Annotated in this window: 430 protein-coding genes, 1 tRNA gene and 2 pseudogenes (2 of these 433 running past the window's edge); 221 read left to right on the plus strand and 212 right to left on the minus strand. The window is 36.9% G+C overall.

Translation table 11 applies throughout. The features are described 5' to 3' along the window. Together dnaK and LV704_RS16835 are read left to right on the plus strand one after the other, a co-directional pair. Positions 1–362: the 3' portion of a molecular chaperone DnaK gene (dnaK, locus tag LV704_RS16830; RefSeq protein ID WP_163422600.1), read on the plus strand. Its footprint begins 1558 nt before the window's first position; only the last 362 of its 1920 coding nucleotides appear in the window; the start codon falls outside the window, past its left edge; its stop codon occupies positions 360–362. 209 nt (positions 363–571) lie between these two features. Further along, positions 572–4624: a T9SS type A sorting domain-containing protein gene (locus LV704_RS16835; protein ID WP_163422599.1), complete on the plus strand. Its 4053-nt coding sequence runs from the start codon at positions 572–574 to the stop codon at positions 4622–4624. A 179-nt stretch (positions 4625–4803) separates the two neighbouring features. Here LV704_RS16835 and LV704_RS16840 read toward each other — a convergent pair whose 3' ends face one another. From LV704_RS16840 to LV704_RS16900, 13 genes are all read right to left on the minus strand, one after another. Further along, positions 4804–5448, minus strand: coding sequence for a response regulator (locus LV704_RS16840; protein ID WP_163422598.1), 645 nt, complete (start codon positions 5446–5448; stop codon positions 4804–4806). Positions 5449–6114: 666 nt separating this feature from the next. Beyond that, positions 6115–6969 carry a PD40 domain-containing protein gene (locus LV704_RS16845; protein WP_163422597.1) on the minus strand — a complete coding sequence of 285 codons (855 nt, stop codon included), beginning with the start codon at positions 6967–6969 and terminating at the stop codon, positions 6115–6117. 290 nt (positions 6970–7259) lie between these two features. Next, positions 7260–7982: a 23S rRNA pseudouridine(2604) synthase RluF gene (gene rluF, locus LV704_RS16850; protein WP_163422596.1), complete on the minus strand. Its 723-nt coding sequence runs from the start codon at positions 7980–7982 to the stop codon at positions 7260–7262. Positions 7983–8006: 24 nt separating this feature from the next. After that, positions 8007–8747 carry a subclass B1 metallo-beta-lactamase gene (gene bla, locus LV704_RS16855; RefSeq protein ID WP_163422595.1) on the minus strand — a complete coding sequence of 247 codons (741 nt, stop codon included), beginning with the start codon at positions 8745–8747 and terminating at the stop codon, positions 8007–8009. A gap of 53 nt (positions 8748–8800) precedes the next feature. Further along, positions 8801–10279 (minus strand): cryptochrome/photolyase family protein, encoded by a 1479-nt coding sequence (locus tag LV704_RS16860; RefSeq protein WP_163422594.1) that lies wholly within the window; start codon positions 10277–10279, stop codon positions 8801–8803. A gap of 3 nt (positions 10280–10282) precedes the next feature. Then, entirely contained in the window at positions 10283–10411 is a 129-nt protein-coding gene (locus LV704_RS16865; RefSeq protein ID WP_163422593.1) for a DUF2256 domain-containing protein, read from the minus strand. Between the two features lie 12 nt (positions 10412–10423). Beyond that, positions 10424–10711, minus strand: coding sequence for a TIGR03643 family protein (locus tag LV704_RS16870; protein WP_163422592.1), 288 nt, complete (start codon positions 10709–10711; stop codon positions 10424–10426). After that, on the minus strand, positions 10701–11120 hold the full coding sequence (locus LV704_RS16875; RefSeq protein ID WP_163422591.1) for a DUF2452 domain-containing protein: 420 nt from the start codon (positions 11118–11120) through the stop codon (positions 10701–10703). Before LV704_RS16875 ends, LV704_RS16870 begins: the two co-directional genes overlap by 11 nt. A 14-nt stretch (positions 11121–11134) precedes the next feature. Further along, the gene (locus LV704_RS16880; RefSeq protein ID WP_163422590.1) at positions 11135–11299 is read right to left on the minus strand and encodes a Lacal_2735 family protein; all 165 of its coding nucleotides are present in this window, start codon (positions 11297–11299) and stop codon (positions 11135–11137) included. A gap of 524 nt (positions 11300–11823) precedes the next feature. Continuing rightward, the gene (locus LV704_RS16885; RefSeq protein ID WP_163422589.1) at positions 11824–13365 is read right to left on the minus strand and encodes a response regulator; all 1542 of its coding nucleotides are present in this window, start codon (positions 13363–13365) and stop codon (positions 11824–11826) included. A 1-nt stretch (position 13366) separates the two neighbouring features. Then, positions 13367–13969, minus strand: a complete 603-nt coding sequence (locus LV704_RS16890) for a chemotaxis protein CheB (RefSeq protein ID WP_163422588.1) — start codon at positions 13967–13969, stop codon at positions 13367–13369. Then, positions 13935–14762 carry a protein-glutamate O-methyltransferase CheR gene (locus LV704_RS16895; protein WP_163422587.1) on the minus strand — a complete coding sequence of 276 codons (828 nt, stop codon included), beginning with the start codon at positions 14760–14762 and terminating at the stop codon, positions 13935–13937. The genes LV704_RS16890 and LV704_RS16895 overlap by 35 nt, the downstream gene beginning before the upstream one ends. Continuing rightward, positions 14762–19003, minus strand: a complete 4242-nt coding sequence (locus LV704_RS16900; RefSeq protein WP_163422586.1) for a response regulator — start codon at positions 19001–19003, stop codon at positions 14762–14764. Before LV704_RS16900 ends, LV704_RS16895 begins: the two co-directional genes overlap by 1 nt. 390 nt (positions 19004–19393) lie before the next feature. On the opposite strand from LV704_RS16900, the gene LV704_RS16905 reads away from it, so the two are divergent. Further along, positions 19394–19759: a hypothetical protein gene (locus LV704_RS16905; protein ID WP_163422585.1), complete on the plus strand. Its 366-nt coding sequence runs from the start codon at positions 19394–19396 to the stop codon at positions 19757–19759. A 358-nt stretch (positions 19760–20117) separates the two neighbouring features. Here the strand turns inward: LV704_RS16905 and LV704_RS16910 are convergent, their stop codons facing one another. Beyond that, complete coding sequence (locus tag LV704_RS16910; RefSeq protein WP_163422584.1) at positions 20118–21005, minus strand: DNA adenine methylase; 888 nt, start codon at positions 21003–21005, stop codon at positions 20118–20120. Between the two features lie 22 nt (positions 21006–21027). Continuing rightward, a complete protein-coding gene (locus LV704_RS16915; protein WP_163422583.1) occupies positions 21028–22431 on the minus strand; it encodes a hypothetical protein in 1404 nt (467 codons plus the stop codon). A gap of 466 nt (positions 22432–22897) precedes the next feature. On the opposite strand from LV704_RS16915, the gene mbpA reads away from it, so the two are divergent. From mbpA to LV704_RS16930, 3 genes are read left to right on the plus strand one after another with little or no spacing between them, the layout of a single operon-like run. Continuing rightward, positions 22898–23194 (plus strand): mobilization protein MbpA, encoded by a 297-nt coding sequence (gene mbpA, locus LV704_RS16920; protein WP_163422582.1) that lies wholly within the window; start codon positions 22898–22900, stop codon positions 23192–23194. Further along, positions 23191–24060 carry a relaxase/mobilization nuclease domain-containing protein gene (locus LV704_RS16925; RefSeq protein ID WP_163422581.1) on the plus strand — a complete coding sequence of 290 codons (870 nt, stop codon included), beginning with the start codon at positions 23191–23193 and terminating at the stop codon, positions 24058–24060. The genes mbpA and LV704_RS16925 overlap by 4 nt, the downstream gene beginning before the upstream one ends. Positions 24061–24081: 21 nt before the next feature. Then, the gene (locus LV704_RS16930; protein ID WP_163422580.1) at positions 24082–24549 is read left to right on the plus strand and encodes a DUF6730 family protein; all 468 of its coding nucleotides are present in this window, start codon (positions 24082–24084) and stop codon (positions 24547–24549) included. Positions 24550–24690: 141 nt separating this feature from the next. Here LV704_RS16930 and LV704_RS16935 read toward each other — a convergent pair whose 3' ends face one another. The 4 genes from LV704_RS16935 to LV704_RS16950 all read right to left on the minus strand — a co-directional run bounded on the left by LV704_RS16935 (position 24691) and on the right by LV704_RS16950 (position 27835). Further along, a complete protein-coding gene (locus LV704_RS16935; protein ID WP_163422579.1) occupies positions 24691–25122 on the minus strand; it encodes a type II toxin-antitoxin system death-on-curing family toxin in 432 nt (143 codons plus the stop codon). Positions 25123–25124: 2 nt separating this feature from the next. Further along, entirely contained in the window at positions 25125–26189 is a 1065-nt protein-coding gene (locus LV704_RS16940; RefSeq protein WP_163422578.1) for a DNA-binding protein, read from the minus strand. A 76-nt stretch (positions 26190–26265) separates the two neighbouring features. Further along, positions 26266–27510 (minus strand): site-specific integrase, encoded by a 1245-nt coding sequence (locus tag LV704_RS16945; protein WP_163422577.1) that lies wholly within the window; start codon positions 27508–27510, stop codon positions 26266–26268. Positions 27511–27750: 240 nt separating this feature from the next. Next, positions 27751–27835: transfer RNA gene (locus LV704_RS16950), tRNA-Ser, on the minus strand. A 105-nt stretch (positions 27836–27940) separates the two neighbouring features. Between LV704_RS16950 and LV704_RS16955 the strand changes: the two genes are divergently transcribed. Further along, positions 27941–28696, plus strand: coding sequence for a sulfite exporter TauE/SafE family protein (locus tag LV704_RS16955; RefSeq protein ID WP_163422576.1), 756 nt, complete (start codon positions 27941–27943; stop codon positions 28694–28696). Positions 28697–28740: 44 nt separating this feature from the next. After that, positions 28741–29934, plus strand: a complete 1194-nt coding sequence (locus LV704_RS16960) for a DegT/DnrJ/EryC1/StrS aminotransferase family protein (RefSeq protein ID WP_163422575.1) — start codon at positions 28741–28743, stop codon at positions 29932–29934. Here the strand turns inward: LV704_RS16960 and ribB are convergent. From ribB to LV704_RS17000, 8 genes are all read right to left on the minus strand, one after another. After that, complete coding sequence (gene ribB / locus LV704_RS16965; protein WP_163422574.1) at positions 29931–31073, minus strand: 3,4-dihydroxy-2-butanone-4-phosphate synthase; 1143 nt, start codon at positions 31071–31073, stop codon at positions 29931–29933. The genes LV704_RS16960 and ribB overlap by 4 nt on opposite strands. Then, positions 31073–32584, minus strand: a complete 1512-nt coding sequence (locus LV704_RS16970) for an LptF/LptG family permease (RefSeq protein WP_163422573.1) — start codon at positions 32582–32584, stop codon at positions 31073–31075. The genes ribB and LV704_RS16970 overlap by 1 nt, the downstream gene beginning before the upstream one ends. 4 nt (positions 32585–32588) lie before the next feature. Then, positions 32589–33236, minus strand: coding sequence for an outer membrane lipoprotein carrier protein LolA (locus LV704_RS16975; RefSeq protein ID WP_163422572.1), 648 nt, complete (start codon positions 33234–33236; stop codon positions 32589–32591). 3 nt (positions 33237–33239) lie between these two features. Then, entirely contained in the window at positions 33240–35609 is a 2370-nt protein-coding gene (locus LV704_RS16980; protein WP_163422571.1) for a DNA translocase FtsK, read from the minus strand. Between the two features lie 64 nt (positions 35610–35673). Further along, a complete protein-coding gene (locus LV704_RS16985; RefSeq protein ID WP_163422570.1) occupies positions 35674–36039 on the minus strand; it encodes a diacylglycerol kinase family protein in 366 nt (121 codons plus the stop codon). Further along, positions 36032–36538 carry a thiol peroxidase gene (gene tpx / locus LV704_RS16990; protein ID WP_163422569.1) on the minus strand — a complete coding sequence of 169 codons (507 nt, stop codon included), beginning with the start codon at positions 36536–36538 and terminating at the stop codon, positions 36032–36034. The genes LV704_RS16985 and tpx overlap by 8 nt, the downstream gene beginning before the upstream one ends. 92 nt (positions 36539–36630) lie before the next feature. Beyond that, positions 36631–38121, minus strand: coding sequence for a Na+/H+ antiporter NhaC (gene nhaC, locus LV704_RS16995; RefSeq protein ID WP_163422568.1), 1491 nt, complete (start codon positions 38119–38121; stop codon positions 36631–36633). Between the two features lie 71 nt (positions 38122–38192). After that, a complete protein-coding gene (locus LV704_RS17000; RefSeq protein ID WP_163422567.1) occupies positions 38193–39413 on the minus strand; it encodes an aminotransferase class I/II-fold pyridoxal phosphate-dependent enzyme in 1221 nt (406 codons plus the stop codon). 150 nt (positions 39414–39563) lie between these two features. On the opposite strand from LV704_RS17000, the gene LV704_RS17005 reads away from it, so the two are divergent. Continuing rightward, the gene (locus LV704_RS17005) at positions 39564–40022 is read left to right on the plus strand and encodes an Lrp/AsnC family transcriptional regulator (protein ID WP_163422566.1); all 459 of its coding nucleotides are present in this window, start codon (positions 39564–39566) and stop codon (positions 40020–40022) included. Between the two features lie 108 nt (positions 40023–40130). Beyond that, entirely contained in the window at positions 40131–40520 is a 390-nt protein-coding gene (locus LV704_RS17010) for a hypothetical protein (RefSeq protein WP_163422565.1), read from the plus strand. Between the two features lie 6 nt (positions 40521–40526). Here the strand turns inward: LV704_RS17010 and LV704_RS17015 are convergent, their stop codons facing one another. The 3 genes from LV704_RS17015 to LV704_RS17025 form a co-directional block, all read right to left on the minus strand. Continuing rightward, positions 40527–41456, minus strand: coding sequence for an aldo/keto reductase (locus LV704_RS17015; protein ID WP_163422564.1), 930 nt, complete (start codon positions 41454–41456; stop codon positions 40527–40529). Next, positions 41453–42610: an NTP/NDP exchange transporter gene (locus LV704_RS17020; RefSeq protein ID WP_163422563.1), complete on the minus strand. Its 1158-nt coding sequence runs from the start codon at positions 42608–42610 to the stop codon at positions 41453–41455. The genes LV704_RS17015 and LV704_RS17020 overlap by 4 nt, the downstream gene beginning before the upstream one ends. 237 nt (positions 42611–42847) lie before the next feature. Then, the gene (locus LV704_RS17025) at positions 42848–43897 is read right to left on the minus strand and encodes an AraC family transcriptional regulator (RefSeq protein WP_163422562.1); all 1050 of its coding nucleotides are present in this window, start codon (positions 43895–43897) and stop codon (positions 42848–42850) included. A gap of 180 nt (positions 43898–44077) precedes the next feature. Here LV704_RS17025 and lpdA point away from each other — a divergent pair, with 180 nt between their 5' ends. Then, complete coding sequence (lpdA, locus tag LV704_RS17030) at positions 44078–45484, plus strand: dihydrolipoyl dehydrogenase (protein ID WP_163422561.1); 1407 nt, start codon at positions 44078–44080, stop codon at positions 45482–45484. A 60-nt stretch (positions 45485–45544) separates the two neighbouring features. On the opposite strand, the gene LV704_RS17035 is transcribed toward lpdA, so the two are convergent. Together LV704_RS17035 and LV704_RS17040 are read right to left on the minus strand one after the other, a co-directional pair. Then, on the minus strand, positions 45545–46954 hold the full coding sequence (locus LV704_RS17035; RefSeq protein ID WP_163422560.1) for a DUF3179 domain-containing protein: 1410 nt from the start codon (positions 46952–46954) through the stop codon (positions 45545–45547). Positions 46955–47039: 85 nt separating this feature from the next. Further along, positions 47040–48236 carry an acyltransferase family protein gene (locus LV704_RS17040; RefSeq protein ID WP_163422559.1) on the minus strand — a complete coding sequence of 399 codons (1197 nt, stop codon included), beginning with the start codon at positions 48234–48236 and terminating at the stop codon, positions 47040–47042. Between the two features lie 129 nt (positions 48237–48365). On the opposite strand from LV704_RS17040, the gene LV704_RS17045 reads away from it, so the two are divergent. From LV704_RS17045 to LV704_RS17125, 17 genes are all read left to right on the plus strand, one after another. After that, positions 48366–48896, plus strand: coding sequence for an NADPH-dependent FMN reductase (locus LV704_RS17045; protein WP_163422558.1), 531 nt, complete (start codon positions 48366–48368; stop codon positions 48894–48896). A gap of 7 nt (positions 48897–48903) precedes the next feature. Beyond that, positions 48904–50205, plus strand: a complete 1302-nt coding sequence (locus LV704_RS17050) for an anthranilate synthase component I family protein (RefSeq protein WP_163422557.1) — start codon at positions 48904–48906, stop codon at positions 50203–50205. 22 nt (positions 50206–50227) lie between these two features. Further along, positions 50228–51535: a tRNA lysidine(34) synthetase TilS gene (gene tilS / locus LV704_RS17055; RefSeq protein WP_163422556.1), complete on the plus strand. Its 1308-nt coding sequence runs from the start codon at positions 50228–50230 to the stop codon at positions 51533–51535. Next, positions 51532–53511 (plus strand): protein-disulfide reductase DsbD, encoded by a 1980-nt coding sequence (locus LV704_RS17060; RefSeq protein WP_163422555.1) that lies wholly within the window; start codon positions 51532–51534, stop codon positions 53509–53511. Before tilS ends, LV704_RS17060 begins: the two co-directional genes overlap by 4 nt. Positions 53512–53593: 82 nt before the next feature. Continuing rightward, positions 53594–55987, plus strand: a complete 2394-nt coding sequence (locus LV704_RS17065) for a penicillin acylase family protein (RefSeq protein ID WP_163422554.1) — start codon at positions 53594–53596, stop codon at positions 55985–55987. A 195-nt stretch (positions 55988–56182) separates the two neighbouring features. Further along, positions 56183–56935 carry a hypothetical protein gene (locus tag LV704_RS17070; protein ID WP_163422553.1) on the plus strand — a complete coding sequence of 251 codons (753 nt, stop codon included), beginning with the start codon at positions 56183–56185 and terminating at the stop codon, positions 56933–56935. Beyond that, positions 56932–59703, plus strand: coding sequence for a carboxypeptidase-like regulatory domain-containing protein (locus LV704_RS17075; RefSeq protein ID WP_163422552.1), 2772 nt, complete (start codon positions 56932–56934; stop codon positions 59701–59703). The genes LV704_RS17070 and LV704_RS17075 overlap by 4 nt, the downstream gene beginning before the upstream one ends. Positions 59704–59707: 4 nt before the next feature. Beyond that, the gene (locus tag LV704_RS17080; RefSeq protein ID WP_163422551.1) at positions 59708–60931 is read left to right on the plus strand and encodes a DUF4249 domain-containing protein; all 1224 of its coding nucleotides are present in this window, start codon (positions 59708–59710) and stop codon (positions 60929–60931) included. Continuing rightward, positions 60928–62130, plus strand: a complete 1203-nt coding sequence (locus tag LV704_RS17085) for a DUF4249 domain-containing protein (RefSeq protein WP_163422550.1) — start codon at positions 60928–60930, stop codon at positions 62128–62130. Before LV704_RS17080 ends, LV704_RS17085 begins: the two co-directional genes overlap by 4 nt. Further along, positions 62127–63347 (plus strand): DUF4249 domain-containing protein, encoded by a 1221-nt coding sequence (locus tag LV704_RS17090; RefSeq protein ID WP_163422549.1) that lies wholly within the window; start codon positions 62127–62129, stop codon positions 63345–63347. The genes LV704_RS17085 and LV704_RS17090 overlap by 4 nt, the downstream gene beginning before the upstream one ends. Further along, complete coding sequence (locus LV704_RS17095; protein ID WP_163422548.1) at positions 63344–64522, plus strand: DUF4249 domain-containing protein; 1179 nt, start codon at positions 63344–63346, stop codon at positions 64520–64522. The genes LV704_RS17090 and LV704_RS17095 overlap by 4 nt, the downstream gene beginning before the upstream one ends. Beyond that, positions 64510–65739, plus strand: a complete 1230-nt coding sequence (locus LV704_RS17100; RefSeq protein ID WP_163422547.1) for a DUF4249 domain-containing protein — start codon at positions 64510–64512, stop codon at positions 65737–65739. Before LV704_RS17095 ends, LV704_RS17100 begins: the two co-directional genes overlap by 13 nt. A gap of 20 nt (positions 65740–65759) precedes the next feature. Continuing rightward, positions 65760–66965, plus strand: a complete 1206-nt coding sequence (locus tag LV704_RS17105; RefSeq protein WP_233782073.1) for a DUF4249 domain-containing protein — start codon at positions 65760–65762, stop codon at positions 66963–66965. Between the two features lie 8 nt (positions 66966–66973). After that, positions 66974–68164, plus strand: a complete 1191-nt coding sequence (locus LV704_RS17110) for a DUF4249 domain-containing protein (RefSeq protein ID WP_163422545.1) — start codon at positions 66974–66976, stop codon at positions 68162–68164. Then, positions 68161–69348 (plus strand): DUF4249 domain-containing protein, encoded by a 1188-nt coding sequence (locus tag LV704_RS17115; protein WP_163422544.1) that lies wholly within the window; start codon positions 68161–68163, stop codon positions 69346–69348. Before LV704_RS17110 ends, LV704_RS17115 begins: the two co-directional genes overlap by 4 nt. 9 nt (positions 69349–69357) lie before the next feature. After that, the gene (locus LV704_RS17120) at positions 69358–71118 is read left to right on the plus strand and encodes a hypothetical protein (RefSeq protein ID WP_163422543.1); all 1761 of its coding nucleotides are present in this window, start codon (positions 69358–69360) and stop codon (positions 71116–71118) included. Between the two features lie 51 nt (positions 71119–71169). Then, positions 71170–72705 (plus strand): YifB family Mg chelatase-like AAA ATPase, encoded by a 1536-nt coding sequence (locus tag LV704_RS17125; protein ID WP_163422542.1) that lies wholly within the window; start codon positions 71170–71172, stop codon positions 72703–72705. A 6-nt stretch (positions 72706–72711) separates the two neighbouring features. Here the strand turns inward: LV704_RS17125 and LV704_RS17130 are convergent, their stop codons facing one another. Beyond that, a complete protein-coding gene (locus LV704_RS17130; RefSeq protein ID WP_163422541.1) occupies positions 72712–73824 on the minus strand; it encodes a histidinol-phosphate transaminase in 1113 nt (370 codons plus the stop codon). Between the two features lie 406 nt (positions 73825–74230). Between LV704_RS17130 and LV704_RS17135 the strand changes: the two genes are divergently transcribed. Continuing rightward, positions 74231–74641 carry a hypothetical protein gene (locus tag LV704_RS17135; protein WP_163422540.1) on the plus strand — a complete coding sequence of 137 codons (411 nt, stop codon included), beginning with the start codon at positions 74231–74233 and terminating at the stop codon, positions 74639–74641. Here the strand turns inward: LV704_RS17135 and LV704_RS17140 are convergent. Further along, positions 74638–75081, minus strand: a complete 444-nt coding sequence (locus LV704_RS17140; RefSeq protein WP_163422539.1) for a hypothetical protein — start codon at positions 75079–75081, stop codon at positions 74638–74640. The two genes, LV704_RS17135 and LV704_RS17140, sit on opposite strands and share 4 nt — an antisense overlap. A gap of 181 nt (positions 75082–75262) precedes the next feature. Here LV704_RS17140 and LV704_RS17145 point away from each other — a divergent pair, with 181 nt between their 5' ends. From LV704_RS17145 to LV704_RS17160, 4 genes are read left to right on the plus strand one after another with little or no spacing between them, the layout of a single operon-like run. Continuing rightward, on the plus strand, positions 75263–76456 hold the full coding sequence (locus tag LV704_RS17145) for an Nramp family divalent metal transporter (RefSeq protein ID WP_163422538.1): 1194 nt from the start codon (positions 75263–75265) through the stop codon (positions 76454–76456). Continuing rightward, on the plus strand, positions 76457–77200 hold the full coding sequence (gene pxpA / locus LV704_RS17150) for a 5-oxoprolinase subunit PxpA (protein WP_163422537.1): 744 nt from the start codon (positions 76457–76459) through the stop codon (positions 77198–77200). Further along, complete coding sequence (gene pxpB / locus LV704_RS17155) at positions 77197–77931, plus strand: 5-oxoprolinase subunit PxpB (RefSeq protein WP_163422536.1); 735 nt, start codon at positions 77197–77199, stop codon at positions 77929–77931. The genes pxpA and pxpB overlap by 4 nt, the downstream gene beginning before the upstream one ends. After that, the gene (locus LV704_RS17160) at positions 77924–78763 is read left to right on the plus strand and encodes a biotin-dependent carboxyltransferase family protein (protein ID WP_163422535.1); all 840 of its coding nucleotides are present in this window, start codon (positions 77924–77926) and stop codon (positions 78761–78763) included. Before pxpB ends, LV704_RS17160 begins: the two co-directional genes overlap by 8 nt. 3 nt (positions 78764–78766) lie before the next feature. Here LV704_RS17160 and LV704_RS17165 read toward each other — a convergent pair whose 3' ends face one another. Continuing rightward, on the minus strand, positions 78767–79525 hold the full coding sequence (locus LV704_RS17165) for a nitroreductase family protein (protein WP_370636036.1): 759 nt from the start codon (positions 79523–79525) through the stop codon (positions 78767–78769). 333 nt (positions 79526–79858) lie between these two features. Between LV704_RS17165 and ilvD the strand changes: the two genes are divergently transcribed. The 7 genes from ilvD to LV704_RS17200 all read left to right on the plus strand — a co-directional run bounded on the left by ilvD (position 79859) and on the right by LV704_RS17200 (position 88985). Continuing rightward, positions 79859–81535, plus strand: coding sequence for a dihydroxy-acid dehydratase (gene ilvD, locus LV704_RS17170; RefSeq protein ID WP_163422534.1), 1677 nt, complete (start codon positions 79859–79861; stop codon positions 81533–81535). 50 nt (positions 81536–81585) lie between these two features. Beyond that, positions 81586–83319 carry a biosynthetic-type acetolactate synthase large subunit gene (ilvB, locus tag LV704_RS17175; protein ID WP_163422533.1) on the plus strand — a complete coding sequence of 578 codons (1734 nt, stop codon included), beginning with the start codon at positions 81586–81588 and terminating at the stop codon, positions 83317–83319. Between the two features lies 1 nt (position 83320). Further along, on the plus strand, positions 83321–83902 hold the full coding sequence (locus LV704_RS17180) for an O-methyltransferase (protein WP_163422532.1): 582 nt from the start codon (positions 83321–83323) through the stop codon (positions 83900–83902). Positions 83903–83904: 2 nt separating this feature from the next. Beyond that, positions 83905–84432, plus strand: coding sequence for an acetolactate synthase small subunit (gene ilvN, locus LV704_RS17185; protein ID WP_163422531.1), 528 nt, complete (start codon positions 83905–83907; stop codon positions 84430–84432). Positions 84433–84456: 24 nt separating this feature from the next. Beyond that, the gene (ilvC, locus tag LV704_RS17190; protein WP_163422530.1) at positions 84457–85932 is read left to right on the plus strand and encodes a ketol-acid reductoisomerase; all 1476 of its coding nucleotides are present in this window, start codon (positions 84457–84459) and stop codon (positions 85930–85932) included. A gap of 36 nt (positions 85933–85968) precedes the next feature. Then, positions 85969–87234: a threonine ammonia-lyase gene (ilvA, locus tag LV704_RS17195; RefSeq protein ID WP_163422529.1), complete on the plus strand. Its 1266-nt coding sequence runs from the start codon at positions 85969–85971 to the stop codon at positions 87232–87234. A gap of 161 nt (positions 87235–87395) precedes the next feature. Continuing rightward, the gene (locus LV704_RS17200) at positions 87396–88985 is read left to right on the plus strand and encodes an NADP-dependent glyceraldehyde-3-phosphate dehydrogenase (protein ID WP_163422528.1); all 1590 of its coding nucleotides are present in this window, start codon (positions 87396–87398) and stop codon (positions 88983–88985) included. Between the two features lie 18 nt (positions 88986–89003). Here the strand turns inward: LV704_RS17200 and LV704_RS17205 are convergent, their stop codons facing one another. The 6 genes from LV704_RS17205 to leuC form a co-directional block, all read right to left on the minus strand. Further along, positions 89004–89477, minus strand: a complete 474-nt coding sequence (locus LV704_RS17205; RefSeq protein ID WP_163422527.1) for a hypothetical protein — start codon at positions 89475–89477, stop codon at positions 89004–89006. A 40-nt stretch (positions 89478–89517) separates the two neighbouring features. Further along, on the minus strand, positions 89518–89997 hold the full coding sequence (locus LV704_RS17210) for a hypothetical protein (protein WP_163422526.1): 480 nt from the start codon (positions 89995–89997) through the stop codon (positions 89518–89520). Between the two features lie 430 nt (positions 89998–90427). Next, complete coding sequence (leuB, locus tag LV704_RS17215) at positions 90428–91483, minus strand: 3-isopropylmalate dehydrogenase (protein WP_163422525.1); 1056 nt, start codon at positions 91481–91483, stop codon at positions 90428–90430. A gap of 24 nt (positions 91484–91507) precedes the next feature. Then, positions 91508–93025, minus strand: coding sequence for an alpha-isopropylmalate synthase regulatory domain-containing protein (locus LV704_RS17220; protein WP_163422524.1), 1518 nt, complete (start codon positions 93023–93025; stop codon positions 91508–91510). A gap of 35 nt (positions 93026–93060) precedes the next feature. Further along, a complete protein-coding gene (leuD, locus tag LV704_RS17225; protein WP_163422523.1) occupies positions 93061–93657 on the minus strand; it encodes a 3-isopropylmalate dehydratase small subunit in 597 nt (198 codons plus the stop codon). 16 nt (positions 93658–93673) lie between these two features. Then, positions 93674–95083 carry a 3-isopropylmalate dehydratase large subunit gene (gene leuC, locus LV704_RS17230; RefSeq protein WP_163422522.1) on the minus strand — a complete coding sequence of 470 codons (1410 nt, stop codon included), beginning with the start codon at positions 95081–95083 and terminating at the stop codon, positions 93674–93676. Between the two features lie 417 nt (positions 95084–95500). On the opposite strand from leuC, the gene LV704_RS17235 reads away from it, so the two are divergent. Continuing rightward, positions 95501–96613: a DUF2911 domain-containing protein gene (locus LV704_RS17235; protein ID WP_163422521.1), complete on the plus strand. Its 1113-nt coding sequence runs from the start codon at positions 95501–95503 to the stop codon at positions 96611–96613. Between the two features lie 54 nt (positions 96614–96667). Here LV704_RS17235 and recG read toward each other — a convergent pair whose 3' ends face one another. Next, positions 96668–98773 (minus strand): ATP-dependent DNA helicase RecG, encoded by a 2106-nt coding sequence (recG, locus tag LV704_RS17240; RefSeq protein ID WP_163422520.1) that lies wholly within the window; start codon positions 98771–98773, stop codon positions 96668–96670. 115 nt (positions 98774–98888) lie between these two features. Between recG and LV704_RS17245 the strand changes: the two genes are divergently transcribed. After that, positions 98889–100907: a M1 family metallopeptidase gene (locus LV704_RS17245; protein ID WP_233782074.1), complete on the plus strand. Its 2019-nt coding sequence runs from the start codon at positions 98889–98891 to the stop codon at positions 100905–100907. Further along, complete coding sequence (locus LV704_RS17250) at positions 100904–101818, plus strand: patatin family protein (RefSeq protein ID WP_163422519.1); 915 nt, start codon at positions 100904–100906, stop codon at positions 101816–101818. The genes LV704_RS17245 and LV704_RS17250 overlap by 4 nt, the downstream gene beginning before the upstream one ends. Positions 101819–101821: 3 nt before the next feature. Here the strand turns inward: LV704_RS17250 and LV704_RS17255 are convergent, their stop codons facing one another. After that, positions 101822–102340 carry a hypothetical protein gene (locus LV704_RS17255; protein ID WP_163422518.1) on the minus strand — a complete coding sequence of 173 codons (519 nt, stop codon included), beginning with the start codon at positions 102338–102340 and terminating at the stop codon, positions 101822–101824. Positions 102341–102526: 186 nt separating this feature from the next. Between LV704_RS17255 and LV704_RS17260 the strand changes: the two genes are divergently transcribed. Further along, entirely contained in the window at positions 102527–104188 is a 1662-nt protein-coding gene (locus LV704_RS17260; protein ID WP_163422517.1) for a hypothetical protein, read from the plus strand. 10 nt (positions 104189–104198) lie between these two features. On the opposite strand, the gene LV704_RS17265 is transcribed toward LV704_RS17260, so the two are convergent. Genes LV704_RS17265 through LV704_RS17280 form a run of 4 tightly spaced genes read right to left on the minus strand, consistent with a single transcriptional unit; the run spans position 104199 to position 108412 of the window. Further along, positions 104199–104972, minus strand: coding sequence for a hypothetical protein (locus tag LV704_RS17265; protein WP_163422516.1), 774 nt, complete (start codon positions 104970–104972; stop codon positions 104199–104201). 38 nt (positions 104973–105010) lie between these two features. Next, complete coding sequence (locus LV704_RS17270) at positions 105011–106585, minus strand: FMN-binding glutamate synthase family protein (RefSeq protein ID WP_163422515.1); 1575 nt, start codon at positions 106583–106585, stop codon at positions 105011–105013. A 1-nt stretch (position 106586) separates the two neighbouring features. Further along, positions 106587–107861 (minus strand): amidohydrolase, encoded by a 1275-nt coding sequence (locus LV704_RS17275; RefSeq protein WP_163422514.1) that lies wholly within the window; start codon positions 107859–107861, stop codon positions 106587–106589. Positions 107862–107872: 11 nt separating this feature from the next. Further along, a complete protein-coding gene (locus tag LV704_RS17280; protein WP_163422513.1) occupies positions 107873–108412 on the minus strand; it encodes a DsrE family protein in 540 nt (179 codons plus the stop codon). 134 nt (positions 108413–108546) lie between these two features. On the opposite strand from LV704_RS17280, the pseudogene LV704_RS17285 reads away from it, so the two are divergent. Continuing rightward, positions 108547–110876: pseudogene (locus LV704_RS17285) on the plus strand (ATP-dependent helicase). Between the two features lie 7 nt (positions 110877–110883). Here LV704_RS17285 and LV704_RS17290 read toward each other — a convergent pair. Beyond that, positions 110884–111675 carry a hypothetical protein gene (locus LV704_RS17290; protein ID WP_163422511.1) on the minus strand — a complete coding sequence of 264 codons (792 nt, stop codon included), beginning with the start codon at positions 111673–111675 and terminating at the stop codon, positions 110884–110886. Between the two features lie 316 nt (positions 111676–111991). On the opposite strand from LV704_RS17290, the gene LV704_RS17295 reads away from it, so the two are divergent. Beyond that, positions 111992–112612, plus strand: coding sequence for an L-threonylcarbamoyladenylate synthase (locus LV704_RS17295; RefSeq protein WP_163422510.1), 621 nt, complete (start codon positions 111992–111994; stop codon positions 112610–112612). A gap of 62 nt (positions 112613–112674) precedes the next feature. Here LV704_RS17295 and LV704_RS17300 read toward each other — a convergent pair whose 3' ends face one another. From LV704_RS17300 to LV704_RS17310, 3 genes are all read right to left on the minus strand, one after another. Then, on the minus strand, positions 112675–113547 hold the full coding sequence (locus LV704_RS17300; RefSeq protein WP_163422509.1) for an OmpA family protein: 873 nt from the start codon (positions 113545–113547) through the stop codon (positions 112675–112677). 94 nt (positions 113548–113641) lie between these two features. After that, entirely contained in the window at positions 113642–114643 is a 1002-nt protein-coding gene (locus LV704_RS17305) for a glycosyltransferase family 2 protein (RefSeq protein ID WP_163422508.1), read from the minus strand. A 12-nt stretch (positions 114644–114655) separates the two neighbouring features. Next, a complete protein-coding gene (locus LV704_RS17310; RefSeq protein ID WP_163422507.1) occupies positions 114656–115102 on the minus strand; it encodes a type I restriction enzyme HsdR N-terminal domain-containing protein in 447 nt (148 codons plus the stop codon). Positions 115103–115128: 26 nt separating this feature from the next. Here LV704_RS17310 and holA point away from each other — a divergent pair, with 26 nt between their 5' ends. Beyond that, on the plus strand, positions 115129–116130 hold the full coding sequence (gene holA, locus LV704_RS17315; protein WP_163422506.1) for a DNA polymerase III subunit delta: 1002 nt from the start codon (positions 115129–115131) through the stop codon (positions 116128–116130). A gap of 2 nt (positions 116131–116132) precedes the next feature. Here holA and LV704_RS17320 read toward each other — a convergent pair whose 3' ends face one another. The 5 genes from LV704_RS17320 to uvrA all read right to left on the minus strand — a co-directional run bounded on the left by LV704_RS17320 (position 116133) and on the right by uvrA (position 125609). Continuing rightward, on the minus strand, positions 116133–116510 hold the full coding sequence (locus LV704_RS17320) for a DoxX family protein (protein WP_163422505.1): 378 nt from the start codon (positions 116508–116510) through the stop codon (positions 116133–116135). A gap of 112 nt (positions 116511–116622) precedes the next feature. Further along, positions 116623–119034, minus strand: coding sequence for a thiamine pyrophosphate-dependent enzyme (locus LV704_RS17325; protein ID WP_163422504.1), 2412 nt, complete (start codon positions 119032–119034; stop codon positions 116623–116625). 158 nt (positions 119035–119192) lie between these two features. Next, positions 119193–121982 (minus strand): M1 family metallopeptidase, encoded by a 2790-nt coding sequence (locus tag LV704_RS17330; RefSeq protein ID WP_163422503.1) that lies wholly within the window; start codon positions 121980–121982, stop codon positions 119193–119195. Between the two features lie 61 nt (positions 121983–122043). Next, positions 122044–122730, minus strand: coding sequence for a TIGR00730 family Rossman fold protein (locus LV704_RS17335; protein WP_163422502.1), 687 nt, complete (start codon positions 122728–122730; stop codon positions 122044–122046). 17 nt (positions 122731–122747) lie between these two features. Continuing rightward, positions 122748–125609, minus strand: a complete 2862-nt coding sequence (gene uvrA / locus LV704_RS17340) for an excinuclease ABC subunit UvrA (RefSeq protein WP_163422501.1) — start codon at positions 125607–125609, stop codon at positions 122748–122750. A 164-nt stretch (positions 125610–125773) separates the two neighbouring features. Here uvrA and LV704_RS17345 point away from each other — a divergent pair, with 164 nt between their 5' ends. After that, a complete protein-coding gene (locus LV704_RS17345; RefSeq protein ID WP_163422500.1) occupies positions 125774–126679 on the plus strand; it encodes a nucleoside hydrolase in 906 nt (301 codons plus the stop codon). Positions 126680–126718: 39 nt separating this feature from the next. Continuing rightward, positions 126719–127243 (plus strand): hypothetical protein, encoded by a 525-nt coding sequence (locus LV704_RS17350; protein ID WP_163422499.1) that lies wholly within the window; start codon positions 126719–126721, stop codon positions 127241–127243. A 178-nt stretch (positions 127244–127421) separates the two neighbouring features. On the opposite strand, the gene LV704_RS17355 is transcribed toward LV704_RS17350, so the two are convergent. From LV704_RS17355 to LV704_RS17400, 10 genes are all read right to left on the minus strand, one after another. Further along, positions 127422–127931 carry a DUF4411 family protein gene (locus LV704_RS17355; RefSeq protein WP_163422498.1) on the minus strand — a complete coding sequence of 170 codons (510 nt, stop codon included), beginning with the start codon at positions 127929–127931 and terminating at the stop codon, positions 127422–127424. Beyond that, a complete protein-coding gene (locus LV704_RS17360; protein WP_163422497.1) occupies positions 127931–129103 on the minus strand; it encodes an XRE family transcriptional regulator in 1173 nt (390 codons plus the stop codon). The genes LV704_RS17355 and LV704_RS17360 overlap by 1 nt, the downstream gene beginning before the upstream one ends. A gap of 247 nt (positions 129104–129350) precedes the next feature. Further along, complete coding sequence (locus LV704_RS17365; RefSeq protein ID WP_163422496.1) at positions 129351–130913, minus strand: amidohydrolase family protein; 1563 nt, start codon at positions 130911–130913, stop codon at positions 129351–129353. A gap of 90 nt (positions 130914–131003) precedes the next feature. Then, positions 131004–131498 carry a VOC family protein gene (locus LV704_RS17370; RefSeq protein ID WP_163422495.1) on the minus strand — a complete coding sequence of 165 codons (495 nt, stop codon included), beginning with the start codon at positions 131496–131498 and terminating at the stop codon, positions 131004–131006. 72 nt (positions 131499–131570) lie between these two features. Then, the gene (locus LV704_RS17375; RefSeq protein ID WP_163422494.1) at positions 131571–132386 is read right to left on the minus strand and encodes a helix-turn-helix domain-containing protein; all 816 of its coding nucleotides are present in this window, start codon (positions 132384–132386) and stop codon (positions 131571–131573) included. Positions 132387–132502: 116 nt separating this feature from the next. Beyond that, positions 132503–132874 carry a nuclear transport factor 2 family protein gene (locus LV704_RS17380; protein ID WP_163422493.1) on the minus strand — a complete coding sequence of 124 codons (372 nt, stop codon included), beginning with the start codon at positions 132872–132874 and terminating at the stop codon, positions 132503–132505. 134 nt (positions 132875–133008) lie between these two features. After that, the gene (locus LV704_RS17385) at positions 133009–133779 is read right to left on the minus strand and encodes a DNA alkylation repair protein (protein ID WP_163422492.1); all 771 of its coding nucleotides are present in this window, start codon (positions 133777–133779) and stop codon (positions 133009–133011) included. A gap of 3 nt (positions 133780–133782) precedes the next feature. After that, positions 133783–134559: a TIGR03915 family putative DNA repair protein gene (locus LV704_RS17390; RefSeq protein ID WP_163422490.1), complete on the minus strand. Its 777-nt coding sequence runs from the start codon at positions 134557–134559 to the stop codon at positions 133783–133785. Positions 134560–134569: 10 nt separating this feature from the next. Beyond that, positions 134570–134722, minus strand: a complete 153-nt coding sequence (locus LV704_RS17395) for a hypothetical protein (protein WP_163422488.1) — start codon at positions 134720–134722, stop codon at positions 134570–134572. Positions 134723–134779: 57 nt separating this feature from the next. Beyond that, positions 134780–136042, minus strand: a complete 1263-nt coding sequence (locus LV704_RS17400) for a putative DNA modification/repair radical SAM protein (protein WP_163422487.1) — start codon at positions 136040–136042, stop codon at positions 134780–134782. Between the two features lie 99 nt (positions 136043–136141). Here LV704_RS17400 and LV704_RS17405 point away from each other — a divergent pair, with 99 nt between their 5' ends. Next, complete coding sequence (locus tag LV704_RS17405) at positions 136142–136903, plus strand: LexA family transcriptional regulator (protein ID WP_163422485.1); 762 nt, start codon at positions 136142–136144, stop codon at positions 136901–136903. A 60-nt stretch (positions 136904–136963) separates the two neighbouring features. After that, the gene (locus LV704_RS17410; protein WP_163422483.1) at positions 136964–138037 is read left to right on the plus strand and encodes a transporter substrate-binding domain-containing protein; all 1074 of its coding nucleotides are present in this window, start codon (positions 136964–136966) and stop codon (positions 138035–138037) included. A gap of 6 nt (positions 138038–138043) precedes the next feature. Here the strand turns inward: LV704_RS17410 and LV704_RS17415 are convergent, their stop codons facing one another. From LV704_RS17415 to LV704_RS17430, 4 genes are read right to left on the minus strand one after another with little or no spacing between them, the layout of a single operon-like run. Next, complete coding sequence (locus LV704_RS17415; protein WP_163422481.1) at positions 138044–138733, minus strand: hypothetical protein; 690 nt, start codon at positions 138731–138733, stop codon at positions 138044–138046. Continuing rightward, positions 138733–139647, minus strand: a complete 915-nt coding sequence (locus LV704_RS17420; RefSeq protein WP_163422479.1) for a RimK family alpha-L-glutamate ligase — start codon at positions 139645–139647, stop codon at positions 138733–138735. Before LV704_RS17420 ends, LV704_RS17415 begins: the two co-directional genes overlap by 1 nt. Positions 139648–139658: 11 nt before the next feature. Beyond that, entirely contained in the window at positions 139659–141341 is a 1683-nt protein-coding gene (gene ggt, locus LV704_RS17425) for a gamma-glutamyltransferase (protein ID WP_163422477.1), read from the minus strand. Further along, the gene (locus LV704_RS17430) at positions 141329–141922 is read right to left on the minus strand and encodes an ACP phosphodiesterase (protein WP_163422475.1); all 594 of its coding nucleotides are present in this window, start codon (positions 141920–141922) and stop codon (positions 141329–141331) included. Before LV704_RS17430 ends, ggt begins: the two co-directional genes overlap by 13 nt. A 91-nt stretch (positions 141923–142013) precedes the next feature. Between LV704_RS17430 and glmM the strand changes: the two genes are divergently transcribed. Continuing rightward, positions 142014–143405: a phosphoglucosamine mutase gene (gene glmM / locus LV704_RS17435; RefSeq protein ID WP_163422473.1), complete on the plus strand. Its 1392-nt coding sequence runs from the start codon at positions 142014–142016 to the stop codon at positions 143403–143405. Between the two features lie 2 nt (positions 143406–143407). On the opposite strand, the gene LV704_RS17440 is transcribed toward glmM, so the two are convergent. From LV704_RS17440 to LV704_RS17465, 6 genes are all read right to left on the minus strand, one after another. Continuing rightward, positions 143408–143941 carry a nuclear transport factor 2 family protein gene (locus tag LV704_RS17440; RefSeq protein WP_163422472.1) on the minus strand — a complete coding sequence of 178 codons (534 nt, stop codon included), beginning with the start codon at positions 143939–143941 and terminating at the stop codon, positions 143408–143410. Positions 143942–144028: 87 nt separating this feature from the next. Then, positions 144029–145210 (minus strand): Gfo/Idh/MocA family protein, encoded by a 1182-nt coding sequence (locus tag LV704_RS17445; RefSeq protein ID WP_163422470.1) that lies wholly within the window; start codon positions 145208–145210, stop codon positions 144029–144031. A 3-nt stretch (positions 145211–145213) separates the two neighbouring features. Then, positions 145214–146542, minus strand: coding sequence for a Gfo/Idh/MocA family protein (locus LV704_RS17450; RefSeq protein WP_163422468.1), 1329 nt, complete (start codon positions 146540–146542; stop codon positions 145214–145216). 9 nt (positions 146543–146551) lie between these two features. Continuing rightward, positions 146552–147898: a DUF1080 domain-containing protein gene (locus tag LV704_RS17455; RefSeq protein ID WP_370636074.1), complete on the minus strand. Its 1347-nt coding sequence runs from the start codon at positions 147896–147898 to the stop codon at positions 146552–146554. Positions 147899–148112: 214 nt separating this feature from the next. Continuing rightward, positions 148113–148976, minus strand: coding sequence for an alpha/beta fold hydrolase (locus tag LV704_RS17460; protein WP_205597886.1), 864 nt, complete (start codon positions 148974–148976; stop codon positions 148113–148115). Continuing rightward, entirely contained in the window at positions 148966–149880 is a 915-nt protein-coding gene (locus LV704_RS17465) for a lysophospholipid acyltransferase family protein (RefSeq protein WP_163422463.1), read from the minus strand. Before LV704_RS17465 ends, LV704_RS17460 begins: the two co-directional genes overlap by 11 nt. Before the next feature lie 51 nt (positions 149881–149931). Here LV704_RS17465 and LV704_RS17470 point away from each other — a divergent pair, with 51 nt between their 5' ends. Then, positions 149932–150582 (plus strand): rhomboid family intramembrane serine protease, encoded by a 651-nt coding sequence (locus LV704_RS17470; protein WP_163422461.1) that lies wholly within the window; start codon positions 149932–149934, stop codon positions 150580–150582. A 68-nt stretch (positions 150583–150650) separates the two neighbouring features. Here the strand turns inward: LV704_RS17470 and LV704_RS17475 are convergent, their stop codons facing one another. Both LV704_RS17475 and LV704_RS17480 read right to left on the minus strand, forming a co-directional pair. Further along, entirely contained in the window at positions 150651–151760 is a 1110-nt protein-coding gene (locus LV704_RS17475; protein ID WP_163422459.1) for a redoxin domain-containing protein, read from the minus strand. Positions 151761–151856: 96 nt separating this feature from the next. Continuing rightward, positions 151857–152350 (minus strand): annotated as a pseudogene (locus tag LV704_RS17480) (hypothetical protein). Between the two features lie 88 nt (positions 152351–152438). Here LV704_RS17480 and LV704_RS17485 point away from each other — a divergent pair. Beyond that, positions 152439–155351 (plus strand): FAD-binding and (Fe-S)-binding domain-containing protein, encoded by a 2913-nt coding sequence (locus LV704_RS17485; protein ID WP_163422457.1) that lies wholly within the window; start codon positions 152439–152441, stop codon positions 155349–155351. Here the strand turns inward: LV704_RS17485 and LV704_RS17490 are convergent. After that, positions 155322–156227 carry a UDP-2,3-diacylglucosamine diphosphatase gene (locus LV704_RS17490; RefSeq protein ID WP_163422455.1) on the minus strand — a complete coding sequence of 302 codons (906 nt, stop codon included), beginning with the start codon at positions 156225–156227 and terminating at the stop codon, positions 155322–155324. The genes LV704_RS17485 and LV704_RS17490 overlap by 30 nt on opposite strands. A 192-nt stretch (positions 156228–156419) precedes the next feature. Between LV704_RS17490 and aroC the strand changes: the two genes are divergently transcribed. Genes aroC through LV704_RS17515 form a run of 5 tightly spaced genes read left to right on the plus strand, consistent with a single transcriptional unit; the run spans position 156420 to position 161900 of the window. Next, positions 156420–157484 carry a chorismate synthase gene (gene aroC / locus LV704_RS17495; RefSeq protein WP_163422453.1) on the plus strand — a complete coding sequence of 355 codons (1065 nt, stop codon included), beginning with the start codon at positions 156420–156422 and terminating at the stop codon, positions 157482–157484. Positions 157485–157540: 56 nt separating this feature from the next. After that, positions 157541–158866: a dicarboxylate/amino acid:cation symporter gene (locus tag LV704_RS17500; RefSeq protein WP_163422451.1), complete on the plus strand. Its 1326-nt coding sequence runs from the start codon at positions 157541–157543 to the stop codon at positions 158864–158866. Positions 158867–158882: 16 nt separating this feature from the next. Continuing rightward, positions 158883–159914, plus strand: coding sequence for a glutathione synthase (gene gshB / locus LV704_RS17505; RefSeq protein WP_163422449.1), 1032 nt, complete (start codon positions 158883–158885; stop codon positions 159912–159914). Beyond that, positions 159907–160731: an N-formylglutamate amidohydrolase gene (locus tag LV704_RS17510; RefSeq protein ID WP_163422447.1), complete on the plus strand. Its 825-nt coding sequence runs from the start codon at positions 159907–159909 to the stop codon at positions 160729–160731. The genes gshB and LV704_RS17510 overlap by 8 nt, the downstream gene beginning before the upstream one ends. Beyond that, on the plus strand, positions 160728–161900 hold the full coding sequence (locus tag LV704_RS17515; RefSeq protein ID WP_163422445.1) for a flavohemoglobin expression-modulating QEGLA motif protein: 1173 nt from the start codon (positions 160728–160730) through the stop codon (positions 161898–161900). Before LV704_RS17510 ends, LV704_RS17515 begins: the two co-directional genes overlap by 4 nt. Before the next feature lie 45 nt (positions 161901–161945). Here LV704_RS17515 and LV704_RS17520 read toward each other — a convergent pair whose 3' ends face one another. The 10 genes from LV704_RS17520 to LV704_RS17565 all read right to left on the minus strand — a co-directional run bounded on the left by LV704_RS17520 (position 161946) and on the right by LV704_RS17565 (position 174140). Further along, on the minus strand, positions 161946–163193 hold the full coding sequence (locus LV704_RS17520; protein ID WP_163422443.1) for a mechanosensitive ion channel family protein: 1248 nt from the start codon (positions 163191–163193) through the stop codon (positions 161946–161948). A gap of 5 nt (positions 163194–163198) precedes the next feature. Next, complete coding sequence (locus tag LV704_RS17525; protein ID WP_163422441.1) at positions 163199–163606, minus strand: thiol-disulfide oxidoreductase DCC family protein; 408 nt, start codon at positions 163604–163606, stop codon at positions 163199–163201. 127 nt (positions 163607–163733) lie between these two features. Beyond that, positions 163734–164984, minus strand: coding sequence for an amidohydrolase family protein (locus LV704_RS17530; RefSeq protein ID WP_163422439.1), 1251 nt, complete (start codon positions 164982–164984; stop codon positions 163734–163736). A 125-nt stretch (positions 164985–165109) separates the two neighbouring features. After that, a complete protein-coding gene (locus LV704_RS17535; protein ID WP_163422431.1) occupies positions 165110–165406 on the minus strand; it encodes an antibiotic biosynthesis monooxygenase in 297 nt (98 codons plus the stop codon). Between the two features lie 59 nt (positions 165407–165465). Beyond that, positions 165466–166326, minus strand: a complete 861-nt coding sequence (locus LV704_RS17540; protein WP_163422429.1) for a CPBP family intramembrane glutamic endopeptidase — start codon at positions 166324–166326, stop codon at positions 165466–165468. A gap of 173 nt (positions 166327–166499) precedes the next feature. Continuing rightward, a complete protein-coding gene (locus tag LV704_RS17545; RefSeq protein WP_163422427.1) occupies positions 166500–168002 on the minus strand; it encodes a S10 family peptidase in 1503 nt (500 codons plus the stop codon). A 98-nt stretch (positions 168003–168100) separates the two neighbouring features. Then, on the minus strand, positions 168101–168418 hold the full coding sequence (locus tag LV704_RS17550; RefSeq protein ID WP_163422425.1) for a hypothetical protein: 318 nt from the start codon (positions 168416–168418) through the stop codon (positions 168101–168103). Positions 168419–168445: 27 nt separating this feature from the next. After that, positions 168446–169678: a DUF3999 family protein gene (locus LV704_RS17555; RefSeq protein WP_163422423.1), complete on the minus strand. Its 1233-nt coding sequence runs from the start codon at positions 169676–169678 to the stop codon at positions 168446–168448. After that, a complete protein-coding gene (locus LV704_RS17560; protein ID WP_163422422.1) occupies positions 169662–172037 on the minus strand; it encodes a DUF2339 domain-containing protein in 2376 nt (791 codons plus the stop codon). The genes LV704_RS17555 and LV704_RS17560 overlap by 17 nt, the downstream gene beginning before the upstream one ends. A gap of 216 nt (positions 172038–172253) precedes the next feature. Continuing rightward, positions 172254–174140, minus strand: coding sequence for a tetratricopeptide repeat protein (locus LV704_RS17565; protein WP_163422420.1), 1887 nt, complete (start codon positions 174138–174140; stop codon positions 172254–172256). A 309-nt stretch (positions 174141–174449) separates the two neighbouring features. On the opposite strand from LV704_RS17565, the gene LV704_RS17570 reads away from it, so the two are divergent. After that, entirely contained in the window at positions 174450–176063 is a 1614-nt protein-coding gene (locus LV704_RS17570; protein WP_163422418.1) for a thiol-activated cytolysin family protein, read from the plus strand. A gap of 103 nt (positions 176064–176166) precedes the next feature. On the opposite strand, the gene LV704_RS17575 is transcribed toward LV704_RS17570, so the two are convergent. From LV704_RS17575 to LV704_RS17595, 5 genes are all read right to left on the minus strand, one after another. Next, entirely contained in the window at positions 176167–177027 is an 861-nt protein-coding gene (locus tag LV704_RS17575) for an alpha/beta hydrolase (protein WP_163422416.1), read from the minus strand. Positions 177028–177142: 115 nt separating this feature from the next. Beyond that, positions 177143–179314: a DNA mismatch repair protein MutS gene (locus tag LV704_RS17580; protein ID WP_163422414.1), complete on the minus strand. Its 2172-nt coding sequence runs from the start codon at positions 179312–179314 to the stop codon at positions 177143–177145. Between the two features lie 104 nt (positions 179315–179418). Beyond that, positions 179419–180615, minus strand: coding sequence for a cytochrome-c peroxidase (locus tag LV704_RS17585; protein ID WP_233782076.1), 1197 nt, complete (start codon positions 180613–180615; stop codon positions 179419–179421). Between the two features lie 47 nt (positions 180616–180662). Continuing rightward, positions 180663–181265 carry a short chain dehydrogenase gene (locus LV704_RS17590; protein ID WP_163422413.1) on the minus strand — a complete coding sequence of 201 codons (603 nt, stop codon included), beginning with the start codon at positions 181263–181265 and terminating at the stop codon, positions 180663–180665. 22 nt (positions 181266–181287) lie between these two features. Then, a complete protein-coding gene (locus LV704_RS17595; RefSeq protein WP_163422411.1) occupies positions 181288–182793 on the minus strand; it encodes a YfcC family protein in 1506 nt (501 codons plus the stop codon). 72 nt (positions 182794–182865) lie between these two features. Between LV704_RS17595 and LV704_RS17600 the strand changes: the two genes are divergently transcribed. Both LV704_RS17600 and LV704_RS17605 read left to right on the plus strand, forming a co-directional pair. Beyond that, positions 182866–183531 carry a uracil-DNA glycosylase gene (locus LV704_RS17600; RefSeq protein WP_163422409.1) on the plus strand — a complete coding sequence of 222 codons (666 nt, stop codon included), beginning with the start codon at positions 182866–182868 and terminating at the stop codon, positions 183529–183531. 86 nt (positions 183532–183617) lie between these two features. Then, complete coding sequence (locus LV704_RS17605; protein ID WP_163422407.1) at positions 183618–184022, plus strand: response regulator; 405 nt, start codon at positions 183618–183620, stop codon at positions 184020–184022. On the opposite strand, the gene LV704_RS17610 is transcribed toward LV704_RS17605, so the two are convergent. From LV704_RS17610 to LV704_RS17630, 5 genes are all read right to left on the minus strand, one after another. Further along, positions 184019–184873, minus strand: coding sequence for a substrate-binding domain-containing protein (locus LV704_RS17610; RefSeq protein ID WP_163422405.1), 855 nt, complete (start codon positions 184871–184873; stop codon positions 184019–184021). The two genes, LV704_RS17605 and LV704_RS17610, sit on opposite strands and share 4 nt — an antisense overlap. Before the next feature lie 61 nt (positions 184874–184934). After that, entirely contained in the window at positions 184935–185804 is an 870-nt protein-coding gene (locus LV704_RS17615; RefSeq protein ID WP_163422403.1) for a nucleoside phosphorylase, read from the minus strand. 1 nt (position 185805) lies between these two features. After that, positions 185806–186738, minus strand: a complete 933-nt coding sequence (locus LV704_RS17620) for a DUF1835 domain-containing protein (protein ID WP_163422401.1) — start codon at positions 186736–186738, stop codon at positions 185806–185808. A 144-nt stretch (positions 186739–186882) separates the two neighbouring features. Further along, entirely contained in the window at positions 186883–187212 is a 330-nt protein-coding gene (locus LV704_RS17625) for a translation initiation factor (RefSeq protein ID WP_163422400.1), read from the minus strand. A gap of 3 nt (positions 187213–187215) precedes the next feature. Then, the gene (locus LV704_RS17630; RefSeq protein ID WP_163422399.1) at positions 187216–188166 is read right to left on the minus strand and encodes an isopenicillin N synthase family oxygenase; all 951 of its coding nucleotides are present in this window, start codon (positions 188164–188166) and stop codon (positions 187216–187218) included. Between the two features lie 114 nt (positions 188167–188280). On the opposite strand from LV704_RS17630, the gene LV704_RS17635 reads away from it, so the two are divergent. From LV704_RS17635 to LV704_RS17685, 11 genes are all read left to right on the plus strand, one after another. After that, positions 188281–190257, plus strand: coding sequence for a thiamine pyrophosphate-dependent enzyme (locus tag LV704_RS17635; RefSeq protein WP_163422397.1), 1977 nt, complete (start codon positions 188281–188283; stop codon positions 190255–190257). 88 nt (positions 190258–190345) lie between these two features. Continuing rightward, positions 190346–190831, plus strand: coding sequence for a lipocalin family protein (locus LV704_RS17640; RefSeq protein ID WP_163422396.1), 486 nt, complete (start codon positions 190346–190348; stop codon positions 190829–190831). Between the two features lie 4 nt (positions 190832–190835). Then, positions 190836–191528 carry an OmpA family protein gene (locus LV704_RS17645; protein WP_163422395.1) on the plus strand — a complete coding sequence of 231 codons (693 nt, stop codon included), beginning with the start codon at positions 190836–190838 and terminating at the stop codon, positions 191526–191528. A gap of 55 nt (positions 191529–191583) precedes the next feature. Further along, positions 191584–192735, plus strand: coding sequence for an NAD(P)/FAD-dependent oxidoreductase (locus tag LV704_RS17650; protein WP_163422907.1), 1152 nt, complete (start codon positions 191584–191586; stop codon positions 192733–192735). Continuing rightward, on the plus strand, positions 192735–193448 hold the full coding sequence (locus LV704_RS17655; protein ID WP_163422394.1) for a methyltransferase domain-containing protein: 714 nt from the start codon (positions 192735–192737) through the stop codon (positions 193446–193448). Before LV704_RS17650 ends, LV704_RS17655 begins: the two co-directional genes overlap by 1 nt. Next, a complete protein-coding gene (locus LV704_RS17660; RefSeq protein WP_163422392.1) occupies positions 193448–194503 on the plus strand; it encodes a type III polyketide synthase in 1056 nt (351 codons plus the stop codon). Before LV704_RS17655 ends, LV704_RS17660 begins: the two co-directional genes overlap by 1 nt. A gap of 21 nt (positions 194504–194524) precedes the next feature. Further along, the gene (locus LV704_RS17665; protein WP_163422391.1) at positions 194525–195295 is read left to right on the plus strand and encodes an SDR family oxidoreductase; all 771 of its coding nucleotides are present in this window, start codon (positions 194525–194527) and stop codon (positions 195293–195295) included. A 3-nt stretch (positions 195296–195298) separates the two neighbouring features. Beyond that, entirely contained in the window at positions 195299–195757 is a 459-nt protein-coding gene (locus LV704_RS17670) for a 3-hydroxyacyl-ACP dehydratase FabZ family protein (protein ID WP_163422906.1), read from the plus strand. Next, a complete protein-coding gene (locus LV704_RS17675; protein ID WP_163422389.1) occupies positions 195747–197018 on the plus strand; it encodes a beta-ketoacyl synthase in 1272 nt (423 codons plus the stop codon). The genes LV704_RS17670 and LV704_RS17675 overlap by 11 nt, the downstream gene beginning before the upstream one ends. Before the next feature lie 22 nt (positions 197019–197040). Continuing rightward, positions 197041–197292 (plus strand): acyl carrier protein, encoded by a 252-nt coding sequence (locus LV704_RS17680; protein WP_163422387.1) that lies wholly within the window; start codon positions 197041–197043, stop codon positions 197290–197292. Then, a complete protein-coding gene (locus tag LV704_RS17685; protein ID WP_163422386.1) occupies positions 197289–197714 on the plus strand; it encodes a hypothetical protein in 426 nt (141 codons plus the stop codon). The genes LV704_RS17680 and LV704_RS17685 overlap by 4 nt, the downstream gene beginning before the upstream one ends. Before the next feature lie 39 nt (positions 197715–197753). Here the strand turns inward: LV704_RS17685 and LV704_RS17690 are convergent, their stop codons facing one another. Continuing rightward, on the minus strand, positions 197754–198269 hold the full coding sequence (locus tag LV704_RS17690) for a YceI family protein (protein WP_163422385.1): 516 nt from the start codon (positions 198267–198269) through the stop codon (positions 197754–197756). 298 nt (positions 198270–198567) lie between these two features. Here LV704_RS17690 and LV704_RS17695 point away from each other — a divergent pair, with 298 nt between their 5' ends. The 6 genes from LV704_RS17695 to LV704_RS17720 all read left to right on the plus strand — a co-directional run bounded on the left by LV704_RS17695 (position 198568) and on the right by LV704_RS17720 (position 204420). After that, positions 198568–198897 (plus strand): hypothetical protein, encoded by a 330-nt coding sequence (locus LV704_RS17695; RefSeq protein WP_163422384.1) that lies wholly within the window; start codon positions 198568–198570, stop codon positions 198895–198897. A gap of 122 nt (positions 198898–199019) precedes the next feature. After that, complete coding sequence (locus tag LV704_RS17700) at positions 199020–199937, plus strand: EamA family transporter (protein ID WP_163422383.1); 918 nt, start codon at positions 199020–199022, stop codon at positions 199935–199937. Between the two features lie 156 nt (positions 199938–200093). Then, a complete protein-coding gene (locus LV704_RS17705) occupies positions 200094–201542 on the plus strand; it encodes a hypothetical protein (protein ID WP_163422382.1) in 1449 nt (482 codons plus the stop codon). Positions 201543–201647: 105 nt separating this feature from the next. After that, positions 201648–202646: a sensor histidine kinase gene (locus LV704_RS17710; RefSeq protein WP_163422381.1), complete on the plus strand. Its 999-nt coding sequence runs from the start codon at positions 201648–201650 to the stop codon at positions 202644–202646. Further along, positions 202643–203662, plus strand: a complete 1020-nt coding sequence (locus LV704_RS17715; protein WP_163422379.1) for a histidine kinase — start codon at positions 202643–202645, stop codon at positions 203660–203662. The genes LV704_RS17710 and LV704_RS17715 overlap by 4 nt, the downstream gene beginning before the upstream one ends. Continuing rightward, positions 203659–204420, plus strand: a complete 762-nt coding sequence (locus tag LV704_RS17720) for a LytTR family DNA-binding domain-containing protein (protein ID WP_163422377.1) — start codon at positions 203659–203661, stop codon at positions 204418–204420. The genes LV704_RS17715 and LV704_RS17720 overlap by 4 nt, the downstream gene beginning before the upstream one ends. On the opposite strand, the gene LV704_RS17725 is transcribed toward LV704_RS17720, so the two are convergent. Continuing rightward, positions 204417–204992 (minus strand): Crp/Fnr family transcriptional regulator, encoded by a 576-nt coding sequence (locus LV704_RS17725; protein ID WP_163422375.1) that lies wholly within the window; start codon positions 204990–204992, stop codon positions 204417–204419. The two genes, LV704_RS17720 and LV704_RS17725, sit on opposite strands and share 4 nt — an antisense overlap. Before the next feature lie 81 nt (positions 204993–205073). On the opposite strand from LV704_RS17725, the gene LV704_RS17730 reads away from it, so the two are divergent. Both LV704_RS17730 and LV704_RS17735 read left to right on the plus strand, forming a co-directional pair. After that, on the plus strand, positions 205074–206270 hold the full coding sequence (locus tag LV704_RS17730) for an MFS transporter (RefSeq protein ID WP_233782078.1): 1197 nt from the start codon (positions 205074–205076) through the stop codon (positions 206268–206270). An 87-nt stretch (positions 206271–206357) separates the two neighbouring features. Next, the gene (locus LV704_RS17735; protein WP_163422373.1) at positions 206358–206816 is read left to right on the plus strand and encodes a cold-shock protein; all 459 of its coding nucleotides are present in this window, start codon (positions 206358–206360) and stop codon (positions 206814–206816) included. 58 nt (positions 206817–206874) lie between these two features. Here the strand turns inward: LV704_RS17735 and LV704_RS17740 are convergent, their stop codons facing one another. Beyond that, entirely contained in the window at positions 206875–208152 is a 1278-nt protein-coding gene (locus tag LV704_RS17740; protein WP_163422372.1) for a hypothetical protein, read from the minus strand. Positions 208153–208271: 119 nt separating this feature from the next. On the opposite strand from LV704_RS17740, the gene LV704_RS17745 reads away from it, so the two are divergent. After that, a complete protein-coding gene (locus LV704_RS17745) occupies positions 208272–209390 on the plus strand; it encodes a hypothetical protein (RefSeq protein ID WP_163422370.1) in 1119 nt (372 codons plus the stop codon). Positions 209391–209402: 12 nt separating this feature from the next. Here LV704_RS17745 and LV704_RS17750 read toward each other — a convergent pair whose 3' ends face one another. Further along, positions 209403–211628: a carbohydrate binding family 9 domain-containing protein gene (locus tag LV704_RS17750; RefSeq protein ID WP_163422369.1), complete on the minus strand. Its 2226-nt coding sequence runs from the start codon at positions 211626–211628 to the stop codon at positions 209403–209405. A 94-nt stretch (positions 211629–211722) separates the two neighbouring features. On the opposite strand from LV704_RS17750, the gene LV704_RS17755 reads away from it, so the two are divergent. After that, positions 211723–212280: a DUF4251 domain-containing protein gene (locus tag LV704_RS17755; RefSeq protein WP_163422367.1), complete on the plus strand. Its 558-nt coding sequence runs from the start codon at positions 211723–211725 to the stop codon at positions 212278–212280. A gap of 5 nt (positions 212281–212285) precedes the next feature. Here the strand turns inward: LV704_RS17755 and LV704_RS17760 are convergent, their stop codons facing one another. Together LV704_RS17760 and LV704_RS17765 are read right to left on the minus strand one after the other, a co-directional pair. After that, on the minus strand, positions 212286–213020 hold the full coding sequence (locus LV704_RS17760; RefSeq protein WP_163422365.1) for a LytTR family DNA-binding domain-containing protein: 735 nt from the start codon (positions 213018–213020) through the stop codon (positions 212286–212288). 81 nt (positions 213021–213101) lie between these two features. Continuing rightward, on the minus strand, positions 213102–213611 hold the full coding sequence (locus tag LV704_RS17765) for a hypothetical protein (RefSeq protein ID WP_163422364.1): 510 nt from the start codon (positions 213609–213611) through the stop codon (positions 213102–213104). Between the two features lie 483 nt (positions 213612–214094). On the opposite strand from LV704_RS17765, the gene LV704_RS17770 reads away from it, so the two are divergent. After that, positions 214095–215285, plus strand: coding sequence for a sorbosone dehydrogenase family protein (locus LV704_RS17770; protein WP_163422362.1), 1191 nt, complete (start codon positions 214095–214097; stop codon positions 215283–215285). Positions 215286–215314: 29 nt separating this feature from the next. Here LV704_RS17770 and LV704_RS17775 read toward each other — a convergent pair whose 3' ends face one another. Then, positions 215315–217558 (minus strand): DUF5916 domain-containing protein, encoded by a 2244-nt coding sequence (locus LV704_RS17775; RefSeq protein ID WP_163422360.1) that lies wholly within the window; start codon positions 217556–217558, stop codon positions 215315–215317. A 129-nt stretch (positions 217559–217687) separates the two neighbouring features. On the opposite strand from LV704_RS17775, the gene LV704_RS17780 reads away from it, so the two are divergent. Next, complete coding sequence (locus LV704_RS17780; RefSeq protein ID WP_163422359.1) at positions 217688–218578, plus strand: AraC family transcriptional regulator; 891 nt, start codon at positions 217688–217690, stop codon at positions 218576–218578. Between the two features lie 78 nt (positions 218579–218656). On the opposite strand, the gene LV704_RS17785 is transcribed toward LV704_RS17780, so the two are convergent. The 6 genes from LV704_RS17785 to LV704_RS17810 form a co-directional block, all read right to left on the minus strand. Then, on the minus strand, positions 218657–219295 hold the full coding sequence (locus LV704_RS17785; RefSeq protein ID WP_163422357.1) for a class I SAM-dependent methyltransferase: 639 nt from the start codon (positions 219293–219295) through the stop codon (positions 218657–218659). A 201-nt stretch (positions 219296–219496) separates the two neighbouring features. Continuing rightward, positions 219497–220054: a hypothetical protein gene (locus LV704_RS17790; protein ID WP_163422355.1), complete on the minus strand. Its 558-nt coding sequence runs from the start codon at positions 220052–220054 to the stop codon at positions 219497–219499. Positions 220055–220104: 50 nt separating this feature from the next. After that, positions 220105–221085 carry a PHB depolymerase family esterase gene (locus LV704_RS17795; protein ID WP_163422354.1) on the minus strand — a complete coding sequence of 327 codons (981 nt, stop codon included), beginning with the start codon at positions 221083–221085 and terminating at the stop codon, positions 220105–220107. 136 nt (positions 221086–221221) lie between these two features. Beyond that, complete coding sequence (locus tag LV704_RS17800; protein WP_233782079.1) at positions 221222–221866, minus strand: SCO family protein; 645 nt, start codon at positions 221864–221866, stop codon at positions 221222–221224. Positions 221867–221889: 23 nt separating this feature from the next. Continuing rightward, positions 221890–223617, minus strand: a complete 1728-nt coding sequence (locus tag LV704_RS17805; RefSeq protein WP_163422351.1) for a tetratricopeptide repeat protein — start codon at positions 223615–223617, stop codon at positions 221890–221892. 317 nt (positions 223618–223934) lie between these two features. Continuing rightward, a complete protein-coding gene (locus LV704_RS17810) occupies positions 223935–224723 on the minus strand; it encodes a sterol desaturase family protein (protein WP_163422346.1) in 789 nt (262 codons plus the stop codon). A 102-nt stretch (positions 224724–224825) separates the two neighbouring features. Between LV704_RS17810 and LV704_RS17815 the strand changes: the two genes are divergently transcribed. After that, a complete protein-coding gene (locus LV704_RS17815; RefSeq protein ID WP_163422344.1) occupies positions 224826–225449 on the plus strand; it encodes a TetR/AcrR family transcriptional regulator in 624 nt (207 codons plus the stop codon). Between the two features lie 9 nt (positions 225450–225458). On the opposite strand, the gene LV704_RS17820 is transcribed toward LV704_RS17815, so the two are convergent. Continuing rightward, on the minus strand, positions 225459–225944 hold the full coding sequence (locus LV704_RS17820) for a Crp/Fnr family transcriptional regulator (RefSeq protein ID WP_163422342.1): 486 nt from the start codon (positions 225942–225944) through the stop codon (positions 225459–225461). A 255-nt stretch (positions 225945–226199) separates the two neighbouring features. On the opposite strand from LV704_RS17820, the gene LV704_RS17825 reads away from it, so the two are divergent. From LV704_RS17825 to LV704_RS17860, 8 genes are all read left to right on the plus strand, one after another. Then, entirely contained in the window at positions 226200–227714 is a 1515-nt protein-coding gene (locus LV704_RS17825) for a M20/M25/M40 family metallo-hydrolase (RefSeq protein ID WP_163422340.1), read from the plus strand. Between the two features lie 52 nt (positions 227715–227766). Beyond that, a complete protein-coding gene (locus tag LV704_RS17830) occupies positions 227767–228606 on the plus strand; it encodes a LytTR family DNA-binding domain-containing protein (protein ID WP_163422338.1) in 840 nt (279 codons plus the stop codon). Positions 228607–228695: 89 nt separating this feature from the next. Then, positions 228696–229838: a serine hydrolase gene (locus LV704_RS17835; RefSeq protein WP_163422336.1), complete on the plus strand. Its 1143-nt coding sequence runs from the start codon at positions 228696–228698 to the stop codon at positions 229836–229838. A gap of 169 nt (positions 229839–230007) precedes the next feature. Further along, a complete protein-coding gene (locus tag LV704_RS17840; protein ID WP_163422335.1) occupies positions 230008–230385 on the plus strand; it encodes a hypothetical protein in 378 nt (125 codons plus the stop codon). A gap of 621 nt (positions 230386–231006) precedes the next feature. Further along, positions 231007–234126, plus strand: a complete 3120-nt coding sequence (locus tag LV704_RS17845) for a glycosyl hydrolase (RefSeq protein ID WP_163422333.1) — start codon at positions 231007–231009, stop codon at positions 234124–234126. 33 nt (positions 234127–234159) lie between these two features. After that, entirely contained in the window at positions 234160–235380 is a 1221-nt protein-coding gene (locus tag LV704_RS17850) for an amidohydrolase family protein (protein WP_163422332.1), read from the plus strand. A 150-nt stretch (positions 235381–235530) separates the two neighbouring features. Further along, positions 235531–236040, plus strand: a complete 510-nt coding sequence (locus LV704_RS17855) for a hypothetical protein (protein WP_163422330.1) — start codon at positions 235531–235533, stop codon at positions 236038–236040. Between the two features lie 73 nt (positions 236041–236113). Further along, positions 236114–237247, plus strand: a complete 1134-nt coding sequence (locus LV704_RS17860; RefSeq protein WP_317164642.1) for an MBL fold metallo-hydrolase — start codon at positions 236114–236116, stop codon at positions 237245–237247. A 16-nt stretch (positions 237248–237263) separates the two neighbouring features. Here the strand turns inward: LV704_RS17860 and LV704_RS17865 are convergent, their stop codons facing one another. Next, complete coding sequence (locus LV704_RS17865; protein WP_205597884.1) at positions 237264–237476, minus strand: hypothetical protein; 213 nt, start codon at positions 237474–237476, stop codon at positions 237264–237266. 475 nt (positions 237477–237951) lie between these two features. On the opposite strand from LV704_RS17865, the gene LV704_RS17870 reads away from it, so the two are divergent. The 3 genes from LV704_RS17870 to LV704_RS17880 all read left to right on the plus strand — a co-directional run bounded on the left by LV704_RS17870 (position 237952) and on the right by LV704_RS17880 (position 239989). Further along, the gene (locus tag LV704_RS17870) at positions 237952–238143 is read left to right on the plus strand and encodes a cold-shock protein (RefSeq protein ID WP_163422329.1); all 192 of its coding nucleotides are present in this window, start codon (positions 237952–237954) and stop codon (positions 238141–238143) included. Positions 238144–238281: 138 nt separating this feature from the next. Next, positions 238282–238932 (plus strand): hypothetical protein, encoded by a 651-nt coding sequence (locus tag LV704_RS17875; RefSeq protein ID WP_163422327.1) that lies wholly within the window; start codon positions 238282–238284, stop codon positions 238930–238932. Further along, a complete protein-coding gene (locus tag LV704_RS17880; RefSeq protein WP_163422326.1) occupies positions 238913–239989 on the plus strand; it encodes an alpha/beta fold hydrolase in 1077 nt (358 codons plus the stop codon). Before LV704_RS17875 ends, LV704_RS17880 begins: the two co-directional genes overlap by 20 nt. Before the next feature lie 33 nt (positions 239990–240022). Here LV704_RS17880 and LV704_RS17885 read toward each other — a convergent pair whose 3' ends face one another. Then, entirely contained in the window at positions 240023–240721 is a 699-nt protein-coding gene (locus tag LV704_RS17885) for a LytTR family DNA-binding domain-containing protein (protein WP_163422324.1), read from the minus strand. Continuing rightward, positions 240711–241778, minus strand: a complete 1068-nt coding sequence (locus LV704_RS17890; RefSeq protein WP_163422323.1) for a sensor histidine kinase — start codon at positions 241776–241778, stop codon at positions 240711–240713. The genes LV704_RS17885 and LV704_RS17890 overlap by 11 nt, the downstream gene beginning before the upstream one ends. 229 nt (positions 241779–242007) lie before the next feature. Here LV704_RS17890 and LV704_RS17895 point away from each other — a divergent pair, with 229 nt between their 5' ends. From LV704_RS17895 to LV704_RS17955, 13 genes are all read left to right on the plus strand, one after another. Beyond that, entirely contained in the window at positions 242008–244422 is a 2415-nt protein-coding gene (locus LV704_RS17895; protein WP_233782080.1) for a TonB-dependent receptor domain-containing protein, read from the plus strand. A 188-nt stretch (positions 244423–244610) separates the two neighbouring features. Continuing rightward, the gene (locus tag LV704_RS17900; RefSeq protein WP_233782081.1) at positions 244611–245045 is read left to right on the plus strand and encodes a DUF4242 domain-containing protein; all 435 of its coding nucleotides are present in this window, start codon (positions 244611–244613) and stop codon (positions 245043–245045) included. A gap of 88 nt (positions 245046–245133) precedes the next feature. Beyond that, positions 245134–246225 (plus strand): nickel-binding protein, encoded by a 1092-nt coding sequence (locus tag LV704_RS17905; RefSeq protein WP_233782082.1) that lies wholly within the window; start codon positions 245134–245136, stop codon positions 246223–246225. Positions 246226–246520: 295 nt separating this feature from the next. Continuing rightward, entirely contained in the window at positions 246521–246880 is a 360-nt protein-coding gene (locus tag LV704_RS17910) for a hypothetical protein (protein ID WP_163422319.1), read from the plus strand. An 11-nt stretch (positions 246881–246891) separates the two neighbouring features. Further along, positions 246892–248499, plus strand: coding sequence for an FAD-binding protein (locus LV704_RS17915; RefSeq protein WP_163422317.1), 1608 nt, complete (start codon positions 246892–246894; stop codon positions 248497–248499). Between the two features lie 28 nt (positions 248500–248527). Continuing rightward, positions 248528–248722, plus strand: a complete 195-nt coding sequence (locus tag LV704_RS17920) for a hypothetical protein (protein ID WP_163422314.1) — start codon at positions 248528–248530, stop codon at positions 248720–248722. Positions 248723–248726: 4 nt separating this feature from the next. Next, complete coding sequence (locus LV704_RS17925; protein WP_163422313.1) at positions 248727–249029, plus strand: hypothetical protein; 303 nt, start codon at positions 248727–248729, stop codon at positions 249027–249029. 47 nt (positions 249030–249076) lie between these two features. Further along, positions 249077–249496 (plus strand): hypothetical protein, encoded by a 420-nt coding sequence (locus LV704_RS17930; RefSeq protein ID WP_163422312.1) that lies wholly within the window; start codon positions 249077–249079, stop codon positions 249494–249496. A gap of 26 nt (positions 249497–249522) precedes the next feature. Next, a complete protein-coding gene (locus tag LV704_RS17935) occupies positions 249523–251214 on the plus strand; it encodes a patatin-like phospholipase family protein (RefSeq protein ID WP_163422311.1) in 1692 nt (563 codons plus the stop codon). Positions 251215–251270: 56 nt separating this feature from the next. Then, positions 251271–251675 (plus strand): D-Ala-D-Ala carboxypeptidase family metallohydrolase, encoded by a 405-nt coding sequence (locus LV704_RS17940; protein WP_163422310.1) that lies wholly within the window; start codon positions 251271–251273, stop codon positions 251673–251675. Positions 251676–251687: 12 nt separating this feature from the next. Continuing rightward, positions 251688–252110: a hypothetical protein gene (locus tag LV704_RS17945; protein ID WP_163422309.1), complete on the plus strand. Its 423-nt coding sequence runs from the start codon at positions 251688–251690 to the stop codon at positions 252108–252110. Continuing rightward, positions 252097–253074 (plus strand): hypothetical protein, encoded by a 978-nt coding sequence (locus LV704_RS17950; protein WP_163422308.1) that lies wholly within the window; start codon positions 252097–252099, stop codon positions 253072–253074. Before LV704_RS17945 ends, LV704_RS17950 begins: the two co-directional genes overlap by 14 nt. A 132-nt stretch (positions 253075–253206) precedes the next feature. Then, complete coding sequence (locus tag LV704_RS17955) at positions 253207–254538, plus strand: DEAD/DEAH box helicase (RefSeq protein WP_163422307.1); 1332 nt, start codon at positions 253207–253209, stop codon at positions 254536–254538. 103 nt (positions 254539–254641) lie between these two features. On the opposite strand, the gene LV704_RS17960 is transcribed toward LV704_RS17955, so the two are convergent. Together LV704_RS17960 and LV704_RS17965 are read right to left on the minus strand one after the other, a co-directional pair. Continuing rightward, positions 254642–255178 (minus strand): DEAD/DEAH box helicase family protein, encoded by a 537-nt coding sequence (locus LV704_RS17960; protein ID WP_370636075.1) that lies wholly within the window; start codon positions 255176–255178, stop codon positions 254642–254644. A 173-nt stretch (positions 255179–255351) separates the two neighbouring features. Next, on the minus strand, positions 255352–255690 hold the full coding sequence (locus tag LV704_RS17965; protein ID WP_163422305.1) for a helix-turn-helix domain-containing protein: 339 nt from the start codon (positions 255688–255690) through the stop codon (positions 255352–255354). Between the two features lie 105 nt (positions 255691–255795). Between LV704_RS17965 and LV704_RS17970 the strand changes: the two genes are divergently transcribed. Both LV704_RS17970 and LV704_RS17975 read left to right on the plus strand, forming a co-directional pair. Continuing rightward, entirely contained in the window at positions 255796–256863 is a 1068-nt protein-coding gene (locus LV704_RS17970) for an alkene reductase (protein WP_163422304.1), read from the plus strand. Between the two features lie 21 nt (positions 256864–256884). Further along, positions 256885–257340 (plus strand): RidA family protein, encoded by a 456-nt coding sequence (locus LV704_RS17975; RefSeq protein WP_163422303.1) that lies wholly within the window; start codon positions 256885–256887, stop codon positions 257338–257340. Here LV704_RS17975 and LV704_RS17980 read toward each other — a convergent pair whose 3' ends face one another. Beyond that, on the minus strand, positions 257341–258225 hold the full coding sequence (locus LV704_RS17980; protein ID WP_163422302.1) for a PD40 domain-containing protein: 885 nt from the start codon (positions 258223–258225) through the stop codon (positions 257341–257343). 392 nt (positions 258226–258617) lie between these two features. Between LV704_RS17980 and LV704_RS17985 the strand changes: the two genes are divergently transcribed. The 3 genes from LV704_RS17985 (at position 258618) to LV704_RS17995 (ending at position 262814) form a co-directional block, all read left to right on the plus strand. Then, positions 258618–259766 (plus strand): serine hydrolase, encoded by a 1149-nt coding sequence (locus LV704_RS17985; RefSeq protein WP_163422301.1) that lies wholly within the window; start codon positions 258618–258620, stop codon positions 259764–259766. A gap of 199 nt (positions 259767–259965) precedes the next feature. Next, positions 259966–261003, plus strand: a complete 1038-nt coding sequence (locus tag LV704_RS17990; RefSeq protein ID WP_163422300.1) for a PorV/PorQ family protein — start codon at positions 259966–259968, stop codon at positions 261001–261003. Between the two features lie 206 nt (positions 261004–261209). Next, positions 261210–262814, plus strand: coding sequence for a hypothetical protein (locus LV704_RS17995; RefSeq protein ID WP_163422299.1), 1605 nt, complete (start codon positions 261210–261212; stop codon positions 262812–262814). A 76-nt stretch (positions 262815–262890) separates the two neighbouring features. Here the strand turns inward: LV704_RS17995 and LV704_RS18000 are convergent, their stop codons facing one another. Together LV704_RS18000 and LV704_RS18005 are read right to left on the minus strand one after the other, a co-directional pair. Next, positions 262891–263589: a LytTR family DNA-binding domain-containing protein gene (locus LV704_RS18000; RefSeq protein WP_163422298.1), complete on the minus strand. Its 699-nt coding sequence runs from the start codon at positions 263587–263589 to the stop codon at positions 262891–262893. A gap of 4 nt (positions 263590–263593) precedes the next feature. Next, positions 263594–265285 carry a histidine kinase gene (locus LV704_RS18005; RefSeq protein WP_163422297.1) on the minus strand — a complete coding sequence of 564 codons (1692 nt, stop codon included), beginning with the start codon at positions 265283–265285 and terminating at the stop codon, positions 263594–263596. A gap of 156 nt (positions 265286–265441) precedes the next feature. Here LV704_RS18005 and LV704_RS18010 point away from each other — a divergent pair, with 156 nt between their 5' ends. From LV704_RS18010 to LV704_RS18020, 3 genes are read left to right on the plus strand one after another with little or no spacing between them, the layout of a single operon-like run. Then, on the plus strand, positions 265442–266674 hold the full coding sequence (locus LV704_RS18010) for a serine hydrolase (RefSeq protein WP_233782083.1): 1233 nt from the start codon (positions 265442–265444) through the stop codon (positions 266672–266674). An 11-nt stretch (positions 266675–266685) separates the two neighbouring features. Beyond that, on the plus strand, positions 266686–267537 hold the full coding sequence (locus LV704_RS18015) for a PD40 domain-containing protein (protein ID WP_163422295.1): 852 nt from the start codon (positions 266686–266688) through the stop codon (positions 267535–267537). Further along, positions 267534–269147, plus strand: a complete 1614-nt coding sequence (locus LV704_RS18020; RefSeq protein WP_233782084.1) for an alpha/beta hydrolase — start codon at positions 267534–267536, stop codon at positions 269145–269147. Before LV704_RS18015 ends, LV704_RS18020 begins: the two co-directional genes overlap by 4 nt. A 359-nt stretch (positions 269148–269506) precedes the next feature. On the opposite strand, the gene LV704_RS18025 is transcribed toward LV704_RS18020, so the two are convergent. The 4 genes from LV704_RS18025 to LV704_RS18040 all read right to left on the minus strand — a co-directional run bounded on the left by LV704_RS18025 (position 269507) and on the right by LV704_RS18040 (position 274804). Continuing rightward, positions 269507–271105: a hypothetical protein gene (locus tag LV704_RS18025; RefSeq protein WP_163422294.1), complete on the minus strand. Its 1599-nt coding sequence runs from the start codon at positions 271103–271105 to the stop codon at positions 269507–269509. A 379-nt stretch (positions 271106–271484) separates the two neighbouring features. Further along, positions 271485–272528 carry an alpha/beta fold hydrolase gene (locus LV704_RS18030; RefSeq protein ID WP_163422293.1) on the minus strand — a complete coding sequence of 348 codons (1044 nt, stop codon included), beginning with the start codon at positions 272526–272528 and terminating at the stop codon, positions 271485–271487. Further along, entirely contained in the window at positions 272525–273172 is a 648-nt protein-coding gene (locus LV704_RS18035) for a hypothetical protein (RefSeq protein WP_163422292.1), read from the minus strand. Before LV704_RS18035 ends, LV704_RS18030 begins: the two co-directional genes overlap by 4 nt. Before the next feature lie 420 nt (positions 273173–273592). After that, positions 273593–274804 (minus strand): VCBS repeat-containing protein, encoded by a 1212-nt coding sequence (locus tag LV704_RS18040; protein WP_163422291.1) that lies wholly within the window; start codon positions 274802–274804, stop codon positions 273593–273595. A 95-nt stretch (positions 274805–274899) separates the two neighbouring features. On the opposite strand from LV704_RS18040, the gene LV704_RS18045 reads away from it, so the two are divergent. From LV704_RS18045 to LV704_RS18090, 10 genes are all read left to right on the plus strand, one after another. Beyond that, positions 274900–275733 carry a dienelactone hydrolase family protein gene (locus tag LV704_RS18045; protein ID WP_163422290.1) on the plus strand — a complete coding sequence of 278 codons (834 nt, stop codon included), beginning with the start codon at positions 274900–274902 and terminating at the stop codon, positions 275731–275733. Positions 275734–275773: 40 nt separating this feature from the next. Further along, the gene (locus tag LV704_RS18050) at positions 275774–276547 is read left to right on the plus strand and encodes a DUF1080 domain-containing protein (RefSeq protein ID WP_163422289.1); all 774 of its coding nucleotides are present in this window, start codon (positions 275774–275776) and stop codon (positions 276545–276547) included. A gap of 60 nt (positions 276548–276607) precedes the next feature. After that, positions 276608–277543 carry a hypothetical protein gene (locus LV704_RS18055; protein WP_233782085.1) on the plus strand — a complete coding sequence of 312 codons (936 nt, stop codon included), beginning with the start codon at positions 276608–276610 and terminating at the stop codon, positions 277541–277543. Between the two features lie 641 nt (positions 277544–278184). After that, a complete protein-coding gene (locus LV704_RS18060; RefSeq protein WP_163422288.1) occupies positions 278185–279303 on the plus strand; it encodes a serine hydrolase in 1119 nt (372 codons plus the stop codon). Positions 279304–279791: 488 nt separating this feature from the next. Further along, positions 279792–281027 (plus strand): DUF1028 domain-containing protein, encoded by a 1236-nt coding sequence (locus tag LV704_RS18065; protein ID WP_163422287.1) that lies wholly within the window; start codon positions 279792–279794, stop codon positions 281025–281027. 510 nt (positions 281028–281537) lie between these two features. Then, on the plus strand, positions 281538–284477 hold the full coding sequence (locus LV704_RS18070; protein WP_163422286.1) for a tetratricopeptide repeat protein: 2940 nt from the start codon (positions 281538–281540) through the stop codon (positions 284475–284477). A gap of 163 nt (positions 284478–284640) precedes the next feature. Continuing rightward, positions 284641–285618 carry a carboxypeptidase-like regulatory domain-containing protein gene (locus tag LV704_RS18075; protein ID WP_163422285.1) on the plus strand — a complete coding sequence of 326 codons (978 nt, stop codon included), beginning with the start codon at positions 284641–284643 and terminating at the stop codon, positions 285616–285618. A 31-nt stretch (positions 285619–285649) separates the two neighbouring features. Then, entirely contained in the window at positions 285650–286291 is a 642-nt protein-coding gene (locus LV704_RS18080; RefSeq protein WP_163422284.1) for a hypothetical protein, read from the plus strand. A 216-nt stretch (positions 286292–286507) separates the two neighbouring features. Beyond that, positions 286508–286660, plus strand: coding sequence for an addiction module protein (locus LV704_RS18085; protein ID WP_163422283.1), 153 nt, complete (start codon positions 286508–286510; stop codon positions 286658–286660). A gap of 140 nt (positions 286661–286800) precedes the next feature. Continuing rightward, positions 286801–289917: a Tn3 family transposase gene (locus LV704_RS18090; protein WP_163422282.1), complete on the plus strand. Its 3117-nt coding sequence runs from the start codon at positions 286801–286803 to the stop codon at positions 289915–289917. 56 nt (positions 289918–289973) lie between these two features. Here the strand turns inward: LV704_RS18090 and LV704_RS18095 are convergent, their stop codons facing one another. Beyond that, a complete protein-coding gene (locus tag LV704_RS18095; RefSeq protein ID WP_163422281.1) occupies positions 289974–290765 on the minus strand; it encodes an alpha/beta fold hydrolase in 792 nt (263 codons plus the stop codon). A gap of 359 nt (positions 290766–291124) precedes the next feature. On the opposite strand from LV704_RS18095, the gene LV704_RS18100 reads away from it, so the two are divergent. From LV704_RS18100 to LV704_RS18205, 22 genes are all read left to right on the plus strand, one after another. After that, positions 291125–291646 carry a hypothetical protein gene (locus tag LV704_RS18100; protein WP_163422280.1) on the plus strand — a complete coding sequence of 174 codons (522 nt, stop codon included), beginning with the start codon at positions 291125–291127 and terminating at the stop codon, positions 291644–291646. After that, positions 291615–292028 (plus strand): hypothetical protein, encoded by a 414-nt coding sequence (locus LV704_RS18105; RefSeq protein WP_163422279.1) that lies wholly within the window; start codon positions 291615–291617, stop codon positions 292026–292028. Before LV704_RS18100 ends, LV704_RS18105 begins: the two co-directional genes overlap by 32 nt. A 449-nt stretch (positions 292029–292477) precedes the next feature. Beyond that, entirely contained in the window at positions 292478–294469 is a 1992-nt protein-coding gene (locus LV704_RS18110) for a hypothetical protein (RefSeq protein WP_163422278.1), read from the plus strand. 259 nt (positions 294470–294728) lie between these two features. Further along, positions 294729–294893 (plus strand): hypothetical protein, encoded by a 165-nt coding sequence (locus LV704_RS18115; RefSeq protein ID WP_163422277.1) that lies wholly within the window; start codon positions 294729–294731, stop codon positions 294891–294893. 5 nt (positions 294894–294898) lie between these two features. Further along, positions 294899–295702: a hypothetical protein gene (locus LV704_RS18120; protein WP_163422276.1), complete on the plus strand. Its 804-nt coding sequence runs from the start codon at positions 294899–294901 to the stop codon at positions 295700–295702. Between the two features lie 13 nt (positions 295703–295715). Continuing rightward, positions 295716–295979, plus strand: coding sequence for a hypothetical protein (locus LV704_RS18125; protein ID WP_163422275.1), 264 nt, complete (start codon positions 295716–295718; stop codon positions 295977–295979). A 32-nt stretch (positions 295980–296011) separates the two neighbouring features. Beyond that, entirely contained in the window at positions 296012–296671 is a 660-nt protein-coding gene (locus LV704_RS18130) for a hypothetical protein (protein ID WP_163422274.1), read from the plus strand. 409 nt (positions 296672–297080) lie between these two features. Then, on the plus strand, positions 297081–297386 hold the full coding sequence (locus LV704_RS18135; protein WP_163422273.1) for a hypothetical protein: 306 nt from the start codon (positions 297081–297083) through the stop codon (positions 297384–297386). After that, complete coding sequence (locus LV704_RS18140; RefSeq protein WP_163422272.1) at positions 297358–297789, plus strand: hypothetical protein; 432 nt, start codon at positions 297358–297360, stop codon at positions 297787–297789. Before LV704_RS18135 ends, LV704_RS18140 begins: the two co-directional genes overlap by 29 nt. A gap of 137 nt (positions 297790–297926) precedes the next feature. Continuing rightward, positions 297927–298133: a hypothetical protein gene (locus LV704_RS18145; RefSeq protein ID WP_163422271.1), complete on the plus strand. Its 207-nt coding sequence runs from the start codon at positions 297927–297929 to the stop codon at positions 298131–298133. A gap of 68 nt (positions 298134–298201) precedes the next feature. Next, the gene (locus LV704_RS18150) at positions 298202–298534 is read left to right on the plus strand and encodes a D-Ala-D-Ala carboxypeptidase family metallohydrolase (protein WP_233782086.1); all 333 of its coding nucleotides are present in this window, start codon (positions 298202–298204) and stop codon (positions 298532–298534) included. Between the two features lie 88 nt (positions 298535–298622). Then, complete coding sequence (locus tag LV704_RS18155) at positions 298623–298805, plus strand: hypothetical protein (RefSeq protein WP_163422269.1); 183 nt, start codon at positions 298623–298625, stop codon at positions 298803–298805. Then, positions 298802–299221: a 3TM-type holin gene (locus LV704_RS18160; RefSeq protein ID WP_163422268.1), complete on the plus strand. Its 420-nt coding sequence runs from the start codon at positions 298802–298804 to the stop codon at positions 299219–299221. Before LV704_RS18155 ends, LV704_RS18160 begins: the two co-directional genes overlap by 4 nt. Further along, complete coding sequence (locus tag LV704_RS18165; protein ID WP_163422267.1) at positions 299221–299934, plus strand: hypothetical protein; 714 nt, start codon at positions 299221–299223, stop codon at positions 299932–299934. The genes LV704_RS18160 and LV704_RS18165 overlap by 1 nt, the downstream gene beginning before the upstream one ends. A 1-nt stretch (position 299935) precedes the next feature. Continuing rightward, entirely contained in the window at positions 299936–301033 is a 1098-nt protein-coding gene (locus LV704_RS18170; protein ID WP_163422266.1) for a hypothetical protein, read from the plus strand. Then, a complete protein-coding gene (locus tag LV704_RS18175) occupies positions 301033–301596 on the plus strand; it encodes a hypothetical protein (RefSeq protein ID WP_163422265.1) in 564 nt (187 codons plus the stop codon). Before LV704_RS18170 ends, LV704_RS18175 begins: the two co-directional genes overlap by 1 nt. Further along, positions 301596–303113, plus strand: a complete 1518-nt coding sequence (locus LV704_RS18180) for a hypothetical protein (protein ID WP_163422264.1) — start codon at positions 301596–301598, stop codon at positions 303111–303113. Before LV704_RS18175 ends, LV704_RS18180 begins: the two co-directional genes overlap by 1 nt. Positions 303114–303126: 13 nt before the next feature. After that, the gene (locus LV704_RS18185; protein ID WP_163422263.1) at positions 303127–303453 is read left to right on the plus strand and encodes a hypothetical protein; all 327 of its coding nucleotides are present in this window, start codon (positions 303127–303129) and stop codon (positions 303451–303453) included. 214 nt (positions 303454–303667) lie between these two features. Continuing rightward, positions 303668–303961 carry a hypothetical protein gene (locus tag LV704_RS18190; RefSeq protein ID WP_163422262.1) on the plus strand — a complete coding sequence of 98 codons (294 nt, stop codon included), beginning with the start codon at positions 303668–303670 and terminating at the stop codon, positions 303959–303961. A 705-nt stretch (positions 303962–304666) separates the two neighbouring features. Further along, positions 304667–304855 carry a hypothetical protein gene (locus tag LV704_RS18195; RefSeq protein WP_163422261.1) on the plus strand — a complete coding sequence of 63 codons (189 nt, stop codon included), beginning with the start codon at positions 304667–304669 and terminating at the stop codon, positions 304853–304855. Positions 304856–305123: 268 nt separating this feature from the next. Further along, a complete protein-coding gene (locus LV704_RS18200) occupies positions 305124–305342 on the plus strand; it encodes a hypothetical protein (RefSeq protein WP_163422260.1) in 219 nt (72 codons plus the stop codon). Beyond that, the gene (locus LV704_RS18205) at positions 305342–305569 is read left to right on the plus strand and encodes a hypothetical protein (RefSeq protein ID WP_163422259.1); all 228 of its coding nucleotides are present in this window, start codon (positions 305342–305344) and stop codon (positions 305567–305569) included. Before LV704_RS18200 ends, LV704_RS18205 begins: the two co-directional genes overlap by 1 nt. Positions 305570–305783: 214 nt before the next feature. On the opposite strand, the gene LV704_RS18210 is transcribed toward LV704_RS18205, so the two are convergent. Further along, entirely contained in the window at positions 305784–306176 is a 393-nt protein-coding gene (locus LV704_RS18210; protein ID WP_163422258.1) for a DUF983 domain-containing protein, read from the minus strand. Positions 306177–306328: 152 nt separating this feature from the next. On the opposite strand from LV704_RS18210, the gene LV704_RS18215 reads away from it, so the two are divergent. Beyond that, positions 306329–307204: an AraC family transcriptional regulator gene (locus LV704_RS18215; protein WP_163422257.1), complete on the plus strand. Its 876-nt coding sequence runs from the start codon at positions 306329–306331 to the stop codon at positions 307202–307204. A gap of 15 nt (positions 307205–307219) precedes the next feature. Here the strand turns inward: LV704_RS18215 and LV704_RS18220 are convergent, their stop codons facing one another. The 5 genes from LV704_RS18220 to LV704_RS18240 form a co-directional block, all read right to left on the minus strand. Beyond that, entirely contained in the window at positions 307220–308026 is an 807-nt protein-coding gene (locus LV704_RS18220) for a universal stress protein (RefSeq protein ID WP_163422256.1), read from the minus strand. Between the two features lie 236 nt (positions 308027–308262). Further along, positions 308263–309633 (minus strand): aldehyde dehydrogenase, encoded by a 1371-nt coding sequence (locus tag LV704_RS18225; protein ID WP_163422255.1) that lies wholly within the window; start codon positions 309631–309633, stop codon positions 308263–308265. A gap of 186 nt (positions 309634–309819) precedes the next feature. Continuing rightward, the gene (locus LV704_RS18230; protein WP_163422254.1) at positions 309820–310614 is read right to left on the minus strand and encodes a hypothetical protein; all 795 of its coding nucleotides are present in this window, start codon (positions 310612–310614) and stop codon (positions 309820–309822) included. Between the two features lie 122 nt (positions 310615–310736). Then, on the minus strand, positions 310737–311930 hold the full coding sequence (locus LV704_RS18235) for a Gfo/Idh/MocA family protein (protein WP_163422253.1): 1194 nt from the start codon (positions 311928–311930) through the stop codon (positions 310737–310739). Between the two features lie 17 nt (positions 311931–311947). After that, a complete protein-coding gene (locus LV704_RS18240) occupies positions 311948–313246 on the minus strand; it encodes a dienelactone hydrolase (RefSeq protein WP_163422252.1) in 1299 nt (432 codons plus the stop codon). A 159-nt stretch (positions 313247–313405) separates the two neighbouring features. Here LV704_RS18240 and LV704_RS18245 point away from each other — a divergent pair, with 159 nt between their 5' ends. Beyond that, positions 313406–313888, plus strand: coding sequence for a hypothetical protein (locus tag LV704_RS18245; RefSeq protein WP_163422251.1), 483 nt, complete (start codon positions 313406–313408; stop codon positions 313886–313888). A gap of 56 nt (positions 313889–313944) precedes the next feature. After that, entirely contained in the window at positions 313945–314574 is a 630-nt protein-coding gene (locus LV704_RS18250) for a hypothetical protein (protein WP_163422250.1), read from the plus strand. A gap of 9 nt (positions 314575–314583) precedes the next feature. On the opposite strand, the gene LV704_RS18255 is transcribed toward LV704_RS18250, so the two are convergent. The 7 genes from LV704_RS18255 to LV704_RS18285 form a co-directional block, all read right to left on the minus strand. Next, positions 314584–315237 (minus strand): class I SAM-dependent methyltransferase, encoded by a 654-nt coding sequence (locus tag LV704_RS18255; protein ID WP_163422249.1) that lies wholly within the window; start codon positions 315235–315237, stop codon positions 314584–314586. 14 nt (positions 315238–315251) lie between these two features. Then, positions 315252–318503, minus strand: coding sequence for a glycosyl hydrolase (locus LV704_RS18260; RefSeq protein ID WP_163422248.1), 3252 nt, complete (start codon positions 318501–318503; stop codon positions 315252–315254). Between the two features lie 104 nt (positions 318504–318607). Then, entirely contained in the window at positions 318608–319021 is a 414-nt protein-coding gene (locus LV704_RS18265) for a DUF3052 domain-containing protein (protein WP_163422247.1), read from the minus strand. Between the two features lie 7 nt (positions 319022–319028). Beyond that, positions 319029–319562: a hypothetical protein gene (locus tag LV704_RS18270; RefSeq protein ID WP_163422246.1), complete on the minus strand. Its 534-nt coding sequence runs from the start codon at positions 319560–319562 to the stop codon at positions 319029–319031. 72 nt (positions 319563–319634) lie between these two features. Continuing rightward, complete coding sequence (locus LV704_RS18275; protein ID WP_163422245.1) at positions 319635–320714, minus strand: DUF2652 domain-containing protein; 1080 nt, start codon at positions 320712–320714, stop codon at positions 319635–319637. Positions 320715–320787: 73 nt separating this feature from the next. Next, a complete protein-coding gene (treF, locus tag LV704_RS18280; RefSeq protein WP_163422244.1) occupies positions 320788–322374 on the minus strand; it encodes an alpha,alpha-trehalase TreF in 1587 nt (528 codons plus the stop codon). A 46-nt stretch (positions 322375–322420) separates the two neighbouring features. Further along, positions 322421–323584, minus strand: a complete 1164-nt coding sequence (locus LV704_RS18285; protein ID WP_163422243.1) for a serine hydrolase — start codon at positions 323582–323584, stop codon at positions 322421–322423. A gap of 83 nt (positions 323585–323667) precedes the next feature. Between LV704_RS18285 and LV704_RS18290 the strand changes: the two genes are divergently transcribed. Then, positions 323668–324312: a GntR family transcriptional regulator gene (locus LV704_RS18290; protein WP_163422242.1), complete on the plus strand. Its 645-nt coding sequence runs from the start codon at positions 323668–323670 to the stop codon at positions 324310–324312. 332 nt (positions 324313–324644) lie between these two features. After that, a complete protein-coding gene (locus LV704_RS18295; RefSeq protein WP_163422241.1) occupies positions 324645–325646 on the plus strand; it encodes a helix-turn-helix transcriptional regulator in 1002 nt (333 codons plus the stop codon). On the opposite strand, the gene LV704_RS18300 is transcribed toward LV704_RS18295, so the two are convergent. The 12 genes from LV704_RS18300 to LV704_RS18355 form a co-directional block, all read right to left on the minus strand. Continuing rightward, a complete protein-coding gene (locus LV704_RS18300; protein WP_163422240.1) occupies positions 325641–326153 on the minus strand; it encodes a hypothetical protein in 513 nt (170 codons plus the stop codon). The genes LV704_RS18295 and LV704_RS18300 overlap by 6 nt on opposite strands. Before the next feature lie 77 nt (positions 326154–326230). After that, on the minus strand, positions 326231–327310 hold the full coding sequence (locus tag LV704_RS18305) for an amidohydrolase family protein (RefSeq protein WP_163422239.1): 1080 nt from the start codon (positions 327308–327310) through the stop codon (positions 326231–326233). Positions 327311–327312: 2 nt separating this feature from the next. Beyond that, entirely contained in the window at positions 327313–327912 is a 600-nt protein-coding gene (locus LV704_RS18310) for an NTP transferase domain-containing protein (RefSeq protein ID WP_163422238.1), read from the minus strand. A gap of 3 nt (positions 327913–327915) precedes the next feature. Beyond that, positions 327916–328926: an XdhC family protein gene (locus LV704_RS18315; protein ID WP_163422237.1), complete on the minus strand. Its 1011-nt coding sequence runs from the start codon at positions 328924–328926 to the stop codon at positions 327916–327918. 1 nt (position 328927) lies between these two features. After that, complete coding sequence (locus LV704_RS18320) at positions 328928–330127, minus strand: molybdopterin molybdotransferase MoeA (protein WP_163422236.1); 1200 nt, start codon at positions 330125–330127, stop codon at positions 328928–328930. Next, positions 330124–330906 (minus strand): sulfite exporter TauE/SafE family protein, encoded by a 783-nt coding sequence (locus LV704_RS18325; RefSeq protein WP_163422235.1) that lies wholly within the window; start codon positions 330904–330906, stop codon positions 330124–330126. The genes LV704_RS18320 and LV704_RS18325 overlap by 4 nt, the downstream gene beginning before the upstream one ends. After that, a complete protein-coding gene (locus LV704_RS18330; protein WP_163422234.1) occupies positions 330897–331964 on the minus strand; it encodes a HesA/MoeB/ThiF family protein in 1068 nt (355 codons plus the stop codon). Before LV704_RS18330 ends, LV704_RS18325 begins: the two co-directional genes overlap by 10 nt. Beyond that, positions 331954–332574 (minus strand): NTP transferase domain-containing protein, encoded by a 621-nt coding sequence (locus LV704_RS18335; RefSeq protein WP_163422233.1) that lies wholly within the window; start codon positions 332572–332574, stop codon positions 331954–331956. The genes LV704_RS18330 and LV704_RS18335 overlap by 11 nt, the downstream gene beginning before the upstream one ends. Positions 332575–332596: 22 nt before the next feature. Next, positions 332597–333583 carry a GTP 3',8-cyclase MoaA gene (gene moaA / locus LV704_RS18340; protein ID WP_163422232.1) on the minus strand — a complete coding sequence of 329 codons (987 nt, stop codon included), beginning with the start codon at positions 333581–333583 and terminating at the stop codon, positions 332597–332599. A 44-nt stretch (positions 333584–333627) separates the two neighbouring features. Beyond that, the gene (locus tag LV704_RS18345) at positions 333628–333882 is read right to left on the minus strand and encodes a MoaD/ThiS family protein (protein ID WP_163422231.1); all 255 of its coding nucleotides are present in this window, start codon (positions 333880–333882) and stop codon (positions 333628–333630) included. Between the two features lie 4 nt (positions 333883–333886). Next, on the minus strand, positions 333887–336115 hold the full coding sequence (locus LV704_RS18350; RefSeq protein WP_233782087.1) for a xanthine dehydrogenase family protein molybdopterin-binding subunit: 2229 nt from the start codon (positions 336113–336115) through the stop codon (positions 333887–333889). Positions 336116–336150: 35 nt separating this feature from the next. Then, entirely contained in the window at positions 336151–336612 is a 462-nt protein-coding gene (locus LV704_RS18355; protein WP_163422230.1) for a (2Fe-2S)-binding protein, read from the minus strand. Between the two features lie 182 nt (positions 336613–336794). On the opposite strand from LV704_RS18355, the gene LV704_RS18360 reads away from it, so the two are divergent. Then, a complete protein-coding gene (locus LV704_RS18360) occupies positions 336795–337883 on the plus strand; it encodes a VWA domain-containing protein (protein WP_163422229.1) in 1089 nt (362 codons plus the stop codon). Positions 337884–337980: 97 nt separating this feature from the next. After that, positions 337981–338934, plus strand: coding sequence for a DUF1080 domain-containing protein (locus LV704_RS18365; protein ID WP_163422228.1), 954 nt, complete (start codon positions 337981–337983; stop codon positions 338932–338934). 12 nt (positions 338935–338946) lie between these two features. On the opposite strand, the gene LV704_RS18370 is transcribed toward LV704_RS18365, so the two are convergent. Further along, the gene (locus LV704_RS18370; protein WP_163422227.1) at positions 338947–339549 is read right to left on the minus strand and encodes a DUF1080 domain-containing protein; all 603 of its coding nucleotides are present in this window, start codon (positions 339547–339549) and stop codon (positions 338947–338949) included. A 146-nt stretch (positions 339550–339695) separates the two neighbouring features. Between LV704_RS18370 and LV704_RS18375 the strand changes: the two genes are divergently transcribed. Further along, entirely contained in the window at positions 339696–339863 is a 168-nt protein-coding gene (locus tag LV704_RS18375) for a hypothetical protein (protein ID WP_163422226.1), read from the plus strand. On the opposite strand, the gene LV704_RS18380 is transcribed toward LV704_RS18375, so the two are convergent. From LV704_RS18380 to LV704_RS18395, 4 genes are read right to left on the minus strand one after another with little or no spacing between them, the layout of a single operon-like run. Then, positions 339860–341326, minus strand: a complete 1467-nt coding sequence (locus LV704_RS18380) for a M14 family zinc carboxypeptidase (protein WP_163422225.1) — start codon at positions 341324–341326, stop codon at positions 339860–339862. The genes LV704_RS18375 and LV704_RS18380 overlap by 4 nt on opposite strands. Before the next feature lie 4 nt (positions 341327–341330). Next, positions 341331–341990, minus strand: coding sequence for a peptidoglycan recognition family protein (locus LV704_RS18385; RefSeq protein WP_163422224.1), 660 nt, complete (start codon positions 341988–341990; stop codon positions 341331–341333). Between the two features lie 5 nt (positions 341991–341995). Continuing rightward, on the minus strand, positions 341996–342418 hold the full coding sequence (locus LV704_RS18390) for a hypothetical protein (protein WP_317164641.1): 423 nt from the start codon (positions 342416–342418) through the stop codon (positions 341996–341998). 46 nt (positions 342419–342464) lie between these two features. Further along, entirely contained in the window at positions 342465–343337 is an 873-nt protein-coding gene (locus LV704_RS18395) for a pirin family protein (protein ID WP_163422223.1), read from the minus strand. 50 nt (positions 343338–343387) lie between these two features. On the opposite strand from LV704_RS18395, the gene LV704_RS18400 reads away from it, so the two are divergent. Further along, complete coding sequence (locus LV704_RS18400) at positions 343388–344722, plus strand: serine hydrolase (RefSeq protein ID WP_163422222.1); 1335 nt, start codon at positions 343388–343390, stop codon at positions 344720–344722. Positions 344723–344997: 275 nt separating this feature from the next. Here the strand turns inward: LV704_RS18400 and LV704_RS18405 are convergent, their stop codons facing one another. After that, complete coding sequence (locus LV704_RS18405) at positions 344998–345840, minus strand: 1,4-dihydroxy-2-naphthoyl-CoA synthase (protein WP_163422221.1); 843 nt, start codon at positions 345838–345840, stop codon at positions 344998–345000. Between the two features lie 317 nt (positions 345841–346157). Here LV704_RS18405 and LV704_RS18410 point away from each other — a divergent pair, with 317 nt between their 5' ends. The 9 genes from LV704_RS18410 (at position 346158) to LV704_RS18450 (ending at position 355352) form a co-directional block, all read left to right on the plus strand. Beyond that, a complete protein-coding gene (locus LV704_RS18410) occupies positions 346158–346658 on the plus strand; it encodes a hypothetical protein (RefSeq protein ID WP_163422220.1) in 501 nt (166 codons plus the stop codon). 116 nt (positions 346659–346774) lie between these two features. After that, positions 346775–347875, plus strand: a complete 1101-nt coding sequence (locus LV704_RS18415; RefSeq protein ID WP_163422219.1) for a hypothetical protein — start codon at positions 346775–346777, stop codon at positions 347873–347875. 568 nt (positions 347876–348443) lie between these two features. Beyond that, positions 348444–350120 carry a cadherin repeat domain-containing protein gene (locus tag LV704_RS18420; RefSeq protein ID WP_163422218.1) on the plus strand — a complete coding sequence of 559 codons (1677 nt, stop codon included), beginning with the start codon at positions 348444–348446 and terminating at the stop codon, positions 350118–350120. Positions 350121–350409: 289 nt separating this feature from the next. After that, on the plus strand, positions 350410–350844 hold the full coding sequence (locus LV704_RS18425) for a hypothetical protein (protein ID WP_163422217.1): 435 nt from the start codon (positions 350410–350412) through the stop codon (positions 350842–350844). Positions 350845–351154: 310 nt separating this feature from the next. Further along, on the plus strand, positions 351155–351646 hold the full coding sequence (locus LV704_RS18430) for a GNAT family N-acetyltransferase (RefSeq protein WP_163422216.1): 492 nt from the start codon (positions 351155–351157) through the stop codon (positions 351644–351646). A gap of 264 nt (positions 351647–351910) precedes the next feature. Next, a complete protein-coding gene (locus LV704_RS18435) occupies positions 351911–352738 on the plus strand; it encodes a LytTR family DNA-binding domain-containing protein (RefSeq protein ID WP_205597882.1) in 828 nt (275 codons plus the stop codon). A gap of 115 nt (positions 352739–352853) precedes the next feature. Then, positions 352854–353504: a CPBP family intramembrane glutamic endopeptidase gene (locus tag LV704_RS18440; RefSeq protein ID WP_163422214.1), complete on the plus strand. Its 651-nt coding sequence runs from the start codon at positions 352854–352856 to the stop codon at positions 353502–353504. A 305-nt stretch (positions 353505–353809) separates the two neighbouring features. After that, positions 353810–354670 carry a DUF5694 domain-containing protein gene (locus LV704_RS18445; RefSeq protein WP_163422213.1) on the plus strand — a complete coding sequence of 287 codons (861 nt, stop codon included), beginning with the start codon at positions 353810–353812 and terminating at the stop codon, positions 354668–354670. Positions 354671–354797: 127 nt separating this feature from the next. Continuing rightward, positions 354798–355352 (plus strand): RidA family protein, encoded by a 555-nt coding sequence (locus LV704_RS18450; RefSeq protein ID WP_163422212.1) that lies wholly within the window; start codon positions 354798–354800, stop codon positions 355350–355352. A gap of 41 nt (positions 355353–355393) precedes the next feature. Here the strand turns inward: LV704_RS18450 and LV704_RS18455 are convergent, their stop codons facing one another. After that, positions 355394–358396 carry a carboxypeptidase-like regulatory domain-containing protein gene (locus LV704_RS18455; protein ID WP_163422211.1) on the minus strand — a complete coding sequence of 1001 codons (3003 nt, stop codon included), beginning with the start codon at positions 358394–358396 and terminating at the stop codon, positions 355394–355396. A 201-nt stretch (positions 358397–358597) separates the two neighbouring features. Here LV704_RS18455 and LV704_RS18460 point away from each other — a divergent pair, with 201 nt between their 5' ends. The 5 genes from LV704_RS18460 (at position 358598) to LV704_RS18480 (ending at position 362601) form a co-directional block, all read left to right on the plus strand. Beyond that, complete coding sequence (locus tag LV704_RS18460; RefSeq protein WP_163422210.1) at positions 358598–359704, plus strand: serine hydrolase; 1107 nt, start codon at positions 358598–358600, stop codon at positions 359702–359704. Between the two features lie 151 nt (positions 359705–359855). Next, entirely contained in the window at positions 359856–360629 is a 774-nt protein-coding gene (locus LV704_RS18465; RefSeq protein WP_163422209.1) for an alpha/beta fold hydrolase, read from the plus strand. Between the two features lie 184 nt (positions 360630–360813). Further along, positions 360814–361623, plus strand: a complete 810-nt coding sequence (locus tag LV704_RS18470) for an alpha/beta hydrolase (protein ID WP_163422208.1) — start codon at positions 360814–360816, stop codon at positions 361621–361623. A gap of 349 nt (positions 361624–361972) precedes the next feature. Then, the gene (locus LV704_RS18475; protein WP_163422207.1) at positions 361973–362134 is read left to right on the plus strand and encodes a hypothetical protein; all 162 of its coding nucleotides are present in this window, start codon (positions 361973–361975) and stop codon (positions 362132–362134) included. 35 nt (positions 362135–362169) lie between these two features. Next, entirely contained in the window at positions 362170–362601 is a 432-nt protein-coding gene (locus LV704_RS18480) for a hypothetical protein (RefSeq protein WP_163422206.1), read from the plus strand. A gap of 35 nt (positions 362602–362636) precedes the next feature. On the opposite strand, the gene LV704_RS18485 is transcribed toward LV704_RS18480, so the two are convergent. After that, positions 362637–363872: a glycosyltransferase gene (locus LV704_RS18485; RefSeq protein WP_163422205.1), complete on the minus strand. Its 1236-nt coding sequence runs from the start codon at positions 363870–363872 to the stop codon at positions 362637–362639. A gap of 5 nt (positions 363873–363877) precedes the next feature. Further along, positions 363878–365389 (minus strand): DEAD/DEAH box helicase, encoded by a 1512-nt coding sequence (locus LV704_RS18490; RefSeq protein WP_163422204.1) that lies wholly within the window; start codon positions 365387–365389, stop codon positions 363878–363880. A gap of 242 nt (positions 365390–365631) precedes the next feature. On the opposite strand from LV704_RS18490, the gene LV704_RS18495 reads away from it, so the two are divergent. Then, entirely contained in the window at positions 365632–366495 is an 864-nt protein-coding gene (locus LV704_RS18495) for an RNA polymerase sigma factor RpoD/SigA (protein WP_163422203.1), read from the plus strand. A 463-nt stretch (positions 366496–366958) separates the two neighbouring features. Here LV704_RS18495 and LV704_RS18500 read toward each other — a convergent pair whose 3' ends face one another. Continuing rightward, the gene (locus LV704_RS18500; RefSeq protein ID WP_163422202.1) at positions 366959–367324 is read right to left on the minus strand and encodes a hypothetical protein; all 366 of its coding nucleotides are present in this window, start codon (positions 367322–367324) and stop codon (positions 366959–366961) included. A 17-nt stretch (positions 367325–367341) separates the two neighbouring features. After that, the gene (locus LV704_RS18505) at positions 367342–368157 is read right to left on the minus strand and encodes a hypothetical protein (RefSeq protein ID WP_163422201.1); all 816 of its coding nucleotides are present in this window, start codon (positions 368155–368157) and stop codon (positions 367342–367344) included. A gap of 129 nt (positions 368158–368286) precedes the next feature. Between LV704_RS18505 and LV704_RS18510 the strand changes: the two genes are divergently transcribed. After that, positions 368287–369570 carry a dipeptidase gene (locus LV704_RS18510; protein ID WP_163422200.1) on the plus strand — a complete coding sequence of 428 codons (1284 nt, stop codon included), beginning with the start codon at positions 368287–368289 and terminating at the stop codon, positions 369568–369570. Here the strand turns inward: LV704_RS18510 and LV704_RS18515 are convergent. Next, positions 369567–369974, minus strand: coding sequence for an acyl-CoA thioesterase (locus LV704_RS18515; RefSeq protein WP_163422199.1), 408 nt, complete (start codon positions 369972–369974; stop codon positions 369567–369569). The genes LV704_RS18510 and LV704_RS18515 overlap by 4 nt on opposite strands. A gap of 197 nt (positions 369975–370171) precedes the next feature. On the opposite strand from LV704_RS18515, the gene LV704_RS18520 reads away from it, so the two are divergent. After that, entirely contained in the window at positions 370172–371023 is an 852-nt protein-coding gene (locus LV704_RS18520) for a phosphatidylserine decarboxylase (protein WP_163422198.1), read from the plus strand. Here the strand turns inward: LV704_RS18520 and LV704_RS18525 are convergent. Further along, a complete protein-coding gene (locus LV704_RS18525; protein WP_163422197.1) occupies positions 371020–371919 on the minus strand; it encodes a DUF72 domain-containing protein in 900 nt (299 codons plus the stop codon). The two genes, LV704_RS18520 and LV704_RS18525, sit on opposite strands and share 4 nt — an antisense overlap. 114 nt (positions 371920–372033) lie before the next feature. Between LV704_RS18525 and LV704_RS18530 the strand changes: the two genes are divergently transcribed. The 3 genes from LV704_RS18530 to LV704_RS18540 all read left to right on the plus strand — a co-directional run bounded on the left by LV704_RS18530 (position 372034) and on the right by LV704_RS18540 (position 376432). Beyond that, positions 372034–372798 (plus strand): outer membrane lipoprotein-sorting protein, encoded by a 765-nt coding sequence (locus LV704_RS18530; RefSeq protein WP_163422196.1) that lies wholly within the window; start codon positions 372034–372036, stop codon positions 372796–372798. 59 nt (positions 372799–372857) lie between these two features. Then, a complete protein-coding gene (locus LV704_RS18535; protein ID WP_163422195.1) occupies positions 372858–375893 on the plus strand; it encodes a sialidase family protein in 3036 nt (1011 codons plus the stop codon). 131 nt (positions 375894–376024) lie between these two features. After that, positions 376025–376432 (plus strand): glyoxalase, encoded by a 408-nt coding sequence (locus LV704_RS18540; RefSeq protein ID WP_163422194.1) that lies wholly within the window; start codon positions 376025–376027, stop codon positions 376430–376432. On the opposite strand, the gene LV704_RS18545 is transcribed toward LV704_RS18540, so the two are convergent. Beyond that, positions 376424–377152 (minus strand): DUF2461 domain-containing protein, encoded by a 729-nt coding sequence (locus LV704_RS18545; protein ID WP_163422193.1) that lies wholly within the window; start codon positions 377150–377152, stop codon positions 376424–376426. The genes LV704_RS18540 and LV704_RS18545 overlap by 9 nt on opposite strands. Positions 377153–377198: 46 nt before the next feature. Between LV704_RS18545 and epsC the strand changes: the two genes are divergently transcribed. Both epsC and cysM read left to right on the plus strand, forming a co-directional pair. Continuing rightward, positions 377199–377990, plus strand: coding sequence for a serine O-acetyltransferase EpsC (gene epsC / locus LV704_RS18550; RefSeq protein ID WP_163422192.1), 792 nt, complete (start codon positions 377199–377201; stop codon positions 377988–377990). Next, positions 377983–378864, plus strand: a complete 882-nt coding sequence (cysM, locus tag LV704_RS18555) for a cysteine synthase CysM (RefSeq protein ID WP_163422191.1) — start codon at positions 377983–377985, stop codon at positions 378862–378864. Before epsC ends, cysM begins: the two co-directional genes overlap by 8 nt. 1 nt (position 378865) lies before the next feature. On the opposite strand, the gene LV704_RS18560 is transcribed toward cysM, so the two are convergent. Continuing rightward, complete coding sequence (locus tag LV704_RS18560) at positions 378866–379663, minus strand: alpha/beta hydrolase (protein WP_163422190.1); 798 nt, start codon at positions 379661–379663, stop codon at positions 378866–378868. Continuing rightward, on the minus strand, positions 379650–380525 hold the full coding sequence (locus LV704_RS18565) for an alpha/beta hydrolase (protein ID WP_163422189.1): 876 nt from the start codon (positions 380523–380525) through the stop codon (positions 379650–379652). Before LV704_RS18565 ends, LV704_RS18560 begins: the two co-directional genes overlap by 14 nt. Positions 380526–380792: 267 nt before the next feature. Here LV704_RS18565 and LV704_RS18570 point away from each other — a divergent pair, with 267 nt between their 5' ends. Beyond that, complete coding sequence (locus LV704_RS18570) at positions 380793–381275, plus strand: hypothetical protein (RefSeq protein WP_163422188.1); 483 nt, start codon at positions 380793–380795, stop codon at positions 381273–381275. 9 nt (positions 381276–381284) lie between these two features. Here the strand turns inward: LV704_RS18570 and LV704_RS18575 are convergent, their stop codons facing one another. Both LV704_RS18575 and LV704_RS18580 read right to left on the minus strand, forming a co-directional pair. Then, positions 381285–382754: a magnesium chelatase gene (locus tag LV704_RS18575; RefSeq protein WP_163422187.1), complete on the minus strand. Its 1470-nt coding sequence runs from the start codon at positions 382752–382754 to the stop codon at positions 381285–381287. A gap of 12 nt (positions 382755–382766) precedes the next feature. Beyond that, positions 382767–383918, minus strand: a complete 1152-nt coding sequence (locus tag LV704_RS18580) for a VWA domain-containing protein (protein ID WP_163422186.1) — start codon at positions 383916–383918, stop codon at positions 382767–382769. Between the two features lie 65 nt (positions 383919–383983). Between LV704_RS18580 and LV704_RS18585 the strand changes: the two genes are divergently transcribed. Next, positions 383984–384802, plus strand: a complete 819-nt coding sequence (locus LV704_RS18585) for a DUF1853 family protein (RefSeq protein WP_163422185.1) — start codon at positions 383984–383986, stop codon at positions 384800–384802. Between the two features lie 121 nt (positions 384803–384923). Next, on the plus strand, positions 384924–385604 hold the full coding sequence (locus tag LV704_RS18590) for a hypothetical protein (protein ID WP_163422184.1): 681 nt from the start codon (positions 384924–384926) through the stop codon (positions 385602–385604). Positions 385605–385612: 8 nt separating this feature from the next. Here LV704_RS18590 and hisIE read toward each other — a convergent pair whose 3' ends face one another. From hisIE to LV704_RS18700, 22 genes are all read right to left on the minus strand, one after another. Continuing rightward, positions 385613–386212 carry a bifunctional phosphoribosyl-AMP cyclohydrolase/phosphoribosyl-ATP diphosphatase HisIE gene (hisIE, locus tag LV704_RS18595; protein WP_163422183.1) on the minus strand — a complete coding sequence of 200 codons (600 nt, stop codon included), beginning with the start codon at positions 386210–386212 and terminating at the stop codon, positions 385613–385615. Beyond that, a complete protein-coding gene (hisF, locus tag LV704_RS18600) occupies positions 386209–386964 on the minus strand; it encodes an imidazole glycerol phosphate synthase subunit HisF (protein WP_163422182.1) in 756 nt (251 codons plus the stop codon). Before hisF ends, hisIE begins: the two co-directional genes overlap by 4 nt. A 40-nt stretch (positions 386965–387004) precedes the next feature. Beyond that, positions 387005–387283: a GIY-YIG nuclease family protein gene (locus LV704_RS18605; protein WP_163422181.1), complete on the minus strand. Its 279-nt coding sequence runs from the start codon at positions 387281–387283 to the stop codon at positions 387005–387007. Positions 387284–387315: 32 nt separating this feature from the next. Then, the gene (locus tag LV704_RS18610; protein WP_163422180.1) at positions 387316–387825 is read right to left on the minus strand and encodes a DinB family protein; all 510 of its coding nucleotides are present in this window, start codon (positions 387823–387825) and stop codon (positions 387316–387318) included. After that, a complete protein-coding gene (locus tag LV704_RS18615; protein ID WP_163422179.1) occupies positions 387818–388597 on the minus strand; it encodes a HisA/HisF-related TIM barrel protein in 780 nt (259 codons plus the stop codon). Before LV704_RS18615 ends, LV704_RS18610 begins: the two co-directional genes overlap by 8 nt. Beyond that, positions 388598–389014 (minus strand): GNAT family N-acetyltransferase, encoded by a 417-nt coding sequence (locus LV704_RS18620; RefSeq protein ID WP_163422178.1) that lies wholly within the window; start codon positions 389012–389014, stop codon positions 388598–388600. It abuts the gene before it with no gap. Further along, the gene (gene hisH / locus LV704_RS18625) at positions 389014–389595 is read right to left on the minus strand and encodes an imidazole glycerol phosphate synthase subunit HisH (protein WP_163422177.1); all 582 of its coding nucleotides are present in this window, start codon (positions 389593–389595) and stop codon (positions 389014–389016) included. The genes LV704_RS18620 and hisH overlap by 1 nt, the downstream gene beginning before the upstream one ends. Next, entirely contained in the window at positions 389596–390732 is a 1137-nt protein-coding gene (gene hisB / locus LV704_RS18630; protein WP_163422176.1) for a bifunctional histidinol-phosphatase/imidazoleglycerol-phosphate dehydratase HisB, read from the minus strand. It abuts the gene before it with no gap. Further along, positions 390732–391811 (minus strand): histidinol-phosphate transaminase, encoded by a 1080-nt coding sequence (hisC, locus tag LV704_RS18635; protein WP_370636037.1) that lies wholly within the window; start codon positions 391809–391811, stop codon positions 390732–390734. Before hisC ends, hisB begins: the two co-directional genes overlap by 1 nt. Positions 391812–391816: 5 nt before the next feature. Continuing rightward, positions 391817–393106 (minus strand): histidinol dehydrogenase, encoded by a 1290-nt coding sequence (hisD, locus tag LV704_RS18640; RefSeq protein WP_163422175.1) that lies wholly within the window; start codon positions 393104–393106, stop codon positions 391817–391819. 6 nt (positions 393107–393112) lie between these two features. After that, complete coding sequence (locus LV704_RS18645; protein WP_163422174.1) at positions 393113–393532, minus strand: GNAT family N-acetyltransferase; 420 nt, start codon at positions 393530–393532, stop codon at positions 393113–393115. A 1-nt stretch (position 393533) separates the two neighbouring features. After that, positions 393534–394391: an ATP phosphoribosyltransferase gene (gene hisG / locus LV704_RS18650; RefSeq protein WP_163422173.1), complete on the minus strand. Its 858-nt coding sequence runs from the start codon at positions 394389–394391 to the stop codon at positions 393534–393536. A gap of 201 nt (positions 394392–394592) precedes the next feature. Continuing rightward, complete coding sequence (locus LV704_RS18655; protein WP_163422172.1) at positions 394593–395408, minus strand: prohibitin family protein; 816 nt, start codon at positions 395406–395408, stop codon at positions 394593–394595. A 10-nt stretch (positions 395409–395418) separates the two neighbouring features. Next, positions 395419–397452: a VWA domain-containing protein gene (locus LV704_RS18660; protein ID WP_163422171.1), complete on the minus strand. Its 2034-nt coding sequence runs from the start codon at positions 397450–397452 to the stop codon at positions 395419–395421. 5 nt (positions 397453–397457) lie between these two features. Continuing rightward, positions 397458–398204 (minus strand): 3-oxoacyl-[acyl-carrier-protein] reductase, encoded by a 747-nt coding sequence (fabG, locus tag LV704_RS18665; protein WP_163422170.1) that lies wholly within the window; start codon positions 398202–398204, stop codon positions 397458–397460. A gap of 110 nt (positions 398205–398314) precedes the next feature. Further along, positions 398315–399187, minus strand: coding sequence for a succinate--CoA ligase subunit alpha (sucD, locus tag LV704_RS18670; RefSeq protein ID WP_163422169.1), 873 nt, complete (start codon positions 399185–399187; stop codon positions 398315–398317). Positions 399188–399246: 59 nt separating this feature from the next. Next, a complete protein-coding gene (gene lpxD / locus LV704_RS18675; RefSeq protein ID WP_163422168.1) occupies positions 399247–400188 on the minus strand; it encodes a UDP-3-O-(3-hydroxymyristoyl)glucosamine N-acyltransferase in 942 nt (313 codons plus the stop codon). 5 nt (positions 400189–400193) lie between these two features. Then, positions 400194–400760, minus strand: a complete 567-nt coding sequence (efp, locus tag LV704_RS18680; RefSeq protein ID WP_163422167.1) for an elongation factor P — start codon at positions 400758–400760, stop codon at positions 400194–400196. Positions 400761–400765: 5 nt separating this feature from the next. Beyond that, the gene (gene lpxA, locus LV704_RS18685) at positions 400766–401551 is read right to left on the minus strand and encodes an acyl-ACP--UDP-N-acetylglucosamine O-acyltransferase (protein ID WP_163422166.1); all 786 of its coding nucleotides are present in this window, start codon (positions 401549–401551) and stop codon (positions 400766–400768) included. A gap of 7 nt (positions 401552–401558) precedes the next feature. Continuing rightward, positions 401559–402947, minus strand: coding sequence for a bifunctional UDP-3-O-[3-hydroxymyristoyl] N-acetylglucosamine deacetylase/3-hydroxyacyl-ACP dehydratase (locus LV704_RS18690; RefSeq protein WP_163422165.1), 1389 nt, complete (start codon positions 402945–402947; stop codon positions 401559–401561). Beyond that, positions 402940–403965, minus strand: coding sequence for a UDP-3-O-(3-hydroxymyristoyl)glucosamine N-acyltransferase (gene lpxD / locus LV704_RS18695; protein WP_163422164.1), 1026 nt, complete (start codon positions 403963–403965; stop codon positions 402940–402942). The genes LV704_RS18690 and lpxD (LV704_RS18695) overlap by 8 nt, the downstream gene beginning before the upstream one ends. A 23-nt stretch (positions 403966–403988) precedes the next feature. Beyond that, a complete protein-coding gene (locus LV704_RS18700; RefSeq protein WP_163422163.1) occupies positions 403989–405215 on the minus strand; it encodes an HD domain-containing protein in 1227 nt (408 codons plus the stop codon). A 36-nt stretch (positions 405216–405251) separates the two neighbouring features. Here LV704_RS18700 and LV704_RS18705 point away from each other — a divergent pair, with 36 nt between their 5' ends. The 8 genes from LV704_RS18705 (at position 405252) to LV704_RS18740 (ending at position 413563) form a co-directional block, all read left to right on the plus strand. After that, complete coding sequence (locus tag LV704_RS18705) at positions 405252–406796, plus strand: PglZ domain-containing protein (protein ID WP_163422162.1); 1545 nt, start codon at positions 405252–405254, stop codon at positions 406794–406796. Between the two features lie 6 nt (positions 406797–406802). Next, on the plus strand, positions 406803–407219 hold the full coding sequence (gene tsaE / locus LV704_RS18710) for a tRNA (adenosine(37)-N6)-threonylcarbamoyltransferase complex ATPase subunit type 1 TsaE (protein ID WP_163422161.1): 417 nt from the start codon (positions 406803–406805) through the stop codon (positions 407217–407219). Positions 407220–407392: 173 nt separating this feature from the next. Continuing rightward, complete coding sequence (locus LV704_RS18715) at positions 407393–407530, plus strand: hypothetical protein (RefSeq protein ID WP_163422160.1); 138 nt, start codon at positions 407393–407395, stop codon at positions 407528–407530. A gap of 93 nt (positions 407531–407623) precedes the next feature. Continuing rightward, a complete protein-coding gene (locus tag LV704_RS18720) occupies positions 407624–408166 on the plus strand; it encodes a hypothetical protein (protein WP_163422159.1) in 543 nt (180 codons plus the stop codon). Positions 408167–408211: 45 nt separating this feature from the next. After that, positions 408212–409411, plus strand: a complete 1200-nt coding sequence (locus tag LV704_RS18725) for an alanine dehydrogenase (protein WP_163422158.1) — start codon at positions 408212–408214, stop codon at positions 409409–409411. Between the two features lie 6 nt (positions 409412–409417). After that, positions 409418–409786, plus strand: coding sequence for a DUF4258 domain-containing protein (locus LV704_RS18730; protein ID WP_163422157.1), 369 nt, complete (start codon positions 409418–409420; stop codon positions 409784–409786). A 163-nt stretch (positions 409787–409949) separates the two neighbouring features. Continuing rightward, positions 409950–411653, plus strand: a complete 1704-nt coding sequence (locus LV704_RS18735; protein ID WP_163422156.1) for an AraC family transcriptional regulator — start codon at positions 409950–409952, stop codon at positions 411651–411653. 230 nt (positions 411654–411883) lie between these two features. After that, positions 411884–413563, plus strand: a complete 1680-nt coding sequence (locus LV704_RS18740; RefSeq protein WP_163422155.1) for an AraC family transcriptional regulator — start codon at positions 411884–411886, stop codon at positions 413561–413563. Positions 413564–413609: 46 nt separating this feature from the next. On the opposite strand, the gene LV704_RS18745 is transcribed toward LV704_RS18740, so the two are convergent. From LV704_RS18745 to LV704_RS18775, 7 genes are all read right to left on the minus strand, one after another. Further along, the gene (locus tag LV704_RS18745; RefSeq protein ID WP_163422154.1) at positions 413610–414254 is read right to left on the minus strand and encodes a hypothetical protein; all 645 of its coding nucleotides are present in this window, start codon (positions 414252–414254) and stop codon (positions 413610–413612) included. A 110-nt stretch (positions 414255–414364) separates the two neighbouring features. Next, positions 414365–414868 carry a hypothetical protein gene (locus LV704_RS18750; RefSeq protein WP_163422153.1) on the minus strand — a complete coding sequence of 168 codons (504 nt, stop codon included), beginning with the start codon at positions 414866–414868 and terminating at the stop codon, positions 414365–414367. Positions 414869–414924: 56 nt separating this feature from the next. Further along, on the minus strand, positions 414925–415152 hold the full coding sequence (locus LV704_RS18755; RefSeq protein WP_163422152.1) for a hypothetical protein: 228 nt from the start codon (positions 415150–415152) through the stop codon (positions 414925–414927). A gap of 43 nt (positions 415153–415195) precedes the next feature. Next, positions 415196–415429, minus strand: a complete 234-nt coding sequence (locus tag LV704_RS18760; protein ID WP_163422151.1) for an Imm74 family immunity protein — start codon at positions 415427–415429, stop codon at positions 415196–415198. Beyond that, complete coding sequence (locus tag LV704_RS18765; RefSeq protein WP_163422150.1) at positions 415426–417522, minus strand: hypothetical protein; 2097 nt, start codon at positions 417520–417522, stop codon at positions 415426–415428. Before LV704_RS18765 ends, LV704_RS18760 begins: the two co-directional genes overlap by 4 nt. A gap of 16 nt (positions 417523–417538) precedes the next feature. Continuing rightward, entirely contained in the window at positions 417539–418885 is a 1347-nt protein-coding gene (locus tag LV704_RS18770) for a T9SS type A sorting domain-containing protein (protein WP_163422149.1), read from the minus strand. Between the two features lie 260 nt (positions 418886–419145). Next, the gene (locus LV704_RS18775; protein ID WP_163422148.1) at positions 419146–420318 is read right to left on the minus strand and encodes a proline dehydrogenase family protein; all 1173 of its coding nucleotides are present in this window, start codon (positions 420316–420318) and stop codon (positions 419146–419148) included. Positions 420319–420409: 91 nt separating this feature from the next. Here LV704_RS18775 and aroB point away from each other — a divergent pair, with 91 nt between their 5' ends. Both aroB and LV704_RS18785 read left to right on the plus strand, forming a co-directional pair. Next, on the plus strand, positions 420410–421465 hold the full coding sequence (aroB, locus tag LV704_RS18780) for a 3-dehydroquinate synthase (protein ID WP_163422147.1): 1056 nt from the start codon (positions 420410–420412) through the stop codon (positions 421463–421465). Between the two features lie 95 nt (positions 421466–421560). Continuing rightward, positions 421561–421899, plus strand: a complete 339-nt coding sequence (locus LV704_RS18785; protein ID WP_163422146.1) for a hypothetical protein — start codon at positions 421561–421563, stop codon at positions 421897–421899. A 14-nt stretch (positions 421900–421913) separates the two neighbouring features. Here LV704_RS18785 and LV704_RS18790 read toward each other — a convergent pair whose 3' ends face one another. The 3 genes from LV704_RS18790 to LV704_RS18800 all read right to left on the minus strand — a co-directional run bounded on the left by LV704_RS18790 (position 421914) and on the right by LV704_RS18800 (position 424150). Then, entirely contained in the window at positions 421914–422429 is a 516-nt protein-coding gene (locus tag LV704_RS18790; protein WP_163422145.1) for a DinB family protein, read from the minus strand. Between the two features lie 25 nt (positions 422430–422454). Beyond that, positions 422455–422934, minus strand: coding sequence for an Lrp/AsnC family transcriptional regulator (locus tag LV704_RS18795; RefSeq protein WP_055392737.1), 480 nt, complete (start codon positions 422932–422934; stop codon positions 422455–422457). Positions 422935–423034: 100 nt separating this feature from the next. Next, entirely contained in the window at positions 423035–424150 is a 1116-nt protein-coding gene (locus LV704_RS18800; RefSeq protein ID WP_233782088.1) for a M14 metallopeptidase family protein, read from the minus strand. A 289-nt stretch (positions 424151–424439) separates the two neighbouring features. On the opposite strand from LV704_RS18800, the gene LV704_RS18805 reads away from it, so the two are divergent. From LV704_RS18805 to LV704_RS18815, 3 genes are read left to right on the plus strand one after another with little or no spacing between them, the layout of a single operon-like run. Beyond that, positions 424440–424820, plus strand: a complete 381-nt coding sequence (locus LV704_RS18805) for a helix-turn-helix transcriptional regulator (protein ID WP_163422897.1) — start codon at positions 424440–424442, stop codon at positions 424818–424820. A 46-nt stretch (positions 424821–424866) separates the two neighbouring features. Further along, a complete protein-coding gene (locus tag LV704_RS18810; protein WP_163422144.1) occupies positions 424867–425244 on the plus strand; it encodes a DNA topoisomerase IV in 378 nt (125 codons plus the stop codon). Between the two features lie 2 nt (positions 425245–425246). Continuing rightward, positions 425247–426059 carry a TerC family protein gene (locus LV704_RS18815; protein ID WP_163422143.1) on the plus strand — a complete coding sequence of 271 codons (813 nt, stop codon included), beginning with the start codon at positions 425247–425249 and terminating at the stop codon, positions 426057–426059. A 3-nt stretch (positions 426060–426062) separates the two neighbouring features. Here LV704_RS18815 and LV704_RS18820 read toward each other — a convergent pair whose 3' ends face one another. The 4 genes from LV704_RS18820 to ychF all read right to left on the minus strand — a co-directional run bounded on the left by LV704_RS18820 (position 426063) and on the right by ychF (position 432803). Further along, the gene (locus tag LV704_RS18820) at positions 426063–427019 is read right to left on the minus strand and encodes a sterol desaturase family protein (RefSeq protein ID WP_163422142.1); all 957 of its coding nucleotides are present in this window, start codon (positions 427017–427019) and stop codon (positions 426063–426065) included. Positions 427020–427084: 65 nt separating this feature from the next. Further along, a complete protein-coding gene (locus LV704_RS18825; RefSeq protein WP_163422141.1) occupies positions 427085–429712 on the minus strand; it encodes a DNA gyrase/topoisomerase IV subunit A in 2628 nt (875 codons plus the stop codon). 31 nt (positions 429713–429743) lie between these two features. After that, entirely contained in the window at positions 429744–431594 is a 1851-nt protein-coding gene (locus LV704_RS18830) for a DNA topoisomerase IV subunit B (protein WP_163422140.1), read from the minus strand. Between the two features lie 114 nt (positions 431595–431708). After that, positions 431709–432803 (minus strand): redox-regulated ATPase YchF, encoded by a 1095-nt coding sequence (gene ychF, locus LV704_RS18835; protein WP_163422139.1) that lies wholly within the window; start codon positions 432801–432803, stop codon positions 431709–431711. Between the two features lie 188 nt (positions 432804–432991). Between ychF and LV704_RS18840 the strand changes: the two genes are divergently transcribed. Then, positions 432992–433420 (plus strand): response regulator, encoded by a 429-nt coding sequence (locus LV704_RS18840; RefSeq protein ID WP_163422138.1) that lies wholly within the window; start codon positions 432992–432994, stop codon positions 433418–433420. Between the two features lie 266 nt (positions 433421–433686). Continuing rightward, positions 433687–434463: an agmatinase gene (gene speB, locus LV704_RS18845; protein WP_163422137.1), complete on the plus strand. Its 777-nt coding sequence runs from the start codon at positions 433687–433689 to the stop codon at positions 434461–434463. Between the two features lie 11 nt (positions 434464–434474). Here the strand turns inward: speB and LV704_RS18850 are convergent, their stop codons facing one another. Next, positions 434475–434828: a 4Fe-4S dicluster domain-containing protein gene (locus tag LV704_RS18850; protein ID WP_163422136.1), complete on the minus strand. Its 354-nt coding sequence runs from the start codon at positions 434826–434828 to the stop codon at positions 434475–434477. 87 nt (positions 434829–434915) lie between these two features. Here LV704_RS18850 and LV704_RS18855 point away from each other — a divergent pair, with 87 nt between their 5' ends. The 14 genes from LV704_RS18855 (at position 434916) to LV704_RS18920 (ending at position 449295) form a co-directional block, all read left to right on the plus strand. Then, positions 434916–435962: an acyl-CoA reductase gene (locus LV704_RS18855; protein ID WP_163422135.1), complete on the plus strand. Its 1047-nt coding sequence runs from the start codon at positions 434916–434918 to the stop codon at positions 435960–435962. Between the two features lie 70 nt (positions 435963–436032). Beyond that, positions 436033–437097 (plus strand): 3-phosphoserine/phosphohydroxythreonine transaminase, encoded by a 1065-nt coding sequence (gene serC, locus LV704_RS18860; RefSeq protein WP_163422134.1) that lies wholly within the window; start codon positions 436033–436035, stop codon positions 437095–437097. Positions 437098–437102: 5 nt separating this feature from the next. Further along, positions 437103–438056 carry a D-2-hydroxyacid dehydrogenase gene (locus tag LV704_RS18865; RefSeq protein WP_163422133.1) on the plus strand — a complete coding sequence of 318 codons (954 nt, stop codon included), beginning with the start codon at positions 437103–437105 and terminating at the stop codon, positions 438054–438056. A 69-nt stretch (positions 438057–438125) separates the two neighbouring features. After that, complete coding sequence (locus LV704_RS18870; RefSeq protein ID WP_163422132.1) at positions 438126–438767, plus strand: DUF937 domain-containing protein; 642 nt, start codon at positions 438126–438128, stop codon at positions 438765–438767. 69 nt (positions 438768–438836) lie between these two features. After that, the gene (locus LV704_RS18875; protein WP_163422131.1) at positions 438837–439295 is read left to right on the plus strand and encodes a DUF6146 family protein; all 459 of its coding nucleotides are present in this window, start codon (positions 438837–438839) and stop codon (positions 439293–439295) included. 30 nt (positions 439296–439325) lie between these two features. Beyond that, positions 439326–439628, plus strand: a complete 303-nt coding sequence (locus LV704_RS18880; protein WP_163422130.1) for a DUF6787 family protein — start codon at positions 439326–439328, stop codon at positions 439626–439628. 54 nt (positions 439629–439682) lie between these two features. Further along, positions 439683–439982 carry a hypothetical protein gene (locus LV704_RS18885; RefSeq protein ID WP_205597881.1) on the plus strand — a complete coding sequence of 100 codons (300 nt, stop codon included), beginning with the start codon at positions 439683–439685 and terminating at the stop codon, positions 439980–439982. A gap of 63 nt (positions 439983–440045) precedes the next feature. After that, positions 440046–442445 (plus strand): TonB-dependent receptor domain-containing protein, encoded by a 2400-nt coding sequence (locus LV704_RS18890; RefSeq protein ID WP_163422129.1) that lies wholly within the window; start codon positions 440046–440048, stop codon positions 442443–442445. Positions 442446–442466: 21 nt separating this feature from the next. Next, positions 442467–443060, plus strand: a complete 594-nt coding sequence (locus tag LV704_RS18895) for a type 1 periplasmic binding fold superfamily protein (protein WP_163422128.1) — start codon at positions 442467–442469, stop codon at positions 443058–443060. Positions 443061–443101: 41 nt separating this feature from the next. Continuing rightward, positions 443102–443461 (plus strand): hypothetical protein, encoded by a 360-nt coding sequence (locus tag LV704_RS18900; protein WP_163422127.1) that lies wholly within the window; start codon positions 443102–443104, stop codon positions 443459–443461. Positions 443462–443541: 80 nt separating this feature from the next. Continuing rightward, on the plus strand, positions 443542–444255 hold the full coding sequence (locus LV704_RS18905; RefSeq protein ID WP_163422126.1) for an ABC transporter ATP-binding protein: 714 nt from the start codon (positions 443542–443544) through the stop codon (positions 444253–444255). Next, positions 444255–445658: a DUF3526 domain-containing protein gene (locus LV704_RS18910; RefSeq protein ID WP_163422125.1), complete on the plus strand. Its 1404-nt coding sequence runs from the start codon at positions 444255–444257 to the stop codon at positions 445656–445658. The genes LV704_RS18905 and LV704_RS18910 overlap by 1 nt, the downstream gene beginning before the upstream one ends. Positions 445659–445663: 5 nt before the next feature. Continuing rightward, positions 445664–447088, plus strand: coding sequence for a DUF3526 domain-containing protein (locus LV704_RS18915; protein WP_163422124.1), 1425 nt, complete (start codon positions 445664–445666; stop codon positions 447086–447088). Then, entirely contained in the window at positions 447085–449295 is a 2211-nt protein-coding gene (locus tag LV704_RS18920) for a DUF5916 domain-containing protein (protein ID WP_163422123.1), read from the plus strand. Before LV704_RS18915 ends, LV704_RS18920 begins: the two co-directional genes overlap by 4 nt. 43 nt (positions 449296–449338) lie before the next feature. Here LV704_RS18920 and LV704_RS18925 read toward each other — a convergent pair whose 3' ends face one another. The 3 genes from LV704_RS18925 to msrA are packed head-to-tail and all read right to left on the minus strand — an operon-like array spanning position 449339 to position 450842. Continuing rightward, positions 449339–449638, minus strand: a complete 300-nt coding sequence (locus LV704_RS18925; RefSeq protein WP_163422122.1) for a hypothetical protein — start codon at positions 449636–449638, stop codon at positions 449339–449341. A gap of 40 nt (positions 449639–449678) precedes the next feature. Further along, positions 449679–450278 (minus strand): GTP cyclohydrolase I FolE, encoded by a 600-nt coding sequence (folE, locus tag LV704_RS18930; protein WP_163422121.1) that lies wholly within the window; start codon positions 450276–450278, stop codon positions 449679–449681. Between the two features lie 3 nt (positions 450279–450281). Next, complete coding sequence (msrA, locus tag LV704_RS18935) at positions 450282–450842, minus strand: peptide-methionine (S)-S-oxide reductase MsrA (protein WP_163422120.1); 561 nt, start codon at positions 450840–450842, stop codon at positions 450282–450284. 158 nt (positions 450843–451000) lie between these two features. Here msrA and LV704_RS18940 point away from each other — a divergent pair, with 158 nt between their 5' ends. Together LV704_RS18940 and LV704_RS18945 are read left to right on the plus strand one after the other, a co-directional pair. Further along, positions 451001–451663, plus strand: a complete 663-nt coding sequence (locus LV704_RS18940) for an ABC transporter ATP-binding protein (protein WP_163422119.1) — start codon at positions 451001–451003, stop codon at positions 451661–451663. A 4-nt stretch (positions 451664–451667) separates the two neighbouring features. Continuing rightward, positions 451668–452432, plus strand: a complete 765-nt coding sequence (locus LV704_RS18945; RefSeq protein WP_163422118.1) for a TIGR02757 family protein — start codon at positions 451668–451670, stop codon at positions 452430–452432. Here LV704_RS18945 and LV704_RS18950 read toward each other — a convergent pair. The 3 genes from LV704_RS18950 to LV704_RS18960 all read right to left on the minus strand — a co-directional run bounded on the left by LV704_RS18950 (position 452429) and on the right by LV704_RS18960 (position 457246). Beyond that, entirely contained in the window at positions 452429–454252 is a 1824-nt protein-coding gene (locus LV704_RS18950) for a cytochrome-c peroxidase (RefSeq protein WP_163422117.1), read from the minus strand. The two genes, LV704_RS18945 and LV704_RS18950, sit on opposite strands and share 4 nt — an antisense overlap. A gap of 72 nt (positions 454253–454324) precedes the next feature. Beyond that, positions 454325–455893, minus strand: a complete 1569-nt coding sequence (locus LV704_RS18955) for a hypothetical protein (protein WP_163422116.1) — start codon at positions 455891–455893, stop codon at positions 454325–454327. Between the two features lie 216 nt (positions 455894–456109). Further along, entirely contained in the window at positions 456110–457246 is a 1137-nt protein-coding gene (locus tag LV704_RS18960) for a Gfo/Idh/MocA family protein (protein ID WP_163422115.1), read from the minus strand. A 139-nt stretch (positions 457247–457385) separates the two neighbouring features. Between LV704_RS18960 and LV704_RS18965 the strand changes: the two genes are divergently transcribed. The 6 genes in view from LV704_RS18965 to LV704_RS18990 are tightly spaced (at most 58 nt apart) and all read left to right on the plus strand, a layout consistent with a single transcriptional unit that may run on beyond the window. Further along, entirely contained in the window at positions 457386–458873 is a 1488-nt protein-coding gene (locus LV704_RS18965) for a S10 family peptidase (protein ID WP_163422114.1), read from the plus strand. A gap of 9 nt (positions 458874–458882) precedes the next feature. Then, the gene (locus LV704_RS18970) at positions 458883–459464 is read left to right on the plus strand and encodes a hypothetical protein (RefSeq protein ID WP_163422113.1); all 582 of its coding nucleotides are present in this window, start codon (positions 458883–458885) and stop codon (positions 459462–459464) included. 58 nt (positions 459465–459522) lie between these two features. Next, a complete protein-coding gene (locus tag LV704_RS18975) occupies positions 459523–459786 on the plus strand; it encodes a hypothetical protein (RefSeq protein WP_163422112.1) in 264 nt (87 codons plus the stop codon). A 33-nt stretch (positions 459787–459819) separates the two neighbouring features. Then, a complete protein-coding gene (locus tag LV704_RS18980; RefSeq protein WP_163422111.1) occupies positions 459820–460527 on the plus strand; it encodes an SGNH/GDSL hydrolase family protein in 708 nt (235 codons plus the stop codon). Positions 460528–460533: 6 nt separating this feature from the next. Then, positions 460534–460947 (plus strand): hypothetical protein, encoded by a 414-nt coding sequence (locus tag LV704_RS18985; protein WP_163422110.1) that lies wholly within the window; start codon positions 460534–460536, stop codon positions 460945–460947. An 8-nt stretch (positions 460948–460955) separates the two neighbouring features. Beyond that, a protein-coding gene (locus LV704_RS18990) for a glycosyltransferase (protein WP_163422109.1) crosses the window boundary here: on the plus strand, positions 460956–461373 show its start. 590 nt of this gene lie beyond the right edge of the window; only the first 418 of its 1008 coding nucleotides appear in the window; the start codon lies at positions 460956–460958; the stop codon falls past the right edge of the window.

A 461373-nucleotide genomic window follows, 5' to 3' on the forward strand; every position in this document is an offset into this window, starting at 1 on the left:
ATAAAAAGGCCAAAGAAACTGCTGATAAATTGAATGAGGCAGATGCGATGATCTTTCAAACAGAAAAACAATTGAAAGAGTTTGGCGATAAGTTATCTGATGATAAGAAAAAGCCCATCGAAGAAGCTTTGGAAGAACTTAAGAAAGCCTATGAAACCAAAGATTTGGTAATTATTGAACCAGCTTTGGAAAAAATCAATGAGGCATGGAAAGTTGCTTCGGAAGAAATGTACAAAGCACAGGCTGAGGCACAAGGTGCTGCTGGAGGAGAACCAACTGCTGATGCTGGTGGACAGGAAGCGGGTAGTGGAGCGGCAGAAGGTGACAACGTTGAAGACGTAGACTTTGAAGAAGTGAAGTAAGATATAATAGAATATGTATTTCATAAAAAGCCTGCAAATTGCAGGCTTTTTTTATTCAACAAATTAAAAACGTAGTAGACTCAACATCAGTTTTTTATAGAATTACTACAAAAACAATAAGACATCACAACAAAAAGTAGGTTAAAACCTACAAATTATAGTTTTTTGACACTCGGATAACCATTTACTAAATCCAAAGTCAAAAAGCTATGAAATCCAACCCAATAAAACTATATCAAAAGGGAATCGTATTGTTTTTGTTTGTACTGCCTGTGCTAACAACAGCGCAAACCAATGCATCAGAACCTTCTGGTGCAGGTACTTCAGGAGATCCGTATCAAATTTCTTCACTGGCCCATTTATCATGGCTTACACAAACAAGCGCTACCTGGAGCAGCTATTTTGAACAAACAGCCAATATAGATGCCTCTGAAACCCAATATTGGGATGATGCGGATGACAACAACGATGGTGATCTGTACAATGACCCCAATGACCTTACTAGTGACGGGAACAACGAAGGTTTTTCTCCAATAGGAATTAGCGGCGCACATTTTTTTGGCACATACAATGGCCACGGCCATAACATAGAGGGTCTGTTCATTGACCGCCCCACTACAGATTATGTGGGTTTTATAGGGTTTTCGAATGGCTCAAGTGGCACCATTTCAGAATTGAGTATATCCAATTGCATTATCACTGGAAAGGATTGGGTAGGCGCCTTTGCTGGACTAAGCGAACATTATATAGTCGGCTGCTATGCCACGGGAACGGTAGATGGAGAAAGGTATGTGGGCGGTTTAGTTGGTGCATCCTATCTTGATATTGAAAATTCTTTTTCAAGGGCTTTAGTTTCTGGTACAGAAGACGTTGGTGGTTTGGTGGGTTTTTCATTCGGCTCTACTGAAAATTCATATGCAACGGGAACGGTGACAGGTTCATCCGATGTGGGAGGTTTTGTTGGCTATTCATTTCCAATTGATGGTGATGAAACTGACTGTTTTTGGGATACCCAGACTTCAGGGCAAAGCAGCGATGGCGGTGGTGCCGTTGGTAAAACAACATCAGAAATGCAACAACAGACCACCTTTACCAATTGGGATTTTGGTACGGTCTGGAAAATAGACGGTACAAATAATGATGGATACCCGTACCTGCAATGGCAGCAGTTTGACCCTGTAGTAACCACTGTTGCGGTCTCGGACATCTCCCAGACCACCGTAACGGCAAATGGCAGTTTGGACAACCTTGGAAACCCAAGTGCAACCGATCATGGATTTGATATAGGCTTGGACGCCAATTTTGATTTTAAGGCAACATATTCATTGGGTGCCCCTTCCAGTACTGGTAATTTTTCCTCTGCAATAACCGATTTACCACCAAATACGGAACATTTTATACGCAGCTGGGTAAGCTCAGGTTCAGGAACTATTTATGGTGAAACCGTAAGTTTTACCACGCATATTGTGCCCACTAGTTATACGGCACCTTCCGGTATGGGAACGGAAGCGGACCCATATCTGATCTCCAATCTGCAGGAACTGTTATGGATAAGCCAGACCCCGGATTCTTGGGACATGTATTTTGAACAGACCGCGGATATAGATGCCACGGCTACCCAATTTTTAGATGATAGTGACGACAACAACGATGGTGACCCGTTCAATGACCCCAACGACCTCACCAGTAACGGGAACAACGAAGGTTTTTCTCCTATTGGAAATAGCAGCACCAATTTTGAGGGAAACTATAATGGCCAGGGGCATCGAATAGATGGTTTGTTCATTTACCGCCCCACTACAGATTATGTGGGTTTTGTTGGGTTTTCGAATGGCTTTAGTGACACCATTTCAGAATTGGGGATAACCAACTGTTATATCATAGGAAAGGATGAAGTTGGTAGTTTAGTTGGTTCAAGCCAGCATAACATAATCCGTTGTTACGCTACAGGAACGGTTGATGGAGTGAGTTACGTCGGTGGTTTAGTTGGTGAATCACTGGGTAATATTGAAAATTCATTTTCAAGGGCAACAGTTACCGGTTTAGCTTTAGTTGGCGGTTCGGTAGGTGAGTCTTTGGGAATAATTGAAAATTCGTATGCAACAGGCACCGTAACAGGCTTATCCAGTCTGCGTGGATTTGTTGGCTTTTCAGTGTCGGGTAGTGAATATTATGACTGTTTTTGGGATACACAGACTTCAGGGCAAAGTAGCGATGGCGGTGATGCCGTTGGAAAAACAACCACGGAAATGCAACAACAGACCACCTTTACCAATTGGGATTTTAGCACGGTCTGGAAAATAGACGGGATAAACAATGATGGATATCCATACCTACAATGGCAGCAGTTTGATCCTGAGGTAACCACACTTGCGGTTTCTGACCTAACAGCTACTTCCGTTACCGTAAATGGTACTATAGATAATTTAGGGAATCCGCAAGCTACTGAGTATGGGGTGCAGTTGGCAGAAAATGTCGATTTTACAGATCAAGTAACAATTGTATTGGGTGAACCTTTGACAACGGGTGATTTTATAGCGGGTTTTGACGAACTAGATCAAAATACAACCTATTATGTGAGGGCATTTGTAAAAGACGCTTTTGATGTAGTTCATTACGGCGAAACAGTTGAATTTACTACATTGATAGATATAACAGCCCCTACGCCAAGTCTCCAGAACGTACCCGCTGTTGTGGATGGGCCTTTTACATTGGAACTGGTATTTGATGAAGAGATCAAGGACTTGTCACCAAGCGCCATAACTGTTGCTCCAGATGAAAATGGTCTAAATATGGCTACTTTGGGAGCTTTGGTCACGGTCACCGAGGGCTTTTCCTATACCATAGAAGTGACCCCAACCATAGAGGGTGAACTTCGCTTTTTTAATGAAAATGTTGGTATGGCCAGAGATTTGGCGGGGAACAATAGTAATGTTTTAGAGGAGGTCACCGTCATATATGATATTTCTGCACCAGAGTTGCAGTCCATTACCTTAAGTTCCAATAATGCAGCCTCATCAAGTTTTGCTAAAGCAGGAGATGAGGTTTATCTGGATTTTGAATCCAATGAACCCATATTAGACGCCATAGGAAACATTCATAGTACGGTGGTTACATTTTTTAATGTTGAGGATAATTTATGGAGGGGCATGCTACCCATTACAGAAAACATGCATGAAGGAAACGTTAGTTTTGAATTGTTCGTGACCGATATCTATAATAATGGTGTGTTTGTAGAGAACACCTTGGATGGCAGCTCGGTTATCGTAGATATTACAGCACCAACAGCAGCTTGCCAACCCATGACCATTACTTTGGATGACTCGGGTAATGCCGTTATTTCGGCAGAAGACATTGATAACGGTTCGTTTGATGCCAATGCCATAGCAAATAGGTCCATTGATGTTGCGGCATTTACCTGCGAAGATTTAGGGGAAAACGAGGTGAACCTAACTGTGACCGATGTGGCCGGAAATTCCAGTAGTTGTTCCTCAACCGTTAATATACAAGCTGCAAATGGAATAGGCTGCGAAATTCCTGAATTGGACACCGACAATTTTTTAATCCAGATAGTACCTAATTCCTGTGAAGAAAATGCAGATGGCGCGTTGACCATTGCCACGATGAATATTGAACTGGAATATGTTGTGAATATTGAAGGCATAGAAACTTTGGAATTAAACACCACTCAAGGGTTTTCAAAAAGTATTGAGAATTTGTCCGCAGGTTCTTATAACATTTGTTTTACAATAGCAGGATTTCCACAGACGGAGGTGTGTACCACAGCTGTAATTACAGAACCTGAGCCTCTTTTGGTAACAAGTTCGTTCAATACTGAATCCGGAGCTTTGGAGCTTGGCTTATCAGGAAGTAATGCATACACGATAACCCTGAATGATAAAGATTTTGACGTTACGGGCGATAGTTTCTCCACAGTACTTTCAGATACATTGACGAACCTCAGAGTAAGCACAGGCTTTGACTGCCAGGGAGTTTATGAAGAAGAATTTATCGTATCAGAAGAAATATTATACGGACCAAACCCAACCGATGGTATTCTAAATATCTATGTTCCAGGAACGGATACGCAGGTGAAGATTGCAGTACATAATTTTTCTGGAAATATGGTTTTACTAACTGATTATGAAATCACTGCGACTAGAATGCTGGAATTGGATTTAAGGGTGATCAGTTCAGGAACCTATATGGTTACAATAAAAGGAGAAACAATGGAAGAAGCTATTAAGGTAATACGTTTATGATATTTTAATAAACATCAACCAATAATACGTCAAACAAGGGACAATCAGATGCTGAAACAATATTCGATGATGCCGCTCGAAATAACTAAAATGACAATTCTGCAGAAGGTGTTGATTTCAAGGAAGCAAAATAGAAAAACCCCGCCAATGGCGGGGTTTTTCTATTTAAAAAGAATTGGCTATGCTGCGTTCAATTGATGTGTTTCCATCTCTTGAAGTTTCTTCAAAGCCTCCGCTTTTGAGTTTACATTAAGTTTTACATAAATGTTCTGAATGTGGAAATTCACGGCGCTTGGTGTTACGCAGAGCCTGTCCGCAATCATCTTATAAGTATATCCTTGGGTGAGAAGCTCAACAATTTGATTTTCCTTTTTTGAAAACCGCTCAAAAGTTTTGATTTGAAAAGAGTGGATGATTTTTCTGGCAATATCATGTTCCAAGACTACTCCATGATGATGTAACTCCTCTAAAGCATTGAAGAATCGGTTTTTGGTCAAAGGTTTCGTTAAAAAGCCGTCTGCTCCCTTTTTAAAAGCTTCTTTAATAATCTTGAAATCACATTTCTGACTTGTCATCAAGACTTTAAGAGCTTCATTTTGCTTATTGAAATACGATATTCCATCAATTCCTGAGATTCCGGTCAGATTAACTTCAGAAACGACAATATCGGGGTCAGTTTTTGCTGAACGGCACATAAATTTATTTACTGAAGTATATATTTCTACTAATTGATAGCGCGACTCATCGCTAAAGTAAAATCTATAAAGGGGGTGCAATTTTTCATCACTATCAATGATTACGATTTTTAAAGGGTTAGTTTTCATGTTTACTAGATTTGGGTTATCTGATTTTGTCATTGTCTGTCTTCATTTTGCCTCAATTTAAGGCAAGATGTATCCTGTCTGTCATATCCAAGTAAGGGAATACAAAGGAAAAACTTTTGCGTTTTGGAATATTGATTTGGAACGCAATGATAAGCTTCACCGATGCCCTAGATGGACATACTGATAACAATCCTATAAAGGATTAAATCAAAGTGGTATAGAAAGAGTTTTTGGAGTGCTAAAAAAGAACCCTTATTTGGCCAGGGGGACTTAATGTAGCACTGAGAATTGTAGCTTTTTTCATAGGTATAAGATTTGGGATCTTGTATTATTTCAAAAATTAAATTAGGCTATTTTTTCTTTTGAAAGAACTTTTTGTGGCTTTTTTCGTTCAAATGCACTTTTCTATTTCTATCAAAATAGATGAAATATGCATAGAGGAAATCGATGTAAAGCTTTAAAAATCAAATGGTAAACTTATATATAGCAAAATAGGGTGCCCTATTGGAGCACCCTATTTTTAGTAAATCGGTCCGAATGAAATAATACAACCCGCTTCTATGATAAACTGCAGTTCCCCCTGTTTAGTTCATCATAGGTCAACTATAGCATCTCGATATTTGACAAAATCAGATTAACCCTGAGGTCATGAACCGATCTATTTTTTTAATCTTCAAAGGAAGTGCTTGTGTACTCGTTAGAAATTTCAGCATTTAATGCTGTTTTAAGATTTTCATCACTGTAAGCTACCATGGTATTATCCATAGGTTGTCTTCTGTAGGCAATGGTTACTTGTTCAATGGTGTGGTTTTCTCCTCTATTGGATACCACATAGCTCTCTCCTTTTTCTAGATCAAGTTGTATGGCGTAATCATCTCTACTACTATTAATATGACTTCCAAGATTTACAGAAGGAGTAAGGGTGTTGTATGATACTTGAGAAGCATAGAGGTCCAGACCTCCAAACCCATCTCGGCCTTCAGAGGCAAAGAACAAAAGCGTACCATTGTATATATTAGGGTATAATTCATCTTCTTTGGTATTTACCTTGGGGCCAAGGTTTTTAGATACACCTAAACTTCCATCCACGTTAATATCGGCAACATAGATATCATATTTTCCATAGCTACCTCTCATGTTGGAGGCAAAGAAAAGACGTTTGCCATCTTCTGAAACAGTTGGGTGTTTAGCAGAAGCATATTTTGGGCATACCTTCAATTTGGTAATGTTACTCCATTTACCATTTATTTTTTCAGCACGATAGATTTCGTGTATTTGCTCCTTTTTTGAAAACACCCCATATAGTGGTTTTTGCTCACTGGATTGGCTGAAGTATGCTGTTTTGCCATCTTTGGTCATTGACTTGGAAGGAATGTAACCTTCAAGTGTTGATAAATGACCATTGTTTATTTTGATAGCTTCTTTACTGGTTTCAAGTTTCATCGGATTTTGTGCTGTAATCTGATTCATATGAAACAAACCGATAATTAATGTCAAACTGTAGGTTAATATGCGTGTCATGATTTTTGGGATTTGGGGGTTAATACATGACAAAGTTGGGGAAAGATTTTTGAGGATTACTTATGAATTTTTCATAGGTTTTGAATTTTAACGATAAAAAAGTGTGTTTTGTCGAAAATATTTTAACAATTTAACATATAGATGGGGCTATTGTGTTGATTGGCGATGTTTTTTGCATTTTGACTGATACCTATTACTACTAAACGGCCTATGTTGTAACAGTTTTGTTTGAGCTTTTAACGACAAACCTATTTGAATGGAAACAATTCCATGAAACGGTTGTATTTTTCCTATTTGTGGGTTTTGAAAGAATCGGATACCAATCTATTGATTTCCTTAAGCTCATTACTGGTTAAGTATCTCCATTTGCCAATAGGGATATCCAGATTCACATTCATGATACGGACACGTTTTAACTTCTTAACACGATAGTCTAGATATTCGCACATTCTACGAATTTGCCTGTTTAAACCTTGCGTTAATACAATTTTAAACTGATTTGAACTTATCTGTTCCACTTCACATTTTCTGGTAACCGTATCCAAGATGGGCACCCCATTTCTCATTTTTTTTAGAAACTCTGCTGTAATCGGTTTGTTTACTGTTACCACGTACTCCTTTTCATGATGGTTTCTTGCACGTAGAATTTTATTTACAATGTCCCCATCATTGGTCATAAAAATGAGGCCTTCACTTGGTTTGTCCAATCTACCAATGGGGAAAATTCGTTTTGGGTAATTTATAAAATCAATGATATTGTCTTTTTCAACCCTGGTATCTGTGGTGCAAACAATGCCGATAGGTTTATTAAAGGCTAGATAAACAGGTTTTTCTTTGGGTTCAGAAATTAACTCTCCGTCAACCCTGACTTCATCTGAAGGGTTAACTTTGGTGCCCATCTCTGGTACTTTTCCATTTATGGTCACTCTGCATTGCTCTATTAATTTATCTGCGGCACGTCTGGAGCAATAACCTACTTCGCTTAAATATTTATTTATTCGGGTTTCTTTCATTACTATTTATTGCCTTGTCTCTTTCTACTTTGTTTTGGTAAACAACTCAATGGTATAATCCAATAAATCTGTATTGCCTGCTTTCCCGTGGCCCGGAACTACATATTCCATTTCTGGGAACCTATCTTTTACATATTGAACGGTATTTGGCCATTCATTTACATTGGCCTCTCCTACGTAGCCTTCACTAGCGTTTAGTCCTTTTACCAAGCAACCTCCAAAGAGTACTTTTTCTGTTGGCACATAACTTACAATATTGTCTTTTGTATGGCCTTCACCCATAAATACGCTTATAACACTTTCGTCTCCAACTTTGGTTATAAGTTCATCTTGAAAACTATTTTGGGGAATTGCTATGCTATCCGCTTCTTTTGCAAATTTAGTTGTCAATTGATAAGCAAAGGAAGGTATCCCAACATCATGAAATGCATTTAACCCTCCAAGACAATCATCATGGGAATGAGTTGCTATTACGGCTTTTACGGTTACTTTGAAGTTGCCTTTTAACTGTGCTATAAGTTCTTTTGAAACCAAATCTGTTGTAGGGGAATCAAAAACTATGGCTTCCAAGCCATTTTTATATACTAATCCATTACAAGGAACTTTTCCAAAGCTATCAGTTTGTAAATAGGATGTGTGGATATAGGTATTATCCGTTAACTGGGTAATAACTAAACTATCAGATTTATAGATTTCTTTGGATGCTATATTGGTGCAGCTGAGCAGTATAAACAAAACAATTATGGAAAGTAATTTGCGCTTCATTTTTGATGAATAAGAATGATTTGCTAAAGATATTCAGAAAATAGTGGCAAAGTCTAAATAGAGGATAAATAGATTTGGGCATTTTTAAAATGCCTGTCTCTTTTTTCTTGTGGCATTTTGTCAAACATCCTAACCAACATGGCCAGTCTGGGATTTTGCATAAAAAAATGGCGATGGACATCCATGAAACGCCAGAATAGTCCATCCCACGTAGTTTGCCATTCACCTTTACCGTAGTTGCTCATTTTCATAAGGTAATTGCTGCCACTTATATAGGGTTTAGTGGCCATTAATCCACCATCCGAAAACTGGCTCATCCCATATACATTGGGAACCATTACCCAATCATAGGCATCAATAAACAGCTCCATGAACCATTGGTATACTTCGTTGGGATCAAATTCGCACAAGAGCATAAAATTGCCCAGAACCATAAGGCGTTCAATATGGTGACAATATCCTGTTTGCAAAACCTTCTTAATAGTTTGATCCACAGGGTTTATTCCAGTAGTACCGTTATAGAAGGAGGGAGGAATCTTTTTGGTGAATCCCCAGAAATTTTGGGTACGTTCATCAGTTCCGCGAACTTCGTACATACCTCTTATAAATTCTCGCCATCCTATGATTTGACGAATAAAACCTTCAGTGGAATTTATAGGGACATTGTTTTTCTGTGCATATAGCAAACTAGCGTTTATGATTTTTTGAGGGGTTAGCAACCCAACATTGAGCATAGGTGTCAGCACACTATGGTTGAGTATGGAGTTTTCAGCTATAATAGCATCTTCATAAGTGCCAAACTCCATAAAGCGATGTGCTAAAAATTGATTTAGCCAAGCCTCGGAGGTTACAAAATTGGTTGGGTATAGGGAGTATGCTGTAAGTTTCCCCAAATGATTTGAAAAGTGCTTTTCCACATAGGTTATGGCTTCCTTATAAAACTCATCCCCATCTGGAAACTGAATTGAAGGAGGTGTCTTTTTGGAGGGATATTTTTTTCGGTTTTCTGTATCAAACGTCCATTTTCCACCTTCGGGTTTTCCGTTGGAGTTCATGAGAATGTTTCTTTTTTTTCGCTCATCGGTATAGAATGATGTTTGATGATACTTCTTTTTATCCTTTCTAAAGAAAGGAAATAGCTCCTCTTTCGCATTCAAAAACAAGGGAGAATCCAATTGTTTAGTGGTAATCTCATTTTTGGTACAACTTTGTTGTATTCTTTTTTGAAGCCAATTGTCCGTAGGGTCTATATAATTTATATGTTCAATTTTTTGGCTCTTTAAATGAGGAATAAGCTTTCTTATATCCGAGATATCTTGAATGGATTCTACATAGTACACTTCAAATCCCTGAGATTCTAGAAAAGCTTCATAAGATTTCATAGAAGCTCGGTGAAACGCAATTTTCTGTTTGTGAAAGGCATAATGTTTAAAGAACAAAAATTCTTCAACCAAATATATGGGGGCTTCAGTTTTAAATAGGGGAGATTCTTGGAATAACTGATGAGGAAAAATTAAATGAACATGCTTCATCGACTATCTATTTCCTCTACAGTGTTTGCTACAATATTTGACCTCGCCCCATTGTTTTTCCCATTTTTTTCGCCAAGAAAAAAGACGGTTGCACACGATACAGATTTTTTGGGGAAGATGTTTCTTTTTCATAAGCCCTGGTCATTAGCGCTTACTGATTTTGTTTCCTGAAATAGCCTTTTGTCTGGAACACTTAAAACGGCTGATATCGGGATTGCATTTTTTTAGATGTTTTTGACTAACTCCACTGTTTACAGGTTTTCGCCAACGTTTAAAGCTGGAATTTTTAAGGTTGCCCCTCATTAGTTTGATAACATCTTTTTCTTGAAGGCCAAATTGAAAAAGAATTGCTTCAAAAGGAGTGCGGTCTTCCCAAGCCATTTCTATGATACGATCTAGCTCTCTTTCTGTAAATAGTTGGTTAGTGATCATTGGGTGATATTACTTTTTCCCAAATCTGATCTGCATTCAAATAAAAACTACCAAGGGTATTAAAATTACATTGATGGGGCGCTATAAGAGATAAAAAAGACTCTGCGTTCTCTCTTTCATACAAATGGTAGATTTCCCCAATAACAGGTTCAAAATTAAATTTAGCATTGAAAATGAGTTGGTTGTACTCAAATTCATGAATCATTTTTTCATACTCGGCCTTAAGCTCCAAATATTTGGTCTTAACCTTGTGATTAACCTTGTTTATGCTCCTATTTTTCCAGGCAATACTATCTGTGGTGGTAATGACGGGCGAACCAATATTTGTTGCATAAGGTTTTAAGGCAGCGTCGTATTTTAAATTTTCTTGGTCAAACACGACGTTATCTGGCTTTTTTTCGTATCCCATTTTAAGCAATAGTTTTAGACCAGTTGATCAATTTGTTTCATTATTTCCTCTGCTTCAAATGTCTTCTGATCACTTAGTTTTCTATCTGATGTTGAGAATGCATGGGCTTCTCTTAAGAGTTTTGCGTACTCTTCTTGCAATTTTTCTTTCTCTGTTCTCTTTTTGAATAATCCGAACATATTTTCTGGGGGGTTTTGAAATTATTTATAATCTATTTGTTCTTCTTAAGACAAACCAAAGATACAAAATGTTTAACTATTTTTAATTTTTGTTAAACATTTTTAATTTCACCAAATTGAAAATAGGAAGGACATTGGCATTCTAGCTTTAACAGGTTGACCTTAATAGCCTTGCTTTTAGTGATAGTAAGTGTAAAACAGACTATGGGGGAGAAAGAGTTTTTGAATATTTTTAGTTGGATAAAGCCGCACTAAATGAAGGTAGCCAGATCAAATAATATATGCTAGATATCGTTTTTGTGATGTTAAATAAAGACACTTACCATTCTACTTTTAAATCTCTTAAAATGTAATAGCCAATACGTTTTAATATTGAGCTTTTTGTTGAGCGGAGGAAGAAGAAACTATTTAAAAATATCATTATATAGCTTAATAGGAGTTTCAAAAATCCTTGTAGCCTATTGACTCTGAGTCTTTAACACAATTATCTATTCTAACCTTTCTTATTTTTTTATTGATTTACGCTAAGCGTTCCTCTCATGGACCAGCGAAACTAAATGCTTTAGCATATTCTCTACTGGAGGTTTTTCATATACCCCATCCATCCCCGACTTTTTGGATAATTTTTGAACTTCGTCATTTATCAATCCAGTCAATCCAAAAATTGGAATATCAATACCTTTATTTCGTATTTGTTTTACCATGTCATAACCATTTATTCCAGGCATATTGATATCGGTGAATACTAAATCGGGATTAATGACGTCCACTTGATCAAGCAGTGCCTCTCCATCCTCGAGCATAGTTATGTTTCCTCCAATTTTATTGAATACTACTTCAGAAAGCGTTCTCATGAGAACATCATCATCAACAACCACAATGTTTAATTTTTCGTCGCCTATATTGGTTTCATGACCTTTTGCTTGGTTTGGTGATGCTTCTATAACATCTATTACTTTAATAGGAAGCTCTATGTTGAAACAAGACCCGATACCTACTTTGCTGGTAACCGTAATTTCTCCTTTGTGGGCATCCACTATTTTTTTTACGATCATCAGCCCAAGTCCAGTACTTTTTTCTCCAGCGGTGGACTTTACGGAAGTTTTGGCGAAGGGATCAAACAAATGGGTTATCTCATTTTTGGGAATACCTTGCCCTTCATCTTGCACGGATAGTAGTAGTTGATTTCCTTTTTGTTGGGCTTTCAAATGTATGGAAGTGCCTTCGTGTGAAAACTTTATGGCATTGGTAATCAAATTGTTGAGCACTTGGTTCATCTTATTTTTATCAAAAGCTGTCCTAATATCTTTCAAATTGATCTCTCCAACCAGATTGATATTCTTTTTATTAGCAAAAATCTGATTGAATTGTATGTTGCTCTCCAGAAAATAATTAACATCAATCATTTCCTCCTCCAACTCAATGTTGCCAGATTCCATTTTACTAATATCCAGAAAGTCATTGACCAGATTTTGGGCAAACTTTGTGGAAACAAATATGTTTTCTAATTCCTGGATTCTGGATGGGTCATCCAAAGTTGGCCCTAGTTCCTTCAGCAACGATTTGGAATAAAACTCGATAATAGCCAATGGGTTCCTAATATCATGTGCTGCTATGCCTAGAAACTTATTTTTGAGTTTGTTCAATGTATCCAGTTCTTGGTATTGGAGTTCCAATGCTCTTTTTTGGTTGTAGAGAGTAACAAAAATATCAACCTTTGCAGACACAATGTCGGGATCAAGAGGTTTGTATAAATAGTCGACCGCACCTTCTGAATATCCTTTAATTACATATTTTTTCTCTTTGTTTATGGCAGTGGCAAATATGACCGGAACATTCTGGGTATTCTTTTTACTCCTAAAAACCTCAATGAACTCAAATCCATTCATTTCTGGCATTTGAACATCCGTAATTACTAAAGCAAACTCATGCTTTCTAGCCAATTTTAAAGCTTCATTTCCACTCGAAGCGGAGAATATTTCCCGATCTTCTTTTTCAATAATCTGTTCCAGAGAATATAAGTTCTCAACGAGATCATCTACAATAAGAATTTTTGCTTTGTCCATGTTAAAAATATTTAGCTGCTGTATTATAAAGTTCGTTTGAGGGTACTATATGATCTACCATGTCGATAGCTTCAATGACCGCAGCGGGCATTGTTCTAATAGCTGCTTCTTCAGGTTTTTGCACGATTATTCTCCCCTTTCTTTTCCATACCCATTTTGCCCCGTTAGCGCCATCTGCATTAGCCCCGCTAACAATTATGGCAATCAATCGTTTTTTTAGGTTGTAGGAGAAAGATTCTAAAGAAACATCGGCAGAAGGTCTTGAAAACATCACTTTTTCACTAAGATCAAGGCTAAGGGTCATATTTTTTTCCATAATACAATGATACCCTGCGGGAACCATATAGATATTGCCTTTTTCTAGAGGCATTCCATGCTCAATGGCCAGTACTTTTATCCTTACTTTTTTGTCCAAATACCTGACTAAGTAGTCTTGTGTAGCAGCTTTTCTGTGTAGTAGCACTACTATGGCCGCTTTCAAATCATGGCTGATTTCCAGTAAAAAATCCTCCAGCACATCCATAGCTCCAGAAGAACCACAAAAAAGGACTACCTTGAAAGATTCTTTGCTATTTTTTTTTCCTGTATACTTTGAGTTTACCATTGACTATTTCAAGTTCGTTTAAAACAGTTGAAAAAACTGCACTCTCTTTTGCTCCCAGGATCAAATATCCACGGGGGACAAGACTATCTATAAATAATCGTAATACCTTATTTTGCTGCGCTGTGGTCAGATATATAAAGACATTGCGGCACATGATCATGTGCATTTGATTGAACGAGGTGCCATTCACCAGATTATGCTTGGTAAATACCATGTTCTTATTTAATTCCTTGTTCATTTTTACCATGCCATAATTTGCCACATAGTAATCCGATAATGATAATGCACCACCTGATTTTATATAATTGGTAGAGTATTCCTTCATTTCTTTAAGCTCATAAATCCCTTTTTTTGCTTGGCTGAGCACCTCAGAGTTAATATCTGTACAATATTGAACCGATCTTCTTAGCAATCCTTGTTCTTTCAGCAATATGGCAAGACTCAATGGTTCTTCGCCTGTTGAGCACCCTGCGTGCCAAATATTGATTCTGGGGTAGGTTTCCAATACACTGAACACTTCCTCTTTTAAAAATTTAAAAACTTCAGAATCCCTGAACATTTCTGTAGTGTTCACCGTGATTTCGTTCAATATCTCATCGTCACTCAGTTTCTGGTTTGTCAGAAAGTATTTGAAAGCTGTAAATGAATCACATGATTTTAGCTTCATAAGCCGCAGGACTCTTCTTCTTAATGACTCTTTTGCGTATCCTGAAAAATCAAGACCATAAAGTTTGTTGGATAACTGTACAAAATCACCCAATTCGTTTTCCGAAATTTCTAGTAGTACCTCCATTACTTATATAGCCAAACTCTTAATAGGGACAATAGTTTTTCAACATCCAAGGGTTTGGACATATAGTCGCTTACTCCAGCTTCCAGGCATTTTTCACGATCTCCTTTCATGGCTTTTGCAGTCAATGCAATTATAGGAAGTTGTTTGTGTCCCATTTCCCTTATCCTTTTAGTGGCTTCATACCCATCCATTACGGGCATCATAATGTCCATAAGTACGGCATCAAATTCACCGCTTTTTATCTCATCCACAGCCTCAACTCCATTGGTAGCTATGGTTACTTCTACCTGTTCTTCTTCCAATACGGTTTCGAGCGCGTAGATGTTTCTCATATCATCGTCCACAACAAGTATTCGTTTTCCTTTGATAATGTCTTCAGAATTGAATTCCTTGGGAGGTAAAACGGGATAATCTGTTTGTGTGGAGTTGAGCATGTTCATGAAGAGTTCCGTCTCTTCAGACAAGCGATCATAAGATTTTGTGGTCTTTAACACTACTGAAGTATCCTTGTGACGTTCTATCTGCTTCAACTCTTTTTTGGTAAGCTCTCTACCCGTAAATACAATTACAGGAACTTCTTTTTTCTGTAATTTAAACTCATCCAATAGTTCAATGCCATCTATATCGGGTAGGCCTAAATCCAAGACTACAAGATCGGGATGCTCATTTTTAAATAGCTTACGGGCATCCTTCGCATTTTTTGCGGCCACGGCGTCCAATTGCTTGCTTTTTATCATTTCCTGTAATGCTTTGTTATTGGACTCATCATCCTCAATAATCAGTACTTTTTTTACATCTGTACCAGCAATGGTTTTTGAAATATTGGAAAAGGTTTGTTCCAGTTTGTCCAAGGCAATAGGTTTTACCAGATATTCAACTGCCCCTAGTTCCAAGCCTAGCTTGGTTTTGTCTATTCCAGATATAACATGTACGGGAATGTGGGCATGCTCTTCACTTGCTTTTAATTTTTTAAGTACGGTCCAACCATCCATTATAGGTAGTTGCATATCCAATATAATGGCATTGGGACTGTATTCCTCTACATGCTGTAAAGCTTTATCTCCTTGATCAGTAACTAGTACTTTAAAACCATTTTCCCTGGCTTGGTCTAGAAGAACCTTTGCAAACTGAAGGTCGTCCTCAACCACCAAGAGAGTCTTGTCACCCTGCTGCAGCTGATCACGGTCATCTGCAATAACAGCCTCAAGTTTCTTGCTCAAAACTCTTTCCTTCCCATTTGTTTCGTTGGGCCCTGCTACATCATCTTCTATAAGTCCATTTTTTGATTCTTGTATTGATGTTTTGGGCTCTTCTTCAGCATTTTTCATAATTGTTCCCTGTACAGCTTCTAAGCTGTTAAAAGGCAGGAATAAGGTGAAAGTAGAGCCTTTTCCAACTTCACTTTCTACAAAAATTTCTCCACCAAGTAGCCTTACCAGCTCTTTGGAAATACTTAGACCAAGACCGGTTCCTCCATATTTTCTTTGTGTAGTGCCATCTTCTTGTACAAAAGCTTCAAATACGGATCCAAGCTTTTCCTTGGCTATACCGATGCCGGTATCGGTTACTGCAATTTGAAGCACATGTTCACATTTTAAAAGTGATGGACTAGTAAATTTTGGTAGTGTTTTGCTGTTTTTGAATTCCAAGATAACAGTGCCTTCCTGATCGGTAAACTTAAAGGCGTTACTGAGTAGATTTTTTATAACCTGATTTAATCGTTGTTTATCCGTTGTAAAGGTTTCTGGAAGGGATTTGTCAATATTTAAGACAAAATCCACCCCTTTGTCCTGTGCTATGGCGATAAAGGTTTTTTTACTATCCTCAGCATAAGTACGTACATCATGAGATTCAATTTCCAATTCAATCTTACCAGATTCCACCTTGGCTAAATCCAGTACCTCGTTGATTAAACTAAGAAGGTCCTCTCCAGATTTGTTGATAATCTGGGCAAATTCAATCTGTTTTTCAGTCAGATTACTTGTTTTGTTGCTCTGAAGTAATTTTGAAAGGATGATGACACTATTGAGCGGTGTTCTAAGTTCATGGGACATATTGGCCAAAAACTCTGACTTGTACCTGCCACTTTTTTCAAGTTCTTCCGATTTGATGACCAATGCGGCCTGGGCTTGTTCCAGTGCGGCATTTTTTTCCACCGTGTATATATTTTGTTCTTCAAGCTGTTGGGCTTTCTCTTCCAAGAGCACATTTGCTTTTTCCAGCTCTTCCTGCTGTTGCCTCAATTCTTCTTCCGAAGCTTGCAACTGATTGGCCTGTTTGGTCAATTCTTCATTGGAAACCCTTAATTCCTCTTCCTGCGCTTCTAAAATTTCTTTCTGTTTTTGTACTTCAAACTGAATTTTCTTTTGCTCAGTAATGTCCACTGCTATTTTAAGAAATTTATAGGGTTGACCTTCAGCATCTAATAAGGGATTATATAAACCCTGTATCCAAACGGGTTTTCTGTCTTTTGTTCTCCGCTCAAACTCCCCTTGTTTAAATGCACCTACCTTGAGTTCCTTCCAGAACTCTTGATACTCTTTTGATTTGGAATAAGCCTTTCCCACAAATATTTGATGATGTTTGCCCTTTATCTCATCTATTGTGTAGCCCATCAGATCTAAGAAGAGCTCATTGGCAGAAAGCACATTTCCTTCAAGGTCAAACTCTATTGCAGCATTGGAACGGTTAATGGCTGAAATTTGATTGTTAACTTCAATAGAGAGTTCTTCGGTCTTTAACTGTTGTGCTTTCTGTTTTGTTATATCTACGGCAACTTTAAGAACTTTATAGGGTTGCCCTTCCATATTAAGTATTGGATTATATGATCCCTGAATCCATACAATCTTGTTGTCTTTCCCTATCCGTTCAAACTCTCCTTGTTTAAATTCTCCCTGTTTTAGTTCTTTCCAGAACTCTTTGTACTCATTTGATTTAGCATATGCAGTTCCCACAAATATTTTGTGATGCTTTCCCTTTATTTCATCCAAGTTGTAACCCATCAAGTCTAGGAAAAGGGTGTTTGCCGTAAGGATGTTTCCATCAAGGTCAAACTCGATTGCGGCATTGGAGCGGTTGATAGCTGATATCTGGTTATTGATTTCTATGGAAAGTTCTTCCGTTTTGGCTCGTTCAATCACTCCTTTGATAATAATCCCAATTGAAGAGCATATCTCTTTAACAAACTCTTGTTGTGCGCTATTAAAGCTGGTAGTAGTTCCAAACTCCATCACCCCAATGATTTGCTTGTTATGTTTAATTGGAATTATGGTGATTTCCTTTGGTATTGTTTTTCCTGCACTTGAGTTTATTTCAAGATAATCTTCAGGTATATCTTTTATAACAATAGCTTCTCCTTCCAATGCGCATTGGCCAATTAATCCTTCACCAAACTTGAAACTATTGGACAGCCCTGTGGTGTTTTTGAATGCATAGCTTCCATACAGCTTTAATTCGTCAGATTCTGAAACAAACAAACGCTGGTTCAAATAAAAAGTGCCTACTGATGCTTGTAACAGTTTACTAATGACCCCACTTAATATGGTGGTAAGGGCATCAATATCTTGTACTCCTTTGGTAGTTTCATAAACTTGGGAAACAGCTGTTTTTATCCAGTTCTGTTTTTCTATTTCCTGAGTTCTTTTCTCAATTACTTCCTGTTGTTGAATTTCTTCTGTAAGGTCACGGAATACCCCTGTCAGGATTGTAGTGCCATTTATATTGACCTCAGTTAATGATAAATGGACGGGAAATAGCGTTCCGTCTTTTCTTCGGCCCGTAACTTTTTGATTCTTATTGGTGAGTTGAATATCTTCAACCCCTTCGTAAGGTACATTGGATTGATGGGTCAATAATGCATCAATTTTTTTACCTTTTAGTTCTTCGAACTTATATTGAAACAAACTTTCAGCGGTCCTATTATAGGATAAGATTGTCCAATCTTGGCTTAAGGTTACAATACCGTCAGCTGCATTTTTAAGGATTGCTTTGTTTTTGGCATCATTCTGCAAGAGAAGTTTACCAGCGTAAAGCATTTTTTTAATATTCCAATATGCATATATTCCAGTGAATAGGATAGAAGCTACGAGAATACCTGTTCCTAGCCAAGTGAATGTGGTAAACTCATTTTGACCCAACCAAAGGATTAAAATGGATAGAAGTATGAAAGCCGTTAAGGATGAAACTACTATCAAACTTACGGACTTCTTGAGTCTTGCTTCTGAAGAAACTGCATTTTGCATGGAATACGTATTTTATTGGTACTGATTTATTTGTTTTTCATAGGTGTCTCGTAATCCAATGTGCCAACAAAAATTGATGTTTAACTTTTTATCATAATAATACTTATTTAAAGTAAGGTTTTACCTACAACGTAAAATTTGATTGATTTGTATCTGTTGGTGAAAATTTTTAAACTTAGCCTGTACTGTTGTTTTGAAAAAAACAAGACTCGGAATGGGAATAGCACTAAGATGAATGCATTTCATTTTGATTTCCCTGGTTTGGGACACATTGAAAAAGTAAACACATGGAGATGGATATATGACAAGTAACCAATTTGGTTTTAAATTTAAAAGTTCAAAAAATATGATTAAGTACTTTTACAACAAATGAGTCTCATTTAAAACAAAATGAATCAAAGCAAAGAGATTGAAAATAGAAAACCTATTTGGATTGCTCTATCTGAGTTCTATTTAGACACTGAACTTCAACAATCAGATTATAATAGAATTGCCAAAGCTTTGGTTACCTCTGGATTGAACATCACTGAATTAAAAACCATTGATCTTTATGAAGTATTTCCTGTTTTAAAAGGTAATCTTATCAGTGTAGCCGGTGCATGGAATGGTTTCGATGAAAAGTGGCTTTATGAAAATTGTACGGAATCTTATCGAAAAAAGAACAAAGCCATAATTCGGTTTAAGAATAGGGTATATCACTGGTTTTTAGGAAGGATGACAACAGACCATTGGAAAAAAGTTGAAGCTTGTATGTAAAAGCAATACAAAAACGAAGCTTATCAAAAACACTGGTCCATTTCATTAAAGGTAAATCCTATGGGTTACTGGAATATTAACTGCAGTGCTTAATTTGGTGGCCATTCATGGAGTTGATTAATTGAAAAGAGGAAGAAGGAGCCATTGCTATTGGTGAGTCATAATTAAACTTAAGGAATTGTCACCTATACTGTCAACAAAAAAAAGCCCCTATTTTAGGGGCTTTTTAACTGATGTTGCGGAGAAAGAGGAACTGCAACTTTACTTGTTATTATCTAAAAACCAGTTTTTTAAACTAGTGTGTTTTACTAATACTCACCGATTTACTCACCTCAAATTGAATTCTTAGTTGATGCTTTTAACTAGCAGCATTTTGATTATAACCTTTAATCGTATTATTGGGGTGATAAGGAAGGACAATATCATTACTGTGAAATAGCAATTCTGTTCCATTCTTACTTTGATGATTCAAACTGTATTTTAAACTATAGGCTATCTTCTTAACTTCTGTATACATTTCCTCAATTTCACTGGTGTTATCATAAGTGACTATCCAATGTTTATGCTCAGAATTAACTATTGTTTCTGCAATCTTAAGATGATCATCGTGTTCGTAGAAATTGGTATATAGCTTTTTTCCTTTATTATAATATGGCGGATCCAGAAAAATTAATCCTTGGGTTTTGTTTTTTCTTATCGTTGATGTAATAAACTCTACGGCATCCTGATTGTAAACATTTATATATTCTTTGTGGCAGGCAATTCTTTTTATCCTTCTAGCTAATTCATCTTTATTGAATCTTGCATCAATTTTGTAATTTCCATTTTGATTTATTCCGCCAATAACACCCGCATTTATCATTCCAGACCTGTTAGTCCTATTAAGGAAAAAAGTTGAGAAACCAATATCTAACTGACTATAGTCTGCTTGATTTTGTTTTATATTGACTTGTTTCCTCCATTCTTCGATACTCACCTTAGTACTCCATAACTTTCTTAAAAAGTCATCTGTGTCTTCCAATATTGAATTCCAAAATGAATAAATACCGTAATCAATATCATTTATGTTTATTTCAGAGACATAATCCTCAATTAGCAAGCCTATAGCTATACTTGCACCGCCAGCATAGGGCTCCGAATATGAGCCTCCATTTAATTCGTTACTATTTATTAAATCTTTAGCAAATCCTAGAAGTTTTCCTTTGCCTCCGGGATAGCGTAATGGGGAATAATACTTTTGAGCCATTTATATTTGAAGTTTGGTTGGTTTATTTTTTGGATTTGTTTTGATTGATTAGTTCATCAATAATTGCTACAATGAGCGGTTCTAAAACTTCAAAATCATTAATTAATTGTAAACCAGTCATCGGGGTTGAACGCTTGGAATGCTTTGTCGCATTACCATATTTTGAGATATCATCTAATGATAGTCCAAAGTCCTTGTTTTCGGTTTTATTGGTGAAGCCTAGAGTTTGCATTTTATTCCTTAAAAAACCCGGGAATGCATCATTGTTAGATTTATTTAATAGGTTAGAAAGAACTTCAAAAAAACTCCATGCACCTACATACATTAATGTTGGATGGGCCTTTAGCGAGATAGTGTAAAGTGAATAATACAAATTGCTTAATTTTTTTGACTTCAGCGTTTCAAGTTTAGCAACAATTGTTTCAGATTTATTAATGCCATTTCCTGTAGTGCGTCCTCCAGTAGTTTGGTTGTTTTGATCTGAGGTATCATCATTGCTTGAGTCTTCAGTATTTTTGTTGGTATTACCAGTATCATTTGCTAATTCACCACTGTTTTCTGAGTCTGCGAAACCATCATTCTTTACATCCTCTAATTCCTGATTATCTGGGGAAAGAAGATACTTTTCTAAGTATTTTTCTACAGTTTCTTGATCTGCGTAGCCCTCTCCTTTTCTTGAAAGCGTAAGTTCCTTTTTGGACATCGAATTCAAAAAGCTTTTGGCTTTGGTTGCTGCATCTTTAACTAAATCCTTTCTAGCGGTTTTTTTGATGCGTTCACCCCTTTCGGAAAATATGTTGTCCGAGATGACTCCCTTTTTAAAGGCTGCTCTTGCAAGTCGTCTAAAAACCTCGTAGGAAAAATTTGAGCTATCTACAAATGTTGTGATACTTGGGTATTTAGACTCAGCTTCTGAGAGTAATGCCATTATGTACCATTCTTTATCGTCGCCGATTTTTGTATCAAACCCGAATCGAGCTGCTGCATAAGCATTCCAGGGAATCCTGCTGGTACCATTTTTACCACTTGAATGTCTCTCATAAACGGTACGAGAAACCAATTTCTTGTCATTTGATACCTGAGCTTGGACTGATGAAAAATTAATAGAATGCGACTTTCTTAATTCAGACGCATACTGTTTTATAGAGTCATTTGGAGCATAACTTTCGCTATGCAAAACTTTCAACGCTGATATTCTCCTGTTACCGTCGGAAACAATATTATCTTTACCTTTTTGATATACTAAAATCGGTTCACCCAGATCATCCTCCGCAATACTTTTCATTAAACCTCTGAAATATGAATTGTTGGCATTGTATATCTTCTTTATACATTCCTTTTGATTTTTCGCTTTTTGAAACCTATAATTACCTTCATCTAAAGAAAGTTCATCTATGTCAAATTCCTTAATTTCTTCAAATCTCATTATTTAAGCCGTGTATAAATTATGGTATAGATATTAAATTTAATCGGGAGAAGTTTTTGATTGACAAGTTATGAAAATATTATTTCTTAACATATTTGTAGGTAATTTCCCTAATCATTGTTAATACTAATTTTGCTACATACTCTTATATTAATAGTTTGTAAAATTCAAATCTTACCTTGGTTTGAAAATTGTTCCGACTTTATGGTGTCCAGATAGGTAAGTGTTCAATAAAATCTGAGTAGGGCGCATTTTTTATGCCGTATTGTCATTTCTAATCTTCAAAGAATCCACGATGTTTCTTGAAGATTTTTCAAGAGAGCTTTCTTGTCAAAGTTAAAATTTCCATCTAAGCCATATTTATAAGCGGTGTCCGCTAATTTGAAAATGGTGAGTAATTCAAGATGTGTCTTTGTTGCCACAAAAACAATCTTGCTTTGCTCCCGAGGGTCGCAAAGAGAAAAAAATGAAAAGGGACTATATCAAGTTCAGATGCAGTATTTATGAAAAGAAGGTGCTGAGGAAAAGAGCTCAAAGGGCGGGGATTTCTCTATCTGAGTACTGCCGTAGTTCCGCCTTGGACAACAATATCATAGAACGTTTGACATCGGAGCAATTGGCACATTATGCCATGTTGGTGAAATATAAGAACAACTTTACAAGAATTGGCAATATGTTTAAAAAACGCAATTCCAAACTAGCAGAGGAAGTGCTTCAGCTGGCTGAAGAAATTAGAAAACACCTCTACAATTTCAAAAAATGATAGGCAAAGGTAAATCCATATCACATACTAAAGCATCGATTGGTTATGGATTGAACCAAGAGAAGAATGCCGAAATTGTCCATAGCCAACATTTAGCAGGGGAAACACCAAAAGACATTGCTGATGAGTTCAAAATCATACAGCAGCAAAACATAAGATGCAGGAATAATACCCTCAGCTTTGTATTAAGTCCCACGATTAAAGATGGTAAAAATCTAAGTCAACGGAAACTAAAGGAAGTCACCAAAAGGTTTGTCAAACAAATGGACTTGAAGAACAATCAGGCCATTGCTTTTGTACATCGAGACAAACTTCATATCCACATTCATTTGTATGTCAACAGAATCGGTTTTGATGGAAAAGCATACAACGACAGCTTTATTGGAAAACGCAGTCAACTTACTGCTCAGGAAGTCGCCAAAGAAATTGGGTTGACGACCGTAAAAGAGGTGCAACAGGGAAAGCTGAATGAAATAAAGCAAATAAGAAACGAAATAAAACGAATCCACGAAAAGGTAATGAAAGAGAACAGCCCGACGGATTTTGATTGTTATATGAAATACATGAAGAAGGAAAAAGTAAAACTGATTCCTCATATCAATAAATCGAACAAGTTACAAGGTTTTCGATTTGAGTACAAAGGCCATAGTCTAAAAGGCAGTGAGGTTCACCGTTCAATTTCGATGAAGAACTTGACAGCAGAATTATCCAAGAACAATGAAAAGGGTATTCTTATTAATGGTTCAAATGCCGTCCAGCTAGTGGGCAAGACCGTGGAGTTGACTGCCAACATTGCCAAACACCTTTCTAAGACGATAATAAAGAAAACGATTAAAAAAGGTTTGGAAACAGGTATTGGAATATAAACACCAATAAAAAAGCACACTATGAATAAGATGGATGAAATCATGGAACTACTGACAGAGGAAATCGAAGGGTTCAACCGTTCGATAAAAAAACTGGAAAAACTTTCTCGGAAATGGGACGACCTAAGAATAAAGGCCGATTCCTCTCATATAGAAGACTATATTAAGGATTTCTTGCAACAACAAAAAATAGGTATAGATACCTATAAAGAGGGAGCTAAAGAAACAAGCCGAATAATCAAATCAGCTACTTTAATCCCAAGATGGCTTATAACCCTATGTTGTGTAGCAACTTGTATTATAATGTTCACCTTTGGCTATTTCGGGTATCATTTTATAAGATTCGAGGAAAATAAACAAGAAGCTTTTAGGCAGGGAAGGGTAGAGGCCATTTCCGAACTAGGAGGTTATTTTGATGACCATCCTATTATTTATAGGGATTTCCAAAGGTGGTCTAAAAAGAAAGATTCCCCTTCAAATCAAGAGTAGGTTGCGCCCTATTGGGTTTTTGCTTCACGCTTATCTGTCGGAACACTACAAAAACCCAACAGAATCCATGCGCAAAGTTTAAGGGTAAGAATTTGGGTATAGCTTATTAGATAAATCTAAATACAAATAATGACAATGAATCTAGAATGAAATGGCGTCGATTATTTTAAGTTTGAGCGTCTCATTAAACTCATTTTCGGTAATGATTGAGAATACTATTTCATGTAGTAAATCCTTATCAATTCGATTATCAGCAATATGAACCGAAATGTTTTCCATTTCGATAATGAATTTGTCAATACAATAACCCAAACCATTTATTTCAAGAAAATATGAACCAAGTGCTATACTACTTCTTTTATTACCATCGCTAAATGCATGATTCTTGTTTATTGAAAAGACCAGATGAGTGAGCTTAGTTTCAAATTCTGGGTAGTATAAATCATTCTGAATATGTTCTAACACGCTTTCTAATAAGCCTAAATTATTAATGCCATGTTTACCTCCTGATTCATTGATTATAAAATCATGTTCTTTAATGGCATACTCAATATTAAAATAGTTAAATGACATTTTTACCTATTTTTTAGACGCTTGAACACTTCCATATTTTCTTTTAATCTTTCCTCCAAAGCCATACTGCGCTCTCCTAAGAACTTATCGAACTCTTGGGCGTTCAAATGTGTGACATAGCTTTTCAATTTTTCATGAAGTGCGTCACGAAAAGCCATGTCTCTACTGGCCATTAGAGTTCTTGCCTTTTCAAGTAATGGTTGCAATAAAGATTGATTAGTTGATTCGAATTTATCAAAGAGATTAATTGCTTCTGGAATAGTTAACTTTCTTCCAACACTTTTAAATTTTTTTGTCAAATAGTCTGAAAAGCCATTTTCGTATGCTGCGATTAAGTCAAGTACTTCAGAATACATTGTGCCTCGCACTGAGTCATTAGCTTTTAGTTTGAGTATTTGTTTATATTCTTTGGCATTTTCGTGAAATATACTGTTATAAACAGTGTCTGTGAATTGAGCATATTTCCATTTATTATCAACTATACAGTCGTCTAATGCATCAGTAAATGCTTGTCTATAGTTATATTCTCTGATTGCACTTGGCAGAAACTCGTCTTCTCTTTGATTGACATATTTTGTAGCTCCTCCTATTTTTTCATTAAGTGTATCTATAACTATATCAAGTATTAGAGCTCTAAGTTGTTTAGCTCTATCACTTTCAGTAAGAAGCATACCTATATTTAGGAAAGTTCTAAAATCAAAAACTCCAAGTTTAGGAACTTTGGCCATGTCACCGACATCAATGTCGGTAACATCCTTATTAGTAGGTTTACTATTTTCTTTATCATTTAGATATTTATAATATGCATCTTTAAACCTTTTAAGTCTATCACCAGTTAAAACTTCATATCCGTTATCTAAAAACTCTTGTTCATACTGTTCAATATATCTTTCAATAGTCCTTAAGTCAATATCATAAAAATCTGAAATTTGTCTTTTAGTATATTTCAAAGCAGATTCAAATTTTATTCCAGGAAAAGCTATCTCTTTCTCAATCTCAATTAGAGCATATTTGTTGTTAAGGATATTTCTTCTGTGAATATCTGATGTGGTTAAGCTTTTGCTCATTTATCTAATTTTAAAAAAACTGCTATAAATTCTATTCTTTATCAATTGTATTCTAGTAATAAATTCTCTAAATCTACTAAGATTTGCTTTTAACTAATTTACTTTCATCTTGAGACTTCAATTTCTCTCTTAGCATCTGCATGTCTTGACTTACTCTGCTATTTAAAATCTTTGCATAATGCTGAGTAGTTCTTAAGTTTTTATGCCCCAACATTTTACTAACTGATTCTATAGAAACACCATTGGTCAAGGTTACAGTCGTTGCAAAAGTATGTCTTGCTAAATGAGTAGTAAGATTCTTTTTAATGCCACTAATATGGGCAATCTCTTTAAGATAAGCATTCATTTTTTGGTTAGTAAGTACCGGAAGCACTCTATCATTTATTAAATATGGGCTTTCCACGTATTTATCCAATATCATTTGTGCTGTTGGTAGAATGGGAATATTAGCTTTAGATTTAGTTTTGGTTCGAGCAGTATTAATCCAGTTCTCTCCGTCAATTCCTTTATTGATATCGTTCTTATTTAGCTTTTTTACATCAGCATAAGCTAATCCAGTAAAGCAACAGAAAACAAAGATGTCCCTTACGTGTTCTAAACGAGAGATTCGAAATTCGGTATCCAACAATTGTTGAATTTCATCCGCGGAAAGAAATTCACGTTCTACTTTTTTAAGCCGTACTTTCCAATTAACAAAAGGATCTTTAGCAATCCAATCATTGGCATGGGCTATCCTAATGATTTTTTTGAAATTCATCACATACTTTATTGCTGTATTATGACTGCACTTTCGCACAGCCTTTAAATAGTATTCAAATCCACTTATGAACTTGTGATTCACATCCTTTACAGGGATGTCATTCTTTTCATAATCTCTGTTAATATAGTCAGTGACATGCTTCTTAGCTGTTCTATATCGTTCTGCTGTACCAGCGGAAAAATCTTTACCAATGAGTTTATTTACTTGGTCATTATGCTCTTGAAAAAGTTCCAATAGCATCTTCTCTGGCTTTTTCCTTCCCAAATACATCTCTTTTATCATATGAGCAGTAACTTCCCTATTTTCTTCCTGTAGCTTATCATAAAGTTTAAATAACCTTGTGCGGATATTATTCAAATGAATATTTAGCTCCCTTGTTGAAGCCGTTTTACCCTGTAAAAACTCCTTGGTCGAATCCCATTTGGATAAATCTACCTTACGTTGAGTACTCACTTCACATCGCTTTCCGTTTACCGTTATTCTTAGGTATAATAGGGCTTTTCCACGTTTGTCGGCATCATTTCTCTTGGGATAAAATAGGATGGAGAAAGTATTTTTCATAGGTGAGTACTTTGAATTAAGATAAAACCGCTTCATTAAAGTACAAAAAATACACTTGTAAATAAAAGAAAATCAATAAATTATAGCTGAATAGGTGAGTATTTTAAATTTTAATTTTTACTCACCTATTTACTCACTTTTTTAATAATATCACATGACATTATCTGATATCAATAAAAATGAAAAACCCTGCAAACGAATGATTTACAGGGTTTATAGAAGTATTTTACTACTAATCAGCGGAGAAAGAGGGATTCGAACCCCCGGAGGTGTGACCCTCAACAGTTTTCAAGACTGCCGCATTCGACCACTCTGCCATTTCTCCTAATGCGGGTGCAAATATACTAACCTTTTTTATTTCTTTGAAAGTCTCTTCACTTTATTTTTTTTAGACCTAAAGATTCCAAATTAAGCAACTATTTTTGCGCCCATGGATCAATGGTACCATTATGCACTTTTAATTGTTGTGGGTTTTGCAGTTGGTTTTATCAATACCATTGCCGGTGGAGGTTCTTTACTTTCTTTGCCTACTTTAATTTTTCTGGGACTACCGCCAAGTGTTGCCAATGGTACCAATAGAGTTGCTATAGTTATTCAGACGGCCATGGCTACCGCGGGTTTTAAGAGTAAGGGAGTTTCTACATATCCATTTAATATCTATTTGGGTATTTCAGCTTTTTTAGGATCTATTATTGGCGCTAGGATTGCAGTTGATGTGGATGGAAATACCTTTAATCGTACTCTTGCTATAGTGATGATGGCTGTGGTTTTAATAATCATTTTTAAGCCTAAAATGAAGCTTATTGAAATGCAGGAGCGCCTTACAGGAAAATATTTATGGCTTAGTATTGTGGTATTTTTCTTTTTTGGCATTTATGGAGGCTTTATCAATGCAGGCTTAGGGTTTTTAATGATCTTGTTTATGCATTTTGTCAACAGGATGAATTTAGTAAGGGTAAATGCAACAAAAGTAGTTGTGGTTTTTATCTATATGTTGTCCGCTTTGGCAGTATTTGCCTTTAATGATAAGGTGAATTGGAAATTAGGTTTCATTCTGGCCATAGGCAATGGAACAGGAGCTTGGGTGGCGAGTAGATTCTCGGTCAAAAAAGGAGATGGGTTTATAAAGACATTTTTGGTGGTCATGGTTGTTGCTATGGCAATTAAATTATGGTTCTTTACATAAACGGTTTGTTGATTTCATTTCGATAAAAATTTAAATAAAAATGTATGCCAGGTTTTGAACTTTTTGGGGATAATGAGAAAAAACAGGTGCAGGATGTGCTTGATTCTGGGGTGTTAATGCGCTATGGGTTTGATGGAAATAGGCAAGGATATTGGAAGGCAAAAGAATTGGAGGCTGCATTAGGGGAGAGGATGCAAACAAAGCATGTTCACTTGTTAAGCAGTGGCACAGCAGCGCTAACAGTTGCACTTGCAAGTGCTGGAATAGGAGCGGGGGATGAGGTGATTATGCCAACGTTTACCTTTGTAGCTAGTTTTGAATCTATTTTGGCCATAGGAGCGATCCCAGTTCTTGTGGATGTGGATGATACACTTACCCTAAACCCCAAAATGGTGGAAGAGGCGATTACGGAACGTACCAAAGTTGTTATGCCCGTACACATGTGTGGATCCATGGCAGATTTATATGCCTTACAATCCATGTGCAAAAAATACAATTTGTTATTATTGGAAGATGCATGCCAGGCCATTGGCGGCAGTTACAAAGGGAAGCCCTTGGGTAGCATAGGTGACTTAGGTTGTTTTTCTTTTGACTATGTAAAGACTATTACTTGTGGAGAAGGAGGGGCTTTAATTACCAACAATGAATCGTACTATGAAAATGCGCATAAATATTCTGATCATGGGCACGACCATTTGGGCAGTGATAGGGGAGCGGAGCAACATCCATTTTTAGGATATAATTTTAGAATTTCAGAATTGAATGCCGCGGTGGGTTTAGCCCAAATTTCAAGGTTGAATGAGTTTTTAGAAATTCAAAAACGGAACTATGCCATTTTAAGAGAGGCACTGTCCAATATTCCAGAAGTTACCTTTAGAAGAGTACCGGAAGGTGGAGTAGAAAACTATTCATTCTTGAATTTTTTCTTACCTACCGAAGAAATCACAAGAAAAGTACACCAGGGTTTAGGGACATCTGGAGTGGATGCCTGTTTTTATTGGTATGACAACAATTGGCACTATTACCGAAAATGGGAACATTTGACCAACCTGAAATCCTTGGGGAAACTCCCAAAAGAGGTTGTGGATGCTCTTCCCGATTATTCAAATGCTGATTTTTCAACTTCAGACCATTGGATAGGTAGAACTATTTCTTGCCTAATCAAACTAAGCTGGACGGAAGATGAAGTTCACCAACGAGCAGAAAAAATAGTTGATGTGATTAAAGAGGTTGTTTAGTAATTTACGTAATCAACAATCTCCAAACCATAACCGATCATACCTACCCGTCTTGTCTTTCCTGAATTGGTGAGCAATCTAATTTTTGAGATATTCAAATCGTGTAAAATCTGTGCGCCAATACCAAAATCTTTGGTATCCATATCAATTTTAGGAGCTTTTGTTACTCCATCAGGAGCTTGTATTTTTTTAAATTCTGCCAAGCGACCTAATATATTCATATTTTGGTTCCCTTGATTAATAAAAATCATTGCGCTTTTTTCCTCTCCGTTCAGCGCATCAAACATTTTGTGCAATGCCTCATCAGGGTTATTGGTCAAGGTGCCCAGTATATCATTGTTGACCAAAGTGGAATTTATACGTGTTAAAATAGGTTCGCCACTTTTCCATGTACCCCTTACCAAGGCAATATGTACTTGGTCATTGGTGGTTTGCTTGTAAGCCCGCAAACGAAAATCCCCAAATCGTGTTTTTATATCAAAAGCTTCTTTACGCTCTATAAGACTATCATGTTCCATTCGGTAAGCAATCAAATCTTCGATGGAAACAATCTTAAGGTCAAACTTTTTAGCAACCTTCATGAGTTCTGGCAGGCGTGCCATGCTGCCATCTTCGTTCATGATTTCTACAATAACACCAGCCGGTTTAAGGTCTGCCAATCTTGCAAAATCGATAGCCGCTTCAGTATGTCCAGTTCTTCTAAGAACACCGCCTTCTTTGGCTATTAACGGGAAAATGTGTCCCGGTCTTGCCAACTCATGTGGTTTAGTACCTTTTTCCGTTAGCGCTATAACCGTTTTGGCGCGGTCCGAAGCTGAAATCCCAGTAGTAACTCCATTACCACGAAGGTCAACAGAAACTGTAAAAGCTGTTTCCAATGGATCAGAGTTATGGGTAACCATTTTGTGGAGTCCTAATTCTTCACACCTTCCTTCTGTAAGTGGAGTGCAGATGAGGCCTCGCCCATGCTTGGCCATAAAGTTTATGGTCTCCGGAGTAACCATTTCAGCTGCCGCCAAAAAATCCCCTTCATTTTCTCTATTCTCATCATCTACAACGATAATGACCTTGCCCTGTCTAATGTCCTCAATAGCATCCTCAATGGCATTGAGCTCTACTTTCTTTTCTTTGGTAACCATTATTCTTTAGAAGCTTTTTCTTTCTTTTTGAACAGGTTTTTTATACCGTCCACGATATGTCCAAATCCTATTAGGCCTTTATCTGCAGTGGCTCTTCTGGTTAAAGAGATTCCAAGTGGAAGCATGATCAATGTTGGGAGCCATGCCCCTAAAATATTGCTTATGTTTCCCTCCTTGGCATAGTTGCTGGCAAATACCCCAATAAAATAGTAGGTCAAAAATAACATAATAGCAACAACCATGGGTAGTCCCAGTCCACCTTTTCTAATAATGGCTCCAAGAGGCGCTCCCACAAAGAAAAGGATGATACAAGAAAATGCAAGTGCATATTTCTTGTGCAAGGACAATATATGACTGTTATAAAATTTAAACCTTTTCTGTAATTCTTCCTTTTTAGTGACTACCGTAGTAAGAATACTGGTTACGGTAGTTTTTGCATTGTTTACTACTTGTAAATGCTGCCATTCAGGAAGACTGGTCAATAGGTCATCAACTGTTTTGATGGTATCGTTGGCAATCTTTTCTTTTTTTATGGTATCATTTACTGCTGCAGTTATGCGTTGCGCTTTAATAAGGGTGCTATCCTTTGGTTTAGCTTCAGGGAATGCTCCCATACGGTTGACAATGTTTTTTGAAAAGGCTTCAACTTTTTCCACATTGTTCTTGCCTATAGAGTCAATATCTTTGATTAAACGGCTCACGTTCTTCATCTTGTCCGTAGTGATATTTCTGTCTTCCTCTAAATCTTGATTGTTTAGTTCCGAAATATCTATATTGATGGAATATGTTTCAAACTTGGACTTGGCAAACGGATGTTTTTTTCTGTCTTTGCTGCCTTTGGGCTTTAATTCCTCATAATAATGACCGTCTTTTAGAACCAGTTGAATAATATTGGATTCTTCACTACTAATTAATTCGCCCTCTTTAGCCTTTATTACCGTATTGTTTACGCTTTGTTTTGTTTTTTTATGAATAATTACATTATCTAAAAAACGATCCTGTTCCCCATACTTTTTATCCACTTTTATGTTCATTCCCTCACCAGTACCTTCAAAATCACTAAAAATACCCTCTGTTATGGCAGCAGCCGGTTTTACCTTGGCAATGTTCCGCCTAAGGTTGAACATTTTCTGTTCAGATTTTGGAATAACCGTGTTGGCGAAGAAGAAGGTGACCCCACCCAAAAGGATGACATATACAATAAGGCTTCGCATACCTCTTTGTAGTGATATCCCAGAAGCCTTCATGGCAGCAAACTCATAGTTCTCCGCAAAGGTTCCAAACGTAAGGATTGAGGCCAATAATACCGTCAATGGCAATACTTTATCCACCAGTGTTGGGATAAAGTAGAAAATAAATTTACCGATAATGACAATACCCAGACCTTTCCCCGCTAAATCATCTATAAAGAGCCAAATTCCCTGAAAGATGAAAATAACGATCAGGATAAAGAAAGCGCTAAAGAAATTATAGAGAAATCGAGTTAAAATATACTGGTCTAGTATTTTCAATGCCTTAGTTTCTTATGATATAGTAACCTTTGTCTTCGTATTTTTTCGCGTTAAAGGTAAACAGGGTATTTGAAAGTGACTGATTTGTTTTGAAAGAATTAACGGTGATAGATGTTTTGGTACTGTTTTCACCTATCTGTATAAGCTTATAGATATGTTTGGTCTGAACATCTACCCCTAATAAAATAGACTTAATTTCAGTATTTGAATCAATGGGAGTCAATTTCACATACTGAATTTTTCTACCTCCCACATTTTGAAGAATATCCCACTGATAATTATGTCCAGTTCTATAAAACGTAAGCATTTTTGATGGGGTAACCACATTATTGTCTTCGTTTACATCTTCTATAGTTACTTCTTCATTTTCAGGTACAATGGTGTATACTTTTTTTCCATCATTTAATTGCTGCGCACCCAAATAATCAAGCATATATTTATCACCACTAATGGTTACATTCCCATTGGTTTCTTGCTTAAGATTTGCTTCAGTATTTTCTAAAGTAGAATTAAAATCTATGTAGATGTTGTCATAACTCATTGCCTTGGTGTAAACATCGTCCAACAGGGCTTTTGCCTTGGGGGAATTTTGTCCATAAGAACACAGACCAAGAGTCATGATTCCTATAAAAAGAAGTTGTTTTTTAAACATGATTTACTTTTTTTCGTTTTGTAAAAGTTGTTCTAAAGAATAAATGTCTGGGACCAATACTTGCCTTGCTTTACTACCTTCAAAAGGCCCAACGATTCCGGCTGCTTCCAGTTGATCAATAATTCTACCAGCTCTGTTATATCCTAATTTTAGTTTTCGTTGAATAAGAGAGGCGGAACCTTGCTGCGCAGTTACAATGACTTCAGCAGCATCTCGGAACATTGCATCTCTATCCGCAATATCATAATCAATCCCCGTGCCAGATTCTTCGCCAACATATTCCGGAAGCAAATGTGCATCTGGATAGGCACGTTGGGAACCTATATATTCTGTGATTTTACCAACTTCAGGGGTATCCACAAAAGCACATTGCAATCGCGTGACATCATTACCTTGGGTGAACAACATATCTCCCCGACCGATGAGTTGATCGGCACCTTGAGCATCCAAAATTGTTCGGGAATCTATTTTTGAAGTAACCCTAAATGCAATCCTTGCAGGAAAGTTGGCCTTTATGATTCCCGTAATCACGTTTACCGAAGGTCTTTGTGTGGCTATTATTAAATGAATGCCAATCGCCCTTGCCAATTGTGCCAATCTGGCAATAGGGGTTTCTACTTCTTTCCCAGCGGTCATGATCAAGTCTGCAAACTCATCGATCACCAAAACAATATACGGAAGGAACTTATGCCCATCGTTAGGGTTTAATTTTCTTGACTTGAACTTGACATTGTATTCCTTAATGTTTCGGACCATTGCCAATTTGAGCAATTCATATCTGTTGTCCATTTCAATACAAAGTGAATTCAAGGTATTGATTACTTTGGTATTGTCTGTAATGATAGCTTCATCAGAATCTGGAAGTTTTGCCAAGAAATGGCGTTCAATCTTGTTGTAAAGTGTCAGCTCCACTTTTTTAGGATCAACCAAAATGAATTTAACCTCTGCCGGATGCTTTTTGTAAAGCAATGAACTGATAACGGCATTTAATCCAACTGATTTTCCTTGACCCGTGGCACCCGCCATAAGCATGTGCGGCATTTTGGCCAGATCAACTACAAAAGTTTCGTTGCTAATGGTTTTTCCAAAGGCTATGGGAAGCTCCATTTCTGCCTTTTGAAATTTATTCGACGCAATTACCGATCGCATGGATACTATGGTAGCATTCTTGTTGGGAACCTCAATGCCAATAGTTCCTTTTCCAGGAATAGGAGCAATGATTCGTATGCCCAATGCTGCTAGTGAAAGTGCAATATCGTCTTCAAGGTTTTTAATTTTGGATATGCGAACACCAGCTTCGGGGACAATCTCATAAAGGGTAACCGTTGGGCCAATAGTGGCCTTTATTTGCGCAATCCCAATTTTGTAATTTTTAAGGGTGCTTACAATCCTATTCTTATTTTCTTCAAGTTCTTCTTGGTTGATGGTGATACCACCAGAGGCTCCATGGGGCTCTAATAGATCTATTGGAGGGAATTTATAATTTCCAAGTTCCAGTTTTGGGTCAAATTCCCCAAAATCCTTAACCAATTTTTCCGCCTTTATATCTTTCTCCTCTTTTTCTTCGGTTACCTTTTCAACCTTTAAATCTATATCTATTTCCTCCTCCTGCGGAAGGTTAACGTCCAAGCCAGCTTCATTTTCAAGTGGAGGAATGTCTTTTTTGTGTGTATAAGTATCTACAACAATGGGAGCAACAGTGTCCATGTTTAATTCAATACTACTTTCATCAGTTGTCAAAATTTCAGCTTTTGACTTCTCTTTTTTAAGATCGGATTTAAGGTTTTGTCTTTGGGAACGAAAGAAGTTGGCAATTCCTTCTGGTGAGAAGTTAAATAGCCGTACTAGGATAATGGTCAAAACAAATAAAAGGATTAAGAAAACTCCGATTTTTCCGGTATAGTCCTGAAAAAAGTCATTCATTTCGTAACCAATCAGCCCACCTAAAAGAGGTTGTTCAAAAGCAAAAAATCCCAGTGCCACGGAAATCCAAATAACTCCAGTTAATCCCCAAATCCATTTGCTAATGAGTCCCTTGTTGTCTAGTCCAAGAAAAAGATACAATCCCGTTATTGCCAATAACAGAGGAAAAACAAATGATGCCAGGCCAAAACCCTTGTACATGAAAAAGTGACTTATACCGGCACCAAATTTATTTAGCAAATTGCTTGCTTGGGCATTTCTGTCCTTAAACTGAGAAAGCATGCTCTGGTCTTCTTGCCAGGTAAAATAGTAGGACATAAAGGAGAAGAACAAAGCTATACTGAGAACAATCAAAAGACTTCCCAGAATAATTTTATTTTGCTTTGAGAGTTTTAATGAAAAACCTTTTTTGGCGGATGTAGGTTTGGATTTTGTCCTCTTTTTTGCCATTAATCTTTTTAATATGGGGGCTAATTTACAAATTTACGATGCTAAAGACGTCCCTAGACGTCACTTATACCAATTTTGGCACATAAATTAGAAGTCCGACAATGCTTGCTAAAATGGATACAATCATAACAGCTCCGGCCGAAACATCTTTGATAAAACCTATTTTAGGATCTTTTTCTGGTTGAACAAAATCTGATAATTTTTCAACGGCGGTGTTTAGACCCTCTATACCCATGACCATGCCAATGGCAATTAACTGGATCATCCATTCTATGTTGGAAATATTAAAATGGAATCCAGCTCCAGTTACAACCAAAGCAATTACAAACTGAATTTTAATACTGGCCTCAGTACGTAAAAGGAGGAACATGCCCTTCATGGCATACCCTACGCTTTTGATTCTGTTTTTTAAAAATGATTCCTTAGGCATTCATCAGCGCATCTAAAGCAGCTTTGTAGTTTGGTTCATCCGCCGTCTCAGCCACTTGTTCTGTATGTAAGATCTTTCCGTTCGTATCTACAACAACAATACATCTGGAAAAAAGTGTTTCAAATGCGCTATCAGCGAAAGCAACACCGTACTCTTTTCCAAAACTTCCTGTTTTATAATCTGAAAGCATGTCTACATTTTCAATTCCTTCGGCACCACAAAAACGAGCTTGGGCAAAGGGTAGGTCTTTAGAAATGCATAAAACTTTTGTGTTTTCCAGCTTAGCAGCTTCCTCATTAAATTGACGAACTGATTTTGCACAGGTACCGGTATCCACACTTGGAAAAATATTTAATACTAGTTTATGTCCGCTATAATCTGATAGTGAAACCTCAGAAAGGTCAGATTTTGTTAGCTTAAAGCTAGGTGCAGTTGTATTTATTGATGGAAGCTCACCGACCGTATTGGCGGGGGCTCCTCCTAATGTTATTGAAGCCATTTTATAGAAATTTTTGTTGATGTGAAGGTAAAAATATAAACGCTTATTTGCGTGATTATAGCAAAATATTTAATCAGAATTTATAGACTGCCCTATGCATTTTCTGGTGTTACCAGCTGTTTTATTTTAATTCTGAAAGCTGCAAATAACAAGGTCATAAATGGACTTAGCCAATTAAAGATGGCATAGAAAAAGTATTCTGCCACGCCAACGCCCAAAACACCACTATGATATGCGCCACAAGTGTTCCATGGAATTAAAACAGAGGTAACAGTTCCAGAGTCCTCTAATGTTCTACTAAGGTTTTCTGGAGCCAATCCTCTTTCTTTATATGCTTTTGCAAACATTTTCCCGGGCACTACAAGGGCTAAATATTGATCAGATGCCGTTACGTTAAGTGCCAAACAACTTCCAACTGTACTTGCAAAAAGCCCAAAAGTTGTTTTTGCCATACTTAAAAGAGACTTGGTAATACGTTCTAAAGCACCTATACCGTCCATAATACCACCAAAAACCATAGCACAAACAATGAGCCAGATAGTACCTAACATTCCGGACATTCCTCCAGATGAAAACAATTTACTCAAAGCAGCGTCATCTGTGGCAATATTGGTATCCACCGTTATTGCGTTTAAAATACCCTTGTACGCAGATTCAAAATTCAGACTTGTTCCACCACCAATGGTGGTTACTATTTCTGGTTGAAAAATTAACGCAAATACACCTCCCAATAATGTTCCAATTAATAATGCTAGCAGCGGAGGTGCCTTTTTTACAATTAAAAAAATAACGACCAACGGGACTATAAATAGCCATCCATTAATATTGAAGGTGGCGGCTATATTTTTTAAAATGGCATCTGTATCTGCAACTCCAGAAGAATCAATTGTGAATCCTAGAATAATAAAAATCAGAAAAGTGATACTGATGGTTGGTATTGTTGTCCAAGTCATATAGCGGATATGGGAGAACAAATCGCCACCAGCCATTGCAGGTGCCAAATTGGTGGTATCACTCAATGGTGACATTTTATCACCAAAATAAGCTCCTGAAAGTACAGCGCCAGCTGTCATGCCCAAAGAGATACCCAATGCATCCCCAATACCTATAAGTGCAATACCAACTGTAGCTGAAGTTGTCCAGCTGCTTCCTGTGGCAATGGAGATTATTGCACAAATAATAACACAAGCAGCGAGAAAAATGGTGGGGTTAAGTATTTGTAGGCCGTAATAAATCATCGCCGGAATAATACCGCTTACCAGCCAAGTTCCAGATAGTGCACCTACCATTAATAAAATGAGCAACGCTCCAGTAGTGGATTTTACATTTTCCGCTACTTCAGATATCATTTGTTTATAAGATACCTTGTTAAAAAAGCCTACAATAGCTGCAACCGCACCGCCTAATAGCAGAATAAACTGATTGGAGCCACTAAGTGCATCATCCCCAAAAACATATACGTTGTAGGCCAACATGCCCACTAAGGCAAAAACAGGGATAAGGGCTTCCCAGATATTCAGTTCTCTATTTTCAATGATTTTTTCGTCTTCGCGATACTTGGCTTTCTTCTTCTTTTCGGACATTAATTGAAGTTTGGTATAAGGTAATATTACGACTTTGAAGTTTGTTCTCCAAACAGGTACTCTTTACCTTTCTAAACCAAAACAGCTTTTTTTGGTAAGATTTCCAACTCTTCCATACAGGAACGCATTGTTAAATACGTTTTATGAATATCATTGTCCAAACCTATTGAGAAGCGGATAAGCCCTTGGGATAAACCTAGTTCTTCTTGCTCTTCCAAAGGAATTTCTGAAGAGGTAGATGTACCCGGAGCACTAAATAATGTTTTATAAAAACCAAGACTTACCGCCAAGTAACCCAATTTCTCTTTTTGCATTAATTCCATTAGAGCGTTGGCATTTTCTAACGAACCTACGTCCAAAGTCATTAACCCTCCAAAACCGTACTCAGCATTCATTTGATTTTTCATGGTTTCATGACCGGGGTGACTTTCCAAACCGGGATATACTGCCTTTAGGCCGTCCTTTTCAAAAGCTGCTGCTAGGTAATGCGCATTCTCACTGTGCTTTTTGATACGGACATGCAGGGTTCGCATGTTCTTTAATATGGAAGCAGCCCTAAGACTGTCCAATGTACTTCCCAATAACATTCCAGCACCATCGTTTACATCTTTTAAACTAAGGCAGAAATCCGTAGAAGCACAGACAGCACCAGCTACACAATCACTACTTCCATTAATAAATTTGGTAAGGCTGTGAATAACAATTTCAGCTCCAAGTTTGGCCGCGTTGATATTTAATGGTGAAAAGGTATTGTCTACAACCAATGGAATCCCGTGCTTTTTTGCCAATCTAGAAAGCGATTGGATATCCGCTACCTCAAGCAAAGGATTGCTTACTGCTTCACAATAAATCATTTTTGTTTTTGGGGTGATGGACTGCTCAACAATTTCTAAATCTGTAATATCAATGAACGACGTGGAGATGTTGAATTTCTTTAAAAAGTTTTTCAGAAATGCATAAGTACCTCCATAAATGGTTCGGCTACATACAATATGCTTATTGGCATTACACAATTGCATAATCACGGAGCTGATAGCGCCCATGCCACTTGCATATACATTAGCCGATTCTGTTCCTTCCAGTTGTGCTAAGGCCTCCCCAAGATATAGGTTAGAAGGGGAGGAGTGCCTACTGTACAAATAGCAGCCTTCGGTATTGCCCTCAAAAGTATCAAACATTGTTTTTGCTGAAAGGAAGGTATAGGTTGATGAATCTGAAATTGAGGGGTTAACCCCGCCAAACTCACCAAAATATTGTAAGTCCTGAATGTTTTCTGATGCCTTATAGTCCATTTGAATACTTTTTAAGTAAAAATAATATTATTATGAATTAAAATCAATATATATATAAATAATTAGATTTTAAACTTAAAATTTTAATTAATATAGTTTTTTGTTCTATTTTTAATAGCGTAATAAGGTTTTAACCGAAAAATAATCAGAATGGAACTTGATGATAAGGATATACAACTGGTGAAATTGTTGCAAGAAGATTGTAAAAAAACCACAAAAGAGTACGCGGACAGTTTACAGCTATCTAAAACAGCAGTCTATGAACGAATACGAAGACTTGAACGCACAGGGGTCATTACCAATTATGTAGCCCTAATCAACAAAGAAAAAGTACAACGCGACTTTACGGTTTTATGCCATATTAAGTTAATACAACATACCAAGGAAAATGTACTTCGGTTTGAACGTGAAATTTTAAAATTAGAAGAAGTATCAGAATGTTTTCATGTAAGTGGTGACTATGATTACATTTTAAAAGTTAATGTGAAAAACATGAAAAATTATAGAGAGTTTATGGTTACAAAACTAACAGCCATAAGTAATATTGGAAGTACTCAAAGTTCCTTTTCCATTAAAGAAGTAAAGAACAGTACTTCAGTTTATATTTAAGAAAGTTTAACGTAAAACGGTGTTAAATGGACGGTTGCATTGGAATGATATTCCTAATTTCTGTCCAAATCAAGAAACGAACAACAATCAAAAAACATCTTTTTACGAATGAATTCCCGTACGCGAGTTTTCCTCACGGTGCTGGCAACAATCATTGGCGGACTGTCTTTGATGCTTTACACCACAATTACAGAAGACATTTTATTTAACAACTTAAGTTTTTGTACTTCGTCATCACAAGAACTTCTTCTTGGAAGTATGTCGCTATTCACTTCTGCCATTTTAGCTGGGTTTATTTCCACATTGATCGTGGTCAAAGACAATTTTTTACCTCATTGCTTCATCTCACTGTTTATTTTGGGTAAAATGTCCCTTGCAGCCGCTTGCGGCCAATGGCATGGTCCTTTGTGGTTTGAGACCGGGTTGAATCTATCTCTTATTGGTGGTATTTGGTTGGGCAGGTATGGTGCTGTTAAATTTCCTTTAGCTCCTTTTTAGCTAGAGTTAAAGCGTTTTAAGATGTGAAAGCATTTTGCCTCTCAAATTATGGTCTGGCATTTTACCTAGACCTGCACCCATATTATCAATCATATGATGTGGTTTTGAGGTGCCAGGAATCACGCAAGTCACATTTTCATTGGACAGAATGAATTTTAAAAAGTATTGTCCCCAGCTATTAATACCATGTTCTTTGGCCCATTGAGGGAGTTCCTTTCCTCTTACCAATCTAAACAGGGAACCACTTTCGTAGGGCTGATTTATGATTGTTGCGGTATTATATTTTCTAGCCGTTTCAAATAATGAATTCTCCGCATGCCTTGATCGGATGGAGTAATTAAATTGAACAAAATCTGGTCTTTCAGATTTAATAATTTCTTCTAGAACGCCATGGGATGAATCCACATAATGGGTAATACCCCAATAGCGTATCTTTTGTTGTTCTTTCCAATCTTTTAACGTTTTAACATGGGTTTTCCAGTCTGTTAGGTTATGAATCTGAATTAGATCCATTTTTGTTCGCTGCATTTTTTGCATGGATGCTTCCATTTGACGAATTCCCGCTTGTTTACCCGATGTCCAAACCTTGGTAGCATAAAACAGCTTGTTTTTAAAATTTAGCTTACTTGTTAAATCACCCACCACTTTTTCAGAACTGCCATACATGGGTGAAGAATCAATAACGGTACCACCTAAACGGTACATTTCCAGTAGTACCTGACTTAAAATCTCACGTTGTTCAAGAGCATTTCCAACATCAAAAGTTTGCCATGTGCCAAGACCTACAACAGGTAATGTTTCTCCGGTTGATGGTATAATTCTGGATAGGACTTTCTTATCTATATTCAAAGGGTGTGCAAAAGAAGGGAATGAGAACCCAATCCCTGCCAATAAGGACAATTTTAGTGCTTCTCTTCTATTATACATTGTTTTCATATCTTGTTGTTTAAAGTTAATAGATTCTCTTTTTTTAGCTGCTGTTTTCCTAACCGATAACCTATAAAACTCCATAAGAAGGAAATGGGTATGGCAAGGAATGCAATAGCACCCAAACCCCAACCAAGAGCAACCAATCCGGCAAAAAACCAGCCAACCAGCGCATCCCCTCCACGATAGATTGCAGTATCTATAAAGTTTTTGGCTTTGTATTTATCTTCAAAAGAAGAAACAGTAAATAGAATTTCCTTACTAGGGCGCAATAACATAAAATTCCCAGCTCTATGCACTACCATCAACATTGCAATAATGCTTAAAGAAGGATTTAGCCCTAAGACAATTAATCCAACACCCATGATAAAAGGAATGGAAGCCAGTACTATAGAAAGTCCGGACTTTTTTATAATACTTCCGGTAAAAAACAATTGACCAATAATGGCTATTGCATTTACCCTAAAATCAATACTTGAAAAATAACGTATCCGCTCCGTGCTCTTGGTTAGCACTTCTTCCACAATATGCGCTTGTTCAAAATAAAGAACGGTGGAAATGGAGGTATAGAGCAGAACAAAAGCAACAATACCTAAAAGATATGGTGATTTCATTATATTTTGAACTCCTTCAAACAGTCTTTTAACGTTTACAGTATTGGTTTGGATTACTTTGTTAAAATGCTGTTTCTTATCTGATAGTTTCAGAATGCCAAGAATGCATAAAAGTGCAGCTATCAAAAAGAAAGCAGCTACGAGTAGAAGTATGCTTATGGGGAATTTAGAACTTAAATTATTTGCTATAACCGGACCGGTTAGTGCTCCTAAACTTCCTCCGGATGCAATTATTCCAAAAAACCGTTTAGACGATTTACTTGAAAATACATCGGCCATAAAACTCCAGAATAGAGAGACCACAAATAAGTTGAAAACACTTAGCCAGATAAAAAATGAAATAGCAACTACCCTTGAAATACCAAAAACCTCAAAAAACAAATAAAATAACAAGATGTTGCCAATAAAGAAAGAATATGAAAAGAGGAGTACTCTTTTAATTGAATTTCTAGATACCAAGAGACTGAATATGGGGACAATGCACAACATGGTAACAAAAGTCCCGGTAAAGAGCCATTGCATGTTTATGGCACCATTTACTATGCCCATCTCGTCCCGTAAAGGCCTTAAGATAAAATAGCAACATAGTAAACAGAAAAAATACAAAAAAGAATGTGCAATAAGCTTTAACTCTTTGCTGCTTAATTGCTTTAGTGGTTGAAATGCTGGGGTATTGAAATGTTGTCTCATGAAGCCTTAATCCCATTTTATACTATAGCGAATATGGGGGTTAATGTCTGTTCACCCTTTTTGATTGGTGAATATGTCTGATGGATTTATAAAAGGCTAAATAGAAATGTTGTTCTTCTGAAACTGTGTTGGAGTTGAGCCAGTAAATTTTTTAAAGGCGATATTAAAAGAAGACAATGTATTGAATCCGCAATCATAGGCAATGCTTGCAATTTTAGTATTTCTGTAATTTGGGTGTGACAGGCACTTTTTTGCCTCTTCAATCCTGTACCCATTCAAAAAATCAGGAAAGCTTTTTCCAATGGTATTGTTTACAATGTGCGAAACAAGGTAAGCGGGTAATTTTGCGTGCTTTGCAACCTTGTTTAAAGTACAGTTTGAATCTAGATATAGTTTTTCATCTTGCATTAAGGATTGAAGTTGTTTTGCGCTATAAAGAAGTTCTTTCTCCGTGAGCCTAATGTTTTGATGTTTTCTTGAAGTATCATGCTTTAAAAGTGAAGGGTTCTTGAACACTAGAAACGCCATAAAGTAAATAAATGGAAGGTAGGTTACAGGCCCAAGCAAATATGGCGTAAGGCCTAAAATATAGTTAGAGAAATACAAAAATTGCAATAAAGCGGTTCCAAGGACTAAGGTTGTTATCCAGATAACAGAAGTTCTATCTATTGGTGATTTATACTTTTTGGATAAAAACCGGACAGCCAAAAGAGTAACTGCCAAACCACTGTATGTTACTTGATGAAAAAGAAGAAAGGAATAGCCCCCAGAATTCCAAAAACCATTTAGCGAAAGAGTGGTGATGAAAAATAGTAAAATGGAGCTGGGCACAAAATGTAAAAGATTCTGTGATGCCCATTTTTTTGGAAATAGAAAATACAAGGTATAAAGAAACAGGGCTGGCCCAGAAATTGAATGAGCAATAAAACCAAAATCGATAAACCATAAGGGGATGGAATCTAAATAAACCCAAAGAATAGATTTGGTGAGTCTAAGTGTTACGGAGATAAAAAACAGGCAAAGTAAAAGGTTCCTGAAATCTTTTTTTCGTTCTGAGAAACTGTAAAACGCCATTAAAAAACTTTGGGTAGCCCCAACGCCGGCCATAAACACTTCTATTTCTTTGTTTAATCTTGTGGTTCGCATAAACTAAATATAACCAGAATTTGTTCGAATTGATTGGAAATAAGATAACCTTAACAGCCAATGCCAATCGTGATAAAAGTGATGCACAATCAAATCTCAAAAGAACAAAGCCTTTTCAGATAAACATTGTTATTTTTGTAATGGATTATCGAATTAAATAATATCCCTAAGAAATAGAGTATGAATCAATATGATGTGGCCGTTATTGGCTCTGGACCTGGAGGCTATGTAGCGGCAATTCGCTGCGCGCAATTAGGAATGAAAACTGCAATTATTGAAAAGTATAGCACATTGGGTGGTACCTGTCTAAATGTGGGCTGTATCCCTTCAAAAGCACTTTTGGATTCTTCCCATCATTATGAAGATGCCATAAAGCATTTTGAAGAACACGGAATTGACATCCCAGGAGAGGTCAAAGTCAATTTAAAACAGATGATTGCCAGAAAGCAGGGTGTTGTTGATCAAACCACCAAAGGCATCCAGTTTTTGATGGATAAAAACAAAATTGATGTCTATGAGGGAGTTGGTAGCTTTAAAGATGCTACACATATCAATGTAGATAAGACAGATGGGAAGAAAGAAACCATAGAAGCAAAGCATACCATTATTGCGACTGGTTCCAAACCATCTTCACTTCCATTTATTAATATTGACAAGGAACGTATTATAACTTCCACAGAGGCTTTGGAACTCAAAGAGATTCCAAAACATATGATTGTGATTGGTGGAGGTGTTATTGGACTGGAATTGGGGCAAGTATACAAACGTCTAGGTTCAGAAGTTACTGTTGTGGAGTTCATGGACCGAATTATTCCAGGAATGGACGGAGGGCTTTCCAAAGAATTGATGAGAGCAATGAAAAAGCAGAAAGTAAAGTTCAACCTATCACATAAAGTTAAATCTGTAGAGCGAAAAGGAGATGAAGTTGTCATAAAAGCAGATGATAAAAAAGGGCAAGAAGTGACCTTTACAGGAGACTATTGTTTAGTTTCTGTAGGCCGTAGACCTTATACGGATGGATTGAATGCTGAGGCAGCTGGAGTAAAATTGGATGAAAGAGGTAGAGTAGGAGTCAACGAACATTTGCAGACCAATGTTTCCAATATTTATGCCATTGGCGATGTAGTTCGTGGTGCTATGTTAGCGCACAAAGCAGAGGAGGAAGGTTCTATGGTTGCTGAATTGATTGCAGGACAAAAACCTCATATCAACTATAATTTAATCCCGGGTGTTGTTTACACATGGCCAGAAGTTGCTGCCGTTGGTAAAACAGAAGAAGAATTGAAGGAAGCAGGAACTGAATACAAAGTAGGGCAGTTCCCTATGCGAGCCTTAGGACGTGCAAGAGCCAGTATGGATATTGATGGTTTTGTGAAAATACTTGCCGATAAAACTACCGATGAGGTATTGGGAGTTCATATGATTGGTGCCCGTTGCGCAGATTTAATTACAGAAGGTGTTACTGCAATGGAGTTTAGGGCGTCTGCTGAAGATATAGCTCGCATGAGCCATGCGCACCCTACCTATGCGGAAGCTGTTAAAGAAGCGGCCTTGGCTGCTACAGAAGACAGGGCGCTACATATTTAGAAAAAACAATGAGCCCTGACTATCGAAATAGCCAGGGCTCTCCTCCTCATCTTAGCAACCCTACTTTATTAATATCACATCTGGAAACGCGGCCTGGTAACCAAACCAAAAAGCATTATGGGATGGCAAACGTTCAAGTAGCTGTTCATTTGGACCAACCAACTCATTTTCTTTAATTTTCCACTCATTTCCGTTCTTATCCACAATAGTGTTTTGGCCATCATAATGCATAAATGTTTTTCCTTTTGTTTTGTAGACTCTGTGCGCTCCAGTTTTATCTGTAAATATTGTAAAAGGAGTATGGGCAATTTTACTTGAATAAATGGGGTTCTTTTTTAAGAATCTACTACTGATGGCAATATTATCGCTAGTTTCTTCTGGTAGTCGTATGGCTAGAATTTCATCTTTGTTTTTTAATCGACGATCTATTTTAGGAACTGTAAACATTAGATCATCAGTTGAAAAATAATCTTTGTAGGCAACTCCCTCTCTATAAACCCTTTGGTACCCTGTATCCAAGGACAACACTTTGGTTTCCGGATGCCTTTTCTTCCATTCATCCCAGGTAGTGGTAACTACGCTTAGATAATCAAGTTTTATTCCTTTTCCGACCAAGGGGCCTATAACGGGTTCCCCTTCCAGAGTGCTCCAAAGGGATTGCGTGGCATTGTCATACATAAGCTTATTGGAACGGTATAAGAAACCACTGGTGCCCAGTTCATAATTAACACCATTTTGCTCCGTTTTATAAAGGATTACTGTTCCACACAAGGTACAATAAACACCAGCAACGGCAATCCCGCCAACCTTATCAACAAACATTTCATGCCAAGCTAAAATTTGCTTTGGATATGCTCTTGCATCCCCATTCACTTCTATACCAAAGACTGTGGCATTACCATCTAAATAATTGGCCGCTATGGGAGCTATCATTTTAGGATTGCGTAGCGGAGGAATACCGTCCTGAAATACGCCACCCCAGCGCACCTCATCCAATCTAATTAAGGATTGCTTACTTCTATCTAAAAAGTACTTTCTGAATCTAGGATCTATTGATTGATGAAGCTCTGCCTTAAAATGATAATACGCCTCGGAATATGTTGCTTCCTTGTTCCAAAGCCATTGAAACCATTTGTCATAATCGAAACCAAATTGTTTGTTGGTTTTTCTTTGCAACAGTTTAAGTAGCTTATTGGAATGTGCTGTAGATCTTGAGAAGTATAATGATTCCAAGAGCATAATTTCATGACTTTCTTTCCAATTCTCATCAATGAAATTAATCGCTCTAGCTGTAATTTGAGGGTCATTCTCATTTAACAAATCTAAAAAGTACGTGGAAATCTCCTTTTTATTGGTTAAGGGTTCTTTATTGCCGAAAACAGTTGTGTGATCTCCAAAGTAATATATAGAAGAAATTAAAATATAAACAGAGAAAAACACAAAGCTTCTAACCTTAAACGCGGCAAACATAATAGCAGATTTATATTAGGTGTGTCGGTATAAAAACCTATAAATCTTATAATTAACTATTTTTTGTGAAAAATTGAAGAATCAATTAGTTTTTGGCCAAGCCAAAAACTCTATGCAAAAACAGCTTTACCCTAAGAGAGATTTCTTTAAGAACCGGTTTGCTTGTTTTGTAGAGACCAATGCTTTGGTTTTTTGCAAATTCTAAGCTCCAAGAGATGTTGCCCTTGATTTCAGATTCATACTTATTGTACCTCAAAGCTAAAAAAGTACACGTAAACATAAACGCGAATGCTCCTGGAATGACCACGGATGGAATTAAAATGTGGTTAAAAAATCTGTATAGCCCTAATCCGGTGAAGCTTCCATATAAAATTACAAAGTGGATTACATAAATAGAGAGTGTACTTGCACCAACACTCAATATCGTTTTGTTGGTCATGTACTTGCGAAGCAACATAAAAATGGCAAAGACCACAAACACATCTCCTAATCGAATAAATAGATAGTTATTAAAGAAAATATCTGCAAAAAGCTGTATACCAGTTAGCCTGTGAATGTACAAAAAGGCATCTGAAGAAGCGAAAATCAATAAAGATCCTAAAACTAGCGATAAGCTTATAGCAATTTCATATAGATACTTGTGGTCTTTGAATCTGTTGAAAAGGATGGAAATGAATCCTCCCATTGTGGCATAGCCCAACCACGGAATTATTGTAAAGACAGAGCCATTGGCCTTGGTGAAATAATTTGCGATGGCATTTGGTAAAAATGAAAAAGACCATTCCTTAAATAATGGTTCAAACAAGAATAATAAAATGGTAATTCCCGAAAGCAATGTTGGAAAAAGATATTTATTTCTCTTAACAGAAAAAAGATAAACCCCAATGAGTGCCAAAATTGAAAGCCCAATGCAATGCAAGACATCTACCAAATAAAATGAATCATATATTTCTCCATTTAAAATCCCAAAAAGGTTCATTCGTAATAAATAACCGATCAATAGTAATTGGAACCCGCGACGGATGCCTTTTTTTACTCTGGGGTTTTCAAACCCCGTTTGAGGAACCTTTATGAGGAGGTAGGTGAAAATAAAACCAGAAACTGTAAAGAAAACAGGGGCTGTAATACCTCTAAAATAAAGCCAAACACTGAAAACCACGTTTTCTCTATCTCTAAAAACTGGGTCCAAAAGCCCATCTATAAAATGACCTTGTAGCATCATTAAAATAGCCCATGCGCGCATGGCATCAATAAAGAACAATCTGTTGGTCTTGGTATTCATTTACAAACAATTATCCTATATACTTGCTTAACAGCTAGTTTGGATGTTTCGCGAAGCGAAATTAGACAAAATACTCGCATGTATTGTACAATTGGGGTATTTTAGCGAAACAATCAAAGTTTTTCCAATATGGCTGCAATTTTGTCACTGGCAGGTAGCAATTCCTCAATTTCCATTAATTATAAACTAGTAAAGCATACATCTTCTTTAATAGAAGGACATGAGATTAGATTGCTGAATATGGCAAGGTATCCTTTTCCAATGTACAGTGAAGATGAAGAAAAACAAGGGTATTCCAATTCTTTAGTTGAATTGAAAAATGATATTCAGCGTGCTGATGCAATCATACTTTCAGTGAATGAACACAACGGTAATCCTTCTGCCTATTTTAAAAATGTAATTGACTGGTTGTCAAGATTGGAACGTAAGTTTTTATTGGATAAAAAAGTATTGTTGATGTCGACTTCTGGCGGAAAAAGAGGAGGAATAGGGTCTATAGGTGTAATTGAAAGCCTATTACCGAGATTTGGAGCCGAAATTATTTCAACGTTTTCATTACCGTCATTTCATGAGAATTTTAACGCTGATGGAATAATAGACGATAGTTTGAAAATTGAACATCAGAAAGCTTTAAATGCTTTTTTAGAAACGTTAAAGTAAAAACCTATTGCGCAGGCATCGTTCTTTCTCAATTTCCTCTCCTTCAATACTTAAGGAAAATTTATTGGAGTGGTCAAAGGCCTATGACAAGATCGTATGGTTAGATAGCAATGAACATACAGATAAGTACGGTTCTTTTGATGCGATTTTGGCAATTGCCAGACAGACCGATGGGTTCAGTAAAATCATAGAAAGCACCGATGAAGCACATGAATTTATCGGTAAGAAGCAAGATTGGTTGTTTGGTTATCTTTCCTATGATTTGAAAAATGAACTGGAAGATTTGGTTTCCCTAAATTTTGATGGGCTTGATTTTCCTAAAATTCATTTTTTTCAACCTTCTAAAATCATCAGGTTTAAAGGAAACGAAATCAGCTTTTTATATTTAGACGGTTGCGCAGATGAAATTGAAAAGGACTATTCTGAAATAGAAAAGTCGATTCTTTCAGAAAGCAAAAAAGGAGAATCTTCACAAGCTGCGCACATAAAAATGCGTATCCATAAAGATGCCTATTTTGAGAAAGCAAATACCTTTTTACAACATATTCATCGGGGAGATATTTACGAAGCTAATTTTTGTCAGGAGTTTTATGCGGAAAACACAAGTATTAATCCGCTAATCACTTATAAAAAGTTAAATACGATTTCTAGACCACCATTTGCAACGTTTTTAAGGAATGGCGACAATTATTTACTGAGCGCTTCCCCAGAGCGCTATCTTAAAAAAATGGGAGAAACTATTATTTCACAACCTATTAAAGGAACGGCCCAGAGAGGAACAAACAAAATAGAAGACGAACAGTTTAGAACTCTGCTTGAAAATGACGAAAAAGAAAGGGCCGAGAATGTTATGATTACTGATTTAGTGCGTAATGACTTGTCTAAAAGCGCATTAAAAGGTAGTGTGCAAGTGAGAGAATTGTGTAAAGTGCATACATTTAAACAAGTGCACCAAATGATTTCTACGGTTGTTTCTAAAGTGCCAAAAGACAAGAACCCATTTGAACTTATAAAGGAAACTTTTCCAATGGGCAGCATGACAGGGGCTCCCAAGATTTCAGCTATGAAAATAATAGAAGAGTTGGAAGAAACTAAACGAGGCCTCTATAGTGGCGCAGTTGGTTATTTTGACCCAAATGGAAATTTTGATTTTAATGTGGTCATACGAAGTATACTTTACAATGCACACTTAAAATATGTATCCTTTTCTGTGGGAAGCGCCATCACAGCAAAATCAGATCCTGAAAAAGAATACCAAGAATGTTTGCTCAAGGCTAAGGCCATGAGAAGTGTATTGGAACAGAGCTAATGTTTATTGCTAATTTTGCACCATGCTAGCACAATTCATAAATCACATTGATGCCAAGTTCGCTTTCTTAAAAGAAAAGCGATTATTGTTGGCGTGCAGCGGAGGAGTTGACAGTGTTGTACTTGCGCATTTGTGCATACATTCTGGACTGGATATTACTTTAGCACACTGTAATTTTAATTTAAGAGCAAAAGAAAGTGATGATGATGCGTTGTTTGTTCAGAATCTAGCTGATCAATTGGGGATAGGATGTAAGATAAAATCTTTTGATACGAAGCAATACATCCAAGATCATGGGGGGTCTGTTCAAATGGCAGCAAGAGAGCTGAGATACAAATGGTTTAATGAAATCTTGGATGCTGAAGGTTTTGGATATGTCATGACTGCCCATCATGCTGATGATAGTTTAGAAACTTTTTTAATCAATCTTTCAAGGGGTACAGGAATTGATGGTCTTTCAGGAATTCCAATCAAGAATGGAAGGGTAGTGCGCCCGCTTTTGGATTTTTCTAGAAAAGACATTCTAGACTATGCAAATGCTGAAAGCATTGAGTGGAGAAAAGATAGCAGCAATGCTGAAAGTAAATATCTGCGAAATAAAATTCGTCAAGAAATTGCACCGAAGCTAAAAGAACTTCATCCAACATTTCTGGAAAACTTCAAAAAAACACAAACGCATCTTCATCAAACTAGCACAATGATTCAAAATCATATTGATAGACTTAAGGATGGTTTGTTTGAAAAAGCGAAAGGACATTTCAAAATAAAAATAGAAAGCCTAAACAATTTGGCGCCTCTAGATGCTTATTTGTACCAACTCTTTAATGCATATGGATTTACAGAGTGGAAAGATGTAAAAGGGCTCTTAAGTGGCATGAGTGGTAAAGAAGTCCATTCCCAAACCCATCGTTTAATTAAGGATAGGGAGTATTTGCTTCTTTCCAAAAAAGACGATAAAAACAATGAGGTTTTTGTTGTTTCCGAAAATGATACAAGTATTGATTTTCCAGTTCTGCTAAAGATTGAAGAAGTAAAAGCTATTGAAGAAACGGCTAAAAATGTGGTTTTTTTGGATAAGGAAAAGTTAAACTATCCGTTAATGTTAAGGAATTGGGAAAAAGGCGACTATTTTTATCCTTTTGGGATGAACGGAAAAAAGAAGCTTTCCAAGTTCTTTAAAGATGAAAAAGTGGATGTTCTTTCAAAAGAAAAACAATGGCTTTTATGCTCAGATAAGAATGTTGTTTGGGTAATTGGAAGAAGGTTGGATGAGCGCTATAAAGTTGATGGTTCAACTAAAGATATTTTAAAAATTACATTTTCTGTATGAGATATTTGTTTCTATTCTTAGGTTTCTTCTTTACTTTCTCTACTGTTCAAGGACAATCTGAGGATAATCCTGCCCTTTGGTCCCATGAGGTGAAAAAACTATCAGATACAGAATACGAGCTAGTTTTTAAAGGGAAAATACAAGATGGATGGCATGTATATTCTCAATACACAGCAGAAGGAGGATCACTTCCTAGTGAATTCACTTTTGAAAAGGTTGGTGAAGAGTATGAATTGGTTGGAGAAACTGCAGAAAGTGAAACCATAACGGAATACAGCGATATTTTTGAGGTTGATGAGACATTCTTTAAGAAAGAGGCAATATTTGCACAGAAAATAAAATTGCTAAAGCCGGAGGTAACCCAAGTATCCGTCAATCTATTTTATCAAATATGTAAAGAGGTATGCATCCCAAAAGACGAATTGTTCGAAATCTCATTAAACGGAGGTGTTTTTGTAAACGATAATAAGCAAGTAGATGAGCGCAGTACTTTACTCAGTTCATCTTTAAAGTTGGATTTAAAGAACAAAGAGCTTTTAAATCAGGGTGATTTTGAGAATTTGCAAGGTATGTCCAATCTTTGGATGATTTTTGGGCTTGGTTTTTTGGGAGGACTTATTGCATTATTGACGCCATGTGTTTTTCCAATGATTCCTTTAACGGTCTCCTTCTTTACCAAACAGACACAACAAAAATCCAAAGGAATAGGGAATGCCATTTTATATGGTTTTTTTATTGTATTGATATACTTTTTACTGAGTTTGCCCTTTCACTTGTTTGATTCAGTGGACTCTCAAATCCTAAATACCATAGCTACCAATATTTGGCTTAACGTTCTCTTCTTTGTAATATTCGTGTTTTTTGCCTTTTCCTTTTTTGGGTATTATGAGCTGACCTTACCAAGCTCTTGGGCAAATAAAATGGATGCAGCATCTTCCAAAGTAGGAGGAGGGCTCGGTATATTCTTTATGGCTCTGACCTTGGCAATTGTTTCCTTTTCATGTACGGGACCTATTTTGGGAGGACTTTTAGGAAGTACCACCTTGGCCGAAGGAGATGTGGCCACAAACCTTTCTGCGGGTATGGTAGGTTTTGGTTTGGCATTGGCATTGCCGTTTGCATTATTTGCATTATTCCCCGCGTGGTTAAATTCTTTGCCCAAATCTGGAGGTTGGATGACTACTGTAAAAGTGGTTTTAGGATTTTTGGAATTGGCACTTGCATTCAAATTCCTTTCAAATGCAGATTTAGTTGGGAACTGGGGCATTTTTAAAAGAGAAATATTTTTGGGTATTTGGATTGTCCTATTTATTTTGATGACATTGTATCTTTTTGGGATATTCAAATTTCCACATGATGGTCCAAAACAAAAACTTTCGCTGACTCGAAAATTTGTGGGATTGATAACCGTTACTTTTTCTGGATATTTAATACTGGGTTTACTCAATATTACCAACTTAAAATTACTTAGCGGATTTCCCCCACCTGATTTTTATAGTATAACCGAAACAGAAAGTGATTGCCCATTAGGGTTAAATTGCTTCAAAGATTTTGAAGAAGGAGTGGCATATGCCCAAGAGGTAAACAAGCCTATTCTTTTGGATTTTACAGGCTGGGCCTGTGTCAATTGTAGGAAAATGGAAGAAAATGTTTGGAGTGACTCCAAAATATACCCAATGCTCAAGGATGAATACGTACTCATTTCGTTATATGTAGATGATAGGAAAGAACTACCGGAGAATCAAAAATTTGATTTTGAATATGATTCAGGAAGAATCAAGGCCATTGAGACCATAGGACAAAAATGGGGCACTTTTCAAACCATAAACTTTAATGCAGCTTCCCAACCATATTATGTACTGTTATCCCCAAATCTTGAAATATTAAACGATGCAGTACAATATGTGGATAAGGACGTTTATGAAATGTGGCTTAGATCTGGTCTGGAAAAGTACCAGTTATCGATGAACAAATAACACCTGTATTCTTCTCATTATTTTACCTTTTTTGGAAAAAAGTTTAACTTAGTTCAACTAATTAACTTAACCAAGCACCCCCGTGAAGAAGTTAAAAAGAGTACTTAGAGTACTTGTTCCTATATTACTTGCCCTAATCATTGGTTTATATTTATTCATAAACAGCCTAAAGCCCGATTATGATGGGGAAAAAATATTACCTGGACTGGAAAGTGAGGTAACTGTTTTTTATGACACCTATGGAATCCCTCATATTTATGCTGAAAATGAAAAAGACGCTTTTCGTGCTTTGGGATATGCTCATGCGCAAGATCGTCTTTGGCAAATGGAATTGCTTAGGAGAGTTGCTAAAGGTGGACTTTCTGAAGTTTTCGGAAAGGATTTGTTAGAAACGGATAGATTTTTCCTTTCTCTGGGAATAAGCGATTATACAACCCAAACGGTTTCCAGATTAGACATGGATAGTGATATGGTAATTCTTTCAAATGCATATTTGGATGGTATAAATGAGTTTATAAAAGAAGGTCCTACACCTATAGAATTTTACCTTACAGGATTGGAAAAAACACCCTTTTCACTCGGGGATATCTATAATGCAACCGGTTATATGGCCTTTAGTTTTGCCATGGCCCATAAAACAGACCCGTTGTTGACCAATATTCGAAATCAGTTTGGTGATGACTATGTAAAGGATTTAGCTATTGATTCAGATACTTCAACGGTTTGGATAAATAATTATAAAAGACCAGATGTAGATTCCATTGATATAAATATTATTGGCAGTATTACCTGTGCTTTGAAAAAATTGCCTATACCTCAATTTATTGGTAGTAATAGTTGGGTTTTGGCACCAGAAAAAACTAAAAGTGGAAAAGTAATACTGGCAAACGATCCCCATGTTGGTTTTGCCCAGCCCTCTGTTTGGTACGAAGCTCATATGAGTACCCCTAAATATGAAAAATACGGGTACCATTTTGCGGGCATACCTTTCCCAGTATTGGCCCATGATAGAAATTTGGCCTTTGGCCTAACAATGTTTGAAAATGATGACATTGATTTTTACTTTGAAGAAACTCACCCAACTGACAGCACAAAGTATAAAACCGAAACAGGATGGAAAGAGTATGAGGTTATAAGTAAGAACATTAAGGTTAAAGATAGTGGTGACATCACTTTTACTTATAAGAAGACAAGGCACGGTCCTATATTGAACAATATTGCAAAACAAATCAAAGGAGAACGCCCAATTGCTATGTCATGGATTTATACCCAGGTGGAGAACGAGGTAATAGATGGACTATATGGTATGGGCCATGCCGAAAACATAGATGAATTTGAAGCAGAATTACCCAAAGTGCACGCACCGGGCTTGAATGTAATGTATGGTGATGCAGCCGGAAATGTTGCATGGTGGGCCACTGCAAAACTGTACCAAATGCCTGACAGCATCTCCACCAAATTTGTCCTTGATGGAACCACGGGGAAAGAAGAGCGTCTGGACTACCTTGATTTTTCAGAGAATCCAAGTGCAATCAACCCACCTTGGAATTATGTGTATTCAGCCAATAACCAGCCAGATTCTATTGCTGGAAGGTTGTACCCAGGGTATTATTTACCAGAAAATAGAGCTAGAAGAATCGTACAGCTGCTGGATTCAAAAAGTGATTGGGACAAAGAATCCACATCAGAAATGATACTCGATGTCACTTCAACTGTGAACCCAGCTTTGGTTACAGAGTTGATAAAACTTCTAGATGTTACCAACTTATCCGAAGAGCAATTGGTGCAAGTAGATGCACTCAAGAATTGGAATGGGGAGTATACGCTTGAGAATACAAATGCAGTACTTTATCATAGGTGTGAGTATTATGTTTTAAAAAATACTTTTGAAGATGAATTGGGGGAAGAACAATTCAATCAATTTTTGAGCACACATTTACTTAAACGGCACATAGCTAAAGGAACTAGTATGGAATCTGGTAAATGGTGGGATAATGTCCACACAAAAGATATAGTCGAAACTAGGGATGATATTGTATTAAAATCTTTTGCAGATGCATGGTATTCCTTGATAAATGACTTTGGTGCAGATCCAACCCAATGGACTTGGGAAAAAGTACATACTTTGGAACATGAGCATCCCATAGGCAAAGTGGAATCATTACGAAAGTTTTTTAACGTAGGCCCTTATCCGGTGCATGGTACTAGGGAAGTAATCAATAATATGGCGTTTCCTTATGATAGCACAGGTTTTTATAAGGTCAATTCAGGCCCATCAACACGTCGTATCATAGATTTTTCAGATATAGAAAATAGCATTAGTATTCTACCCACTGGTCAATCCGGAAATCCTTTCAGCAAACACTATAAAGATCAAGCCGAATTGTTTGTCAATGGTAAGTTTAGAAAAATGATGATGAACAGACAGGAAATTGAAAGTAGCGCTGAATCCGTGTTGATATTTTCTAAAGAATAGCCTAAGTGGAACCGAATGTTTAAGAACTATATCTCATATGTTCTTTATGATAGTATAATTATCAGAAATTTATGTTAGTTCTTATGGATTTTCTATTTTTTTGCGCTTCAATAGGTTTAATGATTATAAATAGTATTTTAGTTTAGCTAATTTAAATAAGAATTGTCTTACCCCGGGCACAACCTAACGTAAATTATGATTTGTTTTCCCAAGAATTTTTTAGTGACCGTTCTGGTCTTTGGTGGCTTTATCTTAGGCTACGGCCAAGATGTAGCGCAAGTAAAATATTATAATTTTTTTGACCAACAGGTCGGTGTTGAGAACACGGGACTGTATCAAGGAATTGTGTATGCAGAGCAGTACAGAACAATTAATGAAAAAACCCAATTCTTTAAAAATCGGGACTTTCTTAAAGGTAGTGTCTGTTATGACGGACAGTGCTATTACGACCTGGATTTAAAGTATAACGTCTATGAAGACGAAGTTTTGATGAGGTTAATTACCAAAGCAGGAGGGGGTACAATTAAGTTGTTTAAAGATCATGTAGATAGCTTTGAAATTACTGGAAGCAATTTTATTAAAATTCTTCCAAAAGATGCACCTTCTTTGAATGCTTATGGTTTTTATGAAGTTGCCTTTAGTAATTCACGGTTTACTTTATACACCAAACACGTGAAGAAAAATTTTGAAAGAAAGGATAGGAAATCACTCTATTACGAATTTTTGGAAGGTCAAAGTGAGCATGTCCTTCTTTATAACAATACATATACCATTGTTAATTCCAAGAAAGACATAGTGGAATTATTCCCAACACAAAAAAAGGAAATCGATAAATTCTACAATGTGGCAAGATCACTAAGAAAATCAAACCCAGATGGTTTTCAGGTCAGTCTAATGAAACGCATTGAAATACTATTATCCCGAACCGAAAACCAATCAGGAGAATGAAAAAACTTTTTACCATCATCATGCTTCTTGTAAGCATGCAGTACGCCGTTGCACAAGAAGAAATCCCTAAAATTTCAGTTTCATTTACCAATGTAGATGTGGCGCGGGCACTTGAAATGATTGAGAGCAAAACCGACTATAAATTCTACTATTTGGATGAGTGGCTGGAAAATGTAAAGGTTACGGGTAATTTTCAAGATACTCAGGTAAGCCTAATATTAGATGATTTGTTCAAAAATACCGTGCTGAACTTTTATATTTCAGACGATAAAAAGATATTTCTGATGCAAAACAATCAGATTTATGACTCCCTACCGGATGATTTTTTTGGAGCGCAAGAAGATCAACTTACGGATGAAGAAGCAGGATATGAACAATTAAAAGACCTGGGACCTTTATTTGTTAACTCAAATGATGGTGCAAATAGAGGGTTGGAGGTTGTAAAAATTGGTAGAGAAAACAGGAACAATAGAAGAAGGACCTTCACATTGAGCGGCAAGATAGTTAATGCCAAAGGTCAACCAATACCAGACTTGGCTTTAATTATAAAAGGTAAAGATATTGGAACTTCAACCAATGCAAGTGGAAATTACACTGTAGAGCTTCCTGTTGGCGAGAACATTATTGAAACACGAGGACTTGGTATACAAGACTCCAGGACCAAAGTGATTTTATATAACGATGGAGTTTTTAACTTTCAATTGGATGAAAGTGTTGAGGCATTGGATGAGGTAGTATTGCAGGCCAATCGAGACCGAAATGTAGAAGCAGCTTTAACTGGGGTAACCCTTATTGAAGTTGAAAAAATAAAGAACATCCCCTTGGTTTTGGGAGAAAGAGACATACTCAAGGCTGCGGTAACATTGCCAGGTATTACCACGGCGGGTGAAGGCGCAGCTGGTTTTAATGTAAGAGGTGGAAGAACGGACCAAAACCTAATTTTATTGGATAATGGAGTTATCTATAATCCTTCACACTTTTTTGGAATCTTTTCTGCTATTAACCCTTTTAGTACGGGGTCAGCGGAAATTTACAAGGGAAATATTCCTGCCGAATACGGTGGTAGACTTTCCTCTGTTTTTGATATTACCACAAAGGATGGTAATACCGAGAAATTTGCAGGTGAAGCCTCCATTGGACCTGTAACGAGCAATATTGTTCTTGAAACACCTATAGTTAAGGATAAATCAGCTTTACTGGTTGGAGGTAGAGCTACATATTCAGATTGGATATTACGTTCCCTGGATGACGAACAATTAAACAATAGTACAGCTTCGTTTTTTGATGTGGTTGCAAAATATAACCATACCATAAATGAAAACAATGAGATAAAGGCAACTGGGTATTTTAGCCGTGATGCTTTTAGCATTACTTCAGATTCCATATTTGATTATAGCAACAGATTGGTTTCTTTGAAATGGGACCATAAATTCAGCGAAAAGACAACGGGAAGCCTTATTCTTTCTAATAGTGAATACAAATTTGGAATTGAGTTTGATGGCGAATCCAATGATGATTTTGATTTAGGGTATAAGAATAATGAAACTGAGGTTAAAATAAAGATGAAATACCTTCATAGTGATAAACATAAATTTGATTACGGTATATCTAGCAAACTTTATGTGGTGGACCCGGGAGATATTGTGCCATTAGGGGCCCAGTCAGATGTCTCTTCTTTGACCATACCTCAAGAACGGGGTCTGGAATCGGCAGTTTTTATATCTGATAGTTATGAGGTAAATAAAAAGTTGCTCATAGATATGGGGCTTCGGTTTTCATTTTATGCTGCTCTCGGAGCTTCATCCCAGCGAATTTATCAGGATAACGCACCACTCAATAGCGGTACTCTGGTAGAGACCCAAGAGTTTGATAAAAATGAAGTGATAGAAACGTATGGAGGTCCAGAGGTGCGCCTTTCTGCAAGATATTTCATAAAGCCAGACTTATCAATAAAGGCAAGTCTTAATAATGCCTATCAGTACATACATACATTATCCAACAATACCACGGTATCACCAACAGATACTTGGAAACTATCGGATATAAATATTGAGCCTCAAGAAGCGTATCAGGCATCCTTGGGGTTGTATAAGAATTTTGAAGGCAACAAATATGAATTAAGCGTTGAAGGGTACTACAAACAACAAAAAAACTTACTGGATTATAAGGTAGGTGCCCAGTTATTGCTTAATGAAGCCATAGAGACCGAGGTACTACAAGGGGATGGAAAAGCCTATGGAGTAGAATTTCTATTAAAGAAAAGCGAAGGAAAATTAAATGGTTGGTTAGGCTATACCTATTCACGTTCCTTTGTAAAACTGGATAGTGAGTTTAATGAAGAGCGGGTAAACAATGGAGACTTTTTTCCGTCAAACTTTGATAAGCCTCATGATATAAGTGTAGTTGCCAACTATAAGTTCACCAGAAGGTTTAGCGCATCCGCAAATTTTGTGTATCAGACAGGAAGACCCGTTACTTTCCCTATAGGAAGCTTTTCTTTCAATAATTCAGAGTTTGTTTTTTACAGTGACAGGAACAAGTTCAGAATCCCTGATTATTATCGATTGGATTTGAGCTTTAACATGGAAGGAAATCATAAGATTAAAAAGTTTGCACATAGTTTTTGGAGCTTTTCAATCTATAACGTACTGGGGAGAAATAACCCATATTCTGTATTCTTTGTAACACAAGATGGGGATATAAAAGCATTTCAAAGCTCTATTTTCTCAATCCCAGTGCCTACTATAACCTATAATTTTAAGTTTTAAATGTATGAAACTACTAAAAAAACATTTTTGCTTTTTAGTAGTCATCAGCATTGTTTTGCTATTTATTGGATGCGTTGAGGAATTTATTCCAAAAGCAGGTGAATTTAATGACATTCTTGTAGTTGAGGCTACAGTAACCAATGAAATGAAACATCACAAGATTTATTTGAATAGGACATATTCTTTTGAAGATGAGATTGCGCTTGCGGAAACCAATGCGCAGGTTATGATTCTTGAAGATTCAAACAACCAGCATATGTTTGAAGAATCGGAACCAGGAGTTTACACGTCAATCAATGCGTTCAATGTTGTTCCAGGGGCTAATTATCAACTAAAGATTACCATGCAAGATGGCAGTTCGTTTAGTTCTGATCAAATGACCTTGCCCCAGGGTTCAGCAATAGATAGTTTGTATACGGAACGTATTGTAAACGATTTTGGTGAAGAGGGCATGGGAATTTATGTAGATAATACCAATGCTCAAGAAGGTTCAAAAAACTTTCGATATGAATATATAGAAACCTATAAGGTCATAGCGCCAGATTGGAATTCAGTTGCACTGGTCAATGTACCGCAACCCGTATGCCCCATGGTAATAAAAGAAGGTAGAGAGCGGGAGGAACGTGTATGTTATACTTCAAAGAGTTCCAATGGAATCATATTGGCCAGTACGGATAGTTTTGATGAAAACAGGTTGAAGCGGTTTCTTGTTCGTTTTGTTAACCGGGATAATTACATTTTATCCCATCGCTATAGCATTTTGGTAAAACAATATGCGCAAAGCAATGCCGCACATTGCTTTTATGAAGCACTTAAAGAATTTTCAAGTTCAGAAAGCCTTTTTTCAGAAACACAACCAGGATTTTTAGAAGGAAACCTGCATTCCGATTCTGATAGGAACAAACAAGTACTGGGGTATTTTGATGTATCCACAGTTTCCGAAAAAAGGATTTATTTCGATTATGAAGATTACTTTCCTGGTGAAGAGCTTCCTCCATATGCAGATCCATGTCAAAGATCCATGCCAAAAGTGGCTGCAGGGCATAGTTCGGAACCTAGGTGTATTCTTCCGGTACTTGTGGAGATGGATTTAATACGATATGTAACGGACAATCCAAATTACACGGGCCCTCAATCGGAAGGAGGCCCTTATATAACAGTTCCCCGCGTGTGTGGAGATTGTACGGTTCTAGGCTCAACTGAGATTCCAACATTTTGGGAAGAATGAAAAGAACAAACATCACATATAAGCTTTTATCCTTTGGCGTAGTGCTGAGTTTCACCTTAGAGGGGTGCATAGAAGAATTTGATGCGGAGTTCGAGGATTTTGAAAGTGCTATCGTTGTAGAAGCCACCATCACCAATGAGATGGAACGGCAGCAGGTGTTTTTAAGCCGTACTTACAAGTTTGAAGAAGAAGGACCAACGGCTGAAATCAATGCACAAGTAAGGATAACAGAAGGAGGTAACACCTATACACTGCAAGAAACAGAACCTGGGGTTTACGTTTCTGAACAGCCATTTGCTGCGCAACCAAATACAGCATATCAATTGTTGATTGAAACTCAAAATGGCAGAACATATAGCTCCAATGAAATGACATTGACGGATACCGCTCAAATAGATAATCTAAGCGCAGAACGCATAACCAATGATTTTGGTGAAGATGGGTTAGCTATTTTGGTGGATAGTTTTGATGCAACTGGAAATTCCAAAAACTTTAGATATGAATTTTCAGAGACCTATAAAGTTATAGCTCCTGAGTGGAATGCTTTTGACCTAAAGAGCACTGGAATAGATTGTGGGGTGGATGTAATTCCAAAAATGGAACAAAACCAGGTTTGTTTTGCCTCCAATGTTTCTAATGATATCATTTTGGCCAGCACAGCCAATTTTGATGAAAATAGGATAAGTAAGTTTATGGTGCAATTTGTAAGTGGAAATAACTATATCATCTCCTATAGGTATAGTGTGGAGGTTACCCAATATATATTGTCAAACGAGGCATTTTCATATTTTGAGGCCTTAGACCAATTTTCAAGCACAGAAAGCCTTTTTTCTGAAAGCCAGCCAGGCTTTTTGATAGGCAATGTTTTTTCAGATGACAGCCCAGATGAAAAAGTACTTGGCTTTTTTGACGTAAGTACTGTTTCTAAAAAAAGAATTTTTCTCAACTATGATGACTTTTATCCAGGAGAAGATTTACCACCATATGTAAATCCTTGTTTGGAAATAGCACCTAAATTAATTAGCCAAGGCGGAGCTAGATGTATTCTAAGTGCGTTGGTAGATGCAAATCAAGTTAGTTATTCCAATATAAATGATGACCCTCCTTTTGAAGAAGGTCCATATCTGGTAATACCTCGAGAATGTGGGGATTGCACAGTTTTAGGAAGTAATGAGCAACCTGATTTTTGGATAGAATGAACAGAAGAAACAACATATTCATGTTTGTGGTTGCTTCATTCCCGATGATGTCTGTTTGTTCTTGTATAGAACCCTTTGAGACAACTTTTGAGGACTTTGAAAGTGCTATAGTTGTAGAAGCAACTATCACCAACAAGCTTGAAAGGCAACGTGTGTTTTTGACACGGACTTTTGAGTTTGAAGAAGACGGGCCATCCCCTGAGACCAATGCAAATGTTAGAGTAGAAGGTGGCGGCGAGGTTTTTATTTTTCAAGAAAGTACCCCTGGGTTGTATTTGTCGGTACAGGCTTTTGCGGCTCAAGCCAAAACCGATTATCAATTACATATTGAAACTCAAAACGGAAGATTGTATAGTTCAGACCAGATGGCATTTTCCCAAGCTACACAAATAGATGATTTACGGGCAGAACGCATAACAAATGATTTAGGGGAAGATGGCGTAGCTATTTTTGTAGATAGTTTTGATGCTAATGGGATTTCTGTAAACTATCGTTATCAGTATGAAGAAACCTTTAAGGTGATTGCACCTTTTTGGACACCAAGAAATTTAGAGACTGCAAGTCCGGAAGAGGCTACTGAACCCTGTGATGTGAAGATTATACCAGATCAAGAATCTGAGGAGACCTGTTTTGCAACTGATTTTTCAAATACAATAATTCAAACAAGCACTGGCGATCTATCAGAAGACAGATTAAGTAATTTCATGGTTCGTTTTATTAATAGGAATAATTACATCATATCACATCGCTATAGTGTTTTAGTAAGGCAGTTTGTTCAGTCTAATGCAGCGTTTACATTTTATGAAACGCTAAATGAATTTTCAGGTAATGATAGCTTTTTTTCTGAAACGCAACCAGGATTCCTAGAGGGAAACATTTCTTCAGATACAAATAGAGATGAAAAAGTATTGGGTTATTTTGATGTGGCACCTGTGTCAGAAAGACGCATATTCTTCAATTATGAAGATTTGTTTTCCGGGGAAGAACTTCCTCCATATGTTAACCCGTGTCAGCCAATTGCCCCAGTTATATCAAGAGGTGACCCCCCAGTATGTGTTTTGAGTAATTTGGTAGAGAATAATACGGTCAGGCTTTTGATTGAGAATGACAACCCAAATCTGGCTCAAATGGAGGGACCCTATTTTGTGGTACCCAGAATCTGTGGAGATTGTACTGAAATTGGTAAAGCGGAAACACCTGATTTTTGGATAGAATGAACAAAGGAAGAAACATAGTAAAACTTACTGCGACCTCATTTTTAATGGTGTCCGTTTGTTCCTGTATTGAACCTTTTGAGGCTAAATTCGAAGATTTTGAAAGTGTTTTGGTAGTGGAGGCCACCATTACGGATCAGCTTGAACAACAGCGCGTATTTTTAACGCGGACTTTTGAATTTGATGATGATGCCCCTTTTCCAGAATCCAATGCAAATGTTAGTGTTGAGGGAGGCGGTAATGTTTTTGTCTTTCAAGAGAGTGTTCCTGGTTTGTACTTATCAACCCAAGCTTTTGCCGCTCAGCCTAATATCAACTACCAATTGCGTATTGAAACTAAAAATGGAAGCTCATATAATTCACAACAAATGACGTTGACTCAAGCAACGCAAATAGATGACCTGCGTGCTGAACGTATTTCTAACAATCTGGGAGAAGATGGTGTAACTATTGTGGTGGACAGTTTTGATTCAACCGGAAATTCAGTTAACTATCTATATCAATATGAGGAAACCTATAAAATTATAGCTCCAGATTGGGCTCCTTTGGATTATGTAATTCGGAATCAAGAGGGTGTAGATATGTTAGAACTGATTCCAAGAAGTCTGGATGAAAGAATCTGTTATACTACGGATGTCTCAAACTCGATTATACTGGCAAATACTACAAATTTGAGCGAAGATAGAGTGTCCAATTATATGGTAAGGTTCATAGGCAGTAGTAATTACATTCTATCTCATCGCTATAGTATTTTGGTTAAACAGTTTGTATTGTCTAATGCCGCCTACACTTTTTATGAGAGGCTAAATCAGTTTTCGGAAAACGAAAGTCTTTTTTCAGAGAACCAGCCTGGTTTTTTGGAAGGGAATATTTTATCAGAGGATACTAGGGAAAAAGTATTGGGTTTTTTTAGTGTGAGCAGTGTATCAGAAAAACGAATATTCTTTAATTACGATGATTTATTTCCAGATGAAAGATTACCGGAATATGTGAATCCATGCAGACCTGTTGGAGTTGGGACAGGTTTATTGGAGCAAGTAAGAGCGGGTGTGGTAAAATATTTTGGAACCATTGTGAATAATGTTACAGGAGAAGTTGAAACTGCAGTAGTGCCTAGGGTATGTGGGGATTGTACCGTATTGGGATCTTCTGAAATACCAGAATTTTGGATAGAATAATTATGATTAGAAATAGACATTTTCTTTTAGTTGCGATATATTCAACATTGTTGATGACCTCCTGTATTGAAACCTTTGAAGCCACTTTTGAAGACTTTGAAAGTGCCATAGTTGTAGAAGCAACTATTACAGATAAACTGGAACAACAACGAGTGTTTTTGACCCGTACTTTTGAATTTGAAGATGATGGCCCGTCTCCGGAAACCAATGCAAGTGTTAGGGTAGAGGGTGGCGGTAATACTTTCGTTTTTCAAGAAAGTACGCCAGGTTTATACATATCTACCCAGGCTTTTGCAGCTGAACCTAACACAGATTATCAGTTACGTATTGATACTCAAAACGGGAGGTCATATAGCTCAGAACAAATGACGTTGCCCCAAGCTACACAAATAGATGATTTAAGGGTAGAACGCGTTACCAATGATTTAGGAGAAGAAGGAGTGGCTATTTTGGTAGATAGTTTTGATCCTGCAGGAAATTCGGTAAATTATAGGTATCAGTATGAGGAAACCTTTAAAATAATTGCCCCGTTCTGGACACCCAATGATTTGGAAAGGACACCTGCAGGGATTGCTACCGAAATTTGCCAAGTAAGTATCATTCCCGACGAAAGATCTGAAGAAACTTGTTTTGACACTGATTTTTCAAATACAATAATTCAAACAAGTACTAAAGATTTAGCAGAGGATAGGGTAAGCAATTTCATGGTTCGCTTTATCAGTAGAGAAAATTATATCATTTCACACAGATATAGCATATTGGTCCGTCAATTCGTCCAGTCTAACGAAGCATTTACATTTTATGAGACACTGAATGAATTTTCAGGGAATGAAAGTTTTTTTTCAGAAACGCAACCAGGGTTCCTAGAAGGAAACATTTCTTCTGATACCGATACTGATGAAAAAGTACTGGGTTATTTTGATGTTGCATCTGTAGCTGAACAGCGATTATTTTTTAATTATTCAGACCTGTTTCCTGGAGAAGAGCTTCCACCATATGTGGATCCCTGTAATTTAAGTGCTCCTCCATTTAGAACTCCTGGAAATCCTCCAAGATGTATTTTAGCTGTTCAAACGGACCTTGGTTTAGTCAGTTATGCAGGCAATAACGATAGTGCAGGACAGAATGAAGGCCCATATTTTGTTGCGCCAAATGTATGCGGAGATTGTTCTGAAATTGGTAAAGTAGAAGTTCCTGAGTTTTGGATTGAAGAGTAATTATTTATATGACAATAATAATGATGATGGATTTTTTAATCATTTTTAAAAATAGATTTTTGGTTGTTTTGGCCGGCGTATTACTTTACGGTTGTATTGACCCATTTGATGCTGTATTTGTCGATTTTGAAAGTGCAGTTGTAATTGAGGCCACTATAACGGATGAAATGAAACAACAACAGATTTTTTTGTCCAGAAGCTATGAGTTCGAGGATGAAGGCCCTTCTGCGGAACCTAATGCAACGGTAAGCGTTAGCGACGGCACGGGTAATACATTTTCTTTTGAGGATACTGGGAATGGTGTCTATGTTTCTACACAAGCCTTTGCCGCAGAACCGGGCAAAGAATATCAACTTTCCGTGACAACTCAGGATGGCAGAAGTTATGGATCGGAGGTAACAGAAATAACATCCTCAACAACTCTTGATGAAATAAAGGCCGAAAGGATAACAAATGATGATGGAGTAGATGGTATGGCCATTTTAGCGGACAGTTTTGATCCTTCAGGAAATGCCAAGAATTATCGATATGAGTACCAGGAGACGTATCGCATTATTGCTCCTACTTGGACTCCTACCTCGTTAGTTGGAGAACCTGGTGGAGGTTGCGCATTGCTCAAAGTACCGAATACAACAGATGATGAAGTATGTTACACAACAGATTTTTCCAATAGAATTATTATTACTTCTACAGAAGATCTAGCAGAGGATAGGGTGAGCAATTTTATGGTACGATTCATTAGTAGGGACAACTATATAATTTCACATAGATATAGTATTTTGGTAAGACAATTTGTTCAATCAAATGAGGCTTTTACTTTTTTTGAAACACTTAATGAGCTTTCAGGTTCGGAAAGTCTGTTTTCGCAAACACAACCTGGTTTTTTGCAAGGAAATGTATTCTCAAATGACAATAGAGATGAGCGTGTACTTGGTTTTTTTGATGTGAGTTCGGTTTCAGAAAAACGTATTTTTTTCAATTTTGATGATTTTTATCCAGGGGAGCCACTGCCTCCATACATAGAATCATGTAGATTTAGTTCTCCGCCTATAGCTTCTCCTGCAGGGTGTGTGTTACGCCCACTTATTGAGAGTGGTGCGGGGATATATGCAGGTGATAATGGGGAGCCTTTAGATGGTGAAGGACCTTTTTTTGTTGTACCTAGAGTATGCGGGGATTGTAACGTTTTGGGAGCTACAGAAATTCCAGATTTTTGGATTGAATGATAAAAAAGATGAGAACATATAGTCTATTGATGATTATTGCAACAGCATGGCTGTTCAATGGCTGTATTGACCCTTTTGAAGTAAATTTCGTTGACTTTGAAAGTGCATTGGTCATAGAGGCTACTATTACCGATCAGTTGAAGCCACAACAAGTTGTGCTCACAAGAACCTATGAGTTTGAAGAAGATGGTCCTTCTGCCGAATCCAATGCAAATGTAAGTGTAAGTGATAGTGCGGGGAACACGTTCAATTTTCAAGATACTGGCAATGGGGTCTATGTTTCTACACAGGCCTTTGCGGCCCAATCAGGAATGGCTTATCAGCTTTCCGTAACAACTCAGGACGGCAGAAGTTATCAATCAAGCACTACTCAGTTAACCCCGGCAGCTACAATTGATGATATCAGGGCAGAAAGAATAACAAATGATAATGGGGAAGACGGAATGGCCATTTTTCTGGATAGTTTTGACCCTTCAGGAAATGCCAAGAATTATCGTTATGAGTATGAAGAAACCTATAGGATAATCGCTCCAGAATGGAACCCTCGATCCTTAATAGGGGACCCTGCTGGAGGCTGTGGCGTGCTTAAAATACCAAACAGTACAGATGAAGAAGTATGTTATAGAACTGATTTGTCAAATGCTATAATACTTACTTCTACAGAAGATTTAGAGGAAGACCGAGTAGCTAACTTTATGGTGCGTTTCATTAACAGGAACAATTATATCATTTCACATAGATATAGTATTTTGGTAAGACAGTTTGTACAGTCCAATGAAGCGTATACCTTTTTTGAAACACTCAACGAACTTTCGGGTTCAGAGAGCTTATTTTCGCAGACGCAACCTGGTTTTTTACAGGGTAATGTTTTTTCAAATGAAAATAGAGATGAGCGCGTGCTTGGTTTTTTTGATGTAAGCTCGGTTTCAGAAAAACGTATTTTCTTCAATTTTGATGATTTTTATCCGGGTGAATCTTTACCACCGTATGTAGAACCTTGCCAACCAAGTGCTCCACCACTTGTTAATCCTAGTGGGATCTGTGTCTTGCGACCAATTATAGACAGCGGTGCAGGAATATACTGGGGAGATAATGAACCACCTGGGCAAAACGAGGGACCTTTCTTTATTGTGCGTCGTATTTGTGGCGATTGCAAGGTGCTAGGGTCTCCGGAAGTACCTGATTTTTGGATAGAATGAATAGAGGAACATCTAAATACCGACAAGTGTGGGTCATTTTAATGACATGCTCCCTAATGGGTTGTGTTGAGCCCTTTAATACCGAGTTTGAGGATTTTGAGGATGCTTTTGTTGTGGATGCCACTATAACGGATGAAATGAAACGACAAGAGATTCTATTGACCAGAACATATAGACTTCAGGATGACGACACGCCCAACGAAGTTGGTGCAAGGATTATGGTAAAGGATGACATAGGGAACGAATTTCTTTTTGAGGAAGCAGATTTTGGCAGATATGTCTCCAATGTTACTTTTGCAGCGGTTCCAGACAGGGATTATCAATTGTATATTACGGCAAGAAATGGTAGAGAATATTGTTCAACAACAATGCAATTACCACAAGAAAGTACCTTAGACAGCCTTTATGCCAATCGTATAATCAATGATTTTGGAGAAGAGGGAATGGGTATATTTGTAAATACTTCTAATCCATTAGGTGATTCAAACTTTTACAGGTATGAATATGAAGAGACTTATAAGGTCATAGCTCCCAGATGGAATAAGAAAGAATTAGAGGTTGTAGATGAAAGTGATGGAACAACTTCGATAATACTTGTTCCAAGATCTTTGGATGAACGGGTGTGCTACCCTAAAAATGTTTCAAATCGCTTTATTTTAACTGATACTGATGACTTCGATACGGGAACAGTAGATAATTTTATGATTAAGTTTATCGAGCAAAATAATTTTATAACCATACATCGATACAGCATTTTGGTACGGCAGTTTGTACATTCCATGGAAACCTATAATTTTTTGGAAACCTTAAATGCATTTTCTATTTCTGAAAGCTTGTTTTCTGAGACCCAACCAGGTTTTTTAGAAGGCAATATAGCTGCAGAAGATAATTCTACTGAAAAAGTACTTGGTTTCTTTGATGTAGCTGCTGTATCAGAAAAACGTATTTTTTTTGGCTATCGCGATTTCTTTCCAACAGAAAGAATTCCTGACTATATTGAACCCTGCATAGAGAATGCACCCAGAAATGGGGTTACAGATTTGATTCGCTGGGACTTGATAAAATATATTAAAGATAATGAAGGGGAGTTTCCAAATGGTGGACCCTACATTACTGTTCCACAGGTTTGTGGAGATTGCACCATATTAGGCACATCAGAAGTGCCAGATTTTTGGATAGAATAAAACAGAATTATGAAAAAACTTACAATTACAATCATTTTATTGGCTCTTGTTTCCTTGGGTCTAAAAGCTCAATCAACAGCAAATGTCAACTTGACGAACATTCCACAGGAAAGTGTTTATCTGCATTACAATGAATCTTTCTTGTTCTCTGGAGAACATCTGTTGTATAAGTTTTATAGCTTGGATAATGTCAATAGAAAACTCAGTAGCATCAGTAAAATGGGTTATGTTGCTTTAGTAGACAAAGAGGGAAATGCAGTTTTTAAACATAAAGTACGCCTCACAGGTGGTTCGGGCTATGGCAATTTTTTTGTACCTACTTCCGTTCCCACAGGTAGTTATAGGTTATTAGGCTATTCGGAATGGATGAAAAACTTTGGGAAAGAACATTTCTTTCAATCAGATATCTATATTGTTAATCCGTACCAAGCCACTCCGGATTCTTATTTGGAGCAACCAATAGACTCCTTACAAGCAGTTGTTTCCAAAAAGAGCACTCTCATGCCGCTAAATACAAATGTACCCGAAGTTAACAGTTCCTTTGTCAGTTTGACTATTGACAAACCTACAGCAGGGAAAAGGGAAAAAATGGTATTGAATGTTTCTGGTATAGATGCTGCTGCCAATAATGGCAGTTATGCTATTTCCGTGAGAAAAATAGACTCTTTTTCGGCACCTGCTCAATTAACTTCAGGTACATTTTATAAAGAGTTGCTTAAAAAAGGTTCCACAGGCGTTAAGACAGGAATTGATGCTAAAATACCTGAGTTAAGGGGTGAAACGATTACTGGGGTAATTAGAAATAAAGAAACAAAACTTCCAGTTAAGGATAAAAGAATATCCTTGTCATTACCTGGTGATAAGTATTTGCTCAAAGTGGCCAATTCTGACGACGACGGGAGATTTAGATTCATCGTTGATAGAGAATATGACAATGCAACAGCTGCTATTCAAGTTTTGTCAGATGATTGGGATCTTTATGAAATCAGTATGGATGAAGAAAAAATTGATTCCGAAGGAATGGAGTTTACAGATTTTGTTCTTACCAAAGAAATGAAAGACTATATGCTTGAAAAAAGCATTCAAAACCAAATAGAGAATGCTTATCAAGAAGTTAAGGCTGATGCTATTACCCCTGCAAGCCATGTGCAGCCTTTTTATAGAAAATTTACAACAGTTTATGATTTAGATGATTATACAAGATTCAATAGTATACCAGAAACTATAGTTGAGGTTGTAGATCAAGTTGGGATTAGGAAATTGGATAATGGCAACCGAGTTTTTGAAGTTAGACCAGAAATTGGCTATACAGATGCTAGTCTTTTACCAATGGTTTTTGTTGATGGTCTTTTTATTAAGAAGCACGAAGATTTTATGGATTATAGTGCCAAGAAGATCAAAACAATAAGCTTTTCAAGAGATAAGGTTATTTTAGGGTCACAGTTGTTTCAAGGTATTATCTCTTTTAAAACAATTGAGGGTGGTTTTTACGATGATTTTTTTACTCCCCATATTGTGAATGTGGAACTGTTTAAACCGCAATCCAATAAGGAATATTTCTCACAGGAGTATTCAGATGAAGGAAAGCAAGATCGTGTCCCCGATTTTAGACATCAATTGCTTTGGGTTCCTAAATTGGATATATCTAATGGAAAAAAAGAAGTAACATTTTACACATCTGATGTAGCTGGGGATTATGAGTTGGTTCTAGAAGGGTTTACGTCAACTGGAAAGCCGGTATCCGTCAAAAAGAAAATTGTGGTTAGATAGGATTAAATACATTGCGCATCTTATCTAATATGATTTTTCTTTTAAACCTATATGCTCGTAAAAGTTTATGGCAGTGCGGTTTTTGGTGTTGAAGCTACAACAATAACCGTAGAAGTAAATGTGAACAAAGGAATAGGTTACCACTTGGTAGGCCTTCCAGATAATGCTATAAAAGAAAGTAATTATCGTATTGCGGCAGCACTTCAAAACAATGGTTATAAAATCCCTGGGAAGAAAGTCACCATCAATATGGCTCCGGCCGATTTACGAAAGGAAGGTTCTGCCTATGACCTAACTTTGGCCTTGGGAATACTTGCAGCTTCCAATCAAATACAGTCCAAGGATATAGATAAGTATTTAATTATGGGCGAATTGTCATTAGATGGCGGGCTACAGCCTATAAGAGGCGCATTGCCTATTGCCATAAAAGCGCAAGAGGATGGTTTTAAAGGATTTATACTGCCAAAGGAAAATGCAAAAGAAGCTGCCATTGTTGGGGATTTAGAAGTTTATGGGGTTGAAAACATTATAGAGGTAATAGATTATTTTGATACTGATAAACCTATAGAGCAAACCAAGGTAAATACAAGAGAAGAGTTTTTTAAGTGTTTAAACTTTCCAGAATTCGATTTTTCAGATGTAAAGGGACAAGAAAGTATAAAACGTTGTATGGAAATTGCTGCAGCGGGAGGGCACAACATTATTTTAATTGGACCACCAGGAGCAGGAAAGACCATGTTGGCCAAACGATTGCCATCTATCCTGCCACCAATGACCTTATATGAAGCATTGGAAACCACAAAAATTCATAGTGTAGTTGGTAAAGTGAAGAACATGGGATTAATGAGTCAACGCCCTTTTAGAAACCCACATCATACCATTAGCAGCGCTGCTTTAGTGGGAGGGGGAAGTTATCCTCAACCTGGAGAAATTTCTTTATCTCACAATGGCGTTTTGTTTTTGGATGAACTTCCGGAGTTTGAACGGCGTGTGTTGGAGGTGATGCGGCAACCCATGGAGGATAGGGAAGTAACCATTGCAAGAGCAAAATTTACGGTAACCTATCCCAGTAGTTTTATGTTGGTTGCTAGCATGAATCCCAGTCCTAGCGGATATTTTAATGACCCTAATGCTCCTGTAACCTCATCACCAATGGAGATGCAGCGATATTTGGGTAAAATTTCAGGTCCTTTATTGGACAGGATCGATATTCATATTGAAGTCACTCCAGTACCTTTTGAAAAGTTATCGGATGAAAGAAAAGGGGAGAGTAGTGTTGAAATTCGAAAAAGAGTAATAGTTGCACGGGATGTTCAAACGAAAAGATTTTCCAATTTAGAACAGGTGCATTACAATGCACAAATGAATACCAAACAGATCAGGGAGTTTTGCGTTTTGGACAAGGCTTCCAAAGAATTGCTCAAAAACGCTATGGAGCGATTGAATCTTTCAGCCAGAGCGTATGACAGAATTCTAAAAGTAGCAAGAACAATAGCTGATTTAGAGAATACCGAGAATATATTGGTTAATCATATATCAGAAGCAATTCAATACCGAAGTCTAGATAGGGAAGGGTGGTTGGGGTAGATAGAACTATGCCATCACCTTCTTCAATGCTTGAATAAAAACCTCCATTTCCTGCATGGTTCCAGTACTTATCCGAGCCCAATTGTACATGGGAGGGAAAGGCCTTCCTATAAGTACATTTTCCTTTTTCATGGCAGCATTAATTTCGTGGATATCTCTACCTGTTTTAAAAAACACAAAATTAGTATGTGATGGCATGTATTCTAGGCCCATTTCTGAAAAACGGCTGTATAAATAGTTTTTAGCCTCAGTATTTTTTAACAAGCTAAACTTATAGAAATCATCATCTTTCAGTGCCATTTTAGCAGCTTCAATGGCCAATATATTTGTGTTGGCCATTACACTGGATTTTAATCTATCCGCAATGTCAGGCCTTGCAACAAGATAACCAATGCGAAGTCCGGCCATACCATAAACTTTAGAAAAAGTTTTGGAAACAATAATATTACGTCCTTTTTTAACCAATTCCACCATGGAAGGGTAGTCGGGTTCTGTAATGAAATCATAGTAGGCCTCATCACTAAATATCATGGCTTTGTTGTCCATTGATGTACAAAAATCCGATAACTCAGATTTGTTCAACAAAGTACCAGTAGGATTATTGGGGTTACAGATAAAAATAAGGCCAGTTCTATTATTAACCCTTTTGGCCATTGCTTCAAGATCATGCTCCATATTCGCATTTACGGGTACTCTATGTACATGTGCTCCAAAATTCTCTGCATATCTCAACATGGCTTGAAAGGTAGGATCAGCTGCAATGATTTCTCTACCACCAAGACCATATGTAAGTCCTGTTGCATGGAGTCCTTCTGTAGAACCTCCAGTGACAACAATATGATTTTTGGGCACACCTTCTTTTTCTGCAATCATTTCAACCAGTTCTGACAATGCCTTAAAGGGGTAACGACATGCTACATCAAAAGCTTGGGTAATAGCTGTCCTAACCTCTTTGGAAGGTCCAAAGGGATTTTCATTGGAATTTAGTTTTACTACACCATCTACCTTAAAAGGCCTTGCCTCAAAATCTCTAGCGATAGTGTCTAATGGCCCTAAAAGAGCAAAACCACTTGATAATCCTACGATCTTAAGCCAATGTCTTCTATCTATATTTTTCATATCCAACGAATTATGGTCAAAAAGGTACAAAAAATAAATAATTGGCAGCCCTTACAGCAATATCGAATAATAAGAAAATTAGGCTTAATTAAAGGAGGTGGATAGCGTGATACTCATGTTTTTTTAAGATATGACGAAGCTCCACTTCATGCTAAAACAAACACTCTTGAACAAGCTTTTAAGTGACATTATACCAAAATGGCTGGAACTAGGTATCGTAAGTTTAGTATTACAGATAAAAGAGAGTAGCATTGTAAATATTTTTTAAGTATTTCATTCTCAATTTCTTAAGTAAACTATAAAATTGACTCTAAAACATCAAAAATTAAGTTAATTCTTTCATTTTCTGTACTTTAAGAACAGCTTTACTCTACTTTTGCACCCGTTTTCTGAAAAAGAGTATAATATGCAATGTGTGGAATTGAACCCCGTAGGAAATTTTGATCCATGGGAACAGGATAAGATAGATGAATTACTGCACCAAGAGATAACCCATTCACTTGGGGAACGATTGGTGTTTGAAAATGAAAGTGTAAAACTTTGGGATTTACATCTTGACCCAGGAGCGCGCATACCGTTTAGAAACCATAATGCCAATTATAGTTGGGTTTGTACCACGGGAGGTCTAGCATTAACACGTCATGGAAATGGTAAAATAAACATGGTTAAACTAGACCCAGGAGATACAGAGTATTGGGAATTCAAGGGTAAAAAATACGTCAATGATTTAGAAAACATTGGCGAGGAGCCCATTATCATCAATATTTTGGAATACAAGGAAAACAATGTGGGGAAACAACTTCTATTTTCCGATTAAATTGCTTTTATGTTTGCCTTTAAACCGGTCACTATCCCTAAGATATTCTCTACCGTATCTTCTAAATAGTATTTTATTGCTAAATGCGGAATTCTTACTGTTGTAAATCCATTCTTAAAAGAGTGCATAGCTTCTTCTAAGTCATTTATTGCCTGTTCGTGGGTAATCATGTTATAATCATTGTCAATTTCAATGTTAAGTTTTACCCTAGATATTGCAATATCCACAGATTTTTTTCCATCCCACCATTCTAACATAGGATTGGCGCCAGCAACTTTTAGTGCGTAAAAAAGTTGAATGGCCTCAACAGAGGTATTATTATCTAGAATGATTTTTTTAATTAGTCGGGTATGTCTCTCACAGAGTTCAACGCCTAAAGAACCCATGGATTCTTTATGCTGTTGATACCCGATAGCTTTATCACAGTCCTTACACTTCATGAGTATCGGTCAAGTTTAGGTCAATTATTTGATTTGGGACTATTATAACTTTGACATTTTCATATTCGTATAAAAAATCGATGTAAAGCATCCCATTTTTAGATGAAATGCATTTTTTTGGATGAAATGCACTGTTTGGGATAAAACCCTTTAATTTGAAGAACGGAAAACAACAAGGAATATGTTTAAGAAAATAGGGCCAGGGGTATTAGTTGCAGCAGCTTTTGTTGGGCCTGGTACAATAACCGTATGCACTTTAGCAGGAGTTCGGTTTGGCTATACGCTTATTTGGGCAGTATTATTGTCCATTTTAGCTACAATAATACTTCAAGAAATGGCCGGTAGGATAGGGGTAGTGTCGCAGAATGGTCTTGTGGATGTTATTAAAGATGAATTGAAAATTAAATGGATAAAAAATACAATAATTGGGATTGTTTTAGGAGCTATACTTGTTGGCAATGCGGCATATGAAGCTGGAAACATAGGCGGAGCTACGTTAGGACTGGAAGGTCTATTTGGACAGGGGTTTGCTTCTTTTTATCCGCTTTTAATTGGCGGTTTTGCATTTCTTCTTTTATGGTTCAGTAGCTATAAAACATTGGAAAAAGTCTTTGTTGGCCTTGTCGGTATTATGGGAGTTAGTTTTGTGGTCAGTGCAATTTTAACCGGACCTTCTGTATTCGAAATTTTAAAGGGTATGTTTATTCCAGGATTGCCAGAAGGGAGTTTGCTAACAGTAATTGCATTGGTTGGTACTACTGTAGTACCTTATAATCTGTTTTTACATGCATCCTTGGCTAAGGAAAAGTGGAAATCTAAAAGCGAGCTCAAGGCTGTAAAATGGGATACCATAATTTCAATTGCATTAGGAGGGTTAGTGTCCGTTGCAATACTCATTACTGCTTCAGCGGCTCCACTACAAGATGTTACCAATGTTATGGATATGGCAAAAGGTCTTGAGCCTTTGTTTGGGAAATCAGCTATTTACTTTATGGGTATTGGTCTTTTAGCTGCAGGAATTACCTCTGCAATAACCGCTCCGCTGGCTGCCGCTTTTGTGGCAAGTAGTTGTTTTGGCTGGGATGGAGGGATGAAAAACAAAAAATTCAAGTTAATATGGTCCGTAGTATTGTTTTTCGGTGTTTTTTTCTTGTCGTTTGATATAAAACCAATTCAGGTGATACAATTTGCCCAAGTAGCCAATGGAATCTTACTTCCCGTAATGGCCATGCTCTTGCTATGGATTGTAAACAAGAAAACTGTTATGGGGGTCCATAAGAATTCGCTCCTTCAAAATGTATTGGGATTTGTAATAGTTGGATTCGCTATTTTCTTGGGAGTAAAAAGCATACTGAAAGTAATTGGCTTGTTCTAGATGAAAAATTGGACCATTAACATTAACTGTGATGTAGGCGAGGGAGTAGGTAATGAAGCAGAACTACTGCCTTTAATTTGTACATGCAACATAGCTTGTGGAGGACATGCGGGTGATTTATCAAGTATGATGGAGGTAGTTAAGTTGGCAAGAAATTGCGATGTAAAAGTAGGAGCTCATCCCTCGTACCCAGATAGAACCAATTTTGGTAGGGAAGTGATGACGATTTCAGATTCAGAATTAAGAGAAAGTATATTAAACCAATTAAGAACATTTGAAGGAGTCCTTAAAAAAGAAACAGTACAACTTCATCATATTAAAGCCCATGGCGCTTTGTACAATGAGACCGCAAAGAATGATAAACTTGCTGAACTCTATCTGAATGCAATAAAGGAATATAGAAGTAAAGTCTATCTATATGTTCCATATGGGTCAATCATAGCAAGTATTGCAGCGGAAAAAGGGTTTAAATTGATGTATGAAGCTTTTGGGGATAGAAATTATAACAAGGACTTAAGTCTAGTATCAAGAAAACTTGATGATGCTCTTATCCAAGAACCAGAAAAAGTGTTACAGCACATTCTACCAATCATAAAAGAAGGAAACGTAAAAGTATCTACAGGTGAAAAAATAAAGATAAAAGCAGATACAATATGCATTCATGGAGATACCCCTTCAGCATTGAAAATATTGATGTATCTTTCTCAAGAATTACCCACATATAGGGTAGCGTTACAAAGGTGAAAAGTTACCCCATTAACATCAAACCGTATGGCCAGAGAGCAGTTCTTGTAGAATGGCCCAATAATGTGGATGAGTCCATATTAGAAGAGATCCTTCAATTAGTTGATTGTTTTAAAACGTTGAATTTGCCCGACTGGGAAATGTCCGCTGCATACAATTCATTAACATTGATTAATTCTAAAAAGGACATTGATTTCGAAACTATTGAAAAGCTAATTTTGGAATGCTATTCAAATCGAAAAGATTCTAAAATCAAAAATGAACGATTTTTATGGAGGATTCCCGTATGTTATGATTCCGAGTTCGGAATTGATATGGAAGAAGTCTCCAAAACACTGAAATTGTCCATTGAAGAACTCGTAGAACTTCATACCTCAAACAAATACACAGTTTATGGAATAGGTTTTTTACCTGGGTTTATGTATTTAGGAGGTTTGCCTACAGCATTGGAAATTCCAAGACGAAAAGAACCAAGGTTATGCGTTTCTAAAGGATCCGTAGGTCTGGCAAGTAAACAAACGGGTATTTATCCTCAGGATTCACCTGGAGGTTGGAACATTATTGGAAGTTGTCCAATTCCCATCTTTAACCCTAAACTGGAAAAGCCCTGTTTTGTTAATGTCGGAGATAAGATACAGTTCTATAAGATATCAAGAGCAGAATACGATTTGCGTAAGATTGAAGGCGAAGTTGGCATATACAAACCTGAAAAAATCTCTTTAAATGCTTAAGGTTTTAAAATCAGGATTTTTTACTAGTATACAAGACTTGGGAAGGCTTGGCTATAGAGATATAGGAGTTCCTATTTCTGGTGCAATGGATAGCCATTCGGTAAAGAAAGCGAATTTACTCTTGGACAATGAAGCAGACGCTGCGGTTATGGAGATTACGATGACGGGGCCTACCGTATTATTTGAATCCCCAACCTATATCTGTTTGTCGGGAGCATATTTGTCTCCTACATTAAATAATGAACCCATTGAAAACTATCAAGTCATTAAAGTTCTAAAAGGCGATATTCTTTCCTATGGTAAACTAGAGAATGGGTTTAGAAGTTATTTGGCTATAAAGGGAGGCTTTAGAACGACTAAAGTTTTAGGGAGTCGTTCCCAATATTTTCCAGTAACAAAAGGCAGATGCCTTAAAGACAGAAATGAAATTGATTATGAAGAAACGATTTCTTTTAACCCCATAATTTCAGAAATTAAAATGGAGAACCATTTTGATCTGGATTATTTGGAAGTTTATAAAGGGCCAGAATTCTCTATGTTATCAGACAACCAATTGGCTTCTCTTTTTTCAAAACCTTTTTCTGTATCGAAAGAAAATAACAGAATGGCATACCAACTTTCTGAACTTATTGAGGGCCATAAAAATTCTATGCTTACCTCTGGAACAATACCGGGAACCGTCCAGTTTACACCAGCTGGTAGATTAATCATTTTAATGAAAGATGGTCAAACAACAGGGGGATACCCTAGAATACTGCAGCTATCAGAAGCTTCCATAAATGTATTGGCACAAAAAAAGTTTGGAGATACTTTTTCCTTTAAACTTGTATAAAGCCTAGAGTTGTTTGTAAACTTCTTCAAATGGAATCCTAAAACGAGGGCCGTATACTCCTTTTTCATCGCGAACCCCGCAACCTATGACCATGTTTATTTCGGAACCTCGCGGTAAGTCTAATGCACGTTTAACCAATAAAGTGTCACTACCTTCCATTGGGCAAGTATCATAACCATTGGCAGCCATACTGATCATAAAATTTTGAGCAGCCAACCCCGCACTTTTATGTGCTACTATGCGCATATCAGACGCTCTAACTTGGCGGTAGGTGGGTTTGAAAAAACCTGCAACTTGAAAAATGAAATATTTCAACCATCCAAAAATCCCCAAAAAATCAAAATAAACAGAGGGAATAAGTTTTTTATAGTATGCCAGTGCAAACTTTTCTCTACGGGTGTATTCTTCTTTAGGCTTCTTTTCATAAGCTAATTCAAGAAAATCAAGATTGGCCTTTGCTCTTTTACGCCATAAATCTTTTCGAGTTACTACAACAATCATTTGTTGTGCAGTTTTAGCGGCATTTTGACCCAAACATGCCTTGGTCAATTTGTTTAAAACATCTTTTTTGGTAATATGATAAAATTCCCAAAGCTGCATATTGCTGCTGGTCGGCGCTAAAACGGCGTTTTCAATACATTGTCGCACCACATTGGCATCTAATTCAACATCACTTTTAAAAATTCGCACAGAACGTCTATGTTGTATAGCTTGGGTAACTGTTTTTTCCATATGGTTAAAGATACCCAAATGTAGTTTCAATTAAATATTTTTTGTATCATTGAATTGTGAAAACAAAAGATTTAATTAATAACGTGGTCATTATTATTCCAAACATGGAATGATACAGCTATGCTATTAATTTAAAAAGCCTGTATCAAAAACGATACAGGCTTTTTTTATGCGGTCAATAAAACTAAATGGATATAGGATTTTAAATCAGTATAACTAACTGAAAGACAATTGAATATGTAAATTTTTTTTTAAATGAATTTAGAACACCTTTAACTGTTAAAATTATTGAGTTTTTGAAACATCTATCTTTGATTATAAGAGTAAATTCAACAAAAAACCGGATTCGAAAGAAATATATTAATGGAATTGAATAAGTATAGTAAAAATGTTACCCAAGACCCAACACAACCTGCAGCGCAGGCTATGTTGCATGCCATAGGATTAACGGAAGAAGATTTAAAAAAACCGTTGGTAGGCATAGGAAGTACGGGCTATGAAGGCAATCCTTGCAACATGCACTTAAATGAGTTGTCTACTTATGTTAAAGAAGGTACGCAACAAGGGAATCTAGTGGGCCTAATTTTTAATACCATTGGTGTTAGTGATGGTATTTCCATGGGAACTTACGGTATGCGCTATTCACTTCCATCTAGAGATATTATTGCCGATTCTATGGAGACGGTTGTTCAGGCAATGAATTATGATGGGTTGGCAACTGTTGTCGGATGTGATAAGAATATGCCAGGAGCACTTATGGCCATGATTCGTTTAAATAGGCCTTCTGTTTTAGTATATGGAGGTACAATAGCATCAGGATGTTTAAAAGACAGAAAACTGGATGTGGTATCTGCATTTGAAGCTTGGGGAGAGAAAGTAGCGGGAACCATAAATGAAGCAGAATATAAAAGTGTAATTCAAAATGCATGCCCTGGAGCAGGTGCTTGTGGTGGAATGTATACAGCAAATACTATGGCTTCGGCCATTGAGGCTCTAGGAATGGCATTGCCTTACAATTCTTCAAACCCGGCGGTTGGTGACAAAAAGAAACAAGATTGTATTGATTCTGGAAAAGCGCTAAGACATTTGTTGGAAAATGATATCAAACCAAGCGATATCATCAGTAAAAAATCTTTGGAAAATGCAGTACGATTAATAACCATACTAGGTGGTTCTACAAATGCTGTACTTCATTTCTTGGCAATTGCAAAAGCGGCAGAAATCGATTTTGGATTGGCAGATTTCCAAAGGATTAGTGATACCACACCTTTCTTGGCAGATTTAAAACCAAGTGGTAAATATTTAATGGAAGACTTGCACCATGTGGGAGGAGTTCCTGCGGTTATGAAGTTCATGTTAAAGCATAATATGTTGCATGGAGATTGTCTTACAGTAACGGGAAAAACAGTAGCTGAAAATTTAGCCAATGTCCCTGATTTAACAGCAGGGCAAGAAGTTGTAAAAGATTTAGAAAACCCAATCAAAGAAACAGGACATCTTAGAATACTGCACGGTAACCTTGCCGTTGAAGGAGCAGTAGCAAAGATTACAGGTAAAGAAGGATTGCATTTTTCAGGACCCGCAAAGGTTTTTGAGGGTGAGTTTGATGCGAATGATGGTATCCGAGATGGATTGGTGAAAAAAGGAGATGTTGTGGTTATTAGGTATGAAGGACCAAAAGGAGGCCCAGGAATGCCGGAAATGCTAAAACCTACGGCAGCAATTATGGGAGTTGGACTGGGGAAGGATGTTGCTTTGATTACTGACGGAAGATTCTCTGGAGGCACCCATGGTTTTGTAGTAGGTCACATAGCCCCCGAAGCACAGGACGGTGGTGCTATAGGATTAGTGAAGGATGGAGATATTATTACCATTGATGCAGAGAAAAACAGTATTTCTATGGCTGTTTCAGATGAAGAATTGGCAAGTAGAAAGGAAAAATGGGTACAACCACCTTTAAAGGTTAAAAAAGGAAGTTTATACAAATATGCCAAAACGGTTTCATCAGCCTCGCAAGGTTGTGTAACTGATTTGATTTAATAATAATTAGGGATTTTAGGAGGAATTTAACCCTCCAGAATAGTACGCTTATGGAAACATTAAAGGCACAAAAGAAAGATTCTGAAAAAGGCACTGCTATGCGAATAAGTGGTGCTGAAGCTATAATACATTGTTTGTTGGCAGAAGGAGTGGATTTAATCTACGGATATCCAGGTGGAGCAATTATGCCCGTATATGATGAGCTATACAAGTTTCAGGATAAATTAACACATATCTTAACCAGACACGAACAAGGAGCTACCCATGCTGCGCAGGGTTATGCAAGAGTTAGCGGAAAAGTAGGAGTCGCTATGGCAACTTCAGGTCCTGGTGCCACAAATCTGGTCACTGGATTGGCAGATGCCCAAATAGACTCAACGCCAATGGTGTGCATAACTGGTCAAGTTCCCAGACATTTATTGGGTTCGGATGCCTTTCAGGAGACGGATATTGTTGGAATATCTACGCCAGTCACCAAATGGAACTATCAAGTTACCAAGGCTAGTGAGATTCCTGAGATTATAGCAAAGGCTTTTTACATTGCTAAATCTGGCAGACCAGGTCCGGTATTGATAGACATCACCAAGAATGCTCAGTTTGACGAATTGGATTTTACTTACGAAAAATGCAAGGGTGTTCGTAGTTATAAACCCGTTCCAGAACCAAACGTAAAAGCAATTGAGGCAGCTGCTGAGCTCATCAATAATGCAAAAAGACCCTATATAGTTTTTGGGCAAGGAGTAATATTAGGTGAGGCAGAAGACGAATTGAAAGCGTTGGTGGAAAAAGCTGGAATTCCAGCGGCTTGGACCATTTTAGGGCTGTCAGCAATGGACACTGATCATCCGCTAAATGTAGGTATGGTAGGAATGCATGGTAACTATGGCCCAAATGTATTGACCAATGAATGTGATTTACTTATTGCTATAGGAATGCGCTTTGATGATAGGGTAACAGGTAGTTTGGACACTTATGCCAAACAAGCAAAAGTGATTCATTTTGAAATTGACCCTGCGGAAATCAATAAAAATGTGAAAGCTGACGTGGCTGTTTTAGGAAACGCTAAACAGACCTTGGATTTATTACTTCCTTTGGTCAATAAAAATGAGCATGCCACATGGAAGGCTGAGTTTGATAAGAGATATCAAATCGAATACGATACTGTAATCAAAGATGATGTGACACCTACAAAAGAGGGGCTTACAATGGGTGAGGTTATTGAGCAAATCAATATTTCCTCAAAACATAAGGCTGTCATCGTTACAGATGTGGGGCAGCACCAAATGATTGCCTGCAGATATGCCAAGTTTAAACAATCCAAGAGCAATATAACTTCTGGAGGATTGGGAACTATGGGGTTTGCATTACCAGCGGCAATAGGTGCCAAAATGGGAGCAATGGACCGCGAAGTGGTTGCTGTTATTGGAGATGGTGGTTATCAAATGACAATTCAAGAGCTGGGAGTGATCTTTCAACATAATGTTCCGGTTAAAATTGTAGTATTGAACAACGACCATTTAGGTATGGTACGGCAGTGGCAAGAGCTTTTCTTTGAAAGTAGATATGCTTCAACGGTAATGGTAAACCCTGATTTTGTGAAAATTGCAGAGGGCTATCATATTAAATCGAGAAGAGTTGTGGAGCGCTCAGAATTAAAAGAAGCAGTTGCAGAGATGATAGCATCCAAAGACCCTTACTTTTTGGAAGTAAAGGTTGAGAAAGAAGACAATGTGTTTCCAATGATTCCTTCAGGAGCTTCTGTTTCAGATATCAGACTCAAGTAAGATGAATCAAGCCAATATTTTAGATACACCACAAGTGTACCCTGAATTACTTGTCAAGTGCAAGGAAGTAGGATTTACCATGCCTTCGGATATGTACATTGGGACATTTCTGAAAACATTGATTTCTTCTAAACCAAATGGCCGTTTTTTAGAATTGGGAACTGGGATGAGTTTATCTCTGGCATGGATGTTAGAAGGAATGGACAGGAATTCAGAGTTAATAAGCATTGATAATGATAATGAACTTATTGAAATAGCAAGGCACTTTTTTAAAGAAGAGGAGAGACTCCAACTAATTTGTGCTGATGGAGATAAGTGGTTGCCTCAATACAAGGGAGAAAGATTCGATTTAATCTTTGCAGATGCATGGCCGGGAAAGTATAGCTGTTTGGATGAAGTGTTGAAACTGGTTAAGGTTGGAGGCTTTTATGTGATTGATGATATGCGGAAACAAACCAATTGGCCTGCGGGTCACGAACACAATGCATCTTCATTAATCGAAGTATTGGAAGCAAAGGAAGATTTTACAATTACAAAAATGGACTGGTCAACGGGAGTAGTAGTTGCCGTGAAAACAAAATAGGTATGGAAAAGCAATGGTACACCATCTCGGTTTATTCAGAGAACAATGTTGGATTATTAAATAGAATATCGGGAATATTCTTAAAGAGACACATTAATATAGAAAGTTTAAATGTCTCTAAATCAGAAATAGAGAATGTTTCTAAATTTACTATAGTTGTAGTTGCTCCAGAGGATTGGGTGAGAAAAATAGTAGGTCAGATAGAGAAGCAAGTAGAAGTGATAAAAGCTTACTATCACACAGATGATGAAACCATTTATCAAGAATCTGCCTTGTTTAAGATAGCATCAGATCTATTGTTTGATGAAAGACAGATTCAGAACATTATCAAAGAAAGCAATTCACAAATTGTAACCGTGGCCAGGGACTTTTTTGTTTTGGCCAAAACAGGACGCCGTCATGAAATTGATGAAATGCATGATGCTCTAGAACCATACGGAATTATGCAATTTGTCCGCTCAGGTAGAATTGCAGTAAGTAAGGCTACAATGCCAATAACAAGTATTTTAGAAGAATTTCAAAATCAATAAATAGCACAAAATCAAAAACTAAAAATGACAAATTATTTTAATACGCTATCACTACGGGATAAATTGGAACAGTTGGGAAAATGCAGATTCATGGATTCCAGTGAATTTGCTGATGGTGTTACTGCGTTGAAAGGAAAGAAAATTGTAATTGTAGGCTGTGGTGCCCAAGGCTTAAACCAAGGCTTGAATATGAGGGATTCGGGGCTGGATATTTCGTATACCTTAAGGGAAGCTGCAATTAAAGAGCAAAGGCAATCCTATAAAAATGCCAAAGAGAATAACTTTAATGTAGGTACCTATGAAGAATTGATTCCTTCTGCTGATTTGGTTATCAATCTTACACCAGATAAGCAACATACCAATGTTGTTAGCATGGTAATGCCTTTAATGAAAAATGGGGCTACACTTTCCTATTCCCATGGGTTTAACATTGTAGAAGAAGGAATGCAGATTAGAAAAGACCTTACTGTAATTATGGTTGCACCTAAGAGCCCTGGTTCTGAGGTTCGCGAAGAATACAAGAGAGGTTTTGGAGTGCCTACCTTGATTGCGGTACACCCAGAAAACGACCCTGAAGGTAAAGGGTTGGCACAAGCAAAAGCATATGCTGCTGGCACAGGTGGGCATAAAGCGGGAGTATTGGAGTCTTCTTTTGTTGCAGAAGTAAAATCAGATTTAATGGGAGAGCAAACCATTCTTTGTGGATTATTGCAAACAGGTTCCATTTTGTCTTTTGATAAGATGTTGGAGAAAGGAATTGATGCGGGATATGCTTCAAAATTGATTCAGTATGGATGGGAAACCATTACCGAAGGATTAAAACATGGAGGAATCACCAATATGATGGATAGATTGTCCAACCCTGCCAAAATAAAAGCTTTTGATTTGGCCGAAGAATTAAAGGAAATTATGCGTCCTTTATTTCAAAAGCATATGGACGATATTATGAGCGGTCATTTTTCTAAGACTATGATGGAAGATTGGGCCAATGATGATAAGAATTTATTGGATTGGAGATCAGCGACTGGTGAAACATCTTTTGAAAAAACTCCTGCAAGCGCAGATGCAATATCAGAACAAGAATTCTATGACAATGGGGTGTTAATGGTGGCTTTTGTGAAGTCAGGAGTTGAGTTGGCTTTTGAAACTATGACTGAATCTGGAATTATAGATGAATCAGCCTACTACGAATCTTTGCATGAGACACCTTTGATTGCTAATACTATAGCACGTAAAAAATTGTTCGAAATGAATCGTGTAATATCCGATACAGCGGAATATGGTTGTTATTTATTTGACCATGCCTGTAAGCCTTTATTGTCAGATTTCATGAAAACGGTCGACACTGATATCATTGGCAAAAAGTATGGTGATGGAAAAGATAATGGTGTTGACAATGTTAAACTTATTGCGGTGAACAAGGCTTTGCGTGAACACCCTGTCGAAATTGTAGGTACAAGATTGAGAGAATCAATGACAGCTATGAAACCCATAGCTTAGATTTGAGTTTCAGTTAAATTGGGAACCAATAACCAGATGAAAGAAACGGCAGCTACATATTTTCCGCAGATAGCTGATATTTATGAGGCTGCCGATATCATTAAGCAGGTTGCGGGTGAAACTCCCTTGCAGCAAAGTATTCGTTACTCAAAGAAGTATGATGCCAACATTCTGCTCAAGAGAGAGGATTTACAACGTGTAAGAAGTTATAAGATCCGCGGTGCTTTTAATAAGATAAGCTCTCTTACCAAGGAAGAGCTAAAAAATGGTGTGGTTTGCGCCAGTGCGGGAAACCATGCACAGGGAGTTGCATTTGCTTGCAACCACTTAGGGGTTAAAGGAACCATTTTTATGCCTGCGGTTACTCCAAAACAAAAGATAGACCAAACCAGAATGTTTGGTGGGGACTGGATAAAAGTGGTGTTGGAAGGGGATACTTTTGATGATTCCCAAAAGGCGGCTAAGTTGTTTTGCAACGAACATGATAAAACCTTTGTTCATCCTTTTGATGATACCAAAACAATAGAAGGCCAGGCTACTATTGGATTGGAGCTATTAAACCAATCAGAAAAACCAATAGATTACGTTTTTGTTGCTGTAGGTGGGGGAGGATTGGCATCTGGACTATGTGGTACGTTTCAAGCGCTATCTCCCAAAACCAAAATCATTGGTATAGAACCCGAAGGTGCTCCCTCTATGAAAACGTCCATGGAAAAAGGAGAATTGATTGAACTGCCTCAAATTGATAAGTTTATCGATGGTGCAGCGGTTCAGAAAGTTGGGCAATACACTTTTCCTATTTGTAGAGACTATCTGCACAAGATGGAAACTGTTCCAGAAGGAAAGGTATGTCAGACTATTTTGGATTTATACAACAGAGATGCCATTGTGGTTGAACCGGCCGGAGCTTTAACCATTACTGCCTTAGATGATTTTAAAGACGAAATAAAAGACAAAACGGTGGTGTGTATTGTTAGTGGCAGTAACAACGACATTACACGTACAGCAGAGATAAAGGAAAGAGCTTTGTTGTATAGTAATTTAAAACATTATTTCATCATTCGTTTTCCGCAACGCCCAGGAGCGTTAAAAGAATTTGTAGCAGATATTTTGGGGCCAGATGATGATATCACGCATTTTGAATATTCTAAAAAATCGAGCAGGGAAAATGCACCTGCAATTGTTGGGATTGAATTAAAGTCTTCTGAAGATTTGAAACCATTGATCAAACGAATGAAAATCAATAATTTTTTTGGAGATTATCTCAATAACAAACCAGATCTTTTTCAATATTTGGTATAATCGATATAACAATTTTAAAATCTTTTCTGATAAAGGTTGAACTAAAACGTTTTCGTAGTTAAACCGTTGAAAATAAAGAGGTTTTAAGCCATTTTTGTATTAGCTTCGTGTGAAATTTAAGCTAATAAACAGTGTTAACTATAAATTAAAAGCATAGGATTATGCCAGTTAAAACAGCAATACCTGAAGAATTCCAAATTACATCAAAAATACATCAAAAGACCTATTTGGTAAATGGTGAATTAAAGGAGTGGGAAGGGAACAATACTACAGTAATATCAACAATCTCTTCTACAGAAGAATACGCACATACCGTTTTAGGAAGCATTCCAGATATGGGGGAAACTGAAGCATTAGAAGCTTTGGATGCAGCAGTGGGAGCTTATAATCAAGGTCAGGGTGTCTGGCCAACCATGAAGGTAAAAGACCGTATTGAATGTATGGAGTCTTTTGTAAAAAAAATGGAGGGGAAGAGAGAGGAGGTGGTAAAGCTCTTAATGTGGGAAATTGGAAAATCATTGCCAGACTCGCAAAAGGAATTTGATCGTACCGTTGAATACATTTATGATACCATTGAGGATTATAAAAAACTAGATCGCGATTCTGCAAAGTTTCAAAAACATGATGGCGTATATGCTCATATCCGAAGAGGACCATTGGGTGTGGTTTTATGCCTAGGACCATACAATTACCCTTTAAATGAAACCTTTGCATTATTGATTCCCGCAATCATTATGGGAAACACCACAGTTTTTAAGCCAGCCAAGCATGGAGTCTTATTAATAACCCCGCTGTTGGATGCTTTTCAGAGCAGTTTTCCAAAAGGCGTTGTTAATATTTTGTTTGGAAGGGGTAGAGCGGTAGCGGCTCCTATTATGAAAACAGGTAAGGTAGACGTATTGGCTTTGATTGGAAACAGCAAATCTGCCAATGCTTTACAAGACCAACATCCAAAAAGTAACCGATTGAGATTAGTGTTGGGACTTGAGGCTAAAAACCCAGCTATTATTTTGCCAGATGCAGATTTGGATTTAACCATAAATGAATGTTTGGCCGGAACACTTTCGTTTAACGGGCAACGTTGTACCGCATTAAAAGTGGTTTATGTACATGAAGATGTAAAAGATGAATTCTTAAAACGGTTCTCAGAAAAAGTTGACGCATTAAAATTTGGGAACCCATGGGATGATGGTGTTAAATTAACACCCTTGCCAGAACCTGGAAAACCGGCTTACATTCAAGAATTATTGGATGATGCCAAAGGTAAAGGGGCCAAAATAAAAAATAAAAAAGGTGGAAAACAATCAGATAATTATATCTGGCCAGCAGTTTTATACCCCGTCTCCAAAGACATGAGAGTGTATGAAGAAGAGCAATTTGGACCTATTATTCCCGTGGTTTCTTTTAAAGATATAGAAGAGCCGTTGGATGATATGGCTGAGTCTAATTATGGTCAACAGGTAAGCTTGTTTGGAAAAGATGTGTATACCTTATCACCTTTGATTGATACGCTTGCTAATTTGGTCTGTAGAGTTAATTTGAACAGTTCTTGTCAAAGAGGCCCAGATGTTTACCCGTTTACCGGGAGAAAGGATTCTGCTCAATCTACTTTAAGTGTTCATGATGCATTACGGTCTTTCTCCATCCGGACTTTTGTTGCGTTTAAGGATAATGAACTGAACAATGAAACCATTGAGCAATTGTTGGAAGCAAAAGTGAGCAATTTTCTGAGTACCGATTATATTTTGTAGTAGTCTTTTGGAAGGTGCTCAGGAATCGGGAATGGTAATTATTTCATATTTCCAATTCTTTTTTATTTTATGACCTTTTAAGAGGTTTGGTGGTTTTATACCTCCATAGATAAAAGTAGCGGCAGGTATGGATAATAGAATTGCAGCTGAATTTTGAGTGATAACATAAATAAGAAACCCCACTGTAAGTGCCGTAGCAGCATTATAATAGAAAAATCCACTAATAATAATAGAAGCAAGCAGAGGATTCCGTTTCAGTTTTATAATTTCATCGATTGCTACTTTTCTATGTTTTATGAGAATATAGTTTTTGTCCAAAATTGCAAACCTACCCGATAAGCGTTCTCCATTTTTAGTCTTTAGTCTTATCCGTTTATGTTCTTTTATAATTATTTGTTTTTGTAGGGTAGAATTTGTGATTTTGAGAGCTTTGTTTTGTGAAAAAGTTATAATAGTAAAAAGCAAGCTAAATAATAGAAAATGTATTTTCATTTTTAAAGTTTCTGATAAAAAAACGAACATATAATATGTCCTAATTACAATCTCCAATACAAGGTTCTGCACCCTCATAATCACTATCCGTTATTTGAAAAAGGAATTTGTCTTTACCGATTGAGACATAGTCCGTGTCTCTTAATAAATTTCTGTTGGCTGGATTGAAAGCAGGAACTCCCGTTTGCATGAATTCAATTGTGTACGTTGCTTTTTTTTCTTTATTGAAAATTACAGTTATAGAATCTGCTTCAAGAGATGCTACAGGATTATCTATTAGTTGCTCCTTTGCAAGGTCATCCCAAGGTCCTCCGCTTCTAGTAAGCACTGAGCCTTCCAATTGGTTGGATGTATTTAATAAAGTCTCATTATACCTGCTGGGTTCGCCATTTTTATAGAATTGCAGGACAATTTGAAAAGAAGAGCTGTTTTGAATAACATATTGCCTATCAAACATGGGAGCCTCGGGACCACAAGCCAGAATTAAAAATAGTAGGGTAATTAGAGTTGTGTTTTTCATAGTATTATAAATAAGTTAGTTAGGTCAATTATTAACCCCAACCTTAATGGTACTTTTCTATTTTTCCCTCTAACAACTCATCTTAGGCTTTTGTCTTTTCAGGAATACCTGGCTTTTTAGGATAATACCCTTCTTTGTGGCAGGGGAGAATTAAAAATATTGGAAGAACAAAAAATGGCAAACGGATTTTGCAGCCTTGTTTCATATTGTAGCATAGGTTTGGTTAAACAATAGGGGCGCTGCTGTAAATCCAAATTGAACTGTATCCTATGAAACTAGGAAAAGCTTACATTTTTAACTTTAAGAATTGATGAATAGACTGTTTGAATTGATAAATCTGGAGGTGTGAGAAAAATATTTTTCTAGAGATCAAATAAAAAAGGGGGCATTTTTAACAAAATGCCCCCTTTTTTTTATTCCTAATGTATTTTTATAAATTCTCAGCCAACCAGTCTCCAACTTCACTGGTTTTATAAGCTTTTCCACCTTCGGAAAGATCTTCAGTGACAACACCTTCAGCTAAGGACTTATTTACTACAGTTCTTATTGCTTCAGCTTCATTCTTTAAATCAAAATCTTCAAAAAGCATAGCTGCGGATAAAACAGTAGCCAACGGATTGGCAATATCCTTATCTGCGGCCTGTGGATAAGATCCATGGATAGGCTCATACAATTTGGATTTCTCTCCTACAGATGCAGAAGGCATTAATCCCATAGAACCTGAAATTACAGAAGCTTCATCAGTTAGAATATCACCAAAAAGGTTTTCGGTAATAATAACATCATAGTCGCTTGGCCATTGCACCAAGCGCATGGCAACGGCATCAACAAATTCATAAGAAACTTCTACCTCAGGATAGTCCTTCTCCATAGCCTGTACCGTTTCTCTCCAGAGACGGGAAGATTCCAATACGTTGGCCTTATCAACACAACAAAGCCTTTTTGAGCGACCCATGGCCATTTCAAAACCCTTTTTTGCCAAACGCTGAATCTCAGCACGGGTATACGTCATAGTATCAAAAGCGGTATTGCCATTGTCTTTTCTACCTCTTTCACCAAAATAAACACCTCCCGTTAACTCTCTTAGTATAATCAGGTCGGTACCCTCAATACGTTCTCTTTTTAAGGGAGACTTATCGATTAATGAAGGAAAGGTAAACGTAGGTCTAACATTAGCGAAAAGTCCTAGTTTTTGCCTCATTTTAAGCAAACCTTGTTCTGGACGTACTTTCGCAGAAGGGTCATTGTCAAAACGAGGATGGCCAATGGCACCAAATAACACAGCGTCCGCTGCATCGCATATGGCATGGGTTTCTTCTGGATAAGGTTCCCCGACCGCATCAATAGCTGCAGCACCAGTTAGTGCCGGCGTCCAGTTTATTTCATGATTAAATTTCGTAGCGACTGCATTAGATACTTTTACAGCTTGATCTATTACTTCGGGACCAATTCCATCTCCTGCCAATAAGGCTATATTTAATTTCATATATACTTTTTATAGGTTGGTTTCTCAAATTAAATTGAGCATTTTTTCTGTAGCTTTTATGGCAGATACCGTTTGATCGGAATCTAAACCTCTGGTGGTAAAATCGTTTTCTTTGGTTCGCCAAGTAATTATAGTCTCACAAAGTGCATCAGATGTACTCCCGGGAGGTATGCGAACAGCATAATCCACCAATTTTGGTAACTCTAGTTTTTCTTTTTGATATACTTTATGAAGCGCATTTATAAAAGCATCGAACTGCCCATCACCCTGGGCATTTTCCTCATAAGACTTTCCATCAATTTCAATGGAAAGGGTAGTGGAGGGTTTTAAACCTTTTGAATGGGTCAACACATAAGATTTTACAAAAACTCGTTGTTGATGTAATTCACTGTTTAAAACATCAGAAATAATGTACGGTAAGTCATCTTTGGTAACCCTTTCCTTTTTGTCCCCCAGCTCTATAATGCGTTCCGTTACTTTTTTAAGCTCATCATCATTAAGTGTTAACCCTAACTCTTGAAGATTCTTTTGAATATTTGACTTACCTGATGTTTTTCCTAAAGCATATTTGCGTTTTCTGCCAAATCGTTCAGGTAATAAATCATTAAAGTAAAGGTTCTTTTTACTATCTCCATCAGCATGTATTCCAGCTGTTTGAGTAAAAACATTATCTCCGACTATAGGTTTGTTGTCAGGAATGCCAAAACCTGTAAACGCCGAAACCAATTTACTCACCTTATATAGTGATGATTCCTTTACTCCGATAGAAATTTCGGGCAAAAAATCATTGATTACCGCAACGGCACTTGCTAAAGGTGCGTTGCCCGCGCGTTCCCCCATACCGTTAACAGTTAGGTGTAATCCATGGCAACCTGCTTTTAAAGCTTCCATGATATTGGCAACACTTAGATCATAGTCATTATGGCCATGAAAATCAAAATGTGAATTTGGATATCTCTTAATAATTTGCCCTAAAAAATCTGCGGTTTCATGATAGGTAAGTATGCCCAAAGTATCAGGAAGAAGTATCCGTTTTATGGGCAGACCGGTAAGGAAATCTAAAAATTGAAGTACATATTCTGGTGAATTCCGCATTCCATTGCTCCAATCTTCCAAATACACATTGGTTTCAATACCCAAAGCTTGAGCTTTGGTCACTACCGCTTCAATTTCCTTAAAATGTTGCTCCGGTGTTTTCTTTAATTGATGGGTAAGGTGGTTCAAAGAACCTTTGGTCAATAAGTTTTGCACTTTTGCCCCGGTTTCCACCATCCAGTCCAGTGAAACACCTTTATCCACAAATGTCAACACTTCAACAGCAGATAGGTAACCCGCTGTTTTTGCCCAATCCGTAATACTTTTAACTGCTTTAAATTCCCCTTCTGAGACTCTGGCTGATGCAACCTCAATACGGTCCACTTTGAGTTCTTCCAATAGCAGTTTGGCCAGTGTAAGCTTTTCTGATGAAGAAAAGGACACACCCGATGTTTGTTCACCATCCCTAAGGGTGGTATCCATTATTTCAATGGTACGTGTTTTCATTTTGGTTATAGTGATCTGCCTATAAACAAGCTATGTTAGAGCGAAGTATCTTCCGCGAACTCTTGTATTTCTTTTTTGATGTTCAGGAGGTAATCAATGTCATCAAAACCATTTAACATGTTTTCCTTTTTATACTCATTGATAACAAAACTTTCGCTTTCACTGGTTTCCAGAATGGTGATGGTTTGTTCAGAAAGATTGATTTCCATCTCGGTATTGGGGTCTTTTTCGATTGCAGTGAATATTTTGTCCAAAAACTCTGGACTTACTTGTACTGGTAAAACACCTATATTTAAACAGTTGTTTCTAAATATATCAGCAAAAAAACTAGATACCACGCAGCGGAACCCATAGTCATAAACAGCCCATGCGGCATGCTCCCTAGAAGAACCGGAACCAAAGTTTTTACCTCCAACCAATATTTTCCCTTTATAAATAGGGTTATTTAATACAAATTGTTCTTTGGGCGTATTGTCTGGGTTGTATCTCCAGTCTCTGAACAAGTTGTCTCCAAAACCTTTTCGTTCTGTAGCTTTTAAGAATCGAGCTGGGATAATTTGATCAGTATCCACATTTTCTATTGGTAATGGGACTGCTGAACTTTTAAGTATGTTGAATTTATCGTAAGCCATTTTGTGTTCTTTTGATTTAAGCGATTACTTCCTCCATTAATTCTCGTGGGTCCGTTACTTTTCCAGTAACCGCTGCCGCTGCTGCAACTAGTGGACTGGCCAACAGTGTTCGGGAACCTGGACCTTGTCTTCCCTCAAAATTTCTGTTTGATGTGCTCACAGCATATTTGCCTGCAGGAATTTTATCGTCGTTCATTGCTAAACATGCGGAACATCCTGGTTCTCTTAGTTCAAAACCTGCCTCGTGCAAAACATCAAGTATCCCTTCAGTCTTAATATCTTCCTCTACGCGGTGCGAACCAGGAACCAGCCATGCGGTGACATTATCTGCTTTTTTTCTACCCTTAATTATAGAGGCAAATGCTCTAAAGTCTTCAATTCTACCGTTGGTACAACTTCCTAAGAACACGAAATCTATGGGTTTTCCAATCATGGAATCACCTTCATTAAAAGACATATATTCCAATGATTTTTTATAAGTGGCATTCCCACCTTCTACAGTGTCGGCATGTGGAATTCCATTTTGAATTCCGATACCCATTCCAGGGTTTGTGCCATACGTGATCATTGGTTCTATTTCAGAAGCATCAAACGAAATCTCTTTGTCAAAAACGGCATCTTCATCGGAATAAAGCGTCTGCCAATAATCCATGGCTTTATCCCATGCTGCACCTTTTGGCGTATATTCTCTTCCTTTTATATACTCAAAGGTTTTCTCATCCGGAGCTATCATTCCTCCTCGGGCTCCCATTTCTATGCTCAAATTGCATACCGTCATCCGCCCTTCCATAGACATATCTCTAAAGACTTGCCCTGAATATTCAACAAAATATCCGGTTGCACCAGAGGTAGTAAGCTTCGAAATAATAAAAAGAGCAACGTCTTTGGGCGTTACACCTATGTTTAAATCTCCATCTATATTAATACGCATACTTTTTGCCTTGGGCTGCATAATACATTGGGTGGAAAGAACCATTTCAACCTCGCTGGTTCCAATTCCAAAAGCTATGGCACCAAATGCTCCGTGCGTAGAAGTATGGGAATCTCCACAAACAATAGTTGCCCCAGGAACGGTAATTCCGTTTTCGGGGCCAATAACATGAACAATTCCGTTTTTCTCATGACCAAGACCCCAATAAGGAATATTGTGAGCTTTGGAATTTTCTTCCAAGGCCTTTAACTGATTTGCAGATAGCTTATCCTTAACGGGCAAGTGCTGATTAAGCGTTGGGGTGTTATGGTCTGCTGTGGCAAAAGTGCGTTCTGGATATAGTACTTTAATACCTCTATTCTTAAGTCCTAAAAAAGCTACAGGACTTGTTACTTCATGTACCAAATGTCTATCAATAAAAATCACATCAGGGCCGTTTTTAATGCGTTGCACTGTATGCGAATCCCATACCTTATCAAATAGTGTCTTACTCATAGTTGTGTTCAATAATTATAAGCTGGTAAATTTAAAATATGAAAAAAAAAAGCTTGGTATTTAGTTGTGAAAATTACGATGTTCAAGCTTGGTTTTAAAACGGATTTTCTACTTTACGTGTGATTTTTGTGGATTTCAAACAAAAGTTGTCTCAATTGTTATCCAGTTGACAATGATTCAATCCGAGGTAATTTTAAGAAATCATTGTTCAAAGGAAATTCCCGATAAAAGTTTACTTTACGATTAAGAAATACGATATAATTTAAGTATTGATTTTGAAGATATTATACTTAATCTATTGAAATTTAACATGTTTCAATCTAATTTAACATTGCTGTAACGCTATGGAAACAATACGCGCTCTACTTTAGAGGATCGACCTAAAAGTTTATTCATTAACAAATCAAAAACGAACAAATGAAAAAAAGTTACTCGGCCGTTTCGGCCATGATTCTTATTGCAGTTTTTTTTATTTCCAATAGTACTTTTGCACAGCTAGATTTCTTGCCACGTGGCAGCCAAATGGCAAAAATATCTCAGCGTATTGGAAATACGGATGTTACTATTGTTTATTCTAGACCTAGCGTAAATGATAGAGAAGTATGGGGAACGTTGGTACCTTATGGTATGAACAACCTAGGATTTGGTACTGCTGCTGAATCTCCATGGCGTGCGGGAGCCAATGAGAATACTATTTTTAAAACTTCAGATGACCTAACAATTGGTGGAAAAACACTACCCGCTGGAAAATACGGTCTACATATGATTGTAAATGAAGATAATTCAGCGACAGTTATATTTTCAAAAAATTATGATGCCTGGGGAAGTTACTTTTATGAGCCAAGTGAAGATGCGCTCCGCGTAGATGTTGAAACTAAGGAAATATCTCATGTTGAGCAGCTTACATATGCTTTTAATGAAGTTGATGCTACTTCAGCGGTGGCTTCTTTAAACTGGGAAAAGAAACAGATTCCCTTTAAAGTAGAAACAGAAGTTACCAATAACGTTCTTGCGGATATACGTCAAAAATTACAGACATCTCCAGGGTTCAATAGGCAGACATGGGAGCAGGCGGCAAATTATGCACAAAACAATGGTGGAGATTTGGATGAAGCGCTAGGATGGGTTGACGCTGCAATTGCAGGTCAGTTTTTTAGCCAGAAAACGTTCAATAACCTGAGTATAAAGTCACAGATTTTGACAAAACAAGGAAAAACTGCTGAAGCTGAAGCTTTGATGAAAGAAGCATTGCCCTTGGGAACAGTTTTTCAGGTGCATGGTTATGGAAGGCAACTTATTGGTCAAGGAAAAAATACAGAAGCTTTAGAAGTTTTTAAATGGAACGTGAAAAATCATAAAGGCACTTGGCCCGTACATTATGGTTTAGCTAGGGGATATTCAGCCCTAGGGGACCATAAGTCAACGTTAAAACATTTAAAAATAGCCATGGGGAACGCACCCGCCCAAGCTAACAAAGATAGAGTAGCGGCCAATATTGCTAAGGCCGAAAAAGGAGAAGCAATCAACTAACATTATCTTTTAAAAACCGCTTAAAGTCAAAATGCCCAGTGAAAACTGGGCATTTTAGCTTATGTAATTCCAAATGGTTTTTTGCTGCATCATTTTTGTATAGGCAAAAAGAATGGAACGATTTTCTTCTCTTTCCAGTCTAGGGTCGTCTTTGAATAACTGTAAGGCATGGTATCTTGCCGTTTTTAATATCTGATTATCTTTTACAATATCAGCAATTTTTAAGTTAAGCATACCACTTTGTTGTGTTCCCATTAAATCTCCAGGACCGCGTAGTTTTAGGTCAACCTCCGCAATCTCAAAACCGTCATTGGTACGCACCATGGTTTCCAAACGGGTTTTGGCATCTTCAGACAATTTATGGCTGGTCATAAGAATACAAAAACTTTGTTCAGCACCGCGCCCAACACGTCCGCGTAATTGATGTAGTTGAGAAAGCCCAAACCTTTCTCCACTCTCAATAATCATAACAGATGCGTTAGGTACGTTTACCCCAACTTCAATAACTGTAGTAGCTACCATAATTTGGGTCTCGCCTTTTACAAAGCGTTCCATCTCATAATCTTTGTCCTTTGGCTTCATTTTGCCATGTACAATGGATATTTGATATTCGGGTAAGGGAAAATCCCTGGAAATGCTCTCATAACCATCCATCAAATCTTTATAATCCAAAGCTTCAGATTCTTGAATTAGCGGGTATACCATATAGATTTGCCTTCCCTTTTTTATTTCATCTTTAATAAATTGGAACACCTTTAATCTGTTACTATCAAACCTGTGCACCGTCTTTATGGGTTTGCGCCCTGGAGGTAACTCATCAATAACAGAAATATCTAAATCCCCATACAGACTCATAGCCAAGGTTCTAGGGATTGGGGTAGCGGTCATGACCAAAATATGAGGAGGAATCTCATTTTTGTGCCATAATTTTGAACGCTGTGCCACACCAAACCTATGTTGCTCATCTATAATGGCCAAACCAAGATTTTTAAACTGAACCTTATCCTCTAGAACAGCATGAGTACCTACAAGTATGTTTAACTCACCATTTTCCAGTTGCTCATGAATACCGTTTCTGTCAGATTTTTTTGTGGAGCCAGTTAACAACGAGATATTGATTTCCATATCTCCTAACAGTTCTTTAAGGCCATTGTAATGTTGATTTGCCAAGATCTCTGTGGGAGCCATTAAACAAGTTTGAAATCCATTATCAATGGCCAACAACATGCACATTAAACCAACAATGGTCTTTCCCGAGCCTACATCCCCTTGAAGCAAACGATTCATTTGGGCATTGCTGCCCATATCATTTCTAATCTCTTTAATAACTCTCTTTTGCGCATTGGTAAGTTCAAACGGAAGGTGGTCATTAAAAAAAGTATTGAAGTTTTCTCCTACTTTATCAAATGACAGCCCCTTAATTTTTTGTTTTCGAAGGAGCTTTTTAGAGATTAACTGGAGCTGTACGTAAAATAGCTCTTCAAACTTAAGCCTGAACTGTGCTTTGGCAAGTAATTCTTGGTTTTTAGGAAAATGAATATTGAAAAGTGCTTCACTTTTTGGAATTAGTTTTAGCTCATCCAAGATAGCTGTGGATAAAGATTTAGGAAACTGTCCTTTACATTCCAAAAAGAGTTGTTGCATCATTTTGGCAATAACACGATTTGTAATCCCCTTATTGCTCAACTTTTCCGTTGAAGGATAAATGGGTTGCATAGAGATTTTTAACCCTTTCCGATGCTCAGATAGCAGCTCCATCTCTGGGTGAGGCATGGAAAAAGTACTTCCATAACGCTTGGTTTTACCAAAAACAACATAAGGTTCATTAATTTTTAGATTCTCCCTGATCCATTTATGACTGCGGAACCAGACCAATTCCATTTCTCCGGTTTCATCTACAAAACTGGCCACCAAACGCTTTCCTCTTTTTTGTTCCACTGTTTTAATGTGCACAATTTTGCCAATTACCTGCACATCTGCTCCGCTAGGCTGAAGTTGGTTTATCTTATAATAACTTGTTTTGTCAAGATATCTATTTGGAAATAGGTGGAGCAAATCCCGATAGGTCTGAATACCCAATTCCGACCCTAAGGTATCAGCCCTGTTTGGACCTACACCTTTTAAGTATGGAATGGGAGTTTCAAGAAAATTGGGATTCATCAAACTAAAATATGTAATTTGGAAAGACTTTTGCTAATTACAAATGATGAAGCTGTGCCCCGCCGTTCTTTTTTTCCTTTTTGGACAGATTCTTCTGTGCCAAATACAAGATAAAGTGGATTTCATTAAAGCAGATGTTTCGGTTGAAGCATTTCCGGAGGAGAAACGGATTAATGGCACCGTAACCTATGAATTTCAGGTTCTTAAAGATGTGGATTCCATATTTCTAGATGCTGTCAAGATTAATTTCCTTTCTGTTTTGTTAGATCTAGAGAAAGTAAAATTTACAAATGATGGAAAAACGATTTCTGTCAAAAGAAAATTCAAGAAAGGAGATTCATATAGCATAAAACTTGAATATACTACTAAACCCAAGCAAACGGTTTATTTTTTAGGTTGGGAAGATGAGAATCCTTCAAACAATCAAATCTGGACACAAGGTCAAGGAAAATATACGAGCCATTGGTTACCAAGTTTTGATGATATGAATGAGAAGGTGGAGTTTGATATGCGCATCACGACAAAAAATGGATTATCTGTTTTCTCCAATGGTAAATTAGTAGATAAAAGCTCCATAGATGGTAACAAAGAGGTATGGACTTTTAATATGAACAAACCCATGAGCAGCTATTTAGTTGCTTTTGCTATAGGGAATTTTAAAAAAAAGAGTGTTACTTCTTCTTCGCAGGTTCCAATAGAATTATATTATGAACCTAAGGATAGTTTAAAAGCGGAACCAACGTATAGGTATACCAAAGAAATTTTTGATTTTTTAGAGGTAGAGATAGGCATACCATACCCTTGGCAGAATTACAAACAGATACCAGTACAGGATTTTCTGTATGCAGGCATGGAAAATACAGGAGCTACCATTTTTTCCAACACTTTTATGGTGGATTCAATGGCTTTTGCTGATAAAAACTATGTCAACGTAAATGCACATGAACTAGCGCACCAATGGTTTGGAAATTTGGTTACGGAACAAAGTGGAGATCATCATTGGCTCCATGAAGGATTTGCCACATACTATGCTTACTTAGCGGAAAAACAGATTTTTGGGGAAGAGTATTTTTATTGGCGTTTATTAGAGACGGCTGAGGCTCTTAACAATTTCTCCGGAGATGGAAATGGAGAGGCGTTGACCAATTCTAGTGCGGGCAGTCTTACCTTTTATGAGAAAGGAGCCTGGGCGCTTGTTATGTTGAAGGAAAGAGTAGGGGAAGCCAATTTTAAACAAGGAATCCAAAACTATTTGTCTCAATATGCACATAAAAATGTAACTATTTCGGATTTTATTTGGGAAATGGAGAAAGCATCTGGGATGAAACTTTCAGATTTTGAAGAAAGCTGGTTACAAGAATCTGAGTTTCCTTTTGAAAAGGTGAAAGACTTTTTAATTGATAAAAGCACTTCAATCTGCACCTATTTTGATATTCAAAACAACATCAAGAAGAAAACAGATTCAACAAAAATTATTCTAACAGATAAATGGGATACGTTACAGTCGGATGATTTGAAAAACCGTTTGATTTTGGATTATGGTAATGAACTATCCATGGATTTTCTGAAAAAAGTACTCAATGAAGAAAGTCTTAAAGTGAGACAAGCGGTTGCACTTTCATTGGAGAAAACACCCTTGCTTCTTAAAGAAGAATTTGAAAGCCTTTTGTTGGATAAGAGCTATAGAACCATGGAGGCTGCACTTCACAGACTTTGGACTGATTTTCCGAATAACCAAAAATCATATTTGGATAAAGCCAACAATGTCATTGGATTCCCCAATAAAAATGTAAGGTTACTTTGGTTGATTCTTGCCTTGGTAAGTCCAGAGTATAATGCTGAATTAAAACCAAAGTACTATGATGAGTTAAGCAGTTATACAAGTTCAGAATATCATTTTGAAGTACGCCTTTTGGCGTTTCAATATTTAAAAAATATTGGTGGTTTTAACGATAAAACATTAAGGAATCTTGTTGAAGCCTGTAGTCATCATGTTTGGCATTTTAAAAAATCGTCCCGTAACATTTTAAAGGAATTTTTGAAAGGAGAAGGAAACATAGCCCGACTTAAATCCATATACCCATCTTTAGGGCAAGAACAACAACAATATTTAGACAAAGCATTGAGTAAATGAGAGCATTGGTGATTTCTGGTGGAGGCAGTAAAGGTGCGTTTGCAGGCGGGGTTGCACAATTTTTAATTCAAGAAGCCAACCATAAATACGATTTGTTTGTAGGGACATCAACTGGAAGTTTGTTGATTTCTCATTTAGCACTGAACAAGTTGGATAAGATTAAGGAAATTTACTCTTCAGTGAACCAAAAGAGCATTTTCAACAACTGTCCTTTTTTAATTAAAAAAAAGCACGGTGTAGAAGTAATTTCCATTAACCATTGGAACGTAGTAAAGAACTTCATGCGTGGTAAAAAGACATTTGGTGAGAGTGAGAATCTTAGGCAATTAATACGAGACTCGGTAACACCAGAGGAATTTGATATCTTAAAGAAAGGCTTAACAGATGTGGTAGTTACAGTATCCAACCTATCCTTGAATCAGGTAGAGTACAAGTCTATTAATGATTGTACTTATGATGAATTTTGTGATTGGATTTGGATTTCGTCCAATTATACTCCATTTATGAGTCTTGCAAAACGAAATGGTTGCGAATATGCAGACGGCGGACTTGGTAGTTTGGTTCCTATTGAAGAAGCATTAAAAAGAGGTGCAACAGAGATTGATGTAGTGGTATTGCACACAGAGGTTAATTATCTAAACAGGATGCCCGTTAGAAACCCGTTTGAGCTAATGACCACGACTTTTAGCTTTATGTTGGATAGAATTGAAAATCAAAATATTAGGATAGGTAAACTGGTTGCCAATCAAAAGGATGCCATTATCAATTTTTATTACACGCCAACCGTTTTGACTACAAACTCACTTATTTTTAATAAAGAACGGATGACCTTGTGGTGGAAAAGAGGTTATTTATATGCCAAAAATAAAAACGAAGAAACTAGTCCTATAGACCCTGAACATCAAGAGTAGGGACTACCAAAGTTCACCTACTTCTTTCTTAACAAAACTCAGGGCAGTGGTAGAAGGAGACTGTTTTTCCATGGTTTGGTTCAAGATATCCTCTCTAAGTTTGTCTGGAGAGTCCGTCGCGCTCATACCCGCGGACCTTATAATCTGAATCGTGGCATTTTTTGCGGCTTTTATGATGTTCCAACATTCCTCTGACATATAAATTTGTTGGGAAAGATTATGTTCAAATTCTGTTTCTACTTGTTTTATGAGCAAATTTTCATAATCGTTCTTATCCTTTCCTTTTGGAGCAACACGCACTACCAAACTGTTAATCGAAATTCTTTCTAGAAAAAGGACCATTCTTTCATAAGCCTGCAACCGAACGGGCAGTGTATCTTTTTGGGAATCTTTATGCAGTAGAAAGCGTCTTCGACCCTCCTCATTTCTTGTATGCAATCTAAAAAAGTAAAAGGCAATGGCTCCGGTTACTACGGCAGGTAATAAATAGGCAAAAAGTTGAAAGATGTTATCTCCAGTCATGGAATAGTTGGTTTTTTTGATTTTATAGAGATAAAACGCAGTAAAGTTTTAAATAGTATTTGTTCATTAAGTACAATTGAAAACCTTTTACCTGATTTATAATAATTATGTAGTTTTTTCTTTCATAAAGTGTGAATAAAGTTTTATTTAGCAGCTGCTTTTTAATGATTTAAAATTGATTGGAATATGAAATTGAAGCTATCAACTTTTTCTTTACTCACAATAATTTTTTTTGGATGTTCTTCCGATAGTGAACCAACTCAAGAGTCAAAAAATGATGATGAAGTTGTTGCGGTAGATGAGACAGCACCTTTAATAAGCATTAGCGGCTTGGAAGATGAGGTTGAGATAAATTCCACTATTGAAGTGTCTATTGAAGATGAATCTTCAGTGGAGACGAGAATACTAATTAATAATACGGAAATGATTTCAACCACTGAAAAGCAGTTCTCTTACGAAATAAACCCGTATAAAATACCGATTGGGGAAGCCTTAGTTAAAGTAATTTCTGAAGATGCGTCAAAAAATACTGTAGAGCAAGAATTTAAAATAGAGATTAGGCACTTGCTAATGGAATTCAATCTTGGTGCGGATGAGAATGATAGGTATAGCTCAATATGGACCTTTTTTAATGATTCACAAGGGAATCTGATTCAAGTCCTTAAAGGTGAACTGGGTTCTGCTAAAATTTATACAGAGGATTTGATAACAGAGGATTTTATATTTTATACAATTTCAAAATTCAACCTTTTAGGAGATGGTCAAAATAAAGGCTTACGGATTACTACCTATAAAATGAAATTGGGAGAGAAAAGAAACGAAATAAACTTTTCTGAGGTATACGATTTGACCAATGAAGTTAAAATAGATATCAATTTGGAAGAGGATGATAATGGTTATAATAAGTATTCGGCCAAAGGATCCGGGTATGACACTTTTAGTAGCGGAACAGGAAGTTTTTTAACGAGTGTCGGTGTATCATATGATAATCCTGATGATATTTATTTAAGAACAAGTGTCCTGGGTGGGAGGCCAGAATTATTTGATGGTAAAAAGGAGAATTATGTCTATTACAAATTTGAACCTAATCCAAGTACTCCGCTGATTACGTTAAACCAAGCTGATTTAAACCCAGCAGAGGAATCGGTTCAGTTAACCATACCAGATCATATGCCAGGTAGTTTTGTCTTTGACAGGGCAGGATTTGAAGATCAAGAAGATGTTGTAAAAGATATAGATCATGAGATATTTAATGTTCAGGAACCTAACGATCAATATAGAGATTATATAGATTTACCAATTGTACAAGGATTAAACCTTTATAACAATACTGTTGTTTATTTTAATGAAGGAAAAAGTTTTTATGCCAGTTTGTTTGGAAATAATTTGGATGTAAACATGCCAGATTGGAATATTGATTTTGGAATCGAAAAAGGGAACATTTTTTTAGATGAAAAAAATGATTTGGATTATTATGTGGTCAGATTTTCTGAAAACAATACATCTGACATTAATAATTTAAGGTTCTTTACATGGGATTATAGAGCTTTTGAGGCTACTGGAGGAAATCAAGAAGTTCCTATTTTAGATTTACCAACTGAAATTTTGGATGAAATAAATGATGATTTTTATAATAATTATAGTAATTACTTGACCATCTCAACCGTAACAGGTGTTGATTTTGAATTATTCAATTCTTTTACTGAAGTAGTAGACTGGTTGGGGTTAAGCAAAACCCCACTAACTTTAGACCAATTGAGTTATAAGGAGGTAAGCTTTTACTCCAATACCATATCGGGAAAAAAGGTGAAAAATAAAGGTTATATGACTCAACAATCCCCTCAGTAAAGAGAAAATACTAATTAGACGATTTCATATCTTGTTTAACCTTATCATAGAAACCTTTATAATCAGGTTGTAGTCTAATGGTGATTCCTTCTTTAAAATTTCCATCTTTAACTGAAATGCCAATGCTTTCATTAGAAACTTCCAAAGAACCTACAAGCTCTTTGGAAATGGTGTTTACCTGATCAAAGGTTACTCCAAATTCACCAGTAATATTCAAGCCCTCTACTTTTGTTTTTAAGGTTGGGTTGGCTATAATCACTTTTGCCACATTTTCTAACCATGCTTTGCCTACATCCGTTAAATCAGAAGAGGTGTCAGAACCAAATAAGGTGTTTAAACTGTTAGACATAACAATGTCACCATCTACAAAATCAGCTTTGGCTTCGCTGCCCATGGTCTGTTTTACTCTTCCTAATAAAACAATAGCCGTGGAATCATTGGATGCGATCATTTCATTAATTCCACTGAGTTGTTTTTCCTTCCGATCCAAAGCGGCCAAGGTAGCATTGACATTTTCACTGCTCTTTTTTGATAATTCCGAAAAACTGCTCAGATTTTTCAGGAGCGTTGCATTTGCACCACGGAGGCTTATATTTTCATTTTCCAAGGTTTCTGCCTTTGCTTCGCTTGAAGAGATTTTTCGCTTTGATTGTGCAAGCTCACCCTCAACATTTCTTATTTCGGTTTTTAAGCTCTCTATTTCGGCAAAAAGCTCGCTCTTTTTCTGGGAAAGTCCCGCAGCTGTAAACAATAGTGCCAGTAAAATTGGTAAATGTCTTTTCATAGATTTGTATTTATTGTTTTTTGATTTTGAAGGCTAAATTATGATGTTTTTTTCAAAACGCTCTTTCCGCCTAGATAAGAGCAGTCATAAAGTTCTTGCATAGAACTAAATGGAACCTCTGTTTTTTTGTAATCATAAACAGTTTCTAGATCACTGCTTAGATAATCATCATCAACATTAACCTGTATGTCGTTCATTGTAAACTGACATGGATGCTCATACCCTGCAGCATGTGTAATTTCTATGAATTCCTTTCTAAAGGTTTTAAAATATTGGGCTAATCTGTCCGATTTTAAAGGAATATTGATGCCATTTTGCAACCATTTGCTTTGGGTTGCTACTCCTGCGGGGCATCTGTTGGTATGGCAAACCTGTGCTTGAATGCAACCAATACTCATCATCGCCTCACGGGCTACATTAATACAATCAACACCCATGGAAAATGCCATGGCCGCTTTGGCGGGGAAGCCCAGTTTTCCACTCCCAATAAAAACAATACGATCTGTAAGGTCTCTATCCTTGAAGGTTTTATAAACTGATGCAAATCCATAGACCCAAGGCAAAGAAACATGATCTGCAAAACTTGGAGGAGCCGCACCAGTGCCACCTTCACCACCATCGATGGTAATAAAATCTGGTCCTTTTCCGGATTTCTTCATTAAATCAGCCAATTCTTCCCATTGTTCCATTTTTCCAATAGCCGCCTTAATACCTACTGGAAGCCCGGTTTCGTTCGCTATAGCTTCAATAAGATTTAGCAGTTCAGGAATAGAATTAAATGCTTTGTGAGTAGCAGGGGAGAGGACATCTTTTCCTACTTCAACACCTCGTATCTTAGCAATTTCAGGAGTTATTTTAGCTCCCGGCAAAACACCTCCTTTGCCTGGTTTTGCCCCTTGCGACAATTTTATTTCTATAGCTTTGATGCATGGATTTTCATCCACCAAAATTTTCATTTTTTCCATAGAAAAATTACCCTCCCTAGACCTAACACCAAAATATCCCGTTCCAAAATGGAATATAACGTCACCACCTTGTTTATGATAGGGTGACAAGCCACCTTCGCCTGTATTGTGATAAGCATGGCATTTTTCAACACCCAGATTCATGGCATTTACCGCAGCCGCGGATAGCGAGCCAAAACTCATGGCGGAAATATTGATAACCGATGCTGGTCTGTACGGTTTTGAACGTTTGTTATACGCACCGATTACTTTTGCGCACGGCAGAAAATAAGGGTTTTCGATATTGGTGTGGTCATGGGCCATTTGATACCCGATCATGGCATTCTTTATAAAAATGTGCTGATGAGAATAGATATCTCTATCTGTACCAAACCCTTCATAATTGTTTTCCTTTTTAGCAGAAGCATAAATCCAACCTCTTTCTATTCTGTTGAAGGGTAGTTCTTCCCGGTTGTTGGCAACAAAGTATTGGCGCATTTCTGGGCCAATACTTTCCAACCAATATCTTAGATGCCCTACTATAGGGAAATTATGGCTTATGGTATGCGCTTTTTGAAAAAAGATGTCGCGTATGGCTACAAAAAGTAGAATAATGAGAATCCATATCCACCATGCAATACTTGCCAAAAAATCCAATAAGGTTTCCATCTTACATATTCAAGTAATCCAATGCCAGTTGGGTCATAGTTTTTACACCTAATAACAAACCACTGTCATCAATTTTAAAGTCTGGGGTATGATGTGGAAATGACTCAGTGCTTCCGGGTGTCATACCTCCTAAGAAATAATAAAATCCAGGGACTTTCTCTTGAAAATAGCTAAAATCCTCCGCACCAGTAATAGCTTTGTGAATGGTAACATTTTCTTCCCCTGCTACCTTTTTAAGGGTAGGGGCCATCTGAGCGGTCAAATCCAAATCATTGTATGTAATGGCCGTAGAGGTATGAATATTTATAGTGGCTTCACCTCCATAAACCTTGGCGATGGCTGGCACCATTTCTTCCATACGTTTGTTAATGAATTTCTGCATTTCATAATCCAGAGTTCTAATAGTCCCAATCATTTCAGCGCTCTCAGGAATAATATTGGAACGAACTCCACTGGTTATTTTACCAACGGATATAACTGCAGCTTCATTGATCAGTTCGGTTTCCCTGCTTATAATAGTCTGTAAACCATCAATAATTTTTGCGCTTATTAGGATTGGGTCAACCCCTCCCCATGGTTGGGAACCGTGAGTCTGCTTTCCTTTGACATTGATTACGAAACGCTGGGCGGAAGCCATGCTACCTCCTGGCTTGTATTTTACAGTTCCTACTGGAGTTTGTGAGTTGATATGAAGGCCAAAAATGGCATCTACATTTGGATTGGTAAGTACACCTTCTTTTACCATTAACAAAGCTCCACCTTCTTCACCCGGTGGCGGTCCTTCTTCAGCGGGCTGAAAGATAAATTTTACCGTTCCTTTAATTTTGTCTTTGTTTTTGGAAAGTACTTCAGCAACTCCCATTAAAATTGCAGTATGGGTATCGTGTCCACATGCATGCATAACGCCTACACTTTTGCCTAAAAATTCAGAAGTTACTTCCGATTTGTATGGGAGGTCATTACGTTCGGTTACGGGTAGCGCATCAATATCTGCTCTTAATGCTACCACTTTACCAGGTTGGTCGCCTTTAAGCAAGCCAACAACACCAGTTACCGCTACTCCAGTCTGAACTTCAATACCAAGAGACTTTAGATGTTTTGCAATTTTCTCGGCAGTTTTAAACTCCCTATTGCTTAATTCGGGATTTTGATGGATGTCCCGTCTCCATTCAATCACTTTGTTTTCAACTGCTGAATAATCCTTTTCCAAGTTGGGGCCTTGTGCCCAAATGGAGAAACTGTTTAATAGCAAGGTAAGTGTGAGAATTTTGTTCATATGTGTTGGATTTAAAATTTTATAAGTTGATAGCCTTCATTTTGAAGCTGGATAAGTGCTGTCATTGCGGAAAGGGAAATTTTAGTTCCAGAAATGAGCTCATTTTTAGGATATTTCCGTGAATTTGAAGATTGGCCACAAAGTATTATTTCCACGCCTGAGCCCGTCAACGTTTTTACCATATCATAATTTGGGTTGGGAACTCCAAACCTGGATTTGTACGCTTCATTATCAATAACATCTTTTGAAGCTTTGTTATGAACCACTAAAGCTACTTTGAGCTGTGCTTTGGGAACACCACCTTGCACGTGCATGTTTAGGAATCGCGCAGCGGTTTCAATACTTCTGTTAATTTCGGTGTGGGACTCCGGGCTGTTCATAATATCAAAAACGACCTTGAATTCTGCATTGGTGTCTGTTCTAAAATCTGGATTTTCTATATGCCAAACTTCACCATAATTCTCTATTACTGGGCCTGCTTGCTTCTTTTGAGCATTTCCAACTAAACAAATCAAACCAAAAAGTAAAAGGGAAAAATAATTGTATCGCATTATTAATTATTGAGTGTCTAAATATATTCAAAATCAAATTAAAAGTGGTTTCGTGTTTATAAGTATTGAAAGGATGATTTTAGCATGAAACCATTATTGGCTAATTTCACGTTTACTTTAAAATACCTGAGCGTTTGAATAGTTTTTTGGATGAATTGAATGATGCGCAGCGAGCCCCTGTACTGCACAAAGATGGCCCCCTAATGGTTATTGCTGGCGCAGGCTCTGGAAAGACCCGTGTTTTGACCTACCGAATCGCACATTTGATGGATCAAGGTGTGGATTCCTTTAATATCCTGGCATTGACCTTTACCAACAAGGCCGCTCGTGAGATGAAAAAAAGGATTGCCACAATTGTTGGTAATTCTGAAGCTAAGAATTTGTGGATGGGAACATTTCACTCGGTTTTTGCAAAATTGTTACGCTTTGATGGTGATAAACTGGGCTACCCAAGCAATTTTACAATTTATGACACCCAAGATTCCCAAAGATTGATTGCTTCAATCATTAAAGAAATGGGGCTTGACAAGGATATTTACAAATACAAACAAATACAGAATAGAATATCTTCTTATAAGAACAGTCTGATTACTGTAAAGGCCTATTTTCAAAATCCAGAGTTAGTAGAGGCTGATGCCATGGCCAAACGACCCAGACTTGGAGAAATCTACCAAAACTATGTGGATCGCTGTTTTAAGGCAGGCGCAATGGATTTTGATGACCTTTTATTACGGACCAATGAGTTGTTGACCCGTTTTCCAGAAGTTTTAATGAAGTACCAGGACAGGTTTAGGTATATATTGGTAGACGAGTATCAGGATACCAATCACTCCCAATACCTTATCGTAAAAGCATTGTCAGATCGCTACCAAAATATTTGTGTGGTTGGAGACGATGCCCAGAGTATCTATTCTTTTAGAGGAGCCAACATCAGTAACATCTTGAACTTTCAACGAGATTATGATGACGTAGGAATGTACCGTTTGGAACAGAATTATCGATCTACAAAGAATATCGTAAATGCTGCCAATTCTATTATTGCCCAGAATAAAAATCAATTAGAAAAGGTTGTTTGGACCTCTAACGATGAAGGGAACAAGATAAAAATACATAGAAGTATTACTGATGCGGAGGAGGGGAGATATGTAGCCAGCTCAATCTTCGAGAATAAAATGCAACAGCAGATGCAAAATGGGGAGTTTGCCGTTTTGTACCGAACCAACTCTCAATCAAGAGCTATTGAAGATGCTTTACGCAAGCGGGACATACCATACAGAATCTATGGAGGCCTTTCCTTCTATCAACGAAAGGAAATCAAGGATGTACTGGCCTATTTACGAATGGTCATTAATCCCAAGGATGAAGAGGCCTTAAAACGGGTAATTAACTTTCCTGCAAGAGGTATTGGTCAAACCACCATTGATAAATTGGTTGTAGCTGCCAATCATTATGGCCGTTCCATTTTTGAGGTGATGGAGCACATGGAAAAGCTCGATTTAAAAATTAATACGGGAACCAAGCGTAAGTTGGGTGATTTTGTAACTATGATCAAGAGTTTTCAAATTATGAACGAAGGCTCAGATGCTTTTGCTCTTGCTGAACATGTTACCAAAAAGACCGGATTATTACTGGAATTCAAAAAAGATGGCACTCCTGAAGGCATAGCCAGAATGGAGAATATTGAAGAGCTTTTGAATGGAATAAAAGATTTTGTGGAAGGTCAAAAAGAATTGGCCGATGCTACTGGGGCTATCTCGGAATTTTTGGAAGACGTTGCCTTGGCAACAGATTTAGATAAGGATACAGGAGATGATGACCGGGTGGCATTAATGACAATTCACTTGGCCAAAGGATTGGAATTCCCGTATGTCTATGTTGTTGGGATGGAAGAAGACCTATTCCCTTCAGCAATGAGTATGAACACCAGAAGCGAATTGGAAGAAGAACGAAGATTGTTTTATGTGGCATTGACAAGGGCCGAAAAGCAGGCATTTCTTACCTATACACAAAACCGATATAGATGGGGAAAGCTTATTGATGCGGAACCTAGTAGATTTTTAGAGGAGATTGAAGAGCAATATGTTGAGAATCTTACCCCCGTTAATGATGGATACCGATATAAATCCATGATAAATGCGGATATTTTTGGTGATGTGGATAAAAGCAAATTACGCCAAATAAAACCAAAGAACGGTGCTCCCCTGCTGTAAATAAACCCAACGAGAATCAACTGCGAAAACTTAGGAAACTAAAACCTGAACTTGCGGCTCCAACAAACAATACTGGCTCAATTGACCCTAAACTGGTTGAAGGTTCTTTAGTGAACCATACCCGTTTTGGCAAAGGAAAGGTTTTAAAGGTTGAAGGAATTGGCAATGATAAAAAGGCTGAGATTCAATTTGAAAGAGGAGATATTAAAAAACTATTGCTTCGCTTTGCAAAACTAGAGGTACTTAACAGTTAAATAGAGGTTAATAATAACGAATTTGAGCTAAACCAACTTGATTGGTAATATTAATAGGCTTTAATGATTCTTTAAAATAAGTATTGGTATATTGTGTTCCATCAAACTCTAAGGCTGAGAAAATAATTTTTGAGCCCGTAACCTGAGGAATTAAAATAAGAGACCCATCTTTTTCTATACTTGACCTAACATGAGCATGATGACCTAAAAATGAGTATTCAGAAATCAAAGAGTATTTCCGATTTGGAAATACTTTAGCTTTGATGGCTGTATTATCTGAAATAGAGTAAGCATCAATCCTATTGCGATACGTAATTTCTGTTGACTCTTCCCAACCCTCAAATATATAGATAGGGTTTCCTTGCGCAGTTTTTAAAGTATAAATGTCATTATAGTTGGTAGGCTTTCCATGAAGGGCAATAGGTGTTACTTTTTCATCAATCTTATGTAATGCAAGATTTTTAATATCGTTGGTTGATTGGTTATTGGGTAAATGCCATGAAAAAACTACTACGTTTTCATCTTCGGAAATAGCAAATAAAAAACTTGGTTTTTTACGGAAATAGTGCTCTTTTACTTCATCTAGAAGAGCGGGAGTGCTAATACTCTCTATAGTTTTTACAATTCTAGCATTTAACTCCATTGTTGATTCATGATGGGCAGCGTTTTTTGAATCAATACTGGCCAATTCATTGAGAAGCTGGTTTAGGCCGTATACAATATCCCTGCCGTTGTCATAGTCCTGATCAAAAGTATCCTCACTCTTTTTGTCAATACAATTGAGAAAGGTAACTATCATCGATAAAAAGAAGATTTTGGATAAAGATTTAAGAATCATGATGTATCAATAAAAAGTGATGTTTTCAAAATTCAGCATGATAAAGGTGACTGTTATTTTGTGTGGAATTGGGCTAAAATGAATTGATGCCTTATTCTATTTGATGAATCAAAGGTTTGAGAAAACGAATGGTAATATTGAGGGGTATTGGAATTTTTAGACCACCAAATAAGATGATTAAAGGGTTTTGCCCATAATCTTTGTTACTTTGTATATAATTTGATTGTTAGATTATTGCATTTCAAATTTCGAAGAGTCTTATTTTAACTAAAGAAGAATGGCAGAGCTGATAAAGCTTTATGAAGAAAACCCAAACCCTAAACTGGTGGAGAAAATTGGGAACGTGCTACGAAAAGGCGGGTTGATTATTTATCCCACTGATACTGTTTATGGTTTGGGGTGCGATATCACTAACTCTAGAGCTTTGGCAAAAATTGCTCGTATAAAAGGGATAAAGTTGGAAAAAGCGAACTGGTCATTTATCTGCCCCGATTTAAGTAAGCTTTCAGATTTTGTGCGGCAAATAGATTCGGTAACGTTCAAAATTTTAAAAAGAGCGCTTCCCGGCCCCTATACTTTTATTCTGCCGGGCAATAATAACCTTCCAAAGGATTTTAAGAAAAAGAAGACTGTAGGAATAAGAGTGCCCGATAATGAAATTGTGAAGGCCTTGGTCACAGAATTGGGCAATCCTATCGTTTCTACTTCTATCTATGATGAAGACGATATTTTAGAATATACAACCGACCCAGAACTTATATTTGAAAAATGGGAGAACTTGGTAGATATAGTTATTGATGGGGGATATGGAGGAAATATAGCCTCCACAGTTATTGACCTATCCACTGGAGAACCAGAAGTTATAAGGGAAGGTAAAGGTAGTCTGGATATTTTTTAAGAAAGTTTCTAAAAACAAAAAGCGGCCCTAAGGCCGCCTTTATATTATCAAGTAAATATAAATTATTTTCCAGATCCACCAATTGCAGGATCTTTCATTCCTTCTTCTATCATGTTATAGAATTGATCAATTTTTGGAAGAACAACAATACGTGTTCTTCTATTTTTTGCTCTGTCCGCAGCAGTGTCATTCGATGCCAATGGAACATAGAAACTTCTTCCAGCAGCAGTCATACGCTCAGGAGCCACGTTAAAGTCTTTTTGCAATGTTCTTACAACAGCTGTTGCTCTTTTTGAGCTTAAATCCCAGTTATCAACCAAGACACCACTAGAATAAGGAACGTTGTCCGTATGTCCTTCCACAAGGAATTCAAAATCTGGTTTGTTGTTTACCACTTTGGCAACTTTGCCCAATACTGCTTTTGCAGCACTGGTAATGTTATAACTTCCGCTTCTGAACAACAATTTATCAGAGATAGAAACAAAGACTACACCTTTCTCAACGCTTATTTCGATGTCTTCATCATCCAAATTGCCAAGAACACCTTTTAAACTTTGCACCAAGGAAAGATTTACAGAGTCTCTTCTAGTAACAGCATCTTGTAACTTTCTAATAGTTAAATCTTTTTCTTGAAGACTTTCAAGTGACTTTTCAAGATTTTCAGCACCTTTTGTAGTTAATGTAGTCAAATTCCCCATGTTGTTGATCAACTCTTGGTTGTTTGCTTTCAAAAACGCGTTTTGATCTTCTAAGGTTTGCAATTTTGAAGTTGCAGAGGCTTTCTCCTCTAAACAATCGTTAAGTTTAACGGTCGCCGAGTTCAAAAGATCTTGGGTTTCTTTTTGCTGTGCTTCTAGCTCAGCATATTTTTTTTGTGATACACATGATGACAATAAAATTGCCATTGTTAATGTTCCTAGGAAAACTTTTTTCATAATCTGAATGTATAAATTAAGGATTGTTAGATATCAATGCTAAAATCGTCAGGCAAAATTAGATAAAAAGCAAATTTTAAATATTTCGGCATCGTTAATCTTTTACTAAAATGTTAAAATTCTTTATTTGATGTACGAAATGAGACCAGACTATGGATGTTGTTGAATAATACTTTAATATAAAATTAGCTTTTTCCCTCTTTTTGTAAAACTTCCTAAAGTTAGCATAAAAACTTAGATGCGCCCGCAAGATGGCTAGGCAATGGTTGAATTTAAACTGAAAAATAAAACGTAAAGCAGCTATTCCATCTAATATCAATCGCATGAAAACTATGGGCAATGCCTTTTTTCTTGGAAGATTTTTAGTAATGGAGTATAAAGAGTTCCTGAAATTTAGAAAAGTTTTCTTTGGATCCATATTCTTTAAGGTAGAACCTCCTAAATGGAATACTTGGCTTTCTCCTACATAATACACCTTATGATTTGAATTCTTCGCCCTCCAGCAAAGATCAATCTCCTCTTGATGGGCAAAATAGTCCTCATCAAAACCTTTTAAGGATTTAAACACCTCGCTTTTAATGAACATACAAGCGCCAGTAGCCCAGAAGACTTCTTTAATATCATCGTATTGCCCTTCATCCTTTTCCAAGGCCTGAAATATTCTGCCACGACAAAATGGATATCCTAATTTATCAATAAAACCACCTGCCGCACCCGCATACTCAAAATATTCTCTTCGCTTTAAGTCCAATATTTTGGGTTGAACAATGGCCGCTTCGGGGATTGTGTTAAAAGCTTTAAGTATAGGGTTCAACCAATTGGCAGTAACTTCAACATCAGAATTTAAAAGACAAAAAAGATCTACCTCAATATTCTTTAATCCATCATTGTATCCTTTTGCAAACCCACCGTTTGTAGCGTTTTGGACAATACCTATAGTTGGGTAGGTATCTTTTATAAATGCGACAGAATCATCTGTACTCGCATTGTCAACAACATATATGCTTGCTCCATGAGAATGGGCAATAACCGAGGGAAGAAATTTTTCTAGCAATGGCTTCCCATTCCAATTTAGTATGACAACGGCGACTTTCAAAACGGGAGCAAATTAACGGCTAAAATCAGGAATTTCCTTCAAAAACCTGTATTTTTCATTTTCAAGATCCATTTCACAGTAATAATGGTCTATACCATTGGTCACCATTAGGTAGTTGGATTTTAAAAGATAGTTGTACTGCGCAATCTGATCAAACGTAGTTTGATCAATTTTTATATCTGGCGATTTGCATTCCACTAGGATTTCTATGGTTCCATTTGGTTTAAAAACAACAATATCATAGCGTTTTTTTAGATTGTTGACTACCAATTGCTTTTCTATATTGATGAGAGTTTTAGGGTATTTTTTTGTTGAGATTAAATAATGAATTACATGTTGGCGCACCCATTCTTCGGGTTGTAGTACCACAAATTTTTTACGAATCACATCAAAGATATGGAGCCTATTTTCGCTATTTTTGATTCTAAACGAATACTTGGGAAAGTTCAACGCTTGCATTGGACAAATTTGATGATTTTTTCTGAATGGATAGAATAAAGGAAATTGTTGCAAACATTAATCAGGGAACACCAAAACCCATTTATTTTTTAATGGGTGATGAGCCCTATTATATTGACAAGATTTCAAAATACATTTCTGATAATGTGTTGACGGAAGACGAGAAAGGATTCAACCAAATGGTTCTTTATGGAAGGGAAACCAGCGTAGATGATGTAATTTCAAATGCCAAACGCTTTCCAATGATGGCTCAGCATCAAGTTGTCATTGTCAAAGAAGCGCAGCATCTTTCTCGCAATATTGAAAACTTCAGTTCTTATGTTGAGAACCCGCAACCTACCACCATACTTGTAATCTGCTACAAATACAAAAAGCTTGACAAACGTAAAAAGCTATATAAGACCATCCAAAAAAATGGAGAACTTTTTGAAAGTAAAAAACTGTATGAGAACCAGGTTTCTGAATGGATAAGGAGAACCTTAAGCGGAAGAAAACGAAAAATCTCTCCTAAAGCCTGTATGCTACTTGTTGAGTTTTTAGGAACTGATTTAAGTAAGATCAGTAACGAATTGGATAAGCTAGCGATAGTAGTGCCAGAAACAACAGAAATTACGCCAGAGTTGATTGAGCAACATATTGGGTTTAGTAAGGACTTCAATAATTTTGAACTTAAAAAAGCTATTGGAGAAAGAAATGTGGGTAAGGCTACCCGTATTATTAACTATTTTTCGCAAAATCCCAAGGACAATCCATTTGTGGTTACAATCACCTTGTTGAACACTTTTTTCACTCAGCTTTTACAGTACCATGGACTTAATGACCATTCTCCTGGTAACGTGGCCAAAGCACTTGGTATAAACCCATATTTTGTGAATGAATTTACTGTTGCTGCAAAAAATTACCCGATGAAAAGTGTGAGTGGAATAATCTCAAGTTTACGACAGCTAGATTTAAAAAGTAAGGGCGTTGGAGCAAACAATATTGCCCAAGCTGACCTTTTAAAAGAACTACTCGTAAAAATTGCGTAGACCTACTTTTTGTCTATACTATACTTTCCAGGACCCAAAAGAAAAATTACAATAAAAATTGTGGCGTATAGCAATGCCAACTCTTTCTTCCCAAAAGGATCAGCTCCATGAACGACTATGGCAGCAACAAGCATTGTAATGGCCGAAGGAATAGCGGCCCAACGAGTTTTAAAACCAATGATCAAAAGGATAGGACATAAAAATTCGCCGATTACAGTTAAAAATAGAGTGGGGGCCTGCCCAATCCCTAATGGGTTGGGAAAATCAGTATTACCACTTATTAGATTCTGAAATTTTGGATAGCCATGGGTTAGCATAAAAGCAGACGGGACAATTCTCAGAAGAGCAAGTCCCAAGTGTATTAGAATATTGTTTTTCATTCAAAGGGGGAATTTAATTTTCGTGAAAATATAAATTATGTCTTAATGACAACAATAATTATTTATTAAAAATAATGTTAAGTAGAATGTCAAACAGATTTCAATATCCAACTTAACGCAATGAAGGATAAGATTGCGGGTCAACTTCATTCATAATTTCATACACTTTTTCAAAGATATCTTCCGCGTTAGGTTTTGAAAAATAATCCCCATCTGAAGCATAAGCAGGGCGATGAGCTTTAGCCGTAAGTGTTTGCGGTGCACTATCCAAGTATTTATAGGCTGCTTGTTTTTCAATGATTTCTTGAAGCAAATAGGCCGAACACCCACCAGGGACATCCTCATCAATAATCAATAATCTATTTGTTTTTTTCAAGCTTTTGACCACGTCATGCTCAAGATCAAAAGGAAGAAGGGACTGAGCGTCTATGACCTCAGCATCAATACCAACTTCTACTAATTCCTGCGCAACTTTTTCTACAATCCTTAAAGTAGACCCGTAAGAAAGCAAGGTAATGTCTTGACCCTCTTTTATGGTTTCCACTTTTCCAATGGGAGTGCAGAATTCACCAAGGTTTACAGGCTTCTTTTCTTTTAAGCGATACCCATTAAGGCTTTCAATAACAAGCGCAGGTTCGTCACTTTTCATAAGAGTATTATAGAACCCGGCTGCCTGGGTCATATTTCTAGGCACCAAAATGTACATTCCCCTAAGCAAATGGATCAATCCGCCCATTTGGGATCCAGAGTGCCAGATACCTTCTAACCTATGACCGCGAGTTCTCACAATTAAAGGTGCTTTTTGTTTTCCGGCGGTGCGATACAATAGCGTAGCCAAATCATCACTTAGGGTTTGTAATGCATAAAGGATATAATCCAAATATTGTATTTCAGCAATGGGTCTTAACCCTCTAAGAGCGAGACCTATACCTTGGCCAATAATAGTTGTCTCACGAATTCCTGTATCTGCAACTCGTAGCGGACCGTATTTTTTTTGTAGCCCTTCAAGTCCTTGGTTTACATCGCCAATATTCCCGGTATCTTCTCCAAAAACCAGAGCCTCAGGATATTTTTCAAAAAGTACATCAAAGTTGTCACGCAAGATAACCCTTCCATCCACTTGTTCGTCATCATTGGCGTATGATGGTTCAAGAGCTTCTACATTAATGGCCTTGTTAGACAGTTCGTTATAAAGGTGAGAACTATATTTAGGCTGCGAGGTAGCCATAAAGTTTTCTGTCCATTTTTGGAGATTTGACTTTTCTGGTGTTGTTTCTCCAATCAGATATCGTAGCGCCTTTCTTGATTTTGCAGCCAAATCTTTTTTTAACGGCTCTTCAATGGCAATGAGATCATTCCGTAATTTGGAGATAAAGCTGCGATTAGGACTTTTTTCAGCTGCATTTTCAAGTAATTGGACAAGTTGTTTTTTTGCGCTAAGGTGTGGGTTTAAAAATTCTGCCCAAGCTTCTTTTTTTGCGGCACGAACCTTTTGTTTTATCTCTCTTTCCAGGCTTTTCAGTTCTTCCTCAGTATAAATACCGTTTTCAAGAATCCACTCCCTAAAACGCTTATTACAATCATTTTCACGTTCCCATATCAAACGTTCTTCAGATTTGTAACGCTCATGGGAACCCGAAGTGGAATGACCTTGGGGCTGCGTAAGTTCGGTTACATGAATCAATACTGGAACATGATTTTCCCGTGCTATTTCTGATGCGTTTTCAAAAGCATGGATGAGTGCAGTGTAGTCCCATCCGTTTACTTTTAAAATTTCATAGCCATCATTGTTATCATCTCGCTGTAATCCTTTTAAAACTTCGGATATATCTCCTTTTGTTGTATGAAACTCGGCAGGAACGGAAATACCATAGGCATCATCCCAAACACACATTACCAAAGGCACTTGAAGCACCCCTGCGGCATTGATGGTTTCAAAAAAATGTCCTTCACTTGTACTTGCGTTACCAATGGTTCCCCAGGCCACTTCATTACCATTAGTGGAGAAATTGGTTTGATCAATATCCTTAAGGTTGCGGTAAATTTTAGATGCTTGTGCCAAACCCAGTAACCTTGGCATTTGACCAGCGGTACATGAAATGTCCGCGCTGCTATTCTTTTGTTTCGTTAAATCTTTCCAAGTACCATCTTCATTTAAACTATGTGTGGCAAAATGGCCGCCCATTTGTCTACCAGCGCTCATGGGTTCTTTTGCTAGGTCCGTAGTAGCATAAAGTCCATGAAAAAACTCTTTTGGGCTGAGATACCCAAGGGCCATCATAAATGTTTGATCCCGGTAATAACCGCTCCTAAAGTCTCCATCTTGGAAGGCTCTAGCCATGGCCAGTTGAGGCAATTCTTTGCCATCCCCGAAAATTCCAAATTTGGCCTTACCGGAGAGTACTTCCCGTCTACCTAGCAAACTACATTCCCTACTGGTAACAGCCAATTCATAATCGTTTAAGATTTGAGACTGAAAATCATCAAAGGAAATATCGTTTCTAGTGCTGGAATCTGGCTTCATAGACGGTTGCAAATTTCTGCAAAATTACGAAAATCAGTTCGGAAAATCAATAAGTAGTCTTGTTAATAAAGTAACAATTTTGTAAAAAATGTTTAAAATAATAAAGGATTATTCAGTACAAGCTTATTAAAACGCTATTTCGTTGCGAATATTTTAAACTAAAACCACTTTCTGGTAAAAAGACGTATAAGCGTTTTTGGACTCAACGTTACCACAAACCGAATGCGCTCTCCATAATTGGGTTGGGCAATTTCATAGCCGTTATTGGAGTATACTGGAAAATATAGTTCGAAGAAATCAGTGACAAAATTCAAGCGTACCCCGGAATCGTATTTAAATCTCGCATTTTCACCACGATTTTTAATTGCACCAATATCACCATATAACTCAATCCACTGCCATATATTAAAACTGAGGTTACCGGTTAAAATCCAATCATTTCCAAAGCGATCATCAAAAATAGATTTAAAACCACCTTCAGATAGAATGAATTGTTGACTGGTAAGACCTGTGGCATTTTGGGATCTGTTCAAATAATTTAAGTCAAAAAGATAATCCGTAGGTCTGTCCAATGCAAAGCTGAAAAAGTCCGAATCGCTGGTATTGCTTATAAATTTTCCGGCATAGAACCTTAAGTTTAATTGACGGTTGTTATCGAACAGTGTGCGCTGTTCCCATTCGAAGGATAATTTTGAAAAATTTCCTGACACTTGACCATCGAGCACCCAAGATCTGTATCTGAGAATGTTGTTGTCAATATCACCATATCTAACATTGAATACGCTGAAATCAGGCTCAGTGTCAATTTGATCAATGATACTTTCATCTATAGTCCTGAACACATTTCTGAGTCTTACAAAAAGAAATTGCCTACGATTTGAAATGAAATCATTGGGTCGCCAAATAAAATTAACAGCTGGCGTAATTGTTGTAAACCGAGAATTTACATCAAAGAAGGCGGTACTGGCGTTCATGGCGTAATTAATGGAGTTCAATTTGCCCTCATCGAAAAAATCGCGTATTCTGAAACCAACGCTTCCAACCAAAGATTTTTCTTTTGTTGAATATCTTGGTTTGATATCAAAAGAGAAAGGTTGATTGATAATCGGTCTATTGTTTAAACTGATACCTGCGGAAAGACCGTTATTGACATCGAACTTAAATTCGGGGACCCAAAACAATTGATTGTAATATGGATTCTCAATATCCTTTAAAAAGCGTAATTGTAATTTCTTATTGCTTGAAAAAAAGCCATTTAGACTTTTCCAGTTATTTCTCTGGTTAACTTCAGGAATCTTTTTATCGTAATTTAAAACCAACCGGGTTTCCTCGTTTCTTGGTATGGTAAACGTGCGGGAAGTGTCAATGTCCTTAAACCAATACTTAGACACCACAGAATCTTTTTGAAGTCCAAATAAGGATATTGGAACATTGGAACCAGTTCTATTTTTAATTGTGAATGTAATGGAATCTTCAGTCTTACTGACTTTTCTAATTTTAAAATCTATGTTTGTTCTAAGCGCAACGTATTCATCAAAAAACCAATCGATATCTTTTGTTGACTTATTTCGCAAAAGCATCTCCAACTTTTTGGCCTTTACATTGGAGTGTAGCTTAAATTGATCATAGAATTCAAGGATTGTGCTATCAATTTTGTCATAACCAATATATTCCCCCAAGTATGCCATCCCAAGACCTGCCTTGTAGCTATTTGCTATTCTTTGATTAAATCGGGTTAGCGAATCGCTAGGAGTGGCGAGTGGCTGATGGTCGTTTCTGCGTACAGACAACATCTGCAAAAGGTAGTATTGTTCATTAAAGTCAGTTTTGGCAAGGTTATATGCTCGAAAACCCCATAAGCGTGATAGTTTGCCTGTCAATTTCTGATCTGGATAATATTCATCCACATATTTGATCAATAAATAATAAACAATACCATCCATGACCCATTTTTCTTTACGCTCGTCCAAAAACAGGGTTTCCTTTAAGATACTGTTCAAGGCAGTTTTAAGGAACTTCATTTCAAATTGAAACTGTTCTCTATAGGGTCGTATAAAATTTGGTAATTGATTAATGCCATACAATGGGTTTCTGTTGTAATCGACTTCAGCGACCAAAAGATTCTCATGAGGATATTCACCTAAATTATTTTTAATGAACCTGGCAATTTTATCAATGGATATTCCCTGGGAAATTTCATCGTATTTTGAAGTTTCAATATCAGAGGTTACAGTTAAATCGCGAGTTACATGTTTGGTGAAATCTTTTGTGGGTGTAAGTATGATTTGATTATTTTTTCTTTGTGTTCCGATTAAATGCGCTTCGTTTCCTATAGAAAAATCGGTACTTGAATTCACTTTAAAGTTAGTGGCTAAGTGTAACCCCTTTGGATAAGTAATCCGTATTTCGGTGTTGGTGACATCTGTGTTTTGATCATTCAAATCTTTATTGGAGTAAAGATTCCATTTTTCATCAAATACAGCAGGTGTAAGATACCAGTCACGTAGGTAATAACCTCTTCTATAACCGTGGCCATAATTGGTGTAGCGGCTGCTTGGCAAATCAATCTGGTAGGTTAAAAATAGCTCCACGGATGCTCCTGGTTCAACGGGTTTGTTTAGTACTACCTTAATGATATCAATAGCTTTTGTCCTTTCCCATTTCAATCCCATGTATTCACTGTCAACAATGCTCGCAACTTTTGTAAACCCTCTGTTTTTATCTTTTGCAAGGTGAAGGCTCTTATTGAATTCTTCACCAAACTTTTTAGCCAAAGCTGTCTTTTTACTCGAATAGGCATGGTTCCAGTCATTGAAGTAAAGCGTGACAAGCCCTCGGTCAGAATTATTGACATAGGTGAACTTTTGTCTTATCTGAATTTCTTTGGTTGTACCATTCAAAGTAGCACTTATCTCATTCTTATGTTGACCCAAAGCAATTAGGTTCATAAACAAGAAAGATAACAGTGCAATTTTCTGAATGAAACGTTTTTTTACCAAAGGCTACATATTAGAAGTTAGGGCTAAAAGTTCGTCCCTTATAGAATGCATCAATAATCTTTACGACCTCATCCTCTGTATCCACAATTTTTATAAGATCAAGGTCTTTGGCACTTATATTACCTGCTCCTAACATAGTGTCTTTAACCCAGTCTATAAGTCCGCTCCAAAATTTGGATCCAACTAAAACAATGGGGAATTTGTGGATTTTATTTGTTTGTATAAGGGTGATGGCTTCAAATAATTCATCCAAAGTTCCAAAACCACCAGGCATTACTACAAAGCCTTGGGAGTATTTAACGAACATTACTTTTCGGACAAAGAAATAGTCAAAATCTAGGCTTTTGTCACTGTCAATATAAGGGTTGTCATGTTGTTCAAAAGGGAGTTCAATATTAAGTCCTACCGAAGTTCCACCGGCTAAATGAGCTCCTTTATTTCCAGCCTCCATAATCCCTGGGCCTCCTCCTGTAATAACCCCATAACCAGCATCTGCAATGCTCTTGGCCACATTCACCGCTAACTCATAGTAAGGTTCTCCCGGTTTAATACGAGCGGAACCAAAGATTGATACGCAGGGACCTATGGCACTCATTTTTTCAAAACCGTTGACAAATTCACCCATAATTTTGAATATGGCCCATGAATCATTGGTTTTTATCTCATTCCATCCTTTATGATGTTGTTCTTTTCGCATATGTATTGTTTTAATAGTTAAACAGCCGAAGCAATTTTCCGCTTAGCACTGTCCAACTCCTTTTTCAAAAACTTGGCTGTGTAACTTTTATTGTCTTTGGCAACTTCTTCTGGGGTGCCTTTTGCCACTATCATTCCACCTCCTCGACCACCTTCGTAACCTATATCAATAATATGATCCATCATTTTAATCACGTCCATATTATGCTCTATGACCAGAATGGTATTCCCTTTGTCCACCAACTGATTCAAAACTTCCATAAGAACCCTAATATCTTCAAAATGTAGTCCTGTAGTGGGCTCATCAAGAATATAGAAGGTATTTCCAGTATCCCGTTTAGAAAGTTCTGTTGCCAATTTTACCCGTTGTGCCTCTCCGCCGGAAAGAGTTGTAGATTGCTGACCCAAAGATATATAGCCCAGGCCAACATCTTTTATGGTTTTTAGCTTTCTATGAATTTTAGGAATATTTTCAAAGAAATCAACGGCTTCATTAATTGTCATTTCCAAAACATCCGCTATGGATTTTCCTTTATACCTAATTTCTAAGGTCTCCCTATTAAAACGTTTGCCATTACATGTTTCGCATTCAACATAAACATCTGGCAAGAAATTCATTTCAATGACTTTTAAACCACCGCCTTGACATGTTTCGCAACGGCCACCAGCCACATTAAAACTGAAACGACCAGGTTTGTATCCACGGATAGTTGCTTCTGTTGTTTTTGCAAATAAAGCTCTGACCTCACTAAAAGTACCCGTGTATGTTGCTGGATTGGAGCGAGGTGTTCGGCCAATAGGGGACTGATTAATGTCAATAACCTTATCCACATGATCCAATCCGGTAATTTTTTTATAGGGCATTGGTTTTTTAACACCGTTAAAATAATGGGCGTTCATAATAGGGTAAAGCGTCTCATTGACCAAAGTTGATTTTCCGCTTCCGGAGACTCCGGTAACCCCTATTAGTTTTCCCAATGGAAACTCTGCAGTAACATTTTTAAGGTTATTTCCCGTACAACCAGAAAGTACTATCTTTTTTCCAGTGCCCTTTCTTCTATTGGATGGAATGGCAATTTCACGTTTTCCGGTAATGTATTCGGCAGTTAAGGTGTTGTACAGCTTTAAATCCTCTGGTTTTCCTTCGGAAATGATTTCTCCTCCATGTCTACCTGCTTTTGGTCCAATATCGATAACGTGATCTGCATGTTCAATCATGTCCCGATCATGCTCTACTACAATAACAGAGTTCCCAATATCCCGAAGAGATACCAAAGAATTGATGAGGCGTTCATTGTCCCTTTGGTGCAAACCTATACTTGGTTCATCTAAAATATACAGTACCCCAACCAATTGTGAGCCAATCTGAGTCGCCAAGCGGATACGCTGCGCTTCTCCTCCTGAAAGAGACTTGGAGCTTCTGTTGAGGGATAAATAATCCAAACCAACATCCAATAAAAACTGGATACGGGTCTTGATTTCTTTTATAATTTCTTCTGCAATTTTCTTTTGATTTCCTTCTAGAGCGCTCTCCAACTTTTCAAAAAAACCAGCTAGTTCAGCAATATCCAATTGGGCCAGTTCAGCAATGTTTTTTTCTCCTATCTTAAAATAAAGGGATTCTTTTCTGAGTCGTGCCCCATGGCAATTTGGACAAGAAACCCGGTCCATATATTCTTTTGCCCATCGTTTTATGGAAGTAGAGTTGGCTTCTTCAAATTGCGTTTTAATAAAGTTGGAAATGCCTTCATAGTCAATTTTGTATTGTCTTTTTACGCCCAAGGTCTTTGAATCCACCTCAAAACTGTCATTACCTCCATTCAATATAACATCCATTGCTTCAGCAGGAATCTTTTCCAAAGGATCTGTCAATTCAAAATTATACCGTTGTGCAATGGTTTCAAGTTGTTTAAAGGCCCAGGACTTTTTATATTCTCCCAACGGAGCAATGCCGCCTGTTTTTATGGAGAGTTTTTTATTTGGAAATATCTTCTGTTCGTTCACCTCGTGCACATGCCCCAAGCCATTGCATTTAGGACACATTCCCTTTGGCGAGTTAAATGAAAATGTATTGGGCTCGGGAGTGGGGTAGGAGATGCCCGAAGAGGGACACATAAGGTCACGACTAAAGTAGCGCGGTATTTTTTCACCTTCTTCCAAAACCATGAGTACATTGTTACCACTGTACATGGCAGTATTTATGGACTCATTAAGTCTTTTATGAAACTCTTCGTTCTCTACAACTTTTAAGCGATCAATGACAATCTCAATATCGTGGGTTTTGTAACGGTCCACCTTCATGCCCTTGGTAATATCCAAAACTTCACCATCAACCCTAACTTTTACAAAACCTTGCTTTGCAATTTGTTCAAAAAGCTCCCTGTAGTGTCCTTTTCTGGATTTAACCACAGGGGCAAGAATGTTTATTTTCTTATCGCGGTAAGAATCAATTATGAGGGTCTTTATTTGCTCATCACTATAACTGACCATCTTTTCGCCCGTGTTATAGCTATATGCATCTCCAGCCCTGGCAAAGAGAAGCCTTAGAAAGTCATAAACCTCTGTAATGGTACCGACTGTGGAACGAGGAGATTTTGATGTTGTTTTTTGTTCAATGGCGATTACAGGGGAAAGACCATCAATTTTGTCCACATCTGGGCGTTCCAGTCCACCCAAAAATTGGCGTGCATAGGCCGAAAAAGTCTCAATGTACCTTCGCTGTCCCTCGGCATAAATAGTATCAAAAGCCAAAGAGGATTTTCCACTGCCGGATAGACCGGTAATGACGACTAATTTTTCCCGCGGAATGGTAACATCAATATTTTTTAAGTTGTGGACCCTTGCCCCTTGAACTTCAATATTTTCTTCGTAGTTGATCATAGCACAAGATGCTAATGTAATCAATTGGGCAGTAAAAAAGAAACCAGAATAGGTTTAATAATCTTGCTTTTTAAGCCATAGCTTTTATTAGATTTTAAATTAACGAAGAGCGGATTATTTTGTCAATATCATGCATTCAATTATATTGTTGCAAAACCACAATTATGTTCACTAAATCCATAAATACATGCATTATTAATATTGTTTTGGGAAGTTTTATATTCTTTTCTGGTATGCAGCTATCCGCTCAAAACAATGTCATAATTGATGCGGATACTGGCAATGAAGTAGATGATTTTTATGCACTGGCCCGAGTTTTTCTAGAGCCTTCAGTGAACATTACCGCATTAAATGCCGCTCATTGGCAAACCAGCCATTGGGCCATTGAGAATACTATGGAAAACAGCCATCGTCTTAATCAACAATTATTGGGTGAAATGGGATTGTCCATTAAAACAAATCGCGGAGCTATGGCCCGTATGTACGATTGGGGAGAGCGCGCCCAACATTCAGCAGCGGCTTATGAGATTATAAAGCAGGCCCAAGAAAGTGAAAAAGTTCAGATTTTAGTGCTTGGTGCGCTTACTAATGTGGCTTCCGCAGTGTATATAGCACCTTCAATTGCAGAAAAACTTGAGGTATACTGGCTGGGAACGACTGTAGATTTTGAACGTGGAATTTTAAAACGAAATGATTTTAATCCCTTGATGGACCCCTACGCTTTGGACTATTTATTGGATTCTAAGGTCAGCATGAAGATCATGCCGGTTAGTATCGCCGTAAAGATGGAAATTGATTTTGATGAATTGAACAATAAAATAGGAGATCATTTTCTTGGTGCATTTCTAATGGATCGTTGGATAACGCATCTAGATGGTTCCCGTAGAAGCAGGGTATTATGGGATTTGGCATTAATTACTGCTTTTATTAAGCCAGAGATGGCTTCTACAAAACAACTGATAACCTCAAAGGATAGTGGTAATCGTGAAATAACCTTTTATGATGGAATAGATGCTGACGCGATATATGAGGATTTTTGTAAAACCTTATTGGCTTTTGAAAAAGAGTAACCTATTTTTAAACTTTAAATAAAAGAATACTAGTTAAACATGAAATTATTAGGCATAGGCTCGCGCATTGATCATTCTGAATATGGAAAGGGTGTTGTAACAAACGTATCATCTAAACACTATTGGGTTACTTTTTTGGAAAATGGATTGGAAACCATTGATATTGACTCCGAATTTGAGGTGATTGATGGGGTGGAGGACGAAGTGGACAGTGTTAGCTTTTTTGATGTGGAACGTTCCCTGGTTTCTATTTTGCAAAAGTGGAGCGATACTTCTGAAAAAGTGGCGATAGCGGATAAATGGCGTGGCGGAAAGTTAATCTTGGAACCTGGCGATGATTTGGCCAACAAAGAAATGCCCATAGATGGTTTCTTTCATAAAATAGTAATGGTGCGGGATCGCATTCGGGTTATGGAGCAGAAGATTAACAGCAGCAAAAATCTAGATGATCAAGAAAAGGTAGACCTTCAACAATATATTACCCGTATTTATGGAAGCCTGACGACCTTTAATGTGCTGTTTAAAAATAAGAGTGACCAGTTTGTTGGGGAGCGGAGCAAATGATTATACTGTTGGTATTTTAGTTTAAAATCGCCAAAGTATTCGGACAAAAGAATGCGGGAGTTTCGTTATCGGTCTCGGCTATGATACGTTGCGTGAAAAATCCAGCCGTATTAAAAGTAGTGAATTTTAAGGTTTGGCAGAGACAGCAATGAATTATAGCCCTTGTTAGCCACTGGCTTTATTCCGACTTACAAGTAAACTTTATATTCAAATCTCTTATAAATTCAAAATCATCAATCCACTTTACATCCATATTATCACAAACGTGAGGGATTTTAATTTTGGTTTCCTTTTTAAAATAGTCTTTCGTTTCCTTCGTGACAACAACTGCATTTTCTTTCATAGCGTGGGCAATTACCCAAGGGTCAGCTTTTGAGTGAATCCCATTACTTGATACTAAATATTTATGGTTAGGATTTGTATTGTAGATTTCTTTAAGGCAATTTGTTACATCTCCATCAATTTTTTTAACAGGAATATCACTATTCTTTAGCCACTCAAATAGATTATCTTCTCCTTTTTCAATTTCTTCATAAACTAATTCGGGAATAAAAATCACACCTTGTTTTCCTAAACTATTTAAAACTTCCCAATATGATGGACAAATTTCTGGAGAATAATATTTTTGCCAGGCTTGAATAAGAATATTAGCGTCAATACAGTAAACTACTTTTTGATTTTCAAACATTAAGCAAGTAGTTTTTCAAATTTTTGGAACTTATTTATCTGTGTATTAAGCAGATTACTTGCTATTGAGGGAGATAATGAACCATTGTTAAAAGAATCCATTACAATTCTCGTAAAGAGTTTACTATTTTTATTGAGACGAAGTAGATAAGCATCTGGACCTCCTTTTCGTTCTCTTTGCTTTTCTTTTTTAATTTTTTCTCTTTCTAAAAACTTCTCAAACTCATCTTGAGCATCTTGTTTGAGAATCTTATAATTAGATTGAGAAATTAAATTTAAGTTCAATGCTCGAACTAATAAGGCAAACGAACTTATACCAAGTTCTTTCGCTTGCTTAAAAATCTTATTGTTTGAATCAAAAGTATCTTTGCCAAGTTGTGCAACTAATTCTCTTGGCATTAAAGCATTAGCTGCAACCTGATTGCAAAATAATTCCACTGGATGAAATTTTGATTTTGCTTTATCGTTAAAGTCAATATCTACCTCATTTGATATGCCTGATTTTGCTATCCAAATATGAGCCAATTCGTGCACAAGTGTGAAAAGTTGTGGTGCATTCCAATTTTTTGAATTTACAAAAACAAATGGGGCATATTTATCGGCAATTGCAAATCCTTGTATTAAATCTCTGTCTAGAACCAGTCTTGAGTGTAGGAAACTTGCCCTAGAAATAAATATTCCGGCACTTTCCGCTTTGTCAATCCATTCTGCAATTGGTGTTTTTTTGTAGTCGCTAGGATTAATTTTTAAAGTACTCAATATGTCTTTGGCAATAACTTCTGGATTATCCTTTATTGAATATTTGCCAACAAAAGGAAGTGTACTTTCTCCAATTTCTTCAAATAACTCACTAATCCAATTTTGTTTTTCTTGGACATCTCTAATTATAAATAACGAAGCAGTATCTAATTCTTGCGAGTCATCTCTTCTATAATCTTGAAGTGGATGAAAATCTTTTGGTATTTCAGGTAAAAAGAAAAGAGAAAAAGGTCTCCTAAAACTCTTTGCCAAGATTTTTGCTTGTCGAATTGTCGGAAAATCAATCCCATCTTCCCACGTCAGATACCTTTCAGGTGATACAGAAACTTTTTTGGCAGCATTTTCCACAGAGATTTTGGCGGACATTCTAGCCCACTTTAATATCTCGGATGTTATAAATGCTTTGTCAGCCATTACTTTTTATACGAAGGTAAAATTTTAATTCGGAACGTAATTTTTTTCAAGCTTGTGGCTAACGTTTAAGATATGGTCTCGTTTTAATACTGAAACAAGTTCAGTACAAGTGTGCTATATCAATCGATAACGAAGTTCGTTGATTTTTCTTTCAGAATCAAGAGGTTATACGGTAGGATATGGCTTATTTTTCAACAACCACTGTATTGTCATTTAGAGTCGAATGAGATGTTTTTCTACGCTAATGTTAATCAGCAAATTGTTTTCTAATGAGTGGACTTCCCAATAGGCTGAAAAAGAATTTGACATTCATATGAAATGAGGACGCCAAAGATGCGGTGTCTTCTTTGTATGTTTCCAAGGTTTCTTTATCATAATGAACGCCATTTAATAGCACACTTGAAATGGAGGCGGTATGGCTAATGTTATCCAGTGGGTTTTTCTTAAGAATTACAAGGTCTGCCATCTTACCTTGATCAACACTGCCATAGTCCTTTTCCACATTGCTGTAGGTTGCAGGAATAATGGTGGCAGCTCTTAGTGCCTCTAAATTTGTTAGACCACATGCCGTAAACTCTTCAATTTCTGTATGCAGCGCAAAACCAGGAAAAGCGTAAGAATCCGTAACATCTGTTCCGGTCATTATGGGAACACCTCTTTTGTGAGCCATACCCACTTGTAGTTTCGCAGATTCATACAACTTCATATTTATTCCTTTTCCATCACTGGAATTATTGTATTTGCCCGCTCTTCCAACATCCGGATTCCACCAAAGCTTCTTTCTAAGAGTGGGAATGTATTTAAGATTTTGGTTTTCAACATAACTCTGGTTATTGGCATAGGCTGATATTTTCAACATCTGTAAAGTAGGCACCCAATGCGCATTTCTTTGGTGCATTAAATCCATCAAGCGTGCCGCTTTTTCAACATCAAAATTTTCACTTATCGATTTTTTGGATTCATAGTACATGGCTCTTTTGTCCTCCGCAACCAATAGTTTGTCCGCCTCCGGAAAACAATCGAACATAAATACTCTTCCGTGTTCAAAACTACGTTGCCCCAATGTAATGGCATCTTCCAACGAAACGCCCAATGGTTTGTGTCCTGCTATATGCAAGCCATACTTTGGTGCTTCTTTGGCAATTTGTTTATAGGAGGTAGCTGGGATGTCTGAATATACTTTAATAAAGTCGGCACCTACTGTTTGATAATGCTCTAATAATAGAGGTACATCTTTAACATCTTCTACACTAAAAAACTCAGGAAAACCAGAGGGTACGGAATTGTCACCGTTTATTTGATAGCTGCTTTGCAAAATATATCTAGGGGTAACTTGCTCATGATTTTCAAGTTTTTTATTCCAACTAAGCCTGTCTTTTGTACCAGCCCAATAACTATCTTCCTTACCCATTTGCCCAGACAAATCCCTGATAGAGGTAACACCGTGTGCAATGTACAGCGGATGGTGAAGCCATTTGGAATGTTGTGTTGAATGTGTATGCATGTCCCAAAGCCCTGGAATAAGATACTTTCCATCCCCATCTATGGTAAAACTGTCCCCATAGTTTTTATCTGATGTTGCACTGTCTATAGCTTGGATTCTATTCTTTTTTATCCAGACGTTTCTATTTTTAAGAATGTTACCAGTGTTTACATCAACAACGTTGATAGATTTAATTAGGATACTTTCATGTTTTTCTGGTAAGCTTACATCTGGCATAGGCCAAATGAGTCCTGCGACTATGATTAGACCAAACACCACAAATGAAATCAATACAAACTTTAAAGTTTTAAAAACTTTCCTCCTCATCCTTAAGTTTTATAGGTTCTTAAGGGATGACGATGCTATGCAGATAATGTTACTTAAACTAGAGGATAATTCTAAGAGACGGTATTGCTTTTAGTTTGGTGAATTTAGTCCCATTTTATTTCCTTCCGTATCTAGAAATAAGGCAAAAAAACCACTTTCATCAGCGTGTGCGGTTTTGGGCACCATTATTTTACCCCCGTTTTTTTCAATTTTATCAAGTATAATTTGAAGATCATCTCCGCCATTCAAGTATATGGTTACCCCATCGGATGATGGCTTGTAACCTTCTCCTTTTATTATAATCCCCGTGACCAATTGCTCTTCGTATGGAAATATTCCCATTTCCATACCGGGCATTTCCATTACTTCAATGTTAATGTCTAATATGCGTTGATAAAAATTGACAGCCCGTGAAACATCCGTTGCCGGGATTTCAAAAAGAGAAACAAAGCTTTTCATATCATTCTGTGTTTTTTCTTGATTGGAATCTGTTTTTTGTACTTCTGGACTAACTTTATTCTTATTGGTACAAGACAGAAGTGCAAAAGCCACTATTATAGTAGTGCGTAGTAAAATGCTATTCATTTTTTTGGTTTAAGTATGGAATGAAGATAAATCGATTTTGAGTGCTAAAATTGTAAAAATGCGACACTACAACTATTTGTAGAAAAGAGTGGAAAGCGCCATGTTTTCATTTCCTAAAAAAGCTGTAGGCTTTACTCCTGTGAACTCCTTAAAGTCTTTTATAAAATGTGCTTGGTCATAATATTCACTTTTATAAGCGATATTGGTCAGGCTTTCAGTCTCATTATTAAGTAACATTTTTAATGCGGTTTGCAGTCGAATTACTTTACCTAACTGCTTTGGACTAACGCCAATTTGTTTTGCAAACTTTCTCTCAAGTTGTCTTCTTTTGGACAGGTCTTCTTTAAGAATGTCCTTTATTGGTACATTGCCATTTGCCAAATACAGGGCATCAACGGTTGTTTTCACAATATTTTCAATCGTAGTTTCTTCATTAAGTTTGTTTAAAAGAAAGGATTCCACAATTTTAATGCGTTGTTGCTTGTTAGATGCATTCACTATTTTTTTTTCTAGCTCTTTTGCAGCAATTTCCCCTAATAGATCTTTGAGGGGTATTTCTTTATCTACTAAATTTTTGAGAGGTGTATCCACGAAGTTTGAAAAACCATAAGGGTAAAAGCAAATTGCAAATGAGTTAACATCTCCTGTGGGTTCAATATAGTAGGATTTCGTTCTTTGTCCCATAACCATTGCACAAGGATGAAGGATGAATTCGCTATCGGAAGTATATCGTTTAATTTTATCTCCGAGATTGAAAGTCATTTCAATAAAACCATCAGGGATTATTTTTTGTTTTGAGTTATTTACATCAAATGGCACTTCAAGTGTCCAATAAAAATTAACTATAGCACTTAAGTCAGGATGTGGTTGAAATGTTTGATAATTCACTATTTCGCTAATTTTTTTTAGTGACGCACAACGGTTTTGTATATGGCACTGAACTTTCGTAAACCACTGAAGGCCCTATTCGTTATTACGGTGTTATCTGCTTTTTCCACTCAAATTTAATCTGCTTTTCTTCCCAAATGTTCAGTCAACAACTTCCATTTAAAATCTTCTTTTATTAAAACAGAAGTCCCAATTCCATTTCCAGATGCGGATTTTCCCTCTATAATTCCAGTCCAATTAAATTCGAATAAATAGATCGCATACTTTTGATCCTTAACCAACCATTTAATATTTTCAATAGCATATTTTTCATTTTTAATTGAGGAAAAATTTTTCTCAAATGCTTTTTGAACATTTTCTTTTCCAATATGAATCGTTCCATTGGAAAAGGTAACACTTACATTTTTGGAAACTAAAGGCTCAACTGCTTTCCAATCTTGAGTTCCTAAAGCTGTTTCATATGATTCAATAAATTCTTCTGGATTCATTACTTTCTAATTGCAGGTAACAATATTGGTTAAGGGGAATTTCAATTTGTTATAACGAAGTTCGCGGATTTCTCTTTTAGAACCAAGTGGTTATATACTAGATTATTGCTTATTTTTTAACAATGGCCATTCCATTATTTTACTACCCCCAAAGCCCATTTATCCTTTGTCTTTATCAAATTCCGTAAGGCATGTTTAATAATCCATTTTCTTTCTTTTGTAGGATTGGGAGTCCAACTTTCAACAAGCCCTTTTGCGATTTCAGGATTGTCCTTTAAAATATCATTAATACAATTGGCTACAGATGTCTGCACATATTTACTGGAGTCGTTTTTTAAGTTTTCCAATATAGGTAGGATAGGAGTGGGGTCCTTAATAAAGATATCCAATTTACTGGCCCAAGGCAGTCTGGGGCGTACCCCTTCGCTGCTTAAACGCCGTACATGTTTGTTTTTATCCACAGACCACTTTTGCATAATTTTTAATGTACGTTCTGGATAGTTTTCCAAATAGGGGCGAATGGTATATTCCCCTGTATTACGTTTGGTAATCTCATGAATGGCGTTCATAGAAAGATCAAAATGTTTCAAACCATATTTCTCAACGTATTTAGCAATTGGCATGACCCAATAGTACTCTTTAAACATGCCTGTTTCTTTTTCGTTCTCTGGGCCAAGAATTTGTATCAGTTGTGAGATGGCGGCAACGTAATTATTAGATAGATGTGCTTTTAAAGCATCGGCAATCCATTCCACCCGATCTTTAAGTTCTAAGTCATCTACTTTATTGGCGACTGTCTGCACAAAAGAATTCTTATCAAATTCGACTCCTGCTTCCATAAGCTTGTTCGCTAGCAGTATAGCCAAATCAACATCGAACCAAAGCTTTAATTGTTTAAAGGCCATTATTTATGCTGTTTCTTTCTTTTCACTAAGGTACTTCCAATACCGTTTTGGCACATGTTGTGTATGTAATTTTCTATTGATTCGAGATTTAATATTGGTGCTTTTAAAATAGTCGTTCCATAAGGTTTGGTAATCATATTCATCACTTAAAAAGGCATCACTTTTATGGATCTTATTAAAGTGTACCTCTTTCAAATTGAGCGATATCAATTCTACATGCTCCATATTATAGTAAATTCCGTACTTACGCTTTACATCATAGATTAACCATTGCTGGTCAGCATACCTATTCCTAAAATGTTTTGAAATCAATGGTAAAACATCAAAGTCAGGCTCAATATTCGCAAAGTAAATATCATCCTTGGTCAATTGAAAACGAACAAAGGCTTCCATTCTGTGTTTTTCCCGACCTACGGAAAGTGCCAATTGGCTAATGCGAAGTACAACACCATCTGAATAGTCCGTTTGTTTTGTTCCTTTGCCGATCATCAGCTTTTGAATATAGGTGTATAGCGTAAGTTCTATACCATCTACCTCACTTAAAAACGCAAAGTATACATTGGTAATAGCATTATGGCTTGTGTTGCGTATACCGTTCCATACGCGTTTAGCCTTTTCCACATTTGTGAAAATTGTCTCTGTTTCGGAGAAAAGCCCGTTTTGGCCTTTGGTATTACGTTGAACATCCACCACATCTATTTTTTCTTCAAAGGCAACAAAGACCGTGGTAAGAAAGCCATTAAAGCTTCCGTCGTAAATGAGTGTTTTTGAGTTTTTCATTAGTACTGAATTAGAGGTGAAATGAAGTAATATGTTTTTTTAATGTGGTCAGTGATTTCTTTGCTCTGCTTTTGAAAACAATGAAATCATATCCTAGACTTAAGATGGTATCTCGGCTACGCTCTATAAAGTCTTCGTCTTTTTGGGTTTGTAAGGTGTTCATAGTGTTCCTTTTTTCTAGTGTTTATACTTCGAGACAGGCTCCGTATGACAATAGCAATTAATTAAACAATGATAATTGTGTACTATACTGATTCCGAAACTTTCCAGAGGATTGTTGTAGAATCATTCCTTTAATTTTTTCCGCATCCAAATCCTTACGCTCCCAATTTCTAGAATCGCAAATCATAAAATACTTGGCACGGTTGAGGGCCACTCCAATTTTCTTGAGGTGGTCCCAGTTCAATTTTCGAAACTTACGGGCATTTAAAATCTTCCCAACAGATCGCATGCCCATTCCTGGAATACGAACGAGCATACGCTTATCTGCACTATTGACATCCACAGGAAAATGATGCATGTTCCGTAATGCCCAAGAAAGTTTTGGGTCTACATCTATATCTAAATTTGGATAATCATTGTTCAAGATTTCATTCACGGCAAAACCATAAAAACGCAACAACCAATCTGTCTGGTACAATCTATTTTCCCGCAACATGGGTACTTGCGAACCAATAGAAGGTAAGCGGCTATCTTTCGCAACGGGCACGTAACCAGAATAATACACCCGTTTCATATTGTACTGTTTGTAGTAATAGGTGGCAGAATACATAATGTCCTTATCCGTTTCACCTGTTGCGCCCACAATCATTTGAGTACTTTGCCCTGCCGGAGCATATTTTGGGGTACTTTTAATGATTTTTTGCTCATTTTTAAAACGAATCAATTCGTTTTTGACCTTTAACATAGGTTTGGTAAAATCCTCATGCTTTTTATCAGGAGCTAAAAGTTTAAGGCCTGAGATGGTAGGGATTTCAATATTTACTGAAAGTCGGTCTGCATATAGTCCTGCCTCATACATTAACTCATCACTAGCATCAGGAATGGATTTTAAGTGGATGTATCCATTAAAGTTCTCTTCTAGCCGTAATTTTTTGGCTACTGCAATGAGGCGTTCCATGGTATAGTCGGCATTTTTGAAAATACCCGAACTTAAAAACAACCCTTCAATATAATTTCTTCTATAAAAGTTGATGGTTAAATCCACTACCTCTTGGATTTTGAAGGCAGCTCGTTTTACATCATTGCTCTTACGGGTGACACAGTAGGCGCAATCAAAAATGCAATGGTTTGTCAACAGTATTTTTAAAAGGGACACGCATCTGCCATCTTCGGTATAGCTATGACATATACCCATTTTACTGGCATTGCCAAGCCCTTTGTCCTTATTGGACCTATCACTACCGCTGCTGGCACAAGAAACATCGTATTTGGCAGCATCGGCCAAAACATTCAATTTTTCTTGTATTCGATTAAAGCCCATCCTTTTTTGTAATTAATCCAAAATTATGGAAATATTCCTAAAAATGGAAATATTCCAAATTATTTTTTGGAAACATTCCAAATTTGCTATATTTGAAATATGGAGAATGAGTTAACACTAAAACGGTTTATTGATATTAGAAGAGAATTGGGACATACGCAGGCAGAATTTGCCACGTTATTGGGCATTTCCAGTACCACGGCAGATATTGAAAGGGGACGCACCAAATTATCAGGTAAAGTAGTAGCTGAATTGCTGAAACAATTCAATATTAATCCACTTTGGTTGTTTGGTGAAAGCGAAGAAAAGCATTTGGAAACTTCCAGAACCAGTGTAATTCCGAAAGTGGTAACCGTAGATAGTGCTGATAATGACAATATGGTTTTGGTAAATGCGAAAGCCGCCGCTGGATATCCCCAAAATATTGCAGATACTAGTTGGTACCATCAATTGCCGGCTTTTGATTTGCCTATTCCCGAGTTTAGAAATGCCACTTACAGAGGTTTTCAGGTGGAAGGGGAAAGTATGTTGCCCAATCTAAGGCCTAACGATTGGGTGTTGGCCAAATCTGTTGAACATATTGATCACATAAGCGCCAATAAAATGTATGTGGTAGTGTTACAAGATGCGGTATTGGTCAAGAAGATTGAAAAGCGTCCAAACTCCAATAACATTACATTGGTTTCTTTGAATGAAACCTATCCGCCATATGACATAAAGCCCTTTCAGATACAAGAAATTTGGGAAGTGAGCAGTAAATTGACCTTTAATGTCGATGCTACTACTGACACGGGACTTTTACGACAACTTCATCAATCTATGGAAGAGTTAAAACAGCAGATGGGAAGTGTAAAAAACTAGTTTGTTGGTTTCTAGTAATTCTTGATTATATTAGTCACTTAACCAACCTCTTTATTTTCAGTGAAAAAGCTACTTTTAATTGCACTCTTTTTGAGTAATTTTTCATTTTCACTTGCCCAAGTAGAAAGGGACACCTTGTTGGTCGGCTATACATCGGCCGCTCCATTTATTATTCAAGAAGGAGAACTGTTGGAAGGTATCAATGTGTGGTTGTGGAAACGAGTGGCTGAACAACTGGACTTGGAATACAAAATGGTTCCCATGGATTTTTCCAAGATGTTAGATTCCTTAAAACAGGGAAATATTGATGTTAGTATTAATCCGTTGACCATCACGGGAAAACGCAGTAAACATATAGAGTTTACGCATTCTTTTTTTGCTTCTCACTCCACAGTAGCTGTTGCTGAAACATCATCGATTCAGAAAATAAGGAGTTTTTTGGATGCTTTTTTACACATTAATTTTCTTAGGGGATTTCTGCTTCTCTTCTTTATATTACTCTTTTTCGGCACATTGATCTGGCTTTTTGAAAAACGGGGTAATTCCGAACATTTTCGACCAAACCTTAAAGGGATATGGGATGGCCTTTGGTGGTCTGTGGTAACCGTAACCACTGTAGGCTATGGGGACAAAGCACCCAAAACACGAATGGGTAAGATTGCGGCTTTGGGCTTAATGTTTAGCGGTCTTCTGTTTGTTTCTGGGCTTACAGCTAGTATAGCATCCAGCCTTACTGTAAATCAATTATCAAATAATTCTGATAGTTTCAGTGCTTTTAAAGAACGTAAAGTGGGTACGGTAAATAGTTCAAGTGCCAATGATTTTCTAAAAGTTCATTTTTTTAAAAAGATTTCCCTTTATGATAGTGTTATTTCAGGGTTATCGGATCTAAAAGAGGAAAAAATTGATGCTTTTATTTATGATGAACCTATTTTGCAATATCGAATTAAAAAAGATTCTACTTTAAACGGATTGGAATTGTTGCCTATTAAATTTGATGTTCAGTTTTATGCCTTCGGAATTGTAAAAAACAATATTGAGCTAGAGCAAAAAATATCACAGGCCATTTTAGAAATAATGGAGACCCAAGAGTGGGGAGTAGTACTTGCCGAATACGGATTGAGCGAGATATGATTGAAATTAATTATACCCCTTAATAGCTCCCATACCCAGGGTTAAAGGACCTAATTGATGGTATTGAGGCAGATATGCTCCGCTTTCCATCACTTTCCAATCGTCCCAGGTAGCTTCAATTCCACCGATAGGTATAATTTTCACCCACATTTTAAAACTATTGGGAAATCCATCAGGGTTTAATCTCCAGAGGTAATGATCGCCAGGGGTAGTGCCACCTTTTGAATAGGAAACCAACAGACCTGATGAACCATCATCCAGTGCCACGATACTTCGTTTTGTACCTGCATCAAACACTTTATAAGGCGCTACCAACCAAAAGGAATCATTGTTGAACATTTTTAGAGCTTTCGCAACAGCTTTATTTTCTTTTTGATGCGAAATACGCTTTCCTGATTTGGTGACCTTACTATTTTTAGTATCAACCAGATTTAATAGTACTACATAATCATCCCATTTTACTTCAACAACACCATTTTCTTTATCCCATTTATATTGATTTGCACCGTTTCTGTATGTCCATTCAATATATTGGGTATCCTTATATTTTTGATAATGGAGTGCGTTCAGCATCTTATGCGCAAGGGTATCCGCTTCGGCGTTTGAGTTTCCTTTTGGTAAGGGTTCGTGTATGATCCATGCGAACAGTAGTAGCCCTAAAACTAGAATGCTTAAAAGTTTTATGGCACGTTTCATTAAAAAAGACTTTCTTTTATGCAGGTAGCTAGGCTATCTGCTGCTTTGGGAAAAAGTCTGAACCAAAGCTCGGGTTCAAAAATTTCTAGTTCCGCCAAGGCCCAATTACCATCATTGTCTTTAAAAATATCCACACGTGCGTAAATTGGAGGCTCTGGGGCCGCTAAAACCACTTCTTCAGCAAAATCGATTTCTTCTTGCGAGGGTGTATACTCTTGAACGCTACCACCAAAATCATCCTGTACCCTAAAATCTCCAGGTTTGGCAACCTTTAAAACGGCATTGGCGAACTTCCCATTGAATACCATCATAGATATTTCACCTTGTTCCACAATGTTTTGTTGAAACTCTTGCAACATCATTGCTTCTTGTGCTATCAATTCTTGAAATAGGATTTCATATTGACTGATTTCTTCTGGCTTGATTTTATAAGTATGTCTTGCGCCACCAGAAAGACAGGGTTTTAGAACAAGATTTTTTGGGCGGAAACCGTGTTTCTCAATCGCATGCTCATATGTTTGTTTTAGACTGGTTGCCGTCCCTTTTTCAATAAATAAGGTTCGAGGAATGGTCACTCCAGCATCAGCCATGTCCTGCATATAATGCTTGTCTATATTCCAGTTGATTAAACTTTCAGAGTTAATGAGTTGTGTCTTGTTAGATACATCATTGAGCCAAAGGGAGAATTCTGGAAAGCGCTCAAAGCAATCCCATGTGCTTCTGAACAAAGCATATTTGGTAGTTGTCCAATCAAATTCAGGATCATCCCAAGACTTTCTTGCTACCTTAAGTCCATTGCTTTTCAAAGCATCTGAAACCAGTCCATCTTCTAATAAAACATTGTCAATTGATTTGCTCGTGGTTTCTGGATCTATAAACCTTCGGTCTGTGAGAATTACAACATCATAGGTCATTGCTGTCCAAATTAATATCCAACTGCAGTATCATCACCTCTTTTGTCAGCACCACCTTCCAGTTTTCCATCTTTCAGCACTCGTATAGCATCCACTTTTCCAATAATTCGGTTTCTCCCTTCATATATGGAGTACCCTTTTTCTTTAAGGTTTGATTTTAGTTCTTCTGAAAAACCTTCTTCTTCGAATATTACAACATCTGGTAACCACTGATGATGAAAACGTGGCGCATTTACGGCCTCTTGCATGCTTAAATTATGCTCATAAACATTAAGAATGGTTTGCGCTACCGCGGTTATTATAGTGGAACCGCCAGGAGTACCTACCACCATATAAAGTTTTCCATCCTTTTCTACCAAAGTTGGAGTCATGCTACTTAACATACGTTTTTCTGGTGCTATGCTGTTTGCCTCTGCGCCAATTAAACCGAACATATTTGGAACACCGGCTTTGGAACTAAAATCGTCCATCTCATTATTTAAAAAGAAGCCCAGTTCTTTAGAATATAATTTAGACCCGTAACCACCATTCAATGTAGTTGTAGCGGAAATGGCATTCCCCTTATCATCAACAATGGAGTAGTGGGTAGTCTCCATACTTTCTACGATTTCAATTTCACCATGTCCAACATCTGATGACGGCGTAGCTTTATCAAAAGAAAAATCTTGCATTCGTTCCTGTAGATAGGCATCACTTAAAAGAACATCCATTGGAATATCAGCAAAGTCAGGGTCTCCCAAAAAATAATTGCGATCTGCGTAGGCACGTCTTGCCGCTTCAGTAAACAATTGAATGGATTTAGTGGAGTTATGTCCAAATTTTGAAATATCATGAGGTTCAATCATCTTAAAGATTTGATTGATGGTGACGCCTCCGCTGCTTGGCGGGCTCATGGAAATAACACGTAAATCCTTATAGTTGAAAATTACGGGCTGACGCCATTTGGCTTCATATTTTTCTAAATCTTCCGTAGTAATAAAACCACCCTTCTCCTGTATGAATGCCGCTAGCTTTTCAGCTACTTCACCCTTATAAAAACCATCCCTGCCATTTTCCAATATTTTTTCCAAGGTTGATGCCAGTGCTGGATATTTAATAGTATCTCCTTTTACAAAGTTGGCTGCAAACTTGGTGCTGTCTCCATTTACTTGAATAAAACGCTCTTTATAGCTTTCTAGTCTTTTTGCCTGTTTTTCGGTAACTACAACACCTTTTTTTGCCAATTTAATCACAGGTGTTAGGATGTCCGAAAGCGGTAATGAACCAAACTTTTTGTGAACTTCAATAACTCCGGCTACGGTCCCTGGCACTCCTACAGCGGTAGCTCCAACAGTACTCATGTCTGGTATTACATTGCCTAAGGAGTCCAAATACATATCTCTATGTGCTGATAGGGGAGCTTTTTCTCTGTAATCTAAACCTCCAACATCTCCATTGTTTTTTCGGTAGACCATAAAACCACCACCACCTAGGTTACCGGCAAAAGGGTAGGCAACTGCTAAGGCCAATTCTGTTGCAACCATGGCATCAAAGGCATTCCCTCCATTTTGCATGATTTCTGAGCCTATTTTGGAAGCTTCTTCTCTGGCAGAAACTACCATTGCTTTTTCGGTTACTAATCCAGTTGGGAGTGCAGGTTGTTGTTTACAGTTTAGGAATAAAAGAAAAGGGATAGCAAGTATTATTCTTCGCATAGGGAATTATATTTTTGTTGGGAAAAGGTAATCAATTCTTCAAAAAAAAGAGTAAACTCATTTTCAAAAGCACTATAATGCTCCTCTAAATCTAAAATGGCAAAATTCATTTTTGATTTGTTTTTGGTTCTTCTGTTCATTCCCGCAAGCACTTTTGAGATACCATCTAAACCCGCATAGCTCAATAACCAGTTATCCGTAATCATATAGGGCATCATACGCTGGGTTGCCAGCGGCAAAACACTATAGTTGTCTTCCAGCAAATCATAGAAGTTTTCAATAAATTCTTCCAGCGGTATTTTAGAATAGTTTTGCCAGTTTTTGGCTAAAAAGTGATCATAAAAAATATCGACAATAACCCTACTGTAGTGACTGTAGTTTTTATGGAGTCGTTTGCTGCTCTGTTTTGCAATAGGATGAGAATCTGTAAAGGTATCTATCTCTCTGTGCAATAAAATTCCTTTTTGAATGCGTTCTGGAAAGTGTTTAAACTTGTTTCCACGAATATGATCAGCAAAAAAATTACCAAGGGTAATTTCCGGATCATCAAAAGACAAATAGATATGTGCCAAGAAATTCATTACTGTAATTTTCTTTTCTGATGAAATTTACAAATTCGAAACATGGAAAAGCAAATACCCGTTTATATTTGCAAAAACTTTTTTAACAATTATGACGCTTATAAAATCAATTTCTGGAATACGTGGTACTATAGGAGGAACTACAAATGATAACTTAACCCCAATAGATGCTGTAAAATTTGCCGCTGCCTATGGAACATGGTTAAAAGATTATGCTGGAAAAGAGAAATTGACCGTTGTTATTGGAAGAGATGCACGCCTGTCTGGAGAAATGATTCAGAATTTAGTGGTGTCAACTCTTGTTGGCCTTGGAATTGATGTAGTTGATTTAGGATTGTCCACTACACCCACTGTTGAAATTGCAGTTCCTTTAGAAAAAGCGGATGGAGGTATTATACTTACCGCAAGCCATAACCCCAAACAATGGAATGCGTTAAAATTGCTAAATGAAAAAGGGGAGTTTTTAGATGCGAAACAGGGGGCTATTATTCTAGAGTTGGCAGAAAAAGAGGATTTTAACTTTGCTGAAGTAGATGATTTAGGTAAAATCATTAGGAACGATTCTTATATCGATATCCATATTGATGAAGTTTTGGAACTTCCCTTGGTAGATAAAGAAGTGATAAAAAAAGCTGGTTTTAAAGTAGTGGTTGATGGTGTTAATTCTACAGGAGGAATTGCCATTCCCAAATTATTGGAAGAATTAGGGGTAGAGGTGATAAAGTTGTATTGCGACCCTACTGGGCATTTTCCGCATAACCCGGAGCCTTTAAAGGAACACTTGGGTGATATCTGTAAGTTGGTTGTTGAAGAACAAGCAGACTTTGGAATCGTTGTAGATCCAGATGTTGATAGGTTGGCTTTTATTAGCAATGACGGGGAAATGTTTGGTGAAGAATACACTTTGGTTGCATGTGCTGATTATGTGTTGGGAAAAACAAAGGGCAATACGGTTTCTAATCTGTCTTCCTCAAGAGCACTTCGTGATATTACTGAAAAACATGGTGGAACCTATGAAGCAGCGGCAGTTGGTGAAGTAAATGTTGTCACCAAAATGAAAGCTAACAATGCAATTATTGGTGGTGAAGGTAACGGAGGAATAATTTACCCTGAAAGTCATTATGGACGTGATTCTTTAGTAGGGATAGCATTGTTTTTAATGTTAATGGCGGAAAAAGGAGGTACAGTTGCCGAGCTTAGGGCAAGTTACCCTAGCTATTTTATGAGCAAAAAGAAAATTCAGTTGACACCAGAGTTAGATGTGGATGCACTATTGGAAGCCATGCATGATAAATATAAAAATGAACAGGTATCAATTATTGACGGAGTGAAAATTGATTTTCCTGAAAATTGGGTTCACCTTCGCAAGTCCAACACCGAACCTATTATCCGTATCTATACCGAAGCTAAAAGTCAGCAAGCAGCAAATGACCTTGCAGACAGAATCATTGATGAGATTAAAGAGGTAGCTGGATTAAAATAACCTCAATCATTCAATTCGTAGATGATATCTTGACTGTTGAATTCAGCAGCATCAATATTGATTCTTTTATCAGAATCAAGCCATAATTTCCAAACGCCGTTTTCTTTTTTTAATCCGACATTAAAAAGGCCATAACCTCTAACCACTAAGTCAGGATCATCTTTTCGTTTGGAACTAAAACGGTAATACCCTGTTTGGTATGCCAATTCCTCTTTTTCATCGATGGCGGTAGTTAAAATGGTAAAAGCTATTCCCAAACGGTCATCGCGTTGCTTCATGTCGTCCAAAAAACCTCCAAAATTATCCATGTAGCTTTGTCCGTTTTCCACGATATTCTGATCTAAATAGATTCTGACAATATCTGGTGAATGGATAGATCTCAGTTTTTTTGAATCTAAATTGGCATATGCTTCCATAAACGGAATCCAAATATCTTTTTTGATAGCGGTCATGGTCTCTTTAGAAATCTCCCTGGTTTCTTGCCCCATGGATAATCCAAAAAAGCATAAAGCAATTAGAGCGAACAGTTGTTTCATCGTTTCATTTTTTGATTGTGATATAATTTAGGAAACAATAGATAAAGGAAACTGATTTTAAGAAAAGTTTATGTCATTTGCTTTTTACTAAGGGAGTAATCCATTTTTCCAATACACTATTTCGCCGTTATACAATGCATCCAATCCCATTTGAACGCATATTGCAGCTTTTGCTCCGGTAATTACATTGGATTTAGGTAGGGAATTATGAAATACACTATCCCTAAAATCGAGCAACGCCTGTTTACTTGGATCCAAATGCTCGACTTCTATGGGAATCCCTTTTTCTTGATCCCATTTTACAGTAGCTCCAGAAACCCCATCAACCTCGCCGATTTCTTTAGTGGTTTCATTCTTTTCCGGATAAAACCAGGCTTTGGTATAGTCAATTGTAATAGTACCCTTATCTCCAAAAACCTTAATAAGGTAATCATCTTTTGAATTACTGGTTAAGCATGTGAATTTGGCTCGGACTCCATCAGGATAGCTATAGATCATGTGAACATTATCTAGAGTTTCCCTTCCATCTTTCCAATAATCTATTCCACCATCACCCATAACTTGGGTGGGAACTGCATTTAGAACCCAATTGCTAAAGTCTAATTGATGGGAGCAGAGCTCTGCCAAAAGTCCACCAGAAAACTCGCGATACATTCGCCAATTAATAGCTCTTTCATGCTCTGGGTTTTGTACTGGTCTTCGCCAGTTACCATTTCGGTTCCATTGACATTCTATCGCGGTGATCTTTCCAATTTTTCCATTTTGAATTAAGTCAACAAGGTGCGTGTACAATCTGGAACTATGATACTGGTGTCCGGTTTGGAATATTTTTTTGGATTTTGAGGCATTTTCCACCAATTCTTTGATTGCAGGATATCCTTTCACCATGGTCTTTTCACAATACACATGTTTTCCCGCATCTAGAGAATCAATAGCAATTTTATTGTGGGTGCTGAATGGCGTTGCGATTAGAACTGCATCGATATCCTTATTATCTAAAAGTTCCCTATAATCTGAATACCCTTTTGCCTTACCTTGAATTTTTTCTAACCCACTTTGCAATCTAAATGGAAGAACATCGGCACAGGCACCAACACGCATACCTTCAATTTCATTGATTATAGGAATAAACCCGCCGCCTCGATCTCCGGTTCCTATAACACCTATATTGAGTACATCATTCTTAGATGGGCGCAGTGCACTGGCATTTATAGTGGATATTCCGGCTGCAACTATACCAGTTTTTGCAACAAAATCTCTTCGCTTCATTTTTTATAGTTTAGGTTCCCAACCTTGCTCGTATTCTCTTTTCCAATTTTTCATAACGGCATCATCATTAAGCACTTCTCCCGTAGTCGTATCAATTTTCAAAGTGTGTCCCGCGTCCTGGGCCATATTGCCTAGATGGCATAACATGGTAGAAACGCTAGCATCGTTAATATCTGCTTTTAAAGACTCATCCTTTCTTATGGCATTGAAAAAATTGGCAACATGGTCAACGTCCAACCCACCTATGCCTTGTGTGTTTGTGGTTGCACTTTGAGATTTTTCAAACTGAAACTTCACAGGATTCCCACCTAAATCATAAAGCTTGTAAAAATTCCTGCTCAATTCAATACTTCCTTTGCTTCCGTAGATGGTTACACCCCTTCCAGGCCGTTCTGGTTTCATTATACCGCGACTATGCCCTGTCCACGTAATGAATTTATCATCAGAGAATTTATATGTTACTTGCTGATTATCAATAAATTCCCAGTCATCATTGAACGTATATTTTCCACCAAAGGAGGTGACACTTTCTGGAAGGTCTACACCCAAGGCCCATCGGCATATATCAATTTCATGTGTGCCATTGTTATGGATTTCTCCAGTGCCCCATGTTCTAAACCAATGCCAATTATAAGGATGAACATTATCTCTGTAATCCTCTCTTGGAGCGGGACCTTGCCAAAGATTCCAATCTAAAGTTTTTGGAACACTCACTTTATTTCCTGTGCCAATAGATCCTCGATTATTAGAATAATAGGCTTCTCCCTTATAGACATTTCCTATGATTCCGTTTCTAATATCTTCAACAGCTGCGATGGACGTTTGTGCTGATCGCTGTTGATTGCCCATTTGTACTTTTTTTCCATATTTATTTTGAGCAGCAACTAGGAGTTGATTTTCATGTGGGTTATGGCTACAAGGTTTTTCTACATAAACATGCTTTCCAGCTTGCATTGCCAAAATGGCCATTGGAGCATGCCAATGCTCCGGAGTAGCTATAAAGACGGCATCAACCTCTTTATCTTCCAATATTTTCCTGAAATCTTTTTCTACTTTGGGCACATAGCCAATATGTTCTTGACACCAGGCATTATGCTCTTCAATAATTACATCATCAACATCACAATTGTATAAGATTTTGGCATTGGAATCTTGGTGAATGGCAATTATATGTGCTTTAGCACGACTACGAACTCCTATAACTGCCACTCCTAAGCGATCATTGGCACCTAGTATACTTGAAAATCCTGTGGTGGGCATCAGTATTCCTCCCAGTGCTAAACCAGTACTGCTTACTGTTGTCTTTTTTATAAAATCTCTTCGAGTTCCCATGATTATATTTTAGAGTTGTTTGATTTTTATGTTCCTAAAGGAAACCCTGTCCCCGTGATCTTGCAACAGAATGTTCCCTTTATCCGCTTCTCCAAATTGAGGCCATGTAATATACTTGCTTTCAGAAACTAATTTTCGATATGCGTCACTTTTACGTTCATATTCCAACATTTTTGCTCCATTAAGCCAGTGCTCTACGTGGTTATTATTTGAAATGATATGTGCCCTGTTCCATTCACCAATCGGTTTTACATGTTTAATGGTATCGGCTTGAATAAGATCATAAAGTGATCCAATAGTTCTGCTTCCTTCATGATTCCCCAATTTTGCATCTGGGTGACGAGCATCATCTGAAATTTGAAATTCAAGGCCAATTGAAGAACCTTTTCCCTTATTCAGATCGGTGTTTACATAATATTTGATTCCACTGTTGGCACCCTCTGTAATTTTAAATTCCAATTTCACTTCAAAATTATCGTATTGGTTTTCTGTAACGATATCACCCCCAGCTTCGGATTCACCCCCACCAGACGCTAAAACGGTCAATTCCCCATTTTCTATGACCCAACCTTGTTCTGGAAAATCATCCAGCTTCGCACCGCGCCAGCCTTTGTTGGTTTGTCCATCCCAAAGCAACTCCCATCCATCCTTTTCTTCATGTTCTGTAAGCTGGTTTTTGGTTTGTATAGGTTGTAGCGGAGATACTGTAGTATATTTTTCAACATTCTCTGTAACTATCTTGATGTTCTTCCATTTTATTTTGGTTCCAGCTTTCTGTTGTTCTCCAATACTGTGCACCTGTAAGCCAATAAAACCTTCGGAGGTAATATCATCAATTAGGTAAGCAGCGGGAACTCCGTTGATCCATGTTTTTATGGTGTCGCCAAGCGCTTCAATTCTGTAATGATTCCATTGGTTTTGTTTGAATGCTTTTTGAGCTGCTTCATTTTTGGATAAGGGATTCAACCAACCTCTTCTACCTTCATCATAGATACCCGCACTCCAAGCACGATCGGAAGGATCTATCTCCACTTGATAACCATGTACACGTCCGTCAAAATATTCCGGAATGCTATTACTTCGTATTTGTATGCCTGAATTCATGGTAGAATCCACCAAATACTCCAATTCCAATATAAAATTCTCATAATTTTTGTTTGAAGTCAGAAATGTGTTTGGCGTGTTGTACACTGTCTTGCCAACGATAGCATTATCTTCCACTGAATATGTGGCATTGCCCCCTAAAATAGTCCATCCTTCAAGAGTTTTCCCATCAAAAATGGATACCCATGGCGTATCATCTTTTGGCTTTTGATTGCAGCTGACTATACATAGTACTACTGAAATGGCCAGCACCTTTTTAAAAAAGGCTTGTTGTTTATCTTTCAATTGTTTACATTTTAAATTGTTCATGTTCTTTTACTTTATAAATCAAATAAACTGGGTAACCACAAAGTCAATTGTGGAATATAGGTTATCAAAACCGAGCTATCATCGGCTTCATAAATGATTTCAAAAACAGCTATGCTTTAGCTAAAGCTTTAAAAATAGGACATAATCAATTAAACAACTATTTATGTACCCAATTGAGGATGGACTCCTTAACTAGTTCCTCTTGATTCCAAACAATAAAATGATTCTCTTTTTCTATAGATATCACTTTTAAACTGTCTACATTAGAGAAGTGTTTTTCCATAAAGGGTACGTTTTGGTAGGGGACCAATTTATCCTCTTCACCATGGATAATTAAGGTACGTTGGGTGAGTTTACCCAATTGTGGTTGCATTACCTTTAAATCTTCTTTAAGCATCCACAGTTCATCATTAGAAGGTTTAAGTGCTCCGGGAACTAAATATTTTAAGGGAATCCAAGTAAATGGTTTACGCCATTTCTCCGGTTTTTCTGCAGCAGGGTCCAAAGCCCCGGCTAATACAACCAGATTTTCATATAATTCTGGCTGTTCCAATGCCATTTGTACAATTAATGGGCCTCCATAGGAATGGCCAATCAAGGTGTATGGCTTCCCGTTATCCAACTGCCTTAAAAGTTGATTTAGAAGAACTGCCTGAGGCCTGAGTGCCATACTTTTACGAAAATTGCTCTTACCAAAACCAGGTCTGTCTGGAACTATGACTCGAAAATCCTTTAAGAAAATTGAGTCCGTGAGGTAGGTTTTATATGCATCCCAACTTCCTGGAGATCCATGAACAAAAACCAATGTTTGCCCATCTTTATTACCTGTCTGAATGTAATGCAAATCTTTACCATGCAGGTCAATGGTTTCATCTATATACGTGACGTTCTTTTCTTGAAAAAATGCAACAGTTTTTTTAGGTGAAGTCCGCATGGTCATGCAGGAGTTGGCAAAAAGTAAATATCCAAGTACAAGCGTAAAAAGGAGATGTCGTTTTTTAAATCGCTTTTTAACCGGCATTGGATTTTACAGTGTTTTGAAATTCTTTGGGCATTTTACCTCGATGCTTCCATCTTTTATGAGTCCAAAAGTAATATTCAGGAGCTTCGTAAATAGATTTTTCAACCTCTTTCAAAAAAGCTTCAGAAATTTTATATCCCTCTACTTCTGATGGTTTTTCAGTAAGGACCTTAAAAGTACCCTGGTAATAACCACGTTTCAGTTTTTCTACTTTAAGATAAATCGGGATAATATCATGAACCTTACAAAGTTCTTCACCCCCAACATGAATGGGTACGGCAATATTCATGAATTTTGCCCAATGACGTGTTCTATTAAGCATGGGAGACTGGTCACTAATGATTCCTACGGTGATTAGTTCACCACTTTGCTTTGCGTCTTTTATAATTTTTCTGCTCTCATTAGTTTTAATGAGTGTTGTTCCATACTTACTTCGGATGTCACGAACTAATTTATCAAAGTACTTATTTTGGATAGCTTGGTAAATGGCATATGCTTTGGAGCTCACCTGGGAATTTAAAGAAAAAACCCATTCCCAACTTGCATAATGCGGCATCATTATCATTATGTTTTTACCTTCGCTTTCCAGTTTTTTCATTACCTCTACATTGGTAAAAGCATATCTTTCATTCATTTGTCTATCGCTGATTCCCAATGTTTTTGCCATCTCTAAAAAAATATCGCAAAGATGTTTGTAAAACTTCTTTTCTATCGTTAAACGCTCGGCATCAGTTTTTTCTGGGAAAACCAATTTCAAATTATCACGAACCACTTTTTTGCGATATCCAATAACATGATAAAGCAGTTGATAAACGATATCAGAAATAAAATAGAGTATTCTAAATGGCAGTCTGGAAATCAACCAGAGCAGGGGGTAAGCAAGGATAAAAACAACTAATTGCATAAGTAAATCTTGCGGCAAATATAGCTATATTTGCCCCTTATATTATAGAATATGTACAATTTACATGCGGCCACCATTGCTATTATCGCTGTGAATATTATTGTGTCCTTACGAGGGTTTAGTGATTCGGTTTTTTTTGACCGATATAAATTTAGCATTGGAGGAATAAAAGCCGGACAAAGGGAAAGAGCTGTAACATCTGGTTTTTTGCACGTTGACATCTCCCACTTGTTTTTTAATATGTTCACCCTCTATTTTTTTGCCAATGTGGTCATTAATGGGTTTGGGCCAATCAAATTTTTAATTATCTATTTTATTAGTCTTGTTGGAGGGAGCCTTTTAGCGCTCTTCTTTCATAAAAACGAACCGTATTATAGTGCTGTTGGTGCAAGTGGGGCTGTTACCGGTATTTTGTACGCTGCCATTCTGTTAAACCCCAACATGCAATTGGGAATTATGTTCATTCCAATACCATTGCCCGCATACGTATTGGGTATAGCATATCTGTTGTACTCCATTTATGGAATGAAAAGTAGGTTGGGTAATATAGGACATACAGCTCATTTTGGCGGTGCTATAGGCGGGTATGGAATTACGCTACTTTTTAGGCCAGACCTTCTTGTAACGGATACTTTAATAGTGCTTCTATTGGCAGTTCCCATTATCATTCTTTTCGTTTTAGAAAAAATGGGAAAAATCTAAAGATTGCTCTTGGTAGACAAAAAAGCCCCAGAATAGTCCCGGGCTTTTTTGTTATGAATCTTTTTAACTTAGTTGAGTAGTTCGGCAACTTTTTGTTCCAAAGCTGGCCCCCTTAAATCTTTTGCAACAATCACCCCGTTTTCATCTATAAGAAAAGCAGCTGGAATTGCATTTATATTGTACAGTTGTGCCACAGGATCTTGAAAACGCTTTAGGTTAGAGATATGGTTCCATGCCAGACCATCCGCTTCAATAGCTTTTGTCCAATCTTCAGCACGTGCATCCAAGGAAACACCAATCACGTTTAGCCCTTTATCATGATATTTATTGTAAACAGAAACAATATTTGGGTTCTCTGCCCTGCAAGGTCTGCACCATGCCGCCCAAAAATCAATGAGAGTCAATTTTCCTTTTACATCACTTAATGCCAATAAATCTCCGTTTGGAGTTGGAGCAGAAAATTCTGGTGCTACACCTCCAATTTCGGTGGTTTTTTGTTTGTCCAATTGTTCTCCCAACTGTTCTCCTGGAGCTGATTGCTTCATTTCTGGTGTCAATGCCTCATAAAGCGCCTTAACCTCATCACTGGGAAGCCCTTTGCTCATCATTAAATTTCCAATAATCAAAACAGAAATGAGTGCATTTGGATTTTCCTTTGCAAAATCAACATTAAAAGTTTTTACTTCATCTTGAAACTCAAGATATTCTTCACGTAATGCTGTTACGGTGGCAGTATCCTGTTGTTGCGCCGCATTGCGCATATCGGTTTGCATAGATCTAGCCCGTTCAGATAGTTTTCTTGATTCGGTTAAGAAAGTCATGAAAAGCTCATTTTGGGGAGTGCCTTTAAGTTGAGCATAGTTCATACTATCTTTCTGAAACTTTAAGTTGATAGCTCCATTCTCAAGGATAAAAGGAATGTTACCTCCATTGGATTCTACAAAAATGTAATGAAGTTGTGGTTTTTCTTGTATACCTTCAAAACTAAAGACCCCATTTTCTATTGTAGTTGTATCAATATCAATTAACTGATTAAGGGAATCAGTTGTTTTTAAATATACGTTGGTGCCATTATCCAGGTCACCAGCTACCTTTGCGCTCAAAGTAAAACCCTCAGGTTTAGAATTACATGATGCTAAAAACAATACCCCTAAAGTAATTGCAAGTATTTTTTTCATTTTTTACTATTTAAGCCGCTAAGGTATTCATTACTTATGTCATAAAAAAGCCCTTAACTTTCAAGAAAAGTTGAGGACAGTAATTTATTTGACCTATTAAAATTGATATCGGATACCTAGAGCGATGTCAAAATCAAAATCATTGTCAAAACCATCATAGCCCAATAGCCCTATTTCAGGTCTAAAATCCAACGATAGAAGTAAGGGAATATCAAAATTATATTCTACACCAATATCACCCGCTGCAAAAACAAATGGCCATCATTGTCATCTCCATTGGGTATTGGTTCAAATTCTACACTTCCCAATCCGCCACCAACACCATAGTACCAATTAAAATTACCATCTAATTGATGTACCCATTGGTATACTCCGGAGAGTTTAAAAGCATCAAACTGTCTGCTGTCTCGCCAACCCAAGTTAAATTCTGCTCTATTGTAGCGTCCAATTGATTTTTGATAAGAGATTTCGGCACCAAAACCGTCACTATCACCTAGGCGAAGTCCTAAAGTGTGTTCAGAAATGTCCTGTGCACTGGCCACTACTGTTGCAAACAAAAAAAGACCAGTAAATAATGTGGTAATCCTCATAAGTTTCTCGTTTAGTTAAAAATTAAAGATAGCTTTGTAAAGCTTTCTGACAATAAAACTTATTTTGACAACCAAAAATTGTTCCAGATTGGATAAAACTCTCTTAAAATCTCTCACTCAAGAATTACAAGGCGAATTATTAATAGATGATTTAAGTAGGACGCTATATGCGACGGATGCATCTGTTTACAGAAAGCAACCTACAGCGGTGGCTTACCCCTTAACCAAGGAAGATATCCAGGTTTTAATCTCCTTTGCCAACAAACATGGTATTGGGTTGATTCCTAGAACAGCAGGAACTTCTTTGGCGGGACAATGCGTAGGGGAAGGTATTGTGGTAGATGTTTCCAAACATTTTACTCGAATCCTACATTTAGACAAGGATAAAAAACAAGTTAAGGTTCAACCTGGTGTCGTTAGGGATGAACTAAATCAATATTTAAAACCATTTGGTCTTTTTTTTGGACCAAATACGTCAACATCCAATAGGTGTATGATTGGCGGAATGGTGGGCAATAATTCTTCAGGTACAACATCTATTCAATATGGTGTTACTAGAGATAAAGTAGTTGCTCTTAACTGCGTATTATCTGATGGAAGTGAAGCTTTTTTTGCTGATTTGGATAAAGATGAATTTGAAAGCAAAAAGAATCAAAATTCACTTGAAGGCCTTATTTATTCAACAATTGATGCAGAACTTTCCAGCACTGAGAATCAGGAAAACATTAGAACGGAATTTCCAAAACCCAGTATTCATAGAAGAAACACTGGTTATGCTGTGGATGAACTCTTAAAGAACAATGTTTTTGGAGGTAACGAGGGAGATTTTAACTTATGTAAATTGTTGTCCGGGAGTGAAGGTACCTTGGCTTTTACTACAGAAATCACCTTACAATTGGATGATACGCCTCCGCCTTTATCAGCAATGGTGGCGACCCATTATAGCAGCTTGGAAGATTGTTTGAGTGATGTTGCCCCTGTTATGCAACATAATTTGCATACCTGCGAAATGATGGACAAAGTTATTCTTGATTGTACAAAGAACAACAGGGCACAATTGGTTAACCGCTTTTTTGTGGATGGAGATCCTGCTGGAATTTTAATGTTGGAGGTAAAAGCCAATACCGATGATGAACTGGAAAAACAACTTCGGGGGTTGTTAACGACCATTGAGAAATCTGGGTTGAGCTATGCTAGTCCTGTTTTAAAAGGAGATGATATCAACAAAGCACTTGAACTGCGCAAAGCAGGGTTGGGTCTATTGGGAAATATGGTAGGTGATCGTAAGGCTGTTGCTTGTATTGAAGACACTGCGGTAGCTCTGGAAGATTTAAAAGACTTTATTGGTGAATTCACTAAAATCATGAAAGGTTATGATCAAGATGCGGTCTATTACGCCCATGCAGGAGCTGGTGAATTGCACTTAAGACCCATTCTTAATTTAAAAAAATCAGAGGATGTTGCTTTATTCCGTGCCATTACAACAGATGTAGCAAAACTGACCAAAAAATATAAGGGCAGCTTTAGTGGCGAACATGGAGATGGAATAGTAAGAGCAGAATTTATTCCCCTAATGATTGGGGAAGCCAATTATGAATTACTGAAACGGATAAAATCTGTTTTTGACCCGAATACTATTTTCAACCCAGGAAAAATTGTAGATGCTTTTCCTATGGATGAATCGCTGCGGTATGAAATTAATCGCGTTGAGCCCGAGGTAAAGACATTAATGGATTTTTCAGATAGCGAAGGAATTCTAAAAGCTGCTGAAAAATGTAATGGCAGTGGCGATTGTCGCAAAAGCCATAATATGTATGGAGGCATGTGTCCCAGTTATCATGCTACGAAAAATGAGAAGGATACCACGCGAGGTAGAGCCAATGCTTTGCGAGAGTTTTTGACCAATTCAGAAAAGCCAAATAAGTTTGATCAAAAAGAACTGAAAGAGGTTTTTGACCTTTGTTTAAGTTGTAAAGCTTGTGCTAGCGAGTGCCCCAGTAATGTAGATGTGGCTACTTTAAAAGCAGAGTTTCTTTATCAATATCAGGAAACAAATGGTTATCCATTGCGGAGCAAGCTGTTCGCTCATAATACGCGGTTCAATGCTCTTGGGAGTAAACTCCCCAGCTTGACCAACTCTATTTATAAGTCAAAAGCACTGGGAGGGTTGCTTAAAAAAACATCGGGGGTAGCCTCGGAAAGATCTCTTCCAAAGGTTTACAATTTCAATTTTGATAACTATTTAAAAAAATTGAGGGTAGAAAACGCACAATCTTTAAAGAAGGTGGTGCTATATATTGATGAGTTCACTCAGTATTTGGATATTGAAGTAGGCAAAGATGCTATTGAACTGCTTTGTAAGCTTGGTTATGATGTACAGTTGTTTTATGCGGAAAGTGGAAGAACATATTTGTCCAAGGGCTTTTTAAAGCAGGCCAAAAAACTGGTAGAGAAGAACATTGGAAATCTAGAAACAATTCTTCAACAGGATATTCCAATTGTAGGCTTGGAACCCTCGGCAATACTATCATTTAGAGATGAATACAAAAGACTCCATGATCATAAAGAGCAAGTGGATATACTTTCTTCAAACTCTTTTTTGGCCGAAGAATTTTTAGCTTCGGAGATTAGCAATGGAAACATAACTTCTGATAGTTTTACCCTAGAGGAAAAAGTGGTAAAGATTCATAGTCACTGCCACCAGAAGGCGTTATCCAATCAGAAAGTTACATTTGATGCACTTAACCTGCCTAAAAATTATAAGGTTTCCATAATTGCATCGGGTTGTTGTGGAATGGCAGGCTCTTTTGGGTATGAAAAAGAACATTATGAAATCAGCATGAAGGTAGGTGAGCTAAAATTGTTCCCAGCTGTGCGGAAAAGCCCGGAGGAAACCATAATTTCAGCAAACGGGACAAGTTGTAGACATCAGATTAAAGATGGAACAGAAAGGGATTCACAACATCCAGTTTCAATTTTGCGTCAAGCCTTGGTTATTTAAGGTTTTTTCGTCTTTTTTTTCTTTTACAACTTCAGCGATGGTTTTAATATCCAATTCTTTGTCTGTTATAGAATCGATAAGCTCATTCATGTCCATTTCCTTAAGCTCTTCGTCAACAAAGAAAGGCGATAGCTTGTCATGATTATAATGGTATACTCTCCAACGTTTAAAAGAGTACTCCAACGCTGTCAAGTTTTCTATCCAATCCCCAGAATTAAGGTAAAGACAACTTCCATGTTTATTTTCATAACGCTCTTTCTTGGGTTGATGAATATGGCCGCAGATAACATAATCATAGTCGTTTTCAATGGCAAGGTCGCCAGCGGTCTTTTCAAAGTTGTTGATATACTTTATAGCGCCTTTAATGCTATTTTTTATGCGTTTGGAGAGCGAATATCGTTCACGTCCCATCTTGGCCAAGCACCAATTAATGAAACTGTTTATCAGGATAAGAATATCGTAACCATATCCACCAAGTTTTGCCAGCCATTTTGCATTCTGTATAGACACGTCAAAAACATCACCATGAAAAATCCATGCCTTTTTACCATCTAAATTGAGTACAAGTTTGTTGGCAATTTTAAAATTACCCATTGAAGTATCACTAAACTTACGGAGCATTTCATCATGATTTCCAGTAATGTAGTGTACTTCAGTACCTTTGGAAGCCATGCCAATAATCTTCCTGAGCACTTTTAAGTGTGAAGCTGGGAAATAATGTTTGCTAAATTGCCAAATATCAATGATATCCCCATTCAAGATAAGTTTCTTGGGTTGTATACTATTTAAGTAAGCAATAAGTTCATCTGCATGACAGCCGTATGTTCCTAAGTGAACATCTGAAATAACGGCTAGCTCTATCTTCCTTTTTTTCAACGGTATAGGTTTGTTTACAAAATAACGGTGTAGGAATAAACTTAAAATTAAATTGAGATGAATAATTTATAAGCATACCGTTAAAAAAACATCAACCGACACCCTTATACATTACATAAACATTAACTGGCAAGCTTTTTTTTGAAAAAGATTTATAACATCTACCTTTGAAGCTTATTGAATTTTAGGTAAATGGCAGGAAACACTTTTGGACAGCTTTTTAAACTTACATCTTTTGGAGAATCTCATGGTAGAGCGCTTGGAGGCGTAATTGATGGCTGCCCGGCTGGAATAGCATTGGATATAGAAAAAATCCAATTGGAATTAAATAGAAGAAAACCAGGCCAATCTGCCATAGTTACACAACGAAAGGAGCCAGATACAGTTGAGATTTATTCTGGTCTCTTTGAAGGAAAAACTACAGGGACTCCAATAGGTTTTGCTATTCATAATACCAACCAAAAATCCAAGGATTATTCACATATAAAGGATTCGTACAGACCTTCTCATGCTGATTACGTTTATGATAAAAAGTATGGATTTAGGGATTATAGAGGTGGAGGTAGAAGTTCAGCAAGGGAAACAGCAAGTAGAGTAGTAGCGGGAGCTATTGCAAAACAATTCCTTCAAGACGTAAAAATCAATGCTTTTGTTTCTCAGGTGGGAACAATGAAATTGAAAAAGGACTACAAAGAACTTGACTTTTCCAAGATAGAAGCCAATCCAGTGCGTTGTCCCGATATGGAAACAGCTGGCCGTATGGAAGAATACATAAAATCCATTAAAAAGGAAGGTGATACCATTGGTGGTGTCATTACCTGTGTCATTCAAAATGTACCAATTGGTTTGGGTGAGCCAGTGTTTGATAAGTTGCATGCAACTTTAGGCGGTGCAATGTTATCCATCAATGCTGTAAAGGGTTTTGAGTATGGCAGCGGGTTTCATGGCGTTACCATGAAAGGTAGTGAGCATAATGATTCCTACAATAGTGATGGCACTACCACAACAAATCTTAGTGGAGGCATTCAAGGAGGTATCAGCAATGGGATGGACATTTATTTTAATGTAGCGTTTAAACCCGTTGCCACTGTGCTTCAATCTTATGAAACCATCAATAAAGAAGGTGAAAAAGTTACTACTCAAGGCAAAGGAAGACATGATCCTTGCGTAGTTCCAAGAGCAGTACCCATTGTTGAAGCAATGGCCGCTATGGTTTTGGCGGACTTCGCCCTTTTGGCGCGTACTAACAAAATATAATCGCTTCTTTAATTTTTTTCCACTCAAAATAGTATCTTACTACGCAAATTCCAACTATGCGTAAATTAGAATTACACTGGAAAATCCTTATCGGGATGGTGTTAGGTATTGTTTTTGGCTTTGTTATGACCCAAGTTGATTGGGGCAAGGGTTTTGTTTCCGACTGGATTCAACCGCTGGGAACAATTTTTGTTAAACTGCTTAAACTTATCGCCATTCCTTTGATTATTGCCTCCTTGGTCAAAGGAATTTCAGATTTAAAGGATATTTCTAAGTTTAGGAATATTGGGTTAAGAACTATAGGCATCTATATTTTAACCACTGTTGTAGCAATATCCATAGGATTACTGCTAGTTAATGCATTACAACCAGGAAATGGTATTTCAGAAGAAACAGTAACCAAATTAACCCAAACCTATGCAACCGATTCAGGGGTTACCTCCAAAATAGCTGAAGCTACTCGCCAGAAAGATAGCGGCCCTTTGCAGTTTTTAGAGGATATGGTGCCAGATAATGCCTTAAAAGCGATGAGTGATAACGGTCTTATGCTTCAAGTGATCTTTTTCACCATATTTCTGGGCATTTCTATGTTATTGATAGGAGAGGAAAGGGCTAAACCGTTAAAAGATTTTTTTGACTCCTTAAATGATGTAGTCTTAAAAATGGTGGATTTAATCATGCTTTCGGCTCCTTATGCAGTGTTCGCTTTGTTGGCTGGAGTAGTGGTATCATCAAGTGATCCAGATTTACTGCTGGCCCTATTGAAATATGCAGGAGTTGTAGTTGGAGGACTATTCTTAATGATAGTGTTTTACAGCGTTGTTGTATCCGTTTACACCAAAAAGAATCCATTTTGGTTTTTAAAAGAAATGAGTCCCGCACAATTATTGGCTTTTTCTACAAGTTCCAGTGCCGCCACTTTACCGGTTACTATGGAGAGAGTTGAGGAGCACATAGGAGTAGACAAAGAAGTGTCCAGTTTTGTTTTGCCCGTAGGTGCAACTATTAATATGGATGGTACAAGTCTGTATCAGGGCGTTGCGGCGGTTTTCATTTCGCAAGCGCTAGGTTTTGATCTAACTTTTGGTGACCAATTAACCATAGTACTAACCGCTTTGTTAGCTTCCATTGGCTCTGCGGCAGTACCAGGTGCCGGAATGGTCATGTTGGTGATTGTCTTGGAGTCCATAGGTTTTCCAGCGGATAAATTGGCCATAGGTTTGGCATTGATTTTTGCTGTAGATAGACCTTTGGATATGTGCAGAACTATAGTGAATGTAACAGGAGACGCAATGGTATCCATGGTTGTTGCAAAATCAGTTGGCAAACTTGGCAAACCAAATATAAAAGAGTGGGATGACCACTTGGATGAAGTGAAATAACAAATCAACTAGAGCTATGAACATCTGTTTTTTAATGTACCCTTGGGAGGAAATTGATCCAGAAAATGATACAAGTCTTGCACTTATTCATGAATGTGTAAAACGAAAACATGGTGTAGCCCTATGTACCCCGGCCAATCTAACCATAAGAAACAGTGTTACCAGTGCTTTTTGTACGGTGGTCAACAAAATGGAAAAGGTCTCCAGTAATTTAAAAACGTTTTATAAACAGGCATCATTGCGGGAAGAAATGCTCCCTTTGGCGGGGTTTGACGTGATTTTTATGCGTGCCAACCCTCCTCTAGATCCATTAATGCTCAACTTTTTGGACTCTGTAAAAGACGATGTGTTTATTATGAATTCCCTTCAAGGGCTTCGTGAAGCAAATAACAAACTCTATACGGCGGCCTTTGGGGATAGTCATAGCAATATTATTCCCGTAACCCATGTTTCAAAAAACAAGAACTATTTGGTAAGGCAAATCAACGAATCCGAAGCGGATAAAATGATTTTAAAACCATTAAATGGTTTTGGGGGCTCTGGTGTTATCCTAATTGAAAGAGCTGCAATGTCTAATATTAAATCATTATTAGATTTTTATGTAACCAACTCAGATGGAACATCTAACTATGTTATACTTCAAGAATACATTGAAGGTGCCGATCAAGGAGATGTAAGGGTTTTAATATTGAATGGAGAGCCCATTGGTGCTATGAGACGAATACCAGGTTCTGATGATCATAGATCCAATGTTTCTGCAGGTGGCACAGTTGCCAAACACACTTTAACAAAAGAAGAAAAAGCACTTTGCAAACAGATTGGCCCTAAGTTGGTCAATGACGGACTTTATTTTGTGGGCATTGATGTAATAGGAGGAAAGCTTGTTGAGGTAAACGTGATGTCGCCGGGCGGAATTACATATATGAACAAGGTCTACAAAACAAAAATACAATGTAAGGTCATTGATTTTGTTGAAAGCAAAGTCATCGATAAATTACAGGCCTTTGATAGGAGGTCCAGATTACGAAGCGAAGTTGAGAATGCATAAATTATCAGTTTCTGATATTATTTCCAATATTGAATCAGGGAAAGCTTTTGAGGCGGTTTCCGATGATTATTCTTTTACGTTAAAAATTGAAAAATATGTTCCCTATATATGTGGGGCAGTACATGATGGGCATCAGTTTCGTCAGTCGCTATGGGATAATTGTTTACATACGGAGTATGAACGCTGGTATGAAGAAGACCCCTGCACCAAACAAATGGTGCATAGCTTTCCAATAGTAATTGCCGGTTGCGACAGCAGGTTTGAATACGATTTGAATCGACCTCCAGAAACAGCAATCTTTGATACGGCATGGGGCAAACAGCTGTGGAAAGAAACTTTACCGGAAAACGAAAAACAACATAGTCTTGGTAAACATGCAAATTTCTATAAGGTGGTGAACACTTTAATAGGGAAATTAGAATCCAATTTTCAAAACGTGATTGTTTTTGATATGCATAGCTATAATTGGAAACGATGGGATAGGGAAGTCCCAGTATGGAATTTGGGAACTTCTAACGTGGATAACGATAGGTATGGAAATTTAATAGAAAATTGGAGAGCCAAATTGGGAGCCTTGCAATTGCCAAATGGAATACAATCAACCTCTAAAATCAACGATACCTTCCAAGGAAATGGCTATTTTTTGAAATACATCACACAAAACTTCAGAAACACTTTGGTTTTGGCTACAGAAATCTCCAAAATATACTGCGATGAACTTTCCGGCGTTATTTATCCCGAAGTAGTTAAATCCGTTGAGAATCAACTTAAAGATTTGATACCTTTGCAAGTTGAAGAATTTCACAAGAGTGTATGATTAAGGCAACACAACAACAAGAACTACAAAAGGAATATCCTGCGCTATTTGATATTGACTCGAACCTTGATCGCTTAGTAAAACGAATTGAGTTGCTCAGCTATGTGAATCCCTTGAACATAGAAAAGGAGAAACATCGCTTTTTTGCTTCAAAATATACCAAAGAGCCAGAATTCAAGTATCCAAAACTAAAATTTGACCCCTATAAACTGCAACGACTTTTCTTTTCACAACGATTGGAACGTATTGAGGATGAATCTATCCGTAAGCTATATCAAGATGTGATATATTATTATGCCAATATGATTCAATGCATTGAGACCATTGGACGAGGAAAAAATTTTTACTATAATTCCCTTAGAGCATTTGGTACTCCTACAGAAAAGGATGTTCAGAATGCTAGGTTTATACTTCACTTTAAGGACGAGCCCAGTTCGGTAGATATGGACAAAGTGTTTTCTCCAGATGATGCCAAAACCTATTTTGAAGACTATATAACACGCTATAACTTCCCATTAAAAATTCGCTTTTCAACCAATATAGCTGCAGAGGCGATGGTTAGTAATAGTTCGCAGACCTTGTTGATAAAGAAGAATGTAAAGTTCAGTAAAAATCAATTGTTGACCTTGGCCAATCATGAAATAGGAGTGCATTTGGTGACCACATTCAATGGTCTAGATCAGCCATTAAAAATATTTTCCAATGGATTACCCAAAAATGTGGAAACCCAAGAAGGATTATCTGTTTTTAGTGAATATATGGGAGGTGCTCTTACGCTAAAGCGATTAAAAGAATTAGCCTATAGAGTAATGGCTGCGGATGGTCTTATAAAGGGCTATAGCTTTGCTGATACTTTTGATTTGATTCATGGTCAATATAAGTTGAATAAGGAAGAAGCATTTGGGATTACGTTAAGAGCTCATCGAGGAGGTGGTTTTACCAAAGATAGATTGTATTTAAGTGGATTGCGAAAAATATACAAACGATATCAAAATGAAGAACCTTTAGATGTTCTATTTACAGGTAAGGTTTCATTAGACTATGAAGAGCAGATTGACCATCTGAAGCAATTAGGTTTGGCGCAACCTATTACACATAAAAGTCTGTCATTTGAGCAAAAGCTGAACACCAACAAGATTTTAGATTTTATATTGAACAACCTTAAATAAGCGTGTTGTTTGGAACTAGGTGAGAAGTTTAAAACATCTGCCGCATCACTTTAATTTAAAATTTCCGCTACTGGGCAATTCAAAGCCTTCAAGATTAAAGAAGGGAATGGCAGCCAAAAGGTGATCAAATATGTCCGCCATAATATATTCATAGTTCTCCCAGCGTTTATCACTACTGAAGGCATATATCTCTAACGGTATTCCTTGCGAAGTAGGGGGCAATTGACGGGCCATAATCATCATTTCTTTATTAATACCGGAATGGTTATGTAAATAGGTATCCACATATTTTCTAAAAACACCAACGTTCGTTAGGTTCTTACCGTTTATTAACAGGGATTTATCCACGTTGTTTTCGGTATTATACTTTGTTATATCGGCATCTCTTTTTTTAAGATACTGAGTTAACATTTCTATTTTTTGAAGCGATTCCACATCTTCTTTATTCAAAAAGCGTACACTTTCTTGTTTGATCAAAAGTGCCCTTTTGATACGTCTTCCATCTGAATTGGCCATACCGCGCCAATTCTTGAACGAATCGGAAATCAGGGCATAGGTTGGGATTGTAGTTATAGTTTTATCAAAATTCTGAACTTTTACGGTTGCTAGGTTTATTTCAATAACATCACCATCTGCACCATATTTATCGAAGGTAATCCAATCACCAATACGAACCATATCATTAATAGATACTTGAATACTTGCTACAAAACCCATTATGGTATCTCGAAAAACGAGTATAATTACCGCTGATGCCGTTCCAAGGGCGGTCAGGAACTTCCATAGTTCAACTCCTGTAATTACTGAAAAGGCAAAGAAAAGTCCAATGGCCCATGCAAAAATCATAAACACTTGAATATAGCTGTCTATGGGTTTGTCTTTTAGATTGGGTAAGGTTTTGAGGAAGTCTTTTATGGTATGCAGCAGACTCCTAACAATCCATAAAAAGAGAAAAATACCCAATACTTCGATTACTTTTAATAACAAAGACTCGGTTGCTGGGAAATCCCTAAAAATAAATGGAAGTGCTTTAAACAATATTACTAAAGGGATAATATGTGCAATATTACGTGGAGCGCGATTTTTGACCAGGAAATCATCAAAATGGGTCTTTGAACTTACTGAAAGACGGGAGAACAAACCAATCAGCAGTTTTCTTAAAACAAAATCAATCAGCAACAGAATGACCAGCACACCAATCAGCATAATGGCCATGTTAATATATGCGGCCCATTCGGCTGAAAGTCCAGAATGAACTAAATAGTTATAAATTTTGTGTGAAAGTTGTTCCATGTTCCCTAGTTTAAAAACTTGGCCTTTAATTCAGCAGTAGGAATCATACAGGCATCTTTTCTTCCGAACCATTTGTATCTATTTTTTGCAATAAGGTCGTAAATGACGTCTCGGAAAGATTTAGGTATCCAAGTGAAGATGCCCATTACTTTCCAAAATCCACCGAAACCTTTACTTATTTGTAAAGCAGCATCTGATTTGGTAAAATAGGCAACTCCTGGTTCAATCAATATAATAGAATCTACTTTAGTGGTATCAATAGCACGTTCAGCAATCAACCGTTCTCCAATTTCACTTTGCAGCGCCGCATAGCGAAACGTGTCATTTTTATCTCGTTTGATGATAAATTGGATAGCGCCATTGCAGAGGTTACAGACCCCATCGAACAAGATGATTTTTTTATCATTTTCCACAGTACAAAGATACGGAGCCTTTGTATGAAACCCTAGTTCTTATAAAGGGAGCTTTTAGACGAGTTGCTGTAAAACTGTAAAAATGAGATGACAATTCATCGTTCAAAATTCCAAACAATTCTATCTTTCAATTTAGAATAGTACCCTGTTTAACCCTTAACTTGATTGACTTGTTTATGCTGTCAATACGTTCCAAAGGATTTACATCCAACACTAAAAAACTAGCCTCATAGCCCTCTTTTAAAAAGGCTATCTTTCTGTTGGGAAAGGTTGTGATTGCCGAGTTTTCGCACCACATTTTAAGTAAGTCCAGATTACTGAACAGGTTTAAGTTGTTCAGGAACTGGAATTCTCCCACCGAATTATCATTATACATATCGGAACCAATGGCAATGGTAATGTCTGCATCTTTAAGAATTTTCAAATTTGAACGAATATTCGCTACCAATTGGTCGTAATTGGGCCTTTTAGTGTTTTTCGTTACCAAAGATGCTGTGGTAACCACTATGATATCTTTTTGTTTAGCCAATTTTACGTCGGCTAAAGCAATGGGCTTGCCATTATGAATTTCTGGTAGGTGTGCAATTTCATCGACTCCAGAGGTTACCGCCACATGAAAATCATGAGCTGTGGACACATGTGCACTTACCCTTAAATTGTTAAGGTGTGCTTTTGAAACGATGGCTGGCACTAAGTCTGGATCTAGGCCCTTTTTACCAAAATAAGCGGTATCGTTTTTCCGTTTTAAAAATTCTTCTGAATAAAGCAGGTTGATTTTTATAAAATCGGGCTTGAAAGATAACACCTGATTCCATTTTCGGTTGAGCTCCTTTTCAGTATCCACAATAAAATAACCGTGCGACTCAATTTCTTCTACAGTATTGAAAAGTCCTTCGAAATGGCCATATCCTAAAAATCTTTTTCTCAGAGCAACGGGATGGCCACCAGTTGCTGTTAAAGGGGCATGTGCTAGGCTCACATCTATACCACTTGGTTTGTTGTAATGGTGCATTAATGGATCTATTCGTTTTTTTATGGAGGACAAATGTTTTACATAAAACACACCATTATCCAAGTAGGTGTTAATGCGTTCTTCCAATTCGTAATCGCTTTCCAGGTTATGGTTATGCGCCTCGGCAAAGGGTGGAATCACATATTTACCTGTCAGGTCTATAACAGTATCATTTTGGGTATTCTCCTTAGAAAAACTTAAAATACCGTCTTTTACCCAAACGGTTCTTTCCTCGAAGGTGCTACCATTAAACCACTTACCGCTAGTAAGTTCCATATGCAGGCTTTCTGGGTTTTTGATTGCCGTTTTTTGGGCGTAGGAACAAAAAAGCGAGGTAAGGACAAACCCAAAAACTAGTTTTTTCATGGCTGTGGTGTTTATATAAAGACGAGAACTATTTTAAAATGTGACACCTTTAGATTTGTTGTCCGTAATCTTGATTAAACATATACTTCAAGATAAAATCTTGCAAGAGCTAGAGGTACTTCATCTTAGCTTGTAAAATCATCAATTTCCCTAAAGATTTCTACGGAGACCCGTTCTCCCAAATCATGCATGGATCCCATTTGGCTATGGTTGCCCTCATGCCAAAATTTCTTCCAGTAATCAAGAGAATCCCACCTTGCTATAGTTTTTATTGCTGTTGGGTCATTATCGCTTTGTAACATAAAACTACCTCTAGCTCCCTTAACCTCTTTATGAATTTTATTGGTTGTTGCTTTCCACGTCTCAACAAAAAGTTCCAATTTTTCTGGTGCTACGTTCCAGTGGTATATAATCCGTATCATTTATTTTTATTTACACTCAACATGAACAATCTTCCGTTAGCTGTTGCTAGAACAAGAAATTATTTATAGCTCTTACTGTAGCTTGTTTTTACTATTTTATTTTGTCTAATTGATAATCTCAAAAATAGAATACAAACTATAAGCAGTAAAATTATGGAGAAAATAGAATCTTCTATGCCAAAGTCACTTCCTATGAGTAGAGTGGGGCCGTTAAAATTGGAATTAAGGATATGCTCTTCTTCTGTGCCAGAGAGGTTAGAACCATAAAATGGTTGCGCAAAGTTCCACCCTAAATGAAACGCAAAAGGTAACCATAACCTTTTTGTATAGGTGTACATTATGCTATGTGCAAATCCAAAGGTCAATAGCAGCAGAACCGATAGCAATGTAACATTGTCATTTAACAAATGTGGCACTGTAAAAATTATAGATATTATGAGCAAAGCCAAGTAAGTTCCCAGCCAATTTTCGGTAATTCGATATATGATCAGTCTAAAAAAAACCTCTTCAATTAAAGCTGCGATTATCAGAAATGAAAAAGGCGCTAACAGATAAGAAAAGTCAGAAATGCCATCAACGGTAAAGTAACCCAATAAATACAGTATTAATATGACCAATGATAAAACCGAAAATCCAAACAGAAAACCACCAAACAATTCTGTTTTTAAATTTGTTTTAGAGAGTTCTTTAATGTCTCTTTTATCAGCTATTTTGAAAAAATAAAAATAGCATGCTAACAATACAACAACAGAAATATAATTTACAATGGTGTCTCCAATTGGCTTACTGTCAATAAAGTGATGTATTAAGGGCTTTGTGACTAAATTTTGAATCCCGATAAGCACGGCAAGACAGATTGCAATGCCCAAAACCATTTTAACTATGGGAAAGTGAACTATTTTTTTTAAGGTAAGTTTCATTAATAAAATCTCAGTTTAGTTCAAAAAAGTTATATCAACCGATACTGAAACAAGTTCAGCACAAGTAAGTAAGTTCGCTGAATTTCCTTTCAATATCAATAGTTGGGTAAAGAAAGGTAAAAGAGCCATATAAGGCTCCTCTTTTTATAAGTCTACAGATAACAACTTACCTACTAGTTGGTGGTTTGATCGATAAACGCGTCCACATCCTTTTTAAATTTCTGCATAGAAGGTATATGTGTATACATCATATGGCCAGCCTCATAATATTTCATGATGATGTTCTTTTTTAAATCAGCATCCAATCCCATATGGTTTATGGAATGCTCTACGCCATAAAAGACCGTGGCCAGATCGTAATATCCGTTAAGGATTAAAATCTTTAAATTAGGGTTTCTTTTCATGGCAGAGGTCATGTCTGGCAAGGTGGTTGTGGCCACTTGCATGTTCCAAACAACGTTACCATTATGTTTCCAATCCCACTTAAAATTTTTCCTGGTACTTGCACTAGTGGTATAGCTCAAATCTTTTCTAACGTTTAAATCGTTGTACAAATAGTCCTTAAAAGCAGAGATGTATGGTGGAGAGATGGCATCGCTCTGCGGGTCTGTAAGCGACGACTGCGACAACGGATCCTCATTGATTCCGGTAAATCTAGAATCTAGCCTACCTACTGTAAGACCTTTATCTCTTAGTGCTTCTTGAAAATACTCGCCATTGGTGACCCTTAGGTCAGCTTTTAAGTAATACGCTTGGCTTACCCCAGAATAGTCCGCCAACTTTTGTGCGACAGCTGCTTTTTCCGAAGCGCTTAATTGATCGCCTTTCAGTAGGGCAGGAGCATATTCGTTTTGGGTAAAGGTTCTTACCTCAGCTAGAAAAGCCTCCAAGCTTTCACCCTTGTTTTTTACCTTGTTATGATACCAAGCAGTTGCCGCATAGGTTGGGAAATGAATTAAATAGGCGGTGTCGTCTCCTGGACCAAACAATAAATGCTGTAAATCAAAAACAGCAGATACCATAATCACCCCGTTCATAGTAATACCCTTGTCTTGAAGATGTTTTACCAAGCCGGCATTTCTAAAGGTACCGTAGCTTTCCCCAAGCAAGTATTTGGGAGCGTTCATCTTGTCGGTTTTTATGATAAACTGTTCTATGAACAGACCTATACTGCGGATGTCTTGATCCACACCCCAAAAATCTTCCCATTTGGCATCACCAATAGGTTTGCTAAAGCCAACACCTACAGGGTCTATCATCACCAAATCCGCCTTATCCAAAATGGAAAACTCATTATTGACCACTTTATAAGGAGCTGGTTTGGTATATGAGGGATCATTGATTTCAATGCGTTTTGGTCCCAATACGCCAAAATGCAACCAAAAGGAAGCGGACAATGGACCTCCGTTAAAAGCAAAGACAATGGGTCTATTTTTACTCGAATTCGTTTTTCTATAATGTGTGAAGCCAAATAACGCTATGGGTTTGTCATTTTCATCCCTGAGCTGCACCGTTCCCGTCTCTGTAGCAAGGGTAATAGTTTTTCCATTGATGGTCACGGACTGGGTAGAGGTGAAGATTTCGGCATCAGGAATTTCTTTTTTTTCTGATTTTTCTTGGGCAAATGCAACAAAGGTGAACAGCACGAGCACTGTGGATAACAATTGGTTTTTCATTTGGTGTACTTTGTTAATTAGACTGTTTTTGAGCTCTTTAGAGAGGTGGTTCAAATTAAGGATAAAAATAGTTTTAGAGATAGTTTTGTGCACAAAACTTAAAGGGTACTTACCCTTTTCCTTATCATGACATAGAAGCCCGTAAAATATTCCTTAATCGCCAGAGTTTTGCCCTTATTATCAACTTCAAATGCTAGGTGGTCATAGGGCCATTGTTCAATCCAGAATTTATGATTGCCCAAGTAGATCATAGGATAACAGGTATCTTCAATACAATACACTAAATTTTGGCTTTCACCTATTTTAATTTGGATGGTTCCCCCAATTTTTGAATCGAAACCAGCGTAATCACCCGTGTAATTGGTAGGGTTTTTTAGGGTTTGCTTCTGAAATGAATCGGAAGTGATCCTTCTCAAATTCAATAATTACCATCAAAAGTTAAGCTATTTTTTCTTAATCATTTTTAATGAAAACCACCCGAGCAATAAAATCATTAGAATCATGATTCCCCAGAGCCAATTCTTGTTTTGGAAAAGAGGTTCTGTCACTGGAACCCCGTCCTTTTCTATGGTAAGTTCGTTACCAATCTCTATGGCTGTCAATTCTTTCGGAATCTTATCTGTGAATCGGTCAATATCATAATGCGGCCTTACAGCTTTGTTGTTCCCGTATGTTAAGAAGTAGGTCACAGGTTCTGTAAAACGAGCTACTAGTTCATGAACATATCCTTTTACCTTGATAGTACCGAGTGTTAATGCTTGACTGTCTTGATTGTGAATTAGGATTTTTAATTTTTTAAGTGTTGTGCTACCACATTTAATCTCATTTTCATTAATAGAATTTAAGGTTCCAGACGCGAGCGTACTGTAATTGTATTTCCAACCTTGCTCCGTTTTTAAGCTGTCCGTGAGATATTTTATGGTTACAGGTCGGTAATAATCAAAAGTATCCTTAATGCCTATGTCAATATGGCTAACAGCTGAAGCGAGTTGTAGTTCAATATCAATTTCGGTCTGTTTCAATAGCTTATTTTGTTTTGTTTCCGTCTTCTTAATTGAATGGTTTTCATAAATCCCTTTGGTGATTTCGTATTCCGAAACACTTGCGGCCGACAATTCTGGTTTTTCCTTACTATCTATGAGCAATCGGAAAAAACGATACTTTGAACTCGGAAAAGTCAATTTGGTGAATTGAAAATCGGTTATTTCATTCTTAATTGATAGCATTCGATAATTATCGGTAATGGTGAACCATTCCTGTTGGTCTTGACTGCCCTCAAGCTTAAGCTGCCAATCAAAATTTTGCTGTTTAAATTCTAGTTGGATTTGATTTATTGGTTCTGTTGTGGGAATTTCAAAAGTGAAAAAATACCCCTTATCGTTGTGAGTGGCGGTATTGAGCATTTTGAATACAACTTCCTTATTGGATATCTTTTCCACATTCCGCCGGATTAGATAGGGAGATTCAATGGTGTCATTATTGGTTATGCCAAAGATTCTGATATCCGATAAGTTCTGCGAAACCTTACCAAAGATATCCTTTGGTAAAACCAGTTCATGCCATTGTTCAGAAACCTCTTTTAACTCACGCTTATAATCATACTGTTCCATCTGTCCATAAGCATATGAACATAATAACAAAAGAAGCCAGGTATACGATTTAACTGTTATTTTCATTAGAAATAAAATGTTTGTATTTGTTGTACAAAAATGAAATGATCAAAAGCAATATTCCTAACGATACAAATACAATCGTTTTTGAAATGGTATCAAGATGAGAAATATCATAAAAGAAAAGTTTGATTAGTGTAACTCCGAATAATGAAATGGCCCCAATTCGTAAATGTTTTTTCTTTTTCCAAATTCCGAAAGCGATTAAGAACAACGAATAACTCCCCCAAAGAATGCTTAGTCCAAGTTTGTATGATTGCGTGGATCCCGCAATATCCAACCAGTTGATCAACTCACTGCTTATAATCCACAAAACAGAAATGTGCAGTAGGAAATCAAAAGCAATCTTGAGATTCTTCTTTATAAATTCCTGATGAACATATTGATAGCAAGAAACCAGCGTTAGGATAAAGAATACAAATGAAACATACCTAATTCCAATGTTAAAAATGCCTCTTTGATAGTATTCTGATAAAGTTTGTTCCAAATAGCTTTCACGCAATTCGCTAAGAACATAAAGCCCTTGCGTTAAAAAGACGACAATTGCCAATGTATTTAAGCCAAGATTCATCAATCCTAATGGCTGATTTTTTAACTTTTTTAAATTCACGAAAGAAAGTATTGAAACGAACAACAAGGAATAATTGATGATCCATATTGATTCAAAATCACTTAAATCGTAATTCCAATAATTATTGGGGTATTGTTGGCCTTCTGAAGTAACGTTAAGTATAGAATCCATGAAGAGTTGATCCCAATAATTTGCTATTTCTATACGGAATGAATAGTAAAGCGTATAAATTAGAATCCCCGGAATTAGATAGGAAACAATTTTTGAAGTCCATTTCTCAGGGTTTAATGCAGGCTGGTAATTTTTGTTTCGGTTCAGGAAGCTAATAAACCCAAAAGCTAAAATGAACAGGAGGGAAGTGAGAAAATTAATGTTTAGAAAAGGCAGTACTCTTGATTCTGGGTTTTCAGGATAGTAATTGCCGTATATCGTGTCCCAGTCATGAACGATGCTAAAGAATGCCAAGATCATTAGGGGGTACGATAGTTTTTCATAAATGGAAACATTTTTAGTTCTTCCAATCCAGAATAACAATGCGGCCTCTCCTGCCCATAACAACGTTACCCAATTTCCATCCAATTGAACTGGTACGGCTATTGTAATGAAAACCAAAACCAATCCTGAAACCAGAAAAAATAGATTTTTGTCAGCGAGTTTCTGACGAAAAATTATTGCGCTGACAATAAAATGAACAATGGCGTTGCAGAGCGTGAATACCCCTAATAATTGTTCCCCAGTTTCGTGGGTGTTCAAAATGGCATATCCAAAACCATAGAAAATAAATGAATTTGCCAGTAGTAGCAGAATATCGCCAATGTCAAACTTTTCTTTTTGGAGTATTTTATAGGCAAGAAACGTTAGATAAAATGTTGCGAAGAATATAGATAGAAAAGTAAGTGCCAAACCAAAATGTTCATCCGTTTGATACTTTGATACATACCACAAAAAGAAAATGAACCATGTTAGTCCAAACGAAGAATAGTATAGCGATTTCCAGTGTTTCTTGAATGAAATTATTAGAATACCTACATTAATAATAGCCATGTATGTATATAGTATAGCCACTTTTCCAGAGCCGTCACTTAGTAAAAACGGAACAGCGTATGCTCCCACTAAGCCTATATGGGCAATAACTTGTTTGTTGTAATTAATTGCTGCCACAACGGTAAAAGCCGTAAAAATGACCATGAGTGCAAATGCAAAAAATTGAGGGACTAAGTCATAGAAACTGTAAGCGGCATACGTCATGAAATACATGATTGCAATGGCTCCCCCAACAAGTACCGCACTATAACTTTTATACTTTCTCTTTAATTTAATTCCAAAGCCCAAGAGTCCTACTCCTGCCAAGTATCCTAAGATTATTCTTGTGAGAGGACTGATTAAATCGTGCTCAATAGAATATTTAGCTCCAATGGCCACGCCAATTATGGTGATTCCAATTCCAATTTTATTAATTAGGTTCTCACCTATAAATTTTTCAAGGTCTTTTTTGATTTTTGGAGGAGTGTTTGCCTTTGGAGCGGAATATTTTAATGGTTCTGTTATTGTCTGTTGTTGCGCTGTTGTATGTTCAACTGTTGTTTCTTCTTTTACGATTTCAGAGACCGTATTCGTTAGGGAATCCTCTTTTTTTATTTCTTCTTTTTCTGAGGTTGTTTTTACTTCAGACGTTTTTAGTCTATTTATTTCATCGCTTAAACTATTGATTTCCCGCGAAAAGTCGTTTTGCTTTTCTTGTAGGGTCTCTAGCTTTTTAAGGAGTTGATTTATTTTATCTTGATTGTCGGTCATTTTTTTTGATTTGTGGCGGCGATTTGATATGAAATTGTTTTAATGTTTTATATCCAATGATAAGTGAAGTTCGTGCTTTTCAATTAAAAATCCGTACCAAATTGATGTATTTAGGCTTTGGATGAACGAAAAACTCGATATCCTATATAACTATTTCGAAAGGTTAATAACAACCAAAGAAGTTTGGAGTTTTTTAAGACAACCTCTTTATAACATTCAAAGGGTATTTAAAAAAGAAGTTAAATCCATTTCTTTGTCCAGTTCTAACTTCTTTTTGAGTCGGTATTTGGATTTCAAGATACTTTCTGGCAATACATTTAAAGTAGCCGCAATTTCCTTGGTAGTCAGGTTCATTCTTAAGAAGGCCGCCAAACGGATTTCTTTTTCGGAAATATCGGGGTAGAGGGTTTTGAGTTTTTGGTCAAAGTCGTTGTGCACCTCTGAGAAATAGGATTTAAAGACCTCCCAATCCTTGTCGGAAGCATTCTGTTTTTTAAGGAGCATCACAATACGTCGAAACTCCACCTTGAATTTTTCCGGCGAGCTTTTAAGGTTTTCCAGATTTTCCTTGAGCTCCTGGATAAAGGTGTTCTTTTGAACCAGGTGCAAGGTTTGACTAGTCAATTCCTTTTTCTTGTGCTCAATTTCTTGTTTATAGATTTCCTCTTGTTTTTCGCGTGCTATTCTATTCTTTTTGATACGCTGTCTATATCCAAAGACAGACAATCCGAACAAGCCTAGAGCAGAGGCCATGCCCCCGGCGTAAAGCCCTTTAGTGAGCCTGTCGACCTTGGCCTTTTCATTTAAGGTTTTGATTTCTTCCTCTTGAAGTGCGATTTCGGCTTCCTTTTTTTCGGTTTCGTAGATGGTTTTGAGTTCTTCGATTTGCCTGGATTTATCCCTGCTGAAAATACTATCATTAATTTTTAGATAATTTTCAATATCATTAAATGCTAAATTATTTTTGTTATCTCTTTTAAATGCTTGATATCTATAAAACAAGGCTTGTTTTTTTAAGTCGAGAGCTCCTGCTGAATCTGCAATCTGAATTGTCTTATTTAAATAATCGATTCCTTTCTTTGTCTGACCAGCTAGACTAAAAGCGTTGCCAGTTTCACCTAAATTAGCTATAACATTAAGTATCGAATTGTTTTTCTTATTTATCTTCTCTGCTTCCAACAAGTAGCCTAATGCCTTGCTATATTCCTTCTTCTTAGAATATGTCATCCCAAGGTTACTGAGACTGTTGGCCTGCATATTTGGAACGTCGATTTCTTTCGCTATTTTAAGGGCTTTATCAAACATATCAATAGCTTTATCGTATTCATTTAGCTCAACAAAGACGGAACCCATGTCCACAAAATTATGACCCATATAAATGTTGTCATTTGTAGCCTTATATATTTTTTGAGCGGCTTCATAATGGATAATAGCTTCTTTATAGTTTCCCTGATTGTACTCAATGCTACCAAGTTGAGCATATGAATCTGCATCCCTCCAGGGTTCTTCAGGAACCGTATCCAATACTTTGATGGATTTTAATGTGTAATCATACGCGAGTTTGTAATTGCCTTTTGATTGATACATGCTTCCAACGCTTCCGAGACCATTTCCATAATTCAACCAAAAACCATTTTGCCTAAATATTTCCGTAACTTTTTTCTCCATTTCAATGGCACTTTCTACTTGACCTTGGTCAAAGTCAATTCTAGCTATGGCAGATAGCGTGTTTGCTTCTTGTTTGATATTCGGATGTTTGTTCCAAACCTCTAGAGACTTGTTATAATAATATTTGGCAGAATCAAGGGAAGCAGTAAGCTTATGGTAAACTCCGATATGATAATATGCTTTACCTATATTGGACCAGTCTTTTAGATTTGTTGAGAGTTCCAGACTTTTTCTGGCATATTCCAATCCCTTTTCAGGTTGGTTATAGACTTCAGCATAATACAAATATTCTAGGGTCTTGATTTTTGGAATGCCATCTTCTAGAGTGTTTAGTTGAGCGAGTAAACTATCAATTCTTTCCTGCCCTTGAAGTTGGCCCAAACACCATAATGGAGCAAAAAGAATTGCCGCCAAACAAAATCTTAGTTTTTTCATGAGAGGTTGATTACACCACCAAGATACCCAATAAATCTCTTGGTAAGACATGCCATATTGCACCTCAAAAAGGGTTTGTCCATGTAAAGTCCATACTCATGCAGGTTGCAGGATGGGTCAATAGAATCTATAAAGCCTTGATTTTATTGGTGTTGAAGGATTTTTTGCTTATTGCTTAAATTATCCTTGTCCATGTCTGATTTGAGGTCAATCCTAGGATGTTGTCCATACTTTGTCCATGGTGAAAATTAGGGATGTGCGTTTTTCTACTCTAGGTTTGGAGTGTTGAATCCTAAAAACCAAAAAGTTATGAAAACAAAACACCAAACCTCAAGGGTATTTATGATAATGCTGATAAGTGTATCATTATTAGGTGTAATTTCCTGCGGTAGCGAAATTGAGCCCGTAGAACCACCTGTTGAAACCGGTGGAGGAGAAAATCCTGTGACTGAGACTCCAGAAGAGCCAACTCCTGAACCAGAAAACAATCAAGATCTTGATGCAATCAATGAGGCAATAGCTAACTTAAGCTATGATCCCGAACAAATTTTAAATGTTCAAAGCACGACAGGTACAGACCCGACCAATGACCGAACAAATAAAAACACGGATTTGGGTTGGGTTACAGAATGTAGAACCATTGACTATAACATCCGCTCCAATTTTGAGGACGTAGTGGTCTTTGATCCAACCATAGGTGTAATTTACCCCGGAGCTTTGGTTATTGGGAATGGAGATTTATTGAATGGAGCTCCATTACCCTTGCAAGTTTCCAAGGCGCCGACAAAACTTAGGGTAGATTTGCCTGGAATAGGAGATGGCGGTAATATTACCGTTGATGATCCCACCTTTCAGAATACACAGGCCAGTATTGATGTAGCTCTGGAATATTGGAATGCACAAATCCAACCACAGGGCTATGAAATAGATGCCGATACTTATTTTGAGAAGACTACTGCATATAGTAGAGAACAAATGAGCCTTGACCTTGGTGTAAGCACCGAATGGTCCAAAGGATCATCTTTTGAATCACAATTTGATTATACCAAGACCACAGAGAAAAGAGTGGCAACGCTATTGTATAGACAGGTGTTTTATGATGTGGTTATGGAAACCCCGGAAAGTCCGGCTGCCGTTTTTGGCAATGATGTAGATTTGGCAACGGCTCAGTCCATTCTTTCCAATGAAAGTCCACCAGCCTATGTCAGCTCGGTGCAGTATGGAAGAATTATTATGATGCGAATGGAAACTACGGATACGGAAACCGATGTTAACCTAGAAGCAGTTTTGGAATACAAAACCGCTAAAAAAGGCGCCACAGTTGAAATTAATGCTGAGTATGAGAAAATCATCAAAGAATCGACCATCAATGTGGTGACTATTGGTGGAAACGCACAAGTAGCCACGGAAGTAATCACAGGAAGTGAAATAGAAGAAGGTAAGGGAGGTCTTAACTATGTTATTTCTGAAGGAGCGCTCTACAGTCGTGATAACCCTGGAGCACCAATTGGTTATACCGTTAAGTATTTAAAGGACAACAGAATTGCGAAAATGGGGTACAACACTGACTATCGTGTTGAAAAATGCACCACATTTGAGTATGTCCATAAAAATGCAAAGCTTAGAAAAAAGATCCTGGTTGATGTACGCTTCCGATTCTCCTATAAAGTGAAGGGCACACAGACGGTAAAAGAGACTGAATGGGAAAAAGTGAATAAACAGAACATATTCTTTAGCATGGCCCCGCCTGAAGGGGCACATGGAGTAAACATCCAATTCCAATTCTGGGATGGAGTCTGGAGAACATTGGGCGAGCAATCTCTAGGATATTTGGATAAGGAATACTGTTATGAGGCTTACTGTTCCAAACGCTTTTTGGGTGTTTGTACAGAATATACTTTTCAAAGCGTCAATTGCAATTAAATAAGAACAGTTCAAGCAGCTGGCCGCTCAGGTTGGGTTCAACAACCTGATGCCGGCTGTTATTTTGTTTTATAAAGCTGAATAGGTAGGGTTTCTTATTGGTTTATGTAACGCTTTGGTACTTTAATACATGCTTTGTTATGGCATTTTCTAGTTCATGATACTTAGTTTGAATAAGCCAATGACCCGAATCCAATTCTATAAACTCATAATCATTTTTCATGTATTGATGACTTTCATTGACAGCATATGAACCTATCGCAATGTCCTTTTTTCCCCAAATAAATAAAGTAGGAACATTAATATCTCCCAATATTGTGTCTTTTGCAGCTTTCTTTAATAACGTATAGTTACTTCGATAATAATTTATGGATGCTGTCAGTTGTTTTGGGTTTCTAAAAACCTTCAAATAATCATCAATTTCACTCGGCTCACTGTTCTTCCATAACTTTCTTAATATTTTAAAGTCATCTTTTCTAATTCCTTCTTCTGGAAGATATGGCAACTGAAAGTTTTTGACATATTGACTCATTTTACGTTGTTCCGTATCCGCTACAATTGCTTTTCCAAATGCTTGATAATGAGGAACAGAGATTCCAGTCCAACTTAAAATTCTGTCTTGATAATCATGAACTATTTTCCAGCCAATAATGGCTCCCCAATCATGACCAACAAGATGAAATTTTTGTGTATTTAGAAACTTGGAAATACCTAAAATATCCTTAGCTAATTTATCTAAACTATAGTGTTTTTTGCCCTTCGGACAAGCGTCTTTGCTGTACCCCCTTAAATTAGGTGCTACGCAATAGAAGCCTTTTTCGGAAAAGTGAGACATTAACTTTTTCCACATATATGAAGTCTCGGGCCAGCCATGTAAAAAAATCACTAATTCGTTTTCTTTATCGCCATCAGTTCGGCAATCGAAGATTAAATCGTCAATCTTTACTTTAATAGTTTCTTGCATGATTAGGAATTAAACCAAGTGTTAAGGTAAGGATTGTTTGAATGCTGAAATGTATTCAACATAGATCTTCTTTAGCAACCGTGGCTTCTTGACTCCGCTTGAAATGACTCAAAGACTATTTTTTTGCCTCTACTAATTCCAGCTGGTCTATGCTTACATTGGTCATGAACATACCATAATTGACAGCGGCCTTGTTTTTTTCCAGGGTATCAATAGTGCCTACTGCTTTCCCATCAAAAAGGCGGACGCGATCTCCTATTTTAAAGACAGGTCTGGGTTTGTTCTTTTCTTTTTGAATTGCCTTTTTCTTTTCAACCTTCTTTTCTTGCCTAACCTTTACAATTTTTTGCTCTAGCTCTTGGGCCACCTGTTTCTTTTGAACCTGTTTTGCTTTTGCCTGTTTTGCTGATGTTTTTTTACGTTTGCTGTTTTCGGTTTCTACTATTCTCAGCAACTCGGAGATTAAAGGCCGCTTTTTGTTGTCTATAAAATAGCGCTCAGCGGCTGTATTGATTTTATCACCTAATTGAATCATCCGTTGGTTATGATCATACAATTCTTGATAGTTTTCCAGCTTGGACTTGATTTTAGCATTTAGTTTTTCCAAACGTTCTGCTTCATCACGCGCTTTGGTTTCTTCATCTTGCAACCGGGAACCAGTCTGGACCATTTTGGACCGCTCTTTCTGTAGTTTGGCTATGGTCGCATCAAAACGCACCTTGCCACGTTCAATCTTTTTCTTGGCCTTATTGATTAAACTATAGGGGATGCCATTTTTTTGTGCTACTTCAAAAGTAAAAGAGCTTCCAGCTTCTCCCAGGATCAATTGAAAGGTGGGTTCTAAAGTTTTGGAGTTGAACAGCATGTTGGCATTGGTGGCATGCGGTAACTCATCAGCTAAAGCTTTTAAATTGGCATAATGTGTAGTGATAACCCCATACGCTTCGCGCTCATAAAAAATTTCCAAGAAGGCCTCAGCCAGCGCACCACCTAATTCCGGGTCACTACCAGTTCCAAATTCGTCAATTAAGAATAGGGTTTTGTCATTGCACCGTTTTAAGAATTGATTCATGTTCTTAAGACGATAGCTATACGTGCTTAGATGATTTTCAATAGACTGGTTGTCTCCTATATCGGTTAATATCTTATCGAACAGACAGACTGTACTACGTTCATGCACTGGAATAAGCAAACCACTTTGTAGCATCACTTGCAAAAGCCCTATTGTCTTTAACGTGATGCTTTTTCCACCAGCATTTGGGCCAGAAATAACGATTATCCTATTTTCTTTATGTAATTGAATGGTTTGTGGCCATGTCTTTTCTCGTTTGAGTTTGTTGGTCAGAAAGAGTAGGGGATGATAGGCATCTCGCAGAAAAAGTTCTTTTTTTTCATTGATTTCTGGGAGCAAGGCGTTCATGTCAGAAGCATATTTGGCCTTAGCTGCTGTAATGTCTAAATGAATAAGGTAGTTTTGATATTGTTTTAAAAGATAATCATAAGGTCTCATGGTATCCGTAAGCTGGTTTAGGATACGTTGGACCTCTTCTTTTTCTTCAAATTCAAGATTACTGAGTTCCCTAACAAAATTGAGGGTTGTCTCTGGAACAATGTAAACGATACTGCCCGTTTTGGAACTGCCCATCATTGTTCCCTTTACTTTTTTACGGTGCATTGCTTTCACCGCTAAGACTCTTCGGTTTTCAACAACAGATTCACGTATGTCATCAAGAAAATCCAGTGATTGGCATCTAGTCAGGGCAACACCAAAACTCTGATTGATTTTGCCGCGAACTTCATTGATTTGCCTTCGTATATGGTGCAGTTCAATAGAAGCATCATCTCTGATTTCTCCAAACTTATCAATGACATTGTCTATAGCGACGGGAATTTCAGTATTGACTTCCAATTGTTCAGTACTGGTAAAAAGGAGGGGGTAGTATTCTTTGAATTTTTTAAAGAATTTCTGATGTAGCCCAACAGTTTTGCAAATACCGCCTATTCGCCTGAACCCAGAAATTTCTAAAGTCGTGTTTTCAATCTTCAATAACTTCAGTTCCCCATTGATAGTATCAAAACCATGGTTCGGAATTCTATTATCATTAGAAAAAGATGCTAAATACTCTGATGTTTGCCCTAAAATCTTCAATAAAAGTTCCTTGTCAGCAATAGGCTTAACTTCTAGGGCCGTTTCTTTTCCCAATTCTGTATTGCAGCGTGCAGAAACCTGTTCCAATACTGTTGGAAATTCTAAATCTTGAAGTGTTTTTGGATGTATGCTTTGCATTTTCTTTTACTAGCAGCGCAAAGATAGGTATTCAGTCCGCTTAAAAAAGAGATGGACAAGAATAGAGAAGGAACAGATGTGAAGATTTTGAGAAAACATAGGTTTTAGTTAACGAAGCCGCCAACAGGTAACCCACTGGGTACATTTTCTGGAATGGTTTTGTCAAAATCAGGATCATTCAATGTGTTCAGGAATGAAATGATCAAGCCCATTTCTTTTACTGATAGTTCCAAGTCATGAACAAAAGGGTCAAATTGGGATGGATGTACATTTGGATTGCGAACTTTACCCTTGGAAATATCCTCATAGAATTCCAGCACCCTCCTTAAAGTCATAAAACTGCCATTGTGCATGTACGGGGCTGTGAACCTAAGGTTTCTTAAAGATGGAGTTCTAAAGGCGAAACTGTCTTTTGCACTTATATCCGCAATCCCAAAATCTACAAAAGGTAGTTTTGAATTCTCCGGAACCCCCAGAACGTGCATCTTATAATCAGAGAACATTGGGCCATTATGGCAATTGACGCACCCAACTTTTTTAAATTGTTCAAACCCATCTTTCTCACTAATTAAAATAGCCTCTCCATCACCCCTCATATATTGATCAAAACGAGAATTGTTGTTAATCAGAGTTCTTTCAAAAGCCGCAATGGCTTTTCCTAAATTTTCAATGGTAATGGGTTCTGCATCATTAAACGCATTCTTAAATAGTGTTTGATACTCAGGAATATTTTTTAATCTATCTATAACCACCAGTAAAATTTCATTTTCTGTAAAACTGCGACCACGCATTTCCTCAAAAGCCTTAATGGGCTCCAATGCTTGTTTTTCAAGGCTTTTTGCCCTGTCGTCCCAAAACATGGGTGCATTCTCTGGAGCATAAGGTTCGTGGTTTTGTATTCCGTTAAAAGCCGAATTCAATATGGTCTGAGCATTTCGTTTAACAAAAGGAATATCATTTTGAGCATTGAATTTTCTTTTACTTCCGAGGCCTTTGGCATTAGTGCCTATAGAAATATCCAAAAAATCCGCATACCCCATATCTGGATGATGGCATGTTGCGCAAGAGATGTCTTTATTTCCTGATAATATGGGGTCATAAAACAGAAGTTTGCCCAGAGCTTCTTTTTCTATGGATGAAGGGTTGCCTTTTGGTGATACTACACTTTTGGGTAAAGCACCTACAGCAGGAAAATCCTCAGATACAGCTGCAACTAAAACCTCCTTCGATTTTGGACCTCTGCATCCTAAAACAAGGGCTACCGTCCAAAATATCAAAAAAATTTGCGTGCTCTGTTTCAAACTGGAGACATTTAGGATTCTAAAGATATGAGGAATATGCCGTCGGATCAATTATAGACGCGAATGACTTCACCGTTTCCTTTTCCGTTTACACTTCTTATATAGGCATTAACTGCTTTTTCCATTGAAACTGGGTTGTGACCTGGAAAGTAGTCTTTGTATTTTTCATATGCGTCCACTACCATTCCCAATGAAACTACGTTAACTCTAATTCCATTTTCAATTTCTAAAGCCACAGCCTGTACAAAACTGTGTATTCCACCATTTACCATTGCTGCACTTGCTGTTTTTACAACAGGGTCATCGGCCAAAATACCTGTAGACAAGGTAATTGAACCGCTAGGATTTAAAAAATGTTGTCCAATACGAACCAAGTTTACCTGTCCCATCAATTTACTCTTAAGTCCAATGTAGTAGTCATCCTCGGTCAAGTCCTTAAAATCCGCCCATTTGGCTTCACCAGCAATACAGATGATGGCATCTAGTTTGCCAGTTTGCTTAAACAGGTTTTCAATGGAACTACTGTCGGCAATATCCACGGTGACATCACCAGAGGTTCTACCAGCAACCAACACTTCATTTTTTTCTGAAAAGTAACTGGTCACTTTGTTTCCAATAGTTCCTTTTCCTCCAATAATCAATATTTTCATTTTAGGTATTTTCTAATCTTACTCAAAGATAAATACTAATTGTAAGTGTGGACATTGCTAGAATACCTAAAAGTAAAACCAACGGCCAAACAAACTTTAACCATTTGTCATAACCTACATTGACCAACGCAAGAGATGCCAAAATGATTCCTGTGGGGTTAATGAATTTAAAAAGCCCTACGCCATATTGATATGCGTTCACCATAATTTCCCTGCCAACACCAACATTATCTGCCAAAGGTGACATTATAGGCATAGTTAGCACTGCCATGCCTGAAGAAGAGGGGATAAAAAAAGTTAAACCACTATACAGCAAACAGGTAACATTAATAAATAAGCCTTTATGCATGCCCGAGGTTAACTCACTTGCATAGAACAACAAAGTATCACTAACCTGGCCGTCCTCCATCAGAACCGTTATTCCTCTGGCGATACCGATTATAAAAGCCACACCCAATAGATCCTTTGCTCCGGACATAAACTCAGTCACAAATTGCTTTTCATTAAGCCTGGTGATAAAACCGATTAATAATGCTCCAGCAAGAAAAACAGAGGTCATTTCCAAAAACCACCATCCTAATTGTGAAACACCATAAACCATAATTACAAAACAGCATGCAAAAATGAATAGTACCAGTCTTAGTTTTAATGTCAGCTTTGAAACTACAGACGCCTTTGCGCCCAAAAACAATTTTTCTATTTCTTCCTTTTGATTATAAATAATGGATTTCTCAGGATTTTTTTTGACTTTTTGCGCATAGCGTATAATGTAAACTATACAAACAATAAGCCCAAGCAATAACATAATAAGACGACCGTTCAAGCCCACGGTCCAATTAATCCCAGCTGCATCTGATGCAATAATGGTGCTAAACGGATTGACCGTTGATGCTAAGGTTCCAATTGAAGAACCAATGTAAATTGAAGCGATACAGGCAATTGCGTCGTACTTGGCAGCCAAGAAAATGGGAATTAGAATTGGGTAGAAGGCAATGGTTTCTTCCTCCAGCCCAAAAGTAGTTCCTCCAAGCGCAATTAAAGTAGTCACCATTATAATGAGTACAAATTCCCTACCCTTGAGTTTTTCAGCCAACCATGCAATTCCGGCTTCAAAGGCCTTGGTTGCATTTACAATGCTTATTAAACCGCCTATGATCAAAACAAGTAAGATGATATCCGCAGATTGCATGATACCCTTTAAAGGGGCCTGGATAAAACCAACGAGACCTTGAGGTTGTCCTTCCAATTTTCTATAGGTGTTTGGAATGCTTATGGGTTTGGAGATGGCTCCCTCTTTGAATTTTTCTATTGGAATTTGAATTGTTAGTTCATTAAGGTTTTTTTGAGTAGCGGGAAAGCTGATACTTGTTTCCTGTGAAGTTCTAATCAATGTATTCGTTTCACTGTCATACGAAAGACGGTCATACTGGCCAGCAGGAATAATCCAGGTTAGGAGGCAGACAATAGCAGCGATAATGAACAAGACGGTATGTGCTGTTGGAAATTTTAATTTTTGAAGAAAAGACATTGGTTAATTTTGAATATTAGACACAAGGAAAGATATTATTTTTAGATTTATCCAAAGAAATAAGAAGAATTAATGAATGTGAATATAGACCCTAGCTGGAAACCCCATTTACAACCTGAGTTTGACAAACCCTATTTTCAGCAACTGACTCAATTTGTAAAACAGGAATATCAACAGTATACTTGTTTTCCTAAAGGGAAGGATATTTTTGCCGCATTTGATCATTGTCCATTTCAAGAGACCAAAGTTGTTATTATAGGACAGGACCCTTATCATGGACCTAACCAGGCCAATGGATTGTGCTTTTCTGTAAAAGATGAAATTCCCCATCCACCTTCACTAGTGAACATTTTTAAAGAAATAAAGGTTGATGTGGAACAACCGTACCCCAAAAGCGGGAACTTAGAACGATGGGCACAGCAAGGAGTACTGCTTTTAAATGCAACTCTCACAGTAAGGGCGCATGAAGCAGGAAGTCATCAAAAAAAAGGCTGGGAGGAGTTTACAGATGCCGTTATAAAAACAGTATCCTCTAAACAAGAAGGTATTGTTTTTTTGCTTTGGGGAGGGTTTGCAAAAAAGAAATCAATCTTGATAGATAAAGCAAAACATCACATACTTACATCTGGCCATCCTTCACCATTAAGTGCAAATAGAGGTCTTTGGTTTGGTAATCAACACTTTAGTAAAACCAATGCCCTGTTGGGTAAAATGGAAAAAAGGTTGATAAGTTGGTGAATTACTTCTTGAAAGGGTTTTCTTAAAGTATGATAAGAATTCGTACGTTTACATACTAACACAACCATCAGAAAATTCTTAATAAATTGCGCAGACTGAAATCAGTTTTACTCGTCGATGACGACGATACCACGAACTTCTTAAATAGGTTTTTTGTAAAACAATTGGATAGCGGTTTAACGGTCAATACAGCCACTAACGGAAAAGAAGCTATTCACTTTTTGGAGACCACTTCAGATGAGGATTTTATGCCATGCTTACTCATTTTGGACACCAATATGCCTACAATGAATGGTTGGGAATTCTTGGACGCTTTTGATAAAAAGTTTGATGAGGGTTTTAAAGAAAAAATTGTGGTAGTTATGTTAACCGCTTTGGATACTGAAGAAACCACAGCTTTGGCATTGGCAAACCCTAATGTGAAGGGAACCGGCCAAAAGCCACTTTCCGACCTAAAATTTAAGGCATTAATTAAGAAATATTTTTCCTAGACTCTAGAGTATAGAAACACTTTAGAGCTTTTCACCTCATCGATAAGTTGTAGACTTATGAGTCTATTTTGTACTTCATCCAAGGTTTTTAAGGCCATTTGATTTTGTCCCCAGGTTGTTCGTGAAAGCCAATCTTGAATATCCTCTAATTGCTGACGGTATCTATTTGCCAAAGTACTATCAATACTTGGTATTTGTTTGAATTCAATAGTATAGGTATTAATAACTTCTAGGATGTGTTTCAGTAATTCTCCATTAGACTTTAAAAAAGCATTTGTAGCAGCGATAACAAAACAGGGCCACGGGGTGGGGCAGTCTCCAAGCCTTTTAAAGAGACCTTTGTCCACCAATGGTTTTGTTGTAAAATGCTCCCACATAAAATAGGCACCCGAGCCTTCACTAAGGTTTTTAACGGCACCTTCTAAGTTGTCTATTATTTCAAATTGAAGTGTATCTGTATTCCAGCCTTGGTCCTGTGCATGCAGGTATGCCATTAAGTGACTTCCACTTCCCATGCGACTTATAGCAATTTTGTCTTTTTCTAATGTTGCTATGGATGTGCGTTCGCTGTTGTTGGCAACGTGAATTCCCCAAAGTAGAGGGGAAGAGATATACTCTTGTACAATTTTGGATGGATTTCCTTGAGAAATACTTTTAACCAGACCTTCGGTAAGTATAATAGCCAAATCTGTTTCACCATCCTGTAGAAGCTGGCACATTTTTCCTGTGCCTTCTGGAACATCTGTCCATTCTAAATGTATGCCCCGGTCTTCAAAAGCGCCTTCTTCGATGGTTAAATGCCATGGGAGATTAAAATGTTCGGGTACACCAACTATTTTAACTGTTTTCATAAGGTTTTAAAATAGACAAAAATATAGCGAAAATATAGCGAAAATAAGATCAAGCCAATGTTTAGGAAACAAGTCTTTCTAAAGTATATTTTATAAGATTGTCCACTGTTTTAGATGCATTTGTAGAAAACTCCCCAGTAGCTCTATTGGCAAGAATAGCGTTTAAAGATACAGCACGGTGTCCATGAAGTTTTGCTAAGCCATAGATGCCGGCGGTCTCCATTTCAAGGTTGGTTATCTGTTGATTCTGGTATAAAAAGGAGGCAAGCTTTTCATTAAAATCAGAAATTTTTGGGGTCAACCTAAGACTTCTTCCTTGTGGCCCGTAAAACCCTGAATTTGTAACTGTTATGCCTAATCGTATACGATTTGAATAGATTTTATTTCTTAAATTTTCATCAGAATCCACCGCATAAGCTGTTATGTTATGTTGGTTCCACCCTAGAAAATTATTAAGCCGTTCTTGCAGGTCCTTGTTTCTTACGTGTCCAGCTTCATAAAAATGAAGAAGCCCCTCCAAACCTATAGCAGATGAGCTTAGCAAAAATGAATCTATGGGTATATCTGCTTGTATCGCACCAGATGTACCAATCCGTATAAAATCTAACTGTATTTTATCATTTTTGATTTCTCTGGTGGAAAAATCTATGTTTACCAGCGCATCTAATTCGTTAAAAACAATATCTATATTGTCAGTGCCAATACCGGTGGAAATAACAGTTATTCTTTTCCCCTTGTATACGCCTGTATGGGTTAAGAACTCCCTACTTCCTTTTTCAATTTGAATAGAATCGAAATATTTGGTAACCAAATGCACACGACTGGGGTCTCCAACGGTGATTATCGTTGAGGAGATATCTTCCGGTAAAAGATTAAGATGGTAAATACTGCCATCAGGATTCAGAATAAGTTCTGAGTCACTTAAGGCCATTCTAGAGTTTTAAGATGCGATCTGTAGTAGAGTTATATAAGAAGTTATACTTTAAAGAACCTCCTAAATATAATTGATTGTCACGTAGTTGGGAGTAGTAATTCGCTTTGTTGGCAAGAACTTCTTTTCCTTTCCTTGTTAGCTTAACCGGATTGAAAGAGCCAAATAAGGGTTTCAGTGAAGAAATCATGCGATCATACTGTGTATCTCCAAAACCATAATACCCTTGATTTGCAAGAATTTGTTTTAATAAGACAGCTCTGGATTCTGGTTTTTGAATTGCCGCTGTGTCCAAAATACGGTTCTCCATTTCATTAAGACCGTTCTTAATGGTTGGAAAACGTTTTAAATGTGCTCTTAAGGCCTCAGATAAGTATTGAAACTGAAAATTGTTATGCGCAATCAAGTTTTCTAATCGAATAGGGTTGTCGCTGCAATACAATTGCCAGACATAGTCAGCAAATTCAATATCATCTTGAGACAAGATGGTTCTATTCTCATATAAATTCAGCAATTTCTCATCACTGAGTTCGCTTAAACCATATAATTTATCACTTTCATCCTCTTTTCCGCTACACACTAAAGAAATCTCTGCGTGTCTTCTATGCGTTTTTAACCAACTTAATACGGCCAGCATGTTTATTTGGCAGAAAAGATCATATTCAAACCAAAGAACAATCTGGTCCTGTTGCTTGTGGTTACATAGCGACCTATATTCTTTGAGAGTTTTCTCGACAAACCAAGATTTGGAAACCTTGTAGTTTTTGTTCAAAAATTCAAACCGGGTTTTCCAAAAAGATTCGCTGCCTACTGCACATAGAGTCTTGCCTTCACACAGCATTTCTCTCCATGTAATAATGTCTCCTTTTAGGTGTAACGATTGTAATTTTGACGTGAAATTGTCGCCGTTGGTAATATGCAACAGTGATTTCATTTTCAGTTTAGTTTTCGTCGGTTAGAATCATTAAATGTAAGATTTAAACCAAGAACACAAAAATTTTTTCATAAAACATTGGTTGTCAAAGCTTAAATTTAACAACGTAGGAAAAATATGAAGATAATATCAGGAATGAATACGCTATCCGCCAACTCTTTTAACAGAAAATCCATGCTCTTTCAAAAAGGCCATAATTTTATCCCGATAATCCCCCTGAATGATGATAAAGTCATTTTTATAACTACCTCCTACGCTTAAATAAGACTTAAGATCCTTAGTGAGTTTTTTAAAATCAACATCAGATCCCGTATAGCCTTCCAAAATAGTTACAGGCTTGCCCTTGCGTTTTTCATACTTGCAGATTATTGGCGCATCTTGAAGCCAATATTTGGGATTATCTTTTTTGGGGACCTCGCTTTCATCTGGAACATGGTCCGGAAATAAGTTTTTAAGTTGATCTTGTATATCCACAAGTTAATTCTTTACTAATCCTAATTCAATAAGTCGTTCATGCAGATATTCGCCCGCAGTAATATCTTCAAATCCTTTTGGATGCTGGTCATCAATACAGTCTGAAAGGCAGTTTAAAGGCATCTCGCTAATCGGATGCATAAAAAACGGAATAGAGTACCTAGATGTGCCCCAAAGTTCTTTAGGTGGGTTTACAACTTGATGTATGGTAGATTTTAGTTTGTTATTGGTAAGCCTGGACAGCATATCGCCAACATTGATCATAAGTTGATCGGTCCTTGCTATGGCATCTACCCATTCACCTTGATGGTTCTTTACCTGTAATCCCTTGCCATGTGCGCCCATAAGCAATGTAATGAGGTTGATGTCTCCATGCGCAGCCGCTCTTACGGCATTTTTAGGTTCTGAGGTAATTGGAGGGTAATGAATTGGCCTTAGAATGGAATTTCCATTCTTTATCCATTCATCAAAATACATTTCATCTAGGTCAAGATGCAAAGCTAAAGCCCTAAGAACATATTTGGCTGTCTTTTCTAGCATCTGATAAGCCTCCTTTCCAACGCTGTTGAATTCCGAAAGTTCTTTAACATAAACATTATCTGGGTATTCCGCTTCAAGCTTTGGATTGTTTTCAACATATTGACCAAAATGCCAAAACTCTTTAAGGTCACCCTCTTTTTTTCCCTTTGCATGCTCTTTTCCAAAGGAGGTGTACCCACGTTGCCCGCCTATTCCTTCAATTTCATAAGTATCCTTTGTGGTTTGTGGTAGTTGAAAAAACTGTTTAATCTCCCCGTAAAGCTGTTCCACTAAATTCTCGGATAAAAAATGACCGCTTAAGGCAACAAAACCTATATCCTCAAAAGCAGCACCTATTTCTGCAATGAATTTTTCTTTCCTGGGAGCATCACCAGAAACAAAATCTCTCAAATCTACGCTTGGAATCGCACTCATAACGTCAAATTTAGTTTACCATCAAAAGTAATGAATATTAAGAAACCTTTCTAAAAATTGGAAGATCATAGATAGCTTTTTCATTACTTTTAACCCCATTGAATTTTTTACTTTATGAGATATCATATTGGTAGTTTGGACCAACAGAAATTACTGAACTTATACAAGGGAATGCTAAAGCCCAGAATGATAGAAGAGAAGATGCTTATTCTTTTGAGGCAAGGCAAAATTTCCAAATGGTTTAGCGGGATTGGTCAAGAAGCAATATCGGTAGGGGTAACCCAAGCCTTGAATACTGAAGAGTATATTTTGCCCATGCACCGTAATTTGGGTGTTTTTACCTCTAGAAATATTCCATTACATCGGCTTTTTGGACAATGGCAGGGAAAACAAAGTGGCTTTACCCAAGGAAGAGATCGGAGCTTTCATTTTGGAACCCAGGAGTATAAAATTGTTGGGATGATATCTCATTTGGGTCCCCAATTAGGGGTTGCTGACGGGATTGCCTTAGCGGATATGCTGCGGAGAAAGAAAAGAGTGACAGCGGTTTTTACAGGAGAAGGCGCAACTAGTGAAGGTGATTTCCATGAAGCATTGAATGTTGCCTCTGTATGGAATCTTCCAGTTTTATTTTGTATTGAAAACAATGGCTATGGCCTTTCTACGCCTACAAATGAGCAATACAATTGTGAAAACCTTGCAGATAGGGCCAAAGGATATGGAATAGAATCCAGAATTATTGATGGTAACAATATCTTGGAAGTATACTCAAAAGTAGATGAGTTGTGTAAGGCGATTAGAAAAAGGCCAAGACCTGTTTTACTGGAGTTTAAGACCTTTAGAATGCGTGGGCACGAAGAAGCTAGTGGCACTAAATACGTTCCGGAAAAGCTGATGAAGAAATGGGAAAAGAAAGACCCTATTGCTAATTATGAGGCGTTTCTATTGGAAGAAGGAATTATAAAAGAGGAAGAAATAGGGAGACTTAAAGATGAAATCACAGAAGAAATCAATTCAAATTTAAAACTTGCATTTGATGAACCTGCAGTTGATGTAATTGAAACTAAAGAATTAAGTGAAGTATATCAAGATTTTAAATATGAGCATGTTGAACCTAAAGAAAATGTAAAAAACATTCGCCTTGTTGATGCGATTTCCCAAGGCTTGGAACAATCTATGGAACGCTACAATGAACTGATTATCATGGGTCAGGATATTGCAGATTATGGAGGGGTTTTTAAAATAACAGAAGGATTTACATCGAAATTTGGCAAAAGTAGGGTGAGAAATACGCCTATTTGTGAATCAGCTATTGTTTCTGCTGCAATGGGATTGTCAATAAATGGCATGAAAGCTGTAATGGAGATGCAATTTGCTGACTTTGCTACTTCAGGTTTTAACCCAATAGTAAATTACCTGGCCAAAGTGCATTATCGATGGGGTGAAAATGCAGATGTTGTGGTGCGGATGCCTTGTGGCGGTGGCGTTGGAGCTGGGCCATTCCATTCGCAGACAAATGAAGCTTGGTTTACAAAGACGCCTGGCCTTAAGGTAGTGTATCCTGCTTTCCCTTACGATGCAAAGGGCTTACTCAATACAGCTATAAATGACCCGAACCCAGTATTGTTCTTTGAGCACAAGGGTCTTTATAGAAGCGTTTATGGAGACGTACCTTCAGATTATTACACAATTCCATTTGGGAAAGCCAGTTTGATTAGGACAGGTGATTCCATATCTGTTGTGACATATGGCGCAGGAGTACATTGGGCATTGGAAATTTTGGAAAAACACCCGGAAATCAATGCGGATGTTATAGATTTGCGTACACTTCAACCTCTCGATATTGAAACTGTTTACACTTCGGTGAAAAAAACAGGGAAACTGATTGTATTGCAAGAAGACACTCTTTTTGGTGGTATTGCAAGTGATGTTTCTTCTTTGGTAATGGAAAATTGTTTTGAATTTTTAGATGCACCCGTTAAAAGGGTTGGAAGCTTGGAGACACCTGTTCCATTTTCTAAAGGTTTAGAGCAAAACTACTTGCCCAAAGCAAGGTTTGAAAAAGCACTGATCGAGCTTTTGGCATATTGAAATCATTCGGTTTAACAATTTTTTAACAACCCTAAAAGATAAATATGGTGTCTCAATCGTATATACTAAAATTTAAATTCCAATTCTTATGGTAAAACACGCATTCTTTATTATGATGTTTACTGCATTTTTGCTGACATCATGTTCTGTTTCTAAAAGTGCAAGGAGCCAGCGTAACCTTTTTAGCGGCTCATGGACACTTAACGACATTTCTTACGAGAACAATACCGGTAATTTTAAATCTGTAATCTTCAATGATGCAGATGACATTTGTTTTGAAGGAAGTGATTGGTTTTTTAGGGACAACAACAGTACAGGTAGGTATACAATAACTGGAGGTAGCCTCTGTCAGGGAGGGGATCGTTTCTTTAGATGGTCTGTTGTCGAGCCAACCGCAAATTATAGCAGTCAGCTTCAATTCAAATTTATTGATGAAAAACGAAAAGATGTTTCAGGAGGGGTAGGCTATCGTTTAAACATAGCCAACATATCGGAACAATCCATGACACTTAAATCCAATGTTTCAGTAGACGGAGAACTTGTAACCATAGTATATCAATTCTCAAAAAAATAATCAGATGAAAAATATAGTAATAAGAAATACGGCCGTTGTTTTGGCATTGAGTTTAATGGTGAGCTGTAATGCAGTAAAAAATGCTAACAACACACAAAAAGGAGCTGCAATTGGAGCTGCTGGTGGTGCGGTTATTGGTGGAATAATCGGAAACAATGTTGGGAAAAATGGAAACACGGCCCTAGGAGCAATCATTGGTGCCGTTGTTGGTGGTGCTGCTGGAGGATATATCGGTAATAGAATGGATAGGCAGGCTGAACGTATTGAAGAAGAAATTCCTGGAGCAGAAGTAACCCGTGTAGGTGAAGGTATCAATGTTATTTTTAATGAGGACGCTGGTGTGTACTTTGATACCAATAGATCTGATGTTAAGGGAACTTCAGCAAGTACCTTGGATAAACTGGCGGGGATTTTTAAAGAATATCCTGGCTCCAATGTTTTGGTAGAAGGGCATACAGATAGCGCAGGTAGCGAAGAATACAATTGGAAGTTGTCTCAGCAAAGAGCAGAATCCGTAACTAACTATTTGGTAGGTAAAGGTATTTCCAATGCTAGATTTACTACAAAATGGTATGGAGAGACCCAGCCACGTGAAAGCAATGAAACTTCAGAAGGTAAGGCTAAGAACAGACGTGTTGAGCTGGCTATTGTTGCTAGTGAGGAGCTAAAGCAGGAAGCTTACCAGAAGACAAACTAAAAGCACAAAACATTAAGTATTTTTTTAATCCCGACCATACCAGGTCGGGATTTTTATTTTAAAGAAGTATCTTCATGGGGTGAATAGTCCCAAAGTTGTTATCATTGGTGGTGGATTGGCCGGGTTGACAGCTGCACTACATTTGGAGCAAAAAGGAAAGCAAGTCTTGGTAATTGAAAAAAACCAGTATCCAAATCATAAAGTATGTGGAGAATACGTATCCAATGAGGTTAAGCCTTATTTAGAGCAGCTTGGTTTGGAATTGTGTAATCTAGGGTTGCCAGAAATTGATACTCTTCAAATTAGTACACAGAACGGTAAACTTATTGAAGTTGATCTCCCTTTGGGAGGATTTGGTATTAGTAGGTATGTTTTTGACCATAAACTATATCAATTGGCAATAAAAAAAGGAGTGAATTTCCTTTTTGATACAGTGGTCGATGTTCAGTTTGCCAATGATGAATTCTCCGTAACACTTTCCTCAAAAGAAAAAATACATAGTAAAGTGGTTTTGGGTGCATTTGGTAAACGTTCAAATCTAGATGTTAAGTTGAATAGGGGGTTCATTCAAGAGAAATCCCCCTGGCTTGGAATAAAATCGCATTACGAAAACAATGGGCATCCATCAAATTTAGTTGGTCTTCACAACTTCCCTGGGGGATATGGAGGATTGTCCCAAACAGAGACCGGAGACGTAAACTTTTGCTGTTTGGTGAAGTATGAAAGCTTTAAAAAGGAGGGGGGTATAGAGGCGTTTAATCAAAAAGTGGTGTCACAAAATCCAATACTAAAAGATTTTTTGGCCAATTCTAAAGGTACATTTGAAAAACCGTTGAGCATTGCTCAAATATCGTTTGAAAAGAAAAAGGTGGTGGATGATCATATTTTAATGTGCGGGGATACCGCGGGTTTGATACATCCACTTTGCGGCAATGGCATGGCAATGGCCATACATAGTGCAAAATTAGCGGCGGAACAAGTGGTTATGTTTATGGAAAAACCTAACTTCACAAGAAAAGATATGGAAAAAGAGTACCAAATGCTCTGGGAAAAGAATTTTGGCAAAAGACTCTGGATGGGTCGTCGCTTACAAGACCTAATGTTGCATACCAAGTGGTTTAATTTGGGAATGCATACCGTGGCCAACTCAAAAATACTGCTTCGTAAACTTATTAGTAATACGCATGGTAATCCAATTTTGCATTGATGGACCTTTCTGTGCGTAGTGAAGAGTTGGAGCTCATGGATGATCCAAATATGGCGTTTGAGCTTTTGGAAGCCGCCTATGCAGACATTAATAAATGTAACAAATTACTGGGGGGTGAGTCAATAACCATAGATGCCGTATGGGAATTGGTGAAAGAGAGCGAAAAAAAATCGTATACGATTTTAGATATGGGTTGTGGAGATGGCACCATGCTAAGAAAACTATCCAAATATCTGAGTAAAAAAGGGGTGTTGCACAATATGGTGGGGATAGACCTAAGAGATGATGTATTGCGAATTGCCGAGGAGAAATCTCACGATTATCCTAACATAAACTTCAAGAAAGAAGACATACTAAAAGCTGATTCAAGTCTTTCTTGCGACATTTTGATCAATACATTGACCATGCATCATTTTGATGAGAACCGCATAGATGCTTTTCTAAACAAGTTTGTCAGTTTGGCCAAAGTTGGAGTTGTAATCAACGATCTTCAAAGAAGTAAGATTGCTTATGTGCTCTTTCAAGTATTTGGTTTTTTCTTTATTAAGACCAAGGTTGCAAAATACGATGGGCTTGTTTCCATAAGCAAAGGTTTCAGGAAGGATGAGTTGATGAAATTATCAAAAAAAATACCGAATGTTACACATACAATTCAATGGAAATGGGCTTTTAGGTATGTATGGGTATTGAAATTTAACCGACATAAGAATTAATGGGTCCAGTACATGTAGTTGGGGTATCAAAACAATTGCCAAAGTATAGCAGAAAAACTTCGGACATTGTTCCCTTCATAGATTTATGGCTTACAGGTCAAGATGACCGTTTTAGAAGAAAAGTGGTAAAGATATTTGAAGGGGCTGGGGTGGATCGCCGTTATGGCATCATGGATATTGAAGAAGTCTTTACTGCTACTTCTTTTGAGCAAAAAAACAATATATATACCCGTGAAGTCAAGGTTTTGGGAGAGCAGGTACTTCGGAAAGCTTTAAATCAAGCGGAATGGGAAGCAAAGTCGTTGGACTATATCATTACCGTTAGTTGTACTGGTATTATGATTCCATCGTTGGATGCTTACCTCGTGGATGCTCTAGGATTAAGACAAGATATAATAAGACTCCCAGTGACAGAAATGGGTTGTGCTGCGGGTGTTTCGGGTTTAATCTATGCTGCTAATTTTCTTAGATCAAATCCTGGAAAGCGAGCAGCTGTTATTGCTGTTGAAAGTCCTACCGCCACTTTTCAGCTTAATGATTTCTCCATGGCCAATATGGTAAGTGCTGCAATATTTGGTGATGGAGCTGCCTGCGTGCTGTTGTCTTCGGAAAAAGAAGCGGCAGGCCCTAAAATCATTGGGGAAGAAATGTATCATTTTAAAAATGCCACCCATTTAATGGGCTTTGATTTAACCAATACTGGGTTGAAGATGATATTGGATCCGGCGGTTCCCGAAGTAATCGCACAACACTTTCCGGAAATTGTTCATCCTTTTTTAAAACGATTTGACTCAAGCATTGATGGAGTTGATCATTTGATTTTTCATCCAGGCGGAAAGAAAATAGTGCAAACTGTTGAGGAGCTTTTTGGTAAATTGGGTAAGAATATAGACGATACAAGAGAAGTGCTAAGGGATTATGGAAATATGAGCAGTGTTACCGTACTATATGTACTTGAACGTTTTTTAAATAAGGATATAGCTGAAGGAGATCAGGGAATGGTGCTGAGTTTTGGTCCTGGATTTTCTGCGCAGCGTATTCTTTTGGAATGGTAATTTATTTTGACAATGGAAGGCATGTCTAAATGGGCTTTAATATTGGGAGGAAGTAGTGGTCTTGGTTTGGCCACTGCAAAAAAAATATCGCAACATGGATTTAAGGTAATAGTCATTCATAGAGACAGAAAATCTGATTTAGAGCAGGTTGAAAGTTGTTTTAAAGAAATTACTTTAGATGATAATAGGTTATTTAGTTTCAATGCTGATGCGATAAACCCAATAAGACGTAGTGAATTGATTCAAGAAATTCAGAAACTTATTGCCACAGAAAAAATACATGTACTTGTTCATAGTATTGCAAAAGGGAATTTAAAACCCATGGTTGATGAAAATAATATTTTAAGTAATCAAGATTTTCACCTGACTATTGATGCCATGGCTATAAGCCTTTATGACTGGGTAAAGGATTTGGTAAATGCGAAGTTATTTTCTGAGGACACTAGGGTACTATCTTTTACTAGCGAGGGCAATTCCAAAGCATGGAGAAGTTATGCAGCGGTTTCGGCAGCAAAGGCATCTTTGGAAGCAATCACTAGAAATATAGCTTTGGAATTTGCACCTATTGGTATTAAGGCCAATTGCATTCAAGCTGGCGTGACGGATACGAAGTCCTTTCAAATGATACCAAATAGTGCTGTTTTAAAAGAAGAAGCGATAAAACGAAATCCAAATAATAGACTTACTACTCCAGAAGATGTTGCCAATGCAGCTTATTTGCTCACATTGGAAGAAGCAAAGTGGATTACGGGAACGGTTATTAAAGTAGATGGAGGGGAAAGTTTGCAATAGATGATGACACTTCATGAAATAATCGACAAACTTCCATATACACAACCTTTTCTTTTTGTAGATGAGTTAACCCATGTAGACGATGAATCTGCACAGGGGACATATTTGTTTAAAGGAGAATCTGATTTTTACAAAGGACATTTTAAAGATATACCTGTAACGCCAGGTGTAATTTTAACTGAGTGTTGTGCTCAAATTGGTCTGGTGTGCCTTGGAATTTATTTATTGCAAAAAGAGATTAGCGAAGGAGAAGATAAAAAACTAGAGATTGCCATGAGTAGCTCCGAAATGGAGTTTTATCTACCTGTTCTCCCTGATGAGAAGGTGAAAGTTGTCTCGGAAAAAATCTATTTCAGGTTTGGTAAGCTTAAATGTAAGGTGAAAATGCTCAATAATAAGAGTGATGTCGTGTGCAAAGGCATTTTAGCTGGAATGTTCAAACAGACAAGTGATGAAAAATAGGGTAGTGGTGACGGGTATGGGAGTTTGCGCACCCAATGGAGTGGGGCTTTCCAAGTTCACTCAATCCTTAAAAAAGGGAAAAAGTGGAATACGTTTCTATCCAGAACTGAAAAAATTAAGTTTCTCATGTCAAGTAGCTGGAAAACCTTTAATTGACGACATTCATTTAAATAAATACTTCAGCAATGTGCAATTGAAGGGGCTTAACGCTAGCGGGATTTTTTATGGCGTTATTGCAGGAAAGGATGCATGGAAAGATGCTGGTTTATCAACAGTAAGTTCGGAAAACCCCGATTGGGACAGCGGAATCATATTTGGTACGGGAATTCTTGGAGTAGATAAGTTCAGAGAGGCAATTTACCAAGTTGATGAGGGTAATGTAAGGCGATTGGGTAGCACCTCAGTGATTCAAACAATGGCAAGTGGAATAAGTGCTTATTTAGGGGGTATGTTGGGCTGTGGAAATCAAGTTACGACCAATTCATCAGCCTGCACAACCGGCACGGAAGCTGTGCTAATGGGCTATGAGCGCATCAAAAACAAAAAAGCGAAGAGAATGTTGGTCGGTAGTTGTAGTGACAGTGGCCCTTATGTATGGGGAGGATTTGATGCTATGCGTATTCTGCCCAGGAACTATAACAATAACCCAGAAGCTGCCAGCAGACCTATGAGTGCATCTGCCGCAGGATTTGTCCCTGGTAGTGGAGCAGGGGCATTGGTTCTAGAATCCTTAGAGAGCGCTCTAGAACGTGGAGCTAGTATTTATGGGGAAATTATAGGAGGGGAGGTAAATAGCGGAGGACAGCGAGGGAATGGTAGTATGACAGCACCAAACAACGAGGCAGTTCAACGCTGTATCGTAAATGCCATAAAAGATTCAGGAATAGAACCAGGAGATATTGATGCGGTCAATGGTCACCTTACCGCCACGGCAAAAGATCCTGATGAACTTAAGAATTGGAGTCAAGCACTGGGCCGATCTGGAATAGATTTTCCTTATGTCAATTCCTTTAAAGGACATTTTGGGCATTGTTTAGCTGCTGCGGGAAGCATTGAATGCGTGGGCACCTTGCTTCAATTTAAGGAAAAACAGATTTTTGGAAATATCAATTGTGAAGATGTACATCCAGAAATAGAGAAATTAGTAGATACTTCCAAAATCCCTCTTACAACAACAGATGTTGAGCCAAAAATTATCGCAAAAGCTAGTTTTGGTTTTGGAGATGTAAATGCCTGTATTATTTTTAAAGCCTATAGCTAGAAACGAACCCTTAAAATAAAAAATGCAAGAAGAAAGATATCAGAAATTAAAGGAAATTGTGCAAACCTATTTGCCGGATGATGTCTCTGTGGAAGCGATACAATTAGAAAGTAATTTTACTCAAGAATTGAACATTAACTCTGCCAATCTAGTGGATATTGTTTTGGATGTTGAAGACGCTTTCGATATCATGCTGGAAAACGAAGACATGGATGGCATGCAAACGGTTAAGGACGCACTCCAAATAATAGATCATAAAATAAATGCTAAATGAAAGAATTCTGGAGTTTTGTTTTAGAAAAAGTGAATGTTGATAAGCGATTATTGGTTATCTATTGTACTGTCTACTTTCTTTGGGGGCTTGGGATGAATTGGTTTGGAGCGCAGATGGAAATAGCCGAGTTTACTTTTTGGTGGCAGGTGATTACGTGCTATATCTTATATATGGTTCCAATTTCCTTGGTGCTAAGAGGCCTACCTTTTCATATGCAATATGCCTATGGATTAATTGCCATGGGATTGTTGGAGTTTGGAGGATATGCTTTACAAACTTCGTATGCATATCCGAACAATATTTTGGACCAACTATTCAACATACGCAACTTTAGCCTGGGTATGGCACTGTTTTTTGCTCTGTACTTTCCTTTGGGGAATTGGGGTGTAGGTAAGATTCATAATTTGTTGTTCAAGAAATAGGATTATCCAACGTGGAACTTTTCCTAAAAACACAACAAACTAACTGTTTATATCAAAGACCATTTTAATCTTCACCAGATTGTCTTCTCTTTTTTTCTTGATTTTGATTCCGTAATCAATGGAATATAAGGAAGTGGTTCCGATAAGTTGATTTTCTTTTCTGGTAAAGGTTATCGTAATCGGTTTTAAGGTTTCCTTGATGGTAAGCTCACCATTAACGACTAGCTTTTCACCTTCCAGTTTAACCTTATTGCTTTTAAAAGAGATTTTAGGATAGTCATCAGCATCAAAATACTTTCCACTTTTTAAAGACCAGTTTCTTAATCCGCTATTGGTATCTAAAGTTTCGGAAGAAACGGAACCCTTAAAAATTGAATTCTCCAAATTACCAACATCTATTGAAGATTCTGATTTAAAACCCGAAATAGTTCCTTTTACCTTCTTGGAAACAAATTCAAAAGATATTTGGGCACTCTTGATTTTGGTTTTTTGCCCATTAACTAGATTTACGGACAGGCCAATTACTAAAAACAAACAAAACGAAAAGACTCTCATGGCAAATTTTTAATCTAAAATAAAGATTTGGTCATTAAAGAAAGGAACTGCTTACAGAATTATGAATTTTTGTTTAAAGTTTTAGTATACCAAAAATATCTAATTAAGGTGAATGCTTCTTTCTATTATGTCAGTTTTGAATATTTGCAAATATTTAAGAGTCAATTTTTTAGAATTAACAACACAGGTTTAACTGAATGTTAAATATTAAAAAATGAAGTTAATTTTGTACAACAATGTAAGATAATTAGTAATTTAATGGAAGGTTTTAAGACAATCAATACTTAAACAAAATAACATGAATGATGTAACTGAAAAAAGTACGGGTCAAATCCAAGAGCTATTGATTCGTATGGAGCGAAATAACAACATCATTCAAAGACTTTCCAAAAAACTTAGCTCTTACACTTGCGAGCCCAATAATTCTTCCTGCTTTGAAAAGCTATATGATCTTAGACATAATTTTAAGGTTTTTAGCGGTCAACAAAAGCAAATTATGGAGCTTTTAAAACAAAAACGGGGAATGGCGAAGAGCCTGCAAAAAGATATTCAGCTTCATTTAGAACGATTTAAGCAACTGGAGCAAGACATGGCCGCTTACATTTTGGATACTGATCAGTATTCCTAAAACCCTATTAGATAGATGCCGTTTTAATAGCTGCTTATTACTTTGCATAACTTCATTTAGAATATGTTTTTTACTCCTATAAACATCCGTATTATTGTAGGGCGAATAACCAATTTTTTAGAATGGGAAAGTCCTCAAACTCTACGCTTGTCATTCTTGCCTTTTTTGCGATTTACGTAATATGGGGCTCTACCTATTTGCTTAATAAGATTGCTGTATTGGAGCTACCGCCATTTATGTTGGCTTCATTTCGTTTTACCACTGCGGGGATCTTAATTTTCATTATTGCGAAGATGATGGGAATTCAAGTATTAATTACTAGAAAGCAATTGTGGAATACTATAATTGCCGGGTTCCTTTTTTTAAGTTTTGGGAATGGGGTGGTAGTATGGGCGTTGCGCTATGTAGATACTGGTTTTGCTGCCTTGGAAATATCTGCACAGCCACTTATTATTTTATTGTTGATGAGAGTTTTACAAGGAAAAAAAATACAACCAATGTCTGTTGTTGGTGTCATTTTTGGAATCATTGGTATATATCTTTTAGTAAGTCAAAAACAGGTTATAACAAAGGAAGGCTCGGTCTTGGGAATGGTCATGATATTTTTCTGCATGTTGAGTTGGGGCTATGGCAGTCTTTTTGTTGCCAAAGCCGACCTGCCAACAAACTACTTTGTTAACACAGGTTATCAAATGTTTACTGGTGGTATTATTTTGGCATTGATGAGTGTTGGGTTCAATGAAGAATGGACCTCACCATTGGTTTGGAGTGGAAAGGTGCAGGTTGTAATGATATTGCTGGTCATTTTTGGTAGTATTCTGGCATTTACTTCTTTCAATTACTTATTAAAATCGGTTTCTCCAGAGAAAGTGGCAACCTCTACCTATGTAAACCCCATCGTTGCACTCATTTTAGGGTGGTATTTCCTAAATGAAGAAATAACGGTACAATCCATGATAGCAGCTGTAGTTTTGCTTACCGGAGTCTACTTCATTAATGCCAAAAAGACTTTGGCCATTTTTGAAAGGTTTAAAAGATAGTTTAAAACACCTTTCTGTTCCTCATTGTACAATTCAATACATAAACCGTCCAATTGGCTACATTTCATTTTTGCAGTTGAGGATTGATGCACATCTTTGCTTCATCAATCAAAAAACAATCAGTTCAATCAATCATCAATCAAAAAGCGAACAATCATGAATCAACTATCAAAAATCCTTGCTACCCTAGTCTTGAAGATTATTCTTTTCTTTTTCCTCCTAAACGGAAGTTCTATTAATGCTCAGCGCAAGAGTACTTCAATAAACATTAGTGACAATGGAAAAACATCAATTTCCATAAAGAATGGTTTTGGCAATAATTTCGAAGTAGAATTTAAGGGAGACATTACACTTTCCGATGATGACACCGATGTGGTCGCCATTTCTGATGAGGGCTATATGGAAATAAAGAAATCTGCTTTTGGCAATCGCAGGAAGGTCTTTATAGAATCTAACAGTTCGGGGCAGCTAACCAAAAAGTATTATGTAGGAGGTTCCGAAAGAAATTTTGATTCTGAAGGAAGAAAATGGATGGCGGAAATCCTTTTGGAAGTAGTTCGTACTTCCACATTAGGATCTGAGCAACGTGTTAACCGCATTTACAAACAGGGAGGAGCATATGGTGTGCTTAAAGAAGTTGACTTTATTGGCACTAACCATGTAAAAGCAAGGTACATAAAACTATTATTGCAAAAAGACCTTAAAAGCACCGATTTAATATCCATTCTAAATGTTGTTGGTGATGATATTGATTCAGATCACCACAAAGCAGATATCCTAAAAGAGAATACGTCTAAGTTCTTGGCAACCGATGCCAGTACTTCTGCATATATTGAGGCCACCTCCCAAATAGACTCTGACCACCATAAAGCCGAGGTTCTAAAAAGATCTATAAAAGACGGTTCGCTAAAGGCAAATCAGATGAATTCTCTATTTACAATTGCAAAAGACATAGACTCTGACTATCATAAATCAAGTGTTCTGCTAACGGTGTTAAGAAATTCATCTTTGAATGCTGCAAATATGAAACTGCTTATAAGCACTGCGGACAGGATAAATTCAGATCATCATAAATCTCAGGTATTACAGGCGGCGTTAAACTCTGATAATTTATCGGATAGTAGTTTTCATACTTTGTTAAGTTCTTTGGACGACATGAGTTCAGATCATCATAAAGGAAATGTGCTTTCAAAATTGCTTGGAAAAGAACTTAGCCCATCCTCGCTATCACATGTATTAAAACAGGTGGGACATATGGATTCTGATAGTCATAAAGCCAATGTGCTAAAGTCAGCCGTTCGTAAGGAGCTTTCAGATGACAGTATAGAAGTGTTATTGGATATTTTGGAACATATGGGTTCTGATAGTCACAAGGCAAGCATTTACAAACAGATGGCCAGAAAAACATATTCAGATACGCAGCTCACCAAAATTTTATGGACCATTAAAGATATTAGTTCAGATTATCATAAAGCGGATTCATTAATTGCATTTTCTAGAATGGTTTCGCAAAAGGGATCTACAGTTAAAGAAACCTACGGGTCAGTTTGCAATAGTATTTCATCTGACTCACATTACAGAAAAGCCATAAACGCCATTCAATAACCAATTAGAATTCTGATCGCTAAAATACTCCAACAGCTTTAGCATAATAATGAGTATTTTGGTGTTATGGACAGGATTATTAATTTTTTCGCAGACCGACCGACCATGGGAAGAAATCTGTTCCTTATCATTTTAGGCTTTATTGTTGGAGCCCTATTCTACAGCTTTCACAATTTTAGCGGAGAACCAAGTTTTTGGGAATTAGTGCTCAATGGCGTTCTTGGTATAGCCATTAGTTATGTTTTCCATTTCTGTAATCTTTTTTTGAACAAAACCATCCGTTGGAAGCAACAGACTGGACTAAGGCTTTTAGTTGGTATAGTAATGCATTTAACACTTGGGTTGGGCATTATTTTTCTTGGATTAAAAGGTTATGAAATGCTCTACCATGAGTACTCCTTTTTTTCTGAGGAAGGAAATAAGGTATTGTTGAAAATAGGGATACTCCTTTTTTGTACCGTTCTTATATACAACATTATTTATCTGGTCTTCTATTCATACCGACAATATACTATGGGGCAAGTAATGGAGGTACAGTACAAGCGTAAACAAACCGAACTTCAACTAAAGGCATTAAAATCTCAGCTAAGTCCCCATTTTCTTTTTAACAGCCTTAATACATTATCTTCTTTATTCCAAAAGGATATAAAAAAAGCTGATATTTTTATAAGGTCCTTGGCAAAGTCTTATCAATATACCTTAAAGGCGTATAAAGAAGTATTGGTTACTGTAGAAGATGAATTAGCATTTGTAAACTCTTATTGTTTTTTGGCACAAACACGTTTTGGAGATTACCTTTCTTTGGACCTACAATTGACGGATAAGGAACTTAAAAGTAGAATTCCACCATTAACACTTCAGATGTTGGTGGAGAATGCTGTGAAGCATAATATCATCAACAATAAAAATCAATTAAAAGTTCAAATAAAACCAAGCAATGGCTTTTTGGAAGTATCCAATAATAAAACGGCAAAACGCCCAGAAACAAAATCTTTAAAAATAGGTCTCAAAAATATTGTTTCCCGGTATGAATTGCTGGCGGATAAACAGGTGAAAATAGTTGATGAGGAAAAATTTACCGTAAAACTGCCCATGCTAACATGAAAAAACTGTTTATTCATAAACCGCTTTTTAGACTGTTGAGCCCTTTGTTCAGTGGCACTTTAGTGTACCTTCTTATTTTGCTCATCAATAACACAATTGATGAACTAGGTGCTAATTTTTTTGGCCAGGAACTTTATGTGTGTATTGGCCTTGCTTATTTAATTCAGGAATATGCGCGTATTTCAATTATAATCTTCAAACGACTTAAAAGGCCATCTTCATTTTTGGTCAAAACCATCCTGCAGATCATAAGTACAATTATCATCAATATAGTTTTGGTTTCCTTGGCCATGTATCTTTATTTTATCAAGGTGCTGTACTACACCCCAAACAGCAATGAGTTAATGATTTTTAATAGCATTTTCTCTGTGATTGCTTTGATTTATGTCTTGTTATATGTGAGTCATCAGTTTCTGTATATGGTCAACACAGAAAAATTGGAAAAAGAAGAATGGGCAAGGCAGGAAGTTGAGGAAGACTTTACAGATTTTAAGCGAGGGATAAACCCAGAATTGCTTTTTGAAAGCCTGGAAGCAATTTTGGTGGTTATGAAAGAAGACCCTGATAGAGCGGAACAGATTACGGATCGTTTTGCGATGGTCTACAGGTATTTATTGTCCAAAAAGAAAGACGAGCTGGTTCCTATATCAGAAGAACTAAAAACTTTGGAAGAATTACTTCAACTATTTTCAGAACTGCCATATAGAAAAATGCAATTGGGAAAAGTAACAACAAGTGAGACTTTAGTGGTGCCTGGAAGCTTATTGCGTATTGCTGAAAGGGTGATGCGTACTACGATTCCATCAGAAACAAAGAAAATAAGCATTGATATTTTAGAATTTGGGAGTGAGTTAAATATTCAATATAAACATGAAGAAAGAATAGATAAATTATTAACTATCAATAGTTTAAAATATATTCAAAGAGATTATGGATATTATGCTTCCGAATCTGTCAAAGTAATTCATGACGACGTTTTTAAAACCGTATATCTTCCTAAATTGAACCTAGAATGAAGATTGTAATCATTGAAGATGAACCTTTAGCATCAGAAAAATTAGAGCGCTATCTTCTAAAATATAGCGAGAAGGTTGAGGTCCTCAGCATATTGCCTTCTTTAGAACTAGCTATCCCGTGGATTACGGCGCATCAATCTAAAGTTGATTTGTTTTTTATGGACGTGCAATTGACAGATGGCCTCAGTTTCGAGATTTTTTCCAAAATACCAGTACAAAAGCCAGTAATCTTCACTACTGCCTTTGATGAGTTTGCCATAGACGCATTCAAGGTGAACAGTATTGATTATTTATTAAAACCAATTATGTTCACTGATCTTTCAAGGGCTTTGCAGAAACTAAAATCATTTAAAGAACAGTTCTCAAATCCCTTGGAGTTGGCTCCGGTAATTCAAAAGCTACAAGAAAAAAAGTATAAGGACAGGTTTTTGGTTAGAATGGGTAATCACATTAATTCGGTACAGAGTAATTCAATAAATGCCTTTTTTGCAGAAGGGAGGGATGCCTATCTAATTACTGAGAAAGGAAAAAAGTACATCATTGAATATAAATTAGAAGCATTGGAAAAGTTGTTGGACCCAAAACTTTTTTTTCGTGTGAATAGAACCTTTATCGTTAACATCAACGCCATTACAGATGTTACTGTTTATGCCAACCGAAGGTTAAAACTTGTCTTAAGCTCAAAACTGGATAAAGAAGTTATTATTAGTAGAGAAAAGGTAGCTGATTTTAAAAAATGGTTTGAAGGACTGGCTTAAGGTTGATTGGTTTTTTCTTTTAGTTCTTTTAATGCCCGATTCAAACTTCTCGTGGTGACTCCTATATAATTTGAAATATCCTTTTTGGAGATTACCTCTGTAAACTCTGGGAAAATCTTTTTTAATCTTATGATATTGTCTTCAATAGGGTAGGAATGCTGGTACGAATGTCTTGGGGCTTTATATCTAATCTTATCCGCAAGAGCTTTCATGACCAATCTATTAAAGTGATTGTCCGTTTCTAACAATGCATTAAAACGAGTATGGGAAATGGAAAGAACCTTCAGTTGTGTTATGGCCTCTACAGAACATATGGTGTATTTTTTACTGAATACTTCTAATTCCCCAAATTCCATTCCCTCACCCAAGAATTCCTGAATAAATTCCTTTCCATTTTCATCAGAAATATAGCACTTACTGATTCCTTCCGTAATAAAATAGACTTTGTTGTACCTTCTGTCTTGTTCTATTATTCTATGCTTGGGGCCAAATTCTTCTTCACTTATATCATGTTTGCCAGCATCATATAGCTTTTTCACATAGGTAGCTAATTCCGGATTTATTCTAATCATTTTTTTAATGGGACAAATGTCCTTTTTAGTGCTGCGAAGAAGTAATTTCTTTGCCCTTAAAGTTACGGAATACGATTTGCGATGGCAACCAGAAGAAACAAAATTACACTTTCAAAACAGGGAATGTATACCCCAAAATTTATTCTTATTTGTTTGAGTTCACTTTTCTTTTCAGCAAGTTATAACATGTTGATTCCCGAACTTCCTTCTTATTTAAGCAGTTTGGGAGGGGCTAAGTATATTGGTCTTATTATAGCCCTCTTTACACTTACTGCGGGAATATCAAGACCTTTTAGTGGAAAGCTTACGGATACCATAGGCCGAAAGCCCGTCATGGTTTTTGGGGCTATGGTATGTTTGGTTTGTGGGTGTTTTTATCCCATTCTAACTACGGTGTATGGGTTTTTGCTGTTACGTTTGTTTCATGGTTTTTCCACAGGATTTACACCAACCGCAGCGTCAACTTTTGTTTCAGATGTTGTTCCAAGAGAAAGACTGGGAGAGGCCATGGGTATTCAAGGAATAGCCTTTAGTACCGGTCTGGCGTTGGGTCCTGCCTTGGGAAGTTATATTAAACTGTATTTTTCCTATTCGGTATTATTTTATAGTTCTTCTGCAATGGCTTTTTTAGCATTGTTACTGATAATCAATTTAAAAGAAACATTATCCCAGAAACAACGTTTTCGATTAGGGTTGTTAAAGATATCCAAGAACGATATTATAGCACTGGAGGCATTGCCACCGGCCATAATCACCTTTTTATCGTATGTAGGTTTTGGAGTGATTCTTACCCTTATACCCGATTGGACCGAAGCAGTTGGTTTTGTGAACAAAGGAGTGTTTTTTATTGTGTTCACGATATCATCACTTTTAGCACGATTTATTGCTGGAAGGCTCTCCGATAGTTATGGAAGGATAAAAGTAATTGTTGTTGGTCTTGTATTGCTTTTGATTGCTTTGGTCCTTATAGGTTATTTAAACACGCAATCTGGATTATTGATTGGTGCTTCAATATATGGTCTTGCCATGGGCATAATTTCACCTGCAATAAATGCATGGACAATAGATTTGAGTTTGCCAGAACAAAAAGGCAAGGCCATGGCCACTATGTATATTGCCCTAGAAGCAGGAATAGGCCTAGGGGCCTTATGTTCGGGATGGTATTATCAAGAGATGATTTCACGAATTCCTTTCATAATGTATTGCTGTGCGAGCTTAGCATTTATAGGAATTGGCTATATTATTGTGATAAAAAGAAATATTATCACGAATTATTAAAAAATCAGGGTTTTCAACGCTGTCATTTATTATCTTTAACCGATTTTATATTAATCATTTTAAAATTCAATTCCAGGAGTATTATTTATGGCTAAATCGCAACAGACGTATAACAAATCAGAAAGAGAGAAAAAACGCTTAAAGAAAAAAGAAGAGAAGCAAAAAAAGAAAGAAGCTAGAAAAGCCGAAGCTAAAGAAAGCGGCAAGACTGGTATTCAGTTTGCGTATGTAGATCATAACGGTAACCTTACCGACACTCCACCAGATCCTTCACAAAAAATGGCTGTTGAAGCCGAAAGTATTACACTTGGTATTCCTAAAAAAGAAGAGGGTGATGAAGAAGAATTTGATCCTGTAAGAAATGGAAAAGTTTCATTTTTTGATACTTCAAAAGGATTCGGGTTTATTATTGATACAGAGAACCAAGAAAAATATTTCTGTCATGTTAGTGGTTTAATTGATGAAATCGCTGAGAATGATAAAGTGTCTTTTGAACTTGAAAGAGGTATGAAGGGTATGAATGCCGTTCGTGTGAAGAAAATATAATACCCATTTACATTGCCTAAATTCAAGACTTTTTAGCAATTGTAAAAAGTTTGTAGATTCACTTTGTATTATTCTGTGGAATAAAGTCATCATCTATTAGAATTGTTTTTTCCGATGTATCTGTGAGTTTAATGTCTTTCACTTCTCCGGCACCCAAAAAACGATAGCGAATACCAGCTATGTCTCCAATAGACTCATTATAGGTTTTTGAAAACACCTTTTTGTTTTCCGCAAAAACAGTAAGATGTTTTTCCCTCACCTGAATTTTAATATTTCTGAATGTAGCCAATGCTATGCCAAGGTCAGAGAGGTCATGCTCTTTACCGTTTAGGTAGGTTTCGCTCAACATTACTCCCATTTCTGAAGCGCAACCTGGTATGGAGAAAGGGATGATCAATGAACTTTTTGTACCCATAATTACAATAGATGCATGCTGACAAACAGCCCATTTATCTTTATATACATTTTTTATAGTGGTGCTGAGTATAAAATTGTCACCAGAGACTTTTTCAAAATTTTTGACATAATGGAATGATGAAACAAGAGGCTTCTCACTTTTCACTATTTCATCAATAACGTTAGGGGGGAGCGATAGTTTGTTTGAAATTTGGCGAACTTCCTTTATGTATTTTGGAATAGGTTCATAATTAACTGTGCCTAACCAACCATTGCTTTTTATGAATAAGTCATGCTGCTTTATTTTTTTTCCATCAATAAGCAGTTTTGCTCTAAAATATCCTGGATAATAATAAATGCCTGTTGCCTGTTTTTGTTCTGGTTTTATCTTAATCGTTTTTGTCCGGTCCCAAAACTGTTGAATGTAGATACTGTCTGATTTTATATCATATAAATCAAAATCAAAAACAACAGAATTTGGAATACCTTGGACAATGGGATGACTCGAAAACTTTATTAGAGAAGAATCAATTGTAGCATTGTTATTTCCAATTCCAATCATTGAGAACAATGAAATAAACACAAGGGTCAGTGCGGATGCCGATACTACAATGATTCTAGCATTAGGCGTAATTTTACGTTCTATCCATGACGGGTTTTTGCTATTTGCCTTATTTTTAAAGTCACGCCAGTTAAGGTACCCTGCAAATTGTGATAGTGTATTTAATGTACTTATGCTTGGTGCATTTTTATAATTGACTCTTCCCCAAACCCGTTTTAGCGTAGTTGGACTTAAAAGTACATGGGTCTCTTTCTCAATAGTTTCACTTAATTCTATAAACACTTGGTTATGCCATTGAGCAGCATTTCCCCAGCCTAGCTTTTCCTCGATTTGGCGTAAGCATGTCTTAACAAGTTTATGTTCTGGATATAGTTTCATTTGTTGGTGCAAACATCTTTAAAATAAACGTAATTGTCCAATAATGCCCCATATTGAACGAACTTGTTTCACATTTTTCATGTTAATATTCGAGCTTCGTCCTATCAAACAAGAATGCAATGAAAACAAAAGCCACAATATTTTTCAATCTATTGCTAACAGTTTTTTGTGTACAAACAATTTTTTCCCAGAATACTATTCCATTGGACACTTTACATTGGAAAATTGAAGCAAAAGCCTATGTACTGGAAACTTATGAAGGGCAACCTTCAGTTTATCTTCAAGCTGGGTCGCTGATTCTAAAAGATGAAAGTTTTTTAAATGGTACCATAGAGTATGATATTTATCTAAAAGAAGCGCAAGCGTTTCCTGGTGTATATTTTAGGATAAATGATGCTGATGCAGAACATTTCTATATCAGGCCCCATCAATCCGGTAATCCAGATGCAAATCAAGCTGCACCTTTAATCAAAGGAATATCACCTTGGCAGCTTTATTTTGGACCAAAATATTCTTTTCCTTATCACTATAAATATGATGATTGGACCCATGTGAAACTGGTTGTTAACGATGATAGGGCACAGGTATATTTAGATTGTTCAGAAAAACCCCATCTTTCTTGGAACCTTTTTCATGAAGCCAAAGAAGGGGGGATATCATTTAGTGGCGGTAATGCTAAAGGAATGTATATTGCCAATATTGTTGTAGATAAAGAAAAAGATGTTATTGAGAACTTTGAACCTATTGAAAGAAGGCCTATAACCGGGTTGGTTCAGAGTTGGGAGATATCAGACAAGTTTGAAGAAAAATTATTGGCTGACCACACAAAACTAAGACCAATCATAGAATCAAGAACATGGGGCAAAAAGGTGACCATAGAGGAAGGAACAGCTGCAAACATATCAAGACAAGTTAAATTGCGTGATGGAAAGCCGGGAAATACGGTTTTTGCAAAAATCATAATTAACTCCGATACACCTCAAATAAAACTGTTTGAATTTGGCTATAGTGATAGGGTCGTAGCTATTTTAAATGGCCAGCCTATTTATAAAGGCACCAACAGATGGCGCTCCAGGGATTATCGTTATTTGGGAACCATAGGCCTTTTTGATGCTATATATCTCAATCTTAAAAAAGGTAAAAACACACTTCTAATGGCTGTTTCTGAAGATTTTGGTGGTTGGTTGGTGACAGGTAGGTTTGGGGATTATTCTGGGATTAAAATCAAAACGAATTAATGCCCTTGTACGTCAATTCAAAATATCAAAGCGATGGGTATATTTTACTGTGAATATCTGATTGTTCAAAGCGTCTAAATCATCATCATCTTTTACAATATTAAATACTACAAATAAACCTGTATTGGCGTTTTGCAGCCACCCAAAACGAGCATTTACAGCAGTGATACTTGAAACATTGTTTCGCTGTATCAAGCTTTGTACAAACATTCTTGGCGTAAAGGAGTAAGAGAGTCGCAGACCACCCACCAATGCAGTCAAATTTCCAGTTTCTAGTTGAATATCGCTATGGCTAAAAGTGAGTGATGAGTTAAAACGATCACCAATCCTATAATTGGCAGTACCACTATTGGTAATACGGTCACCATTAAAATAACCACCAATAATAGTTCTTAAGTTCATAGAGAATGCATTGTTGGCATTAGTGATTAAAACAAATTGCAATTCTTCATTCTTATATTCTCCTATTGGGACAGTGACATCTGAGATGTTAAAAGATTCTAAGACCCTTTCGGTCGTAAAGTTGATGCCTGTATGGATTTCAAAACCACTTTTAAATTCCCAATGGTTGTCCACATGAAGGAAACCAGTTATTAATTCATCATCAAAATTCCAATATCCACGGTATGAAACATGCGGGCGTATCTCAAGAAGATTCCCCATGTTTTTCACCCTATGCGCTTTTAAAATGAGAAATTCAGGTTTTTTAAAGGCAGTGCGCTGTAAAAACCCCACTTCTGGGTTAAAACCAGCACCAACTTCCGTATAGCCAGCTCGTAAATCCCATCCATTCCAATTGTAGTTTCCCAAAAATTTAAATGCATGATCTTTATCTTCAATACCCGGAGTTGTACTTTTGGCAACGAAGCCAGTGACCTCTGCTTTGTTTCCTATTCCCCAGGTGCCATCCATTGCGTATACACGATTGTAATCATCTTCCATACTCCCTAAACCAGCTCTATTGATAAATATACCACCTAAGGAAGATCGAGTTCCTTGAAAATCATGATTTACCCGAGCTACGGAAAAATTGTTTTGATCAATACCAGCCTCATCAACATCATCAGTAAACATACTAAGGAAACCCACATTGGTTTGTCCAACTTTACCTGAAAGTCTGGCTCCGCCTATGATGGGGACTAAATCCCCATTGTCACCAATACCAATACGACGACTAAAGAACAGATCTACTTCACCCGGACTACCAACACTAAACTGTCCTGCGTTTTCTAAGAAAAAGGCCCTTTTTTCGGGAAAAAAGAGATTGAACCTATCCAAATTCACCTGTTGATCATCTACTTCCACCTGAGCAAAATCGGTATTGTATGTTAGATCTAAAGTAAGACTGGGCGTAACACTGTATTTTATGTCCGCTCCCAATTCAAAATTTGTATCTGTTTCACTCGGAGAGACGGCACTGTTGTTGACTACTTGGGTCAATGCATATGGAATAAGCTTTAAATTACCGGGATTTCTAAGGTTCAGTCCAGTAAGTTTTCCAGCAAGAGATAATCGTTTCATATCAAAACCTAAAGGCAATGAGGTCCAATATGCGGTCTCGGTATTTTTGCTAATGTTTCTTCTAAAATTAAGCCCCCACGTCTTGTCCTTCCCAGCAGCAAATCGTAACGACCTAAATGGAATGGCAAACTCTGCGCTCCATCCATATTCTCCTAATTGAGATCTGACCTTCCACGTGGCATCCCAATTTAAGTTGGTGCCACCAATGACACCTCCCTGTTGTCTGTTGGTATTAAAACTTCCCTTCCCTTCATTATCAATCTGTGCGTCATATTCCATGCCCTGCGCATTGGTGCCAAAAAGAAACCCATTTTGTCTGTCGTTATAGGTGTCAATGATAAATAGGAAACTGTCTTCGTCATTTAAATCTGCATCTCTACGCGAGTCAGAAACGACTATGTTTTTGGCATCCTTATCATAACAAATTACCGAAACGTAAAATGTAGTATTGGTATACGCCATTCTTATTACGGTTTTTTCCGAAACTGCCTGTCCATAGTTGGGACGCAGCTGAATAAGGTTTTCAATGGCTGGGACAGTCTGCCAAATAGGATCGTTTATTACGTTACCATCAATGTCAAAATCTTGTGGTAATTCAGTGGCTCGGTATTCTGGCCTATTTTTAATGGAGTCTTGCAGTTGAACTTGTTGTGAGTGAACGGTGTGTAGGGTGAAAAAAGTGAAAAGCACAAAGGCTTTACAAAACAGTACTTTCATAAAAATTGGTCTGGTTTGAAGGTTAAATATACTGTTTAAATAGGAATTTTTTATAGGATTATGTACTTTGTATTAGGATTATATTTTGCTGATTATGAAGACATTTGGAAAATATATTTGGAGTATGCTCATTATAGTTGTTGCTGGGTGTGCATCCAATCCAAAACCTTCAGCAACAGCTCAAGAAATTGAAGTATTGAACAATCTTGTTTCAGGAAGATCTTTTGAAATTAAAGCTAACTGGGCCAATCCATTGGCAACCGGCAGTATAAACAGTATTGCAAATGCAGGTTTGTTGCCTAACGGAAGTACGGCAAATAGAATTGATTTATCTGGAAGTGCAAGTTATTTAAAAGTTATTGGGGACAAAGTGGAAGCTAACCTTCCTTATTTTGGTGAAAGGCAAATGGGAGGAACATATAACAGTAATAATACCGGGATTCAATTTGAAGGCGTTCCCAAGAGCTTTGAGATTGTACCTAATCAAAAGACTAGAGGATATACCATGCGGTTTACAATAAGTTCAGCTACGGAAACGTACCAGGTGATGGCAGAGTTAACACCTTCGCTATCTAGTAACTTGAATATTAACAGTACCCACAGAACTGCAATTTGGTATACTGGTAGGGTAGAACAGTATGACAAGGAATAAATCTTCTACCAAGAAATTGGTTTAAAGGATTGACCAATTTTCAATTTTTTTCCAGAGGAGAGCACTATATATTCATCACGTTTATCTTTTTCTTTTGCTATGATTTGGCTTTTGTTTACAATATACTTTCTGTGGATCCTCACAAAATCAGGGTGCAGTTGTTCTGCCAATACCCCTATACGGTCTCGCTTAATAAAAGTGCCCGCTTCCGAATAAAAATTCAAATAATGCCCTTCAGCTTCAATCCATTCAATTAATTCAAGACCAATGGTCATTAGCTTTCTTCCTTTGTAAACCTGTATGATTTTTGTCTTGTTTTTAATGTTGTAGACGTAGACTGCGGAAGCTGCAATCAGTAATAAATGATATAGTGCTTCACGGCCAAAATAGTATCGGGCATATTCAGAATCTATAAAAGAATCGAAGTATCCAAACGCATGTAAAATGACATTGGATAAAAGGTAGAAAACAATAAGACTTAAAATGGTTGCAGCGGAAACAAGTAACCAAAACCATTTTGCATATCGTTTTTTAATTTCTTTCTGGAGCCTGAGCGTTAGGATTATAAAGGGGATAAAAAGAAGAACTGAAACACAGAGATACACTATCGACACCCAAACACTATAACTGGAATGATTGCTGTAGCGAATCATATTTTGAATCAGGGTAATGATAAAAATAACAACCAGCAGAATTATAGATAGAAAATAAAAACGCTTTTCACTCTGAATTACCCGCATGTTTAAAAAATTTCGGTGCTAAGAAGATACATAAAATTATAAGACCTTTTCTTGGACTTTACCGTTCTTAACAGTCTTATACTATCCAAAAACTCCTTTGAACATTTTTTCGGTTAAGCCTTTAGATTGGAACCATTCAACAAGTTCGGTTCTTTTTCCAACCTCTGCATGATGCAGTAAAGTAAAACCATGTGGTCCATAGGAATTGAGTAAATATGGATAATCTGTGACTATTTTTTTTATAAAATCATCATACCCCAAAAAAGCATAATTGAAAATATCCAATCTAGCGCCTTTACTTACCAAATAGTCTACAATATCTCTTCTGCCCATATGAGAGGCTCCACCTACTGCCGTTTCAAAGTCCCCTTTTTTAAATTGACTGGTGCAATTGAGCAATAGGGGATATTTCTCAAGGATTTTCTTTGTTTCATCAAAGCTTTTATGTGCAGCCAGTACGAATTCAAGAATTAATTCTCCACTAAAAACAGCTTCTTGACTTGTTGATTCCTTTGCTATAAGTGCGCCCGGTGCTAGTACCATGGTACCTCCAAGGAATAGGTTTTGCTTAAGAAATTTTTTTCTGTCCATTTTCATGATATTTAGATGAACACAAATGACATAGTATTTATAGTGTTCTGCACTGTTGAGAGCTGTTTTGTCCCAAAATTGCGGCCAGCTGTCTTGAAAAAACATTCTTTTGAGAAAATTTTGTTGCGCGAAACAGATTGTACCCATGCTTAAAGAGATGTTTTAATTGGAATATGAGCAGAATTTTTTACTTACTTTCGGGTAAGTAAAAGCGATTAATAAGACTAAATCATTGATGAAAAAAACCTGCAACAATTCATAGAAGAAAATTTATAAAACAACATTTTCTAATATTGACCAAACCGGATTACAGTACTTTTATTTAGAACAGGGAGGGAATTTTGCCCAAAATTCCATTCAGAACACAACAGATAGTGCATCTTGCTGCATTTAAAAGAACATTTCTGAAATTACCCTAACTTTATTGCCGCAAAGTATTATACCTAGACCAGAAAGATTTTGAACCATAATAAAAACACCAACATGCTTAAAAGATTTTCATTTTTGTTAGCACTATCTCTATTTGTTTTCTCTTGTAATGGGAAGAAAGGAGAATCAAAAGAAACCATAGCGGAAGATGCGGAAGAGCTTGAGCAAGCGGAAACTACTTTGCCTTTACAAAGTTTAAACCTTCCCGATGGTTTTAAAATAGAGGTGTTCGCCGAAGGAATTGATGGAGCACGGTCAATGGCTATGGGAGATAATGGAACACTTTTCGTAGGCACACGGAATGAAAAAACCGTCTATGCGCTTCAAGATTTAGATGGAGATTTTAAAGCTGAAAAAATAATGGTTTTGGATTCTACATTAGAAGTTCCAAACGGTCTGGCCTTTAAAGATGGAGCTTTGTATGTTGCTGAAGTAGGCAGACTTTTAAAGTATTCAAATATAGAACAAGAACTTTCCAGTTCACCGCAACCAGAAGTAATTTATGATGACTACCCAACGGAATTTCATCATGGATGGAAATACATTGCCTTTGGCCCAGATGGAAAACTATATGTTCCAGTCGGTGCACCTTGCAATATATGTGAGCGTTCTAGTGAAGATGAACGTTATGCTACCATTACAAGAATGGATCCAGATGGCAGCAATAGAGAGATTTACGCCAAAGGAGTAAGAAATACGGTTGGTTTTACGTGGCATCCAGAAACAGGGGAGTTATGGTTTACGGACAATGGTAGAGATATGTTGGGAGACGATATTCCACCATGCGAATTAAATCGTGTTACTGAAGCTGGTCAGCATTTTGGATATCCTTATTGCCATGGGGGTACTGTAAAAGATCCTGAGTTTGGTGATGAATTCCCTTGCTCTGATTTTGTTTCACCTGTGCAGGCTATGGGAGCTCATGTGGCACCTTTGGGAGTTAAGTTCTATACTGGAAATATGTTCCCAGAAGAATATAAAGGCCATGCCTTTATAGCCGAACACGGATCATGGAACCGTTCTTCTAAAGTGGGATATAAGATTTCATTGGTAAAATTGGAAAACAATGAAGCCGTGAGCTATGAAACGTTTATTGATGGATGGCTTAACGATGAAGAACAAGAAGCATTTGGCAGACCCGTTGATGTTTTGTTCTTAAAAGATGGTTCTATGTTAATTTCTGATGATTTTGGAGATGCCATTTATAGAGTTTCATATAATGACACACAACTTGCCCAGCTTTAAAGGAAGGTGATTTAGATACACACCCATCATCATAAATTAAGCCAGTAATTTAATTTTAAAACTATCGCTCTTTGCCTTGGAAAGCGAATACTAGGTAGAACAAGGCCTCCACTTTCGGTTTGACTTTCCGCAAAAAAGTTATCCGTATAAACAAGGAAAATATCCGATACGGGTTTAAAACGCCACTGTATTCTAGAATTCAGATTCACATTCTGTATCTGACTATTAAACTGCACAAAAGTTGTCCAAAAGATATTTTTTGTAAAAGTAAAATCAAAGCGCGTACCAATTAAAAGTAAGTCCGCATCTTTATATGGATCCGGAAGACGAATATTATTATAGGCAAAATTAAGCGAGGTAAAACCTAAAGGCTGATACCTGTAGGTAAGCGTGCCGGCAAAATTGTATAGAGATCCATTGAAGTATTCTCCCAACTGGGTTGATAAATTATAGGAAAAAACTTTACGGGCATCGGATCTATACGTGGCACTAAAAAAGGAATATTCATAATCTGTTCCTTCTGTGAGTGCCAGACCATTTAGACCACTAGGGTCAAAAGAATTCAATAAGAAAGTATATTGCTTTTCGGCGGATAGCTCCAAATAGGCTGTACTCTTATAATTAAACCTATAATTAAGACCCAAATTCCAATCCAAATCATCTAATGAGATGTTGTTTTTTATAAGGTCACCAGAAATGCCGGGGCCGTGCTTTTGAATGTCACCTTTTTTGGGGTAATAATTATACCAAACCTGTGGAGTTAATTGAAAGATGTTACGTCTTCTTACAAATCCTACTTCGGGATTATAACCAGCACCAATACTTTGACCGGTAAGATTGGATTCCAGTTTATACGTACTGTAGTTTAGAAAACCACCAAATGCATAATTGGAACTTGAATTGGTTTCATCAAAAGATTGATGGTAGAATAGTTTCCCATTCCAGGTATTGTCATTAGAGGCCAAATTTGCATCAACTCCAAGTGTTCTGTTGTAGGTGTTGGGAGAAAAAGTGAAATCCCCTCCAATGGAATCAACAAAAGCCTGTTTGTTTATGAATGTAGCGCTCAGGTAAGACCTACTAAGTATACGCTGTTGCAATGCGGCAACCAGATAATTGGTAGACGCCAAATCAATATTCTCATTTTCTTTTAGCTGTGCATTAAGCACCCCCAACCTCAAGTTCTTGTTGAGTTTTCCATTTAATCGTATTCCGCCATAAATTTCATTTTGTAGGTTCTGTCCGGTAGATTCATCTCTGGTCACCCCAATTCTTCGGGAAAAGAATGGTCGTGTACCATCAATACCAAAACTGGCAAACAGATCAGCATTTTCTAGAAAGAACTGCCGCCGTTCTGGAAAAAAGATTTCAAATCTATCTAAATTGGTTACTTGTTGATCTACTTCCACCTGGGAGAAATCTGGATTGGCAGTAACATCTAGCGTCATAGCAGGACCCAAGCCAAATTTGGCGTCAAAACCGAAATCAAAATCATTTATAGTGGGTGTATCGGTCTCAAAGTTTTTGGAGTTTCTAAAAATACTATACGGAATTAGTGAGATGTTTGTTTTGGTCTTTTGCAAAGGTTCATCCCAAATTAATTGCTGGGTAAACGCAAGGTTGATGATAAACTGATTTCTTGGAATAGGAGTCCAGGTGGATTGCTCACTGTATTCGCTATCAAACCTGTAAAAATTTATGTACCAATTATTCAAATCCTTTTTATAGCGAAGTGTTTTAAACGGAATGGCTATTTCAACCGCCCAATGATCATCATATATTTGGGCTTTGGAATACCAAACATTGTCCCAACTAGTTGAAAAAGTGTCTGAACTTGCCACACTTCCTCCATTGGCTATAAGTCCTTCTCTTTGTACCCCAAAAGGATTTACCCCAAATAGGAAGGCATTGTTCCTGTCAGCATAGGTATCAAGCACAATACTGATAACATCATTGGCTTCACCTCTAAAATCCCTACGTAATGATGGGGTTACATATTTCCTTGGTCCTAAGTTCAACATTTTAGCAAAAATGTAAAGGTTATCCTCATCATAGGTCATTCGTATCTCGGTCTGCGCTTTCGCTGGAACGGAATCGCTAGGGAAGAATTGGGCAAAACTGTCTGCTATTGCCGCTTCCTGCCAATCCATCTCGTTCATTTGGACATCCAGTTCAATTTTTCCTTTGGCTTTTTTTATAACCAATCCGTTTTGTGCTAATGCAAATTGAAATGAAACAAAGACCAAAACTATAATGATGAAAATAGTGCGCATAAGATATTGTTAAGAGGTAAAACTAATTTTGCAATCGCTTTTTTTGTTATTGAATCGGAAATAATGGTTATGGAATTTGAAAATTGGCAATAGGATAAGTCAGTTTTTTTTAGCTTAGTAAAAAAAGTTTTGGAGTTAATAGGGGATGGCTATACAGGACACAAGGAGGAATTGACCATCAATGGCTTTTTAGTCTACTTTACAAAAATGCAGACCTTTGAAAAGGTTGTTATTTACAAGGAGGTTGAGGAGGAATGGTTGCAATTTCATTTTCAGTTAGCCGGTAGAACCAAAACTATTGTTGCAGATGATGTAAAGGAGATTATAATTAAGCCAAATACCTTTACCATCATTTATGAGAAGTTAGGGGATTGCGCTATTCACTTTCCTAAGAACTGCAATTACGAAAGTTTTGGTTTTGTGATACAACCTGAGTATTTTTTAAACTCTTTTTTAAAAGATTTTGAGGAACTGCAATCGCTTAAAGCGGTTATTGAAACCAATGACGAGTATTTCCTGGATCAGGAATATGCGTTATTAGATTCTAAGACCAGAAAAATAATCAATGCTATAAAGCACAATCCTTTTACAGGGAATTTAAAAGAGGTGTTTATAGAAGCGAAGCTCATTGATTTGATATTTCACTCTATTCCTTTATTGCAAGAGAAAACAAAAAAAGCAATTCAGTTTACTGATGCTTCAAAACAAAAAATCATTGAGGCGAAGGAGTACATTCTTAAAAATCAGCACAAAAGGTTATCCATCAAAGAAATTGCGAATGCTGTTGGGTTGAATCAGTACTTTCTTAAAACTAAATTTAAGGATGCTTTTGGAAAAAGCGTAGTGGATTTTTGCATCGAATTAAAACTGGAAAGGGCATACAATGAAATTCAAAATACTGATAATAAAATCACCTTTATTGCATATGAAGTAGGCTATTCCAGTCTTGGTAATTTTTCAAACGCATTTTATAAAAAATATAAAATAAGACCAAGTACGTTGAGAAAAAGAAAACTGTGACTTATACTATGGAGTTTTGAGATGAATTCTGGTCAAAAAGTGACTTCCAGAATCATCTATACTTTCATATAGAAACCATTATTTTATTGCTCTTCCCCTAATTTGTGGTGTTATAGGAATAAAAGGGGAGTAGGAGTTGTACTCTTCCAAAACCAAAGAGCTAAACCCTGCGGATTCTAATAAAGATTTGGTATCTCTTTTAGTATTACAACCTTCAAAAAACCAAAACCAAGGTTTAAATGTCAGATTCTGAATAAACGATACAAATGTATTTTCTTTTGCTTTTACATGTTCGATAAATATAAAAACACCAGATGGTTTAAGAATGCGTTTTATCTGCTCAACACATTGGGAAGGATTTTTTACAGTGCACATGACCAAAGTGCAAACCACAAAATCAATCGAATTATCAGGTAAATCCACAGCTTCTCCAACAATTGCCTTTATCTCAAGGTTTATTCCATATTTTTTTGCACTTTTTTTCAGATTGGTGTGCATATGAATATTGGGCTCTATTGCGATTAATTTGGTTCCTTTTTTTAGGTATCGCATGTTTGCTCCAGCTCCTGGTCCAATTTCAACAACAGTTTTAGGGTGGCTTTTAAAAAGTTTTCTTTTAGATTTTCCAAAAAGGTAGTTCATGTACCCGGAGAGCACTTTAAACATCCAGGAATTAATGGGACCTAGAACTGTATTGTTTTCGTATGTAGTACACATGCTATGTTTTTTTTAATGTGAATATCCATGCAAATTGGGCATGATGATGTTTAATGCTTTTATTTCTAAGATTATTGGGTAGTTACTTTTTCTTTAGTTAGTTCAATGTTTTAAAAGAAAAAGTGCCCATATACTTTTAAGGGCAATGGGCACTTAACCAACACTATTTAGTAATCACATTATGATTACGGCACTAAAGATTTAATATGATTCCAAATTGATGGTGAAATCACAATTGAAGGTTACAATGCCTTGCTCCAAGTTTTTAAGGCTTACTTCACCAACTAAAGAGACAGTGCCTTCCATTCCTTCAAATTCAAAAGTTGTATTTATGACGTTGTCTTCGGTCGGCGTAAATGAAGTTTTAAAATTTAGGTCTTGTAGTGGAGGTAATAATTCTTGGAACACTATATTTTCTGCTTGAATAGTACCACGCCCATCAATATTTATGGATGTTATAACCCTAGAAGTTATTGTTCCGTCACTAGGAGTTTCATTGTTTACGACGCAATCTTCAAGTGTTCCGATTACATTTCCTGTATCTGTATCTATAAGTTCCATTAAAAAACAGTTGGGTTCTAAGGTTTCTCCTGTTTTGGGATGCACTATAGTTTTAGGTTGCCCCAATACAGTTCCACGTGCTGTTACTTTTAGTTGAATCTGCGTGGGCTCTGGAGAACCTGCAGTGTTATCATCACTGTTACAGCTTGCAATAAACAATGCGATTGATGCTAAAAAAATATGTTTAATAATCTTCATGATGTTAAAAATTGAATGTTAATGAATTGATATTCTTTTGATTGTGATGACTACTTAGTAGAATAACCCGTATTGGAATATTGTACTTGATAGAAAAAGCGAATCACTGTTTCTGGTATGTTAATGTGCTTATTCATATTGGCTACTATTTGTGACCATTGGTCAACATGAGGATTGGGAAAAGGGTACCCGCCTTTTACTATTTTTAAGAGTGAAACCCTTTTATTCTTTTCTTCTGAATAATAATCATCTCTGAAAAATGTTGATTTAGCCTTTACAATGGTGGATGAAAGAGAAGACAACGGTTTTTTATCATTCTTTTCCAGAAGATTCAGCCAATAGTTCAATGTTTCATTGGTTGGCAGCACTTTTCCTCTCGTAAATCCGTCTAATGAAGTAACTTCCCAGCTCATGTAGGGGCTAGTTCTGTCTGATAAATAATTAATAATCATTATAGAAGCAGACTGGTCCAATGAGACACAATCATCATTTGTTTTTGTTGATAAGTTTGCACCTATTACGGCGAATCCTTTAAAAGAATCAGGGATAGATTTGGCCAGTTTGTAACACATGTTCCCTCCATTGAAATAACCAGTGGCAAAGACGTTTTTACGATCAATGTGGTATCTTCTTTCCATTCTCTGAATAATAGCTTTGATAAAAGCTACGTCATTGATGCCTTTATTTTTCGTTTCGAAAGAAGCTTCTTTTCTACAATCATTCCAATAATCTTTATATCCCTGGGGATAGACAACTATTGTAGCACCTGTCCGGTCTGCTAATTTGTTGAACTCAAAGCCAGTAGCGTTTTGGATGGATTTGGAGGTCATTGCATCTCCGTGTAAAACAAACAGAAGTCGAGAGTTGTTAATGGGATATTGAGGAAGGTGATATTCAAAAGTTCTCCAGTGCCCATCAATTATAATAGAATCTTGAACTGTGTTTGTTTCATGACCTTCTTGGGCGGTTAAACTTTCTTTGCAAAGTGCCAAAAAGGCGGTTAAGCAAATGATGCTCTTAATAATTTTCATGCGTTATTGTTTGTAAATGAATTTGTTGTGGCTAATTAGTACACGTTTTGCGTACTTTTTAGGCAATAGGAGCTAAGCCCATACATTTGTAAAGGATTTTAGTAATGTGTTTAACTAATTAGAAGCTGTTTTTAAATCAGTTGGTCAAAATCTTGATATCATTGATTAAACGAAGTATTTCATTATCATCGATACCATTGTAAATACCTCTGATTTGTTTTTGTTTATCTACCAGTATGAAATTGGGTGTATGAATAAAATCTTGTAGTCCTCCATCACCTTCATCAGTAACTGCAAAATAACTTTTGCGCGCTAGTTGGTATATGTGCTGTTTATTCCCAGTGGTAACATTCCATTTAGAATCTATCACACCCTTGTTGTCTGCATAATCACGTAGTTTAAGAATGTCATCGACATTAGGTGTTACCGATATGGAGAGAAGCATAATGTTGTCATCACTTAAAAATTCATTTTGAATTTTAGCCATATTATTGGTCATGACGGGGCAGATGCTTGGGCAGCTAGTAAAAAAGAAATCCGTGACATAAACCTTGTTTTTATATGCATCCTGAGTAATTGTTTCTCCGTTTTGATTTATTAACTCAAAATCCGCTACAGTATGATTTTTGTCGATACCCTGCAGACTTTTGTCAACCAATTCTGGATGCACATCGACAGGGTTATATACTGTTAGCTTTTCCTCAACTGGTTCAAGTACTGTAAATAGCACCGTTAAGACTATGACTAAAGAAAGTAGAAGCAACATAAATGGTTTGGGCATCTTAAATCTTATTTTGGCCATGACTATAAAACTGAAGTTGTTATTTTAATATCGGCATGCTCCCAGGCGCTATCAAACTCCTTTTTTATTTTCTTGGCCTCAACAAACTTTCCTTGAGCCATATAGGCATTATATAGTCCTATTAGTGACCATCCGTTTTGTCTTAATACTGCTAGATCTTCTTTGTATATTTTTTCAGCTTCATCATATCTTTTGGCTTGCATTAAAACAGCACCTAAATTTTGACGAGTTGGAATATGCCATGCTGCAGGTTCGGTATAGGTCAAACCATCTTCAAAGACCACAGCATTACTAAGATGTTCAATGGCTTTTGTTAGATCGCCCTCCATTGCGGCTAATTCACCGGCTACCACTTCATATGCAATGTTGGCCGAATGGATGGAAGCGTTGTTAGCAGTTGCCACTAAAGTTTCCAGTTCTGGATCTTTTTTGAGTGTGGCAATGGCCTCTAATTCTTCTTGGGCTTCTTTTGAATTCCCTTTCCTTATAAAAGCTAAACCTCGTGCATAATGTCTAATAAGGTTAAGGTGTTTTATATTGGGACTAGGTGCCGGAATAGACAAAATTTCGTTCCATTTTCCAAACCTTGCATAAGCTAATAGTGGTGTTGAAGCAAAATCTTGTAGAAAAGGCATTTCAACAAATTCTCCAACGGGCACCTTTTCTGCTGTTTTCTTAGCTGCATCTATGGCAATTTCACTAGCACCCAATAAACTTGCCGAAGACCATAAAAAATGAATGTTATGAGGATAATAAGCTAATGGGTACAATCCCTGTGAAAAACATTGGGCAATATAATCTTCGTCTGCCAATATAGCGGCCTGATTTACCTTAACGGCATCTAGATAACGACCAACACGAATATAAATATGTGATGGCATATGGACAATATGGCCAGCTCCAGGCATTAAAGAGGCCAGTTTATCAGCACTGGGAACCCCTAAATCTGGATAAGGTAGTTCTACCATATGAATGTAGTAGTGGTGCCCTCCAGGGTTTTCTGGTTTAAGTTTCATTGCCTTTTCGAGAGCAGCTTTGGCTTCTGCAATATTTGGGGATGGATTCCCATCCTTGTCCCAGTAATTCCACGGTACCGTATTCATTACAGATGCCGCATATAAAATTTGAATGTTGGCATCTTCAGGGAATTTTTTAACCACCTTGGCCATTTCCTCCATATAGGCCATATTCAGTTCGGCTACATCTTTGGTCAAATCTTCACTATATCTAGCAGATAAGGCCTTTATTAAGGCCTTTTCCCGAGGAGTTGCACTTGGTGCCAAACGTTTGGCTTTGGTCATTGCCTCATTTATCTTGTTTTTACGTTCATCATCGGGTAGGGGGTCATTGATATTTGGCCCCAACGCAAAGGCTTGCCCCCAATAAGCCATTGCCGCATTGGGGTCTAAACGTGCTGCTTCCATAAATGAACGGTGTCCTTCTGCATGGTTAAAGGCATAGGATAGCTTCACACCTTGCTCAAAAAATGCTTGCGCCCTTTCCTTTTCTGTGGTTATTGAAAAATGAAGGTTCCCTAAATTTTTGAAAAGCGGGGAAATTTGGTTTGTGGTATCCACATCTTCCAATAAAAATTTAGCAGGAGTACATTTAATAAAACTATACGCCAATTTAGGTGAAGTATCAGACTTGCCTTTGATCATTTTTTTTGCCGAAAAATACACTATTGGGGCAAGTAGCATGGTTATTACAATAAGGCTTATTTTTCTCATTTTTTTTTGTTTTTTGATTTGACAATATGAATTCCCGAAGGAAGAATTATTTTAAAACGTTATTAATGATTCATAGAACCTCTATGAGTGTATGTAATTGTGAAATGAAGCTTTCCATAATCTTTCATTTAAACCTTTAGACCGCAAAATTATATTGGGCGAAAACCTTAAACAAACATTTGGACTTGACCTATGTTAGGAATTCATTTTCTTTCCTTGAAACATTCTTGACGAATAATAGATTTCTCACTTTGCCAGAAACGTCCCTATAAAAATTAGCTTCATTTGTACGCCTACTCCAACCACTCCAGGGCGCGCTATTTTTTTTCATTGTTTTTCTTTGTAGTTACATCCTTAAAGCGGAGCATTTCTAATATTCGATTTGAAGCACCTAAATAATACCCTGTTTCATGTTCATAGTTTTTTGGATTTTTAAAAGTCCCGAACAGCATATCTATTATGGGTAAATCTGTATAGTTGTATTTGTGAATTCCTCTGGCATGATGAATGGTATGACTTTCTGGTCGTTGAATGATATAACCAATCCATCTTGGAGTATTTATATTGGCATGTTGAAAAATCCCCATAAAAGTGAGAGCCAAAATAATTATGGTAATGGCTTGGGGTGCTAACCCCATAATCAATGCAAAGCTTATTGATCCTACCAGCGATAATCCGATCATATCGTTCAAGCTAAACATGAAAGCGCTTGGAACGTCCAATCGTTCTGCACTGTGGTGTATCTGATGAGATACCCTGAACAGAAAGTCAGATTTATGCATGCTTATATGCCAGCCATATTGAACCAATTCAAATAGGAAAACGCCAATGATTACTTGGAAGGCAAGGGGCATAGTGCTTAAATCCATTAATTGGTAAGAGGCAAAGAAACCATCCCATACCAATGGTATATAGGTAGTGAATAGCATGTATGCTAGAAAAAAAAGTAATCCTCTTAGTTTCCAATATTTTATCTTGGGAAGTTTCCGCGCAGGAAAGATGGACTCCCACATAAATAAACCTCCAAATAAGGCATAAACAATTAATGAAATTGGATCCAATAGGATCTCCAAAGGAGTTGGTAATTGAGAAATAAAATTTTGCATAATTGATAATTCTTGATAATATTATAACAGACTAGTTGGTACAAATATAAAATTATTCTTTAACATACCAACTAGTCTGTTTAAATTTTCTACCTTTAACAAATGGGAAGAGATGGAAAACCTACATATGATAAAATATTGGCCGAATCCAAAGCCTTGCTATTCGAAAATGGATTTTCGGGGACCAGTATAGATCAAATATTACAGAGAACAGGAATTACCAAAGGGGCATTCTTTTATCACTTTAAAACAAAGAGTGCATTGGCAAAGGCTTTGATAGAAGAGTATGCAAAGGAGGATATCTTGCATATGAACGAGGCTTTAAAAAAGACAAAATACTTAGAGGGTGATGCTTTGGAACGCCTTTTACAGTTCATCCAGGAGTTTGTCGATATGATGTCCGATTTATCGGAGCCTTATAGCTGTTTGTATGCTACTTATACCTATGAACCCAGTCAGTTCGATGAGGAAACTTTACGACACATATCGGAAACTATATTAACATGGAGAAATACCATGGAACAGTTAATTAGAGATGTTCTGCAAGACTATGATCCCAAAATTGAAATTGACATCCAATCGCTGGCCGATCATACTGTTGTTATCTTTGAAGGTGCTTTTGTAGTATCGAAGGCCTTGAAGGGCAGAGACCTTACTGCGGACCACTTAAAACACTTGAAAAATTATTTTCAGCTACTTTTTAAAAGAAAAACCACGAAAGATTAAAGGTGGGTGTTAAGAATTAATTTTATTCCTAATTCTACTAAGACTTTCGGGGTGTATCCCGAGATATTTTGCAATTTTATTTACTGGAATATTGGAAATATATCTAGAACGTGTCCTAAACATTTCTGCATATCTTTCTTCTGCGGTTTTGGTTAAAAGGTCTTTTTCTCTGTCGGATTTTCTAATATAGCCCTGTTCAGTAATTGTTCTTCCAAACTTGTTTGCATCTAAAGAAACAGCATAGGCTTTCATCAAATCCTCATATTTAATCATTTCCATTTCACAATCCATGAGTGCTACTATTTGCACGTCAGTTGGAAGCTGTGTAAGGAAAGAAGTAAGACCACAAAACATCTCTGTTTCAAAAAAGAAATCAATGATTTTTTCAGACATATAACTTTTGATGGTCATTTCTACAATACCATGATTCATGAAATATACATTGCGTTCTATTTGACCATAGGTTGTAATGATGTCCCCCTTTTTAAATTTCATCTTTTTTACCGGGTAGGGCAAGTCGTCATATGAAGCAACGGAAGTATTTAAAACTGCGTTATATAGGTCGATAAACAACATTTTGCGAGCTAATTAAAAGAAACTATTAAATTACTGATTTTTATTTGTTTTGCATCTGACCTACTAGCACAAGAATTCAAACGTTCTCCAATTTTTGTTTGAACTTTCCTAGGTAATTGAACCAACCAAATATTCCCTATTTAGATTTATCTTTAACCAATACAAACAACCATCATGAAATCATTTTTACTACATTTTTTAATGCTGCTGGTACCAATAACAATTTTTGCACAGCGTTATGATCAAGAAAAACTTGAAGAATTAGCAGAAAAATACACCAAACAATCATTTACAGAACTTATAGATATTTTGAGTATCCCAAATGATGCTATTTTCCCGGAGAGTCTTGAAGCAAATATACAATGGTGTGAAAAAGCTTTTGGAAATAGAAATTTTAAGACCACACGAATACCTACTGCTGTTGCTCCCTTGTTGCTGGCCGAAAGAAAAGGAAAGAAAGCCAAGAAAACGGTGTTGGTTTATCTTCAGATAGATGGACAACCGGTGGATACCACAAGATGGTTTCAGAAAAGCCCCTATATTCCTGTTTTTAAGGAAAAGGAAGCCTCGGGCAACTGGAAGACTTTAGAGAATTATGACCTTAATAATTACCATGATGATTGGAGGATTTTTGCGAGATCTGCCTCTGATGCAAAGGGCCCTGCCGCCATGTTCTTGGCAGCTTTAGATGCTATTTCAGAAAAGAACTTTCAACCTAATTACAATATAAAGGTTATTATGGATTTTGAGGAAGAATTAGGCTCACCTCGTCTGCCGCAGGCCGTTTTGGATAATAGGGAGCTTTTAAAAGCTGACATGATGATGATTTTTGATGGACCATTGCATATAACCAATAAGCCTACCTTGGTTTTTGGTGCACGTGGTATAGCAACGCTTACATTAACAACTTATGGACCAATTGTGCCACAACATAGCGGCCACTATGGTAATTATGCACCAAATCCAGCATTTGGGTTGTCCAAGTTATTGGCTTCAATGAAGGATGATGAGGGGAGGGTGACCATACCTGGATACTATGATGGTATAACGATAGATGAAGCCACTAAAAAAATATTGGAAGGCGTACCTGACGATGAGGATTTTATTCGAGACAAACTTCAAATAGCCGATATAGATAAAGTAGGGAGCAATTACCAAGAAGCCATTCAATACCCTTCTTTAAATATTAGGGGTATGCAATCTGGTTGGATCAATGAAAAGGCAAGAACCATTGTGCCAAGCTGGGCTAGGGCAGAGATAGATGTTAGATTGGTTTTGGAATCTGACCCACTGCGATTGCTGGATTTGATTAAAACACATGTGAAAGATCAAGGATATTATATTTTGGATAGGGAGCCTACCAAAGAAGAAAGACTAACGCATAAAAGAATTGCTACTTTAACACACGAGCTATCTTATCAATCTTTTCGTACAGAAATGAATTCAGAAGTTGGTGTTTGGCTAGAAAAAGCTTTGGATAAGGCTTTTGATGATGATATTATTAAAATCCGTATGGGTGGCGGGTCTATACCCATTTCACCATTTGTAAACACTTTGGGTGTTCCGGCAGTAATAGTTCCAACAGTTAATATGGATAACAACCAACACAGTCCAAATGAAAATCTTAGACTGGGAAATTATAGGGAAGGTATAAAAACCATGATCGCCATATTGACAGAAAAACTATGACCCCTAAATAATTTGGTGCTATTAATAGAGATTAATCGAATTGCTATTAAACATGGCTTCTTCTAAAAGCAGAATCTATTGGAGAATACTAGAACCAATTTTATTAGGTTCTATAGCCAATATTGCAATCAATTTCATCTTCAATCCATCCCGTCCAGATTTTATTTTAAAAGAGTTTTTGATTGCTATTGTTTTTTCGGGAATGTTAACAGAAATTAATCGGTTTATTGATTTTAGATTAGAAAGAAAACTTAGTTGGACAAATAATTTAGGTAAACGTTTTATATATCATTTGGCCTTTTTGACTTTGTCATTGATAGTGGTAATTAATGTTATTGGCAATGTTTATACCTGGTTGATAGGGGATGGGTTTTACTCGTTCAAAGAATTATTCATAATTAATGTATGTGTTTTTGTAGTAGCTTTACTGCTTACTTTTTTTAAATGGTCTGCGTATTTTTATAAAAACTGGATCAATGCGGAACATAGTTTGACAGATTCCACTAAAGAGCTGAATAAATTAAAATCCGAGTTTGAAAAAAGCTCAAATCAAATAGAACTACAAAAAGGGAATGGTCTTTTGCAATTAAATGTGGAGGATATAAACTTTGTAAAAAGTGATTTGGGTATTGTCTGGGTATACTATGAAGGCAGTAAAGCAGTATTTAATGGGTCACTTCTTACTTTAATGGAATTGCTTCCAAAACATTTGTTTTTTCATGCCAATAGAAATATGATTATCCGGCAAGAAATGATTCTGTCGATTTCATCATCTACCTACGGAAAAATCGACTTAAAATTAAAGGATATAGTTGATGATAATTCTTTAATAACCATTAGCAGGCTTAAGGCAGCCTCTTTTCGCAAGTGGCGTAATAGCAGTTTAAATTAATTTCAATAGCACTTCAAGTATTTAGGATTCACTTTTCTTTTTGATGAAACGATAGGATAATTCCTTTGTGTTATCAAAAACGAAAAACAATGAAACAATTGAAGTTAAATTTAAAAGCCTTTGTATTGCTAACGAGCATGGCCATTTCATCTACCTTGGCACAAACCCAGAATGGAAAACTTGGAAAAATTCAAAAAATCATGGATGCTGCCACCAGCAACAATCTTGTTGGAGTTTCCGTATACATAAAAAGTCCAAAATTTGGAAAATGGATAGGTACTTCTGGTTACTCCAATTTAGAAGAGAAAATACCTTTACAGGAAAATGACATATTTGGATTGGCGAGTATTGGTAAAACCTATACGGCCGTATCCGTTTTAAAACTCGTGGAAGAAGGAAAAATCGGTTTGGACGATAAAATTCAAAACTACTTGCCCAAAGAGATAATAGATGGATTTGCCACTGCTAAAGATGTCACTATTAGAAACCTATTGGGACACACATCTGGATTATACAATTACAATAGAAATCCAGAACTAAACGAACTATACCTTAAAGGAAATTTAAAATTAGACACATTATCCCATATTGATGCATTAAGGAAATACGCCTATGGCATAACGGAACATACAAAACCGCTAGGGGAATACAAATACAGTAGTACAAACTACTTGCTACTGACCATGATTATGGATACGATTGTTCAAAACGGGCATGAAAATTTTATGAGAGAACATATCATAAAAAAATACAATTTAAAGGATACGTATTATAAACAAACACCTCCAGAGAGATTAGTTGGGCATTATGGTGATATTGATTTAAATAGTAGTACTGAAAATCTATCAAAGCAAACCATAGAAACCACAAATTGGTATAGTGGGGATGATGGTGTTTATGCTCCTATTGAGGAGGCGGGTCTTTTTCTTGAAAAATTAGTGAAAGGAGAAATTCTTAGTGAGGAAATTTTAAAGGAAATGATGACATGGAATGATGAAAAAAAACCTGACTATGGATTAGGGTTAATGGCGGACAAAAGTTTTCCGTATAAATTTCTGATGGGGCATTCCGGCAGAGGTATAGGCATGACAACGGACCTATATTATTTTCCCCATAAGGATATGACCATTGCTATATTTTGTAATTCGGGATTGCGTTCGGCTTCTAAGGATTACGCGAAAACTTATTATCAAATGCGTAACAAAATAATAAAAAAGCTATTCCTCTTTTAAATTGACACTTTATTATTCAATAACGTAAATCTCTTCCAATCCACCTGTCAATCAATGATTTTTTACCCTTTAAGGTAATTTATACATGTCATCGGGAAAAAATGGTATTCCATTTCCATGGGTTTAACCCCACTTTTGTATCAGTAATTAAAATCTAAAAAACATCATTATGGAAACAGCAACAACAGTACTGGAACAAGAATTATTAACAAAGGCTAATGAAGTTATCGCACTTTTGGCTGAAGGTAAATTTATAGAGGCAATGGAAGAGTATTTAGATGATAATGTGCAGTTATTTGAAGGAAACAATCCAGCCAAAATAGGAAAGGATTTTTCCTTAGCAGAGGAAAGGAAATTATTGAATACCGTGGTAGCCTTTCATGGTTATAATGTTATAAGTGGACCTGCGGTAAAAAATGACGTAACTTTTTATGAGGCGGTTATGGAGTTTAGAACTAACGACGGAACGGAGCATAAATTTGAACAAGTAGTTCGCACCAAATGGAAGAATGGAAAAATAATCAATGAGCGTTATTATCATGCCTAAAAAGCTATAGGCAATCATTGTTTAGAAAACAAAAAAGGGAAGCTTTTGCTTCCCTTTTTACATTATAATTATTTGTTTTTCAATTTATCGTGTTAAAAGAAGTTTCCTTGAACGCTTCAAATGTAAGCCGGGATGAATATCTTTTTATGGAACTAAAAATAGCTCATTAGGTATTGAAGGTTTTCTCCCAGTACCCTATAGGTTTTTATTTCTTTTTTTCCAGATCAAACCATGTGCAAATCCTGCCAAATAAATAATTATTGCGCATAACGTGAATGATAAATATTGTAGTTGTAATACGGTAATTAATGTAATCATTTTCTTAATTTTTCATTAAACATATATTCAATTCTTTACGTACAATTATTTTAATTGATGTATGTATGTTTTCAGTTGAGGGATTTTTAGATAGACTAAGTTTATTCATCTTCGAAACCTCAAGGCTTCACTTATAAAACTTGTGTTAAAGCTATACTTAGGTAAAGAATACTAGGAGGATAGCATTGAAATATTAATCGGTCATATTGACTTTATGATGGTGATAATACGATATCTTTATAACTACAATTTTATAAACAGACTATCATCATGATTTTGAAATCCAACCAAATTAAATGGAGTATGCTTTTACTAGTTACACTTAGTCTTAGCATGTGTTTTATCACTGTTGCACAAACCAAATCTACTAACGGTCAAATAGATAAAAAGCTGTATCAAACCTTGACATATCGTAATATTGGTCCGTATAGAGGAGGAAGGTCCACAACCGTAGCTGGTTTGGCTGATGATATTTTCACCTATTATATGGGTGCTACGGGTGGTGGTGTATGGAAAACTACTGATGGCGGAAATACATGGAACAATATTTCGGATGGGTTTTTTAATACTACGGGTATTGGCGATATTACCATAGCGCCTTCAGACCCCAATATCATATATGTGGGTACAGGAGAATCACCGGTTCGTGGAGTTAAAACTTCTCATGGAGATGGACTTTATAAATCTATTGATGCTGGCAAAACCTGGAAACATATGGGCCTGGCCGCTACTCGCCATATTAGTGATGTTTATGTACATCCTACAAACCCAGATAAAGTATATGTAGCCGCACAAGGGAACCCTTGGGGGCCAAATGAAGAACGTGGAGTGTACCTATCAGAAGATGGAGGGGTAAGTTGGGAGAAGATTTTATATGTGAACCAAGATTCGGGGATTGTTGACATGACTGTAGATGCCAATAATCCTAATTTTATGATGGTTGCTTCCTGGGATTTTCATCGTAAACCATGGGTAGTACAAAGTGGTGGACCAGCTAGTCGAATTTATAAAACGACGGATGCGGGTAAAACTTGGAAAGAGATTACCAAAGGTCTACCTGAACTAAAGGGTAAGATGGGAATTTCTATTTCCCCTGCCAATCCTAATATTGTTTACATAGCTATTGATGCCTTGGGGGAAAAGGCAGGGGTATACCGCTCAGATGACGCAGGAGAGAGCTTTAAACAAACGACCAATGACGCAACAACCTATGCCAGGTCTTGGTATTACATGCATATTATTGCAGACCCCAATGATGAAGATGAATTATGGGTCATGAACAGTTTTGCAATGAAATCTATTGATGGCGGTAAAACCTTTGAAGGTATTATGGGAAGCCATGTAGATCATCACGATTTATGGATCAATCCCAATAATAGTGATATCATGATCAATGCCAATGATGGAGGAGGTTCAGTAACCTACAACGGCGGAAAAACCTGGTCTACATTGATGAATCAGCCCACAGGGCAGTTTTATAGGGCAATTACGGATAATCAATACCCTTATAGGGTTTATTCTGGACAACAGGATAACAGTACCATAGCGATTGATAGTAGGGTGGTTGATGATGGTATTGGGGAAATGCATTGGGATGTAATGCGTGCGGGAGAATCTTCTACAGTAGCCTTAGATCCGGATAATCCTAGATATGTGTATTCCACTTATTTTGCAAGCAACTTTGTAGAATGGGATCGGGATATTGATAATACGCGTATGGTGCGGCCTTATCCAGAACGGGTAACTGGTGAACAACCTAAAAACTTAAAGTATCGTGCCAATTGGAATGGTCCGGTAATTGTTTCTCCCCATAATCCAAATGTGATTTATTATGGATCTCAATACATGATGAAGTCTTCTGACAGAGGAGTGACTTGGGATGTTATCAGCGAAGACCTTACTCGTAATGACAAGGAGCACCAAGGTAAAGGTGGTAAACCAATCAGCAACGAGCAGATTACTGCTGAGAGTTACAATAACTTATTCAATATAGAGGAGTCACCCGTTAAAGAAGGTGTTATTTGGGTAGGGTCTGATGATGGCTTGGTCCACTTGACACAAGATGGCGGCAACAGTTGGACCAATGTTACTCCAAAGGGGCTCAAAGAAAGTATTATCAATGTGGTAGAACCTTCACCTCACGATGCAGCAACAGCTTACATAGCGGTGGCTGGGTATAAACTAAATGACTTTACCCCTCATATTTATAAAACAAATAACTATGGTAAATCTTGGGAGAAAGTTGTAAACGGCTTGCCTGGTGATACATTTGCCAGAAGTGTTAGAGAAGATCCAGACCGTAAAGGATTGCTTTATGCCGGTACCGAAACAGGCGTATTTGTTTCTTTTAATGATGGAAAACTATGGCTGCCCTTGCAGAACAATTTACCAGAAGTTCCCATTACGGATTTACGGGTAAAACGCCAAGATTTGGTAGTTGCCACTCAAGGACGAGCACTTTGGATTTTGGATGACCTTACTCCATTGCATCAGATAACAGATGAAGTTGCCAAAACGGATTATTTTCTTTACAAACCCCGTGATGTTCATGCAGAGCTTTCTGTGGCCTATAGTATTGATGGAGGTTATGGGGAAAATCCACCTCAAGGGGCTCAGATTCATTACGCCTTAAATAAGGAGGTTTCCGAAAACACCCCAATGTCCATAGAAATTATGGATAGTACAGGACAGGTAATCCATGCAGAGTTTACAGATTACCCAAGGGTTGGTTGTGATACGCTGGTAAAACCTCAGTTAAAAAGAAAGCTGGGGGCGCATAGATATCAATGGAATATGAAAATAGGCCGATTTGACTGTCTGAAAGAACTGTATACAACCAATCGTGATTTAACGGCATATAATGCAGCACCTGGAAACTATAAAGTCCGCTTTAAGGTAGGAGAGTTTAGTCAAACCCAAGATTTTGAGATTAAAATTGATCCTCGCATTGCGAACAGTATAGATAATGTTGCTGCTGCCTATGTTGAGCGAGACAAAATATCAAAGTCTATTTACAATGGTGCTACTGAAATGGCAAAAGGTGTGCGCGACCTTCACAAGATTAAACAACAATTGGATTTTATACTGGGAGTTTCCAAAGATCAAAATATAAAAGAAAAAGGAGCTGCACTTAATCAGAACATAGATATTTGGATATCTAAGATTCTTCAAAAAGAAATGCGTACATACCAAAGCAATTATATGTTTGAGGCCCGTCTTTTAATAAAGTTCAAAGATTTCCTTAATAGAATAGGAAAAGGAAACTTACCTATGACGCCGGGAGTGCGAGAGGTGACCAAAGATTATCTGCAACAATGGAATACATTAAATGGTCAATTGCAAAATATTAAAAATCAAGAAGTTAGTAGCTATAACCTATTACTAAAGCAAGCTGGTTTGCCTGAGTTGTATTGGCCAAATTAAACTCTGAAAAATAGTAATACAATACACAGTAAAATGAAAGTAATCATAACCCTTGTATTATTGACTTTAGCATTAAGCCTTAATGCCCAAAACATCTACATTAAAAATGTGAAGTTGTTTGATGGTAGTAACAACAAAATCACATTTGGATCTGCGGTCAAAATAAAAGGGAAAACAATAGAATGGATAGGGGAACAATTGAATCAGGACCCATCTGGATATGAAGTAATTAACGGCCTAGGTTACTTCCTTATGCCAGGGATGATAGATGCGCACACACATATAAGTGATTTTAAGGCTGCGGAACGGGCCTTAATGTCTGGCGTTACTACCGTGCGGTCTGCTAGCACAAAATTCTATCAAGATGTAACCCTTGGCAATCTGGCCAAAAAGGGAGTTATACCAGGTCCTGACTTTGTAAGTGCAGGAGTGTATGTTACCCCTAATTTAGGAGAAACTATATTATCAGATGTTAGATTGAGTAATCTTAGCAAAGGCGTTTATTCTGAAGAAGCCCTTCGCCAACTGGTAAGAATCAATGCCGAACGAGGAGTGGGCGTTATTAAAACTAGGGGTACTGAACGGGCGGGACTGCCAGAAACTGACCCAAGACAACAAACCTATACCAAAGAACAACTAAGCATAGTAGTTGATGAAGCAGCCAAACATAATTTAAAGGTGATGGTGCATGCCCATGGCGATGAAGGAGGTCGTGCAGCTGCTGAGGCCGGGGTAGTAAGCATTGAACATGGAACTTTTCTAAGTAGAGAAACCCTTGAGCTAATGAAGAAAAAAGGAATCTTTTTGGTCCCCACTTTTATAACCATTGAAGACTTAAAAGTTCCAGGAGGCGAATACAGTAACCCAACACTTGAACTGCGTGGAAGGTTTATGCTTGTTGAGGCAGAAAGAACGATCAAGGATGCGTTGAATATTGGAGTGAAAATGGCAACTGGTGCCGATAATGATTATAGTGCAGAAAGCACCACACGAGTTTCTTTAGAAGCAGAACATTTTGTTAGGTTGGGAATGACAAATTTTCAAGCATTAGAGGCCGCCACAAAAAATGGGGCGGAACTTCTAGGGCTTACCAACCAGATTGGAACATTGGAATCTGGTAAGGAAGCAGATATGATTCTACTACCTAGCAACCCTTTAGAGGATATTGTGGCGCTCCAAGATGTTTTATTGGTAATAAGTAACGGAAAGGTGGCTTTGAAACGAATTCCTTTTGCCCTTAAAAGCGATGAGTAACAATATGGTTGTCAGATGAATAGTCACTTAAAAGTATACATAATGCATACTTTTTTGATATCGTTAAAGTTTTAATAATTACGTGAATGCTGATTATTTGGCTTTTAGCATTTCATATATTTATAAACGTAGTCTTAGATAACTGGTCTTATGAGGCATTTGTTTGTTTTCCTTTTTGTTTCTCTGTATTCCTTACTTGCAATAGGTCAACAAGGTGTTGAGGTACCAGATACCAACGCAAATGTACTCCCAAGGTTTACTATTGATGGAATTGGTTACCCTGTAGGTGTTAACGACGAGATTTACAAAAGACTTACAATGGAGTATAGAATTTCAGAAAAATTACAGATTCAACTACAACACTTCTATGATAAATTTGGAACGCATGAGCAAACAGGCTCTTCATTGCTTTTAAAATGGTACGTTAAAAAGAAGCTTTACCTAATCGCAGGCGGAGAAGCTCAATATGATATCAACCAATTTACGGGTCAACATGAACTTATGCAGACTAATTTAAACATTGGAATGGGGTATGAGGTCAACCCTAATTTATTACTGGAACTTGGTTTTCGGTCCCGGACAAATTCCAAAAAAGCGACAATTGGTAATTTTGGAAGACCTGTAAATCCTAATGCCTTTTCTCTACGGGCAAGTTTTTAGAATAAAAGCATTGCTTCTCCTTACTTTTGTTTCTTTCCAATTCTTGTAATTGTCGTTGAAAAACAAAACATCATTGAAAACAATTAAAAAATACCTAAAACGAATGTTGGTAATTATACTTTCCTTGATTGGATTCTTAGTAATTGCATATCTACTTTTTGTGAATTTCTATCCAAGTTTTGGTGGAGATGTATCCAAAGAGCAACAAAAGGAATATGCCAAATCATTGAATTATAATGGAAAGAAATTTGTAAACAAAAATGACGTTCCAAAAGATTTAAGCTTTGGGGAAACGGTAAACCTTGCCTACAAATTCTTTACGACAAAAGTTCCTAGTGGCAGCCCGGACAACGATATAAAGGTTGAAAAATTGGATTCCGTAAATGTGGCCGATTTTAAAAATGATACCCGGCTCGTTTGGTATGGACATTCTGCTTTTTTAGTGCAAGTTGAGGGTAAAAATGTTTTGATAGACCCCATGTTTGGAACTGTTGCTGCACCACATCCATTATTGGGCGGAAATCGCTTCAATAAAGAAATGCCTCTGGAAATTGAGAAGCTACCGAATATAGATGTAGTGCTTATCTCACATGACCATTATGACCATTTAGACTATGAATCCATTACCAAGTTAAAAGACAAGGTGGATATGTTTTATACCCCGCTGGGAGTGGGTGTACATTTAAAAGAATGGGGGGTTGAAAGCAATCGTATAGTTGAGCTTGATTGGTGGCAAGAAGCAAATTATAAAGACTTGTTATTTGCCTGCACACCGGCACAACATTTTTCTGGGCGTAAATTTGGAAGTGAACAGAGTACTTTATGGAGCTCCTGGGTACTTACATCTACAAATGACAAGCTCTTTTTTAGTGGAGACAGTGGTTACGGAAGCCATTTTAAGGAAATAGGTGACAAATATGGCCCATTTGATTTTGCTATGATGGAATGCGGCCAATACAACGCTATGTGGCCAGATATACATATGTTTCCGGAAGAAACCGCTCAGGCAGGTGTAGACGTGAAAGCAAAAGTTATTATGCCTATTCACTGGGGTGGATTTAAATTGGCACTACATAGTTGGATAGATCCAATAGAACGCGTTGTAAAAAAAGGAGCTGAATTAAATATTCCTATCGCAACTCCAAAAATAGGGGAGGTAATCAACCCAAAAGATTCTTTGCAGGTTTATGATGTTTGGTGGAAGTAATTTATGTTATGGGCGCTTATAGTTGGTTGAAAAGAGTATGAATTTGTATTTCTTTATGTTTTCCCTTTAACCGAACGGTACCTAAAGATGTTGATAAGAAAGTATCGCTAATTTTTAAATCTTTTAATAGCGCATCAGAAATCAGTAAATGGACATTGTGTCTGTTGCATTCCCCTTGTATTCGAGCCGAAGTATTGATAACATCTCCTTGATAGGCCAACAAAAGCATGATGAAGAACTATAGTTGAAAAGGGTATCTGTAGAAAATCTGCTGTTGGTGAAATACCATCGTTATCTCCAATGCCAAAATATTGGAATATCCCAAATAACCCCATTGCTATTGACCAAAATTAGAGCGACTTCCAAAGAAGGCTAAAAAAATTCTTGAAATTTCTGTTCACCTAAAATTTTATTAAGATTAGTTTTCTAACAGTATTTCATTAAAAATGTAGTCCTTGCAATGTGTTTTTTTAATAAACCATAAAAAAAAGGAAGGGTATAAAAATAACGCAATTACAATGTCAAATAACAAATTTATCCTAATGAATATAGCCCTTTACACGTTTTCCGACAGTGTATTATGAAGACAATTTTATTTTTATTTCGGTAAAATACAGAAAATTAAACACGTTAATTGGCTATATATCAAATTAATGGCTCCATATTTGCAGTTCAAATAGTATAATAATTTTAATTACATTACAATGAGTAAAGGAACAGTAAAATTTTTCAACGACACTAAAGGTTTTGGTTTTATCACTGAAGAAGGAGTTGAAAAAGATCACTTTGTACACATTTCTGGATTGGTAGACGAAATTCGTGAAGGCGATGAAGTTGAATTTGATCTACAAGAAGGTAAAAAAGGATTGAATGCAGTAAACGTAAAAGTTATCTAGTACATATACTTTCAAGTTTTACAAAAAGCCCATCAGCAATGATGGGCTTTTTTTATTTGAAATTCAAAAAAATGATTTTTTGACAAATGTTTTGGTCAAATCTACAGGTACATTTGGCTTTCATCATCAAATCATAAAATGAACAGATACTGTTTTGTCTTTCTGTGCCTATGGTGCAGTACATTGACAGCTCAAAACTTAACCAATTCTGAGATTAATCCCCAAACCCCTTCTACTAGTTTCTTAGATAAAACAGAATTCAGAGCAGGCTATTATGGGAATTTTTATTGGAATCCAGGTCTAACATTTGGAGCTGAATACCTTTGGAAAGAGAAGGTTCTTACCAAAAAGAAAAAGCGGAGAACAAAAGTTATTACAAAACAATGGTTGCTCAATGGAACGTTAGGTCTTAGCTGGGACCCCAGAACAGAACTGGGTGTTTTCACGAATTACGGAATTCTCTGGCGTAGGACCAATACCAAAGGAAAACAGATTAATATTCAATTTAACCCGCTGGGCTTTTACCGCGCATTTTTACCAGAAACTTATGAAGTATCTGGTGATGATGTAAACAAAGTTTTTCTTCCAGGCAGAAACTATTATGCCCCGTCTTTTTCCTTTGGTTTTGGAAAATCACGAAAGGGCAAGAAACTAACTGGTAGGTATCTCAACTTTACTTATATGCTCCGAACTCCTTATAACGCCAATTCTCTGCCTTCATTCGCTATTGAATACGGTTATCGTTTAAACTTCAAAAAGAAAAAGAAAAATGCAAAAGATGGTTTATAATCAAGGAAAAAAAGTGTTGTTTTTACTCTCATTTTTCATTGTTCTCTCCTGTGCTAAAGAGGATATTGATGATTTGAGTGATACACTATATGTGCGCCACAAGGGTGCGGATATGCCCGCGCATATTTATGGTAACGCTTCAGAAAAAGTATTTCTTATCATTCTGCATGGAGGCCCTGGAGGAGATGGATTGACCTATCGTTCTGGAACCATTAAAAGTGAGATTGAAAAAACTTGTGCTGTTGTTTATTTTGATCAACGCGGTTCAGGGATGTCGCAAGGGAGATATTCAAAAGATGAAATTAGTGTGGATATAATGGCTGAAGATGTTCTGGCGTTGGTGAAAGTAATACAACATAAATATGGAGATGATTCCCAGTTCTTTTTGATGGGACATAGCTGGGGAGGAACTCTTGGAACAGCTGTTATGCTAAAAGATCAAGATGCTTTTAGAGGGTGGATAGAAGTTGATGGTGCCCATGATGCGAAAGGAATATACTTTGAATACCCTGATAATTTCAGAAGGGTGGCTGATGAACAGATTGCTGCAAATAGGAGCGTTTCCTTTTGGGAGCGTGTGAAAGATAAAATTGATGGGGTGGATACAACAACCTATTCGGATGATGATTTTTATACTATGAATCGTGAGGCTTATAAAGCTGAAGAAAAATTAGCCAAAGATAGGATCATCAATAAAATTAAAAGCCGCATTCAAGGAGAACTGGCCGCCACTGCATTTTTTAAAAATAATTTTTTAACCGTTAGGTGGAGCGGTTCACGTACACAATCTATTTTAGTTGGAGATCAAGGTATTTTTGAAAACTTGTCCTATGCGAATAGACTCAATGAAATTACGATACCTTCTTTAGTGCTCTGGGGCAAGTATGATATGGTGGTACCGACCAAGTTTGCACAAGATGCGTTTGAAGGTCTTGGTTCTACCTCAAAAGAATTGGTCATTTTTGAGGATTCTGGACACTCACCCATGCTCGTTGAACCTGATTTATTTGCTGAAGAGGTAATTGATTTTATCAATGAACACAAAGAAGTAAACTAGTCCAATAAAACATGTAAAAAACATAGCTTTAACTCATTTGAAAAACTGCATGTTATGCTTGTAGCCATTGCCAATAGGAATTTCTATTTTACCGATTTCCACATCGTTTTTGGTATATGCCGTAATTTTTTCGCTATTCACGATGTATGAACGGTGCAAGCGAATAAAACGGCTGTCAACACGTTTTTCAAAATTGGAGATACTTTCTTTTATGACAAGTGTCTCCTTTTCCAGATGAATTTTTATGTAGTCCCTTAAGCTTTCCGTATAGAGAATATCATTTAGAACTACCTTGATTTGTTTTTTGGCCTTATTAACAAATATATATTCACTTTTGTGATTGGCAATGGTTGGTTCCCTGCTAATTTCAATGGTATTCTGTTGCTTCAAAAACTTTTGAATGGACGAGAAAAAACGTTCAAAAAATATTGGTTTTAATAGATAATCCACTGCGTTTAACTCAAAACCATCCAAAGCGTAATCCCTATAAGCAGTGGTGAAGATGACCTTTGGTTTATATACCAGATTTTTAAAAAAATCAGTTCCTTTTAATGCTGGCATTTCAATATCTAAAAATAGTAAATCCACTTTTTTAGAGCTTAGAATGGAACTCGCATGTATAGCACTTGAACAAGAAGCCAACAATTCAAAATTGGGAATTTTCTCCAGATAAGTTTCAAGGAGTTCCCTGGCCAAAGGCTCATCATCAATGATCAGACATTTATACGTCATACATGTCCAATTTTAAATTGGCAGTAAAAGAATTTGATTTATTTTCAATGATTAAATCATAAGCTTTGGGATATAACAATTCCAATTGTTTTTTAATATTTTGAAGTCCAATAGATTCCTTCTCCACAAAAGACTTAGCATTAAGTGGTTTACTGTTTTCAACTTTAAAAACGAGTTGCTCCCTTATTTTTGATATGTTGATATTGATGTTAGCTTGATTCACCTCATTGGCGACCCCATGTTTAAAAGCATTTTCAACAAATGTGAGCAATAATAAAGGGGCTACTTTTTCTTGACCGGCAACGTTTTTACTAAAGAATATTTTCACTCTATTGGCATAACGTATCTTTTCAAGGGACAAATAGTTTTCAATAAGCGCTATTTCCTTATCCAAAGACACATATTCATCATTGCACCGGTAGAGAATATAATCCAAAATCTCTGATAGTTTTTGAATGACCTTAGGAGCGTTATCTGATTTCTTTAATGTTAAAGCATACAGGTTGTTCAATGTATTGAACAAAAAATGAGGGTTCAGTTGATTTTTTAGGGCCAAAAGTTCTGCAGTTTTCTTTTGTTCATTTAACCTTAGCAAACGTTGTTTCTCTGTATATAATTTCAATACTGACAATAGAAAAGTTGGGTACAAAAGATATAGCGATTTTGATATAAACTCACTAATGTTTGTTAATCTGCCCCAAAAAGAAGCATCTTCAAATCGTTTTAGATAATTGGCATAGGTAGCAGGATAGTTGGGTTCAAAATAGGCCATATTAATCAACGTACAAATAACATAAAAAGCCAATAATGTAATTACAATTAAAAGTACAAAGGCCAATGTTTTTCCCTTGTTTAAAAGGTTTGGAATCAAAATCTCCAGAATTACATAGGCCATTGCAATCTGAAGTAATGCTCGAACGGCATAAGTGATAACTAACTCGTTGGTTGTGGTATAATACCAACTGGAGGCAGAAGCTGAAAAAGCAAAAATCAACAGCCCAAACACAAGGTATTTGAACTTTGAAACTTCCAAAAAATTTTGAACCTGATGTAGCATAACATGTTCTATTGAATATAAAGGTACAAATCTAAAAAAGCTCTCTCCAATAAAGCCTTCCAACTACAGGTAAGCGATGCCAAAGAAAGGTTAATCGTAGACGAATGCATTAAACGCTAGCTATCAATCATTTGGCATCGTTAGCTACTTTTCTAACCATCTTTTTTAGAGCGCGCACAACCTCCTTATAGTTTAGTCTTCAAATTGAAATTTTATTCAAATGAATTGTATGCAAAAACCAATGGTTACCAAGGGGCAAAATTCACTTAATCAAAGAAAAATAATGATGAACCAGTTTATATTGATCGTTTGTAGTTTCTTCATTTCTATATCCTTTTACGGACAAAAGGGAACTATTGCAGGAACAGTATTGGATAAGGATTCGCAAGAACCAATACCCTATGCCAATGTGGTCATAAAATCTAACGATGAAATTACTACTGGAGGCATTACGAATGAACAGGGAAATTTTACAATTAATGAAATATCCTTTGGAAGTTATGATGTTGAAGTTCAATTTATAGGGTACAAAACCTTAATTCTTCCTATTTCAGTTAGTAAATCAATCCGAAGAGTCAATTTGGGAGGGCTATTTATTGAAGAAGATGCAGTAGCTCTTGAGGCGGTAGAAGTATCTGTAGAGCGTTCTACAATTGAACAGAAAATTGATAGAAAGGTCATCAATGTAGGTAAAGATTTAACCACGGTTGGGGCCTCAGCTAGTGATATAATGGGAAACATTCCTTCAGTAAGCATTAATCAAGATGGGGATATTTCGCTTCGTGGAAATGAAAATGTTCGTGTTCTAATAGATGGTAAGCCTACCAATATTAGTGCTCGAGAGCTCTTGCAACAGATACCATCAACATCAATTAAAACTATTGAATTGATTACAAACCCCACTGCCAAATATAACCCTGAGGGTATGAGTGGGATCATCAACATCACCTTAAAAAAGAATACCAATTTGGGCTTTAATGGATCTATAAATTCGGGGTTCACCTACGGGGAACGCGCTAGATATAACAACTCGCTTAGTTTAAACTATAGGGCTGGAAAAACTAATTTTTACGGGAGTTATGGTAATAGACTGGGTAAAAGCACAACAGATGGCAGTGTAACCAGAACAGTGGAAAATACCAATCAACTTACAAAGAGTTACACGGAAAATAACTCGCATCTATTCAAAATGGGATTGGATTACTTCATCAATGATAAAAATACGTTATCTATCTACACCAATCAAAACCTATTTGAAACTATAATAGATGGTAGCAGAGCAATTCGTTTTTTTGATAACCCTTCTGCAAATTTTATACGAATGGATATCACAAATAATGATAATGTCAATGCGACCTATAATGCTGATTTTAAACACACTTTTGCCAAAGAAGGGCATAGTATTGAATTGGAAGTAGATTACAATACTCTGGAAAGCGATAAGGAGTATGATTTTAGCTTTACTGGAAATAGTCTTATAGACGATTATGAGGAATTCATTGAAGACACTAGAGCAAATACCACGATAAATTTGGATTATGTAAATCCACTTTCATCAAATGCCACTTTAGAAATAGGTCTGGAAACCCGTTTGCGGCGCACCGATAATTCCTATGACACAGGCAATCCAAATTTTAACAACTCGATCTTTTCATACGATAGAAATATCTATTCTTTGTATGCCACTTTTAGTCAAAAAATAAATAAGTGGCAATATAATCTAGGGTTACGATTAGAAGATTATAGTGTTGATTCGAAGTTTAATGAAGTTGGGGAAGCTGAATTTAATTTTACAGATAACTTGTTCAATATATATCCGTCAGGGTTTTTAAAATATGCTCCTGATGAAGAACAGAAAAATACCTATCAATTAAGTTTTAGTAAGCGTATAGATCGTCCTTCCTTGAATCAAATCAATCCAATACGGCAGATAAATACGCCGCAAATCATAATTACTGGGAATCCCGCTCTTGTTCCCCAATTTACCAATTCCATAGAATTAAATTATAGCAGAAAATTGACCAAAGGTAGTTTTACAGTAGGTGGTTTTTACCGAAGAATCAACGATGAAATTAATAGAAGAGGCTTTTTTGATGAAGTTGACCCAAATCTATTGATTGTAGATTACGACAATTTTGACAGTAACAATGCTTACGGATTTGAGTTTTCGTCCAACTATCGTCCAACCAATTGGTGGAGTATTAATGGTAGTTTTGATGTCTATTCAAGAACCCAAAAAGGGTTTATTGAAAATGAAAGCGTACAGGTAAGCAATACCTTATTGAACGCCAAATTGAACAATAGCTTTAAAGCTACGAAAGACCTTACTTTTCAACTATTTACATTTTTCAGCGGCAAGCAAAAAATATTACAATATGAGCTTAAAGAAAATTTCTTTATGAATGCCGGTGCACGCTACAACATTGCAAAGGGCAAGGGAACCCTTAGCCTTAACTTCAATGACATTTTTAGAACACAGCGTTTTGCTTTTGAAACCTATAGGACAATAATCCAAGAAGGGGAGTTTAAAAGAGATAGCCGTTCCGTCTATCTAGGGCTTGCATATCGTTTTGGTAGTGGTAAAAACAAAGGTCTAAAACGTAAAAAACGCGATAAAAACGTAAAAGCAGATAAGTTTTTGTAGTTGGCGTTCTTGGCTATAGTTATCCTTTTTAAAAAGTATATAAGTTATTACTTGGTAAATGGAAAGCGAGGAGGGTGAGGCACTTAAACAAGATTATGAACCAAAAGTAGAGTTATTTGAACCAAATGAATACATTCTTGATTTAACGATACGGTAGTTTTGAAGGATTAATATTAAAAATGTATATCATGAATTCTTCAAAGAACAATCAAAAACCCAGAACGACAGATAAAATAATTACCTGTAAAACAATTCAAATGACCTTAATGCTAATAGTCGTTATGACAAATTATGCTTTGGGGCAACAACAAAAAGAAAATCAAGAAATAACCAAAAACGAAACTATTATGAAAACATTTGTGATTGAACGAATCATTCCTGGCGCAGGAGACCTGACCGCAGAACAATTAAAAGGTATATCACAGACATCATGTACCGTATTAAAGGAAATGGGACCAAAAATTAAATGGCAACATAGTTACGTAACAGGGGATAAGGTGTATTGCGTGTATAATGCTGAAAATAAAAAATTAGTAGAAGAGCATGCACAAAAGGGAGGTTTCCCTGCAAATTCAACAAATGAAGTTGCAACAGTAATAAGTCCTGCTACAGCTAACGAATAAACCTCAGAGAGGCTGCTCTAACCAATTATGGCCTCTCTAAATTATTTATTAATATCTTAAAAGAAAATTACCAACCATGCCTATTTATATGGATTTTCATGACGTGCCAAAAGGTATTACTGCAAAACACGTTGCCGAGATGCATCAGGCAGATTTAAAAATTGAACATAAGTATAATTGTCGTGGCTTAACCTATTGGTGCGATGAAAGAAGGCAAACCGCATTTTGTTTAATTGAAGCTCCAAACAAAAAGGCTATTATAGAATTGCACAAGCAGGCGCATGGCGATGTTCCGCAACGAATTATAGAAGTAAACGATACAATAGTAGAGTCTTTTCTAGGCCGAATAGTTGACCCGGAAAAATCACAAAATACAAAACTGAACATCATTAATGACCCCGCATTTCGCACGTTAATGGTAGTCAAGTTGAGAAAAAACACATTAAGAAAATCAGGTGTAAATACTCTCAACGCAGCACTCCGCGGCTATAAGAAATCTATTATCAATTTGGCCAGTACTCACGAAGGGCGGGTAGTTAAGCAAGAAACAGGTTATTTTCTAATGTCTTTTGCTTGTGTAACAAATGCTGTTTCATGTGCTATAAACATTCAAGAATTGCATAACGTTGTTATTACGCCAGACATAGATTTTAAAATTGGAATAAGTGCGGGTATTCCGGTCACTAAAAAAGAAAACATATTTGAAGACACGATACAAATGGCCGGATATTTATGTGATATTGTCAAAGGAAATTTGACAATATCATCTGAGGTACGTGATTTATACGAAAGTGAAAACCAGAATACAATCAATAACACTTCATCAATTAATGTACTAAGTAAGGTAGATACCGATTTTATAATACGATTAATGGAATATACAGAAGCGGCATGGGTTGATTCAAATACAACTGCAACGGATTTTGGGCAAAAATTAGGGTATAGTAAGTCCAAACTGTATAGAACCATGATGACCCTAATTGGAAAATCTCCAAACAGTTATTTAAAAGATTACAGATTAAAAAAAGCACTCCAATTAATGGATGAACGAACATCAAACATTTCTGAGATTGCTTATAGGACAGGCTTTACCAGCCCTACTTACTTTTCAAAATGCTTTCAAGAAATTTACGGTATACTACCGTCAAATTATATGAAACAGACTGCGGTTAAACCTTAAGGATTTAAGTGTTACCTCAAAGATTTCACTCCCATTTTTCTTTAAAATTATTCATCTAAATTTTTGTTTATCAGGAGGTAATGTGTGTTTTTTTTAAAGCACTACAAGAAAGTACGTGAAACTGCGGGAAAACCCCAGTTTTTTTAAGGCTAATCTTTAATCGATTCTAATGATGAATAGCTATATTTAATTTTCCAAAGTTTCCCCATAATTTACTTCCCCCTAAAATACCCATAGCGCGGTATTTATAGCAGTTCCCTCACTACATAGTTTTATAAAATTTAAAACAAATCACATGAAAGTAAGGAACTATTTGATTCTTGGTCTATTCGGTCTTTTCATTGTTATGCTTCTTATGCAATCCTGTTATTCGGTGCGTTTAAGAAGTGTTGAAGGAACCTACGAACCCGCTGCACCCCTTGTGCGGAATGATTACTACCGTAATATGGAAGTTATTGAAATTGACACCGTAATTACCCTTGGTGCTATTGATAAAGATTTTACTTATCTCATTAAAAAGTCGGATAGATGCCCAAGTGGCAAACTACATACTGTAGAGTATAGAAATACCTTGGGAGCTGTCCTATTGAGTGGGATTACTTTCGGTCGCAAACGAAAGGTGAAAATCAAATATGTCTGCATGAAATCCAATTAAAAAAATGAGTCATGGCTAGAACAACAAAACTTTCACTAAACGAATGGGACACATTACATAACAATGGTCCATGGAAACTAAAGACCCTTTATAAGACAAAATTGGAAGCATCCAGTTTAATGCCTTCAGATATTGATAGGTATAATGATGCAGCACAGGAAATCCAGCGATTATTAACAGAAACTAAAAACAAAAGCGAAGGTTTTAGGGCGTATGGTTCGGCGTGGTCTATGTCAAATATTGCCCATCAAAAGGACCGAATGCATTTTAATGCCCACATGAACACCTATTTCTCCTTTAAAGATCAAGACCTACATGCGTTATCCCGGTATGCAGCTGAGAATCTGTTTTTATTTCAATGCGGGAACATTATTAAGGAGGTATCCGAAAAGTTGGAAGGTCATGGGAAATCCCTAAAGACTACTGGGGCAAGTAATGGGCAGACCATTGCTGGATGCATTTCCACAGGAGTTCACGGATCGGCGGTCAATGTGGGTTCTGTTCAAGATTATGTTGTCGGACTTAATCTCATTATAGGACCAAACCCAGGTGATATTGTGTATTTGGAAAGACACACAAAACCGGCACTCAATGACGTTTTTGCACAAAAACTACGTTCACGGGTTATTCGCAATGATGGATTGTTCAACGCAGCACTGGTAGGTCTGGGTTCCTTTGGTTTTATCCATGGAGTGGTGATTGAGGCTCAAAACCTTTTTCTTCTTAAACGTTATGTAAAGAAAATCAAGAAGGAAACCGCTTTAGAATTGGCAGAAAAACTCAATTTTAAGAGTTTTAAGGAAATACCTGAGGAAGTAAACAGTAGTGGTGAAGCCAACACCCCATATCATTATAAGGTATTTGTCAATCAATACAGGGAGGATAAGGATAAAGATTATGTGGTAGAATTCATGTATAAAAAACCATTTAAATTGAATTATCCAGATCCCTTTCCGGTCATTAAAAAATCGATCTACCGCGACCTTGTTAATGTGGCTGTTGAAATCGGCTCAAGAGTACCTTCAACCATTCCCTTGTTTATCAATGCACTTAAAAAATCTATTCTTCCAAAAGTGGATGAAACCTCTATGGGAACCTTAGCCGAAACCTTTTGGGATGCACCTTATCAGGGTCCAGCTTTTGCAATCTCTTTTGGTGTAGATCATACTGATTCCAAGGAAGCGTTGAAAATACTTTCCAAGGTAAGTATAGATGAAGGCCCTATGCCTGGAATTTTTGCGATGCGCTTTATTAAAAAATCGGATGCCACCTTATCTTTTGCCCGTTTCCCAACAACCTGTATGATAGAGATTGATGGGGTTCTCTGGAACGAAAAGAAAAAGTTGGGAACTCTAAAAGATTTATCACGAAAAATGATTGAAGCTCTACAACTGCATGGCATAGCATTCACCTTGCATTGGGGTAAAAATGCGGATTGGAACTTTCCGGGATTGGTGGACCATATGTATGGACAAGATGCTGTAAACTGGCGAAAGTACCGTTGTGCGCTACTTTCAGAAGATATGCAAAAACTCTTTTTGAACGATTTCCTAAAAGAGACCATGCTAAGCAAAAAGGAAACCATCTTGGCCCCAGACCTTATAAAATCACTTTTATAAAACTCATTTAAAACTTTAAATCATACAAATGAAAAGTAAAAAACCATTGGTGGAAATAGAATACGAGCTTAGGTTGACAAAAAAAATCTTGGAAAAAATCTTGGAGCTCAACAAGGACAAAGAACTTATCTCACCCAGCAACGAAGAGATGGATAAGATAGAGGAAGAGTTGCGTAGCGATTTACGGTTGGAATTCCCCAAGTATAAAATTCAAAAAAAGTAAAAAAATGGAAGCAAATATTTTAAACGAATTGGGCAATCGCATCCAAAACATTGTGATCAAGCCCAAAGTACAGGACAAAAGGGAAAAGAACCGTGGCATCTTGGCCATGGTATTTGTCATTCTTTTCTTCTGTGTCATTTTTGTGACGTTCGTAATTGGTTTTAACACCGCAAATTTTGGCACGGATGATTATAAAGATCTATTAACCACAGTTTCGTCCATTCTTTCTGGGCCTTTAGGGTTTATAATAGGATTCTACTTTAAAGAAAAGCAATCCCAAGAGCAGAATGTCCAGGAAGATGAATAGACCAGACAAGAAGTCATCATTTAAGTGTAAACAATAAATAGTTTGTAATGCAAATAAAAGATATTATAGTTACCGTAAGAGAGGCGCTTATAGTGCTCCTGTTTGTATTGTTATTGACAACCCCATCATGGGTCAAAAACCGTTTAGAAACTGCAGGATTTCAGAAAATTGATATGGGCTTTGCCGAATGGGAGTCCAGAATAGAAGCGTCAAAAAAGGAAGTGGAAGATGTTAAAAGTACGACCGAAGCTGCCCAATTAAGATTAAACCAAGTTGCGAACAGGTTGGAAAGTCTGGCCACAAGCCCTTCATACTCCAATCCGGCCGTAATAAAGCGACAGGTGAGTGAATTAAAAATGGAGGTTGATGCATCTGCAATTAATTTAAAGCGTTCTAATGAGGAGCTGGAAAAAAGCTTGGAAAACCATAAAATATTACTGAGAGAAGTACAAACTAGGCAACATTAGCATTAAAATAAAGGTTTATAATAAACATGGAAGAAGACAAAAAAGTAAAAATTGATCCTTTTAAGGGAATAGGGCTTTGTTTTAGTGGGGGAGGGTATAGAGCAACTTTTTATTCATTAGGAATTGTGTCATATCTAAACGTAGTTCAATTTGAAGACAAACCCTTATTAGAAGAAGTCCAAGCAATGAGTTCTGTAAGTGGAGGGACCTTATTGGCTGTGGCATACGCCAAAATGGCACAAGAACTTAAAACCGATTTCAAAACATTCTTTAAAACGTTCTATGACACTTTTACGCCTGAAAATGATACCCTGTTAGAGACCGCTATCAACAAATTGGAAGATGATAAAATTTGGAAAGCAAATGAACATAAAACAAGGTCATTAATCAATGCTTTTGCCCTTGTCTATGCAGAAATGGATGTGTTTAAAGGAGATTTTTCGCTTTTTGAAACCCCGGAATCGAAACATCTAAAACAGGTATGTTTTAATGCTACGGATTTCTCATTTGGGCTTACATATAGGTTTCAAAATGACGGGGATTTTGGTAGTGCCCCGTTGGATAACGCATTGGTTAAAGCTTTACGACCCAAGATCAAGTTAGGTGATGTTATTGCTTCCTCCTCTTGTTTTCCGTTGGGATTTGAACCACTCTTGTTTCCTGATGATTATTTCAAGGATCAAAAAGATGAAAATTATCAGAAATTAAAAAGCTTAAAGCGTTTTGAGAATGGTGTGGGTATAATGGACGGAGGCATTGCGGATAATCAGGGAATTGGCAGCATGATGCTAATCAATGGTAGAATGAAAGGAGCTCTGAATCTTATTATTGTAAACGATGTAGGTAGTTTTAAGATGAAACCTTGGCAACAAGATGACAGTTACACAAAAAAGGGACCATCAATCAAGCAATTTTTCGCCAAGGCCTTATCGTATTTCAAAATTAAGGCATTGTATATTATCTTGATTTTGATAGGACTTGCATTGATTATCCTTAACTCCATGCATGTTTTTAATACGTGCAATGAATGTGCTTTGCCAGTACTCTACATTATAGGCAGTATATTGATGGGTATAGGTCTAACACTAACTTTTTTGGGAGGCCTTGCAACGATTGCCACAAAATTGGTGAAAGCAAAAATCGCTTCCCTTTTCAGAAAAAACGTCCCCGAAGTATTGTTGGACGATATAATCACCTTTAAAAAACTGGACATCGGCCTTGTGCAGCAGATGCTTACAAATAGATTGACTTCCACAGTAAAAATGGTCAATGATGTTTTTTTGAAACAACTACGTCGCTTAAACTACGATTTGTTCTATTCCAAAAGCTCGCTAATACATAAGCGAATCACCACAACGGTATATAAACTTAATGGACAGGAAACCGCTTACTCAGGCGGTACTCCAAAATACAATGAACTCATTAAACCTTCTCCAAGTTCACTTTTAAAAGACGTGTGCCTAACAGCTTCAGAGACCCCAACAACACTTTGGTGGGATAAGGAGGACATTTTAAAAAACCGCATGGATACCCTTATTGCATGCGGACAATTTACACTATGTTATGAGTTGATGGAATACATTATTGAACTAAAGAATTCCAAGCACGATTTAGATATTGATTTTGATGCTTTGGATAAGGTGGACAAGCAACTGAAAAAACATTGGACTGCCTTTAATAAGGACCCATTTTTTTTAGTTAAAGCAATGAAGAAATGAGTATTTTATAGTTAAGCATACTTCGTAAAGTAGAAAACAATTAATAAGTAGGAACAATGCAACTTACCAAAAACTTTTATAAGATTGAATTTGAGAGTCGTGATGGGGCCAAGATGCCGGACCATGTGCTCCAGAATATAAAGGAACTTGCCGATAATCTTCAAAAGGTAAGGGATATATTGGCAGAAGCCATAAACATAAACAGTGGCTATAGAAGTGAAGCTCATAACAAAATTGTTGGTGGGGTGAAGAACTCACAGCATTTGTTGGGAAAAGCCGCTGATGTTTCCATGAAGAACTATACCTCTAAAGAACTTGCAGTTATTTTCGAAGATTTGATTTTAAATAGCGTTATAAAAGAAGGAGGACTGGGGCTTTACAATGGCTTTGTCCATTATGATATTAGGGGTACGCGTGCCCGTTGGAATCTTTCAACCAAGTATAAGGATTTCTATAAGTAAACAATAAATAATATGGCAGAAATTGAGATAAGCTTCAAATTAGAAGAAGAGAAAGCGAAGGTTTTTTTAAAAGTATTGAGCAATGTGGGGCAAAATACCACGAATACTACTGTTAGACAGGTTATGAAGCATTTGCACCAAAACATAAAGAAAGATGTATGGGCCGAGGATTATACAGAATCATTGCTCATCGCCAAACTTACCAAAGAGACAGGCGTAATAGGAATACATAAAAACTCTAGCCTAAAAAACTATGTAAGACTCAGTAATCATGCAATGATTCATTATGTTCCTAATTGGTGCAACATGGTTTTAAAAAAAGTTGCTGTTGCAGGGAATTTAGGTAAGCCTCCAAAGAAAATAACTCCCCAAGAGACTGTAAAAACTAAAAAAGTATCAGACCTTATTAAATTGATTGTCAATGCACTTCCATAGGTTTCAACTTCGGATTTTATTAGCGTTCATATTTTTATTTTCGAATATAGGTCAAGCACAAGACCTTAAGTTTCAGGTAGGTCAATCTATCGGCAATGAAACTACAAAAAACAAGGCGGCAACTATTATTGCAAGTTTCCCTAGAGACTCTGTTAGCAATTCCCATAGTATTCAAGGGTTTCTAGAAGTTGGATTAAATTTTCCGGATAATACCGTAAAAAGCTATTCGATAAGTGCCTTCGCAGAAAAGCATAGTAATACATTAATAAGTAAAAGGCAAGATGTAACCCAATTTGGGGGGCAACTCACTTTTCATCTATGGGAAAAATCCCAATTCTTTTTATTCAAAAAATATAAAATTAGATTTTTAGGAACTGCCAGGTATTCTCATGACCATATTGCGGAAACAGATGGAGGTCAGTACTTATTGCACTTTAACCTTGCTCCAAAACTGGGGGGAGGAAACTTTGGAGATGCTTTTCTCAATATTGAAAATATTTATCCTGGGGATGAATATAAAAATTATCAGAGCGACCCAAATAATGAAAATCCTGATCCAAAGAAAAGATTCCCTTCTGATTTTATTCAATTTTCCAGTTCACATACTTTAGGTGTTGAATATATTTCGAATGAAGAATTGTTGTTGGGAAACCTTGCTTATACAATCAATATTTATCCATTAAGTGGATTATTGTATCGTACATTTGAGCAATATCGTATGTTACAATTCTCTTTTGGAATTGATAATCGATTTAATATTAATTCTCAAAATACGGAACTCTTTATAGGTAGCTTGCTCACAGGGTCTGCAGGAGTTAATTTTTTAATTAATGAAGAAAAAGGGTATCAACTGGGCTTAGTGTATTCTTATCAGGAAGGGGGACATGCTTTGCAAGGCCTCTCTGACCAAGTATTCTCGCAGTTGGTATTAAGCGCTAGGCTAGTATTGGATAATTCAAAATAATGAGTACCGATTTTAGTTAAGAACGGTTAGAAACTGCCACTTTTTAAATTGTAATTCTTTTAAAAAGGAATTCCTATTATTATTTACAAGTTTCTCGAGCATCGTGTACCTATCTTTGCTCAAATCTATTTTATGTCAAAAGAGTTTTCCGATTTAGGAGTTAACGAACAAATACAGCAAACTTTAGTTGATTTAAATATTTCTGTTCCAACAGATATTCAAAAGAAAACGATTCCAATTCTATTAAATCAAAAAGAAGATGTAGTTGCTTTGGCAAAAACGGGAACGGGTAAAACTGCAGCTTTCGGGTTGCCTTTACTGCAATTGATTGATTCAGAAAATACCGAAGTACAAGCAGTAATATTGGCTCCCACACGAGAATTAGGACAACAGATCTATACCAACCTAGTTTCTTTTACCGCTCATGGTCCATCAATTTCTATTGCGGCTGTCTGTGGTGGTATTCCCATTAAACCTCAAATAGAACGCTTAAAAACGACAACACATATTGTTGTGGCAACACCCGGGCGACTAATTGATTTGGTACAGCGTAAGGCGGTAAACATTCAAAACTTAAAGTATTTGGTCTTGGATGAAGCTGATGAGATGGTAAGCGTATTAAAAAAGGACTTGGATGTTATTGCAAAAGAAATTCCCAAATCTAGAAGAACCCTTTTGTTTACCGCGACCATGCCAGGCACTGTAAAACAATTGGTGCAGAATTATATGTCAAAACATGTAGTGCACTTGGAGGCAAACATGAAGAAGATGGGCCATCAAGGTATCGATCATCAATTTGTTGTGGTAGAACCTATAGAAAAGCTAGAAGTATTGCTTCACTTTCTAAATTCTAAAGAAGGGGAAAGAGGTATTATTTTCTGTAAAACCAAAGCGGCGGTTAATAAACTTGCTAAGAAACTGTCTATGAACAAATTCTCATCTGGTGCTATCCATGGTAGTTTAACCCAAGGAATACGGGATCGAATCATGGGACAGTTTAGAGAAGGTTATATTGATATTCTGGTAGCTACTGATTTAGCAGCTCGGGGTATTGATGTTAAGGAAATATCATATGTTGTTAATTATCATCTGCCAGATACGTATGAAGCTTATGTGCATCGAAGTGGTAGAACTGCTAGGGCAGGGGCGAAGGGGCTCTCTTTAAGTATCATACAGCAAGAGGAGGTAATGGATATTCCTGATTTGCAAGAAGAGTTAGGGCTGGTTTTTAGGGAATATAAAAAACAGGATGCAGAAAATAGAGAAGAAATCAATCTGGTTTTATGGGCTAAAAAAATATTCAAGACCAAGCCAAACCGAAATGTTTCCAATAAGACCAAAGAAAACATAAAAACCATATTTCATCATTTGACCAAGGAAGAATTGATAGAAAAAGTTTTGGCCGATCATGTAGCACAGAATTCGAGCATCATTTCTAAAAAAACAATTTCTTCAAAGAAGTGATACTTATCATTGATGTTTTTGCTGTTTGGACTTACAGAGCAAAAAAAACCGATGAATAAATTGGAAAAAGGAGGTTGAAAAATTGAAGCAGTGTATAATGGGATTACACGTTCTCTTCTATTTTAACATACCGAGCACGTTCCATAAAATATTCCTCTAAGCGTTTTAGTTTGGGATGTAGGTTTTCTGAGTATACAACATACTGACATTTTTTTATGCTTTCTGTAGTGGCAGTCATAGCTGTGTATGCACTTTGTTGTATTAAAAAATCAGCATCATCTATACTACATATTTTTAATTCTGAAATGCTTACTCCATTATTTAAAAATAGTTTGTGAATCATTTTTGGAGTGGTAATAAGAACATCAATTCCCATATAAATCTCCGACTTTTGAACATCTATATGTAATTCTTCATAACTGGCATAAACCCTTAGCGAGCTGTACTTGGCGTAGTTGAAAAATGCATCGTACAGTTCTAAGACTTTACTTTTGTTTTCAACAATAACAAGAGCTCTTGGAGCGTCCCCGACGGCCTCGCACTTTAACTTATGCAAGGTTGTGAGTATTAAGGCCGTAGTCTTTCCGCTATCTTTTGGAGCAGTGCAGAAAACATTGGCCCCACTTTTTATAATGGGGATGCTTTTTTTTTTGAAAAGGAGTAGGACTTTCTATGGAAAAGCGTTCTAAAGCTTCAAGCAAATGGGGATGTAATTTTTTAAATGGCATACCTTTTAAATAATGAAATTGTACTGTGAAACCTTAGTGTTTTGAAAATGTAAATATACTATCAAAGAATAGGAAATCAGCTTGTCTATTCATCTGTCATATCCAGTTCAATGTCTTTACTCCATGCACATAACTGATTTAGTATAGGTAACAGTCTTTCCCCTTTTTCCGTTAAGGAATATTCCACTCTAGGCGGAATTTCGGCATAAGATTCCCTAATCACAATTCCCCTGAGTTCCATTTCCTTCAATTGGTTGGCTAGAACCTTTCTGCTTATTTTATCTATTCGAATGGCCAGTTCTCCGAATCTGAGTTTTCGATTCGCCAACATATATACGATTATTGAGGTCCATTTGTTTCCAATGATATTCATGGAATGTGTAATGGGACAATCGTTGGGGTTCTCTATTAATTTTCTTGCCATATTAGTTACCTTTTGGTTACTACTTTCTTGCGACAAACTTACAATAATATCTTTTGTAAACCAATATTAGTTACTTTTGGAAACTAATTAGATAAATATATTTTAATGAACGTATTTGAACCACAGATTTTAGGAGAAATAAGCCTGAATAATAAAATAGTAATGGCTCCATTGACCAGATCAAGAGCCATTAACAATGTTCCAAACGAACTAATGGCAAAGTATTATCAACAGAGAGCGAGCGCTGGGCTAATTATTACTGAAGGAACCTCTCCATCTCCCAATGGTATTGGTTACCCCCGTATTCCAGGAGCCTATTCCGATGCACAAATTGAGGGCTGGAAGAAAATTGCTGATGCAGTACATTCTGAAGGAGGCAAAATATTTGTACAATTGATGCATACCGGCAGAATTACTGCTAAGGCGAATATGCCAGAAGGCAGTATCACACTAGCGCCATCAGCTATTCAGGCTGCGGGTGAAATGTTTACTGAGAACGGATTGGTTGCCCATGAAGTTCCAAAAGCTATGACGCAACAAGAAATCCAGACTACTCAAAATGAGTATGCATTGGCTGCAAAACGTCTTGTAAATGAAGCAGGGGTAGATGGTATAGAGTTACATGCAGCTAATGGATATTTACTCAATCAATTTATAAACCCCAAGTCTAACCAAAGAGAAGATGATTATGGCGGCAGTATAGAGAACAGAAGTAGGTTTGTGTTGGAAACCGCTGAAAAAGTGGTGAATGAAATAGGGGAGGACAAAGTTGGTATCCGTCTTTCACCCTACGGCGCATTCAACGATATGCAATCAGATTATGAGGCACTGGAAGATACCTTTATTTATCTATCCCAAGAGTTATCAAAAATAAACCTGGCCTATATTCATGTCGTAGATCAAAGAGTGGCATTTGGAGCTCCTGATTTTACCATAAACATTAAAAAAATCATTAAAGAGAATTTTAAAGGAATTATAATCTCTGGTGGTGATGTTAACACTTTGGAAAAGGCAGAAGCTGTTTTGGAAAGTGGTTTGGATCTGGTTTATGTCGGCAGGCCTTTTATATCCAATCCCAATTTGGTAGAAAAACTGCAAAAAGAATTGGAGTTGGTGGCTCCTGATTTTGATACCTTCTATACCCCAGGTGAAAAAGGATATACGGATTATTAATTGAAAACAAAGGAATAGGATATGAATGCGATTGAAAATCTATCAAAACTTAAATTGGAACTGCCCGAGGTATCAACTCCGGGTGGCTCTTATGTTTCGGTAAACGTTAGGGGAAATATAGCCTATGTTGCTATCCAATTCCCAATCAAGAATGGCGATTTTTTTTACCAGGGAAGATTAGGAAAAGAATTATCAACCGAAGAGGGTTATAAAGCTATGGAAATGTGCGCCTTAAATGTTTTGGCGCAAATCGATAAAAAGGTTGGCTTTGAGAAGGTGGTTGGCTTAAATCATATGGATGTGTATTTTCAAGCAGGTGAAAATTGGGATGAGGCACCAAAAGTTGTAGATGGTGCCTCTGATTTATTTTTAAAGGTTTTGGGAGAACAGGGCAGGCACTCACGAGCTATTTTTGGAGTGCAAAAGTTGCCCTTCAATTTTAGTGTAGGACTAACTACTTCCTTTACCATACAATAATCATTGTTGAAAAGCTTTGGTACTGACCCAATAAATATCTTGATTACTAGTGTAAAGAAAGTATTTTCCATCCTTGGTTACCCAAGGACATAATTCGTGCTTTTCAGTATTTATTGGGTTCTTTAGACTCTTTGCGTTGGACCATTCTCCATTTTCTTGTTTATGGCTTATGTAAAGATCTCCTCTGCCCAACCCTTCAGGCCTTATCGAACAGAAAATGATATAGGATTTATCTGGTGCTATAAAAACATCAGCTTCATAGGCATTTGTATTTATGGCGCCACTAAGTCTTGTGGATTTCTGGAATATTCCGTTTTTTTCTTCAGACGAATAAATGTCATAATCACCTTGATTCCCTTCTTTAGCATTTTTGTTTGAAGAATAATACATGGTGCCATCAGAAGCAAAAGAAATGTAATATTCGTTTTTGGATGAGTTGATCATGTTTCCTGCGTTTATTGGTTCAGACCAGCCATCTGTACTTCTTTGAGAGTACCATATATCGTAATCGCCTGTCTTTTCCCCATTCTTAGGTCTATCAGAAATGTAGTACAGCCTCTTTTCATCTGGAGAAAGCATAGGGTCATTATAACCATACGTTGCATCCCCTATAATGGTTTTGGGTGTGGTCCAAGAACCATTATCCAATTTTGAGTATCGTATTTCAGCCTTTCCATTTACTTCTACCGCAAAGAAAAACTCCGAGCCATTCGCAGAAAAAATAGAACCAAACTCGGATCTGTTCTCTTGGGAAACTACTCCTGGAGCAAATATTCTTGGTGTATTGGTTGGCAACTCTCCGCCAAGATGGTAAAGATGCGTTTGCGCGCTCAAAGCGCTGCTACAAAAGTAAAAGAAGGATACTATCTGTGTGATTCTTTTCATTTTATGGGTTTTTAGATTGACATTCAATGACTACTTAATATTAAGTAGTCATAAAATTGCGAAATGTTACGTTTGCTTTACATTTTTCTTATAAAAACCCTGCAAAAAGTAAGTCTGGCACTAATGCATATCCTACAAATTTTCAAGTTACAGCGATTCTAGAATATCATTTTGATCAGGTTATTGGAGATTAAATTTCCAGAAATCGGTTTGTTTCCTATCTTAATAATGATGATTTCATATGGCTGAAGTATACTGTTTCGCTTCACCTTTAAAAACATACCGCTTCACCATGTTTTAATAAAGGTTTAGCCATTCATGGTTCAATTTGTTTGTTGCTTTGACGAAAAAATATACCAGTTATGGAACATTTAACTTTTAAAACAAAACAAATGAAATCATCAAAATACGTCCTTTTGATAATAGTTATGATTCTTAACCTGGGTTGCGATAAAGACGATGACCCTTCAGAACCTATGCATCCAAATGCGATAGAATTCCAAAGTATTTTGGACGAATTCACATCCAATGGAATTCCTGGACTTTCTGCTGTAGTAGTAACTCCGGATGGTGTATGGAAAGGCGCCTCTGGTTATTCCAGATTAGAAGATCATACTCCAATGTCAATTGACAATGAAGTTTATTCGGCCAGTATAGGAAAAACATATTGTGCCGTTGCAACTCTTTTACTTGTTCAAGATGGTTTGATAGCCTTGGAAGACCCTATTTCAAATCATATTTCAGGCACTACACTTCTTGGATTTGAAAATACCAATTCGATAACCGTAAGACAATTATTAAATCATACCGGAGGGCTAACAAATTTTGATTGGAATGAAGCATTTGTAAACGATGTCTTAACCGATCCTTTAAGTATAAAAGCGTCGGATCTACTCGATTATGAAAGAGGAAATGCTTTTTACGCTCTTCCTGGGACCGAGTTTAACTATTCCTCTACAGGATATGAATTATTAGCCGCTTTGGTAGAGGAAGTAACAGGTAATCACTCAAGATTTTATAGCGAAAGAATTTTTAAACCACTAAACCTTCAACATACTTATTATAAAAACGAATCTGAATATCCTTTGACCAACAATTTGGTTCACTCTTATTTTGATCAATTGGATACTGGGCAAGTCGAAAATGTCTCTGAAACCCAAAACCATCTTACCAATATTTTTACGGGATCTGATGGAATAATTGCTACACCTATGGATTATTATCAATTTTTAAAGGGAATAATGACGGGTTCTTTGTTATCTGACGAGATGAAAGCCGAAATGTTGGATTTTATATCCCTAGGGGGTGATGACTACATCGGTTATGGCCTAGGCATATGGCAAAGAGACGTTGGATATGGTATTGCAATTGGACACGATGGAGATGCCATAGGGGCCGGCGCGGATATGTGGTATTTTCCAGACCATGACATTTACATTGTCACCGCTACCAATATGGGAACTGTTTTACAGGATACTGAACTAGGCAGGATGTACAACGAGTCCTTTTTATCAGCAATGGTTACCGCGGTTTTTGAATAAAGAACAGCGTTAGATCAAATAACAACAAGAAAACAACTTGGATATGTAATAATTGGATATTTGATTCAATGGTCTTTAGTAACCCTTGCAGGAATTTAAATTCATAAAAGAGACATACGAAATCGGCTATAATCCAGTTTATTAGGTTAGACCATATGAATAAATTGGATTTATTCTTTAGAGATCAGCCAATTTCGGTATGAAAAAAAATATCGTATTACTCATTCTAGTATGTTTCAGCAATCTTTCTGCACAACAAAGTAATGTGACCACTGCAAGAGACGGTTTTCTCAGTATTGCGAAAGACGCTCGTGCCACCGGGCAAGGTGATATTGGGGTTGCCACTTCTTCAGATACTTTTTCGCAATTTTGGAACCCATCCAAATATGTTTTTTCAGATAAAAAATTTGAAATGGGGATTACTCAAATTCTTGCGAATAGAGCAGAATTGAATGAGTTCTCCCAACTTAGTGTCACTTTTTACAATAAACCAAATGAACGTAGTGCTTATGCATTAAGTGTTCGCAATTATGCCTATACAATCAGTCAATTTGTGGAATTTGGTGTCCTTCAAGCCACTCTTGAGCTATCAATAGATGGTTCTTATACCCTAAGATTAAGCAACGAATTTGCTATGTCTGTCAGTGGCCGCTTTATTTCATTAAAAGGTAAAGAACCTCTTTTAAATGGTTTTAGTGGTGAGTCCGCCACAAGTTTGTATGGCATAGATGTTTCGGGTTTCTATAACGGAAATGAAATAGCTTATAAGAAGTTTAATGGCAGATGGAGGGCAGGCTTTAATTTTTCTAATTTAAGAGGGAAGTCTTTAAGTGATAATACTGATATTGAAATCTATGCACCTTCTACCTTAAATATGGGCATGGGCTTTGACTTTATTTTTGATCAAGATAATATGTTGGGGATTACTACTGAATATAAAACATTACTAGCTTCATACATTGAGGATGCAGAAGGAGAAAAACTGGATTTTGGATTGGAAGGTTCTGTTGCGGCCTTGGGATTAGAGTTTACCTACAGGGAAAAACTAATAGCAAGAACTGGATATTCACATGGTGTAAACAGATTGACAGATTCCTTTGCTTCAATAGGTGCTGGTTTTAAAGGGAAGTATGTTAATATGGATATCGCTTTTTTATTGGGTCTGTCCGAAGAAGAAAACTTGATACGCGAAAAAGTACGCATATCTCTAAGTCTTAACCTAGGTGAAGTTTTGTAAGTTCTAAAGGTCATATGCTCAGACTATCGAAACACTCAGGCCCAAACAATTTTAAAAATCTACTTTCCAAAATGGTTTTACAATCATTATTTTAAAATTTCTTTGTCCTTTCCAAAAATGTATGTATTTCATCTAAATCAGCAACAGCTTTATACGATATAATATTGTGATACGTTTGATAGTTCCTTCACCTTTCAAATAGCTATATGATTCCCAAATCTTATAATTATCGTAAAATAGATAATCGTTGCAACTGGTTCCTGTTAATTATCATTATAGTGTTTTTTTACGCTTGTAGCAAAGACAATACTTCAACAATAGAAGGAGCACAAGAGTCTATTGAAGAAGAAGGTACGGAGAACCCAAATATTGACGAAAAATTCAATGCAGACATCAACCAAGATGGAACCCTGAATATTTTACTGTTGGGTCCCAGTGAATCTATTAATTCTAGTGTAGCAGCTTTTTCTCTAGAGCCCGTTGCAGAACAATTAACTTCTATATTAACTGAAGATACGAAAGTAACCACAGCAGTAAATGTGGAATATGAAGATACATATAGGGCTAAATCACTAACCGTAGGTTTAGGCAGCGATACTAACAACCTATTCGATTATACCCATTACGCACATTCCCTTCTTCAATATTATTATTGGCCAGAAGGACAGGCAAAACGTATGTCTAATTTAAAAGGTGATAATGAAAAAGACTGGGACTATGTAGTGATTGCAGCCGATCCATACATCATTTCTAAAACACCAGGGTTTTATTCACTGGGTGTAAACAAAATTGCCACGAAGGTATCTGAGGGAGGGGCTCAACCGCTTTTGTTAGTGCTGTGGCCAAAAGACGAACAAAATACAGCATCAATCTCCGATTTTGAAGAATTCAGTTATCGTTCCGCAGAAGGCTCCCAAGTAGAAATTGAAGTAGCGCCAGCGGGGTTAGCTTGGCAAGATCTTTCATCGGAACTGAAAGACGAGCAGACCACGCATCCCTCACCAAATGGGGCGTATCTGACAGCAGCTTCTATATATTCTCAATTATATGATCAAAATCCATCAACTTCGGATTACACATATAATGATATTTTGGCGGATGCTGTATTTCAAAGTGTTAAGCAGGCAAAAACTGAGACACATTTTTCAGGTGAGTTCAATTATAATTCCCCTTTTCAAGGTGGTAATGTCAATAACCCAATAATGCGATACAATCATACGGGCACTAGCTCCGAAAATGGTATCATTGGTGGTTTGAACTGGGTCATTGCAAAGGACGATGGAACAGAATTACAGAGAGACGGTGCTCCAACCGTTCATTTTAACCTAGGAAGGGCAAATACTAATTTTGAAGCTAACAAACGGTATAAAATAGATGCTAGTAAGTTTGAATACTCAATAGGTTTTCCTATGCAAGATGGTTCCAGCACGGGAGATACTTCTATGTTGTATGGAATAGACAAAAGAGGTTCTCAGTCAGAAAACGGAACGGATTTAGGTGTGGCACTTTATATGATTCGTGAAAACGAATTACCAACCGCCAGAGCAGTACCCATAAGAACATTATACGCTCAAATGCTAGAGTTGAATATAGCAGACTCCGCTTATCGCGATAACTGGCATATGAGTCGTGATTTAGATAGAGCTTCGGGCTCATATATCTATACCTTTTTAACAGGGAAATGTAATCTAGGTGTGGAGCCAACGGACATATCTTCTACAGCTTGGCGTTCATGGCGAGCTCATAAACTTGGCTACGAAACTGCTTGGAACCTCATGTTTCTTGAAGGAAAAGTGCCCGAATGCAATTAGGAATGTTCTTCTAATTAGGTGTTCCGTAACCAATCTTAATTGAAAATTTTATTATTTAAAATTAAACCAATAGTATTTAAAGCCACTTCGCCTTTATGTCTTTGTACTTTGTTCTTCCTATTGGGATGCTTTCACCGTTCTTCAACTCGGCCATATACTTACTTCCAGATGAAACATTAATCTCTCTTATCTCCGACATCTTCACTAAATATGATTTATGCATACGCTCAAAAGAATAGGATAGGAGTTGTTCCAGTTTTTCTAAGGATTTATCATGCAATTCTTTTCTTCCATCAGTTAAGAAGAGTTCGGTGTAGACGCCAGCACCTTTTATATAAATAATATCTTCAATAGGCACTAATTGCATCCTGCCCTTTTTTTTTATACCCAAAAATCTGATTTTACTGTTTTCTACCTTTTCTTTCGCAGTTGCCCTCTTAAAAGCTTGTGCCAACCTATTTTGGTTAAAAGGTTTCGGAACAAAATCTAAAACTCCATGTTCAAAGGCGGTAATTGCTTGATTCTTATAAGCCGAAATGACAATAGTATGAAAAGACCCAGAAACTGCCTTTGTAAGAAGTTCAAAGCCATTGTCACCATTAAGGTTTAGGTCCAAAAGCACCAAGTCCAATTCGCTATTTTCAATATGATGTAATGCCTCGTGTAGCGTATTTATATGTTTTAGGGATTGTAGTGTACTTCCAAAAATGTCACGAGTCATTCGTTCAATCCTTTTGGCGATTCTTAATTCATCTTCAACAATTAAAATGTTCATCTTCTTACCTATAAATTTTTATGACATTTTTCCAACCATGATGCGCGGGTTCTGAGGTAAGTTCCCATTGGTCATGATAACTTTCTGTAAGTCGTGCTTTGATGTATTTCAGTCCCGTACCTTCTTGTCTTTGCCCTGAAGCTTGTTTTACAATCTCAGCGTAGGTTAAAAATGTGTAGCAATCATAATCGCCATTTGACTCAAAAAGCAGTTTGAATTTAACACAGTTATCTTTCAGAGGTAGACTATGTGTAATTCCATTTTCCAATAAGGTATGCAGAATTCCAGGAGGTATTTTTCGCTCAGAATCGATGCCATCCTCTTCCCAAGTATAGTTCAATTCTTTTCGGTATTCCATAATCTCTAAATGCACACGGCAAAGGGCTATTTCTTGACTAATCGGTATTAAGGTTTGATTTTCTATCTGATTCAGCAGGTCAAACTCCTTGGCCAGAGCTTCTATAAACAAGACCCCCTTTTTTGGGGTTTCTTCTATCCAATCTATCAATGAAGTGAGCGTGTTCATCAGAAAGTGGGGTTGGATATTCTTTTTAAGTAATTCTAAACGTAGTCGCGTGGATTGGACCAATGAATTTTCATATGCCAATCGTTGTTCTTTGATTCGAAGGGAAAGCAAATACAACATGTTAAGCAGAATTAGACTAAAACCTGTAAAAAGACTAATGTTTAATGAAACATAATGGCGAATGAATATACAAAGGAGTAAGGTAAGCAACACCAAGAGAGCACCTTTTGCTTTCTTGTAAACTCCAAAAGCTGCTATGCATAGGGAAAACAGCAACAAGCTTAGCGTCATATTTAATATGGTGAGATCAAATAAGTGGTGTTCAATGGAGAATATAAACATAAGAACAGCGGTGTAAATACCTAAGAAGAGTTTCCATTTGGGGTAGGGGAACTGCATAGAAAAATAGAGTGGAATTAAAAACGAAATACCGAACATTAGACTCGTAATAACTTCTAAGCGTATAACGTGTAAGCTGTAATGAATAGGTATTGTGGTCCTAACAAAGTGGGTCATTGTCAAGCCAAAAAAGAGCAAACAACTGATGCTAAAAATAAGCGTGAGGTATTCTTTTTTATTTCCTAAGAATAGAAAAAGAAAATAGATGGATGCGATAAGAAAAGCTCCCGCAAAAACATGCATGTAGGAGTTTTGGATAAGTCGGTCGGTTAACAGATCATGGTAATCATCTATCCTCAACCCATAATTGCCTACATGATCTGGATAATAGTAATTACTCAACCGCAAGGCCATAACATGTTCACCTTCATTAGTCAAATGGGTAGGAATGCTAAAAGTAATCCACAACTCTCCTTCAGGAGGTGAATCTGCTTCCTGCCCCGGGTTTCCGTTTTTACCGATCAAAACCCCGTCCCAAAATACTTCATACTCACCATAGGCTTCCAATCGAAGGCCATAGGGCTTTAATGCTTCAGGGGCTTTTAAAATATCTATCGGCGTCCTTGACCAGAAAACCTGACCATCGGGTATGAGGGCTAGCTCATTTTTCCAATGCTGATCACTTAAATCTTTTGCAGCCCATTCTTGTTGATCTCCAATTTTAAATATGGTCCGATATCTTTTGAAAACAGGTGTTGAACTTTGGGAGCAAGAACTCGCAAATAGCATAAAGCACACTAAAAGAAAATAAGACGAAGACCTCAACTTCATTTTAATCTGGTTTTACTCATGCAAACTAACCATTATAAATTGGCTTTTTAGAGCAGTTCATTAGAGTATAGAGCAGTTGACAAAATTTAGATTGAAAACATGACAGAAAAATACATCTTTTGTAGGATACAAGGACTTGAAAAACATCTTTATACAATGAGTTTATATAGAAATAACAATAACTGTGTTGATAGCGAACACTTACGATTGATAAAAACTGGATTACTGTCTTTAATACTTTTTTTAGTTTCAAATGGTGCCTTTGCCCAGCAAAGTGAAGATAAATTACCAGAGGCTACAGCCGCAGAAGCCGAACTCTCTTTCTGGGATATTCCGAATCTCGAAGAACCCTATATAAATGCGGCTCCCATAGAAAGAAATGATGGAATAAGAGTTGGCAAATTAAAGCTTTCCGACCATGATAAAAATTCAATTTTAAAGGTTTCTCAAGAGATTTTTGATGGCAAATACGGTAATTACGATGCGTTGCTCATTTCACATAAAAACAAATTGGTATATGAATCTTATTACAAAAAAAGTCGTATCAATTTGCCACACGGACAAGCGTCAGCAGTAAAAGGCTATACCAGTTTGATCTTAGGAAGGGCAATTCAGCTGGGGTATCTAACTATGGAAGATCTAAACAAACCCTTGATTCATTTTCTAAAAGACACGAACCCAGAGAAATTTATAAAGGGAGCAGAAAAACTCACACTTCATAAAGCGTTGACAATGCATGGAGGACTAACCATTGATAGAGAAAAATGGAAGGAAATTGAGAATGATTCGGTGAAATTGAAAGGGCAGGGGCTAGTTCAAACGCTACTTGAATACAGCAAACCCATTACTGATGAGACTCAGGTCTTTTTGTATGGTAATTTCAATCCCATGCTTGTGATGACGGTTATAGACGCTGTTGTACCGGGAACAGTTGAGGACTTTATTAAAAATGAGTTACTTGATAAGCTCGGTATTACCGAATATAAATGGTCAAAACACACAAGTGGCCTACCACAAGCAGGATGGCGTGCCAGTATTATGTCTCGTGACATGATCAAATTGGGGCATTTGGTGCAAAACAAAGGTAAATTGAATGGGAAACAGTTTATTTCTGCCGCATATCTAGAAAAAGCCACAAGTGGTATAGTACGACCTGCCATAGATTGGATGCCTAAAAATTATATGTATGGGTATTTCTGGTACTATACACCTATAAAGGTGGGGAATAGAAGCTATGATGCGACTCTTGCCTGGGGAGGTGGAGGACAACGTGTTATGGTAGTAGAAGAGCTTGATTTAACCATTGTCATCAATGGTCATGACCAAGACGATGATAAAATCATGACTCCAATTTTTGAAACGGTCATACCAGCGTTTATCAAGAAATAACAATCCAAATAATGAGAAAAAGGTATGTTGTTTTGATATTTATAGGGGCACTATTTTTAGATGCCTGCGGTTCTGAAAATCCGAAAGCAAACGACAATGCTCCATCATCTATGGAAGAACCCTATTTTGACCTAATTGCTCCAGGCATGGAAGCAGAACCTTTGGAACTGGACAGTATTTCTCTAAAAGGCTGGGAGCTAGGGGGTATACATGCTCCAAATATGGAAGAGTTTTACCTGACCTCCACTGTAGAATCGCCAATTCGCCCACTTGTTATTAGCTTCCGCAAGGAAAACAGGGTTTGGAGGAAATATGAGTTTCATGCCACTGGTGGAAATACGTTGTACTCAAGAGATAAATATATAGAGCGAACAGATACTGGTTGGTCGGCACTAAAAAGTTTGGGTGAAGCATTTGATACGATTCCCATTATGCGTTTGACAGCTTCTTCCAAAGGTACCTTGGTTTTTGATGAGCGGGATAGTATTGGCACCATTCGATATTCAAGATTAATTGATGGCAAGCGCGAAGCGCCGAAACCTTTTGGTGAGGAAATAAACACAGGTAAATGGACGGCTCACCCTTTTATTGCTCAAGATGAGACATACATTATTTGGGATAGTGAGCGTGAAGGTGGATATGGCGATAGTGATATGTATATCAGTTTTAAACAGTCAGACGGTTCGTGGGGAGCCGCTATTAACTTCGGAGATAAGATAAACACTGATGGCGAGGATGGTGGAGGTTACGTTACACCAGACGGAAAATATCTTTCCTATTGCCCTCGTTGCAGCCCACCTTATGACAGAATGTGGGTGGATGCAGAGATTATTGAAACACTAAGACCAAAAACAGAAAAATGAGAAAACTGAAGTTATTTCTAGTGCTAGCCATAGCGGCGTTCCATGCGCTCCCTGCTCAGGAGAATCATATTAAAGAAGATGGGGAGGTAGCGAGAACCTCTAATTTTGAATTGCCAAAGATTCAGGTTGTCCCAATAACGGATACTAATGCCAATAGACAATACGAACTTTATATTAAGCTACCAGAGGCGTATTCAGAAAGCACTGATAAATCATATCCGGTAATTTATACAACCGATGCCATGTGGCACATGGAGATGTTATCCGGTTCCACAGAATACATAATGGAAGAGGTTATTCTAGTTGGAATTTCCTGGCAGAAAGACATAAACGAAGACCTGAAAAAAGAGCTTGGGGACCATGTAAGTCGATACAGGGATTATAGTTTTAGGAAACATGATAATCCTGAAATTCAAAAAAAAATACAGTTCGGGCAAGCAAATAAACATTTGGCCTTTATTCGTAATGATGTCATTACCTATATTGACAATACGTATCGCACTGACCCAAATAGTCGTACCTATTTCGGTTATTCAATGGGTGGTGAATTTGGTGCTTATGTGCTATTGTCTCAACCGAATACCTTTAATAATTACATTATTGGTAGTCCATCGATTAAAAATGAAGTTGAACATCTATCTGAACTTAATACGAAATTCGGACCTTATGAAACCTCAAATAGAAGCTCGAGTCTTAATGCCAATGTTTTCATTTCATATGGTTCATTAGAAGAAACTATGATGGAGCCTATTGAGGCTTTTATTAAATTATTAAATGATAGAAGAGATGACGGTTTAACTGTACTAAAAGAAGTGATTGATGGAAATCATGGAACTGCATTCCCTATGACCGTAGTGCGCAGCATTAGCTGGTTGTCCCAGTTAAATAAAACCAAAGTAGAAAGTCTCTATTTAGGGCAAAAACCATCCGGTGTTACCGCTATACCTTTCGCACCCGGAATTGTTAATACAGAGCATCGTGAACTGAGTGGATTTTTTTCACCAGATTTAAAAGAGTTTTACTTTAATAGGAATGGCGGCAGTTACGAAAAGCACGCATTGGTTGTTTTTAAAAATATAGACAATCAATGGACCGAGTCGTATGTAATGCCCAGAATAGGCAGACCAGTGTTTTCACCAGATGGTAAGACCATGCATTTGGGGGAGAAATATATGGTGCGTACCGAAACAGGTTGGTCCGAGGTGAAAAGTCTTGGTTCTTATTTCGAGGACATTCGCATTATGCGTCTTACATCTTCCTCCAAGGGTACTTTTGTTTTTGACGAAGTAGGTTCTGAAGATGGAGATGGTGTTATTCGTTATTCTCGCTTAATTAACGGCAAGCGCGAAGCTCCAAAACCATTAAGCAAAGAAATTAATACTGGTAAATTCAATGCCCATCCATTCATTGCGCCTGACGAGTCCTATATTATATGGGATGGTGAAAGAGAGAGCGGTTATGGTGATTCTGACCTTTATATCAGCTTTAGACAGAAAGACGGTTCATGGGGTGAAGCTATTAACCTGGGAAGTGGTATCAATACGGAAGCCTGGGAGTCGACTGCTTTTGTAACCCCGATGGAAAATATCTTTTCTTCAATAGAAATGTAGGGTCATCCGATTACGAAAATGTAGATATCTATTGGATAGATGCTCAGATAATTGAGGATCTTAGACCCAAACCATAAAACTTGGACGAAGTTTCCAGATGCTGATGGAAACAATTTGTATCTAAATCTGGAAAGAATTTAAACTAGAAAACGACTTCCAAAGCAATTTTATATAATGTTGAACTATGAAATGGTTAATCTGGTCTATAACGTTCCGTGTTATGGTTCTTTGCTATGGAGGAGCAAAGCTTACCTCCTTAAAGGTTGATCTTGAATTTCCTTTGAAAATAAAATACTCATTATTCGACCCAATGATAGGAGGGAGTGGCTGTGTGGGATAAAGGCGAAGTTTTTTTTGAATTATTGAAAAGGAAAATCTTCAATGGGACCCTCGTGAAACGGAGTAGTGCTTTTATAAATAAGCTCTTGACCGCCTGAAACCTGAATAGGATCATAATGATTTTTGATTACCTTTTGTATATACTCACCATAACTAGCAATACCTTGATATGACACTAGTTCTGTAGAGAGAACTTTTAGCAAGTTATTCTCGTACCTAAGTAATAGGTTGGATTCGTTCATTTCAGGAGGTAATTGGGGCAATGGAAAACTTGAAATCGTTTTGCTGTCAAAGGTGATGTCCCATACATATATCGGATATGTTCCTCCATCGTGCAATCGTATCCTACCTATAATATGGTCGGTTCCTGTAACTTCAAAATTCACCAAGTTATCGGCATATGTAAAATCCAATGTATTCTCTGGAATTGTAAAGCTATCTTTCGGCGCACCGGAACCTGCAGCATAGTAATTGGAGAAAGTCATCCAATATCTATAATCATAAAAGTTGGTGTTCAAGGTGTAGTTGACTTGATCACCAAGATTAACAGATTGACTTCTTGAATCAATTAAATGAAAATTGTTGTTTTCAAAATCCTTTTCTTTCCAGTAACCATAAACATTCATAAAAAAAGAATTGTTCTTAAAACCATTGGAAGAATTTAGACTTATGCTGTGCTGTTCAAGACCATCGGTAACAAAATCTGCTTTGTCCAAAACAAAGTCGCTGGACAGGGGATGAAAAAGGGTCAAATGCTGGTAGTTGCCAGCATCACCCGATCCATACATATAAAAAATCTCTGGGGCATCAACGTCAAAGTTGGGATCTTCGATAAGATGGACAGTAAAAGTACCCTCATTGGCATCCAAATCAAGTCTGTAAGCCGATTTGGATGGCCTGTGTACATTACTTGAAGATATTCTATCATTACTTTCAAAACCGATTATCGGGTATGTTTTTGTGTCTACATCCTCTCCTCGGTGTGGTTGGGACAAATTGATGGTACCAGGATTCGTGCGGGTAAGGTTCGCATGGGTGGACATACTGGTCGCCGATCCATTATCGGTTAAGGCAAATGACAACATAAATTCTTCGTCTATATCAAACTCTTGTGGCGAAGTTACCACAAGTACGCGGTCATCATTTGTAAACCGTTGTGCAGATAGCAAGCTACCGTTCATTTTGGAGGCAAAAACAACAGCGTTAACGATGTATTGGTTTACCATGTTCTCTGGTAGGTTTATGGTGACCAATTTTCGGTGTACTTCAAAGTTAAGTTCGGAGGTTTCTGTTTTGCCATTTTTCCCTGTTAAGGTTATTTTTAGCACATGTGAGCCAGTGTCATAGGCCTCGGGGTCAAAATCCAACGAAATGGAACCCTTGTTTTCTACAGTATGAATGATACTTTCATTCAGAAAAACTTCAATGGTACTCCCTTGAATACTCCCACCTTCAATGTTTGCAGTAAATTTAGTTGGTTCGGCTATAATGTCACCATTGGAAATAGATGTAATCCTGACTGTACCAGGAGCACCACCATCGGAACTGTCCTTGGAACAGGAAACAAAAATAAAAAGAATAATGAGTATGTAAGTAATTTGGGAATTGTTGGAAACCATGAGGATATTTTGCTGTTAAAATCAACTAAATTAGCGATTTTGGTGATAAAATTTGAGAGAATTCTTTGACTTTCTGATTTTATCGATAAAAGTTCAAATAAAAATGAAGTTTTTATTAAAAATTCATACACTATTTATGACTTGATTAGTTTCATTGAATAATCATATCAATACTTTAGTAGAGCTTATTGAATTATGATCCTGCATTGAAATCTTTTATTTTTGCACTTTGAGTTTTGCCCCAAGGAAAGCAAAGTTTACTTCTCTAATTTCCTGAAAAATTTCTTTTAAAGATTTCTTCAAAAAGATAATAGATACTGTTTTACCAAAGTCACAGAGTGGGGGAGGTGAAAGTTTATGGAATGGAAAGGGTATTTCACTATTTATTTTGATTTATAAATTGAATCACTTCCTCGGCAAACAGATTTGGTTCCGTGAACATAGGCGAGTGTCCAGATCGTTCAAAAAACACAATCCTTTTTTCACTGGATCCCAAATTATCAAAGGCTTCTTGGGCGTAGAATTCCGGAACGACCATATCATACCTTCCCCAAAGGACCAATGAAGGAATGGTAATCTCCGAAAGCCTTTCCGTAAAAGTCAATTGACCTATAATATCATCATCCAAAATGGATTGAATTTTTAATATGTTCCATAAAAAAGTTAGCAAATTATAATCTGAAACGTTAGCGTTTCCATTTTCTTCCTTGTTAATTAGGCCATCATCATTTAGATAGGCTTCAGCATCAAAAGCAAGTCTGTTTAAACGGTTAAAATCGTCAAGAGTCACAACGTTTTGATCTACCTTATCTAATTCATCATAAACCGACTCCCAAAAGGGAACGCTATTTCCAAGTTCAATTTGAGCGGCCGCGACGCGCTCAAAGTTTCTGATGTACTCAAAATAAAGGTCTTTGGGGCTGTGACTGCCATCCACATTGATCCAACCCAAAAATTCACTTTGATCTTTCAATAAAGTAGCTGGCCCCAATGCGCCTCCCCAGCTATGTCCCAATAAAAAAAACTGGGAATCATTGCCATAAATACGCTTTATAACTTTGATCAAAGCCAGTACATCCTCTGCCATTAAATCAATCGTAACATCATCTTCTGAATAATTTCCCTGTGACATTCCAGAACCACGTTGGTCAAAATACACCACGCCATAGTTATCCTCTATCTGATCAAATGCATTTCCTCTAAAACCTAACCCTAGACCGCCCGGGCCACCATGTAAGGTGATAAGGAATATCTTTTCACTAGCATCTCCTTTGATATAGGCTGGCATATCAGCACCTTTATGACGTACAAAAACCGTAGCATCAATATCATCCAAGGTATGGTCGTTAGTGCAGGCATTGAAAAACAGCGTAAGTACTGCCAGAAATCCTATTTTGGTATTATTGAGAAGCGGCTGTTTCATTGTTTTCTGTTTTTAAAATTGAACCGGAAACCATATTGTAACGAAAAGGTTGGGAGTGTTTCCGCATTGTAGTTAAATCGTGGACTATAATTAATATTGAAATAACTGCCCGAGCGAACTTTGCCTTTACGTTGTTTGCCTATTCCAACAGATAATGACGGAGCATAATATCCGCGGCCTGGCAAGAAAACCTTATCAACGGAATCACCATTGACTTCGTAGGTCTCCGGCAAAAAAGAACGATAATATCCCAAAGGATTAAGCTCTATGCTAAACTGCTTTCCCTTTTTATTGGTGCGGCGCCAAGTAAGTCCGTAATTAGTGTATGCTCCGGTATCGGTTTTTGATGAAAAGTTAGTTGCAAACCCTAAATTTCCATTAAATAGGAACTGATGGGTATTGGTTCGTTCTGTACCCTTACGCGTTTTCGTTTTTTCGTTTTCTATCCAGAGATATTCTGCTCCAAAGGAGAGACCATTGCTCCAAAAAACTGTACCCACAAAGCCTACTTTAAATTCAGTTCTGTGCCAAAAATCGTCGGAGAGCTGGGTCTTTGTTTGTCGGCTGTTTAAGGTTTCTTGTCCGTAACTAAAGACTGTGAATTGAAATAGAAAAAACAGGAGGAACAGTAATTTATGATTCATATGATTGATTGGTTGAAGACAAAACTATCTTTATGAAAACCAATTACCGTTAAAGATTGTGTAATTAAAACTTAAGGAATAGATAAAAAATAGCTGAACTAATGGCTCTTCCCATTGTTTGAGTATGCTTTTCTCTGGAGAGCCTATTTTATAATTCGACTTCGCTCAGCGCGAACCGTGCGACACCCCAAATGGTTAATTTCTAAGGAAATCCAAGTAAAAAACGTCCACCAAAGCAATTTTGCACAATGTCGTGTTATGGAAGTGTTCTTCCGTTCCATAATGTTCTTGCATGGTATTATCCTGAGTGAAGTCAAAGAGTAACTTGGGCTTTGGTTACGGTATAAAATTAAAGATTGAAAACCTTTCTTTTTTGAGCGAGATGGCGCTGGGCAAAGCTGTCATCATCTTTATAGATTTTTAGTGCTTGTTCCCAAAAAGAAGAAAATCTTGTGAACCGCGATTACTCAAGAATAAGTCTTTAATACCATCCCCATTGAAATCGCTAAAGTCAATATCGAACCCTCTACCTTTAATATTTTCTGGCATAAAAGTGCCAGCAGCCTCAGAAAATATTCCCTTGCCGTTGTTTATGTAAACACTGAAAGGGGTATTCCCATCAAATCGGGGGCCGTTGGTATTTCCAGTCATAATATCGGCATCCCCATCATGATCAATATCTAAAAAAGCCACTCCAAAACAGCGGTTCTCGTCTTTGGGCAGATGAGTGTGGGTACTATCAGAGAAAAATCCTTTGCCATCATTCAATAGCAATCGATTCTGGCGAAGGGCATTAGGTACAAAGGCTTGCACATTTCCATAGAAAATATCAAAGTCACCATCACCATCAATATCAGCTGTAACTACTTCTCTAGTTTCTTCGGGTTCATTTCTATAGGGGAGTCTATCAGAAGATTGGTCTTCAAAAAATCCTTTTCCGTCATTGACCAATAACCGATTGGCATCTTCGTTACCCACTAATAGATCCTGATCTCCATCATTATCGATATCACATAACGTAAGATCTTGTGTAACGTCTATAAACGCACCAAATCGCTTAATGGTTTCATCTATAAAGTATCCCTTCCCGTCATTGATCAATACGTTATTCTGGCCATTGTTCCCAATCAGTATATCCGGAGCACCATCGCTGTTAACATCATAGACCACAACAGAATTGGAGGTGCCTGTAACTGGAATCCGGTTTCCACCATCTCTAAACGCACCATCCCCATTATTTAAATATAGTTCATTGGTTTTATTATCTTCACTAACCACGATGATATCTGGATCTCCATCCAGATCAAAATCCGCAATACCAATATCTTCACTATCATGGGCTATCTGAGGTATCCGTGTACTACTCTCATTAGTAAACATTCCTTTACCATTATTGATGAGTAAGATATTAGGGAGGTGCTCATTGGCAATTAAAATATCAGGATCTCCATCTAAATCCAAATCGGCGATTCCAGCATCCATGGAAAGCAATTGTAGATCCTTATATGGCAAGTGGGTTAGGGTTACATCATTATAAAAAGAAGCAGAAGCTTCATTGTTAGGATTCTTTTCTTGACTATACCCAACAAGCATGGTCCCAAAAATTAGAAGCAACACATAATTCTTTTTCATTGATTTACATTGGTTTTTGCTAATTTAAGATATTTTGGAACTAATCTAAAAGAGGGTAATCACTATATTTATGGTGTTAAAAAAATTACATCAATATGAAAATTTTCACGCATATTTTATTAATTGCTCTTGTACTTACCACATCATGTAAACAAAAAGCAGAATCCAAACCTGAAGCAGATGCTACACCGGAAGCATACGTTGCAAAAGTTAAGGGAACCGAAGTGACTTATGCCTCGGACTCTACCAACTTAAAAGGTTACATTGCCTATGATGAGAATAAAAAAGGTAAACGCCCAGGAATACTCATTGTACACGAATGGTGGGGACACAATGATTATGTTCGGGAGCGGGCCGATATGCTTGCGGAACTTGGTTATACTGCTATTGCCGTAGATATGTATGGTGATGGAAAACAAGCTGATCACCCAGACGATGCAGGTAAGTTTGCCATGAGTGTGATGAGCAACTTGCCCGAAGCTACAGCACGTTTTAATGCAGCGATCAATTTATTGCAACAACATGAATCCGTAGATAAGGAAAAGCTGGCTGCCATTGGGTATTGTTTTGGAGGAAGTGTGGTGTTGACCATGGCCAACAAGGGTGCTGATCTGGATGCTGTTGCGGCCTTCCATAGTGGGGTTGCCTTGCCCGTAATGCCAAACAAAGACCTAAAAGCACGTGTATTGGTATGCAACGGTGCTGATGACCCTTTTGTAAGTGCGGAATCTATTACCGATTTTAAAACAGCCATGGATTCCATAGGGGCTAAATATGAATACATAGCTTACCCAGGTGTAAAGCATAGTTATACTTCCAAAGAAGCAGATGCCAATGGAGAAAAATTTAAATTGCCATTAGCTTATAATGCTGATGCCGACCAAAAATCATGGGAAAGCTTGCAACAATTGTTCAAAGACGTTTTTTAGTGACAAACGTTCATCCGTTTACGACCATATCATTACATAAATGACTAGAAATTCCCTTTTTATACTTCTGATGTTACTGCTCATCGGCAGCTCCTGTAGTACTGACAAGAAAAAGAAATTTGAGGTTTTACGTTCCAAGGAGCTGGCCATTAAAAACATGGTTCACAATCAATTGCTCGATATAGAAAAAGAGCAGGGTTGGAGGTTGCTTTTTGATGGTAAAACCCTTAATGGGTGGCATCTTTACAATAACTCGGACTCCACACAATTTTCCGCATGGGAAGTACAAAAAGGCACTCTCTTTTGTAATGCTACCGATGAAACCAAAGTTTTTGGGGATTTGGTGACCGATACAGCATTTGAAAACTATGAGCTGGTGTTTGATTGGCAGATGGCACTCAGAGGAAACGGAGGTGTTTTTATCAATGTACAGGAGTCCCCGGAATATACAGCTACCTATAAGACAGGACCTGAATACCAACTATTGGAGCCTGAACATATGGATAATAAAACCCCTTTAAAACGACCCGGTTGTCTGTGGGGGTTATCGCCTCAATTAAGCAAGGTTGAAGCTAAGCCTACTGGACAATGGAATACGACGCGAATCATTCAGCAGGAGGGAAAAATTCAATTCTACCTCAATGGAAAACTGACCGCGGAAGAAGATTTGACCTCAATAGATTGGAGAAATAAAATTACAAACTCGAGTTTTAAAGATGCCCCCGGTTTCGGTAAGGCTACCCATGGGAAAATCGCGCTGCAGAACTGGTACTTTGAGGCTTGGTTCCGCAATATGAAAATCCGTGAGCTATAGTAAAATGGTTACGGACAGTTTAGGTACAGATATAGGCAACTTTATAATCCATTTATTGATATGAATTTCCTTCCAAATCCAAAATTACTGTTTTTATCATTTTTTGTCTCAAGTATAACAGTCTTATCACAAGATTTTGATGCTTTGCAATACCGCACCGTAGGTCCAGTCCGTGGTGGTCGCGTTACAACAGTAACCGGAGTAGCGATGCAACCAAACACTTTTTATTTAGGCGCTTCTGGTGGGGGTGTTTGGAAATCTGAAGATTATGGAACGACATGGAACAATGTTTCTGATGGTTTTTTCGATACGCCTTCGATAGGGGCGATACAGGTTGCTGAAAACGACCCGAACATTGTATATGTCGGTACTGGTTCCGACGGATTACGAAGTAACGTCATTAGTGGAAAGGGCGTATACAAATCTATTGATGCAGGTAAAACATGGGAACATATAGGGCTTAAAAACGTAGGTCAGATCGGCGCAGTGGAAATTGACCCTATGAACAGTAATATTGTTTGGGTAGCGGCCATCGGAAATGCTTTCAAAAGCAATCCAGAACGAGGTGTATATAAAACAGCGGATGGAGGGAAAACCTGGGAAAAGGTACTGTTTGTTTCTGATAATGTGGGCTTTTCTGATATTGAATTACTACCAGGAAACCCCAATGTTATTTATGCAGCGGCATGGAAGGGTGAACGCAAACCTTGGACCATTATATCGGGAGGCCCGGCAGCAGAGGGAGGCATTTATAAATCCGTAAATGGTGGTAAAGATTGGATGAAACTTGAAAACGGACTGCCAAAGGATACCATTGGGAAGATAGACTTAGCTGTTTCTCACGCTAATTCGAGCATTCTTTATGCCGTTATCGAAGCGCCTCAAGGAGAACAAGGGCTTTATAAATCAGTTGATCAAGGTAAATCGTTTGAACATGTTTCGGATGACAAGCGTCTGGTAAATAGACCGTTTAAATGTACTCTAGTAGTACCGTAAAAGGTGAATTAACGGAACAATTAAAAAGGACGGGGAATGGAACTGGAACTGAATTTTAGAATTGCCAACTCCTGTTGTATCGAAAAACGGCCGTTTAAAGGAACTTATGTAGTCTTTCGATTTTAGACAATATGAAAATATCGTGTTACAAATATTTGTAACCGTATATTAACCGTTTACCACAACTTCTTCTCCCTAAGAATGGGATGTGAGATTATTTATAACTTACGGCTTAAATAGATTTAAGAGTGCCTAGGTACTCTTAGCCAATTGTTAGAGCACATTCAGCTGAAGCTGACTTTTTTTGCTCCGTGCTACGCACTCCCGCCCAAAAAGAAATGTGCTCTAACGACCTGCTAAACCAAATTGCTTAATCACTTTTACTACAAGCAGCTCTCAGCTGTCCGCTCAAGCGGCAAACGTGCAATAACATAAGCTAAAAGCAATTTGGCCCGGTAATTTATACTCCCAATAACACAAAATCCAACAAGAATACGTCCGACTTCGCGGACTCCTTGACAAACAATGCCATGTGAGAAAACGGAAGCCCGATTCACACAGCATTGTTGAAAGGTTTTTGCTATATTTCCGTAGAAATCACCGAACTGCGTTTAGCAGGTCGTTGGCATTAATTAGACAAAATGATAAGAAAACCAAGTTCCACATTACTACTTCTACTATTCCTTTCGTTTTCTGTGAGGGCGCAACTAATAGCAGAGGATGAAGAATTTATAGCGGAATACATAATTCAAAATAAAATACCTGGACTTAGTATTGCAATAGTCAAAAATTCGGAATTAGTCTATTCAAAAGGATTTGGTGTAAAAAATAGCTCAACTCAAGAAAAAGTAACCAATAAAACTATATTCCAAGCGGCCTCACTAAGCAAAAGCTTAACAGGCGCTCTAATTTTAAAAAATGTTGAAAAGCAAAGAATAGACTTAGATACACCTGTAAACACATATTTAAACAATTGGAAACTTGAATCCAAGAATAAGGGAAGTATTTACGAGCCAACTATATATCAATTATTAACCCATACAGGAGGAACCAACATTCACGGATTTCGAGGATACAAAAGCACAAAAACACCACCAGAATTGTTATCAATTCTAAACGGAGAAGTGTTTCTTGAACCCAAAATTGTTGTCAAGAAAAAACCAAATACCGAATTCGACTATTCTGGGGGAGGATATGTTGTGCTACAAAAGGCTCTGATTGACATTAACAATAAAGGTTTTAACGAACAAATGAATGAAGATATATTGCAACCTTGCGGTATGATTTCGAGTTTTTATTCGGTCAATCTAAATGAATCACAGCTGAGTCAGATTGCAATTGGTCATAAGAAGAATGGTGCTCCTTTGGAATCGGACTATTTCCAATATCCTCAATATGCAGCTGGAGGACTGTGGTCTACACCGTCTGAAATAGCAAAATTCTTAATCGCAATCCAAAAATCAGTTAACTCGGACAATACGGAGAACTTATTATCAAAGGAAAGTACAAAGAGGTTACTCGAACGACCTACCTTGGAAAATGGAAAAAAGCCAAATTATGGGTTGGGATTTGGTTTTAAGATAGACTCAACAACGAATAAGATAATTTCGTTACATCATAGTGGAGCAAATGTTGGATATAGTTGTTTTATGGAAGCAAGTAAAGATGGAAAATATGCATATATAATTATGAGTAATCTGGACTTTGCCAAGTTATCAGGCATAAGACAAAGAATATTGAACCGTATAAAAAATAACTAATGCCAACAAAACCTATAAACAATACGGGCTTCGGGGATTAAACGCAGGGTTTGCCTATTTTTATGAAGTCCGCAAAATCCTTTGGATTTTGCTCTGGACAGGAAAAAATAAATCAAAACAAGAAGATTCGGCTATGTGCGTGGCGGAAAGTAAACGACAGTTTGCCCCCGTACTGTTCATAGCTAAACCAAATTGCTTAATCACTTTTACTACAAGCAGCTCTCAGCTGTCCGCTCAAGCGGCAATTTGGCCCGGTAATTTATACTCCCAATAACACAAAATCCAACAAGAATACGTCCGACTTCGCGGACTCCTTGACAAACAATGTCATGTGAGAAAACGGAAGTACCATTCACATAACATTGTTGAAAGGATTTTGCTATATTTCCGTAGAAATCACCGAACTGCGTTTAGCAGGTCGTTAGCAATAATGCTGAAAAAAACGTTATCATTCATCAATATTAATCAATCAAAAAACAATCAATCAAATGAAAAATCACAAAATCCTGTTATCAATCATTTTACTCATTTCTGCTTTTGCAACCTATGGCCAAAATTTACCTAGTCTATTAACAGAGAAGAATATCAATTCGACTTTTTCAATTCTTGCTTATGATGAAAATGCCGAAGAATGGGGAATTGCAGTTGCAACAAACAATATTTATGTTGGAAACTCAACAATATATATTGAACCCGAGGTTGGTGCTTTTTCCGTAATTGCGGAAACAGAACCTAAATATGGCGTTAATGGACTTGAAAAACTTAAAGAGGGTAAATCAATTGAACAGGCAATCGTAGAAACAAAAGACGAAGATGATGAAGCCTATTATCGCCAAATTTCAGGAATTGATGCAAAAGGCAATGTTTTCGCGTTTACTGGCAAATCCTTGAAATACTGGAATGGAAAAGCAGCACAAATCTTAGGTAAAAACTATGTGGTAATTGGTAACCAACTTGCAGATGAAGTGCTCAATGAAATGTCGAAATCTTTTGAGAGTTCGGAAGGAACATTGGCTGAACGACTTTTGAAAAGTCTAATCGCAGGACAAAATGCAGGTGGGCAAATATCTGGCAAGCAATCTGCGGCTGTTGTCGTAAAAGGGTCAAATAACGAATGGTACAATCAAATTGACCTTAGAGTTGACAACTCAAAGGAACCCATAAAAGAATTGAAAACATTAATGGATTATCATTATGGTAGAATCCGTCTGAACCAAGCACTTTTTGCATATCGAGAAGGTAATTCAGAAAGAGCTAAACAAAAATTAACTGAGGCGGAATCTATGTTGAATGGCTGGACTGGAATGTACTCAAAAATCGCTGGTGCGAATATCGCTATGGGAAATGAAGCAGAAGCAATCAATTGGATAAAAAAAGGACTTACCGAAAACCCCAATTGGTCAGTAAATATTCCTGCGTTCTATTTTCTTCGTAATAATCCAGAAATGAAATCAAGAATCCAACCTGATTCTTTTAGTGTGACTGACTGGGAAAGTGCTATGGGAATGCTAAGTAATCTGGGGCAAGAATTAGAAGTGATTAGAGAAATAAAAGGGCTTTTTAAGAAGAATATTGAATCTTCTTATCTGAACTTCTTACTCGGCAGAAGTTATTTTTACGAAAAAGAACAAGAAAAAGCCATTAAACATCTGGAGATAGCATTGGAAATGGACAGCGAAAATATAGAAGCTGAAAACTTATTGAACAAAATAAGAACAAAGTAGCGAAAAAGCTGCTTTTTCATCGATGCTATAAACAATATGGGGTTCGCGCTTTAACGAAAGGTTTGAGTATTTTTATGAAGTCCGCAAAATCTTTGGGGTTTTGCTTTGGACAGGAAAAAAAATAAATCAAAATAAAAAGATTTCGCTATGTGCGTGGCGGAAAGCAAACGCTAGTTTGCTCCCGTACTGTTCATAGCTCAACCGTTCTTAGTTCTGTAAAAGGAACATTTTCTAAGACTCCGCTGAGTTTCTAAAATGGTTTTAAAAACTAGCCGTTTTATTGGACGGTCTGTCCTCTGGATTGTACACTTTTTTAAGGAGATAGGATTGGGCTACTTTTTCGAGTAATTAAAATCATTTAGTGGGCAATAGAGGTTGAATTTTAACGATAAAAGACTCCACCGTTATCATTTGTAACTAGATCGTTAGCCTTCATTATTCATTTTGTTGAAATTGAAATGGGTTAAATGGCCTAAAATAAAGTACTTTTAAGGACCTAATATTTTGGAGATGAAACGATTGCTTCTCCCTTTTGCTCTTCTTTTTACCTCGGTGCTTTTTTCGCAATCCAAGATAGACAGCCTACAGCAAAAGTACGCCGATGCAAAAGAAGATACCATCAAAATAAAGATTCTCCACGAAATCTTTTTTGAATACCAGCACAATAACTCCCCCAAGGCACAAGAGACGATAGTGACCTCCATCGTGTTATCAGAAAAAATTGAAAACCAAAACCTAGAAGTTGTCGGTAGAAACCTCTATGCCGATTTCCTGAGTTCCCGCTCCAGTTTTGATTCCGCAAGTGTTGAATATAATAAGGCGTTACAATTATCAGAAAAAATAGGATTTTACGGTGGTAGTTTCGAATCCCTTTCAGGTCTTGGAAATTTACTTTGGAGGAAAGGGGATTTCAAAAGGGCAGAAGAGTTTCACTTGAAGAGTTTCGAATTGGCCCAAAGTAACAACGATGAAGAAAATGCTGTGCATTATTATAACAACATGGCAAACATCTATACGGAGATAGGAGAATATGTAAAAGCGATGGAACTCTATACCAAAGCGGCCCAAGTACACAGAACAAAAGGAAATTTGCGTGACTATGCCATTATTCTAGGGAACATTGGTTTGATTCAAAGAAGGTTGGAGAATTATGAAAAAGCCAAAGATTATCTACTACAGAGTGATAGTATTTTCAGGATGCTTGACTATATGCCCGGTAAGGCATATGTGGAATACAACCTTGCCGTTGTGCATAAAAACAATGGTGACTTAAATAATGCTTTGAAATATAACCTCAAAGCCTTGGATAGCTATAAAAAATTAGGAAACCTTAAAAGGTTGTCCTACGCCCATTTCACAATGGGCAGTATTTATTGGGAACAAGATGATTTTGGCCAAGCATTGACATACTATAAAAAAGCATTGAATCTATCCTCCGAAATCAATGACTCTGTCAATATAGGCTACTCACTTCAGGCAATAGGCGATACACAGCATATGCTCAAGAATAACAGGGAAGCGAAAAAACACCTGTTAATGGCTTTGGATGTGGCTAAGAATCTCGAATTGAATTTGATAGCGATGGATGCATACGAGTCCCTTGCAGCGGTCTATGAGAGTGAGAAAAACTTTAGTAAAGCGTTGTCATATAAAAATGAGTTCATACGAGTAAAAGACAGCTTTTACGCAAAGGAAAAAAGAGGATTGGCAGCAGATATAGAAGCCAAATACCAAAACGAACAAAAAACCAAAGAAATTGAATTGCTCGAATCAGAAAGAGCGCTAAAAGAATTACAATTGGGCAAGCGTGTAAATGAGCGCAATGGCATAATTGCTTTTGCAATAATTCTGCTCATATTGGCCGGGCTACTGTATAACCAATATCGCATCAAGCAAAAAACAAATAGGGAACTCCAAGAACTGGATCGTTTAAAATCCAACTTTTTTGCCAACATTTCCCATGAGTTTAGAACGCCATTGACTTTGATAAAAGGCCCTATCGAACAACTGGAACAGAGCCCAGAAGAGGGCTTGCCGATTGATAGTATAAAAATGATACGACGCAACACCAATCGCGTGTTGCAATTGGTAAACCAGTTACTGGATCTATCAAAAATTGATAAGGACGGCCTTCAACTGGAACAGACAGAAGGCGATATTTACAAATGTCTAAGAGGGGCAACATCTTCTTTTAACTCGCATGCTGCTCAAAGAAATATCGACTATAAATTACAAATTCCACATGAAGTACTCTGGGCCAATTTTGACCGTGATAAATTGGAAAAGATTGTGTACAACCTTTTGGGCAATGCTTTTAAGTTCATAGATGATGGGGGAGTTGTCTCTTTTTCAACAGTATGTGAAAAAGAGGAACTAAAAATGGTGGTATCTGATACAGGAATGGGCATTGCAGAGGAAAAGCTTCCTTTTATTTTTGATCGTTTTTATCAAGTGGAAGGGGGTGACACGAAAGCGCACGATGGTTCGGGAATAGGTCTCTCCCTGTTAAAAGAATTGGTGGAACTTATGGATGGAACTATTACTGTTTACAGTGAAGTTGGTAAGGGCACAATTTTTACGCTTGTGATTCCTCTCCAAAAGATAAAAACGGGCACTCAAAAAGATGACAAAGCTATCGATATTGGCAATACGGCAATAAAAAAAATCCGCCAAGCGTATGAGCTTGAAAGTAGTGATGCCAGAGAATTGCCAGTAATTTTGTTGGTTGAAGACAACCCGGATATGTCTTCTTTTGTTAAAGAACATCTTCAAAACAGTTATAAGGTACAATTGGCAAAAAACGGAAAGATTGGTTTAGGATATGCAAAGAGAAATGGACCGGATTTAATCATTACCGATGTAATGATGCCTGAAATGGATGGAGTTGAACTCTGCAAAACCTTAAAATCCGACTTAGCCATTAGTCATATTCCCATAATTATGTTGACCGCAAAAGCTGGTATGAAAAACAAGATAGAAGGTTTGCAAACTGGTGCCGATGATTATCTCACAAAGCCTTTCGAACCAAAAGAGTTATTGGCGCGGGTCAGCAACCTCATTGGGCAAAGAAGAAAACTTAGAGCACTTTTTGCCAAAAAAGAAGCCACAATCAATCCAAAAGAAGTTACTGTTACACCACTTGATGAGGTATTTTTACAACGAGTATTGGAACTTTTGGAAAAGGAGTTTTCAAACCCCCATTTTGGGGTTCCACAAATGCAAAAGGCTTTGGCCCTGAGCAAAGCGCAATTGCATAGAAAGCTAAAAGCATTGACCAATGAAGCTCCAGGAGAATTGTTACGTAATTTTCGGCTAAAAAGAGCTGCTCAATTACTATCAAAAAAAGCTGATACGGTTACCCAAATTGCTTATGCCGTTGGCTTCAACAACCTCTCCTATTTCGCGAAATGCTTTAAAGAATTTTACGGGGTTACCCCTTCTTCCTATTGATCTGCCGTAGAATTCTTCTGACAGAAACTTTCTTAGACTGTAGTGAGACTATAACGATACTATCTGAGACCATGCTCATAGCATAACATAGGACAAGCCCATACTTTTAATCCATAAATGTTCCCAGTTGATTTTAATCGGTAGTAATCTAGAATATCAAGTTATGGATTTAGAAAAAAAAAGTATGGGACAACTTATGTTCCAAAGACGAATAAGTTGGACTTTGCTAACATTTCTATGCTATGTGTGCTTAGGGTGCGGTCAAAGCGACAACGGACCTACAGATGAAATACAAGGGCAGGAAGTTACCGGTACTGTATCTGGTTTGGTTTCAGATGATAATGGTAATGTCTATCCAGGTACCTTGATCACTATTTCAAAAGGGAGCGAGACTTCTAGTCGGGTTACCGATTCAGAAGGTAAGTTTAGACTGAATACAAAGTCAGTTGGCACCTATGATGTGGTTCTTGAATTGCCCTTGTCAACTAAGGCCATTTCAAGTGCGGATGTTTCGGTTGAAGTACTGGAAAATAAAGAGTCGAACGTTGATTTTATGATTCAACCACAGCCCGTCAAGGCCCATTTGAATTTCGGAAACGTGCAGTTGTTGGAAGAAATAGTGGATGCAAACGGCAATACCCCTACGGCATCCAATGAACCACTTTATGCTGCAAACATTTTTGATCAACCTTTGGGGCTGCTCACGGCGATAAAAGCACCAGATGGACACCATGTGACTTTGGCGGAGTTCAAGAAAGCAAAAGGCAATCTTAACGTTCATTGTAATGGTGACAAAGCATTTGTCAATGTAGCCTTAGAGGGTATGATTCCCAATGGCACCTATACTTTTTGGCTGGCCTATCTGAACAAAACAAGAAAAGTAGGGGAACCTATTGATTTCATGAATGATTTTGTGAATATAACGAATCCTCCTATTGGAGCTTCAAACGGTTCAGAAAATATTGCGGTTGCAGATGTCAATGGAGCCATCAATGTAACATTCGAACATAACTCATGCATTCTTACAAATGAGGCGGCACTAGTCATACCTGTTTTATATCACATTAACGGAAAGACCTTTGGTGGCGGCCATGTACCCGACCCTGAAGAAATGGTCCATATGTTGGCATATTTTCAATAGTTCAGAGATAAACAAAATAAACTTTAAGACAATGAGAACAATAACAAACATTTCGCTATTACCATGCTTCATCTTTCTCTTTATTGGGTGCAGTAATGACAGTGATGACAATAATCAAGTGATTGTCAATTCTAATGGATCAATTGAAGAGTTGAGAGAATATTACAATGCCAGTTTTGTAAATGCCATGGTTGCCATCGGGTTTACCATTAATCAAGGCAACACCCCACCAAGTTTGGATGGCAGCTATCTTATTGACCCCTTTGTTTTGGAAGATTCGACCATACCTGGGGATGAAGATAACATTGGTGAGGGCACTGGCAATTATCAGATTACCTTTTCAAACCAAGACAATACCGCACTGACCATTGACTTGGTAGGTACGGGAGGGAATCAGGTGGATGAAGGTAATGGCTCGTTTGTTACTGGCACCAATGGCAAATTTTCGGTCTTTGCCAAAACCACAACCCAGCTTGGCTCCGCTAATGCAGTTACTGCAGTCGCTATATCTGGAACTCTCACTGCTGATGGAATTGATAATGTGAATTTCTTCGGCGCAATGCTTGATGACAAGGGAGATCCGCAAAATATATTTATTGAAAACAACGCCGGTCGGTTTTATTTGGACGGTGATGGAAACTCTCCCAAAGTCAGTTCACAATCAGATAACTAGACTTAAATATTAAATTACATTCCAAATTCATCTAAATGTCCTGGATATATAAAAAATTATTTTAAGGAATACAAGTTACATGAATGCTAAAAATGGCATCAATAGGGTACAAACAATTATGTAGATAACCATTACTGCATTTTTTATATGGTTTCTTTAAACCAACCTTTTTCAGGACAATCATTTTTTCTTAACTTACTACATTAAAATTATAGATTGGACCAAGGCGAAGAAAACATAGAGTTGACTGACGAAATCAAGGCCGAACTGGATAGGCGTTTAGAAAGACACAAAACCGGCGAAGCCAAATATTTTACTTTGGAAGAGGCCAAGGCCTTATGGGCAAAAAAAAGAAATCAAAAGGAATAACGTATCCCTTTCACAAATCTACAATATGCTCATATATACTTCGACATAAATCCTTTTATTAGAGCAAGTTGTAATGAAAATTATTCAGTTTAAAAACGTATCTTGTATAGATGTGATTTGAACCCAATAACATCTAAGCCTTGCCTCTTAATATCTACAGCGAAAACGAAATCAGGGAGTTTGATAAAGTCCCTTTGCTCGATGATGAAGATAGGCAAACGTATCTTGATATATCATCGTCCACAGAGTACAGGGATTATTTTAGAAAACCTGTGAATTTTATGGTCTTTGTGCTCATGAAAGGGTACTTTAAATACAGCGGAAGGTTTTACAGGGTTAGTGAATTTCGAGAAGAAGATATCCAATTTGTCATTGAGCAAATGAATATCGCTTATATACCTGACTTTTCGGATTATGCCAGAAATACCTTTACCAGACAGAAAAAAATAATTGCAAAAAGCATCGGTGCCAGACTATTTGCGGATTGGAGGGAAAGTTTTGAAAAAGAAGTGGACGGCCTGGTAAGAACCGCGTTGAAACCCAAACAGATTATCAAGGCACTCGTTAGGATATGCCAGGAAAAGAAAGTCGAGCTACCTAGTTATCGCGTTTTTGTAGAAACAATATCGACTTCCCTGAAAAACCTCGAAAACGAACTTTTGGAAAAAGTAGGCCGATCATTGAGCGATGACCAAAAAAGTACAATTGACACCATCCTGAAAATGGAAAAATCCAGTGGGCAACCAATATCCCCGACGAACCCATACTTGATTACTACTATCAAGAGTCCCGAACAAGAAATTGCCCCAATGAAGATAAAGGAAAGTTTGACGGACTTTTCTATTGTGGCGGACCTGTATAGGGAGTTCCGAGATTGTCTTGATTCACTGGAACTATCCGACCAACTGTTGAACTACTATGCCGTTTGGTTGATCAAATCAACTCATATACAGTTCTTGGCATTAAAAGAGCAAGAGAAAAGACACCTTTATTTTTTGGCCTTTATCGTATACCAATACCGTATGCGCCAAGACCTTTTTGTAGATACCTTATTAAAATCTGTTCTGCGCTTTGAAAGTGAGGTCAAGAAATCCATAACAGAGGATTTTTTATCACAAAGACCGGTAAAATTAAAACAGACCCAAAAAATTATCAAAATGGTAAGGTCGCTTTCAGATTATGTAGATGATATGAGGAGCGCTGCCTTTAACGTTTCACGAACGGACAAGGAGAAAATTAACGAGATACAAGACGTTTTTTCGAGGATGGACAACTCAAGGGGAGAGAGACAAGCACAACGGAAAAAAATAGAGGAGGAGCTTGAAAAATTACAGAACTCATTGTCATCCGGTATGAAGGACCAAATGGTCAATGAAAAATATATTTCGGGTTATCGAAGGATACAGAACAGGGTTTCAGGAATCATTTCAGTTCTCGATTTTAATGTTGAAACATCCAACAAGGATATCTGTGAAGCAATAGATTACTTTAAGGCCAACACCAATATAACGAAACCGAAAAAACTACCGAAGGACTTTTTGGATGATAAAGGTAAAAGTGCCTTAAGGGCCAATAGGGAATCAGAATGGAAGCTTTGGAAAGTTCTATTTTTTATTAGGATAAAGGAACTAATAAAATCAGGCGCTCTTAACCTTAGGAATTCCAATAGATACAGAGCCGTAGAAGAGTACCTCATTTCAAGTGAGCGATGGAAACAACAAAAAGTCGAACTACTTAAGCGTGCAGGTCTTCCATTCAAAATTGAACCGGAAGCCTTTTTAAAGGACAGTACCATTTTGCTACATGACCAATATATCAAAACTAACAAGAACGTTTCACAAAATGAGCATTTAAGCTTTACCAAGTCCGGTTCCATAAGGGTTGCAACCCCGAAGGAAGATAAAAAAAAGGAAAGCAGTGGGCTTGTCAAGCTTTTGGAGAACGAGAACGGCTCCGTTATACCCTTGCCAATCGTTCTTTCGGAAATCAATACCACCTCAAAATTTATTGATTGTTTTTCCCATTTCTCCCTAAAAGGCCAGAAGGGGAGGCCATCAAATCAAGCGTTCTACGCAACAATTATTGCCATTGGATGCAATATTGGAACAGGGCGTATGGCCCAGATTTCAAATGGGATATCCGCGGGTAACCTTAACCATTTGGTAAAATGGTATTTCAGTAAAGAGAATTTGGATGCCGCCAATGGAAGACTGAACACAATGATAGATGAATTATCGCTCCCGAAAATCTATAAAAAGAGATTGAACGAGAATCACACCTCTAGTGACGGCCAAAAATTTAGCGTAACGGTTCCATCCATCCATGCCAATCACTCATACAAATATTTTGGTACCGGTAAAGGTGTGACAGCTTACAGTTTCATCGATGAGACCAGTAGTTTATTCTATAATACGGTAATAAGTTCGTCTGAGCGGGAGGCAGCCTATGTAATAGACGGATTGATGCACAATGAGGATGTGGAAAGCGACATTCATTCCACGGATACCCATGGGTACAGTGAAATCATATTTGCTATTACCAATGGTCTGGGTGTTTTCTTTGCTCCCAGAATCAAAAACCTCAAGAACCAAGTGCGATATACCTTCAGGGAAAATCCAAAAAGGTCATACGAAGCAATGAATTTCAATGTCTTACCGACGGCAACTCAATATATCGACAATAACCTCATTGTTGAACAATGGGACAATATCTTACGTCTGCTCGTGACGATTAAACTAAGGGAGATTACAGCATCTAGAATCCTGAAACGTTTAAGTTCATATTCCAAACAGCACCCGCTTTACAGGGCATTAAAACAAATTGGAAGGATATTTAAGACCTATTTTATCTTAAAATATATGGATGAATTGGATTTGCGTAAGTCGACCGAAAAGGCCTTGAATAGGATTGAAAACTCACATCAATTTGCCAAGGCAATTTTTTTTGGGAACAATCAGAGTATAAAAGCTGGGAGTAAAGAAGAACAAGAAGTTATCGTTGCAACCCGGCATTTGATTCAAAACGTTATAGTTCTGTGGAATTACCTTAAAATTAGTGAAAGACTTTCCAAGTGCGATTCTAAGGGTGTTGAGGAAATCCTATCTATTGTAAAAAACGGTTCGATAATGACTTGGCAGCACATAAACATTCATGGTGAGTACAATTTTCAAAGATTATTTTCCGATGGTGAGAAGAGCTCGCTTGAGTTCGAAAAGATAAAGCAGCTAAATATTGATAGCTTGGTCTCTCTACGATAAAAACATACTACTGAAAATCAATAATTTATATCTTCTATGGTGCAAATCCTCAATATCTACCATGGAGGCCAGTATTCTTCTGAAACCTTCCATTCCACGGGATTACTTGCTGTCTCGCTTTCATACCTATTTATGATCCTACGCAACTTTCCAAAGCTGGATGGATGACTCCAACTTGGCGGCCCCATTTTATTTAAAATATTTAGAGCGGCCTTATCATCCCGATCTAATGCCATCGCTTTTACTTTTTTATAACTCTCAGTATAATTTTTACTCCCGCTAACAAGTTGAGATAGTCCTACATAAAAATGAAATTTATTTGGCGCCGCGTGTATCATTTTTGTAGCTAAAAACGATCCCCACGATGAACCCGAAATGATTATTTTTTCTTGACCCAATTTTTTTCGAATGTAATCACTTACTTCAAGACCATCTTTTACCAGAAGATCTACACTCAACTTATTATTGGTAATCATGTCTAAAGTGAGCTCTTCTGACTCCAATTGCGCTAGATATGTTCTCCCAGAACCTCTTTGATCCCAGTGAACAATGGTAAAGTTTTCTTCGAAATCTTGGAAAAGACTATCGTGATACTTGCTTAAAGGAATTCCTGGACCTCCATGTACCATTAAGACTATGGGATTCGAACAATCTTTACCTTTTATTGTAACCCATTGTGGTACACCTCCGATAAGCACATACTGGGCTTCGTTTAACTCGGATTTTATATTGCTGTTAGGTTGGCAAGACTCATGAAGAAATACTTTTTCTTTTATTTGAGCTTGATTTGAAAAACAAGAAAACAAGCTTATAAACATAATGATTAGTAATCTAACTTTTAGATTCATGATTTACACTTTATTTTATAAACCCAAGACGAACGTGAAGAGAAAATGTTTCAGGTTGTTGAAAAATATTGAACAAATTGCCAGCTAAGGCAGCCGCATACTCTCACCGCCAATCTAAAAGCCCACCGGACTTTGTATATTGTCACGTGTATCATAATTTATATATTATCAAACAGTAACTTTTTGATAATTAACATTTTAACACTATCTTAAAAAGACTAACCTAAAATTTGTCTTTTTGAAATAACTACCTACAATTTGACGTAGGAAAACTATTTAATTATAAACCGCGTTCAAATAGGCATAATTCTTTAATGCCTATGCATGTCTTGACTTTTAGGATTAGCCATATCGGGAAAGTGTATTCGATACACATAGAACGTGAGGTTTTCCACTTATTTAAAACCAAAAAAGAAGCAAAGGATTATATCAGGAAGTACAAAAATGTGCTTACGGATAATCTGCCAATCATGTTGAACCTTCAAATGCAATTGGAGATGCTGAGAAATCAGCATTACCAGTTTATGAACACAAGGTTACAGCGTGAACTTTATCAAAATTTGGTAGATTTTGAAAAAGAATTTGCTTTGATTTTTTGGAACAACGGAGGAGATAATTTTACCTATGTGCAGTTTAACAAAATTAGGGTTGCAATGAATATCATCGACAACGCTATAGCTATAATTAAAAGGTATGGTCAAGTCAATAAGCACAAGGTTCTCCTTAACCAGTTGTATGCAATAGAAAAGATATTTATTCTAATGCAAAAAAATTACAATCAAGAGGTTAGGGGTCTTTATGTTGCGCATGGTTACAGGGAAGGTTTAAGAACATTAAAACCTTCTATAAATGAAAAGCATACACCTTACAAAGCATCCTAGTTTATTAAAAGATTGTTTCACTATTATAAAAATTCACTCTGACTATTGGAAAGTTGGCGAGAATTTTAACGTTTATTCTTATCAAGGCGTAAAGGATTATGCCGACGACAAACTGTTGACTTCTGTCGAGCTTGTTGCTAAGCAAACAAAACGACTTGAGGAAATTAACGCTTGGGATAGTTTTTACTATAATGACTTTTCCCCAAGAATATTAAAGGAGATTTTAAGAAATCGGTATGAAAATGCTGATTTACTTTTATTCGATGTACTTCTTTTTTCTAATTGGTCTCACTCAAAAAAACTTCTTGATGTGACTCCTAGTTACGCACATCTCTTCAAAGACCTGAGAACACCTGTTAAATTGTCCAATCATGGAAAATAATTTATGCGCGTGGGTTAATAAAAATTACCTCATACGGTATTCTTTTAATTCAGTACCTAATAAAAGCTATTTGATTAGTTCATTTCCCTACGTTTCTTTCGTAGGCGAAACACTTGCAAATAAGCACTTTACAGCCCTTAAAACTTTCTCTGGGCAAAGGTATACGGTTCGTCTTAGAAGAGGCCTTAAAATTGATTTTGTTTCAAAATAACTAAAGGATTTATTCTATGCGAAAAGGTAGTATTTCTTGTTTAGCGGTTGAAAGTGCTTGGTTCAATCTCTCTATGACCTGTGGAATGGAAATAGAGGATTGTAAAAAACATATGAAGGATTTGGATAAGAGGTTTAAGGACGGGAAATTAACTAGACATGATATGTCTAGCGTTATTTACAATTCCTTTCTTTTTTATAAAACAAATCAATCCCTATTGAACTACGAATTTCTTTAAATGAATGACACGGTACGTGTTCGTATTCATGGCTGTAATGATAAAGTAGGTACCACAAAAAGCGAGTGGGCTAAAAAAAATAAGGGTCTTTCTGATTTTTTAGTGCCTGAACACAATCAACTTTATATTAAGCTTTTGCAGTACGAGGGAAAATATTTCCATGCCAAGGGAATTGGAATTGAGGAAGTAGAACAATACTCCAATGAAGATACTGAGGACTGGATTCACAAAATGACCAATAGAAAGATTGCAAAGCATGGCTTCCAATCCGGTATGATGCTTTTTGTCGATGAAACAAAAGTAAAACGTTATTACCAAAAGGTAACAGGAAATTACAGGGTTCCAAGTTCTTTTGGTGGTGTTGTTTTTCAGGTAAACAAAAATGCTGGTTATATCGATTTTGAATTCTCAATTCCAAAATATCTATACGGTCACTCTCTTTGCGAATTTGTTCCGCAGCCCAAGAGTAGGACGGCAATGAAAGAGTTCCAAAGAATTTATGATTTGGATTTCCAACTATCCTTGGCCTATGATAGGTTCATGAAATTCTTGGATAAGTTCTTTTTGGACTTGTGCCATATGTTTGAACTCGATACCCTTTTAAATAATAAATATATAGAGGTTAGGCGTCTTGATTTCTGTAAGAACCAATATTTTAAGGACAAGGAAATCAGTTTGGACTATTTGAGCCATTTGAATTCCATTAACATTAGGCGCTATAAGAACAACGCTAAAATAACTAAAGAATATGGCACGGGATTGAGCTATAGCAAAGCGGATGGCTCTTATTTTAAGATATACCATAAAGGAACGGAATATATAAAAGCGGATGGAGGTGATTTAAAGAAGCATGAACATATAAACGCTGATTATATAGCTTCTCAGGAGCTTGATAAAAAGATAGCTGCTGTATATACCGAGAATAAGAACTTCATCAAATACCTTTTTAATAAAAGGACTAAAGGTGAAGATGTTGTAATAGACCCGGACTTAAGAAAAAGGTTAAAGGAAACGGTTAACGAAGTCTACAAGATGCAACCTTTTAAGACTGACTTTTTAAAAAGTGAAATGGATAAGATTTTAAGATATGAATCCAGTTTCCGAACCTCTTATTTTACCCAAGTTTATAAAAGAGGGATTTTTAGAAGAAAAGACCGTATGCACCGCATGTCAATGATTAAATATAATGAGACAAAGAAAAAGTATGATTCGAGGTATTTGGAGTTTGGCGAGAAGGTCGTGTTCAAGGAAAAAAGGAACCATGATATGATGAACGGTTATCTAAACCGAGATTGTCATTTTATGTTGGAAACCAATGTAATGATTAAGAATTATGAGCAAAAATCTTACATGAACTATGATGCTACAAAGGATTATTACAAGATTGAACCTTATCGACTGAACGGCACCATATTGCAAGGGAAGGACATAGGCACTTTTTCAAAACAGCTTTTTATAGAGCTCTATAAATCCTTTTTTACCGAGGTAAAGTACTATCAAGTAAAAGATGTTTCCAACTTTGACGACCTTCTGACAAAAGTTAGAAAGTATAATATCAATGCTGTTGAAAATGCTAGAAAATACAACGAATCGAATTCACATTTGGTTAGAAATTATAACGCAAGTCTTCCTGTTATAAATGGTCTTAAGGTTGGAAAGGTAGTGAAGCATGCAACCGATTTGTTGAAGCAAAGCGAGATCCTGGAGAAAGGCTTCAAAAAAGTATCTGTTATGCAGATAACCACAATTTTAAAGTTGATGGATGATGACGGATTGAGTTTAAAACAGGTATTCGTAAAACTTGGATTCACTGCAAATCAGCGTAGCAGATGGAGGAAGGAACTGAAGATTTTTGGTGTTTTTGACCAAACAATAATGAGGGCTAAAAAAGTCGATACTAGACTTGATTTTAGAGACTATTACCAAAATGCAGGTCACCGTAATAAAATAAATGACTGGTTTGTAAATAAAGAATTTCAAAGATATGGTTAAGGATAGAATACATGTTCCAAAGGATTTTCCTTGGGAAACACTTTACTTTTTAATGGACTGTGAAGGACATAGGGTAATATCAAAATTTGTTTCAAAAATGGTTGTTGATTATTCCGATATGAAATACAGGATTGAAAACCTTCAAATGGAAAACAATCTTTTGAAATCCGAAATAAAAAATATGCCGAAAAAATAGAACCTCTTTTTGTGCATCTACATTTGCTGTATAAATATTGAAAGTTTAAAAATTTATATAGTTATGAGTTCAAGGAAAAAACCGTTGTGGAAAAGAATTTTGATTCCTGTCGCCATTTTGTTGGCAGGGGCTTTGTTCAAGAACAAAGTTCTCGGAATGTGGAAGAAAATCCCTGTCGTAGGCAAAGTGGATTTGGAGGACAAAATAGGTGATAACGCTAAAAGCTAGGAACGATGAAAAAGTTATTTAGATACGGCGTTGAAGAGACGATGAAAATCGAAAATGAAAGCATTTATGCTGTTGTTATCGATTGTGGCACGGTAATTACCAATGATACTTTGGCAGCTATCAACGATTTACGTCATATAGACGTACAATTGCAGTTGGTTAGAAATGGGCAAGACCCAGTTGATATTTTCAACGGTCACTTGGATGAAATCCTAACAGGTTATTATGCTCAAGAGGTCGAGTACCTTTTAGCTAAAAAACCTTTTGGACTTACCCATAAGTTTACCATTGACTTAGACGGTGTTTTGGTCTTGAGCGGTGGGGATAAGTTATTCCTTACTATTGATGCTGGTGAAGCAGCCTTTACCAATTTGGACATAGCTAGGCCTTTGTCCTATGTTAAGGCTTATACCCTTCCTTCAAATGGTGTTCAAAGCCCAATTGCTTGTGTTAAGAGCCATTCCATCAATAACGGTGATATCGATATTGATATGGAATTGGGCGATAATGTGCAAAAGATTACTGCTGCATTGGATTTTACCGCTCCTTATGCCACAAGTGCAAAGGCAAAATTCAGTAACAACGTTACCGTTTTAGGTGATGGCGGTTATGAAAGAAGCTTGCCAAAAGAAGCTTTGGAGGCTGAAAACATCATGATGTTTGATGACAACCCAGAAAGCGACGTGAACCAACTTGTTGTGTTCAAAGCCAAAGACCGTGTATTGCATGGCGCTAAAATCAAGGCTAGACTTACTCAGGCTGCTGACGGATTGGCAAGGATTATCGTTAAATCTTACAAGAATATTTAATACCTAAGATTTAATGAAGCTCTGGCATATTCCCTTAAAGTTACAGGATGATTTCAATATGACCGACCAAGACGAGTTGGCTAAAGATTGGAATTCTGTCCTTAACTGGGAAAAAGACGCAACCGAGGAACATGAGGATAATATTAAACAATATTATGCCAAGTTGCACAAGCCGATTTACACAAAACTGTTACTACCGTTTTTGTACGTCTGGATTAAGAAAGAATTTAATGATATAATCGACCCTCCAAAAGAGGATAAAGGATTTTTAGATTAATGTATACAAGTTTCACATCTACAAAAAAACCAATGCTTACCCCTACAAAAGGGGGCGGGCTAGTTAAGGGTATAGGCGCTGTTAGTACGGCTGCTGGAATTCTTGGCTCAATAGTTCCAAAGGAGATAGTCAACAATACTGTTGGCGCTGCTTTAAAGCACGGTTGGAAGTGTTGGGGAGCTAGTGTCAACCCAGACAAGGCATCTGCCAATATAGCGCTTTGGGTGCCTCAGTTAAAGGATGCTGCCGAGTTTGCTATCAGGGCTAATGATAGTGCTTTAGAATCTAGGATTAATGCCTTTCATAAAAGGTATTATGAAGTTGGCGTTAAACATAGATGGTGGATTGAAAGAGGTGGTGCAAGGGATTGCACCAAGGAAGCGATACAACTTGAAATGGATGCTCTTTCTTTAGTAAAAACAGAAGCTGTAAGGGCTTTTCAGGAAGAACTTAATGAAAGAGGTCATACAATGGTTCCTTCGACCCCTATAACCCATGCAATACCCGCCAATGGTGCAATTGATTTACCTGCAACTACTTGGACGGTAGAGCAATATAGGGTTGTCCTTGGCAAAAAGAACGTTGTCAGCAATGTTGTTGATGTCGTTACTGGTGGAAGCTCAGGAAGTGGGATTTTACCGCTTGTTTTGAGCGCTGTGGGATTTGTAATGTTTAGAAAAAAAATATTCTAATGGCAAAAGTTTTGATTAAAAATAAGGTGAATGCAAAAGTTTGGAAATGTACCCCCCCAAACTATTTGGAGTGGCCTATATAAAAGAGGTTGGTAATAAGACCTTTAAGTACAAATCCTTCAAGGATTATATGAATGGGGTACACATTGTAAAATTTGAGAAATAATGATGAATATTTTCGGTACAACTAGAAGGCGCTCTAATAAAATCAGATGGTGCGTTAAGAAAAAGGTAAAAGGCAGAGCTAGGATTATTAGCAAGCATGTTTACAAAAAGAACGCAACTAAGAAGGCCAAAGGCATTAAAGGTGCTTATGTAGCCAAATTCAAGTCTTAATAAAATTATAGTTAGGTAGGTTCTGAAAGCCCTCATTTATTAGGAAGTGAGGGCTTTTTTTAAAAGTAATGTTATGAATCAAAAATTAGGAAATCGTAAACAAAAAAAGACTGCTGCCATAGTCGCTATTGGTGTGGCTATATGGTATTTCTTTTTTAATAAGAAGGATGATTTAAAGGCCACCGTTGAGGGTGGTGTAGGTGAATTTGGTTCACCGGGCACCAATGGCATTTTAGATGACCTTGTAAGTACCGATTTAAAGACACCTTCTTATGTTCCGTCAAAAGTTAGGTTTGGAACGGTAAAGACGCCGTCTTTTAAAGCAAGTGTTAAACCAGAAACTTTTAGTTATGAAAAAACTTGCTGTAATCATCTTTAGCAATCCTATTTTCTTTGGAGTTGGATTTGTCCTACTCTTTCTTAGGTTTTCTAATTTATTTTCTTCCGATGATGAGGGAAGTAGAATTCCTTTTAACGAAAAAGGTTCTACGTTAACTGAAGCTCAGGCTCTTTCTAGAGCTGATGTTTTGCATCAAGCAATGAAGAATCCCGGTACTAAGGAAAATGAAATTTACGAAACATTAAGAGTGTTGTCTAAGCCTGACTTTGCTAAAGTTTATAGATTATTTGGCGCAAGAATATATAACACTTGGCTAGGTGTTACGGGTGGTGTAGCTGCTGGTGATGCTAATAGGGATTTAATTTATTGGCTGAATAATGAATTGAATGCAGAGGAGAAAAGAGAGTTAAGTAGGCTTAACCCCGAATTAGAATTGTTTTAATTTTTTTCTTTTTGTAGCTCTTCCATGCAAAAATCCTATTAAATAAATGACAGCTAAAAAAACTAATAAAATAACTATTTGCCACGGGCCTAAGAATGCTAAAAACATAACTATATAATTAAAAACTTACCTAAAATATGAAAAATTTGAACACCAAGACATTTATACTCGGTGTATTGGCTATTACAATCGCTGTGCCACTCTTGTTGGTCGCTGCTGTTGTTTGCTCCCCGTTCCTTTTGATAGGCTATGCATATGTGGAATGGTTCCAATACAAGGATGGTCTTAACAAGCGAAAACTGAATTACGAATTAACGTGCAAACGTGAAAGATTGAAGTTATGAATTTGAGTACAAATTTTGTTTTAAATGAGTTCCTTTTGAATTACGAGGGAAAACCAAGCTCGGTGCAAATGAGGAATTTGGAACTGCTTGCAGACGAATTGCAGACCCTTCGTAATTATGTCGGTAAACCGATAATAATAAGTTCTGGGCTTAGAAGTTTCCAGCACAATTTAGAAGTTGGTGGCGCAACGCATAGCCAGCATTTATACGGTACTGCTGCTGATTTTAAAGCCGTTGGAATGACAACTTTGGAACTGGCAAATGCAATTGAGCATTTAATAGGTATTGGTCAAATGAAACAAGGTGGACTGGGTATTTATGATACATGGATTCATTACGATATAAGGGGTGAAAAAGCCCGTTGGGACAATCGAAAAAAAAAAGCATGGACAGCTTCGTAGAGGTTTTCCTCGCTTCAATAATATCAACTTTTTTTATATGGTTGGTTGTCCAACCAATATGGAAACAGAATTTTAAAAAACAGCGTTAATGTTTAGAAAGGTTTGGTTTTGTTGGATTATGTGCCATAAGGAACAATTAAAAATATATGGAGGTACGTCTTTGGCTACCTTTTTCAATGTTGGTTTTATGAGTGAAGTTGCAGTTTTCCTTCAAATTATTTTAACAGCTGTAACCATTTGGTACACAATAAGAAAAGGAAGAAAAAAATGAAAAAAATTTTAGAATGGCTTAGCGGGGGTATCATCAAGGATTTGGGCAATATCGTTGATGACCTTACTACCACCAAAGAAGAAAAGGAAATTCTTAAAAATCGTCTTGTAAATATGATTTTACAACATGCTTTAGAGTCTAACAAACTAAAGGCTGCAATAATAGGCGAAGAAGCTAGGGGCAATTTTTTGCAAAGGTCATGGAGACCTATTGTAATGCTTGCTTTCGCTGCTGTCGTTGTCTTTCAGTTTTTTCTATATCCCGTTATAAAGTCTTTTAAACCTGAACTTCCAGAACTTCCAGTTTTGGAACGTCCTTTTTGGGATTTACTTATGATAGGTATAGGCGGCTATGTTGTTGGTCGTTCCGCTGAAAAAATAGTTCCTCAATTGTCATTTAATAAAAGCGAAAAATAATGCAAGTACACAAGACTTTTATCGGTGGAGGAGGAGGGAACTTTGTTCCCATTGCTGCGGGTTCTCCTGATGTGCCTGAGGTTTGGTTAGGAAACGAGGTTCAAAAAGCGTTGGTTAATCCAAAGGATGCTAATACTATTTACATTACAAAAGACGGTGGTGTAGCGGGTGTTGTCAATATGTGGCGTACTGGCGCTGGTGTTCCTAACAACACTGTTGGTTCTGATGGTGATTTGTATTTAAACACTATCACTGATGAATATTACCAAAGGGAAAATGGTATTTATGTTTTAAAAGGTGATTTAACAGGGGCTGACGGCGCTGATGGCGCTGATGGTTCTGGTGGTTTTATTGCTAATGCATGGCTACCAGTTTGGAAGGTCAACGGTTTAACAATGTCTGGCGGTTCTGGTTCTACTGGTTGGCTCGCTGGTAACATTTTTAATTTTACAGCCTATAAGGTCTTAAACGATGTCGCTAACGGTCTTGTAACGGTTGAAGGGCTTCCCTTTCCTTCTTTGATGCGTTCTATTGTACATACCGAGGTTGACGGATTTAGTCAAGCTGTTGATAGTTTCCACGGTCTCGTAAATGATGCTGAAAGCATTATCAATCTTAGAACGTCTATAGGTGGACAATCGGCTAACGCTTCTGGAAGCTTTACAAATGGAATATTAATTGTTACGGGTTCAATCCCTTTAAATATAGCTTAATATGAAAAAGCGCTTTATAACATTTTCATCTTTAATCCTTGTTTGTGCTCTTTCTGCTCAAACAATAGCTGTTGGTGACAATCCAGTTAATGGAACTGTCGGCGGTTCTTTAGCTCCTGCCGACCAAGCGAAATTGGACAATTTGACCGTTACGAGTCCCATTGATTTGGATGCCCTTGTAACGGATTTTGTCCAGAATGGCACAAATGGAACCACCTTTTTTGAAATAGGGACACATGCTACCAATAATATAGAGATTGGCGCCAGTGGTTCACTTGGCGGTACTCCTTATGTTAGAATACAAGGTGGCGGAACAGCCACTCAAAACCCTTTGTTATATTTCACTGATAATCATGCTTCCTTGACCAATTATACGGCTGCTGACGCTTTAGCAGTTGGTGCCACCTCCTTGATTACAAGGGGCATCATGACCGATTATGTAGACGGCGCTGTAGGCGGTGGCGGTGGTATAACTTGGGCTACCCCTGTAAATAATAATATTGTTGCTTCTATTGGTACTGGTTCTTCTTACCAGATAGGTATAGTTCAGGAGCCTTTTTGGATGGGTCATTTTAAATATGTAATCGCACAAGGTGAGGGTCAGGGCGGTAATTTTCAGGTTTTCGACGCTCTTTCCGATAAAAGTTGGCAGTTCGGAAATACCCAGAATTTATTTAATGCGGGTGTTGCTACGAATCCCCTTGACTTTAAATTTGTTTTTGAAAACAATCAAGTTGATGCTTCCCAGTACACTTTAAACCATACTGGTAGTGCCGTAAATCCAAATGATTTGGTTCCGCTAAAGGATTTTGATTTAAATGCACCTCCTGTTGATGAATACGTTTCGGTCACTAATATTCCCTTGGAATGGCATTCTTTTGGGGATTTGGCGAATCCTTCATCTGCTACAGTATTCACTACGGACACTTCAAAACGCCTTAGGGGTGGTAGTGCTAAATATTTGATAAACACAGCGAGTAAACCAACCGTTGATGGCAGCAACGTTAACGATAATGGCGCTTCATGGGAGGCCAATACCGATAAATATTTGGTAATATGGTTTGATGGCGTCAATGTTCACCATTTTTATTTGGATTGATGAGACTTTATATTTTGTTCTTTTTTTTGCTTTCGTTCATTGGTCTGAGTTCCCAGACACTTGACGATATGCTTTTATTGGCTCAACATCAATCAGGTCTTTCAGTTCCTGCCAGCAACTTATATCCTTATAATGATGCTGCCGACCCTAATAATGAAACAAATGCTGTTAATCCAGCTTGGGGCAATGTTTTTAGCAATGCAACGACTTTGACGTACACTTCTGTTTCTGATGGTTTTGGCGGTTTCGCGATAAGGGGCGAAATAGATGGAAGTGACGCTGCAAGGGCAAAAGTCGATTTAGGCTCAATACCAGCGGGAACATATACCCTCACAACCGAAATGAGGGGACAGGGAACAAACGCTCGTATGAGGCTTATTAATCCGACTAATGCAACAATCAGTAGTCAACCTTTGACCACGACAAATTTAGATTGGACGCCCATGAGCGTTACCATGACCGTTTCCTCTACTGCAAATATTACCCTAAACATAGATTTCTTTTCATCCACTGAAGCTTCTGGGCAGGCGGTTGAAATTAAATTTATTTCAATAACACTTTGATGAAAAACCTCTTTATTTTATTTGTACTTATGTTTCCTCTGTTTGTTCTTTCTCAGACACATTTGGATGAAATACAAAATCTTGATGAAACCGGAATAGATTGTGGTGGTTCAAGTGGAAACCCATGTGTAAACGGCAAGGCTATAAAAGCCTATCCCTCTGCTGAGGGAGCGGGTAAATATGCTACAGGAGGTAGGGCGGGCGTTGTTTATAAGGTTACAAATTGCAACAATAGTGGATTGGGTTCTTTGAACTATGGAATGACCCAGATTTCAGGCGCAAGAATCATTGTTTTTCAAGTAGGTTGCTTAATAGACAAACTTGAGCAGGAAACGGTAATAACGGACAATAACATATCCTTATATGCCCAAACTGCCCCATCTGATTCTGGGGGAGTAACCTTAGCAAACGGAAATTATTATTGGAGGGGTGACAATTACATATGCACCAATATGCGTTTTGCCTCTGGTGATTTTGGATACAAGGACGCACAGGGCAATATCGTTGATTCTAGCGCTTCCCTTCAGGGCACGGCCGACGCCGTTGGCCTAAGGGATGTGAATAGGGCAATTTTTTCGTTCAACTCCGTTAGGTACGGTGTTGACGAAAACATGAGCGCTTCCCATAGTAACTATATTACCTTTTCACATAATATCATAGCCCTTGCATTGGCTTATGCGAATCATGGTGATGGTAATGGATTGCATTCAATGGCTGGAATCATAGATAAATCGAATTCCCCGGGTTATGTATCACACCTAAAAAACTATGCTCCTCATAATGATAGTAGAAATTTAAGAAGTTCCCAATCCGTTTACGAAATGATAAACGATGTATTTTACGGCTTTAGAGGCCAAAATACATTTGGTTCTGGACAGACTTTTAGTGCCATGTACAACCATTGGCAAAAAAGAACAGGTCAAGATGTTTACAATGGGCAGACTTTTGCCCAACAAAATGACGCTACTTGGGGTTTTGGTGGTGCTGTTTATTTTGAGGGCAATACCAGAAACCATTCGGTAAATGTAATGTTTGATGCCGATTATGATACTGAGGTTGTTGCCTCCCGTGAGCTTGCTTTTAGTAGCGGTCCGATGGTAATTTGGAACTCCACACAAGTTGTTGATTCCGTACTTGCCTATGCTGGCGCCCTTCCAAGGGATGCTATAGATTTAGAGGTAATTGCCGATTATTCTAATGATACTGGACATTTTATAAATTCCCAATCAGAAAAGGGAGGTTTTCATCCCGTTGCACAGGGCACTCCGTGGCCTGATGTGGATAATGACGGAATAGATGATAATTGGGAATCCCTTAATGGTCTCAATGTGGGTCTTGATGATGCTATGGACTATACATTGAGTAATGAATATCCAAACGTCGAATTATGGGTACATGATTTAGACCCTAGATTAAAGGGTACTGTTTCACAACCGCCTGTGGTTGCTTCTTCAAGTCTAATTAAGGCTAACAGGTCAATAATTAATGGTAAAAGGTTAAAGCTTAATAATTATTAAAAAAAAATAAGATATGTGCTGTCAAGAAACAATAGAAGACTTTAAAAAAGTCGAGTGTGTTTTAAAATCTAAATTAAAATCCACTAAAGGAAAGCCTAATAGGGTTCTTTTTTCCGATGCTGAAATAAAATCAAAGATTGTAAATAAACCTTTGGATGACAAGACCTTTTATTATGGTATTTTAAGTGTAGGCAATGGTGGTACTGCTACTTTAGTTCTATATGGTGGTGCCGAATATAATATTGTTGCCAACAATCAAATTATTGAATTGTTCCAACACATAAAAGATGTAACTGGTAGCAACCTCCATTTTAGGGGTTGGTCGTTAACTCTTGAATAAATTTTTTTGTGGTCATCGTTACTTTTAGGGCGTGGTTTTAATACTGCGCCTTTTTTGGCCTTTTACTTCAGAAGGATTACGTTAAATAACTTCTTTTTTTTTGGCCATTTTAGTAATTCCCGTTAATTCTCAAAACATATGGGGCTGACCTGGTTAATTAATAACGTTAAAATTAGTGCAGCTCAATTAAGACCGGTTAGAAAAACAACGTGAAATGAATATTGATATCAGAAATTTAGAAGAAAAATCTACGGTAATTATTTCTAGAATTAAAGAGGACTATAGGTATATAAACACAAATATTGATGCTGCTAAACTTTGTATCAGAAATTTTCCTTCTTTAAAAAAAGAGGTTGAAACATTAAAGGAGGACAATTATTTATTGGATTACAAACTAAAAACTCTTGTTGATGCACTCAAAACTTTAAATATAAATCCAGATTTTGACCAGATGGAAAAAAATTATGCAGAAGCGAAGCGGAGGCATAATAAACACTTTTCCCATTGATTTGCTTGCAAATCACCCAAATCTTACCAGCAGACTTTAATCGACTTTACTGGAGTGATTTTTCCGGGGTCATAATGATCCTGGTAATAAAAATCACGATAGGTCGATTACCTACTTTTTATGCCGATTTATCGGCTAAACTTTGTTCCAAAATAAAGCGCTCTAAGAGCCTTTTTTTTGTTCCTTGTTGTCCAGTAACAAGTTTTCAAGTGATGCGCTCAGCGTTGTGAAAAACCACCAAATTTTGGATTTCAATCTTTGGTTTTGAATCCATGACCTTGAAATTTTGGAACGGTATAACCCCCTCTTAAGTTTTTTTTCTTGAAAACGTGTAGCACGCCACAAGTAACACGTGCTACCGTATACCATATTTTACATGTTTTTCGCTTTATATTACTAATTACCAAGCATTTACAAAAAAACGAATTTTTTCAATTCGGAAAATCAAATGGTAACCTCTAATCACTTGATAATTAAATGTTTAAACCTTAAAATTGGCTAACTAGCGATAAATCAATTAGTTATTCATAACATATTAATAATCAGGTAATTATAATTATCATCTTAATACTCTGGTAATCAATTACTTACAATTTTTATTTTTACTCATTGAAAATCGTAAACATTTTCTTATTAGTTTTGGAGAAATAAACGTTCTCTGAAATACTGAATTTTGCCTATTTGAATGTACTAAAACATTCAAAAATGAATACATATCTAATTACACCTTATCAAAAAAAGCCTTATTTATTAAAAGTTCCAAAGGCAATCACTATGATTGCTTTTGAATCCGCGCTTTACAATAAGCATAAGAATTACTATGATTCACATCTTTTATCTACAATGCCAGAAATGGAGTTGGATGATAAAGGAATCTTTAAAGAGTCAAAGTAATGTTCGATTCTCTAAAGATTAGGGTTACCGGTACTAGAGGCAGAGTGATTAAAGTGCGCATTAAAGAATCTGATTTTTACTTCGTTGAAAATCTTATGGATTCTTTATTATCTAGTCGAATTAAAATCACTATTGATGGAAAATCCATTTTAAATCTATAAAATGGAATGTTTTTCTACAGGCCAATTACTTGTTTTTTATTTCTTCATGATGGCTTTAGGAAGTGGATTAACACTTGCTGTTTTATACATTTTTAAAATGTATCATCATGATTGATTTAAAGGAAGGTGATTTTTTTAGAAAAAAAGGTCAACGAAAATGGCGCTTCATTTCAAAGCTTGTTAAGTTCTCTGAAAATGAATGTAGCCGTTTTAATCATCCTATTGGAACTTTTTTAGTTTGTGCTAGAGATTGTTCAGAAATAATTGTGACACCTTCAGAAGAAGTTGAAATTTTTAACACTTTTAATGTTTTAAGCGGAAACTAATGATTAAAGTTGTTTTTAACGCTTTACCACATTTGGATGATGTGAAAGACCGACATGAGGATATTAGCGACCTTCAAAACGTTTTGTTTGCTCGAATGAATAATTTTATTCAGATGGATGAAGAAGCTAAAGTTCCTAGAGCTTTTATCACTAAAGAAAAATTCGATTTTGCTTTAAGTGAATATTATAAGGGAATAGAGAAAATTTTTACAAAAGGAGAAATATAATGTTATATTTTAATTTTACTAAGGATTTATTAGACCTTTTAAGTGCAAATGACATAGATTTAAACCGAGATGGAAACATCTCTTTTTTTTAATCGCCTATTTGTACTATAATTTATATTATGTAAAATAGAATATGTGAAATGTAGATTCAATGCGGTTTTCTTTCCCTTCTATCGGTTTAAACAAACCATATTCTCCTACAATAAACTAACAGCTATGCTTTCGGTTCTGACTTTAATTTCTCAAAAGACATAAAGAAATTGATCCATATATTTCTAGAAATCCTAAGAATCAATGGTAATGCTATAAACATGATTATAACGATTAAGCCATACGTGGTAATCAAGCTTAAATCAAAAACTAGGTAGGACAACACAAATGCCAAGCTTGCAAAGGCAAGTCCAACAGGATAGCTCACATACATGGCCCCATAGAAAAAAGAAGGTTCTATTTTATACTTTGTGTTACAATGACTGCAGCGTTCTTCCATTTTTAAAGTACTCGACAATTTATACGGATTCTGCTCTGTGTACATGCTTTCATTTTGACAAACAGGACATGTTCCAGTAAGTATACTATATAATTTGGTACCTTTTAAAAATTTCATACTGAACTCTTTATAACACTGTATATTAATGATTTGCGAAGTAAAATTAACTTCTACCCTTTCGTTTTTGCTTTGCAAAGGTAGCTACTTGTTTAGAGAAAATAGTAACACAATTAGCCCTAATTATTGTACTTTTAGGACATTATTCTCGTATGCAACACATTCCCATACTAAACATTGAACAGTTTGAAAAGGAAGAATCTCTGGCGGATTTTTATAGCAATGACTTGCAACAACATTTAAAAAAGAATGCTCAAATCATTCATAAACCTCATAAGCATGACTTTTTTCTTTGTGTGCTGTTCTGTAAAGGTTCAGGTGTTCATGAGATTGATTTTAATACTTATCCAATACGGCCAGGGAGTGTATTTTTCCTAAAGCCAGGGCAAACCCATTTCTGGAATTTTGACAGCACTCCGGAAGGTTATATTTTCTTTCATACTCCTGACTTTTACGAACTTTACTTTCTGAATAGGAAGCTTAGCCAATTTCCGTTTTACTACTCCCTTAAAAACCCACCAGACCTTGTTTTAAAGTCGGAAGAGCTAGCAAGCATGGCAGCTCGCTTCAATGAAATCAATATTGAGTATTATAATGATTCTACATATAAAAAACAGAAGCTTATCACTCTTGTAAACCTTACCTATATTGACTTAACACGACATTACGCAAATTATGAGCCTATAAAAAAAGTGTTGTCGTCTACCTATTTACAAGCATTGGAACGTTTGGAAAGTAACATTGAAAAATGCTATAAAACGGAAAAGTCTGCAAAATTTTATGCAGACAAATTACACATTACCCCTAAGCACCTGAATAGAATTACCAAGGTAACTTTGAACAAAACTACGACAGAATTAATCACTGAACGAGTTCTGCTAGAAGCCAAACGACTTATAGTACACTCCGGTAACTCCTTAACTGAGGTGGCAGAAAAATTGGGGTACGAAGACTATGCCTACTTCTCCAGAGTTTTCAAATTAAAGACAGGCAAGACACCATTAGAATTTAAAAAGAACTACCAATAACATATTCAAAAAGCGCTACTGCATGATCAACACAGGGATATCCAGTTTTTTTGCAATTTGTCTGGCTGAATCTGGCTGAAATGACAGTCCTTTTGTTTGCTTTTTGGTAATACAAAATAACTGAGTGTTGGTTTTCAGTACATAAGAGGCCAATCCGTCCAAGGCATTGGTTCCTTCAGAAAATACATAGGAAACGGTTTCTTTTGAACTGGTCTCTTCCTCTACCGGCTTATCTTGAGGGCTTCGAACGCTAAAAAGTTTTAGCGGTTTTGTTGTTTGCTTGTTTAAATCATTAATGACCCCAAGATTGCTTTCTTCAACTTTATTTCCATAAATACCCAAAGAGATATCCTTAAAGGAATGTAGTTTATGGTCCTCTCCCACAATTAATACGTTCACATTACAATCGCTCAATACAAATTCGGTAATGCCATTGCCAAGGAAGTTGGCCAGCTTAGACTTTCGCTTCCCAAGAACTACTATATCTGGCTGTGAATCAGATAGATGTTCTTTAATCGAGCCTTTGATATTACCATAGGCAATTCGGGAAGTTATTGGAAAATCTTCTTTTTTACTAATTTTTTGGATGAGCTCTTGTAACTGTGCCTTTGTGGTTCTGTTATCCTCATGTATGGCCCGCATTGCGGACAATTGGTTTTCATATTTAACCACATCGGTTGGCGCTTTTACATATAAGACCTCTACCCTTCCATCAATTACTTTGGCTAGCTGTATAGCATTGGTCAAGGCAATTTCAGAAGCTTGGGATAAATCCATTAACACCAAAAGTTTGTATTTGCCACTGTCGTTTTTAATACTCATGATTTTGTTGTTTTATGCTAGTTTGTAGGAATATTTTAAAGATAATACTATTACTATCATCATATAACAGTTTAACTTTTGATTAGTAAAAGTATAACATTTAACACCCCTACCCTTTTCATACAAATACAGTTAGTGAATGATATAAGAAAAGAGACCAATACAATATTTTCCTTGATGATTTGGAATTAACAAGATGCCTGATAAAAACTATCTAATGGAAATACAAAAAAGAATTAAAAAAGATGCTTTATTTTCTTGACCCATTTTATGGGAATGTTATACGGAGCGTAGCGTATGGGGATATCTATCCAATTGGGTTTTCGAATAATAGCTTTTTTATGAGAGAACAGGTCAAAGGAATGTTTACCATGATATCTCCCAATTCCTGACTGCCCTACCCCACCAAATGGCAATCTTTTATTGGTTATTTGCACAACGGTATCATTGATTACCCCACCACCAAAACTATACTTGGCTATAATTCTTTTCTGAAACTTTTTATTGGTGGAAAATACATACAGCGCCAAAGGATTTTTATATTTCATGACATACTCATGAATATCTTCTCCTGAATCATAGGAAATGATGGGAAGTATAGGGCCAAAAATTTCACCTTTCATCAAGTCATCTTCAAAGTCAGGTTCATCTACTAATGTTGGCTCTATGAACCGTTCCGTATCATTACAAGTTCCCCCAAAAAGTATGTTCTCTCTATTGACCAATCCTTTTAGCCTATTATAATGACTATCTGTGGTTATTCTGGCAAAATCACTGGATTCTTCAATTTGGTCTCCATATAACTTTCTGATATTACGTTTCAAGGCTTCTACAAGTTCAGTTTTCACCTTCTTTTCAACCAAAATGTAATCAGGAGCAATACATGTCTGTCCGGCATTTAAAAACTTTCCCCAAACAATCCGTTTTGCTGCCAACTTAATGGACGCGGTCCCATCCACAATGCAGGGGTTCTTTCCACTTAATTCTAAAGTAACCGGGGTAAGATGTTCCGCCGCACTTTTATAAACAATTTTTCCTACTCGGGTGCTGCCCGTAAAGAAAATGTAATCCCATTTTTTTTTCAAGAGTTCTTGTGATACAGGAATTCCACCTTCAACAACGCTAACATATTCTTTTGGAAATATCTTTTTAATTATTTCTGCAATAAGTTTAGAGGTTGTGGGAGTCAATTCTGAAGGTTTAAGCACTACCGTGTTACCTGCCGCTAAAGCTCCTATCAATGGAGACATAGTCAATAGAAATGGGTAGTTCCAAGGGGCAATGACCAATACATTACCATATGGTTCTGAATGTATCCAATCTGAAGAGGGAAAATTTGTCCAAGTAGCACTAACCTTCATCGGCTTGCTCCAAAACTCAATATGATCAAGGATATATTTTATTTCTGAAAGCACCATTTGTGTTTCTGTGGCAAGTGCTTCAAATTTTGGTTTTTTGAAATCTGCGTATAGGGCATCGCAAATAGCATCTTCATTAGCAATCAATTCCTTTTGCAACCGTTTTAGAAATTGTCTGCGGTAAGCAACACTCTTTGTTTGCTGTGATGCAAAGAATGCTCGTTGTTCTTGTACCAAATTTTCAATCATGTAATTCCAGTTAGCCCTTCCTTGTATCCATAATAGTGAAGGAGAATTCGGATAAAATTCAGGAATCTAAAGTTACAGCAGATAAAAGAATATTGCTAATTCCTTTCTAGCTTTTGAAATTATCATATCTATACAACAAAAAAGCACCGATTATCGGTGCTTTTTATGACAAATATTGTTTTAATATTATAGTGTAACCTCTTCCATATTTCCATTGGGCAAAGTGATAGTGGCTAGGTTATCACAAGTGCCATCGCCAAAATCAACGGTAATGATGAAACCATTTTTGGCTACTCGCATACTTCCGCTGGTTAGATTGGCACAAGTAAAATTGCCAGTTAGATCACTTACAGTCTCTATAACATAAGTATTTCCATCTGCTTGTACCTGCCAATTTCCAGACAGACTAAACGTGCTTGTTTCTAGAATTTCGCCAAAACTAAAACTGAAGGTTTTGGTTCCGCTTTCAGAAATAATACTTTCATCTTCCATTTCAATGGACATTTCACTGGTGACAGTAAATGAAATGACATTCTGTTCAAGACTGCTCGTCAACACATAATTTCTGGTTCCATTGATTTTAAGATTGCCAATATAAAAATCAGCATAAGTTGCTGTAAAAGCTGTAGATTCATTACCTACTTGGTATGTAACAGTCAAACTACCATTAATGTTTTCTGTACCGTTGAGAGCACAATTGTTGAACGTAACAACAAAACCTGTTTGTGAATATTCGGTTGAATAACAATCATTAGCTTTATTAGAGGATTTTCCTGCAACTGCGTTATTTGCAAAAAGTTCCGCCAAAACGCTATCTACAGCACCGGCAGCTTCATCCGTTTCTAAAATATTTTGTAATTCGGTTTGCGTTAATTCTACGTCATCTCCTGAAGAAACACCATCTTCACTACAGCCTTGTAAGAAAAGAAAGGCGAAAGCGGCAATTGATAATGCATGGATTATTCTAGTTAGTCCATTCATGATACTAAAGTTATGGGGTTATGCTCCACTAACGGAAAGTGAACTTTTTTAGTGTGCTTTTCTTTGTTTTATCGATGAACTGCTTCCTAGGAAAACAACCCAAATAAAAGCCAGTTTTAACCCTAAATCACTTCAACAATATCAGTTTGATTGGCATTGAACTGCATTCTTTTTCCAGACCAATATGAAGCAGCAGCCAAATGGGAAGGTTTAACAGCATTTAGTCCAACATCTATAGGTGCTGTGAGCTGTGCTCCTGTTTTAATGGCATCAAAAAAGTTTTTGACATGCGCATAGGTAAGATTTTCATCATTTTCAAAAACAACTGGGTCACCTTTGTGTGGCGTATAGATATATCCGGCTCTAAAAAGCTCCAATTGACCTTCGGTGCCATGAAAAAGGACAGAGTCATGTTGGTTTTTTACTGGCATAACACTGCATTCAAAAGTAAAGTTCCACCCTCCTTTATATTGAATAATGGTATTCACGGTATCTGGATTGGTTCTGTCATCTTTAAGGTGATATATACCTCCTGTTGTAACTGCATTCATAGGGTCTGTATCATCCATCATCCATTGCGCCACATCACCCCAATGGGTCAGGAGATCAGATAGGATGCCTGTTCCATATTCCTTGTAATGGCGCCAACCATCATATCTTGGCCAGTAGTAATCCATTTTTTGTGAAGGTCCAAGAAATGTTTCCCATTTAAAGTTATTGGGCATAGGTTGTTGCTCCAATAATCTTCTTTGCCAGCCAAAATTGCTCCATACAGCTCTAACAAAGACCATATCGCCCAATTTTTTGGAGCCTCCAAAGAATTCTTCCTTTACCCTCTGATACATCTGTCCGCTTCGTTGTTGGGTACCCGTTTGGCAAACAACCCCGCTATTGGCTACCGCTTCTTTTAGCATAGGTCCCTCGTTGTAGTGCAAGGTTACGGGTTTCTCTAGGAGTAGATGTTTTCCTGTTGCTAAAATTCGGATTGCATAATTTTTATGTAAATGATCAGGTGTGGCCAACAGTACCGCATCAACGTTATCATTGGCCAATACTTCTTCCAAATCATAGGTCATTGGAATTTTGCCCAACTCCAAATAATCCGTTGTTCTTTTTACTTGCTCATCCCAAACATCGCAAAACATTATTGGTCTTACTTGATTGGTCTTCAACATTTCTCCAAGCACCCATCTTCCGCGCCTCCCCGCTCCTACTACTGCAAGGCCTATTTTATCATTAGACCCAAGAATATTTCCATAAGATGCTGCGGTCAAAGCCGCAGCTCCAGTTCCTATTATAAAGTCTCTTCTCTTCATCTTATTTTGGTTAGAAATTATTCAACGGCAGGAGTTGCATGGAGTAATTCCATACCAATGGAGGTTCTTGGTTTAAAACCTTTCCAATTCCCTGTATTTGCATCAGGTTCAACATTTAAATATTCCTTATAGTCAGCACCTTTTAATTGAATACCTAAAAATGCTGTGATAAAGTGTTGGTTAACATTATTGATACGTCTCATGTCCCAAACGGAATCTGCATATCTTAAATATTCATCTATATGTAATCCGGGTTTCATAGTAGCTGGCGCAGGAGGGTTTGGTGCTACATTATGCCTTGCATTTATGTATGTCAATAAATAGCGATCACTGTTTATCGCTCCTTCATAAATGGCCTTAATACCTTTTTCATATCCTGAAATATCATCTTGACTACCTGCCACAAAAAGCGTAGGTGTTTTTAAACCTGCCAATCCGTTTGCATCCCATACGCCATTGGCCATGCCCCAAGGTGCTAAAGCTACAAACGCTTTAATTCTTGGGTCTATGGAATTCTTATACGCTTCATTATCCATGCCTCTTTTATCCAGGGCATCGCTGCCGCCGGTCATCGACTTAAAAAAGCCCAAAGCACCGGCACTATACCCTGCTCCACATGTATTAAGACCTCCATATCCTCCCATAGAATATCCAATAAGTCCTGTTTTGTCCGTATCCACCAAACCTGCTAAAAAATTGTCGCTTCCAGCAGAAGAAAGTCTATCTACTTCATTAAGGACAAATAGTTGGTCCAATGATCTATTCGCCAATGTGCTGGTGAAATTTGCAGCATCTTTATAGGTAGAATCTGTATGATCAATAGAAACGACCACGTAGCCTTTTGATGCCAAGTTTTCTCCTAGGTAGGTAAACAAAAATCGCGAACCAACATATCCATGAGATAAAATTACGAGAGGGTATTTTCCATCGTCTTTAATGGCAACGGCATCTCTCAAAGCTCTTCCCTTAAAGGTAAATGGAGTAACCGGGCGACCTTCTGCCCCATTTCTTCCTAGCACCTGAGTATACGTTTCAATTTCTTTCACTCCTTCTGGCACTAAAGCTGGATACCACACTTCTATAGTAATTGGCCGATCATACGTCTCTCCTTTCCCCTCTTTAATGCTTAAAACATCCAGTTGGTCTTTGTTGACTAAATCTATGGTTTGTACTCCCACTCCATAAGTTCCTCGAGTGGTAAGTTCAGGAGCATCTGGTAAGGCATCTCCGATAAGAAATTCATCTTGCGAGTATGAATTATGAATTAAACTTAAAAAAAGTATTGTGAAAAAAGAAAAACAAGTGTTATTGGACATTTTAAGGGTTATTTTATATGTTCTTAAATGTAGTGAAATTATGCGCGAAATTTAAATACCGAAGTTGTTCTTGCCTATACAACATAACTCACAGCAAATAATATTAAATAAATTGTTTTTACTTTACATAAAAAAATGCTGAAAAAAAGAAATTGTGCTATGAAAACATTTAAAGAATTTTTCCTCCTCTTGATATTCACACTACTAATAGTTTCATGCAATATCGATGATGGTGTAGAAGGTATTCCACCTCCAAATTTTGATGTAATAGGCCTTTGGGATTTAGTTGAAGTTAATGTCAATCCTGCTCAGGATTTGAATATGGATGGAACCGCATCTACAAATTTGATGGATGAACTTGATTGTATTTCTGGAACTCTATTAATTGATGGAGATTTGGTTTGGACTTTTGAACAATCCAATTTAGACATCACTCCAATAACCAACGATCAGTATAGCATAGGTTGCTCAGATACCAACTCCGCTACAGGCACTTGGTTCTCAGATGAGGCTGAAGTAACTTTTGATGGCAATGATGCTTTGACAGCACTTAGAATTTCTGGAAATCAATTGGTTAACGAGGTAGGTGAAGATCTTCCTGGAATACAAAGTTTTGCCTATGTACGAAGGGTGGTAAACTAAGTATTTGTATCTTTTAGTGTCAGTAAACTCTTTTTTGATATCAGATGCAATAGATTATGTTCAGACTCTTGTTTGTTTTGGTTTGTCTTTGTTTGTGCTTCCCGAAACTATATGGGCAGGGAAACCCCATTAAGATTGTTGAAAAACCATCTAATAACAGAATTACTTTTTTTGCCGTTAACGAAACATATAAAGATTATGATGTTCTATTTGAAGTAAGCGGCAAGAATTTTAGACAAAGTGCTGCAAGGCCTAGGTTGATTCGTGTTCCGGCAACATCCAAAGTACATTTAAAAACCATTGTCCTTTTTAGGGATAAAAAGCCTGTATACACTAAAAAACTTTCTGTAAACGATAGTTTATCCAAAAGAGCACTTAAAAAGGAATTTGAAATTTTGGATATTCCACCTCCTAAGATAAAACCAAAGAAGCAGATTACCATTTACACTACCAATGAATGTGATACTTGCGATAGCATAGTGACTAAGCTAACGAATGAAAACTACATTTTTAGGAATGTTTTGCTCAATGAGAATCCAGAGGTTAAAACACAGGTTGGTGGTTTTTTAGCTAAATCGCCTGAAGAGATGGATACTATATCCAGTCCGATTATTAGTTTGGGAGGCAAACTTTATAGCTGGATCAAATCCTATTCAGAATTGAAAGAAGAACTAAATAAAGAATAGATAAAAGTATTATTCTGGTTTTTGGGCTAAGAGTATCCACATCTGTTTATCTTCTTCTCTTTCCCATTTTCCGTGATTTTTTATTTCAGAAATAATAGTGAAACCGGCTTGTTCCAATTCTTTACGAACGTAGTTAGCACCCAATGAATGGGCGCTAACTTGTTCTTGTCTTGATTTATTTCTTACTCTTTTCTTTAGCTTTTCCATAAGCATCAACTTTCCGCCTGGCTTTAGAGCACTTTTCACATGTTGAAGGATTTGTTCATGAGAATCCATTTCATGATAGGTATCCATAATGAAAACTATGTTCAATGAATTGCTTGGCAGTTTTGGGTCATCATAATCTCCTAAAACTGTTGTTATATTGGTTAGATTCCTCTTCTCAGCATTACCTTGTAAAGTTTCTAAGCGGTCGTTTCTTACATCAACAGCATACACTTTTCCGGTATTTAATACTTTTTTAGCCAAGTGAATGGACAAATAGCCTTCGTGACAACCAATATCCGCAACTCTATCTCCTTCCTTAACTCCAGCCATTTCTAGCAAAGCAGAGGTTTTCATCCAATCATCCCGTTCCAACCAATCTTGCTCTGTATATTGGGAATGCAGGCCCAGTATGGAGATAAGACTTAACAATAAAACGAGATGAATGGATTTTTTCATTATTAAATTGAGATTTAATCTTCAATAAGACCTTGTCCTTCGATCCATGGAGCCCCGGCTGCCTTCAATTCTGCTTCAAGGGAAGGGAGTGTATTTTTTACAAGTACACTTAATTCCTTTTTAATTGATTTTAGTTGACCATCAGCTCTTTTTAAAGCAATCTTGTGGTTTCCAGTAGGCCCGTAAGTATTTCTTAATGCAACTAAACCAATAAAACTGCCATCGCCAGGAGTTGGTGGGTTCTTCTCTCCTACTTCATTTTTAGCAGGACTACCATTCATCTGTTTACTGAGTGATTGTAAGAGTGTTTGGGCATTATAAATTTTTGAGGCCAGCGCTGCAGTTGGTGTTTCAGCTTCATCCATAGCACGTTTCATTGCATTTACTCTAGCAATCGTTTTTTCCAAAATGGAACCCGTTGCTGTCAAATCTTGTTGGAAGTCTTGATACATACTTCTAAACGCATCAATTTCTGTTGTTGGTTTAGCTGGCAAAGCTCCCTTGGATAACGGTTTAACTTCAAAAGATTGAGCACTTGAAAGCTGTTTTAACTCTCCATCTACACGTTGATATAATTCAACAGAATATGTCCCTGGAGTTGCTAAAAACGGTGATCCGAAAAAATCGTCGTCATCACTTTTTGGATTCTTTAGCTTTATTCCAGTTCTATCGGCATAGGTAAGGTCCCAGGAAACACGATTGAACCCTTTCTTATTTGTTCCACTTACGGTATTGACCACTTTCCCATTGCCATCCTTTACAAGAAGCAGTACTGCTGATTTCTCCTGATTTTTTTCTTTTTCCAAAGCTTCCCAACCTGGAAACGAAACATTGCTTTTTTGTTTATTGAGTACTTTTTCCTTCTCTGTTCTTGCATCTTTTAAGGTTTTTAGTTTCTTTGGCAAGAAATAAGTAAACGTTGCTCCGTAGGCAGGGTTTTTTGCAGAATACTCTGAATTCCCTTGACCATAAATCTCATCCTTTTCAATATACCAGTACGCAGGCTTTACTTTAAAAAGAGTAGTTTCTGCCATTTTAGAGGTGTCAAAATCACGTAACGGCGAAATATCGTCTAAAACGTAAAAACCTCTACCAAAAGATGCCCCTATTAAGTCATCTTCTCTTCTTTGAATGGTAATGTCTCTAAAAGATATGGTAGGCAGGCCACCTTCAAGCTGCAGCCAACTGCTTCCGCCATTGCTGGTAAAATAAATGCCGTACTCTGTAGCAGCAAACATAAGACCTTTCTTTTTATGGTCTTGAACAACTCTCCATGTAATCAACTTTTTAGGCAGATTTCCATTAATAAATGTCCAGCTATTTCCTTTGTCGGTACTTTTTAAAAGATATGGCTTGTAATCTCCAGCTTTATGATTGTCCAGCACCAAATAAACAGTGTTGGCGTCGTATAAATCAGCACGTACATCATTCACAAAAGCTCTGTTTGGAACTCCTTTGATATTTCCTAACATTATTTTCCTCCAAGTTTCTCCCCCATTTTCAGTCACCTGAAGAATTCCATCATCCGTTCCAGCATAGATAAGACCTTCTTGCAAAGGTGATTCCGCCAAAGACGTTATGGTGTTGTAATTGGACATTGCACCTACATCCCATGGATTGTCCCAACTTTGTTGTCTTCCCAAAATAGGCAAGGTTAATCGTTCTTCGTTTCTAGTTAAATCTTGGGAGATTGAAGTCCAATCATCTCCTCTATTATCAGATTTCCACACACGGTAAGATGCAAAATACAATCTTTGCGGGTTATGAGGACTTACCAGAATTGGTGCATCCCAATTAAAACGTTCATGTGGCTCACCTTCCGAAGGTTGCGGTTGTATAAAAACAGTTTCTCCAGTTGTTTGGTCAATTCTCCACAGCCAGCCTTGTTGAAATTCACCATAAGTGATATCAGGATTGCCTGGTTCTGTCGCCGATTGATGACCATCAGCCCCCAAAGTAATCCACCAATCGGAATTTAATATTCCTGCTTTGCTCCTTGTTCTGGATGGGCCACCATGAGAACCATTATCTTGTGTTCCTCCATAAATATTGTAAAAAGGTGCCGAATCGTCTACAGCAACCTTATAGTATTGCGTAAGAGGCAGGTTCCCAAAAAACCTCCATGTTTTTGTTAAGTCATAAGATTCATAAAGCCCCCCATCTGTGCCAAAAAGCACATAATTTGGATTTGATTTTTTAAAGGCCATTGCATGACTATCCACATGCTTCTTTTCCTCATTCATAAACTCAAAATGCTTCCCGTGATCATTAGAAATTTGCACGGTATTGCTCATTAAATACAACTTACCTTGTTGATGGGGCGAAGCATACAGTTCTTGGTAATAGTGAGGCCCAGTTCCACCAGAAACGGCATCTGATTGTTTCGTCCATGAAGCTCCTTGATTATTTGTAATGAACAATCCTCCTTTTTTGCGGTCCAATTCAATAGCCGCGTATATGGTTTCATTATCAAATGGGGAAATCGCCAAACCAATTTTACCTAAGTTCGATTTAGGTATTCCATTGGTCAATGCTGTCCAAGTTTCTCCACCATCCGTACTTTTATGTAAGCCCGAGCCAGGACCTCCACCCATATAAGCTGCCACGGTTCTATGTCTGTCCCATGTAGCAGCGTATAAAACATCTGGATTGGTATGATCCATTACAATATCTGTGACTCCTGTCCATTCACTATTCCCAAGTGTTCTTTTCCATGTTTTGCCACCATCTGTGGATTTGTAAAAACCACGCTCTCCACCTTTACTCCAAAGAGGTCCTTGTGAAGCAACCCAAATGATATTGGAATTTTCTGGATGAACTATAATTTTTGAAAGGTGCTCAGAAGTTTTAAGCCCCATATTCTTCCAAGACTTTCCTTCATCATGGCTAACGTAAATACCGTCGCCAAAACCGGAGTGTCTTCCCCCTACATTTTCACCTGAACCCACCCAAATTGTGCTTGGATTGTTAGGGTCTATGGTAACACACCCAATAGAATAGCTGGATTGCTTATCAAAGATGGGTTTCCAAGTAGTACCGGCATTGGTGGTTTTCCATACGCCTCCAGAACCCACTGCCACATACCAAACACTTTCATTGGTTGGATGTATTGCAATGTCAGCTATACGACCCGAAGTTAAAGCAGGTCCAAGGCTTCTAAACTCCAATCCATCAAAAGTAGTGGAGTCTGGTGTTTGTGCTGTTAATTGAAAAGTAAAAAGGATAAATAAGAGTAGCTTGAAGAAAATTTTTGAGTTGTGTTTCATTTGTTGATTTTTTGGTCAAATTAGCACGGTAAGATAACCAAAAGCAATAGGCTTAATTCTAAAAAATATGTGAAAAAAAATCTTTCTTTTAAAAAAGATATGAACTACTTTCTATCGCTTAATCTATAAACAAACTTTAACCCACTCCAGTCCTCATCAATAGCGGCCACTTTAACATCCACAAGCCCTATAGACAAAAGGTGTTCTCGAATAGGTTCACGTTTTAAGTCTGTTTGTATGTTAGAGGAACCTTTGGGCCAACTAACCCATAAAGAGGCATTTGTTTTCAAACTGTTTTTACAGCTGTCGGCCAACGCGATGAGCTCTTTAAAAGAAGTACAGAAAAGGTGAATAAAATCGGCAGATTCCGGTTTTTGATTTTTTAGGAAAGTTACATTCTCAGGAAAACCTTCAAATAGTTTGAAATAATGTTTGGGTTCATTTACCAGAAGAATCAAAAATCCATCTTTAATACCTAGTTTTTTTGAAAGTGGTGTTCCTGAATACCCAGCTGGCATACCATTGTTAGTTTAGTTTTTCTGGAATTTCATCTTTTGAAGTAATACGCCATTTATCATCGTAGATGGAACGATATCTAATTTCAAAATCAAAATCTTTGGAATACAATTCTTCTAAAACTAGAAAAAAGGTATCATAATCCTCTTTGTTTCCGTCAACTTGCAAAATATTTCGAACGCCACCAGCTGGAATTGCTAAACCTCGGTTTATGCTAGCATTGTTTAAAATGGCAATACTATCCATGGACCGGAAATTGGCTTTTAGAAAATCTTTGAATTCCATGTTATGCGTTCTCCCTTTATAAAATAGAATTGTAGTATCTATTATTGCAGGACCTACCCCGTGATTGACCAACTGAAAAGAATATACATTTTTTGATCCAATTTCTGAGGTTTCAATCATTAAATAAGGCATGGCGGAAAGACGACTCTGCTTTTCCATAATATTGGTCTGTCTCACAAATATGATCAAAGTAATCACACTAATGAACATTGCCACAAGCCCGAAAATCTTATCAGAGGTCCAGAATTTTTTCTTCATCTATTAATTCTATTGCACACTCAAATATAAGAAAGCACTGGATTCTTTTTTGGAATCATAGTAAGATTAAACTCAAGTCTTGCTTTCCACAAAGGTTAACAACCCCATTAATGCTTTTTCAATATTCTTTTTGAATATCTTTTTGCCAAAAAGAGTCATTATTAATTTTTTGATTGGAGACCTGGCCGTCCAAAATAGTTCTATTTCGAGCTCGCAGCTATTTTCAGAAATAGGGGTGAAAATATAGAATTGATAAAACTCATCCACAGGCGGCGGACTTGTTGTAAACTCACCATAAATTAGGCTTCCCTGTTTCACCTCTTTTGTAGCAGTAGTAAAGTTTAAATGCTTTCCGTTAACCACGCAAATATGTTCAGAACCAGTACGTGTCACCTCGTTTTCATTATACTCTAAACGATCTATTCCCTCAGTCCAATTATGCCGGTACGAATAGTTGGTAATATACTCCATGAGTTCCTCTGCCGCCACGGGAAATTCTTTCTTTATTTTTATTTGAGGCGGTTTATCAAAATAAACATTATTGGGTTTATCAAATGGACGCAGTTTCAGTTCACTTGGGTCAATTATGGAATAGATATAATCAATCTCCCTACTGTCATATGAATCCGATCCTTGTCTGAATCTAAAAATTTTACTGGAATAGTACGGGGATAACATGATGTCCAAGGCAAGCGTCCTGCTGATTAGGGCATAATTGTCACTATCAACAGAATTTTTCAATAACCTATGGGCCTCAATCACCTGTTCTCCGAAAGGTTTTCTGGTTCCTTGTACCTCAATATGCTGAAGATTACCACTATGGGCAACTATCTTTAACTGAAGGTTTGGTGCAGTAGCACAAGCATTACAAGGACAAATCCTATTTTTCTCCAGCATCTTAAGATGACTGTAGAAAGCGGTGAACATGGATTCAATCTGCGCTAAAAGATTCTCTTGGGACGGAATATCATTTTCTTTATAGAAGAAAAGGGCATCCCCTTCAATCTCCGCCAATTTCAAATCTTGCGTATTCGCATTGAGAAGAACTTCCAAAAGTTCAGATATTACATGTTGACTATGCTCTACCTCAGTAGTCTGGATAAATTTAGTGTACCCAGATATGTCAGGAATAAACAATAAAGATTTGGACATTTTTTTTGACTGATGGTTTATGTTCAGTTGGTCTGGACACGTTTGAAAAACTTACTGATAGGAGAAATACGGGTTATGGATTTTGTTCCTCCATTTCTTCGAGCATCTGTTTAAAACCAAGTGCAACTCCATTGGTCCAACCAAAGCCATCTTGTGTTTCATATTCTCCTCCACCTGATAATAATGATAGATCTTCTACATTATACTTCTCCATCATCTTCCCTGTATTTTTGTAGACTTTCTCATTTAGTGCCAGCCAACGGGTAATAATTTCCTTAGCTTCATCTTTATATCCATAATTTAAAAGTCCTTTTACCGCAATCCACTGTAAGGGCGCCCAACCATTTGGAGCATCCCATTGTTGCCCCGTATGTTCTAGGGTAGTAACAAGTCCTCCATCTTTCAGGAATTTTGAAATAATTGTGTTCTTGACCTGTTCGGCCTGTTCTGCTTCCGCGACCTCAAAATAAAGTGGAAAAACTCCCGCCAAGGTAAGTTCTGGAGTAATACTCTCTTCTTGGAAATTATAATCATGGTACAGGCCGTTTTCCGTATTCCAGAAATACTTTTGAATGGCTTCTTTTCTTTTATGAGCCATATCCTTAAAACGCTTTCCATGGGATTGGTCTCCTCTGATCAAATATGCTTTTGAAATAGTATTTTCCATAAAGTATAGGAGACAGTTTAAATCTACTGGAAGTATTGAAATGGTTTCCGTTGTACCAAAGACGCCTTTTTTACCAAACCATCTAGAGCTAAAATCCCATCCAGAAGCTGCTGCAGACCTAAGATTGGTATACAGTTGTTTTTTAAGTGAATCTGTTTCTAGCTCACTGGCCAGATGAAGATCTTCTTTATATGCTTCTGGTCTTGGTGTAAATCCTTTATCCCAATAACGGTTTAGGAAAACATTCTCGCCAAGTTTAACCACATGATGATTGCTTTCACCTATTTCTGTATTTTCAACTCCATTCATCCAGAAATTATATTCTTTTAGCAATTGGGGCAGATAACTTTCAAGGGTTTTTTCGTCTTTTCTTGATATAGCGTCAACCATCAATGCAAAAAACGGAGGTTGAGACCTTGTTTTATAGTAATTACGGGTGCCGTTTGGTATAAAACCAATGGAATCGATTAGAAAAGCAAAATTGTCCACCATGTCTTTGGCCAAATCATCTCTATCATCAACCAAAAGACCTTCTAGGGTAAAATAGCTGTCCCAATAATAGATTTCTTGAAACCTGCCTCCAGGAACAACATATTTATGTGGTAATGCTATTCTTGATGAGTATTGTATAACATCATCGGGACCTCTTGTCAGGTTATCCCACATAAAGGTAATATGCTCATACATGGTTCTGGTGGTGTCCGTTTCAAACTCCAATGCAACCATGGATTTATCTTCAAAATTCTTTTCTACAAATTCCTTGAGACTAAAGCCATCCAAATCTTTTTCTAGCAGGTATTCTGCCTCAAGTGCTGATGCATCTTTTTTTGGCACTAAATCAACAAAAGCTTTTGAGTCTTTGAAAATGGCAGCTAATTGTACATCTTCAAATAGTTGAGTTTGATATAGGTTTTCAACTTGTACTTTTTCATTTTTTTTACATGAAGCAACTAAAAGAAAAGCAGCAATAAGGCAGGTGTATTGAAGTTTCATAAAAACATGAGTAAGTGGTTGATATTCAATTTAGAAAAATAAGGAATTAATTCAACTCTGTAAATACCTCGGTCAACAATTCCTCAACCAGTTCAAACCTAAGAAGCGGTCCATTTTCTGATCTACTTTGATTATTGAGCATTGCTATACTTACACTGCTGGTAGGTTCATAAAGCATATAGGAACCATACCCTCTCATTCCCCCTGTATGTCCCCATGTTTCCCTTCCAGCTAGATTGATTCGTCTAACACCAAGGCCGTAACCATCAAAGATTGGTGTTCCGGTATCAATAAAAAGAAAGTCCAACATTTTGTTTTTAGATGTTTCTGTCAAAGCATTTCCTTCATATAGGAGGTAAGCCCACATGGAAAGATCTGCTGATGTTGTAAAAACATTGGCAGCAGTAAAAAACACACTATGATAAGCATCTTTAAAATCTGCGGAAATATCTTCTATTTGACCGTTACCATCACTATCTCTCCAAGGATTGGCCACAGGTCCGACAACATTCTCATCTGTCCCAAAATAGGTGTTCGCAAGCCCTAAAGGACCCCAGAACCTGGTTCGCATTGTTTCACCAACTGTTTGTCCAGATACGGCTTTAATAATGAGGCCCAAAATTAGATAGTTTGAATTTGAATATTCATAACGCTCTCCAGCATTAAATATAGGTTCCCCAACATAGGCGATCAACTCTTCAGATGGTATCGCTGTATCTAAATCACTTTCCACCCTTGTCCATATATCTGGATGCTGAAAATACCCTTTTAGACCAGTCAGGTGATTAAGAAGCTGAAAGATTGTAATGTTATCATCAATATTTTCAGATTCCAAGGTTAACCAATCCCCAATAGTATCATCTAAACTTAGCAGTGCTTCTTCTTCTAGTTTTAAAATGGTGGCCGCAACAACGGTTTTTGTAATACTGGCAATACCAAATTTCATGTTAGAAGTGACCATTCCCGTTTCGCTCGAAAACCCACCAACCAAACTCCATTGTTCTTGTCCGTTTACTCTAATAGAGACTGATACACCTTTAAGACCATCGGAAACTTTGGCGTCTATTATTGCTTGCAACCTTTCCTCTATGCTAAGTTCTGCCTGTTCTTCCCCACTCTCATTGTTTTCTTCGGAAGAATTGTCACTTGAACTGCATGACAAAAAGAAAAATACAAGTAAAAAAAGAGAAATATGATTGAAATTTTTCATGCCTAAAGGATAAGATTGATGGGTTAAAATACTAATTTTTAGCTACTATCACCTTAAATCGTATACGATTTGTATATTCACGTATGTATCAGAAGCAAATTCTACGAAATACCGTTAAGACCCATTTATTAGATCAAATACAAAAAGGGGAATTAAAAGTGGGTAAAACCATTAATCTAGCTGCACTTTCTAGAAAGATTGGAGTAAGCGTAACGCCTATTCGTGAGGCTCTAAGCCAATTAGAGCAAGCTAGAATAATTAAAGCTGTCCCTAATAGAGGGTTTGTAGTATCATTGCTTACCAAAAAAGAAGCTAAAAACCTTTATGAAACCATTGCCCAACTGGAAGTAATGGCCCTGGAGAACTCAATTTTTTCTGAAGAAGATGTTCAATCATTACGATTGCAGCAATTGAAGTTACAGCAGTCTCATACGTTTATGACCAGATTAAAAGTAAGGTTTCAATTTCATCACCTTTTGGTTCATAAATGTACCAATACCGTTCTTTTACAGATTTTAGATGATCTTAAAGCTAGACTTCTCTTTTATGAACAAGGTTTTGGTCAGAACGCCTCTTTTTATGAAAATGTAGACAACCAGAACGAAGCAATTGTAAGGGCAATTGAAGAAGATAACCTTCCAACTGCCGCGTTAATACTTAAAATGAACTGGATGGTTGTTATGGAGTATATTGAAAGACAAATGAGCACCTACAAAATGACCAACTAAACTCAAAATAAAGGAGTAAGAATTCCGTTAGTTATCTATAAAATGCTCCCAATGCAGTTTTTAAACAAAGAAATTGAAGTTTTAGTAAGACGAAAGAAATCTAAATCGTTGATTAAAAAACAGATTTCGTGCGGAATCTTTCAAGAGTATGACTCTCAAAGCGAGGATTCAGAAAAAGAATGACTTTTATCCTTTATTAGCATTGTTTACTTTTGAGTAAACCCTATTAACCATTGAACCAAGCTTATCCTGACTTAATTTATAATGGAGTGATGCTATGCATCAATATCCAATTGCTTCTCATTTCGCTATTTTATTTTTATAAGAGGCAATTGAGGCTTGTTATCCTGGGAACACTCTGTTTTTTTGTAGGAGCTATTTTTATCAACAATCTTTATTGGAACATAGTCAAGGAAAGTTTCTTTCTAAGTTTACTCTTGGGTGCAGGTAAAAACCTTTTTTTTGGGCCCCTCATTTACCTTTATGTTTCTACTACCCAAGTACCAAAAAACAAATTAAAGAAGCATATTCTAGCGCATTTGACTTTTCCTTTTCTAGCTCACTTGGTCTATTTGACCATTAAATTTGGATACAGCACTTTTTATGCCGCGAACTATTATTGGGTAGTCATTTCTCTTGGGTATGTTTTATTTGCAATATCACTGTTTTACCTTGTTTTAGGGATTGTCGGTTTTAAAAGGAACACGGTAAAACCCTTATCTCCAAAGGTTAAGAGAAGGTATGGGTATTTTATGTATGTTCTGTTAAGCTATTATTGTGCTATCAATTTATATAACATCTTGCCATACATAACAAATTCGCCATTCTTTGCAGCAAACTTTTTGACGTTAAACAGGTATGTTTTTATGCCTATAGGTTTGCTGATCAATACTTATTTGCTGTTATTTTCAATTACGGAATTTTTCAAATTCAAGTCTTTCTTTGTGACAAGTGGGCTATATCAAAAAACGGATATTGACCCTGCCGGAATGAATGAACTAGCCATTAAGTTAAAAGAGAATTTAATTGAGGGAAAATTGTATACTGACCCCAACTTGACCATCTCTGATCTTGCCAATGAATTGCAAGTTGATAAAGCAAGATTGAGACATTACTTTAAAGAACAAGAAACCAGTTTTAGAAAGTATCTAAACTCTGTTAGAGTTTCTGAGTTTAAAATACTCTTGTTGAATAAAGAATTTCATAATTACAACCTTACAGGGCTATCCACCATGGTTGGGTTTCAGTCAGAAGCTACTTTCTTTAGGGTTTTTAAAGAGATGGAAGGAGTTACCCCAAGTGAATTTCAGCAAAAGAATAGTATAGACTTATAATTCACTAATTTTTGTAAGTGTAAATACGGCGGGGGTGTTTGAAACATTGCAATCATCAACATTCATTTGGGCTACAATCCTATTGGCATTTCCACTTGTATCTAAAGTACCCGAGCCTGTATATGTGCCTGTACAGGGATTTTCTGGAACAATATTAAAATTTACCTGTATTACAAAATTGGTTATGGACATAGTTTCGGGGTTGTAATCAAAATTGAACGTGCCATCTTGCGGATTGCTACTACAGCAAGGCGTAAAGCCATTGGTTTCAAAAAAATCTCCTGCAAATTTGTTTGTAGAGGCCATATTTACTATCAGTGACATTGGTACTGTTATGTCGTCTCCGTTGATAGTAAGCGCAATAGAACCTGTATATAATCCCTCAACAGTGTTGGCGGTAGTTTCATTATCATCATCACCTCCATCATCACTGCTAGAACATGAAATTAATAAGAATATAAAGGTTATTAAAGTGAATGTATTTTTTAAAAGATTTGAATTAGCCATTGATGTTTTTTTATCAATGTTATGCATTAAAGAGATTCTACTTTACAAAAAGTACTATCAAAACGTTTTATTGATACTTATTTGAACAATGAGGCATCTAGCCCTGGAATTAAATTCATGGCATTTTTGTAGTACACCTTTTCAAGGACTTCATTTGGCAAATCTAACCCGTACATAGCCCAAAAAGCATGATACTTTTTGTAGTACGGAAAATATTCATCTGCTGTTTCCAAAACTCTAAAGTACATTGGGAACTCATTGGGTTTCCAACTGTCCTTCCCAAATAAGATTCTATCTTGATATTTAATGAAGAATTGCTTTGCTCTTCTGGGTTGTCGTCCCAATTCGGCAATGATAGCACCAATACCTACAGACATATTTGGCATTTCATCCATTAACTCCCCTAACCTATCCAAATTATTGGCATACCATCCCATGTGCGCATTTATGAATTTGGTTTTAGGGTGTTTTTTAAACATTCGATGTTGTTCATCAATAATTTGCTGCCATGGCGCAGGATTTGTAGCAGATCGCTTTCTTCTTGGTCTTGTCTTTAGTTCTAACCACCTTTCATTATGCCTATCCATAGGGTCCCAGAATGATTTTGGGTCTGCAGCATGTATTAATACCGGAATTCCCAGTTCTCCGCATTTTTCCCATACAGGATCTAACCTTGGGTCGTCTATGGCTATTCTATTACCGTTAGTATCCTTATTTCGTAATCCTAAACTCTTATAAACCTTTAACCCTTTGGCACCACTTTTCACATCCAATTCCAATTGTGCTGCGGCTTGCTCTCCCCAATTTGAATTCCCAACCCCATTAAAATCAACATTGGCAAAAACCACAAACCGATTGGGATAATTTTCATTGACATTTTTGAGCATTGCTCGAAGTCCTTCTCCAGAGCCTCCACTTAGATTCACCATGACCCCCATGTTCATTTTATCCATATCGTTAATCAAACTAGATAAATCTTGGGTCGCCATTCCAAATTGATGGCTGTGAACATCTATAAATGTAAACTTAGCTTTGTTTACAGGGTTTTCAGGAACTACAAGGGTCGATTTTGGGTTGTATTCCTCAAAACCCATATCTTGAGCATATGAAAAGAAAAAGCACAATAAAGTGGTTAAAGTAATAATAGAGGTTCTCATATTTAAGTGTTCATTTTATCAATTAGTTGAGTATAATTTTTTGGAGTGTCAATATCTAATTCTTTTCCCTTCGGAAATACTTGTTTAAGATGTGCCCGATATTTTTGAATGATATGTCTTGCGCCATAATCTTCATTCAGATCCATTAGCTCTGGGACAATGGATTGATGAAAAATTGCAGGAACCCCTAGTCTATTGCCATATGAAGTGGCTACGATTTTAAAAATACCTTTCTTAAATTCTTCTTTTAACTCATTTAAATAGGTCTTGTCAATCAATGGCTGATCGGCAAGCATGATCAAGATTCCTTTCGGATCTTCCGCTTGTTTCAAAATACCTTCAATACCTATGGAAATTGAACTCCCCATACCCGATTGCCAATTTGGATTATAAACGGTTTCCGCATCTAAGGATATAGCTTTTTCTATCTCCTCCTTGTTTGCACCCAAAACCACAAATATGGAATCAGTTACCTGTTTTGCAGTATCTATTGCATTTTCTAAAAGTGTACGAGTTCCCCATGGTAGTAGTTGCTTGACCCTATTCCCCATTCGTGCGGATGCTCCTGCGGCCAATATTAGAATTGAAATCCCTTCTGACATTACCTATGCATGAATTTTTCCGGTCTTATCTTTTAAAAGGGATGGCTCTTTTTTATTGATAACAGCTAAAATCTCGGACATTACGGAAATGGCAATTTCCTGTGGTGTTTCTGCGCCAATGTCAATTCCTGCTGGCCCGTGGATTTGTTCTAGATATCCCTCAGAAATATCAGGACATCTTTCCAATAAATCATTAAAGAGTTTTTCACGCCTTCGTGATGGTCCTAAGAGCCCGATATAGGCCCCTTTTTCCTCCTTAAGTGCTATTAAGAACTGTAAATCTTTCACAAAACTGTGTGTCATAATAACTACTGCAGTCTGTTCATCCATTTTTAATTGGAAGGTTTCAGCTTCTGCGTTCAGGAGTTTTTTTATTCCTGGAAAGTCTTTTTCGGTCTTTTCTTCATTTGGAGTTGCCACAATAGTGACTTCCCAGCCCGTTAAAGCGGCGTATGTACATAATTGAACAGCATCATGTTCAGCACCAATAATTACTAATTGGAAACACGGATACATTTTTTGTTTAAAACTTAAAAGTCCGCCTGCTAAGTTTTCTATTGTCGGGTTTACAAAAAATGAAGCATTATCAAAATTAAAAACGGTATGATACCCTGCATTTTCACTATGTTCTTTATTGTAAAATGAGTTTATAAAAAATGGCTTTCTTTTATTGATTGTGTCCCAAAATTGGGCTATGAAGATTTCGTTTGGTTTAAAGACTTCTAGAAGAATATAAAGAACCCCTTCGCATCCTAAGCGATATCTACCATCGTACACCATTACTTTTGACACTTTATTTGAGAAAACTGATTGTGCCTGTCTCAAGACTTCTTTCTCAACACATCCACCGCTAACAGCACCAACCATGTCCCCATTCTCAAAAATTAACATGCGAACACCAGGCCTGCGATAAGATGATCCATCCAAAGCAACAACGGTGGCCAACACTGCTACGTCACCCAATTGCCGTCTCTTTTCGTATTGTTGAATTATAGTCTTTAACTCATGTGTCATGCTATACTTTTTCTCTTGTGGGTATAAACGAAACTAAATTTTTGCCTTCATCTAAAACTTCTTTTGGGCCTAGCCGAATAAAACCATCCACTTTAGAAAGACCTATGAGGTCACCTGAACCTGTAGTGGTTACTATTTTTGCAAATAGTTCACCATTATGAATACTGATTGTAACCCCAACAAAAAGAGTTAAATCTGTTTTGTTGTGGATTGACTCATTTAAAAATACAGTAAATTCTGGTGTAGCTACTCCCAAAGTTTTGTTAAGCCAAGGTTTAAAATAAACATGGTAATTGACAAAGGTGGACACTGGATTGCCTGGAAATGAAAATACGGTAGTGTTCTTTGACTTCAGTTTTCCAAACCAAAATGGCTTTCCCGGGCGTTGCAAAACTTTATGGAATATTTTTTCCACTCCCAAAGCATCAAAGGTTTCTGGTAAAAAATCAAATTTGCCTTTGGAGACGCCACCACTTAAAAGTAGAACGTCATAATCTGTCACTAGAACTTCCAACGTCTCTTTTAAAGCATCAGGTTCATCAACCAGATGATAGAGGTCTGCAGAAATATTTTCTTTTGCCAGCAATCCCTTCAAGGTAAATGAGTTTGATTTTCTAATTTGATATGGAAGTGGTTTCTCATCTACTTCCACCAATTCGTTACCAGTAGCTATAACTGCAATTTTTGGTGACTTTTTAACCAAAACTTCAGATTTTCCAACAGATGCTAAAACACCTATTTCTGCAGCTGTTATTTGAACACCCGGTTTAAGCAGTTCTTTGCTCTTAACAATATCACTCCCTGTGTAATGAATATTTTGACCTTTTATGACTGGTTTAAGCAATGAAAAAGCTCCATTATCCAAGGAGATATGCTCATACATGACGACAGTATCTGCATTTTCAGGAACCATGGCACCGGTCATTACCTCTATACATTCCGCATTGTCCTGCAGAACTTGTTGTGGACTCCCTGCTTGCGCAATTCCTGAAACTTTAAAGGTTTGATTTGGGGATAAAATTCCATCAGAATTAATGGCAATTCCATCCTTGGTAGCTCTATCAAATGGAGGGAAATCTCTATCCGCAATAATGGTTTCAGCAAGAATCCTATTGTTAGATTGTATAAGGTCAACACGTTCGTCCCCATAATCTTGGGCATTGTCCAGAACCTTTTGTAACGCAGTTTTAAAAGAAATCATGAAAATAGAGTTAGTTCTAATCCGTTTTTTAATAATACACGTATCCCAACAAATAAAACTAGAAACGCCGTAAGCAATTTGATTCTATTTGATGATAGTTTCCCAATACTCATTCTAACACCTAATTGCCCCCCTAACAGCACAACAAATAACAATCCTACAATCTCAGGCCAAAATACTTCAAACGAGTTGCTTATAATCAATCCACCAATACCCGAAATAGAATTAACAAGGATAAAAAAACTTGCCAAAGCGGCTATAACAATGGGTTTGTCCCATTTCATATGGTTAAGTATAGGGGCCAAGAAAATGCCACCACCAATACCAACAAGACCAGATAGCAACCCAATACCTCCACCCAGTATGTAAGAAACATAATTTGGATATTTTTTGATGTTAGTCTTTGGTTTAAGTTTTAAGGTTTGATAGGTAAGTGCTATGGCTGAAATAATTAAGGAACTACCTAAAAGAATAAAAAACACATGTTCCTTTAACCGAAACGAAGCTCCAATAAATGCAAATGGAATACTAGTGACTATAAATGGAAGAAACTTTTTAACCTGTAAGTGTCCGCTTTTATAAAACAGAAGACAACTCCCTAAAACGACAGTTAGATTGCATAAAAGTGCTGTACTTCGTATGGCAAAGAAGCTGGTAAGTACCAATGTTAAAATGGCCAAATAGCTTGAACCACCTCCAAAACCAACAGCAGAGTATAATGTTGCTACAATGAAAAAGGAAAGAAGTAGTAAAATAAAATCGCCAGAGGCTAGGGACATACGGTCATCATTTTATTCATACCTCCTAAAATATGATAAAAAGTCAAGTTTGGATGGGTGGTTCGGAGATGTTTTAATGCCAATTCACTTCTTTTTCCTGACTGACAGATGATATAAATCTCCTTGTTCGAGTCAATTTGATGTTCAAATACATCCAGATTATCCAGAGGGATGTTTACAGCCTCATCCAAATGATTTTGATTAAACTCTTCTGCAGTTCTAACATCAATTAAAGTAAATTTTTTATTTGATTCTCTTAATGATTGGTAAGTTTTTGCGCTTATGGAAGGAACTATATCACAGTCTACAGCTTCATAAAAATCTTGAAGCTGAGTTATTCTCTTGTTGGTAGGATTGGCTTTAAAATTAATTTTGCTAACATGTTGGTTCAGCCCGTTGTATATCATTAGCTTGCCTGAGAGCACTTCCCCTACTCCTGTCAACACCTTTACCGCTTCCAAAGCCTGCAGTGTTCCTATGATTCCTGGAATAACTCCAAGAACACCGTTTTCATTACAATTTGGAACCTCCTCAGCTTTGGGCATTTCTGGATATAAACAACGATAGGTAGGTCCGTTTTGATAGTTAAAAACACTCACATGTCCTTCAAAACCATGCAATGCTCCATAAACAAATGGTTTTTTCAATATTACACACGCATCATTAATGAGGTAGCGTGTTGGAAAGTTGTCAGTTGCATCCACAACAAGGTCATATTCCTTAATGACTTCCACTGCATTTTCCTTGGTCAAAAAAGTATCGTGGGTAGTAAATATTGTTTTAGAATTTTGTGCCGAAAGTTTTTTATGAACCACATCCAACTTCAATCTCCCCAAGTCTTTTTCTGAGTACAGGACTTGTCTTTGCAAATTATGTAACTCAACAACATCTTGATCCATCAATCCCAATGTCCCAACTCCCATTGCATTAAGGTATTGAAGAACAGGTAACCCCAACCCTCCTAGACCTACAACCAAAACTTTAGCTTCAAAAAGCTTTGCTTGCCCATCTGGGCCAAACTCTTTTAGACTGGTTTGTCTTATATACCTAGAATTCATTGGTCATTTCTAATTTAGATTTTATGAATTCATAATCTGAAACAGAATTGGCGTTATACAATAGTTCATCATGCTTTGGATTAATCAATTCCACATCTGAATTAATCAAAAACTTTCTAGGGCAGGTACTTTCAGAAGTTTCCAGATAGGAAATTGCTCTTTTCAACCCCTCTGGTTCCCAAATTGTGATTAAAGGCTCAGGTAAATTGTTTTTTTTTGTGGCATAAGATGTTGCTAATTTCTTAGGGTTTCTATTATCCGCCAAGTTTTTTAAAGCTTTCAAATCAATTAATGGAACGTCACATGCAAGTACAAACCAAGCTGCATTTGGATAGGTTTTGTGAGCACTTAATATTCCATTAAAAGGACCTCGATATTCGTTTTGATCTACAATAGTATTGAAGTCATTGTCCATACCCGATTGTTGTTCTTCGCGCATGCTTAGAAAAACTTTGTCACAAGTACGTTCCAAGAGCTTATACAAGTGTTCTTGTTGTGGAATGGAATGATATTTAATCAATCCTTTATCAGATCCCATGCGAGTGCTCTTTCCTCCTGCCAATACCAAACCATATAAATTGGCTGCCTTATTTCCTCCTATTTCTTTCATAATCAAAGTAGTAATGGTAACGTTAACCGCCAATGGAAGTCATGGAGCTATCAAAAACGGTCGTGGAGTGTTCATTCTGTGCTTCAAAACCTGTTTTAGCTCGGTTCCCAACAGCTTCTAAAATAGCATTCTTCACATTTTTTTCTGCCGAAGCTTTACGCATGATATCCCTCAGGTTTGCTTTCGGCTTACCATACAAACAGGTAATGACATCTCCGGTAGCAGTGACCCTAAGCCTATTACAACTTCCACAAAAAGTTCTGCTGAAAGATGGAATAATACCAAATGTGCCTTTATGACCTTGTATTTTGTAATTGACAGATGTGGATGTCGCTGGTGATACTAGCTTTTCAAAATTTGGGTATTCTTTTATAATATGCTCCAGAATTGCTTTATGATTCCATTTAATAGCGACAAAGTTTTTGGAACCTCCGTTAAAAGGCATTTCTTCAAGAAACCGTACAGAAACATTGTAATGCTTCATCAATTCCAAAATAGGAAGAATGTCCTGCTCATTTTGGCCATCTAAAACAATAAAATTAATGCGGACATTGAACCCTTCGGTAATAAGCCGGATTAAATTGTTGTGTACGGTATCAAATTGTTTCCTTCTGGTAATGCGTTCAAAAGTCTCCCTATTTATGGAATCCAAACTGACATTAACATTTTTAATGCCAAGTTCCTTCAGTTCATCAATATATGGACCGATTAATGTCGCATTCGTAGTGACAGAAATGTCATCTAGACCTTTCATCTCACTTAATTCTCTCAACAAAACCATCAAATCCTTCCTTACAAAAGGTTCTCCCCCAGTAATTCGGATTTTATCTATTCCCTGGTCTACCAAAATCCGGCTCACTTGCGAGAGCTCTTTTATGGACAGCAGCTTGTCATTTTTTACAAAATCGATACCTTCTGAAGGCATACAATAATTACATCGCAAATTGCACCTGTCTGTTACAGCGAGTCTTAAGTAATTAATTTGTCTATTGTGGTTGTCTATCAACATAATTTATCCTCCATAGCTATCGTAAGATACTATTTATGCGCTTATTATCCACCACTAACTGGAGGGATAAGCGCTATTTCATCGTAAGAATTAATGGTTTCATTATCCTCGGCATATGCATTGTTAACAGCAACAGCCAAAGAGGATAATTTATTGAGTTCTGGATAGGTTTCACCCAGAAACTGTTTTAATTCTTTTACGGTTTTTGGAATTTTTCTACCTGTAACACTAGATGTGGGGACAGATAAGGTGGAACTTCCCACAATATCTTTGGTAACCCCAAACAATAATATCGTCATAAAATCAACCTATAATTTCCTTGCTCGGTACTTTTAAAAGTTCTGGTGTTTTGGTGAATGGTTGTTTATAGAGTCTATTGCCGGTAGCTGCTTTGAATGCATTTGCTACTGCACCACCTGCTGGAGGTAAGGTCGGTTCCCCTAATCCGGTAGGTGAAAACTCATTTTTTACAAAGTGTGTTTCCACTAAAGGTGCCTCTCTCATTCTAATCATTCGGTATTTATCAAAATTGCTGGCCGTTGGTCTTCCGTTTTCAAATTGCAATTCGCCATACATGGAATGTCCAACGCCATCTATAACGCCACCTTCAATTTGATTTAGTGCTCCCATAGGGTTAACAACAATTCCGCAGTCTACCACGCAAGTAATTTTCTTAACCACTGGCTCACCATTTTCAACTTCAACATCCGCAACTTCGGCTACATGGGTATTATGGCAATAGTAGCTCACAAACCCCTGATGTATGTTTTTAGGTTTTGTTCCCCAACCAGATTTCTCAACGGCAACTTTAATTACCTCCTTCATACGGTCCGGTGAGTACTGAATTCGTTCATCTTCTTCTGGCTTGACCTTATCGAGTAGATCCAATCTCATTTGAATTTTATCTACTTCCATCAACTCAGCCAGTTCATCAAAGAAACTTTGCTCAGCATACGCCAAGAAATTGGTATATGGAGCTCTCCAAGCCCCTGTAGTAATATTACTCTTATAATTAGCAGTATCCACTTGGTAATTTTCTATGGCACCAGCCGGAAAGAAGTTAGGAATCAACCCATACATGTTATCGTTGATGGCCGCTTCTTTTAAATGGTAAGCTGTTACTTTTCCATCCTTCACCCCTGCTTTGATCCTGTATTTGATGGCCATTCTATAAATACCATCTTCCATATCATCTTCTCTGGAGTAAACTACCTTAACTGGCTTTTTGATGACACTGGAGATTTCTGCAGCTTCAAGTACAAAATCCCCATAGAGCCTTCTACCAAAACCACCACCCATTCGGGTCATTTCTAAGTAAATGTCACTTTCTTCTCTTCCAAACATTTTGGCTACAAGACCTGCCTTCCATGCTGGAGTTTGAATTGGGCCTGCCAAATGTACTCTCTCTTCGGTAACGTTTGCAAAGAAGTTCATAGGCTCCATACAGTTATGAGGTAAAAAAGGAGACTCATAAGTACGTTCCAAAATTTCATCAGCTTCGGCAAAAGCCTTTTTTATATTACCATCTGAACGTTCGGTTTTAAAGTTACTTCCATCTAATAAATCTGTAAGTATCTTATCATGTTCTTCGGTACTTTCCATGGATGTGTCCTCTTCCCATTCAGCCTCAATTGCTTCTTTTGCTTTCATCGCCTGCCATGTAGACTCGGCAACCACCACAACCTTATCACTTGCAGATATTTTGCTAGAGAAACTAGGGTCTTCTGCAAGAAGTCCTCTAACCTTTTCACCAATTTTTATAACATTCAGCACACCCGGCATTGCTTTTGCCGCTGTGTCATCATAGGAAACCAATTTATGACCAAATGCTGGTGGACGTACCACGGCTGCATAGACCATTCCGTCAACTTTATAATCCAATCCAAACAAAGGTTGCCCTGTGGCAATCTTATGGATGTCTACATTGGGAGCATCTTTACCAATAATTTTATAATCTTTTGGTTCTTTTAATGCCACATCTTCCGGAACTTCCAACATGGATGCTTCTTTTACGACATCTCCAAAGCCCAAAGTTTCACCTGCGGCATTGGTGATAACACCATCGCTAACAGTGCATTCTGACGCGTCAACTCCCCAACGAGCTGCCGCAGCATTGACCAACATTTGTTTAGCAGTGGCACCTGTTTGTCTTAGGGCGTCCCACCCATGACGAATGGATTGACTACCTCCTGCTACTTGTCTAGTATAGTTTTCAGTATCTAGAATACCTTGTTCAACATAGACATCTTTCCATGCCACATCAAGCTCTTCGGCAATAATCATTGGCATGGAGGTTTTTACGCCTTGGCCTATTTCAGGATTAGGAGAGAAAATGGTTACTGCTCCATTATCTGCAATTTTGATAAAAGCGTTGAAGTCATTGTAATTTAACTGGGAAAGATCTATTGGTGGTGCGGCTTTTGGCTTGCACGCCTGGAATAAGTTGAAACCAATCAGCATACCGCCCCCTGCGAGAGATGAGGTTCGCATAAAAGCTCTTCTGCTGAATGTTAATGCTGTATTTGTTGACATTTTTGTTGTTTTTGTTGTAAAAAGTTGGTGTTAAATTAATCCATGTTATCAGCTGCAATCATGACAGCTTTTCGGATTCTGGAGTAGGATGCGCATCTACAAATGTTACCATGCATTGCATTTTTTACATCGTCTTCTGTAGGGTTTGGGTTATTCTCCAAAAATGCTGACGCGGTCATAATTTGTCCAGCTTGGCAATAACCGCATTGAGGAACATCCACTTCCTTCCATGCTTCTTGCACAGGGTGGGTTCCATCCTCGGATAGTCCTTCTATAGTGGTAATGGATTTACCGTCCAGCTGGTCCAATGTCATGGAGCAACTTCTCATTGCTGTTCCATCTACATGAATGGTACAGGCTCCACACTGCCCAATTCCACATCCATACTTGGTGCCGACCAAATCTAAATGATCTCTTAGCACCCATAAAACTGGAGTGTCCTCAGAAACATCTACTGTTTTGGATTCTCCATTGACTTTAATTTGATACGTTGGCATAGTTTCTTGAATTGATTGAATTTCAATTAGATTTCTTGTTGAAGTTACCAAAATTTGAATTGATTGACTTTTTTTTAACAAGACGGGGCTTTTTTTAACTTTTCTTTAAATCTATTGTTGGTTTGCGAAGTAATTTTCAAATAAAATGAGCGTTTTGCAAGAAGAACCTCAACTATTATAAAATGAAAAACACATTGCAATACCTCATTATTTCAATTTTTACAATTGTTCTTTTTTCCTGTGGAAATGCTGACGATGATGCTAGTTTCGACCTTAATCAAGGTGAATTGGGACAAGGGAAAGATCCAGATAATTGTCTTGGTTTTGAAGATAACGAACTGTTGTTGTCCATTCAGGATCAATTTACAGCATTGCCAGGAAAGGTTTCCATTCTGTTCAAAGTTTCTGACCTTCAGGGAAACCCTATTTCTGGTTTAACGGCAAATCAGTTTACCATATATGAGCAAGGCAGAAATGATGATTGTTTTAACACCATCTCATCTTCTGAATCACAAGCCAGAATTTCTTCAAACTCCCAAGTTTTTAGCAATAACACCTTATTGATTCTGGATTTGAGCAATAGCGTGTTAGAAAGCAGTCTAGAAGAATTAAAGACAGCTTCAACCAGTTTTGTTGCCAATGTGATTCCATCACCTGAAACTGACTCTTTTAAAATGGCGATTTATTGGTTTGACGGAGAAAATGAATTACACCTTCTCAACCCATTAACATCCTCTGCAACAGAACTCACCGCTGCCATTGATGGCATTACAGCTGATATTAGTAATGATCCTTCAACTGACTTGTATGGAGCAGTTATTAAATCAACGAATATTGCTGAAGATTTAATTCAAGAAAACAATAAGGCTTCGGTAATAGGTGCTGCTTCCATTGTTTTATTTACCGATGGTACAGATCAAGCATCTCGTTTTACTGAAGAAGCCGCTCTAAAAGCTGTCAATGACACAAATCGTAATATTTCCTTTTTTACTATTGGTCTTGGCGCTGAAATTGATACCCAAGTATTAACAGAAATTGGAAAAACAGCCAGTGTTTTTGCTGGTAATAAAGAAGAACTGGAAACCACATTCACGCAGATATCTCAACGAGTATCTGAACAAGCCAATAGTTTCTACCTTTTTGAATATTGTACTCCCAAACGCGATGGCAGTGGAAACAACAACTTGGTTATTCAACTAAGTAATGGTGGTCTTCAAGGAGCGGTACAAACCAGGTTCAGTGCTGATGGATTTACTGGAGGATGTGAATAATCTTCTCATAAATAGCCATTTAAAATCCTATAACAAAATCGTTTGCTTGTGTCTTTTATAAAGTATTATCTTGGCACTATATGTAAATGTTTTTGTTATGATTTCTACTAAAAAGTTGTGTTCTGTTTTCATTTTCACATTTGTTCTTTGTTGCTCTTTCAACGCAAATAGTCAAGATGCAAATCCTTTAGAGGGTAGATGGGATATTGAAATGGAATTTGAAGGAAAGACCGTTCCTTCTTGGTTAGAAATTAGACATTCTGGGCATGCCACGTTTATTGGTCGCTTCGTATTTGCTTTTGGGAGTGCAAGACCTGTATCAGAAGTCAAAATTCAAGACAACACCTTTAGTTTCAGTATTCCACGACAATGGGAGCCTGAAGGAGACGATATGCAGTTTGAAGGCACTTTGAAAGATAATGCTCTAAAAGGCACTATGAAATATACCAATGGGACCACTTGGAATTGGAAAGGAGTTAAGTCACCAAAACTAGACTACAACGAAAACCCTGAATGGGATAAACCTATAGCCCTTTTTAATGGAAAGGATTTATCTGGATGGAACACGGATGGTGATAACCAATGGGTGGTTAAAGACGGGGTATTAACAAGTCCTAAATCCGGTATAAACCTCATTAGTGATGAAAAGTTCATGGATTTTAAACTGCATGCCGAGTTCCGTTATCCAGAAGGCAGTAACAGCGGTATTTATCTTCGTGGCCGTTATGAAGTTCAAATAGCGGACAATATTGGGCTTGAGCCTTCTGATATTTATTTTGGAGGTATCTATGGGTTTTTGGAACCCAATGAAAATGCTGCCAAAGCTGCCAATGAATGGCAGACTTATGATATTACCTTGATTGGAAGAAGAGTAACCATTGTGGCCAATGGGAAAACCATTATCAGTGACCAAACCATTCCGGGAATTACCGGAGGTGCTTTGGATAGCAGGGAATGGCAACCAGGTTCTTTTATGATTCAAGGAGACCATGGCCCCGTTGAATTTAAAAGTTTTGAGGTTACACCTATTAAATCACCATCTTACGAATAAGGTACTTGTTGGTTATTTAATAGGTTTTAGTTTGATGTTACGCCATCTTACTTTAATGCCACCACCATCATGAATTTGCAACGCTATGGCTCCTTCTCCTTTGCCTATTATTTCATCGGTTAGCTTTACCATTTCAACACCGTTGAGCCAAGTTGTAATATTTGGTCCATTGGCTAAAATCTTCATGGTGTTCCACTCCCCCATTTTTAATGCCTTATCCTTTTCCGGTTCTGGTTTTATCAACCAACCACGACCATAAGATTCATATATACCACCGGAGCTATGTTCAGGTGGAGCAACTTCAACTTGCCATCCTGTTACTTTTGTGCCTTCAAAAGTTGACCTAATGAAAACACCACTATTGCCGTTGTTTTCTTGTTTGAATTCAACCGTAAGTTCAAAATTCTTGTAAAAGTCTTTGGTGCTTAGATATCCGTATGCGGCATCAGGGCCACTCTCACAGACAAGTTCCCCATTTTCAACATACCATTTTTCGGTACCATGATTTATCCAACCGTCAAGATTCTGGCCATTAAACAAATTGATAACGGTTTCCTGTGCACTACCTACTTGGACCAGTAATACGACTAAAAGGGTAAAAAGAGTGTTTTTCATCTTAATAATGTGCTTATTTAGACAATTAAGGTACAGATTCTTTGATTTTCTGGTAGGGTTTTTAGACCAATAGTTGTTTTAAACATATAGACAACAACTAATTACATCCCAATAAACTATTCGCAAGTTTAACTCAAAAAAATGCTATGGATGTAGTAAAAGAAATTATTAAAAACAGTGCTATAGGCCCACTTTCCAATTGGTACAAAGGCTTGGTACTTTCCTTGTTCTCTTCAATTGTGGGCATGCTATTAACTATGCTCGTGCTATTGTTGAAATATGGTCCCGAGATGAATATCCAATATGGGTATTAACGATAAATCAACCCGTTTCCAAAGTTTTGCTTTTCTATGGGTTTAGATAAATCTATTAGGAAGCCATTGATAACTGCATGGGTCAATTTGCCATCTTTTTCTAAAAAGAAGGTTGGGTTTGCACCGGGTTGAAGATGAAAATCCTGCATTTTGTATGATTCAGATACAAAGTGGCCAGGTAGCTCCGTATAAGAAACTGGCGGTAAAAAATCCGATTTAAAATATCCATAACCTGATTTAAAAGGGCTATTTTCCGCGTTCCACATAGCTCTGGTATTTGTGTTTATAGCTCTGGGGTAAAGCTTTGCAGGCACTATTTTGTATCCAGTGGCATCAAACGTCTCGTAACCATAAAAAGTGGATAGATCTCCTTGATCCATTACAACACCCCTGTAATAGAAAGATTCGTGATTTTCATCATCAATTTCTTGTCGATGTATGCCTAAATCCAAAATATAATCTTTCCCTAAAAGTTCATAAGTCACGTTTTCCAGCTTTAAATCGAACAGTTTGCGATCATTGTGTGGAATTTTCTCGTATTCTTCAATGGCAATGTCTTGATAACTGTTCTTTGCTATTGTATAAATCGCAGAAAGGATGGAGACATAGTTAAGTTTACGAATCTCTTGCTTTTCCACATCATTTGCATATCCTCCAGATTCTATCAAAATTAGGCTTGTGCCCCATTTAGCAATATTGTCCCCAAAAGCTCTAGGCTCAAAATCATCACTGTAACGCCCCACCTGTCCTGGAGCATATTTTTGAATGATATTGTTCATATAAACAATTACCTTCATCGCATTTGCACGTACTTCGTTTATATCTTTTTCATAGTTAAAAGCAGTAGCCAAATAGGAAATGGTTGCTGGTTTACTGGTTAGCTCCGCATTATAGTATGTGCTTTGATCATGAAGGTTGAACCCAAATTTTGCATCCAAGCTATCACGAAGTCGTTTTAAAACTCTTCCTTCTGGGGATTGCAATCTTAATGCATCTCTATTGATGTCAATTCCCAAAGCATTCCTTCTTTGATAAACCTCTGCCCCATCAGGATTCAGCATAGGCAGAAAATGAAGTTTTAGTTTTGATAGGATTTCCTCTTTTTCTGTTTTAAAAGCGGGTGCGTCCAGAAAGTTGAGAATATCAAAAATAGCCTGGGTAGCCGTTGGCTCATCTCCGTGCATTTGAGACCATAAGAAAATGTTGGTTTTTCCAGATCCAATGCTGATTAGGTTTAAATCACGACCTTCTATGGATTCTCCTACTTTTTGTACTTCAAATTTTGCATTAGCATGAAATCTATTGATTAAAGGTTTTATCTGTTGATGCTTTATTCTTCTTTTATCCAAAGAGGGTTCTTTAAACTCCTCATAGGTTTCATACAATTTTGATGTTATGGTTTCTTGGGAATATGTTGCAAGTGTAAGGCAGCCTATTAGGAATAATACTATTTTTTTCTGCATGTTTTTATTTTGATGGAACGGGTTTAAAATTAAATCTTTTTGTCGCTTTTCGCACTTTTTCCATGAAATCCATTCCTGGATCGGTCTTTTCCGTTCGGTATCCATCGTCTACTTCCAACCACAGCGGATGCCCTGCAAACTGGGTATATTCATAATGGCCGATTACATATTCGATATTATATTTTGTTGCCAGATAGTCAACCAGAAAAATGTTTGCCTTGAGTTGTTTTCGGGTTAATGGAGTTTCTTTCGTTCCTCCCACATTCTCAATCCCAATAGCGCAATGATTTAATCCAATGACATGTCTGGCCATAGTGGTTTCTGGCATTAACTGATAAATAGTACCATCTTGGTCTATCAGAAATTGAGAAGAAACGTTTAATCCACTCACACCTTTAATGTCCGGTCTCCAATTTGGCAAGGTCGGATTTTCAAAAGCCTCAAAAGACTTTTGAAGGGTGGGAATGGCAGTCCAATGCAAGACTATCATTTTAGGAACAATATCTGCCGTTTCCTGTTCCAAATTGTAACGCTGTAACAGATATTCCTTTGTAAGAACAATCCGTTCTTCATTAAAAACAATAGGCATGTCCACTAGTTCTCTTTGAATTTTACAGGATGATAGAATACTTAAAACTAAAAGGATGACCCCAATTTTTTTCATGCTTATTATTTGGAAGTAAATATAGTATCTATAGGGACCGCATAACAAATTTGTAATTTCCTTTTTCCCCACTCCCTTGCTTTTTTAACATCCTTTCCCATATAAATATCGATTCTGTTTTTCCATCTTCTATTCATTTTATCCTTTACATAAAAGGTGTCAGGAAAGGTATCGATCATGACCATGGTGTTATGCCTTAAGCCTTGGTGCAACAAATCTCTGGATATTGCAATACATTTCATTCCAGGTTTTAAGGTATCACCCCAAGCTGCAATGTTTGGGTTGATGCTTTTGGTTTGCCATGTAACCGAATTGTATGCTGAAGCCGTTACTTCAATAGTTTTCCAGTCCCAATTGCTATTCTTGGTGGGTTCAGACTCCTCTTTACAAGCAGTTAACATCAACAAACAAAGGATTAATCTCTTCAATAAAATGTATTAATGTTGGCATTTAAACATATAAAATCTGCAAGCATTATTTTGGAAGTGGTACATAAGAACTGTCGTGATCCATCATAGGGAAAGTCTTGTTCTCCCAGTTATTTTTTGCTTGATCTATTTTTTCCTTGCTTGATGAAACGAAGTTCCAATAGATATGGCGTTCTTCTTCAAACGGCTCACCACCAAATAAAAGCAAATGTGAGTTGGGTTGCAATGTAATTTTACAAACATCCTCAACTTTGGACACCAGTATGTTTCCTTTTTCTATATTCTGATCGCATGCCAGTATTCCACCTTCAACAATGCAAATTCCAATTTCCCCTTTAAGATTCCCTTGGACATTAAGTTCATAGGTTGATTTATTTTTTACTTCAACCATAAAAAAAGGTGAATACGAAGGAACAGGAGATTTTTTACCGTAACCTTCTCCCGCTACCAAAGTAAACGCTGCATCGTCATCGTTCCATTTTGGTAAATCGGCCCCATCAATATGATGAAATTCGGGTTCCATTTCTTCCAATTCTTTTGGGAGCGCCACCCAAATCTGATATCCATGGGCATTGAATACCTTCCCATTACGCATGTCCTCTGGAGTTCTTTCTGAATGGGAAACACCTTTCCCCGCGGTCATCCAATTTACAGAACCTGGACTTATGCGCTGTTGGGTGCCAATGCTGTCCTCGTGCATTATTTCGCCCTCCAACATAAAAGTTAAAGTAGAGAGTCCAATGTGTGGATGTTGGTCAACATCCATATATTTTGATGGGCCAAGTGTTGTGGGTCCCATGTGATCTATAAAAATAAAAGGGCCTATCATTCTTTTCTTTCTGAAAGGAATCAACCTACCCACAAGAAAATCCCCAATATCCCTGCTTCGTTCTTCTATGATCATTCCTAGATTGGACATGAAGTAAATGTTTATATTTAGTCCCTGAAAGTTACAACAAATCTTAATCTATGAAACTGTTTAAACGCGCTTTAGTCCTACTTCTCATTGTAGTTGGTGTATTGGTATACCTTAACTACACAAAGCTGAACATTATCTCTGGTTATGCATCAAAAAATATGGCTTCAAGTGTTTTTGTTGCTGGACGGTCTGCTGAATCGATTACGCAATATGATAACAATGTTCCGCTCATTAAATTGGCGGAAACGGAAGTGGATAATGACACTAAATTGGCCTCGTCATCTGTTTATGGGTTTATGGAGCGTCAATCGGTCTATAGAGAAGGTTTGGGAACCGTGCTTATAAATGATGATTACGATTCAAGTGAGTTTACCTTAAAACCAAATCGAAACAAAGTATCCGATACTATTCCGTATCCATATGGTCAACTCAGTCCAAAAGACACTGTTTTTCCGGAAATTGATATGGCTCAAATGAATAAAGCGGTAGCAACTGCTTTTTCAAATGCTGATGTGCAAAAAACCAGAACCTTGTTGGTTTTGTACAAAGGACACTTAATTACAGAAAAATATATTGATGGATTTACCAAGGACACCCCTGTTTTAGGATGGTCTATGGCCAAAAGTGTTTTAGCAACCTGTTATGGAATTCTGGAACATCAAGGGAAGCTTGGTATGGACTGGCCTGCCCCTATTGCAGAATGGAAACAGGATGAACGAAAGGATATCACCTTAAATCACTTATTACGTATGCAGAGTGGTCTAGATTGGGAAGAGGATTATACTAAAATCTCTGATGTTACTAAGATGCTGTTTTTGGATAGTGATATGACCAAAGCCCAGAAAGGGAAAAAGGCCATTGCAAAACCAACAGAAATCTGGAATTATTCTTCTGGCACTACAAATTTGCTATCGGGAATTCTTAGGCAGCAATTTAGATCGCACCAAGAATACTTGGATTTCCCCTATTCTGCATTGATTGATAAAATAGGAATGTATTCCATGGTTATGGAAGCGGATATCGCTGGAAACTATGTTGGGTCATCTTATGCTTGGGCAAGCACGAGGGACTGGGCACGTTTTGGACAATTGTATTTGGACAAAGGCCTATGGAATGGAGACCAAATTTTTAACACCGCCTGGGTAGATTACATTACAGAGCCAACGCTGCATTCTGATGGTACTTACGGAGCTCATTTTTGGTTGAATGCCAACGGGAAATATCCAGATGTGCCCAAAGATTTGTTTTCTTGTAATGGGCATGAAGGACAATATGTGTTTGTAATTCCTTCCAAAGATTTGGTTGTGGTACGCACTGGATTGGCATCAGAACCCTCTTTTGATATCAATACCTTCTTGTCAGAGGTCGTTAAATCCGTGCAGTAAATCGATGTTTTGTATTAAAATTTAGTGTAAACCACAATAAAACGGCCCTTCACAACAATAATTTCATTTGTGGGAACTGTGGTGCTACATTTACATCGTAATAATAACCAAAAATAAATTTTTTCATTTTCATATAGTGTTCTCGTAAAAGAGTCTTGTCCTTAACGGCAAGGCTCTTTTTAGTTTGTCCCCATTGGGTCTTTTGTCGTTTACACTGCTATGAAACAATTGAACCAATCATACTCAGACAGGCTCAGTATGACGGTGAACTGGTATTAAGGCAACCATTTATCTTCCCCAAAATCAGGTTTGCGTTTTTCCAAAAATGCATTTCTACCCTCTTTCGCTTCTTCTGTCATATAGGCCAAACGTGTTGCTTCACCCGCAAACACCTGTTGTCCTACCATACCATCATCCGTGAGGTTCATGGCAAATTTCAGCATTTTTATGGACGTTGGTGACTTCGCCAGTACTTCTTGTGCCCATTGGTAGGCAGTACCTTCCAATTTTTCATGTGGAATTACAGCATTTACCATTCCCATCTCATATGCTTCTTGGGCCGAATAGTTTCTACCTAAAAAGAAAATCTCCCTTGCTTTTTTCTGACCTACCATTTTTGCCAAATATGCGGAGCCATACCCCCCATCAAAACTGGTAACATCAGCATCTGTCTGTTTAAAGATGGCGTGTTCTTTACTGGCCAAGGTCATATCGCACACAACATGCAGGCTATGCCCTCCGCCTACGGCCCAGCCGGGTACAACGGCGATCACCACTTTTGGCATAAAACGAATCATTCGCTGTACTTCCAAGATATTCAATCTATGCTGACCGTCTTGACCAACATAACCCTGGTGCCCCCTAGCCTTTTGATCACCACCACTACAAAATGACCAAATTCCATCTTTGGTAGACGGTCCTTCAGCCGAAAGCAGCACCACTCCAATGGAAGTATCTTCCTGTGCATCATAAAAAGCCTTGATTAATTCACTGGTGGTATGGGGTCTAAAAGCATTACGCACATTGGGCCTATTAAAGGCAATACGGGCAACACCCTCACATTTTTTATAGGTGATATCTTCAAATTCTATGGCGGTCTGCCATTTGGGTGATTTCATGTTGTTATTTTATGTAATAACAAAATAACGGAATTTACTTTTAGTTGTTTAGTGCTATTTAAAATCAATGGAATGCTAATAGGCTTAGGGGAATATGTTAAATAAGTAATTATATAGGAAAATACTTACATAAGTATTTACTTTTATAAGTATTAAACATATCAAAATGAAAGAAACGGTTTTATTAGCAATGATTTATTTAGGAGTCAAATGTCAGTTCACAAACAAACATATTTCCAGACAATGGAAACGTAGGAATAGGAACAAGCTCACCAAGCAACCCTTTACATATTTCAAGTAGCTCAGAAAACCATCAATTGAGACTGCAAGGAACCAATGGTAAACATTCTTGGATTCAGTTTTACCCTAGTGGTGCCAATGTATTAAATTGGAAAACAGGTGTTAACACCAATGGGTTTAGTATTTATGATATTAGCAATGCTCAATATAGGTTTAATATATCGAACACAGGAAACGTAGGTATAGGCGCAACCAACACCAAAGGCTTTAAATTAGGTGTAAATGGAAAAATAGCGGCTACGGAAGTAAAAGTAGCAACATACGCTAACTGGTCGGACTTTGTCTTTAAAAATGATTATAACCTAGCAACGCTAGCAGAAGTAGAAAACCATATAAAAGAAAAAGGACATTTAAAGGATATACCAAGCGCAGAGGATGTAAAAAAAGATGGTTTCTTTTTAGGAGAAATGGATGCCAAACTATTACAAAAAATTGAAGAGTTGACACTTTATTTGATTGAGCAGAACAAGAAAATAGAAGAACTCCAAAAAGAGATCATTACTTTGAAAAATGAATAGATTATGCAGAGATTAAAAACAGTTTTAGATTAATTCTATCTGTATTTTATCGAGATCCCTACTTCATTTAAAATATGTTTTGTTGCCATGCGTTCAACTTATTAAATAAGAACACTATGCGTAGCTTCAAATCCTATATTCATCTATTCACATTTCTTTTTCTTTCCATCTTAATCCTTTCTTGTAGCAAGGAAGAAAGTGGTATTGATGAATCAGCACAAGGCATGCCAGATTCCGATGAAGAGGTGGTAGATAATCCCAACAATACGGATACTCCCGATACCCTAACTCTTGAAGCAGGTTTCACTATAGATGACGAACAGATGTTCACCAATCTTATCCTTTCCGAAAGTGAGTACAACAAATTCATTACGGACGAAGGTGATATGCAAATGGTCTCAAACAAGGTGTATGAGTATTTTAATGATGAGTATGATTTTATCATCATTCTCAATGTAGAAGACTCCCAACCAGATGGATTGTACTTTGGATTGTCAACCCCGGCCAAAAATGAGATACAAGGCCTAGGAAGAAATGTTTGGAACAATACTGCTGCGTTTGGTTCCGCCGGAAAACTGAAAACGGTTATCCATATGCCAAGGGTGGAGTATATAAGAAATGGACCCTTTTTACATGAAATACTACATTATTGGAGTAATCATGGTCTTATACCCACTACTGCTGGCGGGCATTGGGGTTACTCAAGTGTTGGTGGACAATTGGGTGGTTTTGACGAAATTGAAGATTTAGGTGGGAATACCTATAGAGGTTTGGTGGATGGTGAAGTTGGCTTTGGTTTAGTAGCGAATGGTGGAAATTCAGTGCCTTATTCAAATTTGGAGCTTTATGCCATGGGACTTATTGATGCCGATGAACTAGAAGCGGTAACAGTTGCTGAAAACCCAAGTTCAACCTCAGAATTTGGGGTGTTTACTGCTGATGCCATTAACGTTTTAACACCGGAGGATATTATTGCCGAAAACGGCGCTCGTGTGCCCTCTTCTGAAAATGCCCAGACTGAATTTAATGCACTGGTGGTTGTGGTTTCTACCGACAATCTATCCCAAGAAAAAATAGATACGCTAAATTCCAATCTTGAAAATTTTGCAGTAAAAAGCGACCCCAATGACTCATGGGGAGGTCTCTTTAATTTTTGGAAAGCGACATTGGGCAAGGCTTCCTTTAGCTTTGATATAGCGAATGAACACTTAAAATAAGCTCCGCCTGAGTTTGTTAAGCCCTAATGTGTCTTCTTCTGATTATTTCCCGAAAGCATCGTGATTGAGAAAACTGTATTCCGCTCTGGTAGTGCATTGGGTCTACTATGACATGAGATAGGTTGTTGAAAAATACGCAATAACCTACCGTATAAACGTTTGATTCTGACAGAAAAATCAACGAACTTCGTTATCGGTTGATATAGCTCATTAAAACGAGACCATATCTTAAACGATAACGAAACCTACTTCTTACTCTTTTCTTCTATTTATATGATTTTGATAATTAGAATATAATAGTTGCTTAGCTGCTAATAACGCTTGGGACTAGAGCAGTATATTTTTTGAGTTTATAGGGGAAATCAACGAACTTCGTTGTTGGTTGATATAGTTCCCTAAAACGAGAACGTATCCTAAACGTTGTAGTACATTCCTTGCATCAGAATCCAATTAATTCCTCGATCTAACAAGGAGAAAAAGACAATGATAAAGGAAGGAGTGTAATTAACTGATTGTTAATATAAATATTTAATTTTAAGCGAGATTATCAAATTAAAATCAATAATTTATGAGAATTAATTTTTTTTATGTTTTTTTATTTTTATCAGTGATGCTTTCTTGCACTGAGAAGGATGATGAATCTATGGAAGTAAAAGATTCTGCCATAACTATATCTGTAGAAGATTTAATTATAAGTATTAATGAAAATCCTAGTAATGATTTTGTTTTAGGAAAAGTTAAAGCTAAGACGAATAAAGGAAATTTAACGTATAGTATCGAAGAACAAAATCCGAGTGAGGCTCTTTCTATTATTGATTCCACAGGAGAATTAGTAGTCAAAAACAATTCTCTTTTTGATTTTGAAGTTAACCCCAAAATAACTGCTAAAGTTAAAGTATCTAATCTTGATGTATTTGAATTAGTCACAGTAACTATTACTCTAAATAATATTGAAAACACAAGCTATATTAGTATGATTAATGAAAATCACATTTGGGTTAGTAGTACTTATGATAATAATGATGGGTTCGATACCTTTATAGAACATAAAATTTATTTTAATGGTATCGACCTAGTTAATAATGAAACATACTTTAATTTATATTACAAACAAATAAACTATAGTTACGGTAGCCCTTGGTTTATAATAAATAATAGTTCGGTTGAAGATGAAGGACAGTTACTTTATAAAATAAGAGAAGATACTGAAAGAGAAAAAGTATATACTTTAGATAGTAATAATAACGAAGTTTTGCTTTACGATTTCTCCTTAGAAGTAAATGAAGCAGTTGATTTATGGGATCATAAAACGGGTAGTTATATTACACGAACTTTGGAATCTAAAGGTCAAGTTAAACTCTTAAATGGTGAAACTAGAAAACGAATGTTTTTTAATGACAATTATATTGTAATTGAAGGAATTGGCGCTTTATATAATTCCAATTCTAATACCGCTTTGTACTACCTTTTTAATGGAGATTTACCTTTATATGATGGGAAGAATTATCAATATGTAGACCTAAATGATTATTGGCAAGAAGGAGGACTACCTGTCATAAGTTTAAAGGAAGTTTCTCAAGTAGGTGATGAAATTATTTTTAGATCTAATTTATCAAGCGACGGAGGGAATTATATTGAAAATAATATTTTGGAAAAAGGTGTTTGTTGGAGCAGTACTTCTAATACTCCAACAATCGATGATAGTCATACAATGGTTTTCTCAAATGAAAATGATGATGGTAGTAATAGAGTTAATTACCTGGGGACTTTTTATGCCTCTATTAATTATTCTGAATTACAACCAACCACTACCTATTATTTCAGAGCTTATTCAAAAAACAATAATGGCGTTGCCTATTCGAACACTATTTATACCTTTGATACGACGTTCTTATCTATCACTTTAAATACCGAATTAATTAACCAAGAAGAAGAGATTGAAAATGGACGGAGAATTATTAAATATACCGTAGGAGGCAAAGTTGTATCAAATAACCTTCCTAGTTCCATTAGTATTATTGAAAAAGGTATAGCTGTTTTTAATAGGTTTAGATTTAGTAATGATCCAAACCCGAGTGAGAGCGAATATTACTCAATAGAAGCTGGCACTTTAGATAATTTTCAATATATACATTATATTGCTCCAGATGCTTATGACCCACTTACTGACCCTTTTCTTTATTCAGTTTTTTGGTCTTACGTAAAGCTTAGCAATGGACAAATTGTTTATGGAAACCCAGTATAAGAAAATTAACATACTACAACACGAATATATGAAGTCACAATACCCTAACGGGATATTACGCCTCATACATAAACCGATAACGAAACCTTCTTTCTACCTCCTACTTTTCTTCCATTTATATGATTCTGACAACTAAAAACAGTAGTTTATTTAACTGTTAAGAACGCTTGGCACTAGAGCATTATATTTTTTTGAGTTTATAGGGAAAATCAACGATATTCGTTATCAGTTCATACAGCTCATTAAAACGAGACCACATCTTAAACGTTGTGTAGCATCTAATATAATTATGGAATCAAATGTAGCATTATGGGAAATCATCCTTAAAGCAATCACTGTATTGATTGCTGTTATTGGATTTGCTTATCAAATAATCGGACTTGACCCTCAAAAGAGAAGTAGGTTAAAAACAGATTTAGAGATTCTTGAGAAGTTTAAAAAAAATGGATTAGAAGAAGAATATGAAAGATTATCCAATCACATAAAAAACCGAGTTCCTAGTATTTATCGAAAACCTGAAGAAACGGATACAGTTCTCAGAATACCAGATATTCAAAGACTAATTATTGGAGTTATTCTTACAATTTTCTTTTCTGGTATTACTGTTTATTATTACATAAATTTAAATGGATTTCAGTGGTGGATGGTAGTTACAACATTACTCGTTATATCTGGAATTGGAAATATATTGCAAGGTGTTTTAGGTGACTCAAGTAAAAAATAAAACGCTACATAACAACGACTATAATTCATTATGGCGGATTTTCCTACGGAAAATCACTACCTATAAATTATCGCTTGGTCCTCGCGGACAATTCCACAACGAAACCTACTTCTTACTCTTTTCTTCTATTTATATGATTTTGATAACTAGAATATAATAGTTGCTTAGCTGCTAATAACGCTTGGGACTAGAGCAGTATATTTTTTGAGTTTATAGGGAAAATCAACGAACTTCGTTGTTAGTTGATATAGTTCCCTAAAACGAGAACGTATCTTAAACGTTGTAGGTAAAATAAAAAAAACGACTAAAATTGAATATAAGAAAAGCAACAGAATTCGATTTTGACAAAGTCTGGGAAATATTCTCAAAAGTCATTAATACTGGAGACACTTACGTCTTTAATCCAAATACACCAAAAGAGGATTTAAAAAGACATTGGTTTGCGGACTATATGGAAACTTATGTAGTTGAAGAGAACGGACAAATACTTGGCACATATATTATCAAACCTAACCAAATTGATTTAGGAAATCATATTGCAAATTGTAGCTATATGGTAAATCCGAATGCGCAAGGAAAGGGAATTGGAAAAAAACTTTGTGAACACTCGCTTGAAATAGCAAGGAAGAGAAATTTCAAGGGTATTCAGTTTAATATTGTGGTAAGCACAAATAAAGGAGCAGTAGCGTTATGGAAAAAGTACGGATTTCAAATAATTGGAACCACACCTAAAGGGTTTAGACATTCTAAACTAGGTTTAGTGGACACATACATTATGTATAAAGGCTTGAAAGAAAATTAATAAAACTACCTACAACAACAGCTATAATTAATTGCGGCTGAATTCCCTACCTCCTTTTTTTCTTCTATTCATATGATTCTGATTACTAGAAAACAGTAGTCATTTAGCCGTTAAGAACGCTTGGTGCCAGAGCAGTATATTTTTTTGAGTTTACAGGGAAAATCAACGAACTTCGTTGTTGACTGATACAGCTCATTAAAAGAGGCCATATCTTAAGCGTTATATATAAACTTAAAAGAAGAAGACTACAGATTAAGATTATCAATGAATACCATAATTAATTCTTTTAAAAACCACATTAGTTTTTCAAATTTTTGGATTAGAAATGGCTTTATAATTGTAATGCTATCTATTTTAGTCAATCATCTTACGGAGCCAGAAAACTTCCCGTTTCATAGAGATTATAAATTTCCTTTATTGCCTATTCTTGTTTCAATTATTGCAGGAAGTGTAGTATTTCTTATCGCTAGCTTTAATTTCAAATATTATAAAAACAAATACTTCGCAAAAAAAACGAACACTCAACTACTATTACGTTTCCTGTTCTCAACGTTAGGCTATATTACCATACTATATCTCTCTTTGTACTTTGGTTTAAACGGTTTTATTAATGGAACTGAATCATACAATATTTATTATCTATTAACTGGGCTATCGGTTACCTTACTAATGAACACGCTCCTAATTGCCATTTTATTTGCACCTGATATTTATAAACTTCACAAGCTTGTCTCCATAAAAGGTACACTTAAAGTTCAGCAAGGAGGTAAACTAACCTTAGTTAAGTATCCTGAAATTGCCTTTATATACAGTGAAAACAAAATAGTATACATCATAAAAACTGATGGAGGTTCCGTTATTACAGATTTTACTTTAAATGAAGTTGAAAGTAAAATCAGCGAACAAAGTTTTTTTAGAGCAAATAGACAAATAATTCTTCACCCGCGCTCTGTTAAACAAGTACAGTCCATAGAAAATGGAAAACTATCTGTGCTACTCAAACCTACTATTGCCAGCAAAAAACCTTTTCAGATAAACATTAGTAGGTATAAAAAACAAGAATTTATGAACTGGTTAGAGGGTAAGCTATAAAATACAATGATTATTCAGCTATTATTTTGCTACCATTCAGTAAAAATGAGCTGTATATCACTGTTTATCTTGCTTTATCGTTTTTACTTCGTTTAAAATTAAAAACGATAAAAAAATGAATAAGACCTTTTTCACTACAAAACTAATACCTGTAATCGCCGTTATTCTTTGCTGTATTCTATACCTATCTAGGTATGATCAAATAATCATAGCAGCATTAATACTATTATTGGCAAGTGCTATAGAGTATAAAAAAGATTGTTTTAAGTCTTTAGGCTTTCAACGTAAAAGAATAAATGCAAAAAGTCTATTAGTAACAGCGCCACTATTTGGTACAGCTCTTTTTCTGTTTTATTACTACATAATGGTGCCAGGTGTGACACATCTTACAGGACAACCCATGGACTTTTCTGCCTTTGAAACTTATACGGGGAACTTACCTGCCACAATGATTTTACTTGTTTTTATCTGGATATCGGCGGCATTCGGTGAAGAAATTGTCTTTAGAGGATATTTAATGAGACAGTTTACCAAGTTTTTTGGCTCAAGCAAAATAAGTCTTGTAGTTAACATTCTAATCTTCGGTTTTATTTTTGGGTGGATTCACGCATATCAAGGAATAAGTGGTCAAATAATAACTGGTATTCTAGGTATGCTCTATGCGATGATTTTTCATATCCGTAAAGACGACTTGTGGTTCAATGTTGCTGCTCATGGTTTTTTTGATACCACTGCTTTGGTATTTATTTATTATGGTTGGAGTTAAGAATGCTTGGGACTAGAGCAGTATTTTTTTTTGAGTTTATGGCGAAAAGCAACGAACTTCGTTGTCGCCCGTTGTAAGGCGTTAAACGAGACCATATTTTAATAGATGCCAAACATATTAGCATAAGTAGAGCACATGAAAACTGATAAATGATTAATACTGACAATCGTTATAGCATTAAACACTGTCTTTGTTCAAGAAAATATTGAAAAAACTTCAGGCAACCATTTGATAAAATTAAATGTCATATAAGTAATGGCTTATATGCTAAACCTAAAGTGTGAAAAATTCTCAATAGTTATTTTATGATGAAAAATCCCATAATGCTGTCGCTTGTACTTCTAATTTTTGGTTGTAAAGAACAAGATATAATACCAGCAAAAACCATTGAAAGTGTAAACAGTAAAGAAGTACTGCTAGTTGGAACATTTCATTACAACAATCCTGGGGCCGATGTGGCGAAAACAAAGTCATTTGATATCCTGAACGAAAAGTCGCAACTTGAACTAAAAGAAATTTCCGTGAGTATCAAAAAATACAATCCAACCAAAATATTCGTGGAATGGCCCTATAACGAGCAAAAAGAATTAGACTCTTTATATCAACTATATACAAGCGGAAACTATTTTGAAAACGATAGTCTTTCCGATTTTTACCTTAAAAATGAAATATTCCAATTGGCATTTAGGGCAGCAAAGGAAAATAATCTAACAACCCTTTATGGTATTGATTATTCTACCTCATTTCCTTTTGGAGATGTCATGGCTGCCATTGAACAAAACAATCAATCCGAGCTTAAAGCGCAGATAGAAAATGGCATTTCTAAGTTTACAGCAGAATTTGATGACAAAATTGATTCTGGAGCTTCACTTAAGGAGCTCACCTATTACCTTAATAGTCCTGAAATGCGCAGTTTTTCCAACAATTTTCATAATAATTTAATGTTGATGGCTGGAAAACCAAATGATTTTTCCGGCCCACTCTTAACCGCTGAATGGTTTAAGAGAAATCTGTACATGTGGTCCTTAACACAAAAGAACACAGGCCCCTCTGATGAAAGAATCATGGTTCTGGTTGGCGCAAGTCATGCTGCTATGTTTGAATTGTTCATAAGGGAAAATGAAGATTGGGAAATCAAAGAATTGAAAGAACTAATGGAAAAATGATACCTGTTATGCGCTCTTTCCAATCCAATAGGTCAACTTCTTGATTATGAGTTAAAATTCATCGAACTTCGTTTTAAGCCGTTGATGCTTATCTCATCTATTTGGCAGCACTATTTAAAACGACATTATGAAATATTTATACTTCTCACTTCTTATGCTATTCACAAGTTGCCTATCACAAGTAAAAGAAGAAAAAAAAGAAACTCCGCTATATGACTATGATGTAGAAGAGAAAATAGTTGAGTTGGGAATAGAACTGCATACTCCAAAAGTTCCGCCAGGCCTAAAAATTAAGTTGGCCAACAGAAGTAACAACCTGATCTATTTGTCAGGAAATGGGCCAATAGCGCATGATGGGGAACGTACCATAGGAAAAGTGGGGACCGATTTAACTGTTGAACAAGGGTATGAAGCAGCCCGGTTGACCGCAATCAACCATTTATCAGTTTTGAAAGAAGAGATTGGGGATTTGAACAAGGTCGTGAAAATTATAAAAGTATTGGGAATGGTAAATTGTGATACTTCGTTTGAAAATCACCCACAGGTTATCAATGGTTATTCTGATGTATTGATCGAGGTATTTGGAGAAAGAGGGAGACATGCCAGGTCTGCAGTTGGGATGGGCTCTTTGCCCTGGAATCTTGCTTGTGAGGTTGAAACCATTGTTGAAATAAGGGATTGAAGCTTAATTTAAAGCTTTTTTTGATAAAAATTTAGCCCTAATCAGTACGGAAGCATCCCATTATTGGACAGATTCATGACTTTGTATTTTACGTTTCGTTGACGTAACGTAATCATTTTTACATCTTCCTCATTGGTTTGGTTGTTTCTTAATGTGAACTTCAAATATGTTGGTAAATTGACCTGATTGCCTAAATAGGTCATGTTTATCAACCATTGTCCCTGTTGCATATCATCAATATCAAAACTTTCAGATAATGCTCCTTGTAAACGCTTTTCATTAGCAATTTCTGTCGCATTGTTCCAATTGTAATACTGGCCTTGAGGATTTACAAATTGAAGTTCAAATTGAGTGTTGGGGTCGTTCCATTCAACCAATAAACTATAATTACTCTGTTCTTCAAACACAAATTTCGATTTGTCTATCCCAATTTCCTCGCCATGCCCTTGCAATACATCCAACATCTCTTCCTTAACAATTTGGTCCAATCCTTTACTTTCAAGAATGTTCTGTATACCAATGTAACTCTTGTACATATTCCATGCTTCTTTATACTCCCCTACTTCAACAAGCATTTTTGCTAAATCCCGTTTTGCCTGCGGAGTCTCTTTAATGGCATGAATTTGTTTATAAATGGATAGGGCTTCTTGATTTTGCTGTTCTTCCTCATGGGCATAAGCAAGAATTTTAAGCGCGTCTATTTGTTCGGGAAATTGCTCCAGTAGATTTGATTTTATACGATTCGCTTTTCTTGGATCATTCCAATGATCATCAAAGATTTTACTGGCTTCAAAATAAAAACTGGGGGTGTGTCCATAGTTTTTTCTATCACTTACATATTGTGCGTACGCTTTATCTACTGTAGGTGAATTGGCTATTCGTTGCGCATAGAGCGGTTTACTTGCTAATCCATTGGCCAATTCAATAGCATCATTGGAGTATACATTCTGTGATTTGTTTTTAGAATCTTCAGTGACTTCTATACCATCAAACGTATTACTTATGGTACGAACAATGATGATTCCACCCGGAGCCAAACTACCATACCTGGCAGCTGACCAAGCAGGTGGCATTAGCGTTATGTCTTTTATATTTTGAAGGTTAATGTGAAATGGAGGGTCATCAGCTGGATATACATGCCCGTCAACGTCCCAAGACATTGGCCTCCTCCTGTACATTACTATCTCATAATCTTCTGGATATTTTCTTACCACATCAATACCCGCAAATTTGCCTTCTACAGCATCCATTAGTGTCTGTGCTGACGGACTAATTTGCGAACCTTCCATTTGCTTAACACTAAAACCAACTTTATTCATGTCCAGAACACCAAAACGTGTATTGATATTTTTGTTTATGGGTTTATGAAGTTCCTTTAATCTTGCATTTTCTTCCAAGACCACTTCATCCAAAGCCGTAATGCCCAATGGCATAATAATCTTCAGCATTCGTGCCGATGTATTGACCACTGTTGAAGTAGCCTCTCTTCCTGGGTATGAAAAATCCAAAACCTCCCCATTAAGCGCTTTAATGGAAAAATTACCTCTAGAATTTGTCCTAGTTTGTCTATCACTATCTCGCACCTTAACCAGCACATTTTGTAAGGGGGTATCCAAATCGCCAACGCTACCCGTAACCTCTGATAACTTCTGAACCGTTCGGTTCGTGTATTCCAAGTTGTCCACCATGTAGCGCTCCGTAAATTGAACCGCCAACGCCATGTTGTCCAGTTTTTCAAGGTTGATGTAATTTCCGCCATGTTCTTCGGCTATTTCTTTTAAAAGGGTATGATTGGCAGTATTGTCACCATTTATGGTAAACAGCGTACCGTACCAATCTTTGGTGGCATCCACGGGAAAGTTTTTCCCATCGGTAAAGAACAAGGTTTGTTGAGAGGTTTCCAGTTTTTCCCAAAGCCTATGATCAATGGCCCCATCATAGATGGTAGATTCAATAGTCTTTTTTAACGTACCCCAATCACCGTTAGCGATTTTATGAGACGTTCTTTCCCCAAGATAATAGCTCATCGGTTGAAAATCTACCTGTACATCTCCCAAATTTTTAAAGTAGTTATCTAAAAAACGGAATTCTTTATCCAGATTTCTATCCTTCATCGATAGCGAAGTGTCCCAAAGCAGCATTATGTTGCTGGGTTTATCCCTGAGCTTGGCTTTTACTTCAACAATCTTTTCTTCTTTCTCTACGGCAGACGTGTTTAGGTTGAAAGCAATCGTAAATCCCTTTCGCATGCGCTTCCACCGATCTTGACTCAATAGCCTGGTATATGACCTAGACCCATCATCAAAGGCAGAAATTCCAATACCTACCCTACCCCCATAAATTTTTAAAAGCTCCAAGCTTATTACAAAATGGGAATCCACTACAATGTTGTACGGAGAAAGGTCTATAGCAATAGTGCCTTGTCGCTGTCTTATGGTATATAAAATGTTTCCGTTGGAGATATTTTTTCCAGGAAGCCCGTTTTCAAACTCATACACGTTTACACGCACCAATAGGCTATCCGAGATATTGGCGATGATATTGAAAGAAACATCCTCTAGTTTTAGAGGGCCTTTGCGCATCAATATTTTTGAGGCGTGTTCCCCTCCCAACGCCAAACTATCGTTCCAAAATCCAAAAAGGCGTTTGGATCTGCTTTGGTACCCAACCTTTCTTTTGTCCGCATCACTACTTTTAACGGTAACCCCTTCAAGTTCATAAGGAACGGGCTCCAAACCAATAGCCTGGTCTGTCTTAAGCATTTCGATAAACGCTTGGGTAGAGAACTTGAGTGTTTTATAACCTATCCGGGATATTTGAAGGATGTCTTTTTGATTGATTTCATTTTCATCCAATTCGAATTTAAAAGTGCCATCAAAATCTGAAACGGTTCCTTTTGCACGATCTACCACTCCAATATTAGCAAAGTCTACAGGTTTTCCCGTGCTCAATTCGATAATGCTCCCTTCAACGGTAATTTGACCACTTAATTGATTGCAAAACACAAAAATAAATACCAGAAAAACTACCCTTAAACCACCCATAGAAGAATTTGTTTCCCCTAAACTAATAAAATGATTAAATATTCATTCGTCAATTAATCAATATTATTTTCATTTCGAAATGAAAAGCTTCTAAAGGGTTAAAAATAGTAGACCCGCTGCGTTTTAAAATTCATTAGAAAAAAACAATGAATGTTGTAACTATTTTCTTTTTCCCAAGTATACCTGTTATAAAACAAAACAATGAAACTCAAATTAGCATTAGTATCCATTTTGACAATTTCTAATATTACAAACGGTCAAAAGCAGCACAATGATTATGAAATGATTCAGGCAGAATGTAATAGTTTATTGCTTGACCAGGAGATACAAGCCGTTTCGTTAGGAGTTATCACAAATGGTAACGTGTATAAATTTCACCTAGGTAAGTTAACTACCGGAGAAACACCAAATGAAGATACCTTATATGAGATAGCTTCCTTGACCAAAACATTTACAGGGACTTTGCTGGCGCAAGCCATTTCGGAAAAGAAGGCAACTATGGATGATGATATCAGAAATCATTTATCCGAGAACTTTCCCAACTTAGAATTTAACCAAAAACCCATTACGTTTCGCCATTTGGTGACGCACACTAGCGGTTTGCCTAGGATTTTCCCTGATAGCCCTGGACTCTTTGAAAATCCCGATTGGGATAACCTTCCCTATGAAATCAACAAACTACAAGCGGGATTTAGTGAATCTCAATTTTTAGAAGAACTGCATCAAGTAACATTGGATACCATTCCCGGATTTAAATTCGGTTATTCAAATGCTGGAGCTAATTTGCTAGGTTTTTGTTTGGAAAATATTTACGGTAAGACCTACGAGAAATTGTTATCCGAATATATTCTTGAACCTCTTCAAATGACGAAAACTCGTATTACCGCTCCTTCTGGGGAAAATAAAAAGCTGTTGGCCTTGGGGCTCAACCCAAATGGTTTGGTGATGCCCTCTAGAGCAGAAAAAGAAATGAAGGCAGAAGGCGGATTATTTTCAACACTGGACGATATGATAAAGTACATGGAATTTCAGCTAAACGAAGCAAATGAAGTAGTGAAAATTTCCCATCAAGAGTTATTGAACGGAAGATATGGGGATTTTGAAAATGGTTTGTTCTGGCAAATCTTTAAGAATGGGCAAAGCCATACAAAAATCTTTCAAAATGGGGGAGCTTATGGAACTTCCAGTTGGCTGACCATTATTCCAGAATCTAAAGTTGGAGTAATTATTCTAACCAATGTATCCGGTCCCACAATACATGAAAAGTTAAATGCAACGGCAGATAGGATAATTGAGCGTTTAGAATAAACTGGTTGCTACAATGGTTTTAGACCATTGTTAAGAAGTAAGCAATAATCCATGATAATGCTTCTTGATTCTATGAGGATAATCAACGAACTTCGTTATCAAAGGAAATTGAACCCTAAATAGTGATACCCTTTAGAAAGAAACTTCGAAAATGAAGATCAAAACCCTCAAAGGATTATTTATCAGGCATAACAAAATAGATGAGAACAGACAGTCAATTTGGTTTTTACATGGATTTGCCGATTCCGGATTGGCATACAAAGAGGTTTTTGATTCGAACCTTTCTCCTGAATTTAATCTTTATGTGGTGGACTTACCAGGATTTGGTGTCAGCCCTTTAAATAAAGACTATGTATCTATCAAGGAACAGGCAGATTTGCTCTCGGAAATAATTCAAACGGAAACCAAAAACAGTGGAAAAGTAAATGTTGTAGCCCATTCCATTGGTGCACAGATAGGAACTTGGGTTTGTGAGAAACTGTCAGATAAAATCAATTGTTTTTTTAATATAGAAGGTAATTTGACCGAGGCGGACAGTTATTTTTCAAGCAAACCTTTGAGTTTTAAAACTGCCGAAGATTTTGTGAAATCATTTGAAGATGAAATTTTTGAAAACGCAATCGGTGAAGAAAGGTTTAGGAGATATTACAGCAGTTTAAGATTTGCCGAGCCACAAGGAATGCGTAACTGGGCATTTACAAGTCAAGAACATATAAAAAACAATAAATGCGGATTTGAATTTAAAAACCTGAGCTGCAATAAAATATATATTTGGGGAGATTTGGATACACCAAAAGAAACGCAGAATTTTATAAAAGAACAAAATATCCCGAATAGACTATACAAAGGAATTGGTCACTGGCATATGGTCGAAAATGCAAAAAACTTATATGATGATATTAACAGCTTCCTAAAAACAGTATAGAGGAATGGTTGTAATTAGAATGAACCTATGGGCTTAGATGCTATAATGTAAGTTGTTAAAAATTGGACAATAACCTTAGGTCTAACCTTTTCATTCCGAAAGAAAAATTACGAACTTCGTTATCGTTGGATATAAATCACTTTTATGATTTATATTGTTCTAACCATATACCATTAAACAAAAAATGAAAAAAATATTCTCACTATTAATTTTTGTTATAGTAAGTTACTGCTCATCTGCTCAAGATACTATTTGTATAAGTAATACGATTGAGCATAGTATCTATTCCAAACATTTAAATGAGAATAGAAATTACTGGATTAGCTTACCTCTAAAATATTCTGATTCAATAAAATACCCAGTTATTTACGTTTTTGATGCAGAATGGAGGTTTGATTTGATTAAAAATATAACTTTTGATTTGGGAGCAAACGAGAAAATTAAAAACTCAATAGTTGTAGGAATCCCGCATATTGATTGGAATAAAAAAAGGGGACTTGATCTTACTTTTAGTCAATCGAGAATAGAATATGATGGTGAAGAAGTGGACTCAACTTGGTACAATGGTTCAAATTCTGGGGAAGGAATGAAATTTTACAACTATTTAACGGAAGAGCTAATTCCAGATGTAAATAAGAAGTATGCTACAAATAATCACGAAACACTGATCGGTCATTCTTACGGAGGCTATTTTGGTGGATACATACTATCATTGGACCATCCATTTGAAGTAATACATATATACGATCCTGCTATTTGGTTTAGTAATGGAGAGGTAACCAACAGATTTAAAAAATACCAATATAATAAGCCAACTAAAATTCATTTAACCTATCAGCCCAAGCCTGAATTTCATAAAAATAAAATAGAAGAGTTTATCAATGAACTCAAAAAGAATCAGAATATCATTTTAACGACCAACCTCTATGATTCAGAAACTCATAATTCATTGTTTTTAGATAGCTTTTATCAAGGAATTTTAAAAACAAATTAGCTGCATACAGCTAGAGCCATAGTCAACATGGTTGATGCTCTTATCTCCTGTTCCTTTCTAAAATCATAAAATGTCATTTCGAGTGCAGTCGAGAAATCTTTACAAGGGTATTCTTAAATAGGCCCAGTGATGGGGAACCTAGATTTCGCTCACTCATTACATTTTATTTTAAATGACAATAGGTTAGTAGTTTAAAACAGGTAATAAGTTGAAGTATTAACCCTTGATTCTGTGAGGATAATCAACGAACTTCGTTATCCTTGGATATAAACCATTAAAACGGATTATATCTTTTTAGTTACTATGTATTGAAGAAAATGTTTATGAAATCGATATAGTAAAGAAAATTATGACTGTAATAAGCCAACTTTCATCATCATTAGGGCAGAAAGGGAATGATGCAAATATAGCCTTAGCTAAAGAAATTGCAGAAACTGAAAATAGTTATGCGATTAAAGAACTTGTTCAAAATTTGGGGAATAAGGATAAAAAATACAAGCAGATTGTATAAAAACACTGTATGAGACAGCCTATATAAAGCCTGGTTTGATTGCCGAATATTATGCTGAGTTTTTAGGATTATTATCAAATAAAAACAATAGATTGGTTTGGGGAGGAATGATTGCTTTATCGACAATTTCAGATTTGAAAAGTAAGGAGTTATTTGAATCAATAGAGCAGATTTCTAGCACTGTAAATAAAGGTTCTGTAATAACGGTTGATGCTGGAGTTGAGATATATACAAAACTCAATAAATATTCAGAGTTTCAAGACAAAGTTGAAAACTTACTGACTGACCAACTGTGGAAATGTCCAATTAAACAATTGCCTAAATACATAGAAAAATCAACTATCTCTATCAATGAAAAGAACAAGGAAATTTATCAAAAAATAATAAATGAACGAATGACAGAATGTGAAAAGGAGTCACAGGTAAAAAGGCTTGATAAAATACTTAAACTGATTCATAAAATATAAAAACGCATAGTAACAATAGCTATAACGAAACTCTTCTATCCCCTATTCTTTTCTTCAATCCATTTAGCCATATACTTGGTACTGGCCATGGAATGATGCTGTGCTAGTCGCCCAATAAAGTTATTGCTACGGTGTGTTTCCAGATTTTGCCGTAACTGCTCTATTTGTTCTCGTACCTTTTTTTGCAATGCGGTTTTATCATAAAACGTATTGATAAGGGTAACTCCATTGGTTTGTGCTGCTTCCCACTTTTCCTTGTTTTGGTAATGTTCCACTGCAGCCGTTACAAAAGCATTCCAATCGTTACATATGACTCCATTCCAAGGTAAATTACCGTGCATGCCTTCTGCACCAATAACCGTGGTTATGCTGGGAATTCCGTGTTGCATGGCAGTAATCAATTTTCCCTTTATCCCGGCTCCAAATTGTAAGGGAGCTAGATTCACTCTGGCATGTTGCAATACGGTTTCCAAATTCTTAGCCCAACCCATAACATGAAAGCCTTCACCTGGTTTATGGAGTTCCAGCACCCGATTTGGTAGGTATGCACCGTAGATATGTAGCTCAGCATCTGGTAATGCCTTTCTAATTAAAGGCCAAATAGTATTTTTTAGGGTGATAATGGAATCTACATTGGGAGCATGCTTGCCATTTCCCACACAAACAAAATCCTTCCGCTCTTCAAAGGTGGACCATTCACCCATTGTTTTTGCATCCAGTTTTTCCAGCATAAATGGCAGATGCATCAACAAGCTTTTTGGAGTGCCCAATTCATTTTGCAATAATTCCATCTCATAGGAAGAAATCATCAATGACAAATCTGAACGGTAAATGCTCGCTGCCTCTCTAAGTGTCATTCCATGGTTCTTCCATTTCTGTGGCGTAAAAGCTTCATTTTTTTTATGGCATTCTTCCCGAGTTTTTCGCAGGGAATGTAAATCCTCCGTATTTAAAACCCTAAGTGCCTGTGGAGCAAATTGAGCAACACGCCATCCATACTGTTCCTCAGTCATAAACCTATCAAAGACAACCATGTCTGGCTCCAATTCCTTAATAAAACTATCAAAACTGGAATGATTCAGCTGTATGGTTGTTTCCTCTACTCCCATCGCTTCTAAATCTAAACTGTATTCAGATTTTGCTGCAGCAGAGCCAAAGGTTATATGGTATCCGAAGTCATTAAAAGCGTGAAGCAATTGTTGCATACGATGGCCCGCCGCCGTAGTAGACGGTTCTGGCCATACATAACCAATAAAAAGTACTTTTTTCATCTTGGCTACATTAGCGCCGCGAACTTTTTAGAGATACTGGAGCGTAGTTTACGTTCATAATCTTCCTCTAACCATTCCTTGTAATTCTTGGTGTTGTTCATGATGCAATAAGAATACTGGCGCACCCGGTACGCAATCTCTTCTTTTAGCTCCTTGGCCAAAATACGGGCATCAAAAACATCCTCACTGTTCTCTAAACAGATTTGAGCGTGTTGTTCAATACTCATCTCTAACACCAATTTGGACTTTCCGCCTTTGGCAAATACCTTTTTGTATTCCTCTTTTATATCAAAAGTGATGTTTTCGGATTTGCTGAATTTAGCTTTTAGCTCATCAGACATTACATACACAAACTCTCGTTCTATTTCTTCATCATTTTTGATGTTTTCCAAATAAAAATCAGGAAAATGGAAGATTTCTTGCCAATCTAACGGAGAATCCCATGGACCAAACCTAGCAAGGTTGTTCCCCATGTCTATCACGGAAAATTCATCTTTATTGGGTAAAATCCTTGAACCCCTTCCAATCATTTGGAAGTATAACGTGAGTGAACGTGTAGCTCTGTTCAGAATAATGGATTGTACAGTAGGTTCATCAAAACCAGTGGTTAAAATACTTACTGATGTTAGAATGGCCTGCGGAGTATTGGCAAACCAATCCAATATTTCTTTCCGTTCGGATGCGGTATTCTTATTGTCTAAATGCCGGATGTCATACCCCGCTTTTTTAAAGGTTTCGTACACATAAAGCGATGTATTGATACCATTATTGAAGATAAGTGTTTTGGTGCCTTTAGCAATTTCTTCGTATGCAGAAACCAATTTTCCCAGCATACTATGGTTACCATAAAACTCATCTGAAGACTTTACGGTGTAGTCTCCATTTATACCCAGTTTTAGGGTTTTTAAACTTACATCATAATTGTACAGATTGGCTTTGGCCAAAAAACGTTTTTCAATTAATGATTTAATGGATTCCCCTATGATCAAATGTTTATAATGATCTTTCATAGGGAGTTTTATATTGGAGCTTAACGGAGTGGCCGTAACGCCCAATATAGTAGCTCCTTCAAAATACTTGAACAGTTTTCTAAAAGAATTGTAATGCGCCTCATCTATTATGACAAGACCTATGTTGTTGATAGTGACCTTTTCTTCTTGTAGCCTATTGTTCAAGGTTTCTACCATGGCCACAAAACACATATAGTCATCTTGGTCATTCAGCTCTTTTACCTCGCTATTGATGATTTTATTTGCCACCCCAAAACCGTGAAGCATTTTGGAAGTCTGCCTGCTCAGCTCTATTCTATGAGTAAGTACCATCACCTTTTTACCCGTATCCTGAATGTATTTTCGGGTTATTTCAGAGAAAACCACTGTTTTCCCCCCTCCCGTAGGCAACTGGTATAAAATATTGGTGCCATCTGGCAACTCATTGATATGCTTGAAGATTTTTTTTAGATCTTCTTGCTGATAATCGTATAATGTCTTTCTGTTTACTGCTTTCTCTACCTCCAAAGGAAAATGGATTAAATGTTCCAAAATATCAAACCTTACAAAATTAGGAGTTTTTTAGACCACCGCTAAGCTTTATTTCAGCATTTCTATTAAGATACTATCAACAATTGTTTTGGGAGTGATTTTTGCCCATATTTTAGTGTTGCTCATAACATTTTGATAACAATAACAATTGTCATTTGGAAAATAGCCTTTTATGATGTATCATGTAAGCTATAATCACGTAGAAACTAAATACACCTATGAGGCAGCTAAAAATCATAAAGCAGGTTACCAATCGAGAATCTAAATCCTTAGATAAATACCTTCAAGATATTAGCAAGATTGATTTGATTACTGCCCAAGAGGAAGTAGAGCTAGCGCAACGGATTAGAGATGGGGATCAGATTGCCTTGGAGAAATTGACCAATGCAAACCTTAGGTTTGTGGTATCAGTAGCCAAACAATACCAAAATCAAGGATTAAAATTGCCAGATCTTATTAATGAAGGCAATGTAGGTTTGGTAAAAGCAGCCAAACGTTTTGATGAAACCAGGGGCTTTAAATTTATCTCTTATGCCGTTTGGTGGATCAGACAGTCTATTCTTCAAGCTTTGGCAGAACAGTCAAGAGTGGTGCGTCTTCCGTTGAACAAGATTGGTTCGATCAATAAAATCAAAAAAACATTTTCTTACTTGGAACAGGCGCATGAAAGGCCACCTTCTCCTGAAGAGATTGCCAAGGAACTGGATATGACCGTTACAGAGGTAAAGCAGTCGCTTAAAAACTCAGGCAGGCACGTTTCTATGGATGCTCCGTTAAAGGAGGGAGAAACTTCAAGTTTGTATGATGTGCTGAATTCGGCCGAATCTCCAAATCCCGATAAGGATTTGATGCATCAATCCCTGAACACTGAAATCAACAGAGCTTTAGAGACACTTTCTCCTAGAGAAGCTGATGTTGTTCGGTTGTATTATGGTATTGGCGACCAGCAGTCCATGACTTTGGAGGAGATTGGAAGCACTTTTGATCTTACCCGTGAACGCGTTAGACAAATACGGGAAAAGGCGATTAGAAAGTTACGGCACACTTCTAAAAGTAAAATCTTAAAATCCTATCTAGGTTAGGATTTACAGCAATAAAAAAGGGGATGTTATAATTACATCCCCTTTTTCATGATATACACTTTAAACTATCACGGACGGCTCAACTGACTAATATTAAAGTCAGTTAGCATTTCATTTAAATCTTGAATAAAATTCAAGTAAGCTGTATTTTCTTGGTTTTGATTTTTCATAAGATAAAGTTTGGGCTATTACTATAAATAATCTAACTCTGCAAGTTCGTTTATGCTCAAAATTTCATTGAGTTCCTGAAGGAACGCCAAGTATTCTTCTCCGTAGGTATCGTACAACATAGTATTAGGTGATTTAATCTTTGGGTTGTTGTTATAACGTAAACCTATTGGAAAGATTATGACAGTGCAATAATTTGTGGTGAAATTCCTGGTATAAGTTGTGAAATTGCAAAAAATATACTTTATAAGAAAAATAGCACATTTGTCGAGTTTGGGCTAAGAACAAAGAACAATTATTGATTTTCTTTCTCCGATTCAAAAATGTGCAGAGAAACCTCAAAATCCATATTCAAGTCCTTTACTTTTGCTGGCATAATATTGAATTCATCGTACAAAAAACAAAGGTTCATGGGTAACAATCGCTGTTCTTTGGCAGAACGCCCCAATTTATCCAACAATGCACATTTGACCTCAAATGCTTTATTACTGATCGTGAGGTTTTCGTTGTTTTCAAGTTCTTCAAGTAGCGGAATCTCTTTGGTATCCCCTATCTCTAAAATTTGATTTAGTAAAATTAGTTTACAGTCTAGATCAGTAGCGTGTTCAAACAACTGATGAAAGATACTTTGAAAATGTTCAGGTAGGTCATTATCTTTCATGATGTTGGGTTTGGTTTTTACATATCTCTCAGCACATCAATTTCAAAATCAACCAGCTCTTCAACCTTAGGGTATTCTACTAAGAATTGGTTGTATAGAAAGTTAAGGTACTTTATATCGTTATCCGTTTTGCAAACGGCACTCATTTGATTGGTAATTTCAAGTAAGCTGACCGTTTTCATCATTCGGAGGCATGGCTGTATTTTTTGACAAGCAAAATCCACTCCTCTAAAGTTTTTGGTTTGTAAGTGTACTTTTATGCCACCTATAAATTCCAGTATGTTTTGTTTGTAAAGCCTAATCAGTTCTTCCAATAACTCCATTTGACCCATACATTCCGTTAAAACAGGTTTTAGGTTTACTTTTTGGGTTGAAAAGACTGATTCTAAATTTTCTTCCACAATTTTGGTACTGGGGATTGTGCTTTCTATATGTTCCATATGCTCAGGGTTCTCTCTATCATTGTCATTCAAATGCTTACTAACCGTTTTAAGGGCCTTTGTAATGCGTTCTTGCTTTTTGGTCAAATTGGTTGTTTCCAACAATTGAATCAAGGAAAAAAGCAATTCGGTATTTGAGGGCGTTTTTTGTAAATCTTCAGAAAGAGGTTCTGGTAGTTTTTTCTCTGCTCCCTTAATGCCAATCTGTTCATAAATTACCTCTAACTGGTTCATTTCCGAAACACCAAAAACTTTGTCCTCTAAACCTGTTTTAAAACTATAAAATGACTTTTTTAACTTTCCTGCCTCTACCGTACCCAATTCTTCATAAGAAAAGCTACTTAGCCCTATTTCCAATTTTTCTAAATACGTCAGTAATTCTCGTGTCCCCAAAACTTCTATTATTAGTGTTATTAAGTATCTCTAAAAATGTTGATTTTGGTTTGGGAATACAACTTAATGTTCTATACGGTGCGCATTTTGTTGTCAAATTGCTTTATTTGTAGGTGTAAAAAAAAAGACATGAGATATTCTTACTTATTGGCTGCTATTACAATTCTATTTTCATGTGCAGAAAAGAATCCTAAAAAGACCGAAACCTTGGAGGAAAAAGCAAAAAAAATACATGAAAACGTAATTACTATTGATACTCATGATGATATCAATATAAAGAACTTTACAGATAGCATTAACTACACCCAAAATTTGGACACTCAAATAAATTTGCCAAAAATGGAAGCCGGCGGGTTGGATGTAGTTTGGTTGATTGTGTATACTGGTCAAGATTCTTTAAATACTGAAGGATATGCCAAGGCTTCCGAAAATGCCATTTCTAAGTTTGATGCCATTCGTAGATTATGTGAAGAATATGCTCCAGATAGAATAGAATTGGCACTTACTTCTGATGACGTAAGAAGAATTAGTGCTTCTGGTAAAAAAGTTGCAATGATTGGCGTTGAAAATGCTTATCCTATTGGTGAAGACTTATCAAAGTTTGAAGAATATCAAAAACGCGGAGCACGTTACATTTCCTTATCCCACAATGGACATAGTCAATTTTGCGATTCCAATACGGGCGAAAAGGATAGTATATGGCTACACAATGGTTTAAGTGACTTAGGCAAAAGTGCTGTGAAAGAGATGAATAGGTTGGGAATGATGATAGATGTCTCTCATCCGTCCAAAGAGTCCATGAAACAAATGATTGCGTTATCCAAAGCACCTATTATTGCTTCCCATTCTTCCGCAAGAGCTTTATGTGATCATAGCAGAAATTTGGATGATGAACAGCTTTTATTATTAAAAGAAAATGGAGGTGTAGTACAAACAGTGGCATTTAGTTCATATTTAAATACCGAAAAGCATGAGGCACGAGCAGCTTTTATGAAGGAAATTCACAAGAAGGTAGCGGACTCTCTTAAGATAAACTGGTATGAACGGTCACAATTCTCATCCCTAACTGATGTTCAACAAGCTGAATTTATTGAAAACTATCCTAAAGTACTTAAAATAGCCAATGCCATTGCTGAAAAAGACAATTCGGCTCCACCAGCGGTTGATGTATCAGATTTTGTAGATCATATTGATTATATGGTAAACCTTATTGGGATTGATCATGTTGGAATTAGCTCAGATTTTGATGGTGGAGGCGGGATTGAAGGTTGGTCAGATGCTTCTGAAACGTTTAATGTTACATTAGAACTGGTAAAGCGTGGTTATTCCGAAGAGGATATAGCTAAACTATGGGGCGCAAACTTGCTCAGAGTATTGGATGAAGTGCAAGCAATAGCCGTTTCTCTCAACTAAAACTCCTCTTTTTCTCTTTTTGCCAGACGGTCCTTAACGTATTCCACTTTGGTTTTTCCGTGAGGTTTGGGGTTCCCTTTATCGTCCAAGTTTACCATGATAATGTTATCTACGGTAACAATACTTTCATGTGTCATTTTGTTTCTCACCTCGCAATTAAGCGATATTGAGGTGATCCCAAACTTTATGACCTCTATTCCAATTTCTACGATATCACCCTTTTCCGCTGTGCTCATAAAATTGATTTCTGACATATATTTGGTAACGACTTTTTTACTTTCTAACTGCACAATACTATACAGCGCCGCTTCTTCATCAATCCAAGCTAGGAGCTTGCCTCCAAACAAAGTTCCGTTCGCATTTAAATCTTCTGGTTTAACCCATTTTCTTGTGTGAAATCTCATTTTACCGATACTTTAAATTGTTCAGTCAGAATAAAATTAGGCTTTTGAGCTCTCCAATTAACTTTCATTTGAGTTTTAACAAAAAGATTCAATTATTATAAAGTTTGTTAATCTTAAAATAAATTTTTCTTAATTAAGTCGCTTAAAAACTGAAATAAAAATAAATTCATACATCAATCAAAACTAATCTAACACAAATGGATGCTACTTCGAATTATTATTCGGACCCCAGCTTTACCGTTTTTAGAGTACCTACATGGCGTGCGCGTTTTTACAAATTTCTGTCAGTTGATATTTGGGGCAATCTTCCCGGGAACCTTCAGCGTAAAATTTCTGCTTGGTACAGTTCATTCTACAACAAGCCTGTTTCCAAAAAAATTATTAAGCCCTACATAAGAGTAAATTACTCAGATCAGAACTATCTGGAAAAGTTTAAGCCACCTCATGGAAAATCAGATTTTGACTGTTTCCAAGATTTTTTTATTCGTGAGTTTAAATCGATTCCAAAAAACGAAAGTCCTTATGTTTGGCCATGTGAAGGCTTACTTTGCGATGCAGATAAAGTACATGACCTAAACTTGGTACATGTAAAATCCGATACCCGTTCGGTCGCCACCGTTTTTGGATTACAGGAAGGACAAATACCAAGGGAGTATACTTTTACCAATGTTTTTCTGCACAATAAGAATTATCACCGAATACATTCTCCCATAAATGGAACTATATCCAGGATACAACATATACCTGGTGATCTTGTGGTGCTAAGGCCATGGATATATAAAGAAAACCCCTCTTTACCTGCATTTAGAAATGAGCGTTATAATATAGATATTGAAGACGAAGAGGGTAACATATGGTTTATATCCATTATTGGAGGGCCTGCCGTGGGAACAATAGCACTTTCAGAACATATTTGTGTTGGCAATACAGTTAACAGGTTGCAAGAATTGTCGCTGTTTTATTTAGGGTCAACTTGTTGTATGGCTGCTCCTATCAAGCCAAGATATCACACCAAAAATACTTTTGTAGAGGTAGGCATTCCGTATTAAAATAAGGTGTTGGGCTTATTTTGATGGAGTGTTTTTGGAATTGGAAGATCTGTTTTAAATTCTTTATTGAGTTTTTCAATAAAATAAGCAGATAACAAAGGAGATTCCAGTTCCAAATTCTGATGCACAAAAAAATGAATATTCTTCAAGCCCAAATTCTTCCATATAGCTAATCTACTAATCCAATCATCTAGTCTTGGATAATCTGTGGCGTGATTTGCGCCCACATACCTAATAAATGCTTCGTTGTTCGTTAATCGCATATGCATTAAATCCCGTCTACCGGCAGTATCTACCAAAACGTTGGCAATATTATTTTCTTCCAACAAATGGTATAGCTCCTGTGCAACTTTCTCGTCATTAAACCAGTCCGTATGTCTAAATTCCATGGCCAGCGGGAATTCTTTTGGCCAATATTCTACAAACTGCACTACCCTATCCCAGTTTTTTGGATTAAAGTTATTATGCATCTGTAAAAAAATAGTTCCTAATTTATCTTTTAGAAGCGAGGTTACCTCTAAATAACGATCTGCCACTTCATACACCTTATCATTAAGCCTTCTCAAATGGCTCACTTCGTTGGTCATTTTTGGAAAGAACTTAAAATTTTCAGGAGTTTTATCGTACCACTTCTCATATTGCTCTGCCGGAAAGATTCTATAAAAAGTAGCGTTCAACTCAATAGAATTAAACTGCGAAGAATAGTACACCAACTCATCTTTAGTTCCCCTTGGGTAAAAATTCTTAAGGTCTTGCCTGTTCCACTTTGCACAACCAACATAAATGTTAGTTTTTTCACCTTTTTCGCTTTTGGAAAGAAGAACTGAGGTATCTATATGGTCCTTTGGGAAGGTAAAATCAATTAACTCTGGCTGTTCAACTTTTCCAAACTTCATATCCTGGTAAAATTCATGTTCCCATCAAAAGTAAATGATAGATTTTAAATATAAAATATGTAACATATTACTTACTTTTAATACTGATAGCTAAACTCAAATAAAATAACTAAAATGAAAACATTTAAAACTACAATCTTACTATTTTTTGCAATGGCTTTATCTGTACAGGCTCAAACAGCGGATGAAATTATAGCAAATTACTTTGAAAACACGGGAGGACTTGAAAATTGGACAAACCTAAAAGGTCTCAAAACATCTGGGGTAGGAATCCAGCAAGGTTTTGAGTTTCCCATTGGAGCCATACAGCTCAAAGATGGCCGCCAGCTGTTTTCTGCTAACATTCAGGGTAAGGAATTTAAACAACAGGTTTATGATGGAGAGGTGCTTTGGAGTACCAATTTCATGACCATGAAAGCTGAAAAAAGTGACGCCGAACAAACTGAGAACTTTAAATTGAACACCAATGATTTCCCCGATCCTTTCATTGATTACAAAGCCAAAGGATACACTGTGGAATTATTGGGAAAAGAAACCGTGGATGGAGCGGAAACTTTCAAAATAAAGTTAATAAAAGAACCTATTATGGTAGATGGCACTCAAGAAGACGATATCTCTTTCTACTATTTTGATACTGAAAACTTTGTCCCTATTGCTGTGGAGACAAAAATTACATCTGGACAAGGAAAAGGTAAAACAGCTAGATCCATAATGAGTGATTATCAAGAAATTGATGGGTTATACTTTCCCCATTCCACTTCTCAATATATTGATGGCGCTGTGGTTTTTTCAATGAACATGGAGAGTTTTGAGTTGAATCCAGAAGTGGAAGAAAATACTTTTTCTTTTCCCGAGGAGATGACCGAAGAAAAAAAATAACCCTTTCATCTTATAATCTTTAAAGACCCAAACAATGGGTCTTTTTGAATTGAAATCAAATGAAAAAACTAGTATATAATCTCTTACTAATAACAGTTTTCGCTCCTGCTTTTGGGTTTGGGCAGCAAACTATAGAATCCATTAAAGGAAAAGAACTTTTTGGAGACATGAAGGCACGCCATATAGGTCCTGCTTTGATGAGCGGTAGAATAAATGACATGGAAGTGCATCCTACCAATAGCAGGATCATCTATGCAGGAACAGCCGGGGGCGGTGTATGGAAATCAAGTGATGCGGGAGCTACTTTTAACTCTCTTTTTGATGAGCACTGCCAATCAATTGGTGCTGTAGAACTTGACCCCAACAATCCAGACAATGTAATTTATGTTGGTACGGGAGAAACATGGACACGTAATAGCGTTTCTATTGGTTGCGGTTTATTCAAGTCAACGGATGGTGGCGCAAACTGGAATAAGATAGGGTTCGAGAAATCGGAACGCATAGCCCGCGTAATTGTAAACCCAAATAATTCTCAGGAGATTTATGTTGGAGTACTGGGAGCCCTCTGGGGAGACAGTGATGAAAGAGGTGTTTACAAATCCAACGATGGCGGTTCAAGTTGGGAAAAACTTCTTTACCTAGATGCTAAGACCGGATGCGCAGATTTAACCATTGATCCCACCGACCCAAACATACTCTATGCTTCTATGTGGGAATTTCGCAGAACAGGATGGTCTTTTGAATCTGGTGGTAACAACAGTGCTTTATACAAATCTATTGATGGAGGTAAAACATGGAACAAAATACACAATGGATTTCCTTCTGGAAATCTTGGAAGATTGGCCATAGCCGTTGCCCCGTCCAATCCCAATGTACTATACACTGCTATTGAAGCGGAAGAAGATGCTAGAAAAGGTTTATATAAAAGTAATGATGCCGGGGAAAGCTGGGAGCAGCTTAACAATGATTTTGGCATCACGGTTCGTCCATTTTATTTTTCAAGAATAGTTGTTGACCCTAAAAACGAAGATGTCGTTGTTAAAGGGGGACTAACAGGATCTATTTCAAGAGACGGAGGCAAAACCTTTAAGAATTTGGGAAATATGCATTCAGACATTCATGACATAGCGTTTAATATCAATAATTCAGATGTGATGTATGTGGGTACAGATGGTGGAGTATATAGGACTTGGGATGGTGGCACCACCATGGAAATTGTCCAAAACCTTCCACTATCGCAGTTTTATCATATAAGTGTTGATGATGCAAAACCATATAATGTTTATGGGGGACTACAAGATAATGGTTCATGGTACGGCCCTTCCTCATCACCTGGTGGTGTTGAAGCTAAAGATTGGAATTCAGTAGGCTTTGGCGATGGATTTAGAGTGTTAAAACATCCTACGAAGAACGTTATATACTCAGAGATGCAGGGTGCAGCAAATGTCTGGAGGTATGACACGGATAAAATGTTGCTTAAAACAATTCAACCTCTTCCAATTTCCGAAGAAACCAAACTCCGTTTTAATTGGAACGCCCCAATGGCAGTAAGCGTTAACCAGCCTGAAAGATTTTATATGGGAAGCCAATTTTTGCATAAATCAGAGGATATGGGCAATACGTGGGAAATTATTTCTCCAGATTTAACCACCAATGATCCCACAAAACAGAATCAAGAAGATTCAGGCGGACTTTCCAAGGACAATTCGGGAGCAGAAAACCACACAACCATTTTTACCATAGCGGAATCCTCCTTAGATGAAAAGGTAATATGGGTCGGTACAGATGATGGCAATGTGCAGATTACGCAAAATGGAGGAAAAACATGGACCAACACTACTCCAAACATCCCTGGTTTACCAGAGAATACATGGTGTTATCATATAGAAGCAAGTGTCTTTAATAAAGGTACTGCCTATGCGGTTTTTGACGGCCATACTCAAAATGACATGAAGCCTTACGCATACAAGACAACAGATTTTGGAAAAACATGGAGCGCTATTATTACTGATGATGTAGAAGGTTTTGCTCGAAATATTCAGGAGGACTATGTAAATCCAGACTTGTTGTTTCTAGGAACTGAATTTGGACTTTTCATAACCATTGATGGTGGTAAAAACTGGAAAAAGTTCACTAATAACATGCCAGCCGCAGCCGTTCACTTTATAGACTTGCAAAAGACGACCAATGATTTAGTAATGGGAACACACGGTAGAGGTGTTATTATTATAGATGATATATCTCCTTTACGTGAAATAAATTCAGAATTATTGAACAAAAACATTCACTTTTTTGATACACCTATAGCAACTATTAATGAGAAAAGTAGTTTCTCTGGCAGTTTTGGTAATGAAACGGAGTTCGTTGGTTCAAGCAAGCCCTCGAGCATGCAACTGAAGTATTTTCTAAAAAAACGACATACGTTCGGTAAAATGACTTTAGAAATACACGATACAAATGGAAATTTAATTTATGAACTAACACCAGGAAAGTCAAAGGGAATCAATATTGTCAATTGGAATTTCAGCAGAAAAATCCCAAAGATTGCAAAAGGCAAAACATTTACGTTTGGTGGATTTACCGCTCCCAAAGTTGCTGCCGGAAATTATGTGGCAGTACTCAAAAAGGGCAAAGACACGTATGAACATCCTTTTGAGCTTGCTTATGATAAAGATTCTCCGCTTTCAAAGGAAGATAGGGATTTGAAGAACTCCACTACTCTACAGCTTTATGATATGACGCAAGATTTGGCTTATTTGGTATATGAAATCGATGAGATCATATCAAGTGCAGAACAAACTGGCGATAAGAAAATGGTTTTGAAGTTGAATGATTTAAAGAATCAGTTGGTGATAACTACCGGTGATAACTATGTTGGTTCTGCAGAACCTCAGTTAAGGGAAAAAATGACCACATTGTATAGCAAAGTGGCGGCCAGCTATGATAAACCCACAAAATCAGAACTGGAAAACCTAGCGCTAATTTCTAGCAAGTTTGAAGAGGCCAAAGTGACTTTCTCAAAACTTAAAACCAAATACTTGAAGAAACAAACTGTTGAGTTAAAAACATTTGAAGAGTTTTTAAAAGCGAAATAAGTTCTAATATGGCACAACTAAAAACCACCTAAGTTTTAGGTGGTTTTTTTGTTTATAACATCGTTAAAAACTATTGTATCGGTAAATTTTGTGTGGTTTTTGATTATGTAATTTTATTAAAACTTACAATTATGGATTCAAGATCCAAGAATCTTTTGGACATTCGCCCAGAGATCAAACAAGCTCAACTACATGATGATATGGGTTTAGATGAGCGTTTTCAAAATCAAACTTTACGGCCGGTAATCAAACTTCAAAACTTTTTATTGGTTGAAGTTTTTAAAAACTACATCCATAAACACAAGGATGCCTTTTATGAGTTGTCACTAGAAAAAAGGCTAGAATATATTGAAAGAGCCATCCAAAAAGACGTCAAATTCCGAAATTCCTTAAAAGGCATGATCATCGGTCAGTTTACTGTTGAGGAATATCAAATGTATACCATGAACTCTTCTGCTCTAAACAAGAGAATGATGAATATGGTCATAGAACGATTAAAAGATCAAGTTCAATTATTGGAAAATGAAGTGTTAGTCTAAAATTGACTCTCCATTTAAATTGGTGGTCAAGATATCGCTCATTAAGTCGAAATATGGTCTTATCGCTTTAAAGGATTTATCCACTTCTTCAATAAAGGAATTAGATAGAACTTCTTTGTCTGTAAAGTTTCTGACGAATATAAATTGCTTCTTCTTGATTAAATCAATGTTTTGATGCTCTTTATCAAACCCTTTTGGTGACGTTTTTACACCATCACCTTCCAATTCTCCCCAAATCTCTTTAAAAGATTTTTTGTTGATGATACCTCTAAATTCAGATGCATCCATCTCTAATTCTTTACGTATTCTGAACAAATCTTCTTTATTGGGTTCCCAAAAACCGGTAGCAATAAACGACTCACCCGGTTTAACCCTTAAATAATATCCGCCTCTTAAATGCGCTCCTAGTCTTGAGAACGAACCTGCAAAATGTGTTTTATATGGCGTCTTATCTTTAGAAAAACGAACGTCTCTATAGATACGGAACATCTTCATTTTTTCAATTTCGTCATGGTCATTTAAGTGATCTTGAATATTTTCATAAAAAGATTTAACATCCGCTTCATGTTTTTTAAAGGTGGTTTTATTTTTTAGGAACCATTCTTTATTATTGTTTTTTGCCAGTTTTTTTAGAAAGTTGAAAGCTTCTTTTGTAATTGTTGAATTATTCACAGGACTAAGATGTTGTGTTATTTTTAAGCTAAAGTTAGCTATTTCCATTATCGAGTGGTAAGGATTTGGCTATTTTTAAACTTTATTTTTCATCATGGATAAAGAAAAAATCATAGAAGAACTAAAGAGGCACAAAAAACAACCCTATTTAGACTATAGGTTAAAAGAAGAAACTGAAAGGTTTACCAATGCCCTTTTTTACATGCTTTTTGATGTGAATACCCCGGTAGCGGAAAACCTGGATGTTTTAGGGGGAAAATTTAGCCAACTTGTAGATTTGGCATGCTGGGATTTAGAAAGTCCATGCACCAAAGTATGGGACAATTATGTTTCCTGTTTACCAGGAGTTTTAGAAAAACTGAATTTGGATGCGGAAGCAATTCTCAATTGTGACCCAGCCTCTCTTTCAATTCAAGAAATATATATGGCCTATCCTGGTTTTTATGCTATTGCCATTTACCGGTTAGCCCATGAACTTTATACTCAAGGTTTTCCTTTGGTTCCCAGATTAATGACTGAGTACGCCCATAGACAAACAGGTGTGGATATCAACCCTGGGGCAGAGATAGGCAAATCATTCTTTATTGATCATGCGACAGGCGTCGTAATTGGGGAAACAGCCATAATACATGATAATGTAAAAATTTACCAGGGTGTTACTTTAGGGGCGCTTTATGTCGCCAAAAATCTTCAAAAAACAAAAAGACATCCAACCATAATGTCCAATGTGACCATTTATGCCAATGCAACTATTCTTGGCGGGGAAACGGTTATTGGTGAAAATTCCATTATTGGAGGAAACGCTTGGTTAACGTCTTCTGTTCCGGCTAATTCAACAGTTTTTCATACACCAGAAATAAAAATAAAAACAGTTGCTAATGTCTAAAAGTATACTTGACCTTATTGGTAATACCCCTTTGGTTGAATCCAAAATTTTAAATACCAACCCTAATGTAAAACTGCTTTTTAAATTAGAGGGGCACAACCCTGGTGGTAGCGTTAAGGACAGACCAGCACTTAATATGATCAAAAGTGGTTTGGAGCGAGGTGAAATCACTAAAAATTCCAAACTAATAGAAGCCACTAGTGGAAACACCGGTATTGCACTTGCTATGATAGCCGGGGTCTATGGGCTGGATATTGAGTTGGTTATGCCTGAAAACTCTACAAAAGAAAGAGTTCAAACAATGAGAGCTTATGGAGCCAAGGTTACTTTAACATCCTCAGATATAGGTATAGAGGGTGCCAGGGATTATGCCGAAGCAAAAGTTAAAGAAGGCTATCAAATGCTAAACCAGTTTGCCAATAATGATAATTGGATGGGCCACTACAAAACTACTGGTCCAGAAATTTGGAAAGACACAGAAGGAGGCATCACCCATTTTGTTTCCAGTATGGGAACAACCGGGACAATCATGGGTACTTCTACTTTTTTAAAAGAAAAGAACCCAGATATTCAAATCGTTGGAGTGCAACCAACCGACAACTCTAGAATTCCTGGAATACGAAAATGGCCTGAAGAGTACTTGCCCAAGATTTTTAATCCGGAAAAAGTGGATACGGTAATGGAAGTCAGCCAAGAAGAAGCTCAAGAAATGGCCAAAAGATTGGCGAAAGAAGAGGGGATATTTTCTGGAATGAGCAGTGGTGGAGCAGCAACAGTCGCTTTACGAATAGCAGAAACGTTAAGTAGCGGAACTATTGTTTCTATAGTCTGTGACAGAGGAGATAGGTATTTATCTTCGGATTTGTTTGATTAAGCTATTGCAGTTCTAACTTGATACCTTCTCTGTACACCCTAAATTCATTCAAGTTATTGTGATTACCGTTTTCAATGGTATACATTTTTTTGTTTGTATTGGGAATGACATCAAAGAGCTTTTTTCCTGATTCATAAGAAACTACATTGTCAGCGGTACCGTGAAAAATGCGAATTGGAGCCTTTATGTTCTGGATGTATTTATAAGAGGCCATTTTATACTTTAAAACCTGTTTTATGGGTAAAAAGGGAAAACGGTCTTCAGCCACATCAAGCAAACTATAAAAAGGAGTTTCCAATATAAGTTTTGCAGGATTGTTGTTGGAAGCTAAATGTGTTGCAATACTTGCTCCTAAAGAACGACCATAAACTGTGATTTTTTCTTCATCATAGGTGTTCAATGCATATTCGTAGAACAATTGGGCATCTTCATACAGTGCATTTTCACTAAGTTTTCCGGTACTTTTACCATAACTTCTATAATCCATTATAAGAACATCATACTTCAAATCAACAAAGGATGATCCAATCTGCCCCCATCTGGACAAATCTCCAGCGTTACCATGAAAATATAATATTAATCCTTTTGGGTTTTCTATTTTGAAATGAATAGCATTCAGTCGAGCTCCATCAGCGGTATCTAAAAAGACTTCTTCAAACCCTGAATTGAATGAATATTCATAATCAGCAGGGAGTTGTGTGGGTAAAAAAATGAGTTTTTCTTGAAGAAGGTAAAGCATCAGAATTGAAAAAGATAAAATGGTTAGAAGAAGAAGACCAAAACGTTTAAGCTTTTGCATTGGCGCGTTTTGATGAATGTTTTACATTAATACTTGAACCTTCTAGATTTACTTTCTGAGGACGCGTAGTAATGATTTCTGTTAGCATTTTATGGTATGACTCAAAAGTATTCAAATTCTTGTGCCCCCCTCCTATTACGGTATAAAGTTTTGTTAGTTCTGGTTTAATTTTAGATAATTTCACACTTGTTTTGTAGGGTATCAACCTATCATCTGTCCCATGGATAATGTGAATGGGGCAGTTTACGTACTTCATCCATTTATGAGTTGGCATAGGAAATTTTATAAGCAACGACAACGGCATAAAAGGGATGTATTTTTTAGCTACTTTACTTAAACTATAATACGGCGCATCCAATATCAACATTCTGGGGTTATTCATAGAAGCCAGTTTTGCTGCAAACCCCGAACCCATAGACCGCCCATAGAGAATAATGTACTTTTCAGAAACTTTTTCCTTAAGCTTGTTGTAGATTACTTGCATATCCCTTTTTACGGCCTTTTGGGTTCTTCTGCCCGTACTCTTTCCAAAACCGCGATAATCTACCATGATTACATCATAGCCATGTCTTGTAAAGTCAACGGCAAACTTTCCCCATCCTTTAATACTTTTGGAATTTCCCTTTAAATAAAACACAATCCCTTTAGGATTTTCCGCTTTAAAACGTAATCTATTGATTGTGGCTCCATCTCTCGTTTCTACATTATATTCCTCTATTTCTTGATTGTCATAGTAAAATTGAAAATCCTTAGAAAGTTTTTCAGGTTTAAATAAGAAGTAGTCTTGTAGGAAATAGAGCAAAACGCTTATCAAAATATAAACTGAAAGTACAATCAGTAAAATATAAAGCCAGTTTTGCATATTCATCGTGTTTGTTCCAAAATACAAAAAATCCAGTTAAGCATTCTTACTTGCTTAAATAACCAATAATTGACCTTTTAAGCAAAACAAGAGCAATATCAGATTTTGTAGGATATTCTTATAAGACAAGACGATTAGTAATAAGCAGGATGGTGGTTTTTTCGGATGAACGAGCATTATTTACTGTTAGTCGATTTGTTTAAAATAACCTGATGGTTAATCCCGTTCTTTGAATGAAACTTTTGAGTATCCCAAATCTCATTGATTATGAACCTAATTTCAAGTTTGCTTACATGGAGAAGAAACAACATTATTATATTAATAATACTTCTTGCTTTAATTGTCCTAAACTTTTACGGACTCTACACCAATAAGTTCTATTTTTTTAAACCGGACAATTACATTTTCCCACTATTAAGTATTGTGCATTTCTTGTATCTGTATGTAATCTGGTTTAAAATCACAGAAGACGAATTGCCCGATCCTAAAATGCGTAATTTGGAATATGCGTTGTATGCAATAATGATTGTCTATCTGTTTAAAATTTATGATAGTGCTTTAGTGTTAAGTAGTATTTCAGAGTACCAAGAGCATATTATGCCAGTTACTTTTATGCCTGTTGGTACTATTACTTTGGTTTTATATTGCTTATTGACATTGTTTACGTTAATGTCTTTCTGGCATAGAAAACAATTTATTGGCAAATATAATTTTGAAAATTATAATGACAATTTAAACATTTGGCAGTAATCTTATGGTTTACAAGCCTCTAATGTAGCTTCCATACAAGTCCTTAAACTGATATCCTTGCGTAAACCTTTGTTTACTGAGCTTCTTATGGGCAACCAATCCCCAAAGCAACAATTCCTTTATAAAATAAGAATCTTCTTTTGAAACTTCTGGCTGGTGTTTCGCTAACAGGTCATTCAAAGGAACCACTACATCTAACTTTGTACGATACTCTTTATCGGAATCTTCATCCAATAATTCAAAGCCTTCTCCATCAAAAAACCAATGGATCAAATCATCATAGGCTGTTTCAGCATCTTTACGTTCTAATTTGGAAATTTCTGGAAAGTAATTAGGAAATAAAGATTTTATGGCGTCTTCAACAAGTATTTCCGCTACTGACCCAGCACCTTCTTGCTCTCCTTCGTAAACCAATTCAATCTTACCGGTTATAGATGGGATTACCCCCATAAAATCACTTAAACGAACGGTAGTGTTCTTTTCATTCGACTTCATCATTCGTCGTTCCGCAGTACTCAGTAAATTCTCAAAAGCGGTTATACTCATTCGTGCACTCACGCCACTTTTTGCATCTACATATTCACTTTTGCGCGCCTCAAAACTGATTTGTTCCAAAACATCCATTGCAATATCTGGAACATAAATATTTTCTGATTGCCTTTTATCCAATTGTGCCTCCTGTTTTGTTATTTTTTTGGCAATCGTAATATTTTCAGGATAATGGGTGAGTATCTGGGAGCCAATTCTATCTTTCAATGGAGTTACTATACTACCTCTGTTGGTATAATCTTCTGGGTTTGCGGTGAACACAAATTGTAGATCCAAAGCTAGTCTTAATTTAAAACCTCTAATTTGTATATCACCTTCTTGCAATATGTTAAATAGCGCTACTTGAATTCTTGCTTGAAGGTCAGGTAATTCATTTATAACAAAAATGCAGCGGTTTGCTCTTGGTATCATTCCAAAATGGATGACCCTATCATCCGCATACGAAAGTTTTAGGTTTGCCGCCTTTATAGGATCTATGTCCCCTATTAAATCAGCAACAGTAACATCTGGTGTGGCCAATTTTTCATAGAATCGTTCGTCCCTATGAATCCAACTGATAGGGGTTTCTTCTCCTTTTTCCTTAATAAGCTCCGTAGCAAATCTTGAAATTGGCTGAAAAGGATCATCATGGACTTCAGAACCTTCAATAACTGGAATCCATTCATCCAATAACTGCACCATTAATCTAGCCAATCTAGTCTTTGCCTGCCCACGAAGCCCTAGTAGATTGATATTGTGCCGAGATAAAATGGCACGCTCCAATTCCGGTATTACTGAATTTTCATAACCCCAAACTCCATGAAAAGTTTCTTCTCCGTTAGCGATTTTCTCTAATAGATTTTCTCGCAATTCATCCTTAATTCCTTTGCTCTCGTACCCAGAAGCTTTTAATTGCCCAAGGGTTTTTATTTTATTGTGATCTAGCTTCATCGTGTATAAGTGCTATCCTTTAATTCTTTTTCTTCTATTTTGTTCATAATCCTCAAAAATCATTTCACCAAGCCCCTTTAATCCAGTGTAAAATGCTTTCCCTTTATTGGCTTGGGTAAATTCTCGCACAAACTGCATGAGATACGGGTCCTGCGCAATCATAAACGTAGTTATGGGAATGTGCAGCTTTCTGGCCTGTTGGGCCATGGCATAGCACTTCTCTACTATATAATCATCTAGTCCAACACTATTTTTATAATAATCGCCATTAGGAAGCCTTAAACAAGATGGTTTTCCATCGGTAATCATGAAAATTTGCTTGTTGGTATTCCGCTTTCTTCTGAGCATGTCCATGGCCAACTGAAGACCAGCAACGGTATTGGTATGGTAAGGACCCACTTTTAAATAAGGCAAATCTTTTATTGGAATAGGCCAGGCATCATTCCCAAAGACCAAAATATCCAGGGTGTCCTTAGGATATCGGGTTGTGATTAACTCTGCAAGTGCCATAGCCACTTTTTTGGCCGGAGTTATTCTGTCTTCTCCATATAAAATCATACTATGGCTAATATCAATCATCAATACAGTACTCATTTGAGCTTTGTACTGTGTATCTTCTACAACCAAATCTTCTTCGCTCAGCGAAAAACTATCCAGACCATGATTAATCTGGGCATTTTTAAGACTTTCGGTCATAGAAATATGTTCCAACGAATCTCCAAAACGATATTCTCTAAACTCACCTGTATGCTCATCTCCCCTGCCAGACTTTCCCGTTTTATGATTTCCAGAACCACTTCTTTTTAACTTACCAAAAATTTGCTCTAAGGCCTTTTTACGTAAGGCACGTTCCAATTTGGCGGTAATGGACAGACTTCCACCGCCATCACCTTCTTCTCCTTCTCCTTGCTCGGCATCTGTATCAAACTCTTCGCGGATAAAACCTTTGGCCTTTAAATCCTCTATAAAATCATCAATAGTATAATCTTCATCGGTAAGCTCATATTCCTTGTCCAATTCGCGAAGCCAATCGAGGGCCTCTTCCACATCTCCAGAAGTATGCGTAACCAATTCCTGAAAAATCTCAAAAAGCTTTTCAAAGGGAGTTTGCTCAGGGGCTTCGTACGTAGTAAATCGAAATCCCTTTCTTGTATTCATAGCCATTATATAAAATTAACACATTCTGCTTTTACCTTCACGGCTTTAATGAAAACTTAACGCTTCTGTTTATGTTTGTAGCAATGGAACAAGAATTATGTTTTGGCTTTTACCATACGCCACCACTTTGGACGAATGAACAATTTGGCATTCAACAATTTGAATTTCCACCGCTGCAATTAGGAGATTTTGAGTCGAATTCCATCAATGAACGTTTACGGCTCGGCCACCAAATGGAATCTGTTTTTGAACAACTTATCTCATTTTCTGAAGACTGGGAGATCATAGCAAAAAATGCCTTGGTTGATAGGAATAGAATTAGATTGGGTGAGCTCGATTTTATTGCTAGAAACAGCGAAACCAATCAAGTTTACCATATAGAATTGGCCTACAAATTTTACATTGTCAATCCAACAATATCAGAACCTATTCATCGTTTAATGGGACCCAACAAACGGGATATGTTCTTTACCAAATTGGATAAGCTAAAGGAAAAACAATTCCCATTGTTATATGCTCCAGAGCTGAATGATACGTTGCAAAAATTACAAGTAAAACCGTATGCGGTTAAACAGCAAGCTTGCTTTAAATCCCAACTTTTTATTCCTTTTGAAGATACTTCTGTTCCCATACGACCATTAAACAAAAATTGTGTAGAAGGCAAATGGATTCGGTTTAATGATTTTAATTCTGAAAGGTTTACGGCATCTGAATATTATATTCCTTTTAAAAGAGAATGGGTAATAACACCAAGTTTAAATAGAAAGTATGTCACTCATTATCTAACGCTTCTAGAAGTGAACTTACGAATGCTAAAAGAAAGTGCTCCCATGCTTTGGATGAAAAAATCTGATGGCACTGTTGAAAAACTATTTGTTGTCTGGTGGTAAAAGGAATGACTTAAAAACTTGTTTTAGAGCACCTACTATTCCTGATATTTGTAAATTAATCTTGTTTGTATGCAACCCTTCAAAATTTTAATTGTCTTTAACAAAATACAAACATTCATTTATGCTAAATAACACTACTGGACTTTTGTTAATTCTATTATTCTTGCACTTTGGTTTATCATTGAAGGCACAAGAGGATTCTAAGGACTACATTGAATTTAATGATCGTAAGAACGTGGTTCACGGGGTCTATTTGGGGTTAACAGGACATTATGGAGAATTAAAAGGAATACCAACATATGGCCTTGGTATTAAATTCGCATATGTTGCTAATAGGAAATTTGAGGTTGGTCTGGCAGCAAATGTTTTACAGTCCAATCAAGAGTTCATTACCGTTGTGGATATTGATAATAAGCTCATTGGGGCTTATTTGGGCGCACATCTAGAACCTATATTCTTTAGTAAGAAAAGATTGAATTTATCGTTACCATTGTTCATCGGTTTTGGAGCAATAGGATATGTCACTGGAGATGGCGACGACTTTAGCGAGGAGTTTATAGACACGGAATTTGAAAATGTAAATAACATTTATGTAGCCGAACCGGGGGTAAACGTACTTTTTAATATCTCCAGATACATACAATTAGAGGCAGGTGTCAAATATCGTTTTACAAACAAAATAGATCTTGCCACTAGTCCCATTAAGAGATTAAATGGTTTTTCTACTGGTATTGGTGTAAAAGTTGGCGTCTTCAACATGGGTAGAAATCGTTACAAGAAGAACATTTCGGAAAAGGAATGATTCAACAGCTACTTGTGCCTATCGATTAAAACTTTTTCAATATCGTTCAGCTTATATCCTTTAGCTTGTAATAAAATCAGATAGTGAAACAATAGATCCGCACTTTCATTTAGAAAAAGATCATCATTGTTGTCCTTAGCCTCAATAACCGTCTCCACCGCTTCTTCCCCAACTTTTTGAGCTATTTTGTTTATTCCTTTCTTAAATAGTGACGCTACATAGCTATCAGGGTTTTCAGCATTTTCTTTACGGGATGTGATAATATCTTCTAAAGTGGAAAGAAACCCATACCCTTGAGCATTTTCTTCTGCCCAACAAGTATCTGTTCCTTTATGGCACGTTGGGCCTTCTGGATTCACGGTTACGAGCAAAGCATCATGATCACAATCGTTTTTTATGCTTACAAGTCTTAAGAAGTTTCCACTCTCCTCCCCTTTTGTCCAAAGCCGATTTTTACTTCGACTAAAGAAGGTCACTTTTTTGGTAGCTTGAGTTACTGTTAGTGCTTCTTGATTCATATATCCTAACATTAAGACATTCTTTGTTTGAGCATCTTGGACAATTACTGGAACCAATCCATCTGTATTTTTGGTGAAGTCTACTTTCATATTCTAATAGGGATTCCCTCTTTCTTTAGTTCTTTTTTTAAATCTTTTATTTCGATTTCCTTAAAATGAAAAATACTCGCTGCCAATGCAGCGTCGGCTTTTCCATCAATAAAGGTATCTGTAAAATGTGAGACAGCTCCTGCTCCGCCTGAAGCAATAATTGGAATATTGACCATATCTGACAATTTAGCCAAAGCTTTGTTTGCAAATCCATTTTTTGTTCCATCATGATCCATTGAAGTAAATAATATCTCCCCTGCCCCACGTTCTTCAACTTCCTTGGCCCATTCAAACAAATCAATTTCAGTAGGTACTTTTCCGCCAACCAAATGCACTTTCCAGCTTCCATCGATTTGTTTGGCATCAATAGCAACCACGATGCACTGCGAACCAAACTTAGCCACTAGCTCGTTGATCAACTCAGGTCTTTTTACCGCAGAAGAATTAATGGAGACCTTATCTGCCCCATTTTGAAGCAGCATATCAACATCGGCAACAGATGAGATTCCCCCTCCAACAGTAAAGGGTATATTCACCTTTTCTGCAACGTGATATACCAAATCTGCCAAGGTTTTTCGTCGCTCTTCTGTAGCCGAAATATCCAAGAACACTAGCTCATCCGCTCCTTCTTGAGCATAGATTTCTGCAAGTTCAACAGGGTCACCAGCGTCACGCAAATCAACAAAATTGATTCCTTTTACAGTACGTCCGTTTTTAATGTCCAAACAAGGGATTATTCTTTTTGTTAGCATAATTTTCGTCGCTCTGAACTTGTTTCAGAGTCTCATTAATTTAGTAATCCAATGTTTCCAAAGATGGGTTATGTTCCTTGATTAAATTCAATTTCCAATCGTGACGCCAATTCTTCAATTGTTTCTCGCGAGCAATTGCTTGATTAATATCCAAAAATGTTTTAAAATAGACTAAATCAGTTAAATTATACTTCTTAGTGAATTTTGACCCTTCTCCCAATTTATGCTCAATAACCCTTCGGGACAAGTCAGAAGTAACGCCAATGTAAAAAGTTGTTCTATACTTATTAGTCATTATATAAACAAAACTCTGTTGCATCTTTGTGACCCTGAAACAAGTTCAGGGTGACATTATTCATTTTTCACAGTGAGATCTACTCCATCATAAAATCCTAGATCTTGGTTATTCAAAATTTTGGTCCACAAAGCTATTTGTCCTGTATGGTAGGACAAATGCTCAACAATGTGAACAATATTACCTATACCTGAAAATTCAAATCCTTGAACCAACCTTTTCTTCAGTAGCTCTTCTGTAGAAACTTCCGAAATGGTCTTTTTTGCAGTCTCTACAGTGTCAACAAGCTTTTGAAAAAGTTCATCCTTTGCGTATCCAGAAAGTATGGAAAACTCCTCACCCCTATTGCGATTGTCCTCTAAACCCCTGAGCGAAGCAATCCCGTATTGGGTAATATTACCACATAAATGCAAGATTAAATTCCCAATACTATTTGTTGTTTCGTTAGGTTTCTGCCATATGACATTTTCTGATAATTTGTCCAAGCAAATTTTTATCATTCTTAAACTCTCATCCATCCGATAATTGGCATTGATGACTAACTCATTTCGTAGTTGCTTATCCATTTTCCAAAATATAGTGTTCCAACTGCTTCAAACTTATTCTGTTTTCATAAATGGCTTTGCCTATAATGGTTCCTTCACAGCCAATTTCCGCGAGCTTTGGCAATTCTTCAAAACTAGAAATACCTCCGCTGGCAATCAAATTGATGCCAACAACTTCTGTATCTTCAACTCCACTTCCGGTCACCGAAGTTTCAATTTTCATAGTCTTGGACAAAATCTTTTTATAAAGGTCAAATGATGGGCCTTCCAACATTCCATCTTTACTGATATCTGTACAAATAATGTATTTAACTCCTTTTTTTTGATAGGATTGAATAAATGGAATTAACTCTTTATCAGAGTCTTCCAGCCATCCTGAAATCGATACTTTTTCATCTTTGGCATCAGCACCCAATATAATTTTTGCCGCCCCATACTTTACCAACCAGCCCAAAAAGGTTTGTTTATTCTTTACCGCAATGCTGCCTCCCGTAATTTGATTTGCTCCGCTTTCAAAAGCAATATGTAAATCTTCATCGGTTTTTAATCCACCGCCAAAATCAATTTTCAAATTCGTTTTGGTTGCGATACTTTCCAACACTTTATGGTTGACAATGTGTTTAGATTTTGCACCATCCAAATCAACCAAATGCAAATGCTCTATTCCATGAGCCTCGAATTGCATGGCAACTTCCAATGGATTTTCATTGTATACCTTTTTGGTGTCATAATCGCCTTTTGATAACCTGACACACTTACCGTCAATAATATCTATTGCTGGAATTATTCGCATTTAGTTCTTCTTTTTAAACATCCATGTTTCAGGATTGGGAATGGATTCAAAACCATAAGTCGTATAAAGTGAGTGGGCATCATTGGTGCGTAATCCCATTCCATTTACATTTTGTAATTCCGGGTAATTAAAAATATAATCCAAAAGCATTTTTCCGATTCCTTTTCCTTGATACTGTTCTACCACAAATACATCCATTAACCAAGCAAAAACCACAAAGTCCGTTGCAATACGTGCAAATGCAACCTGTCTCCCATCTTTGGCAAAAACACCAAAACACAGCGCATTCTCCATCGATTTAACCACCAACTCCTCACTTCTTCCTTTGGCCCAATAAGATTCTTCAGAAAGATATCTATGAATCAATGGAACATCCATTTTTGATTTCTCAGTCGATATATAAAAATCAGCACTCATTATAGTTCTAAAAAGTTTTTCAAAATCTGTGCTCCTACGTCACTACTTTTTTCAGGGTGGAATTGTGTTCCATAAAAATTGTCTTTCTGCAAAGCTGCACTATATGCGAAGGCATATTCTGATTCTGCAATTGTTTCATCACCAATTGGCGCATGATAACTGTGCACCAAATAGATATGGGAGTTTTCTGGAATGTTTTTAAACAAATCCGATTTCAAATTACTTATTTGATTCCATCCTATTTGAGGCACTTTAACAGATTTTGGAAACTTTATTACGTTCAAATCGAAAATCCCCAGCCCTTGCGTGTCACCTTCTTCAGAAAAATTACACATTAGTTGCATTCCCAAACAAATGCCCAACACAGGTTGCTTTAGCATTGTTATCGTCTTTTCTAAGCCACTAGCCTGTAGTTTCAACATGGCAGAACTTGCCTCGCCTACTCCCGGAAAAATAACTTTATCCGCATTTTGAATTTCCTCAACATTATCACTTAAAATAGCATCATAGCCCAAACGTTGTACGGCAAATTTGATACTCTGAATATTCCCCGCACCATAATTGATTATTACTATTTTCATCTATAGCACTCCTTTAGTAGATGGTAATACCATCTTTTCAACATCCCGCTTTACCGCCATTTTAATTGATTTGGCAAATGCCTTAAAAATTGCTTCAATTTTGTGGTGCTCGTTTGTTCCTTCCACTTTTATATTTAGGTTGGCCTTAGCGCCGTCTGTAAATGACTTAAAAAAGTGTTGAAACATTTCGGTTGGCATGTCCCCTACTTTTTCACGTTTGAAATCCGCATCCCAAACCAACCAATTACGTCCGCCAAAGTCTATAGCAACTTGGGCCAAGCAATCATCCATTGGCAAAGAGAAACCATAACGTTCTATGCCCAGTTTATCTCCAAGAGCATTTGAAAACACTTCTCCAAGAGCAATTGCGGTGTCTTCAATGGTGTGATGTTCGTCTACTTGCAAATCACCGTCAACTTTTATTTCCAAATCCATTTGACCATGTCTTGCCAATTGATCTAACATATGATCAAAAAATGCTAAGCCAGTATCTATATTGCTTTTTCCAGTCCCATCTAGATTTAGTTGAATTTGGATATCAGTTTCATTGGTTTTTCTGGAAATCTCTGCAGTCCTATTTTCCAATTTCAAATATTCATAGATTTTCTCCCAATCGTTACTTTCTAAAGCTATATGAGCATCCAATTCTTCGCGTTTCACTGTAATTTCCCCAGTCCCCAAGTTGGTGTCGTCATTAATGAAGATACCTTTTGCTCCTAGATTTTTGGCCAGTTCCATATCCGTAAGCCTATCCCCAAGAACAAAAGAATTCTTTAAATCATAATGTTCTGTAAAGTATTGCGTCAGCAGCCCCGTGCCAGGTTTTCTTGTATCTGCATTATCTTTGGGAAACGTCCTGTCTATAAAAACTTCATTAAAAACTACTCCCTCATTTTCAAAGGATTTCATAATGAAATTGTGCACAGGCCAAAAAGTTTCCTCAGGAAAAATGTCCGTGCCCAGACCGTCCTGATTGGTAATCATAACCAATTCGTAATCCAGCTCTTTGGCAATTTTACCTAAGTAGGTGAATACTTTTGGGTAGAAAATCATTTTTTCAAATGCATCTATTTGCTCATCAGCTGTCTCTCTGATGATGGTTCCGTCCCTATCTATAAAAAGTACTTTTTTGGCCATTATTCTAGTTCTTTTAATATAGCAATCAATATTTTGTTTTCTTCTGGAGTACCTATTGTAAATCGCAATGTGTTTTCACACAAAGGCTGATTACTCCTGTTACGCACAACAATTTGGGCTTCCAATAGCTCTTGGTATCTTTTATCAGCATCGTCCACTTTGACCAGCACAAAATTTGAATCCGAAGGATAAACCTTATACACAAAATTTAACTCATTGAGTGCGTTTACCAAGGTTTTACGTTCCCGCACTATTTGTTGAACCTCCTCTTGAACCATGGTATCATCCAATACTCTTTTAAGCGCCTGATACTGTGTAAGCTGGTTTACGTTGTATGGAGGTTTTATTTTGTTCAACACTTCAATAATTTCTGCAGATGCATAGCACATCCCCAGTCGAATACCTGCCATACCATAAGCTTTTGACAATGTTTGGATGACTATCAGGTTTGGATACTTGGGTAAACTGAAAATCCAACTCTCGCTTTCTGAGAAATCTATATATGCTTCATCCACAACTACCAAACCATGGAAATTATTCAGTAATTCTTCAATATGCTTCTTTTGAAAAGCATTGCCCGTAGGGTTGTTTGGAGAACAGATAAAAATAACTTTAGAATTTTCATCCACTCGCTTTAGAATTTGAGATACATCTGGCTCAAAATCAGAGGTCAACAAAATTTCTCTGTTCTCAATAGCATTGATTCCGGAAAGTACTTTGTACATACCATATGTTGGCGGTAAAGTGATAATGTTATCTTGAATTGGTTCGCAGAAAGCTCTAAAAATCAAATCTAAAACTTCATCACTACCATTACCTAATAGGATATTCTTTTCAAGAACCTCTCTTTGTTCCGCTAAAAGTGTTTTAAGACTTCGCTGCTGTGGGTCCGGATATCGATTTAGACCATTTTCAAAAGGATTCTCATTGGCATCCAAAAAAATCATTTTGGAACCATCCGAAACGTACTCATCTCTCGCGGACGAATAGGGTCTTAAACCTTTTACAGTTTCCCGAACTAGCTTTTCTAACTTAAATCCTGTTTTCATTTGCACAGATGTCTCGACTCCGTTCGACATGACATTTAATCTTCTTTTAAACTTTTTAATCGAAGTGTTACTGCATTTTTATGTGCCTGCAACCCCTCCGCTTCCGCCATTAACTCAATTGCATTGCCTATACCCAAAATACCTTGTTCCGTTATTTTCTGAAACGTCATACTCTTCATGAAGCTATCCAAATTTACACCACTATATTGTCTGGCATAACCATTTGTTGGTAACGTATGATTGGTGCCAGAAGCATAATCCCCAGCACTTTCAGGAGTATAGTTTCCTATAAATACTGAACCCGCATTGAACGTATTCTCTATGTAGAACTTCTCATTTTCTACACAGACAATATAGTGTTCAGGGGCGTATACATTAATCAAATCGATTGCCTTCTCATCGTTTTCTATTAAAATAAGCTTACTGTTTTTAATAGCTTTTTCTGCTATAACCATACGCGGAAGTGCCTTTATCTGATTTTCTATCTCTAAAGCCACATTATCCAATAGTCTTTCTGAGGTAGAAACCAAAATTACTTGACTATCTGCCCCGTGTTCAGCTTGACTCAATAGATCTGAAGCCACAAAAGAAGCGTTGGCTGTATCATCTGCAGCTACCAATAACTCGCTTGGGCCTGCTGGCATGTCTATAGCAACTCCATATTTTGTGGCCAATTGCTTAGCAACCGTTACATACTGATTGCCTGGACCAAATATTTTATAAACACTGGGAATACTTTCTGTTCCGAATGTCATCCCAGCAACAGCTTGTATTCCCCCTACTTTAAATATTTGGGTAACTCCGCAAAGATTAGCAGTATATAAAATTGTTGAATCTATTTCTCCTCTATCATTTGGAGGCGTGCATAGCACAATCTCTTTGCAACCGGCAATCTTGGCCGGAACTGCCAACATTAAAATTGTAGAAAATAGGGGTGCCGTGCCTCCTGGAATATACAACCCAACTTTTTGAATGGGTCTTTTCTCTTGCCAGCAAGAAACCCCCGGCATTGTTTCTAACGCTACCTTTTCGGTCTTTTGAACAGTATGAAATCTTTCAATATTACTCTTTGCTAAAGAAATAGCTTGCTTCAATTCTTCTGGAACTTGGTTGGAAGCTTTTTCAATTTCTTCTTTCGATACTAAAAAAGACTCCAAGCGGGCTTTATCAAACTTTTCCGTATAATCCCTGACCGCGGAATCCCCCAGAGCTTTTATTTCTTCAAAAATCCGAGTAACGGTTTCTTCAATATCAGAAACAGTTTGTGTAGGCCTTCTTAATAGCGCTTTCCATTTTTCTTTATTTGGATAAACAATTTTCTGCATAGCTTTTCAGAATCTTTTTTGATAGTGGTACCCTACCATTTGATAGCCTTGACTTTCCCAAAATTTTTGACCAGATTCGTTCTTTGTATAACAATTAAGCTCTGAACCTTTACAGCCAATGGATTTAGCATAATTGAAAATCCATTCCATCAGTTGTTTCCCTATACCCTTTCCTTGATATTCAGGTAGTATAAAAACATTATCAGGTTCAACATGTTTTCCAATGTAATATTTGGTCAATACCCACAAACCAGAAATACCAATAAGCTTGGAGCCTTCATAAATGCCTATACATTGATACCCATTTGAAAACATTTCTATCAATCTTTCATTCAAAATTTCAATAGGAATAGAAGGGTCAAGGTTGTTCAAAAACGGAATAATAACTTCTTTGTCCTTTTCTTCTATGAATATTATAGTATACATGTTACAACACCATTTTTTCAATTGGACAAACCAAAATCCCTTCTGCTCCAGCCAACTTTAATTCGTCTATAACCTCCCAAAAAGTGTCCTTCTTAATTACGGTATGTACTGAACTCCAACCTTCTTCAGCCAATGGCAAAACCGTTGGACTTCGCATTCCAGGTAATAAAGCAACAATCTTATCTAGTTTATCATTGGGCGCATTTAACAATACATACTTGTTTTGCCTTCCTTGCAATACTGATTTAATCCTAAATCGAAGCTTTTCTAAAATCTCTTTCCGTTCTTCAGAAATCTTTGGCGATACAGCCAATACTGCTTCGCTTTTTAAAATTACTTCAACTTCTTTCAAATTGTTTTTAAAGAGGGTGCTTCCACTGGAAACAATATCGCAAATACCATCCGCTAAACCAATATTGGGTGCTATCTCAACCGACCCATTGATAATATGCAGATCAGCGGTCACTCCTTTTGACTTTAAATAATCATTGACCGTATTTGGGTAGGAAGTAGCAATACGTTTACCTTCTAAATCCTGAACGGAATTATATGTTACAGCTTTAGGTACGGCCAAACAGACTCTGCATTTTGAAAAATTTAGTTTTTCAGCTATGGTAATGTCCGCTCCTTTTTCTACCAAAACGTTTTCTCCTAGGATAGCAATATCAACTACACCATCTCGCAGATATTGAGGAATATCACCATTTCTAAGATATAACACCTCTAAAGGAAAGTTGCGTGCCGTAGCCTTTAGTTGATCCTTACCATTATCTATGGAAATTCCGCAATCTTTTAAAAGCTTTAAGGAATCTTCGTTTAAACGTCCACTTTTTTGAACAGCAATTCTAATTTTAGTCATTACTTTAAATTTTGTTCGGAAACCAAACAGGCACAAAAACAAAACCCGTTTGATTTCTCAAACGGGTTAGAATATATTTTAAAAACAACAATACATTTCTATCTCGCCTGAGTGCAAGTATAAAAATGGTGATGATGTGTGTTTTTATTTCTCATTTCGATTTCAAAAGTAGAATATATTTTTATATCAAAAAAGAGTTATTTAGTTATTTCCTAAAATCAATGGTAAACCAGAGTCACCACTACCAACAATAACAACTTTTGAATTTGGAGATTTTGAAAGCTCTAAAGTAGCATCTATTCCTTTGTCCTGAAGTATTTTATCCGTTAGGGAGGCACTTAAAATACGGTTGGCGTCTGCCTTTCCTTGGGCTTCAATACGAACCTTTTCCGCTTCCTTGGAAGCTGTTACCAATCTAAATTCATATTCCAAAGATTCTTGTTCTTGCTTTAGCTTACGTTCTATAGCTTCTTTAATCGTAGGTGGCAACGTAACATCCCTTACAAGGACTTCATTTAATTGAATGTATTGCCCATCCACAATTTTCTTGGTTTCCTCAAAAATTTCTTGCTGAATAGCATCTCTTTTACTAGAATACAATTGCTCTGGAGTATAACGCCCAACAACACTTCTTGCCGCGGAACGAATGGTAGGAAGCAGTACACGCTCCACATAAGACTCGCCTTTTTCTTGGTGCAACTTCCCTAAATCTTCATATTTTGGTTGAAACCATGCAGAAGCATCCAGTTTTATTTCCAATCCATTAGAAGAAAGAACCTGCATTTTTTCAAATACCTCTTGTTGCCTTACTTCATAAACATAAACCCTGTTCCAAGGGGCAACCAAGTGAAAACCTTCTCCTAAAGCTGGTTGATCAGTTACTACACCGCCACCAAAAGTTTTATAAAGCACACCTGCTTCACCAGAACCAATGGTAATGGCTGATTTAGAAACTAAAATAACTACAAAAATTATGATTGCTATTACTGGTAATGCAATCTTTGGTAATCTATCCATGAATTTTATTTTATATTAATCCGTTAAATTTTCTGATAAACCACTCCAATGAGAGGGTCAAAACAATTATTCCGAGTAAGACTCGAAAATCGATTAAAGATACGACATTTTGCTTGCTCTTTTGTATTGGCACATACTGTTCGGCACTAGATAGATTCTTTATCAACAAATCTATATCAGTGGGAAAGTAAATATCTCCGTTTGTCTTATCCGCTAACTTTTCAAGCTTGCCATAATTTGAAGATATGCTTTGTTTTTCAGGATCAAAATCTAAGATTTTAAAAGCCCCCGAGCGTTTTTGATTTTCTCCCTCCACAGTAACTGTAAAATCATATTCGCCAGCATCCAAATCACTCAGATCAATTTCAAAAAAGGAACCTTTTAACAACATTGGAGCTTCTCTAGAAAAGTCATTTTGTTTTCCATCAATTTTTATACTGATATTGGAATTTGAATCAAAATTATAGCTTTCGTCAAAATAGGAGGCCCTAACCTTAGCAATACTGGAATCCTCAAATACTAGGTCAAAGTCCAATTCCAGTCTACTCTTTTGATTATCACTGGCCAAGTAAACCATCAGCTTGCCAATAAAGTCATCAAACTCCTTGAAGCTTTTGCTATTTCTATAAACTTGAGCCCGCCATTTCCAAATATTCTCTCCGAACAGGACTGCTTCTTTTTGCAGGTTCTCAGCAATAATGGTAAACAAGGGCTTGTCTAAATCTACTCCCCTAATCTGTTGAAATAGAATTGTCTCTCCATTTTTCTTGAGATCTATATCCCCTAAATTATTTTGCAAAGGTGGAAAGTCAACAACGTTGAAATCTCCAAGTCCAAAAATGGAAAAGGCATTGTTAAGGACTGGTATTATTTCTTCATTCTGATTAAAATTTTCTTTAAAGAAGCTTTGTTGCACTTGATTTAAAAAACCCCAATCTGTTTTCGTTCCTGTAATGGTAAAAGTATTCGCTCTTACTTTTGAAAGATACTCATATACACTTCTAAACCTACGATCAGGCTGGTACAGTATAAAAATATCTGTATCCTTAAACCTATCAACTGAAACTGTAGGCTTTAAAATAGTAACAGAACGCTGTTCGTTTGCTTCAATTGATTTTTTTATTGCTCCTATATCGGGATGTAGAATATCTGAGATAATGGCAACGTTGGTTTTCTCGTCAATGACTTCAATAGCCGATTCCTTGCTATTATTAGCGATGTTCTTTTCGTTTTCAAGAGGTTGAACATCTATTTTAATCGACTTTACTCCCACACTTTCTGCCACTAACAATGTATTTATAGTCTGGCTGCTCCTGTTTTTGCTCAGTTCAACATTCTCTCTGTAAACTGATTTTCCATCCAATGATATGGTCACTGTTCTTGAGACGGACCTTGATCCTTTATAAAGAATAGTAGCTTCAACAGGAAATTTGTTTTTGAGGAAAGCATAGGTGTTAACATTTAATCGCCCTATTGAAACATCTTCATAAGAAGTGGTATCACCAATTACTACGGGATTAACCGATAAGTCAGCGGCCAAGTTAATATACTCATAATCCTTTCCCAAGGTCTGATTACCATCAGTAAAAAGTAATACTGAATTGGTGCCATTCACAAATATCTCATCAACTGTTGAAAGTGCATTGGAAATATCTGTATTTTTTTTATCTAAACGCAATGAATCCGTTTGCTGAATCGCAGTTCCAAAAGTATATTGTTGAATAGAAAAGCGTTCTTTTAAATCTTCATTTTCCAAGACTTTTTGAACTTGACTTTCAACTGAGTTCTCTTCTGAAGCATCTTTCATGGAAGATGAATCATCCACCAAAACAATTAGATTGGCTTTCTCTAAAAAATAATCATGCCTTGTAAATTTTGGATTAATCAATAAGAGTAAAGCACAGAATAATGAGAGGAATCTAAGTCCTGCTAAAGTAATTTTAAGATTACCTTTTCTGGGGTTTTTATAAAGATATTGGAAAAATACGGTGGCAAGGGCAACAATTGCTGCCAAAATAATAAGAAGTACCGTGCGTATTTCCATTCATTTTAAGTTAACATACCGCCATCAACATTAAGAACCTGTCCTGTAACGTAACCAGATAAATCTGAAGCAAGGAACAAACAAGCGTTGGCAACATCTTCTGGACTTCCACCTCTCTTTAATGGAATGGCATCTCTCCATCCTTGAACAGTCTTTTCGTCTAATTTATCAGTCATTTCAGTTTCAATAAAACCTGGCGCAATGGCATTGCAACGAATGTTTCTTGATCCAATTTCCAATGCTACTGATTTGGTAAACCCAATCATTCCTGCCTTAGATGCTGCATAGTTGGCCTGTCCTGCATTTCCTTTCACACCTACTACACTGCTCATATTTATTATTGACCCTTTACGCTGTTTCAGCATAGTACGCTGAACGGCTTTGGTCATGTTGAAAACAGATTTTAAATTGATTTCTATAACCTTGTCAAAATCGTCCTCCCCCATTCTCATCAACAGGTTATCCTTAGTGATTCCCGCATTATTTATAAGTACATCAATACCATCAAAATCCTCCAGTACTTTTGCCACCAATTCTTCTGATTCCGAAAAACTTGCTGCATTACTTTTGTATGCTTTGGCTTTAACTCCCATATCAGAAAGTTCTTTTTCCAGCTCTAAAGCCGGTGCTTCGCTAGAACTGTAGGTAAAAGCCACATTAGCTCCATGTTGTCCAAATACTTGTGCTATTCCTTTTCCTATTCCTCTACTTGCTCCAGTAATGATTACATTTTTGCCCTCCAAAAGTTTCATAATATTCAAAATTTAGTAGTCTGGTTGATAATCAAATATAGTTTTTGTTTTACGTATTGACGAAAAAAAATCCCGCATTACACGGGATTTACAATAGTTTTAACGATTGGTTATCCAATCACTTCTTTTACTTTAACGCCTATCTCTGCTGGTGAATCTACTACATGGATACCGCATTCACTCATGATTCGTTTTTTAGCCTGAGCGGTATCATCGCTCCCCCCAACAATAGCGCCTGCATGCCCCATTGTTCTACCTGCAGGAGCAGTCTCACCTGCAATAAAACCAACAATAGGTTTTTTACTTCCACTTTCTTTATACCATTTGGCTGCATCTGCTTCCAATTGACCTCCAATCTCACCAATCATAACCACACATTCTGTCTCTGGGTCATTTATTAAAAGTTCTACGGCTTCTTTTGTTGTTGTCCCAATAATTGGATCTCCACCAATTCCAATAGCGGTAGTAATTCCTAATCCCTGTCGTACTACTTGATCTGCAGCTTCATATGTCAACGTTCCTGATTTAGAAACAATACCAACGTGTCCTTTTTTGAAAACAAAACCAGGCATGATACCTACTTTTGCTTCACCCGGAGTAATAACACCTGGACAGTTAGGACCAACCAGCGTACAGTCCATATTCTTGATATAGTCATTTGCCTTCACCATGTCGGCAACTGGAATTCCTTCTGTGATTGTAATAATCACCTTAATTCCAGCACTGGCAGCTTCCATTATAGCGTCTGCTGCAAAAGCTGGTGGCACAAAAATAATAGTTGTATCAGCTCCTACTTCTCTAACAGCATCTTCAACGGTATTAAAAACAGGTCTTTCCAAGTGCTCTTGTCCGCCTTTTCCTGGAGTAACACCACCTACAACATTGGTTCCATACTCAATCATCTGACCTGCATGGAAAGTTCCTTCGCTACCTGTGAAACCTTGAACAATTATTTTTGAATCTTTATTTACTAGAACACTCATATTTTTCTGATTATTACGCTGGACAAAAGTATGGTTTTGTCCATAATATTTAAAGTAATTTATTTGCTATTTCTTTTGGCATTCTTAAGTAATGAAGGAAGGTTTTTTATAGTTGCCAATTCTTTCATTTTTGCCCTAGCATTTGTTGCCGGGCTACCAAAATAAGTTTTTCCACCTTCCAAACTTTCCGCAATACCGGATTGTGCATACACCACTGCTCCCTTGCCAATGGTAATTCCACTAATTACTCCAACTTGTCCCCAAAGGGTTACCTCATCTTCAACAACTACACAGCCAGCTATTCCCGTATGGGAAGCAATCAGACATTTTTGACCTATTACGGTATCATGTCCAATTTGTATCTGATTGTCTAATTTAGACCCATGTTTTATGGTGGTGTCTCCTGTGACTCCCCTATCAATGGTGCAAGACGCACCTATATCTACATTATCCTCTATAATAACTCTTCCTCCAGAAAGTAACTTGTCGAACCCTTCAGGTCTATTTTTATAATAAAAAGCATCCGCTCCAAGCACCGTTCCACTGTGAATGGTAACATTATCACCAATAACACAATTATCATAAATGGAAACATTGGCATGGATAACACAGTTCTTTCCGATTTTTACGTGATTGCCAATAAAGGTGTTGGGTTGAATTATAGTACCGTCTCCAATTTCTGCTGTTTCTGCTATTGAACTGGAAGCACTTTTAAAAGGTTTAAAAAAATGAGTAAGCTTATTGAAATCTCTAAATGGATCATCAGAAATTAAAAGAGCTTTTCCCTCTGGGCATTCAACTTTTTTGTTGATGAGAACTACAGATGCCTTAGATTCCAGCGCTTTGTCATAATACTTCGGATGATCTACAAAAACGATATCACCTTGCTCCACTACATGGATTTCATTCATACCATGCACTGGGAAATCTGAATATCCAACAAACTCAGTATTAATTATTTCTGATATTTCTCTTAAAGTATAAGTTCTAGGGAATTTCATTCAGGCTATTCTTTTACCCTTTCCATGTAAGCGCCTTTTTCTGTATCAACTTTTATCTTGTCTCCTTCGTTAATAAAAAGAGGTACGTTGATTCTTGCGCCGGTTTCCACAGTGGCAGGTTTAGTTGCATTAGTGGCTGTATTTCCCTTAACACCAGGTTCGGTATGTGTCACTTCCAATATAACACTAGCTGGCATATCAACAGAAAGTGGCATGCTATCTTCTGTGTTAAACAAAATGGTGACTACTTGACCTTCTTTTAATAAGTCAGGGGCGTCCAATGAACTTTTCTCTAACGTAATTTGGTTATAGTCATCGGTATTCATAAAATGAAAAGTGTCCCCTTCTGCATACAGATATTGATAAGAGCGAGTTTCAACTCTTACATCATCAATTTTATGACCAGCTGAAAAGGTGTTGTCTATTACCTTTCCGGTAGTCACACTTTTAAGCTTAGTTCTGACAAAAGCAGGTCCTTTACCTGGTTTTACGTGGAGAAATTCAACAATTTTAAAAATATCATGGTTGTATTTAATACACAACCCTTTTCTTATATCTGAAGTACTTGCCATAAATTTTAATTTGAACTGAAATATCCTTTCATAATTCCTCTTTGTGAATCTCTTATAAATTGAAGGATTTCATCACGTTCAGGAGTTGCTTCCATTTCTGCTTCTATTATAGAGGCAGCTTGGGAATTGTTATAATTTCTTTGATAAAGTATTCGGTAAATATTTTGAACCTCTCTAATTTTATGCGCCTCAAATCCTCTTCTGCGCAACCCTATTGAATTGATACCAACATAAGAAAGAGGTTCTCTTGCTGCTTTTACAAATGGGGGCACATCTTTTCTTACCAACGAACCTCCGGTAACAAATGCATGATTGCCAATTGAAACGAATTGATGTACTGCGACCATGCCCGCTAAAACCACATTCTTCCCTATGGTCACATGTCCCGCCAATGTGGAATTGTTGCTAAAAATAGAACCATCACCTACAAAGCAATCATGGGCAACATGACAATAGGCCATTATTAAACAATTGTTTCCTATTACCGTTTTCATACGGTCAGAAGTACCTTTGTTTATGGTAGCACATTCACGAATAGTGGTATTGTTGCCAATATGTACAGTAGTTTCTTCTCCTTGGTATTTTAAATCTTGAGGTGTTGCAGAAATAACTGCTCCAGGAAAAATATTGCAATTTTTTCCAATACGAGCACCTTCCATTATGGTGACATTGGAGCCAATCCATGTCCCTTCACCAATGGTCACATTATTATGAATCGTAGTAAAAGGTTCTATGACAACATTCTTGGCAATCTTAGCACCAGGATGTACGTAAGCGAGGGGTTGATTCATTCTAGTCTTATTTTACTTTTATAATTTGAGCCATTATTTCTGCTTCTGAAACCAACTTGCCATTAGCATATGCTCTAGCTTGCATTTGACAAATACCTCTTCTTATAGGAGTCATTAAATCCAGTTTAAAAATAAGCGTATCTCCAGGTACAACCTGTTGTTTGTATTTTACATTATCTATCTTCAAAAGATAGGTCAGATAATTTTCAGGGTCTGGCACAGTGCTCAACACCAATATGCCTCCTGTTTGCGCCATTGCCTCTAATTGTAATACTCCAGGCATTACGGGTGCTCCAGGAAAATGCCCAACAAAAAAGGGTTCATTCATGGTGACATTCTTCATGCCTATTACATGCTCTTCTGATAACTCCAGAATCTTATCGACCAACAAGAAAGGTGGCCTATGAGGTAACATTTGCATTATCTGAGTAATATCCTTGACCGGTGTAGCATGCAAATCTACTTCCGGAACATAGTTTCTTCTTTCTTGCTTAATAATTTTTTTAAGCTTTTTTGCAAATTGGGTATTTACATAATGTCCTGGTTTATTAGCGATAACCTTTCCTCTAATCCTGGTTCCAGCAAGTGCTAAATCTCCAACCACATCCAACAATTTATGACGTGCAGCTTCATTGGGGTAATGTAGTGTCAAATTATCCAGTATCCCATTTGGTTTTACAGACAATTTCTTTTTATCAAAAGCCTTTTCCAATTTTTTCATAGTGGATTCAGATATTTCCTTGTCCACATAAACAATAGCGTTATTAAGATCACCGCCTTTAATCAAGCCATGTTCCAATAGCATTTCCAACTCATGTAGGAAACTAAAAGTACGAGCATCTGCAATTTCCTCTTTAAAGTCTGCAATTTTTTCCAAATTAGCATTTTGAGTACCCAAAACCTTAGTGCCAAAATCAACCATTGTAGTGATTTGATACTGATTTGAAGGGATTACGGTAATCTCACTGCCCGTGGCCTCATCTTTATAAGAAATAACATCTTTTACAACGTATTCTTCGCGGTCTTGTTCTTGCTCCACAATTCCAGCTTCTTCCAGAGCTTTAACAAAAAACTTTGAAGAACCATCCATAATTGGTGGTTCCGGTGCATTCAATTCAATAACAACGTTATCAATGCCAAGACCTACCAAAGCAGCCAGAACATGTTCTGAAGTTTGAATTTTAACCCCATTCTTTTCCAGGTTGGTGCCACGTTGTGTATTAACAACGTAATTTGCATCAGCTTCAATAATGGGTTCTCCTTCAAGATCAACTCTTTTAAAGGCAAATCCATGATTTACTTTTGCTGGAACAAAAGTCATGGTGACATTCTCCCCTGTATGTAACCCTACTCCCTCTAGTGTTACTTTATTTTTTATTGTGCATTGTTTATTCACCTTCAGCTTTTTTTTCAAGGTTGGTGATTGAATTTACCAGCTTTGGTAAATTTTTAAAATGTACGTATGATTTATTGTAATCGCCATAGTTTAATGCTGGCGACCCTTGAAGCACTTCATCGTCCTTCACATTTCTGCCAATTCCTGATTGGGCCTGTATTCTCACTCTATCACCTATGGTAATATGCCCCACGATACCCACTTGCCCGCCAATAAGGCAATGTTTGCCAATTTTGGTAGAACCCGCAATCCCCGTTTGGGCGGCAATAGCTGTATGTTCTCCAATTTCAACATTATGTGCAATTTGGATTTGATTATCCAACTTTACACCTTTTCTAAGTACAGTTGAACCCAATGTGGCCCTATCTATAGTTGTACCAGCTCCAACGTCAACGTTATCTTCTAAAACAACGTTTCCCGTCTGGGGGACTTTGCTATATTCTCCTTTTTCGTTTGGAGTAAATCCGAAGCCATCTGCTCCGATAATTGCTCCACTATGAATCACACAATTATCACCTACAATAGATTCTGAATATATTTTTGAGCCGGCAAAGACCATCACGTTATCCCCTATGGTAACGTTGTCACCAATATATACATTCGGGTAAATCTTCACATTCTTTCCTATCTCCACGTTATCTCCTAAATAAGAAAAGGCTCCAAGGTAAAACCCATCACCATACACAACACTTTCTGAAACAAAAGCTGGTGTTTCAATACCTACCTTATTATTCTTCACCTGATTGTAATATTCCAACAATTTGGAAAAGGACTTATACGCATCTTCTACCTTTATTAAGGTAGTCGACAAATCTTGTTCAGGAACAAAATCCTTGTTTACGATAGTTATAGAAGCTTTAGTGGAATAAATAAAAGAAGTGTATTTTGGGTTTGCCAAAAACGTAAGAGAACCTTTTTCTCCTTCTTCTATTTTAGATAGTTTGTGTACAGCAATCTGAGGATTTCCCTCAACTTCTCCCTCTAAAATTCCGGCAATTTGGGTGGCGGTAAATTTCATTTCAGCAAAAGTAACAAAATTTGTTAAACAGGTTCTTTTGGATAGCAGCTATAATATTTTGTCACCGTTTTGGAAAGTGCTTTCAAGCTAAGTTGGTCGGATTCCTTCAAAACATCTGTGACCTTTCCGCTTTTCTTTAGAATATTTATGGTTTGATGGTTTTCACTGTAAGCTTTATTTGTAATCTCTCCCCCAAACACAAAATATTCAGCTTCTTCCTTTGTAATACCATGGTTCTGAACTACGTCATTAAGTTTTTCCTCAAGTTTTTGTGAATCAATAGGCTTATTCTTAATCTTTACATTTAACAAAGTTCTGTTGAGAAGCATTTTACACATTCTAGAAAGCACAAAATCATCATGAAACTGCCATGATTTTATGGCACTCATAATATCAATGTCATCTAATTGTGCAAATTTCTCCAACATTTGAGAACTAAAGTTGATAGCAGTATTCTTGCCAAGAAAAAATAGAAAGGCCTGACTTCCTTCCAATTCTTTTCCCATTTCTAAAAGTTCGCGAGAACGGCGCATGATACGAACTAGTAACTGTTCTGCAACCAGCCCTGTTTTATGAAGGTAAACTTGCCAATACATAAATCTACGGGCCATTAAAAACTTCTCCACTGCATAGATTCCCTTTTCCTCCACTACCAAATGCCCATCAACAACATTCAACATAGAAATAAGTCTTTCAGAATTTATGTTTCCTTCGGTCACTCCAGAATAAAAACTGTCCCTTTTCAAATAATCCAATCTGTCCATATCTAATTGGCTAGACACCAATTGGTTCATAAATGGCTTGGGGTACTCTCCTTTAAAGATGGCGATTGCCGTATCTAAACCACTATTGAATTCCCTGTTCAGTTCCTTCATAAACTCCAAAGAGATTTCTTCATGGCTTAAATTTGGAATTACAAACCCTTCCAGTGCATGGGAAAAGGGACCGTGTCCAATATCATGCAATAAAATAGCACAAAGCAAGCCTGTTTCTTCATCTGGGCTAATCTCAATATTTTTCCATTTGAGGATCTGTATTGCTTTGGTCATCAGATGCATACTCCCAAGCGCATGATGAAATCTTGTATGGTGCGCACCGGGGTAAACCAGATAAGACATGCCCATTTGCGAAATCCTTCGCAATCTTTGAAAGTATGGATGAGCTATTAGACTAAAAATAAGTTCATTTGGAGTTCCAATAAAACCGTAAATTGGATCGTTAAAGACTTTAAGCTTATTGGTTTGAGCCAAGGAAGTTTGTTTTAATTACACAAAGATAACTACTATATGAACAAGATCACCATTCTATGGGTCGATGACGAGATCGATCTGTTAAAACCTCATATCCTTTTTCTTGAAAACAAAAACTATAAAGTAGTTACCAGTCAAAGTGGTCAAGATGCATTGGAAGAAATAAAAAACACCTTTTTTGATATTGTATTTTTAGATGAAAATATGCCTGGGCTTTCTGGTTTGGAAACCTTGACAGAAATTAAAAAACATGATGCTTCCATACCCGTGGTAATGATTACTAAAAGTGAGGAAGAATATATTATGGATGAGGCGATAGGCTCTAAAATTGCTGACTACCTTATTAAGCCCGTAAATCCAAATCAAATATTACTATCCTTAAAAAAGAGTTTGGATAATTCTCGTTTGGTTTCAGAAAAGACTACTTCAAACTATCAACAGGAGTTTCGAAAAATAGCTATGGACCTGTCCATGGTCAACAGCCATGAAGAATGGGCAGAACTTTATAAAAAACTTATTTACTGGGAACTTCAGTTAGAAGAAATTGAGGATTCTGGAATGTTTGAAATTTTGGAATCTCAAAAGGTTGAAGCCAATTCTCAGTTCAGCAAATTTGTGGACAAGAACTATGGTGATTGGTTTAAGGACGGCGATGGTCCGGTTATGTCCCATACCCTTTTCAGAAAAAAGATTCAACCAGAACTGGATGGGAACAAGACGTTATTAGTTGTAATTGATAATTTACGATATGATCAATGGGTGGCTTTTGAAGAAACACTAGCAGTTCATTATAAGAAAAAACAAGAAGGTTCCTATTATAGCATTCTTCCAACGGCAACGCAATATGCCAGAAATGCAATTTTCTCTGGCCTGATGCCTTTGGATATGGAAAAACAACATCCAAACTGGTGGAAAAACGATACGGATGAGGGTGGCAAAAATTTGTATGAAGCAGAATTTTTAGGAGCCCAACTAAAACGATTGGGGTTAAACCTAAAATGGGAATATCATAAAATCAGTAGCCTTCGTCAAGGTAAGCAGTTGGTACAAAACTTTAAATCTCAGAAGGATAATGACCTAACTGTATTAGTATATAATTTTGTGGACATGCTTTCCCACTCCAAAACAGAGATGGAAGTCATTAAAGAATTAGCTTCTAATGACAAAGCATATCGCTCTCTAACTTTAAGTTGGTTTAAGAATTCACCGTTGTTAGAAATAATTCAACAAGCACAGAATATGGGAATGAAATTGGTCTTAACCACGGACCATGGAACCATTAATGTAAAACAACCCTCCAAGGTAATCGGCGATAGAGAAACCAGCCTTAATCTAAGGTATAAAACGGGAAGAAGCCTTACGTATGAGGACAAAGATGTACTCGCCACCAAAAACCCGCAGAGCATCCATTTACCAAATATCAATTTAAGCAGCTGCTATATTTTTGCCAAAAATGATTTGTTTTTCGCGTATCCAAACAACTACAACCATTATGTGGGTTATTACAGAAACACATATCAACATGGTGGTGTATCATTAGAGGAAATCATTGTTCCTTTTGTAGTTTTGGACCCAAAATAGAATACTTTGAAAATTACGTTTCAGCTAGACGAGTTACATAAGGTCGCTAAAAGTTTTTTAAAAAACACAAAAGGAAAGGTTGTTTGTTTTCATGGAGAAATGGGTGCGGGCAAAACCACCTTGATAAAAGCTTTAGTACAAGAACTTGGAGGAATTGACTTAGCGAACAGCCCTACTTTTGGTTTGGTTAATGAATATCAAAATAAAAATAACGAGCTTCTGGCCTTTCATTTTGATTTTTATAGAATAGAAAATGAAGTGGAAGCTTTGGATCTTGGCTTTGAAGATTATCTCAATTCCACTGCCTGGTTATTTATAGAATGGCCAGAAAAAATTGCACCATTACTCCCTGAAGATGCTGTATCTGTTTACTTACAGTTTATCGATGAAAACACTCGCTCAATCGAGTTTAGTCTAGATTGATTCTATTAAAACATATCTTCTCCTCAGTTTCGATGAACTGCAAATCTGTCGGTAAAAAGCACTCTTTACGGGATTAAATGCAATTTTTATCGGTGAAATGCATTGTGGGTAGGGAAATTTTCCTACATTTGTTCTTGAAATGAATTCATTTATTAACCAAAAACTCTTTTACGATGAACACTAAAAGACTATTTTTTGGATTACTAGCTGTTGCTTTTTTGGCGATGACTGCGGTTTCTACTGACGTTATCAATGTTGATGAGGATCAGACAGTAAACATTGACAAAAAGAAATTTGTGAGAGATCGCTAATTTCTTTATCATTAATTCTAACGAAAGCCCTGCAAATAATTGTGGGGCTTTTTTATTACAATAAATCACTGTATTTACAGTTATCCTTATATTATGAATGGAAGAAAACAGATAAGAAACAAGTTAATACTTGAGGGTTTACTTGCTTTGTTTATTGCGATAACGCCATTAATTTTTTATTCACATAAATATATAGCAGACGGTGAGCAAGAAATTAACATTTTGTTTTTTACATTGACTCCTAATGGTTTTGCAGATGCTGGAACGGCGTTGTATTATTATCTTATCAAGCTAGTTCCCTTAGTGCTTCTTATTTTTTGGTTTGTCACCTGTAAAAATTGGTGGTATCATAGTATCTTGATTCCTATCTCAATGTATGCATTTCAGTTATATGCTGTATTTACATCCGATTCTACCAAAATTGATGAAAATGAAGTTTTATATGTTGTAGCAGTTACTATGGTGATAGTCCCTGTGGTATATTTTATAAGAATAAAGTTATTTGATAAACATGTTCACGGGATAGACTTAGATTCAATGGACACCGAACTCCAAATATTAAAGGAAAAAGAAGAACTCCGAAAAGAACGTGAGAAACTAGAACAGCGGCAACATACCCTTTCAAAAAAGATGTAAATTTGCTATTATGCTTTTCTAGCATTATTTTCAGATTTTCATTTTATGAATCAACCATCTTCCCCTTTTAGTAAACAACAACTCTTACCCCAAGAAGAAACCTTAGAGATTCTAAAACAAAAAGGAGAACTTTTTATTGGCCTTCCCAAAGAAAATCAGTATCAAGAGAAGCGCATATGCCTTACCCCGGATGCCGTTAATGCGATTACTGCGCATGGACATCGGGTGTTGATTGAATCTGGTGCTGGAGATGGCGCCAATTTTTCAGATGCAGATTACACCAACGCAGGTGGAGAGATAACCCGAGATACCAAAAAAGTATTTTCATGTCCGCTAATTCTCAAGGTGGAACCTCCTACGCTATCAGAAATTGATTTGCTCAACCCGCAGACCATAATCATTTCTGCACTTCAGATTAAAACACAGTCCAAACAGTACTTTGAGGCCATGGCCAAAAAAAGACTGACTGCAATTGCTTTTGAATACATAAGAGATGAGGATGGAAAATATCCTGCTGTACGATCACTGAGTGAAATTGCTGGTATTTCTTCTATCTTAATAGCAGCAGAATTAATGGCGACTACCAATAAGGGCAATGGCTTAATGTTTGGTAATATAAGTGGTGTTCCTCCAGTTGAAGTGGTGATTATTGGAGCTGGTACTGTTGGCGAATTTGCGGCGCGCTCTGCCCTTGGACTTGGGGCAAATATTAAGATATTTGACAATTCCATAACCAAGCTTCGGAATATTCAGACCAACCTTAACCAAACCGTATACACCTCCACCATTCAACCCAAAAATCTTTTGAAGTCTCTTAAGCGCTGTGATGTTGCCATTGGTGCCACCCGGGGACAAGACCGCTCCCCTATTGTAGTCTCTAGTACCATGGTGGAAAATATGAAGAAAGGTGCAGTAGTTATTGATGTAAGTATTGATATGGGCGGCTGTTTTGAGACCTCCGAAGTCACCAGTCATGACAAGCCAACTGTAGAAAAATTTGATGTGATTCATTATGGGGTTCCTAATATTCCATCAAGATATCCACGAACATCATCGATATCCATCAGTAATATATTTACGCCATATTTATTAAAAATTGGTGAAGATGGTGGGCTGGAACATTCGCTTCGTTTTGACAAAGGGTTACGCAACGGTCTCTATATGTACCACGGCATTTTGACCAATAAATCTGTTGGAGACTGGTTTGGGCTTACCTATAATGATATTAATTTTCTTATTTTTTAAATCAGCATGGCATTTTTAAAACGCTTGGGATGGTACCTTGTTGGACTGTCTATTGGAATTGTATTTCTTGTTTTCTTCCTTAAAAAGAAATCTGAGGAAACTGGAACAGAGTTTTGCTATTTCCCCAATTGTAGGGTTCTAAAAGATATGAGGTCCAAACCTCTTGTTTTTTCTGAAGATATGGGAACCACGACCAACGATTCACTCCTAGTAAAATCTTTCTTAGAAGATGGGGATATCGATTTTGGCAAAAGCGACACCAAAGCCAAACCTTGTAAAATTTATTATATCTCCAATACGGTAGAGGGAAAAGATTGGGTACTGTTGGCAAAAAACTGTACAGACAAAGTGATGATTGAAAAAATCATGCATTAAAATAAGTAAAATATTATAACCTCAGTTTTTTAGCAATCAAGATTATTGCTTGAGTGAGGTAATTGGTCAACTTTATTTAGCAGTACTTCAAGTCTTTTCTCTTTTTAATAAATTTAACTTTATATTTCTGATATTTTTATGAGTTTTTTACAGCAAATGAATTATGAGATTTACTGATCCCAAATCTTTCTTGATTTTAATTTTTCTTACGGTTATCTCATTTCAGTATTGTGTTGCTCAATTTACAGATGAAGAAATATCCCGGCTTACATATGAGGAAATGTATACCATCTACCGAGATGAGGAAAAAAGATATTTAAGTGAAATATTCCCTTTACATATTGCCAAAGCAAAAAAAGAAAAGGACACGCTTCAATGGGCATCTGCTTATCGATATAAATCTTGGGATGTAGAAAATTTAGAAGACGCATTAAACAATTTGGATACTGCAACTGCAATAATAAAAAGCTATCAATCATTGCAAAAGGATAGCCTTGGAATAGTCATGTCCCAGATTTATTATTCCAAAGGAGCAGCTTTTCATAATTATGATTTAATTGAATCAGCAGCTGAGGCGTTTATACAGAGTTTTCATTGGGCAAAAAAAAACAATAATATAGATCAAATGATTCATGCTATGTATGTTCTTTCGTACTACAAAGCTGCATATGGACAAGAAAGCGAAGCAATTCTACTTCAAAAAAAGGCATTAGAGTTGGTCAAGAGAAATAAAAATAAAATTGTAGACTACAATGAAGTATACTTAGAAGGTCTAGGCTATTTGGGTTATGGTTATCTATTTGCAAAGAAGACCGATTCGTCGCGATTTTACATTGACAAATATTTAAAGTTGTCAACTAAGCTAAAATGGAAACCCGACCTCGAGGATGTAATAGTATTGAATGCAGAATTGGATTATTATGATGGCCGTCTCTTAAAAGCGAAAGATACACTAACTAAGTATGTCAGAATCTCTGATGGTACAAATAAAGCGGATAGACTTTATTACTTAGGCATGATAGAGGGAGAACTTGGAAAACCAGATGTAAAGAAAAAGCATTTTAGAACAGTTGACAGTATTATGAAATCTATTGGTTACCCTCTAGTAGATAATATAAACCAGATATACCAATTCTTATTTAAAGATGCGATAGACAATAATGAACATGCTAATGAGCAAATATATTTTCGTAGGCTGGTCTATTATGATAGTCTTTTGGCGAGAACCCAAGAGCGTTTACGTCAGATTACTTTAGAAAAATTAGATTTACCCTACCAAGAGGCCGAAAAGCAGGAGTTGAACAAGGCAATAGCTTCTAAGGAAAAATTAATATTTATATTCTATGTACTAAGTTTCCTATTGGTTTTTGGGTTTTTTGGGTATTATCTAAAGTATAGAAATACAAAAAAAAGGCTCGAGCTTGCCTTGAAACAACCCGTAGAGCTGGAAACTGGAAATTTCTCAAAAAGTTTTAAGGAACCTACAATTGATATTGATGTGGGCATTCTACAAGAAATATTGAAAAACGTAGACCATTGGGAAAAAGAAAAAGGTTTTCTAGACAATACGGTCAACCAACAATCATTGGCAAAAACCTTAAATACGAACAGCTCCTATTTGTCCCAGGTAATAAACGTAAATAAGGGTCATAATTTTTCAAGCTATCTGAAAGACTTACGGATAACGTATGCTATCAACAATTTAAAGAGCAGCCCAGATGTTGTCAAGGGAAAATCCATGATCCAGATTGCGGAGCTATACGGGTTTAGCTCTTTGGCAGTTTTCAACAAAGCCTTTAAAGCTAAGGTTGGGGTAACACCAGGAGTTTTTTTAAAACAAATAGCTAAGGTTACTCCTGTTCTTTAAGGCGTGCTTTAATGTAAAACGCGCATCCCTCGAGAATCATATAGCAATACATTTCATAAAGCAACTATTTGACTATAGGGGTATTATTAGATAAACGATTCAATTGGTCAATTTTATTTAGTAGTTCTTCAAGTTTTTTCTCTTTTTAATAATTTTAACTTTATATTTCTTAGGTTCTAATGAAGTTTTTATTACAAAGAAACATGCAGTCTATTTCCATTAACTTTTTTTTGAGATGTTTCACTCTTCTGGTTACAATAACTCAATTCTGCACAGCACAAAATGTCACGGATGATACAATCTCACAAACTACCTTCGCCGAAATACGAAGCATCTGGGAATCTGAAGACGGAAGGTATTTAAACACCTATTTCAATCTTCATGTAGCCAAAGCAAAAAAGGAACAAGATACCTTAGAACTTGCACGTGCATATAGATATATAGCATGGAGCTTACCCATGAAAGAAGGTATAAAAAGTGTTGATTCTGCCATTTCAATTATATCAGGCATGAAAAGGTTAGATAAAGTTGACCTTGACGAATTTATGACTCTCGCATATTACACAAAAGGTGCTCAGTTTTATGAAAATTATTATGACGAACAAGCAACTGAAGCTTTTATTAAGAGTTTTCATTTAGCAAAAAAGTCTAATCATAAAGACTTAATGATTATTGTTTTATCCGAACTCGCAAATGTAAAAGCTGAATTTGGACAAGAAAGCGAAGCTATTTCGCTGCAAAAAAAAACTTTAGCCTTTCTTGAAAAAAATAAAACTAAAGTAGCAGATTATCAGAGTCTTCATTTGGACAACCTTCATACCATGGTTCGTTGTTACACGTATGCAAAAAAAGTTGATTCGGCTAGGTTATATTTAAAAGAAGCCATCAAAATAGCAACTGAAAATAAAGACACCGATGAACTTCAAGATTTACGAGAAATTTCGGCGGAAGTGGATTACTATGATAACGACATTTTAAGAGCAAAGGATACCCTATCAAAGTATATAAAAAACACCAATGGTACCTCTAAGGCCAACAAACTGTTTTATCTTGGTCAAATTGAGGGTCGACTTGGTTATTTAGATTTAAAAAAAGAATATTTTCAATCCTTTGACAGTATCATGGGAACAATAAACTACCCCCTGCTTGATAATGCCAATGAAGTATATCGATTCTTGTTAAAAGATGCCATTGATAATAATAGTCATGCAGAAAAAAGATACTTCAATAGGTTAGTTTATTATGATAGCCTTCTGGCAAGAACTCAAGAGCGGTTAAGGGAGATTACCCTGAAGAAATTTGATCTTCCCCTACAACAAGAGGAAGAGTCCCTGATGAACAATATCATTTCTTCCAAAAGTAAACGCATACAAGTATTTTACTTTATCTGCGGAGCACTGATTGTTGGACTATTGGGATACTACCTAAAGTATAGAAATACAAAAAAAAGGCTCGAGCTTGCCTTGAAACAACCCGTAGAGTTGGAAACTGGAAATTTCTCAAAAAGTTTTAAGGAACCTACAATTGATATTGATGCGGGCATTCTACAAGAAATATTGAAAAACTTAGACCATTGGGAAAAAGAAAAAGGTTTTCTAGACAATACGGTCAACCAACAATCATTGGCAAAAACCTTGAACACGAACAGCTCCTATTTGTCCCAGGTAATAAACGTAAATAAGGGACATAATTTTTCAAGCTATCTGAAAGACTTACGGATAACGTATGCTATCAACAATTTAAAGAGCAGCCCAAATGTTGTCAAGGGAAAATCCATGATCCAGATTGCGGAGCTATACGGGTTTAGCTCTTTGGCAGTTTTCAACAAAGCCTTTAAAGCTAAAGTTGGGGTAACACCAGGAGTTTTTTTAAAGCAACTAGAGAAAGAATCTTTTGCTCAATTAGATTAATCCAATGGCTTTCTAATTACCCCGTCTATTAAATTTGGAAAAAAAATTAATATACTCTTCTGGCAACCACTTCATTTTCTGTATTTGGAATACCGTACAGTATAAGCGAGTCTGAGGTTATTTCTTTAATGGGGAAAGCGTAGGTAAGATATTCAAGCGTATAGAAACATAAGAAATAAGTTTCTCCGAATTTTTCAATGCTATTGTAGTCAGTAGCAATGGGAGGGTCATTAATTACAATAGCATCACCTTTAGTTTTTCGCTCACCCAGTTTAAATATCATTTTTTCATAACCAAAAGGGATACTATAAATTGTATTTTGAACATTATCGGCTAGCCTGCCCTTGTCTTTTGTTGGCAATAGCCTTACAAACCTAAATGCAGTATTTTTTTGCTCATAATTACTGGAGAATCTTTGCACAAAAACATTATCATTTAAAAATTCAAAACCAACCGACACGGTATCTCCCAGCTTCAACATATTGTCCAAAAGTTCAATTCTCCCCTTATCATATAATTTATCAAAATCATAAGCAAAAATACTGTCACCCGATATTTCTATAATATTTATGGGTGGGTAACTTATTGAATTGGGGATTTTAACCTGCATCCATTTCCCTCTTATGCCTTGTCCGTTTCCAAAGAAGACAATAAAAATTAAGCAAAGAAGAGTTGATATTAATGATTTCATCTTGACCGGAGTTAAATGATGCTAACCTTTAATGGGAGGTAAAAGTGGTCTTAAGCTTTCTAACCTGTTCAAATCAGATACCCAGGCTATCATAATTAAAAGGGTCATTCTCACGAAAGGTCTTTGCATTTCACTTTCTGAAAAGTTCTCAAGAAAAAAGAACCCATTTCTTTGGGGGTATTCTCTATTTCTTTGACTTGCCCCAAAAAATCATCGAACAGAAAAAATTTACCGGCAACTGAAAATGTTTCTATGTCATGTTTAACTAAATTGTCAAAACACCCTCTGTCCATATGTTTTCCAATTTCTACTTTGGAAATTACATTAAAGATGTCTTCAGGAACATATCCAATAAAATCATTTTCTGAAAACATTTTCTGAAAATAGGTTGTGTAACGTCTCTCTTTTTTTTGAGACAAAAATTCGTTTTTAATTAAAAAATCCTCATAGATATTTAACAGTGAGTCAATATTTACATTTTTCTCATTATACTTTGTTTTAATGCAATCAACTGCTAAAGAATCTAATATTTGACAATATCCTTTACCACATACAAAAACTAATAGAACTGTTGATATAAGTTGATGGAAATGTTTTCTAAATGGTGATGCCATATTTAGTGAAAAATGAGAATACTAAACCTTATTTTCAATATAGATGACCAAAAGATTTATCCTTTTGGACCATCTATTCTTTTTATAGGAATCAAATTATTAGAATCGTATTTAATAATCCCGTTATTTACTAAAAGATTACAAAAATCTTTTGATATAATAATTTGCCTTCTTCCCCCTACAAACTCCTCTTGAGTTCTGCATATAGTGAATTGAAAATCTCTTTCAAATGGAGGAAAAAAATCAAATCTTCTAAGCACATAATTATTATTTTGAAGAGCCATGTTGATTCATTGCTTATAGAGTAAAATGCTACTCTATAATACTTTACTCAAAGATGATTTTTACATTTCCATCTTTATTACTTTCGATAAGGATTTTCTCGATTAAGGTTTCCTTCTCTTCCTCGGTTATTTTTATACTTTCGTTTGGTTTTTCCCAATTTTGGATAGACTTCTTGTCCGCATAAAAAGCTGGTGTAGTAGTAAGTTCACCCTCAATTTTCAGGGTTTTGCCTTCTGTTTCTATAACAATATATGATTTTGTGCCAGTAATTTTCATCTTATAAAAATAACTTTTTCTTGTAACGTTAATGGGTCAATAGTGATAATTTTAGTTACCTTTTTATTAGCTTTTAGGGCGGGTAGTTCAATAACCTCCCACACACTTCCAGTCCTTAAATCCTTACCGATAATGGCCCGAACTTCTCCGGAAGCCTGTTCAGCATATATTTTCGAAACCTCTTTCCATGCTTCCAACGACTGCGGGTTACTCAAATCCCAATTAGGTAACTCTATCTTTTTAGAATCAATCAAACCTTCCAAAGTGGTTCCTCCCTTAGACTTTGCAATTTCCAAAGCCCTTGTTGCACCACCGACACCATTAGTTTTTCCTGACCAAAAGAAAGATTTGTTAGTCCCAGACTTAAATAAAGTGGTTAACTTTTCTAAGTTAGTAATAATTGTTCTGGCACCCTGTCTAGTAACAATTTTAAAAACTTTGGCTCCTTTTACAACTTTAAAAACAGGTTTGAAAACTTTCCCCCCAGGGATAAAACCAATTACAAGAAATATGCCAGCTTCAGCTTGGCTGACTTCGTTTCCATCAAAATCTTTTCCATCAATTAAAATAATAACATCTTCAAAGGGCAATGCATATCTTCCAACTCCTTTCATCACATCCCAAAATGCAACAGCCAAGAAAGGGTCACTATTAGGGTCCACTCCCTTAGCTGGCAATAAAATTTCATGCCAGTTTTTCAATTCTTCATTGTATATATAGTAATAAAAACCATCATCATTAAGGCTTGGTTCGGAAAAGGAATTACCTCCATTTATTCCTTTTCTTGGAGAATTGGATCGATAGACCCATCCACCATTGTTTAGCTCATAAAACCTATTAGAGCCATTGTCATCCAAAATCCAATTTCTATATGAAAGCGCATCTAAACCACCTATTTTACCTCCTCCGTTGCCTTTTCGGAAACCTTCACGTATATTGGTAAGTTTTCGAGTCAATCCGAACTCACTGTTAGAGGAAAGGTCTTCCATATGGTCTAAAATGACTTCTTCTCTGAGGTCAATTAATCTATCATAATTTTTGGCACATAAAGATTGCTGAACACTAGATGTTGAATTGATACATCTTTCTGCCTCATTCTCGAAAAAGTACCTCTGAAAGATTTTTTCCGAATCTGTAAGGGCAGGAGCTTTCTTTTTCCCCATATCCAAAAGTGTATTGTTACTCCAAAAATTCGGGGGATTATATTTAGTGATATAGGGTTTCAATACACTTGGCAAGTGCCGATTGTTGTATTGAGTAAGATAGGTCGTCATAAAGAAAATCTTATCCTGTAAACCACGCTGTCTATAGTAGGTAACATGTTTGTTCGCCATTTCATTTGAAAGACTTCCATCACTGACAATTTTACTTATTCCCCGAGCCCATGCCTTATTCAAGGCAGACTCGTATTCCTTCTTAGAAAAATCGACCAAAATTTTATCCCAAAGTTGGTTCAATGAAGCAGTGCTTGCAGTTCCAAGGCGAGTTCCTCTAATAGTCTTATTAAAAAGGTCACATTCGATACCAGGGCCATTTCGAGGCGCGCAAACAGCTTTAATAAGTCTCCACTCATCTATTAAGTTAAACTCGTTGGTGTAGGTCTCTTGCTCCTTATCATAAGTCTTGGACTTGTTAGAATGACTAGAGACCAATTTGTTAGCTGAACGCTCAACACCTCTTAGGTTCTTTTCATAGTTTTTGAAAAAATCTTTTTGAGCAGTACTAAAAGTGCTATGTTTAGTACCTAATTGCCTATTGATTTCTTTTAGGAACTTGCTTTCCTGTTTTTTTAGCCATTCGTCAATTTTTTTCCTTTGGGCTATGTTGATAGCTTTCTGCATGTCTAATAACACTTGCATATTATTGAAAGTGATATCGAAATTAAAAGGCTCCTCAGTCTTCGAGGTGGTGTTCTTGGTCGTAGTTTTCTTAGTTGTCGTTTTCTTCTTGGTAGAAGTTTTCTTTTTTTGAGTATCCTGCTTTTCCCTTTCTATTGCTGTATTTCTGTCATAGGTATGGTACTGTGCATTAACCGAACTACTACAGGTAAAAAAAACAGTAAAGAACAAGATTGTTATATAGAAATTTTTCATTTTTTTGAAGGTTAGGTTATTTTTTGATGACCAATTTGGAATGAGTCTGTCCGTTTACGCGCACCTGTATGACGTAAAGGCCAGCCTTTAGCGTATTGTTTGACAGGGTATGGGTATGTTGACCAGACTTTAAGAATGAGTTAGTCACTATTTCAACGCTTGTTCCGCCATAATAATCCAACAGCTTCACTTCAACATTGGAATCAGAACCCAGCTCATAATGAATTAGTAAATCGTTCACAAAGGGATTTGGGTATAGTTTTATAAAGCTCTCATCTTGTTCTGCAAAAGAAGCCAAGGCTTCATCGGAGAGTTGAATATCTTCCTTGGTAAGAACCAAAATCATTGGTGGTCCAGGCTCCGACCATTGCAAAATTTGGGATTCCAGATTTCCTATGAGATAAGTGGTTTCGTCAATGTTTTTTTCAGTAAATGAAATCGATAATAGATCATAATTAAGAATCTTAAGGTCTGGATGGTCAGTGTATTGTTTTTCAATACTGATTTGGCTGTCAAAAAGGGTAAGTGTACCATCTTTCCAAATTCCTCCACTTTCAATTGAGGTTTCGTTGATTTCAACATTGGTTTTAACAGCGCCGTACGAATCTTCTATTTTGCCCACAGAGAAACCAACAGGAAAACTCCTTATCATTGACTTGCCAGACCAATCCATTTCCATGAGATAACCTTTCCAGACTCCTTCAATATTGGAAGGTGGAATGGCTAAAATGGATTCTGATTCATAGGAACCCCGTTCTGGATTGCTTTCTATTTCTCTTGGAAGATTATCTCTTTTCGTATTTTCATTACCGTCTTCATCATTTTTGTCGAATTGTTCCAACAAGACTTCGCTGTTATAAATTAGATTGTCCTTGAGAAGTTCCATCGCTCTTGCCTTGTCCTTATGAACCCCATACCCGAAATAGTACATTTTGGCGAGCCAATGCCTTGCCATGGGATAATCACTTTTTTGGAACCATTCAATTGCTTTTAGATAGTCCTGTTTGATATTCCCAAGGCCTTTGAGATAAAGATACCCAAGACTATAAGCTCCTTTATCACTTCCAGAAGAATAGGCTTTTATAAATTGTCGTCGTGCTTTGTTGAAATTCAACGGTGTCCCAATACCATCTTTGTAAAAGACCCCCAACAAACATAATGCTTCCGAATCTCCATTCTCTGCATAAGACTTTACTTCTTTGAAAAGTTGTCTGGATTTTCTGTTTGTGAGTACATTACTATAAATTAAGGAGTCTATCTCGTGGACTCTATCAGAATTTTGTGAGTTTGAATTCTCTTGTTGGCAAAAACCATTAGCGGTTAGCATTATACAAATGAAACTTAAGTATAGTTTTATTTTCATAGTTGGATAAGGTTTTAAAATTTGACTATGGATAGACAAAAAATGTTGTAGGTATTTTTATTTGGATAAAATTGCATATACCAAATGATACATCCAATTCCGTTTTTGCTCAATTTATAAATAGACCATCCAATTTATAAATTGAGCAAAATAAAAATTGCTAGAACAAGGAAATGTCCTAAAAAATGCTATATAGTTTTAGTTGAACTATAAAATAATAATGTAGAAATCTATAAAAACGAACCTTTGTAAGCTAAAAATTAAAGATCCAGCTTTCGCCTTTTCTTTTCCTTTTGCAACAATCCAAGTTCTCTGGTAGTCTGCCCAGCTACAGAAGTATTTTCCTCTGCCCTTCGTATAAGGTATGGCATTACATCTTTAACCGGCCCGTAAGGAACATATTTAGCGGCATTGTAGCCTTCTGCCGTTAAATTATAGGTGATATGATCGCTCATTCCGTACAATTGACCAAACCAAATATTGGGATGGGAGGCATTTAAACCTTTATCCTTCATTTGGGAAACAAGCTTTAAACAACTTTCCTCATTATGTGTTCCTGAAAAAATTAAAATCTTGTCCAAATGATTCATCATAAAAGAAATGGCCTCATCAAAGTTTTCATCTGTTGCCTTTTTTGATTTACAGATTGGGCTTTTATAGCCATGTTCTTTTGCCCTTTCATTTTCTTTCTCCATATACGCCCCGCGAACTACCTTCAACCCAACTTTAAAATTTTCAAAAATAGCTGTATCAATCAATTCTTTTAAAAAATCCATTCTATCCCATCGATACATCTGTATGGTATTGAATACAACTGCTTTTTTCTTGTTGTATTTCCGCATCATATCCAAAGAAATGGCATCCGCGGCATCTTGCATCCAACTTTCCTCTGCATCAATTAATAAACACACATCAAGATCATGTGCTTTTTTACAAACTTGATCATACCGGTTTAAAACACGCTCCCACTCAGCAGATTCAACATCGTTTAGTGTTTTGCCCTCACTAACTTTCACATACAGTTCAAACCGGCCAAATCCTGTAGGTTTAAACACTGCAAAGGGAATGGCAGCTTTTTCTTTTACAAAATCCAGGACTTCCAACGTCTTGTTCAGAGCAAAATCAAATTGGTCTTCAACCTCTTTTCCTTCCACCGAATAATCCAAGATGGAACATACTCCGTTTTCGAACATTTTATCAATAATGGGCATACAATCTTCCTCGTTCACCCCTCCACAGAAGTGATCAAAAACTGTTGCCCTGATCAAACCTTCAATAGGGAGATGTGCCTTTATGGCAAAATTGGTCACCGCTGTTCCAATTTTCACCAATGGTTCATTTGCAATGAGTTTGAACAAGAAATAAGCGCGTTCTAATTCAGAGTCCGTTTTTAACTGGAATGCTATTGCAGTATTCTCAAAATTTGGGTACATTATTATCGATATATTAAAGATTCAAATATAAGTAGGGATTCTAGAACATTATCTATAAAAATAGTCTTTATTTAGCAGTGCAAATTAAATTATGGAATCTATAAAATCGCATTCATACGAGGTCCATTTAGAGGAGTTGGCGGAAGCTGCTCTTAGACAACACATTGCAAAAAGCAATTACTCCAAAGTGTTTATTTTGGTTGATGAGAATACCAAAAAGTATTGCTTACCTATTTTCAAAAAGAAGTTGGAAAAAAGGGTTGATGCCATTTTGGAAATACAATCTGGAGAGGAACATAAGAACATAGCAACTTGCTCAAAGGTTTGGGAGTTATTGTCTCGCCATGATGGAGATAGAAAAAGTCTTTTACTAAATCTTGGAGGAGGTGTTTTAACGGATCTTGGTGGATTTGTGGCATCAACTTTTAAACGAGGTATAGATTTTATAAACATCCCCACTACCCTATTGTCAATGGTGGATGCTTCCATTGGGGGAAAGACCGGGGTGGATTTAGGTGCTTTAAAAAATCAGATTGGGGTCATTAATCAACCACAAATGGTGTTGGTATTCCCTAGTTTCCTTAAGACTTTAGAGGCTCGACAACTAAAAAGTGGGTATTCGGAAATGTTGAAACATGGACTGATCATGGATGCCGATTACTGGAAATCTTTGAAAGAAAAGAATGAATTCATAGATGCGCTATGCATTAAGAAATCTATTTCTATAAAGAACGATGTAGTTATCCAAGATCCTACCGAGCAAGGGTTACGAAAAATTTTGAATTTTGGGCATACCCTTGGGCATGCTATTGAATCCTATTGTTTGGAACATCCTGAGAAGAAAACACTGTTGCATGGAGAGGCCATTGCCATTGGGATGATTCTAGAGGGCTATTTTTCTCATGAATTAAAAGGGTTATCTAAATTGTCTTTACAAGAAATAAAAGAAACTTTTCTGAGACATTTTGGACGTGTAACTTTTGATAACCAAGATATTAAGGCCATTCTCAAGCTTTTAAAGTATGACAAGAAGAATTCTCATGGAGAAGTCAATTTTGTGCTGCTCCAAGCTATAGGAACTGCGCTTATAGATATTAAGGTACCCAACAATCTTTTTGCCAAAGCATTTGCTTACTACGCAGAATAGCAATTATATATACTAAAAGTTGCTATTGACAACTCTTTGGATTTATCAGATATAAAAATTCATAGCTTAGGATAGGAAATCAAAACCCATCCAGTATGAAACGAATATTAATAGATTACAAAAAGTTAGACCACAAGGTTGCTGCCGTTTTAATAGATTCTTATCCCTATGGGTATGGTGATGAAGATATTATCACCCTTAAAAAACCATATGGGGAAATCATTGAAGCTGTTGAAGTAAAGACTGATGATGCCATCTACTTGGTTAAAATCAGTAAGAGCCTTTCCAAGTTCATTGCAAACTTTGAGGAAAACATTGAAAAAGAATTGGATAAGAATGTAAATGCAAAAGCTGTGCTTGATTCTGAAAAGAATGAATTCACCAATCCAGAATTAGAATCAGATACGGATTTAGAAACTGATAGCCTATACTAAAAAATTACGCTACCCTAAAAATAACGTTCTCGGATTATTTTTAAATGATGGGCCTGATGTCCGCATATAATGAATCCCATTGCCCTTGTGCTCATCTTGGAGTCACTGGCCATACCAATTCGTTTTAACGCATCACCATTAAAAGATTTAAAGAGACTAATAGTACTGTTTCTTACGGCTTGATATTCATCCAGTATTTCATTTTTCGTCTTTTTTGATGCATTGGATTGAGGTACATAGACATCTTGGTCAAAACCGGCCAATGGTGTGTCATCATTTCTCCCAAATCGTAATGCCCTATACTGAAACACACGCTCAGCATCAATGATGTGCATTAAAACTTCCGCCAAAGTCCACTTCCCCTCTCCATAGGAATAGTTTAGTTTTTCTTCTGAGAGTCCTTCCATAAAAGATGTAAAAGATTCCTTTCCATCTTTTAGACTATCCATCAAATTAACATCTCCTAGGGCAAGAATATAAGTATGGTAATAGGGATTATATTCAGAAACAGTTAAGTCTGAGCTGCGCATAATACTAACGAAAGAAGATTAAAAATTATAGTTCGTTAAAAATAGTATGCATCAAACGCTTTTTATCGTTGATACTTTCTTCTAACGAAATCATTGTTTCTGTTCTGCTAATGCCATCAATATCATCAATTTTAAAAATGATATTCTTTGCATGTGTAGTATCCTTAGCTCTTATTTTACAGAAAATATTGAACTTTCCTGTAGTGATATGAGCAACAGTAACGTATGGAATTTGATTAAGACGCTCCAATACAAATTTGGTCTGATGGGTTTTTTCAAGAAAAATACCTACGTAAGCTATAAAAGAGTACCCTAGCTTTACATAATCCAATGTTAACGAAGAACCTTTTATTATTCCCGACTCTTCCATCTTCTTTACCCTCACATGAACCGTACCAGCAGAAATTAAAAGTTTTTTGGCAATATCCGTAAAAGGTGTACGGGTATTGTCTATTAACATATCTAATATCTGGTGATCAATTTCGTCCAATTTTACTTTACTCATTGTGCTATTATTTTCAACAAAATTAGTTAATTAAGAAAATATACGTAATAAAAATGCTTTTTTTTTAAATAAAATGTAAGAACTGGGTCCAAACACCTGCCTATTGCTCAGCAGTGATAATTAAATTAAGAATTTCCTTACGAAAAGATAATGCATCAAAATCATTTTTATCCGAGCAATCAAATGTTTCATGGCCAAAGCATTCTTTTAATTCATGGATATCGACAATTTCCGGCTCAAACAAAATGGCTTTTTCCTTTAGCACTTCCTTAAATCTAATGCCAACACAATGGTTTGGGCTAAAATTTGAATTAACAACTTGAGGGTTTTTAATCAAAACATCATAAAAAAGTTTTTCATTCTCTGGAATTTCAAAATAATCCTCAATTTTAAAGTCCTCAATCTTTTCTTGAGCTATTACCCTAAGAGCCTCTATTAATGAGTGAAATATAAATTCCCTGGTTTTTTCCCTACTGTAATCCTTTGGATAATGACCGGCTTCAAACAAAATAGTAGGTACTTGTTTGGTTTGAAAAAAATCACCCACACAATTGTCATTAAAGGCATCATCATATCTCCCTACCTGCCCTGGAATTTCCTTTTGTAGCATTATGTTCATTGCAACAATAAGTTTCATTGCACTTTCCCTTGTGGGGGTAACATTCCGTTCTATATCACCGGCGGGGGATAAAAAAGAAACCGTTGCAGGTTTTTCAGCCTTACCTGCACTAAACAAAGTCCGTTGGTCATGGAGGTTAAAGCAACAATCAGGCTTAAATTCTTCAAATACGTTTCTTAGCGCAATACTTTCAGGTTGTGTAAGCAATTTTGCATCTCTATTCAGATCAATGTTGTTTGCATTTACCCTAGTGTATCGTTTTGCTCCATCAGGATTTAATATGGGTATCACTAAAATTGTACAACACTCCATAATAGATTTAGCATGCTTATCATCAGACACTAAAAAATTAATCATATCCACTACAGCTTTTGTGGTGGTAGATTCGTTCCCATGCATTTGAGACCACATCAAAACTCTTTTATTGCCTTTTCCCAGAGTTATTGATTTTAAAGCATCACCATCAACAGACGTTCCTATGTTTTGAAGAGTAGAAAAGTTCAGGTTCGTTAGCCATCTCTTTTGTAATGTTTCAAGAGTAACATATCTACCTTTTACGGTACTTTCCTTGTAATCCAAATGATTAATCAGTGGCATTGAGTTTAGGTTAGAGCTTACAAAAGTAAATCATCTATATGTTACAAATGTGAACATTTTAAAGCACTGTAATTTACAATCGTGTGTTTTTTATCTTAAAAAATTTACAGATGTACCTAGTGTTTTCAAATAAAACCACCTGCATTCCAAATAACTACTTAAATAATTAATAAACAGTATTTTATATCATTTTATATAATTTGAAAGTTTATAGTTATTACTTGAAATAAATTAAATATTCGTTGTATTTAAGTCTGGTGATTAATACTTTTACCTAAACTCAAGTACAATTGTGAACGACAAGATTATAGAACGCATACAAACGGTAATTGATCATTACGGACTTACAATATCTTCCTTTGCGGATAAGATAGGCGTTCAGCGATCTAGCATTTCACACCTCCTAAAAGGAAGAAACAGGCCAAGCTTGGATTTTGTAATGAAAGTAGTTCAGACGTATCCTGAAGTTAATTTGTATTGGTTACTTAATGGGAAAGGGAATTTTCCAAATTCTTTACAAAATGAAGATTCCCCTACTCCAAACCCACCTTCAATATCTATAGAAAAAAGTAATGTAAGGGATAATGACAATATCAAAAAAGTTGAAGCCTCAAGAATCGTAGTATTTTATACTGATGGAACTTTCGAATCTTTTGAGATGAAAAAATAGTTGAGCTTATTTATCTATTTCGGTTCTTTCCCCTTACTTTGTAGTCATGATGAAACAATTAATTCTTGGCGCATTATTGATATCCTTTGGCGCATGCAACGAGCCTCCTCAGCGTAACTGCAGCAACTTTAAAACAGGTAACTTTTCATTCACTAGTACCATAAATGGTCAAGAGCAGACATCAACATTTTCCAGAACTTTAGAAATGGAAGTGGATCACTTTGAAGGAAAGCAAGATACGTCTTCCGTCAGATGGATCAATGATTGCGAATATGTGTTAAAAAATATAAACCCAAAAAGTAAGGCTGAAGAAAAATCAATTCACATTAAAATATTGACAACTTCAGATTCTTCTTATACATTTGAATATAATGCCATTGGCGACAAGCGTAAATTTAAAGGAACCGCATACAAAATACACTAACCATGTTTGAAATCTTTACTAGCCCCGATGCCTGGATGGCATTGTTGACCTTGACTTTTCTGGAAATCATCCTAGGGATAGATAATATTATTTTCATCTCTATTGCTGCTGGCAAACTAGAAAAGCAAGATAGAAGAAAAGCAACCAATATTGGACTGGTTTTGGCCATGGCCATGAGAATACTTTTGCTTTTTGGAATTACCTGGCTGACAAAAATGAAAAAACCTTTTCTTGTTGTTGATGAATCATGGATTACCGGTGGTATTAGTTGGCAAGCTTTGATTCTATTTTTAGGCGGCCTTTTTCTGCTGTATAAGAGCACCAAGGAAATTCGTGAAAAAATTGAAGATAAAGGTCATGACGAAAGAGAAGTGACAAAATCGCGTTCATCATCATTGACCAATGCAATTGTTCAAATAACGGTAATCAACATTGTTTTTTCTTTTGACTCTATTTTGACCGCTATTGGTATGACCAATGGTATTTCCCCAAATCCAACAGATGCATTGATATTAATGATAACTGCAGTAGTTATTTCAGTAGTTATAATGATGCTGTTTGCCAATCCGGTTGGAGAATTTGTCAATAAGCATCCTTCAGTTCAAGTTTTGGGCCTATCCTTCCTTATCCTTATCGGGTTCATGTTAATTACTGAAGCCGCACACCTATCACATTTAGTGGTGTTTGATAATGAAATTGGAGCTATACCTAAAGGATACCTCTACTTTGCAATAACCTTTTCCTTAATGGTTGAATTTTTCGATCTTAGGATGAAAAAGAACAAAAGACAGAACGCTGAAGTTTCTGAAGAGTAGTTCTTAATTTGGTCGTTGATAGGTTAATTCTGGATGTTGCTGCTTATGGTCCAGATGAAGTTTTTGCTGTTGTTTTACCGTAAGCGTACTGCCATCATGACTCCATCCTGGAGGGCCAAAAATATACATCAGTTTATCTGATAGTTTTTTTGACTTTTTAGTGTCATTCCAGATATCCTTAAACTCGTGGGTAAGTATTACTACAGGGTTATAAGAATCTGGGGAGTGAATCACTCCATATTTCACATCAACATCATCATCAAGCTCTTTCCAGGTGCCAAATACTTTATCAAAAATATTTAGGAACCCGCCATGGTTTTTATCCAAGTATTCCACATTCTGTGCATGGTGCACTTGATGCATGGTGTGTGTGTTAAAAATCTTTTCCAAGAATCCAAGTTTTGGAACATACACGGAATGCAACTGGAACTGCCAAAGTGCTTCTATACCTAAACAAACCACCACCATTTCTGGAGGAAAACCAATTGCTGTCATCCACATATAAAACAATGGTTTGTACAGTATGGTAAACCAGCCGTTGCGCACTGCGGTACCTAAATTGTAATTGTCAGAGGAATGGTGCACAATATGAGCAGCCCAAAGAACTCTAATCTCATGGTTGGCCCTATGGAACCAATAGTATGTAAAGTCATCAGCCAACTGGCACAAAATCCAAACATACCATGCATAGCCAAAAGATTCGTATCCAAGAAAATTTTGTCTTACACCATCAACTAAAGGATTACATAGTTCATACACTCCTTCAAAAAGAACAATGGCAAAAATAACTTTGAACAAAGGACCCAAAATAGCCGAACCTACACCCATAAAACCACTTGCCGCCAAATCTTTCCAATTGTAAAGGTGGTCGTCTCCATGTGTTTTACTATAAGTAAGCTCAAATAAAATAAAGGCAATAAAAACAGGTACACCGTATACTAACGGGTTGGTAAAATCCATATATAAAATTTAAGCTATTGGGTTAGGGTGCATAACTTAGGCGCCAAAATAGTTAGAATAAAGCATTAAAACAAAGTTGTTTGATCAGAACCTTCATCTTTTGAATCTATTTCATCATCAGTAAAGCCTATTGACTCCTCATCAATGACTTCCATCTCTTCAGGAACAGTTTCTTTAGGCTCTTCAAAAGGCAATGATTCCAAGGCATTAATGTTTTTAACTTTCTCGGCCGTGAGCTGGTTTCCTAGTGCTTTTATACCTTTTACAGAAATAAAATCTTCCACATCAACTTGTTGATTTGGTTTGGCATCTTTACCTCTTGGTTTTGAAAATTCGATTTCAATTACTGGGCGCCAATCTGTAGAGACCAATTCTAGATGTGATTTTGAATGTTCGGAAATCACCAAATCCTCCTTGTTTGGGTTTTCAATTAAAAACCGCTTTATGTAATAGCGTTCTTTTTCACCTTCATAATGTACTATGGAAATTGGTTTTTTTGGATTCCACTTTTGTAAAACAATCATATCATCATTAAACCTGGTCATTAAATCCGGCGGAATCGTTTTTACTTTACCTTTCTGGTCAATAATCAATAATAAATCATCTCCTTTAAAATCGCCCAGTAGCTCACCTCTGCCATCAACATTTAAACGCCCCACAATATCATCAAACCAAATTTTTCTAGGTTTAAGCGTGGAAACCCCTTTTTCTTTGAGCTCTACTCTTTTTACAGGATATTTAGTTACCAGATTTCCTTTAGAGGCCCTTCCCTTTATTAAAAGGTCTGCAAAATCTAAATCCCATTTCAATTTCTTAATACTACCAGATTGCCTCAATAAAACAGTAATAGTTTCCGCTTCTCCATTGGGGTTGGCCGAGAAGTAAAGCACTTCTGATGTTGGCTTGCCCCCTGCCAATTGATACATTTTATCACGAGTAATACTTGTGACGTTGAATCTTTTGATATAACTGGGGCCTCCCCTACCGTCTTTATAGATCATGTTATAAATGGTACGACTATCTTTCTTTTTAAATACCGCCACATGTATGATTCCTTTTCCAACAAAGATTTTGGAATCAACCTTGGTCACCATCATCTCCCCTTTCTTGGTGAACACAATTATATCATCTATGTCACTGCAATCTGTAACATATTCATCCTTCCTTAAAGAAGTTCCAATAAAGCCCTCCTCACGGTTCACATAAAGCTTGGTATTTCTAATGACAACTTTGGTGGCCTCTATGTCATCAAATATTTTTATTTCAGATTTTCGTTCCCTTCCCTTTCCATATTTCTTTTTAAGCTCTTTAAAGTAATCAATGGCATAGTCTACCAAATGCTCTAAATCATGTTTTGTCTGAGCAATTCTTTCATCTAAACTATCAAGAAGTTGTTGGGCTTTTTCTAAATCGAATTTAGAAATACGTTTGATGCGGATTTCGGTTAAACGAACGATATCTTCTTCAGTTACTGCTCTTTTAAGATTTTTTGTGAAGGGTTTAAGGCCTTTGTCAATTGCTGCAATAACCCCTTCCCATGTTTCTTCCTCTTCAATATCTCGATAGATTCTATTCTCAATAAAAATCCGTTCTAACGAGGCAAAGTGCCATTGTTCTTCCAGCTCATTGAGTTGAATTTGAAGCTCGGCCTTTAACAATTCAACAGTGCAATCTGTAGAACGTTCCAACATTTCCGTGACCCCTATAAACAAAGGTTTGTTATCCTCTATAATACACCCTAAGGGAGAAATGGAAGACTCGCAAGCCGTAAAAGCATATAGCGCATCTATAGTTTTATCTGGAGAAATACCACTAGGCAAATGAACCAAAATCTCAACTTCAGCAGCGGTATTATCCTCAATTTTCTTAATCTTGATTTTACCCTTGTCGTTGGCTTTTAGGATAGAATCTATTAAAGATGATGTATTGGTCCCATAAGGAATTTCGTTAATGACCAAGGTATTCTTGTCATAAGTGGAAATTTTAGCGCGAACACGAATTTTCCCTCCCCGGAGACCATCATTATAGTTAGTAACATCAATGATTCCCGAAGTGGGAAAATCAGGGAACAGCTTGAAACGCTGTCCTTTTAAATGCTTAATGGATGCATCAATCAACTCGATAAAGTTATGCGGGAGCACTTTTGTGGAAAGCCCCACTGCAATACCCTCAGCACCTTGAGCCAACAACAATGGGAATTTAACGGGAAGGTTTACCGGTTCTCTTTTTCTGCCATCATATGAAAGTTGCCACTCCGTAATTTTTGGACTAAAAACAACTTCCAATCCAAATTTTGAAAGGCGGGCTTCTATATATCTTGAAGCTGCAGCTCTATCTCCTGTTAGAATATTCCCCCAGTTTCCTTGTGTATCTATGAGTAGGTCTTTCTGGCCTATCTGAACCATGGCATCGGCAATACTTGCATCTCCATGCGGATGGTATTGCATGGTATGCCCTACAACATTGGCAACTTTATTGTACCTGCCATCGTCCAACTCTTTCAACGAATGCATTATCCTTCGTTGCACAGGCTTAAAGCCATCTTCTATGGCAGGAACTGCACGTTCTAGGATAACGTAAGAGGCGTAGTCTAAAAACCAATCCTTATACATTCCCGTTACGCGAGTAAGGCTATCTTGTGAACTATCTTGGCTTTCTAAACCTTCATCATTCAAATCTTCATTCTCTTCCATTTAGAAGGGTATACATTTATTTGGTTTATAGTTAATTTTCTTCTATTAAATCAAGTTCTACTTTAAGGTTTTTAATAATGAATTCTTGTCTATCTGGAGTATTTTTACCCATGTAAAACTTCAATAAATTATCTATACTCATCGCCTTATCCAACATTACGGGTTCTAAACGGATGTCATCACCAATAAAAAATTTAAATTCATCCGGCGAAATCTCCCCCAACCCCTTAAATCGTGTAATTTCTGGTTTACCGGTCAGTTTTTCAATGGCATTACGCCTTTCCTCTTCACTGTAACAATAGATCGTTTCTTTTTTGTTTCTAACCCTAAAAAGAGGAGTTTGTAGAATATACAAGTGGTTTTCCTTTATCAACTCAGGAAAGAACTGCAAGAAGAACGTAATTAACAATAACCGAATGTGCATTCCATCAACATCGGCATCCGTTGCAATTACAATATTGTTATATCGCAAGTCCTCCATTGATTCTTCAATATTCAATGCAGCCTGTAGTAGATTGAATTCTTCGTTCTCATAAACGATTTTCTTGGACATTCCATAGGAATTCAGAGGCTTCCCTCGTAAACTGAAAACCGCTTGCGTATTCACGTCCCTAGATTTGGTAATGGACCCCGATGCCGAATCTCCCTCCGTAATAAACAAAGTAGATTCTAACCTTCTATCTTTCTTCATGTCTTGAAGGTGGACACGGCAGTCACGTAGCTTTTTATTATGTAGACTTGCCTTCTTAGCACGGTCACGGGCTAGTTTTCGAATTCCTGAAAGTTCTTTTCGTTCTTTTTCTGCTTGAACAATTTTACGCTGAATTGCTTCTGCAGTGGTTTGATTTTTATGTAGATAATTATCAAGGTACTTTCCAATAAAATCGTTGATGTACGTGCGGACAGTAGGCAGTTTTCCACCCATATCCGTAGAACCTAGCTTAGTTTTGGTCTGGCTCTCAAAAACTGGTTCCATTACTTTAATGGAAATCGCTGATATTATTGATTTTCTTATATCTGAAGCATCATAGTTTTTTCCATAAAAATCACGGATGGTTCTTACTATAGCCTCTCTAAAGGCAGCTTGATGTGTTCCTCCTTGTGTTGTATGCTGACCATTTACAAACGAATGGTATTCTTCGCTGTATTGTGTTCTGCTATGGGTAATGGCCACTTCAATATCATCACCTTTTAAATGAATGATTGGATACAGCATGTCTTCCATGCTATTATTGTCTTCCAATAAATCCTTCAATCCGTTTTCTGAGAAAAATTTTTCTCCATTAAAGACAATGGTCAGCCCCGGATTAAGGTATACGTAGTTTTTGAGCATGCGTTCCACATACTCATTTCTGTATTTGTATTTTTTAAAAATGGATTCATCAGGAACAAAGCTTACTTTGGTCCCCCTACGTTTTGTGGAATCAATCAATTCTTCATCCACTAGATTCCCAGCTTTGAATTCCGCAGCTTTTGATTGTCCATCCCTAATAGATTCAACTTTAAAAAAGTTGGAAAGTGCATTGACTGCTTTGGTTCCAACTCCATTAAGTCCCACGGATTTTTTAAAAGCTCGGGTATCATATTTACCCCCAGTATTCATTTTGGAAACCACATCCACTACTTTCCCTAAAGGAATGCCACGGCCATAGTCACGGACATGAACTGTATTCTCTTTGATACTGATTTCGATGGTCTTACCTGCACCCATGACAAACTCATCTATACAGTTGTCAAGAACTTCCTTGAGGAGAATATAGATACCATCATCTGCAGATGAACCATCTCCTAACTTACCAATATACATACCAGGACGCATACGAATATGCTCCTTCCAGTCCAGGGAACGAATATTATCCTCGGTATACTTGGTTTCTGCCATTAGTTAAGGGTTAATCCTTGCTAATATAAAATTTAGGCTGAGAAATAAAAATGTGGTTCATAGAAAGTAATCAACAATAGCTGTTGATATACCTACGAATAGTATGGAATGAGATTAAACATTAAACCTAAAATGCATGACATCACCATCTTTTACAACATATTCCTTTCCTTCTACACGCATTTTACCTGCTTCTTTCACTTTGGCTTCACTTCCATACTGTACATAATCGTTATAAGCAATAACTTCTGCACGGATAAAACCTTTTTCAAAATCTGTATGAATCACTCCAGCAGCTTGAGGAGCAGTTGCTCCCACGGGAATGGTCCATGCCCTAACTTCTTTTACCCCTGCGGTAAAATAGGTTTCTAAATCCAATAATTTATATGCACCTCTAATCAACTTGGCTGAACCGGGTTCAGAAAGACCTAGATCTTCCAAGAACATTTGGCGTTCCTCATAGGTTTCCAATTCGGTAATATCCGCTTCGGTTCCCACAGCCAAAAAAATAACTTCGGCATTTTCATTGGCCACAGCTTCTTTTACCTTTTCTACATATGCATTTCCATCGGTAGCACCTTCTTCATCTACATTACAAACATACATTACCGGCTTATCCGTAATCAATTGTAATGGTTTTACATATTCTGAACGGTCATCATCACTAAGGGAAATAGCACGAACAGATGTTCCTGCTTCAAGACCTTCTTTAAGAGCGGTAAGCACAGCTGCCTCTTTTTGTGCATCTTTGTTTCCTGTTTTAGCAGCTCTCTTAACTTTATCCAGCTTCTTCTCAACACTTTCCAAATCTTTCAATTGGAGTTCCATGTCAATAGTTTCTTTATCCCGAATTGGATCTACCGAACCATCCACATGTACAATATTGTCATTGTCAAAACATCTTAGAACGTGAAGAATGGCATCTGTTTCTCGGATGTTTCCTAAAAACTGATTTCCAAGCCCTTCACCTTTACTGGCTCCTTTAACCAATCCGGCTATGTCAACAATTTCAACTGTTGCTGGAACAACTCGTTCTGGGTTAACCAGTTCTTCTAGTTTTTCCATTCGGCCATCTGGTACATTAACAACTCCTATATTCGGTTCTATGGTACAAAAAGGAAAGTTGGCACTCTGCGCCTTTGCATTTGATAAGCAATTAAACAAAGTCGATTTTCCTACGTTTGGCAATCCTACAATACCCGCTTTCATGTTCAAGTTTTAAGGGTGCAAATATAAGCCCAATTATAGATTCATTTTAGAATTATTGTGAATGATAATGGACACTAAACGATTTAAGATTTACAGTGGTCGTTAATTTGTGACCTTTCATCCAAAATATCTACCCTTGGAGAAATAAAATTATGGCAATACGGTTATAACAAAAATTTCAAACACCAATGATCAATACTGATTACGAGCCTTTTGATGTATCTTATGTTATCGATGATAGTGAGGTTACCTGTGAAGTCCATAAAAAACTTTTAGAAAAATCTAAGCTCTCTAAAAACCAGCTTGCCTATTCCTCTCCAGTTCAAGCGCTTAAATTTTTAGTACGCGACATTAAAGCGCAAAAGAAAATATTGGTGCTATTGGATCTAGAAATGCCTGGAGTGAACGGTATAGATTTTCTTGATATCATAACTGGCTTGGAAGCTTCAAACAAACAACTAAGTGTTTATGTTGTGAGTTCTACAATTTTTGAGCATTTAGATAATGCAGTTATTTACAATTCAATCATAAAAAGACACTTTAAAAAACCATTGAAACCAAAAGATTTATCTCAAGTAAGTGTTATTAGTGATTGCTTTGAAGAGGCTGTTCATTAACTATTGAAGCGCCAAACCTTCTAACTAGAACCCTTGAAAAAGCATGTAAAATCCAATAACAATCACTGAGATAATTCCCAATATGGCAATTACGGAAAGTGTACACCCTATCTGTTTCCAAAATCCATTATATGTTTCTTCCTTCTCTTGCATATATCTCCAAATCCTTATGGTGCGTTAAAAGTAAAAAGAATTGCTGTATCTACGCTTTTACAAAAACATTATACCAAATAGAAAAAGTGTGAATCAGTTCTTAACTTTAGTGCATGGCTAAAATCACATTGCAAGGAATAGCATATGATGAGAAATCATCTTTTTTAAAAGGCCCCCGGTTGGCTCCTCCATTAATTAGAGAAGCTTATCACAGTAATTCTGCTAATTATTTTTCTGAAGACGGTACTTCAATAACTCCCGATTTACTAAATGATAAAGGCGATTACAGTATTTCAGAATATTTTGACATTGATAAAATAACAGCTAAAAGCCTTGAGGAAGGAAACCCTGTTTTTACTCTAGGAGGGGACCATTCCATTACTTTTCCTATCATAAAAGCATTTCAGAAAGTATATGGCACAATAGATATTTTGCATATTGATGCTCACAGTGATCTTTACTCCAGTTTAGATGGGGATTCGTTTTCCCATGCCTGTCCTTTCTATAATATCATGAAAAACAATCTAGCAAATCGATTGGTACAGGTTGGTATCCGTACTTTAAATTCTGAACAACGGGAGAATGCCAAAAAATATGAGGTTGAAATTATTGAGATGAAAGATTTTGAATCTACAAAAATACCAACATTTCAAAACCCATTATATCTATCGTTTGATATGGATGCTTTGGATCCCGCCTTTGCGCCAGGTGTATCGCATCATGAACCTGGTGGATTAAGTACACGGCAAGTAATCAATATTATACAAGGAATTAATGTTCCCATTATTGGAGCGGACATTGTGGAATACAATCCAAAAAGGGATATCAACAACATGACAGCAATGGTATGCGCAAAGTTGTTTAAAGAAATTGTTTCTAAAATGCTTTAAAAATCTATTGCTTACCCATCTGGGTGCATAAACTTCTGCTTTCCTAGAAGCTCATCTTCAGTTTCTACTCGATCTTCATCTGGCACACAACAATCTACTGGGCATACTGCGGCACATTGCGGCTCTTCATGAAAGCCCATGCATTCTGTACACTTATCAGGGGATATGTAATAAATCTCATCACTTATGGGAACTTGCACTTCTTCAGCGTTAACTGCCTTTCCATCAGGCAATACTACATCTCCTTCTAGAGAAGTACCATCACTATAACGCCATTCGTCAGCTCCCTCGTAAATTGCGGTATTTGGGCACTCAGGTTCGCAAGCACCACAATTAATACATTCATCTGTTATTATAATTGCCATAATTTTCTTTTTCCTTTATGCTGAAATAATTTCAGCATGCTTACTTTTGGACAAAAATAAACCCTACTAATTTAGTGTACAAATATAATGATGGCCTATACCTCTACATTGCAAGCTTTTGTTAAACTTGGAAGTTTTATTAGTGATTTTTGTGAAAACCATAATTCTTCAAATAATGAAGATTACCAAGAGTTTCTAGATGCTACAATAAGAGCAGAGCAACAAAACAGTTGGTTTAACCAAGAAAATGTTTTATTCGCCCTTGAGCAATGGTCAATATTACTTACCAAGGAGCATTTAACAAATTGGCTTTCCCATTATAGCCTTGATAGTTCTAAAGAAACAAAAACTGTTGGCCTTGTAATGGCCGGAAACATTCCATTAGTGGGATTCCATGATTTTTTATGTGTTTTGCTATCAGGGAATAAAATCATGGCTAAGCTGTCATCAAATGATACCGTGCTTCTCCCTTTTCTTTCTAAATTTTTAATAAGTCAAGACCCCTCACTCCAAGACAAAATACAGTTTGTTGAAGGAAAATTTGAAGATTTTGATGCGGTAATAGCAACTGGAAGTAATAATACAAGTAGATATTTTGAGTATTACTTTGGAAAAAAACCAAATATCATAAGAAAGAACAGAAACTCTGTAGCGGTTCTATCTGGAAACGAATCAAAAGAACAACTTACGGCTTTAGGAGAGGACATTTTTAGGTACTATGGATTGGGATGCAGAAATGTTTCAAAAATATATGTCCCAAAAGACTACAACTTTGATGAGTTTTTTAATGGTATTTTTCCTTTTAAGGATATTATACATCAAAATAAATATGCCAATAATTACGACTATAACAAAGCAGTTTATCTAATGAGTGAGTTTAAAATTTTGGACAATGGCTTTCTCATTCTAAAAGAAGATAAAAGCTTTTCATCCCCAATCGCCTCCTTATTCTATGAATATTATGATACGCTTTCAGGTCTAAAAAAAGAAATCCAAGAAAACGCAGAACATATTCAGTGTATTGTATCTGGTGGAGTGCTAGAAGAAGAGATCAATTATGGAGCAACTCAAAAGCCAAAATTGGATGACTATGCCGATGGAGTTAACACAATGAACTTCCTTTTACAACTCTAGAAAATTAGATCTTTCTGAATCATTTTTGTTTCCTAGAATTTTTCGACCTTTGCCTCTTAATTTATTAAAAATGAAAAAGCACAATTTTAGCGCAGGTCCTTGTATTTTGCCACAAGAAGTAATGCAGAAAGCTTCTGAAGCAGTTGTTGAACTTGATGGTATTGGACTATCCCTCATAGAAATTTCTCACAGAAGCAAAGAGTTTGTAGCTATAATGGAGAAAGCACGCTCCTTGGCACTAGAGCTATTAGGTTTGGAAGGGAAGGGCTACCAAGCGCTATTTCTTCAAGGTGGAGCTAGCACTCAGTTTTTAATGGCTGCATATAATTTATTGGATAAAAAAGCTGGTTACATCAATACGGGCACATGGAGTTTAAAAGCCATTAAAGAAGCACGGTTATTTGGTGAAATAGCGGAGATTGCCTCTTCACAAGATCAGAACTTCAATTATATTCCAAAAGGGTATTCAATTCCTAATGACTTGGATTATTTACATTTAACGTCCAACAATACCATTTTTGGAACACAGATAAAAAAATTCCCTAAAACAAATGTTCCTTTGGTCTGTGACATGAGTTCCGATATTTTCTCTAGACAAATGGATTTTTCTATGTTCGATTTAATTTATGCTGGAGCGCAGAAAAATATGGGTCCCGCGGGAACTACGCTAATTGTTGTTAAAGAAGATATTCTAGGAAAAATCTCCCGTAAAATTCCTTCAATGTTGGATTATGTGGTACATATAGGAAAGGATAGCATGTTCAATACCCCTCCTGTTTTCCCAGTTTATGTTTCCATGCTCACGATGCAATGGTTGAAAGATTTGGGTGGAATAGCTGCTATAGAAGAAATTAATGAAAGAAAAGCAAATCTTATCTATTCTGAAATAGAACTGAATCCAGTTTTCTCTGGTTATGCTGCCAAGGAAGATCGCTCCATTATGAATGCCACATTCAATATCACTGATGACTCACTCAAAGAAATATTCGATGAAAAATGCAAGGAGGCAGGAATCAATGGTATCAATGGTCATAGGTCTGTTGGGGGTTATAGAGCCTCAATGTACAACGCGCTTCCTCTTGAAAGTGTAGGTGTTCTTGTAGATATAATGAGTGATTTAGAAAAGAAAGGATAAGTTCAATGAGTAAGATTTTAGCAAACGACGGAATAGCTCAAACTGGAATCAACTTGCTTGAAAAAGAAGGCTTTGAGGTCATTACAACAACAGTTGCGCAAGAACAATTGTCCAATTATATTAATGATAACAACATTAGTTGTCTGTTAGTAAGAAGTGCCACAGAAGCAAGAAAATCATTAATTGATTCTTGCCCAAGTTTAAAGCTTATTGGTCGTGGTGGAGTTGGTATGGATAATATTGATGTGGAATATGCCAAATCCAAAGGAGTTCATGTTATAAACACCCCTGCCGCGTCTTCAGAGTCTGTTGCAGAATTGGTTTTTGCACATTTATTCGGAGGTATTCGGTTTTTGTATGATTCAAATCGAAATATGCCGTTAGATGGAGATAGCAAATTTAAACAGCTTAAAAAGAGCTACGCCGGTGGCACAGAGTTACGAGGAAAGACCTTAGGTTTAATCGGATTCGGAAGAATTGGTCAAGCAACAGCTAAAATGGCATTAGGTTTAGGAATGAAAGTGTTGTTTAATGACAAATTTGTTCCCAAAGCAACTATACAAATTCCTTTTTTTGATGGGCAGTCCATAAAATTTGAGCTGGAAAATAGCCCTATGGAAGAGGTTCTTAAAAACTCCGATTTTATAAGCGTCCATGTTCCCGCACAGAAAACCTACGTTCTTGGTGAAAAAGAATTCGGAATGATGAAAGCTGGTGTGGGAGTAATCAATGCCTCTCGAGGAGGGGTTTTAGATGAAGTTGCATTGGTTGATGCCCTAGAATCTGAAAAAATAGCCTTTGCTGGTTTAGACGTTTTTGAATCTGAACCAAATCCAGAAATACGGATATTAATGCACCCTAAAATATCCTTGACTCCCCATATAGGAGCTGCTACCAAAGAAGCGCAACAGCGCATAGGCACAGAGCTTGCAATGCAAATTATCGAATTACTTAAATAAGTTCATTTTTAACCCGTTAGGTAAAACGTTCTTTTTTGTACATTGTCACTCTAAACTAAACACTATAAAATGTCAGGATTATTAGATTTATTGAATAGCCCAATGGGTAAACAATTGATTAGCGGTGTAGCCGGTCAAACTGGGCAACCCGAAAACAAAACAGCAGATGTTCTAAGTATGGCAATGCCTCTTTTAATGGGTGCCATGAAAAAGAATGCATCTACTCCTGGAGGTGCGCAAGGTTTAATGAGTGCATTATCATCAAAACACGACGGTAGTATATTGGATAACCTTGGAGGTCTTTTTGGAGGTGGTGTTGATCAAGGGGTTATGGATGATGGAGCAGGAATATTAGGACATGTTTTTGGTTCTAAACAACCACAAGTGGAAAATGCCTTGAGTAGTAAATCAGGAATTGATGCTGGCTCAATTTCACAAATACTGAAAATTGCAGCCCCTATTTTATTGGGTTACCTGGGTAAGCAGACCAAACAACAAAATGTAAGCAGTCCGGATGCATTAAGCGGTCTTTTAGGAGGTCTTATGGGAGGTGGCAGTACAGCCAATAAACAACAATCCCTAATTGAAAGCTTTTTAGATTCAGATGGAGATGGCAGTGTAATAGATGATCTAGCTGGAATGGTATTGAACAGCGGCGGTCAAAAAAAGAGCGGACTTGGAGGTCTTTTAGGAGGTCTTTTTGGAAAATAAACACCTATCTTAACTTTATTTAACAAGGCCATTTAGACATCTAAATGGCTTTTTTTGTATTTTAATGATATGAAAAAGAACATTTTAAATAAATTTATTGCACTCTTGTTGGTGTCGGGATTATTTGCCTCCTGTACTACCCAAAAAGAAGCATTGGACATTTCAACCAAAGAGCAAGAAGTTTTTAATTCCAAAGCGGAAGAAAAAGTTGAGATAAAGAATGAAGAGACAGAGTACGAGATCATCATTATTGAACCAGGGTTTTATACGTGGTTACAAAGTATAGCAAGACCTGAAGGGTATTACTCTCAACACTTTTTAGAAAACAGAAATAACCTAATGGTGATCAATTGGAACCAAAGGGTCCTACAACCACAGCGCTTCAACCCAAATTTGTACGAACTTCAAATAGATTACAATCCAGGTATTGATTATGGGTATGAGGTGAACTATAAATTGTACAACTATTTCATTTATTTTCAGCGTAAATACAACCAACGCTTGGGTCCTTTTATTCCTAGGATTTAATGTATTATTTTTGCCATCGAAATTCTGTCGATGGAAAAGTTAAAAAAACGTTGGGGTATAGAATCCAACTTCCAAATAGTAGTTATTTTTATTGTTTTTGCCATTACAGGTAGTTGCTCAGCAAAACTAGCTGCTCCTGCCGCTGACTTGATTGGCCTGGATAAAGAACAACTTTCTGGTTGGATCTATTGGCCTATTAGAATATTGTTGATCTTCCCCATTTATCAGGTTTTATTGGTTTTCTTTGGGTGGTTGTTTGGTCAATTTCGGTTCTTTTGGAACTTTGAAAAGAAAATGTTGAAACGTATGGGATTGGGCTTTTTGTTTGATTAATTATGTTTTCCTTAACACTACAGAAACCAACAAATTATATAGATTTGCTCCATAATGAAGGATTTTAGAAAAATTCTGGGCCTTTTCATATTTGTTTCCTTGATGTTTGTCAAGGTGTCAGCACTGCATGTGTATGCTCACCAAGACGGCGACCAAGAAAAAATTGAGAATTGCAAGATTTGTGATTTGGCAGTCGAGAACCAGAACATGGAACTCAATCAAGTTTCAAATCCCGAAGCTTTTCATTCTACATTTCTTAATTCAATAGATAATAATTTTTACTACATAAGTCTTAGTATTGAAAAAGACTTTTCTTATTATCTGTTTTCCAGGCCCCCTCCTTACTTTAGTTAACAGGCCAACGCATTCCGTCTTTCCATAACGGACCATCTCTTTTATTAATTTATTTTGTTCTGAATGAAAATAAACATTTTCATTACTCTGTTTCTATTTATTTCCCTTTACGGGTTTTCTCAAGATTGCAGTGATATCCTTACTGGTCAAGTTATAGACTATCATAACAAAACACCACTTGAAAATGCTAGTATTCTAATAATAGAAAATCAAAAAATCGTGAAAACCGACAATAAGGGAAAATTCCAACTTCCAAATCTATGCCCAGGTGTTTACGAATTGGAAATTTCTCATCCGGAGTGCACTACCACTTTTATTAAAGTAGAGGTTGATGGTATAGCATGGATTGATGTAAAATTGGAGCATCACTTAGAAGAACTTGAAGAAGTAAAGGTGATTGGCGATGCTATTGCCCAAAAAACCAATTCTGCTCTGGAAGAATCATTAAAACTTAAAACACTTGAACAATACAGTTCTGGGAGTTTAGGAGATGCTTTAAAAGAATTAACAGGTGTTTCATCTTTAAATACAGGAGCTAATATCGTAAAACCTGCAATTCATGGTCTTAATGGTAGTAGGGTCTTGATACTGAACGATGGCGTAAGAATGCAGGATATGGAATGGGGAGATGAACATGCTCCTAATATAGATATCAATGCAACTGGGTCCATTTCCGTAATCAAAGGTGCTTCTGCCCTTTTGTATGGAGGTGATGCTATTGGCGGTGTTATTGTAATGGAGCAGGCAAGAATTCCTGCTAAGGATACTTTATACGGCAAAACCATTGTAAATGGGGTTTCAAACGGTAGAGGCGGAAATGTTACTACAGAGCTTATTAAAGCATTTGAGAATGGATGGTATCTACGAGGGCAAGGTTCATATAAACGATTGGGAGATCATGAAGCTCCAGATTACATCCTCTCCAATACGGGAGTTCAAGAAATTGGAGCTTCTCTTCAATTGGGGAAACAGTTGTTTACTTGGGGATGGGATGCAAAGTATTCCTATTACAACTCTGAAATTGCTGTACTAAGAGCTTCACATATAGGCAATGTTGATGATTTAATACGGGGTATCAATAATGGTGCACCTGAGATAGTCAGACCTTTTACGTACGATATTCAAAATCCTAGACAAGAAGTAACCCATCACTTAGGAAAACTTAAGTTCTACAAACGTTTTGAAGGTCTTGGCAAATGGAATGCCCAATATGACTATCAAAACAACAGACGGTTCGAGTTTGACGTGCGAAGAGGCGAACGTGACAACCAAGCATCCATAGACTTAGAATTGACTACACATACTTTTTCAACTGATTTAAAATTGGATTCCAAAGAATTATATGAACTTCAGTTTGGCGTTTTAGGTAGATTTCAGGAAAACTTTGCCAACCCTGCCACGGGTGTAAGAAGATTGATACCCGATTATGAAAAGTTTGATTTTGGAGCTTTTATTACGGGAGAATATCAGTTAACTGATAAAGTTCTCGTTGATGCAGGTCTACGTTATGATTTTAATCGTATTGATGCCAAAAAGTTTTACCAAACGTCCAGATGGGAAGAACGCGGTTATGATCAAGAGTTTCAAGACTTGATTACTGATGATTTGGGAACACAATTGCTTACCAATCCTGTATTTGATTATCATAACTTCTCAACCACATTTGGTGCTCAGTATACTGAAAATAATGGCTCTACAGTTAGAATTAATTATGCGCTATCGCAAAGGGCGCCCAATCCTTCAGAGTTGTTTAGTGATGGTTTACATCACTCCGCAGCACGTATAGAACTGGGTGATCTTCGTATTAAAAGTGAGACCTCCCATAAAATCTCAACATCATATCAAAAAGATTTCAATACCTGGGGATTTACACTAGAGCCCTATGCTAATTTCATTAAAGATTTTATTCTTTTAGAGCCAACTAGTGTAGAGTTTACTATTAGGGGTGCTTTTCCAGTTTGGGAATATAGACAGACAAACGCAAGATTGTTAGGAGTTGATGTAGCGGCTTATATGGATTGGACCGGTAATTGGAGAACGGATCATCAATTTTCTTTAGTTAAAGGAATAGATACTGAAAATAGCAGTGCATTGATCAATATACCAGCTGCAAATTTTAGAAACAAACTAACTTTTGTAAAGCCAGAATGGAACAACTTTGAGTTTAGCCTTGAAAGTCAGTATGTATTTGAACAAAATGAGTACCCAGAAAACATTACTGTATTCTCCCCTGAGCAGCAACAGGAAGTGTTGTTAGAAATAAATACACCTCCGGAAGCATACCATCTGTTAGGTATTAGCTCAAAAATGGAGTTTCCGTTTAAAAACAACTTAAAGCTTACAACTGGATTAACAGTTAGTAATCTGTTAGATACAAATTATAGAGATTACCTAAATCGGCAACGTTTTTTTGCGGATGATCTAGGTAGAAATATCATTTTACAATTAAAACTCAATTATTAAATCAAATTTAAATTAAAGACTATGAAAACTATTAAATTATTATCACTAGCAGTATTAGCCGGAACTTTATTTGTAAGCTGTTCCAGCGATGACAATGATCCAGATCCAGTGAATGAAGAAGAGACCATAACAACTATGACAGCGACCATGGTACCACAAGGTGGAGGAACAACCATTACGTTACAATCGCAAGACTTAGATGGGGATGGACCCAATGCTCCTACGATAACCGTATCTGGCAGCTTGGCTGAAAACACCGTTTATGACGGGACTGTTGTACTGCTTAATGAAACAGAAACACCTGCCGAGAATGTTAATGAAGAAATTGAAGGAGAAGCGGCTGAACATCAGTTTTTCTTTGTAGCTGGAGGCGGTCTAAACGCAACCTCTGCCTATGCAGATGACGAATCTGATTATGTTTCAGATGAGACGGGTGAAAACTTCACAACCACCAATCCCGTTGGTATTTCGTTTACAATTACTACAACTGACGCCAGTACAGGAACTTTGGCAATTACGTTAAGACATGAGCCTAAAAAACCTAATGATGGAACTTTGGCAGACGCAGGTGGAGAAACCGATATTACGCAAACCTTTGATCTTGTTATAGAATAAATACATATTCAAAAATTGTTCTTTACGAAACAATTGATGTTTTGAAAACAAAAAACGGACATATTTGGCGGAGTTCTTTATTGACAGGCATTTTGCTTTTTCAATTGAGCTTCGCCATTGTTCATCTCTTAACATCACATATATTCCACCCTATAAGTGAAGTCGATTTTAGTAATGAAACGATTTCTGAAACTGAATACAACTGTAGCCTCTGTGCTAAACTGAATATTAAGCCAGCAACATTGCCTTTGGTTTCGGAAGTTGTCTTCACCACCCTATTTTTTTCTTCTGTATTTGCATTTAAGAATATTAGCATCTCCACTGTTAGTGCAGATTTTAAGTATTTAAGAGGTCCACCTTTTAAACACTTAAAATCATCATCGATTTGGGCATTTTATTAGAAAAATGTCTAGTTATCTATACTTCTAAATCAATTCTGGTTTTGAAGCTTCCTTACCATATCAATCTTAAATAAACTTTTATGATTACAACTGATAATCTCACCAAACAGTATGGTGAAACCATTGTATTAAACCAATTGAATTTGAACATTGGTGCCAACGAAATTTATTGCCTACTCGGAGCAAATGGGGCAGGAAAAACAACTACCATTAATTTGTTGCTTGGCTTTATAAAACCCACTTCGGGAAGCGCATTTATCAATGGGTTGAGTGTATCCGAAGATTATATAAAAACAAAACAATACCTAGCCTATATTCCAGAAAATCTGATGTTATACCCTACTTTGACTGCAGTTGAAAACCTTAAGTATTTTTCGGGTATAGGTGGAAAAAACCTTAGCAAAAGCCAATCGGAAGATTTTCTGAATGAGGCTGGTCTTCAGAAGAGTGCTTTTAATCAACGGATTTCAACATTTTCCAAAGGAATGCGACAGAAAGTGGGCATTTCAATTGCATTGGCAAAAGATGCTAAATCATTATTATTAGACGAACCTACCTCTGGTTTAGACCCAAAAAGTAGTAATGAATTCGGACAGCTTTTACACAAGTTAAAGAATAATGGGGTGTCTATACTAATGGCTACCCATGATCTATTTAGGGCCAAAGATACCGGCACACACATTGGTATTATGAAAAACGGCCAATTAAAACAAGAATATGCAACCAAAGACATATCACTACCTGAATTAGAACAAGCTTACCTAGAAGCCATGAACTATAAAGAGCTTGTGTAATGATTCGAAATACTTTTATTAAAGAAATCACCGAGTTTGCTAGGGATGGAAGGGTTAAAATAGCGTTTTCAATTGTAATAATATTGCTGGGTATAGCTACATGGATTAGCAGCAGACAATACAATGCTATAAATGAACAATATGCCGAGGCTAAAAGTGCAGAAAGATCCGTTTGGAATAATCAGGGTGAGAAAAATCCGCACTCGGCAGCACACTATGGTACTTATGCGTTTAAACCCAAATACCCGTTATCCTTAATTGATCAAGGTGTTGACAAATATGCGGGAACTTCTATTTTTTTGGAAGCGCATAATAGAAATGAAGCGCAATTTAGCTTGGCAGCGGATCAAACCGGTTTGGCGCGTTTTGGGGATTTAACCCCTGATTTCATTCTGTTATTTATTATCCCATTACTTATTGTACTGTTGGGATACAATGCCTTTACCAAAGAACTAGAAATGAGAACTTTGGTATTGATCCGAAGTCAGGGAATCGCTGCCTGGAAACTAATTCTTGGAAAATGGACAGCACTCTTGCTTCCAATCCTAGTTATTACGATCGTCTTAATAATTGGAGCGGGAATAATTCTATCTAACCTAGAAGATTTTGGTGTTTTCAGATGGAGCAACCTAGGGATACTTTTTTTAGTGTATGTATCCTATTACATTGTTTTCATCAACCTTGTGTTGATTATCTCAGCCAAATCTAAAAAATCTTCTATTTCATTGGTTTTATCATTGGCAATTTGGATCATAGCGTGTTTGGTAGTGCCCAAAGCAGCCAGTAATTTTGCAGAAACCAAGTACCCTTACCCTACCCGACAAGAATTTGCCGCAAATATATTGAAAGACAAGCAAGAAGGTTTAGACGGCCATGACCCATGGAACAAGCAGGCAAAACTGCTTGAGCAAGAAGTCCTAAAAGAGCATAATGTAGATAGCTTACATCAACTACCTTTTAATTTTGATGCTTACCGAATGCAGAAGGGAGAAGAACATGAGGCTGAGGTATATTTTAAACATTATAAGCATTTAAAATCACAGTTTGAGGGCCAAACTAAAGTATATGTCGGTCTTGCAGCTCTTTCTCCGTTTCTTCCAGCACGTTTTTTGAGTATGGGTGTGGCAAATACGGATTACTCAACCCATTGGGATTTTTCAGATGCTGCAGAAGATTATCGTATTAAGATGCAGGCATTTTTGAACAATGATTTTGCAAAAAACTCTTCTCTTGGAGAGTGGAGCTATAGGGCGGAGGAAACTACATGGGAAAAACTCCCTGTTTTTGAGTACTCTCCTCCCCAACTTACCGAGATTCTATCAAAGAATTCTTCCAACGTAATTGTTCTGGTAACGTGGTTATTGGGATCATTTGCTTTTTTATTCATCACCGTTAAAGTCTGATCGTTATGTACAAGTATAATTTTCTTTATGAATTAAAATTACTCCTGCGTAGTGGATGGATGCAAATTCTCAGCCTATTGTTGTTGGGGCTTTTCTGTTTTGCCACCATGAACGGAGAGCAAAAAGTAAAAAAAAGAAAACAAGATATTCAATTAGCAAAGGCAGAGGTTAAAGAATCGGATAACAATATGCTTTCTCTCCTGGATTCCATTGAAAATGGAATGGAAGTCAATGCTTCCAGATGGACACTGCCTTCTAGCCCAACGGCAGTTGGCAACTATCATCCCAGAGTGGCCGCAATGAATCCGCAACCATTGTCATTTGTTTCAACGGGGCAAAGTGATTTGTTTACGCATTATGTGAAACCAACTATGACCGGAGATGACTTTGCTCTTAACTTTACCGAAATCATTAGTCCTGTCCAGCAACTCTTTGGAAGTTTTGACCTTGCATTTGTTATCGTGTATCTGCTTCCTTTGATTATCATTGCATTTTCGTATAATGTTTTATCAGCAGAGCGAGAAGGTGGGTCGTTAAAACTATTAGCTTCCCAACCTATTTCAATCCATACTTGGGTGTTTCAAAAAATAAGTCTACGTTTTTTTTGGACTCTTATCCTCACTACTGTTATCCTCACTATAGTTTTTCTATTTCTTGCATCAAGCAGCAACTTTAAAGGGTTGTTTAATGTCATTATAATAGCTACCGCATATATGCTTTTTTGGTTTGCGCTTGCCTTTGTAGTGAATTTAAGAGTGGGAAATTCTTCAAAAAATGCTATTGTGCTTTTAGGGCTTTGGGTTGTTTTTGTGTTATTGGTTCCATCCGTACTAAATCAGTTGGGAAATACATTGTATCCAATGCCGTCACGCACACTCATGATTAATAAAATGAGAAGTTTAAAAGAAGACGCTATCCAAAAACAAGATGAGATTTTGGACAACTTCTTACGAGACCATCCCGAATACGCCATCAACGATCCAAATCAGAGCAGGAAGTTCTATCATCGCTATGTGGCATCACAAAAACTAGTGAAAGAAGAACTTGAACCTGTAGCTTTGGAATTTGAACAGCAGTTAGAAAAACAACAAGTTTTGGTTTCAAAATTTCGCTGGCTTTCTGCTTCAATTATTGCACAAGAGTCCCTTAATATGCTTTCTGGAACTTCCACTGCCGACTATGAAGATTATCGCAAGCAGGTAATACACTTTGCTGAAATATGGCGAGACCACTTAACCCCACTTTTATATAATAATGAGCCCTTTACAAGCAACGATTATGCAGCATTGCCGTCATTTTACTATCAACCCATAAAATTGAAAAACAACATGATTTCTTCTCTAATCATTATGCTGGTTTCGCTTGGGATTGGGTTTATGGGATACATGTTTGCACTCAAAGGAAACGCATCAAAACTAATCGTCTCATGAGAATAGCATATTGGATAATTATGTTTTTCCCATTATGCATGGTTTATGCTCAGGAAAACAATAGTCAAAATTTTGCTCCACCAGAAATTCCTCAAGAAATAAGGGTTTCTAAAGCCCTCAATGGAATTGAGTTAGATGGTTTTCTGAATGAAAAAGATTGGGAAACAGCCGAAATAACGGAAGATTTTTTCAGAAGAGAACCAAGGCAAGGCGGCAAGATCAAATATAAAACTCAAGTTCAGTTTTTATATGATGACAAAAATTTATACGTTGCCGCATTCTGCAGCGATTCTTTAGGTTTACAGGGAATTAGGATTCAGGATTTAAGAAGAGATTTTGACTGGGGAGAAAATGATATTTTTGGGATTGCTCTGGACCCCCAAAACCTAAAACAATACGCACAAGGTTTTCAAACAACTCCCTTCGGTAACCAGCGTGATTTTCAAAATTTCAATGGAAATAGTTTTGACACAGGTTGGAATACCTTGTGGAGGGTTCGCACGCAAAGAACCGATAAAGGTTATTCCGTGGAGATGGCGATTCCATTTAAATCTTTGCGTTATAACCTTCCTGAGAATGGCAACACGATTGAGTGGGGAATGACGCTAGTTCGCTATGCTCGAAGGGATATAGAAGTTTCTACATTTCCAGCTATTCCACAATCCTTTACGCCATATCGGATGACCTATGCAGCCAAACTAACAGGTATTGAAGTACCTCCCCCATCAGCCAATATTAGGGTGGAGCCATATGCGTTGTACCAATATGACGAGAACAAAGAAGGGGAATCATTAACTGCTAAATCCAGTGATCCTAAAATAGGTGTGGACGCCAAATGGGCCATAAACCCAAAAACGGTTCTCGATCTAACCATCAACACAGATTTTGCACAGGCCGATGTTGACAGGGCGGTAAATAACCTAGAACGTTTCAATATTTTCTTTCCTGAACGTCGTCAGTTCTTTTTAGAAAACTCTGGTATCTGGGCTGGCGGTTTGCAGCAATCCATTCGCCCGTTTTTTAGCAGAAGAATTGGCTTACAAGGTGAATTCAATGCAACACCGGCACCCATTGATTTTGGTGCCCGTTTTACACAAAGAACAGAAAAGAATGCTTTGGCTGGCCTCTTTGTTCGTCAACGTGAAACGGAAAACTCCGCTGGAGCCAATTTTGGTGTTCTTCGGTATCTAAAAAACTACGGAAGGGAAAACAATATTGGTGTAATGATCACCCATAGAGAAGATGATAGTAATTCGGAACTCAATCTGGAAAACAACAGTAATACCACCATAACCGTAGATGGACAAATTAGGCCAACTAGCCAATGGGATGTGCAATATTTACTGTCTAGTTCAATTGATGAGTCTACCGGAAAAACCGGATATGCCGGGAGAATTTTTGTTGGGAACGACACCAATAAGTATTATTATGGATGGGTAACTGAATATACGGATGCGAATTATAACCCAAGAATGGGGTTTGTTAGGCAAAACAATGTAATTCGTCACAATCCTGGCGGATATTACATATGGAGACCAAAGAACATTGATTGGATCAGGCGATGGGATCCCGGTATGTTTGTCAATTACAATCATGACGCGACCGACCCAAGCCAATTTCAGCAAGCCAGTCTTTATATTTTTCCGGTTTTTACATGGTTCAAAGACAATAGCTTTGTGGAAACTTCCTTTACTCCCACTTGGCAAAACATCAATTTTGAATTCGCTCCCTTAGGATTGGAGATTGAGCAGGACAATTATTTTTATACCAGATATTTAGTAAAGTACAACACAGATCAGTCCAAAAAATGGTCGGGAGATGTTGGATATAATTTTGGGAATTTTTATAATGGAACCAGAGGTACTATTAGTGCTGCTGCGCGTTTTGCGCCAGTTCCACATGCCGCGCTAACGTTAGACTATGAACACAATACAATAAAAAGTGTTGGAGTCAATAACTCGGATTTGACTACAAATCTGTATTCTGCAAACTTACGTCTAGCATTAAACCCAAGACTTCAATTATCAACATTCTATCAATATAATAGTTTTAATGAACAGGGTAGATGGAATGCACGTTTTAGCTGGGAATATATGCCTCTATCTTTTATTTATCTCGTTTTTAACGATACCCAAACCGATGTTTTTGACCCTTCAATAAACGCCAAACAGTTTATAAGTAAAATCACGCTTTTAAAGCAATTTTAGATTTTAGTTAGTTTGTTAGTGAAAAATCGGGAGGTGGCTTTGTTCAACTCTCGATTTTTTTATTCCCTTTTTTTGAAGAAAAAATATACGTGTAAAGCCACATTATTGTAAAACTGGGTATGACATCCAAACCAGGAACCAGTTCTTCTATAAATGTAACAATACCGGCCGCTTGACCAATTTTACCTTTGTACAATCTGGTCATAAGCCAAGCCGCAATTGGAGCCCAAATAACATCTGAGAACTCCCCTATTCCAGGTATGAAAAAGGATAACATTCCAATACCATCAAACAATAATCCTAAGAATAGGTTACGATACTTTTGGTCTTTCTCTTCTGCCATGGATGAAAAATACCAAATAGGAACGAATTGAAAAAATTAACTAGGATAAATCCGAACTGATTAGTTTAAGGAACTCATTTCGAGTTTCTATTTTTTCGAACTGCCCTCTAAAGCCAGATGTTGTCGTCACTGAATTCTGTTTTTGAACACCTCTCATCATCATACACATGTGAGACGCTTCAATAACCACTGCTACTCCCTTTGGTTTCAATGTTTCATTCATACACTCCAAAATGTCATGGGTCAATCGTTCTTGTACCTGTAACCTTCTAGCAAAAACATCCACAATGCGGGGTATTTTGCTTAAGCCTACAATATGTCCGTTGGGAATGTAAGCTATATGTGCCTTTCCGAAAAAAGGAAGCATATGGTGCTCACACAGCGAGTATACCTCAATATCCTTGATGATAACCATATCATCATAGTCTTCCTTGAACATGGCGCTTTTAAGAATTTCTGCTGCATCCTGCTTATATCCTTGGGTTAGGAACAACATGGCCTTAGCTGCACGTTCTGGTGTTTTCAATAATCCATCACGGGTTACATCCTCCCCTATTTCATCTATTATTTTTGAAAAGCGTTCTTTTACCTCATTAGTAATACTAATATTGTATTCTTCCATGCTTTGATATGGTGCCATAAGTTATTTAACTGTATTTAGCTTGTTTGAAAAATGTTTGTTTAGCTTTTTAATTTTTGGATCTATAATGAACTGACAATAGGGCTGGTTTGAATTATCATTATAATAGTTATGATGTTCTTGTTCTGCCACATAAAATGGTTTTGCTTCAGAAATGGCCGTAACTATTGGTGATCCAAATACATGCTCTTTCTCTAGAAGAGCAATAAATTCTTCTGCCAGTTTTTTTTGATTTGGTTGGGTATAGAAAATTTCACTTCTATATTGTGTACCGACATCATTGCCTTGTCTGTTCAAGGTTGTGGGATCATGGGTTGCAAAGAAAACTTCCAATAACTCGGTAAAAGAAACTTCTTTTGGATCAAATTTGATTTTTATACCCTCAGCATGTCCAGTTCTTCCGGTACAAATTTCCCTATATGCTGGATTCTTGATTGCTCCACCAGTATATCCCGAAACTACTTCCCGTACTCCTGCTAGTCTTTGAAAAACAGCTTCTGTACACCAAAAACAACCGCCAGCAAATATGGCGGTTTCTAAAGAATCATTATTTTGTTTATTCATTCTTTTGTAAAGTTAAACAAAGTTAGTGTTTTACACTTTGTAATCTATTATAAAATTTTGATAAGTAGTCGTTACTATATGCAAAAACTTTATTTGAAACTTACGATTTTTGTTCACTCAACTGTAATCCTTACTTTCACCTCAATAAGCGGTTTTTCATGATAAAGGCGAATAACATTCAAAAATACTACGGCGACCTTCAAGTTTTAAAAGGAGTTGATTTAGAAATAAAAAAAGGTGAGGTAGTATCCATTGTTGGTGCATCTGGAGCCGGCAAAACTACATTATTACAGATTTTAGGTACATTGGATGCCCCTTCCAACAAAAAGGACAGTTCGTTATTGATCAATGATACAAACGTTACCCGATTGAATGACAAAAGCTTAGCTAGGTTTAGAAATGAACACATAGGTTTTATATTCCAATTTCATCAGCTATTACCAGAATTTACCGCTTTAGAAAACGTTTGTATTCCTGCTTTTATAAAAAAAACACCTAGGGCCCAAGCTGAAAAACGTGCAAAAGAATTACTGGATTTTTTAGGGCTTTCGGATAGATATGACCATAAACCAAATGCCTTATCTGGTGGTGAGCAACAGCGAGTGGCCGTAGCTCGATCATTAATCAATAACCCTTCCGTTATTTTGGCGGATGAACCTAGTGGTAATCTAGATTCTGAAAGCGCAGATAACCTACATCAACTTTTCTTTAAACTCCGTGATGAATTTGGGCAGACCTTTGTCCTGGTTACCCATAATTTAGAACTGGCCAACATGGCAGATCGAAAGTTAACTATGGTTGACGGATTGATTGTTTCTTGATTCTATGACAAAATCCGAGCTAAAAGACTTTTTGGATGAAAAAGTGGAACAATACAATAATCCTAAGTTCCTGGAAGAGGATCCATTGCAGATTCCACATCGTTTTTCTAAAAAAGAGGATATAGAGATCAGCGGTTTTTTAACCGCTACCATTGCTTGGGGAAACCGAAAGAGCATTATCAACAATGCTTCACGATTGATGGAGCTTTTGGATAATACACCTCATGATTTTATTCTAAATCATACAGAAGCAGATTTAGAAAAATTAGCTCCTTTTGTTCATAGAACTTTTAATGGCTCTGATTTACAATATTTTATCCAAAGCCTTCAAAATATATATGCAAACCATGATGGGCTAGAATCTGTTTTTGTGCAACAACAAGAGAAAGATTCTTTACAATCTGCCATATCAAAATTTAAAGAAGTCTTTTTTGAATTGCCACATCTAACCAGAACCATGAAACATGTTTCCGATCCCAATAAAGGTTCTGCTGCAAAAAGGATCAATATGTTTTTACGTTGGATGGTTAGAAACAACAATACAGGGGTAGATTTTGGTATTTGGAAACAACTAAACCCAAGCCAACTTTCATGTCCATTAGATGTTCATTCTGGTAATGTTGCCCGAAAACTAAAACTGCTAAAACGCAAACAAAACGATGCCAAAGCATTGGCTGAACTGGATAAAAGCTTAAGAAAAATGGATCCAAAAGATCCGGTTAAATATGATTTTGCCCTTTTTGGACTTGGTGTTTTTGAAAAATTTTAATATACCTCTCCTACCTCAGTATCTGTAAGGGTTTTTATGAAGGCCACTAGTGCTTTCTCTTCCAATTCTGATAGTTGTAGATTATCAAAAGGAAGCGTTTGGTATGGTAAATCAAAACCCAGTCCACCGCCTCCGCCGAGGTTGTAGAAATTGATTACTTCTTCCAAACTTTTATAAACCCCATTGTGCATATACGGTCCCGTTAGCTCAGCATTTCTGATTGTTGGAGTTTTAAACATCCCACGATGTACTTCCAATTCCTCATTATGCCTCCAATAAAACCCCAAATCATCATCTAATGTTTTATTACTAGCGGTTTCGGGAACACCAATTACTTCTTTTTCATGTTCAGTAAAAAATGGAGGTACGGTTCCATTGGTAAGCGGAATAAAATGACAAGTGGCACAAAGTGCTTTACCCATATATAAATTAAAGCCTAATTTTTCCTCGCCTGTAAAAGTATCCTCCTCACCACGAATGTTTTTATCAAACTTGGAATTGAACCCGTTCAGTGTTGAAATATATGAGGATATGGCACGAATGATTTCGGTATTTCTTGCGGAGATCCCGCCATACGCATCTTTAAATAGTGGAATATATGTGGTGTCCGCTAAAATTTCTGTAGAAAACTCATGTACAGAACTATCAAATTCCTTATCATTGGTAAATACAGAGGTTATTTGGTCCAATAGGTTGGGTGATCTGCCATCCCAAAAGAAGCTTTGTTGAAAAGCTGCATTAATCAATGTTGGTGTATTTCGCTGCAATAACTTTCCGTTCTTATCCAAGTTTAAAGCTATTCCGTCTGCCCAGGCTTTTTTTGGATTATGGCATGTAACACAGGCCATTTTTCCATTTTGGGACAGTTTGGGGTCAAAAAAAAGTTTCTTGCCCAATGCAATCTTTTTTTCTGTAGGATTCCGATTTATGGCAGGTGTGAAAAACTCAACATTAAACGAATCTTCTTCAAAAAACGTTGGTGCATCAAAATTGAAAGGTTTATTGTTTACGCCATCCCATAATTGGCTTTCTTTCCGTATAGCAACCCAATTTCGGGTAATCGGGTTCATATAGTCTCTTATGAAGGTATAACGATCAAAAGTTTCAAAGTCTATGTTTGATTTTACAAAGTCGACAGCTGCTTGGACATTATTCTGAAATTGTGCGTCAAGTTCTTTGTTTGTATCTACAATTATGTGTCTAATACTTTTACCATAGACTTCCTTTAGACTTTCTAAGGAAACCATTGTTTCTTTTAAACCAAGCTGACTCACTGGTGTATCAAAACCGGAAATGGACAGACTGATAATGCGTATTAATTGTTGGTGTGCGGCAATAAAGAACCGTTGTGGAGTAATTTCTCGATCTCGGATACTATTTTGAAGATTCCGTAACATACCCGCCGTGATTGAAATTTCTTCCCTGTAACGTTCTTCGCTTTCTTCTCCCTCATAAATACTTTCTTCAATTTTCTGTAAACCTACTGGCAATAATACCTTTTGACTATCATTGGTAACAATAGGAAGTGCAGGCCCATTGGCTCTATGCCCTACTCCAGGGTTAAGATAAGAAGCATATGGTTCTGCTTTTTTAAATGAGATTCTTGCTTTTTGAAATACTGCCTTTGCACCATCATCTGCCATTGGCAGGTTTGCAAGCTCATCCAGAGCGGTAATGGCGTCTGTAATATGCTTTAAATAATAATCCTTAACGGGTTTCCAATCAACTTTACTTTCTACACTTGATGCAATAAGGCTTTCTTTCGGCTTTTGCTTACAGCTGAGGCTAAAAACTAATAAAACAACTAATATGCGATTCATTTCTGGCAGTTTTTTAAATATAGAAAGACCTCCATAAGTTTATGGAGGTCTTTTCATTAGTCTTACTTAAACTTATCTTGGTAGTCCTTTTAATATAACTATTTGACCTCCTTGATCATCCTCTCGTGCACCAGCTCCTATTGCAGTTGCATTGGTTTCCATATCATGACCATCAACATTTTTAAAATCATCACTTTCCCAATAATGCGGCTGTAGATTCAATAAGAATGTATTTGGAACACCTACTTTATCCGAGATATCTTCCAATGCTCCAAATTCTCCACTTAAACCTGTACTTCCACTCGGATCAAGATCTTGTCTAACTACCAATTCCAATACCGTTTTGATGTTGTTGCCACCTAAATCGGATTGATAAATATATGCGGCATGTCCTCTATCAAAAGAGTTTGGGTCTTCCTGTACATACACAAAGTTTTCGGTAACTGTAATATTATCCGGGCTTTGTAAGCTTGCCAAATTTCCATCCATATTATTAGTGTCTGTATTTCCAGAAATAATCTGCGTCAATTTTCCTGTAAGTGGATTTGCTTCGTCCAACTCCAACTTATAAACTGTTCCCCAGTCGTTATAAGTACCTCTTCCGGGTCCTCTTCCGGTTACAGCAACAAATACATTCCTTCCGTTTTCATCAGATCCTTTTTGATAGTCTACGTCTTCAACCCTCATAAATGCAGAGGCAAAAACAGCTACACATGCATCCTCCATTTCAGATTTGGTTAAAGAAGCACCATCTGTTATTTCCACGAATTCAAAATCATAGGTTGCTCCATAATCCAGATTACTTTCATTGTAAATTGTGGAGGCAGCTACATCCATAACCCCTCCTGCCCCATCAGAAATTTGCTTAAGTCTTAGTACGTAAATCTTTCCATTGTTTAGGTCCGCATCCCCTTCTTCTGAATAATATAAAGTTATCTGACCTTCGGAACCGCTGGAATCATCATCTCCACCTATTATTACGGTTTTACCAGTGTAAGCATCTTTTGGTAATGGAACTGCGTTTTCCCAGGAGAATTCACCCAAAGCATCCAAACCAAAATCTGCGGTTGGGGTTGGTGTATCAATATAGGGATCTATCCCTTTAACATCATAATTAAAGCTTTCAGAAGCGGAAAGAAAAAGGTCGGTTGCCCCACCATGTATATCAGCTTCCCACATAGTGCCTGAACATTGACGCGCAAAATCTGCAACACCAGAGTTCAATAACCAATCGCCACCAGTAGGATTCAGGTTTTCATCCAATTCAATTCGTGCAACTGCATAATCGTCTTCCGCATTTACAATATAAAGGTAACCATCACTATTGGGGTCCTTTAAAAATCCAGCACCATCTGCTGCTCCTACAAACTGAAATCCATCATCAAGTATATCAGTTGAGCTAACTAGGGAATACGCTTTTACAAAATTGAACTGAGGTTGAATGGCTACCAAAGGTTCCAATTCTGATTTGTTTTCAAACATGGCAGCAGGGATAAAGTCTTCCCCATCCTGGCCATCTTGACCATCCACTCCATCTACACCATTGGTTCCATCCAGTCCGTCTTCACCATCACAACTAGTAAAGCCAAACCCAATGGTAATTGTAAATATTAATCCAAATAACAATTTCTTCAAATTCATAATTTTAGTTTTAGGTTTTGTTGAATTCTCCAAAACTATTTATGAACCCTTAGCATTTGGTTACCTCAATATATTGATTTGATTATGCCATTTTTAAGAAACTGTTAGTCTGTAAAGTTTAAGTGTACTTAATGTTCCTAAAATTTAAGCTAAATGTTAACTTCATTTTTTAGAAACCCTGAATGGACCGTGGTGTATGAAATAGTTATGGAATCACTATCCGCCAAAACCATATTGTGCAGCAAAGTCCAGTTTGACTTTTTGGCCACCACTAGAAATGGATTCGTATATAGCTTCTACAATAATCATATCCCGCTTGCCCATTTCGCCCGGTGCTATGTTTGGGTTATTGAACAGAACATGTTTAGCAAAGTCGTCCATTTGCAATTTTTGTTGGCTCTCTTGGGTAAAGTTCAACTTCCCTTGAGATGTTCTACCAGCTAAGGGAATGTAGGTACTTGCAGGGTCCAACTCAAACCAACCGTTTTGGCAAGATGCAAAAAGTCTATTGGCTCTTACATTATGCGAAGTCATAATGCTTCCTACTGCTCCACTCTCAAATTCAAATTGAGCAGTAATGGTTTCATCTGTATCCTTAAAATATTCTGGACGGGTGCTGTATTCTTGGGCAGAAACAGAAATTGGATTTTCCCCTGTACCATAAATAATACTCTGAATGGCATACACTCCCATATTCATGAGCGCCCCGCCCCCAGAAAGTTTTTTGTTCAAACGCCATTGTTCTGGGTTGGACATGGAGCGGTAAGCAGCGTCAGCAGAAATATAATCTATATCTCCAAACGTTTTGTTTTTTACCAGGCGTTTCACCTCTTTTGTATAGGGTTCTGAATGCAATCGATACCCAATTCCCAATTTCACTCCATACTTTTTACATGCGTTGATAATTGCATCACATTCTTCTACATTCATGGCCATAGGCTTTTCGCAAATAACATGTTTACCTGCTTTAGCAGCTCTAATGGAAAAATCGGCGTGCATACTATTTGGAAGCACAACGTAGACCACATCAATAGCGTCATTCTTTGCTATCTCATCAAAATTTTGATAATTGTATACGTTTTCCTTTGGAATATCATATTTATTGGCCCACACTTGTTCTTTTTCGGGAGTTCCAGTAACGATTCCTGCCAAATAACAATATTCTGTATCTAACAACGCCGGCGCCAATTGATAGGTGCTATAACTACCAAGTCCCACAAGGGCAATTCCTAGCTTCTTTCTATCTTGATTAGTACCCATTGCACAAGCCAATGGTGTTGTTGCTATCAAAGTTGCACCTCCTACACCTTTAGCTAAGGTTGAATTAAAATCCCTTCTAGAAAACTTTTTCATATCATCATGTTTTTACACAGAAATTAAAGTTAAAAATAAAATGTTTTGTTGTTCATTTTTGTGTCATTACAATTCCTGTAATCCTTAAAAAATGTCGTGTAAAATACTTATTTTTAATACCAGACTAATTTAACACAAAATGAAAAAAAATCAGCTTGCCTTTTGCATGTTATTATGCACCATAATTGCTTTCTCCCAAAACAGAAAATTACCAATAGACACTACTGTGACCACTCAACACAGTGTTACTATAAATGGAACAAGTCTTAACTACACGGCAACCACAGGTACCCAGCCTGTTTGGGATGAAATGGGTGAGCCGATTGCAGCTCTTCATTATACATATTATACTAAAAACAATGTAAAAAATAGAGCAGAACGTCCGTTGTTGATTTCTTTTAATGGCGGGCCTGGTTCTGGGTCGGTTTGGATGCACTTGGCCTATACAGGCCCAAGAGTGCTCAAAATAGATGATGAGGGTTATCCTATTCAACCTTATGGAGTAAAGCAAAACCCCTATTCTGTTTTAGATGTTACAGATATTGTTTATGTTAACCCGGCTAATACAGGATACTCCAGAACCATTCCCGAAACAGGTGATAAAGTTGACCGAGAAAAGTTTTTTGGAATAAATGCAGACACCAAATATCTGGCAGAGTGGTTGAATACCTTTGTTACAAGAAACAATCGTTGGAGATCTCCTAAATATATTATTGGCGAAAGTTATGGAGGAACCAGGGTTATGGGTCTTTCCCTGGCTCTACAAAATCAGCAATGGATGTATCTAAATGGGGTAATTATGGTTTCTCCTGCAGATTATAAGGTAATAAGAGTTGGTGGTCCGGTATCGAGCGCATTAAATTTACCATACTACACGGCGGCGGCATGGCATCATAAAGTATTGCCTTCAGAATTACAAGGCAAAGACCTACTGGAGATTTTGCCAGAATCCGAAGAATATACCGTTAACACACTAATTCCGGCAATAGCCAAAGGTGGTTTTATTTCTGATGCGGAACGTTCGGAAGTGGCCAAAAAAATGGCTTATTATACTGGATTGAAGGAAAAGGACATATTGGACCATAATTTAGACGTTCCCACTCAATTCTTTTGGAAAAACCTATTGAAAGATAGAGGAGCTTATAACGTAGGTAGATTGGATAGCCGTTACTTGGGAATTGATAAACAACTTTTTGGAGGCAGCCCTGATTATTCTGCTGAATTGACTTCTTGGCTGCATAGTTTTACGCCCGCCATCAACTATTACCTTCAAGAGGAGCTGAAATTTAAAACGGATATCAAGTATAATATGTTCGGTCCTGTGCATCCTTGGAATAATGAAGATGATCATACTAGGGACAATCTTCGTCAGGCAATGGCTCAAAACCCCTATTTGAATGTTTTGGTTCAATCTGGCTATTACGATGGAGCTACAACTTATTTTAATGCTAAATATACCATGTGGCAAGTTGACCCCAGTGGACGAATGAAAGACCGTTTTGAGTTCAAAGGCTATAGATCTGGCCATATGATGTATCTAAGACGCGAAGATTTAAAAAAGGCCAATGATGATATAAGATCTTTCATTCTTAGAACCATGACAAATGGAAAAAGCGCAAAATATTAAAAGATAGATATGAAAAAGTATATAACCTTAGGTATAGTTATGGTTTTTGCCACCCTGATTGGCAGATCACAAGAAATTCCTTCTAAAGAATGGCAAATAAAAACTGCTCTTATGGCTGTTCCAACCGATTATAAGGATGGAGCAAAGGTTTATGGGTATGATAGCAATGGGGATTTCACCACTCTTAGAGAAGGTAACAATGATTATATAGCCCTAGCTCACGACCCAAATAAGGAAAAGTTTTCCACAGCTGCGTACCATAAAGATTTAGATCCATTTATGGCCAGGGGTAGAGCACTTAAAACCCAAGGAAAAGAGTTTAAAGAAATTTTTGATATCCGCGAAGAAGAAGTGAAATCTGGCAAATTAAAAATGCCAGACAAGGCGACATTGTGCGTATTTACTGGTGAGATTAATGCATATTCAAAAGAAATTGAGAATGGCTATGTGCGCTATGTCTTTTATATTCCATTTGCCACAGGCGAATCTACAGGACTGCCGACAACACCTACGCCTCCTGGCCATGCATGGTTGATGGACCCTGGAACACACAGAGCACATATTATGATTACACCTCCTAAAAATAAATAGCTTGTTAATGCAGTTGTAACAAAACTCCACAAAAAATTACATATAAATAAAGCATGATATGGGTGGAGAAGGTAGCATGGCAAGTGCCATTAGTAGTTTAAAACAAAATCGAGCACTATTAAAAAAACGAAAATTACGCAATAGAGAGGATTTTATAACAAAGGAGCGGACACAACTAAATTTAAAAAAATCCACTCCTTTTGATATGAGGCGTATTCGTGAAAAAATTGCGATAAGAAAAAAGAAACATAAAATGATTTCGTTACTTGCTCTTTTGCTGACAATTGTACTCTTTGGTCTAGGCTTTTTAATGTTCAGTTAATTTGAATCGGTTTTATATTTGTTATTTTTAGCTATGAAATCAACCATACCAAAAATTAAAATAGGAATTTTAGTGGCGTTATCCTTTTTAAGCTTTTTCAAGAAAGCACAAGCCCAAGACTGGTCAAATCTGAACAAATATCAACAGGCAAATAGTGAGCTGAACGAGCCATTACCCCATGAAAAAAGAGTTGTCTTTATGGGTAATTCCATAACAGAGGGTTGGTCTGTTGCAAATCCAGGTTTTTTTTCAGGTACAGCTTATATAAACCGAGGCATTAGCGGACAAACCACCCCTCAAATGCTATTGCGTTTTAGACAAGATGTAATTAACTTAAATCCGAAAGTAGTTTTAATTCTTGCTGGTACAAATGATATTGCTGGAAATACGGGTCCTATGACCCTTGAACAGATTAAGGACAATATACTTTCTATGGTCGAACTAGCGGAAGTAAATGGCATATGCCCGGTTATTTGTTCTGTTCTACCTGCTTTTGATTATGCATGGCGCCCAGGATTAAATCCAAATATTAAAATCCCAAAGCTTAACGGAATGCTTAAAGACGTTGCCAACCAAAAAGGTATCATCTACCTTGATTATTTTACCGCAATGGCAGATGAAAGAAACGGACTTCCAAAAGACTTGGCTGAAGATGGAGTTCATCCCACAAAGAAAGGATATGATATCATGGAAGTTCTAGCAACCAAAGCTATCAAAGAAGTATTGGATAAATCCAAATAAAAATCATTGACAGATCATTCACAATTAAGCGATAAAGAATTTGAAGCCTTGTTTGAAAAAGGAGACCTACCCCCTCCTCTCTTTAGTCATGAAGCACATCTAAGATTGGCATGGCTCTATATAAACAAATATGGGGTAGAGGAAGCAGCTGCTAAAACGTGTCAAGAAATAAAACTATTTGACCATTTACATGGTAAAGGAGATAAATTCAATACCACCGTTTCTGTTGCCGCCATTAAAATGGTCCATCATTTTATTAAAAAATCCGAGTCCAATGATTTTTTCACGTTTATTAAAGAGTTTCCAAGGCTAAAGACTTCTTTTAAAGAACTTTTACATCAACATTATGGTTTGGATATCTTTTCAAATGAAGAAGCAAAAACCAGCTTTATAGAACCTGATTTGCTGCCTTTTGATTAATTTGCAAAATGCAAAATCCTAGGGTAAGCATTCTAATTCCCTTTAAAAATACCTTGCACTTTCTTTCGGAATGCTTGGATTCCATTTTGGAGCAATCATACTCTAACTGGGAAGTACTGGCTGTCAACGACCATTCTCATGATGGAAGTTCGGATTTACTAACTTCTTATTCTCAAAAAGATCCAAGAATCAAAGTTTTCAAAAATGAAGGCAATGGCATCATCCCTGCTTTAAGAACGGCTTATAAAAATAGCTCAGGGGATTTTATTACCAGAATGGATTCAGATGATATCATGAAACCCAATCGTCTCAAAGTCATGGTCAAATCCTTAGTTGAAAATGGAGAAGGACATGTAGCGGTGGGAAAAGTAAAATACTTTTCAGAGAGAGGGATCAGTAATGGATATGAGCGTTACGAAGCATGGT

This window comes from Flagellimonas sp. CMM7 (assembly GCF_021390195.1).
Lineage (GTDB): Bacteria > Bacteroidota > Bacteroidia > Flavobacteriales > Flavobacteriaceae > Flagellimonas.

What these genes read in the sequence shown, in the direction of transcription:
- LV704_RS16835 (WP_163422599.1), top strand. Translation starts at nt 572, where the DNA reads ATGAAATCCAACCCAATAAAACTATATCAAAAGGGAATCGTATTGTTT.
- LV704_RS16840 (WP_163422598.1), bottom strand. Translation starts at nt 5,448, where the DNA reads ATGAAAACTAACCCTTTAAAAATCGTAATCATTGATAGTGATGAAAAA.
- LV704_RS16845 (WP_163422597.1), bottom strand. Translation starts at nt 6,969, where the DNA reads ATGACACGCATATTAACCTACAGTTTGACATTAATTATCGGTTTGTTT.
- rluF (WP_163422596.1), bottom strand. Translation starts at nt 7,982, where the DNA reads ATGAAAGAAACCCGAATAAATAAATATTTAAGCGAAGTAGGTTATTGC.
- bla (WP_163422595.1), bottom strand. Translation starts at nt 8,747, where the DNA reads ATGAAGCGCAAATTACTTTCCATAATTGTTTTGTTTATACTGCTCAGC.
- LV704_RS16860 (WP_163422594.1), bottom strand. Translation starts at nt 10,279, where the DNA reads ATGAAGCATGTTCATTTAATTTTTCCTCATCAGTTATTCCAAGAATCT.
- LV704_RS16865 (WP_163422593.1), bottom strand. Translation starts at nt 10,411, where the DNA reads ATGAAAAAGAAACATCTTCCCCAAAAAATCTGTATCGTGTGCAACCGT.
- LV704_RS16870 (WP_163422592.1), bottom strand. Translation starts at nt 10,711, where the DNA reads ATGATCACTAACCAACTATTTACAGAAAGAGAGCTAGATCGTATCATA.
- LV704_RS16875 (WP_163422591.1), bottom strand. Translation starts at nt 11,120, where the DNA reads ATGGGATACGAAAAAAAGCCAGATAACGTCGTGTTTGACCAAGAAAAT.
- LV704_RS16880 (WP_163422590.1), bottom strand. Translation starts at nt 11,299, where the DNA reads ATGTTCGGATTATTCAAAAAGAGAACAGAGAAAGAAAAATTGCAAGAA.
- LV704_RS16885 (WP_163422589.1), bottom strand. Translation starts at nt 13,365, where the DNA reads ATGGACAAAGCAAAAATTCTTATTGTAGATGATCTCGTTGAGAACTTA.
- LV704_RS16890 (WP_163422588.1), bottom strand. Translation starts at nt 13,969, where the DNA reads ATGGTAAACTCAAAGTATACAGGAAAAAAAAATAGCAAAGAATCTTTC.
- LV704_RS16895 (WP_163422587.1), bottom strand. Translation starts at nt 14,762, where the DNA reads ATGGAGGTACTACTAGAAATTTCGGAAAACGAATTGGGTGATTTTGTA.
- LV704_RS16900 (WP_163422586.1), bottom strand. Translation starts at nt 19,003, where the DNA reads ATGCAAAATGCAGTTTCTTCAGAAGCAAGACTCAAGAAGTCCGTAAGT.
- LV704_RS16905 (WP_163422585.1), top strand. Translation starts at nt 19,394, where the DNA reads ATGAATCAAAGCAAAGAGATTGAAAATAGAAAACCTATTTGGATTGCT.
- LV704_RS16910 (WP_163422584.1), bottom strand. Translation starts at nt 21,005, where the DNA reads ATGGCTCAAAAGTATTATTCCCCATTACGCTATCCCGGAGGCAAAGGA.
- LV704_RS16915 (WP_163422583.1), bottom strand. Translation starts at nt 22,431, where the DNA reads ATGAGATTTGAAGAAATTAAGGAATTTGACATAGATGAACTTTCTTTA.
- mbpA (WP_163422582.1), top strand. Translation starts at nt 22,898, where the DNA reads ATGAAAAGGGACTATATCAAGTTCAGATGCAGTATTTATGAAAAGAAG.
- LV704_RS16925 (WP_163422581.1), top strand. Translation starts at nt 23,191, where the DNA reads ATGATAGGCAAAGGTAAATCCATATCACATACTAAAGCATCGATTGGT.
- LV704_RS16930 (WP_163422580.1), top strand. Translation starts at nt 24,082, where the DNA reads ATGAATAAGATGGATGAAATCATGGAACTACTGACAGAGGAAATCGAA.
- LV704_RS16935 (WP_163422579.1), bottom strand. Translation starts at nt 25,122, where the DNA reads ATGTCATTTAACTATTTTAATATTGAGTATGCCATTAAAGAACATGAT.
- LV704_RS16940 (WP_163422578.1), bottom strand. Translation starts at nt 26,189, where the DNA reads ATGAGCAAAAGCTTAACCACATCAGATATTCACAGAAGAAATATCCTT.
- LV704_RS16945 (WP_163422577.1), bottom strand. Translation starts at nt 27,510, where the DNA reads ATGAAAAATACTTTCTCCATCCTATTTTATCCCAAGAGAAATGATGCC.
- LV704_RS16955 (WP_163422576.1), top strand. Translation starts at nt 27,941, where the DNA reads ATGGATCAATGGTACCATTATGCACTTTTAATTGTTGTGGGTTTTGCA.
- LV704_RS16960 (WP_163422575.1), top strand. Translation starts at nt 28,741, where the DNA reads ATGCCAGGTTTTGAACTTTTTGGGGATAATGAGAAAAAACAGGTGCAG.
- ribB (WP_163422574.1), bottom strand. Translation starts at nt 31,073, where the DNA reads ATGGTTACCAAAGAAAAGAAAGTAGAGCTCAATGCCATTGAGGATGCT.
- LV704_RS16975 (WP_163422572.1), bottom strand. Translation starts at nt 33,236, where the DNA reads ATGTTTAAAAAACAACTTCTTTTTATAGGAATCATGACTCTTGGTCTG.
- LV704_RS16980 (WP_163422571.1), bottom strand. Translation starts at nt 35,609, where the DNA reads ATGGCAAAAAAGAGGACAAAATCCAAACCTACATCCGCCAAAAAAGGT.
- LV704_RS16985 (WP_163422570.1), bottom strand. Translation starts at nt 36,039, where the DNA reads ATGCCTAAGGAATCATTTTTAAAAAACAGAATCAAAAGCGTAGGGTAT.
- tpx (WP_163422569.1), bottom strand. Translation starts at nt 36,538, where the DNA reads ATGGCTTCAATAACATTAGGAGGAGCCCCCGCCAATACGGTCGGTGAG.
- nhaC (WP_163422568.1), bottom strand. Translation starts at nt 38,121, where the DNA reads ATGTCCGAAAAGAAGAAGAAAGCCAAGTATCGCGAAGACGAAAAAATC.
- LV704_RS17000 (WP_163422567.1), bottom strand. Translation starts at nt 39,413, where the DNA reads ATGGACTATAAGGCATCAGAAAACATTCAGGACTTACAATATTTTGGT.
- LV704_RS17005 (WP_163422566.1), top strand. Translation starts at nt 39,564, where the DNA reads ATGGAACTTGATGATAAGGATATACAACTGGTGAAATTGTTGCAAGAA.
- LV704_RS17010 (WP_163422565.1), top strand. Translation starts at nt 40,131, where the DNA reads ATGAATTCCCGTACGCGAGTTTTCCTCACGGTGCTGGCAACAATCATT.
- LV704_RS17015 (WP_163422564.1), bottom strand. Translation starts at nt 41,456, where the DNA reads ATGAAAACAATGTATAATAGAAGAGAAGCACTAAAATTGTCCTTATTG.
- LV704_RS17020 (WP_163422563.1), bottom strand. Translation starts at nt 42,610, where the DNA reads ATGGGCATAGTAAATGGTGCCATAAACATGCAATGGCTCTTTACCGGG.
- LV704_RS17025 (WP_163422562.1), bottom strand. Translation starts at nt 43,897, where the DNA reads ATGCGAACCACAAGATTAAACAAAGAAATAGAAGTGTTTATGGCCGGC.
- lpdA (WP_163422561.1), top strand. Translation starts at nt 44,078, where the DNA reads ATGAATCAATATGATGTGGCCGTTATTGGCTCTGGACCTGGAGGCTAT.
- LV704_RS17035 (WP_163422560.1), bottom strand. Translation starts at nt 46,954, where the DNA reads ATGTTTGCCGCGTTTAAGGTTAGAAGCTTTGTGTTTTTCTCTGTTTAT.
- LV704_RS17040 (WP_163422559.1), bottom strand. Translation starts at nt 48,236, where the DNA reads ATGAATACCAAGACCAACAGATTGTTCTTTATTGATGCCATGCGCGCA.
- LV704_RS17045 (WP_163422558.1), top strand. Translation starts at nt 48,366, where the DNA reads ATGGCTGCAATTTTGTCACTGGCAGGTAGCAATTCCTCAATTTCCATT.
- tilS (WP_163422556.1), top strand. Translation starts at nt 50,228, where the DNA reads ATGCTAGCACAATTCATAAATCACATTGATGCCAAGTTCGCTTTCTTA.
- LV704_RS17060 (WP_163422555.1), top strand. Translation starts at nt 51,532, where the DNA reads ATGAGATATTTGTTTCTATTCTTAGGTTTCTTCTTTACTTTCTCTACT.
- LV704_RS17070 (WP_163422553.1), top strand. Translation starts at nt 56,183, where the DNA reads ATGATTTGTTTTCCCAAGAATTTTTTAGTGACCGTTCTGGTCTTTGGT.
- LV704_RS17075 (WP_163422552.1), top strand. Translation starts at nt 56,932, where the DNA reads ATGAAAAAACTTTTTACCATCATCATGCTTCTTGTAAGCATGCAGTAC.
- LV704_RS17080 (WP_163422551.1), top strand. Translation starts at nt 59,708, where the DNA reads ATGAAACTACTAAAAAAACATTTTTGCTTTTTAGTAGTCATCAGCATT.
- LV704_RS17085 (WP_163422550.1), top strand. Translation starts at nt 60,928, where the DNA reads ATGAAAAGAACAAACATCACATATAAGCTTTTATCCTTTGGCGTAGTG.
- LV704_RS17090 (WP_163422549.1), top strand. Translation starts at nt 62,127, where the DNA reads ATGAACAGAAGAAACAACATATTCATGTTTGTGGTTGCTTCATTCCCG.
- LV704_RS17095 (WP_163422548.1), top strand. Translation starts at nt 63,344, where the DNA reads ATGAACAAAGGAAGAAACATAGTAAAACTTACTGCGACCTCATTTTTA.
- LV704_RS17105 (WP_233782073.1), top strand. Translation starts at nt 65,760, where the DNA reads ATGATGATGGATTTTTTAATCATTTTTAAAAATAGATTTTTGGTTGTT.
- LV704_RS17110 (WP_163422545.1), top strand. Translation starts at nt 66,974, where the DNA reads ATGAGAACATATAGTCTATTGATGATTATTGCAACAGCATGGCTGTTC.
- LV704_RS17115 (WP_163422544.1), top strand. Translation starts at nt 68,161, where the DNA reads ATGAATAGAGGAACATCTAAATACCGACAAGTGTGGGTCATTTTAATG.
- LV704_RS17120 (WP_163422543.1), top strand. Translation starts at nt 69,358, where the DNA reads ATGAAAAAACTTACAATTACAATCATTTTATTGGCTCTTGTTTCCTTG.
- LV704_RS17125 (WP_163422542.1), top strand. Translation starts at nt 71,170, where the DNA reads ATGCTCGTAAAAGTTTATGGCAGTGCGGTTTTTGGTGTTGAAGCTACA.
- LV704_RS17130 (WP_163422541.1), bottom strand. Translation starts at nt 73,824, where the DNA reads ATGAAAAATATAGATAGAAGACATTGGCTTAAGATCGTAGGATTATCA.
- LV704_RS17135 (WP_163422540.1), top strand. Translation starts at nt 74,231, where the DNA reads ATGCAATGTGTGGAATTGAACCCCGTAGGAAATTTTGATCCATGGGAA.
- LV704_RS17140 (WP_163422539.1), bottom strand. Translation starts at nt 75,081, where the DNA reads ATGAAGTGTAAGGACTGTGATAAAGCTATCGGGTATCAACAGCATAAA.
- LV704_RS17145 (WP_163422538.1), top strand. Translation starts at nt 75,263, where the DNA reads ATGTTTAAGAAAATAGGGCCAGGGGTATTAGTTGCAGCAGCTTTTGTT.
- pxpA (WP_163422537.1), top strand. Translation starts at nt 76,457, where the DNA reads ATGAAAAATTGGACCATTAACATTAACTGTGATGTAGGCGAGGGAGTA.
- LV704_RS17160 (WP_163422535.1), top strand. Translation starts at nt 77,924, where the DNA reads ATGCTTAAGGTTTTAAAATCAGGATTTTTTACTAGTATACAAGACTTG.
- ilvD (WP_163422534.1), top strand. Translation starts at nt 79,859, where the DNA reads ATGGAATTGAATAAGTATAGTAAAAATGTTACCCAAGACCCAACACAA.
- ilvB (WP_163422533.1), top strand. Translation starts at nt 81,586, where the DNA reads ATGGAAACATTAAAGGCACAAAAGAAAGATTCTGAAAAAGGCACTGCT.
- LV704_RS17180 (WP_163422532.1), top strand. Translation starts at nt 83,321, where the DNA reads ATGAATCAAGCCAATATTTTAGATACACCACAAGTGTACCCTGAATTA.
- ilvN (WP_163422531.1), top strand. Translation starts at nt 83,905, where the DNA reads ATGGAAAAGCAATGGTACACCATCTCGGTTTATTCAGAGAACAATGTT.
- ilvC (WP_163422530.1), top strand. Translation starts at nt 84,457, where the DNA reads ATGACAAATTATTTTAATACGCTATCACTACGGGATAAATTGGAACAG.
- ilvA (WP_163422529.1), top strand. Translation starts at nt 85,969, where the DNA reads ATGAAAGAAACGGCAGCTACATATTTTCCGCAGATAGCTGATATTTAT.
- LV704_RS17200 (WP_163422528.1), top strand. Translation starts at nt 87,396, where the DNA reads ATGCCAGTTAAAACAGCAATACCTGAAGAATTCCAAATTACATCAAAA.
- LV704_RS17205 (WP_163422527.1), bottom strand. Translation starts at nt 89,477, where the DNA reads ATGAAAATACATTTTCTATTATTTAGCTTGCTTTTTACTATTATAACT.
- LV704_RS17210 (WP_163422526.1), bottom strand. Translation starts at nt 89,997, where the DNA reads ATGAAAAACACAACTCTAATTACCCTACTATTTTTAATTCTGGCTTGT.
- leuB (WP_163422525.1), bottom strand. Translation starts at nt 91,483, where the DNA reads ATGAAATTAAATATAGCCTTATTGGCAGGAGATGGAATTGGTCCCGAA.
- LV704_RS17220 (WP_163422524.1), bottom strand. Translation starts at nt 93,025, where the DNA reads ATGAAAACACGTACCATTGAAATAATGGATACCACCCTTAGGGATGGT.
- leuD (WP_163422523.1), bottom strand. Translation starts at nt 93,657, where the DNA reads ATGGCTTACGATAAATTCAACATACTTAAAAGTTCAGCAGTCCCATTA.
- leuC (WP_163422522.1), bottom strand. Translation starts at nt 95,083, where the DNA reads ATGAGTAAGACACTATTTGATAAGGTATGGGATTCGCATACAGTGCAA.
- LV704_RS17235 (WP_163422521.1), top strand. Translation starts at nt 95,501, where the DNA reads ATGAAAAAAAGTTACTCGGCCGTTTCGGCCATGATTCTTATTGCAGTT.
- recG (WP_163422520.1), bottom strand. Translation starts at nt 98,773, where the DNA reads ATGAATCCCAATTTTCTTGAAACTCCCATTCCATACTTAAAAGGTGTA.
- LV704_RS17250 (WP_163422519.1), top strand. Translation starts at nt 100,904, where the DNA reads ATGAGAGCATTGGTGATTTCTGGTGGAGGCAGTAAAGGTGCGTTTGCA.
- LV704_RS17255 (WP_163422518.1), bottom strand. Translation starts at nt 102,340, where the DNA reads ATGACTGGAGATAACATCTTTCAACTTTTTGCCTATTTATTACCTGCC.
- LV704_RS17260 (WP_163422517.1), top strand. Translation starts at nt 102,527, where the DNA reads ATGAAATTGAAGCTATCAACTTTTTCTTTACTCACAATAATTTTTTTT.
- LV704_RS17265 (WP_163422516.1), bottom strand. Translation starts at nt 104,972, where the DNA reads ATGAAAAGACATTTACCAATTTTACTGGCACTATTGTTTACAGCTGCG.
- LV704_RS17270 (WP_163422515.1), bottom strand. Translation starts at nt 106,585, where the DNA reads ATGGAAACCTTATTGGATTTTTTGGCAAGTATTGCATGGTGGATATGG.
- LV704_RS17275 (WP_163422514.1), bottom strand. Translation starts at nt 107,861, where the DNA reads ATGAACAAAATTCTCACACTTACCTTGCTATTAAACAGTTTCTCCATT.
- LV704_RS17280 (WP_163422513.1), bottom strand. Translation starts at nt 108,412, where the DNA reads ATGCGATACAATTATTTTTCCCTTTTACTTTTTGGTTTGATTTGTTTA.
- LV704_RS17290 (WP_163422511.1), bottom strand. Translation starts at nt 111,675, where the DNA reads ATGATAGTTACCTTTCTCAATTGTATTGACAAAAAGAGTGAGGATACT.
- LV704_RS17295 (WP_163422510.1), top strand. Translation starts at nt 111,992, where the DNA reads ATGGCAGAGCTGATAAAGCTTTATGAAGAAAACCCAAACCCTAAACTG.
- LV704_RS17300 (WP_163422509.1), bottom strand. Translation starts at nt 113,547, where the DNA reads ATGAAAAAAGTTTTCCTAGGAACATTAACAATGGCAATTTTATTGTCA.
- LV704_RS17310 (WP_163422507.1), bottom strand. Translation starts at nt 115,102, where the DNA reads ATGCAAGCGTTGAACTTTCCCAAGTATTCGTTTAGAATCAAAAATAGC.
- holA (WP_163422506.1), top strand. Translation starts at nt 115,129, where the DNA reads ATGGATAGAATAAAGGAAATTGTTGCAAACATTAATCAGGGAACACCA.
- LV704_RS17320 (WP_163422505.1), bottom strand. Translation starts at nt 116,510, where the DNA reads ATGAAAAACAATATTCTAATACACTTGGGACTTGCTCTTCTGAGAATT.
- LV704_RS17325 (WP_163422504.1), bottom strand. Translation starts at nt 119,034, where the DNA reads ATGAAGCCAGATTCCAGCACTAGAAACGATATTTCCTTTGATGATTTT.
- LV704_RS17330 (WP_163422503.1), bottom strand. Translation starts at nt 121,982, where the DNA reads ATGAACCTAATTGCTTTGGGTCAACATAAGAATGAGATAAGTGCTACT.
- LV704_RS17335 (WP_163422502.1), bottom strand. Translation starts at nt 122,730, where the DNA reads ATGCGAAAAGAACAACATCATAAAGGATGGAATGAGATAAAAACCAAT.
- uvrA (WP_163422501.1), bottom strand. Translation starts at nt 125,609, where the DNA reads ATGATCAACTACGAAGAAAATATTGAAGTTCAAGGGGCAAGGGTCCAC.
- LV704_RS17345 (WP_163422500.1), top strand. Translation starts at nt 125,774, where the DNA reads ATGTTCACTAAATCCATAAATACATGCATTATTAATATTGTTTTGGGA.
- LV704_RS17350 (WP_163422499.1), top strand. Translation starts at nt 126,719, where the DNA reads ATGAAATTATTAGGCATAGGCTCGCGCATTGATCATTCTGAATATGGA.
- LV704_RS17355 (WP_163422498.1), bottom strand. Translation starts at nt 127,931, where the DNA reads ATGTTTGAAAATCAAAAAGTAGTTTACTGTATTGACGCTAATATTCTT.
- LV704_RS17360 (WP_163422497.1), bottom strand. Translation starts at nt 129,103, where the DNA reads ATGGCTGACAAAGCATTTATAACATCCGAGATATTAAAGTGGGCTAGA.
- LV704_RS17365 (WP_163422496.1), bottom strand. Translation starts at nt 130,913, where the DNA reads ATGAGGAGGAAAGTTTTTAAAACTTTAAAGTTTGTATTGATTTCATTT.
- LV704_RS17370 (WP_163422495.1), bottom strand. Translation starts at nt 131,498, where the DNA reads ATGAATAGCATTTTACTACGCACTACTATAATAGTGGCTTTTGCACTT.
- LV704_RS17380 (WP_163422493.1), bottom strand. Translation starts at nt 132,874, where the DNA reads ATGAATCCAGAAGAATTTATTGAATCATATGAAACAGCTTTAGGAACT.
- LV704_RS17385 (WP_163422492.1), bottom strand. Translation starts at nt 133,779, where the DNA reads ATGGCCTTTAAACAATTAAAGCTTTGGTTCGATGTTGATTTGGCTATA.
- LV704_RS17390 (WP_163422490.1), bottom strand. Translation starts at nt 134,559, where the DNA reads ATGAAAAACTCAAAAACACTCATTTACGACGGAAGCTTTAATGGCTTT.
- LV704_RS17395 (WP_163422488.1), bottom strand. Translation starts at nt 134,722, where the DNA reads ATGAACACCTTACAAACCCAAAAAGACGAAGACTTTATAGAGCGTAGC.
- LV704_RS17400 (WP_163422487.1), bottom strand. Translation starts at nt 136,042, where the DNA reads ATGGGCTTTAATCGAATACAAGAAAAATTGAATGTTTTGGCCGATGCT.
- LV704_RS17405 (WP_163422485.1), top strand. Translation starts at nt 136,142, where the DNA reads ATGGAGAATGAGTTAACACTAAAACGGTTTATTGATATTAGAAGAGAA.
- LV704_RS17415 (WP_163422481.1), bottom strand. Translation starts at nt 138,733, where the DNA reads ATGAAACGTGCCATAAAACTTTTAAGCATTCTAGTTTTAGGGCTACTA.
- LV704_RS17420 (WP_163422479.1), bottom strand. Translation starts at nt 139,647, where the DNA reads ATGACCTATGATGTTGTAATTCTCACAGACCGAAGGTTTATAGATCCA.
- ggt (WP_163422477.1), bottom strand. Translation starts at nt 141,341, where the DNA reads ATGCGAAGAATAATACTTGCTATCCCTTTTCTTTTATTCCTAAACTGT.
- LV704_RS17430 (WP_163422475.1), bottom strand. Translation starts at nt 141,922, where the DNA reads ATGAATTTCTTGGCACATATCTATTTGTCTTTTGATGATCCGGAAATT.
- glmM (WP_163422473.1), top strand. Translation starts at nt 142,014, where the DNA reads ATGACGCTTATAAAATCAATTTCTGGAATACGTGGTACTATAGGAGGA.
- LV704_RS17440 (WP_163422472.1), bottom strand. Translation starts at nt 143,941, where the DNA reads ATGAAACAACTGTTCGCTCTAATTGCTTTATGCTTTTTTGGATTATCC.
- LV704_RS17445 (WP_163422470.1), bottom strand. Translation starts at nt 145,210, where the DNA reads ATGAAGCGAAGAGATTTTGTTGCAAAAACTGGTATAGTTGCAGCCGGA.
- LV704_RS17450 (WP_163422468.1), bottom strand. Translation starts at nt 146,542, where the DNA reads ATGGGAACTCGAAGAGATTTTATAAAAAAGACAACAGTAAGCAGTACT.
- LV704_RS17460 (WP_205597886.1), bottom strand. Translation starts at nt 148,976, where the DNA reads ATGCCGGTTAAAAAGCGATTTAAAAAACGACATCTCCTTTTTACGCTT.
- LV704_RS17465 (WP_163422463.1), bottom strand. Translation starts at nt 149,880, where the DNA reads ATGCAATTAGTTGTTTTTATCCTTGCTTACCCCCTGCTCTGGTTGATT.
- LV704_RS17470 (WP_163422461.1), top strand. Translation starts at nt 149,932, where the DNA reads ATGTACAATTTACATGCGGCCACCATTGCTATTATCGCTGTGAATATT.
- LV704_RS17475 (WP_163422459.1), bottom strand. Translation starts at nt 151,760, where the DNA reads ATGAAAAAAATACTTGCAATTACTTTAGGGGTATTGTTTTTAGCATCA.
- aroC (WP_163422453.1), top strand. Translation starts at nt 156,420, where the DNA reads ATGGCAGGAAACACTTTTGGACAGCTTTTTAAACTTACATCTTTTGGA.
- LV704_RS17500 (WP_163422451.1), top strand. Translation starts at nt 157,541, where the DNA reads ATGCGTAAATTAGAATTACACTGGAAAATCCTTATCGGGATGGTGTTA.
- gshB (WP_163422449.1), top strand. Translation starts at nt 158,883, where the DNA reads ATGAACATCTGTTTTTTAATGTACCCTTGGGAGGAAATTGATCCAGAA.
- LV704_RS17510 (WP_163422447.1), top strand. Translation starts at nt 159,907, where the DNA reads ATGCATAAATTATCAGTTTCTGATATTATTTCCAATATTGAATCAGGG.
- LV704_RS17515 (WP_163422445.1), top strand. Translation starts at nt 160,728, where the DNA reads ATGATTAAGGCAACACAACAACAAGAACTACAAAAGGAATATCCTGCG.
- LV704_RS17520 (WP_163422443.1), bottom strand. Translation starts at nt 163,193, where the DNA reads ATGGAACAACTTTCACACAAAATTTATAACTATTTAGTTCATTCTGGA.
- LV704_RS17530 (WP_163422439.1), bottom strand. Translation starts at nt 164,984, where the DNA reads ATGAAAAAACTAGTTTTTGGGTTTGTCCTTACCTCGCTTTTTTGTTCC.
- LV704_RS17535 (WP_163422431.1), bottom strand. Translation starts at nt 165,406, where the DNA reads ATGATACGGATTATATACCACTGGAACGTAGCACCAGAAAAATTGGAA.
- LV704_RS17540 (WP_163422429.1), bottom strand. Translation starts at nt 166,326, where the DNA reads ATGAAACTTACCTTAAAAAAAATAGTTCACTTTCCCATAGTTAAAATG.
- LV704_RS17545 (WP_163422427.1), bottom strand. Translation starts at nt 168,002, where the DNA reads ATGAAAAACCAATTGTTATCCACAGTGCTCGTGCTGTTCACCTTTGTT.
- LV704_RS17555 (WP_163422423.1), bottom strand. Translation starts at nt 169,678, where the DNA reads ATGAAAATAACAGTTAAATCGTATACCTGGCTTCTTTTGTTATTATGT.
- LV704_RS17560 (WP_163422422.1), bottom strand. Translation starts at nt 172,037, where the DNA reads ATGACCGACAATCAAGATAAAATAAATCAACTCCTTAAAAAGCTAGAG.
- LV704_RS17565 (WP_163422420.1), bottom strand. Translation starts at nt 174,140, where the DNA reads ATGAAAAAACTAAGATTTTGTTTGGCGGCAATTCTTTTTGCTCCATTA.
- LV704_RS17570 (WP_163422418.1), top strand. Translation starts at nt 174,450, where the DNA reads ATGAAAACAAAACACCAAACCTCAAGGGTATTTATGATAATGCTGATA.
- LV704_RS17575 (WP_163422416.1), bottom strand. Translation starts at nt 177,027, where the DNA reads ATGCAAGAAACTATTAAAGTAAAGATTGACGATTTAATCTTCGATTGC.
- LV704_RS17580 (WP_163422414.1), bottom strand. Translation starts at nt 179,314, where the DNA reads ATGCAAAGCATACATCCAAAAACACTTCAAGATTTAGAATTTCCAACA.
- LV704_RS17590 (WP_163422413.1), bottom strand. Translation starts at nt 181,265, where the DNA reads ATGAAAATATTGATTATTGGAGGAAAAGGAACTATTGGAAACAAAGTG.
- LV704_RS17595 (WP_163422411.1), bottom strand. Translation starts at nt 182,793, where the DNA reads ATGTCTTTTCTTCAAAAATTAAAATTTCCAACAGCACATACCGTCTTG.
- LV704_RS17600 (WP_163422409.1), top strand. Translation starts at nt 182,866, where the DNA reads ATGAATGTGAATATAGACCCTAGCTGGAAACCCCATTTACAACCTGAG.
- LV704_RS17610 (WP_163422405.1), bottom strand. Translation starts at nt 184,873, where the DNA reads ATGAAAACAGTTAAAATAGTTGGTGTACCCGAACATTTTAATCTCCCA.
- LV704_RS17615 (WP_163422403.1), bottom strand. Translation starts at nt 185,804, where the DNA reads ATGGCCTTAAGTGACTCAGAACTTATTCTGAATCCTGATGGCAGTATT.
- LV704_RS17620 (WP_163422401.1), bottom strand. Translation starts at nt 186,738, where the DNA reads ATGAAATCACTGTTGCATATTACCAACGGCGACAATTTCACGTCAAAA.
- LV704_RS17630 (WP_163422399.1), bottom strand. Translation starts at nt 188,166, where the DNA reads ATGAGTGCGATTCCAAGCGTAGATTTGAGAGATTTTGTTTCTGGTGAT.
- LV704_RS17635 (WP_163422397.1), top strand. Translation starts at nt 188,281, where the DNA reads ATGAGATATCATATTGGTAGTTTGGACCAACAGAAATTACTGAACTTA.
- LV704_RS17640 (WP_163422396.1), top strand. Translation starts at nt 190,346, where the DNA reads ATGGTAAAACACGCATTCTTTATTATGATGTTTACTGCATTTTTGCTG.
- LV704_RS17645 (WP_163422395.1), top strand. Translation starts at nt 190,836, where the DNA reads ATGAAAAATATAGTAATAAGAAATACGGCCGTTGTTTTGGCATTGAGT.
- LV704_RS17655 (WP_163422394.1), top strand. Translation starts at nt 192,735, where the DNA reads ATGGACCTTTCTGTGCGTAGTGAAGAGTTGGAGCTCATGGATGATCCA.
- LV704_RS17660 (WP_163422392.1), top strand. Translation starts at nt 193,448, where the DNA reads ATGGGTCCAGTACATGTAGTTGGGGTATCAAAACAATTGCCAAAGTAT.
- LV704_RS17665 (WP_163422391.1), top strand. Translation starts at nt 194,525, where the DNA reads ATGTCTAAATGGGCTTTAATATTGGGAGGAAGTAGTGGTCTTGGTTTG.
- LV704_RS17670 (WP_163422906.1), top strand. Translation starts at nt 195,299, where the DNA reads ATGACACTTCATGAAATAATCGACAAACTTCCATATACACAACCTTTT.
- LV704_RS17675 (WP_163422389.1), top strand. Translation starts at nt 195,747, where the DNA reads ATGAAAAATAGGGTAGTGGTGACGGGTATGGGAGTTTGCGCACCCAAT.
- LV704_RS17680 (WP_163422387.1), top strand. Translation starts at nt 197,041, where the DNA reads ATGCAAGAAGAAAGATATCAGAAATTAAAGGAAATTGTGCAAACCTAT.
- LV704_RS17685 (WP_163422386.1), top strand. Translation starts at nt 197,289, where the DNA reads ATGAAAGAATTCTGGAGTTTTGTTTTAGAAAAAGTGAATGTTGATAAG.
- LV704_RS17690 (WP_163422385.1), bottom strand. Translation starts at nt 198,269, where the DNA reads ATGAGAGTCTTTTCGTTTTGTTTGTTTTTAGTAATTGGCCTGTCCGTA.
- LV704_RS17695 (WP_163422384.1), top strand. Translation starts at nt 198,568, where the DNA reads ATGAATGATGTAACTGAAAAAAGTACGGGTCAAATCCAAGAGCTATTG.
- LV704_RS17700 (WP_163422383.1), top strand. Translation starts at nt 199,020, where the DNA reads ATGGGAAAGTCCTCAAACTCTACGCTTGTCATTCTTGCCTTTTTTGCG.
- LV704_RS17705 (WP_163422382.1), top strand. Translation starts at nt 200,094, where the DNA reads ATGAATCAACTATCAAAAATCCTTGCTACCCTAGTCTTGAAGATTATT.
- LV704_RS17710 (WP_163422381.1), top strand. Translation starts at nt 201,648, where the DNA reads ATGGGAAGAAATCTGTTCCTTATCATTTTAGGCTTTATTGTTGGAGCC.
- LV704_RS17715 (WP_163422379.1), top strand. Translation starts at nt 202,643, where the DNA reads ATGAAAAAACTGTTTATTCATAAACCGCTTTTTAGACTGTTGAGCCCT.
- LV704_RS17720 (WP_163422377.1), top strand. Translation starts at nt 203,659, where the DNA reads ATGAAGATTGTAATCATTGAAGATGAACCTTTAGCATCAGAAAAATTA.
- LV704_RS17725 (WP_163422375.1), bottom strand. Translation starts at nt 204,992, where the DNA reads ATGATTAGAATAAATCCGGAATTAGCTACCTATGTGAAAAAGCTATAT.
- LV704_RS17730 (WP_233782078.1), top strand. Translation starts at nt 205,074, where the DNA reads ATGGCAACCAGAAGAAACAAAATTACACTTTCAAAACAGGGAATGTAT.
- LV704_RS17735 (WP_163422373.1), top strand. Translation starts at nt 206,358, where the DNA reads ATGGCTAAATCGCAACAGACGTATAACAAATCAGAAAGAGAGAAAAAA.
- LV704_RS17740 (WP_163422372.1), bottom strand. Translation starts at nt 208,152, where the DNA reads ATGAAACTATATCCAGAACATAAACTTGTTAAGACATGCTTACGCCAA.
- LV704_RS17745 (WP_163422370.1), top strand. Translation starts at nt 208,272, where the DNA reads ATGAAAACAAAAGCCACAATATTTTTCAATCTATTGCTAACAGTTTTT.
- LV704_RS17750 (WP_163422369.1), bottom strand. Translation starts at nt 211,628, where the DNA reads ATGAAAGTACTGTTTTGTAAAGCCTTTGTGCTTTTCACTTTTTTCACC.
- LV704_RS17755 (WP_163422367.1), top strand. Translation starts at nt 211,723, where the DNA reads ATGAAGACATTTGGAAAATATATTTGGAGTATGCTCATTATAGTTGTT.
- LV704_RS17760 (WP_163422365.1), bottom strand. Translation starts at nt 213,020, where the DNA reads ATGCGGGTAATTCAGAGTGAAAAGCGTTTTTATTTTCTATCTATAATT.
- LV704_RS17765 (WP_163422364.1), bottom strand. Translation starts at nt 213,611, where the DNA reads ATGGACAGAAAAAAATTTCTTAAGCAAAACCTATTCCTTGGAGGTACC.
- LV704_RS17770 (WP_163422362.1), top strand. Translation starts at nt 214,095, where the DNA reads ATGCTTAAAAGATTTTCATTTTTGTTAGCACTATCTCTATTTGTTTTC.
- LV704_RS17775 (WP_163422360.1), bottom strand. Translation starts at nt 217,558, where the DNA reads ATGCGCACTATTTTCATCATTATAGTTTTGGTCTTTGTTTCATTTCAA.
- LV704_RS17785 (WP_163422357.1), bottom strand. Translation starts at nt 219,295, where the DNA reads ATGTGTACTACATACGAAAACAATACAGTTCTAGGTCCCATTAATTCC.
- LV704_RS17790 (WP_163422355.1), bottom strand. Translation starts at nt 220,054, where the DNA reads ATGAAGATTATTAAACATATTTTTTTAGCATCAATCGCATTGTTTATT.
- LV704_RS17795 (WP_163422354.1), bottom strand. Translation starts at nt 221,085, where the DNA reads ATGAAAATTATTAAGAGCATCATTTGCTTAACCGCCTTTTTGGCACTT.
- LV704_RS17800 (WP_233782079.1), bottom strand. Translation starts at nt 221,866, where the DNA reads ATGCCCAAACCATTTATGTTGCTTCTACTTTCTTTAGTCATAGTCTTA.
- LV704_RS17805 (WP_163422351.1), bottom strand. Translation starts at nt 223,617, where the DNA reads ATGAGAAAAATAAGCCTTATTGTAATAACCATGCTACTTGCCCCAATA.
- LV704_RS17810 (WP_163422346.1), bottom strand. Translation starts at nt 224,723, where the DNA reads ATGCAAAATTTTATTTCTCAATTACCAACTCCTTTGGAGATCCTATTG.
- LV704_RS17815 (WP_163422344.1), top strand. Translation starts at nt 224,826, where the DNA reads ATGGGAAGAGATGGAAAACCTACATATGATAAAATATTGGCCGAATCC.
- LV704_RS17820 (WP_163422342.1), bottom strand. Translation starts at nt 225,944, where the DNA reads ATGAAATTTAAAAAGGGGGACATCATTACAACCTATGGTCAAATAGAA.
- LV704_RS17825 (WP_163422340.1), top strand. Translation starts at nt 226,200, where the DNA reads ATGAAATCATTTTTACTACATTTTTTAATGCTGCTGGTACCAATAACA.
- LV704_RS17830 (WP_163422338.1), top strand. Translation starts at nt 227,767, where the DNA reads ATGGCTTCTTCTAAAAGCAGAATCTATTGGAGAATACTAGAACCAATT.
- LV704_RS17835 (WP_163422336.1), top strand. Translation starts at nt 228,696, where the DNA reads ATGAAACAATTGAAGTTAAATTTAAAAGCCTTTGTATTGCTAACGAGC.
- LV704_RS17840 (WP_163422335.1), top strand. Translation starts at nt 230,008, where the DNA reads ATGGAAACAGCAACAACAGTACTGGAACAAGAATTATTAACAAAGGCT.
- LV704_RS17845 (WP_163422333.1), top strand. Translation starts at nt 231,007, where the DNA reads ATGCTTTTACTAGTTACACTTAGTCTTAGCATGTGTTTTATCACTGTT.
- LV704_RS17850 (WP_163422332.1), top strand. Translation starts at nt 234,160, where the DNA reads ATGAAAGTAATCATAACCCTTGTATTATTGACTTTAGCATTAAGCCTT.
- LV704_RS17855 (WP_163422330.1), top strand. Translation starts at nt 235,531, where the DNA reads ATGAGGCATTTGTTTGTTTTCCTTTTTGTTTCTCTGTATTCCTTACTT.
- LV704_RS17865 (WP_205597884.1), bottom strand. Translation starts at nt 237,476, where the DNA reads ATGCTTTTGTTGGCCTATCAAGGAGATGTTATCAATACTTCGGCTCGA.
- LV704_RS17870 (WP_163422329.1), top strand. Translation starts at nt 237,952, where the DNA reads ATGAGTAAAGGAACAGTAAAATTTTTCAACGACACTAAAGGTTTTGGT.
- LV704_RS17875 (WP_163422327.1), top strand. Translation starts at nt 238,282, where the DNA reads ATGAACAGATACTGTTTTGTCTTTCTGTGCCTATGGTGCAGTACATTG.
- LV704_RS17880 (WP_163422326.1), top strand. Translation starts at nt 238,913, where the DNA reads ATGCAAAAGATGGTTTATAATCAAGGAAAAAAAGTGTTGTTTTTACTC.
- LV704_RS17885 (WP_163422324.1), bottom strand. Translation starts at nt 240,721, where the DNA reads ATGACGTATAAATGTCTGATCATTGATGATGAGCCTTTGGCCAGGGAA.
- LV704_RS17890 (WP_163422323.1), bottom strand. Translation starts at nt 241,778, where the DNA reads ATGCTACATCAGGTTCAAAATTTTTTGGAAGTTTCAAAGTTCAAATAC.
- LV704_RS17895 (WP_233782080.1), top strand. Translation starts at nt 242,008, where the DNA reads ATGCAAAAACCAATGGTTACCAAGGGGCAAAATTCACTTAATCAAAGA.
- LV704_RS17900 (WP_233782081.1), top strand. Translation starts at nt 244,611, where the DNA reads ATGAATTCTTCAAAGAACAATCAAAAACCCAGAACGACAGATAAAATA.
- LV704_RS17905 (WP_233782082.1), top strand. Translation starts at nt 245,134, where the DNA reads ATGGATTTTCATGACGTGCCAAAAGGTATTACTGCAAAACACGTTGCC.
- LV704_RS17910 (WP_163422319.1), top strand. Translation starts at nt 246,521, where the DNA reads ATGAAAGTAAGGAACTATTTGATTCTTGGTCTATTCGGTCTTTTCATT.
- LV704_RS17915 (WP_163422317.1), top strand. Translation starts at nt 246,892, where the DNA reads ATGGCTAGAACAACAAAACTTTCACTAAACGAATGGGACACATTACAT.
- LV704_RS17920 (WP_163422314.1), top strand. Translation starts at nt 248,528, where the DNA reads ATGAAAAGTAAAAAACCATTGGTGGAAATAGAATACGAGCTTAGGTTG.
- LV704_RS17925 (WP_163422313.1), top strand. Translation starts at nt 248,727, where the DNA reads ATGGAAGCAAATATTTTAAACGAATTGGGCAATCGCATCCAAAACATT.
- LV704_RS17930 (WP_163422312.1), top strand. Translation starts at nt 249,077, where the DNA reads ATGCAAATAAAAGATATTATAGTTACCGTAAGAGAGGCGCTTATAGTG.
- LV704_RS17935 (WP_163422311.1), top strand. Translation starts at nt 249,523, where the DNA reads ATGGAAGAAGACAAAAAAGTAAAAATTGATCCTTTTAAGGGAATAGGG.
- LV704_RS17940 (WP_163422310.1), top strand. Translation starts at nt 251,271, where the DNA reads ATGCAACTTACCAAAAACTTTTATAAGATTGAATTTGAGAGTCGTGAT.
- LV704_RS17945 (WP_163422309.1), top strand. Translation starts at nt 251,688, where the DNA reads ATGGCAGAAATTGAGATAAGCTTCAAATTAGAAGAAGAGAAAGCGAAG.
- LV704_RS17950 (WP_163422308.1), top strand. Translation starts at nt 252,097, where the DNA reads ATGCACTTCCATAGGTTTCAACTTCGGATTTTATTAGCGTTCATATTT.
- LV704_RS17955 (WP_163422307.1), top strand. Translation starts at nt 253,207, where the DNA reads ATGTCAAAAGAGTTTTCCGATTTAGGAGTTAACGAACAAATACAGCAA.
- LV704_RS17965 (WP_163422305.1), bottom strand. Translation starts at nt 255,690, where the DNA reads ATGGCAAGAAAATTAATAGAGAACCCCAACGATTGTCCCATTACACAT.
- LV704_RS17970 (WP_163422304.1), top strand. Translation starts at nt 255,796, where the DNA reads ATGAACGTATTTGAACCACAGATTTTAGGAGAAATAAGCCTGAATAAT.
- LV704_RS17975 (WP_163422303.1), top strand. Translation starts at nt 256,885, where the DNA reads ATGAATGCGATTGAAAATCTATCAAAACTTAAATTGGAACTGCCCGAG.
- LV704_RS17980 (WP_163422302.1), bottom strand. Translation starts at nt 258,225, where the DNA reads ATGAAAAGAATCACACAGATAGTATCCTTCTTTTACTTTTGTAGCAGC.
- LV704_RS17985 (WP_163422301.1), top strand. Translation starts at nt 258,618, where the DNA reads ATGAAATCATCAAAATACGTCCTTTTGATAATAGTTATGATTCTTAAC.
- LV704_RS17990 (WP_163422300.1), top strand. Translation starts at nt 259,966, where the DNA reads ATGAAAAAAAATATCGTATTACTCATTCTAGTATGTTTCAGCAATCTT.
- LV704_RS17995 (WP_163422299.1), top strand. Translation starts at nt 261,210, where the DNA reads ATGATTCCCAAATCTTATAATTATCGTAAAATAGATAATCGTTGCAAC.
- LV704_RS18000 (WP_163422298.1), bottom strand. Translation starts at nt 263,589, where the DNA reads ATGAACATTTTAATTGTTGAAGATGAATTAAGAATCGCCAAAAGGATT.
- LV704_RS18005 (WP_163422297.1), bottom strand. Translation starts at nt 265,285, where the DNA reads ATGAAGTTGAGGTCTTCGTCTTATTTTCTTTTAGTGTGCTTTATGCTA.
- LV704_RS18010 (WP_233782083.1), top strand. Translation starts at nt 265,442, where the DNA reads ATGAGTTTATATAGAAATAACAATAACTGTGTTGATAGCGAACACTTA.
- LV704_RS18015 (WP_163422295.1), top strand. Translation starts at nt 266,686, where the DNA reads ATGAGAAAAAGGTATGTTGTTTTGATATTTATAGGGGCACTATTTTTA.
- LV704_RS18020 (WP_233782084.1), top strand. Translation starts at nt 267,534, where the DNA reads ATGAGAAAACTGAAGTTATTTCTAGTGCTAGCCATAGCGGCGTTCCAT.
- LV704_RS18025 (WP_163422294.1), bottom strand. Translation starts at nt 271,105, where the DNA reads ATGGTTTCCAACAATTCCCAAATTACTTACATACTCATTATTCTTTTT.
- LV704_RS18030 (WP_163422293.1), bottom strand. Translation starts at nt 272,528, where the DNA reads ATGAAACAGCCGCTTCTCAATAATACCAAAATAGGATTTCTGGCAGTA.
- LV704_RS18035 (WP_163422292.1), bottom strand. Translation starts at nt 273,172, where the DNA reads ATGAATCATAAATTACTGTTCCTCCTGTTTTTTCTATTTCAATTCACA.
- LV704_RS18040 (WP_163422291.1), bottom strand. Translation starts at nt 274,804, where the DNA reads ATGAAAAAGAATTATGTGTTGCTTCTAATTTTTGGGACCATGCTTGTT.
- LV704_RS18045 (WP_163422290.1), top strand. Translation starts at nt 274,900, where the DNA reads ATGAAAATTTTCACGCATATTTTATTAATTGCTCTTGTACTTACCACA.
- LV704_RS18050 (WP_163422289.1), top strand. Translation starts at nt 275,774, where the DNA reads ATGACTAGAAATTCCCTTTTTATACTTCTGATGTTACTGCTCATCGGC.
- LV704_RS18055 (WP_233782085.1), top strand. Translation starts at nt 276,608, where the DNA reads ATGAATTTCCTTCCAAATCCAAAATTACTGTTTTTATCATTTTTTGTC.
- LV704_RS18060 (WP_163422288.1), top strand. Translation starts at nt 278,185, where the DNA reads ATGATAAGAAAACCAAGTTCCACATTACTACTTCTACTATTCCTTTCG.
- LV704_RS18065 (WP_163422287.1), top strand. Translation starts at nt 279,792, where the DNA reads ATGAAAAATCACAAAATCCTGTTATCAATCATTTTACTCATTTCTGCT.
- LV704_RS18070 (WP_163422286.1), top strand. Translation starts at nt 281,538, where the DNA reads ATGAAACGATTGCTTCTCCCTTTTGCTCTTCTTTTTACCTCGGTGCTT.
- LV704_RS18075 (WP_163422285.1), top strand. Translation starts at nt 284,641, where the DNA reads ATGGATTTAGAAAAAAAAAGTATGGGACAACTTATGTTCCAAAGACGA.
- LV704_RS18080 (WP_163422284.1), top strand. Translation starts at nt 285,650, where the DNA reads ATGAGAACAATAACAAACATTTCGCTATTACCATGCTTCATCTTTCTC.
- LV704_RS18095 (WP_163422281.1), bottom strand. Translation starts at nt 290,765, where the DNA reads ATGAATCTAAAAGTTAGATTACTAATCATTATGTTTATAAGCTTGTTT.
- LV704_RS18105 (WP_163422279.1), top strand. Translation starts at nt 291,615, where the DNA reads ATGAAAAGCATACACCTTACAAAGCATCCTAGTTTATTAAAAGATTGT.
- LV704_RS18110 (WP_163422278.1), top strand. Translation starts at nt 292,478, where the DNA reads ATGAATGACACGGTACGTGTTCGTATTCATGGCTGTAATGATAAAGTA.
- LV704_RS18115 (WP_163422277.1), top strand. Translation starts at nt 294,729, where the DNA reads ATGAGTTCAAGGAAAAAACCGTTGTGGAAAAGAATTTTGATTCCTGTC.
- LV704_RS18120 (WP_163422276.1), top strand. Translation starts at nt 294,899, where the DNA reads ATGAAAAAGTTATTTAGATACGGCGTTGAAGAGACGATGAAAATCGAA.
- LV704_RS18125 (WP_163422275.1), top strand. Translation starts at nt 295,716, where the DNA reads ATGAAGCTCTGGCATATTCCCTTAAAGTTACAGGATGATTTCAATATG.
- LV704_RS18130 (WP_163422274.1), top strand. Translation starts at nt 296,012, where the DNA reads ATGCTTACCCCTACAAAAGGGGGCGGGCTAGTTAAGGGTATAGGCGCT.
- LV704_RS18135 (WP_163422273.1), top strand. Translation starts at nt 297,081, where the DNA reads ATGAATCAAAAATTAGGAAATCGTAAACAAAAAAAGACTGCTGCCATA.
- LV704_RS18140 (WP_163422272.1), top strand. Translation starts at nt 297,358, where the DNA reads ATGAAAAAACTTGCTGTAATCATCTTTAGCAATCCTATTTTCTTTGGA.
- LV704_RS18145 (WP_163422271.1), top strand. Translation starts at nt 297,927, where the DNA reads ATGAAAAATTTGAACACCAAGACATTTATACTCGGTGTATTGGCTATT.
- LV704_RS18150 (WP_233782086.1), top strand. Translation starts at nt 298,202, where the DNA reads ATGAGGAATTTGGAACTGCTTGCAGACGAATTGCAGACCCTTCGTAAT.
- LV704_RS18155 (WP_163422269.1), top strand. Translation starts at nt 298,623, where the DNA reads ATGTTTAGAAAGGTTTGGTTTTGTTGGATTATGTGCCATAAGGAACAA.
- LV704_RS18160 (WP_163422268.1), top strand. Translation starts at nt 298,802, where the DNA reads ATGAAAAAAATTTTAGAATGGCTTAGCGGGGGTATCATCAAGGATTTG.
- LV704_RS18165 (WP_163422267.1), top strand. Translation starts at nt 299,221, where the DNA reads ATGCAAGTACACAAGACTTTTATCGGTGGAGGAGGAGGGAACTTTGTT.
- LV704_RS18170 (WP_163422266.1), top strand. Translation starts at nt 299,936, where the DNA reads ATGAAAAAGCGCTTTATAACATTTTCATCTTTAATCCTTGTTTGTGCT.
- LV704_RS18175 (WP_163422265.1), top strand. Translation starts at nt 301,033, where the DNA reads ATGAGACTTTATATTTTGTTCTTTTTTTTGCTTTCGTTCATTGGTCTG.
- LV704_RS18180 (WP_163422264.1), top strand. Translation starts at nt 301,596, where the DNA reads ATGAAAAACCTCTTTATTTTATTTGTACTTATGTTTCCTCTGTTTGTT.
- LV704_RS18185 (WP_163422263.1), top strand. Translation starts at nt 303,127, where the DNA reads ATGTGCTGTCAAGAAACAATAGAAGACTTTAAAAAAGTCGAGTGTGTT.
- LV704_RS18190 (WP_163422262.1), top strand. Translation starts at nt 303,668, where the DNA reads ATGAATATTGATATCAGAAATTTAGAAGAAAAATCTACGGTAATTATT.
- LV704_RS18195 (WP_163422261.1), top strand. Translation starts at nt 304,667, where the DNA reads ATGAATACATATCTAATTACACCTTATCAAAAAAAGCCTTATTTATTA.
- LV704_RS18200 (WP_163422260.1), top strand. Translation starts at nt 305,124, where the DNA reads ATGATTGATTTAAAGGAAGGTGATTTTTTTAGAAAAAAAGGTCAACGA.
- LV704_RS18205 (WP_163422259.1), top strand. Translation starts at nt 305,342, where the DNA reads ATGATTAAAGTTGTTTTTAACGCTTTACCACATTTGGATGATGTGAAA.
- LV704_RS18210 (WP_163422258.1), bottom strand. Translation starts at nt 306,176, where the DNA reads ATGAAATTTTTAAAAGGTACCAAATTATATAGTATACTTACTGGAACA.
- LV704_RS18215 (WP_163422257.1), top strand. Translation starts at nt 306,329, where the DNA reads ATGCAACACATTCCCATACTAAACATTGAACAGTTTGAAAAGGAAGAA.
- LV704_RS18220 (WP_163422256.1), bottom strand. Translation starts at nt 308,026, where the DNA reads ATGAGTATTAAAAACGACAGTGGCAAATACAAACTTTTGGTGTTAATG.
- LV704_RS18225 (WP_163422255.1), bottom strand. Translation starts at nt 309,633, where the DNA reads ATGATTGAAAATTTGGTACAAGAACAACGAGCATTCTTTGCATCACAG.
- LV704_RS18230 (WP_163422254.1), bottom strand. Translation starts at nt 310,614, where the DNA reads ATGAATGGACTAACTAGAATAATCCATGCATTATCAATTGCCGCTTTC.
- LV704_RS18235 (WP_163422253.1), bottom strand. Translation starts at nt 311,930, where the DNA reads ATGAAGAGAAGAGACTTTATAATAGGAACTGGAGCTGCGGCTTTGACC.
- LV704_RS18240 (WP_163422252.1), bottom strand. Translation starts at nt 313,246, where the DNA reads ATGTCCAATAACACTTGTTTTTCTTTTTTCACAATACTTTTTTTAAGT.
- LV704_RS18245 (WP_163422251.1), top strand. Translation starts at nt 313,406, where the DNA reads ATGAAAACATTTAAAGAATTTTTCCTCCTCTTGATATTCACACTACTA.
- LV704_RS18250 (WP_163422250.1), top strand. Translation starts at nt 313,945, where the DNA reads ATGTTCAGACTCTTGTTTGTTTTGGTTTGTCTTTGTTTGTGCTTCCCG.
- LV704_RS18255 (WP_163422249.1), bottom strand. Translation starts at nt 315,237, where the DNA reads ATGAAAAAATCCATTCATCTCGTTTTATTGTTAAGTCTTATCTCCATA.
- LV704_RS18260 (WP_163422248.1), bottom strand. Translation starts at nt 318,503, where the DNA reads ATGAAACACAACTCAAAAATTTTCTTCAAGCTACTCTTATTTATCCTT.
- LV704_RS18265 (WP_163422247.1), bottom strand. Translation starts at nt 319,021, where the DNA reads ATGCCAGCTGGGTATTCAGGAACACCACTTTCAAAAAAACTAGGTATT.
- LV704_RS18270 (WP_163422246.1), bottom strand. Translation starts at nt 319,562, where the DNA reads ATGAAGAAAAAATTCTGGACCTCTGATAAGATTTTCGGGCTTGTGGCA.
- LV704_RS18275 (WP_163422245.1), bottom strand. Translation starts at nt 320,714, where the DNA reads ATGTCCAAATCTTTATTGTTTATTCCTGACATATCTGGGTACACTAAA.
- treF (WP_163422244.1), bottom strand. Translation starts at nt 322,374, where the DNA reads ATGAAACTTCAATACACCTGCCTTATTGCTGCTTTTCTTTTAGTTGCT.
- LV704_RS18285 (WP_163422243.1), bottom strand. Translation starts at nt 323,584, where the DNA reads ATGAAAAATTTCAATCATATTTCTCTTTTTTTACTTGTATTTTTCTTT.
- LV704_RS18290 (WP_163422242.1), top strand. Translation starts at nt 323,668, where the DNA reads ATGTATCAGAAGCAAATTCTACGAAATACCGTTAAGACCCATTTATTA.
- LV704_RS18300 (WP_163422240.1), bottom strand. Translation starts at nt 326,153, where the DNA reads ATGGCTAATTCAAATCTTTTAAAAAATACATTCACTTTAATAACCTTT.
- LV704_RS18305 (WP_163422239.1), bottom strand. Translation starts at nt 327,310, where the DNA reads ATGAGAACCTCTATTATTACTTTAACCACTTTATTGTGCTTTTTCTTT.
- LV704_RS18310 (WP_163422238.1), bottom strand. Translation starts at nt 327,912, where the DNA reads ATGTCAGAAGGGATTTCAATTCTAATATTGGCCGCAGGAGCATCCGCA.
- LV704_RS18315 (WP_163422237.1), bottom strand. Translation starts at nt 328,926, where the DNA reads ATGACACATGAGTTAAAGACTATAATTCAACAATACGAAAAGAGACGG.
- LV704_RS18320 (WP_163422236.1), bottom strand. Translation starts at nt 330,127, where the DNA reads ATGATTTCTTTTAAAACTGCGTTACAAAAGGTTCTGGACAATGCCCAA.
- LV704_RS18325 (WP_163422235.1), bottom strand. Translation starts at nt 330,906, where the DNA reads ATGTCCCTAGCCTCTGGCGATTTTATTTTACTACTTCTTTCCTTTTTC.
- LV704_RS18330 (WP_163422234.1), bottom strand. Translation starts at nt 331,964, where the DNA reads ATGAATTCTAGGTATATAAGACAAACCAGTCTAAAAGAGTTTGGCCCA.
- LV704_RS18335 (WP_163422233.1), bottom strand. Translation starts at nt 332,574, where the DNA reads ATGAAAGAAATAGGAGGAAATAAGGCAGCCAATTTATATGGTTTGGTA.
- moaA (WP_163422232.1), bottom strand. Translation starts at nt 333,583, where the DNA reads ATGTTGATAGACAACCACAATAGACAAATTAATTACTTAAGACTCGCT.
- LV704_RS18345 (WP_163422231.1), bottom strand. Translation starts at nt 333,882, where the DNA reads ATGACGATATTATTGTTTGGGGTTACCAAAGATATTGTGGGAAGTTCC.
- LV704_RS18350 (WP_233782087.1), bottom strand. Translation starts at nt 336,115, where the DNA reads ATGTCAACAAATACAGCATTAACATTCAGCAGAAGAGCTTTTATGCGA.
- LV704_RS18355 (WP_163422230.1), bottom strand. Translation starts at nt 336,612, where the DNA reads ATGCCAACGTATCAAATTAAAGTCAATGGAGAATCCAAAACAGTAGAT.
- LV704_RS18360 (WP_163422229.1), top strand. Translation starts at nt 336,795, where the DNA reads ATGAAAAACACATTGCAATACCTCATTATTTCAATTTTTACAATTGTT.
- LV704_RS18365 (WP_163422228.1), top strand. Translation starts at nt 337,981, where the DNA reads ATGATTTCTACTAAAAAGTTGTGTTCTGTTTTCATTTTCACATTTGTT.
- LV704_RS18370 (WP_163422227.1), bottom strand. Translation starts at nt 339,549, where the DNA reads ATGAAAAACACTCTTTTTACCCTTTTAGTCGTATTACTGGTCCAAGTA.
- LV704_RS18375 (WP_163422226.1), top strand. Translation starts at nt 339,696, where the DNA reads ATGGATGTAGTAAAAGAAATTATTAAAAACAGTGCTATAGGCCCACTT.
- LV704_RS18380 (WP_163422225.1), bottom strand. Translation starts at nt 341,326, where the DNA reads ATGCAGAAAAAAATAGTATTATTCCTAATAGGCTGCCTTACACTTGCA.
- LV704_RS18385 (WP_163422224.1), bottom strand. Translation starts at nt 341,990, where the DNA reads ATGAAAAAAATTGGGGTCATCCTTTTAGTTTTAAGTATTCTATCATCC.
- LV704_RS18395 (WP_163422223.1), bottom strand. Translation starts at nt 343,337, where the DNA reads ATGTCCAATCTAGGAATGATCATAGAAGAACGAAGCAGGGATATTGGG.
- LV704_RS18400 (WP_163422222.1), top strand. Translation starts at nt 343,388, where the DNA reads ATGAAACTGTTTAAACGCGCTTTAGTCCTACTTCTCATTGTAGTTGGT.
- LV704_RS18405 (WP_163422221.1), bottom strand. Translation starts at nt 345,840, where the DNA reads ATGAAATCACCCAAATGGCAGACCGCCATAGAATTTGAAGATATCACC.
- LV704_RS18415 (WP_163422219.1), top strand. Translation starts at nt 346,775, where the DNA reads ATGCGTAGCTTCAAATCCTATATTCATCTATTCACATTTCTTTTTCTT.
- LV704_RS18420 (WP_163422218.1), top strand. Translation starts at nt 348,444, where the DNA reads ATGAGAATTAATTTTTTTTATGTTTTTTTATTTTTATCAGTGATGCTT.
- LV704_RS18425 (WP_163422217.1), top strand. Translation starts at nt 350,410, where the DNA reads ATGGAATCAAATGTAGCATTATGGGAAATCATCCTTAAAGCAATCACT.
- LV704_RS18435 (WP_205597882.1), top strand. Translation starts at nt 351,911, where the DNA reads ATGAATACCATAATTAATTCTTTTAAAAACCACATTAGTTTTTCAAAT.
- LV704_RS18440 (WP_163422214.1), top strand. Translation starts at nt 352,854, where the DNA reads ATGAATAAGACCTTTTTCACTACAAAACTAATACCTGTAATCGCCGTT.
- LV704_RS18445 (WP_163422213.1), top strand. Translation starts at nt 353,810, where the DNA reads ATGATGAAAAATCCCATAATGCTGTCGCTTGTACTTCTAATTTTTGGT.
- LV704_RS18450 (WP_163422212.1), top strand. Translation starts at nt 354,798, where the DNA reads ATGAAATATTTATACTTCTCACTTCTTATGCTATTCACAAGTTGCCTA.
- LV704_RS18455 (WP_163422211.1), bottom strand. Translation starts at nt 358,396, where the DNA reads ATGGGTGGTTTAAGGGTAGTTTTTCTGGTATTTATTTTTGTGTTTTGC.
- LV704_RS18460 (WP_163422210.1), top strand. Translation starts at nt 358,598, where the DNA reads ATGAAACTCAAATTAGCATTAGTATCCATTTTGACAATTTCTAATATT.
- LV704_RS18465 (WP_163422209.1), top strand. Translation starts at nt 359,856, where the DNA reads ATGAAGATCAAAACCCTCAAAGGATTATTTATCAGGCATAACAAAATA.
- LV704_RS18470 (WP_163422208.1), top strand. Translation starts at nt 360,814, where the DNA reads ATGAAAAAAATATTCTCACTATTAATTTTTGTTATAGTAAGTTACTGC.
- LV704_RS18475 (WP_163422207.1), top strand. Translation starts at nt 361,973, where the DNA reads ATGACTGTAATAAGCCAACTTTCATCATCATTAGGGCAGAAAGGGAAT.
- LV704_RS18485 (WP_163422205.1), bottom strand. Translation starts at nt 363,872, where the DNA reads ATGAAAAAAGTACTTTTTATTGGTTATGTATGGCCAGAACCGTCTACT.
- LV704_RS18495 (WP_163422203.1), top strand. Translation starts at nt 365,632, where the DNA reads ATGAGGCAGCTAAAAATCATAAAGCAGGTTACCAATCGAGAATCTAAA.
- LV704_RS18500 (WP_163422202.1), bottom strand. Translation starts at nt 367,324, where the DNA reads ATGAAAGATAATGACCTACCTGAACATTTTCAAAGTATCTTTCATCAG.
- LV704_RS18510 (WP_163422200.1), top strand. Translation starts at nt 368,287, where the DNA reads ATGAGATATTCTTACTTATTGGCTGCTATTACAATTCTATTTTCATGT.
- LV704_RS18515 (WP_163422199.1), bottom strand. Translation starts at nt 369,974, where the DNA reads ATGAGATTTCACACAAGAAAATGGGTTAAACCAGAAGATTTAAATGCG.
- LV704_RS18520 (WP_163422198.1), top strand. Translation starts at nt 370,172, where the DNA reads ATGGATGCTACTTCGAATTATTATTCGGACCCCAGCTTTACCGTTTTT.
- LV704_RS18525 (WP_163422197.1), bottom strand. Translation starts at nt 371,919, where the DNA reads ATGAAGTTTGGAAAAGTTGAACAGCCAGAGTTAATTGATTTTACCTTC.
- LV704_RS18530 (WP_163422196.1), top strand. Translation starts at nt 372,034, where the DNA reads ATGAAAACATTTAAAACTACAATCTTACTATTTTTTGCAATGGCTTTA.
- LV704_RS18535 (WP_163422195.1), top strand. Translation starts at nt 372,858, where the DNA reads ATGAAAAAACTAGTATATAATCTCTTACTAATAACAGTTTTCGCTCCT.
- LV704_RS18540 (WP_163422194.1), top strand. Translation starts at nt 376,025, where the DNA reads ATGGATTCAAGATCCAAGAATCTTTTGGACATTCGCCCAGAGATCAAA.
- LV704_RS18545 (WP_163422193.1), bottom strand. Translation starts at nt 377,152, where the DNA reads ATGGAAATAGCTAACTTTAGCTTAAAAATAACACAACATCTTAGTCCT.
- epsC (WP_163422192.1), top strand. Translation starts at nt 377,199, where the DNA reads ATGGATAAAGAAAAAATCATAGAAGAACTAAAGAGGCACAAAAAACAA.
- cysM (WP_163422191.1), top strand. Translation starts at nt 377,983, where the DNA reads ATGTCTAAAAGTATACTTGACCTTATTGGTAATACCCCTTTGGTTGAA.
- LV704_RS18560 (WP_163422190.1), bottom strand. Translation starts at nt 379,663, where the DNA reads ATGCAAAAGCTTAAACGTTTTGGTCTTCTTCTTCTAACCATTTTATCT.
- LV704_RS18565 (WP_163422189.1), bottom strand. Translation starts at nt 380,525, where the DNA reads ATGCAAAACTGGCTTTATATTTTACTGATTGTACTTTCAGTTTATATT.
- LV704_RS18570 (WP_163422188.1), top strand. Translation starts at nt 380,793, where the DNA reads ATGAACCTAATTTCAAGTTTGCTTACATGGAGAAGAAACAACATTATT.
- LV704_RS18575 (WP_163422187.1), bottom strand. Translation starts at nt 382,754, where the DNA reads ATGAAGCTAGATCACAATAAAATAAAAACCCTTGGGCAATTAAAAGCT.
- LV704_RS18580 (WP_163422186.1), bottom strand. Translation starts at nt 383,918, where the DNA reads ATGGCTATGAATACAAGAAAGGGATTTCGATTTACTACGTACGAAGCC.
- LV704_RS18585 (WP_163422185.1), top strand. Translation starts at nt 383,984, where the DNA reads ATGTTTGTAGCAATGGAACAAGAATTATGTTTTGGCTTTTACCATACG.
- LV704_RS18590 (WP_163422184.1), top strand. Translation starts at nt 384,924, where the DNA reads ATGCTAAATAACACTACTGGACTTTTGTTAATTCTATTATTCTTGCAC.
- hisIE (WP_163422183.1), bottom strand. Translation starts at nt 386,212, where the DNA reads ATGAAAGTAGACTTCACCAAAAATACAGATGGATTGGTTCCAGTAATT.
- hisF (WP_163422182.1), bottom strand. Translation starts at nt 386,964, where the DNA reads ATGCTAACAAAAAGAATAATCCCTTGTTTGGACATTAAAAACGGACGT.
- LV704_RS18605 (WP_163422181.1), bottom strand. Translation starts at nt 387,283, where the DNA reads ATGCAACAGAGTTTTGTTTATATAATGACTAATAAGTATAGAACAACT.
- LV704_RS18610 (WP_163422180.1), bottom strand. Translation starts at nt 387,825, where the DNA reads ATGGATAAGCAACTACGAAATGAGTTAGTCATCAATGCCAATTATCGG.
- LV704_RS18615 (WP_163422179.1), bottom strand. Translation starts at nt 388,597, where the DNA reads ATGCGAATAATTCCAGCAATAGATATTATTGACGGTAAGTGTGTCAGG.
- LV704_RS18620 (WP_163422178.1), bottom strand. Translation starts at nt 389,014, where the DNA reads ATGAGTGCTGATTTTTATATATCGACTGAGAAATCAAAAATGGATGTT.
- hisH (WP_163422177.1), bottom strand. Translation starts at nt 389,595, where the DNA reads ATGAAAATAGTAATAATCAATTATGGTGCGGGGAATATTCAGAGTATC.
- hisB (WP_163422176.1), bottom strand. Translation starts at nt 390,732, where the DNA reads ATGGCCAAAAAAGTACTTTTTATAGATAGGGACGGAACCATCATCAGA.
- hisC (WP_370636037.1), bottom strand. Translation starts at nt 391,811, where the DNA reads ATGTCGAACGGAGTCGAGACATCTGTGCAAATGAAAACAGGATTTAAG.
- hisD (WP_163422175.1), bottom strand. Translation starts at nt 393,106, where the DNA reads ATGCAGAAAATTGTTTATCCAAATAAAGAAAAATGGAAAGCGCTATTA.
- LV704_RS18645 (WP_163422174.1), bottom strand. Translation starts at nt 393,532, where the DNA reads ATGTATACTATAATATTCATAGAAGAAAAGGACAAAGAAGTTATTATT.
- hisG (WP_163422173.1), bottom strand. Translation starts at nt 394,391, where the DNA reads ATGACTAAAATTAGAATTGCTGTTCAAAAAAGTGGACGTTTAAACGAA.
- LV704_RS18655 (WP_163422172.1), bottom strand. Translation starts at nt 395,408, where the DNA reads ATGGATAGATTACCAAAGATTGCATTACCAGTAATAGCAATCATAATT.
- LV704_RS18660 (WP_163422171.1), bottom strand. Translation starts at nt 397,452, where the DNA reads ATGGAAATACGCACGGTACTTCTTATTATTTTGGCAGCAATTGTTGCC.
- fabG (WP_163422170.1), bottom strand. Translation starts at nt 398,204, where the DNA reads ATGAAACTTTTGGAGGGCAAAAATGTAATCATTACTGGAGCAAGTAGA.
- sucD (WP_163422169.1), bottom strand. Translation starts at nt 399,187, where the DNA reads ATGAGTGTTCTAGTAAATAAAGATTCAAAAATAATTGTTCAAGGTTTC.
- lpxD (WP_163422168.1), bottom strand. Translation starts at nt 400,188, where the DNA reads ATGAAATTCCCTAGAACTTATACTTTAAGAGAAATATCAGAAATAATT.
- efp (WP_163422167.1), bottom strand. Translation starts at nt 400,760, where the DNA reads ATGGCAAGTACTTCAGATATAAGAAAAGGGTTGTGTATTAAATACAAC.
- lpxA (WP_163422166.1), bottom strand. Translation starts at nt 401,551, where the DNA reads ATGAATCAACCCCTCGCTTACGTACATCCTGGTGCTAAGATTGCCAAG.
- lpxD (WP_163422164.1), bottom strand. Translation starts at nt 403,965, where the DNA reads ATGAAATTTACCGCCACCCAAATTGCCGGAATTTTAGAGGGAGAAGTT.
- LV704_RS18705 (WP_163422162.1), top strand. Translation starts at nt 405,252, where the DNA reads ATGAACAAGATCACCATTCTATGGGTCGATGACGAGATCGATCTGTTA.
- LV704_RS18715 (WP_163422160.1), top strand. Translation starts at nt 407,393, where the DNA reads ATGAACACTAAAAGACTATTTTTTGGATTACTAGCTGTTGCTTTTTTG.
- LV704_RS18720 (WP_163422159.1), top strand. Translation starts at nt 407,624, where the DNA reads ATGAATGGAAGAAAACAGATAAGAAACAAGTTAATACTTGAGGGTTTA.
- LV704_RS18725 (WP_163422158.1), top strand. Translation starts at nt 408,212, where the DNA reads ATGAATCAACCATCTTCCCCTTTTAGTAAACAACAACTCTTACCCCAA.
- LV704_RS18730 (WP_163422157.1), top strand. Translation starts at nt 409,418, where the DNA reads ATGGCATTTTTAAAACGCTTGGGATGGTACCTTGTTGGACTGTCTATT.
- LV704_RS18735 (WP_163422156.1), top strand. Translation starts at nt 409,950, where the DNA reads ATGAGATTTACTGATCCCAAATCTTTCTTGATTTTAATTTTTCTTACG.
- LV704_RS18745 (WP_163422154.1), bottom strand. Translation starts at nt 414,254, where the DNA reads ATGAAATCATTAATATCAACTCTTCTTTGCTTAATTTTTATTGTCTTC.
- LV704_RS18750 (WP_163422153.1), bottom strand. Translation starts at nt 414,868, where the DNA reads ATGGCATCACCATTTAGAAAACATTTCCATCAACTTATATCAACAGTT.
- LV704_RS18755 (WP_163422152.1), bottom strand. Translation starts at nt 415,152, where the DNA reads ATGGCTCTTCAAAATAATAATTATGTGCTTAGAAGATTTGATTTTTTT.
- LV704_RS18760 (WP_163422151.1), bottom strand. Translation starts at nt 415,429, where the DNA reads ATGAAAATTACTGGCACAAAATCATATATTGTTATAGAAACAGAAGGC.
- LV704_RS18765 (WP_163422150.1), bottom strand. Translation starts at nt 417,522, where the DNA reads ATGAAAAATTTCTATATAACAATCTTGTTCTTTACTGTTTTTTTTACC.
- LV704_RS18770 (WP_163422149.1), bottom strand. Translation starts at nt 418,885, where the DNA reads ATGAAAATAAAACTATACTTAAGTTTCATTTGTATAATGCTAACCGCT.
- LV704_RS18775 (WP_163422148.1), bottom strand. Translation starts at nt 420,318, where the DNA reads ATGTACCCAAATTTTGAGAATACTGCAATAGCATTCCAGTTAAAAACG.
- aroB (WP_163422147.1), top strand. Translation starts at nt 420,410, where the DNA reads ATGGAATCTATAAAATCGCATTCATACGAGGTCCATTTAGAGGAGTTG.
- LV704_RS18785 (WP_163422146.1), top strand. Translation starts at nt 421,561, where the DNA reads ATGAAACGAATATTAATAGATTACAAAAAGTTAGACCACAAGGTTGCT.
- LV704_RS18790 (WP_163422145.1), bottom strand. Translation starts at nt 422,429, where the DNA reads ATGCGCAGCTCAGACTTAACTGTTTCTGAATATAATCCCTATTACCAT.
- LV704_RS18795 (WP_055392737.1), bottom strand. Translation starts at nt 422,934, where the DNA reads ATGAGTAAAGTAAAATTGGACGAAATTGATCACCAGATATTAGATATG.
- LV704_RS18800 (WP_233782088.1), bottom strand. Translation starts at nt 424,150, where the DNA reads ATGCCACTGATTAATCATTTGGATTACAAGGAAAGTACCGTAAAAGGT.
- LV704_RS18810 (WP_163422144.1), top strand. Translation starts at nt 424,867, where the DNA reads ATGATGAAACAATTAATTCTTGGCGCATTATTGATATCCTTTGGCGCA.
- LV704_RS18815 (WP_163422143.1), top strand. Translation starts at nt 425,247, where the DNA reads ATGTTTGAAATCTTTACTAGCCCCGATGCCTGGATGGCATTGTTGACC.
- LV704_RS18820 (WP_163422142.1), bottom strand. Translation starts at nt 427,019, where the DNA reads ATGGATTTTACCAACCCGTTAGTATACGGTGTACCTGTTTTTATTGCC.
- LV704_RS18825 (WP_163422141.1), bottom strand. Translation starts at nt 429,712, where the DNA reads ATGGAAGAGAATGAAGATTTGAATGATGAAGGTTTAGAAAGCCAAGAT.
- LV704_RS18830 (WP_163422140.1), bottom strand. Translation starts at nt 431,594, where the DNA reads ATGGCAGAAACCAAGTATACCGAGGATAATATTCGTTCCCTGGACTGG.
- ychF (WP_163422139.1), bottom strand. Translation starts at nt 432,803, where the DNA reads ATGAAAGCGGGTATTGTAGGATTGCCAAACGTAGGAAAATCGACTTTG.
- LV704_RS18840 (WP_163422138.1), top strand. Translation starts at nt 432,992, where the DNA reads ATGATCAATACTGATTACGAGCCTTTTGATGTATCTTATGTTATCGAT.
- speB (WP_163422137.1), top strand. Translation starts at nt 433,687, where the DNA reads ATGGCTAAAATCACATTGCAAGGAATAGCATATGATGAGAAATCATCT.
- LV704_RS18850 (WP_163422136.1), bottom strand. Translation starts at nt 434,828, where the DNA reads ATGGCAATTATAATAACAGATGAATGTATTAATTGTGGTGCTTGCGAA.
- LV704_RS18855 (WP_163422135.1), top strand. Translation starts at nt 434,916, where the DNA reads ATGATGGCCTATACCTCTACATTGCAAGCTTTTGTTAAACTTGGAAGT.
- serC (WP_163422134.1), top strand. Translation starts at nt 436,033, where the DNA reads ATGAAAAAGCACAATTTTAGCGCAGGTCCTTGTATTTTGCCACAAGAA.
- LV704_RS18865 (WP_163422133.1), top strand. Translation starts at nt 437,103, where the DNA reads ATGAGTAAGATTTTAGCAAACGACGGAATAGCTCAAACTGGAATCAAC.
- LV704_RS18870 (WP_163422132.1), top strand. Translation starts at nt 438,126, where the DNA reads ATGTCAGGATTATTAGATTTATTGAATAGCCCAATGGGTAAACAATTG.
- LV704_RS18875 (WP_163422131.1), top strand. Translation starts at nt 438,837, where the DNA reads ATGAAAAAGAACATTTTAAATAAATTTATTGCACTCTTGTTGGTGTCG.
- LV704_RS18880 (WP_163422130.1), top strand. Translation starts at nt 439,326, where the DNA reads ATGGAAAAGTTAAAAAAACGTTGGGGTATAGAATCCAACTTCCAAATA.
- LV704_RS18885 (WP_205597881.1), top strand. Translation starts at nt 439,683, where the DNA reads ATGAAGGATTTTAGAAAAATTCTGGGCCTTTTCATATTTGTTTCCTTG.
- LV704_RS18890 (WP_163422129.1), top strand. Translation starts at nt 440,046, where the DNA reads ATGAAAATAAACATTTTCATTACTCTGTTTCTATTTATTTCCCTTTAC.
- LV704_RS18895 (WP_163422128.1), top strand. Translation starts at nt 442,467, where the DNA reads ATGAAAACTATTAAATTATTATCACTAGCAGTATTAGCCGGAACTTTA.
- LV704_RS18905 (WP_163422126.1), top strand. Translation starts at nt 443,542, where the DNA reads ATGATTACAACTGATAATCTCACCAAACAGTATGGTGAAACCATTGTA.
- LV704_RS18910 (WP_163422125.1), top strand. Translation starts at nt 444,255, where the DNA reads ATGATTCGAAATACTTTTATTAAAGAAATCACCGAGTTTGCTAGGGAT.
- LV704_RS18915 (WP_163422124.1), top strand. Translation starts at nt 445,664, where the DNA reads ATGTACAAGTATAATTTTCTTTATGAATTAAAATTACTCCTGCGTAGT.
- LV704_RS18920 (WP_163422123.1), top strand. Translation starts at nt 447,085, where the DNA reads ATGAGAATAGCATATTGGATAATTATGTTTTTCCCATTATGCATGGTT.
- LV704_RS18925 (WP_163422122.1), bottom strand. Translation starts at nt 449,638, where the DNA reads ATGGCAGAAGAGAAAGACCAAAAGTATCGTAACCTATTCTTAGGATTA.
- folE (WP_163422121.1), bottom strand. Translation starts at nt 450,278, where the DNA reads ATGGCACCATATCAAAGCATGGAAGAATACAATATTAGTATTACTAAT.
- msrA (WP_163422120.1), bottom strand. Translation starts at nt 450,842, where the DNA reads ATGAATAAACAAAATAATGATTCTTTAGAAACCGCCATATTTGCTGGC.
- LV704_RS18940 (WP_163422119.1), top strand. Translation starts at nt 451,001, where the DNA reads ATGATAAAGGCGAATAACATTCAAAAATACTACGGCGACCTTCAAGTT.
- LV704_RS18945 (WP_163422118.1), top strand. Translation starts at nt 451,668, where the DNA reads ATGACAAAATCCGAGCTAAAAGACTTTTTGGATGAAAAAGTGGAACAA.
- LV704_RS18950 (WP_163422117.1), bottom strand. Translation starts at nt 454,252, where the DNA reads ATGAATCGCATATTAGTTGTTTTATTAGTTTTTAGCCTCAGCTGTAAG.
- LV704_RS18955 (WP_163422116.1), bottom strand. Translation starts at nt 455,893, where the DNA reads ATGAATTTGAAGAAATTGTTATTTGGATTAATATTTACAATTACCATT.
- LV704_RS18960 (WP_163422115.1), bottom strand. Translation starts at nt 457,246, where the DNA reads ATGAAAAAGTTTTCTAGAAGGGATTTTAATTCAACCTTAGCTAAAGGT.
- LV704_RS18965 (WP_163422114.1), top strand. Translation starts at nt 457,386, where the DNA reads ATGAAAAAAAATCAGCTTGCCTTTTGCATGTTATTATGCACCATAATT.
- LV704_RS18970 (WP_163422113.1), top strand. Translation starts at nt 458,883, where the DNA reads ATGAAAAAGTATATAACCTTAGGTATAGTTATGGTTTTTGCCACCCTG.
- LV704_RS18975 (WP_163422112.1), top strand. Translation starts at nt 459,523, where the DNA reads ATGGGTGGAGAAGGTAGCATGGCAAGTGCCATTAGTAGTTTAAAACAA.
- LV704_RS18980 (WP_163422111.1), top strand. Translation starts at nt 459,820, where the DNA reads ATGAAATCAACCATACCAAAAATTAAAATAGGAATTTTAGTGGCGTTA.